Annotated in this window: 397 protein-coding genes, 1 tRNA gene, 10 pseudogenes and 2 riboswitches (2 of these 410 cut by a window edge); of the genes and pseudogenes, 211 read left to right on the top strand and 197 right to left on the bottom strand. The window is 72.6% G+C overall.

Annotation, left to right across the window (positions count from 1 at the left end):
• A protein-coding gene (locus tag MQV74_RS07200) for an ABC transporter permease (protein ID WP_242715196.1) crosses the window boundary here: on the bottom strand, nt 1-1,757 show its 5' portion. 811 nt of this gene lie to the left of the window's left edge; 1,757 of the gene's 2,568 nt are visible here — the first part of the coding sequence; the start codon lies at nt 1,755-1,757; the stop codon falls past the left edge of the window.
• Between the two features lie 11 nt (nt 1,758-1,768).
• A complete protein-coding gene (locus MQV74_RS07195) occupies nt 1,769-2,596 on the bottom strand; it encodes an ABC transporter ATP-binding protein (protein WP_242715195.1) in 828 nt (275 codons plus the stop codon).
• Nucleotides 2,597-2,782: 186 nt separating this feature from the next.
• Here MQV74_RS07195 and MQV74_RS07190 point away from each other — a divergent pair, with 186 nt between their 5' ends.
• The 3 genes from MQV74_RS07190 (at nt 2,783) to MQV74_RS07180 (ending at nt 4,462) form a co-directional block, all read left to right on the top strand.
• Nucleotides 2,783-3,010: an antitoxin gene (locus MQV74_RS07190; protein WP_150509624.1), complete on the top strand. Its 228-nt coding sequence runs from the start codon at nt 2,783-2,785 to the stop codon at nt 3,008-3,010.
• 36 nt (nt 3,011-3,046) lie between these two features.
• Nucleotides 3,047-3,385: a fic family toxin-antitoxin system, toxin component gene (locus MQV74_RS07185; RefSeq protein WP_242728525.1), complete on the top strand. Its 339-nt coding sequence runs from the start codon at nt 3,047-3,049 to the stop codon at nt 3,383-3,385.
• A gap of 714 nt (nt 3,386-4,099) precedes the next feature.
• Nucleotides 4,100-4,462, top strand: coding sequence for a VOC family protein (locus MQV74_RS07180; RefSeq protein ID WP_242715194.1), 363 nt, complete (start codon nt 4,100-4,102; stop codon nt 4,460-4,462).
• 33 nt (nt 4,463-4,495) lie between these two features.
• Here MQV74_RS07180 and MQV74_RS07175 read toward each other — a convergent pair whose 3' ends face one another.
• From MQV74_RS07175 to bioB, 4 genes are all read right to left on the bottom strand, one after another.
• On the bottom strand, nt 4,496-5,167 hold the full coding sequence (locus MQV74_RS07175; protein WP_242715193.1) for a class I SAM-dependent methyltransferase: 672 nt from the start codon (nt 5,165-5,167) through the stop codon (nt 4,496-4,498).
• Between the two features lie 134 nt (nt 5,168-5,301).
• Nucleotides 5,302-6,006 (bottom strand): dethiobiotin synthase, encoded by a 705-nt coding sequence (gene bioD, locus MQV74_RS07170; protein ID WP_242715192.1) that lies wholly within the window; start codon nt 6,004-6,006, stop codon nt 5,302-5,304.
• Entirely contained in the window at nt 6,003-7,298 is a 1,296-nt protein-coding gene (locus MQV74_RS07165; RefSeq protein WP_242715191.1) for an adenosylmethionine--8-amino-7-oxononanoate transaminase, read from the bottom strand. The genes bioD and MQV74_RS07165 overlap by 4 nt, the downstream gene beginning before the upstream one ends.
• On the bottom strand, nt 7,291-8,475 hold the full coding sequence (bioB, locus tag MQV74_RS07160) for a biotin synthase BioB (protein ID WP_242715190.1): 1,185 nt from the start codon (nt 8,473-8,475) through the stop codon (nt 7,291-7,293). The genes MQV74_RS07165 and bioB overlap by 8 nt, the downstream gene beginning before the upstream one ends.
• Nucleotides 8,476-8,651: 176 nt before the next feature.
• Between bioB and MQV74_RS07155 the strand changes: the two genes are divergently transcribed.
• The gene (locus tag MQV74_RS07155) at nt 8,652-9,788 is read left to right on the top strand and encodes an 8-amino-7-oxononanoate synthase (RefSeq protein WP_242715189.1); all 1,137 of its coding nucleotides are present in this window, start codon (nt 8,652-8,654) and stop codon (nt 9,786-9,788) included.
• 78 nt (nt 9,789-9,866) lie between these two features.
• On the opposite strand, the gene MQV74_RS07150 is transcribed toward MQV74_RS07155, so the two are convergent.
• Complete coding sequence (locus MQV74_RS07150; RefSeq protein WP_138958324.1) at nt 9,867-10,091, bottom strand: DUF397 domain-containing protein; 225 nt, start codon at nt 10,089-10,091, stop codon at nt 9,867-9,869.
• A gap of 9 nt (nt 10,092-10,100) precedes the next feature.
• Nucleotides 10,101-10,961: a helix-turn-helix domain-containing protein gene (locus MQV74_RS07145; protein ID WP_242715188.1), complete on the bottom strand. Its 861-nt coding sequence runs from the start codon at nt 10,959-10,961 to the stop codon at nt 10,101-10,103.
• 263 nt (nt 10,962-11,224) lie between these two features.
• Here MQV74_RS07145 and MQV74_RS07140 point away from each other — a divergent pair, with 263 nt between their 5' ends.
• Complete coding sequence (locus MQV74_RS07140; RefSeq protein ID WP_242715187.1) at nt 11,225-11,656, top strand: ATP-binding protein; 432 nt, start codon at nt 11,225-11,227, stop codon at nt 11,654-11,656.
• Nucleotides 11,657-11,671: 15 nt separating this feature from the next.
• Here the strand turns inward: MQV74_RS07140 and MQV74_RS07135 are convergent, their stop codons facing one another.
• From MQV74_RS07135 to MQV74_RS07120, 4 genes are all read right to left on the bottom strand, one after another.
• On the bottom strand, nt 11,672-12,190 hold the full coding sequence (locus tag MQV74_RS07135) for a DUF6328 family protein (protein ID WP_242715186.1): 519 nt from the start codon (nt 12,188-12,190) through the stop codon (nt 11,672-11,674).
• Between the two features lie 214 nt (nt 12,191-12,404).
• Nucleotides 12,405-12,881 (bottom strand): C40 family peptidase, encoded by a 477-nt coding sequence (locus tag MQV74_RS07130; RefSeq protein WP_242715185.1) that lies wholly within the window; start codon nt 12,879-12,881, stop codon nt 12,405-12,407.
• A 3-nt stretch (nt 12,882-12,884) separates the two neighbouring features.
• A riboswitch (cyclic di-AMP (ydaO/yuaA leader) is annotated at nt 12,885-13,038 on the bottom strand.
• Between the two features lie 557 nt (nt 13,039-13,595).
• Complete coding sequence (locus MQV74_RS07125) at nt 13,596-13,901, bottom strand: hypothetical protein (protein WP_242715184.1); 306 nt, start codon at nt 13,899-13,901, stop codon at nt 13,596-13,598.
• A gap of 7 nt (nt 13,902-13,908) precedes the next feature.
• The gene (locus tag MQV74_RS07120) at nt 13,909-14,538 is read right to left on the bottom strand and encodes an ATP-dependent Clp protease proteolytic subunit (protein ID WP_242715183.1); all 630 of its coding nucleotides are present in this window, start codon (nt 14,536-14,538) and stop codon (nt 13,909-13,911) included.
• A 90-nt stretch (nt 14,539-14,628) separates the two neighbouring features.
• On the opposite strand from MQV74_RS07120, the gene MQV74_RS07115 reads away from it, so the two are divergent.
• The 9 genes from MQV74_RS07115 to MQV74_RS07075 all read left to right on the top strand — a co-directional run bounded on the left by MQV74_RS07115 (nt 14,629) and on the right by MQV74_RS07075 (nt 24,350).
• Nucleotides 14,629-14,907: a type II toxin-antitoxin system Phd/YefM family antitoxin gene (locus tag MQV74_RS07115; protein WP_242715182.1), complete on the top strand. Its 279-nt coding sequence runs from the start codon at nt 14,629-14,631 to the stop codon at nt 14,905-14,907.
• A gap of 488 nt (nt 14,908-15,395) precedes the next feature.
• A complete protein-coding gene (locus tag MQV74_RS07110; protein ID WP_242715181.1) occupies nt 15,396-15,698 on the top strand; it encodes an urease subunit gamma in 303 nt (100 codons plus the stop codon).
• Between the two features lie 16 nt (nt 15,699-15,714).
• Entirely contained in the window at nt 15,715-16,104 is a 390-nt protein-coding gene (locus tag MQV74_RS07105) for an urease subunit beta (protein WP_242715180.1), read from the top strand.
• The gene (locus MQV74_RS07100; protein WP_242715179.1) at nt 16,097-17,818 is read left to right on the top strand and encodes an urease subunit alpha; all 1,722 of its coding nucleotides are present in this window, start codon (nt 16,097-16,099) and stop codon (nt 17,816-17,818) included. The genes MQV74_RS07105 and MQV74_RS07100 overlap by 8 nt, the downstream gene beginning before the upstream one ends.
• 50 nt (nt 17,819-17,868) lie before the next feature.
• Complete coding sequence (locus tag MQV74_RS07095) at nt 17,869-18,546, top strand: urease accessory protein UreF (protein ID WP_242715178.1); 678 nt, start codon at nt 17,869-17,871, stop codon at nt 18,544-18,546.
• A 97-nt stretch (nt 18,547-18,643) separates the two neighbouring features.
• Nucleotides 18,644-19,330 carry an urease accessory protein UreG gene (ureG, locus tag MQV74_RS07090; protein WP_242715177.1) on the top strand — a complete coding sequence of 229 codons (687 nt, stop codon included), beginning with the start codon at nt 18,644-18,646 and terminating at the stop codon, nt 19,328-19,330.
• Nucleotides 19,327-20,121, top strand: a complete 795-nt coding sequence (locus MQV74_RS07085) for an urease accessory protein UreD (protein ID WP_242715176.1) — start codon at nt 19,327-19,329, stop codon at nt 20,119-20,121. The genes ureG and MQV74_RS07085 overlap by 4 nt, the downstream gene beginning before the upstream one ends.
• 206 nt (nt 20,122-20,327) lie before the next feature.
• Complete coding sequence (locus tag MQV74_RS07080) at nt 20,328-22,376, top strand: TerD family protein (RefSeq protein ID WP_242715175.1); 2,049 nt, start codon at nt 20,328-20,330, stop codon at nt 22,374-22,376.
• A 369-nt stretch (nt 22,377-22,745) separates the two neighbouring features.
• Nucleotides 22,746-24,350, top strand: coding sequence for an alpha/beta hydrolase (locus tag MQV74_RS07075; protein ID WP_242728524.1), 1,605 nt, complete (start codon nt 22,746-22,748; stop codon nt 24,348-24,350).
• A gap of 102 nt (nt 24,351-24,452) precedes the next feature.
• Here MQV74_RS07075 and MQV74_RS07070 read toward each other — a convergent pair whose 3' ends face one another.
• On the bottom strand, nt 24,453-25,496 hold the full coding sequence (locus tag MQV74_RS07070) for an NAD-dependent epimerase/dehydratase family protein (protein WP_242715174.1): 1,044 nt from the start codon (nt 25,494-25,496) through the stop codon (nt 24,453-24,455).
• A gap of 78 nt (nt 25,497-25,574) precedes the next feature.
• Nucleotides 25,575-26,318: a lysophospholipid acyltransferase family protein gene (locus MQV74_RS07065; protein ID WP_242715173.1), complete on the bottom strand. Its 744-nt coding sequence runs from the start codon at nt 26,316-26,318 to the stop codon at nt 25,575-25,577.
• A 331-nt stretch (nt 26,319-26,649) separates the two neighbouring features.
• Between MQV74_RS07065 and MQV74_RS07060 the strand changes: the two genes are divergently transcribed.
• Complete coding sequence (locus MQV74_RS07060; protein ID WP_242715172.1) at nt 26,650-27,048, top strand: subtilase-type protease inhibitor; 399 nt, start codon at nt 26,650-26,652, stop codon at nt 27,046-27,048.
• A gap of 114 nt (nt 27,049-27,162) precedes the next feature.
• Here MQV74_RS07060 and MQV74_RS07055 read toward each other — a convergent pair whose 3' ends face one another.
• The 5 genes from MQV74_RS07055 to MQV74_RS07035 form a co-directional block, all read right to left on the bottom strand.
• Complete coding sequence (locus tag MQV74_RS07055) at nt 27,163-27,321, bottom strand: hypothetical protein (protein WP_242715171.1); 159 nt, start codon at nt 27,319-27,321, stop codon at nt 27,163-27,165.
• 98 nt (nt 27,322-27,419) lie between these two features.
• The gene (locus tag MQV74_RS07050; protein WP_242715170.1) at nt 27,420-28,391 is read right to left on the bottom strand and encodes a cytochrome c oxidase assembly protein; all 972 of its coding nucleotides are present in this window, start codon (nt 28,389-28,391) and stop codon (nt 27,420-27,422) included.
• 125 nt (nt 28,392-28,516) lie between these two features.
• Nucleotides 28,517-29,542: a 6-phosphofructokinase gene (locus MQV74_RS07045; protein WP_242715169.1), complete on the bottom strand. Its 1,026-nt coding sequence runs from the start codon at nt 29,540-29,542 to the stop codon at nt 28,517-28,519.
• Between the two features lie 207 nt (nt 29,543-29,749).
• Nucleotides 29,750-30,478, bottom strand: a complete 729-nt coding sequence (locus tag MQV74_RS07040) for a type 1 glutamine amidotransferase (RefSeq protein WP_138958284.1) — start codon at nt 30,476-30,478, stop codon at nt 29,750-29,752.
• A 33-nt stretch (nt 30,479-30,511) separates the two neighbouring features.
• Entirely contained in the window at nt 30,512-31,759 is a 1,248-nt protein-coding gene (locus MQV74_RS07035) for a MurT ligase domain-containing protein (RefSeq protein WP_138958283.1), read from the bottom strand.
• Between the two features lie 137 nt (nt 31,760-31,896).
• On the opposite strand from MQV74_RS07035, the gene def reads away from it, so the two are divergent.
• A complete protein-coding gene (def, locus tag MQV74_RS07030; RefSeq protein WP_138958282.1) occupies nt 31,897-32,442 on the top strand; it encodes a peptide deformylase in 546 nt (181 codons plus the stop codon).
• Between the two features lie 60 nt (nt 32,443-32,502).
• Here the strand turns inward: def and MQV74_RS07025 are convergent, their stop codons facing one another.
• Nucleotides 32,503-33,156 (bottom strand): TetR family transcriptional regulator, encoded by a 654-nt coding sequence (locus MQV74_RS07025; protein ID WP_172383564.1) that lies wholly within the window; start codon nt 33,154-33,156, stop codon nt 32,503-32,505.
• Between the two features lie 162 nt (nt 33,157-33,318).
• Here MQV74_RS07025 and MQV74_RS07020 point away from each other — a divergent pair, with 162 nt between their 5' ends.
• From MQV74_RS07020 to MQV74_RS07005, 4 genes are all read left to right on the top strand, one after another.
• A complete protein-coding gene (locus MQV74_RS07020; RefSeq protein WP_138958280.1) occupies nt 33,319-34,545 on the top strand; it encodes an acyl-CoA dehydrogenase family protein in 1,227 nt (408 codons plus the stop codon).
• Nucleotides 34,546-34,673: 128 nt separating this feature from the next.
• Entirely contained in the window at nt 34,674-35,810 is a 1,137-nt protein-coding gene (locus tag MQV74_RS07015) for an isoaspartyl peptidase/L-asparaginase family protein (protein WP_242715168.1), read from the top strand.
• A gap of 108 nt (nt 35,811-35,918) precedes the next feature.
• Nucleotides 35,919-36,368 carry a MarR family winged helix-turn-helix transcriptional regulator gene (locus MQV74_RS07010; protein ID WP_242715167.1) on the top strand — a complete coding sequence of 150 codons (450 nt, stop codon included), beginning with the start codon at nt 35,919-35,921 and terminating at the stop codon, nt 36,366-36,368.
• A gap of 46 nt (nt 36,369-36,414) precedes the next feature.
• Nucleotides 36,415-36,969, top strand: a complete 555-nt coding sequence (locus tag MQV74_RS07005) for an isochorismatase family protein (protein WP_242715166.1) — start codon at nt 36,415-36,417, stop codon at nt 36,967-36,969.
• On the opposite strand, the gene MQV74_RS07000 is transcribed toward MQV74_RS07005, so the two are convergent.
• From MQV74_RS07000 to MQV74_RS06975, 6 genes are all read right to left on the bottom strand, one after another.
• Nucleotides 36,953-37,756 (bottom strand): GNAT family N-acetyltransferase, encoded by an 804-nt coding sequence (locus MQV74_RS07000; protein WP_242715165.1) that lies wholly within the window; start codon nt 37,754-37,756, stop codon nt 36,953-36,955. The two genes, MQV74_RS07005 and MQV74_RS07000, sit on opposite strands and share 17 nt — an antisense overlap.
• A 56-nt stretch (nt 37,757-37,812) precedes the next feature.
• Entirely contained in the window at nt 37,813-38,439 is a 627-nt protein-coding gene (locus tag MQV74_RS06995) for a trimeric intracellular cation channel family protein (RefSeq protein ID WP_242715164.1), read from the bottom strand.
• Entirely contained in the window at nt 38,439-38,777 is a 339-nt protein-coding gene (locus MQV74_RS06990; RefSeq protein WP_242715163.1) for a hypothetical protein, read from the bottom strand. The genes MQV74_RS06995 and MQV74_RS06990 overlap by 1 nt, the downstream gene beginning before the upstream one ends.
• A gap of 142 nt (nt 38,778-38,919) precedes the next feature.
• Nucleotides 38,920-39,960 carry a PhlD gene (locus MQV74_RS06985; protein WP_242715162.1) on the bottom strand — a complete coding sequence of 347 codons (1,041 nt, stop codon included), beginning with the start codon at nt 39,958-39,960 and terminating at the stop codon, nt 38,920-38,922.
• A 239-nt stretch (nt 39,961-40,199) separates the two neighbouring features.
• A complete protein-coding gene (locus MQV74_RS06980) occupies nt 40,200-41,021 on the bottom strand; it encodes an MmyB family transcriptional regulator (RefSeq protein ID WP_242715161.1) in 822 nt (273 codons plus the stop codon).
• 453 nt (nt 41,022-41,474) lie between these two features.
• A complete protein-coding gene (locus tag MQV74_RS06975; protein ID WP_242715160.1) occupies nt 41,475-42,419 on the bottom strand; it encodes a Gfo/Idh/MocA family protein in 945 nt (314 codons plus the stop codon).
• 459 nt (nt 42,420-42,878) lie between these two features.
• Between MQV74_RS06975 and MQV74_RS06970 the strand changes: the two genes are divergently transcribed.
• Together MQV74_RS06970 and asnB are read left to right on the top strand one after the other, a co-directional pair.
• Nucleotides 42,879-43,475, top strand: a complete 597-nt coding sequence (locus MQV74_RS06970) for a TetR/AcrR family transcriptional regulator (protein ID WP_242715159.1) — start codon at nt 42,879-42,881, stop codon at nt 43,473-43,475.
• Between the two features lie 232 nt (nt 43,476-43,707).
• Nucleotides 43,708-45,549: an asparagine synthase (glutamine-hydrolyzing) gene (asnB, locus tag MQV74_RS06965; protein WP_242715158.1), complete on the top strand. Its 1,842-nt coding sequence runs from the start codon at nt 43,708-43,710 to the stop codon at nt 45,547-45,549.
• A 30-nt stretch (nt 45,550-45,579) separates the two neighbouring features.
• Here the strand turns inward: asnB and MQV74_RS06960 are convergent, their stop codons facing one another.
• Nucleotides 45,580-45,837, bottom strand: a complete 258-nt coding sequence (locus tag MQV74_RS06960) for a plasmid mobilization protein (RefSeq protein WP_242715157.1) — start codon at nt 45,835-45,837, stop codon at nt 45,580-45,582.
• Between the two features lie 170 nt (nt 45,838-46,007).
• Nucleotides 46,008-47,186, bottom strand: a complete 1,179-nt coding sequence (locus MQV74_RS41130) for a trypsin-like serine peptidase (RefSeq protein ID WP_242715156.1) — start codon at nt 47,184-47,186, stop codon at nt 46,008-46,010.
• A 315-nt stretch (nt 47,187-47,501) separates the two neighbouring features.
• On the opposite strand from MQV74_RS41130, the gene MQV74_RS06950 reads away from it, so the two are divergent.
• Entirely contained in the window at nt 47,502-48,455 is a 954-nt protein-coding gene (locus MQV74_RS06950; RefSeq protein ID WP_242715155.1) for a LysR family transcriptional regulator, read from the top strand.
• Between the two features lie 152 nt (nt 48,456-48,607).
• Entirely contained in the window at nt 48,608-49,426 is an 819-nt protein-coding gene (locus MQV74_RS06945; protein ID WP_242715154.1) for a peptidoglycan recognition protein family protein, read from the top strand.
• 13 nt (nt 49,427-49,439) lie between these two features.
• Here MQV74_RS06945 and cpt read toward each other — a convergent pair whose 3' ends face one another.
• From cpt to MQV74_RS06925, 4 genes are all read right to left on the bottom strand, one after another.
• Nucleotides 49,440-49,961, bottom strand: a complete 522-nt coding sequence (gene cpt, locus MQV74_RS06940; protein ID WP_242728523.1) for a chloramphenicol phosphotransferase CPT — start codon at nt 49,959-49,961, stop codon at nt 49,440-49,442.
• Nucleotides 49,962-50,037: 76 nt separating this feature from the next.
• A complete protein-coding gene (locus tag MQV74_RS06935; RefSeq protein WP_242715153.1) occupies nt 50,038-51,522 on the bottom strand; it encodes a serine/threonine-protein kinase in 1,485 nt (494 codons plus the stop codon).
• Nucleotides 51,523-51,620: 98 nt separating this feature from the next.
• Nucleotides 51,621-52,250, bottom strand: a complete 630-nt coding sequence (locus tag MQV74_RS06930) for a class F sortase (protein WP_242715152.1) — start codon at nt 52,248-52,250, stop codon at nt 51,621-51,623.
• Nucleotides 52,251-52,368: 118 nt separating this feature from the next.
• Nucleotides 52,369-52,860 carry a hypothetical protein gene (locus MQV74_RS06925; protein ID WP_242715151.1) on the bottom strand — a complete coding sequence of 164 codons (492 nt, stop codon included), beginning with the start codon at nt 52,858-52,860 and terminating at the stop codon, nt 52,369-52,371.
• A 166-nt stretch (nt 52,861-53,026) separates the two neighbouring features.
• Between MQV74_RS06925 and MQV74_RS06920 the strand changes: the two genes are divergently transcribed.
• Genes MQV74_RS06920 through MQV74_RS06910 form a run of 3 tightly spaced genes read left to right on the top strand, consistent with a single transcriptional unit; the run spans nt 53,027 to nt 55,857 of the window.
• On the top strand, nt 53,027-53,677 hold the full coding sequence (locus tag MQV74_RS06920) for a hypothetical protein (RefSeq protein WP_242715150.1): 651 nt from the start codon (nt 53,027-53,029) through the stop codon (nt 53,675-53,677).
• 41 nt (nt 53,678-53,718) lie between these two features.
• Nucleotides 53,719-54,516: an isocitrate lyase/PEP mutase family protein gene (locus MQV74_RS06915; RefSeq protein WP_242715149.1), complete on the top strand. Its 798-nt coding sequence runs from the start codon at nt 53,719-53,721 to the stop codon at nt 54,514-54,516.
• A 42-nt stretch (nt 54,517-54,558) separates the two neighbouring features.
• The gene (locus tag MQV74_RS06910; protein WP_242715148.1) at nt 54,559-55,857 is read left to right on the top strand and encodes an MFS transporter; all 1,299 of its coding nucleotides are present in this window, start codon (nt 54,559-54,561) and stop codon (nt 55,855-55,857) included.
• Nucleotides 55,858-55,868: 11 nt separating this feature from the next.
• On the opposite strand, the gene MQV74_RS06905 is transcribed toward MQV74_RS06910, so the two are convergent.
• The 7 genes from MQV74_RS06905 to MQV74_RS06875 form a co-directional block, all read right to left on the bottom strand.
• Nucleotides 55,869-56,189 (bottom strand): DUF6191 domain-containing protein, encoded by a 321-nt coding sequence (locus tag MQV74_RS06905; RefSeq protein ID WP_242715147.1) that lies wholly within the window; start codon nt 56,187-56,189, stop codon nt 55,869-55,871.
• Between the two features lie 124 nt (nt 56,190-56,313).
• Nucleotides 56,314-58,461: an MMPL family transporter gene (locus tag MQV74_RS06900; protein WP_242715146.1), complete on the bottom strand. Its 2,148-nt coding sequence runs from the start codon at nt 58,459-58,461 to the stop codon at nt 56,314-56,316.
• A 138-nt stretch (nt 58,462-58,599) separates the two neighbouring features.
• Entirely contained in the window at nt 58,600-60,003 is a 1,404-nt protein-coding gene (gene lpdA, locus MQV74_RS06895) for a dihydrolipoyl dehydrogenase (RefSeq protein ID WP_242715145.1), read from the bottom strand.
• Between the two features lie 111 nt (nt 60,004-60,114).
• Nucleotides 60,115-60,654: a GNAT family N-acetyltransferase gene (locus tag MQV74_RS06890; protein WP_242715144.1), complete on the bottom strand. Its 540-nt coding sequence runs from the start codon at nt 60,652-60,654 to the stop codon at nt 60,115-60,117.
• Nucleotides 60,651-61,115 carry a nitroreductase family deazaflavin-dependent oxidoreductase gene (locus tag MQV74_RS06885; RefSeq protein WP_242715143.1) on the bottom strand — a complete coding sequence of 155 codons (465 nt, stop codon included), beginning with the start codon at nt 61,113-61,115 and terminating at the stop codon, nt 60,651-60,653. Before MQV74_RS06885 ends, MQV74_RS06890 begins: the two co-directional genes overlap by 4 nt.
• A gap of 226 nt (nt 61,116-61,341) precedes the next feature.
• Nucleotides 61,342-61,791, bottom strand: coding sequence for an SSI family serine proteinase inhibitor (locus MQV74_RS06880; protein ID WP_242715142.1), 450 nt, complete (start codon nt 61,789-61,791; stop codon nt 61,342-61,344).
• 444 nt (nt 61,792-62,235) lie between these two features.
• Nucleotides 62,236-65,604 carry a BTAD domain-containing putative transcriptional regulator gene (locus tag MQV74_RS06875; RefSeq protein WP_242715141.1) on the bottom strand — a complete coding sequence of 1,123 codons (3,369 nt, stop codon included), beginning with the start codon at nt 65,602-65,604 and terminating at the stop codon, nt 62,236-62,238.
• A gap of 209 nt (nt 65,605-65,813) precedes the next feature.
• Here MQV74_RS06875 and MQV74_RS06870 point away from each other — a divergent pair, with 209 nt between their 5' ends.
• The 4 genes from MQV74_RS06870 (at nt 65,814) to MQV74_RS06855 (ending at nt 72,081) form a co-directional block, all read left to right on the top strand.
• Nucleotides 65,814-66,695 (top strand): NAD(P)-dependent oxidoreductase, encoded by an 882-nt coding sequence (locus MQV74_RS06870; protein WP_242715140.1) that lies wholly within the window; start codon nt 65,814-65,816, stop codon nt 66,693-66,695.
• A 144-nt stretch (nt 66,696-66,839) separates the two neighbouring features.
• The gene (locus tag MQV74_RS06865) at nt 66,840-66,929 is read left to right on the top strand and encodes a K(+)-transporting ATPase subunit F (RefSeq protein ID WP_242715139.1); all 90 of its coding nucleotides are present in this window, start codon (nt 66,840-66,842) and stop codon (nt 66,927-66,929) included.
• Nucleotides 66,930-66,939: 10 nt separating this feature from the next.
• The gene (locus MQV74_RS06860) at nt 66,940-69,483 is read left to right on the top strand and encodes an ATP-binding protein (protein ID WP_242715138.1); all 2,544 of its coding nucleotides are present in this window, start codon (nt 66,940-66,942) and stop codon (nt 69,481-69,483) included.
• Nucleotides 69,484-69,525: 42 nt separating this feature from the next.
• On the top strand, nt 69,526-72,081 hold the full coding sequence (locus MQV74_RS06855) for a sensor histidine kinase (RefSeq protein WP_242715137.1): 2,556 nt from the start codon (nt 69,526-69,528) through the stop codon (nt 72,079-72,081).
• A gap of 17 nt (nt 72,082-72,098) precedes the next feature.
• Here MQV74_RS06855 and MQV74_RS06850 read toward each other — a convergent pair whose 3' ends face one another.
• The 3 genes from MQV74_RS06850 to MQV74_RS06840 all read right to left on the bottom strand — a co-directional run bounded on the left by MQV74_RS06850 (nt 72,099) and on the right by MQV74_RS06840 (nt 76,391).
• Nucleotides 72,099-74,525, bottom strand: a complete 2,427-nt coding sequence (locus tag MQV74_RS06850) for a polysaccharide lyase 8 family protein (RefSeq protein WP_242715136.1) — start codon at nt 74,523-74,525, stop codon at nt 72,099-72,101.
• A 114-nt stretch (nt 74,526-74,639) separates the two neighbouring features.
• On the bottom strand, nt 74,640-75,425 hold the full coding sequence (locus MQV74_RS06845) for a slipin family protein (RefSeq protein ID WP_242715135.1): 786 nt from the start codon (nt 75,423-75,425) through the stop codon (nt 74,640-74,642).
• Nucleotides 75,426-75,530: 105 nt separating this feature from the next.
• Nucleotides 75,531-76,391 carry a hypothetical protein gene (locus tag MQV74_RS06840; RefSeq protein ID WP_242715134.1) on the bottom strand — a complete coding sequence of 287 codons (861 nt, stop codon included), beginning with the start codon at nt 76,389-76,391 and terminating at the stop codon, nt 75,531-75,533.
• 119 nt (nt 76,392-76,510) lie between these two features.
• On the opposite strand from MQV74_RS06840, the gene MQV74_RS06835 reads away from it, so the two are divergent.
• Nucleotides 76,511-77,239: a class I SAM-dependent methyltransferase gene (locus MQV74_RS06835; protein WP_242715133.1), complete on the top strand. Its 729-nt coding sequence runs from the start codon at nt 76,511-76,513 to the stop codon at nt 77,237-77,239.
• A gap of 42 nt (nt 77,240-77,281) precedes the next feature.
• On the opposite strand, the gene MQV74_RS06830 is transcribed toward MQV74_RS06835, so the two are convergent.
• Entirely contained in the window at nt 77,282-77,695 is a 414-nt protein-coding gene (locus tag MQV74_RS06830) for a winged helix-turn-helix transcriptional regulator (RefSeq protein ID WP_242715132.1), read from the bottom strand.
• A 132-nt stretch (nt 77,696-77,827) separates the two neighbouring features.
• Between MQV74_RS06830 and MQV74_RS06825 the strand changes: the two genes are divergently transcribed.
• Nucleotides 77,828-78,781 carry an NADP-dependent oxidoreductase gene (locus tag MQV74_RS06825; RefSeq protein WP_242715131.1) on the top strand — a complete coding sequence of 318 codons (954 nt, stop codon included), beginning with the start codon at nt 77,828-77,830 and terminating at the stop codon, nt 78,779-78,781.
• 18 nt (nt 78,782-78,799) lie between these two features.
• On the opposite strand, the gene MQV74_RS06820 is transcribed toward MQV74_RS06825, so the two are convergent.
• Complete coding sequence (locus tag MQV74_RS06820) at nt 78,800-79,750, bottom strand: GlxA family transcriptional regulator (protein ID WP_242715130.1); 951 nt, start codon at nt 79,748-79,750, stop codon at nt 78,800-78,802.
• Nucleotides 79,751-79,986: 236 nt separating this feature from the next.
• Between MQV74_RS06820 and MQV74_RS06815 the strand changes: the two genes are divergently transcribed.
• Both MQV74_RS06815 and MQV74_RS06810 read left to right on the top strand, forming a co-directional pair.
• Entirely contained in the window at nt 79,987-80,640 is a 654-nt protein-coding gene (locus tag MQV74_RS06815; RefSeq protein ID WP_242715129.1) for a DJ-1/PfpI family protein, read from the top strand.
• A 34-nt stretch (nt 80,641-80,674) separates the two neighbouring features.
• Entirely contained in the window at nt 80,675-81,202 is a 528-nt protein-coding gene (locus MQV74_RS06810) for a hypothetical protein (RefSeq protein WP_242715128.1), read from the top strand.
• 16 nt (nt 81,203-81,218) lie between these two features.
• On the opposite strand, the gene MQV74_RS06805 is transcribed toward MQV74_RS06810, so the two are convergent.
• The 3 genes from MQV74_RS06805 to MQV74_RS06795 all read right to left on the bottom strand — a co-directional run bounded on the left by MQV74_RS06805 (nt 81,219) and on the right by MQV74_RS06795 (nt 84,159).
• Nucleotides 81,219-82,250: a hydroxyacid dehydrogenase gene (locus MQV74_RS06805; RefSeq protein ID WP_242715127.1), complete on the bottom strand. Its 1,032-nt coding sequence runs from the start codon at nt 82,248-82,250 to the stop codon at nt 81,219-81,221.
• 71 nt (nt 82,251-82,321) lie between these two features.
• On the bottom strand, nt 82,322-83,365 hold the full coding sequence (locus tag MQV74_RS06800) for a sensor histidine kinase (protein WP_374120769.1): 1,044 nt from the start codon (nt 83,363-83,365) through the stop codon (nt 82,322-82,324).
• Between the two features lie 128 nt (nt 83,366-83,493).
• Complete coding sequence (locus MQV74_RS06795) at nt 83,494-84,159, bottom strand: response regulator (protein WP_242728521.1); 666 nt, start codon at nt 84,157-84,159, stop codon at nt 83,494-83,496.
• Nucleotides 84,160-84,409: 250 nt separating this feature from the next.
• Between MQV74_RS06795 and MQV74_RS06790 the strand changes: the two genes are divergently transcribed.
• The 3 genes from MQV74_RS06790 to MQV74_RS06780 all read left to right on the top strand — a co-directional run bounded on the left by MQV74_RS06790 (nt 84,410) and on the right by MQV74_RS06780 (nt 88,987).
• Nucleotides 84,410-85,624 (top strand): DUF418 domain-containing protein, encoded by a 1,215-nt coding sequence (locus tag MQV74_RS06790; RefSeq protein WP_242715126.1) that lies wholly within the window; start codon nt 84,410-84,412, stop codon nt 85,622-85,624.
• 233 nt (nt 85,625-85,857) lie between these two features.
• The gene (locus MQV74_RS06785; RefSeq protein ID WP_242715125.1) at nt 85,858-87,996 is read left to right on the top strand and encodes a glycosyltransferase family 4 protein; all 2,139 of its coding nucleotides are present in this window, start codon (nt 85,858-85,860) and stop codon (nt 87,994-87,996) included.
• A 76-nt stretch (nt 87,997-88,072) separates the two neighbouring features.
• Nucleotides 88,073-88,987, top strand: coding sequence for an N-acetyltransferase (locus tag MQV74_RS06780; RefSeq protein ID WP_242715124.1), 915 nt, complete (start codon nt 88,073-88,075; stop codon nt 88,985-88,987).
• On the opposite strand, the gene MQV74_RS06775 is transcribed toward MQV74_RS06780, so the two are convergent.
• Nucleotides 88,984-89,667, bottom strand: coding sequence for a DUF6766 family protein (locus tag MQV74_RS06775; protein WP_242715123.1), 684 nt, complete (start codon nt 89,665-89,667; stop codon nt 88,984-88,986). The two genes, MQV74_RS06780 and MQV74_RS06775, sit on opposite strands and share 4 nt — an antisense overlap.
• An 83-nt stretch (nt 89,668-89,750) precedes the next feature.
• Nucleotides 89,751-90,155, bottom strand: a complete 405-nt coding sequence (locus MQV74_RS06770) for a hypothetical protein (protein ID WP_242715122.1) — start codon at nt 90,153-90,155, stop codon at nt 89,751-89,753.
• Between the two features lie 324 nt (nt 90,156-90,479).
• Here MQV74_RS06770 and MQV74_RS06765 point away from each other — a divergent pair, with 324 nt between their 5' ends.
• Both MQV74_RS06765 and MQV74_RS06760 read left to right on the top strand, forming a co-directional pair.
• The gene (locus MQV74_RS06765; protein ID WP_242715121.1) at nt 90,480-91,730 is read left to right on the top strand and encodes a cytochrome P450; all 1,251 of its coding nucleotides are present in this window, start codon (nt 90,480-90,482) and stop codon (nt 91,728-91,730) included.
• Between the two features lie 63 nt (nt 91,731-91,793).
• Nucleotides 91,794-92,009: a hypothetical protein gene (locus MQV74_RS06760; RefSeq protein WP_242715120.1), complete on the top strand. Its 216-nt coding sequence runs from the start codon at nt 91,794-91,796 to the stop codon at nt 92,007-92,009.
• 85 nt (nt 92,010-92,094) lie between these two features.
• On the opposite strand, the gene MQV74_RS06755 is transcribed toward MQV74_RS06760, so the two are convergent.
• Together MQV74_RS06755 and MQV74_RS06750 are read right to left on the bottom strand one after the other, a co-directional pair.
• Nucleotides 92,095-92,427, bottom strand: coding sequence for a hypothetical protein (locus MQV74_RS06755; protein ID WP_242715119.1), 333 nt, complete (start codon nt 92,425-92,427; stop codon nt 92,095-92,097).
• 532 nt (nt 92,428-92,959) lie between these two features.
• On the bottom strand, nt 92,960-93,742 hold the full coding sequence (locus tag MQV74_RS06750; protein ID WP_242715118.1) for a dioxygenase family protein: 783 nt from the start codon (nt 93,740-93,742) through the stop codon (nt 92,960-92,962).
• 97 nt (nt 93,743-93,839) lie between these two features.
• On the opposite strand from MQV74_RS06750, the gene MQV74_RS06745 reads away from it, so the two are divergent.
• Nucleotides 93,840-94,298, top strand: coding sequence for a MarR family winged helix-turn-helix transcriptional regulator (locus tag MQV74_RS06745; RefSeq protein WP_242715117.1), 459 nt, complete (start codon nt 93,840-93,842; stop codon nt 94,296-94,298).
• 28 nt (nt 94,299-94,326) lie between these two features.
• Here the strand turns inward: MQV74_RS06745 and MQV74_RS06740 are convergent, their stop codons facing one another.
• A complete protein-coding gene (locus tag MQV74_RS06740) occupies nt 94,327-95,058 on the bottom strand; it encodes an MgtC/SapB family protein (protein WP_242715116.1) in 732 nt (243 codons plus the stop codon).
• A 360-nt stretch (nt 95,059-95,418) separates the two neighbouring features.
• Here MQV74_RS06740 and MQV74_RS06735 point away from each other — a divergent pair, with 360 nt between their 5' ends.
• Nucleotides 95,419-97,173: an ABC transporter permease gene (locus tag MQV74_RS06735; RefSeq protein WP_242715115.1), complete on the top strand. Its 1,755-nt coding sequence runs from the start codon at nt 95,419-95,421 to the stop codon at nt 97,171-97,173.
• A 56-nt stretch (nt 97,174-97,229) separates the two neighbouring features.
• The gene (locus MQV74_RS06730) at nt 97,230-98,612 is read left to right on the top strand and encodes an ABC transporter ATP-binding protein (RefSeq protein WP_242715114.1); all 1,383 of its coding nucleotides are present in this window, start codon (nt 97,230-97,232) and stop codon (nt 98,610-98,612) included.
• A 118-nt stretch (nt 98,613-98,730) separates the two neighbouring features.
• Here the strand turns inward: MQV74_RS06730 and MQV74_RS06725 are convergent, their stop codons facing one another.
• Both MQV74_RS06725 and MQV74_RS06720 read right to left on the bottom strand, forming a co-directional pair.
• Nucleotides 98,731-99,366 (bottom strand): NAD(P)-dependent oxidoreductase, encoded by a 636-nt coding sequence (locus tag MQV74_RS06725; protein WP_242715113.1) that lies wholly within the window; start codon nt 99,364-99,366, stop codon nt 98,731-98,733.
• A gap of 53 nt (nt 99,367-99,419) precedes the next feature.
• Nucleotides 99,420-100,388, bottom strand: a complete 969-nt coding sequence (locus MQV74_RS06720) for an EamA family transporter (RefSeq protein WP_242715112.1) — start codon at nt 100,386-100,388, stop codon at nt 99,420-99,422.
• A gap of 87 nt (nt 100,389-100,475) precedes the next feature.
• Here MQV74_RS06720 and MQV74_RS06715 point away from each other — a divergent pair, with 87 nt between their 5' ends.
• Entirely contained in the window at nt 100,476-101,375 is a 900-nt protein-coding gene (locus MQV74_RS06715; RefSeq protein WP_242715111.1) for a LysR family transcriptional regulator, read from the top strand.
• A 7-nt stretch (nt 101,376-101,382) separates the two neighbouring features.
• Here MQV74_RS06715 and MQV74_RS06710 read toward each other — a convergent pair whose 3' ends face one another.
• The gene (locus MQV74_RS06710; protein WP_242715110.1) at nt 101,383-101,808 is read right to left on the bottom strand and encodes an ArsR/SmtB family transcription factor; all 426 of its coding nucleotides are present in this window, start codon (nt 101,806-101,808) and stop codon (nt 101,383-101,385) included.
• A gap of 347 nt (nt 101,809-102,155) precedes the next feature.
• Between MQV74_RS06710 and MQV74_RS06705 the strand changes: the two genes are divergently transcribed.
• Nucleotides 102,156-102,725 (top strand): hypothetical protein, encoded by a 570-nt coding sequence (locus MQV74_RS06705; protein WP_242715109.1) that lies wholly within the window; start codon nt 102,156-102,158, stop codon nt 102,723-102,725.
• Here MQV74_RS06705 and MQV74_RS06700 read toward each other — a convergent pair.
• Nucleotides 102,646-103,695: a LacI family DNA-binding transcriptional regulator gene (locus tag MQV74_RS06700; RefSeq protein ID WP_242715108.1), complete on the bottom strand. Its 1,050-nt coding sequence runs from the start codon at nt 103,693-103,695 to the stop codon at nt 102,646-102,648. The genes MQV74_RS06705 and MQV74_RS06700 overlap by 80 nt on opposite strands.
• 344 nt (nt 103,696-104,039) lie before the next feature.
• On the opposite strand from MQV74_RS06700, the gene MQV74_RS06695 reads away from it, so the two are divergent.
• From MQV74_RS06695 to pulA, 7 genes and pseudogenes are all read left to right on the top strand, one after another.
• Complete coding sequence (locus tag MQV74_RS06695) at nt 104,040-105,317, top strand: extracellular solute-binding protein (protein ID WP_242715107.1); 1,278 nt, start codon at nt 104,040-104,042, stop codon at nt 105,315-105,317.
• A gap of 2 nt (nt 105,318-105,319) precedes the next feature.
• Entirely contained in the window at nt 105,320-106,330 is a 1,011-nt protein-coding gene (locus MQV74_RS06690) for a carbohydrate ABC transporter permease (protein WP_242715106.1), read from the top strand.
• A complete protein-coding gene (locus MQV74_RS06685) occupies nt 106,327-107,184 on the top strand; it encodes a sugar ABC transporter permease (protein ID WP_242715105.1) in 858 nt (285 codons plus the stop codon). Before MQV74_RS06690 ends, MQV74_RS06685 begins: the two co-directional genes overlap by 4 nt.
• A gap of 34 nt (nt 107,185-107,218) precedes the next feature.
• Nucleotides 107,219-108,874, top strand: coding sequence for a glycoside hydrolase family 13 protein (locus MQV74_RS06680; RefSeq protein WP_242715104.1), 1,656 nt, complete (start codon nt 107,219-107,221; stop codon nt 108,872-108,874).
• The gene (locus MQV74_RS06675; RefSeq protein WP_374120590.1) at nt 108,862-109,944 is read left to right on the top strand and encodes a LacI family DNA-binding transcriptional regulator; all 1,083 of its coding nucleotides are present in this window, start codon (nt 108,862-108,864) and stop codon (nt 109,942-109,944) included. Before MQV74_RS06680 ends, MQV74_RS06675 begins: the two co-directional genes overlap by 13 nt.
• A gap of 125 nt (nt 109,945-110,069) precedes the next feature.
• A pseudogene (locus tag MQV74_RS06670) lies at nt 110,070-111,473 on the top strand (alpha-amylase); the annotation flags it as partial.
• Nucleotides 111,470-114,151, top strand: a complete 2,682-nt coding sequence (gene pulA, locus MQV74_RS06665; RefSeq protein WP_308402246.1) for a pullulanase-type alpha-1,6-glucosidase — start codon at nt 111,470-111,472, stop codon at nt 114,149-114,151. The pseudogene MQV74_RS06670 and the gene pulA, both read left to right, overlap by 4 nt.
• On the opposite strand, the gene MQV74_RS06660 is transcribed toward pulA, so the two are convergent.
• The 4 genes from MQV74_RS06660 to MQV74_RS06645 form a co-directional block, all read right to left on the bottom strand.
• Nucleotides 114,095-115,042, bottom strand: a complete 948-nt coding sequence (locus MQV74_RS06660) for a dihydrodipicolinate synthase family protein (RefSeq protein ID WP_242715102.1) — start codon at nt 115,040-115,042, stop codon at nt 114,095-114,097. The genes pulA and MQV74_RS06660 overlap by 57 nt on opposite strands.
• A 59-nt stretch (nt 115,043-115,101) precedes the next feature.
• Entirely contained in the window at nt 115,102-116,421 is a 1,320-nt protein-coding gene (locus MQV74_RS06655; RefSeq protein ID WP_242715101.1) for an aminotransferase class I/II-fold pyridoxal phosphate-dependent enzyme, read from the bottom strand.
• A 99-nt stretch (nt 116,422-116,520) separates the two neighbouring features.
• The gene (locus MQV74_RS06650; RefSeq protein ID WP_242715100.1) at nt 116,521-117,978 is read right to left on the bottom strand and encodes a flavin-containing monooxygenase; all 1,458 of its coding nucleotides are present in this window, start codon (nt 117,976-117,978) and stop codon (nt 116,521-116,523) included.
• A 69-nt stretch (nt 117,979-118,047) separates the two neighbouring features.
• On the bottom strand, nt 118,048-118,644 hold the full coding sequence (locus MQV74_RS06645; protein WP_242715099.1) for a TetR/AcrR family transcriptional regulator: 597 nt from the start codon (nt 118,642-118,644) through the stop codon (nt 118,048-118,050).
• A gap of 108 nt (nt 118,645-118,752) precedes the next feature.
• On the opposite strand from MQV74_RS06645, the gene MQV74_RS06640 reads away from it, so the two are divergent.
• From MQV74_RS06640 to MQV74_RS06630, 3 genes are all read left to right on the top strand, one after another.
• Entirely contained in the window at nt 118,753-119,172 is a 420-nt protein-coding gene (locus MQV74_RS06640) for a nuclear transport factor 2 family protein (protein ID WP_242715098.1), read from the top strand.
• Nucleotides 119,173-119,289: 117 nt separating this feature from the next.
• Nucleotides 119,290-120,663: an MBL fold metallo-hydrolase gene (locus tag MQV74_RS06635; protein WP_242715097.1), complete on the top strand. Its 1,374-nt coding sequence runs from the start codon at nt 119,290-119,292 to the stop codon at nt 120,661-120,663.
• 19 nt (nt 120,664-120,682) lie between these two features.
• On the top strand, nt 120,683-121,438 hold the full coding sequence (locus MQV74_RS06630) for a sulfite exporter TauE/SafE family protein (protein WP_242715096.1): 756 nt from the start codon (nt 120,683-120,685) through the stop codon (nt 121,436-121,438).
• 43 nt (nt 121,439-121,481) lie between these two features.
• Here MQV74_RS06630 and MQV74_RS06625 read toward each other — a convergent pair whose 3' ends face one another.
• From MQV74_RS06625 to MQV74_RS06610, 4 genes are all read right to left on the bottom strand, one after another.
• Entirely contained in the window at nt 121,482-121,763 is a 282-nt protein-coding gene (locus MQV74_RS06625; RefSeq protein WP_242715095.1) for a metal-sensitive transcriptional regulator, read from the bottom strand.
• Nucleotides 121,764-121,851: 88 nt separating this feature from the next.
• A complete protein-coding gene (locus MQV74_RS06620; RefSeq protein ID WP_242715094.1) occupies nt 121,852-122,301 on the bottom strand; it encodes a protein-tyrosine phosphatase family protein in 450 nt (149 codons plus the stop codon).
• A 451-nt stretch (nt 122,302-122,752) separates the two neighbouring features.
• A complete protein-coding gene (locus MQV74_RS06615; protein WP_242715093.1) occupies nt 122,753-127,168 on the bottom strand; it encodes an AAA family ATPase in 4,416 nt (1,471 codons plus the stop codon).
• 34 nt (nt 127,169-127,202) lie between these two features.
• Nucleotides 127,203-127,541: a CU044_2847 family protein gene (locus MQV74_RS06610; RefSeq protein ID WP_242715092.1), complete on the bottom strand. Its 339-nt coding sequence runs from the start codon at nt 127,539-127,541 to the stop codon at nt 127,203-127,205.
• A gap of 143 nt (nt 127,542-127,684) precedes the next feature.
• Here MQV74_RS06610 and MQV74_RS06605 point away from each other — a divergent pair, with 143 nt between their 5' ends.
• A complete protein-coding gene (locus MQV74_RS06605) occupies nt 127,685-128,530 on the top strand; it encodes a serine peptidase (protein ID WP_242715091.1) in 846 nt (281 codons plus the stop codon).
• An 18-nt stretch (nt 128,531-128,548) separates the two neighbouring features.
• On the opposite strand, the gene MQV74_RS06600 is transcribed toward MQV74_RS06605, so the two are convergent.
• On the bottom strand, nt 128,549-128,989 hold the full coding sequence (locus MQV74_RS06600; protein ID WP_242715090.1) for a MarR family winged helix-turn-helix transcriptional regulator: 441 nt from the start codon (nt 128,987-128,989) through the stop codon (nt 128,549-128,551).
• A 112-nt stretch (nt 128,990-129,101) separates the two neighbouring features.
• Between MQV74_RS06600 and MQV74_RS06595 the strand changes: the two genes are divergently transcribed.
• The gene (locus tag MQV74_RS06595; protein ID WP_242715089.1) at nt 129,102-130,586 is read left to right on the top strand and encodes an MFS transporter; all 1,485 of its coding nucleotides are present in this window, start codon (nt 129,102-129,104) and stop codon (nt 130,584-130,586) included.
• A gap of 35 nt (nt 130,587-130,621) precedes the next feature.
• Here MQV74_RS06595 and MQV74_RS06590 read toward each other — a convergent pair whose 3' ends face one another.
• The 9 genes from MQV74_RS06590 to MQV74_RS06550 form a co-directional block, all read right to left on the bottom strand.
• Nucleotides 130,622-131,425, bottom strand: a complete 804-nt coding sequence (locus MQV74_RS06590; protein WP_242715088.1) for a thioesterase II family protein — start codon at nt 131,423-131,425, stop codon at nt 130,622-130,624.
• A 194-nt stretch (nt 131,426-131,619) separates the two neighbouring features.
• Nucleotides 131,620-132,147 (bottom strand): PadR family transcriptional regulator, encoded by a 528-nt coding sequence (locus MQV74_RS06585; protein ID WP_242715087.1) that lies wholly within the window; start codon nt 132,145-132,147, stop codon nt 131,620-131,622.
• Nucleotides 132,148-132,300: 153 nt separating this feature from the next.
• Nucleotides 132,301-133,317 (bottom strand): DUF5954 family protein, encoded by a 1,017-nt coding sequence (locus MQV74_RS06580; RefSeq protein WP_242715086.1) that lies wholly within the window; start codon nt 133,315-133,317, stop codon nt 132,301-132,303.
• Between the two features lie 179 nt (nt 133,318-133,496).
• Complete coding sequence (locus MQV74_RS06575; RefSeq protein ID WP_242715085.1) at nt 133,497-135,365, bottom strand: protein-arginine deiminase domain-containing protein; 1,869 nt, start codon at nt 135,363-135,365, stop codon at nt 133,497-133,499.
• 218 nt (nt 135,366-135,583) lie between these two features.
• Entirely contained in the window at nt 135,584-136,336 is a 753-nt protein-coding gene (locus MQV74_RS06570; protein WP_242715084.1) for a class I SAM-dependent methyltransferase, read from the bottom strand.
• A 170-nt stretch (nt 136,337-136,506) separates the two neighbouring features.
• Nucleotides 136,507-137,802 (bottom strand): cation:proton antiporter, encoded by a 1,296-nt coding sequence (locus MQV74_RS06565; RefSeq protein WP_242715083.1) that lies wholly within the window; start codon nt 137,800-137,802, stop codon nt 136,507-136,509.
• A 42-nt stretch (nt 137,803-137,844) separates the two neighbouring features.
• Entirely contained in the window at nt 137,845-139,263 is a 1,419-nt protein-coding gene (locus tag MQV74_RS06560; protein ID WP_242715082.1) for a cytochrome P450, read from the bottom strand.
• Nucleotides 139,260-140,369: an alpha-hydroxy acid oxidase gene (locus tag MQV74_RS06555; protein WP_242715081.1), complete on the bottom strand. Its 1,110-nt coding sequence runs from the start codon at nt 140,367-140,369 to the stop codon at nt 139,260-139,262. The genes MQV74_RS06560 and MQV74_RS06555 overlap by 4 nt, the downstream gene beginning before the upstream one ends.
• Entirely contained in the window at nt 140,369-141,976 is a 1,608-nt protein-coding gene (locus MQV74_RS06550; RefSeq protein ID WP_242715080.1) for an NAD(P)-binding domain-containing protein, read from the bottom strand. The genes MQV74_RS06555 and MQV74_RS06550 overlap by 1 nt, the downstream gene beginning before the upstream one ends.
• Nucleotides 141,977-142,253: 277 nt before the next feature.
• On the opposite strand from MQV74_RS06550, the gene MQV74_RS06545 reads away from it, so the two are divergent.
• Complete coding sequence (locus MQV74_RS06545) at nt 142,254-143,831, top strand: class I adenylate-forming enzyme family protein (RefSeq protein WP_242715079.1); 1,578 nt, start codon at nt 142,254-142,256, stop codon at nt 143,829-143,831.
• Here MQV74_RS06545 and MQV74_RS06540 read toward each other — a convergent pair.
• Nucleotides 143,824-144,825 carry a helix-turn-helix domain-containing protein gene (locus MQV74_RS06540; RefSeq protein WP_441349352.1) on the bottom strand — a complete coding sequence of 334 codons (1,002 nt, stop codon included), beginning with the start codon at nt 144,823-144,825 and terminating at the stop codon, nt 143,824-143,826. The genes MQV74_RS06545 and MQV74_RS06540 overlap by 8 nt on opposite strands.
• Nucleotides 144,826-145,025: 200 nt before the next feature.
• On the opposite strand from MQV74_RS06540, the gene MQV74_RS06535 reads away from it, so the two are divergent.
• From MQV74_RS06535 to MQV74_RS06525, 3 genes are all read left to right on the top strand, one after another.
• The gene (locus MQV74_RS06535; protein WP_242715077.1) at nt 145,026-145,904 is read left to right on the top strand and encodes an NAD(P)-dependent oxidoreductase; all 879 of its coding nucleotides are present in this window, start codon (nt 145,026-145,028) and stop codon (nt 145,902-145,904) included.
• Between the two features lie 513 nt (nt 145,905-146,417).
• Entirely contained in the window at nt 146,418-148,640 is a 2,223-nt protein-coding gene (locus MQV74_RS06530) for an MMPL family transporter (RefSeq protein WP_242715076.1), read from the top strand.
• A gap of 179 nt (nt 148,641-148,819) precedes the next feature.
• Entirely contained in the window at nt 148,820-149,173 is a 354-nt protein-coding gene (locus MQV74_RS06525; protein WP_242715075.1) for a hypothetical protein, read from the top strand.
• Nucleotides 149,174-149,192: 19 nt separating this feature from the next.
• On the opposite strand, the gene MQV74_RS06520 is transcribed toward MQV74_RS06525, so the two are convergent.
• Nucleotides 149,193-149,927: a class I SAM-dependent methyltransferase gene (locus MQV74_RS06520; protein ID WP_242715074.1), complete on the bottom strand. Its 735-nt coding sequence runs from the start codon at nt 149,925-149,927 to the stop codon at nt 149,193-149,195.
• A gap of 360 nt (nt 149,928-150,287) precedes the next feature.
• Here MQV74_RS06520 and MQV74_RS06515 point away from each other — a divergent pair, with 360 nt between their 5' ends.
• The 3 genes from MQV74_RS06515 to MQV74_RS06505 all read left to right on the top strand — a co-directional run bounded on the left by MQV74_RS06515 (nt 150,288) and on the right by MQV74_RS06505 (nt 154,450).
• Nucleotides 150,288-152,591: a PEP/pyruvate-binding domain-containing protein gene (locus tag MQV74_RS06515; RefSeq protein ID WP_242715073.1), complete on the top strand. Its 2,304-nt coding sequence runs from the start codon at nt 150,288-150,290 to the stop codon at nt 152,589-152,591.
• Entirely contained in the window at nt 152,588-153,496 is a 909-nt protein-coding gene (locus MQV74_RS06510) for a hypothetical protein (protein ID WP_242715072.1), read from the top strand. Before MQV74_RS06515 ends, MQV74_RS06510 begins: the two co-directional genes overlap by 4 nt.
• A 192-nt stretch (nt 153,497-153,688) precedes the next feature.
• Nucleotides 153,689-154,450 (top strand): fused DSP-PTPase phosphatase/NAD kinase-like protein, encoded by a 762-nt coding sequence (locus tag MQV74_RS06505; RefSeq protein ID WP_242715071.1) that lies wholly within the window; start codon nt 153,689-153,691, stop codon nt 154,448-154,450.
• Between the two features lie 10 nt (nt 154,451-154,460).
• Here MQV74_RS06505 and MQV74_RS06500 read toward each other — a convergent pair whose 3' ends face one another.
• Both MQV74_RS06500 and MQV74_RS06495 read right to left on the bottom strand, forming a co-directional pair.
• Complete coding sequence (locus MQV74_RS06500; RefSeq protein ID WP_242715070.1) at nt 154,461-155,699, bottom strand: tyrosine-protein phosphatase; 1,239 nt, start codon at nt 155,697-155,699, stop codon at nt 154,461-154,463.
• 163 nt (nt 155,700-155,862) lie between these two features.
• Nucleotides 155,863-156,660, bottom strand: a complete 798-nt coding sequence (locus tag MQV74_RS06495) for an arylamine N-acetyltransferase family protein (protein WP_242715069.1) — start codon at nt 156,658-156,660, stop codon at nt 155,863-155,865.
• 368 nt (nt 156,661-157,028) lie between these two features.
• Here MQV74_RS06495 and MQV74_RS06490 point away from each other — a divergent pair, with 368 nt between their 5' ends.
• Both MQV74_RS06490 and MQV74_RS06485 read left to right on the top strand, forming a co-directional pair.
• Nucleotides 157,029-158,201 carry an epoxide hydrolase family protein gene (locus tag MQV74_RS06490; RefSeq protein ID WP_242715068.1) on the top strand — a complete coding sequence of 391 codons (1,173 nt, stop codon included), beginning with the start codon at nt 157,029-157,031 and terminating at the stop codon, nt 158,199-158,201.
• Between the two features lie 148 nt (nt 158,202-158,349).
• A complete protein-coding gene (locus MQV74_RS06485) occupies nt 158,350-159,498 on the top strand; it encodes a hypothetical protein (protein WP_242715067.1) in 1,149 nt (382 codons plus the stop codon).
• 40 nt (nt 159,499-159,538) lie between these two features.
• Here MQV74_RS06485 and MQV74_RS06480 read toward each other — a convergent pair whose 3' ends face one another.
• A complete protein-coding gene (locus MQV74_RS06480) occupies nt 159,539-160,093 on the bottom strand; it encodes a TetR/AcrR family transcriptional regulator (protein WP_242715066.1) in 555 nt (184 codons plus the stop codon).
• A 101-nt stretch (nt 160,094-160,194) separates the two neighbouring features.
• Here MQV74_RS06480 and MQV74_RS06475 point away from each other — a divergent pair, with 101 nt between their 5' ends.
• Nucleotides 160,195-160,653 carry a nuclear transport factor 2 family protein gene (locus tag MQV74_RS06475; protein WP_242715065.1) on the top strand — a complete coding sequence of 153 codons (459 nt, stop codon included), beginning with the start codon at nt 160,195-160,197 and terminating at the stop codon, nt 160,651-160,653.
• Between the two features lie 27 nt (nt 160,654-160,680).
• Here the strand turns inward: MQV74_RS06475 and MQV74_RS06470 are convergent, their stop codons facing one another.
• The 4 genes from MQV74_RS06470 to MQV74_RS06455 form a co-directional block, all read right to left on the bottom strand.
• On the bottom strand, nt 160,681-161,670 hold the full coding sequence (locus tag MQV74_RS06470; protein ID WP_242715064.1) for an ABC transporter substrate-binding protein: 990 nt from the start codon (nt 161,668-161,670) through the stop codon (nt 160,681-160,683).
• Between the two features lie 80 nt (nt 161,671-161,750).
• Nucleotides 161,751-162,521, bottom strand: coding sequence for an amino acid ABC transporter ATP-binding protein (locus MQV74_RS06465; RefSeq protein WP_278194095.1), 771 nt, complete (start codon nt 162,519-162,521; stop codon nt 161,751-161,753).
• Nucleotides 162,518-163,507, bottom strand: coding sequence for an amino acid ABC transporter permease (locus tag MQV74_RS06460; RefSeq protein ID WP_242715063.1), 990 nt, complete (start codon nt 163,505-163,507; stop codon nt 162,518-162,520). The genes MQV74_RS06465 and MQV74_RS06460 overlap by 4 nt, the downstream gene beginning before the upstream one ends.
• Nucleotides 163,504-164,655, bottom strand: coding sequence for an LLM class flavin-dependent oxidoreductase (locus MQV74_RS06455; protein WP_242715062.1), 1,152 nt, complete (start codon nt 164,653-164,655; stop codon nt 163,504-163,506). The genes MQV74_RS06460 and MQV74_RS06455 overlap by 4 nt, the downstream gene beginning before the upstream one ends.
• A gap of 447 nt (nt 164,656-165,102) precedes the next feature.
• Between MQV74_RS06455 and MQV74_RS06450 the strand changes: the two genes are divergently transcribed.
• The 3 genes from MQV74_RS06450 (at nt 165,103) to MQV74_RS06440 (ending at nt 167,724) form a co-directional block, all read left to right on the top strand.
• Entirely contained in the window at nt 165,103-166,095 is a 993-nt protein-coding gene (locus tag MQV74_RS06450) for a GlxA family transcriptional regulator (protein WP_242715061.1), read from the top strand.
• A gap of 104 nt (nt 166,096-166,199) precedes the next feature.
• Complete coding sequence (locus MQV74_RS06445; RefSeq protein WP_242715060.1) at nt 166,200-166,823, top strand: cysteine hydrolase family protein; 624 nt, start codon at nt 166,200-166,202, stop codon at nt 166,821-166,823.
• Between the two features lie 88 nt (nt 166,824-166,911).
• Nucleotides 166,912-167,724, top strand: coding sequence for an alpha/beta fold hydrolase (locus MQV74_RS06440; RefSeq protein WP_242715059.1), 813 nt, complete (start codon nt 166,912-166,914; stop codon nt 167,722-167,724).
• Here MQV74_RS06440 and MQV74_RS06435 read toward each other — a convergent pair whose 3' ends face one another.
• On the bottom strand, nt 167,725-168,024 hold the full coding sequence (locus tag MQV74_RS06435; protein ID WP_242715058.1) for a hypothetical protein: 300 nt from the start codon (nt 168,022-168,024) through the stop codon (nt 167,725-167,727).
• 40 nt (nt 168,025-168,064) lie between these two features.
• Here MQV74_RS06435 and MQV74_RS06430 point away from each other — a divergent pair, with 40 nt between their 5' ends.
• On the top strand, nt 168,065-168,457 hold the full coding sequence (locus MQV74_RS06430; RefSeq protein ID WP_278194094.1) for a hypothetical protein: 393 nt from the start codon (nt 168,065-168,067) through the stop codon (nt 168,455-168,457).
• 21 nt (nt 168,458-168,478) lie between these two features.
• On the opposite strand, the gene MQV74_RS06425 is transcribed toward MQV74_RS06430, so the two are convergent.
• Nucleotides 168,479-169,876 carry an SLC13 family permease gene (locus MQV74_RS06425; RefSeq protein WP_242715057.1) on the bottom strand — a complete coding sequence of 466 codons (1,398 nt, stop codon included), beginning with the start codon at nt 169,874-169,876 and terminating at the stop codon, nt 168,479-168,481.
• A 299-nt stretch (nt 169,877-170,175) separates the two neighbouring features.
• Nucleotides 170,176-170,934: an IclR family transcriptional regulator gene (locus tag MQV74_RS06420; protein ID WP_242715056.1), complete on the bottom strand. Its 759-nt coding sequence runs from the start codon at nt 170,932-170,934 to the stop codon at nt 170,176-170,178.
• Between the two features lie 202 nt (nt 170,935-171,136).
• On the opposite strand from MQV74_RS06420, the gene MQV74_RS06415 reads away from it, so the two are divergent.
• Nucleotides 171,137-172,303, top strand: coding sequence for a pyridoxal-phosphate-dependent aminotransferase family protein (locus MQV74_RS06415; RefSeq protein ID WP_242715055.1), 1,167 nt, complete (start codon nt 171,137-171,139; stop codon nt 172,301-172,303).
• A 91-nt stretch (nt 172,304-172,394) separates the two neighbouring features.
• Nucleotides 172,395-175,316, top strand: a complete 2,922-nt coding sequence (locus MQV74_RS06410; protein ID WP_242715054.1) for an FAD-binding and (Fe-S)-binding domain-containing protein — start codon at nt 172,395-172,397, stop codon at nt 175,314-175,316.
• Nucleotides 175,317-175,335: 19 nt separating this feature from the next.
• On the opposite strand, the gene MQV74_RS06405 is transcribed toward MQV74_RS06410, so the two are convergent.
• The 4 genes from MQV74_RS06405 to MQV74_RS06390 form a co-directional block, all read right to left on the bottom strand.
• Complete coding sequence (locus MQV74_RS06405; protein WP_242715053.1) at nt 175,336-176,514, bottom strand: S1 family peptidase; 1,179 nt, start codon at nt 176,512-176,514, stop codon at nt 175,336-175,338.
• 134 nt (nt 176,515-176,648) lie between these two features.
• Nucleotides 176,649-177,527, bottom strand: coding sequence for a bifunctional 5,10-methylenetetrahydrofolate dehydrogenase/5,10-methenyltetrahydrofolate cyclohydrolase (locus tag MQV74_RS06400; protein WP_242715052.1), 879 nt, complete (start codon nt 177,525-177,527; stop codon nt 176,649-176,651).
• Between the two features lie 21 nt (nt 177,528-177,548).
• A riboswitch (ZMP/ZTP riboswitch) is annotated at nt 177,549-177,635 on the bottom strand.
• A 76-nt stretch (nt 177,636-177,711) separates the two neighbouring features.
• A complete protein-coding gene (locus MQV74_RS06395; RefSeq protein WP_308402374.1) occupies nt 177,712-178,224 on the bottom strand; it encodes a TetR/AcrR family transcriptional regulator in 513 nt (170 codons plus the stop codon).
• Nucleotides 178,225-178,426: 202 nt separating this feature from the next.
• Nucleotides 178,427-180,283, bottom strand: a complete 1,857-nt coding sequence (locus MQV74_RS06390) for a trypsin-like serine peptidase (protein ID WP_242715050.1) — start codon at nt 180,281-180,283, stop codon at nt 178,427-178,429.
• A 173-nt stretch (nt 180,284-180,456) separates the two neighbouring features.
• Here MQV74_RS06390 and MQV74_RS06385 point away from each other — a divergent pair, with 173 nt between their 5' ends.
• Nucleotides 180,457-180,963: a hypothetical protein gene (locus MQV74_RS06385; RefSeq protein ID WP_242715049.1), complete on the top strand. Its 507-nt coding sequence runs from the start codon at nt 180,457-180,459 to the stop codon at nt 180,961-180,963.
• Nucleotides 180,964-181,007: 44 nt separating this feature from the next.
• Here the strand turns inward: MQV74_RS06385 and MQV74_RS06380 are convergent, their stop codons facing one another.
• A complete protein-coding gene (locus tag MQV74_RS06380) occupies nt 181,008-181,436 on the bottom strand; it encodes a DUF4440 domain-containing protein (RefSeq protein WP_242715048.1) in 429 nt (142 codons plus the stop codon).
• Nucleotides 181,437-181,717: 281 nt separating this feature from the next.
• On the opposite strand from MQV74_RS06380, the gene MQV74_RS06375 reads away from it, so the two are divergent.
• From MQV74_RS06375 to MQV74_RS06365, 3 genes are all read left to right on the top strand, one after another.
• Entirely contained in the window at nt 181,718-182,614 is an 897-nt protein-coding gene (locus MQV74_RS06375) for an alpha/beta hydrolase (protein WP_242715047.1), read from the top strand.
• Between the two features lie 53 nt (nt 182,615-182,667).
• Nucleotides 182,668-183,057, top strand: a complete 390-nt coding sequence (locus MQV74_RS06370) for a cupin domain-containing protein (protein WP_242715046.1) — start codon at nt 182,668-182,670, stop codon at nt 183,055-183,057.
• A gap of 129 nt (nt 183,058-183,186) precedes the next feature.
• On the top strand, nt 183,187-184,437 hold the full coding sequence (locus MQV74_RS06365; RefSeq protein ID WP_242715045.1) for an MFS transporter: 1,251 nt from the start codon (nt 183,187-183,189) through the stop codon (nt 184,435-184,437).
• A 59-nt stretch (nt 184,438-184,496) separates the two neighbouring features.
• Here the strand turns inward: MQV74_RS06365 and MQV74_RS06360 are convergent.
• A pseudogene (locus MQV74_RS06360) lies at nt 184,497-185,030 on the bottom strand (AIM24 family protein); the annotation flags it as partial.
• A gap of 232 nt (nt 185,031-185,262) precedes the next feature.
• Between MQV74_RS06360 and MQV74_RS06355 the strand changes: the two are divergent.
• Complete coding sequence (locus MQV74_RS06355) at nt 185,263-185,967, top strand: DUF2637 domain-containing protein (protein ID WP_242715044.1); 705 nt, start codon at nt 185,263-185,265, stop codon at nt 185,965-185,967.
• Nucleotides 185,968-186,042: 75 nt separating this feature from the next.
• Nucleotides 186,043-186,201 (top strand): annotated as a pseudogene (locus tag MQV74_RS06350) (pirin family protein); the annotation flags it as partial.
• Nucleotides 186,202-187,038: 837 nt separating this feature from the next.
• Here the strand turns inward: MQV74_RS06350 and MQV74_RS06345 are convergent.
• The 3 genes from MQV74_RS06345 to MQV74_RS06335 form a co-directional block, all read right to left on the bottom strand.
• The gene (locus tag MQV74_RS06345) at nt 187,039-188,517 is read right to left on the bottom strand and encodes a UvrD-helicase domain-containing protein (protein WP_242715043.1); all 1,479 of its coding nucleotides are present in this window, start codon (nt 188,515-188,517) and stop codon (nt 187,039-187,041) included.
• Nucleotides 188,510-190,771: an ATP-dependent nuclease gene (locus MQV74_RS06340; RefSeq protein ID WP_242715042.1), complete on the bottom strand. Its 2,262-nt coding sequence runs from the start codon at nt 190,769-190,771 to the stop codon at nt 188,510-188,512. The genes MQV74_RS06345 and MQV74_RS06340 overlap by 8 nt, the downstream gene beginning before the upstream one ends.
• A 123-nt stretch (nt 190,772-190,894) precedes the next feature.
• Nucleotides 190,895-192,115, bottom strand: a complete 1,221-nt coding sequence (locus tag MQV74_RS06335; RefSeq protein WP_242715041.1) for a hypothetical protein — start codon at nt 192,113-192,115, stop codon at nt 190,895-190,897.
• A 918-nt stretch (nt 192,116-193,033) separates the two neighbouring features.
• Here MQV74_RS06335 and MQV74_RS06330 point away from each other — a divergent pair.
• Together MQV74_RS06330 and MQV74_RS06325 are read left to right on the top strand one after the other, a co-directional pair.
• On the top strand, nt 193,034-193,720 hold the full coding sequence (locus MQV74_RS06330; RefSeq protein WP_242715040.1) for a transposase: 687 nt from the start codon (nt 193,034-193,036) through the stop codon (nt 193,718-193,720).
• Nucleotides 193,721-193,811: 91 nt separating this feature from the next.
• Nucleotides 193,812-196,121 carry a protein kinase domain-containing protein gene (locus MQV74_RS06325; RefSeq protein ID WP_242715039.1) on the top strand — a complete coding sequence of 770 codons (2,310 nt, stop codon included), beginning with the start codon at nt 193,812-193,814 and terminating at the stop codon, nt 196,119-196,121.
• A 367-nt stretch (nt 196,122-196,488) separates the two neighbouring features.
• On the opposite strand, the gene MQV74_RS06320 is transcribed toward MQV74_RS06325, so the two are convergent.
• From MQV74_RS06320 to MQV74_RS06310, 3 genes are all read right to left on the bottom strand, one after another.
• Complete coding sequence (locus MQV74_RS06320; RefSeq protein WP_242715038.1) at nt 196,489-196,905, bottom strand: hypothetical protein; 417 nt, start codon at nt 196,903-196,905, stop codon at nt 196,489-196,491.
• On the bottom strand, nt 196,902-197,732 hold the full coding sequence (locus MQV74_RS06315; RefSeq protein ID WP_242715037.1) for an IS5 family transposase: 831 nt from the start codon (nt 197,730-197,732) through the stop codon (nt 196,902-196,904). The genes MQV74_RS06320 and MQV74_RS06315 overlap by 4 nt, the downstream gene beginning before the upstream one ends.
• 319 nt (nt 197,733-198,051) lie before the next feature.
• A complete protein-coding gene (locus tag MQV74_RS06310) occupies nt 198,052-199,275 on the bottom strand; it encodes a sensor histidine kinase (protein ID WP_242715036.1) in 1,224 nt (407 codons plus the stop codon).
• Between the two features lie 154 nt (nt 199,276-199,429).
• Here MQV74_RS06310 and MQV74_RS06305 point away from each other — a divergent pair, with 154 nt between their 5' ends.
• Nucleotides 199,430-200,908, top strand: coding sequence for an alpha/beta hydrolase (locus tag MQV74_RS06305; protein ID WP_374120589.1), 1,479 nt, complete (start codon nt 199,430-199,432; stop codon nt 200,906-200,908).
• A 7-nt stretch (nt 200,909-200,915) separates the two neighbouring features.
• Here the strand turns inward: MQV74_RS06305 and MQV74_RS06300 are convergent.
• Nucleotides 200,916-201,148, bottom strand: a pseudogene (locus MQV74_RS06300) (IS5/IS1182 family transposase); the annotation flags it as partial.
• A gap of 18 nt (nt 201,149-201,166) precedes the next feature.
• Between MQV74_RS06300 and MQV74_RS06295 the strand changes: the two are divergent.
• From MQV74_RS06295 to MQV74_RS06275, 5 genes and pseudogenes are all read left to right on the top strand, one after another.
• Nucleotides 201,167-202,005: pseudogene (locus MQV74_RS06295) on the top strand (IS6 family transposase).
• 231 nt (nt 202,006-202,236) lie between these two features.
• Nucleotides 202,237-203,478: a serine hydrolase domain-containing protein gene (locus MQV74_RS06290; RefSeq protein WP_242715034.1), complete on the top strand. Its 1,242-nt coding sequence runs from the start codon at nt 202,237-202,239 to the stop codon at nt 203,476-203,478.
• 235 nt (nt 203,479-203,713) lie between these two features.
• Nucleotides 203,714-203,896, top strand: a pseudogene (locus tag MQV74_RS41125) (IS630 family transposase); the annotation flags it as partial.
• A gap of 330 nt (nt 203,897-204,226) precedes the next feature.
• The gene (locus tag MQV74_RS06280; RefSeq protein ID WP_242715032.1) at nt 204,227-205,447 is read left to right on the top strand and encodes a sensor histidine kinase; all 1,221 of its coding nucleotides are present in this window, start codon (nt 204,227-204,229) and stop codon (nt 205,445-205,447) included.
• Complete coding sequence (locus MQV74_RS06275; RefSeq protein WP_242715031.1) at nt 205,444-206,139, top strand: response regulator; 696 nt, start codon at nt 205,444-205,446, stop codon at nt 206,137-206,139. Before MQV74_RS06280 ends, MQV74_RS06275 begins: the two co-directional genes overlap by 4 nt.
• A gap of 137 nt (nt 206,140-206,276) precedes the next feature.
• Here the strand turns inward: MQV74_RS06275 and MQV74_RS06270 are convergent, their stop codons facing one another.
• Nucleotides 206,277-207,371: a serine hydrolase domain-containing protein gene (locus tag MQV74_RS06270; protein WP_242715030.1), complete on the bottom strand. Its 1,095-nt coding sequence runs from the start codon at nt 207,369-207,371 to the stop codon at nt 206,277-206,279.
• A gap of 395 nt (nt 207,372-207,766) precedes the next feature.
• On the opposite strand from MQV74_RS06270, the gene MQV74_RS06265 reads away from it, so the two are divergent.
• Together MQV74_RS06265 and MQV74_RS06260 are read left to right on the top strand one after the other, a co-directional pair.
• Nucleotides 207,767-208,957, top strand: coding sequence for a serine hydrolase domain-containing protein (locus tag MQV74_RS06265; RefSeq protein ID WP_242715029.1), 1,191 nt, complete (start codon nt 207,767-207,769; stop codon nt 208,955-208,957).
• A gap of 181 nt (nt 208,958-209,138) precedes the next feature.
• Entirely contained in the window at nt 209,139-210,263 is a 1,125-nt protein-coding gene (locus MQV74_RS06260; protein WP_242715028.1) for a serine hydrolase domain-containing protein, read from the top strand.
• Between the two features lie 76 nt (nt 210,264-210,339).
• Here the strand turns inward: MQV74_RS06260 and gap are convergent, their stop codons facing one another.
• The gene (gene gap / locus MQV74_RS06255; protein ID WP_242715027.1) at nt 210,340-211,380 is read right to left on the bottom strand and encodes a type I glyceraldehyde-3-phosphate dehydrogenase; all 1,041 of its coding nucleotides are present in this window, start codon (nt 211,378-211,380) and stop codon (nt 210,340-210,342) included.
• Between the two features lie 38 nt (nt 211,381-211,418).
• On the bottom strand, nt 211,419-213,803 hold the full coding sequence (locus MQV74_RS06250; protein WP_242715026.1) for a phosphoketolase family protein: 2,385 nt from the start codon (nt 213,801-213,803) through the stop codon (nt 211,419-211,421).
• A 35-nt stretch (nt 213,804-213,838) separates the two neighbouring features.
• On the opposite strand from MQV74_RS06250, the gene ppk2 reads away from it, so the two are divergent.
• Nucleotides 213,839-214,639: a polyphosphate kinase 2 gene (ppk2, locus tag MQV74_RS06245; RefSeq protein WP_242715025.1), complete on the top strand. Its 801-nt coding sequence runs from the start codon at nt 213,839-213,841 to the stop codon at nt 214,637-214,639.
• 14 nt (nt 214,640-214,653) lie between these two features.
• Here ppk2 and MQV74_RS06240 read toward each other — a convergent pair whose 3' ends face one another.
• The 4 genes from MQV74_RS06240 to MQV74_RS06225 form a co-directional block, all read right to left on the bottom strand.
• A complete protein-coding gene (locus MQV74_RS06240) occupies nt 214,654-215,535 on the bottom strand; it encodes a universal stress protein (protein WP_242715024.1) in 882 nt (293 codons plus the stop codon).
• Nucleotides 215,536-215,560: 25 nt separating this feature from the next.
• Nucleotides 215,561-216,409, bottom strand: a complete 849-nt coding sequence (locus MQV74_RS06235; RefSeq protein ID WP_242715023.1) for a universal stress protein — start codon at nt 216,407-216,409, stop codon at nt 215,561-215,563.
• A gap of 147 nt (nt 216,410-216,556) precedes the next feature.
• Nucleotides 216,557-217,180, bottom strand: coding sequence for a hypothetical protein (locus MQV74_RS06230; protein ID WP_242715022.1), 624 nt, complete (start codon nt 217,178-217,180; stop codon nt 216,557-216,559).
• Nucleotides 217,181-217,736: 556 nt separating this feature from the next.
• The gene (locus tag MQV74_RS06225) at nt 217,737-218,627 is read right to left on the bottom strand and encodes a universal stress protein (RefSeq protein ID WP_242715021.1); all 891 of its coding nucleotides are present in this window, start codon (nt 218,625-218,627) and stop codon (nt 217,737-217,739) included.
• Between the two features lie 280 nt (nt 218,628-218,907).
• On the opposite strand from MQV74_RS06225, the gene MQV74_RS06220 reads away from it, so the two are divergent.
• The 3 genes from MQV74_RS06220 (at nt 218,908) to MQV74_RS06210 (ending at nt 221,383) form a co-directional block, all read left to right on the top strand.
• The gene (locus tag MQV74_RS06220) at nt 218,908-219,372 is read left to right on the top strand and encodes a cyclic nucleotide-binding domain-containing protein (protein WP_242715020.1); all 465 of its coding nucleotides are present in this window, start codon (nt 218,908-218,910) and stop codon (nt 219,370-219,372) included.
• A 164-nt stretch (nt 219,373-219,536) separates the two neighbouring features.
• Nucleotides 219,537-220,238, top strand: a complete 702-nt coding sequence (locus MQV74_RS06215; RefSeq protein ID WP_242715019.1) for a response regulator — start codon at nt 219,537-219,539, stop codon at nt 220,236-220,238.
• 152 nt (nt 220,239-220,390) lie between these two features.
• On the top strand, nt 220,391-221,383 hold the full coding sequence (locus MQV74_RS06210; RefSeq protein ID WP_242715018.1) for an Acg family FMN-binding oxidoreductase: 993 nt from the start codon (nt 220,391-220,393) through the stop codon (nt 221,381-221,383).
• On the opposite strand, the gene MQV74_RS06205 is transcribed toward MQV74_RS06210, so the two are convergent.
• Nucleotides 221,369-223,111 (bottom strand): sensor histidine kinase, encoded by a 1,743-nt coding sequence (locus MQV74_RS06205; protein WP_242728519.1) that lies wholly within the window; start codon nt 223,109-223,111, stop codon nt 221,369-221,371. The genes MQV74_RS06210 and MQV74_RS06205 overlap by 15 nt on opposite strands.
• A 281-nt stretch (nt 223,112-223,392) precedes the next feature.
• Between MQV74_RS06205 and MQV74_RS06200 the strand changes: the two genes are divergently transcribed.
• Complete coding sequence (locus tag MQV74_RS06200) at nt 223,393-224,295, top strand: universal stress protein (protein ID WP_242715017.1); 903 nt, start codon at nt 223,393-223,395, stop codon at nt 224,293-224,295.
• Here MQV74_RS06200 and MQV74_RS41355 read toward each other — a convergent pair.
• Entirely contained in the window at nt 224,249-224,608 is a 360-nt protein-coding gene (locus MQV74_RS41355; RefSeq protein WP_374120588.1) for a Gmad2 immunoglobulin-like domain-containing protein, read from the bottom strand. The genes MQV74_RS06200 and MQV74_RS41355 overlap by 47 nt on opposite strands.
• Before the next feature lie 214 nt (nt 224,609-224,822).
• Between MQV74_RS41355 and MQV74_RS06195 the strand changes: the two genes are divergently transcribed.
• Nucleotides 224,823-225,329 (top strand): hypothetical protein, encoded by a 507-nt coding sequence (locus MQV74_RS06195; RefSeq protein WP_242715016.1) that lies wholly within the window; start codon nt 224,823-224,825, stop codon nt 225,327-225,329.
• Between the two features lie 142 nt (nt 225,330-225,471).
• Here the strand turns inward: MQV74_RS06195 and MQV74_RS06190 are convergent, their stop codons facing one another.
• Nucleotides 225,472-225,918 carry an STAS domain-containing protein gene (locus MQV74_RS06190; RefSeq protein WP_308402245.1) on the bottom strand — a complete coding sequence of 149 codons (447 nt, stop codon included), beginning with the start codon at nt 225,916-225,918 and terminating at the stop codon, nt 225,472-225,474.
• 315 nt (nt 225,919-226,233) lie between these two features.
• The gene (locus MQV74_RS06185) at nt 226,234-226,518 is read right to left on the bottom strand and encodes a hypothetical protein (RefSeq protein WP_242715015.1); all 285 of its coding nucleotides are present in this window, start codon (nt 226,516-226,518) and stop codon (nt 226,234-226,236) included.
• Nucleotides 226,519-226,884: 366 nt separating this feature from the next.
• On the opposite strand from MQV74_RS06185, the gene MQV74_RS06180 reads away from it, so the two are divergent.
• The gene (locus MQV74_RS06180; RefSeq protein WP_242715014.1) at nt 226,885-227,757 is read left to right on the top strand and encodes a universal stress protein; all 873 of its coding nucleotides are present in this window, start codon (nt 226,885-226,887) and stop codon (nt 227,755-227,757) included.
• 35 nt (nt 227,758-227,792) lie between these two features.
• On the opposite strand, the gene MQV74_RS06175 is transcribed toward MQV74_RS06180, so the two are convergent.
• Nucleotides 227,793-228,821 carry an Acg family FMN-binding oxidoreductase gene (locus tag MQV74_RS06175; protein WP_242715013.1) on the bottom strand — a complete coding sequence of 343 codons (1,029 nt, stop codon included), beginning with the start codon at nt 228,819-228,821 and terminating at the stop codon, nt 227,793-227,795.
• Between the two features lie 386 nt (nt 228,822-229,207).
• Between MQV74_RS06175 and MQV74_RS06170 the strand changes: the two genes are divergently transcribed.
• The 4 genes from MQV74_RS06170 (at nt 229,208) to MQV74_RS06155 (ending at nt 231,071) form a co-directional block, all read left to right on the top strand.
• Nucleotides 229,208-229,393 (top strand): hypothetical protein, encoded by a 186-nt coding sequence (locus MQV74_RS06170; RefSeq protein WP_242715012.1) that lies wholly within the window; start codon nt 229,208-229,210, stop codon nt 229,391-229,393.
• A 95-nt stretch (nt 229,394-229,488) separates the two neighbouring features.
• A complete protein-coding gene (locus MQV74_RS06165) occupies nt 229,489-229,953 on the top strand; it encodes an OsmC family protein (RefSeq protein WP_242715011.1) in 465 nt (154 codons plus the stop codon).
• A gap of 131 nt (nt 229,954-230,084) precedes the next feature.
• Nucleotides 230,085-230,420: a hypothetical protein gene (locus MQV74_RS06160; protein WP_242715010.1), complete on the top strand. Its 336-nt coding sequence runs from the start codon at nt 230,085-230,087 to the stop codon at nt 230,418-230,420.
• Nucleotides 230,421-230,552: 132 nt separating this feature from the next.
• On the top strand, nt 230,553-231,071 hold the full coding sequence (locus MQV74_RS06155; RefSeq protein WP_242715009.1) for a universal stress protein: 519 nt from the start codon (nt 230,553-230,555) through the stop codon (nt 231,069-231,071).
• A 99-nt stretch (nt 231,072-231,170) separates the two neighbouring features.
• On the opposite strand, the gene MQV74_RS06150 is transcribed toward MQV74_RS06155, so the two are convergent.
• Complete coding sequence (locus MQV74_RS06150) at nt 231,171-231,368, bottom strand: hypothetical protein (protein ID WP_242715008.1); 198 nt, start codon at nt 231,366-231,368, stop codon at nt 231,171-231,173.
• Between the two features lie 392 nt (nt 231,369-231,760).
• On the opposite strand from MQV74_RS06150, the gene pflB reads away from it, so the two are divergent.
• The gene (gene pflB, locus MQV74_RS06145; protein WP_242715007.1) at nt 231,761-234,022 is read left to right on the top strand and encodes a formate C-acetyltransferase; all 2,262 of its coding nucleotides are present in this window, start codon (nt 231,761-231,763) and stop codon (nt 234,020-234,022) included.
• Complete coding sequence (gene pflA / locus MQV74_RS06140) at nt 234,019-234,765, top strand: pyruvate formate-lyase-activating protein (protein WP_242715006.1); 747 nt, start codon at nt 234,019-234,021, stop codon at nt 234,763-234,765. The genes pflB and pflA overlap by 4 nt, the downstream gene beginning before the upstream one ends.
• A gap of 34 nt (nt 234,766-234,799) precedes the next feature.
• Here pflA and MQV74_RS06135 read toward each other — a convergent pair whose 3' ends face one another.
• The 3 genes from MQV74_RS06135 to adhE form a co-directional block, all read right to left on the bottom strand.
• Nucleotides 234,800-235,351: a 2'-5' RNA ligase family protein gene (locus tag MQV74_RS06135; RefSeq protein ID WP_242715005.1), complete on the bottom strand. Its 552-nt coding sequence runs from the start codon at nt 235,349-235,351 to the stop codon at nt 234,800-234,802.
• A gap of 13 nt (nt 235,352-235,364) precedes the next feature.
• Nucleotides 235,365-236,459 carry a hypothetical protein gene (locus MQV74_RS06130; protein WP_242715004.1) on the bottom strand — a complete coding sequence of 365 codons (1,095 nt, stop codon included), beginning with the start codon at nt 236,457-236,459 and terminating at the stop codon, nt 235,365-235,367.
• Between the two features lie 339 nt (nt 236,460-236,798).
• A complete protein-coding gene (adhE, locus tag MQV74_RS06125) occupies nt 236,799-239,492 on the bottom strand; it encodes a bifunctional acetaldehyde-CoA/alcohol dehydrogenase (RefSeq protein ID WP_242715003.1) in 2,694 nt (897 codons plus the stop codon).
• Between the two features lie 492 nt (nt 239,493-239,984).
• Between adhE and MQV74_RS06120 the strand changes: the two genes are divergently transcribed.
• Nucleotides 239,985-240,188 carry a hypothetical protein gene (locus MQV74_RS06120; RefSeq protein ID WP_242715002.1) on the top strand — a complete coding sequence of 68 codons (204 nt, stop codon included), beginning with the start codon at nt 239,985-239,987 and terminating at the stop codon, nt 240,186-240,188.
• On the top strand, nt 240,181-241,578 hold the full coding sequence (locus tag MQV74_RS06115) for an RNA polymerase sigma factor (protein ID WP_242715001.1): 1,398 nt from the start codon (nt 240,181-240,183) through the stop codon (nt 241,576-241,578). Before MQV74_RS06120 ends, MQV74_RS06115 begins: the two co-directional genes overlap by 8 nt.
• Nucleotides 241,579-241,995: 417 nt before the next feature.
• Here MQV74_RS06115 and ppdK read toward each other — a convergent pair whose 3' ends face one another.
• The 3 genes from ppdK to MQV74_RS06095 all read right to left on the bottom strand — a co-directional run bounded on the left by ppdK (nt 241,996) and on the right by MQV74_RS06095 (nt 246,732).
• Nucleotides 241,996-244,680 (bottom strand): pyruvate, phosphate dikinase, encoded by a 2,685-nt coding sequence (gene ppdK, locus MQV74_RS06105; RefSeq protein ID WP_242715000.1) that lies wholly within the window; start codon nt 244,678-244,680, stop codon nt 241,996-241,998.
• 508 nt (nt 244,681-245,188) lie between these two features.
• A complete protein-coding gene (locus MQV74_RS06100) occupies nt 245,189-245,776 on the bottom strand; it encodes an Rv1733c family protein (RefSeq protein ID WP_242728518.1) in 588 nt (195 codons plus the stop codon).
• Nucleotides 245,777-245,835: 59 nt separating this feature from the next.
• Nucleotides 245,836-246,732, bottom strand: a complete 897-nt coding sequence (locus tag MQV74_RS06095; RefSeq protein WP_242714999.1) for a universal stress protein — start codon at nt 246,730-246,732, stop codon at nt 245,836-245,838.
• 125 nt (nt 246,733-246,857) lie between these two features.
• Between MQV74_RS06095 and MQV74_RS06090 the strand changes: the two genes are divergently transcribed.
• The 19 genes and pseudogenes from MQV74_RS06090 (at nt 246,858) to MQV74_RS06005 (ending at nt 266,200) form a co-directional block, all read left to right on the top strand.
• Nucleotides 246,858-247,364, top strand: coding sequence for a hydrogenase maturation protease (locus tag MQV74_RS06090; protein WP_242714998.1), 507 nt, complete (start codon nt 246,858-246,860; stop codon nt 247,362-247,364).
• Nucleotides 247,361-249,736: a carbamoyltransferase HypF gene (gene hypF, locus MQV74_RS06085; protein ID WP_242714997.1), complete on the top strand. Its 2,376-nt coding sequence runs from the start codon at nt 247,361-247,363 to the stop codon at nt 249,734-249,736. The genes MQV74_RS06090 and hypF overlap by 4 nt, the downstream gene beginning before the upstream one ends.
• A gap of 6 nt (nt 249,737-249,742) precedes the next feature.
• Entirely contained in the window at nt 249,743-250,000 is a 258-nt protein-coding gene (locus MQV74_RS06080; RefSeq protein ID WP_242714996.1) for a HypC/HybG/HupF family hydrogenase formation chaperone, read from the top strand.
• 126 nt (nt 250,001-250,126) lie between these two features.
• Nucleotides 250,127-252,904 (top strand): bifunctional acetate--CoA ligase family protein/GNAT family N-acetyltransferase, encoded by a 2,778-nt coding sequence (locus MQV74_RS06075; protein WP_242714995.1) that lies wholly within the window; start codon nt 250,127-250,129, stop codon nt 252,902-252,904.
• Nucleotides 252,905-252,936: 32 nt separating this feature from the next.
• Nucleotides 252,937-253,668 (top strand): CBS domain-containing protein, encoded by a 732-nt coding sequence (locus tag MQV74_RS06070; protein ID WP_242714994.1) that lies wholly within the window; start codon nt 252,937-252,939, stop codon nt 253,666-253,668.
• Between the two features lie 13 nt (nt 253,669-253,681).
• Nucleotides 253,682-254,194 (top strand): flavodoxin domain-containing protein, encoded by a 513-nt coding sequence (locus MQV74_RS06065; RefSeq protein ID WP_242714993.1) that lies wholly within the window; start codon nt 253,682-253,684, stop codon nt 254,192-254,194.
• 164 nt (nt 254,195-254,358) lie between these two features.
• Nucleotides 254,359-255,537, top strand: a complete 1,179-nt coding sequence (locus tag MQV74_RS06060) for a 4Fe-4S dicluster domain-containing protein (RefSeq protein WP_242714992.1) — start codon at nt 254,359-254,361, stop codon at nt 255,535-255,537.
• Entirely contained in the window at nt 255,534-255,686 is a 153-nt protein-coding gene (locus tag MQV74_RS06055; protein WP_242714991.1) for a hypothetical protein, read from the top strand. The genes MQV74_RS06060 and MQV74_RS06055 overlap by 4 nt, the downstream gene beginning before the upstream one ends.
• Nucleotides 255,683-256,543: an FAD/NAD(P)-binding protein gene (locus tag MQV74_RS06050; RefSeq protein WP_242714990.1), complete on the top strand. Its 861-nt coding sequence runs from the start codon at nt 255,683-255,685 to the stop codon at nt 256,541-256,543. Before MQV74_RS06055 ends, MQV74_RS06050 begins: the two co-directional genes overlap by 4 nt.
• A complete protein-coding gene (locus tag MQV74_RS06045; RefSeq protein ID WP_242714989.1) occupies nt 256,543-257,325 on the top strand; it encodes an oxidoreductase in 783 nt (260 codons plus the stop codon). Before MQV74_RS06050 ends, MQV74_RS06045 begins: the two co-directional genes overlap by 1 nt.
• Nucleotides 257,322-258,758: a Ni/Fe hydrogenase subunit alpha gene (locus MQV74_RS06040; RefSeq protein ID WP_242714988.1), complete on the top strand. Its 1,437-nt coding sequence runs from the start codon at nt 257,322-257,324 to the stop codon at nt 258,756-258,758. The genes MQV74_RS06045 and MQV74_RS06040 overlap by 4 nt, the downstream gene beginning before the upstream one ends.
• On the top strand, nt 258,727-259,344 hold the full coding sequence (locus MQV74_RS06035) for a CBS domain-containing protein (RefSeq protein WP_242714987.1): 618 nt from the start codon (nt 258,727-258,729) through the stop codon (nt 259,342-259,344). The genes MQV74_RS06040 and MQV74_RS06035 overlap by 32 nt, the downstream gene beginning before the upstream one ends.
• Nucleotides 259,341-260,462 (top strand): hydrogenase formation protein HypD, encoded by a 1,122-nt coding sequence (gene hypD, locus MQV74_RS06030; protein WP_242714986.1) that lies wholly within the window; start codon nt 259,341-259,343, stop codon nt 260,460-260,462. Before MQV74_RS06035 ends, hypD begins: the two co-directional genes overlap by 4 nt.
• 11 nt (nt 260,463-260,473) lie before the next feature.
• On the top strand, nt 260,474-261,508 hold the full coding sequence (gene hypE, locus MQV74_RS06025; protein WP_242714985.1) for a hydrogenase expression/formation protein HypE: 1,035 nt from the start codon (nt 260,474-260,476) through the stop codon (nt 261,506-261,508).
• Nucleotides 261,509-262,156: 648 nt separating this feature from the next.
• Entirely contained in the window at nt 262,157-263,377 is a 1,221-nt protein-coding gene (locus MQV74_RS06020; RefSeq protein WP_242714984.1) for a sensor histidine kinase, read from the top strand.
• A pseudogene (locus MQV74_RS06015) lies at nt 263,374-264,070 on the top strand (response regulator). The gene MQV74_RS06020 and the pseudogene MQV74_RS06015 overlap by 4 nt, the downstream one beginning before the upstream one ends.
• A 350-nt stretch (nt 264,071-264,420) precedes the next feature.
• Entirely contained in the window at nt 264,421-265,545 is a 1,125-nt protein-coding gene (locus MQV74_RS06010) for a serine hydrolase domain-containing protein (RefSeq protein ID WP_242714983.1), read from the top strand.
• 350 nt (nt 265,546-265,895) lie between these two features.
• On the top strand, nt 265,896-266,027 hold the full coding sequence (locus MQV74_RS40725) for a hypothetical protein (RefSeq protein ID WP_278194093.1): 132 nt from the start codon (nt 265,896-265,898) through the stop codon (nt 266,025-266,027).
• Entirely contained in the window at nt 266,027-266,200 is a 174-nt protein-coding gene (locus MQV74_RS06005; RefSeq protein ID WP_242714982.1) for a Sec-independent protein translocase TatA, read from the top strand. The genes MQV74_RS40725 and MQV74_RS06005 overlap by 1 nt, the downstream gene beginning before the upstream one ends.
• Before the next feature lie 119 nt (nt 266,201-266,319).
• Here the strand turns inward: MQV74_RS06005 and MQV74_RS06000 are convergent, their stop codons facing one another.
• The 4 genes from MQV74_RS06000 to MQV74_RS05985 all read right to left on the bottom strand — a co-directional run bounded on the left by MQV74_RS06000 (nt 266,320) and on the right by MQV74_RS05985 (nt 270,086).
• A complete protein-coding gene (locus tag MQV74_RS06000; RefSeq protein ID WP_242714981.1) occupies nt 266,320-267,864 on the bottom strand; it encodes an amino acid permease in 1,545 nt (514 codons plus the stop codon).
• Nucleotides 267,865-267,922: 58 nt separating this feature from the next.
• A complete protein-coding gene (locus tag MQV74_RS05995) occupies nt 267,923-268,846 on the bottom strand; it encodes a hypothetical protein (protein WP_242714980.1) in 924 nt (307 codons plus the stop codon).
• A 284-nt stretch (nt 268,847-269,130) separates the two neighbouring features.
• Nucleotides 269,131-269,400: a winged helix-turn-helix transcriptional regulator gene (locus tag MQV74_RS05990; protein ID WP_242714979.1), complete on the bottom strand. Its 270-nt coding sequence runs from the start codon at nt 269,398-269,400 to the stop codon at nt 269,131-269,133.
• 341 nt (nt 269,401-269,741) lie between these two features.
• Complete coding sequence (locus tag MQV74_RS05985) at nt 269,742-270,086, bottom strand: hypothetical protein (RefSeq protein WP_242714978.1); 345 nt, start codon at nt 270,084-270,086, stop codon at nt 269,742-269,744.
• 327 nt (nt 270,087-270,413) lie between these two features.
• On the opposite strand from MQV74_RS05985, the gene MQV74_RS05980 reads away from it, so the two are divergent.
• The 10 genes from MQV74_RS05980 (at nt 270,414) to MQV74_RS05935 (ending at nt 280,902) form a co-directional block, all read left to right on the top strand.
• A complete protein-coding gene (locus tag MQV74_RS05980; RefSeq protein WP_242714977.1) occupies nt 270,414-271,310 on the top strand; it encodes a winged helix-turn-helix transcriptional regulator in 897 nt (298 codons plus the stop codon).
• A 29-nt stretch (nt 271,311-271,339) separates the two neighbouring features.
• The gene (locus tag MQV74_RS05975; protein ID WP_242714976.1) at nt 271,340-272,551 is read left to right on the top strand and encodes a cytochrome P450; all 1,212 of its coding nucleotides are present in this window, start codon (nt 271,340-271,342) and stop codon (nt 272,549-272,551) included.
• A gap of 368 nt (nt 272,552-272,919) precedes the next feature.
• The gene (locus tag MQV74_RS05970; RefSeq protein ID WP_242714975.1) at nt 272,920-273,525 is read left to right on the top strand and encodes a hypothetical protein; all 606 of its coding nucleotides are present in this window, start codon (nt 272,920-272,922) and stop codon (nt 273,523-273,525) included.
• Nucleotides 273,526-274,750: 1,225 nt separating this feature from the next.
• Nucleotides 274,751-275,311 carry an SAF domain-containing protein gene (locus MQV74_RS05965; RefSeq protein WP_242714974.1) on the top strand — a complete coding sequence of 187 codons (561 nt, stop codon included), beginning with the start codon at nt 274,751-274,753 and terminating at the stop codon, nt 275,309-275,311.
• A 934-nt stretch (nt 275,312-276,245) separates the two neighbouring features.
• The gene (locus MQV74_RS05960) at nt 276,246-277,607 is read left to right on the top strand and encodes a CpaF family protein (RefSeq protein ID WP_242714973.1); all 1,362 of its coding nucleotides are present in this window, start codon (nt 276,246-276,248) and stop codon (nt 277,605-277,607) included.
• A 233-nt stretch (nt 277,608-277,840) separates the two neighbouring features.
• On the top strand, nt 277,841-278,506 hold the full coding sequence (locus MQV74_RS05955; protein ID WP_242714972.1) for a type II secretion system F family protein: 666 nt from the start codon (nt 277,841-277,843) through the stop codon (nt 278,504-278,506).
• The gene (locus MQV74_RS05950; protein WP_242714971.1) at nt 278,503-279,399 is read left to right on the top strand and encodes a type II secretion system F family protein; all 897 of its coding nucleotides are present in this window, start codon (nt 278,503-278,505) and stop codon (nt 279,397-279,399) included. Before MQV74_RS05955 ends, MQV74_RS05950 begins: the two co-directional genes overlap by 4 nt.
• Nucleotides 279,400-279,620: 221 nt before the next feature.
• On the top strand, nt 279,621-280,022 hold the full coding sequence (locus tag MQV74_RS05945) for a TadE/TadG family type IV pilus assembly protein (RefSeq protein ID WP_278194092.1): 402 nt from the start codon (nt 279,621-279,623) through the stop codon (nt 280,020-280,022).
• A complete protein-coding gene (locus tag MQV74_RS05940) occupies nt 280,019-280,462 on the top strand; it encodes a TadE/TadG family type IV pilus assembly protein (RefSeq protein WP_242714969.1) in 444 nt (147 codons plus the stop codon). The genes MQV74_RS05945 and MQV74_RS05940 overlap by 4 nt, the downstream gene beginning before the upstream one ends.
• Nucleotides 280,459-280,902, top strand: coding sequence for a Tad domain-containing protein (locus tag MQV74_RS05935; RefSeq protein WP_308402243.1), 444 nt, complete (start codon nt 280,459-280,461; stop codon nt 280,900-280,902). The genes MQV74_RS05940 and MQV74_RS05935 overlap by 4 nt, the downstream gene beginning before the upstream one ends.
• A 1,053-nt stretch (nt 280,903-281,955) precedes the next feature.
• On the opposite strand, the gene MQV74_RS05930 is transcribed toward MQV74_RS05935, so the two are convergent.
• The gene (locus MQV74_RS05930; protein WP_242714967.1) at nt 281,956-282,732 is read right to left on the bottom strand and encodes a hypothetical protein; all 777 of its coding nucleotides are present in this window, start codon (nt 282,730-282,732) and stop codon (nt 281,956-281,958) included.
• 372 nt (nt 282,733-283,104) lie between these two features.
• On the opposite strand from MQV74_RS05930, the gene MQV74_RS05925 reads away from it, so the two are divergent.
• A complete protein-coding gene (locus MQV74_RS05925; RefSeq protein ID WP_242714966.1) occupies nt 283,105-283,614 on the top strand; it encodes an AfsR/SARP family transcriptional regulator in 510 nt (169 codons plus the stop codon).
• Nucleotides 283,615-283,862: 248 nt separating this feature from the next.
• Here MQV74_RS05925 and MQV74_RS05920 read toward each other — a convergent pair whose 3' ends face one another.
• Both MQV74_RS05920 and MQV74_RS05915 read right to left on the bottom strand, forming a co-directional pair.
• Complete coding sequence (locus MQV74_RS05920; RefSeq protein ID WP_242714965.1) at nt 283,863-284,195, bottom strand: ASCH domain-containing protein; 333 nt, start codon at nt 284,193-284,195, stop codon at nt 283,863-283,865.
• Between the two features lie 11 nt (nt 284,196-284,206).
• Entirely contained in the window at nt 284,207-285,661 is a 1,455-nt protein-coding gene (locus MQV74_RS05915; protein ID WP_242714964.1) for a tetratricopeptide repeat protein, read from the bottom strand.
• A gap of 463 nt (nt 285,662-286,124) precedes the next feature.
• On the opposite strand from MQV74_RS05915, the gene MQV74_RS05910 reads away from it, so the two are divergent.
• The 17 genes from MQV74_RS05910 (at nt 286,125) to MQV74_RS05830 (ending at nt 300,697) form a co-directional block, all read left to right on the top strand.
• Nucleotides 286,125-286,973: an aspartyl/asparaginyl beta-hydroxylase domain-containing protein gene (locus tag MQV74_RS05910; protein WP_242714963.1), complete on the top strand. Its 849-nt coding sequence runs from the start codon at nt 286,125-286,127 to the stop codon at nt 286,971-286,973.
• Nucleotides 286,974-287,019: 46 nt separating this feature from the next.
• Complete coding sequence (locus MQV74_RS05905) at nt 287,020-287,922, top strand: nucleotidyltransferase domain-containing protein (protein ID WP_242714962.1); 903 nt, start codon at nt 287,020-287,022, stop codon at nt 287,920-287,922.
• Nucleotides 287,919-288,491, top strand: coding sequence for an LOG family protein (locus tag MQV74_RS05900; protein ID WP_242714961.1), 573 nt, complete (start codon nt 287,919-287,921; stop codon nt 288,489-288,491). Before MQV74_RS05905 ends, MQV74_RS05900 begins: the two co-directional genes overlap by 4 nt.
• Complete coding sequence (locus tag MQV74_RS05895; RefSeq protein WP_242714960.1) at nt 288,488-289,036, top strand: orotate phosphoribosyltransferase; 549 nt, start codon at nt 288,488-288,490, stop codon at nt 289,034-289,036. Before MQV74_RS05900 ends, MQV74_RS05895 begins: the two co-directional genes overlap by 4 nt.
• Nucleotides 289,033-289,710 (top strand): HAD family hydrolase, encoded by a 678-nt coding sequence (locus tag MQV74_RS05890; protein ID WP_242714959.1) that lies wholly within the window; start codon nt 289,033-289,035, stop codon nt 289,708-289,710. The genes MQV74_RS05895 and MQV74_RS05890 overlap by 4 nt, the downstream gene beginning before the upstream one ends.
• Nucleotides 289,711-289,947: 237 nt before the next feature.
• The gene (gene alaS / locus MQV74_RS05885) at nt 289,948-292,605 is read left to right on the top strand and encodes an alanine--tRNA ligase (RefSeq protein WP_242714958.1); all 2,658 of its coding nucleotides are present in this window, start codon (nt 289,948-289,950) and stop codon (nt 292,603-292,605) included.
• Nucleotides 292,606-293,120: 515 nt separating this feature from the next.
• Nucleotides 293,121-293,924, top strand: coding sequence for a hypothetical protein (locus MQV74_RS05880; protein WP_242714957.1), 804 nt, complete (start codon nt 293,121-293,123; stop codon nt 293,922-293,924).
• Between the two features lie 418 nt (nt 293,925-294,342).
• Nucleotides 294,343-294,747, top strand: a complete 405-nt coding sequence (locus MQV74_RS05875) for a hypothetical protein (protein ID WP_242714956.1) — start codon at nt 294,343-294,345, stop codon at nt 294,745-294,747.
• A 175-nt stretch (nt 294,748-294,922) separates the two neighbouring features.
• Entirely contained in the window at nt 294,923-295,273 is a 351-nt protein-coding gene (locus MQV74_RS05870; protein WP_242714955.1) for a hypothetical protein, read from the top strand.
• A gap of 2 nt (nt 295,274-295,275) precedes the next feature.
• Nucleotides 295,276-295,656 carry a hypothetical protein gene (locus MQV74_RS05865; protein WP_242714954.1) on the top strand — a complete coding sequence of 127 codons (381 nt, stop codon included), beginning with the start codon at nt 295,276-295,278 and terminating at the stop codon, nt 295,654-295,656.
• Nucleotides 295,657-295,776: 120 nt separating this feature from the next.
• On the top strand, nt 295,777-296,052 hold the full coding sequence (locus MQV74_RS05860) for a hypothetical protein (protein ID WP_242714953.1): 276 nt from the start codon (nt 295,777-295,779) through the stop codon (nt 296,050-296,052).
• Between the two features lie 164 nt (nt 296,053-296,216).
• Nucleotides 296,217-296,915 (top strand): DUF7178 family protein, encoded by a 699-nt coding sequence (locus MQV74_RS05855; RefSeq protein WP_242714952.1) that lies wholly within the window; start codon nt 296,217-296,219, stop codon nt 296,913-296,915.
• 170 nt (nt 296,916-297,085) lie between these two features.
• A complete protein-coding gene (locus MQV74_RS05850) occupies nt 297,086-297,628 on the top strand; it encodes a hypothetical protein (protein WP_242714951.1) in 543 nt (180 codons plus the stop codon).
• A gap of 177 nt (nt 297,629-297,805) precedes the next feature.
• Nucleotides 297,806-297,880, top strand: a tRNA-Ile gene (locus tag MQV74_RS05845).
• Between the two features lie 353 nt (nt 297,881-298,233).
• Nucleotides 298,234-299,196: a DUF932 domain-containing protein gene (locus MQV74_RS05840; RefSeq protein ID WP_278194495.1), complete on the top strand. Its 963-nt coding sequence runs from the start codon at nt 298,234-298,236 to the stop codon at nt 299,194-299,196.
• Nucleotides 299,197-299,422: 226 nt separating this feature from the next.
• Entirely contained in the window at nt 299,423-300,103 is a 681-nt protein-coding gene (locus MQV74_RS05835) for a hypothetical protein (protein WP_242714950.1), read from the top strand.
• Nucleotides 300,104-300,448: 345 nt separating this feature from the next.
• Nucleotides 300,449-300,697 carry a hypothetical protein gene (locus MQV74_RS05830; RefSeq protein ID WP_242714949.1) on the top strand — a complete coding sequence of 83 codons (249 nt, stop codon included), beginning with the start codon at nt 300,449-300,451 and terminating at the stop codon, nt 300,695-300,697.
• 103 nt (nt 300,698-300,800) lie between these two features.
• On the opposite strand, the gene MQV74_RS05825 is transcribed toward MQV74_RS05830, so the two are convergent.
• The 8 genes from MQV74_RS05825 to MQV74_RS05790 form a co-directional block, all read right to left on the bottom strand.
• Nucleotides 300,801-301,685, bottom strand: a complete 885-nt coding sequence (locus MQV74_RS05825) for a C40 family peptidase (RefSeq protein WP_242714948.1) — start codon at nt 301,683-301,685, stop codon at nt 300,801-300,803.
• 55 nt (nt 301,686-301,740) lie between these two features.
• A complete protein-coding gene (locus MQV74_RS05820) occupies nt 301,741-302,787 on the bottom strand; it encodes a replication-relaxation family protein (protein WP_242714947.1) in 1,047 nt (348 codons plus the stop codon).
• Nucleotides 302,788-302,827: 40 nt separating this feature from the next.
• Nucleotides 302,828-305,146 carry a type IV secretion system DNA-binding domain-containing protein gene (locus tag MQV74_RS05815; RefSeq protein WP_242714946.1) on the bottom strand — a complete coding sequence of 773 codons (2,319 nt, stop codon included), beginning with the start codon at nt 305,144-305,146 and terminating at the stop codon, nt 302,828-302,830.
• Between the two features lie 166 nt (nt 305,147-305,312).
• Complete coding sequence (locus tag MQV74_RS05810) at nt 305,313-307,127, bottom strand: VirB4 family type IV secretion system protein (protein WP_242714945.1); 1,815 nt, start codon at nt 307,125-307,127, stop codon at nt 305,313-305,315.
• 85 nt (nt 307,128-307,212) lie between these two features.
• A complete protein-coding gene (locus tag MQV74_RS05805) occupies nt 307,213-308,343 on the bottom strand; it encodes a PrgI family protein (protein WP_242714944.1) in 1,131 nt (376 codons plus the stop codon).
• Entirely contained in the window at nt 308,340-309,836 is a 1,497-nt protein-coding gene (locus MQV74_RS05800) for a hypothetical protein (protein WP_242714943.1), read from the bottom strand. The genes MQV74_RS05805 and MQV74_RS05800 overlap by 4 nt, the downstream gene beginning before the upstream one ends.
• Nucleotides 309,837-310,099: 263 nt before the next feature.
• Nucleotides 310,100-310,498 carry a pilin gene (locus tag MQV74_RS05795; RefSeq protein WP_278194491.1) on the bottom strand — a complete coding sequence of 133 codons (399 nt, stop codon included), beginning with the start codon at nt 310,496-310,498 and terminating at the stop codon, nt 310,100-310,102.
• 57 nt (nt 310,499-310,555) lie between these two features.
• A complete protein-coding gene (locus MQV74_RS05790; RefSeq protein ID WP_242714941.1) occupies nt 310,556-311,440 on the bottom strand; it encodes a hypothetical protein in 885 nt (294 codons plus the stop codon).
• A gap of 708 nt (nt 311,441-312,148) precedes the next feature.
• Here MQV74_RS05790 and MQV74_RS05785 point away from each other — a divergent pair.
• From MQV74_RS05785 to MQV74_RS41120, 3 genes are all read left to right on the top strand, one after another.
• Nucleotides 312,149-312,469, top strand: a complete 321-nt coding sequence (locus MQV74_RS05785) for a hypothetical protein (RefSeq protein WP_242714940.1) — start codon at nt 312,149-312,151, stop codon at nt 312,467-312,469.
• A complete protein-coding gene (locus MQV74_RS41350; protein ID WP_374120587.1) occupies nt 312,469-312,690 on the top strand; it encodes a helix-turn-helix transcriptional regulator in 222 nt (73 codons plus the stop codon). Before MQV74_RS05785 ends, MQV74_RS41350 begins: the two co-directional genes overlap by 1 nt.
• 102 nt (nt 312,691-312,792) lie before the next feature.
• Nucleotides 312,793-314,004, top strand: a complete 1,212-nt coding sequence (locus MQV74_RS41120) for a site-specific integrase (protein ID WP_242714939.1) — start codon at nt 312,793-312,795, stop codon at nt 314,002-314,004.
• Between the two features lie 199 nt (nt 314,005-314,203).
• On the opposite strand, the pseudogene MQV74_RS05775 reads toward MQV74_RS41120, so the two are convergent.
• The 3 genes and pseudogenes from MQV74_RS05775 to MQV74_RS05765 all read right to left on the bottom strand — a co-directional run.
• Nucleotides 314,204-314,359 (bottom strand): annotated as a pseudogene (locus MQV74_RS05775) (AIM24 family protein); the annotation flags it as partial.
• A 141-nt stretch (nt 314,360-314,500) separates the two neighbouring features.
• Complete coding sequence (locus tag MQV74_RS05770; protein ID WP_242714938.1) at nt 314,501-315,376, bottom strand: glycoside hydrolase family 16 protein; 876 nt, start codon at nt 315,374-315,376, stop codon at nt 314,501-314,503.
• A 255-nt stretch (nt 315,377-315,631) separates the two neighbouring features.
• Nucleotides 315,632-317,137: an esterase gene (locus MQV74_RS05765; RefSeq protein WP_242714937.1), complete on the bottom strand. Its 1,506-nt coding sequence runs from the start codon at nt 317,135-317,137 to the stop codon at nt 315,632-315,634.
• A 267-nt stretch (nt 317,138-317,404) separates the two neighbouring features.
• Between MQV74_RS05765 and prcB the strand changes: the two genes are divergently transcribed.
• Nucleotides 317,405-318,250, top strand: a complete 846-nt coding sequence (prcB, locus tag MQV74_RS05760; protein ID WP_242714936.1) for a proteasome subunit beta — start codon at nt 317,405-317,407, stop codon at nt 318,248-318,250.
• Between the two features lie 22 nt (nt 318,251-318,272).
• Here the strand turns inward: prcB and MQV74_RS05755 are convergent, their stop codons facing one another.
• On the bottom strand, nt 318,273-319,421 hold the full coding sequence (locus MQV74_RS05755) for an FAD-dependent oxidoreductase (RefSeq protein WP_242714935.1): 1,149 nt from the start codon (nt 319,419-319,421) through the stop codon (nt 318,273-318,275).
• Nucleotides 319,422-319,529: 108 nt separating this feature from the next.
• Between MQV74_RS05755 and MQV74_RS05750 the strand changes: the two genes are divergently transcribed.
• Together MQV74_RS05750 and MQV74_RS05745 are read left to right on the top strand one after the other, a co-directional pair.
• Nucleotides 319,530-320,141, top strand: coding sequence for a TetR/AcrR family transcriptional regulator (locus MQV74_RS05750; protein WP_242714934.1), 612 nt, complete (start codon nt 319,530-319,532; stop codon nt 320,139-320,141).
• A 51-nt stretch (nt 320,142-320,192) separates the two neighbouring features.
• Nucleotides 320,193-320,837 (top strand): dihydrofolate reductase family protein, encoded by a 645-nt coding sequence (locus MQV74_RS05745; protein WP_242714933.1) that lies wholly within the window; start codon nt 320,193-320,195, stop codon nt 320,835-320,837.
• A 64-nt stretch (nt 320,838-320,901) separates the two neighbouring features.
• On the opposite strand, the gene MQV74_RS05740 is transcribed toward MQV74_RS05745, so the two are convergent.
• On the bottom strand, nt 320,902-321,258 hold the full coding sequence (locus tag MQV74_RS05740; RefSeq protein ID WP_242714932.1) for a MerR family transcriptional regulator: 357 nt from the start codon (nt 321,256-321,258) through the stop codon (nt 320,902-320,904).
• 93 nt (nt 321,259-321,351) lie between these two features.
• On the opposite strand from MQV74_RS05740, the gene MQV74_RS05735 reads away from it, so the two are divergent.
• Nucleotides 321,352-321,606: a thioesterase domain-containing protein gene (locus MQV74_RS05735; RefSeq protein WP_242714931.1), complete on the top strand. Its 255-nt coding sequence runs from the start codon at nt 321,352-321,354 to the stop codon at nt 321,604-321,606.
• Here the strand turns inward: MQV74_RS05735 and MQV74_RS05730 are convergent.
• Nucleotides 321,596-322,012, bottom strand: coding sequence for a VOC family protein (locus MQV74_RS05730; RefSeq protein WP_242714930.1), 417 nt, complete (start codon nt 322,010-322,012; stop codon nt 321,596-321,598). The two genes, MQV74_RS05735 and MQV74_RS05730, sit on opposite strands and share 11 nt — an antisense overlap.
• A gap of 82 nt (nt 322,013-322,094) precedes the next feature.
• Here MQV74_RS05730 and MQV74_RS05725 point away from each other — a divergent pair, with 82 nt between their 5' ends.
• Nucleotides 322,095-322,703, top strand: coding sequence for a TetR/AcrR family transcriptional regulator (locus tag MQV74_RS05725; RefSeq protein WP_242714929.1), 609 nt, complete (start codon nt 322,095-322,097; stop codon nt 322,701-322,703).
• Here MQV74_RS05725 and MQV74_RS05720 read toward each other — a convergent pair.
• Complete coding sequence (locus MQV74_RS05720; RefSeq protein WP_242714928.1) at nt 322,700-323,722, bottom strand: proline racemase family protein; 1,023 nt, start codon at nt 323,720-323,722, stop codon at nt 322,700-322,702. The genes MQV74_RS05725 and MQV74_RS05720 overlap by 4 nt on opposite strands.
• Nucleotides 323,723-323,940: 218 nt before the next feature.
• Here MQV74_RS05720 and MQV74_RS05715 point away from each other — a divergent pair, with 218 nt between their 5' ends.
• From MQV74_RS05715 to MQV74_RS05700, 4 genes are all read left to right on the top strand, one after another.
• Nucleotides 323,941-326,673, top strand: coding sequence for a discoidin domain-containing protein (locus tag MQV74_RS05715; RefSeq protein ID WP_242714927.1), 2,733 nt, complete (start codon nt 323,941-323,943; stop codon nt 326,671-326,673).
• Between the two features lie 639 nt (nt 326,674-327,312).
• Nucleotides 327,313-328,509: a DUF11 domain-containing protein gene (locus tag MQV74_RS05710; protein WP_242714926.1), complete on the top strand. Its 1,197-nt coding sequence runs from the start codon at nt 327,313-327,315 to the stop codon at nt 328,507-328,509.
• On the top strand, nt 328,506-330,590 hold the full coding sequence (locus MQV74_RS05705; RefSeq protein WP_242714925.1) for a hypothetical protein: 2,085 nt from the start codon (nt 328,506-328,508) through the stop codon (nt 330,588-330,590). The genes MQV74_RS05710 and MQV74_RS05705 overlap by 4 nt, the downstream gene beginning before the upstream one ends.
• A gap of 87 nt (nt 330,591-330,677) precedes the next feature.
• On the top strand, nt 330,678-332,792 hold the full coding sequence (locus tag MQV74_RS05700) for a COG1361 S-layer family protein (RefSeq protein WP_242714924.1): 2,115 nt from the start codon (nt 330,678-330,680) through the stop codon (nt 332,790-332,792).
• A 77-nt stretch (nt 332,793-332,869) separates the two neighbouring features.
• Here MQV74_RS05700 and MQV74_RS05695 read toward each other — a convergent pair whose 3' ends face one another.
• The 3 genes from MQV74_RS05695 to MQV74_RS05685 form a co-directional block, all read right to left on the bottom strand.
• Nucleotides 332,870-334,150: a CynX/NimT family MFS transporter gene (locus tag MQV74_RS05695; protein WP_242714923.1), complete on the bottom strand. Its 1,281-nt coding sequence runs from the start codon at nt 334,148-334,150 to the stop codon at nt 332,870-332,872.
• 24 nt (nt 334,151-334,174) lie between these two features.
• Nucleotides 334,175-334,960 (bottom strand): FadR/GntR family transcriptional regulator, encoded by a 786-nt coding sequence (locus tag MQV74_RS05690; protein ID WP_242714922.1) that lies wholly within the window; start codon nt 334,958-334,960, stop codon nt 334,175-334,177.
• An 83-nt stretch (nt 334,961-335,043) separates the two neighbouring features.
• Nucleotides 335,044-335,265, bottom strand: a complete 222-nt coding sequence (locus MQV74_RS05685; RefSeq protein WP_242714921.1) for a hypothetical protein — start codon at nt 335,263-335,265, stop codon at nt 335,044-335,046.
• Between the two features lie 141 nt (nt 335,266-335,406).
• On the opposite strand from MQV74_RS05685, the gene MQV74_RS05680 reads away from it, so the two are divergent.
• On the top strand, nt 335,407-338,367 hold the full coding sequence (locus MQV74_RS05680) for an NACHT domain-containing protein (RefSeq protein ID WP_242714920.1): 2,961 nt from the start codon (nt 335,407-335,409) through the stop codon (nt 338,365-338,367).
• Here MQV74_RS05680 and MQV74_RS05675 read toward each other — a convergent pair.
• From MQV74_RS05675 to MQV74_RS05660, 4 genes and pseudogenes are all read right to left on the bottom strand, one after another.
• On the bottom strand, nt 338,295-339,200 hold the full coding sequence (locus tag MQV74_RS05675; RefSeq protein ID WP_242714919.1) for an alpha/beta fold hydrolase: 906 nt from the start codon (nt 339,198-339,200) through the stop codon (nt 338,295-338,297). The genes MQV74_RS05680 and MQV74_RS05675 overlap by 73 nt on opposite strands.
• A 1-nt stretch (nt 339,201) precedes the next feature.
• A pseudogene (locus MQV74_RS05670) lies at nt 339,202-340,014 on the bottom strand (FAD-dependent monooxygenase).
• A gap of 32 nt (nt 340,015-340,046) precedes the next feature.
• Nucleotides 340,047-341,441, bottom strand: coding sequence for an amino acid permease (locus MQV74_RS05665; protein ID WP_242714918.1), 1,395 nt, complete (start codon nt 341,439-341,441; stop codon nt 340,047-340,049).
• 111 nt (nt 341,442-341,552) lie between these two features.
• A complete protein-coding gene (locus MQV74_RS05660) occupies nt 341,553-342,230 on the bottom strand; it encodes a cysteine hydrolase family protein (RefSeq protein ID WP_242714917.1) in 678 nt (225 codons plus the stop codon).
• A 94-nt stretch (nt 342,231-342,324) separates the two neighbouring features.
• On the opposite strand from MQV74_RS05660, the gene MQV74_RS05655 reads away from it, so the two are divergent.
• The 5 genes from MQV74_RS05655 (at nt 342,325) to MQV74_RS05635 (ending at nt 346,180) form a co-directional block, all read left to right on the top strand.
• Nucleotides 342,325-342,657, top strand: a complete 333-nt coding sequence (locus MQV74_RS05655; RefSeq protein ID WP_242714916.1) for a hypothetical protein — start codon at nt 342,325-342,327, stop codon at nt 342,655-342,657.
• Nucleotides 342,658-342,902: 245 nt separating this feature from the next.
• Nucleotides 342,903-343,565: a hypothetical protein gene (locus tag MQV74_RS41115; protein WP_308402242.1), complete on the top strand. Its 663-nt coding sequence runs from the start codon at nt 342,903-342,905 to the stop codon at nt 343,563-343,565.
• A gap of 219 nt (nt 343,566-343,784) precedes the next feature.
• The gene (locus tag MQV74_RS05645) at nt 343,785-344,429 is read left to right on the top strand and encodes a CatB-related O-acetyltransferase (protein ID WP_242714915.1); all 645 of its coding nucleotides are present in this window, start codon (nt 343,785-343,787) and stop codon (nt 344,427-344,429) included.
• 78 nt (nt 344,430-344,507) lie between these two features.
• The gene (locus MQV74_RS05640) at nt 344,508-345,218 is read left to right on the top strand and encodes a helix-turn-helix transcriptional regulator (protein WP_242714914.1); all 711 of its coding nucleotides are present in this window, start codon (nt 344,508-344,510) and stop codon (nt 345,216-345,218) included.
• Entirely contained in the window at nt 345,215-346,180 is a 966-nt protein-coding gene (locus MQV74_RS05635; RefSeq protein ID WP_242714913.1) for a threo-3-hydroxy-L-aspartate ammonia-lyase, read from the top strand. Before MQV74_RS05640 ends, MQV74_RS05635 begins: the two co-directional genes overlap by 4 nt.
• Here the strand turns inward: MQV74_RS05635 and MQV74_RS05630 are convergent.
• Nucleotides 346,177-347,208, bottom strand: coding sequence for an ArsR/SmtB family transcription factor (locus MQV74_RS05630; RefSeq protein WP_242714912.1), 1,032 nt, complete (start codon nt 347,206-347,208; stop codon nt 346,177-346,179). The genes MQV74_RS05635 and MQV74_RS05630 overlap by 4 nt on opposite strands.
• A gap of 55 nt (nt 347,209-347,263) precedes the next feature.
• On the opposite strand from MQV74_RS05630, the gene MQV74_RS05625 reads away from it, so the two are divergent.
• Nucleotides 347,264-348,559, top strand: coding sequence for an MFS transporter (locus MQV74_RS05625; protein WP_242714911.1), 1,296 nt, complete (start codon nt 347,264-347,266; stop codon nt 348,557-348,559).
• Here MQV74_RS05625 and MQV74_RS05620 read toward each other — a convergent pair.
• The 4 genes from MQV74_RS05620 to MQV74_RS05605 form a co-directional block, all read right to left on the bottom strand.
• Nucleotides 348,510-348,860 (bottom strand): hypothetical protein, encoded by a 351-nt coding sequence (locus tag MQV74_RS05620; RefSeq protein ID WP_242714910.1) that lies wholly within the window; start codon nt 348,858-348,860, stop codon nt 348,510-348,512. The genes MQV74_RS05625 and MQV74_RS05620 overlap by 50 nt on opposite strands.
• A 96-nt stretch (nt 348,861-348,956) precedes the next feature.
• Entirely contained in the window at nt 348,957-349,619 is a 663-nt protein-coding gene (locus MQV74_RS05615; RefSeq protein WP_242714909.1) for a DsbA family protein, read from the bottom strand.
• A gap of 59 nt (nt 349,620-349,678) precedes the next feature.
• Nucleotides 349,679-350,326 (bottom strand): DUF3105 domain-containing protein, encoded by a 648-nt coding sequence (locus MQV74_RS05610; RefSeq protein ID WP_242714908.1) that lies wholly within the window; start codon nt 350,324-350,326, stop codon nt 349,679-349,681.
• Nucleotides 350,327-350,470: 144 nt separating this feature from the next.
• Nucleotides 350,471-350,638: a hypothetical protein gene (locus tag MQV74_RS05605; RefSeq protein ID WP_242714907.1), complete on the bottom strand. Its 168-nt coding sequence runs from the start codon at nt 350,636-350,638 to the stop codon at nt 350,471-350,473.
• A gap of 453 nt (nt 350,639-351,091) precedes the next feature.
• Here MQV74_RS05605 and MQV74_RS05600 point away from each other — a divergent pair, with 453 nt between their 5' ends.
• From MQV74_RS05600 to MQV74_RS05580, 5 genes are all read left to right on the top strand, one after another.
• Entirely contained in the window at nt 351,092-351,628 is a 537-nt protein-coding gene (locus MQV74_RS05600) for a flavodoxin family protein (RefSeq protein WP_242728516.1), read from the top strand.
• A 113-nt stretch (nt 351,629-351,741) separates the two neighbouring features.
• Nucleotides 351,742-353,070: a hemolysin family protein gene (locus tag MQV74_RS05595; RefSeq protein WP_242714906.1), complete on the top strand. Its 1,329-nt coding sequence runs from the start codon at nt 351,742-351,744 to the stop codon at nt 353,068-353,070.
• On the top strand, nt 353,067-354,098 hold the full coding sequence (locus MQV74_RS05590; RefSeq protein WP_242714905.1) for a hemolysin family protein: 1,032 nt from the start codon (nt 353,067-353,069) through the stop codon (nt 354,096-354,098). The genes MQV74_RS05595 and MQV74_RS05590 overlap by 4 nt, the downstream gene beginning before the upstream one ends.
• Before the next feature lie 136 nt (nt 354,099-354,234).
• Entirely contained in the window at nt 354,235-355,380 is a 1,146-nt protein-coding gene (locus MQV74_RS05585; RefSeq protein ID WP_242714904.1) for an acyltransferase family protein, read from the top strand.
• Between the two features lie 79 nt (nt 355,381-355,459).
• Nucleotides 355,460-356,572, top strand: a complete 1,113-nt coding sequence (locus MQV74_RS05580; RefSeq protein WP_242714903.1) for an ABC transporter substrate-binding protein — start codon at nt 355,460-355,462, stop codon at nt 356,570-356,572.
• Nucleotides 356,573-356,618: 46 nt separating this feature from the next.
• Here the strand turns inward: MQV74_RS05580 and MQV74_RS05575 are convergent, their stop codons facing one another.
• From MQV74_RS05575 to MQV74_RS05560, 4 genes are all read right to left on the bottom strand, one after another.
• Nucleotides 356,619-357,122, bottom strand: coding sequence for a dihydrofolate reductase (locus tag MQV74_RS05575; protein WP_242728515.1), 504 nt, complete (start codon nt 357,120-357,122; stop codon nt 356,619-356,621).
• A gap of 17 nt (nt 357,123-357,139) precedes the next feature.
• Nucleotides 357,140-357,937 carry a thymidylate synthase gene (locus tag MQV74_RS05570; protein WP_242714902.1) on the bottom strand — a complete coding sequence of 266 codons (798 nt, stop codon included), beginning with the start codon at nt 357,935-357,937 and terminating at the stop codon, nt 357,140-357,142.
• Nucleotides 357,938-358,010: 73 nt separating this feature from the next.
• Nucleotides 358,011-358,562: an RICIN domain-containing protein gene (locus MQV74_RS05565; protein WP_242714901.1), complete on the bottom strand. Its 552-nt coding sequence runs from the start codon at nt 358,560-358,562 to the stop codon at nt 358,011-358,013.
• A gap of 200 nt (nt 358,563-358,762) precedes the next feature.
• A complete protein-coding gene (locus MQV74_RS05560; protein WP_242714900.1) occupies nt 358,763-360,214 on the bottom strand; it encodes a glycoside hydrolase family 16 protein in 1,452 nt (483 codons plus the stop codon).
• A gap of 308 nt (nt 360,215-360,522) precedes the next feature.
• On the opposite strand from MQV74_RS05560, the gene MQV74_RS05555 reads away from it, so the two are divergent.
• The gene (locus MQV74_RS05555) at nt 360,523-360,804 is read left to right on the top strand and encodes a peptidylprolyl isomerase (RefSeq protein WP_242714899.1); all 282 of its coding nucleotides are present in this window, start codon (nt 360,523-360,525) and stop codon (nt 360,802-360,804) included.
• 126 nt (nt 360,805-360,930) lie between these two features.
• On the opposite strand, the gene MQV74_RS05550 is transcribed toward MQV74_RS05555, so the two are convergent.
• Nucleotides 360,931-362,043: a sensor histidine kinase gene (locus MQV74_RS05550; RefSeq protein WP_242714898.1), complete on the bottom strand. Its 1,113-nt coding sequence runs from the start codon at nt 362,041-362,043 to the stop codon at nt 360,931-360,933.
• A 34-nt stretch (nt 362,044-362,077) separates the two neighbouring features.
• Nucleotides 362,078-362,275 (bottom strand): annotated as a pseudogene (locus MQV74_RS05545) (response regulator); the annotation flags it as partial.
• An 87-nt stretch (nt 362,276-362,362) separates the two neighbouring features.
• Here MQV74_RS05545 and MQV74_RS05540 point away from each other — a divergent pair.
• Nucleotides 362,363-362,995 (top strand): M15 family metallopeptidase, encoded by a 633-nt coding sequence (locus tag MQV74_RS05540; protein WP_242714897.1) that lies wholly within the window; start codon nt 362,363-362,365, stop codon nt 362,993-362,995.
• Between the two features lie 23 nt (nt 362,996-363,018).
• Nucleotides 363,019-364,167: an endonuclease/exonuclease/phosphatase family protein gene (locus MQV74_RS05535; RefSeq protein WP_242714896.1), complete on the top strand. Its 1,149-nt coding sequence runs from the start codon at nt 363,019-363,021 to the stop codon at nt 364,165-364,167.
• Between the two features lie 129 nt (nt 364,168-364,296).
• Here MQV74_RS05535 and MQV74_RS05530 read toward each other — a convergent pair whose 3' ends face one another.
• Nucleotides 364,297-364,701, bottom strand: coding sequence for an FKBP-type peptidyl-prolyl cis-trans isomerase (locus tag MQV74_RS05530; RefSeq protein WP_242714895.1), 405 nt, complete (start codon nt 364,699-364,701; stop codon nt 364,297-364,299).
• A gap of 247 nt (nt 364,702-364,948) precedes the next feature.
• On the opposite strand from MQV74_RS05530, the gene MQV74_RS05525 reads away from it, so the two are divergent.
• Complete coding sequence (locus MQV74_RS05525) at nt 364,949-366,019, top strand: WD40 repeat domain-containing protein (RefSeq protein ID WP_242714894.1); 1,071 nt, start codon at nt 364,949-364,951, stop codon at nt 366,017-366,019.
• Between the two features lie 97 nt (nt 366,020-366,116).
• Here MQV74_RS05525 and MQV74_RS05520 read toward each other — a convergent pair whose 3' ends face one another.
• Entirely contained in the window at nt 366,117-366,878 is a 762-nt protein-coding gene (locus tag MQV74_RS05520) for a class I SAM-dependent methyltransferase (protein ID WP_242728514.1), read from the bottom strand.
• Nucleotides 366,879-367,057: 179 nt separating this feature from the next.
• Between MQV74_RS05520 and MQV74_RS05515 the strand changes: the two genes are divergently transcribed.
• On the top strand, nt 367,058-368,218 hold the full coding sequence (locus tag MQV74_RS05515) for an FAD-dependent oxidoreductase (protein WP_242714893.1): 1,161 nt from the start codon (nt 367,058-367,060) through the stop codon (nt 368,216-368,218).
• Nucleotides 368,219-368,453: 235 nt separating this feature from the next.
• Here MQV74_RS05515 and MQV74_RS05510 read toward each other — a convergent pair whose 3' ends face one another.
• The 8 genes from MQV74_RS05510 to MQV74_RS05475 all read right to left on the bottom strand — a co-directional run bounded on the left by MQV74_RS05510 (nt 368,454) and on the right by MQV74_RS05475 (nt 376,209).
• Entirely contained in the window at nt 368,454-368,807 is a 354-nt protein-coding gene (locus MQV74_RS05510; protein ID WP_242714892.1) for a VOC family protein, read from the bottom strand.
• Nucleotides 368,808-368,898: 91 nt separating this feature from the next.
• Nucleotides 368,899-369,621 carry a GntR family transcriptional regulator gene (locus MQV74_RS05505; protein WP_242728513.1) on the bottom strand — a complete coding sequence of 241 codons (723 nt, stop codon included), beginning with the start codon at nt 369,619-369,621 and terminating at the stop codon, nt 368,899-368,901.
• Nucleotides 369,622-369,764: 143 nt separating this feature from the next.
• The gene (locus tag MQV74_RS05500) at nt 369,765-371,147 is read right to left on the bottom strand and encodes an aldehyde dehydrogenase family protein (RefSeq protein ID WP_242714891.1); all 1,383 of its coding nucleotides are present in this window, start codon (nt 371,145-371,147) and stop codon (nt 369,765-369,767) included.
• Entirely contained in the window at nt 371,144-372,148 is a 1,005-nt protein-coding gene (locus MQV74_RS05495; RefSeq protein ID WP_242714890.1) for a proline racemase family protein, read from the bottom strand. Before MQV74_RS05495 ends, MQV74_RS05500 begins: the two co-directional genes overlap by 4 nt.
• Before the next feature lie 17 nt (nt 372,149-372,165).
• Nucleotides 372,166-373,089, bottom strand: coding sequence for a dihydrodipicolinate synthase family protein (locus tag MQV74_RS05490; protein WP_242714889.1), 924 nt, complete (start codon nt 373,087-373,089; stop codon nt 372,166-372,168).
• A 106-nt stretch (nt 373,090-373,195) separates the two neighbouring features.
• Nucleotides 373,196-374,734 (bottom strand): FAD-dependent oxidoreductase, encoded by a 1,539-nt coding sequence (locus tag MQV74_RS05485; protein ID WP_242714888.1) that lies wholly within the window; start codon nt 374,732-374,734, stop codon nt 373,196-373,198.
• Entirely contained in the window at nt 374,715-375,035 is a 321-nt protein-coding gene (locus MQV74_RS05480) for a (2Fe-2S)-binding protein (RefSeq protein WP_242714887.1), read from the bottom strand. The genes MQV74_RS05485 and MQV74_RS05480 overlap by 20 nt, the downstream gene beginning before the upstream one ends.
• Nucleotides 375,025-376,209: an NAD(P)/FAD-dependent oxidoreductase gene (locus tag MQV74_RS05475; RefSeq protein ID WP_242714886.1), complete on the bottom strand. Its 1,185-nt coding sequence runs from the start codon at nt 376,207-376,209 to the stop codon at nt 375,025-375,027. Before MQV74_RS05475 ends, MQV74_RS05480 begins: the two co-directional genes overlap by 11 nt.
• 313 nt (nt 376,210-376,522) lie before the next feature.
• Here MQV74_RS05475 and MQV74_RS05470 point away from each other — a divergent pair, with 313 nt between their 5' ends.
• Complete coding sequence (locus tag MQV74_RS05470; protein ID WP_242714885.1) at nt 376,523-377,212, top strand: class I SAM-dependent methyltransferase; 690 nt, start codon at nt 376,523-376,525, stop codon at nt 377,210-377,212.
• Here MQV74_RS05470 and MQV74_RS05465 read toward each other — a convergent pair.
• Nucleotides 377,199-378,602, bottom strand: a complete 1,404-nt coding sequence (locus tag MQV74_RS05465; RefSeq protein WP_242714884.1) for an aminopeptidase P family protein — start codon at nt 378,600-378,602, stop codon at nt 377,199-377,201. The two genes, MQV74_RS05470 and MQV74_RS05465, sit on opposite strands and share 14 nt — an antisense overlap.
• A 290-nt stretch (nt 378,603-378,892) precedes the next feature.
• Here MQV74_RS05465 and MQV74_RS05460 point away from each other — a divergent pair, with 290 nt between their 5' ends.
• A complete protein-coding gene (locus MQV74_RS05460) occupies nt 378,893-381,199 on the top strand; it encodes a collagenase (RefSeq protein WP_242714883.1) in 2,307 nt (768 codons plus the stop codon).
• Between the two features lie 8 nt (nt 381,200-381,207).
• Here the strand turns inward: MQV74_RS05460 and MQV74_RS05455 are convergent, their stop codons facing one another.
• A complete protein-coding gene (locus MQV74_RS05455; RefSeq protein WP_242728512.1) occupies nt 381,208-381,786 on the bottom strand; it encodes a histone deacetylase in 579 nt (192 codons plus the stop codon).
• A 233-nt stretch (nt 381,787-382,019) separates the two neighbouring features.
• Between MQV74_RS05455 and MQV74_RS05450 the strand changes: the two genes are divergently transcribed.
• Nucleotides 382,020-382,568: a hypothetical protein gene (locus tag MQV74_RS05450; RefSeq protein ID WP_242714882.1), complete on the top strand. Its 549-nt coding sequence runs from the start codon at nt 382,020-382,022 to the stop codon at nt 382,566-382,568.
• A 7-nt stretch (nt 382,569-382,575) separates the two neighbouring features.
• Here MQV74_RS05450 and MQV74_RS05445 read toward each other — a convergent pair whose 3' ends face one another.
• Nucleotides 382,576-385,071, bottom strand: coding sequence for a hypothetical protein (locus MQV74_RS05445; RefSeq protein ID WP_242714881.1), 2,496 nt, complete (start codon nt 385,069-385,071; stop codon nt 382,576-382,578).
• 328 nt (nt 385,072-385,399) lie between these two features.
• Between MQV74_RS05445 and MQV74_RS05440 the strand changes: the two genes are divergently transcribed.
• The 3 genes from MQV74_RS05440 (at nt 385,400) to MQV74_RS05430 (ending at nt 388,629) form a co-directional block, all read left to right on the top strand.
• Nucleotides 385,400-387,325, top strand: a complete 1,926-nt coding sequence (locus tag MQV74_RS05440) for a sensor histidine kinase (protein WP_242714880.1) — start codon at nt 385,400-385,402, stop codon at nt 387,323-387,325.
• Between the two features lie 60 nt (nt 387,326-387,385).
• Nucleotides 387,386-387,910 carry a MepB family protein gene (locus MQV74_RS05435; protein WP_242714879.1) on the top strand — a complete coding sequence of 175 codons (525 nt, stop codon included), beginning with the start codon at nt 387,386-387,388 and terminating at the stop codon, nt 387,908-387,910.
• A 194-nt stretch (nt 387,911-388,104) separates the two neighbouring features.
• Complete coding sequence (locus MQV74_RS05430) at nt 388,105-388,629, top strand: VOC family protein (RefSeq protein ID WP_242714878.1); 525 nt, start codon at nt 388,105-388,107, stop codon at nt 388,627-388,629.
• Between the two features lie 38 nt (nt 388,630-388,667).
• Here the strand turns inward: MQV74_RS05430 and MQV74_RS05425 are convergent, their stop codons facing one another.
• Entirely contained in the window at nt 388,668-389,252 is a 585-nt protein-coding gene (locus MQV74_RS05425) for a TetR/AcrR family transcriptional regulator (protein WP_242714877.1), read from the bottom strand.
• 108 nt (nt 389,253-389,360) lie between these two features.
• Here MQV74_RS05425 and MQV74_RS05420 point away from each other — a divergent pair, with 108 nt between their 5' ends.
• Nucleotides 389,361-390,206 (top strand): class I SAM-dependent methyltransferase, encoded by an 846-nt coding sequence (locus MQV74_RS05420; protein ID WP_242714876.1) that lies wholly within the window; start codon nt 389,361-389,363, stop codon nt 390,204-390,206.
• On the opposite strand, the gene MQV74_RS05415 is transcribed toward MQV74_RS05420, so the two are convergent.
• The 5 genes from MQV74_RS05415 to MQV74_RS05395 form a co-directional block, all read right to left on the bottom strand.
• Nucleotides 390,197-391,228, bottom strand: coding sequence for an aldo/keto reductase (locus MQV74_RS05415; protein WP_242714875.1), 1,032 nt, complete (start codon nt 391,226-391,228; stop codon nt 390,197-390,199). The genes MQV74_RS05420 and MQV74_RS05415 overlap by 10 nt on opposite strands.
• Nucleotides 391,225-391,701 (bottom strand): MerR family transcriptional regulator, encoded by a 477-nt coding sequence (locus MQV74_RS05410; RefSeq protein ID WP_242714874.1) that lies wholly within the window; start codon nt 391,699-391,701, stop codon nt 391,225-391,227. The genes MQV74_RS05415 and MQV74_RS05410 overlap by 4 nt, the downstream gene beginning before the upstream one ends.
• A gap of 66 nt (nt 391,702-391,767) precedes the next feature.
• Complete coding sequence (locus MQV74_RS05405) at nt 391,768-392,439, bottom strand: response regulator (RefSeq protein WP_242714873.1); 672 nt, start codon at nt 392,437-392,439, stop codon at nt 391,768-391,770.
• Nucleotides 392,436-393,734: a sensor histidine kinase gene (locus MQV74_RS05400; RefSeq protein WP_242714872.1), complete on the bottom strand. Its 1,299-nt coding sequence runs from the start codon at nt 393,732-393,734 to the stop codon at nt 392,436-392,438. The genes MQV74_RS05405 and MQV74_RS05400 overlap by 4 nt, the downstream gene beginning before the upstream one ends.
• Nucleotides 393,735-393,892: 158 nt before the next feature.
• Entirely contained in the window at nt 393,893-394,483 is a 591-nt protein-coding gene (locus MQV74_RS05395; protein WP_242714871.1) for a TetR/AcrR family transcriptional regulator, read from the bottom strand.
• A 50-nt stretch (nt 394,484-394,533) separates the two neighbouring features.
• On the opposite strand from MQV74_RS05395, the gene MQV74_RS05390 reads away from it, so the two are divergent.
• The 4 genes from MQV74_RS05390 to MQV74_RS05375 all read left to right on the top strand — a co-directional run bounded on the left by MQV74_RS05390 (nt 394,534) and on the right by MQV74_RS05375 (nt 398,104).
• A complete protein-coding gene (locus MQV74_RS05390; protein WP_242714870.1) occupies nt 394,534-395,085 on the top strand; it encodes a GNAT family N-acetyltransferase in 552 nt (183 codons plus the stop codon).
• A gap of 222 nt (nt 395,086-395,307) precedes the next feature.
• The gene (locus MQV74_RS05385; RefSeq protein WP_242714869.1) at nt 395,308-396,102 is read left to right on the top strand and encodes an STAS domain-containing protein; all 795 of its coding nucleotides are present in this window, start codon (nt 395,308-395,310) and stop codon (nt 396,100-396,102) included.
• 163 nt (nt 396,103-396,265) lie between these two features.
• Nucleotides 396,266-397,321 carry an acetylserotonin O-methyltransferase gene (locus MQV74_RS05380; RefSeq protein ID WP_242714868.1) on the top strand — a complete coding sequence of 352 codons (1,056 nt, stop codon included), beginning with the start codon at nt 396,266-396,268 and terminating at the stop codon, nt 397,319-397,321.
• 99 nt (nt 397,322-397,420) lie between these two features.
• Nucleotides 397,421-398,104 carry a response regulator gene (locus tag MQV74_RS05375; protein ID WP_242714867.1) on the top strand — a complete coding sequence of 228 codons (684 nt, stop codon included), beginning with the start codon at nt 397,421-397,423 and terminating at the stop codon, nt 398,102-398,104.
• A 1-nt stretch (nt 398,105) separates the two neighbouring features.
• Here MQV74_RS05375 and MQV74_RS05370 read toward each other — a convergent pair whose 3' ends face one another.
• Nucleotides 398,106-399,254, bottom strand: a complete 1,149-nt coding sequence (locus tag MQV74_RS05370; protein WP_242714866.1) for an alkaline phosphatase PhoX — start codon at nt 399,252-399,254, stop codon at nt 398,106-398,108.
• A gap of 358 nt (nt 399,255-399,612) precedes the next feature.
• On the opposite strand from MQV74_RS05370, the gene MQV74_RS05365 reads away from it, so the two are divergent.
• Together MQV74_RS05365 and MQV74_RS05360 are read left to right on the top strand one after the other, a co-directional pair.
• Nucleotides 399,613-399,963 (top strand): MmcQ/YjbR family DNA-binding protein, encoded by a 351-nt coding sequence (locus tag MQV74_RS05365; RefSeq protein ID WP_242714865.1) that lies wholly within the window; start codon nt 399,613-399,615, stop codon nt 399,961-399,963.
• Between the two features lie 110 nt (nt 399,964-400,073).
• Complete coding sequence (locus MQV74_RS05360) at nt 400,074-400,778, top strand: DUF1326 domain-containing protein (RefSeq protein WP_242714864.1); 705 nt, start codon at nt 400,074-400,076, stop codon at nt 400,776-400,778.
• 11 nt (nt 400,779-400,789) lie between these two features.
• Here the strand turns inward: MQV74_RS05360 and MQV74_RS05355 are convergent, their stop codons facing one another.
• Complete coding sequence (locus MQV74_RS05355) at nt 400,790-401,383, bottom strand: YbhB/YbcL family Raf kinase inhibitor-like protein (RefSeq protein WP_242714863.1); 594 nt, start codon at nt 401,381-401,383, stop codon at nt 400,790-400,792.
• A gap of 271 nt (nt 401,384-401,654) precedes the next feature.
• Between MQV74_RS05355 and MQV74_RS05350 the strand changes: the two genes are divergently transcribed.
• Nucleotides 401,655-403,115 (top strand): FG-GAP repeat protein, encoded by a 1,461-nt coding sequence (locus MQV74_RS05350; protein ID WP_242714862.1) that lies wholly within the window; start codon nt 401,655-401,657, stop codon nt 403,113-403,115.
• 23 nt (nt 403,116-403,138) lie between these two features.
• On the opposite strand, the gene MQV74_RS05345 is transcribed toward MQV74_RS05350, so the two are convergent.
• On the bottom strand, nt 403,139-404,098 hold the full coding sequence (locus MQV74_RS05345) for a hypothetical protein (RefSeq protein ID WP_242714861.1): 960 nt from the start codon (nt 404,096-404,098) through the stop codon (nt 403,139-403,141).
• Nucleotides 404,099-404,436: 338 nt separating this feature from the next.
• Between MQV74_RS05345 and MQV74_RS05340 the strand changes: the two genes are divergently transcribed.
• Nucleotides 404,437-405,162 (top strand): dienelactone hydrolase family protein, encoded by a 726-nt coding sequence (locus tag MQV74_RS05340; RefSeq protein ID WP_242714860.1) that lies wholly within the window; start codon nt 404,437-404,439, stop codon nt 405,160-405,162.
• A gap of 37 nt (nt 405,163-405,199) precedes the next feature.
• Here MQV74_RS05340 and MQV74_RS40715 read toward each other — a convergent pair whose 3' ends face one another.
• Together MQV74_RS40715 and MQV74_RS05330 are read right to left on the bottom strand one after the other, a co-directional pair.
• Nucleotides 405,200-406,384 (bottom strand): hypothetical protein, encoded by a 1,185-nt coding sequence (locus MQV74_RS40715; RefSeq protein WP_278194089.1) that lies wholly within the window; start codon nt 406,382-406,384, stop codon nt 405,200-405,202.
• A 393-nt stretch (nt 406,385-406,777) separates the two neighbouring features.
• Nucleotides 406,778-407,479: an SDR family oxidoreductase gene (locus MQV74_RS05330; RefSeq protein ID WP_242714859.1), complete on the bottom strand. Its 702-nt coding sequence runs from the start codon at nt 407,477-407,479 to the stop codon at nt 406,778-406,780.
• A gap of 434 nt (nt 407,480-407,913) precedes the next feature.
• Here MQV74_RS05330 and MQV74_RS05325 point away from each other — a divergent pair, with 434 nt between their 5' ends.
• The 9 genes from MQV74_RS05325 to MQV74_RS05285 are packed head-to-tail and all read left to right on the top strand — an operon-like array spanning nt 407,914 to nt 422,069.
• Nucleotides 407,914-409,206 carry an MFS transporter gene (locus tag MQV74_RS05325; protein ID WP_242714858.1) on the top strand — a complete coding sequence of 431 codons (1,293 nt, stop codon included), beginning with the start codon at nt 407,914-407,916 and terminating at the stop codon, nt 409,204-409,206.
• 47 nt (nt 409,207-409,253) lie between these two features.
• Nucleotides 409,254-411,077 (top strand): non-ribosomal peptide synthetase, encoded by a 1,824-nt coding sequence (locus MQV74_RS05320; RefSeq protein WP_278194088.1) that lies wholly within the window; start codon nt 409,254-409,256, stop codon nt 411,075-411,077.
• A complete protein-coding gene (locus tag MQV74_RS05315) occupies nt 411,070-411,831 on the top strand; it encodes a hypothetical protein (RefSeq protein ID WP_242714856.1) in 762 nt (253 codons plus the stop codon). Before MQV74_RS05320 ends, MQV74_RS05315 begins: the two co-directional genes overlap by 8 nt.
• The gene (locus MQV74_RS05310) at nt 411,828-413,639 is read left to right on the top strand and encodes a non-ribosomal peptide synthetase (protein WP_242714855.1); all 1,812 of its coding nucleotides are present in this window, start codon (nt 411,828-411,830) and stop codon (nt 413,637-413,639) included. The genes MQV74_RS05315 and MQV74_RS05310 overlap by 4 nt, the downstream gene beginning before the upstream one ends.
• A complete protein-coding gene (locus MQV74_RS05305) occupies nt 413,636-414,928 on the top strand; it encodes a cytochrome P450 (protein ID WP_242714854.1) in 1,293 nt (430 codons plus the stop codon). Before MQV74_RS05310 ends, MQV74_RS05305 begins: the two co-directional genes overlap by 4 nt.
• Nucleotides 414,925-415,752, top strand: a complete 828-nt coding sequence (locus MQV74_RS05300) for a thioesterase II family protein (protein ID WP_242714853.1) — start codon at nt 414,925-414,927, stop codon at nt 415,750-415,752. The genes MQV74_RS05305 and MQV74_RS05300 overlap by 4 nt, the downstream gene beginning before the upstream one ends.
• Nucleotides 415,753-415,781: 29 nt before the next feature.
• Entirely contained in the window at nt 415,782-416,996 is a 1,215-nt protein-coding gene (locus tag MQV74_RS05295) for a cytochrome P450 family protein (RefSeq protein WP_242714852.1), read from the top strand.
• A gap of 46 nt (nt 416,997-417,042) precedes the next feature.
• Entirely contained in the window at nt 417,043-418,851 is a 1,809-nt protein-coding gene (locus tag MQV74_RS05290) for a non-ribosomal peptide synthetase (protein WP_242714851.1), read from the top strand.
• Nucleotides 418,848-422,069 (top strand): non-ribosomal peptide synthetase, encoded by a 3,222-nt coding sequence (locus MQV74_RS05285; RefSeq protein WP_242714850.1) that lies wholly within the window; start codon nt 418,848-418,850, stop codon nt 422,067-422,069. Before MQV74_RS05290 ends, MQV74_RS05285 begins: the two co-directional genes overlap by 4 nt.
• 88 nt (nt 422,070-422,157) lie before the next feature.
• Here the strand turns inward: MQV74_RS05285 and MQV74_RS05280 are convergent, their stop codons facing one another.
• Nucleotides 422,158-422,361, bottom strand: a complete 204-nt coding sequence (locus tag MQV74_RS05280; protein WP_242714849.1) for an MbtH family protein — start codon at nt 422,359-422,361, stop codon at nt 422,158-422,160.
• A 158-nt stretch (nt 422,362-422,519) separates the two neighbouring features.
• Here MQV74_RS05280 and MQV74_RS05275 point away from each other — a divergent pair, with 158 nt between their 5' ends.
• The 4 genes from MQV74_RS05275 (at nt 422,520) to MQV74_RS05260 (ending at nt 427,823) form a co-directional block, all read left to right on the top strand.
• Nucleotides 422,520-424,004 carry a condensation domain-containing protein gene (locus MQV74_RS05275; protein ID WP_242714848.1) on the top strand — a complete coding sequence of 495 codons (1,485 nt, stop codon included), beginning with the start codon at nt 422,520-422,522 and terminating at the stop codon, nt 424,002-424,004.
• A gap of 184 nt (nt 424,005-424,188) precedes the next feature.
• The gene (locus MQV74_RS05270; RefSeq protein WP_242714847.1) at nt 424,189-424,953 is read left to right on the top strand and encodes a thioesterase II family protein; all 765 of its coding nucleotides are present in this window, start codon (nt 424,189-424,191) and stop codon (nt 424,951-424,953) included.
• The gene (locus MQV74_RS05265) at nt 424,943-426,553 is read left to right on the top strand and encodes a condensation domain-containing protein (RefSeq protein WP_242714846.1); all 1,611 of its coding nucleotides are present in this window, start codon (nt 424,943-424,945) and stop codon (nt 426,551-426,553) included. The genes MQV74_RS05270 and MQV74_RS05265 overlap by 11 nt, the downstream gene beginning before the upstream one ends.
• On the top strand, nt 426,546-427,823 hold the full coding sequence (locus MQV74_RS05260; RefSeq protein ID WP_242714845.1) for an ATP-grasp domain-containing protein: 1,278 nt from the start codon (nt 426,546-426,548) through the stop codon (nt 427,821-427,823). The genes MQV74_RS05265 and MQV74_RS05260 overlap by 8 nt, the downstream gene beginning before the upstream one ends.
• On the opposite strand, the gene MQV74_RS05255 is transcribed toward MQV74_RS05260, so the two are convergent.
• The 5 genes from MQV74_RS05255 to MQV74_RS05235 form a co-directional block, all read right to left on the bottom strand.
• On the bottom strand, nt 427,810-429,384 hold the full coding sequence (locus MQV74_RS05255) for an alkaline phosphatase D family protein (protein WP_242714844.1): 1,575 nt from the start codon (nt 429,382-429,384) through the stop codon (nt 427,810-427,812). The two genes, MQV74_RS05260 and MQV74_RS05255, sit on opposite strands and share 14 nt — an antisense overlap.
• Nucleotides 429,384-429,959: a phosphoesterase gene (locus MQV74_RS05250; protein ID WP_242714843.1), complete on the bottom strand. Its 576-nt coding sequence runs from the start codon at nt 429,957-429,959 to the stop codon at nt 429,384-429,386. The genes MQV74_RS05255 and MQV74_RS05250 overlap by 1 nt, the downstream gene beginning before the upstream one ends.
• Nucleotides 429,960-430,082: 123 nt before the next feature.
• Nucleotides 430,083-431,561 carry a helix-turn-helix domain-containing protein gene (locus tag MQV74_RS05245; protein ID WP_242714842.1) on the bottom strand — a complete coding sequence of 493 codons (1,479 nt, stop codon included), beginning with the start codon at nt 431,559-431,561 and terminating at the stop codon, nt 430,083-430,085.
• Nucleotides 431,558-432,364, bottom strand: a complete 807-nt coding sequence (locus tag MQV74_RS05240; protein WP_242714841.1) for an SAM-dependent methyltransferase — start codon at nt 432,362-432,364, stop codon at nt 431,558-431,560. Before MQV74_RS05240 ends, MQV74_RS05245 begins: the two co-directional genes overlap by 4 nt.
• The gene (locus tag MQV74_RS05235; RefSeq protein WP_242714840.1) at nt 432,361-433,212 is read right to left on the bottom strand and encodes a helix-turn-helix domain-containing protein; all 852 of its coding nucleotides are present in this window, start codon (nt 433,210-433,212) and stop codon (nt 432,361-432,363) included. The genes MQV74_RS05240 and MQV74_RS05235 overlap by 4 nt, the downstream gene beginning before the upstream one ends.
• 161 nt (nt 433,213-433,373) lie before the next feature.
• On the opposite strand from MQV74_RS05235, the gene MQV74_RS05230 reads away from it, so the two are divergent.
• Entirely contained in the window at nt 433,374-435,365 is a 1,992-nt protein-coding gene (locus tag MQV74_RS05230) for a helix-turn-helix domain-containing protein (protein WP_242714839.1), read from the top strand.
• Nucleotides 435,366-435,383: 18 nt separating this feature from the next.
• Here the strand turns inward: MQV74_RS05230 and MQV74_RS05225 are convergent, their stop codons facing one another.
• Both MQV74_RS05225 and MQV74_RS05220 read right to left on the bottom strand, forming a co-directional pair.
• A complete protein-coding gene (locus MQV74_RS05225) occupies nt 435,384-435,746 on the bottom strand; it encodes a DoxX family protein (protein WP_242714838.1) in 363 nt (120 codons plus the stop codon).
• Nucleotides 435,743-436,258 carry a cupin domain-containing protein gene (locus tag MQV74_RS05220; protein ID WP_242714837.1) on the bottom strand — a complete coding sequence of 172 codons (516 nt, stop codon included), beginning with the start codon at nt 436,256-436,258 and terminating at the stop codon, nt 435,743-435,745. The genes MQV74_RS05225 and MQV74_RS05220 overlap by 4 nt, the downstream gene beginning before the upstream one ends.
• Before the next feature lie 80 nt (nt 436,259-436,338).
• On the opposite strand from MQV74_RS05220, the gene MQV74_RS05215 reads away from it, so the two are divergent.
• A complete protein-coding gene (locus tag MQV74_RS05215) occupies nt 436,339-437,190 on the top strand; it encodes a LysR family transcriptional regulator (protein ID WP_242714836.1) in 852 nt (283 codons plus the stop codon).
• Between the two features lie 126 nt (nt 437,191-437,316).
• Complete coding sequence (locus tag MQV74_RS05210) at nt 437,317-440,667, top strand: S8 family serine peptidase (protein WP_242714835.1); 3,351 nt, start codon at nt 437,317-437,319, stop codon at nt 440,665-440,667.
• Nucleotides 440,668-440,707: 40 nt separating this feature from the next.
• Here the strand turns inward: MQV74_RS05210 and MQV74_RS05205 are convergent, their stop codons facing one another.
• The 7 genes in view from MQV74_RS05205 to MQV74_RS05175 are tightly spaced (at most 41 nt apart) and all read right to left on the bottom strand, a layout consistent with a single transcriptional unit that may run on beyond the window.
• Nucleotides 440,708-441,592, bottom strand: coding sequence for a 3-hydroxyacyl-CoA dehydrogenase family protein (locus MQV74_RS05205; protein ID WP_242714834.1), 885 nt, complete (start codon nt 441,590-441,592; stop codon nt 440,708-440,710).
• A gap of 41 nt (nt 441,593-441,633) precedes the next feature.
• Nucleotides 441,634-442,716 carry an HAD-IIIC family phosphatase gene (locus tag MQV74_RS05200; protein WP_242714833.1) on the bottom strand — a complete coding sequence of 361 codons (1,083 nt, stop codon included), beginning with the start codon at nt 442,714-442,716 and terminating at the stop codon, nt 441,634-441,636.
• On the bottom strand, nt 442,713-443,882 hold the full coding sequence (locus MQV74_RS41110; RefSeq protein WP_242714832.1) for an acyl-CoA dehydrogenase family protein: 1,170 nt from the start codon (nt 443,880-443,882) through the stop codon (nt 442,713-442,715). The genes MQV74_RS05200 and MQV74_RS41110 overlap by 4 nt, the downstream gene beginning before the upstream one ends.
• Nucleotides 443,879-444,163 carry an acyl carrier protein gene (locus MQV74_RS05190; RefSeq protein WP_138958033.1) on the bottom strand — a complete coding sequence of 95 codons (285 nt, stop codon included), beginning with the start codon at nt 444,161-444,163 and terminating at the stop codon, nt 443,879-443,881. Before MQV74_RS05190 ends, MQV74_RS41110 begins: the two co-directional genes overlap by 4 nt.
• Before the next feature lie 12 nt (nt 444,164-444,175).
• A complete protein-coding gene (locus tag MQV74_RS05185; RefSeq protein ID WP_242714831.1) occupies nt 444,176-445,180 on the bottom strand; it encodes a ketoacyl-ACP synthase III family protein in 1,005 nt (334 codons plus the stop codon).
• On the bottom strand, nt 445,181-452,203 hold the full coding sequence (locus MQV74_RS05180) for a non-ribosomal peptide synthetase (protein ID WP_242714830.1): 7,023 nt from the start codon (nt 452,201-452,203) through the stop codon (nt 445,181-445,183). It lies immediately after the preceding gene.
• Nucleotides 452,200-455,509 carry the end of a non-ribosomal peptide synthetase gene (locus MQV74_RS05175; RefSeq protein ID WP_242728511.1) on the bottom strand. 12,398 nt of this gene lie beyond the right edge of the window, so only the last 3,310 of its 15,708 coding nucleotides appear in the window; its start codon lies beyond the right edge, outside the window; the stop codon is at nt 452,200-452,202. The genes MQV74_RS05180 and MQV74_RS05175 overlap by 4 nt, the downstream gene beginning before the upstream one ends.

Below are 455,509 nucleotides of genomic sequence, written 5' to 3'. Positions count from 1 at the left end.
GCGCCGTAGCCCGCGACGGTGGACTTCACGGTCCTGCCGTCGGGCGTGCGCAGCTTCAGGGTCGCGAAGCGGTTGCGGACGGTGAGCCCCGCGCCCTCCGTCGCCCGCACCTTCTCGGTGACCTCGGCGGGGAACGGGGTGAAGGGGTTGGCGGCGCCGTTGACCACGAAGTCCGCGCCCAGCGTCTTGTCGATCTGTTCGTCGAACGACTTCGTCATCGACGCGCTCGCCACGGACAGGCCGCCCACCAGCGCGAGCCCCACCATCAGGGCGGCGGCCGTCGCACCCGTGCGGCGCGGGTTGCGCAGCGCGTTGCGCTGGCTCATGCGGCCCACGGACCCGAAGACCGCGGGGAAGGCACCGCCGAGCACCCGGATCACCGGGCGGACGAGCAGCGGGCCCGCCACGACCATGGCGACGAGGGTGAGGGCGACGCCGAGCCCGAGCAGCGAGGCCGACGTCGAGGTGTCGCCCGTGGCCGCGCACCCCACGAGCGCCGCCGCCCCGGCCGCCCCGATCACCGTCCCCACGAGCGCCCGCAGCCGCAGCGGCCGCCCCACACCGGCGATCTCGGCGTCCGCGAGCGCGGCCATCGGCGAGACCCCCGCGGCCCGGCGCGCGGGCAGATAGGCGGCGACGAACGTGACCCCCACGCCCACGACGTACGCGGCGACGGGCGTCGGCCAGCCGATCACCATCTCCGTCGACTTCAGGTTCATGCCGAGCAGACCCATCAGTTCGATGAGCCCGGCCGCGAGCCCGATCCCGGCGCCGAGCCCCAGGGTGGAGCCCGCCAGACCGAGCAGCACGGCCTCGATGAGCACCGAGCGGCGCACCTGTCTGCGGTCGGCGCCGAGCGCGCGCAGCAGCCCCAGCTCGCGGGTGCGCTGCGCGATGAGCATGGAGAAGGTGTTGACGATCAGGAACACGCCGACGAGGACGGCGACCCCGGCGAAGCCGAGCATCACGTACTTGATGACGTCCATGAACCCGCCGAGCGCGGCCGCGGCGGACTCGGCCTGCTCGGCCGCGGTCTTCAGCTCGTACGTCGAGCCGAGCCGGGCGGCTACGCGCCGCTTCAGCTCGGCGTCGCTCACGCCGGGCGCCGCGTCCACGGCGACGCTCGTCGCCGCGTCCTTATCGCCGAGCAGCTTGGTCTGCGCGGTCGGGGTGTCCAGGAAGACCAGGGCGGCACCGGGATTGGTGGTGCGGAACGTGACGATGCCGACGACCTCGACCCGGAACGAGCCGGGCGCGGCGATCACCGTCATCGTGTCGCCGATCCCCACGTCCCTCTTGTCGGCCGTGTCCGCGTCGAGCAGGGCCTGATGAGGGCCGCGCGGAACGTGGCCCGAGGTGAGCCGCACCGGGCTGCGCTCGGTCGCGTACCAGTTGAGGGCGATGGTGGGGGCGCCGGTCGTCGGGCCCACCGCGTCGTTGTCGCGGTCGACGACGGTGACGTCCTCCACGGACACGTCGACGTGGGTGGCCGCGACGCCGTCGACCTTCCCGACGTCCTTCGCCACGGCGGCGGGCAGCGTCGGGGTGTGTCCCGTCGACACGCGCCCGTCGTCGTCCTTGGGGGAGACCGCGACGTCGGCCGAGGTGGAGGCGAAGAGCCGGTCGAAGGTGCGGTTGACGGTGTCCGAGAAGATCAGGCTGCCCGCGACGAACGCCACCGAGAGGACCACCGCGAGCGCGGAGAGGAACAGCCTGCCCTTGTGGGCGAGGAAGCTCCGGAGCGTGGACTTGAGCACGACCGTCCGCCTCAGCCTTCGTCGGGGGTGCTCTGCGCCGGGCCTTCGGCGTCGCGCGGCACCGCGTGCAGTACGTCGAACCGCTTCATGCGCTCCAGGACGGCCTCCGCCGTCGGCCGGTCCATCTCGTCCACGATCCGGCCGTCGGCGAGGAAGAGCACCAGGTCGGAGTGGGCGGCCGCGCCCGGGTCGTGCGTGACCATCACCACCGTCTGGCCCAGCGCGTCCACGGCGTCGCGCAGGAAGCCGAGGACTTCGAGCCCGGCCCGCGAGTCGAGGTTGCCGGTCGGCTCGTCGGCGAAGATCAGCTCGGGGCGGGAGGCGAGGGCCCGCGCGCAGGCGACGCGCTGCTGCTGCCCGCCGGACAGCTGCGCGGGCCGGTGCCGGAGCCGGTCGCGCAGGCCGAGCGCGTCGATGACGTGTTCCAGCCACTCGGCGTCGGGGCGCTTGCCCGCGATGTCCATGGGCAGCGTGATGTTCTCGCGGGCGTTGAGCGTCGGGATCAGGTTGAACGACTGGAACATGAAGCCCACCCGGTCCCGCCGGAGCCGCGTCAGCTCGCGCTCCTTGAGCCCGGTGATCTCGGTCTCGCCGAGCCACACCTGGCCCGCCGAGACCGAGTCGAGCCCGGCGAGGGTGTGCATCAGCGTGGACTTGCCGGAGCCGGAGGGGCCCATCACGGCCGTGAACCGGCGTCGCGCGATGTCGACGTCCACCGCGTCCAGGGCGAGCACCGCGGTCTCGCCCGAGCCGTAGGCCTTGGTCAGGCCACGGGCGCGGGCGGCGGAGCCCGGGGGCTCGGCGCGTTCCGCGTGCGGCGTCGTAGCGGGTGTGGACAAGGCCGCCTCCCTCGTTGAGGCCGTCGGCCGGGCCGGGCGGGCGCGGCACAGGAGTGGAGAGGGTTCAGAGGGTAGGCGCGGGGTCAACTGGCCGGTATCCCTCGCAGGTCGGGCACCCGGACGTATGTAAGGGGCACGGTCCTGGCGCCCTTGTCGGTGCTAGCGCGGCGGCGCTAGCTTGAGGGCATGGCGAAGACGCAGCTGAACGTGCGGGTGGACGAGCACACCGCCCGGGCCGCGCGCGAGCGGGCCCTGGCCCGCGGCATGAGCGTGAACCGGTACATCGAAGAGCTGGTCAAACAGGACGTCGGCGAGCTCGGCCATACGTTCGTGGAGGCCGCCGCCGACTTCATGAAGCAGTACGAGGGCGTGTTCGCCGAGGAGTTCGGCGCGGACCGCGAAGGTCGTCGCTGACTCTTGAACCTCCGCATCGACCTCGCCTGGCTCCTGATGATCGCTGAACAGAAGACTCCGGGAGACCCCCAAGTCACCGACTGGGGCGCCTTGATGGCCGCCGTGGCCCGGCACCGGGCCGAGATCTTCGACGTCCCCGTCTACGAGGGACCGCACGACCGCGCCGCCGCCCTGCTCCAAGTACTGCTCCACGTCCCCGCCCTGGAGCGTTCGAACGCGCTCTTCGCGGTGTCCGTCGCGTACGCCTATCTGGTCGCGAGCGGAGTGAAGGTCGTGACCTCGCCCGAGCAGGTGCGCGACCTCGCCCGCCTGGTGAAGGAGGACGCGGCGGGCGTCGGGGAGATAGCGCGGGAACTGCGCCAGTGGAGCCGGTGACGGGCGCGATCACCGGGGCCCCTGCGACCGTGCGCCTCCGCGTCGCGGTGTGCCCCCGCGTGACCGTGGGCGCTCGGCGCCGCCGGGCGGGTGGCCCGCGTTCCTGACCGGGCGAAGCCCGGCGGTAGCCCGCGCCCTTGGCCGGGAAGCCCGAAGAGCGATCCGGTGGTCCGTGCCCGCGCCTGTGACCGGGCGGCCTGTCGGCGGGCCGGTGGCCCGTATCCCGACCGGGCAGCTGCTAGCGGTCCGGTGGTACGTGCCTGTGGCCGGGTGGTCTGTTGCGGTCGGTGGCCCGTGCCCGTGCTCGTGGCCGGGTGGCTTGTCGGCGGGCCGGTGGCCCGCATTCGGACCGGGCAGCCCCGAGCCGGTGGTCCGCACCCACGGCCAGGCGGCCAGCGGTGGCCGGTGGTCCGCAACCCCGGCTGAATGGCCTGTGAGCGGCCCGGTGGCCCGCGCCTGTGGTCGGGAAGCCCGAAAGGCAGGTTCAGTGGTCCGCGCCCGTGGCCGGGCGGTCAGTAGAGAGCCGGTGGCCGCACCCCCGTCAGGGCAGCCCGAAGCGGGCCGTGCCCAGGTCCCCGGCCGGGCGGCAAGGCGAGCGGCGGTGCGGGCGGGGGTGCGGCCACCGGCAGCGATGAGTTTCGCGCCCCGTGCCGGTCACCCCCACAGGCCCGTTTCCCACCCCCGTGCCCGTTCACGACTCCCAGGAGGCCAGGCATGCCTGCCACCATCCAGCCGATGCTCATCACCCCGGACGTGATCCGGCTCCAGTCCTTCTACGCCCAGCTCCTGGGCGCCGAACAGACCACCCGCGTTCCCGAGGAAGGCCCGGTGTTCTTCGTGGGCCTGCGCGTACGGGAGTCCGAACTCGGCATCGTCGCCGACGAGAAGGCCCCGCTGGACGCGCCCCAGCGCTCGCTGCTCAGTGTCACCGTCGACGACGTGGACGCGCTCCTCGGCCCCGTGGAGGACCTCGGCGGCCGGGTTCTCGGGCCGCCGAACGACATGCCGTGGGGTCAGCGGGTCGCCCACATCAAGGACCCGGACGGCAACGCGGTGAATCTCGTCCAGCTCCTCTGATCCAGCCTCTCTGATCCAGCCCCCTGAGACCGCTCAGGCCCCGTCCTCCGACGGCCGCCAGGCGGTGCCGAGGACGCACGGCGACGTGGGCAGGCGCGGGCGCTTCGCGGGCACCAGGATCCGGCGGTAGGGGCCGAGTTCGAACCCGGCCGCGCGCAGCGCGCCCACCGGGTCCCGCGCGGTGTGGCAGCCGCCGAACAGCAGCGGCCACACCGTGCGGTCCAGGGCGCGCTGGGCCGTGGCGAAGGCCACGCCCCGCGCCCGCCCGTGCTCGAAGAACCGCAGCTCGCCGCCCGGCCGAAGCACCCGCCGCAGCTCCGCGAGCGCGCGCGGCACGTCCCGCACGCTGCACAGCACCAGCGAGGCGACGGCCACGTCGAAGGCCTCGCTCTTGACCGGCAGGGCCTCCGCCGCGCCCGGCACCACGTCGACCGGCACGTCCGCGCGCAGCGCCGCCGAGACGGCCAACTGGCGCAGCAGACGCTCCGGTTCGATCGCGACGACCTCGGAGACGGCGGCGGGGTAGTGCGGGAAGTTGAGGCCGTTGCCCGCGCCCACCTCGATGACGCGGCCACAGACCCCGGCGAGCAGCTCCGCGCGGTACGGGGCGATCGCCGGTTCGGCCGCGACGCTGACGCGGGCATAGCAACGGGCGAAGAGCGGGTGGTGGACGGGGGCGCGGCGGGACGGCTTGGCGGTCGGCACGGTGGCCTCCTCACGGAGGGGAGATGGCTGGTTCTTCCCCTCTCAGGACCCGCCGCAACCGGGCCGCGGCCCCGCCCGTGGGCGCCGGACGGGCCCGGCCCGCCCGGCGCCCACGCCCCGTGCGAAGGGGCGGGCTAAGGGAGGGAAATCCCGTCCCACCTGCCCCCCAGCTCCGGCCCCAGCCACCTCGGGGCCGCCTCCTGGAACTCCTGCCCGCTCAGCCTCCCGGCCCCCTCGGGCACCGCCCCGAGCAGCGGCGCACCCGCCACCCGGGCCAGCTCCTCGACGTTGCAGCGCGCCGCGAGGTCGGGCGCGGCGGGCCAGCTGCCGATGACCAGGCCGAGGCTTTCGATGCCGCGCGCCCGCAGGGCCTCGCCCGTCAGCTGGGTCACGTTGAGGGTGCCGAGCCCCGGCGCCGTGACGACGAGCACCGGCGCCGCCAGCTCGCGCGCCGCGTCCGCGAGGGAGGCGCCGCTCCCGTCGAGGTGCACGAGAAGCCCCCCGGCGCCCTCGATGAGCACCAGGTCGTGCGAGGCCGCCAGCTTCCGCGCGGCCTCGACGACGTCGCCGGGCGTGACGGGCGTGAGCCCCGCGCGCCGCGCGGCCGTCGCCGGGGCCAGCGGCTCGGGGAAGCGGGCCAGTTCGGCGCCTGTCACCCGGGCGCCCGCGAGTCGCTGCACCTCGGCGACGTCACCGGGCTCCCCGGGGCCGACGCCGGTCTGCGCGGGCTTGAGGACGGCCACGCTGCGCCCGGCGGCGAGCGCGAGCGCGGCCACGGCCGCCGTCGTCACCGTCTTGCCGATCTCCGTGCCCGTGCCGGACACCACGATCACGCTCACGCCTGCGCCTCCCCGCTCGCGCGCGCCGCCGCGCACACGGCGCGCCCGATGCGCGCCACGTCGTCGTCCCCGGTGATGAAGGGCGGCATCGTGTAGATGAGGTCGCGGAACGGCCGCAGCCACACCCCCGCCGCCACGCTCGCCCGCGTCGCCGCCTCCATGTCGACCTGGTGGTCGAGCTGGACGACGCCGAGCGCGCCGAGGACCCGTACGTCACGGACGTACGGCAGCTCCGCGGCCGGGGCGAGGGCGGCCCGCAGGCCCGTCTCGATCCGCTTGACCTCGGTCTGCCAGTCCTGGCCGAGCAGCAGGTCGATGGAAGCGCCCGCCACCGCGGCGGCCAGGGGGTTGCCCATGAAGGTCGGGCCGTGCGCGAGCACGGGGACCTCGCCGCGGGCGATGCCGTCGGCGACGCGCGGGGTGCACAGCGTCGCCGCCATCGTCAGATAGCCGCCGGTCAGCGACTTGCCCAGGCACATCACGTCCGGGGTGACGGCCGCGTGGTCGGCGGCGAAGAGGGCGCCGGTGCGGCCGAAGCCCGTCGCGATCTCGTCGAACACGAGCAGCACGTCGTGCGCGTCGCAGGCCTCGCGCAGCGCCCGCAGATAGCGCGGGGAGTGGAAGCGCATGCCGCCCGCGCCCTGCACGACCGGCTCGACGATCACGCCGGCCAGTTCGTGGGTGTGCCGCCCGATGATGTCGTGGAGGTGGGCCGCGTACGCGTCGTCGTACGCGTCGAAGCCCGCGGGCGGCTGGTCGGCGAAGACCTGCTGGGGCAGGACGCCCTGCCACAGGGAGTGCATGCCGCCCTGCGGGTCGCACACGGCCATCGGCTGCCAGGTGTCGCCGTGGTAGCCGCCGCGCCAGGTGAGCATCCGCTGCTTCTCGGGCCTGCCGACGGAGCGCCAGTACTGGAGGCACATCTTCACGGCGACCTCGACCGACACCGAGCCGGAGTCGGAGAGGAAGACGTGTTCCAGGCCCTCGGGCGTGAGGTCGACGAGGCGCTTGGCCAGGCGCACGGCGGGCTCGTGGGTGAGGCCGCCGAACATGACGTGGCTCATGCGGCCGAGCTGGTCGCGCGCCGCCTCGTTGAGGACCGGGTGGTTGTAGCCGTGGATCGCCGACCACCACGACGACATCCCGTCGACCACGTCGCCGACGCCCGCGATCCGCAGCCGGACCCCGTCGGCCTCCTCGACGACCAGCGGCTCCTGCCGGCCGGGCATCGGCCCGTAGGGGTGCCAGACGTGGGCGCGGTCGAGGTCCAGGATCTCCTGCAGGTCAGGCATTGGGTGCCACGTCCGTCCCCGCGCCCCGGCGGCGCACCGCCACCAGGTCGGTCCGCGCACCGCCCGGCTCGGCCTGCGCGGCGGCCTCGGGCGCTTCGGCGGGGGTGCGGACGGAGCCGCATCCGGCGCCCTCCCCGGCCCCGGACGCGGTACCGGAACCACAGCCTCCGCCCCGGCGGTGCTCCGGCAGCGTCACCTGGTCCGTGGTCTCCACCTCGAACCCGGCGTCCGCGATCATCTCCAGGTCGGCCTTGCCCGCCTGGCCCTCGCTGGTCAGATAGTCGCCGAGGAAGATCGAGTTGGCGAGGTGCAGGGCCAGCGGCTGGAGCGTGCGCAGATGCAGCTCGCGGCCGCCCGCGATGCGGACCTCGATGTCCGGGCAGACGAACCGCACCATCGCGAGGATGCGCAGGCAGCGCTGCGGCGTGAGGTTCCACTCCTTGGCGAGCGGGGTGCCCTCGAAGGGGATGAGGAAGTTCACCGGCACGGAGTCCGCGTCCAGGTCGCGCAGCGCGAAGACGACGTCGACGAGGTCCTCGTCCGTCTCGCCCATGCCGGAGATCAGCCCCGAGCAGGCCGACAGACCGGCCGCGTGCGCCTTCTGCACGGTGTCGACGCGGTCGGCGTAGGTGTGCGTCTTGGTGATGTCGCCGTATGTCGACTCCGAGGTGTTCAGGTTGTGGTTGTACGCGTCGGCGCCCGCGCCGCGCAGCCGCTCGGCCTGGCCGTCGGAGAGCAGGCCGAGGCAGGCGCACACCTCGACGCCCTCGTTCTTCTCCTTGATCGCCTTGATGGTGTCCGAGACCCGGTCGACGTCCCGGTCCGTCGGCCCCCGGCCGCTCGCCACCAGGCAGACCCGCTTGGCGCCGCCCGCGAGCCCGGCCGCCGCGGCCTGCGACGCCTCGTCCGGCTTCAGCCAGGTGTACTTCAGGATGCCGGTGTCCGCGCCGAGCCGCTGCGAGCAGTACGAGCAGTCCTCGGGGCACAGGCCCGACTTCAGATTGACCAGATAGTTCAGTTTCACCCGCCGACCGAACCAGTGGCGCCGCACCTTTCCGGCCGCCGCCACCACGTCGAGCAGTTCGTCGTCGGAGGTCGCGAGCACGGCAAGCGCCTCGTCACGGGTCGGCAGCTCGCGCCGAAGCCCCTTGTCCACCAGCGTGTTGAGCAGATCCATGGCGCCGATCCTGGCGTACCGGGGTCCGTCTGACCATGGAGAAACCACACAACAGAACCTCTGACAGCTGTGGGTATTGCCACACCATGGCCCGGTGGCGCGACGGCTAGGGTCTGTGCACTGTCTACAAACGCATCGCCCCGCACCGCTCAGGCGGACGACGACCTGGAGGCCTCATGACGAGCGCGCCGTTCGACTGGATCGACGAGCGGGCGCGGGCGCGCGAACGCGCCGGGCTCGTCCGCGGTCTGCGCCCGCGCCCGGCCGAAACCACCCTGCTCGACCTCGCGGGCAACGACTACCTCGGCCTCACCCGCCACCCGGAGGTCACCGCGGGCGCGGCCGCCGCCGCCCACCGCTGGGGCGGCGGCGCCACCGGCTCGCGCCTGGTCACGGGCTCCACCGAACTGCACGCGGACCTCGAGCGGGAACTGGCCGCCTTCTGCGGCTTCGAGGCCGCCCTCGTGCTGTCCTCCGGCTACGCGGCGAACCTCGCGGCCGTCACCGCCCTGGCCCCCTACGGCACGCTGATCGTCTCGGACGCGGGCAACCACGCCTCCCTGATCGACGGCTGCCGCCTCGCGCGCGGCACCACCCAGGTCGTGCCGCACGCGGACCCCGAGGCGGCGCGCAAGGCGCTCGGCGCCCACGAGGGACCCGCGATCGCCGTGACGGACTCGGTGTTCTCGGTGGACGGTGACGCCGCGCCGCTGGCCGAACTGGCCGCCGCCTGCCGCGCGTCCGGCGCGGGCCTCGTGGTCGACGACGCCCACGGGCTCGGCGTCCTGGGCGACGGCGGCCGGGGCGCGCCGCACGCCGCCGGGCTCGCGGGGGCGCCCGACACGGTGGTCACCGTCACGCTCTCGAAGTCCCTGGGCAGCCAGGGCGGCGCCGTGCTCGGCCCGGCGCGGGTCATCGACCACCTGGTCAACACCGCCCGTACGTTCATCTTCGACACGGGCCTCGCGCCCGCCGCCGCCGGGGCGGCGCTCGCCGCGCTGCGGGTGCTCCGCCGCGAGCCCGAGCGCGCCGCACGCGCGCGTGCGGTGGCGCGTCGGCTCCACGGACTGCTGGTGGGGGAGGGGTTCTCGGCGGTCCGCCCGGACGCCGCCGTCGTCTCCGTGCCCGCCCCGTCACCCGAGGCGGCGGTGCGCTGGGCTGCTGACTGCCGTGCCGCCGGTCTCGCCGTGGGGTGCTTCCGTCCGCCGTCGGTCCCCGACGGCGTCTCGCGGTTGCGGCTGACCGCCCGCGCGGACCTGAGCGACGCACAGGTCGCCGAGGTCGTCGGGGTGATCAGCCGCACCGCACCCTGACACCTGAGATCTGGCACCTACGACCTGGGTCCAGGGTCCGGCGCACTCACTCGGGCCTCACCTAAGGGCCGTGAGCCTTCATCGAAGGGCGTCGACGAAGACTTCCCAGGCCGTGGGGGAGAAGAGCACGGCCGGGCCGGCCGTGTCCTTGGAGTCGCGCACGGCGAGCAGACCCGTCAGGGGGCCTGCGCCGAGCGGGGCCGTCTCCACACAGTTGTTCATTCCGTTGCTGCGGCTGCTGCGCCGCCACCGCGCGCCCCTGAGAGACGTGCTGGAGGGAACGTACCGAGGCAGTGCAGTCATGGTGCCTCCTTACGCGCCGTCACCTAACTCGGCGATGAAATCCATTGAATCCTGAACGGAAAGCGCCTGTCCGCGAAGCGAGTTGAAGGCGTCGGTGTACGCCTGAAGGTCTTCTTTCCGTTCGAGGTAGAGGCTACTCGTCAAGTGGTCGAGAACGACCACATCCAGATCAGAAATGTTTGGAAAGGAGAGAATAACGAAAGGGCCGATCAGCCCGATGTGCTCGCCGGAGGCGAACGGGAGTACTTGGAGCCGCACTTGAGGCAGCCGAGCCGCGTCCAGTAACCGGCGCAATTGTCCGGAAAGCACCTCGGGACCGCCCACCTGCCGCCGCAGCACCGCCTCGTCCAGGACCACGCTCAGCCGCAGCGGCGGCTCGCTGCGCAGCACGTCCTGGCGGGCGAGGCGCACCTGCACGAGGGCCTCGACCTGTTCCTCGGGGCGCCCGCCGAGCGCGGCACGTGTCACCGCGCGGGCGTACTCGGGCGTCTGGAGCAGGCCGGGAACCACCGTCGTCTCCAGCGTGCGCACCCGGCAGGCCTGCGACTCCAGGCTGATGAAGTCCCGGTACGCGGGCGGCAGGAGCCCGCGGTAGGCGTGCCACCAGTGGTGGCGCCCGTGCTCGTCACCGCCGCCCGCGAGGGCGACGAGCAGCTCCCGCAGGTGCGGGTCCTGAACGCCGTACGCTTCCAGGAGGAGTCGTACGTCGGCGGCCTTCACGCCGCTGCGGCCCGTCTCGATCCGGCTCACCTTCGACTGGTGCCAGCCGACGAGGGAGGCGGCCTCGCCACTGGTGAGCCCGGCCTCGGCGCGCAACGCCCGCAATTCCGCGCCCAGCTTGCGACGGCGCACCGCGGGACCGTACTGCATGGCTGTCTCCTTCTGGGTCCTTCCGGAGGACCGCGCCAACGGTAGGGGACAGTAGGGGAACTGCCAGTGTTACGCCCAAATACGGTCTGCCGTCGCAGAGTTCACCGCTTCGAGCGACAGATATATGCACATCTCGGTGGATCCGCGGGCGCGGTCCGCCCGAGAGTGGCAATCTGGCGCGAAGCACCAGCTCCGGGACGATCCTCGAGTGCTTCCGCCACGCGTCGGAAGTGCGGTCCCGGTGGGAAAGGGACGGCGCCGTCATGGCAGACCACCAGGAAGCATCAGTCACCCTGCCGAGCGACCCTGTCTCGGTCTCCACCGCCCGCACGTACGTGGCGGACGTCCTCACCGAGTGGGGCCTGCCGTCGGACGCCGACGTGGCCGACACGGTGCGGCTCATCGTCTCCGAGCTCGCCACGAACGCGGTGCAGCACACCCTCGGCCTCTCGCCCACCTTCACCGTGGACGTGCGGCTCGACCGCGACGAGCGGCTGCGCATCGGCGTCACGGACAGCCACCCCCGCTTCCCCCAGCGGCTGCCCGCAGCCGTCCAGCAGGACAACGGCAGGGGCATGGTCATCGTCCGTTGGCTCACCGCCGAGTGCGGCGGCAGACTCACGGTCCGCCCCACGGCGGAGGGCGGCAAGACGGTGTGGATCACACTGCCGTGGTCGGTGCCGGTGCAGAGCTGACCCGGGCGCGCGGGGTCAGCGCCGCCCGCCCGCGCGGCCGACCAGGCGGGGCAGCACGCCCCACAGCCCGCCGCACACCAGGAACGTGCCCGCGGCCGCGAGCACTCCGTCCGTGCGGCCCACGGCCACGTCGACGACGAGCAGGACGGATCCGGTGAGGGCGAGCACGAGCACCGCGAGGCCGACGGCCGCAAGGCGTGAGGACACCCGCACGATCAGCGGTTTGGCACCCCGCGCGAACAGGGTGCGGTGCACCGCGGCGGGCGCCGTGAACAGCGCGGCGGCGAGCACCGCCAGGAGCAGCGTGACGACGTACGTGGCGCGCTGCACGGAGTCGAGCGAGGGGAAGCGCGGGGTGAAGGCGAGGGTGAGCAGGAACGCGAAGAGGATCTGCACACCGGTCTGGGTGACCCGCAGCTCCTGGAGGAGCTCGGAGAAGTTGCGGTCGGCCCGCTCCAGCGGCGTCTCGTTGCGCGTGTGCCGGGCGGCGTCCGGTCTGGAGAGGCCCGCGGCACGGGGGTGATGGTCGGCCATGGTCCACGAGTATCCGCGCGGAGCCGCTCCACTCCCGCCTTGACGGCGGGGCCGTGCGGGTGACGTCGGCGGGGCGCCGCTCCGGACTGCCGTCCGGACCGTCCTCGGGTGTCGCCGCCGCCCGTGCCCCGACCGGACGGCGGCGGAAGGCGCTGGTGGCGCCCACTGCGGGCGACGGCTCGGGCCCCGAGGGAGGCCGCCGCCCGCCGGCGGGTCAGCGGACCCGGCCGTACCAGACCTGGTTGGTCCAGATCTTCTCGAGCCGCACCACGGTGCCCCGCTTCGGGGCGTGCCAGATCTTGCCCTTACCGGCGTATATGCCGACGTGGTACACGTTCCGGCCGGAGTGGAAGAACACCAGGTCCCCGCGGGTGCGGTTGCCGGAGGAGACCTTGCGGGTCTTGTTGTACTGCTGTTGGGCGGTGCGCGGCAGCTTCTTGCCCACGCGCTTGTACGAGTAGAGCGTCAGGCCGGAGCAGTCGAACCGGTTCGGCCCGACCGCGCCGTAGCGGTATGGGGAGCCCTTCTTGGACGCCGCGACCTTGAGCGCCTTCGTCCCGTGCGAGGTGGCCGCTTGTGCTTCTCCGGTGAGCCCGGGGGCCACGATGGTGCCGCCCACGGCGGCGAGTGTGAGAGCCGAAGCCGTACTGGCCCTCGTCAGCAGCGACGGAACACGATGCAGCGCAGTCATGCGCAACCCTTCGTCAGCCGCCTGTGAAGGATGACCTGTCGGGTTCGGGCAGGCGAAGATGCCCGGCCGCGCGATGCGACTTCACCCCAAGGGCCTTCCGGACTAGCCGGACGGCCCGCCTTGCTGGGTCCTCCACTCCTGCCGGTGCACAGATGTCGACCGGGCATCCGGGCGGCGGCAGGACTCGGCGTCCGCCCGGATCGCCCCGCCGCCTGTGGCGGGGGCTTGTCGTCGGAAGGGATCTTCACCCGAGAGGGGCGAAAAAACCGAGCCGGATCGGCGGTATGTGAGGCTCCTCACGCCTGACCCGTTCCGGTGGACAGAGCCCGAATGGGGTCTAGGTCACACTCGGAGATGATTGCCCCATCAGCGCCGGAACGCCCGAATCCGGGTGCGGCGTAAGGGAGTTGCGCATCTTCGGGGGTCCGCCGGGACGATCGCCGATTACGCAGAAGGGGCGATCATCTCTGGTCATCTCCGGGGCAACCCCGGACTCGGCCCGACATCGGCGCACACCGGCAACGGGCGGATGGCGCAGGCGCGCTGGGTCCGGGGCGCGTTCCACGGTGTCAGATGTCACCGGCGCACGGGGCGGCCAGGCCGAAAACGGAATGAGGGCTGGCTGGAAGTGTGGCACGGGACGGCCGGTCGTGGGGGGTGAATCGGACTGAATCATGACGGACCCTCGTGCCGCCGGCGTCGCCTTGACCTCCGTCACGGCCCCGTCGGCGGCGGCACCGTCACGCGCGCGGCGCGCCGCTCGCCGTCCAGGACGCGCAGCGCCCGCGCGAGCGTCGGCGCGTGCACCTCGCTCTCCCCGCGCTGATGCATGAGCGCCAGCGCGTCCCGCAGTTCGGTCGCCCGGGCGACCAGCGCCTGCGCGGCACGCAACCCGCCGTACGTGTGTTCGGCGCGGGCCGGGTTGATCCGGCCGAGGAGGTCGAGGACGGCCAGATAGGCGTCGACCACTTCGCCCTCGGCGCGGGTCAGCGCGGGCAGCGGCGGCAGTTCGGGAAGCACCTGCGCCTCACTCCGCGTCCGGGCGCGCGGCCTTGCGGCTCGGGACGACCCGGTCCACCAGACCGTAGGCGACGGCGGCTTCGGCGTCGAGCACCGTGTCCCGTTCGATGTCCGCCGAGATCTGCTCGGGCGTGCGCCCGGTGTGACGGGCGAGCATCTCCTCCAGGAGTGCGCGGGTGCGCCGCAGCTCCTCCGCGCGGATCCGCAGGTCGGTCGGCTGGCCGCGCACCGGCTCGGGCAGGGCGGGCTGCTGGAGCAGCACCCGGGCGCCGGGCAGGATCGCCCGCTTGCCGGGCGTGCCCGCGGCCAGCAGCACCGCGGCGGCGGACGCGGCCTGCCCGAGGCAGACCGTCTCCACCTCGCAGGAGGCGTACAGCAGCGTGTCGTAGATCGCGGTCGTCGCGCTGAAGTCGCCGCCGGGGGAGTTGACGTACAGCGAGATGTCCCGGTCCGGTGCCGCGTGCTCCAGATAGAGGACCTGCGCCATCACGTCGTTCGCCGAGACGTCGTCGATCGGGGTGCCGAGGAAGACGATCCGCTCGTCCAGGAGCTTGGAGTACGGATCCCAGGTGCGCGCGCCCGAACTGGTGCGCTCGGTGAACTCCGGCAGGACGGAACGGGCGGTCGGTCCGCGCATGGCGCGCCTCCAGGCAGCACGGGGCCGCCGCCCACCGCGGCGGCCTTCTGTAAAAAATGTACAGGACGTACGTGACGTTATGATGGGGACATGGCCTACGAGATTCCGGTGACGCAAGCCCGGGCGGAGCTCGCCGACCTGATCAACCGCGTGGTGTACGGCGGTGAGCGCGTCGTCGTCACGCGGCACGGCAAGCCGCTCGTGGCCCTGGTGTCCGCGGACGACCTGCGACGCCTCGAAGAGGCGGAGGAGCCCGCACAGGAGCCGGTGATCACCTCGGTGTCGTCGATCGGCGGCGCGGCGTCCGCCCCCGGGGAGCGGCAGCGCTTCGGCATCGCCGCCGAGCACCACGGGCCCCGGATGACCTGAGTGGCCCGCCCCGCCGCCCGGCATCGCCTTGCGCGGCGAGGCCTGGCCGCGCCGCGCCCCGAAGGGCATCGAGCGGCGCCGCGCACCCGGCGACCGCCGGGGTGGTGGCGGGCGCGCCCTCGCGCTGCTCCGGCTGCCGCTGTGCGGATCACCGTCGCGCAGGGCTTCTCCGCACGGGTCGCGCTGCTCGACGACGGGCCGGGGGCCCCGCCGGGCGCCCCCCCCGGGGTATGTCGGGAGGCCCTGCGGGGCGGCTTGCGCGGCCTGATGGGTATGGCGGAGCCCCGCTGATGGTCATGGCTCGGTCAAAGGCTGGTTAACCTCGCTGAAACTCCGCCCAACTACCCTGCCCTGCCACGCCACCTGGGGATTCCGTAAGCGAAAGTGGACACCGGCACGTGAGTCGCTGCGTGTTACATCTATGCCCGTCGCGGTGGCCGCGGCAGCCGGACCCCGCACGGTCCGGGGCGAGGACTGTGAGGTGGGACGTGCAACTGACCCCGCACGAGCAGGAGAGACTGCTCATCCATGTGGCGGCCGACGTGGCCGAGAAGCGCAAGGCGCGCGGCCTCAGGCTCAACCACCCCGAGGCGATCGCCCTCATCACGTCGCACGTCCTGGAGGGCGCGAGGGACGGCCGCAGCGTCGCCGATCTGATGGCGTCGGGGCGCAGGGTGCTCACGCGGGACGACGTCATGGAGGGCATCCCCGAGATGATCCACGACGTCCAGGTCGAGGCGACCTTCCCGGACGGCACCAAGCTCGTCACCGTCCATGACCCGATCGTGTGACGGGAGTTCGCGCAGCATGAACGCCGTGACCGGATCGGGCCGTGGGCCGATCCCCGGGGAGGTCCTCTTCGCCGAGGAGCCCGTCCCCTTCAACGAGGGCCGCGAGACGACCCGGCTGACCGTCCTGAACGCCGCCGACCGGCCCGTCCAGGTCGGCTCCCACTACCACTTCGCCGAGGCCAACCCCGGTCTGGACTTCGACCGCGCCGCCGCGCGCGGCAAGCGCCTCAACATCGCCGCGGGCACCGCCGTGCGCTTCGAGCCCGGCATCCCGGTGGACGTGGAGCTCGTGCCCCTCGCCGGGGCCCGCGTCGTCCCCGGGCTGCGAGGGGAGACCCGGGGCGCCCTCGACGTGCCCGACGCCCCCGGCCCGGGCGGCGAAGCGAACGGAGCGACCCGTGCCTGAGCTGTCCCGCGCCGCGTACGCGGACCTGTTCGGCCCCACCACCGGCGACCGCGTCCGGCTCGCCGACACCGACCTGCTCGTGGAGATCGAGGAGGACCGCTCGGGCGGCCCCGGACGCTCCGGCGACGAGGCCGTGTTCGGCGGCGGCAAGGTCATCCGCGAGTCGATGGGCCAGGCCCGCACGACCCGGGCCGAGGGCGCGCCCGACACCGTCATCACCGGCGCGATCGTCATCGACCACTGGGGCGTGGTCAAGGCCGACGTCGGCATCCGCGACGGCCGCATCACGGGCATCGGCAAGGCGGGCAACCCTGACACCATGGACGGGGTGCACCCCGAGCTCGTCATCGGCCCCGAGACCGAGATCCTCGCGGGCAACGGCAAGATCCTCACCGCGGGCGGCATCGACACGCACATCCACTTCATCTCGCCGACCATCGTCGACGAGGCCCTGGCCTCCGGCGTCACCACGCTCATCGGCGGCGGCACGGGCCCCGCCGAGGGCAGCAAGGCCACGACGATCACGCCCGGCGCCTGGCATCTGGCACGGATGTTCGCCGCGATGGAGAACAGCCCCGTCAACATCGGCTTCCTGGGCAAGGGCAACACGACCAACGCCGCCTCGATGCACGCACAGCTGCGCGCGGGCGCCGTCAGCTTCAAGATCCACGAGGACTGGGGCGCCACCCCCGCCGTCATCGACGCCTGTCTGAACGTCTGCGAGGACACGGGCGCGCAGCTCGCCGTCCACACCGACACCCTGAACGAAGCGGGCTTCGTCGACGCCACCTTCGCCGCGGTCGGCGGCCGTACGATGCACGCTTTCCACGTCGAGGGCGCGGGCGGCGGCCACGCCCCCGACATGATCACGGCGGTCTCGCTGCCGAACATGCTGCCCAGCTCGACCAATCCGACCCGTCCGCACACCGTCAACACCGTCGAGGAGCACCTCGACATGCTGATGGTCTGTCACCACCTCAACCCGGCGGTCCCGGAGGACCTGGCCTTCGCCGAGTCCCGCATCCGCCCCACCACCATCGCCGCCGAGGACATCCTCCACGACCTGGGCGCGATCTCGATCATGTCCTCGGACTCCCAGGCGATGGGCCGGATCGGCGAGGTCGTCCTGCGCACCTGGCAGACGGCGCACGTGATGAAGCGCCGCCGGGGCGCCCTGTCCGGCGACACCCGCGCCGACAACCACCGGGCCCGCCGCTACGTCGCCAAGTACACGATCAACGCGGCCATCGCCCAGGGCATCGAGCACGAGGTCGGCTCGGTGGAGAGCGGCAAGCTGGCCGACCTGGTCCTGTGGGAACCGGCCTTCTTCGGCGTCAAGCCGCAGGTGGTCCTCAAGGGCGGGCAGATCGCGTACGCGCAGATGGGCGACGCCAACGCCTCGATCCCCACCCCGCAACCGGTCCTGCCGCGCCCGATGTTCGGCGCCCGCGGCCGGGCACCCGCGCTCAACTCCCTCAACTTCGTGACCCGGTCGGCCCTCGACGACGACCTGCCCGAGCGCCTCGGCCTCGACCGGCGCTTCGTGGCCATCCGCTCGACCCGGGGGCGTACGAAGGCGGACATGCGGGAGAACGACGCCCTGCCCCGGGTGGAGGTGGCGCCCGACAGCTTCGCGGTCACGATCGACGGCGAGCTGGTGGAGCCCTCGCCGGCGGCCGAACTCCCCATGGCCCAGCGCTACTTCCTCTTCTGACCCCGCCTCCCTTCCCGTTCTTCGCCCCTCTGATCCTGGTTGTCGTCAACATGTCACGAGCAGCACTCCTGATCCTGGCCGACGGCCGCTTCCCCGCCGGGGGCCACGCGCACTCCGGCGGCGCCGAGGCGGCCGTCAAGGCCGGGCGGATCACCGGGGCGCCGAGCCTGGAGGCCTTCTGCCGGGGGCGGCTCCACACCACCGGCCTGGTGTCCGCCGCCCTGGCGGCGGCCGCCGCGCTCGGCGTCGCGGAGCTCGCCGCCCTCGACGAGGCCGCCGACGCGCGCACCCCGTCCCTGGCCCTGCGGACGGCCGCGCGCAAGCTGGGCCGCCAGCTGCTGCGGGCGGCCCGGGCCACCTGGCCCGCGCCCGAACTCGACGCGCTGGCCAGGGCCTTCCCCAAGGGCGCCCACCAGCCGGTCGTCCTCGGCGCCGCGGCGCGGGCGGCCGGGCTCGGGCCCGCCGACGCGGCGTACTGCTCCGCCTACGAGTCCATCAGCGGCCCCGCCGCGGCGGTCGTACGCCTGCTGAGCCTCGACCCCTTCGACGCCACGGCCGCGCTGGCACGGCTCGGGGACGACGTGGACCGGGTGGTGGGGGAGGCGGTGGCCGCGGCGGGGCGCGTACCCGACGAGGGCCTGGACGCACTCCCGGCGGCGTCGGCGCCGCTCCTGGAGATCGGGGGCGAGGCGCATGCGGCGTGGCCGGTACGGCTGTTCGCGTCGTAGGGAAGCCCGGGTCCGAACCCGCCCCGGAACACCCGACGCGGCATCTGCCACGAAGTACGTGGTGGAGCACTGAGCACCAAGGAGACCAAGGAGAACCATGCACTTGGACCACACCCACGACGAAGCCCCGGCCGTGAGCGCGGACGCGCACCGCCCCGACGGCCGGCGCCGGGCCCTCCGCATAGGCCTGGGCGGCCCGGTCGGCTCGGGCAAGACGGCCACCGTGGCGGCCCTGTGCCGCACGCTGCGCGAGGAGCTGTCCCTCGCCGTCCTGACGAACGACATCTACACGCGCGAGGACGCCGAGTTCCTGCTCAAGCAAGCGGTGCTGCCGCCGGAGCGGATCACCGCCGTGGAGACGGGCGCCTGCCCGCACACCGCGATCAGGGACGACATCTCCGCGAACCTGGAGGCGGTGGAGGACCTGGAGGACGAGGTGGGCCCGCTGGACCTGATCCTCGTGGAGTCCGGCGGCGACAATCTGACGGCGACCTTCTCGCGCGGCCTCGTGGACGCCCAGATCTTCGTGATCGACGTGGCCGGAGGGGACGACATCCCGCGCAAGGGCGGCCCCGGCGTGACGACGGCCGACCTGCTGGTGGTGAACAAGACCGACCTCGCCCCGTACGTCGGCTCGGACCTGGCCCGGATGGCCGCGGACGCCAAGGCGCAGCGCGCCGAACTGCCGGTGGTCTTCCAGTCGCTGCGCTCGGCCGAGGGCGTCACGGCGGTGGCCGGCTGGGTGCGCGCGCAGTACGCGGCCTGGGTCGCGGCCGACGCGTGACGAGCCCACCGGTGGCGCGGGCCCTGGGTTCCGCGGGAGTCAGGGCCACCGCCCGCGTCACCGCCCGGCCCGACGGCCGCGGCGGCACCGCCCTGCCCGTCCTGGAGGGCGAGGGCCCGCTGGCGCTGCGCCGCGTCCGCGCCGCGGGCCCGGCGGGCGCTGCTGCCCGGGTCCTGCTGGTCGGCGCGATGAGCGGCCCGCTGGGCGGCGACCACCTCACCGTCGAGGCGACGGCCGAGCGGGGCGCGCGCCTGCACATCGGCTCCGCGGCGGCCACGATGGCCCTGCCGGGCCAGGACCGGCACGAGGCCTACTACGACGTGCGCCTCACCGTCGCCGAGGACGCGGAGCTGCGCTGGCTCCCCAAGCAGCTGATCTCCGTACGGGACAGTGACCTGCGGGTCACCACCCGGGTGGACATCGCCGAGGGCGGCCGCCTGGTCCTCCGCGAGGAACAGGCCCTGGGCCGCACCGCGGAACCCCCCGGCCTCCTCCGCACCCGCCTCACCGTCCACCACGCCGGCCGCCCCCTCCTCGACCAGCAACTGACCTGCGGCCCCACCGCCCCACCGGGCTGGAACGGCCCAGCGGTCCTCGGGGGGCACCGGGCTGTGGGGCAACTCCTGCTCGTGCGGCCCGAGTTCCAGGCCGCCCCACCCTCTGCCACCGTCCTCACCGACCATGCGGTCCTCACCCCCCTCCCCGGCCCCGCAGCCCTCGTCACAGCGGTCGCCCCGGACGCGCTGCGCTTGCGCCGGATCCTGGACGGGGCGCTGGAGCGGTGGGGGTAGTCGGACGGGCCGCGAGGCCCCTTCGGAACAGCACATTCACCGCAGTCGCACCCCCTTCCGCTGTTTCCGGCAGACCGCCACGGACCGTGCCTGCCGCGTACTAGAGTCCTGCCGTGCGATGAATGTGTCGCACATCACATCGGGTCGTCCGTCGGGTGACGAGGGCGGGCGATGCGCGTTCGGCGTGGGTAAGAGGGGGCGGGGGCATGCACGAGTTGACCAAGGGCGCCAATGTGGGGCTGGCGGCCCTGAGCGAGAACGTCGGCTCCGTGATGGTGAGTCTGGAATGGACCAGCTCGACGGGCGAGGGCGACGCCGACGTCTCCGTACTGCTCCTTGACGTCAACGGCAAGGTGCGCAGTGACGCGGACTTCTACTTCTACAACAACCCGGTGGCCGCTGACGGCAGCGTTCAGCTCCTGGGCAAGTCCCCCAGCGGGAGCGGCAACAAGGACCGGATCGGCTTCGACCTGACCGCGGTGCCCGACGAGATCGACCGCATCGTGGTGGCGGCGAGCCGGTACGACGGAGCTCGCTTCGGGGAGCTGGGAGATCTCCGACTGACGTTGTCCGATGCCTCCGGCGAGGATCTGGTCCGCTTCGGAATCGACGAGGCGGGAGCGGTGAGCGCGTTCATCTTCGGCGAGCTCTACCGCCGTGGCGGCGCGTGGAAGCTCCGGGCCGTCGGCGACGGGTACGCGGCCGGACTGGCGGGCCTGGCTACGGACTTCGGCGTGGACATCGATGACGACGCGGCTGACGAGACCGACGGAGAGCCGCAGGATGCTGTGCCGTGTGGCATGGAGGCGGCCGTCGCCTCCGTGGCCCCGGCGGCCGTCGGCGCACCACCCCCGGCCCTTGATTCCGTACCGGCTCCCCGGCGGCCCGAGGGCGAGGAGGAGCCGAAGAAGCCCACGCCCCGTCCCCGTACCGCAAAGAAGAAGGTCACTCTGCCGAGGGCGGCCAAGAAGTCCCTGGCGGAGAACGAGTCCTGGAGGTCGGCCAGGCTCTTCCCGGTCTCCTTGCTCAAGAGCGACCGGGACCGGGAAACGCGGGCCACGTCCGTGCTGCTCTCGGTGATGGCGCAGGTCCCGGAGTTCGGCAGGAGGCTCACGGCCGGGTTCGGCGCACCGGCGGGCCGCATGGAGACGTTCGCCGAGGTCTCGCTGCCCCACGGCGACGCTCCGCGGCGCCCGGACGGAGTGATCCGCGTCGAGCGGGCCGGCAAGCTGTGGACCGCGCTGGTGGAGACGAAGACCAACGGGAACGCCCTAAGGGCCGAACAGGTGCAGGCGTACATGGACATCGCCACGCGCCGGGGCTACGAGGCCGTCATCACCTTGTCGAACGACGTCGCGCTGGAGGGCAGCCCCCTCGTCGACGTCAGGATCGACGGGCGGCGCAAACACAAGGTGGCGCTCTGGCACCTGTCCTGGGCCGAAGTGGTCCACCAGGCACAGCTGTTGATCCGGCACGAGGGCGTGGGCAACTTGGCGCACGCCTGGCTGCTCCAGGAACTGCTGCACTACCTCCAGCACGAGAGCTCGGGCTGCCACGGCTTCCAGAACATGGGCTCCGCCTGGGTACCCGTACGCAACGGAATCGACGACGAGACCCTGTGCCACGGAGACGCCCGTGCCCTCGAAGTGGTGGAGAGCTGGGAGCGGCTCATCCGCCAGGTGTGTCTGAGACTCGGCGGCGAGCTCGGCCAGAAGGTGCTGCCCGTCCAGCGGTCGAAGCGCGGCGTCGACCCCGGAACCCGCCGGTCCCGCCTCGCGGACCAGCTGTGCCACGAAGGCAGGCTGCACGCGGAGGTCCGCATCGAGGGGACGCCCGGCCTCCTCACCGTCATCGCTGACCTGCGCACCGGCAGGCTGCGCACCTGCGTCGAGATCCCCGCCCCGGACCAGGGCTACCCCCTGACCTGGGCGAAACGGCTCGTACGGCGCCTCGCCGAGGCTCCCGCCGACCTCCACATCGAGACCCTGGTCGAGGAAGAGGCGGGCGGGCCACGGGGCACACTGGAACGCCTGCGCCCCGAACCGGCCGACCTGCTGCCCAAGGACGGCGCACACATCACCGGCTTCCGCCTCTCCCTCTTCAAGGGCATGGGCAGCAGCCGCGGCAACGCCGAGTCCGGCTTCATCCGCAGCGTCGACGACGCGGTACACCGCTTCTACGCCACCGTGGTGACCCACCTGGAACCCCCGTCCCCACGCCGGACCCCCTCCCCGGAACGGACACCGGCCATCTGATCCCCCTACCTCGGGGCAAAGCTCGCGCATGGGTCGGCCACGCGGGCCACACCACGGCGCGATCGCTCACCGGCAGCCGACCCGCCAGATGATCAGGATTGGCGCAACTGCCATGCACGACATCTTCGGGCTCACGCCCGAGTCGTAGTCACTCACACAGACACACACCGCACGTCAGAGGCCCGCTCCCGCAAGGGGATCGGGCCTCTGACCTGCCCTGGCCGCTGAACGGTACGCTCCGCACCGTTTATCGGATTGGTAAAGAACAACAACCACACCTGTCCTGACCACCCCCGCAGACGGAAGTATCCCCGTACCGAGGGAATGACCGAATCGATGTGCGGGAGGCCCCACTTGACACGTACCCCGATGACCGCGCGGAGCAGACGAGCGATGACGCTCGGGTCCGCGGGTGCTCTTGTTGCGGCGACGCTGATCGCGGGGGCGCTCGGTGCGCCTGCCGCCAGTGCCGATGCCGCCGGCGGCAAGGCCGCTTACGCCAAGGACCGTGAGGCCCGGGGCGCCGCCCTCGCCGCGGCGCGGGCGGCGAAGAAGGGCGTCGCCTGGAAGGACTGTCCGGAGGACTGGGGCTTCCCGAAGCCCGTGCAGTGCGGCTGGGTCAGCGTTCCGCTCGACTACGCCAAGCCCTACGGCAAGCAGATCAAGCTGGCCGTCAACCGCATAGGCAACACGGGGAGCAAGGACGAGCGCCAGGGCGCGCTCGTCTACAACCCCGGTGGCCCCGGCGGCTCCGGCATGCGCTTCCCGCTGCGCGTCGTGAACAAGAGCAAGCTGTGGGAGAAGACCGCGAAGGCCTACGACTTCGTCGGCTTCGACCCGCGCGGTGTCGGCCACTCGACGCCGATCTCGTGCGTCGACCCGCAGGAGTTCGTGAAGGCGCCCAAGCTCGACCCGGTGCCCGACTCCGCGGCCGACAAGCGCGCCCAGCGCAAGCTCGCCGCCGAGTACGCGGACGGCTGCAAGGAGCGCAGCGGCTGGATGCTGCCGCACATGACCACCCCGAACACCGCGCGTGACCTCGACGTCATCCGCGCCGCGCTCGGCGAGAAGAAGCTGAACTTCCTGGGTGTGTCCTACGGGACCTACCTGGGTGCCGTGTACGCGACCCTCTTCCCGTCGCACGTGCGCCGCATGGTCTTCGACTCCGTCGTGAACCCCTCGCGCGAGAAGATCTGGTACCAGGCCAACCTCGACCAGGACGTCGCCTTCGAGACGCGTCTCAAGGACTGGATGACGTGGGTCGCCAAGTACGACTCCGTCTTCCACCTCGGTGACACGCAGAAGAAGGTGGCCGCGCAGTGGACCGACCTGCGCGCCGCCGCGAAGAAGGCGCCGTTCGACGGCGTCGTCGGCCCCGCCGAGCTGACGTCGTACTTCCAGAGCGCGCCGTACTACGACTCCACATGGGTCTCGATCGCCACCAACTGGAGCAAGTTCGTCGCCGGTGACCGGCAGCCGCTCATCAAGGCCGCCAGCCCCGACCTGTCCGACATCGCGGGCAACAAGGCCTCGGAGAACAGCAACGCGGTCTACACCGCCGTCGAGTGCGCCGACGCCAAGTGGCCCACCAGCTGGAAGAAGTGGGACCGGGACAACACCCGCCTGCACAAGGACCACCCGTTCATGACCTGGGCGAACGCCTGGATGAACCTGCCGTGCGCCACCTGGTCCAGCAAGCAGCACCAGCCGATCGAGGTCAAGACCGGCAAGGGCCTGCCCGCCACGCTGATCGCCCAGTCCACGCGTGACGCCGCCACCCCCTACGAGGGCGGTGTGGAGCTGCACAAGCGCCTCAAGGGCTCGCGTCTGATCACCGAGAAGGACGCCGGTTCGCACGGCATCACCAACCTGGAGAACCCGTGCCTGAACGAGCGGGTCGACACCTACCTGCTCACCGGCAAGGTCGACAGCCGCGACGTGACGTGCGCCCCGCACGCCACGCCCAAGCCGTGACACCTGTGCGGTACCTGTACGACCTGTAGTGACGTCTGTTGTCGGGAGATCGTCCTCGGCCTCGGCCGGGCGGTCTCCCGACGGCGTTCCGGAACGCTCGCGTCAGGCCGCCCGCGCCGTCAGCCAGGCGTCCTCCGCCGCGTAGTCGAAGAGGTCGATCACCGGGTCGTAGGCGCGGGCCAGGACCGGGAAGGCTGTGCGCCAGTCCTTCCCCGCCAGCCGGTCCGTCAGCCAGGCGACCGTGTCCGGCAGCGATGCGGCGTACGTCGTCACCGCCGTGTAGCCCAGCTCCCGCTGCGCGGCCGTCATGTCGTACACCACCGGATGCGCCGTGGTCCACGGCGTCAGGCCCACGCCCTTGCCGGGTGGCTCGCCCTCGATGAGCACCGTCTCGCTCTCGAAGCCCATCGCCGCGTCGATCGCCGCGCCGATCTCCGCCACCGTGGGGGCGTCCGGGTCGCCCGCGTTCAGGACGCGCGAGCCGGGCCGCGCGGCCGCGAGGCGCACCAGCTCCGCCAGGTTCAGCACGCTCACCGGGTGGAACAGCCCGGTGCCGCCGTGGCTGAGGACGCGCACGCGCCGCCCGTCCAGGACCCGTTTGACGAAGTACAGCTCGCGCGGCGCCCGGCAGTGCGGGCCGTGGACCGCGCCCGCGCGCAGCAGCGTCGTCGGCAGGGCGTCGCCGAGCGCGAGCAGCTCCCGTTCGAGGCGGATCTTGCGGGTGCCGTACGTCGCCTCGCCCGGCCCGACCGTCCGCTGGGTCTCCGGGATCGGCACCGGGTAGCGGGGGAAGCCGTCCGGCTCGTCCTGCGTGTCGAAGCTGCGGCCCCGCTCGTCCGCGTACACCGCGCCGCTGGAGATCACCACGGCCGAGCCGACGCGGTCCCGGACCGCGGCCAGCTGCCGGGCGTGCTCCGCGCCGTGCGCGACGATGTCGACGAGGACGTCGCAGCCGTCGCCCACGAGGCGCGCGACCGCGGTGTCGTCCGCGCGGTCCAGGCGCGCCACGCGCACCCCGTCCGGCCAGCCGTCGTCGCGCCCGCCGCCGAGTGAGGCCGCCGTCACCGCCCAGCCGTCCGCGGCGAGCGCCCGCACCGCCGCGCGCCCGATCTGCCCTGTCGCTCCCAGTACCACCGCGTGTCCCATGGCGGGACCGTACGGGGCCCGCGAGCGCGGCCCCCAGGCCTTTTCGCGGTCAGCAGACGAGCGCCCCGGCGGCCGCCCTCAGCTCAGCGGCGGCCTCGGGAACCTGCGCCGCGGCGCGGGCCGTCCGCTCTCCTCGGTCTCTCCCGCGGTCTCCTCCGCCTTCACGACGGCCGCGTACTTGTCGACGTACTCCTGGCCCGACAGGCCGAGGATCGCGTACATGATCTCGTCGGTGACCGCGCGCAGGATCGCCTTCTCGCCGTCCATGCCCGCGTACCGCGAGAATTCGAGGGGCTCGCCGAAGCGGATCGTCACGCGCTGGAAGCGCGGCACGACCTGGCCGGGCGGCTGCGCCTCGAAGGTGCCGATCATCGCGCACGGGATCACCGGCACCTGCGCCTTGAGGGCCATCGCGGCCACCCCGACCTTGCCCTTGTACAGGCGCCCGTCGTGCGAGCGGGTGCCCTCGGGGTAGATGCCGAGCAGCTCGCCCTTGCGCAGCACGCCGAGCCCCTCGCGGATGGCGGCCTGCCCGGCCTCCTTGCCGGAGCGGTCCACCGGGATCTGTCCGGCGCTGCGGAAGAACGCGGCGGTGAGGCGGCCCCTCACGCCGGGGCCCGTGAAGTACTCGGCCTTGGCCAGGAACGTGATGCGCCGCTTGAGGATCGCGGGCATCAGGAAGTGGTCGGAGAACGACAGGTGGTTCCCGGCGACGATCGCCGCGCCGGACTCAGGGACGTGTTCGAGCCCTTCGATCCTGGGCCGGAACATCAGCCGCAGCAGAGGCCCGATCAGCGCGTACTTGAGGACCAGGTAGAACATGCGGGCGCCGCCTTCCCCCGGGGGTGGTGCCGACGCACAGTAGTCAATCGGCGGCGCCTAGGCGAGAGCCCGTTCGGGTCGATTCGATCGCGCGGGGGACTGGTCCGTTCGGGTTCCGCCGTGCGGCCGGGCGGGGGAGCGCGGGGCGTGGCCGCTGGCCGGGCGGCGCCCGGCGGAGGTGCTCTGGGCCCGGCCCGCCGTCGTCCGGCGGGTCCGGCCCGGCGCCGTACGGTGCGAGGGGCCGGTGTCGAGGCGTCCCTGACGCCACCGTCCGTGACGCCGGATGTCTCTGCCCGTGACGCGGCGTCCGTCCTCGCCCCTCGGAGGTCCCATGCGCTCGCTCCTCGTCACCTCGGCCGCGCTGCTCGCGCTCGCCGCGTCCGCCGTGCCGTCGGCAGCCGCGTCCGTCCAAGGGCCGCCGCCCGGCGGGCGCGGTCTCTTCCTGACGCTGTCGGGCGATCAGAACACCTGGATCCGCGGGGTGCTGCTGCGCTGTACGCCCGAGCCGTCCGGGCACCACCCGTTCGCCCAGGAGGCCTGTGCGGAGCTGGACCGGGCGGGCGGCGACTTCGGCGAGCTGCCGCGGCAGGACCGGATCTGCACCAAGGAGTACGACCCGGTCACCGTCGGCGCGACCGGCACGTTCCGGGGGCGGCCGGTCGCCTGGCACCAGACGTACGGCAACGCGTGCGAGCTGGCGGCGTCGACGGGCCACGTGTTCCGCTTCTGACCGGAAGGGCCGGGGGCCGGAAGGGTCGGGGGCCGGGGGGCCGGAAGCGCCGGAGGTGTGCCCGAAGGGCTCGGGCCCCGGTGAAGGGCACCCGGCCCCGGCCCCGCCCCCGTCTCACGTGGGCCGGGAGAAGACCATCGCCACCGTGATCAGGCCGAGCACCACCCAGCCGAACCACAGCCAGCCGTTGCTGCCGAGGGCCACCGTGTAGGCGGTCACCATCACCAGACCGCCGATGGTGAACGCGCCCATCGTCTTCGTAGCACCCGGCATCGCCCTGCCTCCTCACGACAGACGGCTCGGGCGTCCGGTATCCGGGGCACCGAGACCGTGGCCTCGATGCCATCCTCACCCGTGAGGAGGCCCGGACGCTAGCGCCCGCGCGACGCCAGTGACGCCAGATAGGCGTTGTACGCCTCCAGCTCCTTGTCTCCGTCGCGGTCGGCAGCGCGGTCCTTGCGCCGGCCTTCGCGCTGGTCGGAGCGGTACCACTGGAAGAGCAGGGCGATGAGGACGAGCACCGACGGGATCTCGCTGAACGCCCAGGCGATGCCGCCCGCCGCGTTCTGATCGGCGAGCGCTTCGACGCCGAGCGAGGCCGGGGGGTTCTTGTACGTCTCGATCATGGGCTCGGACGCCATCATCAAGGCGATGCCGAAGAACGCGTGGAACGGCATGCCCGCGAACAGCTCCAGCATCCGCATCAGATGGCCGGGCCGGTGCGGCCCCGGGTCGATGCCCATGATCGGCCAGAAGAAGATCAGGCCGACGGCGAGGAAGTGCACCATCATCCCGATGTGCCCGGCCTTGGAGCCCATGAGGGTGTCGAACAGGGGCGTGAAGTACAGCGCGTACAGGCTCGCGATGAACATCGGAATGGTGAACGCGGGGTGCGTGACGATCCGTACGTACCGGCTGTGCAGGAGCATGAGCAGCAGCTCGCGCAGCCCCTTGCGGCCCCGGCCCGCGACCGGCAGCGCCCGCAGCGCGAGCGTGATCGGCGCGCCGAGCAGCAGCAGGATCGGCGACAGCATGCTGATGATCATGTGCTGCACCATGTGCACGCTGAACAGGACCATGCCGTAGTCGTTCAGCTTGGTGCACATCACGAGCAGGATCGTGAGGACGCCCACGACGAACGACACCGTGCGCCCGACGGGCCACTTGTCGCCGCGCCGCACGAGGCGGGCGACGCCCCAGCCGTACAGGCCGAGCGCCACCAGGCAGCTGATGAGGAAGAAGGGCTCGACCGAGATCTCCAGGCCGCGCGCCAGCGTGAACGGCGGCAGGTCCATGTTCATCCCATGGTCCATGCCGTGCATGCCGTGCCCGCCGTGATCCATCCGCTGGCTCCTGTTTCGTGCAGATTGTGCGCTGTGTGTCCGCACCAGAGTAGAACCGCCCCCGGGCGCGCTCGCGACCGGGGGCGGATTCGGGACCCCGGCGCTCGCCGGGGCGGGGCGGTGGCTTAGAGCACGCACTCCGCTTCGTCGTACCGCTGCTCGGGCACGGTCTTGAGCGTCTCGACGGCCTCGGCGAGGGACACCGTCACGATGTCGGTGCCCCGCAGTGCGGTCATCCGTCCGAACTCGCCGCGGTGCACGGCCTCCACGGCGTGCCAGCCGAAGCGGGTGGCGAGCACGCGGTCGTACGCCGTGGGCGTGCCGCCGCGCTGGACGTGGCCGAGGATCACCGGGCGGGCCTCCTTGCCGAGGCGCTGCTCCAGTTCGAGGGAGAGCTGCCGGGCGATGCCCGCGAACCGCTCGTGGCCGTAGACGTCCTTGCCGCCCTCGTCGAACTCCATGGTGCCGGGGCGCGGCTTGGCACCCTCGGCGGCCACGACGATGGCGAACTTCTTGCCCGCCTCGAACCGCTCGCCGACCTTCTTCGCCAGCTCCTCGATGTCGAAGGGCCGCTCCGGCACGACGACGGCGTGCGCGCCCGCGGCCATCCCCGAGTGCAGCGCGATCCAGCCGGTGTGACGGCCCATGACCTCGACGATCAGGACGCGCTGGTGCGACTCGGCGGTGGTCTTGAGGCGGTCGAGGGCCTCGGTGGCCACGCCGACGGCGGTGTCGAAGCCGAACGTCACGTCGGTGACCGCGATGTCGTTGTCGATGGTCTTCGGTACGCCGACGATCGGCAGGCCCGCGTCGGACAGGAGCCGGGCGGCTTTCAGCGTGCCCTCGCCGCCGATCGGGATGATCGCGTCGAGGCCGAGCTCGGCGACGTGTCCCTTGGCGCGCGCGACGCCGTCACGCAGATGGGCGGGCTGCACCCGGGAGGAGCCGAGGATCGTGCCGCCGAGCGCCAGGATGCCGCCGACCGCGTCCAGGTCGAGCTTGCGGTAGTCGCATTCCAGGAGGCCCTTCCAGCCGTCGTGGAAGCCGATGACCTCGTCGCCGTGGTCGACGACGGCACGGTGCACGACGGAGCGGATGACGGCATTGAGTCCGGGGCAGTCGCCGCCGGAGGTCAGGACACCGATACGCATGGTGCGAAACCTTTGCAAGGTGGGCGGTGACCGGACCCCGTCGTCCGGCTGAAATCCCGGCCCACCCTACCGGCGCACCGCCCGCCCCCGCAGGCATCGCCCACCCACTGGACACACGAACGCCGGACGGGCTGGAAATATCCAGCCCGTCCGGCGTTTGAGGACGAGCGCGCAGCGCGACCAGAGCTGCCCTTCGCGCCGAAGGCGTTACGCGGGCTGCTGAGCCGCTGCGATCCGCTCAGCGCGCAGCGCCTCGTACCAGCGGTCGTCCGTCGGCGGCAGCGCGTTCACATCGAGTGCCAGCTTCAGGAGCAGGTCGGCCAGCAGCGGGTTGCGGGCCAGGACGGGCCCGTGCATGTACGTCCCGAAGACGGTGCCGTTGTAGGCGCCTTCCGTGCCGTCGCCCGTGCCGTTGCCCTTGCCGAGGCGGACGCGGGCGAGCGGGCGGGCGTTCGGGCCGATGTGCGTGACGCCCTGGTGGTTCTCGAAGCCGGTGAGCTCCGGCAGGCCGAGCTGCGGGTCGATGTCGCCGAGGACGTCACCGACGCAGCGCTCGCCCTCGCCGCGCACGGAGACCACGTCGAGCAGGCCGAGGCCGGGCTCGCGCTGGCCCAGGTCGTTGATGAACTCGTTGCCCAGGATCTGGTAGCCGGCGCAGACCGAGAAGACGATCGCGCCGTTGCCCACGGCCCGCTGGAGGCCGCCGTCGCGGCGCAGGCGCTCGGCCGCGAGCCGCTGCGGCCGGTCCTCACCGCCGCCGATCAGGTAGATGTCGCCGGAGGTGGGCACCGGCTGGTCGCTGCGCACGTCGTAGCGCTCGACCTGGAGGCCGCGCTGGTGGGCGCGGCGCTCCACGACCAGGGCGTTGCCCTGGTCCCCGTACGTGGACAGCAGGTCCGGGTAGACCCAGACCAGCCGGAGGCTGTTGTCGCTCATGCTCATTGGTCCTCAGTGACGGTCGGGGCGCGGTCAGTTGCCCACGCGGCGGCGCAGGTCCTGGAAGGCGGTGTAGTTCGCGATGGTCTCGATGCGGCCGGGCGGGGCCAGCTGCACGGCCTCGTCGAGGCTCTCGCAGACGCGGAAGTCCAGGTTCGCGACCTCCAGGCGGACGGCGAGGTCCAGCTTGCGGTCGCCGAGCACGAAGATCGGGTGACCGGCGAGCCGGGTGTAGTCGACGTCCCACAGCCAGGAGGTGTCGGTGCCGTCGGCCCCGCGCGCGTTCACCGAGAGGATCACCGGGGCCGGGGGTCCGTCGATCAGCGAAAACGTTTCGAGCCAGCCCGCCGGGTTCTTCGCGAGAAGGAGACGCAGGTCACGGCCCTGGAACTGGACCACGTCATAGCGGCCCGCGACGGCCTGGACCTGATACATCCGCTCCAGGGCGACCTGCGGCGGCACGCCGAAGACGGCGGCGACGGCGGCGGACGAGGTGGCGTTCGCCTTGTTCGCCCGGCCCGGGAGCTGGAGGTGGATCGGCCAGGCCGAGCCGTGCGGGTCCAGGACGTGGTCGCCGGACAGGGCCCAGCTGGGCGTGGGGCGGCGGAAGCCGCACTCGCCGCAGTACCAGTCGTCGCCGGGGCGCTGCATGACGCCGCCGCAGGCCGGGCACGACCAGGCGTCGTCCTTCCAGGCCTGGCCCGCCGCCACCCACACCACGTTCGGCGAGGAGGAGGCGGCCCAGACGACCAGCGGGTCGTCGGCGTTGGCGATGACGACGGCCTTGGTGCCCGCCAGGCCCTCGCGCCACTTCTCGGCGAGCATGCGGGTCTCGGCGGCGCGGTCGAGCTGGTCGCGCGAGAGGTTCAGGAGCGCGATCGCCTTGGGGTCGACGTCGCGGGCGACGCCCGCCAGGTACTTCTCGTCGACCTCGATGACGCCGAACTTGGCGTCCGAGCCGCCCGCCAGGGCGGAGGTGATGCCCGCGGGCATGTTCGCGCCGAGGGCGTTGGACACGACCTGGCCGCTGGCGCGCAGGGCCTCGGCGATCAGGCGCGTCGTGGTCGTCTTGCCGTTCGTGGCCGAGACCAGGACCACGTCCAGGTGGGTCGCGAGCCGGCCGAGGAGCTCCGGGTCGAGTCTGAGCGCGACCTTGCCGCCGATCACCGAACCGCTGCCGCGGCCCGCCGCGCGCGACACCGCCGCGGCCGCCTTGCCCGCCGTCACGGCCAGCTTGGCGCGTGCCGACAGCGGCTCTGAGCTGCCAGGGTGTCCTGCCATCGTTCTGGGTCCTCCTTGCGTACGGCGCCGCGCCTGCCCGGCATCGTGTCGGCCCAGCCTATCGAGATCGACTGACAAGCCCGAATCGCACCACCACCCGGCACCACTGCTGTCCCCTGGACCGTACTCTTGCGGCCATGCGACACGGCTCGATCCCGGGCGCCTCAGGGCGCGTACGACCCCTGACCCTGCTCGGTGACCCCGTGCTCCACACCCCCTGCGCGGAGGTGACGGACTTCGGGCCCCAACTGGCGGCGCTCGTCGAGGACATGTTCGCCACGATGTACGCGGCCCGGGGCGTCGGCCTCGCCGCCAACCAGGTCGGCGTGGGCCTCCAGGTGTTCGTGTACGACTGCCCGGACGACGAGGACGTGCGCCACCTCGGCCACGTGGTGAACCCGCGGGTGGTGGAGCTAGACGGCGTGACCGTGCGCGGCCCCGAGGGCTGTCTGTCGCTGCCGGGCCTGGAGGCGGCGACGCCGCGCTTCGACCACGCGGTCGTCGAGGGCGTGAGCGTGACGGGGGAGCCGGTGCGGGTGCACGGCACCGGATTCTTCGCGCGCTGTCTGCAGCACGAGAGCGATCACCTGGCGGGCGGCGTGTACACGGACCACGTCACGGGCTGGCGCAGGCGGCGGGTCCTGCGCAGGGCGGCGCGGGCGCCCTGGGCGACGACGGCCTGAGCGCGTCGGCCGGGCGGAAGTGAGGGCCCGGGGCGCGTCGCGCCCCGGGCCCCGGTGCTCTCAGAAGCCGGGCCCGCCCACGCGGTTGCCCGCGGCGGCCAGGCGGCCCCAGAGCAGGTCCGCGAGGCTGCGCACCAACTGGGCGCGGGGGCAGGGGCGTTCGCCCAGCCACCAGTCGCCCGCGGCGTGCATCATGCCGACGATGCCGTGGCCCCACACGCGCGCGAGCTCCGCGCTCTGCGGGCCGAGGTCGACGCGCTCCTCGATGACCTCGGCGAGCTCCTCGCCGAGGCGCCGCAGCAGGGGAGCGGAGTGCAGGCCCACGTCGAAGCCCTCGCCGCTCACCTCGCCGGACGAGACGGCTTCCGACGGATGCATGAGGAAGCGGTAGACCTGCGGCCTGGCCTCGATCGCCGCGAGGTAGGTGTCGAGCGTGGCCTCGACGCGCTCCCTGCGCTCGGCCGGGGCGTCCAGGGCCGCGCGCAGTGAGGCGAGCAGCGCGTCCGTGTGGCGCTTGGCGAGCGCGGCGTAGAGGCCGCCCTTGTCGCCGAAGTGCCGGTACAGGATGGGCTTGGTGATGCCCGCCTCGGCGGCGATGGCGTTCATCGAGGCCCCGGGTCCTTCGCGGAGCACGACGCGGTCGGCCGCCTCAAGGAGTTCGCGCCGTCGTTGCTCGGCGGACCGCTGTTGATCGGTCCGCTGCGTGGTCTCCATGTGGTGTTCTCCGCCCGTGCGATTCCTGACGCAACGCGCAACGTAACACCCGGAAGCCCTCGCGCATCGAACGGGCTGCCGGGAGTTGACACAGGCTACCGGCCGGTAACAGACTCCAGTTACCGCAAGTAACGTAGCACGGGTTCGCAGCCTGGAGGGGTCATGGCCGAGTTCACCATGGAGCTCAACGACGAACAGAAGGAGGTCAGGGACTGGCTCCACGGGTTCGCCGCGGACGTGATCCGTCCCGCGGCCGCCGAGTGGGACGAGCGCGAGGAGACGCCCTGGCCGGTCATCCAGGAGGCCGCGAAGGTCGGCATCTACTCCCTGGACTTCTACGCGCAGCAGTACTTCGACCCCACCGGGCTCGGCATACCGATGGCCATGGAGGAGCTGTTCTGGGGCGACGCGGGCATCGCCCTGTCCATCGTCGGCACCGGCCTCGCCGCCGTGGGCGTCCTCGCCAACGGCACCGAGGAACAGATCGGCACCTGGATCCCGCAGATGTACGGCGACGCCAGCGACGTGAAGGTCGCCGCCTTCTGCTCGTCCGAGCCGGACGCGGGCTCCGACGTGGCCTCGATGCGCACCCGCGCGGTCTACGACGAGGTCAAGGACGAGTGGGTCCTGAACGGCACCAAGACCTGGGCGACGAACGGCGGCATCGCCAACGTCCACGTCGTCGTCGCCGTGGTCGACCCCGACCTCGGCTCCAAGGGGCACGCCTCCTTCATCGTGCCGCCGGGCACGCCCGGTCTGTCCCAGGGGCAGAAGTTCAAGAAGCACGGCATCCGCGCCTCGCACACCGCCGAGGTCGTCCTGGAGGGCGTGCGCGTCCCCGGTTCCTGTCTGCTCGGCGGCAAGGAGAAGCTGGACGAGCGGCTCGCCCGCGCGCGGGAGCGCGCGAAGAGCGGCGGCGAGCGCGTGAAGAACGCGGCCATGGCCACCTTCGAGGCCTCGCGCCCGGCCGTCGGCGCGATGGCCGTGGGCACCGCACGCGCCGCGTACGAGGAGGCGCTGGAGTACGCGAGGACGCGCGAGCAGTTCGGCCGCCCGATCATCGACAACCAGGGCGTCGCCTTCCAGTTGGCGGACATGCGCACGCAGATCGACGCGGCCCGGCTCCTGGTGTGGCGCGCCTCCTGGATGGCGGTCACGGGCAAGAAGTTCGAGAGCGCCGAGGGCTCCATGTCCAAGCTGTTCGCCAGCGAGACCGCCAAGAAGGTCACCGCGCAGGCGATCCAGATCCTCGGCGGCAACGGCTACACGCGCGAGTACCCGGTGGAGCGCATGCACCGGGACGCCGCGATCTACACGATCTTCGAGGGGACGAGCGAGATCCAGCGCCTGGTGATCGCGCGCACGCTGTCGGGGCTGCCGATCCGCTGAGACGGCCGCGGCGCGGGGCAGGGGCGGGGCGGCCCGCCCCTGCCCCTCCCCCCGGCGGCAGGCCCTCTGGTTGGCGTCATGTGCATGCCCTTACGGTGGCCCCGTCGTCGTCCTGCCGAGGAGTGCCCATGCGCTTACGTCCCCTGGCCTGGCTGGTTCCCGCCCTCGCCACCGCCGCCGCGGTCACCGCCACCGCGCTCGCCCTCCCGCAGGGCGGGGAGCGCGCTCCGGACGGCCGCGCCGCTGCCGCCGCCGATGCCCGGCCGACGGGCAAGGCCAGGCCCGACGCGCGGAACGTGGTGCTCGCCGTGCACGGCGGCGCCGGTACCGCCCTCGACCGGGACAAGACCACGCCGGAGCGCGAGAAGGCGTACCGGGACGGGCTCACCGAGGCCCTCAGAGCCGGGCAGAAGGTGCTCGACAAGGGCGGGCCGAGCGTGGACGCCGTCCAGGCGGCGGTCGCGAAGCTGGAGGACGACCCGCTGTTCAACGCGGGCAAGGGCGCGGTCTTCACCGCCGACGCGGGCCACGAGCTGGACGCGTCCATCATGCGCGGCTCGGACCTGAAGGCCGGTGCCGTGGCGGGGGTGAAGAACCTGCGCAATCCCGTCGAGGGCGCCCGGGCGGTGATGGACAAGTCCCCGCACGTGCTCCTCGCGGGCGAGGGCGCCGACGACTTCGGCGCGCGGCACGGGCTGCGGACCGTCACCCAGGACTACTACTGGACGCAGGCCCGCTGGGACGCCCTGATGGCGGCCAAGGAGGCCGAGAAGGGCGGCAGCGGCGGCAAGAAGGCCGCGCGCACCCCGGCCGCCCTCGCCGACGAGCAGTCCAAGGGCACGGTCGGCGCGGTCGCCGTCGACGAGCGCCGCGACCTGGCGGCGGCGACCTCGACCGGCGGCCTGACCAACAAGCTCCCCGGCCGCGTCGGCGACTCGCCCCTGATCGGCGCGGGCACGTACGCGAAGAACGGCACGGTCGCCGCGAGCGCCACCGGCGCGGGCGAGGTGTTCATCCGGGGCGCGGCCACCTCGACGATCTCGAACCTCATGGAGTTCAAGGGCCTGGGTGTGGCGAGGGCCGCGTACGAGGTGATCGTCAAGCGCCTTCCGGCCCTCGGCGGTGACGGGGGTGTGATCGCCCTCGCGCCCGACGGGCAGTTCGACGCGCCGCACAGCAGCCCCGGCATGCTGCACGGCTATCTGACCGAGGACGGCAAGGTGGTCACGAAGATCTTCCCGGACGAGACGCCGCCGAACAGCTGAGCCGCCCGCCCGGCGTCCGGACCCCGGAGAAGTCGCCCGAGCGGCGCGCACCGCCGAGATGGGCAGGCAAACTTGCAAGGCTGACTGTCTATCTCGTACGGTGCCGTCATGACCGACACGTCAGCAAGCGCGGCCGGAGCCGGTCCCGAGCGGATCGCGGCCGACCTCACCGTCGCCGTCCGGCACGTCGTGCGCAGGCTGCGCACCGAGACGCCCGCGACCGGCCTCACGGCCTCGCAGCGGTCCGCGCTCGCCCTGCTCGCGGAGGCGCCCGCCACCACGGCGGAGCTGGCCCGCGCCGAACACGTGCGGCCCCAGTCCATGCGTCTGACCGTCGGCGCGCTGGAGGCCGAAGGCCTGGTCGAGCGCGCGCCGGACCCGCACGACGGACGCCGGTCCACGGTCTCCGTGACCGAGCGCGGCCGCCGGGTGCTCGCCGAAGCGCGGGACGCCAAGCGGAACTGGCTCGCGGCGGCCGTCGCGGACCGGCTCGACGAGCGCGAGCAACGACAGCTGGCCGACGCCGTCGTGCTCCTGGAGCGCCTGGTCCACCCGTGACCCCGGCGCCGCCGAGTGCGCCCACCCGTACGAGAAAGGCATCGTGATGACCGCCACCACCCTCGACCCGAAGACCGCCCTCGTCCTCGTCGACCTGCAGAAGGGCATCACCGCCCTGCCCACGCTCCATCCGGCCGACCGGATCGTCGAGCGCGGGGCCCGGCTCGCCGCCGCCTTCCGCGCGCACGGGCTGCCCGTCGTCCTGGTCCGCGTGACCGGCCGGGCGCCAGGGCGCACCGAGGTCACGCTCGGCGGCGGTGGCACGCCCCCCGCCGACTGGGCGGAGCTGCGGCCCGAACTGGACCGCCAGGACAGCGACATCGTCGTCACCAAGCACCACTGGGGCGCCTTCCACGGCACCGACCTCGACCTCCAGCTGCGCCGCAGGGGCGTCACCCAGATCGTCGTCGGCGGCATCGCGACGGCGTTCGGCGTGGAGTCGACGGCGCGGGCCGCGCACGAGCACGGCTACCACGTGACGGTGGCCGTGGACGCCGTGACCGACATGGACGAGCAGGCCCACCTGGCCGCCGTCGAGAAGGTCTTCCCGCGGCTCGGCGAGACGGACACCGCCGACGCGATCATCAAGCTCCTGGGCTGAGCCGCTCCCCGGGCCGGTACACGTACGGCGTGGTCGTGGCCAGTTCCGCGAAGCCGAGCCGCCGCAGGATCGGGCGGCTCTCGCTGGACGCGTCGACCTGGAGGTAGCGCACGCCGCGGGCGGCGGCGAGGCGGGCGCGGTGGGCGATCAGCGCGCGGTAGATGCCGCGGCCGCGCCACGCCGTCACCGTGCCGCCGCCCCACAGGCCCGCGAAGTCCGTGCCCGGCCGGAACTCGATGCGCGCCGAGCTCACCGGCTCGTCCCCGGCCAGGGCGACGACCACGGCGAGCGTGTCGGGCGCGGCGGTCAGCTGGTCGAGCACCTGGCGGCCGAGCGCGGCGCCGTCCGAGCCGAAGGCCCGGTCGTGCGCGGCGACCATCAGCCGCACCCCCGCCTCGTCCGTCACCGGGACGAGCTCGATCCCCTCGGGCGCGGCGGTGTCCAGGGGCAGCGCGTCGACCTCCGTGACCATCAGGGTCTCGGCGGGCTCGGGCGCGAACCCGGCCGCGAGGAGCCGCACGGGCAGGTCGGCGGGCAGGTCGTGGGAGTACAGCTTCCACTCGAACTCGCGGCCCAGGCCGGTGAAGAGGCGCACCTGCGCGGCGATCGCGGCGTCGGCCGTGGCCGGGTCGAGGTCCGACCACAGCACGCCGTTCCAGTCGTGGGCGGCGGCGCCCACATGGCGGATGACGCCGTCCGCCCGCTCCACGCGGCCGCCGGGCCCCTCCGGGTCGGGGCTCTGCCGGATCTGCTGGTCGTACGCCGCGAGGGCTGCTGTCGAGTCCATCCGGCCACTTCAGCAGGGGGCCCCGCGCCGGACAACCGGATTTCTCCGGCGGGCGGTCAGCGGTCCGCGCCCGGGGCCCCGGCCCGGGACAGCGGCGGCAGGTGCAGCGACCTGGTGATCGCCGCGAGGCGCAGCGCGAGGACGAGGGCGGCCGACGTCACCGTGATGGTGGTCGGGGACGCGCCCGCGTGGTGCAGCCCGAGGTAGCAGCCGGCGCCCGCGAGCGCGGCGGTCGCGTACACCTCCTCGCGCAGCAGCAGCGGCGGGAACTGCCCGCACAGCACATCGCGCAGGACCTCGCCCGTCACCCCCGTCAGGACGGCCAGGATGATGACAGCGGGCGGGGTGACGCGCGCGTCGATGGCGGCCTGCGCGCCCATGACGGTCACCACGGCGAGGCCCACCGCGTCCACCACCATCAGCGTGCGCTGCGGCAGCTCGCGGTGGCGCAGGTACAGCATCGTGGTGATGCCCGTGACCGCGATCACGGTGAGCAGGACCCAGTCGTGGGTCCAGTACAGCGGGTGGCGGTCCAGGATCAGGTCGCGCAGCGTGCCGCCGGAGATGGAGGCCACGAAGGCGAGGACGAGCCCCCCGAAGGGGTCCATCCGCGCCCGGTGCGCGGCGAGCACGCCGCTCGCGGCGAAGGCGGCGATGCCGACGAGGTACAGCGTGTGCAGCATCAGCGGGCCGCCTCGGGCGGGGCCGGTCGCCGGGGTGCGGGAGAGGCGGCCGCGACGGCGCGCGGGCGCGCGGGTGCCGTGCGCCGGGAGCCGTGACGGCCGCCCCGCCGCAGCACCAGGAGCCCCGCCGTCGACGCGGCGGCCGTCAGGCCCAGGGCGGTCGCGTCCAGGCGCCGGTCCGACGCGGCGGGCCGCTCGCCGCCGTCGGCGACGGCCCATCGTTCCTGCCCCTGCCGGGCGGGCGCCGCCGTGGCGAGGGCGAAGGCCACGGCGGCCGCCACCGCACCGGCGACGGCCACCGCGACGAGCCGCCGCCCGCGATTCCACACCGTGTCCATGCTCCCCACCGTCCCGGACGCCCCGGGGCCCGCGCCATCGGTCAGGTGGCCGGATCAGGATGGCCGAAAGGACGAGAGGCCACAGCGGTGGCAGAGCCGGAGGGACGAGCAGCGGCCCCCGCGCCGCTGCTCCGGGGCGCCCTCACCCGTGCCAGCGGCAGCGCAGCGCGGCGGTGGTGAAGCCGGGGCCGTAGGCGACGGTGTAGCCACGGGCGCCGTCGGCGGGCGGCGCGCTGTGCGTGCGCTCCAGGACGCGCAGCACGCTCACTCCGCCCAGATTGCCCTCCTGGGCGAGCGTGTCCGTGGAGTGACGGGTGTCGACGGCATCGAGTCCGAGGGCGGCCGCGGTGTCGGCGATGATGCGCGGGCTGCCCGGGTGGACGACCGCGAACTCGGCCGTCTGCGGACCGACCCACTCCAGAAGCTGCGGAATGACGTCGTCCGCGGCCGTGAGCGCCTTCCTGGTGGAGTCGAAGTGGAATCCGTCGGCCGTGATCCTGCCGCGCTGGCGGTCGATGCTGCCCGGCAGCACGTACTCGTACGTGTCCTCGATGATCAGGCCCGGGCCGAGGGGCTCGTCCGTCACGACGGTGGCGCCCGCCGAGTCACCGAACAGGGCCTTGTAGATCATGGCCTCGATGCCGGTGTCGTTGTGGTGGTAGACGGACGAGATGACCTCCGCGGCCACCACGAGGACCTTGCTGCCCGGCCGGACGGCGACCAGGTCCGCGGCCCGGATCAGGGACTGGGTGCCGCCGGGGCAGGCGAGCGTGGTCAGGGCGACGCGCCGCACGGTGGGACGCAGGCCGAGCCGTTCGATCAGGTGGATGTCCAGGTTGGGTACGGACCAGCCGGTGGTGTGCGTGGTGACCACGGCATCGATGTCGGTGGCGGCGAGCCCGGCCGACGCGAGCGCGGCCGTGGCCGCGCGCTCGGCCATGGCGAGGGCGTCGCCGAAGGCCGTGGTGGCCCGCTCGTGCACATCGGCCGTGCCGGCGACGGTCGGGGAGTCGAGGGGCCGGGTGAAGTAGCGGGTCTCGACGCCGCAGTTGCCGATGACCCGCAGGAACGCGTTGAGGCGAGGGTGGTCGGGGTGGTGCCTGCGTATGTCGTCGGTGATCTCCGCGGTGGTGACCTTGTGGTCACCGACGACGGTCTGGGGTCTGAGGACATATGCGGACACGAAGGAACTCCCGCCAGGTGCAGGTCGGATGTGGAGGGCATAAGGAAACGTACTGCACCTCGTCGAACGTGCGTCCTGGCGTGGCGGTTCCAGCGCGGGCCCCGGACCTGGGAAGAGCCGTCGTACGGGCCCGCTCGTGGCCGTCGGCCGGAGCGGGCCCGCGTGCGGCGATCAGGTGGCGCCGGGGCGGGGCCCGCCCGCGGTGAGGGGGTCGGGCGGCGGCCGGTCGCGGCGGGCCGTCAGGTGGCCCGCAGCATCGGCGCCCGTGGGTGGACGCGCTCCCGTCCGGGGTGGAACACCAGGATCATCATCCGGGCGCCCGGGGCGGTCAGCGGCTGGGCGGCGCACATCGTGACCCAGCCCGCGCCCTTCTCGGCGTGCAACAGGGGCCGCTCGTCGCCGTCGGGGTGGGGGTAGGGCTTGTCCGCGCCGTACAGCGGGGCGGCCAGGGGGTCGGCGAGGACCTCCTTCTCGATCTGCTGGAGGGTCTCGTCCTCGGGCCGGGTGGCGAGCGCCCCGCGCAGCTGCGGCAGCAGCATGGGGGCCCAGGAGGTGTCCCAGTCGAGGAGGATCTCGCGGGCCACCGGGCTGAGGACCATCCAGCGCATGATGTTCGGCGGGACCTCCCCGCCGGGGAAGACGGCGGCGCAGGCGTCGTTGTACACGAGCATGTCCCAGGACGCGTCCGCGATGTACGCGATGTGCGAGATGCCATTGACGGCCTCGCGCCAGACGCCCGGCACCTCCTTGCCCGACGACAGGTGCAGCGGCCCGGGCGGGTCCTGGAGCAGGGCGTACCGGCACAAAGACACCCATTCCTGTTCGTTCAGCCCGAACAGGCGGGCCACGTCGCGCAGGAGGGCCGTCGGTGGGTTGGGGTAGTTGCCGGACTCGAGGCGGTGGTACGTACCAAGGGTGCGATGCAGGAGTTGGTCCACCTGATGCTGGGAGAGCCCCGGTGCCCGTCTGCCCTGCCCCGTCGAGCGGACGAAGCCGTGCGATTCGGGGGCGATGAGGGCGCGTCGTTCACGGAGCAGAGCGCGCAGCGCCGTCTTGTTCATGGTGGGTAATCCCTCTTCGTACACGCCGAGTTGAGCGTCAGCAGTCTAAATATTCGCATCGTCTTTGGGCATAAACATTGCCTGAAGAAAACGATCAGCTCGTGCGGCATCATGGAGTGGGCGGGGCCACCGACCTGCAGGTTTGATCGTCGGTGGGCTCGCGGGCACAACTCAGGGGCATCTTGTTCGGGGAGCATGAAATTGGCTGAAATTCCTCGGCGTCGGATACCCCCTCCGCCTACGGGGTCGTAGTCGGGTAGCGCGCGGGACCGGTTGTTCGTATTCCGATCTGTGTGGTCGGAAACTGAGCAGTGTGTACCTGCGTGGCAGTTACTACCCGGTTCGGTTCCTGGGTTCACTGGCTGCGGCCGGTGCCGTCACTCGCCATTACGTAGCGGCCACGGTACCGGCCGCCCCGTGTTGTTCCGGGCGGCCCTTGTGGCTGGTATTCGCTCAAGAGACCTGAGTCCGCGTTCGGCCCTGTTGCTCCGCGCCGTCGAGCGCCGTCACCTGCTTTTCCGCCGCTGCCAGGATCTCCGTCACACGGGCGCCGAATCGCACGTCACACGCGTGCGGCCGTCCGGCATGTGCCGCCGTCACGAGCGCGCTCACGGCTGACCGAAACGCGACGCCCGAATCGCCCCACCCTGTCTCTCCGAAGGCCTCCGGCGATGCCGTCCCGCGCTCGCCGCGGAACTCCAGCGTCACGCCGGTCGCCCGCTCCGGGGCGCGCAGCGTCAGGGTCGCCGTACTGGACGCGCCGCCCGCGTGCCGCAGGATCAGATGGACCGTGTCCGCCGGTCCCGGAGCCGCCGTCACCGTCGTGATCTCGCCGAGTACGGCCGTCAGGACGGACAGCGCGTGCGGCCCCACGTCCCACAGGCCGCCCTTGCTCGCCCGCCACGGCGAGTCGAAGTCGCCGCTCCCGTCCGCCGCGTAGAACGCGCTGTACCAGTCGGCGCGCCCGGTGAACCACGGCCCCTCCCCGGCCCGCTCGGCCAGCCAGTCGGCCACGGGCGGGGCGAACCGCAGTGTGAAGAACACCACGGAGGCCACGCCGGCCCGCTCCACCTCCGTGACCAGGGCCCGCGCCGCCGCCGCGGCCGTGGCCACCGGCTTGTCGAGGAGCAGGTGGCAGCCCGCCCGCGCGGCCCGCGCCGCCAGGGGTGCCTGCACGTCCGGCGGCACCGCGAAGGCGACCGCGTCGCTCGCGGCGAAGAGCGCGTCCACGTCCTCGTACGCTGTGGTGGCGTGCGCGGCCGCGAGCTCGGCGGCGGCCTCGGGGCGGCGGCCCCACACACCGGCGAGCTCGGCGTCCGGATGCGCGGCGATCACCGGCGCGTGCGTCGCGGTCGCCCAGGGACCCGTACCGATCAAGCCCACACGAAATCTGGTCATGGCCGCAGTATGGCGGAGCGGTGCGGGGCGCCCCACGGGCCGGGTGGCGGTCGCCGCGGGGCGCGGCGCGCGACGATCTCCGCGCCCGCGCCGGGACGGCCCTCGGTGACTCTCGGCCATAAAGGTACGGACCTTGCGGCGGGACGGTGTCCGGCCGCCGGAGCGTTTCCCGGGGCCGGTGTGCGAAGTCCGGCCCACTAATCGACGTACCGTCAACTCTCGGCGGGTGAATGGCAATTCGCCGGGCCAGGTGAATTGCCATTCACTTCACCTCGGGGAGGATGTCCGAGAATCGCGCGTGAACTGTCCCGACTGTCCTGGAATTCTCCGATATCCGGTGGTGCGGCTGGCGGCGGGGCTGTTGCGCCCTGTGCAACCGTCCGTGGCCCGTGGGGTGCCCGCCGCCTACCCTCGGACGCGGCCGCCGGGACCGGGCGGCCGGTGAGGGAAAGTGACGCCATGACCAGCTCCACCCCGCGGCCGCACCGGCACGTGACGGGGTCCGCGCGCCGTGACGCCGAAGAGACCAAGGCCGCCATCGTGCGGGCGGCCCGGCATCTGCTCGCGCGGCACGCGCACGCCGACATCACCCTGAAGGCGGTGGCCGAGCGGGCCGGGGTGAGCCCGCCGCTCGTCCTGAAGTACTTCGGCAGCAAGGACGCGCTGTTCGCGCAGATCATGTCCTTCGAGGCGGACGCCGCGGCCATCCTCGACGCGCCCCTGGAGGGCCTCGGCCGCCACATGGTCCACCACCTGCTCACCAGTCAGGCCGAGCAGGGCGCCGACCCCATCCTGCGCATCGTCTTCGCCCCGCTGCACCGCGAGCACGGCTATGTGCTGCGCGCCAACTTCCGTACGCAGGTCGTGCGCAGGCTCGGCGAGCGCCTCCCGGGGGCGGACGCGGGGCTCCGTGCGGAGCTGGCCGTGGCGATGCTGCTCGGGCTCGGCGTGATGTACGGCATCGCGCGCGGCCCCCATCTGCGGGCGATGGCGATCGCCGAGATCACCGATCGGTACGCGCCCGCCGTGCAGGCCTGTCTGACGCCCTCGTGTTGAGCAAAGCTTTACGGATGGCCGGAACCTGATGTTCCAGATGCGCCCCCGGCGCGGTCGGGCGCGGTGGGGGCGGTTGTGCGGCCGTGGTGACTTCTTGACCTTCGGTCCGGTGCGGCCGGAATCCACGGGTCGGTTGGGCGCGCGGGGCGACGTGAGCGTTGACCGCGCGGGGTCCGGGGCGGAGCCTGTCGATATAGCTGCTAGATACATCTACTTCGGCGGGAGGAATCGTATGTGCGGCATCACCGGCTGGGTCTCGTTCGACCGCGATCTGCGGACCGAGGGCAGGGTCCTGGACGCGATGACGGAGACGATGGCCTGTCGCGGTCCTGACGACCGCGGCACCTGGGCCGAGGGCCCCGCGGCGCTCGGCCACCGGCGCCTGGCCGTCATCGACCTGCCCGGCGGCCGCCAGCCCATGACCGCGGCCACGCCCGGCGGCACGGTCGCGCTCGTGTACTCCGGCGAGACGTACAACTTCACCGAGCTGCGCGCCGAACTGGCCGGGCTCGGGCACGCCTTCACCACCGACTCCGACACCGAGGTCGTGCTGCGCGGCTACCTCCAGTGGGGCGAGGAGGTCGCCGAGCGGCTCAACGGCATGTACGCCTTCGCCGTGTGGGACGGCCCCCGTCAGCGGCTCGTCATGGTGCGCGACCGCATGGGCATCAAGCCCTTCTACTACCGCCCGACGTCCGACGGCGTCCTCTTCGGCTCCGAGCCCAAGGCGATCCTCGCCCACCCGCTGGCCCGGGCGCGCGTGACCGTCGACGGGCTGCGCGAGGTGTTCGCCTTCGTCAAGACGCCGGGGCACGCGGTGTGGGACGGCATGCGCGAGGTCGAGCCCGGCACCGTCGTCACCGTGGACCGCCGGGGCGTCCGCGCCCGCACCTACTGGCGCCTGGAGACGCGGCCGCACCCGCACGGCCGCGACGAGTCCGTGGCCACTGTCCGCTCCCTGCTCGACGACATCGTCCGCCGCCAGCTCGTGTCCGACGTGCCGCGTTGCGTGCTGCTCTCCGGCGGCCTCGACTCCTCCGCGCTCTCGGCGCTCGCCGCCCACCAGCTCAAGGACGCGGGTGAGACGCTGCGCAGCTTCTCCGTCGACTTCACCGGGCAGAGCGACCACTTCGTGGCGGACGAGCTGCGCGGGACGCCGGATTCCCCCTACGCGCACGACGTGGCGCGGCTCGCGGGCACCGACCACCGCGACATCGTCCTCGACGCGCAGGCGCTCGCCGACCCCCAGGTACGGGCGAAGATGCTCACCGCGCGCGACATGCCCGTCGGCTTCGGCGACATGGACGCCTCGCTGTACCTGCTCTTCCAGGCGATCCGGGAGCACTCCACGGTCGCCCTGTCCGGCGAGTCGGCGGACGAGGTCTTCGGTGGCTACCTGCAGTTCTTCGACGAGGAGGCGCGGCGCGGCACCACCTTCCCCTGGCTGGTGCGACACGCCGAGACCCTCGGCGACGAGGCGGGCCTGCTGCGCCGTGACGTCCTGGACACCCTCGACCTGCGGTCCTACGTCGCCGACAGCTACGCGGGGGCCGTGGCCGAGGTCGAACGCCTCGACGGCGAGAGCGACGTCGAGTACCGCATGCGCACGATCAGCCAGCTGTACCTGACGCGCTTCGTGCGGGTGCTGCTCGACCGCAAGGACCGGGCGAGCATGGCCGTCGGCCTGGAGGTGCGGGTGCCGTTCTGCGACCACCGCCTCGTCGAGTACGTCTACAACGCGCCCTGGGCCCTGAAGACCTTCGACGGCCGGGAGAAGTCGCTGCTGCGGGAGGCCGCGGCGGACCGGCTCCCCAAGTCGGTGTACGACCGGGTGAAGAGCCCCTACCCGTCGACGCAGGACCCGAAGTACGCCTTCGCGCTCCAGGAGCACGCCAAGGACCTGCTCGCGCAGCCCGGTCACCCGGTCTTCGACCTCGTGGACCGCGACGCGCTGCGGCGCCTCGCGCACCGCGAGACGCCGCAGATCAGGCCTGCCTCGCGGCGCGGCATGGAGCGCGCCCTCGACCTGGCCGTTTGGCTCGACCTCTACAAGCCGGAGGTCGCGCTGGGCTGAGCCCCGGCCGGGGCGGGCCGTGCGCCGGGTTCAGGACCCCGTCGCCAGGGTGTCCAGGAACCGCTGGAGCGCGGGCGCCGACGAGGCGTCGAGGCGGCGGCGCACCGGCGGCACGCTCGCGCCCCGCCGGACCGCGCCGGCGCGCGCGTCGCCGCCCCGCCGTACGTGCCCGGTCGCCACCCGCCGTATGAACTCCGCGACGGTGAGGCCGAGCCGGTCCGCGTGCCGCAGTACGGCGTCGTACTCGTCGGGTGGGAACAAGACCTGCACAGGCGTGGCACCGTCCATGGACGCATGATGTCGTCCTGTCCAGCCAGGCGCGGGACAGATGGCCTATTCCGCCCGAAGGGGTGGCGCGGGGGTGCGGGCGCGCGGCGGGGCGCGCGCGTACGGAACGGAGCCCGCACCGGCCGGTGCGGGCTCCGCCAAGGACTGGTCGCGGACTGCCGGACTGCGGACTACGGACGGTTGTCGATCAGGTCCTGGATCTGCGGATAGATCTTCTCCATGCGCGTGCCCACGTTGGTCGGGCAGGAGCCGCCCCAGTGCAGGGCGATCACCTTGTGGGAGGAGCCGGCAAGGACCGGGGAGCCGGAGCTGCCGCCCGAGGTGTCGCAGTTGTAGCCGACGTCCTCGGGGCCGAGCTGCGGGGTCCGCACGCCGCAGTAGGCGCCGCCGTCGCGCTCCTCGTAGATCGAGATGCGCTTGGGCCGGGTGTCGCCGTGCCCGGCGATGTACGCCTGCTCACCCGCGATCGGCGCGCGCGTCTCCAGGAACAGGGTGCCGAACGGGGTGATCCGGTCGAAGTCGTCCACGCTGAAGAGCGTGAAGTCGAGGCTGGACGAGGTGCGGAGCAGGGCGTTCGCGCCGACCTTGGTGCCGGGGCGCGGGTCGTTGCCGCCGCAGGTGGCGCAGTCGTAGTCGAACTGGAGCTCCACCTTGTCGAGTTCGGCCTGTGTCTTGATGCAGTGGTTGTTGGTCATCATGTGGTTGCCGCGGCCCACGCGCCAGGCGGTGCAGTAGCCCCCGCCGTTCAGGAGCATGCGGGCCACGCCGCGCGAGGCGGCGTAGTGCGCGGGGTGGCTGGTCTTGTAACAGACCGCGTCCCGGCGGCCGTCGGCGCCGCACACGCTGCGGGTCGCCGGGTTCTCGGCGGCGAACTCCGCCGGGGTGTAGCCGCGCCAGTACCGGTCGACCGTCGCCCGGGAGTGCCGCTCGCCGCGGGTGTGCAGGGTGATCACCGCGGTGTCCCCGTCGACGGACATCGCGGCGAAGCCGGTGCGCCCGTGGCGGGTGAAGCTCGCGTCGCCCGGTGCGGCCCCGCCGCGGGTGGGGTCGCCGCGGTAGGTGTGCACTTCGCGTCCGGCCGGGTCGGCCACGGTCAGGCGGTCGCCGGGGGCGAGCGCGAGGCGGGCGAAGTGCACCTTGACGTACGCCGCTCCCGGGTGCCGGATCACCTGCCGGGCCGGGGCGCCGGGGGAGCCGAGCCGGAGGTCGACCGGCTGCTCCTCGCCCGCGGCCGGGACCGGAGCGGTGCGGACGGGGGCCGGTGCCGTTTCGCTCGCCGTCGTCGGCGCGGCGGGGACGAGGGCGGCCGTGACCACGAGAGCGGCCGCCGCGATGACGCGTCTTGACACGGTGCCTCCTTGGAGGGCGGTGGGGGAAGGAGCTCTGCCCTCGACGGTAGGTCTGTACATGACAACAAGGGAGGCGTGTGTCGGTCAGAAGTGCCGGGAGGAGGCGCACGCGAGAGGGCCCCGGCCGGACGGGGGAATCGCGGTCGGGACCCTCATCTCGTTCAACGGTGAAATAGGGGGCGGGGTTCCCTCGCGCTCCGCGGCCCCGTGTGATCCGTGCAACATGCAGACGGTGCGGATGCCCCGGCCGGGAGCCGGGCCGGGGCAGGGGGGCAGGATGTGGCACTCGCGCCGGGAACGCCCTAGCTTCGTGCCGTGACGCTCGACGATCTCCGTGTCTTCATCGCCGTCTGCCGCGCGGGCAGCCTCAGTGCCGTGGCGCGCGACCTCTCCTGTACGCAGTCGGCGGTGAGTCAGCACGTCAAACGCCTGGAGAAGGAGCTGGCCGTCAGCCTCCTGGAGCGGCACGCGCGCGGAGTCGTGCCGACGTCGGCGGGCCGCATCCTGCACGCCGCCGCCTCCGACGGCATCGGCGGCATCGACCTCGCCCTGCGCCGCCTGCGCGACCTGGTGCGCGGGGAGAGTGGCGCGGTGCGCATCACCACGGGCGCCACGACGGTGCGGCACTTCATGGCCGACGCGATCGTCGGCTTCCGGCAGCGGTTTCCGCAGGTGGCCCTGGAATTCCAGACGGCGAGTTCGAGCCGGGCCTGCTTCGACGCGCTCGCCGCCGACGACCTGGACCTGGCCTGGGTCACCATTGGCGAACCCGTGCGCGGCATCGAGCAGCGGCCCGTCGCCGAACTGCGCTGGGTGCTCGCCGTCCCCTGCGGCGCCCCTCTGGCCGCCAAGCGGCGCGTCACCCTCGCCGACCTGGCCGCCGTGCAGCTCATCCGGCCTCCCGAGGCGTCCAGTTCGCGCCTGCGCCTCGACGCGGCCCTCGCCGATGCCGGGCTGCGGCCGCAGGGGCACACCAGCGTGGCCGACTGGGACACCGCCCTGCTGCTCACCGAACTCGGCGTCGGCCAGGCCGTCGTGCCGGAGCTGCCCGGCTGGCGCGACGCGGGTCCACCGGGGCTCCGCCTCATTCCGGTGCCGGAGCTGCCCGCGCTGTCCGTGGGCTGGGCGGTACGCCGCTGGGACGCGCTCAGTCCGCTGGCGCGCGCCTTCGCCGACACGGTGGCCACCGACTGCGGCACGGGGCGCGTGGGCGCGGTGCCCGCGCAGTCGGGGCCCGCTCAGGGGGCGAGCCGCGCGGCGCGCGTCTGAAGGGAGCGGACCTCCGGGCGGCTCAGGGTGCGCTGCGCCGCCGCCCGGCGCGGACCGTCTCGCGAGGAATCGCGTACGCCCGCCGGGAGGGCGTCCCCCGACCGGGCGCACCCCGCGCGCGGGCCCGGAGGGCCGCCCGGAGAGTGGGAGGCATGCGTGCCTGGCGGGAGACGGTGGCGGGGCGGCTGCCGCCTGCCGGGCGCGCCGTCCTCGCCGGCGTGCCGGGGCTGTTCGCCGTGGGGGCGCTCGCGCTGTGCACGGTGGGCGTCGAGCACGCGGTCGACGAGGCCGGGCACCGGCCCGCCGCCGTGGCCCCCACGGCTCACCGGGCGGCCCGGCCGCCCATCGTGCCGCGCGCCGAGTGGCTGGGCGACACCGGCGAGACCGGTCCGCCGGTGCGCTACGGCGGCCCCGTCATCGCCGTCTTCGTCCACCACACGGACTCGCCCAACGGCTACGACTGCGCCGACGCGCCGCGCATCATCCGCGCCCTCGCGGCCGGGCAGACCGGGGCCCGGCTCTTCGACGACATCGGCTACAACTTCCTCGTCGACCGCTGCGGCACGATCTACGAGGGCCGCGCGGGCGGCGTCGACCGGCCCGTCGTCGGCGCGCACACCCAGGGGTTCAACCACCGCACGGCCGGGATCGCCGCGCTCGGCACGTTCACCGCGGGCACCCCGGTGCCGCGGCCGATGACGGAGGCCATCGCCGCGCTCACCGCGTGGAAGCTCGGCCTCGCGGACGTCGACCCGCGGCTGCGGGCGCAGCTGGTGTCCAGCAACAGCCTCAGCCGGTTCCCGGTGGGGACGCGCGCCGAGTTCGACGCCGTGGCCGGGCACACCGACGGCTACACCACCAGCTGTCCGGGCGCCGCGCTCCGCGCCGAGCTGCCCGCGATCCGGGAGCGGGCCGCCCGCCTCCAGGGCCGTACGGAGGAGCGGGCGCAGGCGGCCCGTCCGCCGCGCTGACCGGAGGCGCCGGTCAGATCACGTGGGCGGCGATGGCGCGGGCGCACTCCAGGGACTCGGTACGGGTGGTGTCCACCTCCAGGTCGTAGCGCACGCCCTCGTGGACGAGGCGCGCCTGCGCCGCGGCCATGCCAGGGGTCCGGTCCCCGCGCGCGACCTCGCGGCCCGCGGCCACGGCGCTCTCGCACCGGACGCCGACCCACAGCACGTCCAGGTCGCCGAGGGCCTTCTCCCACCGCTGCCGGGACGCCGTGCCGCCGAGGAAGACGTCGTCGACGACGATCCGGGCGCCCGCGCGGGCCATCGCCACGATGCCGTGCGTCCAGGCCGTCTCCAGGGCCCGGAAGTCCGCCCCGACGTCCACGCCGCCGTCGGCGGCGAACACGATCCCGCCGTCCGCCCCCCGCATCCGTGCGGGCAGGGCGTCGACGAACGCGTCGCACCCGAACGCCAGCCACTGGTCGGGCAGGACGGCTTGCAGGCACCGCACGATCCCGGACTTGCCCGAGCTGGAACCGCCGTTGAGGATGATCATCTGCGTGGTCACCGCGCCACCCTAGGACGCCGTGCCCCGCGCCGGCCACCGCGTTTTTCCGGGTGCGGCGACAGGCCTAGCCGTCGAGGCGGATGCCCTTCACGGCCGTGTCGAAGACCGGGCGGTACTGCTTCCACCGCTCGTTGGGCGCGGAGAGGTAGACGACGTACTGGGTGCCGTCGTCGTCGGAGAACGCCATCTCCACGGCCCGGAACGTACGGGCCTTGCCGTCGAAGGTGAACTCCCAGTACCCCGCGGGCGCGCCCCGGAAGCTCGTGGCCGCCATCCGCACCCGCTCGTAGCCCGGATTGTCCCGGCGGGTCTGGCTCTCCTCGGTCCTGCGCCAGTGCTCGACCGGGTCGGACCCCGCGAACTCCGCGACGTTGACCCGCAGGCCCACCAGGCCGGTGGGGTCGATGTACGCGATGTCGCCGCCCGGCAGGTTCTTGGGGGTCCAGCCGTCGCGCACGGGCAGGGACAGGCCGCCCTCCTGCCGCGCCAGGTGGTAGCCGGACGGCACGGGCGGGAGGGCCGGGCGGGAGGCACCGGTCGCGGGCCGGGCCCCGGACGCCTCGTCGCCGTCGCCGGGCCACAGCAGGACGCCGCCCGCCACGCATCCGGCGACCACGGCGGCACCGCCGCACCACAGGGCCGCGCGGCGGCCGGTCCCGCGTCCGCCCCGGCGCGGCGCGGGGGCCGCGGCGCCTCCGGCCGGGTCGAGCACGGCCGTGCCCGTGCCGGTGCCCGGACCCGCCGCCCGGCGCAGCAGCCGCTCCGCCTCGTGCGCCGGGGTGCGGCGTTCGGGGTCCTTCTCGAGCAGGCCCTCGATGAGCCGGGTCAGCTCCCCGGCGGCGCGCGGGGGCGCGTGGGGTTCGGTGGCGATGGCGTACGCCGTCTCCATCGCGGTGCCCCGCTCGAACGGATGGCGCCCCTCCACCGCCTCGTACAGCGTCACGCCCAGGGACCACAGGTCACAGGCGGGGCCGGGCTCGGCGCTGCGCAGCCGCTCCGGTGCCAGATACCGCACGGAGCCGATCAGCTCGCCGGTCCGGGTCAGGGACGGCGTACCGCTCTCGACGGCGATGCCGAAGTCGGTGAGCACGGTCCGGCCGTCGTGCCCGAGCAGGACGTTGGCGGGCTTCACGTCCCGGTGCAGGACGCCCGCGTCGTGCGCGGCGCGCAGCGCGGCCGCCATGGCCAGGCCGTGCCGGGCGGCCTCGGCGGGCGCCAGCGTGCCGCGCTCCGCGAGGACGTCGCCGAGCGTGACGGAGGGGATGTACTCCATGACGATGCACGGCAGGCCCTCGTCGTCCACGACGTCGTGGACGACGACCACGTGGGCGTGGGTGATCCGGGCGGCGCTGCGGGCCTCGCGGCGGGTGCGCTCGTGCAGCGTCTGGATCTCGTCGTCGTTCAGATGCGGGGGCACGTGCAGCTTCTTCACGGCGACGTGACGGCCGAGCAGCTCGTCCTCGGCCCGCCACACGGTGCCCATGCCGCCCCGGCCCACGCGTTCCGCCAGGCGGTACCGGCCGGCCACGAGCCGTCCCAGATCGGACACCGTCGACGTTCCCCCGCTTCGCACACATGAACAGGTTGCGGAAGAAGCCTAACCCGATTGCCTGCCGCTCCCCGGAGTCGGATCCGGGACCGGACCGGCTAGCGATTCGCGGTCGCGTACACGATGAGGTTGTCCACGGGGTGCCCCTGGGCGTCGTACGCGCCGTCGCAGGTGATCAGGCGCAGGGCGCGGGCATCGGTCGTGCCGTAGACCTTGTCGGTCGGGAAGGCCTTCTTGGAGGCCGTCTCGGTGGCGGTGACCCGGAAGTGGACCGTCCTGCCGCGCGCGTCCCGTACGGCGATGTCCGCGCCCACCCGCACCTTCTTCAGGTCGTGGAAGACGGCCCGGCCAAAGCGCGTGTCGTTGTGGCCGATGATCACGGCCGCACCGCGCTGCCCGGGGATCGCGCCGCCGGTGTACCAGCCCGCCGTCATGCCCTTCTCCGCGGGCGGCACCTCGACCGTGCGGTCCGGATTCAGACCGAGCCGCAGCAGCGGGCTGCGCACGCCGATGGACGGGATCGCCACGTGCACGGGAGCGGCGGGGGCGGGCGACGCGGACGCGTCGGGGGTGCCCACGTCGTACGTCTTGGAGGCGGACGGCCTCTCCTTGGTGGCGGCTGCCGTTCCGTCGGCGGCGGAACAGCCGCCCACGGCCGCGCCGACGACGACGGCGAGGACGCAGGCGCCGAGGGCGCGCCGCGGGAGCGGTCGGCTCTTCAGGGGCATGGGTGCTCCGGACGCGGGGGCGCCGCCCGGGCAAGGGGCGGCGCCACCGCGCGTGATCGGGCCGGACGGGCGCGCGCGGCGCGGTGCCCGGCGGGGGAGGTGGCCTTCGGGGCCGGGCTCAGCCCTGGGCGCGACCGGTGGCGCGGCGGCGCAGGACCAGGGTGCTCGCGCCCGCGAGCAGGGCGATGCCCGCCGCCGAGCCGACGAGGGCCGGGGTGGTGTCGCTGCCGCCCGCCGCGGGCCGCTCGCCCGCGGCGACGCCGCCCCTGGGCGTGACGGCGGGCTTCTTCCGCGCGGGCTCGGGCGCGGGCGCGGCGGTCTTCTCCTTGGCGACGGGCTTGTCGCCCGCGGCGACGCCGCCGCGCGGCGCGGACAGGTCGCGCTTGTCCCGCAGGGACTCCTCCGCCGCGGCCCGCTTCTTGGCGACGGACTCCTTGGAGACCTCGGGCGCGGGCGCGCTCTCGTCGGCCGTCGGCTTCGGCTTGGGCGTCGACTCGGAGGCGAAGGCCACGGCGGTCGGGGCGGCGAGCACCCCGACGGTCACGGCGGAGGCGACGACCGCGGCGCGCAGCGGGCGGGCGTGGGGACGGGCGTGGGCGCGGTGGGTCATGGGGTGGGGCTCCGTTCCGGCTCGTACAAGAGGGGACGTGCCCGGCGGGGGCGGCGGACACCGGTGTTCCGCCGGGCACGGTCGCCAGACTGGCGCGAAGTTATGTGGAAGCTGTCAGGTTCCTGTTGGGGTTCGATCAGCCTCTGGGCGGACTTAGGGTGGTGCCATGACGACGCTGCTCATCCACGCAGGTGAGACCGGTGCGCAGGCGCCCGGCCCCCGCACGGGCGGGGTGCCGCTGGTGCCGCCGGGCTTCGTGTGGCCGACCTGCCGTGCCTGCGGCGGCGCACTGCTGTTCCTGCTGCACCTGCCGCTCGGCGAGGGCGGCGGGGACGGCGACCGCGACGAGGGCGGCGCCCGGGGCCGCGGGGACGTCGTGTCCGTGTTCCTGTGCCAGAACGACCCCGGCATGTGCGACGAGTGGGACGCCACGGGCGGCGCCAACCGCGCGTACCTCTTCGCCGCCGAGGGCCTCGCCGCGCCCGCCGTCCCCGCGCACGGGGAGACCCGGCTCGGCGCGGTCAGCGCGCTGCGCACCGAGGAGGTCGACGCGGCGGGCTTCCCCGAGGCGCTCGACGCCTGGGCGGACGACGACGCGGCCTCGCTCCTGGTGCAGGGCCAGCTCGGCGGTGAACCCGCGTGGATCCAGGGCGACGAGACCCCGCACTGCCCCGGCTGCGCCGAGCGCATGGCCTTCACGGCCCAGCTGGAGGAGGGCTACGACTTCTCCACCTCGGCCAACTTCGGCGGCGGCGGCATCGGGTACGTCTTCACCTGCGCCCGCTGCCGCGACGCGGCCTTCCTCTGGCAACGCTGAGCACCGGCCCACTGTCGGACCCCTCTGGCAGAGTGCCCGGCATGAGTGATCGCCACGAAGCCTTCCGTGCCCTGCACCGCGCCGGGGCGCCGCTGTTGCTGCCGAACGCCTGGGACCACGCGTCCGCCGCCGCGCTCGCCCGCGCCGGGTTCCCCGCGATCGGCACGACGAGCCTCGGCGTGGCCGCCGCCGCGGGCAAGGCGGACGCCACCGGGGCCGCGCGCGAGGAGACGCTGCGGCTCGCCCGGGGCATCGCCCGGCTGCCCGCCTTGATCTCCGTCGACATCGAGGGCGGCTTCAGCGACCGGCCCGAGGAGGTCGCGGACCTGGCCCGCGCGTTGGACGGGGCGGGCGTCGTCGGGGTGAATCTGGAGGACGGCCGCCCGGACGGCACACTCACCGCCGTCGACGCGCAGTGCGCGCTGATCCGTGCGGTGAAGGCCGCCGCCCCCGACCTGTTCGTCAACGCGCGCACGGACACGTACTGGCTCGCCGCCGGGGGAGCGCCCGAGACCGAGCGTCGCCTCGCCGCGTACCAAGAGGCGGGCGCGGACGGGGTGTTCGTGCCGGGCGTGCGGGACGAGGCCGTGATCGCCGGGCTCGTCGGCGCCCTCGACGTGCCGCTGAACGTGCTGCACGCGCCGGACGGCCTGTCGCCCGCGCGCCTCGCCGACCTCGGCGTGCGCCGCGTGAGCACGGGCTCGCTGTTGTTCCGCGCGGCCGTGCAGCAGGCGGTGGACGTGGCCCAGGAGTTCCTTCGCGGCGCCGCCCGCCCCAGGGACGTACTCTCGTACGCCGACGCCCAGGACCTCGCGACGGCGTTCGAGCCCGGGGAGTGACCCGGGCCGCCGGTGGGCGGCGGGGCGGGGGAGGGGGAGCGCATGGCGGGGCGGGACACCTCACGGCGCGCGGCGCGGACGTCGAGCCCCGGCTCTTCCTCCCTGTGGGCGGACCCCGACTACCGCCTCTTCCTGGCCCTCCAGGGCCTGTCCGCGCTCGGCGACTCCTTCTCGCACGTGGCGATCCCGCTGCTCGTGCTGCACCAGACCGGCTCGGTGGCGCAGATGGGACTCGTCACCGGGCTCACGGGCCTGGCCTCGCTCGTCACCGGCCTGTTCGCGGGCGTCGTCGCCGACCGGGTGAACCGGCGCCGTCTGCTGGTGCTCACCGATGTCGCCCGCTGCGTGCTCTTCGGCATGGTGCCGCTCGTGTGGCTGTTCGCGACGCCGCTGTGGCTGGTCTACGCGGTCGTGCCGGTCGCCGGGGCCTTCGCGATGCTCTTCCAGGTGACGTACGTGACGGTGGTGCCCGCCATCGTGGGGCCCGGCCGGATCCTCAAGGCCAACAGCCATCTGTTCGGCGCCTATGCCCTCGCGAGCGCGGGCGGGCCCATGCTCGCCGGGCTCGTCGCGGGCGCGTTCGGACCCGCCGCCGCGCTCGGCATCGACGCCGCGACGTTCGCGGTGTCGGCGGTCGGCATCCTCTTCGTCCGCATACGGCCGACGCCGTCGCCCGCTGGGGCGGACGAGCGCGGTGAGGGGGCCGAACGGGGCGGTGTCCGGCGGGAGTTCCTCGCCGGGGCCCGCTTCCTGTGGCAGCACCCGGTGCTGCGGCCGCTGACCGTGCTCCTGGCACTGCTCACGTTCCTCACCTACGGCCTGACCGACGTCATCGTCTACTACGTCAAGCACGGCCTCGGGCACGGCGACAGCACGGTCGGCTCGGTGCTGGCGGCCGGGACGCTCGGCACGCTCGGCGCGTCGTTCGCCGTCGACCGGCTGCGCAGGCGCCTCGGGTTCGGCGCGAGCTGGATCGGCGTCCACCTGCTCGCCGGGGGTGCCGTGGCCTGCCTGGGGCTCACCGGAAGCGTGCCGCTGGTGGCGGTGCTCGCGGCCGTGGTGCTCTTCTGCACCGGCGTCGCGGGCATCAACTCCATGTCACTGCGCCAGGAAGTGACGCCCAGTCATCTCCTGGGCCGGGTCACCTCGTCCTTCTGGACCCTCCACAACGCCCTCGGCCCGACCGGTGCCGCCGCCGTCACCGCGGCGGCCGGGGCGTGGGGCGTCCGGGCCGTGTGCCTGACCGTCGGTACGTGCGTCGTGGCCGTGGCCCTGTCCGCCACGGTGACGGGCATCGGCCGCACCGGCGGGGGCCGTGCCGCCCGGGCCGACGGGACCTGAGGCCGGGTCGGCTACCGGCCGGGGCGCGGCAGCCGGACGGTCGCGATGCCGCCGTCCAGGTCCACCGCGGTGCGGTGCGGCGGGGCCCCGTCCTCCTCGTCGTCGCGCATCACGAGGGAGGACTGGCGCTCCTTGAGCTCGTTCTGCTTGCCCGGCGAGAAGCTGGCGTGCAGCTGCTCGAAGCCGGTTGCCGATATCTGGCCCTGGCGGGCGCTGTTCCGCCAGGGCAGCAGCCCGGCGCGCCCGGCGCGGAGCAGCAGTTGGTCCACGAAGGCCACGACGGTCAGCGCGATGACGAGGCCGGGCAGGGTCATCAAGACGGCGAATCCCATGACTTCAGTATGCGCGTCGCTCCCCACCGCCGGGCGGTGGACGGCGTCGCCCACCGCCGGGCGGTGGCTACCGTCGCCCACCGCCGGGCGGCGGTCACCGTCGCGCTCCCCGCCGAGTGGCGGTTCAGTGCCGCGACTCCTCCCGCGCTCGGCCCCGTTCGTCCGCCCCGGCCCCGGGCGCCCGGTCGCCGTGGCCCGGCCACCACGCCGCGTGCCCGATGAGGGCCGTCAGCGCGGGGGTGAACAGCATCGCCATGACGAACGCGGCGATCGCGATGCCGAAGGACAGGGAGAAACCCATCTGGGAGAGCGTCGAGTTGCCCGCGAGCATCAGCGTGGCGAAGGTCCCCGCGAGGATCACACCGGCGGAGCCGATGGTCGGGCCCGAGTGCCGTACCGCGACGCCCGCCGCCTCGTGGGGGCCGCGGCCCTCGCGGGCCTCCTCGCGCAGCCGCGAGACCATGAGGATGTTGTAGTCGGTGCCGAGCGCGACGACGAACAAGTACATGATCACGGGCAGCATGAACATCAGGCCGGGCTGGCTGCCGATCTGCTGGAAGAGGAGCGAGGTCGCGCCCAGCGTCGCGCCGAACCCGAGCGCGACCGACAGCATCAGGTACCACGGCGCCACCAGGCTGCGCAGGAGCAGTCCGAGGATGACCATGATGGCGATCGCGGCCACCGGGAAGACGACCGAGTAGTCGCGGTCCACGGCCTTGTTGATGTCGACGTACACGGCGGTGATGCCGCCGACGAGGGCCTTGGTGCCGGGCGGCGCGTCGGCGTGGGCGGCGGGCCGCAGCTCGTCCTTGATGGTGCCGAGCGCCTTCTCGGAGGCGGGCGGGTCGGCGAGCACCACCGAGTACGACGCGGTCGTGCCGTCCTTGCTGACCTTCGGCGGGGCCACCGAGCCCACGCCGTCGACGGACTCCAACCGCTGGCGGAACGCGGCCGGTCGGCCCTCGGCCAGCGGCCCGTCACCGGTCGACGTGAGATAAACGAACGTCGGGTCGGTGGTGCCCGCCGGGAAGCCCTTCTCCAGGTTGTCCTGCCAGACGATCGACTCCTTGTCCTTGGGGAGCGAGGACCCGGCGAGGTCGAAGTTGGCCTTGTAGCCGAGCGCGCCGAGCGCGAGCACGCCCATGAAGAGGGCCGAGACGACCGTCCACACGGCGGGTTTGCGCGCGATGGACGTGCCGAGCCGGGCGAAGCCCGTGCCCTGCGGCTCCCGCTGCCAGGACTTCGACGGCCAGAAGACCTTCGTACCGAGCAGCGACACCACGGCAGGGACCAGGGAGAGCCCGGCGAGCAGGGTCAGGAACACGGCGATCGCGAGGGCGGGGCCCATCGAGCGCAGCATGCCGAGGGAGGAGAGCGTGAGCGCGGCGAACGCGACGATGACGGCGCCCGCCGCCGATGTGATGGCCTCGCCGACCCGCTCCACGGCGTGCACCATGGCGCCCTTGGCGTCCTCGCCCGCGCGCAGCGCCTCGCGGTAGCGGAAGAGCAGGAACAGGATGTAGTCCGTGCCGACGCCGAACAGGACGACGGTGAGCAGTTCCTGGACGGACGAGTCGGCCTTCATGTCGAAGGCCTCGTTGGCCCAGGCGATCAGGCCCGTCGCCATCGGCGAGATCAGACCGATCAGGACGACCGGCAGCAGCGCGATGATGGGGCTGCGGAAGATCACGAGCAGCAGCACGATGATGATGACGATCGTGCCGACGCCGACGAGCAGGCCCGCGCGCTCGGACGCGTCGCTCTCGTCGAGGGCCTGGGCCGCAGAGCCGGTGATGCCCGCGTCGAGGCCGGTGCCCTTCAGCTCCCCCTTGAGGTCCTTGCGGAGCTGTTCGACGGCGTCCTGTTGTTGGGTGTCCTCGGGGTTGGTGATCTTCGGCATGGCGACGACGGACGTCTGGACGCGCTTGTTGGGCGACACCTCACCGGGCGCGACGGCCTGGACTTCCTTGATCTTCTTCGCTTCCAGGTCCTTCGAAACGCGGGTGACCACCGCGGAGTCCGCGGGGGTGAGGCGCCCGCCGTCGGAGCGCTGGAAGACGATGATCGCGCCGATGTTCTCCTGTTGCGGGAAGTCCCGTTCCTGCAGGTCGGAGGCGCGGATGGATTCGTAGTGATCCGGCAGGAAGCTGGCCTCGTCGGTGCTGGAGGTGAGCTTCGGTGCCAGCGAGATCACGGCGGCGGCCGCGACGACCCAGGCGAGGATCACCCACCAGGGGCGGCGCACCACGAAACGACCCAGTGCAGAGAACATGGATCACTGCCTCTCCTCGCCCCCGAGGCACATCACATCCTGCCCAGCATCGGCCGGACCATGCGGACCCGCCACTCGGGACGGCCTTCCCGGGACCGCGGCGGCGGCCCCGGGAGGCGCGGGGAGGACAGCCGGGACTCAGAAGTTGATCATGTGCCCGGCGAGGCCGTGCACGGCCTCCTTGACGGCTTCGCCCAGGGTCGGGTGGGCGTGCACGTTGCGGGCGACCTCGTGCACCGTGAGGTCCCACTGCTGGGCCAGGGTCAGCTCGGGAAGCAGCTCCGTCACGTCCGGACCGATGAGGTGGGCGCCGATGATCTCGCCGTACGTGGCATCGCTGATGATCTTCACGAAGCCGACGGTGTCGCCGAGGCCGTGCGCCTTGCCGTTCGCCTGGAAGGGGAACTTGGCGACCTTGACGTCGAAGCCCTTCTCCTTGGCCTGCGCCTCCGTCCAGCCGAAGCTCGCGATCTGCGGCTGCGAGTAGGTGGCGCGCGGGATCATCGGGTAGTCGAGCTCCATCGTCTCGGCGTCCCCGATGGTCTCGGCCGCCACGACGCCCATGGACTCGGCGGTGTGGGCGAGCATCAGCTTGGCGGTCACGTCGCCGATGGCGTAGATGTGCGGCACGTTCGTACGGCAGCGGCCGTCGATGTCGATGGCGCCGCGCTCGGTGAGCGCCACGCCGGTCGCCTCCAGGCCGTAGCCCGTGACGTTCGGCGCGAAACCGATGGCCTGGAGCACCTTGTCGGCCTCCAGGACCTGCTGCTTGCCGTCCTTGGCGGTGACGGTCACGCGGACCTGCGGGCCCGACTCGTCGATCGACTCCACGCGGGTGGAGGTCAGCACGTCGATGCCGAGCTTGCGGTACTGCTTGGCCAGCTCCTTGGAGACGTCCGCGTCCTCCAGCGGGGCGACGCGGTCCAGGAACTCGACGATCGTGACCTTCACGCCGTAGTTGTGCAGGACGTACGCGAACTCGATGCCGATCGCGCCCGCGCCCGCGATCACCACGGAGCCCGGCAGCTCGTCGGCGAGGATCTGCTCCTCGTACGTCACCACGCGCTCGCTGCGGCGGGTGCCGGGCAGCAGCTTCGGGGTGGCGCCGGTCGCGATGACGCAGTTGTCGAAGCCGATCGTGGTGGTCGTGCCGTCGGACTTCGCGACCTGGAGGGTGTTCGCGTCGAGGAAGGTGCCCCGGCCGTCGAACTCCGTGATCTTGTTCTTCTTCATCAGGAAGTGGACGCCCTTGACGCGGCCGTCCGCGACCGTGCGGCTGCGCCGGAACGCCTCGCCGTAGTCGAAGGACACCTCACCGTCGACCTTGATGCCGTACGTCTTGGCCTCGTGCGTGAACAGATGGGCGAGCTCGGCGTTGCGCAGGAGGGCCTTCGTCGGGATGCAGCCGACGTTGAGGCACACGCCGCCCCAGTACTTCTCCTCCACGACCGCTACCCGCTTGCCCAGCTGGGCGGCGCGGATGGCGGCCACGTAACCGCCGGGTCCTGCTCCGAGCACGACGACGTCGAAGCGGTCATCCATGGGGTGGTTCCTCTCTGCGTTTGCGGTGCTGTGTGCAGCTCTGTGGTGTGGCTGACACGATCATCCGTCATACCCGCCCCGGGGTGGGGGGCGGGTCGGTGTCCTTACCCCTCAAGGCTCTCGTACGAGCCGCCACTTGACCTCGCCGGCCTGGCGTTCGGCGGTGGGGGCGAGCCCGGCGGCGCGGGCGACGGCGGCGGAGGCGAGGTGATCGGGGTGGACGTGCGCGCTCACCGACGTCACCCGGGAGTGCCCGAACAGCCACGCGACGAGGGCCCGCGCCGCCTCCGTGGCGATGCCGCGCCCCTGCCACGGAGTGCCCACCACCCACGCGACCTCGGCGGTCAGCTCACCGGCGTCGCCGGGTGTGACGGTGGCCTGCACGGTGCCCGCGAGGCGCCCGTCGGCCCGGACGCGGACGACCCAGTTGCACCAGGAGACCCCGGGCTCGGGCGATCCGGCGAGCATGCGCGCGTACCGGGCGCGCAGGGCGGGAAGGTCGTCCGGGGCGCCGCCGGTGAACGCGTGCAGCGCCGGGTCGGCGAGGACGAGGGCCATCTCCTCGGCGTGCGCGGGGCGGAGGGGTTCCAGGGCGAGCCGGTCGGTGTCGAGCGGCTCGGGGGCGACCGGGCCGGTGCCGGAACGGTTCACGCGTCCTCCGCCACCGGCTCCAGGACCACCACGGGCAGCACCCGCTCGGTCTGCCGCTGGTACTCGGCGTACCGGGGGAAGGTCTCCACGGCCCGCGCCCACCAGGCGGCGCGCTCCTCGCCCTCGGTGACGCGCGCCTCGTAGTCGCGGACCACGGGGCCGTCCTGGAGCCGTACGCGGGGGTGGGCGAGCACGTTGTGGTACCAGGCGGGGTGCCGGGGCGCGCCGCCGACGGAGCCGACGGCGACGTAGCGCTCGCCGTCCCGGACGCGGATCACCGGCGTCTTGCGGATCTTCCCGGACCGGGCGCCCCTCGTGGTGAGGACGACGGTGGGGAAGCCGTTCATGAGGGTGCCGTCCAGGCCGCCGCTGGACTCGTAGCGGGCGACGTGCTCCGCCACCCAGTCCCAGGTGTTGGGGGCGTACTCGCCGTCGAGGGCGTGGTCGTCCGCGGGGCTCATGGGGGCTCCTTCGGCAAGGGCGTACGGGCCGGCCGGATGCCGGTCCGGTCGGTACCAACCGGCCGGACCCGCGAACTCTTCCCGCGCGCCCGCCATCTTCCCGCGCGCCCGCGCGCCGGGCGCGCGAGGGCATGGTGCGGCCCCCGATGCTCGGGACATCGGGGGCCGCGTGCCTCGGCTGCCTCCCCCCACGAAAGGTGGCCGAGGGGTCTTGGGGGACGGTCCGTCAGAAGTTCAGGAGCGCCCCCTCGGCGAGCGCCGCGTCCTTCGTGCAGGGGTTGCCGAACGTGGTCGTCCAGGCGACGTGCTTGCCCTGCCAGACACCGCTCACGGAGATGATGACCGGGTTCCACTCCTTGGTACACAAGGCCTTGGGCTCCTGGTTCACGAGCGCGTCGAACCGCGCGCCCACGGCGCCGGCCTCCGCGCAGGCGGCACGCGGTGCCGGGTGGGTGCCCGAGGCCTTCGGCGCACACGTCAGGGTGACCGCGCGCTGCACCGTGGCCGTGGCGGCGTCTTCGCCCTGGCCGACGGTGAGCACCAGGTCCGAGGGCGCGTACAGGCCCATCGGCTTCGGCGTGGCGGCCTGGGCCGCGCCCGTCGTGACCGCCGAAACGGTCAGGACGCCGGCGGCCACGGCCGCGGCCGCGCTCACGGTCTTGAGGAGGTGACGCACTGGATGCTCCTTCAACTGCGGGTGAGTGGTACGAGAATGGGTGTTGCGTACCGATACTGCTGCGCGTTACGGACGGGTTGCGTGCCGTAGCGGCGATTGCGTTGGGGAGTCTGGCAAGTGCGCTGAGTGAGCAGCAAACTGATGGTCGATTTCCGGATGCGGGCGTCCGCTGAGCGAGGCGCCCTTGGTCATTCGGGCAGCTCAACGTATGCGGGAGCGCGCCCACTGGCCATGCGGCGCGCCGTTTTGACACTGGTGGTATAACCCAAAACAACCCTCTGACCTGCGAAAATGAGCGGTCGGTCGTTTTTCGCTGCGTGGGCTTCGACCGGAAACCGGTGCTTGACCGGCCGGGTCCCGCCCGGTAACCAGCGGGGCGAACGGAGCGTGCGGGAGGCCTGCGGTGGACGCTCAAGCAGGGGCGATACCAGGTATCGCCCCAGGTCACACGGGTGCGGAGGAGGTCATGACGGCGCGTGCCGCCACGGGGCTCAGCTGCTGCCCTTGCTTGAAAGCGGTTGTGTACGACTCCGCGCCGAGGCGGGCGCGGGCCGCCGCCACCACGCGGTCCACGTCCCCGCGCTCGGCATCGGGCAGCGGCGCGCCCACCGAAGCGCGGGCCGCCGACGCCGCGCCGAGCAGCGTCGCCGCCGTGCCGTGCGCGCCCGCGGCCGCCTCGGCCCCCGCGAGGCCCTCCAGGGCGAGGGCCAGCGCCCTCGGGTCGCCGAGGGGCAGCGCCGCCGCGAACCCGTCCGCGTGCAGCGCCCGCGCCGCCGCCGCGTCGCCGCGCAGCTCCGCCGCGAAGCCGAGCTCGGCGAGGGCGAGCGTCACACCGGGTCCGTAGTCGGCCTTGCGGAACCACGCGAGGAGCGCGCGCATGTGCCGCTCGGCGCCGTCCAGGTCGCCCTCCCTGCGCGCGCCGAGCCCGAGGCCGATCAGGGCGTCGATCTCGCCGGAGCGGAAGCTGTGGTCGCGCGCCAGCTCCAGGGCCCGCTCGTGATCGGCGCGCGCCCGGGCCAGGTCGCCGGTGAGCAGCGCGATCCGGCCACGCCCGGACAGCCGCTTGGAGGCCTCCGCCCACAGCCCGAGCCGCTCCGCGACGAGCAGCCCCTCGTGGTGCAGCCGGGCGGCCTCGGCGTGGTCTCCCGCGATCTCGCTGAGCGTGGCCAGCGGAAACACGGTCTGCAACTGCCCCAGGGCATCGCCGAGTTCATGGAACAGGCGCGCGCTGCGCTCGCTGTCGCGCCGCACCGCCGCCAGGTCGCCGTGCGCCATCGCGTGCCGGGCCCGCACGCTGAGCGCGGCGGCGGTGCCCCAGCGGTCGCCGAGTGCCTCGAAGGCGTCGAGCGCCTCGTTCACCAGGCGCTCCCCGGTGCGCACGGCACCCGCGCCGAGCTGCGCGGAGCCGAGGATCCACAGCGCGGTGGCCCGCCCCGACGGATCGTCGACGTGCCGGTACGCCTCCAGGACGGCGGCGAGGGGCGGCTCGATGTCCTCCGGGTGCGCGGCCGCCGACGCATCGGCCACGGACGTCGGGCCGTTGGCGGCGGCCGGGCCCTCCGCGGTGGGGGCGGGTTCGTCCGTGTCGGCCCCGGTCCCGGTGCACGCGTCGGTGAACCCCTCGTCGCTCTCCCGCAGGGCGATGCCGGTGCGCCAGGCGAGGGCGAGCGCCCGAGCGGCCGCCGCCCCCGGCGGGAGCCCGGTGCCGGTGGGCGCGAGCGCCAGGGCCGCGTCCAGCGAGCGGCGCGCCTCGGCGACCCTGCCCCGCAGCACCCAGTACCAGGCGAGGGCGTTGACCATCCGCAGCGCCCGCTCCACGGCCCCGCGCCCGACCGCCGCGTCCAGGGCGCGGCGCAGGTTGCCGCTCTCCTCGTCGAGCCGTTCCAGCCACCGCCGCTGCTCCGGGCCGCGCAGCGCCGCGCCGCCGCGCTCGGCGAGCGCGGCGTAGTGGGCGCTGTGCCGCTCGCGCACGTCCTCGGCCTCGCCCGCCTCCCGCAACTGCTCGGCCCCGTACTCCCGTACGGACTCCAGGAGGCAGTAGCGCGGCCCGTCCGGGCGGTCGGACGTGACCACGAGCGAGCGGTCCACGAGCCGCGCGAGCAGGTCGAGGACGTCCGCGGCGCGCACCGCGCCGCCCGCGCCGACGGCCTGGGCCGCGGCCGGGCCGCAGCCGTCGTGCACGGCGAGCCTGCGAAGGACCGTGCGCTCGGGCCCGCTCAGGAGCGACCAGCTCCAGTCGATCACCGCGCGGAGCGTGCGCTGCCGGGCCGGGGCGCCACGGAGGCCCCGGCCGAGCAGCGCGAACCGGTCGTCGATCCGGGCGAGCAGACCGTGCACCCCCATCGTGCGGACCCGGGCCGCCGCGAGTTCGAGGGCCAGGGGCAGCCCGTCGAGCCGTACGCACAGCTCGGCGACGGCCTCCGTGTCGTCCGCGCCGAGGGCCGCGGCGCCGGACCCGAGCCCGGCCCGCTGGACGAACAGCTCCATGGCGCCGTCGAGTTCCAGCGGCGGCACCGGCCACACCCGCTCGCCGCTCACGTCGAGCGGCTCCTGGCTGGTCGCGAGGACGGCGAGGTCCGGTGCCTCGCGCAGCAGCCCGGCGGCGACCGCGGCCACGGCGTCCACCACGTGCTCGCAGTTGTCGAGCACGAGGAGCAGCCGCCGGGCGCGCAGCGCGTCCGTCAGGCGGGCCACTGCGTCCCGGGGCGGGCCCGCCTCCGGCTCCTCGTGCAGGCCGAGGACCCGCGTCACGGCCTCCGCGACGGCGGCCTCCGCGCGGCCCCGGTCCGCGTCGACGCCCGCGAGCTCCACGAGCCACACCCCGTCGGGGAACGCGGGCACGAGCCCGTGCGCCGCGGCCACCGCGAGCCGCGTCTTGCCCACGCCGCCGGGTCCGGTGAGCGTCACAAGGCGGGTGGCGCCGAGCAGTCGGCGTACTCCCGGCACGGCGTCGTCCCGGCCGACGAGGCCGGACACCGGGGCGGGGAGGTTGGAGCGCACGCCCGGGGCCGCGGTAGGCGGACGGCCGCGGCGCAGGGGCCCGCCGGGTGCGGGGGACGGCCCGTCGAGCGACGGGTCCTGGCGCAGGATCGCCCCGTGCAGCGCGGCCAGTTCCGGGCCCGGCGCGAGCCCCAGGTCCTCGGCGAGGCGGCGCCGCAGGTCCTCGTACGCGGCGAGCGCCTCCGTCTGGCGGCCCGAGCGGTACAGCGCCCGCAGCTGCGCCGCCCGCAGCCGCTCCCGCGAGGGATGGCGTACGACCAGGTCGGCGAGGTCCGCGGCCAGCGGCCCGTGCTCGCCGCTGTCGAGGCGCGCCTCGGCGTGCTCCTCCCGCGCGGTGAGCCGGGCCTCGTCGAGCCGCTCCGCCGCGCCCCGCGCGAACGCCTCACCGGCGAAGTCGGCGAACGCCTCGCCGCGCCAGAGGCCGAGCGCGTCCGCGAGCAGCCGCACCCGCTCGCGCGGCTCCCCGGCGGCGCGGGCCCGCTCCACCAGGGCCGTGAACCGGGTCGCGTCCACGTCGTCGGGCGCGGCCCGCAGCGCGTACCCGGCGGGCCCCGACGCGAGCAGGTCGCGGCCGCCGGGGCCGGCCTTGTCCAGCGCCCGGCGCAGCTGGGACACCTTCCCCTGGAGGGCGTTGGCCGGGTGGTCCGGCAGCGCCCCGCCCCACAGCCCGTCGATGAGCCGCTCGGCGGAGACCGGCCGCCCGGGGTGCACGAGCAACTGGGCGAGCAGCGCACGGACCTTGGCGCCCGGCACGGTGACGGCGGCGCCGTCCGTCGTCCACACGGCCAGCGGACCGAGCACCCCGAATCGCATACGGACGACGATAACGCGCCAGGTGAGCGGCCCCTCGGCCCCTAGGCCCCTCGACCTCTCGGCCCCTGGCCCCCGGTTCCCGGCCCCTCGCACGCCGGTGGCGGCCGGACCGGCAGTGAACCGACAGCCGACCGACAGCGCCCGCCCGCAGGGTGATGACCACAGGCCGCGGCGCCCAGCAGCCCGGCCCCTCACCACGGAGCGACCCCATGAGCGACACCGCCACTCCCGCGGCCCCCACCACGGTCACCGTCATCGGCCTCGGCAACCTCGGCCAGGTCCTCGCCCGCGTCTTCCTCGACCGGGGCCACCGGGTCACCGTCTGGAACCGCTCGCGCGGCAAGGCGGACGAACTCGTCGCGCTGGGCGCCGCCCTGGCGCCCACGCCGAAGGCCGCCGTCGAGGCCAGTGAGCTGGTCGTCGTCTGCGTCCTCGACTACACGACGGTCCGCGACCTGCTCACCCCTGTCGGCGACGCCTTCGCGGGCCGCGCCGTCGTCAACCTGACGTCGGGCACCCCCGGCCCCGCCCGCGACCTCGGCGCCTGGGTCACCGAGCGGGGCGCGGCCTACGTCGACGGCGCGGTGTACGCGATCCCGCAGACCATCGGCACGCCGGAGGCCTTCGTCCTGTACAGCGGCGACGCCGACGCCTTCGCCGCGTACCGGCCGCTCCTGGAGCCGCTCGGCTCGCCGGTGTTCGTCGGTGCCGACGCCGGACTCGCGCCGGTGCACGACGTGGCCCTGCTCAGCGGCATGTACGGGATGTTCGCGGGCTTCTTCCAGACCGTCGCCGTCGGCCGTTCCGCCGGGATCGAGGCGGCGGAGGTCACCGCACTCCTCGTGCGCTGGCTGAAGGAGGCGCTCGGCGCGCTGCCGGGCTTCGCCGCCGAGATCGACGCGGGCGACTACCGCACGGACACGTCGAACATCGACATCAACGCCGTCGGGCTCGCCAACATCCTCACCGCGACCCGGGCCCAGGGCGTCGGCGTCGACCTGCTCCAGCCGCTGCACGAGGTCTTCCAGCGGCAGCTGGCCGAGGGCCGCGGCAGCGAGAGCATGGCGCGCGCCATCGAGTCCCTGCGCTAGGCGTTCCCCCCTGGTGGGCCCTTCGTCAAGGCCGCGTCAACGTCCCGGCGGCGGCTGCCAAGGATGCGTCAAGGGCCGTGTCCGAAGTCCCCGGCGTCCGCTTCGGTGGGAGAAGTCACCCAGGACGCCAGGGAGTTGAGGCACATGAGCGCCGAGAACGTGGTGGGACTTCTGATCGCCGCCGCCCTCGTCGGGTACCTCGTCCTCGCGCGGCACTACCCCGAGAGGTTCTGACACCGGCGCGATGACGGACGGACGACCCGGACAGCTGAAGATCTACCTCGGAGCGGCACCGGGGGTCGGCAAGACCTGCCGCATGCTCGACGAAGGGCGCCGCAGGGCCGCCCGCGGCGCGGACGTCGTCATCGGCTACGTGGAGTGCCACGGGCGGCCGCACACCGAGGCCGCCCTGGCGCAGGCGCGGGCCGGCGGCGTGACGGCCGTCGACCGCGCCCACTGCTCCTGCCGGGGCGGCGAGTTCACCGAGCTCGACCTGGACGCGCTGCTCGCCCGCCGCCCCCAGGTCGCGCTCGTCGACGACCTGGCCCACGCCAACGTGCCGGGCGCGGGCCGCAACCCCCGGCGCTGGCAGGACGTCGACCGGCTGCTCACCGCCGGGATCGACGTCGTCACCACCGTCAACATCCAGCACATGGAGTCCCTCAACGACGTCGTCGAGAAGATCACCGAGGTGCCGCAGGCCGCGACCGTCCCCGACGAGGTGGTGCGCCGCGCCCACCAGATCGAACTCGTCGACATCGCCCCCGAGGCGCTGCGCCGCCGGATGGCGCACGGCAACATCCACGCCCCCGAGGACGTCGACGCGGCCCTCGCCCACGCCTTCCGCCCCGGCAACCTCACGGCCCTGCGCCAGCTCGCCCTGCTCTGGCTGGCCGACCGCGTCGACGAGGCCCTCCAGGCCTACCGCTCCGAGCACGGCATCCGCGGCGTGTGGGAGACCCGCGAGCGCGTCGTCGTCGGCCTCACCGGCGGGCCCGAGGGCGACACCCTGGTCCGCAGGGCCGCCCGCATCGCCGACCGCTCGGCGGGCGGCGAACTGCTCGCCGTGCACATCACGCGCAGCGACGGCCTCGCCGCCGGGACCTCGCACGCGTCCCTGACCCGGCAGCGGCGCCTGGTGGAGGACCTCGGCGGCAGCTACCACTCGGTGGTCGGCGACGACGTGGCCGGTGCCCTCGTGGAGTTCGCGCGCGCCGAGAACGCCACCCAGCTCGTCCTCGGCTCCAGCCGCCGCGGCCGCTTCGAGCGGTTCCTCACCGGGCGCGGCACCGGCGAGACCGTGGTGGCCCGCTCCGGCGCCATCGACGTCCACACCGTCACGCACGAACGCGCCGGGCACGGCACCCTCCTGCCCTCCCGCCGACGCACCCTGTCGGGCCCGCGCCGCGTCGCGGGCCCGGTGGCGGGGCTGCTCCTGCCCCTCGCCCTGACCTTCCTGCTCGACCTGGACGCCGCCCGCGGCCACCTCAACCTCACCAGCGAGGCGCTGCTGTTCCTGCTCGCCGTGGTGGGCGTGGCCTGCATCGGCGGCGTGGCCTCGGCGGTGGTCGCGTCCGTGACCGCGTCGCTGCTGCTCAACTACTGGTTCATGCCGCCCGTCGGGCACTTCGCGCTCGGCGACCCCAACAGCGTCCTCGCGCTCGTGGCCTTCGCGATCGTCGCGGCCACCGTCGCGGCCGTCGTCGACCGCTCGCTGCGCCTGTCCCGGCGCTCGGCGCGCGCCACCGCGGAGGCCGAGACGATGTCGGCGCTCGCGGGCACCATCGTGCGCGGCGGCCGGCCCGTCCCCGCCCTCCTCGAACGGGCCCGGGAGGCCTTCGGCGTGGCCGCCGCCGAGCTCGTCGACCGGCCGCCCGACACCACCGACGCCCGGGTGACCGCCGTGCCCGCGGGCACCGACGCCTACCTGGTGCTGCGCGGCCGCACCCTGTCCGCCGCCGACCGGCGCGTGCTCACCGCGTTCGCCGCGCACGTCGGCGCCGCCGTGGAGCGGGCCCGGCTCGCCGAGGCCGCCGCCGAGGTGGAGCCGGTCAAGGCCGCCGACCGGATGCGCACGGCCCTGCTGCGGGCCGTCGGCCACGACCTGCGCACCCCGCTGGCCGCCGCCCTCGCCGCGATCGGCTCGCTGCGCAGCCCCGACCTGGACTTCTGCGAGCAGGACCGGCAGGAGCTCCTCGCCACCGCCGAGGAGTCCCTGACCCGCCTCAACCGGCTCGTCGACAACCTGCTCGACATGAGCCGCCTCCAAGCGGGCGCGCTCCAGCTGGAGCTGCGCGCCACCGCCCTCGAAGAGGTCCTCGGGCCCGCCCTCGACTCGCTGCCGGTGGCCTGCCCCGTGGACACCGGCGGCCTGGAGGAGATCCCCGCCGTCCTCGCCGACCCGCCGCTCCTGGAGCGCGTCCTCGCCAACCTCGTCAACAACGCCGCCCGGCACACCCCGCCCGGTGGCCGGGTCCTGGTCACGGCGAGCGCCCTGGCGGGCCGCGTCGAGGTGCGCGTCGTCGACCGGGGCCCCGGCCTCCCGGCCGCCGACCGCCACCGCGTCTTCGAGCCCTTCCAGCGGCTCGGCGACACCGACAACACCACGGGGCTCGGCCTCGGCCTCGCCCTGTCCCGGGGCCTCGCCGAGGCGATGGACGGCACCCTCACGCCGGAGGACACCCCCGGCGGCGGGCTCACCATGGTCCTCTCGCTGCCCTTCGCCGGGCACTTCGCCGAGGTCAACGGTGCGCACCGGGGAAGCGTCTGGCATTCTGAGCGCCTTTGAGTGATGGGCGCATCCATCGCACCCGAGCGCAGAGACGAGAACATGGCACGCGGCAAGCTGCGGATCTATCTGGGGGCGGCACCGGGCGTCGGCAAGACGTACGCGATGCTGTCCGAGGCCCACCGTCGCATCGAGCGCGGCACGGACTGCGTGGTGGCGTTCGTCGAGCACCACGGGCGGCCGCGCACGGAAGTGATGCTGCACGGCCTGGAGGTCGTACGGCGCAAGGAGCTGGAGTACCGGGGCGCGGCCTTCACCGAGATGGACGTGGACGCCGTCCTGGAGCGGGCCCCGGCCGTCGCGCTCGTCGACGAACTCCCGCACACCAACGTGCCGGGCTCGCGCAACGCCAAGCGCTGGCAGGACGTCCAAGAGCTCCTCGCGGCGGGCATCGACGTCATATCCACGGTGAACATCCAGCACCTGGAGTCGCTGGGTGACGTGGTGGAGTCGATCACGGGGGTGCGGCAGCGCGAGACGGTGCCGGACGAGGTGGTGCGCCGGGCGGACCAGATCGAGCTGGTCGACATGTCGCCGCAGGCGCTGCGGCGCCGGATGGCGCACGGCAACATCTACAAGGCGGACAAGGTCGACGCGGCGCTGTCGAACTACTTCCGGCCGGGCAATCTGACGGCGCTGCGGGAGCTGGCGCTGTTGTGGGTGGCCGACCGGGTCGACGAGTACCTCCAGCAGTACCGGGGCGAGCACAACATCCGCTCGACCTGGCAGGCCCGCGAGCGCATCGTCGTCGGCCTCACCGGAGGCCCCGAGGGCCGCACCCTGCTGCGGCGCGCCGCCCGGCTCGCCGAGAAGGGCGCGGGCGGCGAGGTCCTCGCGGTCTACATCGCCCGCAGCGACGGCCTGACCGCGGCCTCGCCCAAGGAGCTCGCCGTCCAGCGCACCCTGGTCGAAGACCTCGGCGGCTCCTTCCACCAGGTGATAGGGGAGGACATCGCCGCGGGCATCCTGGAGTTCGCCCGGGGCGTCAACGCCACCCAGATCGTCCTCGGCGTCTCGCGCCGCAAGGCCTGGCAGTACGTGTTCGGGCCCGGCGTCAGCGCGAACGTGGCCCGTGAGTCCGGGCCCGACCTGGACGTCCACCTGGTCACCCACGACGAGGTCGGCACCGGCACGGGCCTGTCCAGGACCCCGCCCACCGCCCGGCTCGGCCGCTCCCGCCTCATCTGGGGCTGGCTCATCGGCATGGTCGGCCCGGTGCTGCTCGCCCTGCTGCTGCGCGGCGTCGCGCCGGGCCTCGGCCTCGCCAACGACATGCTGCTGTTCCTGACCCTCACGGTCGCGGCGGCCCTGCTCGGCGGCATGCTCCCGGCCCTCGCCTCGGCGGCCTTCGGGTCCCTGCTGCTCAACTACTACTTCACGCCCCCCGTCCACCACGTACTGATCTCCAATCCCAGGAACATCGTCGCCCTGGTGATCTTCATCGGGGTCGCGGTGTCCGTGGCGTCGGTGGTGGACCTGGCGGCCCGGCGCACCCACCAGGCCGCCCGCCTGCGGGCCGAGTCGGAGATCCTCTCCCACCTCGCGGGCAGCGTGCTGCGCGGCGAGAACGGTCTCGCCTCGCTCCTGGAGACCGTCCGGGAGACCTTCGCGATGGAGGCCGTGGCCCTGCTGGAGCGCGAGAGCGACACGGCGCCCTGGACCTGCGCGGGCAGCGTCGGCACCCGGCAGCCCGCGAGCCGCCCGGAGTACGCCGATGTGGACATGCCGGTGGGCGACCACATGTCGCTCGCGCTCACCGGGCGCGTGCTGCCCGCCGAGGACCGCCGCGTGCTCGGCGCGTTCGCCGCGCAGGCCGCCGTGGTCCTGGACCGGCAGCGCCTGCAGTCCGAGGCCGACCAGGCCCGCGCCCTCGCCGAGGGCAACCGCATCCGCACCGCCCTGCTCGCCGCCGTCAGCCACGACCTGCGCACCCCCCTCGCCGGGATCAAGGCGTCCGTGTCCAGCCTGCGCTCCGACGACATCGAGTGGTCCGAGGAGGACCGGGCCGAACTCCTGGAGGCGATCGAGGCGGGCGCCGACCGGCTCGACCACCTCGTCGGCAACCTCCTGGACATGTCCCGCCTCCAGACCGACACCGTCCAGCCGATCGTGCGCGAGGTCGACCTCGACGAGGTGGTGCCGCTCGCCCTGGAGGGCATGGCCGCGCCCGCCGAGCACGTCGTCCTCGACATCCCCGAGGACCTGCCGATGGTGGCCGCGGACAAGGGCCTCCTTGAGCGCGCCGTCGCCAACGTCATAGAGAACGCCCTGAAGTACAGCCCCGAGGGCGAGTCCGTCCTCGTCGCCGCCAGCACCATGGCCGACCAGGTGCAGCTGCGCGTGGTGGACCGCGGCCCCGGCGTCCCCGACGACGCCAAGGAGCGCATCTTCGAGCCGTTCCAGCGCTACGGTGACGCCCCGCGCGGCGCCGGAGTGGGCCTCGGCCTCGCCGTCGCCCGCGGCTTCACCGAGGCCCTCGGCGGCACCCTGACCGCCGAGGACACCCCCGGCGGCGGGCTCACCATGGTCCTGGTCCTGCGGACGGCCCCCGGGCGCCCGCGGCCCCGGACGGACCTCCCGGCGGCGGCCACGTCGTAGCGGGCGCGCCCGGCGGGTCAGCCGAGCCGCACCGTGATCTTCTGGGTGGCGCCCCGGGCGCCCGAGAGGTCGCCGAAGACGAGCGTCAGCGAGCCGCCCGTCGCGGCCGAGGCCACGGTGGCGGGCCTGCCCGTGACCTCGGCGACCGGCCGCTGCCAGGTCACGCTCAGGCCGCCGCCCGTGGCCCGGGTCGGGTCGCTGACGCACACGGTCGCCGTACCGTCGGGCCGCTCGGTGACGAGGACGGAGCAGGCGGCGCTCGCGGCGAGCGGCCCGGCCGCGCCGCCCGCCCAGAAGTTCGCGGCCGTGCAGCCGAGCGAGGGCACGCCGACGCCCTGCACCGCGTCCGTGTTGGCGAGGATCCGCAGCCAGCCGACGGCCGCCGCCCGCTCGGCCGTGCGCTCCGCGCTCGCGCCGGGCAGCAGCAGATACGCGTACGACCCGTCCGTGGGGTCGATGCCGTGGTCCACGTACAGCGTGAGGAAGGTGCGGGTGAGGGGTGTCGCGGAGCCGCCCCGGTTGATGTCGCTCCACCTCCCGGTGCGCTGTTCCCGCAGGGCCTTCACGGTGGCGCCGCCGGGGAAGACGTAGCCGCCGTGCCCGCCGATGTGCGCCCACCGGGCGCCGGTCAGGGTCTGGGCCCAGGGCGTGGCGACGGCCTTGGGAACGCCGTCGGCCTGGAAGGGGGCGCGGCCCGCGGTCCCCAGGTTGCGGTTCTCGACCGTCGACTCCACCGCCGTGCCGTCCGTGCAGCCGATGCCCGCGCCCAGGCACACGATCGCGTCGTCCAGGAAGAACCACGACTTCCGCGCCGACAGGGTGCTCCGCAGCCCCTTCAGGTGCTGCCCGAGCGCGGCCCGCTGTCCGTCCGTGGCGCCGCCCACCCAGCGCACGGCGGGGCGTGCGGCGCCCCAGTCCCCGCCCGCCCCGTCCGCGAGGACCGTGCGCGAGACGGTGGTGCCGGGCAGCCGGTAGGGGTCGACGGTGGGCCAGTAGGCGTCGCTGTACTGGCCGTTGGCGAAGCTGTCGCCCCACCAGGCGAGCAGGCCCGAGCCGGTGTGCCAGCCGCGCAGGTTCTCGCCGTTGCCGGTCTCGTAGTACGTGATGCGCGCGTCGGCCATGCTGAGCGACGCGGCCCAGCCGGGGCGCCGGTGCGTGGCCCGCGCCATCTCGGGGAAGAGCCGGTGGCCGGTGGGCTCGGGCACCGGGGCGGTCCCCGCGTCGTCCTCGACGTCCTTGAGACGGGCCAGGGCGGCGAGGCCGAGGTGCGGGTCGGCGAGCGGCGGGCTGTAGTAGTCGCGGCGCGTCCAGCCCTTCACCAGGCCACGCCAGCGGGCCCGTTCGGCGGCGGACGCGCCCTGGCCGAGCAGCAGCACCGACGCCAGGACGGGATGGCCGCGCAGATGGTCGTCGGCCTGGATCCGCCGGTCGTCGGACGCGGCGACGCCCCGGCTGAGTGCGCGGCCCGCGACGCAGTCCATCACCAGGCCGTTGTAGAGGAACGGCGCCCACGCGTGTTCCACGGCGTCGAACACGATCTGCCGGCCGGGGTCCGTCACCACCCAGGGCGAGTCGGCGAGCAGCGCGAACAGCAGGCCGAGCCCGCCGAGCAGCACCGCGCCGTAGGAGCCCGTGTAGGGCACGGTGGTGTGCTGGATGAACGAGCCGTCGCGGTACAGGCCGTCGCCGCTCGTCACGTACGGGAAGACCGGCGACAGGGCGTCCCGGGCCAGGGCGAGCTTCGCCGGGGCCGCGCCCACGACCCCGCGCAGCGCGAGCACCCGGCACAGGTCCACGCGGTTGGCGCCCGTGCTGGTGCCGGTGTAGTGCGCGACCGCCGCGTCGGGCACGAAGTGGTCGACGGCCGCGCAGAACCGGGCCACCTGCTCCGCCGACAGCGCGTCGTACAGCAGCACGCAGGTGTCGAGCAGCGCCTGCGGGGCGCCGATCTGCCAGCTCCACCAGTTGCCGAAGCGCGTCGTGCGCTCGTTGTAGACCTGTGCGTAGAGGTGGTCGAGCCCGGTGAGGACGTCGGCCCGCAGCCCGGCGTCGCCGGTCAGTCCGGTGCCCGGCTGGCAGGAGGCCTGCGCCATCGTGGCGAGCCGGGCATAGCCGGCCACGACGTTCGCGGAGTACGTGAACGAGTCCTGGTCGGTGTCCGGTTCGGGATCGGCGTACGGCAGGTCGGGCCAGAGGGAGCCGCTCGCGGGGGCCATCGTCGAACGCCACCGCCGGGCCGCTTCGCCGAGCCCGGCGAGGCGGCCCTTGAAGGGCTCGGCGGTCGGGCTGAACCCCTCGCCGAGGACGAGGGTCCGCCAGGTGGCGCGCAGTTGGGCGTACGCGTCCTCGGCCGCGGCGCGGGCGGTGGGCCCGCCGGGGGCGCCGAGCGCGAGGGCGGTGGTGCCGGTGGTCAGCAGGAAGGCGCGGCGGGGCCATGAGGGCATGCGGGACTCCCGGGAGACGGAGGGGGAGCAGGGGGTGCAGAGGCGTGCCGCGCGACCTGGCAAGCGCTTTCTAGCATGCGGCGGCAGGCCCCTCAAGACCCCGCGGCCCGCTTCTCAGGTCCCGCCCTGCGGGGGCTGCTGCTGTGCGGCCCGTTCCAGGAAGCGCAGGAGTTCGACGGGGAAGGGCAGGACGAGGGTGGAGTTCTTCTCGGCGGCGACGGCGACGACGGTCTGGAGCAGGCGCAGTTGGAGGGCGGCGGGCTGCTCGGACATCTCCTTGGCGGCTTCGGCGAGCTTCTTGGAGGCCTGGAGTTCGGCGTCGGCGTTGATGACGCGGGCGCGGCGTTCGCGGTCGGCCTCGGCCTGGCGGGCCATGGAGCGTTTCATGGTCTCGGGCAGGGAGACGTCCTTGATCTCGACGCGGTCGATCTGCACGCCCCAGCCGATGGCGGGGCTGTCGATCATCAGCTCCAGGCCCTGGTTGAGCTTCTCGCGGTTGGAGAGCAGATCGTCCAGGTCGCTCTTGCCGATGATGGACCGCAGCGACGTCTGGGCCATCTGGGAGACGGCGAAGCGGTAGTCCTCGACCTGGACGATGGCGTTGGCGGCGTCGACGACCTTGAAGTAGACGACCGCGTCGACGCGCACGGTGACGTTGTCCCGCGTGATGCCCTCCTGCGCGGGCACCGGCATCGTCACGATCTGGAGGTTGACCTTGCGCATCCGGTCCACGCCCGGCACGACCATCGTGAACCCGGGCGGCCGCGGCGTACCGTGCAGCCGCCCGAGCCGGAACACGACACCGCGCTCGTACTGCTTGACGACACGCGCCGCCGACGCCGCGTACACCAGGCAGGCGCCCGCCGTGGCCGCGCCCGCCGCGATCAGTTCCTCCAGCATGACGACCCCCTGTCGGTCGAGCCGTCCGGGATCACTGAATTGTCCCGTGTTTAACGATACGCCCGGGACTGGGGGAGGGGCGAGGACCTGTGCCCGGCGTGATCCTCAGACGGCCTCGGGCCGTGAGGCGTACAGGCGGGTGAAGTAGCGGCCCGTCGTCTCGAAGCCCGTGGGGTCGGCGCCCGTGGCCGCGACCCGGGTGACGGCGTCGCGCTGCTCGGCGGGGCCGGTGAACAGGCGCTGCGGGTAGAGGTGGTGCGGGTCCGTCGTGGTGGTGAGGCCGTGCGCGGCGAGGCTCTCGGCGATGCGGTCGTAGGGCACCGTGCGCAGCACGAACGCGCTGACCCACAGGGGGAGCCGGATGTGGGCGAGGAGGGCGTCGAAGGTGCGGTACGAGACGTAGCCGATGCCTCCGGTGACGGTGATCAGGCCGACGCGGCCAAGGGCGCGGGCCAGTCCGGGGCTGGGCGGGACGCGCTCCAGGTTCTCCGCATAGGCCTCGTCGAGCAGGCCGACGGCCAGGGCGTAGGCCGTGGCCTGCGCCGCCGTGTCGACGCCGATGATCCGCACCGCGTCCGGGCGGCGCCGCTCGGCGTAGAACTCCTTGTCGCGGTCCAGGAGTTCACCCGGCGTGAGCCGGTCCGCCGCCTCGTCGGTGTAGTGCGCGTACAGGTCGTCGAGCGTCAGGTCGTGGTTCAGGAGCGCCGCGTTGATGCCGTACGAGCAGCACAGGTCGAGGACCGTGATGCGCCCGCCGTCCGCGCCGGGCGGGCCCTTGTGCTCCCGCTCGGCGAGCGTGCGGCGGAAGACGCCCTGGGCGTGCTGCGGGATCTCGTAGGCGAAGGGCGCGAGGCGGCGGAAATACGCCCTCGGGTCGGGGCGGTCGTAGATGTCGTCGAAACGGGTCTTGCCGGCCATTTCCGCCATCGCCGGGCCGGTGCCGTCGGGCGTCCTGCGTGCGCACATGGGGATACCTCCGGGGTGTGAGTTCGGGTGTGCGGCAGCTGAAGCTCTACCCGACGCGTTTCCCGGCCCGGTAGACCGCGCGGCGGTTCCCGGCCAGGCCGACTCATTAGGCTGTGCCGGTGTTCACCTCCCAGGGCCCCTCGCTCCGCGAACTGGCCGTGCAGGCGCTGTCCTCCACCGAGCACGGCTACGACCTGCTGGCTCCCAAGTTCGACCGCACGCCGTTCCGCACGCCCGACCGCATCCTGGAGGCGACCGCCGCCGCCCTGCGTCCACTTGGCCCGTTCCCGGCGGGTCTCGACGTGTGCTGCGGCACCGGGGCGGGTGTGCGGACGCTGCTGCCGCTGTGCCGGGAGCGGGTCACCGGCGTCGACTTCAGCGCCGGGATGCTGGCCGAGGCGCGGGCGGCGGTCGCCGCGCCGGATCCAGGACCGGCGGTGGACTGGGTGCGGGCCGACGCCCGCGCGCTGCCGTTCGCCGCAGCCTTCGACGTGGCCGTCAGTTTCGGGGCGTTCGGCCACTTCCTGCCGTCCGAGCGGCCCGGGCTCTTCGCCCAGGTGCACCGGGCGCTGCGCCCCGGCGGCCTGTTCGCCTTTCCCCTCGGCGCACCCCAGCCACTCACGTCACCATGGTACTGGGCCATGCTCGGCTTCGACTCGGCGATGCGGGTGCGCAACGCGCTGTGGCGGCCGCCCTTCGTCATGTACTACCGCACGTTTCCGCCGGCCGGGGTGCAGGCCGATCTGGAGCGCGCCGGGTTCACGGTACGGCTGCTTCCGCTGGCGGAGTTCGGGCGCAGGGACGACGGCAGCCCGCGCTGGCGCCTGGTGGTGGCCCGCAAGGGGTGAGCCGCCCGCCCGGTGCGCGCGGTCCCGTGCGGGCCTGGCGGGTCAGTCGGCGGCGGCCGTCGCCCCGTCGTCGTACGCGGTCCGCGCGGCGAGCACCTCGTCCATGTGCTCCTCGGCCCAGCCCTTGATCGCCCCCATCAGACCGGCCAGGCTCTCGCCGACCGGCGTGAGCGCGTAGCTGACGCGGACCGGCACGGCCGGGGTGACGGTGCGGCTCACCAGGCCGTCGCGCTCCAGGTTGCGGAGGGTCTGGGTGAGCATCTTCTGGCTGACGCCCGCGAGGCGGCGGGCCAGCTCGCTGTAGCGGTGCGGCCCGTCGGCCAGCGCCGTCAGGGCGAGCGAGACCCACTTGTCGGCGATGCGGTCGAGGAGCTGGCGGGTGGGGCACTGCGCGACGAAGGCGTCGTACGCGGCCCGCGCCTCGGCGCGGCGCTGTGCGGCGGTCCGGGTGGTCACGGGGTCTCCTCCGGGTGGCCTGGGCACTCTGAAGTGCGTACTTCCCTGTGGAGAGCAACTCTCCCTACGTTGGGCGGCGAGGTCAACCGGCCGCCGAAGGGGCGGCGGGGCCGACGGCGGAGGGGCGGGGCGATGAGCGCGACGACGGTGATGCGGGCAGCGGTGGTGCGGGTGCCGGGCGGGCCGGAGGCCGTGGAGCTCGCACGGGTGCCGGTGCCCGCACCGGGCCCCGGCCAGGTGCGGATCCGCGTGGCGGCGGCGGCCGTCAACCCCGTGGACCTGCTGACCCGCTCCGGCGCGCTCGTGGCGGCGGGGCGGATGGCGCCGCGCGCGACGACCGGCCTCGGCTGGGACGTGGCCGGGACGGTGGACGCGACGGGCCCGTCCGTGACCGCGCTCGCCGTGGGCGACGAGGTCATCGGCCTGCGCGATCTGCTGGACGCCACCCTCGGGACGTACGCCGAGTACGTGGTCCTGGACGCGACGGCGGTGGCACCGGCGCCGGAGGGACGGCCGTCGGCGGCGGCCGCGACCCTGCCGCTGAACGGGCTCACGGCCTGGCAGTCGCTTGCCGCCCTCGACCTGCCGCCCGGGGCGGCGCTGGTGGTGACGGGCGCGGCGGGGGCCGTCGGCGGATACGCCGTGGAGCTTGCGGCGCTGCGCGGCCTGCGGGTGGTCGCGGTCGCGGGCGCGGCGGACGAGGGCCTGGTGCGGGGCTTCGGCGCCGAGTGGTTCGTGCCCAGGGACGTCCCGGACCTGGCGGCGGCGGTGCGGTCGGCCGTCCCGGGCGGCGTGGCCGGGGCCCTGGACGCGGCGGGTGTCGGGCTGCCCGCGCTCGCGGCCGTGCGGGGCGGCGGGGCGTTCGTGGCGGTGGCGGCGGACGCCCCGCCCGGCCTGCGGGGCATCCGCTCCCGAAACCACTGGATCGCGGCGGACGGCGCGGCCCTGGGACAGCTGTCCGCCCTGGCGGCGGCGGGCCGCCTCACGCTGCGCGTGGCCGGCACGCTGCCCCTGGCCCGCGCGGCCGAGGCCCACAGCCGCCTCGCCGCGGGCGGCCTGCGCGGCCGTCTCGTCCTGGTCCCCTGAGAGCTCGGCCCCCGAGGGCTAGGCCCGCGTCCCGAAGGCCCGCCGGTACGCCTGCGGGCTGACCCCCGCGACCCGCTTGAAGCGGTCGCGGAACGCCGTCGGCGAGCCGAAGCCGACCTGCGCGGCGATCCGCTCCACCGGGTGGGCGGTGGTCTCCAGGAGGTGCTGGGCCCGGCGCACCCGCGCCCGGTGCAGCCACTGCAGCGGCGTCGTGCCGGTCTGCTCGCGGAAGCGGCGCAGCAGGGTGCGGCTGCTCAGGCCCGCGTGCGCGGCGATGTCGTCGAGGGTCAGCTCGCGGGCCGCGTTCTCGTCGAGCCAGGCGAGCAGCGGTTCCAGGGCCTGGCCGCAGGGGTGCGCGGGGGCCTGGTTGACGATGAACTGGGCCTGGCCGCCCTCGCGTTCCAGCGGCATCACGGACGCCCGCGCGGCGTCGGCGGCGACCGCCGAGCCGTAGTCGCGGCGGATCATGTGCAGACACAGGTCCATCCCGGCGGCCGCGCCCGCGGAGGTGAGGATCTGGCCGTTGTCCACGTACAGGACGTCCGGGTCGACGTCGATGTCCGGGTAGGCCGCGGCGAGCCGGTCCGCCGCGTACCAGTGCGTGGTGGCCCGCAGCCCCTTGAGCAGCCCGGCCTGTGCGAGCACGAACGTGCCGACGCAGACCGAGGCGATCCGGGTGCCCGCGCGGGCCGCCTCGCGGAGCGCGTCCAGGACGTCCTCGCGCACCGGCACCGAGGGGTCGTGCACGCCCGGCACGATCACCGTGTCGGCGTCGGCGAGCGCGCTCAGGTCGTAGGGCGCCCGCAGCGCGAACGCGCCGCCCGCGTCGACCTCCTCCTCGGCCGCGCACACCCGCACCCGGTAGCCGGGGCGCTCGCCGGGCAGCCGGGTGCGGGCGAAGGCGTCGATGGGCATCGCCAGGTCGGAGGGGATGACGTCGTCCAGGGCGAGGACCGCGACCGTGTGCATGGCGGCAACGTACGGCACCACCGGCATCCCGCCAAGCCCGGACACCGTCCGCGGACAGCGCCCGACCAGGCCTTCCCCGACCCGCGCACGCCCTCGGGCCACCCTGATGCCGTGCTGGCGATATCCCGTTGAAAGCTGTCATTCCAGCCACTGTCGAGGCGCGGGACGCCCTGGCTAGCCTCGGCGGAGCCCGAGCTCCTCGGCACGGATCCCTCACCACGGAACGGAACCCCGGCATGCGCGTGCAGGCAGTACTCTTCGACGGCTTCGACCCGCTGGACGTCCTCGGCCCGCTGGAGGTCCTGTACGCGGGCGGGCACGCCACCGACGGCGCGCTCACCGTGGAACTGGTCTCGGCGGAGGGGCCCCGCTCCGTCCCCAGCGGCCTGGCGGCGATCGACCTCAGGGCCACGGCGAAGCTCGATCCCTCCCGTGCCGACCTGGTGCTCCTGCCGGGCGCCGCCGGGGCGACCGAGCAGCGCGACCCCGACGACGACAGCATCCCCGCCCGGCTCGGGCGCACGCTCCGCACCGATCTGCCCGGGCTCCTCGGCGACGCCCTGGCCCGGCCCGGCGTGACCGTGGCCAGCGTCTGCGGCGGCTCGCTGCTGCTGGCCCTGGCCGGGCTCGTCGAGGGCCGCCCCGTCACCGGGCACCACGCCGCCCTTGACGGCATGGCCGGGCTCGGCGTGCGCACCGTCCGGGCCCGCGTCGTCGACGACGGAGACCTGGTCACGGGCGGCGGCGTCACCTCGGGCCTCGACCTCGGCCTGTACCTGCTTGAGCGGGAGTTCGGGCCGCGCGTCGCCCACGCCGTCGAGGAGCTCTTCGCGTACGAGCGCCGCGGCGTGGTGTGGAGCGACACCGGCACCGCGCCCGTCGCGATCTGAAGCCCCCGCCCCGCCGCCCACACGAGAGACCCTGATGTCGAAACTCTTCCTCACCCTGCACGTGCTCGCGGCCATCGTCGCCGTGGGGCCCGTCACCGTCGCCGCCAGCATGTTCCCCAAGGTCCTGCGCGAGGCCCTGGCCGCCCCCGACGACCCGCGGCCCGTCACCACGCTGCGCACCCTGCACCGCATCAGCCGCGTCTACGGAGGCCTCGGCATCGCCGTGGTGGCCTTCGGCTTCGCCACCGCGAGCAGCATGGACGTCCTGGGCAGCGCGTGGCTGATCACGTCGATCGGGCTGACCTTCCTGGCGGCCCTGATCCTGATGCTGCTGGTCCTGCCCCGGCAGGAGGCGGCCCTGGCGGCGGTGACCGGGCCGGGGCCCGATGCCGCATCGCGGGCCGAGGACGGCACGGCCCACGCGCCGGAGGGCGCGGTCGCGGTGCGGCCCCACGCGCGGGCCAGTGCCCAACTCGCCATGTTCACGGGGATCTTCAACGTCCTGTGGGCGACCGTCACCATCCTGATGATCGTCCGGCCGGGCTCCACGACGGGAGCCTGACACCCCCCCCCGCCCCTCAGGCCAGCAGCCGGGCCTGCCGGGCGGACACGGCGTGGGCGAAGCCGTCCCCCGCCGCCCAGCGGGCCACCTCGCTCACGGCGAGGTCGGTCAGGCGCCGCCACTCGTTGCCCTGCGACCCGGCGAGGTGCGGAGTCAGCAGCACGTTCTCGCAGTCCCACAGCGGATGTCCGGGAGGCAGCACGTCGGGGTCCGTGACGTCGAGCACGGCCCGGATCCGCCCCGCCGTCACGGCCTCGGTGAGCGCGTCCTGGTCGACGACGGCTCCGCGCGCGGTGTTGATCAGCACCGCGTCCCCGCGCAGGGCGGCGATGAGGTCCCGGCCGACGAGCCCGCGCGTCTCGGGCAGCAGCGGCGTGTGCACGCTCACGACGTCGCTCTGCGCGAAGAGCTCCCGCAGGCCCACGCCGCGCACGCCGAGAGCGGCCGCCTCCGCGGCGTCGACGTACGGGTCGTGCAGCAGGATCCGCAGGTCGTACGGGTGCAGCAGCTCGATGACGCGTCTGCCGACGTGCGAGGCGGACAGGATCCCCACGGTGCGGCCGTGGTTGCCGAGCGTGCGGGGCGTGCGCATCGGGTCGTCGGGGCGGCGCGCGGCGGTGTAGGCGCGGGCGCGCTCCAGGACCCGCTTGCCCGCGAGCAGGACCATCGCGACCGTGTACTCGGCCACCGGCAGGGCGTTGGCGGCGGCCGCCGACGACACCTGCACGCCGCGCTCCCAGCAGGCGTCCGTGACGTGCCCCCGCACGGAGCCCGCCGTGTGCACGACGGCCCGCAGGCCGGGCGCGCCGGCGAGCGCGGCCGCGTCGAGCGGCGGGCAGCCCCACCCGGTGACGAGCACCTCGACCCGGCCGAGGACGGCCCGGGCCGCCGCCGTGCCGAAGTCGTCGAGCAGCGGTGGATACGTCAGGTCGCAGACGGCGTCGAGCGCGGCGAGCGCCTGGTCGTCGAGGACGGCAGCGGCGGCGTCGCGCGCCATGGCGAGCGCGGCACGCGGCCGGGATGCGGGGCGGGACTGCGGCGTGGTCATGGGCCCCAGGTATACGGGGCGCGGCCCGCGCGGCACAGGAGGAGGCCGGACAGCCCGGGGGCGTGCCGGGCTCAGTCGTCGGCGCTCGGGACGCCGAGCCTGACGCGGTAGCCGCCCTCCGGGGTGGGGCCCGCGTGGAAGGTGCCGTGCAGCAGGTCCGCGCGCTCGCGCAGACCGATGAGGCCCTGCTGGGAGCCGGGCAGGGGCAGCGACGGACGGGTGGGCGGGGTGTTGGTGACCGTGACGCCGAACTCCTCGCCGTCGTCCCACAGGTGGACGCGGGCGCGGGCGCCGGGCGCGTGCTTGCGCACGTTGGTGAGCGCCTCCTGCACGGTGCGGTACAGGGCGCGCTGCGCGGGCGTCGCGATGTCCGGCGGCAGCGCGCCGGTCAGCTCCGCCTCGATGCCGCTGGAGCCCACCAGGGTCCGCAGGTCGGCCAGGGTGGGCTGGGGCGTGAGCTCGGTGGCCCGGCCGCCGGAGGCGCGCAGCAGCGTGACCATGTGCCGCAGCTCGTCGAGGGTGTTGACGCTCAGGGAGCGGATCGTGCGGGCCGCCTCCCGCGAGTCGGCGTCCTTGGCGGCGACCTGCCAGGCGCCCGCCCGCACCGCGATCAGCGACACCTGGTGCGAGACGACGTCGTGCATCTCGCGGGCCAGCTGCGCGCGCTCCTGGGCGAGCACGGCCTGCGCGTGCAGCGCCCGCTCGTGCTCGCGCGCCTGCTCGATCTCGGCCAGGCGGCGCGACAGGTCCCGGCGCGCCTGGGTGAGCTGGCCGAGCAGCACCGGGGCGGCCGCGGTCGTCAGCGTGTAGACGAAGTAGATCAGGGTCCAGGTCTGGTCGCCGGAGGCGAGCGCGCTCGGCGGCCACGGGAAGGCGGACGCGGCGGCCGACAGGATCGCGCACATCGCGAGGAGCCTGCGGTCCCGCGTCCGGTCGGCCAGCGTGAACAGGGCGGCGAACGGCGGCACCGTGAGCTCCACCATCACACTGGCGGGCAGCGTGAGCAGCACGACGGCGAGCGGGAACCGCCGCCGGAGAAGCAGCGCGAGACAGGCGACCGTCGCCGCGGTCAGCGCCCCCGGGGTCTCGTCGTAGCCGTCGGTGGTGAAGCCCAGGTCGATCACCGCGCAGAGGAAGACGACCAGGTCGACGAGGTACGGCGGCACCCGCCGTGGCCGCTTGGCGCGCAGCGCCGCGAGGGTTTCCCGACGGCGCGCCGGGGGCCGCGGTGCCTGGCGGTCGCTCACCGGGGCTCCTCCGCGCGGCCCCCCGCGTCCAGGAGCCCGGCGCGCTCGGCGAGCAGGGCCGCCTGGACGCGGCTGGTGACGCGGAGCTTGGTCAGGATGGCGCTCACGTGGTCCTTGACGGTGCCCGCGCTGAGGTGCAGGCGGATCCCGATGTCGGCGTTGGTCAGGCCCTCGGCGATGAGGACGAGGACGTCGCGCTCACGGCCGGTGAGGCGCTCCACGCGGGCCCGGTCCGCACCGGAGGCGCCGGAGCCGCCGGGCCCGGGGTGGGCGCGCAGCATGGACCGCGACGCCTTGGGCGACATCACCACACCACCCGCCGCGAGGGTGCGCACCAGCTGGGCGAGCTGGTCGGGCTCGGTGTCCTTGAGCAGGAAGCCGGCCGCCCCGGAGCGCAGCGCCGTCACGATGTACTCGTCGGTGTCGAAGGTCGTCAGCATTGCCACGGCCGGGGCCTCGGGCAGCGACCGCAGCTCCCTGAGGACGGTGAGGCCGTCGACGTCCGGCATGCGGATGTCGAGCAGGACGACGTCGGGGCGCTCGCGCCGCACGGTGTCCACGGCGTCGCCCCCGGCGGCGGTCGCGACGACGCGCAGGTCGTCGGCCGCGTTGAGGATGAGCTCGAACCCGGACCGCACCAGGGCCTCGTCGTCGACCACCACTACCCGGATCACGCCTGCCGCCTCGCCGTCGTCGTCCCGCGGACCGCCCGCCCGCGAGGGGGACCGCCCTCGTGATCGTCCCCGTACGACTCTAGGCGGCGGCGGGGGTGGCGCGCGGGGGCGGTCCCGTACGGCAGCCACCCGGCGTGGGGGTTCCAGCCGTTCGGGGGGAGGGGCGGGCCGGGCGGCGGAGCGGCGTCGGACGACTGCCGGATACTGCGCGCGCGGCCCGCCGCCGAGGCTGAGCGGCATGACACAGAACGCAGTGGCCACGGCCCCGGCACCGGCCGCGCCGCCGGTGGCCGAGGCGCGGTCGACCGGCCGTCTCATAGGCGTCGACCTCGCCCGTGGCCTCGCCGTCTTCGGCATGTACGCGGCCCATGTGGGGCCCGACCCCGCGACGGCGGGCGGGGTGCGGGGGTTCCTCATGGAGCTGGCGCACGGCCGGTCGTCCGCGCTCTTCGCGTTCCTCGCGGGCTTCTCCGTCGTCCTGATGACCGGGCGCCGGGCGCCCAGGACCGGCCGCGCGGGCCGCCAGGCCGTGGCCAAGGTCGCCTTGCGTGCCGTCGTCCTCCTCGCGCTCGGCACCGCACTCACCATGAGCGGCACCCCGGTCGAGGTGATCCTCGCCTTCTACGGCCTGTACTTCCTGCTCGTCCTGCCGCTGTACCGCCTCTCGGCGCGCACGCTCGCCGAGATCGCCGTGGTGGCGGCGCTCGTGCTGCCCCAGCTCCTGTTCCTGATCGTGCGAGCGGTGTACTACGACGGTGCCCTCGGCGGCGGCTCCACGGGCCCCCTGGCCTGGCCCCGCACCGGCGACGGCCTGGTCTCGCTGCTGTTCACCGGCTCCTACCCGGCCCTGTCCTGGCTGCCGTTCGTCATCGCGGGCATGGCCGTGGCGCGGCTCGACCTGGCGGACACGGCCGTCCGGATCCGCCTGGCCGTCACCGGCGCGGGCCTGGCCGTGCTCGGCTACGGCGGGTCCTGGTTCGCCCTGCACCACCTGCCCGGCGTGGCCCAGGCCCTGAGCCGGGCGGGCTTCCCGGCCGGCGGGACGGGCACGGCCTGGTGGTCCGACGTCGCGGGCTGGCCCGAGGAGGACACCTGGGGCTGGCTGTTCGTCGCCGCACCGCACAGCGAGACGACCCTGTCGATCGTGGCGAACACCGGGGTGGCCGTCGCCGTGCTCGCCCTCTGCCTGCTCGCCGTCGACGCGCTGCCGCGCTTCAAGCGTCTGGCGGGGCCGGTCATCGCGGTCGGCAGCATGTCGCTGACCGCGTACGTCCTGCACATCGTCGCCATCCGCTTCCTCGGCGGCGACGAACTGCCGCAGTCGACGCTCGTGCTGCTCGGATTCGTCGCGGGCATCTGCGCGTTCGCGGCGCTGTGGACGCGGTTCTTCCGGCGCGGTCCGCTGGAGGCGCTGCTCCAGCGTGCGACCAAGGTCGCGGACCGCGTCCCGTGACCGGTCCTCGCGACCCCCGCCGAACGGCGGGGGTCGCTCCCGCCGTTCGGCGCCCCGGGTTCAGCCCCCGGCGGGACGCCTCGGCACCCGCACGGGCGGGAGGGTGTATGAACCACGGACATCTCGGACGACACCTCACCCAAGGCCCATACGTGATCTAGCCACCGGAGCGCACCCCAGCGCCCGCCCCCTACGCCACCCCCCTCGAAACGAAGCCCACGGGACACCCCCTCATGAAGATCACCTTCCTGCTCTACAACGCGTACGGCATCGGCGGCACCATCCGCGCGACGGCGAACCTCGCCACCGCGCTCGCCGAGCGCCACGAGGTCGAGGTCGTCTCGTACTACCGCACCGCCGACACCCCGAGCCTGCCCTTCGGGCCCGGCGTCGCCCTGCGCCCCCTGGTCGACCTGCGCCCGGGCTCCCGGCACTACGACGGCCGCGACCCGGCCCAGCGCGCGTCCGGCACCGCGTGCCCGCACGACCTGATGTACAAGGGCAAGACGCCGCCCAGCAGGCTCGGCGAGACGCGGCTCGCCGAGCACCTGCGCCGCTCCGACGCGGACGTCGTCATCGCGACCCGCCCCTACCTGGTGTGCCTCCTCGCCGAGCACGGCCGCGCGGACCAGCTGCGCATCGGCCAGGAGCACGTCACCCACGACTTCCACCGCGCGGGCCTGCGCCGTGACCAGGACGCCGCGATCGCGCGCCTCGACGCGTTCGTGACCGTCTCGCACGGCGACGAGCGCGCCTACCGCGCGGCCCTGCCCGACGTCCCCACGCGGCTCACCCACATCCCGAACTGCATCCCCGCCCCCGAGGCCGAGGCCTCCTCCGGCGACACCAGGACGGTCGTCGCGGCGGGCCGCCTGGTGCCCGTCAAGCGCTACGACCGCCTGATCGGCGCGTTCGCCAAGGTCGCGGCCCAGCACCCGGACTGGACCCTGCGGATCTACGGACAGGGCCGCGAGAAGGAGAAGCTGCGCCACCGCATCCACGAACTCGGCCTGCACGACCACGTGTTCCTGATGGACGCGCGCACGTCCATCGACACCGAGTGGGCCAAGGGCGCCGTCGCGGCCGTCTCCAGCTCCACCGAGTCGTTCGGCATGACGATCGTGGAGGCCATGCGCCTGGGCGTGCCGGTGGTCAGCACGGACTGCGACTTCGGGCCGCGCGAGATCATCACGCACGGCGAGGACGGACTGCTGGTCCCGGCGGACGGCCCGGACGCCGCCGTCGAGGAGGGCATCGCCGACGCGCTGTGCCGCCTCATCGAGAACGACGCCGAGCGCTTCCGCATGGCCCAGGCCGCGATCCGCTCGGCCCGCCGCTTCCTGCCGGACCACACGGCCGCCCAGTACGAGGCGCTGATCGACGAGCTGCGGCCCGGCGTGGCGGCCTCCCGCCGCTCCCGGATCCGCGCCGCGCGCACGGCCGTGTCCCGCACGCCCCGCCAGCGCGTGGGCGCGCTCGCCGAGCGCCTCGGCGTGGCCGCCTGGCTCGGCAAGGCGCTGCCGCCCGTCGCCGTCGGCTGCCGCGTGGCCCCCGACGGCTCCCTCTACTTCCGCGTGCCCGTGGCGGAACTCACCCACGGGGAATGGCAGTTGGTGCTCAGGCCGCGCGCGGGCACCGAGGACGACACGGTACGCCTGCCGTTCCGGGTCACCGCCGACGAGACCGAGCCGTACGTCAAGCTCCTGCTCCACCGCAGCGGCCGCCCCATGGCCGAGGGCTACTGGAACGTCCACCTCCAGCAGGGGCGCAAGGGCCGCGTCCGGCGGGCGCGGGCGGGGCTCGTGGAGACCGCCAGGCTGCTCGCGCCCACCGTGCCCCCGCACCCCTCCGGCGCGGGCTTCGCCACCGCCGTGCCGTACCGCACCCAGGACGGCAACCTCTCCCTGCGCACCTGGAGCAGGGCGGCCCACGCCGAACTGGAGTCGCTCGCCGTGGACCCGGACGCGATCACCCTCACCGGCACGGTGCACGGCGCGGCGGCACGCGGCCACCACTACCGCCTCAGGGCCCGGCTGCGCGGCGGCGACGCCTCGTTCGAGACCCGCTGCACGGTCGACGAGGCGGGCTGCTTCACCGCCCGGGTCCCGCTGACGGACCCGGCCGGGCAGCACCCCGGCGGCGAGGCGATCTGGGACCTGGGCCTCGAACCGTACGACGAGCAGGGCGACGTCATCCGGCTCGCGCGGCTGCGCGGCGACGTCATCGAGCGGCGCCGCACCGACGTCTTCCCGAGCGCGCGGCCCGCCGCCGACGGCGCCCTGGAGCTGCGCCCGTATCTGACGTCCCACAACGACCTGGCCCTGAAGGCGGTGCCGGATCCCGTGGCATCCGCGCGGGAGTCCGTCGTATGATCGGGGGCGTACCGCATCGCATGGCGGCCTCCTCGACCACCACGGCCCCGACCGGCCCGCACAGTGAGGTCCGCGCATGCCCGCGCTTCAGGTACGCCCCTTCCACCGCGACGACCGCGACCAGCTCACGGAGCTGGTGAACGCCCATGTCGCCGCCGTCGTCCCCGGCGTCTCCGTCTCCGTGAACACCGTCCTCGGCCAGTTGGCGCGCAGGCCCGACGAGTTCATCGTCGACCCCTGGGTCGCCGAGCGCGTGACGCTCGTCGCCGAACAGCGCTCGTACGTCGTGGCCGCCGCGCACCTGCTGCGCTACCGCGCCGACGCCGAGGTCGGCCCGGACTACCGGGACTCGGGTGTCGTCGACTGGTTCGTGGCGCGCCCGGCCGCGTCGTTCTGGCCCGACGCGGACACGGCCGCCGATCTGCTGATGAGCGCCTGCCTGGCCCAACTGGCCCGCTGGGGCGTGCGCGTGCGGGAGGCCGACGGCGCCCTGCCCGCGCCCGCCGTGTACGGCCTGCCCCGGACCTGGCCGCACGTCCGCGCCGTCTACGAGCGCGCCGGGTTCCGGCACACCGGGCACACGGAGGTCGTCCTCATCGCCGCGGTGCCCGACCTGCCGACGCCCCCGGCCCCGGTGGACGGCCTGACCGTCCGCCGCACCCTCGGCGAGTGCGGCACCCGCCTCACCGCGCACCTGGACGGCCGCGACCTCGGCTTCATCGAGGTCGACACCGCCCTCGGCCGCCCCGAGCGCCAGGCCCGCAACGGCTCCCTCGCCGACATCGGCAACTTCCACACCGAGCCCGGCCACGGCGTCGAGGCCCTGCCCGCCCGGCTCCTCGGGGAGGCCGCCCGGTGGCTGCGCCTGGCCGGAGCCGACCGTCTCCTGGCCTACGAGTCCGCCGACGACGCCGAGGCCCTCGCCCTCATGAAGGACCTGGGCTTCACGGAACTGGTCCGCACGGACCGGGGCTGGCGGCACCAGGGCTAGCCCTCGACACCGGTCGAGGTGTGGGCCGAACCCACCGGCTTGGACTCTGGTGAGCCGCGCTGGCGCAGATAGACGGAGAAGATCGCCATCGATCCCACGGCGAGCAGCTCCGACTGCCAGTTCTGCAGGGTGCGGTCCCAGAAGTCGGCGGCCGTCAGATACGCGGACCAGCTGATCGGGGCCTGGAGCTCCCGCAGGTGCTCCTCGTTGTACGCGGCCACCCCCGTGACGGACTGCGCCAGCCAGGAGAGCAGGAACAGCGAGCACATCACGATGCCCAGGGACCGGGAGTACCAGGCCTGGCGGATGCCGCCGACGGACGCCAGGCGCGGCGAGTCGGCCTTCGCGTACCGGCCGACCTTCTGCTCCCGGTCCGTCTCCGGGCCCGCCTTGTCCAGTTCCTTGGACTCGGGCGAGCCGCGCTGGAGCAGCCACACCGTGCCGAAGATGTAGAGGAAGAACTGGAGGTATTCGGACTGCCAGTTCTCCGTCACGTCCACCGCGAAGTCGGAGGTGAGCAGATAGCCGCCGAGGCCCACCGGGTGCAGTTCCTCGGCGACGAGACGGTTGTTGAACTCGGCGTGCCCGGCGACCGCCTGCCCCCCGAGGGCGAGGAGGAACCCGGCCCCGAACGCCAGGGTCAGGCCGTTGTGACGCAGAAACCGCAGCACTCGCTTCACCGTTGCGTCAACCCCAGCACCGTGCAGTAGGCGAGCCCGCCGAGCACCACCACCAGATACAGCGTGAACAACGTCCGCACGCGTCAACCGCCCTTGACCAGACACCGATACGGCTTCCCGGACCGGGGCACGCAGCCCGCGGCCGTGACCTTCCAGCCGCCCGGGAACGAGGAGAGGAAGAGCGTGTCGCGCCGGGTCACGACCCGCGCCTGACCGCCGTACACCTCGACGGAGCGCACCGGGCCCGGCGGCGGAAGTCCCGCCTGTGGCAGCGCCCGCACGCACGGCTGTTCCGCGGACCGCTCCAGTTCGTCGCGGGTCCCGGGCGCGAGGGCCGCGCAGCCGCGCACCGCGTCCGAGGTCCGCAGGCTCGTCCCGAACCGGGCCGCGGCGGCGCCCGCCGCGGCCTCGCGCTCGGTCAGCGAGCCACAGGCCGTCAGCGTGCAGAGCAGCACCCCCGCCAGGACCCTCGCACCGCCGCCACGCACCAGACTCGCTCCCTCTCTCGGCCCACCGGCCCCGGCGCCGCCTCCCGGCCGGGGGCTCACGGGCGCGAGCACTCCGACGATGCCGTGCCCGGTCGCGACGAGCGGACGCCGGACGTCCGACACGCGCGGGTGCGCCCGATCGGGCCGCGGCCGATCGGCCGTCCCTGATTCACCGTGACCGTGCCGGGCACCCGTGCACTCCGATCGCGCAGCCGGACCGGGTGGCGTACGCCCGCTCCGGTGGTGGCGGTGTCCCGTCCGGCGGAGGGTGGAGCGGGACGGGCCGCGCCCCCTTCGCCGGACACGAACTGCCAGGAGGTTCCGTTGTTCGACCACACTCTGCCGCTGCTCGTCCAGGGCTACGCGTGGCTGCCCGACCTGAGCCGCCGCCGGGGCCCGGGCCCGGTGCGCACACGGCTGCTCGGCAAGCCGGCCGTCGCGCTGCGGGGACCGGCCGCCGTCGGATTCTTCTACGACGAGGACCATGTGCGGCGGCGCTCCGCCCTGCCCGAACCGGTGCTCAGCACGCTCTTCGGGGAGGGCGCCGTGCACACCCTCGACGGGGCGGACCACCGGGCGCGCAAGGCCCTGTTCGTGTCGCTCCTGAAGGACGCGCCGGGCGTGACCGCCCTCGCGGGCCAGGTGGCCGAGGAGTGGGAGCGTGCGCGCGAGGAGTGGGCACGCGGCTCCGAGGTCACGCTGTTCGACGAGGTCAGCGTGCTCATCACCCGGGCCGTGTGCGCCTGGGCGGGCATCCCCCTGGGGGCGCCGTGGGACGACGAGCCCCGGCGGACCGCGGCGGACCTGGTGGCGATGGTCGACGGATTCGCCACCGCGGGGCCGCGCCACCTGCGGGCCCGGCGCGCCCGGCGGCGCCAGGAGGCGCGCCTCGCCCGGCTGGTCGAGGCCACCCGGGCGGCGACCTCCGGAGGGCTCTGTGCCGGGGAGGACCCCGGGCGGCGGCCGTCCGCGCTGCACGCCGTCGCGACGCACCGCGACGCCGACGGCGAGCTGCTCGACCCGCGCACGGCCGCGGTGGAACTCCTCAACGTCATCCGCCCCACCGTCGCCGTCACCTGGTACACCGTGTTCGGCGCCCACGCCCTGCACCGGAATCCGGAGCTGCGCGTGCCGCTCGCCAAGGGAGGCGACGAGTACGCCCGGGCCTTCGCCCACGAAGTGCGGCGCTTCTACCCGTTCGCGCCCTTCGTCGCCGGGCTCGCCCCGCGGGACGTTCAGTGGCACGGCGAGCCGATCGCCGAGGGCACCCTGGTCCTGCTCGACCTCTACGGGCAGAACCACGATCCGGACCTGTGGCAGGCGCCGTACACCTTCGACCCCGAGCGGTTCACGGGCCGCGAGCCCGGCCGCGACGAACTCGTCCCGCAGGGCGGCGGGGAGGCCGCCACCGGCCACCGCTGCCCGGGGGAGGACGTGACCCTCGCGGTGCTCGGCACCCTGCTGCCCCGGCTCGCCCGGCTCGACCACCGCGTCCCCGACCAGGACCTGCGGATCCCGCTGCGCCGGGTGCCGACCCGGCCCCGCAGCGGCTTCGTCATCACGGACGTGCGCTGACACAGGAGACGTACGCCGCCGAAGGGGCGACCGGCCCCTCGCGCCACCTCAGGGAGGACCGCCATGACGCACCACCACCACGACCACCGGCACCCGTCCGGGCAGCCCGCGGAGACGGCCGCCGAAGAGGTCTTCGAGGAGGCCGAGGAAGCGGCCACGCGTGACCCCGGGGAGGAACGGGACCGCGCCAAGGACGGCGAGGCCGGTGACGCGCTCACCCCGAACCCCGAGGCCCAGGACGACGCCCACCGCGACGACGACCGCGGCGGCGGGGCGTAGCACCACCGTCCGCGGGCCGCGGCGCGGGCGCCGACCGGGCGGACCTCACCGCCTCCCGCGGCGGTGAGGGCCTCCGGCCGTGCGGTCAGGCGTCGACGAGCCGCAGTGTCTCGATCCCGTCCCAGCCGCGTGCGGCGAGCCGGTCCCGCAGGCCCAGTTCGGGGGCGGCGCGGATGACCAGGCACTGGGGCGGGCGGAGATGGCGGCCGAGGGCCACGAGGATCTCCAGGGCGCTGTTGGCGAAGTAGCGGACGCCGGTGAGGTCGAGGGTGATCTCCTGCGAGTCCTTGCTCTGTTCGGTGAGGGCGACGGCCAGCGGCCCTCGGTGGGCGCTGACGACCTCGCCGAACAGGCGGACGCCCGCGAAGCCGCCCGCGGGCATCATGACGAGGAGGTCGTCGGCGAAGTAGCCGCGCATGAGGAGTCCTGGATGCCGAGCACCTCGAGGGGGAGGCGGCGATGGGGGGAGGGCCTTCGCGTGCGACCCCTCGCGCGGTGCCGAAGAAGCGGGTGCAGAGTCCCGCTGGACACAGCCGCTGGCGTGGGGGCCTCGCTCCAGGCCCGAGAGGTCGCCGGAGAGCCGTCGCCGCGCTGACGGTGACGGACGCTCCACGGACTGGCGCCAGCGTACTCCCGCGCGTCACCCTGCGGGAGGGCAGGAGCACACGGAGTGGCCGCACGCCCCTGCCTCGCGCGTGCGGCCCGTCCGCCTCGACCGTCGCCCCGCGTGCGGGAGGGAGCGGGGGGACGGGAGCGGTCCACCGGCTGACCTGGGCTCCGCGCCCCGGCGGTGCCGGTGTCGGGGGACGGGTGTCCCCCGCGGCGATCGTTACACCCCGGTATGCGTACGCCGTCTGACGCAGTCACCCGTACGTGCGGGACGAGCCCGCGCACGGCGGACGTCGAGACCCGCCGGTCGCTCGGCACACGCGGTCCGGTGCCCTGGGTGCTCAGTCGAACTGGACCGAGCGCTTGGAGAGGCCGAGCCAGGTGCCCTCGATGACGCTGCGCTGCGTGCGCAGGTCGTCCACGGCGGTGCCGAGCGTGACCGCGAGCGGGACGAAGTGCTCCTCGCGGGGGTGGGCGTAACGGGCACCCGGGGCCTTGTGCGCGAAGTCCAGGAGCGCGTCCACGTCCCCGGCCGCCAGGGTGCGCCGGCCCCAGTCGTCGAACTCGGCCAGGACGGCGGGCACGTCGTTGCCGGGGTTGATGGCCCGGAGGTTGTGCGTGAAGTGCCCGCTGCCGACGATCAGGACGCCCTCGTCGCGCAGCGGCGCGAGCTTGCGCCCGATCTCCATCAGCTGCCGCGGGTCCAGGGTCGGCAGGCTCACCTGGAGCACGGGCACGTCGGCGTCGGGGTACATCTCCCGCAGCGGTACGTACGCGCCGTGGTCGAGGCCGCGGTCCGGCAGGTCCTGCACCGGTGTGCCCGGGCCGCGCAGCAGCTTGCGGACCTGCTCGGCGAGCTCGGGGGCCCCGGGGGCGGCGTACTGGACGCCGTAGTAGTGCTCGGGGAAGCCCCAGAAGTCGTAGACGAGCGGCACGGCGGTGGTGGCGCCGAGGGCGAGCGGGGCCTCCTCCCAGTGCGCGGAGACCATCAGGATCGCCGTCGGGCGCGGCAGCTCGGCGCCCCAGCGGGCCAGCTCGCCCGGCCAGACGGGGTCCTCGGCGAGGGTGGGGGCGCCGTGGCTCAGGAAGAGGGACGGCATGCGCTCCGGGGCTGCGGTGGTCATGGTCGGCTCCTTGCGATGCGGCAGTGGGTTCAAATTTGAACCACCTCTCGACCGTAGTCGATGGTTCGAATTTGAACAACAGGCGTACGCTGGGGCCATGCCCAAGACCCACTGGCTCGACGACGACGAAATGGCCGCCTGGCAGGCCTTCCTGACCGCGGGAGCGCTGCTCAACCGGCGCATCGAGGAGCAGCTCAAGGACGAGTCCGGGCTGTCCCACCTCCAGTACGAGGTGCTCGTGCGGCTCTCCGCCGCCGAGGGCGGCGCGCTGCGCATGACCGAACTCGCCGCGGTGGTCGTCACGAGCAAGAGCGGGCTGACCTATCAGGTCACCCAGCTGGAGAAGGCGGGTCTGGTGCGCCGCCGCTCCTGCGCCGACGACGTGCGCGGCGTGTACGCGGTCCTCACCGACGAGGGCCGCCGCCGGCTTGAGGCCGCGGCGCCGGGCCATGTCGACGTGGTCCGGGGGCACCTCATCGACGTGCTCACCCCTGGCCAGCTCGCCGCCCTGAAGGAAGGGCTCGGCGAAGTCGCGCGGCGCCTCGGCGCGGCGTGAGGGGCTGAGGGCCTTGGGGTGCTGAGGCTCAGGCCGCCGACCGCTCGGTGTGTGCCGCGTCGTCCTGGTCGGCCAGGTGCCAGTGCAGATCGCGGACGCCGGGCTCCAGGGAGAGCCGGGTCACGAGCAGCTCCATGTCCGCGCCGGGGGCGCCGTCGAGGGTGACGGCGGCTTCGAGCGCGGTGGTCCCGCCGCCCTCGCCGCGCCGGATGCGCAGCCCGGCCAGGCGCGGATCCGCGCTGCTCAGGAGCTGGATGAGCAGGGCCCGGACGTGTGCCTCGGCGCGGCGCTCGCAGGTGACGTGGAAGGTGACCCGCGTGGTGGTGTCGGCGCTCGCCCGCGGGGCCCGGTCGATGAGGCGGCTGGTGGGCCGCAGGGCCAGGTGGACGCCGATCACCGCGAACGCGCCGAGCAGCGCGAGCGCGAGCCGCCCGGAGGCGGCGAGGACGCCCACCGCCGCCGAACACCACAGCGTGGCCGCCGTGTTGAGGCCGCTGATGGAGGCGCCCTCGCGCATGATGACGCCGCCGCCGAGGAAGCCGACGCCGGAAACGACGTACGACGCGACCCGGGTGGGGCTCGTGGGGTCGGCCATCGCCTCGCTGTAGAGCACGAAGAGGGTGGCTCCCGCGGCGACGAGCGCGTTGGTGCGCAGGCCCGCCATGCGGGCGCGCCATTGGCGCTCCACCCCGATGAGGGCGCCGCAGCCGACGCCGGTGGTCAGGCGGAGAGCGAAGTCGAACGTGGTCAGGGCCTGCATGGCGGCACCTCCCGGTGGCGCGGTCGTACGGGACACCCCATAGTTGCATGGTTGCGCAACTATGCACAGAAGGTTTCCAGCGGCACGTCTGGCCCTCCACCTGCTTATTTGCGTATCGACGCAAAGAAGCGCACACTTCCCCTGGCCCCCCACGGCCCCTGCCCGGCACATCACCGAAGGAGGCAGCCATGGGCGCAGACCCTCCCAGTAGCGGCCGCTGCCTCGACGGCGGCTTCTGATCCCGCTAGTCAATTCACTTACGCACACCGGGCATCGCCCTGTGACCCCGCACGGCCCGCCGCGTTCCGCGGTCGCGGCCCGGGGTCCGCTGTGCCCACAGTGTGGTCGGAGGTTCTTGTGATGTCGTTCCGGACCAGCGACGGCGCTCCCCGCGCCCCGCTCGCCAGCCGGTTCGCGGGGCGCGTGTCCCGCATGACGTGGGTGGACGTGGTGGTCGCCGCGGCCGTCCTGGTGCTCATCTCCCTCGTGCTCCAGGTCGGGCACGGCACCACCGTCCGCTTCTCGACCGAGCAGTCGGTGAAGGTGGACACCGATCCCGCGCGGCTGCCGTACGACGCGGCGCGCTCGCTCCTGCGCATGTTCGCCGCGCTCGCGGCCTCGATCGTCTTCACCTTCGCGTACGCCTACGCGGCGGCCAAGAGCCGCCGCCTCGAACGGATCCTGATCCCGGCCCTCGACATCCTCCAGTCCGTGCCCGTGCTCGGCTTCCTGACGGTCGCGGTGACCGGGTTCCTCGCGCTGTTCCCGGGCTCGATGCTCGGCCTGGAGTGCGCGTCGATCTTCGCGATCTTCACCTCGCAGGCCTGGAACATGACGTTCGGCTTCTACCAGTCCCTCACCTCGCTGCCCCGGGAACTCGACGAGCTGTCCCGGTCGTTCCGCTTCACCCGGTGGATGCGGTTCTGGAAGGTCGAGGTCCCGGCCGGGATGATCGGCCTGGTCTGGAACGGCATGATGAGCTTCGGCGGCGGCTGGTTCTTCCTCGTCGCGTCGGAGGCCATCAGCGTCAACTCCAAGGAGTACGCGCTGCCGGGTGTCGGCTCCTACGCCGGGGCGGCCGTCGCCGACGGCGACCTCGGCAAGGTCGGCTGGGCCGTCCTCACCATGGCGGTCATGGTCATCGGTGTGAACTTCCTGTTCTGGCGGCCCCTGACCGCCTGGGCGGAGAGGTTCAGGAACGAGCAGTCCGAGGCGAGCGAGGTGCAGCGCTCGGCCGTGCTCGACTTCCTGCGCCGCTCCCACTGGCCGCGGCTGCTCGGCTCCCTGCTGCGCCCGGTGGGCCGCGCCCTGGGCCGGGCCGCGCGCGTCCTCGGCACCGACGACCGGCCGCTGTCCTTCGACCCGGCGCGGCGGCGCACCGGCGACATCGCCTTCGCGCTCGTCGCGGGCGGCCTCGTCGCCTGGGGCCTGGCCGACCTCGGCGGCTATCTGCACGACCGCACCGGACTCGGCGTGTTCGGCGAGCCGCTCCTGCTCGGCCTCGTCACGTTCGCCCGTGTCGTCGTGCTGGTCGCCGTCGCCACCGTCGTCTGGGTGCCCGTCGGCGTGTGGATCGGCTTCTCGCCGCGCCTGACCCGGATCGCCCAGCCCGTCGTCCAGGTCCTGGCGTCCTTCCCCGCCAACTTCCTGTTCCCGCTCGCCGTCTGGTTCTTCCTGCGGACGGGCCTGTCCCTCGACGTCGGAGGCATCCTCCTGATGGCGCTCGGCGCCCAGTGGTACATCCTCTTCAACACCATCGCCGGTACCATGTCGATCCCGAGCGACCTGCGCGAGGCCATGGACGACCTCGGCGTACGAGGGCGGCAGCGCTGGCGGCGGCTGATCCTCCCCGGTGTCTTCCCGGCGTACGTCACCGGCGGCATCACCGCGTCCGGCGGCGCCTGGAACGCCTCGATCGTCTCCGAGGTCGTCACCTTCGGCACCACCACCCTGACCGCCACCGGCCTCGGCGCGTACATCGCCCGGGCCACCGCCGACGGCGACTTCCCCCGGCTGATCGCGGGCGTCGCCGTGATGAGCCTGTACGTGGTGGGGCTCAACCGGCTGCTGTGGCGCCGCCTCTACCGCATCGCCGAGAGGCGCTACTCCCTCTGACCGCCGACCGGCCCCCCCGAACTTCCCCGCCCGCCTGGAGAACTGGAGCCTCCCTCATGGCACTCAAGGCCCTCCGCGCCCTGCGCACCCCGACCGCCCGCCCCGCCGCCCGGCCCCCGCGCGCCGCCGACGGCGACGTCCTGCTCGAAGCCGCCGGGCTCACCAAGTCCTACGCGGGCGCCGACGGCGAACTGCCCGTGCTCGCGGGCGTCGACCTGACGGTCCGCGCGGGCGAGATCGTCGCCCTGCTCGGCAAGTCCGGCTCCGGCAAGTCCACGCTGCTGCGCTGTCTCGCCGGGCTCATCCCGGCGAGCTCCGGCTCCGTCGCCTACCGCGGCGAGCCGCTGACCGGCGCCAACCCGGGCACGGCCATGGTCTTCCAGACCTTCGCGCTGCTCCCGTGGCTGACGGTGCAGCAGAACGTGGAACTCGGCCTGGAGGCGCGCGGCGTGCCCGCCGCCGAGCGGGCCCGCGCCGCCGTGCAGGCCATCGACCTGATCGGCCTGGACGGCTTCGAGTCGGCGTACCCCAAGGAGCTGTCCGGCGGCATGCGCCAGCGCGTCGGCTTCGCCCGCGCCCTCGTCGTCGAGCCGGACGTCCTGATGATGGACGAGCCGTTCTCCGCGCTGGACGTGCTCACCGCCGAGAACCTGCGCGGCGAGCTGATGGAGCTGTGGGAGTCCGGCCAGTTCCCGACCCGGGCCGTGGTCCTGGTGACCCACAACATCGAGGAGGCCGTCCTCATGGCCGACCGCGTGGTCGTCCTGGGCTCGCGCCCCTACGGCACCGTACGCGAGACCATCGAGGTCGGCCTGGAGCGTCCGCGCGACCGCACCGCGCCCGCCTTCGAGGAGCTGATCGACCGCGTCTACCGGGTCATGACCGGCCGCCCCCGCGAATCCCGCCTCCCGGGCCGCACGGAGGCGGCGGAGCCGGAGCGGCGCACCGTCGCCACCACCCCGCTGCCCCCGGCCACCGTCGACGGCCTGTCCGGCCTCGCCGAGACGGTCGCCCACCGGGGCGGGAGCTGCGACCTCGCCGACCTCGCCGACGACCTCGGCCTGGACGTCGACGACCTGCTGCCGCAGGTCGACGCGCTCGACCTGCTCGGCTTCGCCCACGTGAGCGGCGACGACCTCGTCCTGACCGAGGAGGGCGCCGCGTTCGCCGGGGCCGACGTGCGGACGTCCAAGCCGCTGTTCGCCCGCGCCGCCCTGGAGGTCCCGCTGGTGAAGCTGATCACCAACAGCCTGTCCGGGAACCCGGAGGGCACCGCTCGCGCCGGGTACTTCCGCGACCTGCTCGCCCACCACTTCACGAGCGAGCAGGTCGAGCGGCAGCTGGAGACGGCCACCGACTGGGGCCGGTACGCGGAGCTGTACGCCTATGCCGCGGGCAGCGAGGAGTACCGGCTCGACGACGCGGCGCGGGGCCGGTGAGCGCGGGGCCGGGGTGTGCCGGGACCTGCCGCCGGTGGCCCGCGGGCCGCGTCGTGGCCGGTCGCGCCCGCGCGGCGGAGCCGCTGATCGACAGGCCCCGCGCCCCTTTGGGGCGTTGCTACGCCGCGACCGTGATGTGGCGCTCCGGGCCGGGTGACTCCAGCTCGTCGACCACGGCGACCGCCAGGTCCTCCGCGCTGATCCACGAGCGGCCGTCGGCGCCGGTGAGCAGGGTGTCGGTGCCGCGCCGGTAGCGGCCCGTGCGGTCCCCGGGTTCGAGCAGCGCCGGCGGGCTCAGATAGACCCAGTCGCCCCCGGCGTGGTCCTGGCAGGTCCGCAGCTGGGCCACCCCGGCGGCGGCGACGGCCGTCACCGCCGCGGGCACGTACGCCGGATCGTCGGCGACCAGCAGATCCGCCGAGCCCGGGCTGCGCAGCGCCCCCGCGCCCCCGACCACGAGGACGCGCACGCCGAGCCGCGCGGCGCTGTCGAGGACCGTCCGGGTGGCCCCGACCAGGAACTCCTGGTCGACCGGCAGGGTCCGCAGGCTCACCACGACCACGTCCGCGCCGGAGCCCGCGAGGGCCGCGTGCAGGGCCTCGGGGTCGCGGGCGTCGACTCCGACCGGCGTCACGTGCGGTGCGTCGCCCGCGGGCCGCCGGGACAGGGCGAGCACGCGGTGCCCGCGGGCTCCGGCCTCGGCGATCACCCGGCTGCCCACCATCCCGGTGGCGCCCAGCACGGCGATCGTCATGCCCGCTCTTCCTTCCTCCGGCGTCTCCGCCGTGGCCGTCCTCACCGAGGTGTTCATCGCGTCCGCTCTCCTTGCGTCAGGTCTTCTCGTACGTGGATGCCGGGTGGGCCGCTGTGGTGCCGCAGCCGTGGGGGCGTGAGCTGGGTGGCCAGCAGGGCCGCGAGGGCGAGGACGAAGCCGAGGCCCTGCGGCAGGTTCAGGGACTCGCCGAGCGCGAGGCCGACGACGGTGGCGACCAGCGGCGAAAGCAGCACCAGTGGCGCCGACGCGCCGACCGGCAGCTTGCCGATGCCCCGGAACCACAGCGTGAACGAGACGATCCCGCCCATGCCGCCGAGCCACAGATAGCCGCTCACGGCGGCGCCGTCGATCCCGTGCGGCACCCCCTCCACCAGGAGCGTGAGCGGGAGCAACAGCAGCCCGCCCGCGCTCAGTTGCCAGCCCGCGAGGGCCAGTGGGCCGACCCCCGCGGGGCGGCCCCAGCGCTTGGTGAGGACGATCCCGCCCGCCATGCCCGCCGTACCGCCGAGGGCGGCCAGGACGCCGACGGCGTCCAGGCGGGCCTGCGGGCCGAGCACGACGAGCCCGACACCGAGCACACCGAGCCCGCCCCAGGCCCACTGCCAGGCCGTCGGCCGGTCGCGGAGCACCACGATGGAAAGACCGGCGACCAGCAGCGGCTGGGTGGCGCCGAGGGTGGCCGCCACCCCGCCGGGGAGCCGCTCGGCCGCCAGGAACAACAGGGGGAACAGCGCGCCGATGTTGAGCGCACCCACGACGGCCGCCTTCCACCACCAGTCCCCGCGCGGCAGGACCCGGGTGAGCGCGAGGGCGAGCAGCCCCGCGGGCAGGGCGCGCACGAGCCCGGCGAACAGCGGCTGCCCGGACGGCAGCAGCTCCGTGGTCACCGCGTACGTGGTGCCCCAGGAGGCGGGAGCGAGTGCGGTCAGCGCGACGGTCGCCACTCGTGGCGCCGAAGGGGCCCGCGAAGGGGCCGGTGACCGCTCGGTCGGTGTCGGCATGCTCGGCATACGAGGAGTCTCGGCCGCACCCCGTCATGGTTCCAAAGCATGGTTGTCATCGCAGCTATGAACAAGGACCATGATCGCGTGGATCTCCAGCAGATGCGGTACGTCGTCGCCGTCGCCGAAACCCGTAACTTCACGCGCGCCGCGGAGCGTTGCTCCGTGGTGCAGTCTTCCCTCAGCCACCGGATCGCGAGCCTGGAACGGGAGCTGGGGGTGAGGCTGTTCGCCCGGTCCAGCCGCCGCACCGAACTGACCGGCGCCGGGGAGGCGTTCCTCGTCGGCGCGCGCGAGGCCCTGGCCGCCGCCGAGCGCGCGGCCGCCGACGCCGCGGCCGCCTCAGGCGTGGTGCGCGGGCGGCTCGCCGTCGGCGTGATCGTGACCACGGCGGCCGTCGACGTGGCCGAACTGCTCCAGCGCTACCGCGCCCGGCACCCGGACGTCCGGGTCTTCCTGCGGGGCGGCCGCAGCGACGCGCTGACGGCCGCGGTCCGCGACGGCGACCTGGACATCGCCTTCCTCGGCCTGCCGGAGGGCGATCTGCCCTCCGGCGTGGAGTCCCTCGTCCTCGACCACGACGAGCACGTGCTCGTCGTGCCCGCCGGGCACCGCCTCGCGGGCGCCGACCGGGTCACGCTGCGGGAGATCGCGGGGGAGACGTTCGTGGACTTCGCGGCCGGGTCGCCCGCCCGGGCCCAGTCCGATCAGGCGTTCGCGGCGGCGGGCCTGGTCCGTGACGTGGCGTACGAGGCCCAGGTCGCCCTGATGACCGGCCTCATCGCGCGCGGGCTCGGGGTCGCGCTGCTGCCGTCGGCGTTCATCCGGACGCCGGTCGCCGCGGACCCCGGGCTCGCCCTCGTCCCGGTGGTCGACGGGCCGCGGCGCGTGGAGTACCTGGTGTGGAGCCGGTTCAACCCCAGCCCCGCCACCCGGGCCCTGCTCGCCGTCCTCGGCGTCGAGGGGCAGCGGGCGGCGGCGTCCTGACGGGAGGTCAGTGCCCGGTCGCCGGGCGGCGGCGCGCGGCCCGGCCCACCCGGGCCCGCGGCGCCTCGGCGGGCGCGTGCGCGACGGCCCGCTCGGCAGGGGCGCCCTCCGGGGTGCCCGGCTCGGCCCGCGCGGTGGCGGGCCGAGCCACCAGGGCCGCCTCTTCGAGGAGGCCGCGCACGTCCGCGGCCCGGTAGTAGATCCGGGTGCCCTCGCGGCGCGGCACCACGAGCCCGGCCGCCCGCAGCTTCGCCAGGTGCTGGGAGGTCGCGGCCACGTGCGCGCCGATCAGCTCCGCGAGCGCGCTGACCGGCAGCTCCTGCTGGCTGAGCGCCCACAGCAGGCGGTAACGGGAGGGGTCGGCCACGGCCTTGAGCACGGCCACGGCCCGGTCCGCGGCCGCCGCGTCCCACGACTGTCCTTGCGCGTCCATGCAAGTAGGGTACGTCGGCTCCCGGAGTGGCGAGCGCCCACGGGCGACGGCCATCGGTCACCGCCGGGGCGTCGGCGGCGCCCGCCGGAAGTCCGCCGCAATCCCTTTCATGGCAAAGGTCCGGGCCGAAGGCGGCGAGCGCGGGGCCGCAGGACCGGGTGTGTTCAGCTGCAAGTCCCGCCGCGGGAGCGTCGCGCCAGGTATGCGAGTCGCATTCTGATGCTGCCGGAGAAAGTGGAAGTGGCCTTTCCGGCCATACGGGATCCGGGGCGGCGCGCTGCCAGGTGGATCTGCTGCGCGTCGCGGGATGCCGCCAAATCAGGCTCGGCCCGCTGACCCGGCGGGGAGTGGCCGAGCTGGCCGCCGCGTGCGGCGGTCACGGGCAGCGGTGGTGGGGGACGCGCCCGCTGCTCGCGGAGCTGCACCGCATCGGCGGTGGAAACCCCTTGCTCACCCGGGCGCTGATCGAGGACGGCCGCGGTCCTGTCACCGGGAGCGGCGCGGGCGGACCCGTGGACCTGGTGCCCGGCGAGGCCTTCGAGCAAGCCGTGACGATGTGCCTGTACCGCAGCGATACCGGGACGCGGAACGCCGCCTGGGCGCTCGCGGTCCTCGGCCCGCACGCCGCCCACGCCGAGCTGGCCGAAGTCCTCGGCGTCAGCCCGCGCTCACCGCCGGGGCGCTCGCGGGCCGCGTCAGCACCCGGCACGCGGCCGAACTCGTCGGCCACCTGCTGTGGTTCGGGCAGGTCGACCGAGCCACCGCAGTGCTCCGCGCCGCCGAGAAGTGCCGCGCGGCACCCCGCACCGGCTCGACGACGTGCGGCTCTGCCCCCGGTCACGAAGGTGTACGGGGCGGTGGGCCGCCGTCTGGCCGGCCCGACGCCGTGGAGCCGCGCACCACGAGCTCCGGCATGAAGACGAACTCGCTGTGCGGCGCGGGCGTGCCGCCGACCTCCTCCAGGAGGGTGCGCACCGCCGCCTGGCCCATGGCCTGCACGGGCTGGCGGACCGTGGTCAGCGGCGGGTCGGTGAACGCGATGAGCGGGGAGTCGTCGAAGCCGACCACCGAGATGTCGCGGGGCACCTCCAGGCCCTGCTGCCGGGCGGCGCGGACCGCGCCGAGCGCCATCATGTCGCTGGCGCAGACGATGCCCGTGCAGCCGCGCGCGATCAGCGCGGTCGCCGCGGCCTGACCGCCCTCCAGGGTGTAGAGGGAGTGCTCGACGAGGGCGTCGGACTGCTCGGCGGTGAGGCCGAAGCGCTCGCGCATGCCGAGGCGGAAGCCCTCGATCTTGCGGACGACGGGCACGAACCGCCGGGGGCCGACCGCGAGGCCGACGCGGGTGTGGCCGAGCGAGGCCAGGTGCCGCACGGCGAGCCGCGCCGCCGCCCGGTCGTCCGTCGACACGAAGGGCGCGTCGACCTCGGGGGAGAAGCCGTTGACCAGGACGTGCGGGATGCCCTTGGCGGCCAGCGCCGCGTACCGCCGGGTGTCCGCGGTGGTGTCGGCGTGCAGCCCGGAGACGAAGATGATCCCGGCGACGCCGCGGTCCACCAGCATCTCGGTGAGCTCGTCCTCCGTGGAGCCGCCCGGGGTCTGGGTGGCGAGCACCGGCGTGTAGCCCTGGCGGGTCAGGGCCTGCCCGATGACCTGGGCGAGCGCGGGGAAGATCGGGTTGTCGAGCTCGGGCGTGATCAGACCGACCAGGCCCGCGCTGCCGCGGCGGCGCAGCCGTACGGGCCGTTCGTAGCCGAGCACGTCGAGCGCGGCGAGGACGGCTTCGCGGGTGGCCGTGGCGACGCCGGGCTTGCCGTTGAGCACACGGCTGACGGTGGCTTCGCTGACCCCCGCCTGAGCTGCGATGTCGACGAGCCGCGCGGTCATGCACGGGACTGTACCCAAAGGGGCGCTCCTTGCCCACTGCTTGCGCAAGCTTGCGAAACCCGCAGGAGGCACAGTCGGCACAGCAAGCACCGAAGGCGCCGCAAGCGCCGAGGTGCCGGCCGTGTCCGGACCGCAACCGGCAGGACACGCGGCGGTAACGATCGTCATCTCTTGCAGAAAATCCCCGCAAGGTCTTTCGGGACGTTTTCAAGCCTGTTACGTTCCTGCCAACCCGGCGCCGCGTCGAGTGCGGCCAGCAGGAGGCGCCCCCTTTCGCCTCCCCTCGTTCCGGGTCACCCCCGGGATCACCCCGGGTCATTCCGGGTCCAGTTGAAGGAGTTCACATGCGGCGTGGCATAGCGGCCACCGCGGTGGTCGCCGCCCTGACGATGACAGCGGCGGCGTGCGGCGGCGACGACGGCGACAGCGGGAAGAAGAGCGGCGGCAAGCTGTCCGGCACCGTCACGTTCTGGGACACCTCGAACGACGCCGAGAAGGCGACGTACGAGAAGCTCGCCAAGGGCTTCGAGGACCTGCACCCGGGCGTCGAGGTCAACTACGTCAACGTCCCGTTCGGCGAGGCCAACGCCAAGTTCAAGAACGCCGCGGGCGGCAACTCCGGCGCTCCCGACGTGATGCGCACCGAGGTCGCCTGGGTCGCCGACTTCGCCAACCTCGGCTACCTGGCCCCGCTGGAGGGCACCGCCGCGCTCGACAAGCCCGACGACTACCTGCCGCAGGCCGCCGCGAGCACCAAGTTCAAGGGCAAGACGTACGCGGCCCCGCAGACCATCGACACCCTCGCGCTCTTCTACAACAAGAAGATGCTCAAGGCCGCGGGCGTCGAGGTCCCCAAGACGTTCGACGACGTGAAGTCCGCCGCCAAGAAGATCAAGTCGAAGTCCGGCAAGACCGGGCTCTACCTGCGCGGCGACGACCCGTACTTCTATCTGCCCTACCTCTACGGCGAGGGCGGTGACCTCCTGGACACCAAGAAGAAGGAGATCACCGTCGACGACGCCGAGGGCGCCAAGGCCTTCGAGGTCATGAAGGACCTGGTCGACTCCAAGGCCGCCGTGACCGACGCGAGCGACGGCTACAACAACCAGCTCAACGCCTTCAAGGACGGCGACGTCGCCATGGCCCTCGACGGCCCCTGGTCCCTCGAGGGCGCCCTCCAGGGCAAGCAGTTCAAGGGCTCCGCCGGCGCGGCCAATCTCGGCGTCGCCCCGGTGCCCGGCGGCAGCGCGCGCCAGGCCTCGCCGCAGGGCGGCTGGAACCTCGCCGCCTACGCGGGCTCCAAGAACCTGGACGCCTCCTACGAGTTCATCAAGTACATGAGCTCCGCGAAGGTTCAGCAGCAGACCACCGAGAAGCTCAGCCTGCTGCCGACGCGCACCTCCGTGTACGACGTCAAGTCCGTCAAGGACAACCGGATGGTGCAGTTCTTCAAGCCCGCCGTCGACAAGTCCGTCCAGCGCCCCTGGATCCCCGAGGCCAACTCGCTGTTCGAGCCGATCCGCCTGGAGATGCAGAAGGTGCTCAGCGGCAAGACCTCGCCCGAGGACGGCGCCAAGGGCATCGGCGACGCCTACCGCAAGCTCCTCAAGGACTACAAGTAGCGATGGCTGTTGAGAGCGGCCCCCGGGTCGCCCCGGCCGCGGACGCCCGGCGCGTCCGCGGCCGGGGCCCCCGCGCGGGAAAGAGCCCCGGACGCCTGCGCAGGGCGCTGAGCACGTACTGGTACGCCTGGGCCATGGTCGCCCCCGTGGTGATCGTCATCGGCGTCATCGTCGGCTACCCCCTGGTGCGCGGCATCTACCTGTCGACGACGAACGCCAACGAGGCGAACGTCGAGCGCACCATCGGCGTCAACCACATCCCGGCGACCTACGAGTCCGTCGGCCTGGACAACTACAAGGCGATCCTCGACGACGGCGTCTTCTGGGACCGGCTGACCTGGACCGTGGTGTGGACGGTGTCCTGCGTCGCCCTGTCGTTCGCGATCGGCCTGGTCCTCGCGAACATGCTCAACCGCAAGCTCAAGGGCCGCTCCTTCTACCGGATGGCGCTGATCCTGCCCTGGGCGGTGCCGGCCTTCGTCTCCGTCTTCACCTGGCGGCTGCTCTTCAACGAGAAGAAGGGCCTGCTCAACGCGATCCTCGAAGGCGGCGGCCTCGACGCGATCCCCTGGCTGAACGACCCCACCTGGGCGAAGCTCTCGGTGATCGCCGTGAACGTCTGGCTCGGCGTGCCGTTCATGCTCGTCGCCATGCTCGGCGGCCTCCAGTCCATCCCCGGCGAGCTGTACGAGGCCGCCGAGATGGACGGCGCGAGCGCCTGGCAGCGCTTCCGCTACGTCACCCTGCCGGGGCTGCGGTCCGTCGCCACCACCGTGGTCCTCATCAGCGCCATCTGGACCTTCAACATGTTCCCGGTGATCTTCCTGCTCACCCGGGGCGGACCGGGGGACGCCACCGAGATCCTGGTGACGTACGCCTACCGCCTGTCGTTCGTCGTCAGCCCGCGCGACTTCGCCGGGTCCGCGGCCTGGGGCGTGCTCATCCTGCTGCTCCTTTCGCTCTTCGCGGTGGTCTACCGCCGCGCGCTCCGCAAGCAAGGAGAGGTGTGGTGACGTCAGAGACCCCGAAGAAGGTCAGGGCGCGCGGCGAGCGGGGCCCGCTCGCCTCCGTCGCGCTGCACGCCACCCTGCTGGTCGCCGGCCTCATCGCGGTGCTCCCGCCGCTGTGGCTGCTCGTCACCTCGTTCAAACCGGAGAGCGAGGCCTTCTCGACCGCCCTGGTCAAGGACTTCACCTTCGGCAACTACGACCACGTCCTGAACGAGACCAAGTTCCTCGACTGGGTCGGCAACTCGCTGTTCGTCGTCGGCCTGACCACGGTCATCGGCGTGTTCATCGCCGCGACCACCGGGTACGCGGTCAGCCGGTTCAAGTTCCCCGGCATGCGGCCCCTGATGTGGCTGCTGCTCATCACCCAGATGTTCCCGGTCGCGGTGCTCATCGTGCCCCTGTACAACCTGCTCGCGCGCCTTGAGCTGCTGAACCAGCCCATGGGCCTGGTCCTCACGTACCTGACCATCGCGGTGCCGTTCAGCGCCTGGATGATGAAGGGGTACTTCGACACCATCCCGGTGGAGATCGACGAGGCGGGACGCGTCGACGGGCTCAACCCGTTCGGCACCTTCTGGCGGCTCATCCTGCCGCTCGCCAAGCCCGGCCTGGCCGTCACCGGCTTCTACAGCTTCATCACGGGGTGGGCCGAGGTCGCCTACGCCTCCGCGTTCATGACCGGCGAGGAGAACCTCACCCTCGCGGGCGGCCTCCAGACCTTCGTCAACCAGTACACCAGCGACTGGGGTTCGCTGACGGCCGCCGCCGTGATCGTGGCCGTGCCCGCCGCCGTGATCTTCGGCCTCGTCCAGCGGCACCTCGTCTCCGGGCTCACGGCCGGCGCGACGAAGTCCTGACACCCAGCACCCGCCACCACTCCTCAGGGAAGACATGACCCAGCATCTCGCTGCCCCCGCCGCCGACCACACCTCCGGTACGCGTACGGACTGGTGGCGCGAAGCGGTGATCTACCAGGTCTATCCGCGCAGCTTCGCCGACGGCGACGGCGACGGCATGGGCGACCTCACGGGCGTCCGCGCCCGCCTGCCCTATCTGAAGGACCTCGGTGTCGATGCCGTCTGGCTCAGCCCGTTCTACGCGTCGCCGCAGGCCGACGCGGGCTACGACGTCGCCGACTACCGGGCCGTCGACCCCATGTTCGGCACCCTGGACGACGCCGACGCCCTGATCCGCGAGGCGCACGACCTGGACCTGCGCGTCATCGTCGACCTGGTGCCGAACCACTCCTCGGACCGGCACGACTGGTTCCGGCGCGCCCTCGCGGAGGGCCCCGGCTCCCCGCTCAGGGAGCGCTACCACTTCCGGCAGGGCAAGGGCGCCGACCGCGAACTGCCGCCCAACGACTGGGAGTCCGTCTTCGGCGGGCCCGCCTGGACCCGCACCGAGGACGGCGCCTGGTACCTCCACCTGTTCGCCCCCGAGCAGCCCGACTTCAACTGGGACCACCCGGCCGTCCGCGACGAGTTCCGCTCCATCCTGCGCTTCTGGCTCGACAAGGGCGTCGACGGCTTCCGCGTCGACGTCGCCCACGGCCTGGTCAAGGCCGCGGGGCTGCCCGACATCGGCCACCACGACCAGCTCAAGCTCCTCGGCAACGACAGCATGCCGTTCTTCGACCAGGACGGCGTCCACGCGATCTACCGCAGCTGGCGCCAGGTCCTCGCCGAGTACGCGGGCGACAAGGTCATGGTCGCCGAGGCCTGGACCCCCACCGTCGAGCGCACCGCCCTGTACGTGCGCCCCGACGAAATGCACCAGGCCTTCAACTTCCAGTACCTGGGCACCCACTGGGACGCCGCCGAGCTGCGGGCGGTCATCGACTCCTCGCTCGCCGCGATGCGGCCCGTCGGCGCCCCGGCCACCTGGGTGCTGTCCAACCACGACGTCACCCGGCACGCCACCCGGTTCGCCAACCCGCCGGGCCTCGGCACCCAGCTGCGCACCCCCGGCGACCGCGCGCTCGGCCTGCGCCGGGCCCGCGCCGCCACCCTCCTGATGCTGGCCCTGCCCGGCTCCGCCTACCTCTACCAGGGCGAGGAGCTCGGCCTGCCCGACGTCACCGACCTGCCCGACGCGGCGCGCCAGGACCCGTCGTTCCACCGCGCCCAGGGCCAGGACGGCTTCCGCGACGGCTGCCGGGTGCCCCTGCCGTGGACCAAGGACGGCTCGTCGTACGGCTTCGGCGCGGGCGGCAGCTGGCTGCCGCAGCCCGAGGGCTGGGGCGAGCTGAGCGTCCAGGCGCAGACCGGCGACCCGGCGTCGACCCTGGAGCTGTACCGCGAGGCCCTGCGGGTGCGCCGCGCCCGTCCCGAACTCGGCGCGGGCGACGCCCTCCACTGGCTGGACGCGCCCGAGGGCGTGCTCGCCTTCCGCCGCGCGGGGTTCGTGTGCACCGCCAACACCACGGGCGCCTCCGTACGGCTGCCCGCGCCCGGCCGGGTGCTCCTCGCCAGCGCGGACGTGGAGGCGGCGGACGGCGGCGTGGTCGAACTGCCCGCCGACACCACCGTCTGGTGGGAGGTGTGACGACCTCCGCGCCGCGGGGCGCCGACCGGGGTCCACGGGACGTGGACCGCGGCGCCCCGCGGCTCGCGGACATCGCCGCGCAGGCCGAGGTCAGCGAGGCCACCGCGAGCCGCGTCCTCAACGGCAAGGCGGGCGTCGCCGCGGCCACCCGGCGGCGGGTGCTGGCCGCCCTCGACGTGCTCGGCTACGAGCGCCCGGTGCGCCTGAGGCGCCGCAGCGCGGGCCTGGTGGGCCTGGTCATCCCCGAGCTGACCAACCCGATCTTCCCGGCGTTCGCGCAGGTCGTCGAGCAGGTGCTCGCCGGGCACGGCTACACGCCCATGCTCTGCACCCAGCTGCCGGGCGGCGCCACCGAGGACGAACTGGTCGAGCAGCTGGAGGCGCGCGGCGTCAGCGGCATCGTCTTCCTGTCCGGGCTGCACGCCGACACCACGGCCGACCCCGGGCGCTACCTCGAACTGGCGGGCCGGGGCGTGCCGTTCGTGCTCATCAACGGCTACAACCCGCACGTGCCCGTCTCCTTCGTGTCGCCCGACGACCGGGCCGCCGTACGGATGGCCGTGCGCCATCTGGCGGAGCTGGGCCACGAGCGCGTCGGCCTCGCCATCGGCCCGAGCCGCTACGTGCCCTCGCGCCGCAAGGTGGAGGGCTTCACCGCGGCCCTGCACGAGCACTTCGGCCTCGCCCAGGGAGAGGCCGAACTGCTCGTGCGGAACACGCTGTTCACTGTCGAGGGCGGCCACGCGGCGGCCAGCGCGCTCCTGGACGCGGGCTGCACGGCGGTGGTGTGCGGCAGCGACATGATGGCGCTCGGTGCGGTGCGGGCCGCCCGTCAGCGGGGGCTCGCGGTGCCCGGTGACGTGTCGGTGGTCGGCTTCGACGACTCGCCGCTCATCGCCTTCACGGACCCGCCGCTGACCACGGTGCGCCAGCCCGTGCAGGCGATGGCGTCGGCGGCCGTCGGCGCCCTCCTGGAGGAGATCGACGGAAACCCCGTGCAGCGTACGGAGTTCGTCTTTCAGCCGGAGCTGGTCGTGCGCGGCTCCACGGCGGCCGCGCCCCGCGCCTGAGCGGTTTCCGCCCGGTGACGGGAGTGTGTCCGAAGGGTTGACCGGTGTTGTTGAGCGCCGTACGGTCACGGCGCAAACGGTGTTGCAAGTTTTCTGCAACAACCTTCAACCCCCCAGGAGGACCCGTGACATCCCCGAGCAGCGGCGCGCGCCGCGGACGGCCACGCACCGCGACCCTGGCGCTCCTCGCGGCCGTCGGCGGCGGCGTCGTGGGCGCCGCCCCGCAGGCCCAGGCGGCCCCGCCCGGCGGCAAGGACGTCACCGCGGTGCTCTTCGAGTGGAAGTTTGACGCGGTCGCCAAGGAGTGCACCGGCCGACTGGGCCCCGACGGCTACGGCTTCGTCCAGGTCTCGCCGCCGCAGGAGCACATCCAGGGCCCGCAGTGGTGGACCTCCTACCAGCCCGTCAGCTACCGGATCGCCGGGCGCCTCGGGGACCGCGCCGCCTTCAAGAAGATGGTCGACACCTGCCACGGCGCGGGCGTCAAGGTCGTCGTGGACACCGTCATCAACCACATGGCGGCCGGGAACGGCACCGGCACCGGCGGCTCGTCGTACACGAAGTACGACTACCCGGGCGTCTACGCACGCCCCGACTTCGACAACTGCACCGCGCAGATCACCAACTACCAGGACCGCTTCAACGTCCAGGAATGCGAGCTCGTCGGCCTCGCCGACCTGGACACCGGCGAGAACCACGTGCGCGGCCGCATCGCCGCGTACCTGAACGACCTGCTCTCCCTGGGCGTCGACGGCTTCCGTGTGGACGCGGCCAAGCACATGGCCGCCGCCGACCTGAAGGACATCAAGTCGCGCCTCAGCGACCCGAACGCGTACTGGAAGCAGGAGGCCATCCACGGCGCGGGCGAGGCCGTCTCGCCGGACGAGTACCTGGGCAACGGCGACGTGCAGGAGTTCCGCTACGCCCGTGACCTCAAGCGCGTGTTCCAGAGCGAGAAGCTCGCCTACCTGAAGAACTACGGCGAGGGCTGGGCCTACCTGCCCTCCGGCAAGGCGGCCGTGTTCGTCGCCAACCACGACACCGAGCGCGGCGGCGACACGCTCACCTACAAGGACGGCGCCGACCACACCCTGGCGCACGTGTTCATGCTGGCCTGGCCCTACGGATCGCCGGACGTGCACTCCGGCTACGAGTTCACCGACCGCGACGCGGGCCCGCCCAACGGCGGCCAGGTGGCCGCCTGTTACCGCGACGGCTGGAAGTGCCAGCACGCCTGGCCCGAGGTCCGCGGCATGGTCAAGCTGCGCAACACCGCGCGGGGCACGGGGGTGACCGACTGGTGGGACAACGGCAACGACGCCATCGCCTTCGGCCGGGGCGACAAGGCGTACGTCGTCGTCAACCACGAGGGGGCGGAGCTGAACCGCACCTTCCAGACCTCGCTGCCCGCGGGCGGCTACTGCGACGTGCAGAGCGGCCGGTCCGTCACGGTCGACGGCTCGGGCCGGTTCACGGCCGCCGTCGCGCCGAACACCGCTCTCGCCCTGCACACGGGGGCGAGGAAGTGCTGACCTCCCGCTCCTCGCTGACGGCGGCCGTGGCCCTCGCCCTGCTCGCCGCCGCCGTGCCCCTGTCCTCCGGCGCGACCGCGGCGCCCGGCGGGACGGACCTCGACCTCACGACGTCCAAGGCGCAGTGGATAGACCGTTCTACCGTCGCGTGGGACACACCGGGCCGGGACGCCGAGGTCCGGTACGCGCGCGACGGCGGCCTCATCACGGACGGCGGCGACCTGCGCGGCGAGGCCCGCCGGATCCGCCTCGCCCGCGTCCCCGGCGGCCTCACCGCCGCCCAGCGGGCCGCGTACCCGCACCTGAAGGACTACGCCGCCTTCCGCGTCGACCCGCGCGACCGGGGCCGCGTGCGTACGGCCCTCACCGGGCAGCTCGCCGCCGTCACGCGCGACGCCGACGGCACCGCGCGCGCCGCGACGGGCGTCCAGATCCAGGGCGTCCTCGACGACCTCTACAGCCGCGCGGCCACCAGGGCCGACCTCGGCCCGGTCTTCACCGGCGGCCGCCCCCGGCTCGCCGTGTGGGCGCCCACCGCCCAGGACGTCCGCCTCGACATCGGCGGCCGCAGCATCCCGATGCGCCGCGACGCGGCCTCCGGCGTGTGGTCGGCCGCGGGCCCGAAGAGCTGGACGGGCAAGCCGTACCGGTACGCCGTGAAGGTCTGGGCGCCCAGCGTCCGCGAGGTGGTCACGAACAAGGTCACCGACCCGTACGCGACCGCCCTCACCGCCGACTCCCGGCAGGCCCTGGCCGTCGACCTGGACGACCCGAAGCTCGCGCCCGAGGGCTGGAAGGACCTGCGCAAACCGGCCCCCGTCCCGCTGCGCTCAGCGCGCATCCAGGAGCTGCACGTGCGGGACTTCTCCGTCGCCGACCGCACGGCCAAGCACCCCGGCAAGTACCGGGCGTTCACCGACTCCCGCTCCGCCGGGATGCGGCACCTGCGCGCGCTGGCCCGCGCCGGGACGTCGTACGTCCATCTGCTGCCCGTCTTCGACTTCGGCACGGTCCCCGAGCGCCGCGGTGACCAGGCGGCCCCCGGCTGCGACCTGCCCGCCGCCGCGCCCGACTCCGAGACCCAGCAGGCCTGTGTGGCGCGGACCGCCGCGAAGGACGCCTACAACTGGGGCTACGACCCGCTGCACTACACGGTGCCCGAGGGGAGCTACGCCGAGGACCCCGAAGGACCCGGGCGCACGGTCGAGTTCCGCGAGATGGTCCAGGGGCTCAACCACGCCGGGCTGCGCACCGTGATGGACGTGGTCTACAACCACACCGTGGCCGGCGGGCAGGCCCCCACGTCCGTGCTCGACAGGATCGTGCCCGGCTACTACCAGCGGCTGCTGGCCGACGGCTCCGTCGCCACGTCCACGTGCTGCGCCAACACCGCGCCCGAGAACGCCATGATGGGCAAGCTCGTCGTCGACTCCGTCGTCACCTGGGCCCGCGCGTACAAGGTCGACGGCTTCCGCTTCGACCTCATGGGCCACCACCCGAAGGCCAACGTCCTCGCCGTCCGCAAGGCCCTGGACGCCCTGACGGTCGCGAAGGACGGCGTCGACGGCAAGAAGATCGTCCTGTACGGGGAGGGCTGGAACTTCGGCGAGGTCGCCGACGACGCCCGCTTCGTGCAGGCCACGCAGAAGAACATGGCGGGCACGGGCATCGCGACGTTCTCCGACCGGGCCCGTGACGCCGTGCGCGGCGGCGGCCCCTTCGACGCGGACCCGCGCGTGCAGGGCTTCGCGAGCGGCCTGTACACCGACCCGAACTCCTCGCCGGCCAACGGCGACCGGGCCGCGCAGAAGGCCCGCCTCCTGCACTACCAGGACCTCATCAAGGTCGGCCTCACCGGCAATCTGGCGGCGTACTCCTTCACCGACTCCGCGGGCCGCGCGGTCAAGGGCGCGGACGTCGACTACAACGGGGCTCCCGCGGGCTACGCGGCCGCCCCCGGCGACGCCCTCGCCTACGCCGACGCCCACGACAACGAGACGCTGTACGACGCCCTCGCCTTCAAGCTCCCGCCGTCCACGTCCGCCGCGGACCGGGCCCGCGCCCAGGTCCTCGCGATGGCCACGGCCACCCTGGCGCAGGGCCCCGAGCTCTCCCAGGCGGGCAGCGACCTGCTGCGGTCCAAGTCCCTGGACCGCAACTCCTACGACAGCGGCGACTGGTTCAACGCCGTCCACTGGGACTGCCGCGACGGCAACGGCTTCGGCCGCGGCCTGCCTCCGGCCGCCGACAACAAGGACAAGTGGCCCTACGCGAAGCCGCTGCTCGCCGACCGGGCCCTGGCACCCGGCTGCGCGGAGATCAGCGGCGCCTCGGCCGCGTACCGCGACCTGCTGCGGCTGCGCACCACGGAGCCCGTGTTCTCCCTCGCGACGAGCGAGCAGGTCCAGGCGCGGCTGGCCTTCCCGCTGTCCGGCACGGCGGAGGAGACACCCGGGGTGATCACCATGCGCCTCGGCGACCTGGTGGTGGTCTTCAACGCGACACCGCAGGAGCAGACGCAGCGGGTCACCGGACTCAAGGGCACCGCGTACGCCCTGCATCCCGTGCAGGCACGCGGGGCGGACGCGGTGGTCAAGTCGGCCGCGTACGCGCGGAGTTCAGGCACCTTCCGGGTTCCGGCCCGCACGGTCGCGGTCTTCCGGCGCGGTGTCTGACGACAGCAGGCCCAGGCCGTCGAGGACGGCGACCAGCCGGTCGCGGTCCTCGGCGGCGAGACCGCGCAGCGGCCTCGGCAGGTTCGGCTCGGACACCAGGCCCAGGTGGGCGGCCGCTGCCGACATGACGCGCAGGCCGCCGTGGCGCCGGAACAGCTCCCACAGCGGTGCGAGGTGCTCGGAGCGGGCCGTGGCTCCGGCCACGTCCCCCTGCCGGGCAGCCCGGGTGAGGGCGAGGGCGGTTTCGGGGAACAGGCCGCCGAGGACCGAGTACCACACGTCGCAGCCCGCGGTCAGGCCGGTGGCCGCCGACCAGTCGCCGCTGACGCCGAGCGAGACCGTGTCCGGGACGAGCGCCCGCAGCGCGGCGACGCGCTCCCGGGCCGCGGCCGGATCGCCGGGCACCGGCGGGATCTTGACGGCGGCGACGTTCGGCAGCCGCGCGATGCGGCCGTGGAGTTCGTCGCTGAAGTCCACGTGCGTGGTGCGCGGGTTGTCGTACACGCACAGCGGCACGGACAGCTCGCGCGTCACGTCCTCGTAGAGCCCGAACACCTCGTCGTCGCCGAGCGGCTGATACGTCATCGGGGCGAGCAGGACCGCCGCCGCGCCCGCCTTCTGCGCGTCCTCGGCGAGCGCCAGGACCTGCGCGGTGCGCAGGGCGCCGATCCCGACGAGGACCGGGGTGTCCCCGGCCGCCTCGACGGCGACGCGCGTGGCGCGGGCGCGCTCCTCGCGGGACAGATAGGCGTAGCCGCCGGTGGAGCCGAGCGCGCCGATCGAGTCCACGCCCGCGGCGGCGAGGCGTCCGACGAGCCGGGCGTAGGCCCGCTCGTCGATGCCCGACTCGTCGGTGGGGGTCAGGGGGAAGGCGCTGAGGCCGGTGAACATGACGGGATGTCCCTTCTGCGGAGAGTGTGCGGGAGCGGAGGATGCGGGCCCGGGGCGGGTCACGCGGCGTGCGGGCGGTCGAGGACGGCGGCCAGGTCGGCGGCGAACCGCCGGGCGAGCGGCTCGGTGAGCGTGGCGGTCGTGATCCGCAGCGCCTGCCGGTCGGCGGGACCGGCGGCGAAGAGGTCGCCGGGGCGCACCGCCCAGCCGCGGCGGGCGAGGGCCTCGACGACGGGCCGGGCCCGCTGGTCCAGGTCCACCCAGACGTTCAGGCCGTCGGGCCGGTGGGCGGCGGGGGCGCCGATGCCGTGCGCGGCCAGCTCCCCGGTCAGGAGCGCCGAGCGCGCGGCGTAGGCGCGGCGCGCCCGGTCGTGCAGGGCCCGCACGTCCGGGTCGCGCAGGAGCTCGCGGGCGGTGTGCTGGAGCAGCAGGCTCACCCACATCGTGCCCGCGCTCAGCCGGGTCTCCAGACGCCGGGCGGTCTCCCGGTCGGCGGCGACGAGGGCCAGGCGCAGGTCCGGGCCGAGGAACTTCGACACCGAGCGCACCAGCGCCCAGGTGGCGGTCCCCGTCGGTGTGACGCGGTGGTACGGCACGGCGGAGACGGCCGAGAAGTGGTCGTCCTCGACGACCAGGACCCCGGGGTGCGCGGCCAGGACGGCGCGCAGCTCGGCGGCCCGCCCCGCGGTCAGGCTCGCTCCGGTCGGATTGTGGGCGCGAGGGGTGCACACCACCGCGCGCGCCCCCGACTCCAGGGCGGCGCGCAGGGCCTGCGGGCGCATTCCGGCGTGGTCGACGGCGACCGGGGCGGTGCGGTAGCCGTTGAGGCGCAGCGTGCCGATGCTTGCGAGGAAGCACGGGTCCTCGACGGCCACGGCGTCGCCGCGCGTGAGGTGGGCGTTGAGGAGGCGCTCCGTGGCGTCCGCCGCGCCGTTCGTCACCAGGACCCGGAACGGCCGGTCCGGCAGGTCCTCGGCGAACCGCGCGGTCGCCCACTCCAGGAGGCCGGGGTCGACGGCCGGTGCGCCGTACAGCTGCGGCCGGTAGCCGCCGCGCCCGGCCGCCGCGAGGACGTCGGGCAGCAGCAGGGGATCGGGGTTGCCGCTGGCCAGGTCGGTGAGGCCGCCGCCGAACCCGGCGCCCTCGCGGGCCAGTTGGGGCGTCCCCGCGACCACGGTCCCGCCGCGCCCGTGGGTCTCGGCCACCCCGGCGACCACCAGCTGGCGGTACGCCGCCGCCACCGTGTTCCGGTTCACGCCGAGGTCGGCCGCGAGGGCCCGTACCGGCGGCAGCGGATCCGCGGGCGCCAGCTCTCCGGCCGTGATCAGGTCCCGCACGCTGTCCGCGATCTCCACGGCCGTCGCCCCGCGGATGCCCACGCCCACCACCTCCACCGCCCGTCCGTGCTTTGTCCTGTGCCAAACATAGGATTGTCCTATGCCAAAAGCAATGGGTGGGTGAGGGAGAGCGGTTCCCCGTCACTCCTCTGTCGCCGGGCGTGCGGCCGCCCGTCCGGAGCGGCGGGTGAGGGTGCGGTAACGGGCGGCGCGGTAGGGCCAGTTGTTGGTGATCCTCCCGGTCGAGGTCTTGTACCAGCTGTCGCAGCCCGCCTGCCACACGGTCTTGCCCAGGGCCTCCTGGACGTGGTCCTGGAAGGCGGCGAAGGCCCCCGGGGACACCTCCCACGCGTCCCGGCCGTCGCGGTCGAGCGCGGCCAGGCAGTCGAGGACGTAGCGGACCTGGGCCTCGATCATGAGGACCACGGAGTTGTTGCCGAGGTTGGTGTTCGGGCCGTAGAGGAGGAAGAGGTTGGGAAAGCCCGGCACGGTCATGCCGAGGAAGGCGGCCGCCCCGTCCGCCCAGGCCTCCTCGCGAAGGAGCCGCCCGCCCCGCCCGGTGACGGTCACGGGCGCGAGGAACTCGGTGGCGGTGAACCCCGTGCCGTAGATGAGGGTGTCGAGGGCGTGCTCGGTGCCGTCGGCGGTCACGACGCCGCGCGGGGTGATCCGGGTGACCCGCTCGGTGACCAGCTCGACGTTGTCCCGCCCGAGCGCCGGAAGGTAGTCGTCCGAGATGAGGACGCGCTTGCAGCCGAGGGGGAAGTCCGGGGTGAGCTTGGCCCGCAGCGCCGGATCCGGCACCTGCGTGCGCAGCTGGCGGCGGCAGAGGTACGCGACGGCCTCGCCGAGCCGCCCGCCCCGCACGGCCGAGTACAGCACGGTGTCGCAGAAGGCGAACCAGCCGCCGCGGAAGGCGAGACGGCCCGGCGCCGTGCGGAACAGGGCCTGGTGGAGGGGACCGTAGCGGTAGTCCCACTTGGGCATGACCCAGTTCGCCGAGCGCTGGAACACCCGCAGGGTGCGCGCCTGTCGCGCGACGTGCGGCACGAACTGGACCGCGCTCGGTCCGGTCCCGATCACCCCGACGGCCCTTCCGGCCAGGTCGTGCCGGTGGTTCCAGCGGGCGGAGTGGAACGCGGTGCCCGCGAAGTCCTCGCGGCCGGGAACGTCGGGGAACCGGGGCCTGTTCAGCTGGCCGACGGCCGTCACCAGGACCCGGGCGCGGTGGACGCGGCCTGCGGCGGTGCGCAGTTCCCAGTGCCGGTGCGTCTCGTCGTACGTGGCCGCGACGATCTCCGTGCCGCAGCGGATCCGCGGGCGCAGGCCGTGGGCGTCGGCGCAGTCGTGCAGATAGCGCAGCAGCTCCGGCTGCCCGGGGTAGGCGCGGGTCCAGTCCTCGCGCGGCGCGAAGGAGTACGAGTACAGCTGCGAGGGGATGTCGCAGCCCGCGCCCGGATAGGTGTTGTCCCGCCACACCCCGCCGAGGTCGTCGGCCTTCTCGTACACGGTGAACGAGGTGACACCGGCCCGGGTCAGACGCATGGCCATGCACAGCCCGGCGAACCCGGCGCCGATGACGGCGACGTGATCTGTCATGCCCCCTTCTCTAGCAGCCGAAGGCCCGTCACGGCAGGGAGAGGTGACGTCCGTCGGCTCGGACAGGCCCTAGCCGGGCTCCGTGGCGCCGAGGACCCGCAGGACCGTCGTGCGCAGCGCGGCCCCGGCGGCGGCGCTCGGCACGCGCCCCGCGGCGACCTCGTCACCGGCGGCGTGCCCGAGGGCGACCGTCATGGCCACCAGCCAGCGCGGCGCGAGGCCAGGGGTGAACTCGCCCGCCTCCTGGCCCCGTTCGACCAGCCGGACGAGCCGCTCGGTGACGGGCTCGTGGCGGGCGTCGTCGCGCTCCGCCGAACCGGCGGCCGACGGCGCCTGAAGCAGCCACGCGTTGTTCTCGAACGACGCCCAGGAGGCGTCGAGGAACCTCAACAGCGCCTGGACGGCGGGCCCTTCGCCGAGCGCGGCGGCGTCCATGGCGGCGACCGCGTCCTCGGTGATCCGGTCGACGGCGGCCGCGAGGAGGTCGTCGCGCGAGGAGAAGTGGGCGTAGACGGTCTGCCGGCTCACGCCCGCCGCCTCGGCGACGGCCGCCATGCCCGCGTCAGGCCGCCGGCGCAGCAGGCGCACCGCCGCGTCCAGGACGGCGGTCCTGCTGCGCTCGGCGTCGGCGCGACGGCGCCGGGGCGGTTCCGTGGAAGGCGTCATCTCTTACAGCCTTGTCTGAGTTGTCGAACGCTCATATCTTACAGAGGTGTCAGAGATCGTAGCTCGGCGGCGCGGCCGCCCGGCATCCGTCCAGCGGACAGGAGCGTCATGAAGCCACTCGCCGACACCACCCCCGAAGGGTTCATCGCGGACTTCTTCACCTCCCTCACCGAGTCCACGGTCCGGGGCGACGCGCCGGAGTCCGTCATGGACCGCCACTACACGCCGGACGTCGTGCAGATCAGCGACGGGGTGGCGATCGACCACGACCGCCTCCTGGCCCATCTGCGCCCCGTGCGCAAGAACCTGGTCGGCTGGCGGTTCGACGTGCACGAGGCCGTCGCCGACGGCGGCCGGATCGCCGCCCGCCTCACGATCCACGCCCGGACCCGCAAGGGCGGCCCCACCGCCACCGAGGTGCACCTCTTCGGCGAGTTCACCGAGGACGGCCGCCTGCGCAGATCGCACCAGCTCACCCGGTCCCTGCCCGCGCACGGGCCCGACGGGGCCCCGGCCGCGGGCGCGTGAGCGCGGGGCGGGCGTCCGCGCGGGGGTAAGAACCGCGCCAACCTGTGCGGCGGCCGGAATCGAAAATACCCCCCTGGGTACTCGCCTCGTACCGCCGCCGCATGGGGAGGAGCCGCCGTGTTCGCCGTCGACACCCTGGAGTTCCCGGGCCTGGGCAACCACAGCTATCTGGCGGCGGGCCCCCGCACGGCCGTCGCGATCGACCCGCCGCGCGACGTCGACCAGGTCGTCGCGGCGGCCGCCCGCCGGGGCGTGCGGATCGCGTACGTCGCGGAGACCCACGTCCACAACGACTATCTCAGCGGCGGCCTGGAGCTCGCCCGCCTCACCGGTGCCCGCTATCTGGTCCCGGCCGGGGCCGGCGTGTCCTTCCCGCACACCCCCGTCGCGGACGGCGACGCGGTCACCGTCGACGAGGACCTGGCGCTACGGGCCCTCGCCACCCCCGGCCACACCCCGCACCACACGGCCTACGTCCTGACCGAGGGCGGCAGCGCGGTCGCGGCGTTCACCGGCGGCTCGCTCCTGATCGGCGCGGTGGGGCGGCCCGACCTGGTCGAGCCACGGCTCACCGAGCGCCTGGCCCGCGCCCAGCACGCGTCCGCGCACCGGCTCGCGGACGCGCTCGACGACGCGGTGCGGCTCCTGCCCACCCACGGCTTCGGCAGCTTCTGCGCGTCCGGCCGCGCGCCGGGCGAGGAGACCACCGTCGGCGCCGAACGGGCGGGCAACGCCGCCCTGACCAAGGACGTGGACGCGTTCGTCACCGAACTGCTCGCCGGGCTCGACGACGTGCCCGCGTACTACGCGCACATGGGCCCGGCCAACGCCGCGGGGCCCGCCCCCGTCGACCTCACCCCGCCGGAGCCCGCGACCGCCGCGAGCATCGCCGCGCGCCTCGCCGCGGGCGAGTGGGTGGTGGACCTGCGCCACCGCGTGGCCTTCGCCGCCGGGCACGTGCCGGGGTCCGTCAACTTCGAGGCCGACGGCAAGCTCGCCACCTATCTGGCCTGGCTGCTGCCCTGGCACAGACCCGTCACGCTGCTCGCCGCCTCGGCCGGTCAACTCGCCCGCGCCCAGCGGGAACTGGTGCGCGTCGGCATCGACCGCCCGGCCTCCGCCGCCACCGGAGACCCGCGCTCCTGGGTGGGTCCCGGCGGGCGCCTCGCGGCCGGCGGGTGCGCCACCTTCGCCGACCTCGCCAGGGCCCGCGCCGGGCGCGGCGACGTGGTGGTGCTCGACGTGCGCCGCGCCGCCGAGCGCCGCGCCGGCCGGATCGAGGCCTCCGTGCACATCCCCGTCCACGAACTGCGCGACCGCGTCCACGAGGTGCCGGACGGCGTGGTGTGGGTGCACTGCGCCAGCGGTACGCGCGCGACGATCGGGGCCTCGCTGCTCGACGCGGCCGGGCGGGACGTGGTCGTCGTCGACGACAGCTTCGCCGCCGCCGAGCAGGCGGGCCTCGTCCCTCTCCGGCCGGCCTCCTCCTGACGCGGGCCCGGAACCGTCGATGAGCGCGCTCGTGCTCGCCCTGACCGCCGGAGCCGTGGTCGGCCTCGCCCTCGGCGCGCTGGGCGGCGGGGGCAGCGTCCTCGCGGTCCCCGCGCTGATCTATCTGCTCGGCTTCACCCCGGCCGCCGCGACGACCGCGAGCCTGCTGATCGTCGCCGTCACCTCGGTGAGCGCCCTGTACGCCCACGCCCGCGCTGGCCATGTCCGCTGGCGCGCGGGGGGCCTGTTCGCCGGAGCGGGCATCCCGCCCGCCGCCGCGGCGGGTGCGGCGGCGGGACGGCTGCCGCAGCCGGTGCTGACCGGCGCGTTCGCCGCCGTGGCGGGTCTCGCCGCGCTGCGGATGCTCAGGCCGGGGTCGGCGGGGTCGCGCGGGACGGGTGCGGTGCGGCCCGCCCGGGCGGTGGGCACCGGGGCCGCGCTCGGCGCGCTGACGGGGCTCCTGGGCGTGGGCGGCGGCTTCCTCGTCGTGCCCGCCCTGGTCACCGTCCTAGCCTTCGAGATGCGGGCCGCGACCGGAACCAGCCTGCTCGTCATCGCGGCCAACTCCCTGGCCTCGCTGGCCACGCGGGGCAGCACCACGGCGGGCCTCGACTGGTCGGTGATCGCGCCGTTCACCGGCGCCGCGGTCCTCGGCGCCTGGGACGGCAAGCGCCTCGCGGCCCGGCTCTCCGGGCCCCGGCTGCGGCAGGCCTTCGCCTGCGTGCTGCTCGCGGTGGCGGCCGGAATGCTCGTCGACGTCGGCGTACGACGGTGAGCGCCGCACGGAGCGCCCGGTGGCGCCGGGAGGGCGCGCGCCCTCAGGCCAGGGACAGGAACAGCTTCTCCAGGCGGGCCCGCATCCGGTCCCTGTCCCCGCCCTCGGCGAGGTCCTCGTCCGCGAGGCAGTGCTGGAGCCCCGTCGCGATGATGGCGAACCCGGCCTTGTCCAGCGCCCGCGAGGCGGCGGCGAGTTGGGTGACCACCTCCTCGCAGTCCCGCCCCTCCTCGATCATTCTGATCACTCCGGCGATCTGCCCCTGCGCCCGGCGCAGCCGGTTGACCACGTTCTTCAGCTCTCCGGCCGCCAGCTCCAGATCCATGGGTCGCTCCTTCGGGATACCCCTGCGGGAATCCTACGGAAGTGCCGTACGGGGGCGGCGAGTTCACGAGGGACCGGCCGCCGCGCTCCTAGGAGGCGGTACCGGATCCGGCACCGAAGGCGCGGACGAAGCGGCGCTGCCAGGGGGTCTCCACCGCGCGGCGGTGATAGCCCGCGCGGACGTAGCCGACGGCCTCGTCCGCGGGGACGCCGTCGAGCACGGCCAGGCACGCGAGCGCCGTGCCGGTCCGGCCGAGACCGCCGCCGCACGCGACCTCGACGCGCTCCGTCGCCGCCCGCGCCCAGGCCTCGCCGAGCAGCCGCCGCGCCTCCTCGCGATCCGACGGCAGCCGGAAGTCAGGCCAGCGCAGCCAGCGTGCGTCCCACTGCACAGGGGGTGCGGGCCTGCCGAGGAGGTACAGGGCGAACATCGGCTCGGGCCCCTCGGGCAGCGGCTTTCGCAGAGCTCGCCCGCGCACCAGACGCCCCGAGGGCAGCTTCAGTACCCCCGGGTCCGTGTCGCTCCATCTCTCGGTCACACGGTCACCGTATCCGCCCCGCGCGGAGCAGGTGTCCACGGTGAGCTAGCCGATAATCATCAGGTTCTAACGGAATCTTGACTTCAGGAGGGCATAGTGCAAGGCATGACATCCATGGTTCCAGTCTGTCCGTACTGCGGGCGGGTCGAGTGCATATGCCCGGCGGTGGGCGCGAGCCCCGCCTCGGCGCCCGCGGTGAGCGTGACCGCGTATCTCCCGGCGGCCGAGACGCCCGGCAGTGTGCGCGGGGGGAGGGCGACGGCCGCGCCGTCCTCATAGCGGGAGTCCCGAGGCGAGCCGGATGCCGTCGGCGCGCTCGCCCCGGTCCGGGAAAAGCGGTGCTCGGGCACCGAGTTGAACACCTCTCCGGTCTGCGGGAGCCCGGAGAGGACGACGGCCGGCACGGAGCGCGGGCAAGGTTGTGCGCTCGCCGCGGGCGCGCCCCGGGGGCTCAGCGAGGCGTTTCGCGGAGCAGCAGGACGTCCCGGCCCATGCCGATCAACAGTCCCCGGCCCGGCGCCCAGGTCAACGCCGTGCCGGGCTCGGGCAGTTCGAGCAGGGCCAGGGGGCGGCGGCCGTGCAGGTCCCAGGCGCGCACGGTGGCGTCGGCCCCCAGGGTGAACGCGGCCGGGACCCCCTGGCAGCGCCCCACCGCGACGCCGGTCACGGCGGCGGTGTGCCCCGCGAGGGGCGGGCCGAGCGGGCTCCCGTCGGCGGTGTCCCAGAGGCGGATCGCGTGGTCGCTGCCGACGGTGACGGCGACCGGCCCGGCCACGGAGGGGCGCAGGGCCACGGAGTTGACCGGGCCCTCCTGGCGGATGACGCGCCGGGGGAAGAGCCCTTCGGAGGTCAGGCGCCAGAGCCTGACGGTCCGGTCGTCGCCGCAGGAGACCACGGTCGCGGAGCCGTCCGCCGCCGGGGCGACGGCGACGCCGGTGACCGGCGCGTCGTGCGCGGACACGTGTCGCCCGAGCAGGCTCCGGCCCCGCACGTCCCAGACGGCGATGCTGTGGTCGACCCCGCCGGTGACGACGACGGGCCCGCCGTCGACGCGGCCGACGGCCAGCGCGTCGACGCGGCCGGTGTGCCCGGTCAGCGGCGGCACGACCTGCTCCCCGCCCGGGTCCGTGACCCGCACGGCCCGGTCCGTGCCCACGCTGACGAGGACCGTACGCCGGGACGTGCGGGCGAACGCCACACCGGTGACGATGCCGTGGCCGGTGTCGAGGCGGCGCAGGACGCGGCCGCCCGCGAGCTCGCGCAGACAGATCTCGCTGTCGGCCGCGACGGCGGTCACGCGCACACCGCCGACGGTGCCGCAGGCCAGGGCGGTGACCAGACCGGGATGGCCGTGTTCGGGCGGTGCCGTCGGGGAGTCCGGGTGCCAGCGCCGGATGGTGGTGTCCTGACTGCCGGTCAGTACGACGCGCCGACCGTCCAGCACGCTCGTCGCCAGGGCCGTGACCGCCCGCGCATGACCGCCGACGACCCGCTCCGCGCCGTCGGGCAGCGTCCGCAGGGCGAGGCTCTCGGCCCGGGGAGTGACGGCGACGGCCGGGCCACGGTGGGCGGCGGCCAGCAGACCCACCGGCCCCGTGGCGGCGGGGAGCACGGACGGCGGGCCCACGACGAGGACCGGGTCGTCTCCGGGAGCGTCCCCCGCGCTGTCGAGGCCGACGTTCCAGAGGCAGGCGCGGTCGGGGCCCGCCGCGAGCACCAGCGCACGGCCCCGGCCGCACGGCGCGGCGGCCAGGGACGTGATCCGCGCGGGGGCGTCCGGGAGCGGGGCGCCCAGCGCGGCGCGCCGCCGCAGGTTCCACAGCCGTACCGCCCCGTCGTCGTCCGCGGTGACGGCGACCGGCGCGCCGGGATCGTCGAGCACCGCGAGGGCACGCACCGGCGCCGTGCCGGTGGTGACGACCGGGCCGACGGGCCGACCCTGGTGGGGATCCCACAGCCGCAGCGTGCCGTCGGTCGCGGCGGACAGGACGAGTGCGGCCCCGTCGACCGCGACGAAGGCCACGCCGGTCACCGACCCCCGGTGCCCCCGCAGCGCGGGGCCGTGGGGGCGCTGCTCCTCCAGGTCCCACAGGCGGACGGTGGCGTCGCCCGCTCCGGTCAGGCCGTACGCCCGGGTGCCGAGCCGCCCCAAGGCGACCGCGCGCACCGGACGGGTGTGGCCCGTCAGCGGCAGGCCGAGGGACTGCCCCGTCCACAGGTCCCACAGACGCAGTGCGGCGCCGTCCGTGCTGAGCGCCACCGGGCGACCGGCGGACTCGCCGACGGCCAGCGCGGTGACGGTCCGCTGGGTGGTCACGACCGTGCCGGACACCGGACGGCCCAGCCGTCCGGAGAACCAGGAGGGCGTCCACGCGGCGGGCGCGGCCCCGGGGGAGCGCGTGAGGCGCCGCACGAGCCCGGCGTTCCGCGACCGGGCCGCGTCGACGGCCAGGACGGAGCGCCGCGCCGCGGGGTCCGCGTGGCGGTGCCGGTCGGCGGACATGCCGTACACGCCCGCCAGTTCGCGCGCCTCCGCGCTCTCGGCGGCGTCGAGGTGCCGGATCAGCCCGGCCGGGTCGGCGTGCGCCAGGAACCCGGGGTCCGCGAGGAGCGTGTCGCGCAGCCCCGCGGCGGCGGCGTGCTCGATCAGGTGACGCAGGTGGTAGGGCAGCGCGAGGGCCCAGTCCACGGCGTCGGACCCGGCGGGCCGCAGCGGTGCGAGCAGGGCCAGGTGCACGGAGTGCGCCGACACCGGCGCCGCCTTGAGGTGGTCGACCAGCTCCTGGTGGAAGAGGCGGTACAGGGTCGTGCCGTCGGTGTCCACCGAACGCCGCAGGTAGAACGCGAGGTCGGCGAGGACCTGCGCGACGGTCGCCCGGTCCGTCCCCGTGGCGGGCGCGCCGTCCATCAGCGGCGCCAGGGCGAGGACCAGTTCGGCGGGCAGGCCCGGATGCCCGGCGTGGGAGAGGGCCGTGAGCACGGGCCGGGCCCAGGCGTCCCCCAACTGCCGTAAGTGCAGGGCGAGTACGTCGGGCACGTCGCGCGGCACCTCCGCCACCACCCGGTCGACCGCGCCGGGGCCCACGGGCTCGCGGGCGGTGAGCAGATGCTGGAGGTACAGACTCGCCAGGAGGTACGCCCCCGGCGCGCCGCCCCGCGCCGGGCCTGCGGCGCGGGCGTCGGGCACCAGGGCCCCGGCGATCCGCAGGCTGAGCTCGCCCCGAAGGCCCGCCTGGGCGGCGGTGTCGTACGCGGGATCCCGTTCCAGGTGGCGCAGGAGGTAGCGGGCCACGTCGGTGCGCAGCGCGGTGGCGGACCCGGCGTCGAGGTCAAGGACTCCGCCGTGCCGCTGGGCCTCGGTGAGCAGCGGGGCCGCGTCGGGCACGTCCCGGGTGCCCACCAGGAGGCGGCACACCGGCTGCCCGCCGCGCCGCCGGCCCCGGTCGACGCTGCGGGCCCGGGCGAGCGGGAGGAGCAACAAGGCCACGGTGTCCGGCACATGGGCCGCCTCGTCGAGGGCGTCGACCACGATCACGGCGGGCGCCCCGCCCTGTGAAACCCGCTGCCGCAGCGCGCCCACGACGTCGGCCGCGGTCCACGCCCCGCCCCCGGCGCCGAGCCCCAACTGCCCGGCCAGGGAGGCGGCGAGCTCGGCGGGGCCCCGGCCGCGCGCGTGCACGGCGGCGAACGAGGTCCCGCGTCCGGGCAGCCGCAGGTCCGGCGGCAGCCGGTCGACGAGCAGCGGGCGCAGGTCCGGATGGGCGGCGCACACCAGCATGCCGAGGAGGGCCGACTTCCCCGATCCGGGGCTGCCGGTGACCACGCGCAGGAAGACGTCGTCGATGCTGCCGTCCACCCACGGCGTGAGCAGCGTCAACTCCTCCTGGCGGCCCGTGAACAGACACACCGACCGCTCGGCCACCCGGTGCGCGCCGAAGGCGCGCCCCAGGTAGTGCTGGGCGTCGAGCACGGGGTCGAGCTCGGCGAGGAAGCCGCGCAGGGAGTCCTCGGTGTGCAGGCGGAGGCGGGCCAGCGGCGTCGAGCGGTAGCGGGGGTTGCGGAAGAGCCGCAGGGCGGGCTCCTCGCCCAGGGCGAGCGGCGTGGAGTCCAGGTGCTGCGGCCTGCCGTCCTCCGCGCGCCACAGGGCGTCGAGGGTCCTGCGTATCTCCCGCGCGATCAGCGGGACGGGGACGAACTCGACCCCGGGGTCGGCCCCCAGGCCGTCGGCGTGGATGCGCCGCAGGACCTCGGCGACGGCCTGGCTGAACCGGCCCTGGTAGGCCTTCTCGTCCGCCGCCGACGCGGCGAGCACCCAGGTCTTGCGGCGCTCGGCGCGCAGCCGCGTCCGCCACGCGACCCACTGCCAGTCGACGGCCGAACCGGCGTGGCAGACGTCGAGGAGCAGCAGTACGGAGGGGTGGTCGGGGCGGCGCTCGACCGCGCGCAGCCAGGCCTCGACGTCGAGTCCGTCGTACGGGCCGCTGTCGGTCATGGCGAGGTAGAGGCCGCCCTGGTCGTCGGTGTGGCCGTGGGTGAGCACGTGGACGACCAGGCCGCCCGCGACGGGCGTGGCGCGCAGGGCCTCGTCGAGGGCGCCGTGGGTCTCGGCGAGCGCCGGGTCGGTGAGGACGCCGTCGCCGTGCAGGCGGTGTCCGAGCGCGGACAGCGCGGCGGCGACGGCACCGCTGCGGCGGTGGGCGAAGCGCAGCGGGCGGAAGCCGGGCGGGGCCTCCTCGTCGGCGGGGGCGGCCGCCGGGGGCCGGAAGGCGCCCACGGAGATGACGAGGGAGCGCTCGGCGGGGCTCCCGTCGGCAGGGCCCGCGTCCGGTCCGTGCGGCGCTGGGGGAGGCTCGGTCGGGTCGGTCATGTCTCGCTCGGGTCGGCTGCCGGGCGGCCCGCGGTCAGACGACGGTCTCGCCGGGTGGCGCGGCCCGCCAGGTGAGGGTGACCTGGAAGTGGCTCTCGCCCACGTTGCTGGAGATCAGGGCCCCCGCTTCCGCGTTGAGGCGTACACCGAAGGCCACTTCGACGCCGTCGGGCCGGGGCTGGATGTCCCGCAGGGGGCGCACCATGGCGTTTGCGACCTCGCGGATCTGGTCCATGGCCTGGTCCAGACTGCTCGCGGCCTCGATGTAGCCGTGGTGGGAGCGGGACACCGGGCGCGCGCCGTACTCCTGGTCCTCGACCTCCACGCTCGCGATCCCGCCGCTGGCCAGAGGGAACCGGGCCACCTCGCGCATCGTTCTCCTTCTGACCCAAGAGTCGGCTTCGGCCCCGGCGAATCGGGTCCGGACACTATTGTGCAGGAAGCTCAACGGACCGGTGGGCAAAGGAGATCGCCCGTCCACGGCGCGCCAAGGGCGGGGGCGACCATGGGGGTGCCGTGCGGATCGTCGGCGTACACGGTGTGGGGAACTACCAGCCGGGACAGTCCGCGAAGGACGCGTCGGCGCGGCTGACCGGGATCTGGCGGCGCCATCTGGCCCGGGGCCCGGGCGGCGCCCTCATGACGGCGGCGGAGCTGACCGTCGCCTACTACGCGGACCACGTCCAGGACGAGGACGCCCAGGGCGAGGACGTGGACCTGGACGACCTGCCGGACGACGCCGAGCACCTGGTCCGGCTCTGGCTGGAGGAGCTGGGCCTCCCGGACGAGGAGGACCAGGGCCCGGGCACCTGGCCCGTGCGGCAGGCGCTCGGCTGGCTGGCCGCGCGGCGGCGGCTGTCCCCACAGCTCGTCGAGCGGTTCGTGGCGCGCTTCTTCGGCGAGGTGGCCACGTATCTGCGCAGCGGCTCCCCGGCCAGGGACGACGCGCGGAACGCGGTGGCGGAGGTGATCGCCCGCGAGCGGCCCCACGTGGTCATCGCGCATTCGCTCGGCTCCGTCGTCGCCTACGAAGCGCTGTGGGCGCGGCGCGAGCACGAGGTGGACCTCTTCCTCACGCTCGGCTCGCCCCTCGCCCTGCCGCACGCCGTCTTCCCCCGCCTCGCCCCCGCACCGGCCGACGACGCCGGCGAGCGCCCGCCGTCGGTGCGCCGCTGGGTCAACATCGCCGACCTCGGCGACCTGGTCGCCCTGCCGGTACGGGGCGTCTCCCGGTACTTCCACGGGGTGGAGACCGACACCCACGAGACCATCCACGCCTTCGACTTCCACCTGGCGGCGAACTACCTGGCCAGTGCGGCGGTGGGGGAGACACTGACCCGGTGGGCACGGGGAACGGCCTGACCGCGGCCGCCCGCAGCCCTAGGACGCCTCGCCCGGCCCGGCGGTGAAGACGCGGCTCAGCAGGTCGTGCAGGGCGGTGCGCTCCGCGTCGTCGAGGGCGTCCAGGCCCGCGAGCGTGGTGCGCATGTTCGCGCGGATGGCGTCGATGACGCGCTCGCCCTCGGCGGTGAGGACGACGTTCTTGACGCGCCGGTCTCCGGGGCTGGGCTCGCGGCGCACCAGGTCGCGCTTCTCCAGGCGGTCGACGATCCCCGTCATGTTCGAGGCGTCGCAGGCCAGGATCCCGGCGAGGACGCGCATCGCGGCCGGGCCGCGGCGCAGCACGCTCAGGGTCTTGCCCTGGCTTGCCGTGAGGTTCTCGCGGGCGGCCGCGGCCGTGAAGTCGCCGTAGTAGGCGCCGAGCGACACCGAGAGCAGCTCCATCAGCTGGCCGGTGCCGACGCGTGGAGTTTCTGGCATGGGCCCATCTTACGCCCTAAAACTTGACCATCTCAAACAATGGCCCCTACAGTGATGCGGTTGCTTGAGGTTCTCAAGTTTCTAGGTTCTTAAGCAGTTGGGAAGAGATTCCGTGTCTCACGCACACCGCACGGGGACGTCACGCCCCTCGGGGCAGACCTCGATCGTCCTGGTCCTGGGGCTCGCCGCCATGGTCGTATCGATGATGCAGACCCTGGTCGTCCCGATCCTGTCGATCATCCAGAACGACCTCGGCGCCACCACGGCCAACGTCAGCTGGGTGACCACGGCCACGCTCCTGTCCGCCGCCGTCTTCACTCCGCTCCTCGGCCGCTTCGGCGACCAGCACGGCAAGAAGCCCACGCTCGTCGGCGTGCTCCTCGTGATGATCGCGGGCTCGGTGCTCGCCGCCACCACGACCTCGCTGACCTGGCTCATCGTCGGCCGCGTCCTCCAGGGAGCGGCCACGGCGATCTTCCCGCTGGCCCTGTCCGTGCTGCGTGAGGAGATCCGGCCGGAGAAGCTGCACGGGGCGATGGCCCTGGTCAGCGGCACCCTCGCGTTCGGCAGCGGTCTCGCCCTCGTCGGCGCGGGGCTCCTCACCCAGGGGGACGACCCGGACTACCACCGGGTCTTCTGGCTCGCGGTCGTCCTCGCCGTGGTCGCCCTCGTCGGCGTGATCTTCGTCGTGCCCGCCTCCCGCGCCACGACGGGCGGCAGGACCGACTGGCTGGGCGCGCTCACCCTGGCGCTGCTCCTCGTCCTGCTGCTCCTGCCGATCTCGCAGGGCCACGAGTGGGGCTGGACGTCGGGCCGTACGCTCGGCTCCTTCGCCGGGGCGGTCGTGATGGCGGGCGTGTGGGTCCTCACCGAGAACCGGGTCAAGGAGCCGATGGTGGACATGAAGATGTTCACGCACCGCCCGGTGCTCTTCACCAACCTGGCGGGCCTGCTGCTCGGCTTCGCGATGTTCGCCCAGTTCATCGGCGTCTCGTACCTCGTGCAGATGCCCGAGGACGTGGCCGGCTACGGCTTCGGCGCCTCCGTGCTCGGCGCCTCCGTCGTCTATCTGCTGCCGACCACGCTCGTCTCCCTGGTCGGCGCCCAGTTCGGCGGCGTCCTGGTGCGCCGGATCGGGGCGCGCGTCACGCTCGCCGTCGGCGCGGCCTTCGGCGTGCTCGGCTTCGCCTGGCTGACCCTGGCCCACGACACCAGCGCCTCCGTGATCGGCGCGGGCATGGTCGTCGGCCTGGCGATCAGCTTCGGCTACGCCTCCATGCCCGCGCTCATCGTCGCCAGCGTCCCGGCCCACCAGACCGGCATCGCCAACGGCATCAACTCGATCTCCCGCTCGGTGGGCAGCGCCATCGCGAGCGCGATGATCACCACCCTCCTCGCGTCGAAGACCATCGAGCTGCCCGCCGGGATGCCCGCGCTGCCCGAGGAGAGCCAGTTCACCCTGAGCTTCGCCATCGCGGGCGGGGCGTTCCTCCTGGTGGTGGCGGTCGCCCTGGTCGGCCTGCGGGCGGCGCACGCGCCGCGTGCGCAGGTGCTCACGAAGGTGGCGGAGTCGGAGCCGGAGCGCGCCGCGGTCTGAACCGTCTCCCGCCGCTCGCCGTGTCCGGCGCCCGCTCAGCCCTGGCCGTGTCCGGCGTTCGAGCGGGCGCCGAACATCTCGGCGACGATGCGGGCGGCGTGGTCCGCGAGGTAGAAGTGGTCACCGGGGAACACCTGGGTGAAGAAGTCGCCGCCGAGGCTCGCCTCGCGCCACGCCTGCGCGTCCTGCGTGGTCACCTCGGAGTCCTGGTCGCCGGTGAACACGCCGATCGGGCAGCGGAGCCGGGCGTCGAGGTCCGGGCGGTAGGTCTCGATGAGGCGGTAGTCGGCGCGGACCGCGGGCAGCACCATCTCGCGCAGCTCCGGCTCGTCCAGGAGGCGGGGGTCGGTGCCGCCCAGCTCCTTCATCTTCCCGACGAACTGCTCCTCGGGCAGCAGGTGCACCGTGCCGCGGCGCTTGCGGCTCGGGCCCTCGTGCCCGGAGACGAAGAGCCGCCGCGGCGCGGGCCCCGTCCCGGCCTCCAGGCGCAGCGCGGTCTCCCAGGCGAGCGCGGCACCCATGCTGTGCCCGAAGAGGATCAGTTCGCGGTCGGGGCGTATGCCGGTGCGCAGCACCTCCGCGACGGCGTTGGCCAGGTCGGACATCGTGGCGATCGGCCGCTCCCCGAGCCGGTCCTGACGGCCCGGGTACTGCAGCGCCACCAGCTCCACGTGCTGCGGCATCAGCTGGGCCCAGGGGGTGAAGAAGGACGCGGTCCCGCCCGCGTGCGGAAAGCACACCAGGGTGGTCCGCGCGGCGGGGCGCGGCTGCGGGCGCCGCAGCCAGCGGGCCGCGGTGTCCTCGGCGCGGGGGGTCGTCGTCCTCGGTTCGATGGTCATCAGCACTCCGTCAGGGCGGGAAGTCGGTCGGGCCGCGGTTCTCGTGGCCGCCCGCGTGACGCAACCAGAACCGGGGCGGACGCCGCAACCTCGATGTGCGCCGCACGTCGGACCGGGTTCCCTACCCGGCTCGGCCGCCGGATATCCGCGGCGGTTCGTCCGGTTGCCCGGACGGTCCGCGGGCGCGTGCCCGCTCAGGCGTCGGGGGCGCCGTCCAGGACCTCCCGCAGCCAGGCGACCTCCGCGCGGTTGACGGCCCGCGCGGTGAGGAGCATGCCGCGGCGGTAGGGGTCCTCGACCTCCTCGGCGCTGAGCGGGCGGTCGCCGTCGTAGAAGAAGCTGGCGGGGGTCTCCAGGAACTCCAGGCGCCGCCGCAGGACCGCGTGCTGCTGCGCGGTGTCGGGCAGCAGCGAGAGGAACGCCAGGACGGTGAAGAACCGCGTGGAGTCGGTGATCTCGTGCGGCGCGGGGTCGCGCAGCCACGCGAGGAGCCGCTCGCGCCCGGCGTCGTTGAGCGTCAGCACCTGCCGCCTGGTGGCCGCCGCACCCGGCTCGCTGTGCCGCCCCAGCAGCCCGCGCCCGACGAGCCGGTTGATCGCCGGATACAGACTCCCGTCACTCACCGGCCGCGTGTGCCCGGAGAGCCGCTCGACCCGACGCCGCAGCTCATAACCGTGCAACGGCCCTTCGGCGAGGCTTCCCAGGATGGCTAGCTCCAACACGGAGTCATGGTCGCACAGGGCCGGGGTGTGCCTCGAATCGAGGGAGTGCGCCGTGGTGCAGGGGGATGCGCAAAGGAGTCCCCCCGCCCGTCGGTCCGGCGGGGAGCCGGACGCCGCGGACGGCCCGGCGGTCGGCGTGGGTGCGGTGGTGTGTCAGTCGTCGTAGTGGATGGCCCCGTCCTCGTCCATCGTCGGGTGCAGCTTCATCGGGTCGGTCGTCTCCACGTCCGAGGGGCGGGCGGGCTCGGGGCCGTCGGGACCGACGCGGACCATGCGTTCCACGCGGCAGATGCGGAAGCACTGGTCGCGGACGACGACCTCGTTGGCGCGGCCCGCCGACTTGAACCGGTCGGCGGCGTGGGCGAACGCGGCGCGGTCGGCGTCGTCGAGGTCGTACAGGAGCGGCCAGAACTCGGTCAGGCCGTGGACGAGCAGGCGGCGGGCGTCGTGCGGGGTCGGCATGAGGGCGCCGCGCGGCCGCCAGCGTTCGCCGCGGCGCTCCGCGACCCCGAAGCTGACGGGCAGGAGCACCACCTCCGGATAGTCCCGTACGGCCCGGCGCGCCTCCTCGCGGACCGCCGGGGGACAGTCGTCGCCCGCGTACGTGAAGCCGCGCAGCGCGAGCCGCAGCGCGCCCGCCATGACGCCGCTGTCGCGGCCGGGGGCGAGGGCGAAGCCCGCGTCGTGGGAGGGCGGCGAGGGCCGCTGGTCCCACGAGGGGACGGTGGGTTCCGGGTCGGTGGGGCGCGGGGGTTCGAGGCCGTCGTCACCGGCGCGCGCGAACTCCTCGCCGCGCACGACGCGGTAGCGGGTGCCGAGGACGGTGACCTCGTTCACCCGCTCCTGCTCCAGGCGGGCCACGGCGGCGAGCAGGGCCCGGCGCTCGGCGCGGCCGTCCGCGTCGTCCTTCGCCCTGAACCACAGCAGGGAGTTGAGGCCGTCCCGGGCCTGCTGGGGCGTGCCGTCCATCACGTCGTTGAGGAGCCGCCAGTCCGTCTCGTCGCCCGGCTCGCGCGCGGCGAGCCCGAACACCGGGCCGCGCACCGCGAGATGGGGATAGAGGTAGGAGGCGTCCAGGGCGTCGGCCTCGCTGACCCACGCGGCCGGGTCGTCGCGGCGTACCAACTCGGAGTGGAGCGCGTCGATCTGCCGCTTCCAGTCGTCAGACATGGGCGCCATTGTTCCGGGACACGGCCCGTCGGGTCGGCGGTGTCACGCGAGAGCATGATGAATCCGTCGATCGCTTGGCAGCGGGGCGGCTGTGCCCTATAGGGGCCCGTCCTGCCGGAGGCCCGTAAGAGACCCGTGGGAGGCCTGGAGGAGCCACGCGGGGGCCGGTGCGTGTCGCGTCAGGGCGTGATCTCGCGCAGCGCGTTGGTCGCGCAGTGCACCTCGCCCAGGCTCAGATGCGCCCAGGAGAAGTTCTCCACCCAGCGCACCCGCACGCCGCCGGCCGTCAGGGCGCGTTCGGCCGTGTCCCGGAACAGGTCGCGCCCGCGCACCCGCGGTCCGTGCGGGGCCGGAGCCGCGTAGTCGCGGGCGGTCAGGGACAGGCCGTTGGCGAGCGCGGGGGAGAAGGCGATGTGGCGGCGCGGTCCGCCGGGCCCGGCGTCGATGCGGGCGTACAGCACGGGGAGGCGGACGAGCTCGTCCGCGCGCAGGCCGGTCTCGCGCAGGAGCACCTTCAGCTGCCCGTCGATGTGCCGGGCCGCGTCCGCGTTGTCGCCCTCGGCGGCCTCGTGTCGCAGGTACGCGTCGACGGTCGGTTTGTCCGGCGCGACCGTGTCCGCGAACAGGCGCTGTTCGCCCGCACCGGCGCGCCGCGCCTCGCGCAGCAGGTCGAGCGCGAGGCGCGGGTCGGACACCGCGAGCGTCCAGCCGCGCGCGTTGTCGGCCCGGACGACGTGCACGGTCTCGTCGGCGTGCCCGGCGAACAGCCAGGACGTGTCGAGGACGACGGGTTCCTGCTGCCGCTGGGCGCGGAGCATGCGCGTGAACGACGGGTCGGGGTGGCGCCCCGCGGTCGCGCCGTACACGATCCGGCCCCGCGGGTGTCCCGGGTACGGGGGCAGGGACTCGAAGTTGCCGGTGAAGTTGAGGAGTTCGTCGACGCCGGGGCCGCGGCGGGTCGTGTACTGCTGGACGACGCCGACGCCCGGCCCGCGCAGATCGCGGAAGAGCAGCCGCCCCGCCCGGCGCAGGCTCTCCCGGCGGCCGTCGGCGGACTTCCAGTGGTTGGGGGAGCGCAGCAGGACGCGCATCGTGTGCGGGGTGCCGCCGGGCGTCGGCTTGCTGACGTAGCCGGGTTCGGCGACGTCCTGGCGCCAGATGTCCCGCCACCACCGCGACGAGCCCGCCTGGAAGCGCAGTTCGCGGTCGGGCAGGCCCGCGGCGCGGGTCGCTGCGCGCAGCGAGTCGGCGAACTCCCGCCACTGCCCCGGCGGTCGCGTGCTGACCGGCACCTCGGCGGGATGCCCGCTGTCCGGGGCGCCGGGGCCGGGCGCGGCGGCGAAGACGTGCCGGGCGCGCTGGAGGTCGTGCTGGAGGAGGACCGGCGTCATGCGCAGGGTCAGCGTGGCGCGCCGGGGCTCCGCGCCCGCCGTGGTGAGGGTGAGGGCGACGTCGCCGTCCCACCGGCGGGTGTCGCGCACGATGTCGCGCCCCTCCACGGCGAGCTGTACCCCGTGGCGCAACTCCCTTGCCGTGAGGCGCCCTTCGCCACCGAGCGGGACGTACCGGCCGCCCCGCTCCACGAAGATCCGTACGTACGGGCGCTGCGCCGCGGGCACGGTGACGCGGCCGCCCGCGTCCGCCCCGGCCCGGGTCGGCCGCACCCGTACGGGTGTCAAGTCCTTGAGGTCCTCGGGGCCGTTGACGACGTCGTCGGCCGCGTCGTGGCACGCGGCGAGCCGCCGGTCCACGGCCACGTCGAGGCGGTCGAGGTCGCCGGGGCGCAGTCGGCAGCGGCGCGTGTCGTCGTCGAGGTTGGGCAGCAGGGCCGTGCCCTCGGGCGCGTCGAGAACCGGGCCGTGAGGCGTCGTGGCCTCTGCGGCTCCCGCGGACCCCGGGCTGAGCAGCGCCGCCACGAGCACCGCACACCCCGCCGCGCCGGGCGCCGCGCCGAACCCCGCCCGGCGGCGCGGGCCGTGCCGGTCGCCCCCCGCCCCGGACGGCCGCGTACCGCCGCCCCGGGCATCCCCTGTCGCGCAGACGTCCATCGCGGGCCCCTTCCGTCGCCCGCCGCCGAGCGGAGGCGGGATCGCGTCTCTGGTCGCCCTTCACTCTTCCGGCGCGGCCGGCCCGGTGCGTCGTGCGCCCGGGTGACGCGGGCGTGCATCCTTCGGCGCAGCTCTGGGTTGAGCTTCTCCACCTACGGAAGCGGGGCCCCGCACCGAAGGGTGCAGGGCCCCGCGCGGCCGGGCCGTGAGGCGATCCGCTAGGCGTCCCTGCGGAACAGGCCCGCCCACAGGAAGGGCTCGCCGAAGTGCGGTGACCCGGGCGGCTCGTCGCGCATCCGGCGCAGCTCGACCTCCGTGAGGTCGGCGAAGATCCAGCGCAGCGACTCGGCGGAGTACGCGAGGCCGCCGTGCAGCCGCGCCTGCCGGTAGAAGTCGGTGTCGGACAGCTCCGAGCCCATGCCGCCCGCCGCGAAGCAGGTCAGCGCCAGATGGCCGCCGGGCGCGAGCACCCGGTCGAGCAGCGCGAGATAGCTGACGCGCCGGTGCGGCGGCAGATGGTGGAAGCAGCCCGAGTCGACGACCAGGTCGTACGGTCCGCGCAGGACGTCCGGGCCGAGCGCGAAGGCGTCGCCGTGGTGGAAGCGCACGTCGGCCCCGGCCTCGCGGGCCCGCTCCCCGGCCCAGGCGAGCGCCGCCGGTGACAGGTCGACGGCGTCCACCGTGAAGCCGCGCGCGGCCAGGTGGAGCGCGTTGCGCCCCGGGCCGCAGCCGAGGTCGAGGGCGCGGCCGGGCTGGACGAGCCCGGAGTCCAGGTGCGCGGCCAGGTGTGCGTCGGGCTTGTCCACGAAGAACGGCACCGGCTTGGACCGGTCGGTGTAGAACCCGTCCCACCAGTCGGCCGCGTCCGCCGTCCAGCGGTCGGCCTCCGGTGCGAACAGGCCGTCCATGAGCTCCAGTACGTCCTCGACACTGCGTATGTTCCGCTCGGCTGCGCGTGCGTCCCGGTGCATCCGATCCCCTTTCGCGATGTCCCTGGACAGTACCGTCGGACGCTACGAAGTCCCAGCTCAGGAGGCATATGGTGAACGTGCGTACAGGCGTGTGCGGGGCGTGGGCGGACCGGGTGACCGGGGCTGCGCGGTCCGCCCCGTACGCCCGGTGACGGCCCCGCGCAGGGCCGTCACGGGCCTGTTTCGGCCGCCTTCGGAGCCAGTTCCTGAACAGGTTCGCGGGAGTCGGCCGCGGGGGGCCGTGCCGTGCGGTCGCGGCGGTCCCAGAGGCTCAGGATGGGGGTGGCCATCAGCGTCGTGACGAGCGCGACGACCACGAGCATCGAGAACATCCGCTGCGTCACGATGCCCGCGGAGAGCCCGACGTTGATGGCGATGAGCTGCATCAGGCCGCGCGCGTTCATCAGGGTGCCCACGCGCAGCGCGACCCCCCGCTCCTCACCGACGGCCCGCGCGGCCAGCCAGCACGCGCCGAACTTGCCCAGGACGGCGGCGGCCACGCACGCGGCCGTGACCAGGAGCAGCGTCGGCCCGGTGAGCAGGCCGAAGTCGGTGTTGAGGCCCGAGTACGTGAAGAACAGCGGCAGGAAGACGATCTGGCCCGCGGGCGCGAGGGCGCCGACCGCACGGTCCACCGCGGCACAGCGCGGGAAGACCACGCCGAGGCTGAACGCCCCGAAGACGGCGTACAGGCCGATCGTGTCCGTGTACCAGGCGGCGAGGAACAGCGTGAGGACGACGAGCAGCAGCGTCCGCTCGGGGGCGAGCCGCTCCAGGCGGCGCGCGACCGGCTCCCGGGCGCGCAACAGCAGCGCGAGCATCAGGAACAGGCCGAGCGTCCCGGCCACCGCCTTGGCGAACGGCCCCGCGCTGTCCTGCGACAGACTCAGGACGCCGGCGAGCAGCACCCACGCGACGGCGTCGTCGACGGCGCCCGCGGCCAGCGAGATGGAGCCGAACCTGGTACCCGTCAGACCGCGTTCGGTGATGATCCGGGCCAGCATCGGGAACGCCGTGATGGCCAGGGCGACACCCACGAACAGACAGGAGACCGGCACCGGGGCGTCGCCGGGCAGGATGTCGACAATAGGGTGCACGGCCCACGCCAGACCGGTGCCGAGCGCGAGCGGTACGACCATGCCCGCGGCCGAGATCACCCCGGCCGCCCGGGCCACCGGCCGCAGCCGGTCGGCGCGCAGCTCGTACCCGGCCTGGAACATGAAGACGACCAGGCCGATCTGCCCGGCCACGAAGAGCACCGGGCGCAGCGCTTCGGGGAACAGCTCCTCCTCGACGCCGGGCGCGAGAAGGCCGAGCAGGGACGGCCCGAGCAGCACCCCGGCGACCATTTCGCCGACGACGGGCGGCTGCCCCAGGCCGCGCAGCGCCAGCGCGGTGATCCGGCAGGTCACGAGGATCACCACGACGGCGAGGAAGAAGGCGGGGCCGAGTTCGGTGGTGGACATGGTCCGCGCCCTTCGACTCGGGACGGCTGGGGACGGTGGGCCTCAGTCGGACAGGTGGGGACACCCGGGAGAGCCCGGGCCGGGGTGCGCGGCGAGCGGCCGCCCCTCGGTGTCGTGGGTCGCGAAGTACGTCGTGGCGAGCCGGTGGCGGCGGGCGTCGAGCACCATCCAGGTGCCGAGCACGAGCTGTGCCGGTGCCCGCCCGACGTCCTCGAAGCGGTCCCTGACCCGCAGGAACGCGCGGGCGCCGCGTGCCCACGGCTGGGTCAGTGGCCGCCCGCGCGGCACCAGGAGGCAGGGCGCGCGGTGCGGGATGGACCGGGTGTGGGAGACCGCCGAGTCGAGCGCGTAGCGGCGCAGCACCTCGCGCGCGGCCGCGCGCATCACGACGGGGGCGAGCCGCCAGGCCGGGCACGGCCGGTTGGCGGCGACGCCGAAGGGGATGTGGTGGGCGCCCCTGGCCGTGCGCGTCTCCCAGCGGTGCGGCGCGAAGACCTCCGGGTCCGCGTACCCGGTGGCGTGGTAGGCGGGATAGCTGAAGCAGAGCACCGAACCGGCGGGCAGCGTGGGGCCGTTGCCGAGGGTGATGTCGGCCGTGGTGATGCGGTGGGCGACGCCGAAGAGGGGATAGAGCCGGAACGTCTCGTCGATGACGTGGTCCAGATAGCGGTCGTCGTCCGGCGCGCGCGCCACGCGGTCCTGTACGTCGTGGTGTTCGGCGAGGGCGAGCAGCAGATGGGCCATCGCCTCGGAGAGCTGCACCACGGCCGTGTTGAAGAACGTGCCCTGGAGGTAGTACGCCCGCTCGTGCGCGGTCAGGGAGCGCGGCAGCGCGTGCGGCACGGCTCCGGCGGCGACGCGGCGCGCCAGGTACCGGGTGAGGCGGTGCCTGCGCCGCAGGTGGCGCGGGCGGGTGCACTTGAGCGCGCTCACCACGTCGTCGGCGTGGTCGGTGATCAGGCGGCGCACCCCGGGCGGGCACGGCTCGTGGAAGACGCGCTCGTGGAAGAACTCCGCCCACACGGGCATCATCAGGTCGCGCAGCCGCACGAGGGTGGCCCGGCCCGTCCCCAGTTCGTCGAGGACGGCGGCGGTGCAGCGGGCCGCGGCGCGCGAGAGGTCCGCGGCGGGCCCGGCGAGGATCGCCAGGGTGGTGCGGGCCACCTCGTCGTAGCGCGGACCGGCCTCCAGGTGTTCCTGGTGGACGTCGGCGCCGGGCGCGAGCCAGTACCAGAACAGGTCGGACAGCGCGGCTCCCCGGCTGCGGCCGCCCGCCGCCGGATGCCCGTACAGCTCCTCGAACCGGTCGGGCCCCACCTGCTCACCCGGGACCGGGACCCCCTCGCCGCCCCCGAGCCGCGCGAAGATCCGCATCCGCAGCGCGACGACCGCGGACGGCAGCCAGTACGGCGACGACAGCGCGGCGAGCCCGGCGGCGGCCGCCCCGGTGCGGAACCTCATCGCGCCTGCCCCGCCCGCTCGTCGGGCCCCGTCGGCGGCGGCCACGCCCTGGTGACGACCATGTCGGCGGTCAGGTCGCCCGGCCCGCGCCCGCCGCACAGGGTGAGGACGTGGTCGAAGTCGGCGCGCAGCAGCTCGATGACCTCCCGCACGCCCGCCTCGCCGTCCGCCGCGAGGCCCCACAGCACGGGCCTGCCCACCCCGACCGCCGTGGCGCCGAGCGCGAGCGCGGCCGCGACGTCGGCTCCGGAGCGGACCCCGCCGTCGAGCAGCACGGGCACGCGCCCCGCGACCGCCGCGGCGACGCGCGGCAGCGCGCGGACGGCCCCCGGCGCCGCGTCGAGCTGGCGGCCGCCGTGGTTGGACACCCAGACCGCGTCCATCCCTTCGTCCACGGCGGTACGCGCGTCCAGCGGGTGCAGCACTCCCTTGAGTACCACGGGCAGGTCGGTGAGGTCGCGCAGCCGGCGCAGGTGCCGCCAGGTGAACTCCGGTGACATGGCGATGGGCAGGGTGCCGCCCGGCGGGGTGCCGGGCAGGTCGCGCAGGTTCTCGGGCGCGAGGCCCGGCGGCAGGTCGTGGAAACCGTTGCGCTCGTCGCGGGCGCGGCGGCCGAAGACCGGGGTGTCCACGGTGACCACCAGGGCCGTGCAGCCCGCCTTCTCGGCGCGGCGCACGAGGGCGGTCGTGACGTCGTCGTCCGGGTGGAAGGAGACCTGGAACCACACGGCGGCGTCCGCGCGCACGGCCCGCGCCGCGGCCACCACGTCGGCGACGGCCACCGTGGCCGCCATGCTGGTCACCAGGACGGTCCCGGCCCGCGCGGCGGCGCGGGCGGTGGCGTGCTCGCCGTCGGGGTGGGCCAGGCGGTGGAAGGCGGTGGGGGAGACGACGACCGGCAGCGAGGCCCGGTCGCCGAGCAGCGCGACCCCGGTGTCCCGCCGGTCGTTGCCGCGCAGGACCCGGGGCAGCAGGGCCAGTTCGGCGAAGGCGCGTTCGTTGTCGGCGAGGGCGGTCTCGGCTCCGCTGCCCCCGGCGTAGTAGTCGTAGTGGACGGGGTCGAGCGCGGCGCGGGCGCGGTCGTGGAGCTCGTCGATGCGGGACATCAGGCGCGGCCCGCGCTCTCCCGCGCCAGGTGCTCGCGCAGGAAGGCAAGGAGCGGGGCGCGGTGGACCTCCTCGCTGTCCCACTCGTTCTCCAGGTTCTCGGTGACGTGGTGCTCGGCCCGGAGCTCACCGGCCCGGAAGGCGCGGACGACGGGGTGCAGATAGCGGCCATCGAGTCCGGTGGTGTCGCGCTGCCCGACCCGGCCCGCCCCGATGTCGAACGGGTCGACGCGGTCGTGGTCGGCGCCGTACTCGAGGGTGACGGCGCCGTACTCCGCCACCTCGCCGAAGTGCCCCTGCGCGACCGCGCGGTGGAGGTGGTCGACCGGTACTTCCTCGCAGTAGCGCAGGCCGCCGTCGGTGCCGACGAGCAGGGCGTCGGCCAGGAAGCCGAACTGCTGCCACAGCGCGGAGCTGCGGTTGACGCGCGCGAGCACGGCGTCCGCGGCCGCCGCCGCGGTGGCCGGAAGCTCCCTGCCCGGCCAGGGGACGCCGTGGTAGCGGCGTTCCAGGATGCGGTGCAACGCCCGGACGCCGTAACGGAATCCGTGGATGAATCCGCTGGTCGATTTCTTGAAGTCCCGCACCTGGGTGAGCGTGCCCGCGAAGAACAGGTCCGGCACGTCGACGGATTCCCATGCGTCGGTCTGCGCCGGAAACCGGTCGTTGACGGTGAGGCGTGGACGGCATTCCGGGGCGAAGAGGGATGCGTCGAAGCGGAATCCGGTGGCGAGAATGACGCGGTCGTACGGTATCTCCTTGACCACTTCGTCGACCCGGGCGAAGCTCACCGCGGCCACGTACGTGCCGTCGGGCTGCTTGCGCAGGGACAGGACCCGGCCGTCGAGGAGCGCGTTCTGCGATTTGAGCTGGTAGGTGTCCAGGAAATTGTTGTTCACCGCCCGCAGATGTCCCACGAAGTGCGTCTGCCACGCCATGCGCAGCGAACCCGGCCCGGCGAGATGGATGACCGCGGCCGTCTCGATCAGGTTGTCCGCCGTCTCGAAGCCGGAATTGCCGCGCCCGATGATCAGCACCCGCCGGCCCGTGAAGTCGTCCGGGTCGACCGACACCTCGTCGTACCGCTCGGCGGTCTCGACGCCCTCGATGTCCCGGGGGACGTAGGGCCGGCTCACGCCGGTGGCCACGATCAGGCGCCGGGCGCGCAGGACGCCGCCGTCGGCGGTGCGGACAATGAAGTCGCCCGTCCCCGCGGGCGGCCCTGGCCTGCTGATCTCGCTGACCCGGGTGGCGTACCTGACGTTGAGGCGGTGCGTCGCGGCGAAGTCCGCCAGGTAGCGGACCATGTCGTCGGCGGCCGGGAAGTAGCGCGGGGTGCGCTCGGTGAACAGCGGGGCGCCCTCGTGCGAGAGGAGCGAGTTCCAGTCGGTGCGCAGCCGCAGCTCGGGGTCGTCCCAGCCGGTGTGCACCTTGTTGATCGAAATGAGTTTCCGGTGGCGCGGGAAACGCGTGAAGAACGTTCCCGGAGCCGTTCCGGACTCGACGATGAGATAGCTGTGGCCGGAGCGGTCAAGGAAATATCCGGCCTGGAGTCCCGCGGGTCCCGCGCCGACTATCAAGTAGTCAATCAAGCCACCGTCAGACACGCCTTGCTCCCGTCTCCGGTGAGCGTCGCCGACGTCCCCGGTGAGAGGCTTCAACGAGCGGATACATCACGGTAGTTGATACTTCAAGTGGGCCGCCAGATCGCCTCGGTGTGGCGTGCGTCACAGGGAATGGGGGCTTGTGGGAAGAGGGTCGAGCGATACCGTGACCCTGGCCGGTCGGCCCCCGGGCGAAAATCGGCCAGAGATCGTACGCCGCTTTCCTGTTCTGTACCCTCATTCCCGCTGCCGCTGTTTCATCCTCCGAAACGGATGCCCCGTGGAAAACGGACGCAAAGCGAGCAATTCGACGGAACTGCCCTTCCCGCAGGCCCTGATCGACGCGTTCCGCCGCCATCCCGCCTCCGTGGCCTTCGAGCACCGCTCCCGCGCCGTCACGCGCGGCGAGGTGCTCGCGCTCATCACCCGGTGCGCGGCCGGGCTGCGCGCGGCGGGACTCGGCCCGGGGCGCGCCGTCGCCCTCGCCACGGACGTCACCCCCGAGGGCTTCGCCGTGCAGATCGCGGCCCATCTGCTGGGCTGCCGGGTGACCGGCCTGCGACCGGGCCTGACGCCGTCCCAGCTCGCGCACGTCCTCGCCGCCGACGTCGACGTGGTCGTCACCGACGCCGCCCCGCCGCCGCCCGAGCTGCTCCGCGCCGCCGGTGACCTCCCCGTCCTGCGGCTCGACAGCGACCTGCTCGCGGCGCATCCGCACGCCGGCCCGCTGCCCGGCGACGGCCTCGTCGCGCGCGGCCGCCCGCACGACGCCGCCCTGGTGCACCTCACCAGCGGCAGCACGGGCCGGCCCAAGGGCTGTGTCCTCGACTACCGTGCGCTCACCGCGTACTGGTCCTGGCAGCCCGCCCACGGGGACGAGCGGATCGCGCGCCTCGCGGCCGGATACCGGCGCTTCCTGCTGTTCGGCACCCTCACCAGCGCCGTCATGTTCGAGCACCTGGGCCTGTGTCTCCTCGGCGGCGGCACCGCCGTGATCCCCGCGCCCCCGCTGGAGTTCCCCCGGCTCGTCGAGCGCCTGCGGATCACCGCCCTGCTGATGACCGTGCCCCGGCTGCACCACGTGCTCGACGCGCTGCGCACCGGGCCCGGCCGCGCCACCGACCTCAGCGGCCTGCGGGTCCTGATCGTGGCCGGATCCCCGCTCGCCCCGCACACGCTCGCCGAGGCCGTGCGGCGCATCGGCCCCGCCGTGCACCAGGCGTACGGCCAGACCGAGACGGGCATGCTCACGCTCCTGACGCCCGACGACCTCGCGCACGGGCCCGAGGGGGCCGCCACCTCCGTCGGCCGCCCCTGGGCACGCACCGAACTGAGCGTGCGCGACGCCGAGGGCCTTCCGGTCCCGACCGGCACCACCGGCGAGATCTGGGCACGCACGCCCTGCGCCATGACCGACTACTGGCGCGACGAGGCGGAGACCGCCCAGGTGCTCCGCGACGGCTGGGTGCGCACCCGCGACGTGGGGCACCTGGACGCGCGGGGCTTTCTGCATCTGACGGGCCGCAGCCGCGACATCGCCATCGTCAACGCGGTCGTGCACTACTGCGGCGCCCTGGAACGGGCCGTCGCCGCCCACCCCGACGTCGACCGGGCCTACGTCGTGGCCGCTCCGGACCGGCGCACGGGCGAGGCCGCCCACGCCTTCGTCGTCGCGGCGCCGGGCCGCACGCCCGCCCTCGACGCCGTACGGGAGCACGTCGAGGCGGAACTGGGCGTCGCGGGGCTGCCGTCCACGCTGACCGTCCTCACCGACGTGCCCGTGGCGCCGAGCGGCAAGCCGGACAAGGAGGCGCTGCTCGCCCGGGTCCGCGCGCGGGCTCCGGGAGCGGTCACCTAGCCAGCGGCTCCGGCGCCCGGCCCGTCTGCGAGAACGCCCTGCGGTAGTCGCCGGGCGGCACCCCCACGTGCTTGAGGAAGTGGTGGCGCAGGTTGTTCGCCGTGCCGAGGCCGCTGAGTTCGCCGACCTTCTCGACCGGCAGGTCCGTCGCCTCCAGGAGGCTCTGCGCCCGCGCCAGGCGCTGGTTCAGGAGCCACTGCAGGGGCGTGGTGCCGGTGGCCGCCTGGAGCCGCCGGTAGAACGTGCGCGGGCTCATCGCCGCGCGGCGCGCCAAGTCGTCGACGGTCAGCGGCTCGTCGAGGCGCCCGCGCGCCCACTCCAGGACGGGGCTCAGGCTCGCGTCGTCGGCCGCGGGCACCGACAGGTCGATGAACTGCGCCTGCCCGCCCGGCCGGTGCGCGGGCACCACCATGCGCCGCGCGAGCTGGTTGGCGACGTGCGCGCCCAGGTCGCGGCGGACGAGGTGCAGGCACAGGTCGAGCCCCGCCGTCAGGCCCGCGCTGGTGAGCACGTCCCCCTCGTCGACGTACAGGACCGAGTCGTCGACCTCGACCTTCGGGTAGCGCGCCGCCAGCTGGGCGGTGTGCTGCCAATGCGCCGTGGCGCGGCGGCCGTCGAGCAGCCCCGCCTCGGCGAGCGCGAAGGCGCCGTTGCACAGCGACACCATCCGGGCGCCCGCCGCGTGGGCGCGGCGCAGCGCGTCGACGAGCCCGTCCGGCAGGGGCGCGCCCTCCTCGACGCAGGCGTCCGGCACCGAAGGGACGATCACGGTCTCCGCGTCGACCAGGTCGTCGAGGCCGTACGGCGTGCGCACCGAGACGCCGAAGGGCTGCGCGGCGGCGTCCCGCGCGCCGGAGCCGGTGTCCGTGCCGCACAGCATCAGGTCGTACCAGTGCTCGGAGAGGTCCGGCTGGGGCTTGCCGAACACCGTGCACGGGATGCTCAGTTCGTACAGGTCCCAGGAGGGGACCCCGATCTCCTCGGTCACGACCACCGCGACGGAACCAGCGCTCATGCGGCGAGCGTACGGCCGCTCCGAGGGGTGGCAGGAATTTGGTGACCGACGTCACCGCTGTCACTGTCCCGCTCCCCGGCCCGCTGCGAGGGTTCTCGTACCGGATCACCACGGACGCCGCCGCGGGCGGTCGTCCGGACACGACCGCGTCCGGTGGACGCGCAAGGAGCAAGCACGCAATGAACGCCGAACACCGCACCCCCGTCACCGTCATCGGCCTGGGCAACATGGGCGCCGCCCTCGCCGCCGCCCTGCTGGAGCGCGGCCACGAGACCACGGTGTGGAACCGCACGCCGGCGAAGGCGGAGGCGCTCGCCGCGCGCGGCGCCCGGGTCGCGGCGACCCCCACGGAGGCCGTGGCGGCCAGCGGCCTGGTGATCGCCTGCGTCCTCGACTACGACGCGCTGCACGCGGTCGTCGACCCGGCCGCGGCCACGCTCGCGGGCCGCACGCTCGTCAACCTCACCACCGGCTCGCCCGAGCAGGCCCGGGAGTTCGCCGCCTGGGCCGCCGAGCGCGGCGTCGACTACCTGGACGGCGCGGTCATGACCACCCCGCCCGGCGTCGGCAGCCCCGAGATGATGTTCCTCTACAGCGGCCCGCGGACCGCCTTCGACGCCCACAGGCCCGCCCTCGAAGCGCTCGGCGACCCGCTGTTCCTCGGCGAGGACGCGGGCTTCGCCCCGCTGTACGACGTGGCGCTGCTCGGCCTGATGTGGGCGGCCTTCGGCGGCTGGCTGCACGGGACCGCGGTCGTGGGCGCCGACGGGGCGAAGGCGACGGAGTTCGCGCCGCTCGCGCTGCGCTGGCTCGGCGGCGCCGTGGGCGGCTTCATCACCCGGTACGCGGCCCAGGTGGAGGAGGGCAGCTACCCGGGTGACGACGCCACCGTCGACGTGCAGATCGCGGCGATCGACCACCTCGTCCACGCGGCGGCCGACCGCGGCGTCGACACCGCCCTGCCCGAGCTCCTGAAGGCCTTCATGGAGCGGACGCGCGCCGCGGGGCACGGCGGGGACAGCTTCGCCAGCGTCATCGAGGTCCTGCGCACGGCCTGACGGCCCCCCGAGGCCGACCCTTAGGGGGCCCGAGGGGGGCGGGCGGTCCGCCGCGGGCCGCCCGCCACCCCCTTGGAACACGCCAGCGCGCCGCGTCGTTGGAGGAGGGGAGCGTGCCGCTGCGACGCACGTCATGCGGCGGTGACCGGGCGCCCCCGGCGCCTCGGCGCAGGTGTCTGCTGATGCCTCAGGTGTCCGAAACGGCACCTGTCCAAAAGGTCTGTGATTCGACCTAAATGCCCGATGCTGAGGGCGGGTTGTTGACCAAGAGACGCAGGTCACACCCCTGGTACATGAGATCTACATGTAGTCGGCGCATCTCCTACCCGAGGATGAGTCGGCCGACTTCCGACTACGACGGACGTGGGCGCGGACTCCGGCCCGCAGTCTGACTTCCGCGCGCTCCGGTGCCGTCACGATGGAGTGGATCCTGCCGACCCAACCCTGCCGCGCGGCGCCCGCCGCCAAACGGGTCGGTCCTGCCTGCCAATCCCGACGGGAGTCTCGTTCGCCGTGGCTACGTTCCTCTACAAACTGGGCCGTCTCGCCTTCAGACGGCGCTGGTGGATGGCGCTCATATGGGTGCTGCTCTTCATCGGCGCGGGCGTCGCAGCGTCCTCGGCTCCCAAGGCTCCGGCCGACGTCTTCTCCATGCCCGGCACGGAGTCGCAGAAGGCCTTCGACCTGCTCGAGGAGAAGTTCCCCGAGACGAGCGCCGACGGCGCCACGGCCCGTGTGGTGCTCCGCGCCCCCCAGGGCGAGAAGATCACCGACGCCGAGAACAAGGCGAAGGTCAACAAAGCCGTCGACCGGCTGAGCAAGGGCGCGCAGGTCTCGAAGGTCGACGACCCGTTCAAGACGGGCGCGGTCAGCAAGGACTCGACCACCGTCTACGCGACCGTGTCGTACAAGGTCCCCGGACCCGAGCTGACCGACAAGGTCAAGGACAAGCTCACCGACACGCTCAAGGACACCCGCAAGGACGGCCTGACCGTCGAGGCGGGCGGTGACGCGGTCCCGACCGAGCAGGAGCTGGGCGGCAGCGCCGAGCTGATCGGCATCGGCATCTCCGCCGTGGTGCTGCTCATCACCTTCGGCTCGCTGATCGCCGCGGGCATGCCCATCCTGACCGCGCTCATCGGCGTCGGCATCGGCATCTCCGGCATCACCGCGCTCGCCAGCACCCTGGAGCTGTCCAGCACCACCTCGACGCTCGCCACGATGATCGGTCTCGCGGTCGGCATCGACTACGCCCTGTTCATCGTCTCGCGCTACCGCGCCGAGCGGGAGGACGGCCGCACCCCCGAGGACGCCGCAGGACGCGCCGTCGGCACCGCGGGCTCCGCGGTGGTGTTCGCGGGCCTCACCGTCATCGTGGCCCTCTCCGGCCTCGCCGTCGTGAACATCCCGCTGCTCACCAAGATGGGCCTCGCCGCGGCCGGCACGGTCGTGGTCGCCGTCCTGATCGCGCTGACCCTCATCCCGGCGCTGCTCGGCATCGCGCCCCGCAGGACGCTGCGCCGCAAGGACCGCAAGAAGCCCGTCGGCGTTCCGTTCACCGACCCCAACGCCAAGCCGAAGCTCGGCACCCGCTGGGCCCGGTTCGTGCTGCGCCGCCCGCTGGTCGTGCTGCTCGTCGCCATCGCCGGTCTCGGCGTCGTGGCCGCCCCGGCCGCCAACCTGCAGCTCGGCCTGCCGGACGAGGGCACCTTCGCGCCGGACACCACGCAGCGCAAGGCGTACGACATGCTGTCGGACTCCTTCGGCAAGGGCTTCAACGGCCCGCTGACGATCGTCGTCGACAAGGACAAGGGTGCCGGCGCCGCAGCGAAGGACGTCGGCAAGGAGCTCAAGAAGGTCGACGGCATCGTGTCCGTCAGCCCGGCGTCGCCGAACAAGGCCGACGACCTGGCGATCCTGTCCGCGACGCCGAAGACGGGACCGAGTGACCACGACACCGAGACGCTGGTCAAGAAGATCCGCTCCGACATCGGCACCATCGAGTCCAAGACCGGCGCCGAGGTCCTGATCACCGGCCAGACGGCCTCGATCATCGACTTCTCGCAGACCCTCGACGACGCGCTGATCCCGTACCTGGCCCTGGTCGTCGGCCTCGCCTTCCTGCTCCTGATGCTGGTGTTCCGCTCGCTCCTGGTCCCGCTGAAGGCGGCGCTCGGCTTCCTGCTCTCGGTGCTCGCGGCGCTCGGCGCGGTCGTGGCGGTCTTCCAGGAGGGCCACCTCGCGAACGTGTTCGGCGTCGACCAGCCCGGCCCGATCATGAGCATGATGCCGATCTTCATGATCGGTGTGGTGTTCGGTCTGGCGATGGACTACGAGGTGTTCCTCGTGACGCGCATGCGTGAGGCGTACGTCCACGGGGCGCGTCCGGGCGAGGCCGTCGTGACCGGCTTCACCCACGGCGGGCGCGTCGTCGCCGCGGCCGCGGTCATCATGATCAGTGTCTTCTCCGGCTTCATCCTGGAGGACGACGACATCATCAAGACCATGGGCTTCGGCCTCGCCGCCGCCGTCCTGTTCGACGCCTTCGTCGTCCGCATGGCGATCGTCCCGGCCGTCCTCGCGCTGCTCGGCAAGTCCGCCTGGTACCTGCCGGGCTGGCTGAACAAGATCCTGCCGAACGTCGACGTGGAGGGCGAGAAGCTCTACAAGCAGCTCGGCGACAACGGCGGCGCCCCCTACTCCGACCCGGAGCGGGAACTGCAGCCGACGCGCTGACGACACGCGATACACCTGTAGTACCAACGCAGTGCACGGCCGGTGGCCCGGTGACCTCGACGGTCACCGGGCCACCGGCCGTTTCACCGGCCGCGCCGCCCGACCGGCGCGTCCGGGTTGCCGGGCGGCGCGGGGCGTTGTCCGCTGGGATGCCGGGGGAGCGACGACGAGGAGTGCCCATGCCGCCCGAGCCCGACCCGGTCACCGAGACCTTCGCCTTCACCTGCGGAGACTGCGGGGAGACCTGGGAGTCCACCTTCCGGGTCATGTTCTTCCCCGACCCCGCCGCCTCCGCCGACCCCGCGGGGTCGGCCGTCCAGGAGTACGTCGACGAGGACGGCAACGCCCTGCGCTCGCCCCTGGCGGCGGCGGTGTGCCCCAGGTGCGGCGGGCGGACCGTGCACGTGATGGCGCCCGGGTTCGCCGACCGGGCCCACGCGGCCGAGCACCCGCCGCGCCCGCACCACGAGCACTCCCTGCACCTGCCGCACCGGCACCGCGCGCCCGGGCCGCCGCCCGGCGGCGGGGACTGAGCCGCCCCCGGGCCGGGCCTCAGGCCTTGCGCGCGTCCAGGACCGCCGCGTGCGGGGTCGTGAGGTAGCGGGCCCAGAAGTCGTCCGCGGGGCCGGGCTCGGCGGTCTCGGACACCCGGTGCGCGCGCCACCGGGGCGCGCCGAAGCCCGCGTCGCGCAGCGCGCCCTCCAGGGACGCGGCGGTCCAGTAGCGGGCGGTGAACCGCGCGCTGTGCTCGCCCACGGTGAACCCGAAGTCCACCGGGGCGCCGTCCTCGCGGGCGCTGACGTCCAGGCGGAAGCCGTAGCGGGCGTAGTGGTCCGGGTCCGGGTGCACGTCCGGGTGGATGGGCAGGGTCAGGAAGCGCCCGCCGGGCCGCAGCGCGGCCGCCACCGCCCGGCACATCGCGACGAGCCCGTCGTACGTCTCGGCGTGCGGCAGCACGTACACGCCGAGCACGGTGTCGAAGGCGCCGCGCAGCCGCTCCGGGAGCTCCCCGGCGACGTACTCGACACCGAGGGGCTCGTCCTCCTCCCGGCGGCGGCAGTGGTCGACCATGCCCTCGGACGCGTCGAGGCCCACCGTCCGCCGGGCGCCGCGGCGCGCGAGCAGCCGGGTGTAGACCCCGCTGCCGCAGCCGAAGTCGAGTATGTCCTGGCTCCGGATGTCACCGAGGTGCCCGAGCACGGTGGGGAACTCCAGGCCCTGCCTGAAGGCCATGCCCGAGGACTCCTCGTAGACCTGCCCGAGCTCGTCGAACTGACTGCCTGTCACGTCTTCGCCTCTCTGCGTCTGCTGACAGCGTGCGGCGGACGCGGGGCCAAGGGCCGTGCCCCCGCCGCACATCCCCCGCGAAGAAGCCTTAGCACACGCCGTGCGGCCGCCGGACCGCCGCCTCCCGTGCCGTCGCCGCCCTCGACGGGCTCGGCCGAATTCGAGTGGGCTTGTGCTCAACTTCATGGCGCGGCCACGCGTCCGTGCTAAGGGCTGGATGATTTTTCGGTCCGGCTTCGTGGCCTGGCGTTTCGCCCCAGCGGCGCGGCGGGCGCGCAGGGCCTCACCTCGGAGGGAACGGCGCCGGGAACGGGATGCGCGGGCGGGACGGAGCGCGCGGTCGGGCGAAGGAGGCAGGCCATGATCGGGGTGGAGACGGACCGGCTGGTTGTGGTGGGGCTGGAGGCGCGGCACGCCCGCGACCCGCGCCTCACGGGCGCGAAGGCGGCCCACCTGGCACGGGCGGCGGCCGTGGGCCTTCCCGTGCTGCCGGGGTTCGTGCTGGTACCCGCGGACGCCGCGGACGCCGCGAGTGCGGCGCATGCCGTGACGGCCGCCGTGGACGCCGCGAGTGCCGCGGGCATCGCGTCCCGAGAGGGGCCTGCCCATGGTGAGCAGGAACTGCGGCGTGCCTGGCGGGAGTTGAGCGGTGACGGGGCGCGGCCCCTCGTCGTGCGCTCCTCGTCCGCGTGGGAGGACTCCGCCGACTCGTCGCTCGCGGGGCTCTTCGAGACCGTGCTCGACGTGCGCGGCTGGAGCGACTTCACCGACGCCGTGCGACGGGTGCTGCGCTCGGCGGGACGCACGTCCGCGGGTGCCGCGCACGGTGGTTCGGCGGGACGCACGTCCGCGGGTGCCGGGCACGGTGGTTCGGCGGGACGCGCGCCCGCGGGTGCCGCGCACGGAGGTTCGGCAGGGCGCACGCCCACGGGTGCCGCGCACGGCGCCGTCGACCCGCACGCGGGCATGGCGGTGCTCGTGCAGCCGATGGTGCGCGCGACCGTGGGCGGCGTGATGTTCGGGGCCGACCCGATGGCGGGCCGCCGCGACCGGGTCGTCATCAGCGCCGTCGACGGCGGCCCCGACCGCCTGGTGAACGGCAGCGTCCAGGGCGTGCGCTACCACCTGACCCGGCACGGCCGCCAGGTCCACACCGAGCCCGGCGAACCCCGCGACGCGCGCCTCCTCGCGCGCGCCCGGCAGCTGCGCCTGCTGCGCCTGGCCCGGGACGCGCAGCGGGAGTTCGGCGGCCCGCAGGACATCGAGTTCGCCTTCGACGCCGACGACCGGCTGTGGCTGTTCCAGACCCGCCCCATCACGGCGATGCCCCCGCGCCCCGCCCGCCGCGCCCGGCTGCTCGGACCGGGCCCCGTCGCCGAGACCTTCCCCGGGGTCCTGCAACCCTTGGAGGAGGACCTGTGGCTGGCCCCCATGGCGCACGGGCTCTCGGTCGCCCTGGACATCGCGGGCGCCGCGCCCCGCCGCAGGCTGCGCAGACTGCCGCCCGTGACCACCGTCGACGGCCGCGCGGCGGCCGACCTCCGGCTGCTCGGCGCCGCCCCGCCCACCCACCGCCTGCTCGGCTTCCTCAACCCGGCGCCCGCCGCCCGCCGGGCCACCGCCGCCTGGCGGATGGGCCGGGTGCGCACGACGCTCCCGGCGCTCGCCCTCGACCTCACGGCCGACGTCGACCGGTACTTGAGCGAACTGCCCGCCCCCGCCGAGATGTTGAGCGGCCGGCTGCTCGCCGCCGTCTCCTGGGGGCGTACGGTCCTCTCCGCGCTGCACGCCCAGGAGTCCCTGGCCGGGGCGGTGCTCGGACAGGGTTCGGGTGCCACGGCCGTGGGCGAGGCGCTCGCCGTCCTCGCCGAGGCGCGCGCGGACGAACCCGACGACGCCCGGCTCATCGCCCGCCACCCGGTGCTCCTCTCGCTCCTGCCGCCCGCGCTCGGCCCGCGCCCGCCGCTGCCCGGGCGCCCCGCCCTGACCGGCGTGCCGCGCGGCACGGCCGTGCTGCCCGCCCGCGAGGGGCTGCGCCTGCGCGTGCGCTGGGTGCAGGAGATGCAGACCAGCATGGTGCGCGAGCTGGCCCGCAGGCTGACCGCCGTGGAACTCCTCGGCGACCCGGACCGCATCGCCCTGCTGCGCTGGGCCGAGCTGACCGCCGCGGGCGACGGCAAGGGCCTGCCCGCCGATCTGCGCGAGCGCCTGCCGAGGCCGCAGCGCTCGGAGCTGCCCGCCGCGTTCCGGCTCGCGGACGGCCTGCCGGTGGCCGAGCCGGGCAGGCGCCGCGCGGCCGCCGACGGGCAGGGCGCGGGCGGCGGCTTCGGCTCCGGCACGGCCTGGCACGGCGGCGGCGAACGCCCCCGCTTCGCGGTCCTCGTCGTCCGCGCCCTCGACCCGGCGCTCGCCCCCCTCCTGCCCGGCCTCACCGGGCTCGTCGCGGAGACCGGCAGCGTGCTCTCCCACCTCGCCGTGCTCGCCCGCGAGTACCAGGTGCCGACGGCCGTGGGCGTCCCCGACGCCCTGGAGCGGTTCCCCGACGGGACCCGGCTCACCGTGGACGGCGGCACGGGCGCCGTGGAAGGGGTGCGCATGTCCGCCGTCGCACCCCCGGCCGCGCCCCCGGGCGGCGCCGGCCACACGGAGGGCATGGCGTCATGAAGTACGTGAGCTATCTCCTCGGCGGCCTGAGCGCCGCAGCGGCCGCCACCTACAGCGTCGTCTACCTCACCCGCTGGGAGTGGCAGCGCGCCCTCATCTGCGGGGTGCTCCTGCTGGTCATCGAGGGCCTCCTGGTGGGCACGGCGCTCCTGAGCCGGCTGGGCCGCCTGGAGCGGCAGCTGGCCGACTCCGGGCGGCGCACCGAGGAGGTGTGGCGGCGCCTCCAGGAGTCACGGGCCGAGGACGGCGCCCGGTTCCGCTGGCTGGAGCAGGACACCGCGGACGGCACCCACCGCACGTACGTCTTCGTGCCGGTCCTGATGGCGGCCGGGGCGCTGCTCTCGGGCGTCGCCTGGGTCGTGCAGCGGATCTCGGCGGCCACCGTCCGGCCCGGCACCGAGCGCAGGCTCGCCGGACGCCTCGCGCGCCTCGCCGCCCCCGGTGACGAACGGCACGGCCGTGTCCCGGAGTTGGAGGACCGCGAGGCCGTGCCCCGGCCGCGCGTCCTGCGCACCGCCGTGGTGAGCGGCACCGCCGTGGCCGCCGCCCTGCTGCTCGCGCTGCTCGTGGACACCCTCTCCGACGCCACCCAGACCCGCCCCGCCAAGACCACGGGCGCGGCCGCGACCACCGTGGTGTACGAGGTGCGGGTGCGCGGCAGCGACGGCGCGTCGGCCCGCGCGCTGGCCGCCCGGGAGCTGTGGGAGAGCTGCCGCAGGTCCACCGCCGCCCTGAACGTGCACGCGGCGCTGACCCGCCTGGACGGCGACGTGTGGGCCGGAGTGATCCGCCCCGCCCTCTCCGCGCACGACGTGATGCGGCTGCGCGGCTGCCTCGCCGACGCCACGGCCCACCGCACGAGCGCGAAGGTCCTGGGCGAGAGCCAGGTGCGGGAGGTCCACTGAGTCCGGTCCTGTCGATCCGCAAGGAGCAACGGGGTTGATGCATAAGGGAGTTGGCGTGCCGGGAGAGGTGTGCGGGGTGGGGGGACCAGGTCGCCGGGGCCCTCGGGCGCCGGTAGCCTGGACGAGGCTTGTGCCGTCCTCCCGTGCAGTCCGGTGTGCGCGACGCGTACGCCCTCTGGTGGTGACCACTTGGTGTCCCGTACCTCCTCCGTCCGTGCCGCGTCCGCCCGTGCCGTCGCCCGTGTCGCCGCGGCCACCGCCACCGCGGGCGCCGCGTGCGCGCACGCGGGCCGCAGGCTCGGAGCGAGACGGCCGACACCCCGGCGGGCGCTGAAGCTGATCGGCCTGTGCGCGCTCGGCTACACGGTCTTCTGGGGTGCCACGTCGCTCGGCGTGCTCGCCGTATCGGCCTGGGCGGGCGAACACGTCCGCGCCGAGCGGGAGATGACCGGCGTCCGCCACTTCCAGCGCGTCGACGACCGGCTGTGGCGCGGCTCCGCGCCCACCGAGGCCGGGTACCGCGCGCTCGCGGCCCACGGCATCCGCACCGTGGTGGACCTGCGGGCCGAGGACCTGAGCGCGGCGGAGCTCGCGCGCCCCGGGCGCGCGGGACTGGCCGTCGTACGGCTGCCCGTGCGGGACGGGCAGACGCCCGACGGCGGGCAGGTCGACCGGTTCCTGCGCGTCGTCGCCGAGGCGAAGGGCCCGGTCTTCGTGCACTGCGGCGCGGGCGTCGGCCGCACCGGCTCCATGGCGGCCGCCTATCTGGTCCGCACGGGCCAGGCCACGCCCGGCCAGGCGGCCCTGCGCACGGTCGCGGTCGGCCCGCCGTCCCTGGAGCAGATCTACTACGTGCTCAGCGCCGACCGGGACGTCAGCCGCCAGCCCCCGGAAGTGGTCTCCCTGATCAGCCGCCTGGCCGACGCGCCGCGCCGCATCAAGGCCTCGCTGTAGGGCCGCGGCCTCACAGCCGCCTCTCCATGAGCGTGACGGCGTACCGGCCCGCGACCCCGCCGTCCTTCGACGCCAGCTCGCCGACCTCCCGGTAGCCCGCCGCCGCGTAGTACTCCCGCAGCCGCGGGTTGTTGGAGCGGCAGTCGAGGCGGCTCAGACCGCGCCCGGCGGCGCGGATGCGCTGCTCGGCGTGCGCGAGCAGGAGGAGCCCGGTGCCCGGGGGCGCGGTGCGCCGGTCGGTCATCAGGCGGTGCACATAGCCCGCGGTCGGCGGCTGCGGGCCCCACGGGACGGGGTCGTCCCACCACAGCTCGTACGCCCCGGCGACGGGCCCCTCGGGCCCCAGCGCCGCGAGCCACACCTCGCTGTCCGCGAGGCGGGCGCGGAAGTGGTCCTCGCCCAGCTCTCCCGGTTTCCACTGGGCGATGCCCCGGCCGATCTGCCAGCGCGCGGCCTGGTCGCGCAGCCGCACGAGCTCGGCGAGGTCGGCCGGTCCGGCCCGCCGGAAGGTGAGCTCGGGCCCCTCCAGGAGGGCGGCGCGCAACGCGGCCACCAACTCCTCGTCGACGTCCAGGAGCCGCTCGGCGTAGCCGCGCAGGGAGCCGTACCGCTCGGCGATCCCGGCGAGGAAGAGGCGCATCACCTCCGCGGGTGCCCGGCCGTAGTCGGGCCAGGTCAGCTCGCGGTCCGGGTTCGCCGCGCGCCAGTCGGCGACGAGCCGGTCGGTGGCGAGCCCGGTGAGGGTGAAGTCCTCGACCACGTCGGCCTCGGGCACGCCGATGAGGGTCAGGACGAGCGCGGCGAGCAGCCCCGTGCGGTCCTTGCCGGACGCGCAGTGGAACACCAGGGGCTCCGAACCGCCCTCGGCGATCAGCTCCAGGGCCCGGCGCAGCTCCTTGACGCCGTCCTCGGCGACCTCCGCGTAACGGTCGGCGAGATAGCGTCCGGTGTCCACGTCGGGCCCCAACGCGGCCTGGTCGTAGGGGCGGTGCTCGACGCTCAGGTTGTGGTAGGCGAAGGACGCGTGGTCCGGCACCCGGCCCTTCGCCTCGATCTCCCAGGGATAGCGCAGATCGATGACCGTGCGGACACCCAGGCCGAGGAAGCGTTCCCAGTCGGCGTCCCGCAGCTTGCTCAGCGAGTCCGACCGGTACACCGTCCCCCACCGCACCGTACGGCCGTCCTCAGTGACGTAGCCCCCCAGGTCACGGAAGTTGTGCAGCCGGTCGAAAGGTATGTGTCTCTTCACAGTGCGGCAGCCTACGTCCGGGTGCGCCGCGCACGCCGCGACGAACGTCACCGCGCCCGGCGGGGGCCGCGCGGGGTGGGGAAGCCTGGACAAAGGGGCGGGCGTGCTGCAAGGTGTCCGCCCCCTGTGTCATGTCGCAAGGACATCCCCGCCCGCCGTTCGGCTACCGGCCCCCGACCTGGACCGGCTCGGCGAGCCGGGGCACCTCGTCGAGCGCGATGCCGAAGTGGGTGGCGTACGCCTCCAGGACCTCGGCCTCCGTGCCGAGTTCGGTGACCTGCGGCTCGCCGTCGAGCGGGGTGACGGTGAGCTTGCTGCCGCTGAGCGTGGTCCGGCCGGTGTCGGTGAGGATCGAGCACACCAGGGACCGGGTGAAGTGGGACTTCGGCGAGGTGCGGTGGTACCAGGCGCCGCCGCTGAAGTCGGCGAGGGCACGCGGCCGCGGGTCGAGCAGGTACTGCGGCTCGCCGCCCATCAGGACGCGCAGATCGCCCGCGGGCGTCTCGGCGACGCGGAAGGTGCCCGCGGGGTCGCTCTGGTCGCCGCGCTCGGCGGCGGCGAGCGGGTGGTGGCTGTGCCTGCCGAAGCCCACGTCGGCCAGCCAGTCGCCGCCGTCGACGGTGCGCACGCGCAACGCCATGTGGTCGTACGGGATCCCGAGGCGGTCCCCTTGGTAGACGCTGGCCTGGAGCAGGTCGACCTCGAAGCCGAGAGCGGTGAGCAGGGCGGCGAAGGCCCCGTTGAGTTCGTAGCAGAACCCGCCGCGGCGGCCGTCGACGACCTTCGCGACGAGGTCCTCCTCGACGAGGTCGACCTCGACGCCCGCGTGGACGGCGAGGTTCTCGAAGGGGACGGTGTGCAGGTGTGCCAGGTGCAGGTCGCGCAGGGCCGCCGAGGTGGGGGCGGCGGGGCGCTCCGCGCCGATGCGGAGCAGATAGGCGTCGGTCCGTGAGGTGTCCATGGGGCCAGTCTCACGGGACGTGACCGCCCGGGCCACCGGCCGCAGACAGACCCCGGCCGTTCCTTTCGCCCTAGGCCTCCGGCGCCGCGGGTCCTAGGCCCACTCCTAGGTCCGCGGACCCTGTGGCGTTGATCAATCCGTGTGTATAGTCGGCCCGGTCACGCGGTCCTCGGCACCGCGTGCGGACCGACGAAGGAGGTGAGCCCGTTGCGCGACCTGAGCACTGACCGCACCGTCCGGGCCCTCCCGACCGCCGTCCGCGCCTGACCGTCAGACCGTCCCTTCCCGTCTGACCGGTTCCCCGCACGGCCGCCGCGCAGGAGCGCCCGCTCGCCCGAGCAACCGCAGCACTCCTCAGCGAAGGAACCATGACCTCCACCGCACGCACCACCCCCACGCCCTTCCGCGTCGCCGTGCCCGACGACGTCCTCGCCGACCTGCGCGCCCGCCTGGCCCGCACCCGCTTCACCACCGCGTCCGACACGACGCCCTGGGCGGCCGGAACCGACCCGGCGTATCTGCGTGACCTCGTCGCGTACTGGGCCGACGGCTTCGACTGGCGCGCCGCCGAGGCCGCGCTCAACGACTTCCCGCACTACACCGCCGAGGTCGCGGGCGCCCGCCTGCACTTCCTCCAGCTGCGCGGGCGGCGCCCCGAAGGCGCGCCCGCGCCGCTGCCGCTGGTGCTGAGCCACGGCTGGCCGAGCAGTTTCGTGGAGATGCTCCGCGTCGCCCGGCGCCTCGCCGACCCGGCCGCGTACGGCGGCGACCCCGCCGACGCCTTCGACGTCGTCGTCCCCTCGCTGCCCGGCTTCCTGTACTCGGAGCCGCCCCGCGGACCGTTCACGCGCCGGGGCGTCGCCGAGGCGTGGCACTCCCTGATGACCGAGACGCTGGGCTACGAGCGGTACGGGGCCTTCGGCGGCGACATCGGCGGCGGTGTGACCCAGTGGCTCGGCGCGCTGTACCCGGAGCACGTCGCCGGGGTGCACGTCACCTCCGCCCTGGTGAGCGCCGACTTCGAGCAGCACCCGCCGACCCCCGAGGAGCAGACGTACCTCGACGCGCTCGCCGCGTACGACCGCACCGACGGCGGCTACAGCGAGATCATGTGCACCCGGCCGGACACGGTCGCCGCCGCCCTGATCGACTCGCCCTCCGGGCTGCTCGCCTGGATCGTCGACAAGTACCGCGACTGGAGCGACTGCGACGGCGACGTCGAGAGGCGCTGGGACCGGGACACGCTCCTGACGGTGGCCACCCTGTACTGGGCCACGGCCAGCATCGGCACCTCGTTCCGGCAGTACTACGACTACCACCTGAACAAGCTCCTGCCGCCCGTCACCGTGCCCGCTGCCGTCACGCTCAGCCACGAGCCGGGGTACGCGAACTATCCGCGGAGCCTCGCCGAGCGCGTCTTCGCCGACCTGCGGCACTGGCGCGAGCCGCGGCGGGGCGGCCACTTCATGTCCCATGAGGAGCCGGACCAGGTCGCCGCCGAACTGCGCGCGTTCTTCGGCCCGCTGAGGCCGGGGGCCTGACGCGGCAGGCGCGGCCCGCCGCACCCCGGCGGGCCGTGCCGACGCGCCGGAGGGGTGTCACGGGCGGATACGGAAAGCCGGAGCAACGGGGCGATATAGGCTGTACGTTCTGTTTCTTATCGCTCACGACGTACTCGGAGAGTTATCTGTGACCGCAGTGATCGCCCCGTCCGCCCCGGCTGACCCGTCGGCCGGGCCCGCCCCGGCCACCGACGCGCCCCTGGACGTACGCGATGACGTGCAGGAGACCGCGCAGACCGCACCGGAGGCCGGACAGGACGGCGCGTACGAGGCCGGCGCGTACGAGGCCGCGCGCGAGCTCGTCGCGCGCGACGCCCGCGAGTTCGGGGTGTACGCGCGCACCGGCGGCTGGACGTTCGGCCTGAAGGTGGCGCGCAGCGTGCGGCCCGGCGGGCAGTCGGCGGCGGAGACGCCGAAGGCGTCCGCGAAGGAGTTCGGCGAGCTCGCCGGGTGCTCCGCCGAGCGCGTCATGCGCTTCTACAAGGCCTGGGACCGGGCCGCCGACGACGGGCTCGTGCCGCACTTCGAGGAGCTGGCGCCGGGCCAGGAGGTCGAGCTGCCGGACGCCGACGTCTGGCTCACCTACTACGTGCCGCGCTCCAGCGCGTCCTCCGAGCGTGGCACCGCGATCATGGCGGCCGCCGAGGCCGAGGGCATCCGCCCGACCAAGGCCCTGGAGGTCGCCGAGAACCCCACGGCGCTGCGCGCCGCGATCCTCGCCGACCCGTCCACGGCGCAGGCCGCCCGGCACGCGCTGCTCGACCGGATCAAGGAGGACCCGGTCCTCCAGGTCGACCTGGCCCGTGACATCGCCCGCACCGACGACCTGAAGAAGGCCGTCGCGGGCGAGGCCAGGGCCGCCGACCGCATCGAGTACGTCCGCAAGATCGCCGAGGAGGGCCAGGTCAGGACCCCCGCCGGGCAGACCATCGACGCACCGGCCGAGCTGCGCGAGGAAGCCGAGCGGCATCTGTCCCTGATCGACGAGCTGGAGCCCGAGGAGGCCGGGGAGTGGGCCTCGGAGGCCTACGACACGGTGAAGACGCTCGTCGCCGAGACCGTCGAGGCGGACCCCGAGCTGCGCGTCCAGGAGCGGCGGACGAAGTTCTACAGCAGCCTCCAGAAGGCGACGAAGGTCTTCGAGGAGCTGACCCTCGACGACGCCGCCGACTTCGGCGACATCTACGAGGACGACATGGTCCAGCGCCTCGAAGAGCTCCAGGAAGCCATCGGCACTTGTCTGACGGCGCTGCGCAAGGCCTCGCAGACGGGCTGACGCGCCACCTCACGGGGCCCGGCAGGACCGGGCCCCGTGCTCACCGCGCGGCGGTGACCAGTGCCTTCGCCGCGCGGGCCGCGTGCGCGGCGGGGCCGGGGGCGCGGTCGATCCCCGCGCTCACCATCGCGCCCTCAGCCAGCAGGAACAGCTGCTCGGCCAGGTCGCCGGGCAGCCCCGCGCCCGCCACGAGCGCGGCCAGATACTCCTTGAACGCCCCCTTGTGCAGGCGCACTTGGCGGGCCACCGGCTCGGACGTCGCGCCGAGCTCCCCGTACGAGTTGATCCAGGCGCAGCCGCGGAAGCCGGGCTCGGCGAACCACTCGCCCAGCCAGTCGAACACCGCGAGCAGCCGCCGCTCGGGATCCTCGTGCCGCTCCACGTGCGCGGCGAGCTGTCGGCGCCAGCGCACGTCCCGTCGCTCCAGATAGGCCTCGACGAGCCGCTCCTTCGAGGGGAAGAGCTGGTAGAGGCGCTTCAGCGAGACGCCCGAAGCGGAGCGGATGTCGTCCATGCCCACGGTCTGGACGCCGCGCTGATAGAAGAGCTCCTCGGCCGCGTCCAGCGCCTTTTCCCTGGCGACGGTGGTTTCCATTGGCCAAAGACTACCGCTGAGAACCATCGTTCTCTATGCTGGCACACATCGCCGGAGAACGAGCGTTCTCCAGGGGGTGGCGACGACGAGAGGAGCCCGCCATGACGGCACGTCCGCCGTTCCCGCCGTTCGACGAGGAGACGGCCCGGCAGAAGGTCCAGGCCGCCGAGGACGCGTGGAACACCCGCGACCCCGAGCGCGTCGCGCTCGCCTACACCGAGGACTCGGTCTGGCGCAACCGCGACCGGTTCGTCACCGGCCGCGCCGAGATCGTGGAGTTCCTCCGCGACAAGTGGGCCGGGGAGCGGGAGTACGCGCTGCGCAAGGAGCTGTGGGACTTCCACGGCAACCGCATCGCGGTCCGCTTCCAGTACGAGTCCCAGGACGCGAGCGGCCAGTGGTGGCGCGCCTACGGCAACGAGCTGTGGGAGTTCACCGAGGAGGGCCTGATGGCCCGCCGCGAGGCCAGCATCAACGACGTGCCGATCACCGCGGCGGAGCGCCGCATCTTCGGCCCCCGGGCAGAGGCGGAGCGCGGCGCCCCGCTCCCCGTCCGGTAGCGCGGGGGACCGGCGCGGGCCGCGTCCTCACGCGCCCTTGGGCAGCCCCTTCGGATTGAGCTCCGAGGTGCGCACGGCCTCGTCGGCGAGCCCCCAGTGGGCGAGCGCCTTGCCGTAGGAGCCCTCCTCGATGAGGTGCTGGAGCGCCTTGTGGAGGGCCCCGACGAGGCCGTTGTCCTTCTTCGTGGTGGCGGCGATCTTGCCCTGGAGGCGGTCGCCCGCGCCCGAGAAGGTGCCGATGACCTCGGACCTGCCGGTGCTCGCCGCGTGGTATGCGGCGACCGGATTGGGGCCGAGGTAGGCGTCGATGCGGCCGGAGCCGAGCGCCAGGTAGTAGTCGCTGGTGTTCTGGAAGTACTTGATCTCGGTGACCTTCCGGCCCGCCTTCACGTTCTGCCCGCTCCAGTCGACGAGCAGCTTCTCCTGGTTGGTGCCGGAGGAGACCCCGATGACGCGGCCCGCCACGTCCTTCGGCCCCGTGACCTTCCAGCCGCGGCCCTTCCTGGCCTCGAAGGCGATGGTGTCCAGGCGGTAGGTGGCGAAGTCGTACTTCTCCTTGCGCTCCTCGGTGACGGTGATGTTGCTGAAGCCGACGTCGTACTTGCCGCTGTCCAGGCCGACGAAGATGTTCGCCCAGTCGACCGCGTGCGAGCGCACCTTCAGGCCGAGCACGTCGGCGACCAGGTGGGCGATGTCGGTCTCCACGCCGATGACGGTCTTGTCGTCGGTGGCGTAGAACGTCAGCGGCGGTACGGAGCCCGCGGACGCCACCACTTCCAGCGTGCCGCGGGAGCGGACGCGGTCGGGCACGAGGCGGGCGATCGCGTCGACCTTCTCGGCTCTGACGCGCTTCTGATCGGGACTCAGATCGATCTTCGCGCCCTTGGCGCCGGGCCGGGCGCGGGCGGCCGGGCCCGTCTCCTCGTCGGCGGAGGCGCCGCAGGCGGCGGTGGTCAGGGCGAGGGCGGAGGCGAGCGCGAAGGTGAGCGTGGCGCGGCGGGTGACGGGCGCGGGCATGGTGGTGCTCCTCGGGGCGATGCGGGGGCGTCAGGGCGACAAAGGGCCGGGGGCCGGGGCGGGAACGGGGAGCGCGGAGGTCACAGGACCTTGGAGAGGAACGCCTTGGTGCGCTCGTGCCGCGGATGGTCGAGGACGTCCTGGGGCGGGCCCTGCTCGACGACCACGCCGTCGTCCATGAAGACCACGGTGTCGGCGACCTCGCGGGCGAAGCCGATCTCGTGCGTGACGACGATCATGGTCGTACCGGCCCGGGCCACGTCCTTGATGACGTCGAGGACCTCCCCGACGAGCTCCGGGTCGAGCGCGGACGTCGGCTCGTCGAAGAGCAGCACCTGCGGGTCGAGGGCGAGTGCGCGGGCGATCGCCACGCGCTGCTGCTGGCCGCCCGACAGCTGCCGGGGGTAGGCGTCGGCCCGGTCGCCGAGCCCCACCCGGTCGAGCAGCGCCCGCGCCCGGTCCTTCGCCTCCGCACTCGGGCGGCGCAGCGCCGAGACGGGCGCCTCGGTGATGTTCTCCAGGACGGTCAGGTGCGGGAAGAGGTTGAAGTTCTGGAAGACGAAGCCGATCCGGGTGCGCTGGCGCAGGATCTCCCGCTCCTTGAGCTCGTACAGCTTGTCGCCGCGCCGCCGGTAGCCGATCAGCTCGCCGTCGATGCTGACCGAGCCCCGGCTGAGCTTCTCCAGGTGGTTGATGGCGCGCAGCAGCGTGGACTTGCCGGAGCCGGACGGGCCGATGACCACGGTGACCTCACCGGCGCGCACTTGGAGGTCGATGCCGCGCAGCACCTCGTGCGCGCCGAAGCTCTTGTGGACGCCGCGGACGTCGACCATCACGGGGGCGGTGCTCATCGCTTCTCCCGAAGGGGGGTGAGGGGGTGAGAGGAGGAGGTGAGGGTGCGGGCGAAGGCGCGGGCGCGCTGGAGCGGCGTCGGCGGGGGAGTGCGGTCGGCACCGCGCGCGAAGCGCCGCTCCACGTAGTACTGGACGATCGACAGGAGCGTGGTCAGGACGATGTACCAGACCGTGGCGACCATCAGGAGCGGCACCACCCGGCCGTTGCGGCCGTAGATCACTTGCACCTGGTAGAAGAGCTCGCCGATCGCCATCACCGAGACGATGGAGGTGCCCTTGAACAGGGAGACGATCTCGTTGGCGGCGTTCGGCAGGACCGAGCGCATCGCCTGCGGCAGCACGATCCGGCGCAGCTGCCGCGGCCGGGGGATGCCGAGCGCGGCGGCGGCCTCCAACTGGCCCGGCTCGACGGCAAGGAAGCCGCCGCGCAGGATCTCGGCGGCGTACGCGGCCTGGTGCAGCGCGAGCCCGATGACGGCGGCGGACATCGCCCCGACCAGATGCATCGTGCCGAAGCTCCACACGACGGGCCCGAAGGGGATGCCGATCCCCAACTCCTCGTACAGGTACGCCAGGTTGAACCAGAACAGCAGCTGCACGATCAGCGGGATGGAGCGGAACGCCCAGACGTACAGCCAGGCCACGCCGGAGAGCAGCGGGCTGCGCGAGAGGCGCATCAGGGCGACGACCAGACCGAGCGCGAAGCCGAGGGCCGTGCCGTACACGGTCAGTTGGAGGGTCACCCAGACCGCGCGGAGCACGCTGTCGGCGGTCAGATAGCGGAAGAAGACCTCCCACTCCCAGGCGGGGTTGGTGAGCAGCCCGTGGGCGAACTGGGCGGCCACGACCAGGACGGCGGCCCCGGCGGCCCAGCGCCAGTAGTGCCGGGCCGGGACGACCGTCGGCTCGGCGGGGAGCCGGGGCCCGGCGTCGTCGGCCGGGAGCGCGGGGGCCGCGGCTGAGGGCGGCGCGGCGGACGTCATCCCGCCACCGCCGGCTCGCTCAGGGTGCGCTCCAGCGTCTGCGGCCCGCGCGCGGCGCCCTCGCGGTCGCGCTTGGCGACCTCCTCGCGGACGATCGGGATGACGTACCGGCCGAAGTCGACGGCGTCGTCGAGCAGGTCGTAGCCGCGCGCGGACAGGATGTCCACGCCGAGGTCGTAGTAGTCGAGCAGCGCCTGGGCGACGGTCTCCGGGGTGCCGACCAGGGCGTTGGAGTTGCCCGCGCCCCCGGTGGCGGCCGCGGTCGGCGTCCACAGCGCCCGGTCGAAGCGCTCGCCCTGCTCGGCGATGGCGACGAGCCGCTGCGAGCCGGTGTTCTCCGGCGCGTCGGGGGAGCGGCGCCGCGTCAGGGTCTGCCCGCCCGTGCGGCGCTCCCGGATCGCGCCCACCGTGCGGTGCGCCTTCTCCCAGGCCAGATCCTCGGTCGGCGCGATGATGGGCCGGAACGCCACCTGGACGCGCGGCACGTCGGCGCGCCCCGCGGCGCGCGCCGCCCGGGTGACCTCCTCGATCTGCTGGGCGGTCTCGGCCAGCGGCTCGCCCCAGAGGCAGTAGACGTCGGCCTCGGCCCCGCCCGCGGCGTACGCGGCGGGCGACGAGCCGCCGAACGAGACGCCCGGGTGCGGCTGTTGCACCGGAAAGACGTCGCTGACGAAGTCCTGGAAGCGGTAGTGCGCCCCCTCGTGGTCGAAGGCCTCGTGCCGCGTCCACACCTTCTTGACGATCTCGATGTACTCGCGGGTGCGGGCGTAGCGCTCGTCCTTGCTCAGCGTGTCGCCCTCGCGGCGCTGCTCGTGGTCATTGCCCCCGGTGATGAAGTGGACGGTCAGCCGACCGTCGCTGACCTGGTCGAGCGTCGCGAACGTCCGCGCCGCGTACGTCGGGTACGACACGTTCGGCCGGTGCGCGAGCAGGATCTGCAGCGACTCGACCTTCGCCGCGAGGTACCCGGCGGCGGCCGCGGGGATCGGCGATCCGGAGCCGTAGGCGAAGAGCACCCGGTCCCAGCCGTGGTCCTCGTGGGCCCGGGCGAGCCGCAGCGTGTACTGCTTGTCGAAGGCGGCACCGGAGCGGGGCCGGGTCTCCGACCCGTCGTTGGTCGCGGCGATACCGAGGAACTCCACGGGCATGGCAGGCCTTTCGTACGTGGATGAGAGCAAGCCGGAGTGGGCTGGATGAAGCCCGTGCGGCGATTGAGGAAACGGCCCGAAGGGCCGGTCAACACCCGACGAGGGGCAGGGGGGATCGCGCGTCAGGCGACCGATGGAGCCCGTCCGGCGAAGGAGGACGAGGCCCGAAGGGCCGATTACCCGCGCAGGGCGCCCGCGCCAGGACACGCGGTGGAACACACCCGACAGAGGTCGATGTGCTCGCGTGAGACCAGCGGCTGCGAGGACGGCATGCGAACAGTTGAGCACCGGACTTTCGGCGTCGTCAACGGGGACCGGGACGCTGTCGGAGCCCTGCCACACGCTGTTCACACGGGTGTAGCGCCGGTACCGCCCCCTGGGCCGGGTGTCCGGATGTGACAGGGAATCGTCATTGCGGTCATCGGTGGCGCGGGTGAGCATGGGGACATGCCCCTTCCCCACCGGGTCGTCATCGCGGTCTTCCCCGATGTCGACCTCCTCGACGTCACCGGCCCGGCCGAGGTGTTCGCCCTTGCCAACCGGGAGACGGCGGGCCGCGCCGGATACGAGGTCCGCCTCGCGGGACCGACCGCCGGAGCGGTCCGGACGTCGGCCGGGGTGCGGCTGCTCACCGACGTGGCCTTCGACGACGTCGGGGACCAGGTGGACACCCTGCTGGTGCCGGGCGCGGTCGACATGACCGACGACGGCCCGGTGGCCCGCATCGACACCACCGTCGTGGAGTGGGTGAGGGCCACCGCTCCGCACGCCCGGCGGGTGGCGTCCGTGTGCGTGGGCGCCCATCTGCTGGCCGCGGCGGGGCTCCTGGACGGACTGACGGCGACCACCCACTGGTCGACCGCCGCCCAGCTCGCCGCCGACCACCCGGACGTCACGGTCGACCCGGACCCCATCTTCGTCCGGGCCGACCGCGGCCGGCTGTGGACGGGGGCGGGCATCAGCGCCTGCCTGGACCTGGCGCTCGCCCTGGTCGCGGAGGACCAGGGCGAGCAGGCCGCCCTCGCGGTGGCCCGCCAGCTCGTGGTCTACCTCAAACGGCAGGGCGGCCAGAGCCAGTTCTCGGTGCCGCTGCGCCGCTCGGGCAGCAGCCGCAGGGACATCGACGAGCTGCGCCTGTGGATCGCCGACCACCTCGACGAGGACCTGTCGGCGGGGGCCCTGGCCGCTCGCATGTGCCTGAGCGAGCGGCACTTCGCCCGCGTCTTCGCCCAGGAGACGGGCACCAGCCCCGCCGCCTACGTCGAGGGCGTCCGCATCGAGGTCGCCCGGCGGCTCCTCGAAACCACGGACTGCCCCCTCGACCAGGTCGCGGCCGCCGCGGGGCTGGGTTCGGTGGAGACCCTGCACCGGGCCTTCCGGCGGCAGCTGGCCACCACCCCGGCGGCCTACCGCCGCCGCTTCCGGACCAGGACCGCCTGACCGCTTCCTTCCCTTTCCCCTCCCACCCATCGGCACGGCCGCCGGGCCGCGGCTTCGACCTGCGCTGCCCCGCCCTGCCCGAAAACCCTGAGAGAGGCTCCCTGATGAGCACCAGTCACCCCGCCACGACCCTGCGCGACGTGATCGGCCTGGACAACCAGCCGCCCCGCCTCGGCGAGTCCGCCCTGATAATGATCGACTTCCAGAACACCTACCGCACCGGCGTCATGACCCTGGACGGCGTGGAGAAGGCCCTCGCGGCGGGTGCCCGGCTCCTGGAGCGCGCCCGTGCCGCGGGCATCCCGGTCGTCCACATCGTCAACGACGGCGGCGACGGCACTCCGTACGACATCCGCGCCCACATCGGGTCGATCAGCGACGAGGTCGCCCCCGTGGCCGGGGAGCCGGTCGTGGTCAAGCAGGTCCCCAACGCCTTCCACGCCACCGACCTGGAGCAGGTCCTGCGCGACGCGGGCGTCGAGCCGGGCGAGGGGCGCGACCTCGTGCTGGCCGGGTTCATGACCCACATGTGCGTCACGTTCACCGCCCAGGGCGCCTTCAACCTCGGTTACCGGCCCACCGTCGTCGCCGAGGCGGCCGCCACCCGGGCGCTCGCCGCCCCGGACGGCACGGTCCTGCCCGCCGCCGCGCTGCACGCGGCCGCCCTGACCACCGTCACCGATCTGTTCGGCGTCGTCGTGCCCACCGTGGAGGACCTGCGCGACTGAGCCCGCCGCCCTGCACCGGGCGGCGTCCCGGCCCCGGACCGCCGGATGTTCCTCCGGCGGTCCGGGGCCGCTCTGCGAGGATGCGGACATGATCGTTTCTCATGACGTCGACGGCCCGGCCGACGCCCCCGCGGTGGTCCTCCTGCACTCCTCGGTCGGCGACCGCAGGATGTGGGAGCCGCAGTGGCGTCCGCTGGCCCAGGCCGGGTTCCTCGTCGTCCGCGCCGACTTCCGCGGCTGTGGCCGGACACCCGTCGCGACCGCGCCGTACTCCGACGAGGCCGACGTCGTGGGGCTGCTCGACGCCCTGGGCCTCGCCGACGCCGCCTTCGTCGGTTCCTCGTACGGCGGCCGGGTCGCGCTGCGCGTCGCCGCCCTGCACCCCCAGCGGGTCACCGCCCTCGCCCTGCTCTGCGCGGGCCGCCCCGGACACGCGCCGGGCCCGGCGCTCCGGGCCTTCGGCGAGGCCGAGGACGCCCTCCTGGACGCGGGCGACCTGGATGCCGCGGCCGCCCTGAACGCCCGTACGTGGCTGGGCCCGGAAGCCGACGAGGAGACCCGGGGCCGGGTGACCCGGATGCAGCGGGAGAACTTCGCCCACTGGTTCGCCGCGCACCCGGCGGGGGAGGAGGCCGACCACGAACTCCCCGAGCCCGCGCTCGACCTCCGGGCCGTCACCGCCCCCACGCTCGCCGTCGGCGGCGCCCACGACCTCCCCGACTTCCGCCGCATCGCGGCCGAACTCCCCGGCCTCCTGCCCCGAGCCCGTCACCGGGAGCTGCCCTGGGCGGGGCACCTGCCCTCGCTGGAGCGCCCCGCGGAGATCACGGCGCTGCTCCTGGACTTCCTGGGCGAGGAGCGCGACCGGGGCGCTTCGACGGACCGTACGACCGGCCCCTGATCACGGGCCGATCAGCAGCGGCTCGTCCGGAACCCCACCCGCGAGCAGAGCAGACAACAACGCGGCCGTGTCGCTGGGGCCGAACGGGTCCGGGCCGCGCTGGTCCTCGATCTCGCCCTGCCGCCACCAGCGGAACCCCGCGAGGTGCTCGGCGGCCAACTCCCTGTCCGACAGCGTGCCGTTGGGCCGGAAGGCACGGGTGCGGACGAGGTCCCCTCCCCGGTGCCCGAGGTCAGGGCGGTCGCGTGCTGTGCGGTGTGGGGGAATCTGTCCGGGGGGGAGCGCGCTGAAGCGGCGCACCAGTTCCTCCTGTTCGGCGCCGTGATGATCCCCCCGGGGCATGGCCCTGGTGAAGGTCGTCTTCTCGCGGGAGCACCTGCGCAAGGCGCTGATGCCCTTCGGGCCGGTCATGGGCGCGGGCCTGACCCTGACCCCGTCCCTGTTCCTGACGGGCTTCGGCTCCGGCCCGGTGTTCGTGCCGGTCTTCGACTTCGTCCTCGGCGAGGCCACTGCCGAGGAGGCCGGGGCCGGCGCCGGGATGCTCAACGCGGTCCAGCAGTTCGCCGGTGCCGTCGGCGTCGCCGCACTGGGCACCGTGTTCTTCGCCCGCGCGGCGCGGGGCTCCCTCTTCGGTGCCGCGGAGCTGGTGTTCGCCGTCTGCGCGGGACTGTTCGTCCTGACGTTCGCCAGCGTCGGCCTGCTGCCCAAGAACGCGCGGCAGGCGCACGGTTGACCACGAGGGGGCGTGCTTCATTCAGGCCTGCCCGGGGATCACGAACAGCGCCCACGTCGCGAGCGGGGCGACGAGCGTCATCGACATACCCCAGCGCATCAGGGCGCTGAAGATCTGGGGGCGCTGCTCCTCGGGGGCGTTGGCGGTGACCAGCGCCCCGCTGGTGGAGAGCGGGGAGGAGTCGACCACCGAGGACGAGATGGCCAGGGCGATGATCAGGCCGATGGCGCTGACCTGACCGTCCATCAGGAACGGGACGGCGAGGGGGATGAGGGCGCCGAGGATGCCGGTGGTCGAGGCGAAGGCGGAGACCACGGCGCCGACGACGCAGATCAACAGGGCGCCCAGGAGCGGGGAGTCGATCTTGGCGACGCTGTCGCCGAGCCACTCGATGGTGCCCATGCGCTCCATGACGCCGACGAAGGTGACGACGCCGCAGACGAGCAGCACGGTGGACCAGGCGCAGCGGTCGACGGCCCCCTTGGCGGCGTCGGGGTCGGCCAGCGTGAGGACGACCACGACGGTCAGGGCCATGAGCCCGACGTTCCACTCCAGGAAGAGCGCGCCCGCGACCATGCCGAGCAGCCCGAGCAGGGTCAGGGAGCGGGAGACGTCGAGGCCGGGCGCCACGACCGGCTTCGCGAGTGCGACGGTCGCGGTGGCGGTGCCTCCCGCGGGTGCCGTGCCCGGGGGCGCGGCACCGACGGGGTCCGGCGAGGTGCCGCCGGGTCCGGCGGGTCCGGCGGCGCTGTCGGGTCCGGCGGATCCGGCCGCCGCGCCGCCGTCCGCCGTCCCGGTGTCCTGCGCGCGCCGCCCGAGCAGCTGCCGCCCGCCGAACATGAAGTACGCGACGACGCTGAGGGCCACGCTGAACAGGAACGTCATGGCGAACAGGAGCGCCGGACTGCTCGGCAGGTCGTTGCGTTCGACCACGCCGTTGGTGATGGAGCCGTAGACGCTGGCGGGCGAGAAGCCGCCCGCGCAGCCCCCGTTGGCCACGAGCAGGCCCATGAGCAGCGGGCGGATGTTGTAGCGGGCGCACAGGCTCATGCCGATGGGGGCGATGACGCCGACCGCCGCGGGCACCACGGCGCCGACCGCGGTGAGCGCGGCGGTGATGAGGAACATGACCCAGGGGATGAGGGCGATGCGGCCGCCCACGGCCTTGGTCGCGGCGTGCACGAGCCATTCGATGGTGCCGTTGTTCTTGGCGACGGCGAACAGGAAAGTGACGCCCACGAGGACGACGAAGAGGTCCCCGGGGAAGCCCCCGAAGACGTCGTCGGCGTTCTCACTGGCGACGGTGGAGCCGACGGCGAACGCCGCGACGAGCGCGAGCGCTCCCATGTGGACGGAGGTGAATGTGGCGACGGCGAAGACAAGCACCAATGCGCCGATCGCGATGAGATGGTCTGTCATGACACGTCCTCGCCTTCGGACTGCGGCCGAGTAGCGGATGGAGGGTCACGTGCGTGGACGTGCGGATACGACTCCGGGGCGTCATGGAGCTGAGCAGGGTGGTCCTGAGCGTCGTAGGGCGTGGGAGATGACGGGCACACCGGGCCTGAATATCCGCAGCACGGACTCTGAGTTCCGCTATGCGGAACTCGCAGGGCGACGTTGGCGAGTATGTGACGGGCGTCACGGCCCGTCAAGGGGGTGCGCGGACATCGCTTGCGAGGTGCTCGGGCGGTGCGGGTGCGCCGTGTTCGCGGCGCTCAGGCGGTGCGCGGCTCCTCGTATCCGAGTGCCGCGCTGATCTCACGGGCCGCGGCCCGCACGTGAACGCCCAGGTCGTCGAGGCGGCTCCGGTCGCAGCGGCTGGCGGGCAGGTTGATGCTCATGCTGGCCACGGGTGTGCCGTCCGGGCCGAGGATCGCCGCGGCCACCGCCGCGACGTCGGTGCGCCACTCGCCCTCGTTGAGCGCGTAGCCGCGGGCGTGGATCGCGGCCAGTTCGGCGCGCAGCGCGTCCGGGTCGCCGATCGTGGCCTCGGTGAAGCGGGTCAGGCCGTCCGCGACGTACCGGTCGACGGCCTCGGGGGAGCGGGCCGCGAGGATGGCCTTGCCGTTGGCGGACGCGTGGCCCGACAGGTGCTGGCCGAGCGGGAGCACGATCCGTACCGGCTGGGCCGTCTCCAGGCGCTCGACCAGGACGACCCGGTCGCCCTCCGGCACCGCCAGGTGTACGGTCTCGTCGACGGTGCGGCGCAGCTCCTCCATCACCGGCACCGCCACGTCCCGCAGCCCCAGCTCGCCCGTGGCCTGCCGCCCGACGAGCAGCGCCTTCGTGGTGAGGGTCCAGCGGGTGGGCGGGGTGCCCGTCTGTCTGATCCAGCCCGCGGTGCGCAGCGTGCCGAGGGCGCGCTGCACGGTGCTCTTCGGCAGCTCCATGGCCCGCGCGAGCTCGGCGACCCCGACGGGCTGGCGCGACGCCAACTCCTCCAGGACGCGCAGGGTGTTGAGGACGTTCTGCATGGGTTCCCCCCGAAGGTCTGGTGTCGGTGCGCCCGGTGGGCTCCGCGTCGGCCCGCCCCCAGGGTGGCGCATGGGTCGGCCTCGACGGCGGCGTGCGGCCGCACCGTTGACCGTCGTCAGCCGTCGCCCCTATGCTCCACCGTGCCGCATCACGATACGCTGTGCCGCCTTACGGCACAAGCGTGGAGGGGAGATTCGCGCGATGACCGTCAGGACCGGCCGTCACTTTCTGCAGATTCCCGGACCCACCAACGTTCCCGACCGCGTTCTGCGCGCCATGGCCGCACCCACCCTCGACCACCGGGGGCCCGAGTTCGCCGAGCTCACCCGCCGGGTGCTCGACGGCCTCAAGCCTGTGTTCGACACGACGTCCCCGGTGGTCGTCTATCCGTCGTCGGGCACCGGCGCCTGGGAGGCGGCCCTGGTCAACACGCTCAGCCCGGGCGACCGCGTGCTGTGCTTCGAGACCGGCCACTTCGCCACCCTGTGGCGGGACATGGCCGAATCCCTCGGCCTGGAGGTGGAGTTCGTGCCCGGCGACTGGCGGCACGGCGCCTCGCCCGAGGCCGCCGCCGACCTCCTCTCCGCCGACATGGCCCACCGGTTCAAGGCCGTCTGCGTGGTGCACAACGAGACCTCGACCGGTGTCACGAGCCGGGTGCCGGACCTCCGTGCCGCCCTGGACGCCGCCGGGCACCCCGCCCTGCTCCTGGTCGACACCGTCTCCTCGCTCGCCTCGATCGAGTACCACCACGAGGCGTGGGGCGTCGACGTGACCGTGACCGGCTCGCAGAAGGGCCTCATGCTGCCGCCGGGCCTCGGCTTCAACGCGGTCAGCCCCAAGGCGATCGAGGCGGCCCGCACCGCCCGGCTGCCCAAGGCGTACTGGGACTGGGCGCCGATCCTCGACGCCAACGCCGCCGGGTTCTTCCCGTACACGCCCGCCACCAACCTCCTCTACGGCCTGGAGGAAGCCCTGCGCATGCTCGCGGAGGAGGGCATCGAACAGGTCTGGGCCCGCCACGCCCGGCACGCCGCCGCCACCCGGGCGGCCGTGCGGGGCTGGGGACTCGACGTGCTGTGCGCCGACGACCGGGAGCACTCAGGGTCGCTGACCGCCGTGCTCCTGCCGGACGGCCAGGACGCCGACGCCGTACGGAAGATCGTCCTGGAGCGGTTCGACATGTCGCTCGGCACGGGCCTCGGGCGGCTCGCGGGCAAGGTCTTCCGCATCGGCCACCTCGGCCACTTCAACGACCTCACCCTCGCCGGGACCCTCGCCGGGGTGCAGATGGGCCTGGAGCTCGCCGGGATCGCGGTCGGTTCCGAGGGGCTCGCCGCGGGGCTCGACCACCTCCGCACGGCCTGAGCCACCCCCGGGCGCGGGTCCGCCGCACCGGCGGACCCGCGCCGCCCCCCCCGCAAGTCCCCGTACTCCCTTCGCCCCCGGAGCGTGTCGTATGACATCCAGCATCGAGAGCACGGAGGCCGAGCGTGATGAGCTCGGCGGCGAACTCGCCCGGCGGTTGCGCGCCGACCTCGACGGCGAGGTCCGCTTCGACTCCGTGAGCCGCCATCTGTTCGCCCGTGACGCCAGCATGTACGCCATCACCCCGCTCGGCGTCGTCTTCCCCCGGCACGCCGACGACGTGCGGGCGGCCGTCGCCGCGGCCGTCGAGCACGGCGTGTCCGTGGTGCCGCGCGGGGCCGGGACGAGCCTCGCCGGGCAGACCACGGGCCCCGGCATCATCCTCGACCTCTCCCGCCACATGCGCCGCATCGTCGCGCTCGAACCGGAGGGCCGTACCGCCCTCGTCGAACCGGGCGTCGTCCAGGACCAGTTGAACCGCGCCGCCGCCCCGCACGGCCTGATGTTCGGCCCCGACACCTCCACCAGCAACCGCGCCACCGTCGGCGGCATGATCGGCAACAACTCGGCGGGCAGCGGCTCCCTGCGCTACGGCATGACCATCGACCACGTGCGCGCCCTGGACGTGGTGCTCTCCGACGCGACGAGCACGCACCTGGCGCCGCTCACCGCCGCGGAGCACGCGAGCCGTGCCGGGTTCGACACCCTGGACGGCCGCATCCACCGCGAACTGCCCCGGCTCGTCGCCGCCCACGCCGACGCCATAGCCGACGGCTTCCCGCAGCACTGGCGGCGCGCGGGCGGCTACCGCCTTGACCGGCTCGCCCGCGAGGACACCCCCTTCGACCTGGCGAAGTTCGTCGTCGGCTCCGAAGGCACCCTGGCCGTCACCACCCGGGCGCTCGTGGACCTCGTACCGAAACCGGCGCACACGGTCTTCGCCGTCGGCCACTTCACCTCGGTCGCCGGGGCCATCGAGGCCACCCAGGACGCGCTCGCCTGCGACCCGGCGGCCGTCGAGCTGATGGACCGCACGATCCTCGACCTGTCCCGGCAGAAGATCGAGTACGCGTCCCTGTCCGCGGTCCTCGAAGGCGACCCTGACGCGCTGCTCTTCGTGTCGTTCACCGGTGACGACGAGCGCGAACTCCTCGGCAGCCTGGACCGGTTGACCACCCTGTGGAAGCGGCACGGCCACGGCTACCACACCCTCAGGGCCGTCACCTCCGCCGACCGGACGGCCCTGATGAAGGTCCGCAAGTCGAGCCTCGGACTGCTCATGGCCGCGAGCGAGGGCACCAAGCGGCCCCTGGCGTTCATCGAGGACACCGCCGTCGACCCCGTCCACCTGCCCGCGTACACGGCCCGGCTGAAGAAGGTCCTCGACCGGCACGGCCTCACCGCGGGCTTCTACGGGCACTGCTCGGTGGGCTGTCTGCACATCCGCCCGTTCCTCGACGTCACCGACCCCGAGCAGCGCAGGACGATGCGCGAGGTCGCCGAGGAGGTCAAGGACCTCGTCACCGAGTACGGCGGCGTCAACTCCAGCGAGCACGGCGACGGCCTGGCCCGCAGCGAGTTCAACCGCGAGTTGTTCGGCGACGCGCTGTACGAGGCCATGCGCCAGGTCAAGGGCCTCTTCGACCCGGACGACCGGCTCAACCCCGGCAAGATCGTCGACGCCCCCGCCATGACCGAGCACCTGCGCGACGCGGCGCTGCCGCCCGCGCCCGGCCTGCGCACCCGGCTCGACTTCGAGGTGGCCGGGGGGATGCGCGCGGCCGCCGACCGCTGCATGAACATCGGCCTGTGCCGCAAGTCCGGCACCGGCGCCATGTGCCCCTCCTACATGGCCACGCGCAACGAGGAGGACTCCACGCGCGGCCGCGCCGGCGCCCTCGTCCAGGCCCTCTCGGCGCCCGACCCGCACGCCGCGCTCGGCGACGAGCGGCTGCACGAGGTCCTCGACCTGTGCCTGATGTGCAAGGCGTGCAAGAGCGAGTGCCCTCTCGGCGTGGACATGGCCTCACTGAAGGCGGAGGCCCTCGCCCACCACCACGACGAGCACGGCGTTCCGCTGCGCTCCCGGATCTTCGGGGCGATCCGCACCCTCAACCGCCTCGGCTCGGCCACCGCCCCGCTCTCCAACCTGCCCGGCCGCTTCCCGCTGCTGCGCCGCCTGCTCGACCGCACCCTCGGCATCACCCGCCACCGTCCGCTGCCGCGCTACGCCCGCCGCAACCTGGTGCGCTGGTTCGGCCGCCGCACGCCCGCCGCGACGACCACTCAGGGCACCGTCGTGCTGCTCGCCGACTCCTTCACCACGTACACCGAGCCGGAGATCGGGCAGGCGGCCGTGGAGCTGCTCGAACACGCCGGGTGGAACGTGCACCTGGAGAGCGGCGGCTGCTGCGGCCGGGCCAGCCTGTCCAAGGGCCTCCTGGACGACGCGGGCGACAAGGCCTTCCAGCTGGTCCACCGCCTCACCGAGACCACCCCGGCCGACGCCCCCATCACCGGCTGTGAGCCGTCCTGCCTGATGACCCTGCGCGACGAGCACAAGGCGCTGCTGCCCCGCGACTCGGCCCGCGAGGCGGTCACGGCCCGGGTGAAGCAGATCGAAGAGCTGCTCGGCGACGCCATCGACGACGGCCGCCTCACCCTGCGCCCCGACTCCTGGCTGAACGGGCGCACCCTCCTCTACCACGGCCACTGCCACCAGAAGGCGGAGGTCGGCACGGCAGCCACCATGGCGCTGCTGCGCCGCATCCCCGGAGTGGAGGTCACCGAACTGGACGCGGGCTGCTGCGGCATGGCCGGCTCCTTCGGCTTCGAGTCCGAGCACTACGACCTCTCGATGACCGTGGGAGCCGACCGTCTCTTCCCCGCCGTGCGGGCCGCGTCCGCCGACACCGTCGTGGTCGCCACGGGTGCCTCGTGCCGCCAGCAGATCTTCCACGGCACGGAGCGCACCGCGTGGCACCCGGTGCAGCTGCTGCGCGAGGCGCTGTGAACGCCCCGGGCGGCCGGGCCTACTTGTCGATCCACACCCCGAAGTCGCGCCAGGCAGTGCCGAAGTCCTGGAAGCCCATCTTCGACCCCAGCGAGCGGGTCGACGTGCCCTTGGCGATCGCGCCCCCGTTGGCGGCCCCCGAGTAGACCGGACCGCCGCTGTCACCGCCGCGCAGGGGCGTCCGGCCGTCCATCTGCTCGGCCTCCACCAGGTCCTCGGAGTCGTTGTAGAAGTACAGCACCTTCAGGTTGCAGACCGGGCCGCCGGTCTCCGCGGCGCTGGTGACACCGGACTGGCACAGGTACTCGCCGGTGTACACCCAGTCCCAGCCCTCGACCCGGACGCCGCGCTCGTCGCCCCGGCCGCCCGTGTACATGAAGTTGTCCACGTCGGACGTCGGGACCAGCATGACGTCGTGGGGCTGGTGGCGCGGTCCGACCGTACCGATGTACTGGTCGGCCCCGTTCGTGGTCCGGGCGCCCTGCTGGCCGCAGTGCGCGGCGGTGAGGAGGTACTGTGCGCCCGACCCGTCGCGCACGCCGAACCCGGACGAGCAGGGCACGCCGTTGATCTTGATGAGCGCGCCGCCCGACCAGGGGTGGGAGTCGTTGTCACGGCTGCGCTCCTTCATCTTCCCCTCGCGGACGGTGCGCACCGGCACGCCCAGGTCCCTCTTGAGGGCGGCGGCCCTGCGCGGTGCGGCGGCCGCCGCCCTGCGGCCCGGGTCGGCGGCGATGACGAGTCCGCTGCCGTCCGTCGGGATCTTCACGGTGTGGCCGAGCGACGGCTCGGCCCGCAGCCGCTCCTGGAGCCGGGCCGAAGCGGACTTGAGCTCCTTGAGCGAGTACGGGGCCGCCACGATCCGCACCCGTGCCTTGCCGCGCGCCGTGGCGACGGCCTTGCGCATCCGCGCGGGCAGCTCGCCCTTCCAGTACAGGGCGACGCGGCCGCGTTCGAGGGCGATGCCGGTGAAGCCCTCGTACCGGCCGCGTTCCTGCGCCCATTTGATGACGTCGGCCGCCGCGACGAGGGGCCGCTGCTCGGCCATCTTGCGCGCGGCGTCCTTGCCCACGACCTCCGGGACGGCCACCGTCCTGCGGCCGTCCTCGTCGGCGCTCGCGCCCGGCCCGGCCGTACCGAGCAGCGCCATGCTGAACACTGCCGCGCCCGTGGCGAGGAGAGCCTTCTTGCGACGCATCGAACCCCCTGGTGACCGTGCGGCGACGGAGTGTCGCCGCAACTGGTGGAAACGTAGGGGGAGTTGGTCAACGGCGGGTCAACACCCGTTGAAAGCAGCAGTTGGTGGTACGGGCCGGAGCGGGATGCGGCTCGTCACCGTGCGGCGCGCGCCCCCAGCTGCCGCTCCGCGGCGGTCACCGTCTGCTCCAGCAGCACCGCGATCGTCATGGGCCCCACGCCGCCCGGGACCGGCGTGATGAGGCGGGCCCGGCTCAGGGCGCCGTCGAAGTCGACGTCGCCGACGTTGCCCGCGTTGTACCCGGCGTCGATGACGACGGCGCCCGGCTTGATGTCCTCGCCGCGGATCAGCTCGGGCCTGCCGACGGCCGCCACGACGACGTCCGCCTCGCGCAGGTGCGCGGACAGCTCGGCGGTGCGCGAGTGGCAGTAGGTGACGGTCGCGTCCCGGGCGAGGAGCAGCATGCCCACGGGCTTGCCGAGGATCGCGCTGCGGCCCACGACGACGGCCCGCTTCCCGGCGAGGTCGACGTCGTACGCGTCGAGGAGGCGCATGATCCCGCCCGGGGTGCAGGACACGAAGCCGGGCCGCCCGAAGCTCATCGCGGCGAACGAGCTCAGCGTGACGCCGTCGACGTCCTTGTGCGGCGCGATCGCCTCGAAGGCGGCGCGCTCGTCGATGTGGTCCCCGACGGGGTGCTGGAGCAGGATGCCGTGCACGGTCGGGTCCTCGGAGAGGGCGCCGAGGGTGGCGACGAGCTCCTCGGTCGTGGTCGCGGCGGGCAGCGCCACGTGCCGCGAGACGATGCCCGCCTTCGCGCAGCGGTTCCGCTTCATCCGTACGTACGTGACCGACGCGGGATCCTCGCCCACGAGCACGGTCGCGAGACAGGGCGCCGCGCCCGTGCGCCGGGTCAGCTCGGCGGCGCGGGCCGCGGTCTCCTCGCCCACGCGGCGGGCGAGGGCGGTGCCGTCCATGAGCTGGGCAGGGACCGTCGAAGTGGTCGGGGACATGGCCGCCTCCAGGCGTGGTTGACCAGTCGCCCAGGCGCACGGCATCGACATCTGCGTCAGGCCGCTCCCCGGTGGTGCTCCACCTCAGCGCCAGTCACGGCCCGCCCCCACTGTAGTCGAGGGCGTGTCGGACCTTGACGGCGCGGTCACCGGCAGGAGCCGACGTGCGGCCCGGCCCCGTCGGCTACGGCGCGTCCGGGCCGGGCTCCGGCAGGAGCTCCCGCAGCAGTTCCTCGAACTCGTCGGCCGTCGGTGGCTTGTCCGCGAGCAGGCCCTGGAGCAGCAGCCCGTCGTAGGCGTGGGTGAAGAGCTTCACGCGCAGCGGCTCGTGCGTGAAACGGCGGGCGAACGCGGCGAGCGCCTCGTGCCAGCGCCGGGTCGCCGCCCGCTGCTCCGGGCGGCGCGCCGCGAGCAGGCACAGCTCGAACTCCGCGAGCAGGTGCCCGGGCGGGCTGAGGAGCCGCGCCATGAGCTCCGCGAGCGCCCGGAGCGTGGCGCCGCCGGGCGCCTCCACGAGGGCCTCGATGCGCGCGGAGTCCTCCTCCATGCACTGGGTGAGCGCCGCGGTGAGGAGGGCGTCGATGCTGCTGAAGTAGTACGTCGTGGCGGTCGTGGGCAGCTCCGCCTCGCGGGCCACCGTGCGGTGGGTGACGCCCGCGGCGCCGTCGCGCGCGATGACCCGCACGGTGGCCTCGATGAGGGCCCGGCGCCGCCGCTCGCCCTTGGCGCGGCGGCCGTCGGTGACGGGCGGCGTGGTCGGCCCGGTGGTCGGCTCGTTCAGGGTGGCTCTCCCGCGTTCGTGCGCGCGGACCTGTGCTGCCGCGTACGTGCGCCGTTCCCGCCGACGTTACCCGGTCCGCGCACGGGGGCGCCGCCGGTCGCGGTCGGCGGCGCGGATGTCAGGCCGTTTTCGGCGGTACGAGGTTCCGCTCGGTGCCCAGCCTGGTCGTGGTGTCGGCGTAGAGGCTGACCTCGCCGTCGCTCCAGCGGACGACGAGGTCGTCGGGGCGGCCGTCCGCGGTGTAGCCGCCGGCGGTCGCCACCGTGGCGTGCTTCCACAGCGCGCCGGCCCCGCCGAGCTGCGTCTTCCTGCCCAGGCCGCCCGCGCCCACGTCCTGGTGCAGGGTGAGCTTGCCGTCGGACCAGCGCACGACGACGTCCCAGCGGTCGCCGCCGGTGAAGTCGCCGCCGACGAGGAGGGCGGCGCGCTTCCAGGTGGCGTTGGGCTTCTGGAGCCTGGTCTCCTTCGTGAAGCCGTCGCCCGCCTCGCGGTAGAGGGTGAGTTCGCCGTCGCTCCAGCGGACGACCAGGTCGTCGGCGCGGTCGTTGCCGCTGAAGCGGCCCGCGGTGATCCGGGTGGCGTGCTTCCACGTGGACCCGGCCTTGGCGAGCCGGACCTCCCGGCCGAAGCCCGCGGTGGACACGTCGGGGTACAGCGTGACCTCGCCGTCGGACCAGCGCACGACCAGGTCGGAGCGGCGGCCGCCGGCGAAGTCGCCGCCGGTGATCGTGGCGGCGTGCTTCCAGGTGCCGTTGGGCGCCTTGAGGCGCCGCTGGGCACTGAAGCCGCCCTTGCCGTCGCCGGTGTGCAGGGTGACCTCTCCGCTGGCCCACACGGCGAGCAGATCGGCCTTGCCGTCACCGGTGTAGTCGCCCGCGGCGAGCTGCTTGGCGTGCTGCCAGGTCTCGCCGATGCCGAGCGCGTAGGGCAGGGGCGGGCGCCGGACGGTGGCGACGTCCGCGACGGCGTCGTCGTAGAGCTTGAACACCTCGTCGTCGTAGAACGGCGCGTACGAGACGGCGCTGCTCGACCCGCCGCCGCCCGCGCCGCCGAGGTTCCCGACGACCTGGCCGCGCTGGGTCCGTTCGTCGAAGTTCATCAGCCAGGGGCTGCCGGAGGTGCCGCCGTGGAAACCGGCGCATTTCATCCGCAGCTGCTTGTAGCCGGGCAGCCGGTCCGTCGTCGTGCGGCACTTGATCGCCCGGTCCTTGGGGGCGTACTTCGCCTTCGGGTAGCCGATGACGGTGACCGGCACGCGGTAACCGGGGGTGCGCGTCAGGGTGTTGGCGCCGGTGCGCTGTTCGATGTGGCGGCCGTTCCTGTCGGGCTTGAGCGTGGCGAAGCCGAAGTCGAGGTTGGAGCCGGGCCCTGTGTCGGTGTGCCGGGGGTCCTTGAAGAACCGGTCGACGGCCCAGATGCCGTAGGGCTGTTGGGCCGCGGGCTTGCCCGTGCGGTACTGGGGCACGAAGGCGTGCTTCTTGCCGGGGCCGCAGTGCCCGGCGGTGAGGATCAGATTGCCCTTGGGGCTGTGCACGACGCTGGCCGTGCAGCTGTGTGCCTTCATGCCGCTGTCGACGTAGTACAGCACGCCGATGGTCTTGGCGCCCTTGTAGGCGGTGGCGGCGGGGGCGGCGGCCGCCGCGCGCACACGGGGGGCGGCCGCGGCGCTCGCGGTGGCCTTCGTGGCGCTGTCCGGGCGCGCGTCCCGCGGCGCGCGGCCCTTGGCGGGGGGTGGCGGGACCGCCGCCGCCATGCGTCCCGAGGTCCAGAAGTCCTCGGCGTCCTCGACCGTCCAGCCGGCGCCGCTCTTCGGCGGGGCGGACGCGCTGACGCCGCCGGGCGCTCCGTCCGATCCGGGCCGGGGCGTGCCCGGCCCGGCTATGGATTCCTGCGCCGACGCGGTGGTCGCCAGGGCGGCGAGGACGACGCCGCCCGTCCCCACGGCGACGGACCGGGACCAACGGGAAATGCGCACGGCTCCCCTTCAGTTGCGTGCTGGTGGAAGAACTCGGTGTTCGCCCGTGATGGCATGCCGAAGGGCGGGCGACGGTAGTCCGTGCACTGCTCGCAAATCCCCCGGTAAGATCGCTGAAAACGGACCCGTCACCAGAGTCGACCCTGGTTATCCGAACCCGAGGACTGCATCTTATGTCACGTGTACGCGCCGCTTTTGTGGGGGCTTTGCTGCTCGGGGCCGCTTCGGTGGCCGTGCCGAGCGCCTTCGCGGACGCGAGTGGCAGCGGTGAGTTGACGGTCACGCCGGGTGCCGCGCGTCCCGGTGAGCGCGTCACGTTGTCCTTGGTGAATCCGGAACTCGACGAGGGTGCGACCTTGCGTTCCGAAGTGTTCCAAAAGCCGGTGGAGTTGAAGTCCACGGGCAAGGTGTCGTTTGCGGCGCGTGCTCAGGTTCGCTGTGACGCCGAGCCCGGTACGTTTGCCGTGCATTTCGCCGAGCCGGTGCATCCGGGGGAGAGTACGCGAGCGGGCGAAGTAACCGTGGAAAAGGGCGGGCCAATTGACGGCCCGCAGTGTGCCGCTCAAGCCGAAGGCGACGACGGAGACAAGGGCGTGCCGATCCTCCCCGTCGCCGGGGGAGCGGCCGCCGTGGTGGCGGTCGGCGCTGCCTTCGTCGTGCTGCGCAGGCGCCGCTCCTAGGCGCCCGCGCGGCACGACAGGGACGGTCCCGGCCGTCGCCCGCCTTACAGGTTGTCTCCCCAGCCGCCCTGGATCATGGTCTGGAACGCCCAGGTCCCGTCCCGCTTGAGCAGGATGTCGGCGTACCGGAGCTGCTGGGTGTGGCCGTCCGCCGTCATCGTCGAGTCGGTGAAGACCACAGCCATCGACGCGGAGAGGAACACCGGGGTCCGGGTGGACTCGAAGGTGATGTCCTGGCTGCCGTCGCCCATCACCTGCGTCATGGTGGCGACGAACTGCTGCCGGTCCCACTGCGCCGACCGGCCGTCCCCCTGGGAGTCGTCGCTCACCAGGTTGAGCGGGAACACCGCCATGTCGGCCATGCGCTCCACGTCACGCTTGCCGCTCGCCGCGTCGTACGCGGCGAACCAGGCGTCCAGGCTCGCGCGGTCCTCGGCGGTCGGGGCGTATCCGGTGTCGGGCAGATGAGTCATACGGGCTCCCTTGCTGATGAGGCTCTGGTGCATCTGCGTAGTCAAACTTGACCACGCGGAGAAAGGTATACCGTGATGGCGCACTAGTCAAACTTGAATAATGAAATCCGTGGGTGTCACGTCCGGGCGACCGTACGCCGGGCCGCGTGCCGGGCCCGCCACGGCGGTCCGGGAGGCGCGACCCCGAGCCGGAGGTGGGCGCCGATCGGTGCGTGGAACGGGCGAGTTGCCCGACGGTTGGCGGCTGCTTCCCGGTGGTCGCGGCCGTGAGGATGACCGCCATGGACTCCGAACTCGAAGCATTCGTCCCACTGATCCCCCGGGCCGACCTGTCCGACCCCGTCACCGCCCGCAAGAACCTCGCCGAGCTGGCCGCCTCCGTGCCGGCGCCGGACACCTCGGGCATGGAGATCGAGGACCGCACGGTGCCCGGCGATCCGGCGGTGCCCGTACGCGTCTACCGCCCGCGGGGCGCGCGGGGCGCCGTCGTCTGGATGCACGGCGGCGGCTGGGTCATGGGCGACGTGGACACCGAGCACCCCTGGGCCTCCCGCATCGCGGAGAGCTCCGGCGAGGTGGTGATCTCGGTGGGCTACCGCCTGGCCCCCGAGCACCCGTACCCCGCCGCCCTCGACGACACGTACGCGGTGCTGGCCTGGGCGGTCGAGCACGCGGCCGAGTGGGGCGTCGACCCGGAGCGGATCGCGGTCGGCGGCCACAGCGCCGGGGCCGGGCTCGCCGCGGCCGTGGCGCTGCGGGCGCGCGACCGGCAGGGCCCGCCCGTCCGCTTCCAGCTGCTGAACCAGCCGGGGCTCGACGACCGCCAGGACACCTGGTCGGCGCGGCAGTTCACGGACACGCCCTGGATGACCCGCGACAAGATCACCGCGGCCTGGGGGCACTACTTGGGCGGCGCGCCGGCCACGCCGTACGCCGCGCCCTCGCGCGCCGACGACCTTTCCGGGCTGCCGCCCGCCTACATCGCCACCGCCGAGCTGTGCCCGAACCGCGACGAGGGCATCGCGTACGCGCTGCGCCTGCTCCGGGCGGGCGTGCCGGTCGAACTGCACCAGTGGGCCGGTACGTTCCACGGCTCGCAGGCGCTCCTGAGCGCCGACGTGTCCCGGCGGCAGAACGCCGAACTCGGCGCGGCCCTGCGCCGCGGCCTGGCCGCTTGACCCGCTCCGTCCGCCGCATCCGAGCAGCCGAACCCCAGGAAAGGTACTCCGGCATGACTGTTGCCCCGATCGACCTCTTCGCTTCCTTCATCCACCTCGACCAGGGCGGGGAAGTGCGGGCCGAGCGTCCGGTGTTCGACGCCGCCCGGGACGGCTGGCAGGTGATGACCTTCCATGTGGAGACCGACGCCGACGTGCACGGCGACCACTGGGAGGTGCACCCCGACGCCGAAGAGGTCGTGGCCTGTCTGGCGGGCGGGATACGCCTCTGCTTCCGCCCGGAGGAGCCCGGAGAGGAGGAGGCGGAGGTGCGGGTGGCGGCCGGATCCGCCGTCATCGTGCCGCGCGGCCGCTGGCACCGCATCGCCCTGGACGGCCCCAGCGACCTCATGTCCGTCACCATGCCGCGCGGCAGCCGCCTGGAGCCGCGTGCCACGGCATAGCCACCGCGCCCGGGGCCGGGCGTGATAGAAAGTGGAACGATAGTCCCGATTGTTTTTCGTGGGGGTGCGCGCGCCGGGTGCCGCGCGCGCCCCCACGGGCCGAGGGCTGATTCCACGACAGGACACGCAATGCCCCACGCATACCGCGAGATCTTCACCGCCCCGGGCGCGAAGGCGTTCAGCTCCGCCGGGCTCGTCGCCCGTCTCCCGCTGCCCCTGACCCATATGGGCATCCTCACGATGCTGTCCGGAACGACCGGCGAGTACGCCCTGTCCGGCCTGGTCGCGGGCGCCTTCACGCTCTCCATGGCCGTCCTCGGGCCGCAGGTGTCCAGGGCGGTGGACCGGCGCGGCCAGAGCCGGGTGCTGCCCGTCGCCACCGGTGTCAGCGTGCTCGGGCTCGCGGGCCTGCTGCTGTGCGCCACCTCCGGCGCGCCCAGCTGGACGCTGTTCCTCTGCGCGCTGCTCTCCGGCCTGATGCCGAGCATGAGCGCGATGGTCAGGGCCCGCTGGACCGAGATCTACCGGGGCACGCCCCAGCTGACCACCGCGTACTCCATGGAGTCCGTCGTCGACGAGCTGACGTACGTCATCAGCCCGGCGCTCGCCGTGGTGCTCTCCACGGCGCTGTTCCCGCAGGCCGCACCCCTGGCGGCGGGGCTGCTCCTGATCGTCGGGGTCGCGCTGTTCGTCCCGCAGAAGGGCACCGAGCCGCCGGTCAGGCCGCGCACCGCCGACGGTGGCGGCGCCCCGGCGGTCTCCTCGCCGCCCGTGCTCGTCCTCGCCCTCGTCCTGCTGTGCGGGGGCGCGATCCCCGGCATGGTCGACACGATGGGCCTCGCGTTCGCCGAGGACGCGGGCGACAAGTCGCTCGCCGGCCTGGTCTTCGCCGTGTACGCGATCGGCTCCGGCGTCTCCGGGCTGCTCTTCGGGGCCCGCCGCGTCGGCGTGCCGCTGCCGCGCCTGCTCCTGATCGGCGTGACCGGGACGGCCCTGACGACCCTGCCGTTCCTCGTCGTCGACGGCGTCGGCGGGATGGTCGTGGTGGTGTTCCTCGCCGGGGTCTTCTTCGCGCCCACCATGGTCGTGGTGATGGGGATCGTGGAGCGCACGACCCCGGAGCACGCGCTCACGGAGGCCATGACCTGGATGATCGCGGGCCTTCAGAGCGGCGTCGCGATCGGCGCGGCCGTCACCGGCGTCATATACGACCATTTCGGCGCCACGGCGGGCGTCTCGGTGGCGGTCGTCGCGGGCGCCCTCGCGCTGCTCCTCACCCTGTGCGGCCTGCCGATGCTGCGCGCGCGGCTCGCCCACGCGGAGCGCGGGAGCGCGCCGACGAACGCCCCCGACCAGGGCGAGGCCGCGTTCCGCGGCTGACCGGGCGGAGGGCGGCCGGTCGTTCCCCGGCGGCGACCGGCGGCGACCGGCCGCCCGGCTCAGTGCTGTTGCGGCTTGGCCGGGGTGGCTTCGCTGGGGCGGACAATGACGTAGCCGTCGCCCTGGAGCTTCAGCTGTACGGATTCGCCGGAGCCGCCGCGCAGCATCGAGCCGATGGACTGCGAACGGTGCAGCGACGTCTCCAGGTGGGCGGTCCAGCCGACCACGGCGTCGGTGTCCACGTACACCGGGTCCTTCGGCGAGACCGGGATGACCAGCGGCTCGCCGTCACACATGAGGCCGAGCCTGCCGTGGCCGGAGAACACGGTGTTGAACAGGCCGCCGCCGGAGATGCCCGAGCCCTTCACGGTCTTGATCTCGTACGACAGGCTCGCGTCGAAGCACAGGACGTTGCGGCCGTTGATGGTGAGCAGGTCGCCCGGTTCGAGGTCGACGAGGAAGCAGGTGTGCGCCTCGTGCGCGAACCACGCCTCGCCCTGGCCGCGCACCGTCATCAGCGGCAGCCCCTCCCCGGTGACGGCGCGCTTGAGCATGCCGCCCACGCCCTGGCCCTTGCGCTCGAACTGGAGGTTCAGGCTGAGTTGACCCTTTGCGGGGCTCTGACCTGCGCCTTCGGTAGCTCTGGAGCGCCCTCCGGTGAAGGAGGACTTCCCGCCTCTACCTGGCGCTTCCTGGGAGTTCCTGTGGGGGTGTGCACGCGATGTGCACGCGTTCTGCTCTCGATCCTGCGGCGAGGGTGCACACGAGGTGGCTGTTCGGCCGTCGAGCGGTACAGCCGGTGGCTCAAGGCGAGTGATGGTTGCGATGAATGAGATTCCTGAGGCTGGTGAGGAGGCCGCCTACAAGCAGAGCTCGTCCATCGATACCTGGATCCGGCCGACGTGTGCTCTTGTCGTGGCGGGGGTCGCCGCATATGCCTCGTACGTGCATCAGCGCGCCTTCGCTCTGCAGGGCGGAGCGGACGCGGTGAGTGCCTCGTTGTGGCCTCTGTCGGTTGACGGCCTGCTGCTTCTGGCCACGATAGGCCTGTTGAGGTCCTCTACGACCGTCACACGTAGAGCGCGCAGCGCGGTATGGGCGGCCTTCATGCTGGGGATCGCGGTCTCGCTGGCTGCGAACATCGCGGCTGCACCGGCCCTGGAGTGGCAGCCAGTACTGGTCGCTGGATGGCCTCCGGTCGCGCTGCTGCTGGCGGTGGAACTCCTGATCCACCGTCCCAGCGTCCCGATAGACGGCAAGGCTGGGCGCATGAAGGGGAAGAGCGCCTCCACAGACAGCGAGCGGACGGACGAGGATCCGCTGCTGGTGCAGGCGCAGGTACTGGATGCCCGACACCGGGAGGCGCATCAGCGCCCTGTGTCCGCCGAGACCCTGCGCAAGGAACTACGCGTCGGCGCGGCCCGTTCCAGGCGCTTGGCCGCTCTGGTGCGGTGGCGTCAGAGCGGTGGCGTGCACCGCCATGGGGGAGAAAGGGAAGGCAGTCCGCGGAGTGGGAAGCGGTTTCGGTAGTGCCGCTGTCCCAGCGTGGTGAGGGCTCGCCCTCGAGTCCAGACGTGGGGCCGTTGGCCAGCTATGTGCTTGTGGTGGAACTGCATCGGCCGCACTCAGTCCGACATCGAACAGGCTCGCACCGACTGGATGACCGGCACCCGCTTCGGCGAGGTGAAGGGCTACGACGGCGCACCGCTCCCGGCCCCGGAGCTGCCGCCGGTGGCGCTGAAGCCGCGAGGACGCGTGCGCTGACCTGGCGAGACGAGGTGATCGGGCCCCTCGGGGGCGGCGCGCGAGGTCGTTCGTTGAGGCCGATGCCGAGCCCCGCAGGGGCCGCCCCCTGTGGCCGCTGGCGGCCGTTGCGGCGTTGACTGCGGTTCCAGTCTGTGGATGGGTGCAGGCGGCTTTAGTAGGGCTCATGCTGACCCAATGCTGACTTTCCTGACGGTTCGTCAGGCACGGCCACGGGGCTGTCCCGGCTGGTCACGGGTGGGCGGAGACGGCGACGGGCGGGTGGGGACGCGACTCATGCTGACTTGAGGGCGTGAAGGGTGGGCGCTTCCGTGGCGGGTAACCCGCGAGTTGTAACAAGCCCACAAGTTTCGGTCTGTGTGTGGGGCAACCGGCACCCTGTGGGCTGCGGTGCCCACCAGTAGATTCTTGGTCTGCTGGTGGTACACGGCCTCCCTCGCCTCTGACCTGTGAAAAGGGGTGGGATGGCCCGATGCGTGGCCGAGTTGGTCCGCACCTGGTCCGGATCTTGATGTGTGGTGCCTGCGAGCGGCGGAGCTCCTGGCGATACCACATGGCACAGGTTGGCGAAGTCGTCTTGTGGCGTCCATGTGGTCCAGCTCGGGGGCGTTTGACCGAGTTGGGATCTTGCCGTCCAGGTGCGTCAACGGTGTTGGTGACACGGGCGTGACAGATCTTGACCCCCGTCTGTGCGTTTCAGCACGGGTGCAGCTCCACGCAGGGTTGCCGGGGGAGCGTCGGCGGAACTCGTGGGCGTCCGGTTGCCGAGGAGCCACTCCGTCGTCTCTCTGGGGGACGTCCGCGGCGTTCGACCTTGGGGTCCACGTCGGGGGACGTTCAGGCGAGCGCGAGGGCGTCGAGGCGGGCGCGTGTGAGTCCCACGTACAGCCCACGATGGTTCTCATCGTCAGATTTGAGGCCGTTAGCCAGGGCTGAAGCCTCCGCAGGGCTCAATTTGATGCCTACCGTGTTCCACTCTCGTCCCTTGGCCTGATGGTAGGTGAGACCAGGTATCAGCGCGTCTTCTGTCAGCCGGCGTTGTAGGAGATTCAGCGCGCTCACCGGTTTGCGGGTGAGCTCTGCGGCAGCAACCGCCGGAATTCGGTCTGCCAGGCTGGCTGTGAGTTCTTGCCACACGGGGGCCGGTTGTAGGCCGGCCTTGAGTTCGGTGAGGGCGGTCTGTAGGGAGGGGCGGGCGACTGTGAGCGTCTCCTTGTCCAGGCCGAGCGTGACTAGTGCGTCGTGCAGAAATGTTGCCTGCGTGCCCAGGGCGTTCTGTGTGATTTCGTTGAGGAGCAGGGTGCAGATCGCGTCTTGAATCTGGCCGATGCCGGGCTTGATGGCGAGGGGCAAGATGAGGGGATCGCACTCCCAGAGCAGCTTCCATTTGTAGGCGAGGGCCACGTCGGCTTCACGGGCAGTTCCCTGCTGCAGTGTGATCGGCATGTGTTGGCGCAGCTGTCGTGTAATCCATGCTTGTCTGTCAGTTTTCCAGCGGAAGGAAACGTCCAGGTGATGCGTGGTGAAGGCGTTTTCGCTGATGTACTTTTCCATTGCGGCGGGGCGAGCGCCCCGGAACTGATAGAGGGCCTGCCATGGATCGCCGACCAGTGTGAGTGAGATCGACGCTGATGCTGCGAGTGAAAAGATTTCCCGGTCGAGGTCGTTGGCGTCGAACACTTCATCAACTGTCAACGAACGCACTGAGGTCGCGAAGTACGAGACCAGCGCCTGTCGTGCCGCAGTAGTGGCGAGGGCGCCTTGAAGAACCTCGCGCACGTTGTCGTGCGTACACGTGCCGGATGAGACGGTTCCCCTGAAGCGCAAGGCTGACGGATGGCTCGCGGGCCTGGGCTCGCGAAGTGTTCTTATGACAACGCAGCCGTTATCGACCTGGAGAACGGGTTTTATGTGGGTGCGTTGGGTGGGGAGGGTAGTCCGCCAAGAGTCAATCACCTCAAGTTCCGTGTGCCCTCCTGGCCAGTGCAGAACGCCTTCTTTGAGCAGATGGGAGAGGAGGTCGCACAAAAGGGTGTCCAGGGTCACGATGCGGTGCGGCCAGCGCAGCGATGCCGAACCCCATTGCCGGGAGACCCGAGTGCGCAACTCCTCCGTGGCCGATCTGGTAAAGCTGACCGCTACGACCGCGCGCGGGTCGGAGAGGGCGGCAAAGCGGTGTAGACCGAACCGCAGAGCCGACACGGTGGTCTTGCCTGATCCCGGTGCAGCCTGGACGTAGACGCGGCTGTCTGGGCACCCACTGGCGATGAGCTGTTGGGTTGTCAGCGCATCGAGCCCGTTGTTGGATCTAGGCATTGTCCTGACCCTGCGGCCAGGCTCCGGGTGCCGCCTGCGTGGGCCAGCCTCCAGGCTGACGCCCTGCAGTGTGGGTCTGCCAGATCTGATGTGGGTCCGGAAGAGAGCCCCAGTCGTGGGCTTCGTCCCCTTCGGTCGCAGACTCAAGCTCCTGTTCCTCTGCACCAACAGGCTCGTCGTCGGGCCAGTACCCCGGGTCATTGAGTTCGTCGTCCCAGTCGACGTCGTCTGGCAGTTTGTCCCAAATGCTGTCGGGAGCAAGCCACTCGGGTGGCTCCGCGGCGGCTTCGTCGGACGCCAGATCGCTGGAGGGAGTCGGCGCGGCCGGGCAGAGGAACTCGAAGAGATCCGCGAGGTGCTCGGGGACCGTCACGAGATGGGATCCGTTGGTCGCCTCGTGGTCGGCGTCGTTGGCTTCCCGGAGCGCCGCGGCGAGTTCGAGGGCGAATTCGGCCTTACGGCGTGCACCCCGGCCTTCTTTGGTTGCTTCCTTGCCGTCCTTTGCCGAGGTTCGGCTGGCGAAGTAGAAGCGCACAGTGTCGACGGTGATGTTCTCCAACGGATGGGTTGGGTCTACCGCTTGTTGGGCCTGTGCGATGAGGGCTTCATTGCCGGTGGTGATCGCCGGCTCGAGGGTGGGATGACTGATGAACACTCGGGCTACGTTCGGATCATGCTCTGCGGCCCACTTGGGCACGTCGCGTGCGCTGTCGAAGGGAAGGTCGCTGTCGCTGTCGCGGAGGATGGCGAGCTTCGTGCACAGTTCCTTGCCCGGTGTCGCCAGGAGATGGGCGGCCCACTGGCCGACTTTGGTGCCCATCGGGATGATGCTGAGGGCATCAATGAAGGCTTGCTTGGCTTCGTCGTCACCTGCCCAGGCCCGACCGAACTCCCTTACCACCGCACCCTCAGTGACTCCTTCCACCAGGAGCAGGCGGTCGGCGAAGAGAGCTGATGAGCGACTCGCGTCGAGGTGCAGTCTGGCCTTGCGAAGCGTGGCATCGCGATGCCGGTCCGGGACCACGTCCTTGACGCAGTGGCTCACACTGCCCTGGTCGGTGCGACGTACGACGACGAGCTCCGTGGGGTCGCACGCCGTGATGATGTCCGTGGCGTGACTGGTGAGGATCACCTGAAGTTCGGGGCGCGCCTTGACCGTTCTGCGCAAGTACCGGACCAACGAGTGCTGCAGCTGAGGGTGGAGATGGGCTTCTGGCTCCTCGATGATGACCGTCGCATGAAACGGGGTCGTGGAGAAGAAGGAATCCTCCTCGGAGGCAGCCTCAGCATGCGCTTGAGCCAAGTTGTCGAACGCTTGCCGCGCCTGCTCCTCCTCGGAGGGAAACTCATCCTCGCTGCTCTCCCGTGGGTTCGTCGGGGAGCGAGGGATCTCTGATGAGTCGGGTATCGCAGCCAGCGTCACGGCAATATGGAGCAGGTTGACGTACCCGAGACCAGAGACTTCCAGAGGCCGGGCTGCGGAACGGCCTTCGATGACGGCGAGCATGATTTCCAGAACGCGGGCGAGGTAGGTGTCGTCAATGACCTGGCCGCGCACGTAAGGCCAGTGAGTGCTCACGCCGGCCGACAGCCTGCCCAGCTGTTCGCTGATGCGGGCCTCGACGGCGTCGATCAGGCTGTCCTTGGCCAGATCCTCCAATAGCCGGGAGGCGCGGGCACGTAGCGCTGCCAGGTTGCGGCTGCCGTAGAGCTCCTGCTGTCGTGCGCGCAGCAGCTCCACCAAGATACGAACCTCACGACGTGCCAGTTCGTCCAGTGGATGACGCCAAGCGGGCAGGTAGATCAGCTTGAACTGATCGATGCTCCGACCAAGGCCGTGGCTGCTTGTCAGGCGCGAGGTGACTGTCCCCAATTGCTGGTGCAGGGAGACGCTCCAGGATTCAGCTTCGCCACCGAGACGGCGGTGCCCGGTCGTGTGCATCTGGCGCCCCAAGCGCCCCTCGGCCTGGATGTCGTCGGCCAAGGTGTACGTGATGTCTATGCTGCGAGCGATGCCGGTGTCAGGAGGTGCCAGCACAGCTGAAGTCGGTCTTGGGAGTACGGGAAACCGGCTTCCTGGATGCGCGAGGTAGAGGGCGTCAGTGAGTGTGGTCTTCCCGGCACCGTTCGGCCCGATCAGCACACTGAATCTGCCAGGAAGGTCGCAGCTCACTGGTGTCTCTGCGCTGGCGCGCAGACCGCTCACTTTGACGCGACTCAGATACATGGCAGGCCCCCCGATCGACTCCGTCACTCTGTCAACATCATCGCTCAGCAGTAGTGCATGCCCACATCGGGTTGCCTCGCTGGGGGCATGCGTTGTGCGGCCGAGATCGACGCCAACGGTCGACGGGTGCGGACTGCAACGGTCGAGCGCTTACGGATCGTGCCTTCTGCGGCAGGAGAAGTGCTCGGGCAGCCCTTCTGGACCGGGAAGGCTTGCGGGTTGGCCGCAGAAGCGGCACGGCGGGATCACTTGCCCCAGTGCGTCGACCGGAACGTTGCCGGGTTCGGTTTCTAGAGGGCGGGTCTCAAGGACGATCGAGCGGCTGCCACGTTGCTGCCTTGGTTCAGTGCGCACTTCCGAAGCCGGCCGGTCCTCGGTGCATCTGTCGCGTCGGTCTCCCTGTCGGATGGATGGCTGCCGCGCTTTGTCGTCCAGGGCGGGCCCGTTCGCCTCGAGGTACTGCTGCCACTGCTGTGCCGGGAGCCAGCCATGGTGCCCGCTTCGCTGGAATGGGATCCGCTCGCCGGCAGCTGCCTCCACGATGAACCGGGTGAGTGTGAGGCCGCCTTCCCCGGTGAAGGTGCTCGATTGGTGGGCTGGCACCAGGACGCGGTGCCAGCCCCCGCAGTACCCGGTGTCGGTCGGGTTCTCGGGGTCGTAGGGCTTCTCGGGGCACCGGGTGAGGGTGCCGCTTTGGCTGCACTGGCCCTCCTCCAAGACGAAGTTGCCGTCCTGGACCGCTATGGGGTTCTTCTGCACGCGGATGACGGAGGCCGGCAAGTTGGGTGTGCGGACGTACGGGACGGTGCCGATGCCTGCGTGGTCGGGATCAGCGAAATCCCAGACGGATTGGATCCCAGCGCGGCGCCGGAATCCCTCCCGCGCGCGCATTCCGCGGGCGGTCTGGGCGCTCAGCTGAGGTTCGTAGCCCAAGACGATGCCGTTGGCGCCATCGATGCGTACGTCGAGCCGTGCGTGTCCGTCGGGGGTCTGCGACTCGATGTCAGCATGGAATCCGTGATCTTCGGAGTCCTTCGCGACGCGTTCTTTGCGCGCGAGGTGTTCGTCGGACTCGTGGCTGATCGGCTTGTCTCCGGGCTTTCGGTAATGGGAGGCAAGCCAAATGCCATCACGCTGGACGAGATACATGGGGACGCGCCGACCGCGAATCTTCAGACAGTCAGGGCAGATCAGCCCCCGCTTGTCGACGGGGACACGCCCTCGCATGCGCAGGAGCACATTGAGGAGGTCTTCGCCGTTGGGTACACCGAGATCGGCGCGGTCCAAGTCGAGGTTGCAGCCGGCTGGTTCGTAGTAGACGGGGTTACGGAAGAGGTCCTCGTCGCTATCGACCTGAAGATCGTCGTCCATGGGTTCTCCCCGTAGCCGCCGCGAGTAGGACTCACAAAGCTACGGGCAGGTTCTGACAGTCAGGGCTGAGCTGAGAGGAATGGGGCGCTGAGTGACGCACGGGGTGTGGGTCTGCAGCGTCCGACTGTCTCGCGTATGGAGTGTCCGCCGGGTAACAGGTAGGGCAAGCAAGTCAGTTCAGGCGGGCGCGTTGAAGCGCGCTGGTGTGCCCTCTGCGGCGCGTGGTGGCGTAACGAGATACACCTTGTGGGCAGTCGGGAAGTATTCGTCCAGTACTGCTTCTGTGCTGTGGGCTGGCTCCTGACATTTCTGACCGCTGTGTCCTAACCATCCTGTGTCGACGCGGGGCGGGGCAGTGAGCTCAAAGACGAGGCCGGGCGAGCATGTCTAGAGCACTGCAATGCGTTCGTGTAGCTGCACCGTGGCACTGATGACTGCTCCCCGGACCCGGTGCCCGGCAACACGGTGAATGCCGACGGGGGTGAGTGGATGATCGAGTCATCAAGCGCTCGCCCCGACGCTGATTCTCCTGCGCAGGCAGGTGACGTGGTCCTCGGAGTCGACTCGCATCGTGACGTCCATGTGGCGGCGGTGATGTCGATGCTGGGACAGATTCTGGCTGTTGCGCGGTTCCCGACTACAGCGAATGGCTATCGAGATGTTGTCGCGTGGGCTCGCACTTGAGGTGTGGTGCAACGGGCAGGAGTGGAGAGTGCCGGCAACTACGGGGCGGCACTGTCTCGGCACCTAATCTCTGTGGGCATTGCGGTGGTGGAGGCCCCTGGCCCTGGACGCGTCGCTCGGCGCCGACGGAGCAAGTCGGACGAGGGTGACGCCGTCGCTGCTGCCCGCTCGGTGCTCAGTGGCCGCGCACAGTTCCCGGTGAATACAGGGTGTGGCCCGGTCGAGATCCTGCGCATGTACGTGATGGCCAAGGACTCTGCGGTCTGTGCCAAACGGCAGGCGGTGAACCAGCTCAAGGCCATCTTGGTTACCGCCGGGCCGGAGCTCCGTGATGAGTTGCGGAGCTTGTCGCGCCGAAGGCTCGAGCTGGCTTGTCTGCAGTTGGCCGAGGGTGACGACGCGGTCGACCCCGTGGCGCGGGCAACGAGGTTCACCGTGCGCGTACTCGCCGAGCGCGTCGAACACCTGGGTGCGCAGGCCCGCGTGCTGGAGCAACGCATGGCGGAGGTGATCGCGACGCACTTTCCGCGCCTGCTCGAGGCGATCGGAGTGGGGCCACACAGCGCGGCAGTTCTGTTGACCGTCTTGGGGGACAACCGTGAGCGCATGCGTGGCGAGGCGTCCTTCGCGGCGTTGTGCGGGGTGAGCCCGGTCGAATACTCATCGGGCAGTCGGCAGCATCGCCGGCTCAACCGCGGTGGACACCGACAAGCGAATGCCGCACTGCACCGCATCGTGCTCGCCCGATTGCGCTGGGACCCGCGGACGCAGGCGTACTACGAGCGACGTGTCGCCGAGGGGAAAACCCGGAGGGAGATCATTCGGAGCTTGAAGCGGTATGTGGCCCGTGAGATCTATCGGTTGATCGACGCCAGTCGTTCGACACCAGGCGACCTCCGTGCCGTGCGCCGTATGTCATAGAGCCAGTGCTCGAGTGGGATCGCCGTTCGGCCCGGGCCCGCGGCGGAAGGTGCGCTCCAGAGCCTGCGGTCGCGGTCATATCCTCTTGTCTATGCCCCCGCGTTCTACAGACCTGGTCAGCCGCGCCACTCGGGTGAGGTTTCGTTCGCTGGCGACGAACCTGACCCTTCGCACGATCGGAGAGGCGTGGCAGAGCAGCAACTTCGCCCCCGTACCCGACGACGAACTTCGATACACGGACTCCAGCGTCCGCCGCATCGCCTTCGAGTCCTACGCTGCCGCCGTTGACTGGACCGACCGCGGCCACGTGACCAGGGCGCTGCGCGTGTTCGAGGACATCATTCGCACGGGGCAGCGAGAGGCATGGAGCGGGTCCTGGCAGGACGAGCTGGCCGACGCACTACAACGAGACGGCCTGCAGTTCGACGAACGCGGCCGCATCACCGAGATACCAGGCGCGTGGCAACCAGCAGTCCGCACCCAAAGCTCGCCTCGCACGGACAGCAGCAGGGCGTCGCTCACCGAGGTGACCCGGCGTCGCATCGTCGAGAAGCTCAGCGCGACGGATTGGACGGGAGGTCTGGGCGACCTCTCGTTCCTGGAACGTCTGTATGACCTCGACGCCTTGCCGAGCCATGACTCGAGGTTCGCAACGGCACGCGAGGACATCGCGAAGCACCGGTACGACAACGACGACTGGGACAACGACTGGATCTTCAGCGACGACCGGTTCGGCCTGCGAAGCGGACCGGACGAGACGCTGCTCCGCTTCCTCAGTGAGACCCTTCACCCCGCGGTGCGCACCGACGAGCAAGAGGTAGCGCGGCTCCTGACCGCACTCAACCGGGTCCTGGCTCCCGACGGTTACCAGCTGGAAGCCTCAGCCGTAATCAGCGGATCCCCGGTCTACACGGCACGCCGCCTCGTAGGCACAGAGCAACCTCACCAGGCGGCCGGCAGCCCTGTTGAACTTGCGGACCCAGACCCAGACCCAGTGCCCGGTACCCGACACCCTTCTGCGCGAGTGCCCCAGCCCACCTCTACGGCGACTAAGGATGAAGCGAGGGTGAGACGCCTGGCCCGAGGGGAACGGAAGGACTACCAATGCGAACGTCTGCCGTTCGCCGACGGAGGTCAAGCAGACGTCTTTCGCGCGATACACAAACGGACAGGCGTGAAGGTCGTGCTGAAGAAGCTCCACGACCGAAACCCGCCCGAACGAAAGCGCGCCCGCATGCGGCGCGAGATCACCCTGGGCCGTTGGCTCGACGGGCACCCGCACGCCATGCCGATCTTGGACGCGGACGACGACCACTGCTGGTTCGTCATGCCGTACGCCCCCTTCACCGCCGAACAGGTGCGAGACCGGCTCGTGGAAACGTCCGAACTGAGCAAGCTTGTCGAAGCCCTGTGCTCGGCCTTGTCCGCTGCTCATCCGGAAGGGTGGATCCACCGCGACATCAAGCCGGCCAACGTTCTGCTGTATGAGGGGCGTTGGGTGCTGGCGGACTGGGGTATCGCCCGCCGCCCGCGCGGACAGACAACCGACCCGCAACGCACCCGTGTCGGCGTTCGCTTCGGCTCGGACGGCTTCGCCGCACCGGAACTCTCTATCGACGCACACAGCGCCACGGGTGCCGCCGATGTGTACAGCATCGGTCAGCTGATCGGCTGGGCCGTGACCGGGGACATGCCCGCGATCAATGTGCCGCTGCTGCCCAAGGCTGGGCCTTGGAGGAGCATCGTGCGTCACGCCACCCAGACCGATCCCAGCCGGCGGCCACACACCGTTCAGGCACTGCGCCAGCTGGTTCGCCAGGAAACGCGGCCCTCAGCGCAGTCCCCTTTGGCGAGGGCATCGATCCTGCAGCGTTCCCTGCACGCAGGTTCTGATACTGCTGCGCACGAACTGGTCGCGCTGGCCGCGAGGCATACCGATGACGCGGCACTGTACTGCGACCTGCTGGTCAAACTGCCGCTGCAGTCCCTCCTGCCAGCCCTGGAATCCAACCTTCAGCACACCCTCGACATTGTCCGGGCCATGGCCACGCTCCTGGGCACGCACCGATCTCCCGAACGGGGAGAAGTCGACGCCACCATCATGTGGCTCATCGGCATCGCGCAGCGAGCGGCAGCAATCGGTGCACTCGACCTACTCGAAGAGTGCTGCAACGGGGCCTTCGAGTGGGACGCGAGCTGGGACCAGTGGGGCCCGCAGAGGGACATCGCGGCGTGGCTGCGTACCTTGAGCGGTGACAATGCTAGTTCGGTAGCTTCGATGCTTCGCCAACACCCCGACTGCGCACGACATTTCAGTCACCTCATCGACGATGCACATCTCGACCACAGAATCCGGGCCGCGCTGACCGCGCCGGGTAGCGCAGGTCGAGCGCAGGCATAGAGCCACGCGGCCTACGCCTCCTTGCCCGAACTGACGTGTCCTCGCGCGGAGAGTATTCCGGGATCACTTTGCGCTTCACACAGACGTTGCCGGCAGTGCCTCTGTGAAGCCCTCCCCCGGTGGATCGCCTGCTGGCAGCGCGGCGTCCCTATCACTGACCTGCTTGGGGCACGGCCGTGTCAGTGGGGGTGGCTACTGTCCTGTGCATGCCGAAGAAGAGGAAGAAGAAGCCGCCGTTACGGGCCCAAAGCGCCGCCCAGGTTGCCCCGCGTGACGAACTGCCCTCTGAGAGTGCGGAACGTGAGTAGTTGTCCGTTTCGTGGTTGGGCTTGAGTGAGGACGGCTGGTCATCGGGCCGCGATGTGCGTTAGGTGCCGGGCTGGGCGAACAGGCCGGGTTCGGGTTCGCCGAGGATGCCCCTGGCGACCAGGCGTTTCAGCTTGGACCGGATGCCCTCAGTGTTCTTCGGGACGACCGGCAGGTCGAGTGCCTGGCACAGGTCGCGGGCCCGCATCGGATGCCCGGTGTCTGCGAAAGCAGCGAGGATCTGCTGGTAAGCGGGGTGATCGGGGACCTCGGGGCGGTCGGACTCGCTGGTGGGTGCGGGCAGCGCCAGGAGAGTCTTGCGGGTGACGCGGAGGTTCTCGCTCTCTGCGTCGAACTCGGCCAACTGCGCGGTGAGTTCTTCGATGCGGCCGCGGAGAAGCCCGGCCTGTTCCATCAGTTCGCGCTCACGTGCCTCGACGTATTCCAGAACTGCTGTGATCTGCGGGTTTTCGGTCATGCCGTCCTCCAGGAGGCGATGGTGGCGCCGGTGAGGCGACGGGCCATGACCGACGTCATCGCCCAGAACACCCGAGAGCGGGAGGTGGCGAGCCGGTGTTCGTAGTCACGCACGAGACGGCGGTAGAACATCAAGATCCCGTTCGTCTGCTCCACGATCCACCGCTTGGCCTGCGGGACGAAGCCCTTCTCGGCCGGGTTGCGCCCGACGATCTCGACGTCGATCCCGTACTTCTTGCCGTGGTCGACGACGCTCTTCTTGAACCCCTGGTCGACCAGGGCCTTCTTGACGGTGTCCATCTGAGCGGCCACGCCGTCCAGCAGCGCGACGCCGGCGGCGTTGTCGTGCGCGGAAGCGGGCAGGACGACGGCCTCGACGACCAGGCCCGACACGTCTACCGCCAAGCATCTCTTCCTGCCAGGCACTCTTTTCGAAGCGTCCTTGCCGGTCGTGCCGGCCGGGACGCCGACGGCGGCGTGGAGACTCTGGGCGTCCATCACGATGAGGCTCGGGTCGGCTAATCGCCGGTTCTTCTCCCGCAGTTGCCACCGCAGCAGGTCGTGGACGGTCTGGTCGGTGCCGTCGTCGCGCCACGTGTAGAAGTAGTACTTCACCGCCCCGGCGGGCGGCAGATCGTGGGGCAGCAAGTCCCACTGGCAGCCGCTGCGGTTCTGGTAAAGGATCGCGTTCACGATCTCCCGCATCGCGTATCGGCCCTGGTGGCCGCTGACCGACGGATGCGCGGCCTTCCACGCGGTGATCACGGGCTCGACCAGGACCCATCGCTCGTCGGAGACATCAGTCGAGTACGACATGCGCATGCTCATGCCAGAACCCAAGCGAACCGCGAACGCCTGACCGGCGACGATGCCCCAACATCACACCATCGAGCGACGACAAGCCGGACGGAAGATCACGTACCGCACTCTGATGTGAACGGCGGCGACGGTGCGGCTGATTCGGCTGGGGCTGCAGCGCGCCTTGCGGAAGATCCTCCATTGCTTGAGGCGCGCGAAGGCGCGCTCGCCGGGAGCTCGTAGACGGGCGTGATCGCGGGCCGCGCCGCGAGCAGCGTACGCAGACCGCTGCGGGTCACCTCGTCGTCCGCGATCAGGAGGCTGACGGGCACGCTCGCGTCAGGGCCGGTCACACCGACGCCCGCACCGGCAGCCGCACCGCGAGACGCCACCGCTGCGGCCCGTCCGGACCGGAGGCGAACTCGCCGTGCAGCAGCCGCACCCGCTCGGCCAGGCCGGGCAGACCGTGCCCGGACGTCGGGAAGCCACCCGTGCTCGTCGCCGCACCGGTCCGGTTGACCACACTCAGCTCCAGCGCGTCCGGCCTGACCGCCACCCGGACCTGGACCGGCCCGCCTGCCCCGTGCCGCAACGCGTTCGTCAGCCCCTCCTGCACGATCCGGTACGCCGCCCGGGACAGCGTCCCCTGCACCTGCGCCAACTCGCCCGACAGCTCCGGCTCCACCACGGCCCCCGTATGCCGCAACCGGTCGAGCAGCTCGGGCAGGTCGGCCAGCGTGCGGGTCGGCGCGGTCTCCGCCTTCTCCTCGCGCAGGACGCCGAGGACGTAGTCCAGGTCCTCCAGCGCGGCCCGGGCCGACTCCTCGATGCTGCGCAGCGCGGCCCGCGCCGCCACCGGGTCGGCGGACAGGACCTCGCCCGCGACCGCCGCCTGGATCGTGGTCGCCGTCAGCGTGTGCCCGATGGAGTCGTGCAACTCGTGGGCCAGCCGGTTGCGTTCGCCAAGCTGCTGCTCCCGCTCGGCGGCCAGCGCGAGCCGCTCGGCCGCCGAGGGCCCCAACAGCCCGGGCGCCAGCCACCGCAGAGCGCTCGACACCGCAACGCACACAAGCGCCGCCAGAAGCACGCAGCCAAGCGCAAGGGCCCAGCCCCACCAGCCGCCGCCCTCCGCCCGCACCGACCAGCCGAACAGGCTCACTCCCACCGGGGCGCCGAGCGGAAGGGCAAGGCCCGCGCCGAGCAGCACGCCGCCGACCAGCGCCCCCGTCCACCCCACCGCCACATGCAGCAGCAGCCACAGCGGAGTACGCCAGCGGTCCGCGCCGGACGGCACGGCAGCGGGAGCGGGATCCGGCAACGGCACCCCCAGCAGACGCCGGGCGCCCATGATCAACACCCGCCGCACGGGCCGGACAAGCCCCATCCCACCGACCAGCGCTGCCCAGAACAACAGCGCCAGAACGGGCTGCACCGCATAGGGCGCAGACGGCCACACCAGCTTCGGCAGCACGGCGAACGGCATCAGCGGAAGGCTCGCCAACGCGCCGAAGAGGGCGAACAGCATGCCCGCATACGTAGAGCCGCGCAGCAGCGGCCGGATTCCCGTCACCATGATTCGGCCAGTATGACCGGGCAGCTCAGAGGGGGCCTCCCCCGATCGAGGGAGGCCCTTTTCCCGCCTTTCAGCGATGCGCCTCCGCTACCCCGGAAACCATGATCGTGCCCTCTCCTCTCCTTTCCTCTCCTCGACAAGGACGAGTATCACTGTGCGAAAAACACGAATAACGTCTCTCGCGGCCGTAGGCATAGCGGGAGCTTTCCTTTCGGCACTGAGCCCTACGACGACCTTCGCCGCCCCCGATGTCTCCGCGGCCAAGGACCCCCTGCGGCCGTACACGCACCAGCAGCTCCACTGGAAGCGCTGCGACCCGGCGACCCCCGCCACGTACCAGTGCACGACCCTCAAGGTGCCGCTGGACTACGGCGATCCCGCTGGCCAGAAGCTCGACATCGCGGTGTCCCGGGTGAAGGCGAGCAGCCCGCAGGACCGTCATGGCGTACTGCTTCTCAACCCCGGCGGTCCCGGCGGGGAGGGCCTGAAGCTGCCCGTGGACGTGGGGGCGGAGCTGCCCGGGAAGGTGAAGAGGCAGTACGACTTGATCGGGTTCGACCCGAGGGGCGTCGGGCGGAGCTCCCCCGTCAGCTGCGGCCTGACGGCCGACGAAAAGAGCATGGACCGCCCGTACAAGCCCGAGACCTTCGCGAAGGACGTGCAGTGGGCCCGCACGGTGGCCGACAAGTGCCGGGCCAAGAATGGTGACAAGCTGCGGCACCTCACCACCCGCAACACTGTCCGCGACATGGACGTCCTCCGCGCCGCGCTGGGCGAGCGGAAGATCTCCTACCTGGGGTACTCGTACGGCACTTACCTCGGCGCGGTCTACATGCAGATGTTCCCCCGACGAACGGACCGGTTCGTCCTGGACAGCGCGGTCGACCCCGCGCGGTTCGGGCGGGGCATCTTGCAGGACATGGCGGAGGGAACCGAGCCCGCCTTCACGCGCTGGACCCGCTGGACCGCTCAGCGACACACCACGTACCACCTGGGCAACACCCCGGACAAGGTCCGCAAGACCTTCTGGGACCTGGTCGCCCGGGCTGACCGCAAGCCGGTCGACTCCACCGAGGGCCCCCTCACCGGTGACGGCATCCGCGCCCAGCGCCACAAGTTCTTCAACGCCCGGGACGCCGCCGACTGGGTCGCCGAGCTGAAGCAGGCCGCCGGGGGCACGAAGCCGACCCCGTCTTTTGAGGAGGACACCAGCGACGGGAGTATCTGGGCGGTCATCTGCGCCGACACCGCGAGGGCGTGGCCGGGCGACCCCGAGCAGTACCGCCGCGACGCGATCCGCGACAAGGCCCGCTACCCGCTGTACGGCGACTTCGCGTCCACGATCAAGCCCTGCGCCTTCTGGAAGCCGGGCACCGAGCCTGCGACGAAGGTGAACAACAAGGTCAAGGCGCTGATCGTGCAGAACGAGTGGGACTCCCAGACACCCCTGCCCGCCGCCCAGGCCATGCACCGCTCCCTGCACGGCTCCCGGATGATCACGGTCGTCGGAGGAGAGGGACACGGCGTCTACCCCTTCAACTCCTGCGCGGACAAGACCGCCACAGCGTACCTGGCCACGGGCAGACTCCCGTCCGCCGACCTGACCTGCCGAGCCCAGCAAATGGCCCAGTGAACGCTTCTCAACCTGTGCGCCAGGCGATCTCTATGGTGTGAACGGCGGCGACGGTGCGGCTGATTCGGCTGGGGCTGCAGCGCGCCTTGCGGAAGATCCTCCCTTGCTTGAGGCGCGCTCGCCGGGAGCTCGTAGACGGGCGTGATCGCGGTTGAACTGCGCGTACTTCTCAGGCAGCTCACGACCGTAGTACGGGGTGCGGACGGTGGCGCCTGCCCCGCGGTAGGTGCTGTCAGGTAGTGGATCGCGGTCCGTGGGATGATCTCTGTGGTTGATCGTCTCGGGGAGGGCCTGCTCGTGGAGACCGCCGCCGACACTGCGCCGTCGTACCGGGGTTTCCGGTTCCCGCCCGAGGTGATCTCGCACGCGGTCTGGCTGTACCACCGTTTCCCCCTGTCCCTGCGGGACGTGGAGGAGCTGCTGTTCGAGCGCGGTATCCAGGTGACCTACGAGTCGGTGCGGGCGTGGGGTGAGCGGTTCGGCCCCGCCTACGCGGCCCGGCTGCGCCGCCGGCAGCCCAAGCCGGGCGACAAATGGCTCTCGACGAGGTGTTCATCAAAGTGAACGGGCGTCAGCGGTACCTGTGGCGTGCCGTGGACCAGGACGGCCAGGTCCTCGACATTCTCGTCACCGACCGCCGCGACACCAAGGCGGCGGTGCGGTTCTTCCGCAAGCTCCTCAAGCAGCTCCAGTACGTGCCCAGAGTGATCGTTACCGACAAACTCCGCTCCTACGGGGCCGCGCACCGCACCGTGATGCCCTCGGTCGAGCACCGCTCCTCGAAGTATCTGAACAACCGGTGCGAGAACAGCCATCTCCCGACACGACAGCGGGAGTACGCGATGAAGGGCTTCCGCAGCGTCCGCACCGCCCAGCGCTTCCTGTCCAGCTTCTCCCGGATCTCACCCCACTTCCGGCCCCACCGGCACTTGTTGTCCGTCTCCGATTACCGCACCGAGATGACCGCACGCCACACCGCCTGGAGGACGATCACCGGCGCCCCCGCTATAGCATCGGACACTGTGAGACCGGCACCACGACACCTTCAGCATGCCCAACTCACCTGCCCCAGCCGCAACTTGACAGCACCCGGTTGATCCATGCGCGAGCGTGCGTGATCCCGATCCCGGCAGGGCGCGGAATGAGCGGGGTGGGGTTTTCCATACCCCGGCCAGGGGGGCTCCGTCATGGCCACCCATCGCTTCCCCATGGGTGAATGATCTTGGGCCGGACACACCGTCCGGTCGGCCGATCTGCATCACAACACGACTATTTTGCAAAGGCGTTGCGTGGGTCGGACGGCCTTCAAGACATGCGAGGTGACCATCATGACGCAGCCACGAAACTCCGTCCGCGACGTCCATAGCAACCGTGACGCCAGCCCCAACTCCGTCTCCACGCGCCGCCGTCTCGCCCTTGGCTCCGTGGCGGTGGTCGCCGCTACGGCAGCGCTGGTGATGCCGTTGTCCACGGCGTGGGCGGCCCAGACGGAAGTCCGTCCGGCAGTAACCGGCCGGACGGACCTCCAGCGGGGCCTGGACGACATCGTCCGCAACGACGGAGTGGTGGGCGCCCAGGCCACCTTGGTGAACGGTCACGGGCGCAGCTCCGTGTACAGCGGCACCGCCGAACTCGGCACCGACCGGCAGATGCCGCGCCAGGGCTACTTCCGGATGGGCAGCAATACCAAGACCTTCGTATCGACCGTCGTGCTGCAACTGGTCGGCGAAGGCCGCATGCGGCTCGACGACACCGTTGACCGCTGGCTGCCCGGAGTGGTCAAGGGCAACGGCAACGACGGCAGGCGGATCACCGTGCGCCAGCTGCTTCAGCACACCAGCGGCCTGCCCGACTACGCCCCTCACCTGCCCATTCTCGACTCCGGCCAGTTCCTGAAGCACCGCTTCGACCGCTACCAGCCGCGCGAACTGGTCGACATGGCCCTGCGGGACCGGCCCAGCTTCGAGCCCGGCAAGGGATGGAGCTACTCCAACACCGGCTACATACTCGTCGGAATGATCATCGAAAAGGTGACGGGCCGTCACTGGAGCGACGAGGTGCGTTCCCGGATCATCGAACCCCTCGGCCTCAAGCACACGTTCTCCGCAGGCACCCGGACGGACCTTCCCCAGCCGCATGCCAAGGGATATCACCAGTTCAAGCCCGGGGGGCAACTGATCGAGAGCACCGAGATGAGCATGACCTCGGCCAGCTCGTCGGGCGATCTCGTCACCACCTCGAACGACCTCGCGAGCTTCTGGCAGGGTTTGCTCGGCGGCAAGTTGCTGGGCCCCAAGCAGTTGGCGCAGATGCAGAAGACGGTGCCGACCCCTCAGGAGGGCGACACGGCGGTCAAGAGAGCGGGGCTGGGCATCTTCTGGACGCAGCTCAGCTGCGGCGGCGGCTCCTGGAGCCACAGCGGGGGCACCATCGGCCATCTCAACGCCAACGGCTTCATCGGCAAGGGCAAGAAGGGCGTCATCGTGATGCGCTCCACCAACCTGAACAAGGGTGACCGCAACAAGCGCACCGACCAGCTCGTCGACGCCACCTTGTGCAAGATGAAGTGACCCTGTGGGCACCCCACTTGTACCTGGCCCCGCTTCCGCTGCGCGTCGCGAGCGGGCACACGTACACCAGCGGTGCGGTAGACCGGACGGGACAGGGCATGGGGGACGGGTGCTGCGGACACGGATTCGGCGACTGCGGTGCGGTCGCGCTCCGCTGTGCGGTGCATATTCCACCGCACAGCGGACAGGTGATCGCACGGGGGGGGGTGTGACGTGCGGCAGTCACCGTGTGCGGGTGGCGGAACGAGTTCGCGTACGCGAGATCGATGATGACGAGGGCCGGCGGCTGCTGCGGATCATCCGCAGGGGCACCGGGTCGGTGGTGACCTGGCGGCGGGCCCAGATGGTCTTGCTGTCCACACAAGGGATGCCGGTGGTGAAGCTCGCCGAGGTGTCGTTCACCAGCGCGGACCGGGTCCCGGGGGCCATGACCGGCCATCTGCGCCGAAACTACAGCAACACCACCGTTGCCGCACGGATGACTCTGGCCCGAGGCAGGTGCGAGACTCCGAGGTATGGAGAACGCCTTCAGGACCTGGGGCCGGCACACAGCCCTGACCAGGATCAGGGTCCTGGTCAGGGATCGGTCCCGGGTACCTGTCCGGGGCCGGGCGCCACTGCGAGAATGGTCCACGGACGCTGGCTTCCCCCCGGGACTGTGAGCCGCTGCGGGGGACGGCTCCCGGACGGCGGTCACGAGTAGACCGGCGAAAGCCGGGATCGACCGACCGTGGAAGGGACCACCAGCATGTCGACGCACCACCGGCCGCTGCCGCCGTCACCGAGACCTAGCGGCCGGCCCTGGACCGTCAGCGACTGGCTGGTGGCTGTCGGGGCGGCCGTCGTCGATCTCCTCGGCTACACGGTCGGCGGGCCGGGCGGCGGCCAGCCGGTCTCCCTGACCGCGCTGGTCCTGCTCGTACTGGCGGCCGTACCGCTGCTCACCAGGCGCCGCCACCCGCTGGCGTCGCTGACGGGTGTGCTGGTCCTGGGCCTGGCGCTGAACCTGAGCGGGCCGATGCCGCACCACTTCAACGGCACGCTCACCGTGGCGCTGTTCGCCGTGGCCCGGTCCTGCCGTCTCGCGGTGGTGGCGCCGGCCGCCCTCGTGGCGGCCGCCGTGACGCTGCTGGGCCGGGGGCATCCACTGCCCCCGCCGGTCGCGGACGCGGCGAGCAACGTGCTCTCCGCAGCGCTGGTCATCGCTGCGGCCGAGGCACTGAAGCGCTGGCAGCACGCGGTGGAGGTCCGGCGCAGGCTGCTGGCCGACCGTGCGGTGGCCCAGGAACGGCGCCGCATCGCACGGGAGTTGCACGACATCGTCGCCCACCACATCACCACCATGCAGCTGATGGCCGGTGGTGCAAGGGCCAACCTCGGAGGCGATACCGAGGTGGTGCGCGATGCTCTGGTCACCCTGGAGGGCTCCGGGCAGATAGCGCTGCGGGAGATGCGCCAACTGCTCGACGTGCTCCGGGCCGGTGACGAGCCGGACGAGGTGCCGTCCGCGCCGCAGCCCGGTGTCGGGAGCCTCGGACAGCTCGTCGAGGAGGCCCAAAGGGATGGCCTGCCCGTCGACTTCGCCGTCCTCGGGGCGGAACGCCCGCTGCCACCGAGCACCGGCCTTGCGGTGTTCCGGATCGTCCAGGAGTCCCTCACCAACACCCGCAAGCACGCCGGCCGGGCCCAGGCGCGGGTGCGGCTGACGTACCATCCGGACCGGATCACCGTCGAGGTGTCCGACAACGGTACGGCCGCACCGGCGGACACCCTGGTGGGTGCCCTGGCGGGAGCGGGCGGTGTGGGTGGACCGAGGTCGCGCCGCACCGGGTACGGACTGATCGGCATGCGCGAGCGGGTCGCGCTGCAGGGCGGCAGCATGGTGGCCGGCGGCCTCGACGGCGGTGGCTTCCGGGTGGCGGCCACCCTGCCGGTGGCGTCGGTCGGCGGAGAGGAACAGCTCGGATGACGGGACCCTCGGAACGGATCAGGGTACTGATCGCGGACGACCAGCCGCTCGTGCGGCGGGGTGTGGCCCTGATCCTGGCCCCTGACCCGGCGTTCGACGTGGTGGCCGAGGCGGACGACGGGCAGCGGGCGGTCGAGCTCGCGCACCAGCACCAACCCCACGTCGTGGTGATGGACATCCGGATGCCGGTGCTCGACGGCGTCCAGGCAACCGAGCGGCTCAGGCGGGAGCTGCCCGCATGCCGGGTCCTGGCGCTGAGCACCTTCGACATGGACGAGTACGTGGTCGCCGCCCTGCGCGCCGGCGCCTGCGGATTCCTGCCCAAGGACGCCTCCCCGGAGGAGCTTGTGGCGGCCGTGAGCACCGTGCACACCGGGGAGGCGGCCGTGGCGCCCCGCCTACTCACCCGTCTGATCTCGGCTTACGTCACCGCGCCCCGCCGTCCGCAGCCGCCGTCGCAGGTGCCCAGCGCGGGCGAGCTGACGCCCCGCGAGGTCGAGGTGTGGCACCTGCTGGCCACCGGTCTCGACAACACCGAGATCGCGTCGGCGATGGACATCAGCGCCTCCACGGTCAAGAACCACATCACCAGCGTCTTCGCCAAGCTGGGTGTCCGCGACCGTGCCCAGGCGGTGATCGCGGCCTACGAGTCGGGCCTGGTCCAGGCCGGGTCGGTGAACTCGGCGGGCTGAACCCGACCGTCCTGGGCCGGGAGAGGGCAGCCGCGCAGGAACCCGGAAGAGAGTGATCGCGGCCCCCGTCCACGAGAGCCGCGATCACTCTGCTCGGTGTCGGGCTCCGCGCGGGCAGGGGGCCGGACCGAGAGGAGTCAGCGGCAGAGGGCCGCATCCACCGTGGCCTCCACACGCTGCCCGGACGCGTCACTTGGGATCATGGTCACCGCGATGTTGGCGGAGCGGCCGTCATCGGTGGCTCCCCCGGCGGTGTAGTAGCCCGGAATGGTCCCGCCGTGGCCCCAGTACAGGCCGCCGCACGACAGGGGTCTGCTCACCAGGCCCAGCCCGTAACGGACGCCGGGGCCTATCTCGTCGGCGCGGACGGTGGTGCGCATCTGCTTGCGCTGGGCGCTCTTGAGGAGAGGGTTGCCCTTGTCCTTGAGCAGCGCGGAGAAGAAGCGGTTGAGGTCGGAGTTGGTGGACACCACGGCGCCCGCCGCCCAGCCCCAGGAGGGGTCCAGTTCGGTGTAGTCGCGGAGCGACCCGTCGGAGTCCCGGTGGTAGCCCTTGGGGTGGGCCTTGCGGATGGTCATGTCCCCAGGGGTGGGGAAGTAGGTGTGGCGCAGGCCGATGCGGTCGATGACGCGTTTGGTGATCTCCTCGCCGAGGGGTCGCCCGGTGACCTTCTGGATGATCAAGCCGGCCAGCAGGTAGTTGGTGTTGTTGTACTCCCATTTCGTGCCCGGGGCGAAGTGGGCCTTCTGGGCCAGGGCCGCGTCGAGGAGTTCGCGCGGTTCGTAGTACCGCGTCGGATCGGTGAGGACGGAGTCCTTGTCCAGGTATTCGGGCAGGCCGCTGGTGTGCTGGAGGAGTTGGCGGACGGTGATGCGGTGTCCGTCGATGCCGTCGCCGCGCAGCAGGCCCGGCAGGTAGGTCTCAACGGGCTCGTCCAGGCGGACCTTCCCTTCGGCGACGAGTTGCAGGACGACGACGGCGGTGAAGGTCTTGGTGTTGCTGCCGGCGCGTATCTGGCCGTCGAGGGGAACCTTGGCCCCGGTGGCGAGGTCACCGACGCCGGCGGTGTACGTGCGGGTGCGGCCGTCGCGGCCCTTGACGGTGGCCAGTGCGGCGGGCAGGCCGTCGTCCTTCACCAGCGTGTTCAGGCTCGACTGGACACCGTCCGGCCTGCCGCCCGCGAACGCCGCGGTCGGTGCCAGCACCCCGGCCGCCACGATGCCGGCGGCCACGACCGCCACCGCCCGGCGTCGACCGTCCCGGCGGGAGCGCGGGAAGCGACTGCGCGATACATGCTCGTACACGGAGGAACCCCTCTGATGGATGGCGCCGGTGATTCCCGGCCTTCGCCAAGAGGAGCATTCAGGGGCGGGGAAGTTCATCCGCTCCCAGGACGAGCCCGGCCCTGGGAGCGGACTCCCCGCGACAACCCCAGGCAGGACCGTACTCCTGACCGCCGTCGACCTTCCGGACGAAGTTCGCCAGGAGCCTCAACTGCCCTGCATCCAGGCGCAGTCCATCCCTGCGACCACGGTTCACCGCGTCACCGCGAGCTGCGCGAGGGGCGCACGGGCCGGGTGAGTGCCGCGACCGCGGCACGGCACGCTCAACCACGAAGGAGCACGTCATGGCAGTACGTCGACGAGTGCACGCCGGGATAGTGGGGCTCGCCGCGACGGCGGTGGCCGCTAGCGCGTTCACGTTCCCCGCACACGCCGAGCCCGGGAAGGGGCACGCGGCGACCCAGCGCGCGATGGACGCCATGGTCGCCGACGAAGTCCCCGGGATCACGGCCACTGCAGTCGACAAGGGCGGTGCCTGGCGCGGGACTTCGGGCGTCGGCAACCTGAAGACGGGCACGCCGCGTGGCGCCGACGACCGGTTCCGGATCGGCAGCATCACCAAGACGTTCGTGGCGACCGTGCTGCTGCAGCTGGAGGCCGAGGGCAGGCTCGACCTCGACGACACCGTGGAGCGCTGGCTCCCCGGCCTCGTACGAGGCAACGGCAACGACGGCAGCCGGATCACCGTGCGCCAACTCCTCAACCACACCAGCGGGCTCTTCAACTACACCAGCGACCCGAAGTTCGCGCACGACGTTCTGCTGGAGGGCTTCCCCGCACACCGCTACGACACCCACACGCCGCGGGAACTGGTACGGGTGGCGCTGTCGCACAAGCCGGACTTCGCGCCCGGCACCAGGCACGCGTACTCCAACACCGGTTACATCCTGGCCGGGTTGATCATCGAGAAGGTCAGCGGCAACAGCTACCGGCATGAGATCCGTGAGCGCGTCATCAACCCGCTCGGCCTGCGGGCCACCCGCATCCCGGGCGCCGATCCCTTCCTGCCGAAGCCGAGCAGCCGGGCGTACTCGAAGCTGAGCAAGGACCCCGCCGCGACGAGGATCCACGACGTCACCGAGAACAACATGTCCTGGGCCTGGGCGGCAGGCGAGGGCATCTCCACGACCGGCGACCTCAACCGGTTCTTCAGCGCTCTGATGCGCGGCAAGCTGCTGCCCAAGAAGCAACTCGCCGACATGCAGACGACGGTGCCCACGCCCGACGACCCCTACTACTCCGGCTACGGCCTCGGGCTGTACAGCGTCAGGACGAGCTGCCACGCGAAGCTGTGGAGCCACAGCGGCGGCACCCCCGGCTCCATCACGGAGACCGTGACCACCGCGGACGGCCGTCACACGCTCACGTACAACGCCAACGGCGACTGGAGCGCGCGGGGCGGCGTGGCCGACGCGGAGTTCTGCGGAGCGGTCGGCAAGGGGAAGCGGGGTGAGCGTCCGGCGCCGCGGCTGTGACGTACCGCCGGAGCCGATGAGGTGAGGCGGACCGGGAGTCCGCTCCCAGGGAGGTGATGGGAGCGGACTCCCGGGAAGGCCGAGGGTCTGGTCAGGGTCATCCCTGATGGGTGACGGTGGGCACCTCCAGCAGAGTTGATCTCGCCGCTCAGGCCCGACACCCCACTCTGGAGGAACCCCGATGCGTCAACGTCTCGCCCTGAGCACCCTTGCTCTGGCCACCGCTGTCACCGCTGGTGTGGCGGCACCCGCGAGCGCCGCCCGGCCGGACCCCGTGCGACAGGGTCTTGAGACGCTGGTGGACTCGGATCACGCACCCGGCGCGCTGGCGAGCGTGCTGGACGGCAAGGGGAAGTTCCGCACCTACACCGCGGGGGTGGGGAACCGGGACACGCACGCGAAGATGCCCCGCGACGCCCAGGTGCGGATCGGCAGCGTCACCAAGTCGTTCACCGCGGCGGTCGTGCTGCAACTGGTCGGCGAGGGCGAGATCAGCCTCAACAAGCCGGTCGACAAGTACCTGCCGGGACTCGTCCGGGGCGAGGGGGTCGACGGGAAGCGCATCACGGTGCGCCAGCTCCTGCAGCACACCAGTGGACTGCCCGACTTCGAGGACGACGTCACCAGCGACATCCTGGAGCGCCGCTACGTTTCGCCCCGCGACGCCCTCGACATCGCCCTCAAGCACAAGGCCCTCTTCAAGCCCGGCAAGAAGTGGTCGTACAGCAACACCAACTACCTGGTGGCCGGCCTGATCGTGGAGAGGGTCACCGGCAGGCCCCTCGCTCAGCAGATCGACCAGCGCGTCATCCAGAAGCTGGGGCTGCGCCACACCTACTTCCCCGCCCCCGGCGAGACGACCATCCGGGAACGCCACCCCCAGGGCTACCGCCCGGAGCCCACGGGCGCACCCGCGCGCAACGTCACCGCGATCGACCCCTCCGCGGCCTGGGCGGCGGGCGCGATGGTCTCCACCAACTCCGACCTCAACCGCTTCTTCTCCGCACTGCTCAAGGACGACGGCAACCCTCTCCTCAAGAAGGCCCAGCGCAAGCAGATGCGCACCACCGTCGCCATGAAGGAGGGGGACTCCCGCTACGCCATGGGACTGGGGATCATGCGGGTCAAGCAGTCGGACACGTGCGTCTTCTGGGGCCACAGCGGCGGCATCCCCGGCTTCGGGACCTGGTCCGGGGCCACCGACGACGGCCGCGCCGCCAGCGTCACGATGACCCTGGAACCGAAGACCGGCGAAGCCGTGCAGCACCTTGAGGAGACCGTGGCGGCGGGTCTGTGCCGCCGCTGAACCACGCCGCTTGGCAGAGCTGCCCGCACCGTGTCGCACACTTTCAGCCGGTGGTGGACCTAGCCGTGATAGACCGTCAGCCACTGGCCGGAGAACCGTGAGGCCGGGCGCAGGCCGCCCGCGCTGTGAGGTCCAGGAGCCGGTGGGTGTAGCCCCACTCGTTGTCGTACCAGCCGAAGACCTTGGCCAGAGTGCCGTTGACCTGGGTCAGGGCGGGGTCGAAGACGCAGGAGGAGGGGTCTCCGATGACGTCGCGGGAGACGATGGGGGCCTGCGACACGCGCAGGATGCCGTGCAGCGGGCCGTCGGCGGCTTCGGCGAAGGCCGTGTTGATCTCCTCGGCTGTCGTCTCGCGGGCCAGGACCACGGCGAGGTCTGTGAGGGAGCCGTCCTCGACCGGCACGCGGACCGCGATGCCGTCCAGGGCGCCCGCGAGTTCGGGGACCACGAGGCCCACGGCGCGGGCCGCGCCGGTGCTGGTGGGGATGATGCTCAGGGCCGCCGAGCGGGCCCGGCGCAGGTCCTTGTGCGGGCCGTCGAGCAGGGCCTGGTCGTTGGTGTAGCCGTGGATGGTGGTCATCACCCCGCGCTCGACGCCGAAGCGCTCGTGCAGCACCTTGACCATCGGCGCGACACAGTTGGTGGTGCAGGACGCCGCCGAGACGATGCGGTCCCGTTGCCGGTCGTAGGCGTCGTCGTTGACGCCGAGCACGATGGTGGCGTCCACGTCCTTGCCGGGCGCGGACAGCAGCACCGTGTGGGCGCCCGCCTTCAGGTGCAGCTCGGCGGAGGCACGGTCCCGGAAGCGGCCGGTGGACTCGATGACGATGTCGACGTCGTGCTCGGCCCAGCGCAGGGCGGCCGGATCGCGTTCGGCGGTCACGGACACGCGGTGGCCGTCCACGGTGATCGAGGTGTCGTCGTACGAGACCGAGCGGCCGATGTGACCGAACGTCGAGTCGTACTCAAGGAGGTGCGCGAGGGTGGCGGGCGGGGCGACGTCGTTGATCGCGACGACCTCGATGCCCTGCGTGCCCGCTGCGGCGCGGTCGAGGGCCGCGCGCAGGTAGGTGCGGCCGATGCGGCCGAAGCCGTTGATGCCGACGCGTACGGTCATGGTGGTGTGCTCCTTCGCGGCTCGGGCGGATGGGGGCTTCAGCCGGTCCACGTCCACTCCGCGACCTCCGGCAGGTCGGTGCCGTGCTCGCGGATCCAGGCGTGGTGGCGGGTGCGGGCGTCCGCCATCTTCTGGCGCAGCTCGGCGGCGCGGACGCCGCAGCCGGGGGCGCGGTCGATGACGTCCATGACGAGCCGGTAGCGGTCCATGTCGTTGCGGACGACCATGTCGAAGGGCGTGGTCGTGGTGCCCATCTCCTTGTAGCCGCGTACGTGGAGGTGGAGGTGGCCGGTACGGCGGTAGGCGAGGCGGTGGATGAGCCACGGGTAGCCGTGGTAAGCGAAGATCACCGGCTTGTCGGTGGTGAAGAGGCCGTCGTACTCGAAGTCGCTCATGCCGTGCGGGTGTTCCTCGCGGGGCAGCAGGCGGGCGATGTCGACGACGTTCACCACCCGGACGGCAAGCTCGGGCAGATGGCGGCGCAGCAGCGCGGAGGCGGCCAGGATCTCCTGGGTGGGTATGTCCCCGGCGCAGGCCAGGACAACGTCGGGTTCGCGGCCGTCCCCGGCCGAGCCCGCCCACTCCCAGATTCCCGCTCCGCGGGCGCAGTGCGCGCGGGCCTGGTCCATGGACAGCCAGTCGAAGCAGGGCTGCTTGCCCGCGACGATGACGTTGACGTAGTCGCGGCTGCGCAGCGCGTGGTCCGCCACCGAGAGCAGCGTGTTGGCGTCCGGCGGCAGGTAGACGCGTACGACCTCGGGGCTCTTGTTGAGGACGTGGTCGACGAAGCCGGGGTCCTGGTGCGAGAAGCCGTTGTGGTCCTGGCGCCAGACGTGCGAGGTGAGCAGGTAGTTCAAGGAGGGGATGGGAGCGCGCCACGTCAGCTTGCGGGACGTCTTGAGCCACTTGATGTGCTGGTTGACCATGGAGTCGACGATGTGCACGAACGCCTCGTAGCAGGAGAACAGGCCATGGCGGCCGGTGAGGAGGTAGCCCTCCAGCCAGCCCTGGCAGAGGTGTTCGGAGAGGATCTCCATGACCCGGCCGTGGCGGTCCAGGTGCTCGTCCACCGCGAGGGTGGTGGCCTGCCACGCCTTGCCGCTGGCGTTGAACACGGCTCCTAGCCGGTTGGAGGCGGTCTCGTCGGGGCCGACGAGACGGAAGTCCCGGCGCCCCGAGGTGTCCTGCATGACCTGTTCCAGCAGGTCGCCGAGGATCCGGGTGGGCTCGTGCAGGCTGGATCCCGGTTTGTCGACGGGTACGGCGAAGCGATCGAGGTCCGGTATCGGCAGCTCGCGCACGAGCAGGCCGCCGTTGGCGTGCGGGGTGGAGCCGAGGCGGCGGGCGCCTTCGGGGACGCAGGCGAGCACCTCGGGAACGGGCCTGCCCTCGGCGTCGAAGAGCTCCTCGGGGCGGTAGGAGCGCAGCCAGGCTTCCAGTTGTCGCAGATGGTCCGGGTTGTCGCGGACGCCCGCCAGCGGCACCTGGTGGGAGCGCCAGGTGCCCTCGACCGGCTCGCCGTCGACCTCGGCCGGACCGGTCCAGCCCTTGGGAGTGCGCAGCACGATCATGGGCCAGGGCGCCCGCTCGGCCTCGCCTTCCTCGCGCGCCGCGCGCTGGATGCCCGCGATGCGCTCCACGGCCTGGTCCATGGAGGCGGCCATGGCGCGGTGCACGGTGTGCGGGTCGTCGCCGGTCACATGGATCGGCTCATGACCGTATCCGCGCAGCAGCGCGTCGAGCTCGGCCTCGGGGAGGCGGGACAGGACGGTCGGGTTGGCGATCTTGTAGCCGTTGAGGTGGAGGACGGGCAGGACCGCGCCGTCGTGCACCGGGTCGAGGAACTTGTTCGAGTGCCAGGAAGCAGCCAGGGGCCCGGTCTCGGCCTCGCCGTCGCCGATGACACAGGCCACAAGGAGGTCCGGGTTGTCGAAGGCGGCGCCGTAGGCGTGGGCGAGGGAGTAGCCGAGTTCGCCGCCCTCGTGGATGGAGCCCGGGGTCTCGGGGGCGACGTGGCTGGGCACGCCGCCGGGGAAGGAGAACTGCCTAAAGAGCCGCGCCATGCCGGTGGCGTCGCGCGTGACGTCCGGGTACGTCTCGCTGTAGCTGCCCTCCAGCCAGGAGTTGGCGAGCACGGCGGGGCCGCCGTGGCCGGGGCCCCAGACGCAGAGCGCGTCCAGGCCGCGTTCGCGCACGATCCGGTTGAGGTGGGTGTGCACGAGGTTGAGCCCGGGTGAGGTGCCCCAGTGGCCCAGGAGGCGAGGTTTGACCTGTTCGGCCGTCAGCGGCTCGGTCAGGAGCGGGTTGGCCAGGAGATAGATCTGACCTGCGGCGAGGTAGTTGGCGGCCCGCCAGTGGGCGTCCAGGGTGCGCAGTTCGTCGTCGGTCAGTACGGTGCTGTTCTGGTGTTCGGCCGAAGGCATGAGGACTCCGTAAGTCGTCGGACGGAGGGAACGGCATGACGGGCAAGGCGTCGTCGCTGCCGCGTGGGGTGTACGAGCGGGAGTTGCTGCGCCTGCAGACGGAACTGGTGAAGGTCCAGGAGTGGGTGCGCGCCGAGCGTGCCCGGCTGGTCGTGGTGTTCGAGGGACGGGACGCCGCGGGCAAGGGCGGCACCATCAAGCGGATCGCCGAGCACCTCAACCCGCGGGTCGCGCGCATCGTCGCCCTGCCCAAGCCCACCGAGCGCGAGCGCACCCAGTGGTACTTCCAGCGCTACGTCGAGCACTTGCCGGCGGCCGGGGAGATCGTGCTGTTCGACCGCAGCTGGTACAACCGCGCTGGGGTGGAGCACGTCATGGGCTTCTGCACCAAGGAGGAGCACCAGCTGTTCCTGCGCCAGTGCCCGATCTTCGAGCGCATGCTGGTGGAGGACGGCATCCTGCTGCGCAAGTACTGGTTCTCGGTGAGCGACGCGGTGCAGCAGGAGCGCTTTCAGCGGCGCCTGAACGACCCGACGCGGCGCTGGAAGCTGTCGCCGATGGACCTGGAGTCCATCACGCGCTGGGAGGCGTACTCCCGGGCGAAGGACGAGATGATGGTGCACACGGACATCGCGGAAGCACCGTGGTTCGTCGTCGAGAGCGACGACAAGCGCCGGGCCCGGCTGAACACGATCGCCCATCTGCTGGGCTCCGTGCCCTACCACGAAGTGGCACCACCGGTGCTCGAACTGCCGCCGCGACCTGCGCCGACCGGATACCAGCGCCCGCCGCGTGACCTGCAGACCTACGTTCCGGACCACGCGGCGACGCTCTGAACCGCGCACTCCGATCACGCTGCTTGCGGCACGACGGCGATCGGACAGGCCGAGTGGTGCAGGAGCATGTGCGCGACGCGGCCGAGCTGGAGCCCGTACGGTCCGTGCCGCCGCTGGGCGCCGACGAGGAGCAGGTCGGCACGGGACGAGGCGTCCAGGAGCACCAGATGCGCGGCGCCCTCGACGACGTGCTCCAGCACGGCGACGGAGGGGTACGCCGCCACCGGGTCCCGTAAGGCCATGGCGAGCGCGTCCGCCGCACGCTGCTCGTGGGAGGTGGCCGGCTCCCCGGGTTGGTGGGCAGGGACAGGTGTTTCGTACAGAGGACGGCGCCAGACATGCACGGCCTCCAGGACGGCCCTCCGTCGCTCGGCCTCATCGAAAGCGAACCGGACGGCTGCCGCGGAGTGCGGCTTGTCTCCGACGCCGACCACGACGCGCTGTTGCTTCCCCGGCATGGCCTGGTTGTCGTGGCTGCCGCGCAGCACGATCACCGGGCAGTCGGCACGCGCGGCGACGCCGAGGCTGACCGAGCCGAGCAGCAACTCGGCCAGGCGGCTGCGCCCGCGCGAGGCCACCACCAGTGCGACGGCGTCGCGCCCCTCACTCAGCAGCGCCGGGACCGGATCCTCGCCCCTGACCTGCAAGGAGATCGTGAGTTTCTCGTCGCGCCGGTGCGCGCGACGGGCGGCGGTGTCGACGACGAAGTCGGCCAGTTCCTTGACCGACGGCCTGCCCGGCGCGCCCGCGAGCGGGGTGTCCGTGTCGCCCTCCCGGGACGCGGCGTACACCAGGCGCAGCGGCACCCCGCGCAGGGCGGCCTCGTCGGCGGCCCAGTCCACGGCCCGCAGGCTGTGCTCGGAGCCGTCGACGCCCACGACTATGGGGAGTTCCATTCACCTCACCTTTCCTGAAGGACACTCAGTGGTGCGGGACGACCGCGACGGGGGACGCCGCGAGGCGAAGCACGCTGTGGGCCACGGGGCCGAGGCGGCCGATCGGTGTGCGGCGGATCCGGCGGCCGACCACCAGGAGGGAGGCGTCCTGGGAGGCGGCGGCCAGATGCTCGGCCGCACCGCCGGAACGGGCCTCGTCGACGATAGCCACTTGGGGGAACGCGCGGGCCCACGGGCGCAGCATCCCGGCCAGATCGGCCGGTGGCCGCCGGTCCGGATGCGCCTGCACGACGCGCAGGGAGGCGGAGCGGCAGGCAGCCGACTCGAAGGCGTACGCGATGACCGCGTCGTGCTGCTTCGCGGTGTTCAGACCGAGGACGACGGGCCGGTACGGGGTGGCCGCGGACGGGATGCCCGCGGGGTCCATCAGATGCTCGTCCACGGCCTGCTCGCTCGCGCGCACCAGCACCACAGGCTGTCCGGCGTGGGCGACGGACGCCAGCGCGACGGACCCCAACAGGAACCCGGTGATCCCGCTCAGGCCGCGTGAGCCGAGGACGAGCAGCGCCTCGTCGTCCCGTGCCCGCCGCGGCAGCAGGTCGCCGGGCCTGCCGGAGAGCCGTCGCACGCCGACCTTGACGCCGGGGTGGCGCAGGCGCAGCCCCTCGGCGTACTCGCGAGGGATGCGGTCGATCCAGTGGTGGCTCGTCTCCGGCCCCATGAGCGGCGCCTGCGCGATGGGCTCCGGCACGGGTTCCAGGACGCTGACGAGGGTGAGCGGCAGGTCCCGCAGCTTCGCTTCCCTGGCGGCCCACTCCGCGGCAGCCTGGCTCTCGGGTGAGCCGTCGAGGCCCACGATGACGGCTCGGGGCATGTCGTCCACCTCCTGGTCCGGCTCCTGGTGCGGTGTTCTCCTGTCAGCGTCGCGCGCGCCGCGCCCGTGGGGCAGGGGCCGCAGGTCCCCGCCCGGGACCGACAGACCCTGCCGCGCACCGGCCGCCCGCCCCGGTGCTCGACGGGCTCACCGCAGCCAGCTGCGGTCCCGTACGAACGGCAGCTTCGCCCAGCGGCCACCGGCGCCGAGCGCGTCACCGGCGGAGGCGAGGGCGAGTGCGATCAGGGCGACGGCGTAGACGACGTGGTAGTCCACGACGGGGTTGGTGGACATGCTCAGCGAGCCGTCGGCGAGGTGCTTGGCGGGCGGCCACTCGGCCATCCACATCAGGATCATCATCGCCGTCCCGGCGGCGGCCGCGAGACGCAGCGCGACACCGGAGACGAGGGCGAGGCCGATGCCGAGCAGCCCGGCCATGAACAGCCAGTCCGCCCAGGCGTCACCGGCCCAGGAGTGGAAGGTGGACTCCATCGGACCGGCCGCCACACCGCTGAGGAACCCCTTGGTGGGCGACCCGCCGTCGATCCAGCCCTTCCCGGAGACGGTGGCGTAGCCGAACCCGAAGGTCTTGTCGAGGAAGGCCCACAGGAAGACCGCCCCCATGAACAGACGCAGGGAGGCGAAGGCGTAGGCCCGCGTGGTGTGCGTGTGCGTGTGCGCGGCCGGGGACGCCGCGTGGGCCGCGGCGCGGCGCTTGAACGAGGGCAGCGGGAGCCCCGTGCTCCGGTGCGGGTGGTCGTGGGTGCTCATGGCTGTTCTCCTTACGTCGGTGTCTTCGCCGGGCACCCTCCACTCTGGTCACGCGGACTCGGCCGCGCCGTGTGCCGAACGTCCGGGACACCGGGGCCGGTAGGTCCTTCTGAGAGGTCCGGCCGGTCCCGGTGCGGCCGCGTCCGTACGGCACTGCGAGTGCCGTCGGCGAACGGGGGGACCACCGTGCACCGCCGCTCCAGGGTGGAACCGTGGACTGCGGACACTCATGGGAACGGGACCCGGCGCGACCATCGGTGTCGGCTCGACACTGATCGCGGACCGGATCCATTGGAAACGTGACCAGGACGCACGGCGGGAGGACGCGCGGCGTCAGCTCTACGGCGGGTAATGGCAGGGCGGCTGCGCTACCAGATGGCCATCACGGCCTCGGCCGCCGCCGTGGAGCCTTCCGACCGGTCATGGCACTGCGGGACGCCATACGAACGGATCTCGGGCCGGACGGGTGAGGCCGTGACGCGGCGGCAGGGCGCGGCAGCCGTGGCCGCTGGTCACCCGGTACGCGAACCGCGTCCGAAGGCTGGGCCAGCCGGGGTCACTGGTGCGGTACCACGGCCACCGGGCAGACGGCGTGGTGCAGCAGAGCATGGGTGACCGCGCCGAGGTGACTGCTGGACGCCTTGCGCCCCACGACGACGAGGGAGGCTGCCCGCGCCGCGTGGACCAGCGCACCGGTGGCCCGCTCCTCCGAGACGGACTCGACCACGGGCACCTCGGGGAACTTCGCGCACCACGGCCGCAGCGCGGCGACCACAGCGCGCTCCCGGTCCGCGAGCAACTCCGGCCCCGGGAACGGGGTTCCGTCGGAGGCACGCGGTGGCGCGGGTCGGAAGGCATGGAGGACGTGAAGGGGCGCGCCGTACCCCCGAGCGGTGCCGAAGGCGAACTCGATGAGCTCGTCACAGGGGTGCTCGGTGTCGAGACCGAGCACGACGTCGCGGTAGGGAGTTTCGGACACCTCGTCAGGGGAGATGCCGTGCAGGGCGGGCAGATGCTCATCGGCGGAGGTCTCGCCCGCGCGGACGAGCACCACCGGGCACGGGGAGTGGGCGACGACCCGCTGCGACACGTCACCGACGACGAATCCGGCGAGACGGCCGAGTCCTCGCGATCCGAGAACCAGCAGCTGCGACGTCTCGGCGGCCGAGACCAGAGCGGTGACCGGGGCGCCGGGCACCAGCCGCTCATCGATCCGCAGCCCTGAATGCGCGGCGCGGACGCTGCCCACGGCTTCGCTGAGGACCTGTTCGGCGGCCGCGCGCTCGGTGCTGCCGGCCGGGACGGAGGAGGCCGGATGCGGATGCCACCTCCAGGCGTGCACGAGGCGCAGCGGGACACCCCGGCGCAAGGCCTCCCGCGCCGCCCACTGAGCTGCCGCGAGACTCTCCGCGGAACCGTCGACACCCGCAGTGACGAACCGACCCATACCGCGCACCTCCCGCATCCGTGGCCGCGTCCGCTGACGACACGGCCCTCAGGATCGACCGTCGCGCCGGTACGCCGAGGAGGGAAGGGCCCGCACGGCCCTGGCAGAGGTCGTCCGGCCCGTTGGCGGCCGCCCTGTACCGCCCCACCGCAAGCCCGGGAGTGCCCGATGTCCTTCGTGGGAGCCGGGTGGCTGGTGTGAGGGCCGAGTGGCCCATGGCCGCGTACGGAGTCCCGGATCATGCTGGAAGGAGGTCCACCTGCCCGCCTTGGAGGACGCCATGAACGCTTCGTCCGCATCCAGTGCTCTGCGGTCGCTGCCCCACGAACATCGGGAGCGGCTGATGGGTGTCGCCCGCGAGGTCTCGTTCCCGCAAGGGACGCGGCTCTTCTCGGAGGGCGGGCGCGCCGATCACTTCTGGGTCGTGCGCACCGGTTCGATCGACCTCGACATGAAGGTGCCCGGACGCAGGGCGGCCGTCATCGAAACCCTCGGCCACGACGAACTGGTGGGCTGGTCCTGGCTGTTCGGGCCGTCCGTGTGGCACCTCGGCGCGGAGACGGCGTCGCCGGTGCGCGCCTACGAGTTCGACGCCGTGGCCGTGCGGGTCATGTGCCAGGACGATCCCGCGTTCGGCCTGGCGATCGCCCACTGGGTGGGCGGCACCCTCGCCCACCGACTGCGCTCGGCGCGCACCCGACTCCTCGACCTGTACGCACCGTACGGCAGTGGCAGCACATTGTGACCGATGCTGTGGCCGGACCTAGGTGGCTTCCGCCAACCTGAAGCCGGTCGGCACTGGTGCGCTTGATGCCGGCGAGTGATGATCTGCGTACCAGAGCGTGGTCATCGCGCGCGAGCAGCCCGCAGTCTGTCCTAGCCGCCGGCGAACAGGGGAACAGGGTCGTCATGACCGACACACGCACCTTCACGGAGCAGCACCCGATCCGCGTCTTCCTGCTGGACGACCACGAAGTCGTACGACGCGGCCTGGCCGACCTGCTGAACGCCGAACCGGACATCGAGGTGATCGGCGACGCCGACAGCGCCGAACACGCGCTGACGCGTGGGCCCGCACTGCGCCCGGACGTCGCGGTGCTCGATGTACGCCTGGCCGACGGGGACGGCATCACGGTCTGCCGCGAGCTGCGCAGTCAGATGCCGGACCTGGCCGTGCTGATGCTGACCTCGTTCGACGACGAGGAGGCCCTGCTCGACGCGATCATGGCCGGAGCGGCAGGATACGTACTCAAACAGATCAAGGGGTCCGACCTGGTGTCGGCGGTGCGCACCGTCGCCTCCGGCCAGTCCCTGCTCGACCCGATGACGACCGCGCGGCTGATGCGCTCCCTGCGTGCGGGACCCGCCGAGGCCCCTGCCGTCCCGTCCGAGCTGGCAGGTCTTTCGGAGCGGGAGCGGGACATCCTGGCCCTCATCGGCGACGGCCTCACCAACCGTGAGATCGGCAAGAGGCTCTACCTCTCGGAGAAGACCGTCAAGAACCACATCTCCCGGCTGCTGTCGAAGCTCGGGGTGCAGCGCCGCGTGCAGGCGGCGGTCATCGCCACGCAGTCGCAGTCTCCCGAGCGGGGTGATGACGCCGCTCGGTGACAGTGCGAGGGCCGCCCGGCCGCGGCGGGAGACCGCATGGCCCCTCCCGAGCGGCGCACGGACACCTCAGGCTGGGCGGCAGGAACACTCCGCAGACCAACGGTCGCGGAACGGCCCTGGTCGCCACGGCGCCGGGCGGGGAGGAGATCGCCATGAGTCCCACGACGCTCGACGCGTCCATCCTGGAGAAGCTGGTGTCCGCGGCCGTCGCCGCCCCGTCGCTCCACAACACGCAGCCGTGGCGCTTCCGGCTCGACCCGGACACCGTCACGCTGGAGATCCACGCCGCCGCGGAACGCGGCCTGCGCCACACCGACCCGACCGGGCGGGCCCTGCACGTCTCGGTCGGGTGCGCGATCCTCAACCTGCGTGTCGCGGTGGCCCACGTCGGCTGGGAACCGGTGACTCGGTTACTGCCTCGCCCGGACACGCCGGGGCTGCTGGCCGCGGTCCGGCTCGGCGGCAGCGCGCGGCCGCACCCCACGCGTCTGTACGACGCCCTGTGGCGCCGGCACAGCAGTCGGTTCCCCTTCTCCGAGACGCCGGTGCCCGCCGGTGTCCTCGCCGAACTCTCGGAAGCGGCCCGGTCCGAGGGCGCGTGGCTGACGCTGCCCTCCGCCGTCGAGACGCGGCGACTGCTGCGCCTGACGAGGGAGGGCGAACGACGCAACAACGCCTGCGCGGACAGGGCCACGGAGAGCCGCCATTGGGTGCGCGAGCCGGACCGGTCGGGCCTCGGCATGCCCGCACGGACACTGGGGCCGCAGGACTTCCAGGAGCAGATGCCGATGCGGGACTTCGGCGCCCATCTGCACCCCGGCGGGCTGCCCGCCCAGGCCTTCGAGCGGCACCCGGCGATCGCCCTGCTGTCCACGGCGCACGACCGGCGGGCCGACTGGCTGCGTGCGGGCCAGGCCCTGGAGCGGGTGCTCCTGGTGGCGACCACGCATGGTGTGCGCGCGTCGCTGCTGCACCAGGCGCTGGAATGGCCGGACCTGCGCGAGCGGCTCGCACCACCACCCAGCCACGGGAGTGGCCACGCGCAGATGGTGATCCGTCTGGGCTACGGCCCGACGGGGCCGTCCACGCCGCGCCGAAGCGTCCCGCAGGTGCTGTCCAGGAGCGGTGGTTCAGCTCGCCCGTGAACCGGTCGGCACCCGCCACACCAGCCGCGTACCGCTTCCGTCCAATCCCTCGCCGATCGCGAGTGCCCCGCCGAGCGCACGGGCGCGCTCCGCCAGGTTCCGCAGACCGCTGTGCTCGACCTCCTGGGGGATGCCACAGCCGTCGTCGGTCACTGTGAGCGTCAACTCTCGGTCGGCGCAGTGCAGGTGCACGTCCACAGAGCGTGCCCGCGCGTGCCGGGCCGCGTTGCTCAACGCCTCGCCGAGGACGGCGAGTACGTGGTCGGCGACGTCAGCCGGGACGTCGGTGTCGACGAGTCCTTCGATCCGCAGGGCGGGGGTGAAGCCGAACGAGGCGGCCGAGTCACCCACTACCTGCGACACCCGGCCCCGCAGGCCCTCGCGCTCCGCCCCACCGCCGTGCGTGCGCAGGCCGAAGATGGTCGATCGGATGATCTTGATCGTGTCGTCGAGATCGTCGACCGCTCGGGACAACCGCTCGACGGCCTCGGAGTGCTCCACGAAGCGCTGCGTGCTCTGCAGCGTCATGCCGACCGCGAAGAGCCGCTGAATGGCCAGGTCGTGCAGGTCGCGCGCGATCCGGTCACGGTCCTGGAGCAGGGCGATCTGCTCCGCGTCGCGACGCCGGTCGGCCAGCTCCAGGGCCAGCGCCGCCTGCCCCGCGAACCCCAGCAGTGGCCCGGCGTCGGCGTCGGAGAACGGCGTACGACCGCCCAGACGCCCCAGCACCAGCACGCCCCGGGCCTTGCCGCTCACACCGAGCGGCACCGCGACCACCGGACCCAGCCCGGCCCACGGTGAGCCGTCGCCGCCCCCGAGAGGGTCACGGGCGATGTCGGCGCTGACCACGGGTTCCGCCGTGTCGAGCGCGGCCCCGATGAGCCCCTCGCGCGCCGAGAGCACGAGACCCGCGCGATGCTCCGCGTCCGCCCCGACCGCGAGCACCGGCCGCATCTCCTCAGACTTGGCGACGTACTCCGCGATCATCCCGACGTCGGCCGACACGATCTCCCGAGCCTGCTCGACGATCAGTTCGAGGACCTCGGTGCTGGGCGCCCCCGACAGCAGGGTGCTCGTGACCTGGGCGCTGGCTCGCATCCAGCGTTCGCGCAGCCGCGTCTCCTCGTACAGGCGCGCGTTCTCGATGGCCACCCCGGCCGCCACGGCGAGGGTGGACAGCACGGACTCGTCCTCGGCGTCGAACTCCTCGGCGCCGCGCTTCTCGGTCAGATACAGATTGCCGAACACCTTGTCGCGCACCCGGATGGGCACCCCGAGGAACGAGTGCATCGGCGGATGCCCTACGGGAAAGCCGTACGACGACGGATGCTCCGAGAGTTCCGGCATCCGCAGCGGCACCGGGTGCCGGATCAGCTCACCGAGAATGCCGTGGCCGCTGGGCAGGTCACCGATCCGGGCCCGCTCCTCCTCGTCGATGCCCACGGTCAGGAACTGGGACAGCGTGCGATCGTCGCTGATCACTCCGAGGGCGCCGTACTCAGCGTCCACGAGGACCACGGCGGCCTCCACGATGCGCCGCAGCACCTGCGGCAGGTCCAGCTCCCGGCCCACGGACAGCACCGCTTCCAGCAGGCTGTGCACGCGGTCGCGGGTTCCCCGGGCGGCGTCGATGCGGGTCTGGAGTTCGTCGAGCAGCTCGTCGAGGCGCAGCTTGGGCAGATGCCGCTCGGCGTCACCGGCCCGGTCGCCGATCGCGTCCCCGGTCATCGCTTCCTCCACCCGCTTCACGTGGACATGGTGTGGTCAACCGATGGCGCCGGGTCTCACCGTACCGTCAGCGGAGCGGTGCCGGGCGTCGTCGGGGCGAGGTGGGCAGGGACGTACGGACCTGAGGAACGGCCCCCTCGGCCGCTGTCCGTCACCGTGCGGGGGCACGACGATGGCGGAACAGGAGCGTACGGAGCCGGCAGGAGCGTACGGAGCCGAGCGGAACACGTCGCCCGGTGGGGCGGACGCGTCGGGACAGACACATGTGGGGGTGCCGTGCCATGCCGCGTCAGGTGATCGTCGGAGTCGACGAATCCCACGAGAGCCGCGCCGCTGCCGCGTGGGCGGCCCGCGAGGCCTCGCGCCGCGGGGTCCCACTGCGCGTGCTGCACGTGCGTGCCTGGGGCCCGCCCGTGTCGTCCGGGGCGTCACAGAGCGCTGCGCGGCGTCTGGCACGGCGTGTCCTGCGCGGGGCGGAGGAGCACGCGCGGGCCGCGTGCCCCGGTGTGGACGTCGTGGCCGAGCAGACCGGAGGGCCCGCGTCCAGGGCGCTGCTGTGCGCCGCTGAGGAGGCGGACGCGCTGGTGCTGGGATCCCGTGGTCTGAGCGCCCTCACCGGCTTCGTCCTGGGGTCGGTCGGCCAGTCCGTGGTGGCCAGGGCTCCGCGCCCCGTCGTGCTCGTCCGTGTCGGGTGCGGCTCCGACGATCGGTGGCCGTACGACACCCGCGACGCGGGCCCGTCCCGTGCCGTCGGCCGCGACGTCGTGTTGGGGCTCGATCTGTATGACCCCTGCGACGAGGTGATCGACTTCGCCTTCGACGCGGCGCGGCTGCGGAACACCGGGCTTCGGGTGGTGTCCGCCTGGAGCGGGCCGTCAGCGTTCACGCTCGGCCCGGGGGAGGTGGGCCTGATCGACGGGCCACGGCGGGCGGAGGAGTGGCGCGGCTTCCAGAGCGCCGTGCTGCGGACGTGGCGGGACAAGTACCCCGCAGTCGCCGTGACGGGGGACGTCGTCGAGGGCAGGGCCTCGCCGTCGCTGGTGCGGTCCGCCGCCGGAGCCAGCCTGCTCGTGGTGGGACGGCGCACGCGCCAGGAGCCGTGCGTGGGCACGCGCACCGGTCCCGTCACCCATGCGGTCAGCCGTCACGCCCGCTGCCCGGTGGCCGTGGTTCCTCATTCCTGAGTCCCTTGGCGCCCCGAGAGGGCGGGGCGCGCACTGCATCCGCGCGCGTTCGGCCGCCGTCACAGCGGCGGCCGAAGGGCAGCTCAGGCGCCCATCGGGACGCGGAGCACCTGCTCCGGCATGATCTTGTCGGCGTCTGGAACTGCCCGTGCTCGCCCGTCCCGCCGCCGACCGTGAAGTGGCCGGCCACCTCGTCGTGCCCGTCACTGATGCGGTACTGGAGTGTGGCTTCGTGGCCCGTGCCGATGCCGCCCACGTGGACGGTGCTGGCCACCAGGTCGAGCCTGCGCGGCTGGTCGATCCGGTTGGTCATGGATCCTCCCGTGAGAAGAAGAGGGGATGCTCCTTCCCGACCACTCAACTCCCTTCCCAGAGCACGGCAAGAGCCGCTTTCGGGCACGCTGGCCGCGCACGTCGAACGACCCTCAGGACGGGCCGATCGGTCCGCACCGCGAGTGGCTCCGGCGCGCTGTAGTAGGAGGTGAGGAACGCATCTGTTCCTCCTCGGAAGGGAGGGGGAGAACGCCATGGCCAAGTCCCGCACTCGCCGTCGCGTCATGCTCAGGGAGGCGCTGCTGGCCACCGGAGTCCTCGTGGCCGTGACCGCGACGAGCGGCGCGGCGCACACGGAGTCCCCCGGCCGCACCGGCGCCGGGCCGGTCGTTCCCAGTCGGAGCGGCACACCGGCGTCCACCGTCGACCGGGTCGCCGATTTCTACGGTTCGTACATCGACGTGCTGTACGACACCGGCAAGGGACGGCTGGCCCATGCCTTGCGCGGCCACTACCTGACCACCGGGCTGCGGCACGGCCTGGCCCGCTGGGAGTCCGCACACCACGAGGACGGTGTGCTGCGCGCCAAGAGCGTCCCGACCGCCTGGAGGGTCGACTACAACGACAGCGGCATGGGGCACTGCTGGAGCCGGGTGACCCTCACCTGGAAGGACTCCAAAAACCACGTCCACCACACCCGCCTGATGGTCCAGTCCGACCTGGACACCAGGCTGATCTCCAGCATCAAGGCTGACGCGTGACTGCCGAGCTGTGAGTCCGAGATGGCGTCCGGGGCTGCGCCGGGCCTCCCGGCGCGGCCCCGGACCGGGCCTTGCGCCGGAGCTGACCGAACTGCCTGGCGCGGCGGACGACCAAGTGTGCCGCGCGGCCCCACCGTTTTCGTCATGACGGTACGTGTGCCCCACTCCGCGTGCGGTCCAGTCGGCCGTCCGCCCAGGTGAACCCCTTCTTCGTGCGCCGCTGAGCAGGGAGGGCAGCGGCGAGGGCGGCTCCCACCGTGGGGTAGGGGTTGAAGACGTCGCAGATCTGGACGAGGCGCAGGAGAGCCAGTGTGCGCGGATGCGGGCAGACCAGCAGGAGCTGCCCGCGCTTCCCCACGACACGCGCCCTGGCGCGGCAGAGCAGGCGCAGACCGGAGCAGTCGATGAAGGTGGTCGGGGTCAGGTCGATGACGACCAGGCTCGCGCGGGGGCCGGTGGCGCGGTCCAGACGGGGAGCGATTTCCAGGGCGGCGGCGATGTCGATCTCGCCGTGGAACTCCAGGACCGTGCTTTCTTGGGTGCGGTACGTGCGCAGGTGGGGGATGGGAGGCGGGATTCGGGGCGTCACGATGCTTCACCTCGGTACGTGTCGGCCTGTCCCTGAGTGGTGCAGGCGAAGCAGCTGCTGAGGGGAGTCGCCGGGGGCTTGGGCGACAGGGGCTCGCGGTGTGCGCTGGGCCTGGTGGCAGCGTCATGTACGCGGCGCACCAGGCAACAAGAGGAGGGCCCCGAGGGCCTCTCAGGGGCCCGCCACTCTCCCAAGGGTGGTTCCCATGATGTGCCCTTTTCAGCCACAGGGGCGCGCATCCGAGCCCGTCTCCAGCAGGCCACGTGGCTGGCGCGTCCGGAGTGCCGGGCCGGTGTGAGGCCGGTACACGCTCGATCACCGGCCGCTCGACGTCGACGACGGGTGCCTGCGGCGGTACCGCCGGTCCCAACGCTCCTTGCGCTTCCGGCGGTTGCTGTACTCGCGGTACGTCTGAGGGCCGACGCCCTTACCGCCTTCGTCGCTGCCGGTACCCCGGCTGTCCGGATCGGTTTTGATGGGTCCGCGGTCGCGTCCCCGGACCAGCAGGTAGACGAGCGCTGCGGCAAGCAGCCACAGGACGGGTGCCTTGAAGCCGAGGACGAGCAGGAACAGGAGCAGGACGATGATCAAGGTGGGCATGACTCTCCCTCCGCGCACGGGACGCGACGGCCGGGCGTACGACGTCGGACGGTGAGCGTTCCGTTCGGGCCAGGGCGTGTGGCGCCGGAGCGCCGGCCTCGGCCTGCGGTGTCGTACGGGGGCTCGCGCGGTCTCTGGTAGCAAGTCAACGCCCGCGTGAAGGGGCTGCCACAGGAGCTGAACGGCCCTGGGGAGGGACTTGTGGGGCACTCCTCAGGTGTCGGCCGGTGTCTGCGGCAACGAGGGGCCTGTCGGCCTCTTCCCAGGGCCGGTGCGGCTCTGTCTCGCTGGATTGTGGCGCCCCGCCCGTGCCGGGGGGCGTGCGGTGTGAGTCCGAACCACCGGATGACGAAGGGGCTGAGGGCTGTGGAGCGAGAACTGATCGTCGGCGCGGACGGCTCGGAGGAGAGCCTGTCGGCCGTCGACTGGGCGGTGGACGAGGCCGTACGGCGCGGGGCGCCGCTGCGGATCGTGTACGCCTCGGCCTGGGAGCGGTACGAAGGGCACAAGCCGTCCTTCGGCACCCACCGCGGCGCGGCGCGCACGTACACCGAGCACATCCCCGCTCAGGCGGTTACGCGGGCGCACACCCGCGCGCCTGCCCTGAAGGTCACGAGCGACGTGCGCGTCGAGGATCCGGTGACCGCGCTCGTCCAGGAGGCCGCGGGGGCGGCGGCCGTGGTCGTCGGCTGCCGTGGCAGGGGTGAACTGGCCGGGCTCCTGCTGGGGTCCGTGAGCCTTTCGACGGCCGCGCACGCCGCGGCGCCCGTGATCGTGGTCCGAGGAGGCCGGCAGAACCGTGCGGGCGGATTCCAGCGGGTTGTCGTCGGGATCGACGAGGGGGACAAGGCCGAGGCTGCCGTCGCCTTCGCCCTGCGGGCCGCCGAACTGCGGGGTGGCGAACTGCGCGCGGTGCACGCCTGGCGGTGCCCCGCCCATGAAGCCCCGGAGCCGCCGCGCGCGGCGGAGCCGACGGACTTCCACCAGGTGCGTGCCGAGACGCGGCTGGAAGAGGTGCTGCGGGCCGTCGTCGCACTGGGGCACACCGCCGTGCGGGTGCGGCGGGACGCCGTGGAAGGCCTGGCGCGAGCGGCGTTGCTCGACGCGTCCACGACCGCTGATCTGCTCGTGGTCGGTGCTCGCCGCCGGAAAGGGCATGTCGGCATGCAACTGGGTCCGGTCAATCACGCGGTGCTGCACCACTCCGCGTGCCCGGTCGCGGTGGTACCGCACGACTGACTCCGACGGCGGAACCGGCGCCTGTGCCGATGGCCTCAGGCGGCGTGGCCGGTTCCGGCGGGGGCCAGGTCGTTGCGGGGCAGCACCTCGGAGAGGGCACGCCGGGGCGCCCGCACCTGCCAGTTGATCCGGCCGAGCCGCAGGACCAGCTGGGGGTGCTGCCCCGTGGGGGCCAGGGTGCGCACCAGGGCCCGGAGATCCGCGAACTCCAGGGGCTGGGTGTGGAATCCGGCGGCGAACCCGTGGCCCGCGGTGTACAGCAGCACGCGCTGCAGTGCCTGGCCCGCGCGCAGCCAGTCCTGACGGGTGTCGTGCGGCGTGCTGAGCACGATCACGAGCCCGGTGCGCGCGGGCCATGTCTCGCGCGGCCGGGCCGTGTCCCGTTGCCGGGTGAGGCCGGTGAAGTCGCGTCCGGCCAGGGCGACGCAGTCCGGGTGGAACGCGCGGGCCGCGGCGGGCACCCCGTCGCCACGGGCGTCTCCGTACGGACGAGCCCAGTCCAGCAACTCCGCGCGAAAGCCGGGGTTATGGCGCTCGCGCGCCTCGGCTTCGTGGACCAGCCGACTGAGACGCCTGCGCGTGGCCGTGTCCTCCAGAGCGTACAACTGGACGCCCTCGACCTGTGTGTGGCGCGTCAGGGCCTCGATCAACGACGGCGGCACGTCGGCTGAGGCAAAGGGTCCGCGGTGCGTGTGCCGATGTCGCAGCGCCTGGTGCATCGCTTCGACATCGTGTGTCACCCGGGCGAACGCTCCCCACTCCACGCGCGCCAGCAGCCCGGGCGTTGCCGGGTCGGGGAAGGGCCGGACCACCGGCCTGAAGCCCAGGTGCCGCATGGCGAGCCGAAGGTTGAACAGAGCCGCGCCACCACTGATCACCAACTGCCGTCCGTAGGGGTCGCAGAACGGCAGGCGCCGCCGGTGGTCGGCGTAGAGCAGCAACGCGTTGTCGGAGCACGCGAACAGCCAGGGCTGGGAGTTGTGCAGTGAGGGCGCCAGTATGGCAGCGCGCACCAGGTGGTGGGCCGCACGGACGTGCGGCGAAGGATTCCGCTCTGCGGTCATGACTGCCCCCAAACAGCCCACACCATCGAGGTCGGTGGCTTCAGCGTGGCGGGGGCACCAGGGATGGATGAGGGGCCGAATGTCCCCGGACGTGGCCCGGGCGGCCCGTCCGGTGGTGGAGGGCGGAGCGGGACGATGAACGGGGAAGCGGGGACGACTTGGGCACCGTTCCCCGGGACGGCTGGGGCGGTGGGCCTCGACGAGGCCCACTGCGGGGTTTCCCACGAAGGCTTGGCCAAGGCCCGTACCACACCCGGCTCGCGATGTTCCACACGCTGCCCGGGCGCCCCTGGACGGCGGACGGATGCCGCGGCATGGCTGTGGCGTCAGTGCGGCGGAGCCGCCGTCGCCACCGCGGAGGGCCGAGAGACAAGGGCGCGTGGGGGATGAGCGTCGTGACGGTGTGCCAGGTGATGACGCCGGACCCGGCCGCGGTGGTGGAGACGGCCACTGTCACGCTCCAGGGCTCGAGCAGCGAGCGCACGGCCTTGAGGGGGCCCATCGGCCACGGTGCGGCCCGCCCGGCCCATGGCGGTCTGGAACTCCCGCGCGCTGAACTGGAAGCAGGGTAGGGCCGAACGCGTTCGGCGCGCCCGGAAGGACCCCGGACACCGACCGGCCGACTGATCGGACGTCGCGGGGCGACGCGCGTGAAGGAGGCGCAGAGATGAACAGCCAGACCACCGCACCCGCAGTGGAGGAGTCGCACCCCACGCCACTGCTCCCGGCCCCGACACCACAGCACGTCGACGTCACCCACATCTCCGGACAGGCGTACGCGGTGTTCATCCGCGACCACGAGCTGACCGTCGATCAGCCCTTCACCGCGGGCGGGGACGACGACGGGCCCACCCCGGTCGAACTGTTCGTCTCCTCGCTCGCCACGTGCGTCGCCTACTACGCGGGTCAGTTCCTGCGGCGCCATCACCTGCCGCATGAGAACCTGCGCGTGCGGTGCGAGTTCGACATGGCCGACGACCGGCCCGCCCGCGTGGCAGCCGTCCGTCTGCGGCTCCTGCTGCCCGTACGTCTCACAGCGACCGAGCGCAGGGCACTGCGCGCTGTGGTCGACCACTGCACGGTCCACAACACCCTGCGTCAGCCACCCGACATCAGCGTCGCCGTGGACTGACCCGTCGCGGCCGAGCGACGCTGGAAACGGAGCGTCAGGTTGCCGCCAGCCGGGTTCCCCCCCGGGCCGGGCGCCTGATACCGCACCTACGAGAAACGCCGGATACCAGACAAGGAAAGGCGGAAGACCTCATGTACGAGTTCGGGATGCTGGCCCTTCTGGGGCTTGCTGTACTGGTCGTGGGGAACGTGGTGTACCGCTATCTGTCCGCGGCTCAGGAGTTCTGGGCCCTCGCGCTGACGGCCCTGGGGATCGGCGCCGCCTGGCTCGCCGACTTCAGCCTCTTCGCGGCCTGGGGGCTCGACGTACGCACCGAGGCGATCGGTACCACGCTCACCGGATTCCTCATCGCAGGAGCGGGCTACTTCTGGCACGAGGTACTCCGCTTCTTCGGCGGTCTCGCACGGAAGTTCACCGACGAGGCGAAGACCATCGAGAAGACCGAACAGCTGCGGCGCGTCGCCTGAGCCGTGGCGGTGGAACGGTCCGGGCGGGGGACCGGGGTGGAGTACCCCGGCCCCTCGCCGCAGTGTTCGGACGCAGGGTGGGTTCGTATACAGCCAGTTCGTACGCGGCATCAGGAGGGAGTGAGGGTGGCCATGGTGGAGGACGTGGCGAACAGGGGACTGGTCGTGGGCGTGGACGGCTCGGCCGCCGCGCTCGCCGCGCTGCGCTGGTCGGCGGCGAAGGCCCGCCTGCTGCATACGCGGGTGCTCGTCATTCACGCCTGGCTGCCCTCCAGCTCCCTGCGAGCACCCTACGCGCCGGCACGCGAGCGGCTCACACCCGAGCAGGAACGGGCACGGGCGGAGGCCACGCTGGAGGGCAACGTCGCCGAGCTGCTCCGTGCGGACCCTGATGTCGACGTGACGATGCTCCTGCACGAAGGTCCGGCCGCCCCGGTTCTGTTGAACCACGCCCGGGAGGCGCTGCTCCTCGCCCTCGGGCGCAAGCCCCGGACGGACGTCACCCAGCCCGCCCTCGGCGCGGTCGCCCGTGCCTGCATGCGGCTCGCGGCATGCCCCGTGGTGACCGTGCCGGAGCCGCCGCCGGACGCCGCGGAAGCGGAACTTCCGTGGGTGCGAGACGGCGTGGCTGCCGGCTTGGAACGGGCCTGACCGGCGGTGCGTCTCGTCGGGGCCCGGCGCCGCCGAACCTCTCGGCTCGCGCGCCCGCCCGAGGGCGGGGGAGGGACACGCTGAGCGCTCCGAAGATGTTCACGGACGAGCCGAGGTCTGGCCCGGCCTGCGCGGTCGCCGCACCCGCTGGGGCGACGGCACCTCATGCGAACGGCGCTGACGCTGACGCACCACCAGAGCGTCGAGGGCGGCACCCACGATCACCGTGACCACCGCCGATGTGACCACCAGTACGACGAAGAGCCTCCAGAAGTCCGGAGTCAAGGACGTACCCATGACGTGCCCCTCCGTTCGTCGCGAGCCCATGCTGCTGTCCGCTTCTATCGCACCCCTTGAGGGCTGACGGCACAGCGTGCCGGAAGGCTCCGGCACGGTACCGAACGGGCAGACCCGCCCGAGGCCGTCAGATCCTCGACGCCGTAGAGATCTCATGGCTCGACGAGGACGACGGGGGCGTGCCGCGGGGCGTCGCGGGCCGCTCGACCACGAGGGCACAGGCCGAGGACCGAGGAGCACCGGCCCATGCGGCTCAGCGGAATCAGGGCCGGTCGGCCCGCGAAGCGCGTCCCCACGGCCCTGTCGACGGCTTCCCCTGAAGACGAGCATCGACAACGGAGGCGTCCGCTGAGTCCTGCGGGCGGCCATGCGAGCTGACGCGGAGGCAAACGATGACGACAACGGCTCCGACGAGCGTGACGGCACCGGGCACCGCCTGGCGCGGCTTCACGGGCCTGCGGTGGCGCGAGCGCGTCGACGTGCGCGACTTCGTCCAGGCCAACTACACCCCGTACGAGGGCGACGCGGCCTTCCTGGCCGGCCCCACCGACCGCACCCGCGCGGTGTGGGAGAAGGTCAGCGCGCTGTTCCCCGAGGAGCGGCGCAAGGGAATCCTGGACGTTGACACCGCCACGCCCTCGACGATCACCTCGCACGCCCCCGGCTACATCGACCGCGACCGGGAGCTCGTCGTCGGTCTGCAGACGGACGCCCCGCTGAAGCGCGCGATCATGCCGAACGGCGGGCTGCGGATGGTCGAGAACGGCCTGCGGGCCTACGGCCGCGCACCCGACCCGTTCGTGACCAAGGTGTTCGGCACCTACCGCAAGACCCACAACGACGGCGTCTTCGACGCCTACACGCCCGCCATGCGAGCCGCCCGCAAGGCCGGAATCATCACCGGCCTGCCGGACGCCTACGGCCGTGGCCGGATCATCGGCGACTACCGGCGCGTGGCGCTGTACGGCACCGACCGGCTGATCGCCGCGAAGCACGCCGAGCGCGCCCTTCTGGACGCCCGTCCCTCCACGGAGCACGTCATCCGTGACCGCGAGGAACTAGCCGAACAAATCAGGGCGTTGGGAGAGCTGGCCCGCATGGCGGCGACCTACGGCTGCGACGTCACCCGCCCCGCCGCCACCGCGCACGAGGCGGTGCAATGGCTCTACCTCGGCTACCTCGCCGCCGTGAAGGAGCAGAACGGCGCCGCCATGTCCCTCGGCCGCACCTCGACATTCCTGGACGTCTTTCTCCAGCGGGACCTGGACGAGGGCGCCATCGACGAGCGCAGGGCACAGGAGCTCATCGACGACTTCGTGGTCAAGCTGCGGATCGTACGGTTCCTGCGCACGCCCGAGTACGACGCCCTGTTCTCCGGCGACCCGACCTGGGTGACGGAGTCCATCGGCGGCATCGGCGCGGACGGCCGGGCCCTGGTCACCCGCACCTCCTTCCGCTTCCTGCAGACCCTGTACAACCTGGGACCCGCGCCCGAGCCGAACCTCACCGTGCTGTGGTCACCCCGACTGCCCAGTGACTTCAAGGAGTTCTGCGCCCGCGTGTCCATCGACACCAGCGCCGTCCAGTACGAGTCCGACGAGCTGACGCGGCCGCGCACCGGGGACGACACCGCGATCGCCTGCTGCGTCTCGGCGATGACGGTGGGCCGGCAGATGCAGTTCTTCGGAGCGCGCGTCAACCTGGCCAAGGCCCTGCTGTACGCCATCAACGGCGGCCGCGACGAACTGACCGGCGAGCAGATCGCCCCCGAGGCGCCCGCGCTGCGCAGTGAATACCTGGAGTACGACAAACTGCGCGCGGCGTACGACCGCATGCTCGACTGGCTGGCGCAGACCTACGTCGACGCGCTCAACGTCATCCACTACATGCACGACAAGTACGCCTACGAGCGCATCGAGATGGCGCTCCACGACCACCCCGTGCACCGCTTCATGGCCTGTGGGATCGCCGGGCTCTCGGTGGCCGTCGACAGCCTCTCGGCCGTCAAGTACGCCCGGGTGAAGGTCATCCGGGACGCGACCGGACTCGCCGTCGACTACGCGACCGAGGGTGAGTACCCCGCCTACGGCAACAACGACGACCGCGCCGACGCGATCGCCATCGACCTCGTGGAGTCCTTCATGACGAAGGTGCGCAAGCACCCCACCTACCGCGGAGCCGAGCACACCCAGTCCGTCCTGACCATCACCTCCAACGTCGTCTACGGCAAGCACACCGGCAACACCCCCGACGGGCGCCGCGCCGGACAGCCCTTCGCGCCCGGCGCCAACCCGATGAACGGACGGGACCGGCACGGGGTGGTCGCATCGGCGCTGTCCGTGGCCAAACTCCCGTACGAGCAGGCGCGCGACGGCGTCTCCCTGACCACCACGATCACACCCGAGGGCCTGGGCCACCACCCGGACGACCGACCCGCCAACCTGGTCGGCATCCTCGACGCCTACATGCTCTCCGGCGGGTTCCACATGAACGTCAACGTCCTGAACCGGGCCGTGCTCGAGGACGCCATGGACCACCCCGAGAAGTACCCGGAGCTGACCATCCGCGTCTCCGGGTACGCCGTCAACTTCGTCCGCCTGACGCGCGAGCAGCAGCTCGACGTGATCAGCCGCACCTTCCACGGCGCGCTGTGAGCATCGCGACCACTCCGGTGACGGGGCGCGTCCACTCCTGGGACCTGTCGACGGGGGTGGACGGCCCCGGCACGCGGTTCGTGCTGTTCGTCAGCGGTTGCCCGCTGCGTTGCCTGTACTGCGCCAACCCCGACACGTGGCACATGCGCGACGGCCGACCGGTCACCGTCGACGAGACGATGGCGGAGATCGACAGATACCGGTCCGTCCTCACCACCGCGGGCGGAGGGGTCACCCTCACCGGCGGCGAGCCCCTGCTCCAGCCCGCCTTCACCGCCTCCGTCCTGCGCCGCTGCAAGGAGGCGGGGCTGCACACCGCCCTGGACACCTCAGGCTTCCTCGGCGCCCGCGCCGACGACTCCCTGCTCGCCGACACCGACCTCGTCCTCCTGGACATCAAGTCCTTCGACGCGGCGGTGTACCGCAAGCTGACCGGCGGCGAACTCGCCCCCACCCTCACCTTCGCCACCCGCCTGAACCGGCTCGGCGTCCCGATGTGGATCCGCTACGTCCTGGTCCCCGGCTGGACCGACGACACGGCCTGCGTCGACGGCCTGGGTGCCTTCCTGGCCGGTCTGGACAACGTGGACCGGGTGGACGTCCTGCCGTTCCACAAGCTGGGCGCTCACAAGTACGAGGCGCTGGGCATCCCCTTCCCGCTGCGCGACACGGCGGGGCCGGCCCCCGCAGTGGTCGAGCGGGTCCGCGCCCAGTTCCGGGCACACGGGCAGCGGGCCTACTGAGTGCGCGGTTCCCAACGGTGGGTCCGCTGGAGGGCTACACCGGTGGGTTTCCGCCGAGGAGCTGGGGAAAGGTGCCGTACGGGCCGAGAACCCCCAGGGCCGGGCGGGCGGAGAAGCCGTCGAGGAACAGCTGCGGCGGCAGCCGGACCGTCAGTGGCGAGGCAGTCCGCAGTACGGCGAGGGTGAGGTGGGGGTTGTAGTCGGCCCCGGACGGGGAGATCACCGTGCCGCCGAGGTCCGTGACCAGAGTGAGCATCCGGTGGTGCAGCGCCCTGAGGGGTTCGGTGGCCGCGACTTGGAGCCCTGCGTGAATACCGCCTTCGGGAACGTAGTAGTCCCCAACCGGTACAGGGCGGAACAGCAAGCCGGTGGGGATGACGCGAGCATCCGCGCCGAGCGTCGCGACGGCCTCCACCAAGCGGGCGTGTATCGGGCCGTGGGCGGTGAAGTGAAGCAGCGTGACATGGGGTGGCGCATGGCTGCCCAATCGCATCAAGGGGTCAGCCGCTGCGGTGAGGATGCCCGAGTACTCCTCGAGCTCGGCGGCGGTCTGCGCTGTCGGCAGCAGGATCAGTCCGTATCGCATGCGGCTCCCGGAGTCATGGCGTCGCGTCGGGCGGGCCGACCTCGACGACGTCGTAGCGGACGCGGTGGCGACGCATCAGGTCGTCGGTCCTTCGACCGAGGTGTTCGTTGACGATCCACGTGGCCAGGCTCACACCGGCCCCCACACTCATACCGGCGAGAGAGGTGCTGGCCAGGGTGCCGGCCGCGCCGCTCGCCGTGGTCACGAACGCTGTGACCGACAGTCCGGAACGTGAGGAGCGTGCCTGCGCCGTTTCCGCGGCGAGACGGTCGCCGATCGCTTGCAGGCCGTCGGATTCCCAGCCGTACCACCATGCGTCCAGTTCGTCTCCGACGGATTCGAGGAACGACATCCACCGCCGGGTGTCCATCGCGCCGAGGGACGCCTTGAAGCCGTGCGGGAACACGACTGTTCGGTCTTCCCTCGCGTGGCGCAGCGCGGCCCTGCGGCGGATTCCGCGCAGCCGGTCGGAACCTTCGGCGGAGAGCATGGCGCCTTCGACCGTGGCGATCTGGCGGTAGTAGCAGCGGTCGAAGGCGCGCGACAGGGTTCTCGCGTCCGCCGCGCAGTCCGGGTCGCCGAGCTCCGTCAAGGACGACAGTTCGTGGTTGACCAGGCTCCGGCGACGAACCCCGGTGCGCGTGTCCAGAGTCACGGACGAGTCGACTCGGTCCCGCGCCCGTCGGCCGGCCTCCGTGCGCAGCGGAATGCTGGCGAAGTCCTCCAGCTCGAAGCTCCCGCTGTCGTCGCCGTAGAAGGCCTCCGGGCGGGTCGCGAGGCGTCCCGACTGTTCCGCCGCCAGCCAGAAGCTCCACACCCGGCGCAGCCGTTCGCACTCGGACGGCGGAAGAACCCCGGTGTCACGGATGACTCCGACGACGCCGTCGACCGTGCCGTCGCGCGAGCAACGCCGAGTGATCTCGTCCGGATCCGCCTGAGCGAGCCTGGCCTGGAGCGCGAACCGCTGCACGTCGGTCGCGGCGACGGAAGAGAAGTGGAACCCCCTGCTCACCATGGCTTTGAGGCAGTCGGCGAGCCCGCTGCCGACCACGGTCACTTCGAAGGGAAGCCTGCTGCTCGTCCCGGTGAAGACACCGAACCTCTCCAACGCGGTGTCACTGGCGAGCCGGTGGAAGAGTGCGCCGTCCAGGAGCTGTGCGTGAGTCTGCAGACGGAACGGACTGCGGATCGCGTCCCATCTGAGCTACCCCAAGACGCTGGCTGGTACGTGTGACGACTGCCCGAGGACCACCGGATCGCGGCGGCCCACCAGCAGCTCCCGCTGACGCATCGAGTCGTACCAGTAGGCCAACAAAGGAGGTATCTGTGCCATGGGGTCCCCCTGGGCGTGCACGTGCTCTCTTACATGTTCTGTTTCACCCGCCGTGCAGCCTGGGCACCAGAAAACTGCTGCGCCGTGCCAGCCGCAACCCTGTGGCCGGGTCCTTCATCGGCAGCGGGCCTCTCGCTGCGAGGTCGCAGGGGCGTACGCTCTGTCGGCCGTCCCGTAGTACGCCGCCCGCATGAGCCCCTGCATGTCGTCGAGCATCGGCATCCGCGGGTTCGCCGGCGCGCACTGGTCCTCGTAGGCGTTGAGGGCCTGTTGGGGCAGGGCGTCGAGGAAGGTGGTCTCGTCGACGCCGAGGGACTGGAAGGACGGCTCGATGCCGATGGCGTCGCGCAGTTGTTCCACGGCGTGGGCGAGGGACTCCACGCCCTTGTGCGGGGTGGTGGCGGGCAGGCCGAGGGTGCGGGCGATGTCCTGGAAGCGTTCGGGGGCGCGGTAGTGCTCGTACTTGGGCCAGCCGGTGAGCTTCGCGGGGACGGTGCCGTTGTAGCGGATGACGTGCGGCAGCAGCACAGCGTTGGTGCGGCCGTGCGCGATGTGGAAGGTGGCGCCCAGGGTGTGCGACATGGCGTGGACGATGCCGAGGAAGGCGTTGCCGAAGGCCATGCCCGCGATGGTGCCCGCGTTGTGCATCTTCTCCCGGGCCTCCGGCTGCCGGGCGCGGTCGTTCACCGCGGCCTCGATGTGGTCGAAGACCATCCGGATCGCGTGCAGGGCCAGGCCGTCGGTGAAGTCGTTGGCGTACACGGACACGTACGCCTCGATGGCGTGGGTGAGCGCGTCGAAGCCGCTGTCGGCGGCCAGGGCCGGTGGCAGGTCTGTGGTGAGCTGCGGGTCGACGATGGCCACGCTGGGGGTGAGCGCGTAGTCGGCCAGCGGGTACTTCTTGCCGGTGGCCGGGTCGGAGATGACCGCGAAGGGGGTGACTTCGGCGCCGGTACCGGACGTCGTGGGCACGCACACCAGCCGGGCCCGGGAACCGAGGACCGGGAAGCGGAAGGCGCGCTTGCGGATGTCGAAGAACTTGTGCCGCATGTCGGCGAAGTCGACGTCCGGTTGCTCGTAGAGCAGCCACATCACCTTGGCGGCGTCCATCGGGGAGCCGCCGCCGAGCGCGATGATGGTGTCTGGGCGGAAGTCCCGCATCAAGCGGGCGCCGCGCTGGACGGAGTCGATGCTCGGCTCGGGTTCGACGTTGTCGATGACCTGGACGGTGACGGTCTGCTGACGGCCGCGCAGGACGTGCCGGATCCGGTCGACGAACCCGAGCCGGGTCATGGTCGCGTCGGTGACGACGGTGACGCGGTGCACGTCCGGCATGTCGGCGAGGTAGCGGATGGCCTGCGGCTCGAAGTAGATCTTGGGCGGGACCTTGAACCACTGGAGGTTGTTGCGGCGCGTGGTCAGGCGCTTGACGTTCAGGAGCTGGGCGGCGGAGACGTTGTCGGACACCGACGTGCTTCCCCACGAGCCGCAGCCGAGGGTGAGAGAGGGCAGCAGGCTGTTGTAGACGCCGCCGATGGCGCCTTGCGAGGACGGGGCGTTGACGATGATCCGTACGGCCCGCAGGCGCCTGCCGTACGCCTCCGCGAGGTCCGGGTCCTCGGCGTGGATGACGGCGCTGTGGCCCTGGCCGTGGAAGGCGACCATGGCGGCGGCCAGGTCGAACCCTTGCTGCTCGGATCCGGCGCGCAGGACGGTGAGCACCGGGCAGAGCTTCTCGCGGGTCAGCGGTTCCGCCGGGCCGACCTGGTCGGCTTCCACCAGGAGCAGCGAGGTGCCGGCGGGCACGCTGAAGCCCGCCTGCTCGGCGATCCACACCGGGCTCTGGCCGACCACGGCGGGGTTGACCTTGGGCTCACACCCCGAGCCCGAGGCGCCCTCGGGGAACAGGAAGGCTTCGAGCTGCGTCTTCTCCTCGGCGGTGGCCAGATGGGCGTGCAGCGTGCGGAACTCGGCAAGGGCCGCGTCATAGATCGCGTCGTCCAGGATGACGGCCTGCTCGGAGGCGCAGATCATGCCGTTGTCGAACGTCTTGGACAGCACCAGGTCGTTGACGGCCCGGCGCAGTTTCGCGCTCTTGTGGACGTACGCGGGTACGTTGCCCGCTCCCACACCCAGGGCCGGCTTGCCCGCCGAGTAGGCGGCCTTGACCATGCCGTTGCCGCCGGTGGCCAGGATGAGCGCGACACCGGGGTGGCGCATCAGCGCGCCGGTCGTCTCGATGGAAGGGGACTCGATCCACTGGACGCAGTGCTCCGGCGCCCCCGCCGCGACGGCCGCGTCGCGGACGACCCGCGCGGCCTGTGCGCTGCACCGCTGGGCGGCGGGGTGGAAGGCGAAGACGATGGGATTGCGGGTCTTCAGGGCGAGGAGCGCCTTGAAGATCGTGGTGGAGGTGGGGTTGGTGACGGGGGTGATCGCACACACCACACCGACCGGTTCCGCGATCTCGACCATGCCTTCGGTGTCGTCACGGGCGATGACACCGACCGTCTTCATCGGGCCCATGCTGTGCGTGACATGTTCGCAGGCGAACATGTTCTTGACGGCCTTGTCCTCGAAAACCCCCCGCCCGGTCTCGTCGACCGCGAGGCGCGCCAGCGCGGTGTGCTGGTCCAGGGCGGCGACGGAGGCCTTGTTCACGATGTGGTCGACCTGCTCCTGGGTGAGGTCCTCGTACGCGGCGAGGGCGGTGAGCCCGGCCGATACCAGCCGGTCGACGGCGACGCCGATGTCCGACGGCGCGTCCACAGTGGAAGTGGTCCGGGGAGGGGCGTCGTGGTGGGCCATGAGGGTGTGCCTCCATCGTCGGGAGCCGGGGGCGGGCGGCCAGGAAGGGGACCCGGCCGGATCCCAGGTCTCCTTACACCAGCAGCTTCGCGCGGAACGGACAGGCAGCCGAGGCCCCCTCGGGCTACTCGTGTGGGACTGACGGTCCCAGATCGACGGGGCCGGTCGGCCCCTGTGCCGTGACCAGGACCAATGGCGTGCTTGTGACTCGCGGGACGGGAGGGAACGGCGTGCTCGGTGGTCGTGAAACTCGTGCAGGCAATCGGGTAGCACCACCGGCTCCGAAGTCCTGGTACAGGTACGACACATACCGCAGACCCTGGAGGCGCTATTCGGGTTTAGGGGGCGCCGTATCGGTCTGTGGCTCGGTGGGCGGAAAGAGCCTTGGGTGGAGTGTCATCAAAACGGGAGGCTCGCGGCCCATCAGTAAGAACGGCCGCCGCCCGGGCACCGGAGCGCTCAACGGCCGCACACTGAAGAGGAGGACAGGCCGTGGAGGTCTTTGGCATCGTGGCGCTGGTGTTCCTGCTGGTGGTCCCAAGCCTGAAGAAACTGCTGAACAGCGTGGCGTACCGGATTCGGGCACAGGGTAAGGCCGAGATCATCCGTGCTGAGCACAGCGGCCTGAGCCCGAGGCCGGTGCCATCGGGCGGGCGGGAGCAGGCGAAGCGAGTGAAGGGACAGGCCCGTGGCTGAGCCGGAGGCGGTGACCGCCGAGACGCTGGGCCGGGTCTTTGCCCAGTACCAGGGTGAGATGACGAGCAAGGCTCGCCGACTGCTTGCCGATGCCGGAGTGCCGGAGTCGGCGGCGGATGCCGACGACATCGTCAGCAGCGCACTCGTCACGGCGCTGAAGGACCCAGGGGCCGTGCGACGGCCACGCGCGTACCTGTACAAGCTGATCCGTACCGAAGTCGTACACATCGCGGCTCGGCTGGGGGAGCACCGCCGTCTTGACGAGCGGCGGGCCGCCGACCCGCTGTGCTGCCCGGCCCCAGCTGTCGCCGACTTCAGTGCGCTGGTGGACAACCGGGACGCGGTGCACCGGGCGATGCAGGCGCTGACCACGCCGCAACGCACCGCCGTGTGGGCAACCCACGCGCTGGACTACACCCGGGACGAGACAGCCGTTCTGATCGGCAAGCATCCCGGCACCGTGGCCCGGCACTGCTCCCGCGCCATACTCCTGCTGCGCACCGCGCTTGTCGCCGCGGTCGCGGGGGTCTCATTCCTTTGGCTCGCGGTCGGCGGCGGGCTGCGGCTCGCGATGCCCGCCGACAGTTGGAACCGTGATCCGATCCTGTCACCGGAAGGCTGGCGGACCGTAGCGTGGCTGATCCCCGCGAGCACTACTGCCCTCGTGTGCTGCTCAGTCTGGGTCCTGTGGCGGCTCGAGCCGCAGCTTGTCGAAGCCGCCCGTGCTTGGTTGACGCTCAGTAGGCGGGGCCGGGTGCTGCGGCGGTTCCTGCCGGATCCTGCTGCGCGCGAAGCAGCCTCCCCGATGAGGGCCATGCTGTGCTCCAGTTGCCACCGGCGAATGGGTGAGGATGGACTGACCAAGGCCGAGTGGAACAGCCTGATGCACCGGGTGGTGGACTTCGCGCCCCGGGGCAGGGGCAGGCTGATGTCGTGTCAGCTGTGCGGCCGCCTGGACTCCATGGACGGACCGGTCGCAACCGTCAGCCTGCCCAGGATGAAGCTGCTCAACGTGTACAAGATGCGGTGTGACACCTGCCAGAGCATGTCCTCCCATCGCGAGCTGGCAATCGGAGAGTACGACGCGTTGCGTGATCCGCCGAAGGGGCCATGGTTCGCGTGTATGACGGTGGGCTGCGATACGGTCCGCCCACGGCGCCGTCGCCGCTTGGGCCGCCACTGGAGAACCACGCTCGTCACCTCCGGCGCACAGAAGACAGCTGAGCCCACGTCCGCCACGAGCGAAGGTGCGCAGCCATTAGGCACACGCAAGAGCAGGAACCTGGCACCAGCCATAGAGGTGACGAGTGCTCTCCCCCTTCATCGGCAGATCGATGCGACCCCAGCGGCGCTGGAGTCGAGGGCGGCCCGTGCCGACAGCCCCAGCTAGCAGCAGGTCGGCGACGGCTTCGGGGAGACGGGCGAGGCCGTGCTCACCGGGCCGGACGGCCCGCTGTAGGAGACGACAGTGGCAGCGGAATGGCGGGGTAGAGGGACGCGTTGAGGAGGCGGAGCGGAGGTCGCCAAGGGTCTGCCAGTCCCAGTAGCGAGCAATTGCATGGGGTTATCCGCTATCAGCACGAGCGCATTGGCGACCCTACCCATGGCGACGTCAAGAAGCCCGGGCGAATCCCGACTGGCGGTGGCCGTCGCATACACGGCGTCGGCACCGATGCCGTCCGCGTCTCAAAACGCACCAGCCCGGGTACCGGCAAGGTCGGATACACGTACCTGCCCCTCGGCGCTCGACGACCACTTTCGCCTGGCATACATCGCGCCAGCTCCCTTCCTGCCCTCACAATCTCCGTCACCTGGTGTCACTCGTGTCCGTACCGGCGAGAGCCGCCCGGCCCGCCTCGAGGCGGGCCACCGGCACGCGGAACGGGGAGCAGGAGACGTAGTCGAGGCCCGCCGCGTGGAAGAAGCCGATCGACGCCGGGTCGCCGCCGTGCTCGCCGCAGACCCCGATCTTCAGCCCGGCCCTGGCGGCCCGGCCCTCGGCGACGGCGATCTCGACCAGCCGGCCGACGCCCTCCCGGTCGATCGTCTCGAACGGGGACACCTTGAAGATGCCCTTGTCGAGGTAGGCGGAGAAGAAGGCCGCCTCGACGTCATCGCGAGAGAAGCCCCAGGTGGTCTGGGTGAGGTCGTTCGTGCCGAAGGAGAAGAACTCCGCCTCGCGCGCGATGTGCCTCGCGGTGAGCGCGGCCCTCGGCAGCTCGATCATCGTGCCGACCGGGCACGTGACCGGGACGCCCGCGGCCGCCGAGACCTCGGCGAGCACCTGCTCCACCTCCTCGCGCACGAGACGCAGCTCCTCGACCGTGTCGATGAGCGGGACCATGATCTCGGCGCGCGGGTCCCCGCCCGCCCGCTTGCGCTCCACCACGGCTTCGGCGATGGCCCGCACCTGCATGGCGACGAGGCCCGGCGCCACCAGGCCCAGGCGTACGCCGCGCAGGCCGAGCATGGGGTTCTCCTCGTGCATGCGGTTCACGGCGTCGAGCAGCTCGGCGTCGTGCTCGCTCGTCCCGTCGCCGTGTGCCTCGGCGGCGGCGATGCGGACGGCGAGTTCGGTGCGGTCGGGCAGGAACTCGTGCAGCGGCGGGTCGAGGAGACGGATGGTGACGGGCAGGCCGTCCATGGCCTCCAGAATCCCGACGAAGTCCTGCCGCTGGAGGGGCAGCAGGGCCTCCAGCGCCCGCTCGCGGTCCTCGTCGGTGCGGGCCAGAATCATGGCCTCGACCAGTTGCCGCCGGTCGCCGAGGAACATGTGCTCGGTGCGGCACAGGCCGATGCCCTGCGCGCCGAAGCGGCGGGCCCGCGCGGCGTCCTCCGGTGTGTCGGCGTTCGCCCGTACCTCCATGCGCCGGACGGTGTCGGCCCGGCCCATGGCGCGGGCCACCGCGTCGACCAGCCCGGCGGAGCTCTCGCCCGTCTCGAAGTACCGCATGACCACGGAGTCGACCAGCGGGACCGCCCCGGCGTGGACGGCCCCGGTGGAGCCGTCGACGGAGATGACGGTGCCCTCCTCGACGGTGACGCCGCGCGCGGTGAAGCGGCGCTTGCTCAGGTCCACGTCGAGCTGCTCGGCGCCGCACACGCAGACCTTGCCCATGCCGCGGGCGACGACGGCCGCGTGGCTGGTCTTGCCGCCGCGGCTGGTGACGACGGCCTGGGCCGCGACCATGCCCGGCAGGTCGTCCGGGGTGGTCTCCTGCCGCACCAGGACGACGGCCTCTCCGGTGGCGGCGCGGCGCACCGCCTCGGCGCAGTCGAAGACCGCTGTGCCCACGGCGGCGCCGGGCGACGCCGGAAGGCCGTGCGCGAGCGCCTCACCGACGGCCGTGGCGTCGAACCGCGGGAACATCAGCCGGGCCAGGCCCTCGCCGCCGACGCGGGCCAGTGCCTCGTCGGGGGTGATCAGGCCCTCGTCGGCCAGTTCGGCGGCAATGGCGAAAGCGGCCTCGGCGGTGCGTTTGCCGACCCGCGTCTGCAGCATCCACAGCGTGCCGCGTTCGATGGTGAACTCGATGTCGCACAGGTCCCGGTAGTGGGTTTCGAGGGTCTCCAAGTGCTCGCGCAGCCGCGCGTACGACGACGGGGCCAGTCGCTGGAGCTCGGTCAGGGGCACGGTGTTGCGGATGCCCGCGACGACGTCCTCACCCTGGGCGTTGGACAGATAGTCCCCGTACGGGCCGGGGCGGCCGGTCGCCGGGTCGCGGGTGAAGGCGACGCCGCTGCCGGAGTCGGGGCCGAGGTTGCCGAAGACCATGCGCTGGACGTTGATCGCGGTGCCCAGGTCGTCGGCGATGTGTTCGCGGCGGCGGTAGAGGCGGGCCCGCTCGCTGTTCCAGGACGCGAAGACGGCGCGGATCGACCGGCGCAGCTGCTCGGCGGGGTCCTGCGGGAAGGGTTCGCCGACGCCCTCACGGATCAGGACCTTGTAGGTCTCGACGAGCCGGGCGAGGTCGGCGGCGTCCAGGTGCAGGTCGTCGGGGACGCCCCGCGACTCCTTCAGGCGGGAGAGGGCGCCTTCGAACAGGGCCGGGTCGACGCCCATCACCGTGCTGCCGAACATCTGGATGAGGCGGCGGTAGGAGTCGTAGGCGAAGCGGTCGCTCCCCGACACCTTGGCCAGGCCCCGCACGGAGTCGTCGGTGAGCCCGATGTCGAGGACGGTCTCCATCATGCCGGGCATGGAGAACCGTGCCCCGGAGCGCACGGAGAGCAGCAGCGGGTCGTCCGCCTGCCCGAGCCGCCGCCCGGCCGCCCGCTCCAGGCCGGCCAGGTGCGCGGCGATCTCTGCGGCCAGGCCGTCGGGCTCGGCTCCGGTGGTGAGGTAGGCCCGGCAGGCCTCGGTGGTGAGGGTGAAGCCGGGCGGTACGGGAAGGCCGAGCCGGGTCATCTCGGCCAGGTTGGCGCCCTTGCCGCCGAGCAGGTCGGCCATGTCGCGGCGGCCCTCGGTGAACGCGTACACGTACTGGACCATGGCGGTGTGCTTCCTTCCTCCGGGGGCGGGGGAGTGGCGCTGACGGGCGGTCGGCCCTCGCGCGGCCGATCGGTCGTACCAGCGTTGAGCACGCGGTCGGCGCCGGGACAGGTGCTGGAAGTCCTTGACGCCGGTCCACCAGGCCCACCGGGAGGGGACGACAGGCCGTGACACGAACGGCCTCCTTCGCGCGGATCCCCCGTGTCGCGATCCGGCGCGGAACCCTGGACGGCGCGTGGAGTGCCTCTCTGCCGGTCGTCGTGGCCGCCTGGCCGCCGCGGTACGCCGACGCTGACCGGGGCGTCATCGAGACCACGGAGGCAGAGTGGCGAAGGTGGCCGTCGGGCCGCACAGAACCTCGAAGCGGCAGTGAGAGGCGTATGAGAAGTAGCTGGGGCCCGCAGGCGGCCGCGGGCCCCAGCTCATGTGTGGGGGTTCGGGAGGGGCAGGGGCGAGGTGGAAGCCACTCTGCCAAGAGGCCGGATGCTCCGTGGCGCCGAGCCTGCCGTCAACCGGCGGTACGACCCCACTGAGGGCCGAGCTGATCCCACTCCTGGCCCCACCGTTCGGTGGCCCGCCGCTCGACGCGCAGCCGCACCGCGCGCCCGCCCGCGAGGAACACCAGGCAGGTGACCGAAGAGGCTCCGGCGCCAGTCATCACCGCACGCGTGGCGCCCTCGGCGCGGCTCATGGGGGAGGACACCAGGCGGTCGTGCCGGTCGGCCCACAGGGTCAGCGCGGTGCCCTTCTCGGTGCCGGGCCGCACGGACGTCCTGCCCCGGTGGAGGGCGCCGTCGCCGTCGGCCCAGCGCACCGCGGCCCGCACGCGGTCGAACTCTGCGCCGGTGTCCCCGTCACGCGCACCGGACGGCGCGGTCTCCGACAGGACGGCCTGAACCGGGTGCCGTTCCGCCCGCTGGCGCTCGACGGCGCCCTCCATGGCGTGCGCGCCGACGACGCCCGCCGCGGTGCCCCCGACCAGCCCGGCCACCCAGGCGAGCAGGAAGATCCAAGCCTCCACCACGTCACTGCGGCGGCGCAGCGGGTTGCTCTGCCACCGCCAGCCCGGGCTCCTCGCCCGCCGGAACTTCCGCATCGTCACACCACCCCACGGTGACGTCTTCAGCGGGCACCGTCAAAGAGGTGCCACACCCCTCATTCGTGCGCGACGACGGTGACGGGGCAGCGCGCCTGATGGATGGCCATGTGCGTGACATGGCCCGTACGGCTTCCCAGCCCACCGTGCCGCACCTCGCGGCCCAGGACGAGCAGGCCCGCGTACCGCGCGGCACGTGACACCGCGGGAACCGGGCGGCCGTGCTCAGCCGTCGCGTGGACAGCGACCTGGGGGTACTTGTCCTTCCACGGTTCGAGCACGGACTCCAGCACCCACTCGGCATCCCGCTGCGTCGGCACGTGCCCCTGTGCGTCCGTGTCGGCGCGCGTGTTCGGCAGCCGCCAGGCGTGCACGACGTGCAGCGGCGCGGCACGGTGGCGGGCCGCCTCGAAGGCGAAGGCGAGCAGGGAGTCGCAGGCGTGGCGCAGGTCGAGAGCGACCACCACCGGACGGTACGGGGTCCTGGCCGAGGCCTCGTGGTCGCCGTTGGGCACGTGCTCGTCCACGGCGTCGAACCCGGCGCGTACGAGCACGACGGGAGTGCGCGCGTGAGCCACCACCGCCATGGCCACGGATCCGGCGAGGAGCCCGCCGAGGCCCCCGAAGCCCTGGTTGCCGAGCACCAGCAGCTCCGCGCCCTCGGCCTCGGCGAGCAGCGCCGGGACGGGCGGCCTGCCGATCTGCTCGGCGGTCACAGGGACCTGCGGGTAGTTCTCGTCGAGGCGGTCGACGGTGTAGCGCAGGATCCGCCGCGCCCAGTACCGAGGGGCCGCCAACTCGGGCAGGCTCACCGGTTCCTCGTTCCCCGGCAGCCCCTCCCAGGCGTGCACCACGCGCAGCGGAAGTCCGCGGCGCAACGCTTCCCTGGCCGCCCAGTCCGCGGCGGCGACACTCTCACGTGAGCCGTCCAGGCCCACCACGATCGGCCGGAGCATCGACCTCACCTCCCTGTGCCGCCAGCGTCGCGCGGCGCGGACAGTGGGAACACGGGCGCACCGGCCTCCGGAAGGGACCGTTCGGCCCCTGCTTGCCACCAGGCGCGGACGCCGACCGTGGAGTCATGAAGGAACGGACACGCATCGCCGTGGTGGGCGTCGGCAACGAGTACCGGCACGACGACGGGCTGGGCCCGGCGGTCGTCGCACGGATCAGGAAACGGACCACGGTCCGGCCGCTGCCGCCCGGGACGACGCTCGACACCAGTGACGGTGAACCCGGTCGGCTCATCACGCTGTGGGAGGGCGCCGACCTCGCGGTGATCCTCGACGCCGCGCACGCGCACCCTGGCACCCCCGGCCGCGTCCACCGCATCGAACTGGACGCCGGACGACTCGCACGGCCCGCGGCGGGCAGCTCCCACGGGCTCGGGCTCGGCGAGGCCGTCGAACTCGCCCGCGTGCTCGGCCGGTTGCCTGGCCGCCTCGTCGTGTTCGCGGTCGAGGGCACCGACCACTCGCTGGGCCCCGGCCTGTCGCCCGCGGTCGCGGCCGCCGTGGGGCCGCTCGCCGAGTCCGTCGAGCGAGAGATCGTACGACACCGGGACGCGGCCGCACGGGGCGAGCCGTGACACATGTGACGCGCGGCTTCGTGGTCCACGGCACCGTACAGGGCGTGGGCTTCAGGCCGTTCGCGCACCGGCTCGCCGGTGAGCTCCGGCTGACCGGCTGGGTCGCGAACGTGGACGGCCACGTCGAGGGCGCCGTGGCGGGACCGGCGGATGCCGTTGTGGAGTTCGGGCGCAGGCTGCGCGCGGACGCGCCCGTGCTCGCGCGCGTACGCGAGGTCATCTGGACGCCGTTGGACGCGCTGCGTACCCCGGGATCCGGAGGGAGCGGCGACGCGACGGCGTCCCAGGCCTTCGCGGTACGCCGCAGCAGCCCCGCCTCGCGCACGCCACCCGCGCCGCGCGAAGTCCCGCCGGACGCGGCGATCTGCGCCGCCTGTCTGCGCGAGCTGTTCGCCCCTGAGGACCGCCGCTACCGGTACCCGTTCGTCAACTGCACCGACTGCGGGCCTCGGGCGACCATCATCGAGGACCTGCCGTACGACAGGATCCGCACCACCATGCGCCGGTTCCCGATGTGCGCCGACTGCGCCGCGGAGTACGCCGATCCCCGTGACCGGCGCTTCCATGCCGAGCCCGTGGCCTGCCCCGCGTGTGGGCCGACGCTCGCCTGGGACGACCTGCGTGGCGAGCGGGCGCTGAAGGCGGCCGTGGGCGTCGTCGCCGGGGGCGGGATCGTCGCCGTGAAGGGGCTGGGCGGCTATCAGCTGGTGTGCGACGCGACGGACCCGGCCGCGGTGGCCGAGCTGCGGCGGCGCAAGCGCAGACCAGTAAAGCCGTTCGCCGTGATGGTGCGCGACCTGTGCACGGCCGGTCGGCTGGCCCGTGTGAACAGCACGGAGCTGGCGCTGCTGACCTCGCCCGCGCGCCCCGTGGTCCTGCTGAGCCCTCGCCGCGTTCGTCGTGGGGGAGCACTGGCTGCCGTGACCTGCGCCTCCGGTCGGGACACGTCGGGACCGGGCCCTTCGTTCGGCACCAGCTGTCTGGGCCTGTTCCTGCCCACCACGGGACTGCACCACCTCCTGGCCCGAGAACTGGACCGGCCGCTCGTCGTCACCAGCGGCAACCTCTCCGACGAACCCATCGCCATCGACGACACCGCCGCCCGGAACGCCCTCGCCGGCGTGGCCGACGGCTTCCTCACCCACGACCGGCCGATCCGCGCCCGCTACGACGACTCGGTCCTCCTCGCCGCCGGACGGCTTCAGCTCACCGTGCGCCGCGCCCGCGGCCTGGCTCCCGTGCCGCTTCCCCTCGCCCCCGAAGCACCCGTGCCCCTGGTGGGTGCCGGTGCCCAGCTCAAGCACACCCTGACGCTCGCCGAGGCGAGCCGCGCCCATCTCGGCCCGCACCACGGTGACTTGGCGGACGCGGCCACGTACGAGGCCTTCGAGGGCGGGTATGTCGACCTGTGCCGTCTCACCGGCATCACCCCGCGTGCCGTGGCGCACGACCCGCACCCGGGCTACCTCTCCACCCAGTGGGCGCTGGCCCAGCCCCTGCGACCCGTGCCCGTGCAGCACCATCACGCGCACGTCGCCGCGTGCGCCGCCGAGCACGGGCTGCGCGGACCGTTCCTCGGCGTCGCCTACGACGGGCTCGGCCTGGGCGACGACGGGACGCTGTGGGGCGGGGAGGTGCTGGTCGCGGACCTGCGGAGCTACCGGCGCGTGGCACGGTTCGCCACGGCGCCGCTGCCCGGCGGCGACGCGGCCGTGCGCCACCCCTGCCGCATGGCCCTCGGCCACCTCTTCGGCGCCGAACCGCTCGGCACGCCTTCCCGCCCGGAAGCCGCGCGCGCGTTCCTGGGCCGGATCGACCCCCGTCAGACCGAGGTGGTGCGCGCCATGGTCGAGCGCGGTGTCAACTGCCCCCGTGCCTCCAGCGCCGGACGGCTCTTCGACACCGCGGCCGCCCTCCTCGGGCTCGTCGACACCAACAGCTACGAAGGCGAGGCGGCCGCCGCCCTGGAAGCGGCGGCCGGGCGGACGCGCGCGGCACCGCTGCGCCACCACGTCGTACGCGTCGGGGACTTGTGGGTGTACGACAGCGCGGCGACGCTCGCGGACCTCCTGGAGCGGCAGGCGAGCGGCGAACCCGTCCCCCGTCTCGCCGCGGCCTTCCACCACGCCCTCGCGGCCGCCACCGCCGAACTGGTGGCCCGTGCCGTCGAAGAGGGGGCACCGCGCAGGGTGTGCCTGAGTGGCGGTTGCTTCGTCAACGTACTGCTGCTCACGCAGGTGCGCAGACACCTGCGTGCCCTGGGGCTGCGGGTGCTGGTGGGCCGTGAGGTACCCGTGGGGGACGGCGGCATCAGCTACGGCCAGGCGGCCGTCGCCGCGGCCCGCCTCGCCGACGAACACAAGAAGGGGTGAGCGGCGGTGTGCCTGGGGATTCCCGGTCGCGTGCTCGACGTGTACGACGGAGCAGGGCTGCGCATGGCGACCGTCGACTTCGGCGGCGTACGGCGTGAGGCGTGCCTGAGCTACACGCCGGACGCCGCCGTCGGCACCTACGTGATCGTGCACGTCGGCTTCGCGATCGCCGAAGTGGACGAGGCGGAGGCCCACCGCACGCTGGCGGTGCTGCGATCCATGGCCGAAGCGGTCGAGGGCGAGCTCGGCGAGCCACTGCCCTGAGGGCCGTTCGGCCCGCCCGCGGGCGACGCCCGGCCCCGCCTCCTGCCCGCCCGGCCACTGCGCCGCACGCCCGCGGGGCCGGACGCTGAAGACGTCAACCGACCGAACAGAAGCGCGAGGTAGGTCATGACCGGCACCGCTCCCAGCTCTCCCGCTCCGCGCGCCACGGCCGGCGAATCCACGCACGCCCTGCTGGCCGACGGCACCACCATCCGCCTCCGGTGCGCGACGCCGGACGACCACGACGCGGTGCTGCGCCTGTACGAGGCGATGTCACCGGAGTACCTGCGGTTCAGGTTCTTCGTGGCCAGCCGGCGCTCGGCCGCGCAGGCCGCGGCCCGCGTGCGCAGGAGTAGCGCGCCCCGCGACTCGACGCCCGCGGGAGCCGAACGCAGCTGCTACCGCGCGCTCCTCGCCGAGCACGAGGACCGCCTGATCGGGATCACCGAGTACGAGGTCGCCGGGGCGGACCTCTCGATTCCGGGGCAGGTCACCGCCGAGATCGCGCTGGCCGTCGCGGACGACTGGCACCACCGGGGCGTGGGCACCCTCCTGCTGGAACACCTGGTGTCCGCGGCCCGTGCCGACGGCGTCACCGCGTTCACCGCGGACGCGCTCGCCGACAACCACGAAGTGCTGAAGGTGTTCGCCGACCTCGGCCTGAGCACCGCGCGCCACTTCGCGGGCAACGAGGTGCGGTGCGTCGTCCAACTCGAGCAGACCGACGCCTATCTGACCTCCGTGGAGGCCCGTGGCCGCACCGCCGACGTGGCGAGCCTGCGGTCCCTGCTGCGCCCGGAGTCGGTCGTGATCGTCGGCGCGGGCAGCAAGCCGGGTTCGGTGGGCCGGGCCGTGCTGCGCAATCTGCGCACCGGCGGCTTCCAGGGTCGTGTGTACGCCGTGAACCCACGCGCGGTCATGGTTCTGGGCGTCCACGCCTACCCCAGTGTGGGCTCCCTGCCCCAGGTGCCGGACCTCGCCGTGCTCGCCGTGCCCGCGGAACGCGTCCCGGACGTCGCCGAGGAGTGCGGCAAGTTCGGCGTACGCGCCCTGCTCACCGTCTCCTCCGGCCTGGACGCCGCCCAGGCGAGGGCCCTGCTGGACGCCTGCCGCACCCACGGCATGCGCCTGGTCGGCCCCAACTGCCTCGGCCTGGCCAACACCGAGGCGGACATCAGCATGGACGCCACCTTCGCCGCCGCCCACCCCGCCCCCGGCACCGCGGGCGTGGCCGTGCAGTCCGGCGGCGTGGGCATCGCACTGCTCGGCGGCCTGGCCCGGCTCGGCGTCGGCGTGTCCAGCTTCGTCTCGCTCGGCGACAAGTACGACGTGAGCGGCAATGACCTGTTGCAGTGGTGGGAGTGCGACGGAACCACCGACCTGGCGCTGCTGCACCTGGAGTCCTTCGGCAATCCGCGGGCCTTCTCCCGCACGGCCCGTCGCGTGACCCGGCAGATGCCCATCCTGACGGTCGACGCCGGGCGGACCGAGGCGGGCCGCGCCGCCGCCGCGTCCCACACCGCGGCGGCCGCCACCGGGACCATGACCCGCCGGGCGCTGTTCGCCCAGGCGGGGGTCACGGCGACGGACTCGGTTTCCGAACTGCTGGAAGCAGCGGCCCTGCTGCACTCCCAGCCGCTGCCGTCGGGGCCTCGTGTAGCGGTGGTCACGAACGCGGGCGGTGCCGGAGTGCTGGCCGCCGACGCGTGTGCCGAGGCCGGTCTCAGTCTGCCGCCGCTCGACCCGTGTCTCATTGACGACGTGCTCGGTGTGCTTCCCGCCGGGGCCGCCGCCACCAACCCCGTCGACGTCACCGCCGCCGTCAGTGAAGAGCAACTGCGTGCCTGCGTCGACCGCGTCGCGGCGAGCGGGTGCGTCGACGCGGTCCTGGTGGCGCTCGTGCCCACCGCGGTCGCCGCGGCGACCGGCGACGTTCTGGTCCGGTCCCTCACCCACGCCCCGGACCGGTGTCGTGACAAGACGGTCGCCGCGGTGCTCATCGACCAGGAGCAGCCGGTACGGCTGCTGCCCGACGCCACCGGCACCGTGCCCGCGTACGCCGAGCCGCAGGCGGCCGCCCGCGCCCTGGCCCACGCGGTCGAACGCGGCCGGTGGCTCGCCCGGCCGCCCGGCACCACCCCCGCGCTCGCCGGCGTGGACGCGCCCCGCGCCCGCGCGGCGGTCGACGCCTACCTCGACCGGCATCCCGAGGGCGGCTGGCTCGGCCCGGACGAATGCGCCGAACTCCTGGACTGCTACGGCATCCCCCAACTGCCCTGGGCCTGGGCCGAGACCGAGGACGACGCGGTACTCGCCGCCGAACGCCTCAAGGGCCCGGACGGACTCGTCGTCCTCAAGGCCCACTGGCCGGGCCTGCTGCACAAGGCGGAGCAGCGCGCCCTCCATCTCGACCTGCGTGGCGACTCCCAGGTCCGCGCCGCCTTCCGGGACCTGGAGACCCGCTTCGGGCACCTGATGACCGGCGTCGTCGTCCAGCCGCTCGCCGCACGCGGCACCGAACTGTTCGCGGGCGTCGTCCAGGACGAGATCTTCGGCCCCCTGGTCCTCTTCGGCCTGGGCGGCACCGCCACCGAGGTACTCGCCGACCACGCGGCCCGACTCGCGCCCCTCACCGACCACGACGCGCACGACCTGATCACCGCGCCGCGCTGCGCGCCGCTGCTCTTCGGCCGCGGCGGTGGCGGGCCGGTCGACCTCGAAGGCCTGGAGCAACTGCTGCTGCGGCTCTCACGGCTCGCCGAGGACCTGCCGCAGCTCGCCGAGGCCGACCTCAACCCGGTCCTGGCCCGGCCCGAACGGATCACCCCACTGGACGTACGGATCCGGCTCCTGCCGCGCTACTCCCACGACCCCTACCTGCGACAACTGCGACAACTCCGCTGAGTCCGAGCGGGACGCCAAGGAGGCGAACGTACATGAAGCACAGCAAAGTCGGCTCGGTCATGACGAGCGACGTCGTCACCGCGACGTACGACACACCGTTCAAGGAGGTGGCCCGGCTCCTGGACGACCACCGCATCAGCGGCCTGCCGGTGGTCGACGCGGACGAATACGTCGTCGGAGTGCTCTCCGAGACCGACCTCATGATGCGGCAGGCGGAGGCCGAGGACCCGTACGAGCCCGCCCGTACGATCCACTGGCGCAAGCTGCTGCCGGGCGCGCGCGGGCGCGAGGCCAAGGCCCGCGCCCGCACCGCGGGAGAGCTGATGTCGCAGCCGGCCCTGACGGTGTACGCGGACGACACCATCGCCGAGGCCGCCCGCACCATGGCCAGGCACCGCGTCGAACGACTCCCGGTCGTCGACGACGAGGACCGGCTCGTCGGCATCGTCACCCGCCGCGACCTGCTCCAGGTCTTCCTGCGGCCCGACGACGAGATCCGCCGCGAGGTCGTTGAGCAGGTCATGGTGGACACGCTGTGGCTGGCTCCGCAGACCGTAGAGGTGGAAGTCCTCGACGGCGTGGTGACCCTGCGCGGACAGCTGGAGCGGCGCAGCGAGGTACCCGTGGCCGTGCGCATGACCCAGCAGATCGACGGCGTCGTGGTAGTCGTCCACAAGCTCACCTACCGCTTCGACGACTCCCATCTGCGGCCCAGCGACGAGGCGCTCAAGGGCGTGGCCGACGACTGGCTGCGCAAACTGTGAGGGAGGTACGGCAATGGCACCCGTGGTCCTCGTCGCGTACGGATCGACGTACGGTTCGACCGCCGAACTGGCCCGGACGGTCGGCGACACCCTCCGCAAGGCCGGCCTGCTCGTCGAGGTGCGGTCGGCAGGTCTCGTACGGGACCTGACGCCGTACGCGGCGGTGGTCCTCGGCGGCGCGCTGTACGCCGGGCGGTGGCAGCGCGACGCCCGCCGCTTCGCGCGCCGCCACCGCGCGGCTCTGGCCCGGCTCCCGCTGTGGCTGTTCAGCAGCGGACCGCTGGACTCCTCGGCCGCGCAGCGGACCCTTCCGCCCCCGCCCTCGGTGCGACGCCAGGCCCACCGCCTCGGCGCCCGTGGACACATCACGTTCGGCGGACGGCTCGATGAGCGGGCCGACGGCTGGCTCGCGCACAGGATCGTCGCATCAGGGAAGGGCGGAGACTTCCGGGACTTCGTGGCGGTCTCGGCCTGGGCGGAGGGCGTCGCGCGGGAGCTCCGGACACTGACGGCTCCGCAGGCGTGAGCGGCATCCGGGCCGGGCCCACCCGGGCCCGGGGCCGAAGCCCACCGGCCACCGCCCGGGCCCGCACAGCCCCTGTCCTACTCCGACCCCGGCCACGACGCTGGTCGTCGAAGGGATGCCTGACGGACGTCCGCACCACAGCGCACACGGCGTAGGAGGACACCATGGCCGCCACCGGAACCACGGCAGTGATCGACCGGAACGGCCTCGCCGCCCTGGTCGCCACGCTGGTGGCGGAGGGCCGCACCGTCGTGGGCCCGACGGTCCGCGACGGCGCGATCGGCCTCGACGTTCTGGAGTCCGCCGACGAACTCCCCTTCGGCTGGGGCGTCGAACTCGACGCGGGACGCTACCGGTTGACACCACGTGAGGACGGCGCGGCGTTCGCGCACTGCGCCGGACCGCAGTCGTGGAAGGCCTACCTGCACCCACAGCGGGAGCAGTTGTGGAGCGCACGGCGCGGACAGGACGGCGTGCCGGTGTTCACCGAGCACCGTCCCGAGGCGCCTTCCTACGCCTTCGTCGGTGTCCGGCCCTGCGACCTGCGCGCCCTCGCGATCCAGGACCGCGTCCTCGCCGGCGGTCGCCACCCGGACCGCGGCTATCAGCAGCGCCGGAGGGGGGCGCTGCTGATAGCCGCAGAGTGCACCGAGCCCGGCGCGACCTGCTTCTGCGTCTCCACCGGCGGGGGCCCCGCGGCCGACACGGGCTTCGACCTCGCGCTCACCGAGGTCGTCGACGAGGACGGCCACCGCTTCTTCGTCCGCGTGGGCAGCGAGCACGGCGCCCGGCTGCTCGCCGCGATTCCGCACCGGGAAGCGGACCTGACGACCGAGTCCATGGCCCGGGGAGCCGTCGACGCCGCCCGTGACCGGATGGGTCGAACTTTGCCACCGGTCGACCTGAAGGCCCTGATCGGGGCCAGCACGGACGCCGACCACTGGGACGACGTCGCCTCCCGCTGCCTGACCTGTGCCAACTGCACCATGGTGTGCCCCACGTGCTTCTGCACGACCACCGAGGAAGTCACCGACCTCACCGGGGACCACACCGAGCGGTGGCAGCGCTGGGACTCCTGCTTCGACCTGGACTTCTCCCGCCTCCACAGCGGCCCCGTGCGGGCCTCGGCGCGCAGCCGCTACCGCCAATGGCTCACCCACAAGCTCTCCACCTGGCACGACCAGTTCGACACCGGCGGCTGTGTGGGCTGCGGACGCTGCGTCGCCTGGTGCCCGGTCGGCATCGACATCACCGAAGAGGTTGCCGCGCTCGCCGCCGAACGCGACGCGAAGGCCACGGCGGACGCGCGGACGGCCCAGGGGGTCGGGGAGGAAGCCCCATGAACGACACCACCACGGCCGCGGACCGCTGGACGCGGGCACTGAGCGCCGAACACCGCGCCCGCCTCCTGAGCATCGAGACGACCGGCCCCGACGAACTGGTCAGCTGGTCGTGGCTGTTCCCTCCCTACGGCAGCGGCGGTGCACGATGACCACGTCCACCGCCGCCCCCACCCGCCGCCGCGCACCGACGGCGGACCCCGAGCCCCGCCTGCCCGTACCCCACCGCGTCACCGCCCGTTGGCGCGAGACGCCGGACACGGTCACCCTCCGCCTCGACCCCGTCGGCGTGGCGCTCGCGGACTTCGTGCCCGGCCAGTTCGCCATGGTGCACTGCTTCGGCCGGGGTGAGATCCCGCTCTCGGTGAGCTCCATTCCCACCACCGGGGGCCTCGCCCACACCGTACGGGCCGTCGGAGCCGTCTCCACAGGACTGTGCGCCGCCGGACCCGGCGACGTCCTGGGGCTGCGCGGCCCCTACGGCACCGGCTGGGAACTGGAGCGGGCGCGGGACCAGGACGTGATCGTGGTGGCGGGCGGCATCGGGCTCGCCCCGCTGCGCCCCCTGATCCGCGACGCGGTCGCCGCCCCGCACCGCTACGGCCGTGTCAACGTCCTCATCGGCGCCCGTACCCCGGCCGACCTGCTGTCCAAGCACGAGACGCGCCGGTGGACGACCGCGTACACCGGTGTCACGGTCGACCGCGCGGACCCCGCGTGGGCCGGTGAAGTCGGCCTGGTCACCCGCCTCCTGGACCGCGCGCAGTACGCCCCCGCGCGGTCCTGGGCCTTCGTCTGCGGTCCCGAACCCATGATCCGCGCGACCGCACGCGACCTGGTCCACCGCGGCGTCGCCGCCGACCATATCCGCGTGTCCCTGGAACGGAACATGCGCTGCGCCACCGGGACCTGCGGCCACTGCCAACTCGGCCCGCTGCTGCTGTGCCGCGACGGCCCGGTCGTCGACTGGACCCTGGCCGAACAACTGCTGTCCGTGAGGGAGTTGTGATGTCCACCCCCGCCGCGCAGACCACGCCCACACTCGCCGTGTTCAAACTGGCCTCCTGCGACGGCTGCCAGCTCACCTTGCTGGACTGCGAGGACGAACTCCTCGGCCTCGCGGGGCAGGTGGAGATCGCCCACTTCCTGGAGGCGTCCAGCGCGGTACGCCCGGGACCCTACGACGTGGCGCTCGTCGAAGGCTCCGTGACCACCGCCGAGGACGCCGCCCGCGTCCGGCGCATCAGGGCCGAGTCCCGGCACCTGATCACCATCGGTGCCTGCGCGACGGCGGGTGGTATCCAGGCGCTGCGGAACCTCGCCGACGTCGCGGAGTTCGCCCGCACCGTGTACGCCCGGCCCGACTACCTCGACACCCTGGCCACCTCCACGCCGGTGTCCGCGCACGTGGACGTCGACTTCGAGCTGCGCGGCTGCCCCATCGACCGCGGCCAGCTCCTGGAGGTCCTCACCGCCCACCTCGCCGGACGCAAACCCGATATACCTGACCACAGCGTGTGCTTCGCCTGCAAGCGGCGCGGCACCGTCTGCGTCACCGTCGCCCACGGCACCCCCTGTCTGGGCCCGGTCACCCACGCAGGCTGCGGCGCGCTCTGCCCCGCCTACGGACGCGGCTGCTTCGGCTGCTTCGGCCCCTCAGGCTCGGCGAACCTGCCCGCCCTGCTGCCCCTGCTGCGCCGCGACGGCCTCGACGAGCGGGCCGTCGAACGCCTTCTGCACACCTTCAACGCCCCCGCTTTCGACGCCCTCGCAGAGGAGGAACGGCCGTGACTCACCGCGGTTCCCGTGTGCTGCACGTCGGCTCGCTCTCCCGCGTGGAGGGCGAGGGCGCCCTCCGGCTGCGCGTCCACGACGGCGAAGTGACCGAGGCCCACCTCAACATCTACGAACCGCCCCGCTTCTTCGAGGCGCTGCTGCGCGGCCGTGCCCACACCGAACCGCCGGACATCACCGCGCGCGTTTGCGGGATCTGCCCGGTCGCCTACCAGTTGAGCGCCTGTGCGGCCATCGAGGACGCCTGCGGCGTCGACATCCCGCCCCCGATCCGCGCGCTGCGCCGCCTGCTGTACTGCGCGGAGTGGATCGAGAGCCAGACCCTGCACATCTACCTGCTGCACGCCCCCGACTTCCTCGGCTGCGACGGCGCGATCGACCTCGCCCGCACCCACCGCCGGGACGTCGAGCGGGGCCTGCGCCTGAAGCAGACGGGCAACGCCCTGCTCGAACTGCTCGGCGGTCGCGCCATCCACCCCGTCAACGTCCGCCTCGGCGGCTTCCACCGCGCCCCCACGCCCGGTGAACTACGACCACTGGCCGAGCGGCTGCGGCGCGCCCTGGACGACGCCTTGGAGACCGTGCGCTGGGCGGCGGGCTTCGACTTCCCCGACGCCGAGGTCGACGCCGACCTCCTGGCCCTCGCCACCCCCGGAACGTACGCCATCGAATCGGGGACGCCGACCGTCCTGCGCGGCGACGACACCCTCACCGCCTTCCCCGTGTACGCATTCCCGCTGCACGTACGCGAGGAGCAAGTGTCGCACTCCACCGCCCTGCACTCCCGGCTCGACGGCCGCCGCCACCTCACCGGCTCCCTGGCCCGGTTCGCGATCAGCGGCCGATGGCTGTCCCGCACGGCGGTGGAGGCGGCCCGCGAGGCCGGGCTCGGCGACCCCTACGACGGGAGCGTCTGCCGCAACCCCTACCGCTCGATCCTGATCAGAGCCGTCGAGGTCGTGTACGCCGTCGACGAGGCCCTACGGATCATCGAGACGTACGAACCCCCGTCACACCCGCACGTCGAGGTCCCACCCGCCGAAGGCACCGGACACGGCGCGACCGAGGCCCCGCGCGGACTGCTCTACCACCGCTACGCCCTCGACGCCGACGGCACCGTCACCGACGCCCTGCTCGTACCCCCGACCGCGCAGAACCAGGGCGCGATCGAGGCCGACCTGCGCCGCGCCGCGTCCCGGGCGCTCGCCGCGCGGGACGTGACCGACGCCGAACTGACGGACCTGTGCGAACGGGCGATCCGCAACCACGACCCGTGCATCTCCTGCTCCACCCACTTCCTCGACCTGACCGTCGACCGCACCACCGGAGGCTCCCGTGCCCGAAACACCGCGTACCGACCCGCCGCCCGCGAACTCCCCGCACCACGTGAGCGACGTGATGACCCACACCACGATCGCCATCGGCCGTGACGCCCCGTTCAAGGAGGTCGTCGAGCTCATCGAGCAGTGGCACGTCAGCGCCCTGCCGGTCCTGGAGGGCGAAGGCCGCGTCATCGGCGTCGTGTCCGAGGCGGACCTGCTGCCCAAGGAGGAGCTGCGCGACGCCGACCCCACCCGCTACGACGTCCTGCGCCGCCTGTCCGACATGGCCAAGGCCGGCGCGGTCACCGCGGGCGAGCTGATGTCGAGCCCCGCTGTCACCGTCCACGCCGACGCCACCCTCGCGGAAGCTGCCCGGATCATGGCGCGGCGCCGCGTCAAGAGGCTGCCCGTCGTCGACGCATCCGGACTGCTGCAAGGCGTCGTGAGCCGCAGCGACCTGCTCAAGGTCTTTCTGCGTGAGGACGAGGACATCGCCGAGGAGATCCGCGGCAGTGTCCTCGCCTCCCTGCCGTCCTCGGAGGGGATCGAGGTCCGCGTGCAGCAGGGCGTCGTCACGCTCGTCGGCACCCTGCGCGACAAAGCCCTCGTGCCCGTGCTCGCCCGGGCGGCCCGCGCGGTCGAGGGAGTCGTCGACATCCGCCTCGACCTGTCCCACGCCGTGAGCGAGCCGTGAAGTACCTCGACGAATACCGCGACCCGGCGCTGGCCCGCCGCCTCCTGGACGAGCTGCGCCGCGTCGCCACCCGCCCCTGGCAGATCATGGAGGTGTGCGGCGGCCAGACCCACACCCTGGTCCGCCAGGGCATCGACGAACTGCTGCCCGCGGGCATCCGCATGATCCACGGCCCCGGCTGCCCCGTCTGCGTCACCCCGCTGGAGACCCTCGACCGGGCCATGGCCCTCGCCGCACGCCCCGAAGTGATCCTCACCAGCTTCGGAGACATGCTGCGCGTGCCGGGCACGGCGACGGACCTGCTGTCGCTGAGGGCCCGCGGTGCGGACGTACGTGTGGTCTACACCCCCACGGACGCGGTCCGCACCGCTGCCGCCCGCCCAGAACGCCACGTCGTCTTCCTGGCCGTCGGATTCGAGACCACCGCCCCCGCCAACGCCATGGCCGTCCTGCACGCCGAACGGCTCGGCCTGGACAACTTCTCGATGCTGGTCAGCCACGTCCTCGTCCCACCCGCCATGACCACCCTCCTGGCCTCCGACGACTGCGAGGTCCAGGCTTTCTTGGCGGCCGGGCACGTGTGCGCGGTCATGGGCTGGCAAGCCTACGAGCCGATCGCCGCCGCCCACCGCGTCCCGATCGTGGTCACCGGCTTCGAACCCCTCGACCTCATCGAAGGCATCCTCATGGCGGTGCGCCAACTGGAGTCCGGACGCCACGAAGTGCAGAACCAGTACGCGCGCGCCGTACGCCGCGTCGGCAACACCGAAGCCCAGGACGTGCTGCGCCGCGTCTTCCGCGTCACCGACCGCGCCTGGCGCGGCCTCGGCACGCTGCCCGCCAGCGGCCTCGACCTCGCCCCGCGCTACGCGCGCTTCGACGCCACCCGCCGCTTCGACCTCACCGGCCTGCGCTCCACGGAGGACTCCGAGTGCGTCGCGGGCGCCGTTCTGACCGGCTCCTTGCTGCCCACCCAGTGCCCGGCGTACGGAACGCGGTGCACGCCGCGCACCCCGCTGGGGGCGCCGATGGTGTCGGCGGAGGGAACGTGCGCGGCGTTCCACGCGGCAGGCCGCACCCGCCCGCCTGCCTCCGGCCGGGCCGCCTCACATTCTTAGGGAGCCCCCGCATGACCCTCGACTGCCCCGTCCCGCACCAGGAGTCCGACCGCTTGCTGCTCGGCCACGGCGCGGGTGGAAGACTCACCGCCGAACTCCTCGACACCTTGGTGCTTCCCGCGGTGGCGGAACACACCGGCAGGCCCTTGGAAGACGCGGCCGCCATCCCCACCCAGCCCCTCCTGATGATGTCCACCGACGCGTTCGTGGTCAGCCCCCTCACCTTCCCCGGCGGTGACATCGGCAGCCTCGCGGTGCATGGCACCGTCAACGACCTCGCGATGCGCGGAGCGCTGCCGCTCGCCCTGAGCTGTGCGGTGATCGCGGAGGAAGGACTGCCTCTCCACGAGCTGCGGGCCGCGCTGGCCGCCGTCGGCAAGGCGGCCCGCGCCGTTCCCGTTCCCGTCATCACGGGCGACACCAAGGTCGTGGGCCGGGGTGCCGCCGACAAACTGTTCCTCACCACCACAGGCGTCGGCCGCCGCGTCCCGGGCCTCACTCCGTCCGCGGCCCGTGCCCGCCCAGGCGACGCGGTCCTGCTGTCCGGCCCCATCGGCCTGCACGGCACCGCCGTCCTCTCCACTCGCGAAGGCCTCGGCTTCGAGTCCGACATCGCCTCCGACACCCGTCCCCTGCACCGTCTCGTGGCTGCCTTGGGCACCTACGGCCCGGCCGTACACACCCTGCGGGACCCGACCCGAGGCGGCCTCGCCGCCGCCCTGAACGAGATCGCCCGCGACTCGGCGGTGTCGATCGAGATCGAGGAGAGCGCCCTCCCGATCCCCGAACCGGTCGCCGCAGCCTGCGACATGCTCGGCCTCGACCCGCTGACGGTCGCCAACGAGGGCTGCCTGGTGGCCTTCGTCGTCCCCGGGGTCGCGGACGGCTCCTTGGACGCTCTCCGAGCCTCCCCGGAGGGTGCTTCCGCGACACTGATAGGCCGCGTGACGGACGGGCCTCCTGGCCGCGTCACCCTGCGCACGCTAGTCGGCGCCCGGCGCGTGGTGGACATGCCACTGGGTGAGCTGCTGCCACGCATTTGCTGAGGAAAGCGGAAGGGGACGCGACGGGTCTGCCACAGGAAGGCAGTAGGGCCCGGAGGATGGGGATCTCGGCACGCGGTCCAGGGAGCGGCTGTACGCATCGAACGGTGCCCCGCAGCCGACTCGCGACCGCAGGCGCTCGCGGCCCTTGTCGACGACCACGCAACGTGCGGTTCGATCGCGCGTCAGGAGGCGCAAGAACGACCGTGGGCCGTGTCACGGACGTGAAATTCCAGGAACGGAACATGGCGGACACGCAGGCATCGCGCTCCCGCGCCAACGTGGCGTCCTGATCGCACGGATGAGACGACGGCGCACCAATCAAATCGCGTCCCTGAGGGGCTCCCCGGCTACGGAGTTCTGCCGGGGCCGCGTCGGTTGTATGCCGACGCGCCGGGCGACGTCGTCCGAGCGGGGGATGAGAACGCCTTCAGGGCCTGGGTCCGGCATACGGCCCTGACTAGGAGCAGGGTCCTGGTCGGAGATCGATCCGGGGTGCCTGCCCGGGTCCGGGAGCCACTGTGAGAATGGTCCGCGGACGCTGGTTCCGCGCTGGGACCGCAGGCCGCCGTGGGAGCGGCTCACGAACGACGGTCGCGGTAGACCGGCGAAGGCCGGACCGACCGGTCAGGGAAAGGGATCACCACCAGCATGTCGACGCACCACCGCCCGCTGCCGTCGTCCCCGAGAGCCGATGGCTTGCCCTGGACCGCCAGTGACGTACTGGTGGCCGCCGGGGCGGCCGTCGTCGACATCCTCGGGTACACGACCGGCGGCCGGGGCGACGGTCGGCCGGTCTCCCTGACCGCGCTGGTTCTGCTCGTACTGGCGGCCGTGCCGCTGCTCACCAGGCGCCGCTACCCGCTGGCGTCATTGGCGGGTGTGCTGGCCCTGGGCGTGGCACTGAACATGAGCGGGCCGATGCCGCACCACTTCAACGGCACGCTCACCGTGGCGCTGTTCGCGGTGGCCCGGTCCTGCGGCCCCGTGGTGGCGGCGCCGGCCGCCCTCGTGGCGGCCGCGGTGACGCTGCTGGGCCGCGGGTATCCGCTGCCCCCGCCGGTCGCGGACCTGGCGAGCAGCGTGGTCGCTGCGGCGCTGGTCATCGCTGCGGCCGAGGCGCTGAAGCGCTGGCAGCACGTGGTGGAGATCCGGCGCAAGCGGCTGGCCGACCGCGCGGTGGCCCAGGAGCGGCGCCGCATCGCGCGGGAGTTGCACGACATCGTCGCCCACCACATCACCACCATGCAGCTGATGGCCGGGGGAGCCAAGGCCAACCTCGGGGGTGATACCGAGGTGGTGCGTGACGCGCTGGTCACCCTGGAGGGCTCCGGGCGCATCGCGCTGCGGGAGATGCGGCAACTGCTCGACGTGCTCCGGGCCGACGACGAGCGGGAGGAGGTGCCGTCCGTGCCGCAACCCGGTGTGGAGAGCCTCGGACGGCTCGTCGACGAATCCCGGAGGGCCGGCCTGCCCGTCGACTTCGCCGTGCTCGGAAAGGAACGTCCGCTGCCGCCGAGCACGGGCCTCGCGGTGTTCCGGATCGTCCAGGAAGCCCTCACCAACACCCGCAAGCACGCCGGCCGGGCCCAGGCACAGGTGCGGCTGGCCTACCACCCGGGCCGGATCACCGTGGAGGTGTCCGACAACGGCACCGCCGCGTCGGCCGATACCCTGGTGGGCGCCCTGGCGGGGGCGGCCGGTGCCGTCGGACCGAGGGCGGGCCGCAGTGGGTACGGTCTGATCGGCATGCGCGAGCGCGTCGCGCTGCAGGGCGGCAGCCTGGTGGCCGGCAGTCTCGACGGCGGCGGCTTCCGGGTGGCGGCCACCCTGCCGACAGCGCCGGTCGACGAAGAGGAGCGGCTCGGATGACGGGACCCTCGGAGCGGATCAGCGTACTGATCGCGGACGACCAGCCGCTCGTGCGGCGGGGGTTGGCCCTGATCCTGGCCCCCGACCCGGCCGTCGACGTGGTTGCCGAGGCGGACGACGGGCAGCGGGCGGTCGAGCTCGCGCACCAGCACCGGCCCGACGTCGTGGTGATGGACATCCGGATGCCGGTTCTCGACGGGGTCCAGGCGACGGAGCGGCTCGCGCGGGAGCTGCCCGCCTGCCGGGTCCTGGCGCTGAGCACCTTCGACATGGACGAGTACGTGGTCGCCGCTCTGCGCGCCGGTGCCTGCGGATTCCTGCCTAAGGACGTCTCTCCAGGGGAGCTTGTGGCGGCCGTGCACACTGTGCACACCGGGGATGCGGTCCGTGGCGCCCCGCCTGCTCACCCGGTTGATCTCCACCTACGTCACGGCGTCTCGCCGTCCGCAGCCGCCGTCACCGGTGCCCGGCGGGGGTGGCCTGACGCCCCGCGAGGTCGAGGTGTGGCACCTGCTGGCCACCGGCCTCGACAACGCCGAGATCGTGTCGGCGATGGGTGTCAGGGCCTCCACGGTCAAGAACCACATCACCAGCGTCTTCGCCAAGCCGCACGTTCGCGACCGCGCCCAGGCGGTGATCGCGGCCTACGAGTCGGGCCTGGTCGAGGCCGGGTCGCCGAACTCGGCGTGCTGAACTCGGTCGGGCCCGGCTGGCGGGAGGCGGCCGGGCGGGGGCCAGAGAGATGGCCGGGGGTGTGACGCCGCGTGCTCGGTGTGCCTCTGCGGCCGTCCAGAAAGCCCACCGGGCGGCAGCCACAACGTCAAGACGCACGTTCCCGATACGGAGGCGGGTGGGCTCATCAGTAGACCGGGTGAGCGGTGCTCAGGGCGAACCGGGAGCCCGCTCCCAGGACAGGCCACGGGAGTCCGCTCCCAGGCAGGCCGGGGTTTGGTCAGGGTGATCCCTGATGGGCAACAGCTGCTGCATCCAGCAGAGTTGATCTCGTCACTCAGGCCCGTCACCACCACTCTGGAGGAACCCCGATGCGTCAACGTCTCGCCCTGAGCACCCTTGCTCTGGCCACCGCTGTCACCGCTGGTGTGGCGGCACCCGCGAGCGCCGCCCGGCCGGACCCCGTGCGACAGGGTCTTGAGACGCTGGTGGACTCGGATCACGCACCCGGCGCGCTGGCGAGCGTGCTGGATGGCAAGGGGAAGTTCCGCACCTACACCGCGGGGGTGGGGAACCGGGACACGCACGCGAAGATGCCCCGCGACGCCCAGGTGCGGATCGGCAGCGTCACCAAGTCGTTCACCGCGGCGGTCGTGCTGCAACTGGTCGGCGAGGGCGAGATCAGCCTCAACAAGCCGGTCCACAAGTATCTGCCGGGACTCGTCCGGGGCGAGGGGGTCGACGGGAAGCGCATCACGGTGCGCCAGCTCCTGCAGCACACCAGTGGACTGCCCGACTTCGAGGACGACGTCACCAGTGACATCCTGGAGCGCCGCTACGTTTCGCCCCGCGACGCCCTCGACATCGCCCTCAAGCACAAGGCCCTCTTCAAGCCCGGCAAGAAGTGGTCGTACAGCAACACCAACTACCTGGTGGCCGGCCTGATCGTGGAGAGGGTCACCGGCAGGCCCCTCGCCGAGCAGATCGACCAGCGCGTCATCCAGAAGCTGGGGCTGCGCCACACCTACTTCCCCGCCCCCGGCGAGACGACCATCCGGGAACGCCACCCCCAGGGCTACCGCCCGGAGCCCGGGGGCGCACCCGCGCGCAACGTCACCGCGATCGACCCCTCCGCGGCCTGGGCGGCGGGCGCGATGGTCTCTACCAGCTCCGACCTCAACCGCTTCTTCTCCGCACTGCTCAAGGACGACGGCAACCGTCTCCTCCAGAAGGCCCAGCGCAAGCAGATGCGCACCACCGTCGCCATGAAGGAGGGGGACTCCCGCTACGCCATGGGACTGGGGATCATGCGGGTCAAGCAGTCGGACACGTGCGTCTTCTGGGGCCACAGCGGAGGCATCCCCGGCTTCGGGACCTGGTCCGGGGCCACCGACGACGGCCGCGCCGCCAGCGTCACGATGACCCTGGAACCGAAGACCGGCGAAGCCGTGCAGCACCTTCAGGAGACCGTGGCGGCGGGTCTGTGCCGTCGCTGAACCACGGCGCCCGGCCGACAGGGACATTCACTCACGCATGGCCTGTCCCTTCGAACGCGGCACCACGACCGGCCCCGCTGACGACCGTCTTCTCCTCGACGGCTGAAGGCGGTGCCCGGTGTCCGCCCCAGTGGGACGGACACTCTGTTGCCGGCCCTCCGTGCTACGCGAGCTGTCTCACGTCGACAGTTTCGACGTGCGTTCGTGGTGTGCGGTGCCTGTGTAGTGCATGGCAGCTTTCTCGGTGATGCTGGTGCATCTTGGTCGAAGAGGCGTACGAAGGTCGGTGGCGGGGGTCACGATGGATATCGAGACCGAACCACTGGCCGGGCCAACGAAGGTGGGGCGTGGTGACCAAGGTGATGTGGGAGTCGCAGTTCGGGGCGTCGCACGAGGGCAGGGCGGCGGTCCTGGTCGACGGCAGCGAACCGAGGCCCGCGCTATTCGACGCGGGCAGTTCCGCCGAGATTTGCCAGACCTGATGTTCGGATTGAGCGAGCTGGCCCTGATCCTCCTTGTCTTCACGGCGTTCCTCGCTGTGAAGAAGCTGCCTGGGCTGACGCGGTCGGCCGGTAAGGTGGCTCGCATCCTCAAGAGCGAGAGGCGCACGCCGAGGAACGACCCAGAAAGCCCGGGCCCCGCTCGGCGTTCTTGAACAGGCCAGGTAGCGAGCGGGTATTGGCAGACGGCCGAGCCGTTACGACAGGGAGCGCGACCCGGCTGCAAGGCAATCCTGGACGGGCCATTTTAGTGGCCGCTGCCACGCGCTCTCGCTCAGCGTTGGTGTTTTGACGTAGCCGGGTTTGTGGCGTGTGACTCCTTTAGTGCCCTTGGGGTGGTAGTGCGAGCATGGGCATGGTTGAGGAACCACTTCCGGGCCGAGATAAGCCACCAGGTGCCGCAGAACGCTGTGACGGTTCCGACGGCGATGGGGGCGTAGTTGAAAGTGTTGGCCGTGACCGGTGATCTCTGAGGGAGCATGAAAACCACGGTGATCACGAGAACCCAGGCGACGGCGATGGTGCCGACGATGGTGGACCAGGAGCCGAGGTGCCAGGGGCCGCGCTCGAAGCGGTCTCCTTGCCGCAGCCGCAGGAACGTGGGGATGACGTAGGCGATGTACAGGCCGATGGTGGCGATGGAGGTGACGGCGGCGTACGCGGTGCTGTTCCACAGGTAGGGCAGGCCCAGGCAGAAGGCGCCGCCGGTGGCGAGCCAGACGGCGTTGGTGGGGGTGCGGGTGCCTGGATGGAGCTTGTGCCACACCCGGGAGAAGGGCAGGGCGCCGTCGCGGGAGAACGCGTAGATCATGCGGGAGTTGGCGGTCACCGAGGCCATGCCGCAGAACAGCTGCGCGACGATGATCACGACGAGGAGCCACTTGCCGGTCGCCGCGCCGAGGGCGTCCATGAGGATCTGTGCCGGGGGCACGCCCGTGTCCGAGTCGAGGGCGCCGGAGTAGGACTGGATGGCGTAGGTGAAGCCGAAGAGCAGAGCGAATCCAGCGACCAGAGAGACAATGATCGAGCGGACGATGCCCTTCGGCCCGGCGACGGCCGCGTCGATGGTCTCCTCGGTCATATGGGCGGAGGCGTCGTAGCCGGTAAACGTGTACTGCGCCATCAGCAGCCCGAGCAGTACCACGTAGGCACTGGAGGCAAAGCCGGTGTGGTTGGTGAACTCACCGAAGACGAAGTGGGTGGACTGGTGATGGTCGGGGACGACGGCCAAGGTGCCGCTGATGACGAGCACGCCCAAAATGTGCCACCAGATGGAGACCTCGTTGAGGAAGGCGACGATGCGCACGCCGAAGGTGTTCAGGACCCCGTGCAGGACCAGGATGGCGCCGAACAGGGCGATGATGTGCCCAGGGGTGGCGGCGTAGCCGAATTGCAGATCCAGCAGGGCGTTGAGGAAGGTGGCGGCGCCGAAGTCGATGCCCGCGGTGACCGCGATCTGCCCGAGGGTGTTGAACCAGCCGGTGAACCACGCCCATGCTGCTGCCGACCGCCGGGGAGCCATGCGATGAGCCCAGAAGTACAGGCCTGCGCTCGTCGGGTACGAGGAGCAGACCTCGGCCATGGACAGGCCGACGAACAGCGTCATCAGGCCGACGAACAGCCAGCCCCACATCATGACGGCGGGGCCGCCGGTGTTCATGCCGTAGCCGTACAGCGTCATACAGCCGGACAGGATCGAGATGATGGTGAAGCTGACGCCGAAGTTGGCGCGGCCGGACATGGAGCGCGACAGCGTCTGCCGGTAGCCGAGCTGCTTGAGGCGCTCCTCGTCGGAGACACGGGAGACATCGAGAGGCACTGGCTTTCCGTCCTTCCTTCGTAAGACGGTTGCGGTGCTTGAAGGCGGTGTTCGGCTCTCAACGACGCCGTCGCCGGGGCGGGCTATAGGCCCAGGCGCGGTGACGCAGGAACAGCTCGCGGGCACGGCCGCAGTACGCCCACGGGACACGCGTGGCGTAGGGACCGATCGCGTCGAAGACCTCTGAGGCCTCGTGATGGCGATTGGCGAACGACAACGCGTGCGCAAGGTAGTTGGCGTCGTCGGCGAAGCAGGCGTGTGGGCGCGGTGCCCGGTAGCGCCACCAGCGCTCCAGAGCGAGGTTGATCTGCGGACAGTCCACCCACGGGTGGATCATCAGCCCGTACGAGTCCTGATTCTGCTCCTGTCGGCAGCGGTGGACCTCGGCGAGTACGACCAAAGGCAGAATCGCGATGGGCAGGCCTTTGGGGGCTATGGAGGCTTGCTCCTCGGCCCACCACATCGCCTCGCCCGGCGTGCCGTGATGACGGACGAAGAGATATGTGACGAACTCGTGATGGGCCTCGCGATTCCAGGGGTCACGTTGCTTGATCTCTGTCCACACGTGGTTCAGCGTCCGGCGATCAGGAGCATGGGTGCGCAGCAGCGCGAGCATCACGACCAAGGGCGCTACGTCCTGGGGCCACACATCCAGTGCGGTGCAGCACGTTGCCCACGCCTCTTCCATCAGACTTTCACCGCCGACGCGGCCGGCGATCATCGCGCGCAGGGCCTGCACGTTCCCCAGGAGAGCAAGGGCGTGCGGGGAGTGCGGCTCGGCCTCTGCCCAGGTATCGGCGAACCTGAGGCGGGCTCCGGCCTCGGCCAGGACCTGGAGACGAAAGATCCGCCGGTCCCAGTCCGGCCCGGTGGCGACGAGCATGTCCCGCGGCCCTTCCCAGCGGCCCATCGAGGCATCCTCGAGCACATGCCGTAGCGCTTCGTCGTCTCTGGCTGGGTGGGTGTCAAGTGTGATCAGCATGGGTTGCCTCTTGGGTGGCAAGAGGGCCCCTGCTCCGGGGCACTCAGCGTCGGCGCGGGGGGAGTCGGACGCGACGTCAGCTGGTCCCCGGAGCAGGGAGCTCGGAGGTGCGGGGAAAGTCAGTACTCCTGCTGGGCCCCCCGACCGCAAGATGGGCGCGCGAACCAACTTCAAAGTGAGTACGGGTGTACCGCTGGGTCGTCGAGGCTCACCTGGGCGGATGCCCCACCAGGCAGATGGGAGCGGAGAAGCGGTGTATCACCGCGAGGTCCGAGCCGCGGCTGCTACTCGCCGGATGTTCTGTGCCCGCGCTGGGCGCGAACCAGGAGTTCGGCATGCGATTCCGCCCATGTCGCAGCAGGCGCCATCGCGGTGAGGATTTCTCTTGATGGGGGTGTCAGCCGGTATGTGGTGGAGAATGGGAAACGCACTTCTCTTTCGCGGGCGATCAGTTCGGTTTGTGTCAGGCGTTGCAGCGTTCGGCACAGCGTGCCTTCCTGAAGGTGGCGGTGGGTTCGCCCCGGCCAGTTGTTGATGGGAAGCTGTGCGCGCATCGTGGCTAGGAGGTCCGTGTACTGCAGTGGCCCGCTATTGAGGGCGACGAAGACATCCCAGCACCATTCGCCGTTCAGTAGGCGAAGGAAGTCGTGGACTCTCCGCAGGTACCGCTCATCATGTGGTGAAATCGTGGCAGTGGTGGGGCGTCGGATGAGTGGTAGGCGGGAGATGAGACGGAGATGCCACCTCCCGGTATCGAGGGTTCTTCCTGAGTCGTCAGAGATTTCAGTCATTTCTCTTCCTAACCAGCTTCATCCGCGCGGCTCGTCAAGCCGGTGAGTGCAGTAGACCGATCTGGGCGTGATGGGGGCGGACGGATCGGCTGAACAGGTGGGTTCTACTGGGCCTCCCTCTGGCTCAGTTCCTCGGCGACCATCAGCCACTGGTGAGCACACGCTTCGGCAGCCTTTGCCATCGTCGGCGCACGGTGTGCGGGAACGCAGTCGATGATCCTGCGCCAGCGCCTTTCGGTGAGCGACGAGTGGCTGATCAAAAGTTGCAGAAGTTCCCGCCCGGCCTCGGTGCGCATCGACGGATCGCGGGCCATGCTGAGTAGCGCGCGCTTGAAACGGGAGGGTGGCGTCGGCGCGCTGTAACCGGCCCTCCTCTTCCGGCGCTTGGCCTTCTTCGGGGAGCCATCCTGAGCTGCTTGCTCTTTCGACTCGCTTGCGCTTGAAGGCAATGGATCTTTCCTTCTCTTGATCCGTCCTGACTGCCCTTCGGTATGGAGGCGGTGATGCCCCCCATCCGCTGTCTTGCATGGCGCTGCTTTCTTTGGATCTTTCGGTGATGCCGAGGTGGGCCTCGTCATCTCGGCTCCGTTCAAAGTGCTACACCGCCCGTGCACTCTAACTTCAAAGCCAGTCCCGGCGGTTCGACGACTTCAAGCCAGGAGCTTTGGCGCAACTCATGGGTGTGGGTGGCGTTGGGATTCCTCTCCGGGCTCCTATGATTTCCCTCGCTGTCGTAGCAGGATGCGCGGGCAGAGCCCGCTCAAGGGGGTAGGTCATTGCTGAACGACGAGCTCCGCCACCTGCGCGGAATCAATATGGCTATCGAGCTCATACGCAACAAGTGGACGTACGCCGTGCTCGTTGCCCTGCTGGATGGGCCGATGAGCCCGACCGAGCTTCTGGTGCACATAAACAGGGGGAATGTGCGCAATGCGGACTTGTTGAATGAGTGGGTCCTCCATGAGAAGACCCTGCTCGAAACGCTGCGACGGCTGGAGGCCGAAGGGCTGATCGTGCGGCAGCAGATGGCCGGTTCGCAGGCGAGGAGTGCAGCTCGGACGCTGGTGTCCATGTCGGAGGAGCTGCTGGAGGCTCTTCGTGAGCCGGCGGCATGGGCAACGAGGCATGCCGACCTTCTGCTGGCGAATCTGCGAGTCCGCCGAGGTGTGATCGCCCCAGGTCCGGCGCCTGCGCGTCGACTGAAGTTCGATGGCGGCAAGCGCACGCCAAGTCAGGAGCGTTGGCGCAATCTTGGCGTTGCCCTCACGATGCTCCGCCTGCGATGGAGCTTCTCGGTCATCGCAGCACTGCGCAACGGTCCCTTGCGCCCAACGGAGCTGGCCCTAGTGATCAACGATGACGTCGATGGCAGTCGCCACATCACCGGCCGCCGCCATCTGTCGGACAAGGTGCTGTGGGGCACCCTGCGTCGACTGTCTACCGACGGAGTGGTCGACCATGAGGGGAGGGGGCCAGGTTTCGCTTCCGCTGCCCGCTGTTCCCTGTCCGAGTCGGGTCACGACCTGTTGGTGGCTCTGGCTCCTCTGGGTCGCTGGGCAGTGCGCCATGAGTGCCAGCTCGTCGACATCTTGCGCGGCCGTCATCGTGCCCCGGGGCATCCTTCGTCCTGTGTGGACTGTCCTGACGATCCATCAGATAATGTGGCTAGGTGAACTCGTCTGCTGAATTGGAGAGTTGATTCGTGAGTAAGGGAATCGAGCCTGACGCAGAGTTTCCGTTCACGCCCCGCGCGTACGGCGGCCCACCTGAGGCGTATGCCCTAAGGCGCAGCGGCTGTCCGCTTGCGCCGGTCGTGTTGCCGAGCGGCGACGAGGTTCTCCTGGCTACGACGTACGAGGACGTCCGGGACGTTCATGCCGACACCCGCTTCTCGCGTAACCTGCGCTACCCGGGTGCTCCCCGTATGTTTGCGGGCCGCGACATCCCGGACGACCCACATGCCCTGGTCAACATGGACCCCCCGGAACACACCCGCCTCCGGCGCATAGTGCAGTCGGCGTTCACTCCGCGGCGAGCCGAGGAGTGGCGACCTCGTATCCATGAGCAGGCCGACCGTCTGCTCGACGCCATCGCTGCAGGCTCCCCCCCGATCGACCTGCTCGACTCCTACGCTCTTCCTCTTCCGATCCACATCATCTGCAGACTGCTGGGCGTGCCTGATGAGGACAGTCCGCGGTTCCGGACGTGGTCGGACGTGTTCTTGTCCACCAGTACCGCTACTGCTGATGAGCGCTCGCGGGCCGGTGCGGAGTTCGCCTCCTACACGGACGGGCTCATAGCTGACCGCCGCAGGAAACCCCGCGCTGATCTCCTCGACGAGCTCATCAACGCCCATGACGCCGAAGACCGACTGAGTAAAGGCGAGTTGGCCCGGATGGTGCGCGGGCTGATCATCGCAGGCCACGAAACCACAGGGCATGTCATCGGGCGGGGCGTTCTCGCGCTGCTGCGGCATCCTGATCAGCTGGCTCAACTTCGCCAGGAGCCGGAGCTGCTTCGTGGCGCCGTCGAGGAGATCCTCCGTACGGAAGTTCCCGGGCACGGCGGCCTGCTGCGCGTGGCTACTGAGGATCTGTCGCTGCCGTCCGGCGGCATAGTGCCCAAGGGGCGTGCCGTCCTGGCCCCGGTGGTAGCTGCAAACTATGACCCGCGGCAGTTCGCCGACCCGGACGAGTTCGACATCCGCCGGAGTACTGAGAGCCGACACCTCGCCTTCGGGCACGGCCCGCACTTCTGCTTGGGCGCCAACCTCGCGCGCGTGGAACTGGAGGTGGCGATCGGCTCGCTCGTCGAGCGGCTGCCGGACCTCGCTTTGGCGGTGCCGCCGCAGGGGCTGGAGTGGACGACTGGCAGTCGTATCTGCAGCCTCGTTGAACTTCCTGTCGCCTGGTAGGAGGGCGGCACCGTGGCTGGCGGTGTGAGGCTCCCCGGCGAGGTGCTGGTGCCGGCGGGGGTTACGGCTTTCCCTGCTCCTCTGAGGTGAGATCGCCGAGGCGACGCCTGCGGCCAAACCACCTCAGACTCGTGAAGCACGCGGATCCGTCGTGTCTTGCTGTCGCTCGATTGAGACTCAACTGCCCATATGTGTGGTGTTGTCATGGTTCTCATTGCGACTCCCCGGTCAAGCAACCCGTACTCACTCTGAAGTCGGTCCGCAGGCACCCCTTGCGCTGAGGGGGCGTAGCCGGAGTAAGGGTGGAGGTGTCGGCGTACGCATGTGCGTCCGGCATCAGCCTGCGTCGTTCATGGGGTGATGTGGCCATGGTGACCGGAGAGAGTAGCCGCCGAGGCAAGTGGCGCGTCGTATGTGCTGGGTTGGGCGCTGCGGCTCTGCTTGTGGTCGGGGGGTGCGGCGGTCCGCCCGCCACGAAGCCGTCCGAGGATGTCGACGCAGATGGCGATGAGACCACAAGCACACAGAAGGCGGCAGCCTCACCGTCGACGTCGACTGCCGGCACGGCGCGGGAACGCGCGACCGCGGCCTACGTGGGCATGTGGCGCGACATGGCCGAAGCGGCGAGGACCTCGGACTGGAAGTCTCCGCGCCTCGCCCGTTACGCGACGGGCGACGCGCTCGAGACGATCACACGGGGCATGTACACCGACCATAGGAACGGTCTGATCACGAAGGGAATGCCGGAGAACGCACCGAGGGTCACGAAACTTGCCCCGGCCTCCGCTCCCACCACAGCGGTGATCTCGGACTGCGGCGATTCCACCCACTGGCTGAAGTACCGCAAGCGCACAGGCGGGTTGGTGGACGACGAGCCCGGGGGCCGTCAGTCCATCTCCGCCGAGGTGAAGAAGCAAAAGAGTGGCGGGTGGAAAGTCACGCGGTTCGCGGTCTGGGAGGTCGGATCGTGTTGAGGCGGACCGGGGCCCTGGTCGTCATGACTGCCACCGCGGCACTGGTGAGTGCCGTCCCCGTGCTGGCCGATCCAGGGTGGGGAAACGTCGACTGCTCGCAGAATCCTCACCCAGGGTGTGATCTGGATGCTGGCAGCAGGGGACGGAGCGGTCGGGAAGCTCCTGACACGGAGGGGCAAGGCATCGGGCCACGCTCCCGTGGCGGTGAAAGCGGCGGTCGCGAGGGTGTCGACGAGCGTGATCCGAATCTGGCCAGGTGCGCCTATGAGCGCAGTGATTACAAAGCACCCGGGGCGGTGGCCAACGCATCGTTCGAGGAGCCTCCTGGCCGAGCCGGACCGGGAGTCGCACCCGCCGCGTGGTCCTGGAGGCCTCGGCCCAGTAGCGCAAGGCCAGTAGCCGACCCCAGTCCGGGGCGGAAAGGCGCTTGGTACGTCTACAAATGCTCGTCGAACGGCTTCCGGGACGCCTTCTACCGGCCGCCGGTGTGGATTCCCGACGCGGCACAGGGGGACGGCGGTGGGCCTCCCGCGCCGTCGCCCGCACAGGTAGCGCAGCGCGCTCGCAGCCAGCTCCGGCTTCCCGAGGTGAGGATCCACACCAATCCGTCTGGTGAGCAACTGGTCAATCTGCCGACTTGGCTGTGGGTTTCCCGTAGGGCGTGGCAGCGGGTCTCGGCGACGGCCGTGGTGCCGGGGGTCTCGGTGACGGCGGAGGCACGGCCGAGCAAGGCCGTCTGGAAGCTGGGCGACGGCCGTTCGGTGACGTGCCGAGGGCCGGGCACTCCGTACGCCACCGACACGAACGGGAAGAGGCGCCTCTTGGGGCCCCGCAGGGCGTCACCGGACTGTGGGCACACCTATCGCTCGTCATCGGCCGGGCAGCCGCGGAATGCGTACGCGGTGTCGGTGACGGTCCACTGGACGGTCAGCTGGTCCGGTGGAGGGGGACAGGGGGTGTTTCCCGGCATGACCACGATGGCGAACGCGCGATTCCGTGTGGCGGAGAGCCAAGCGCTGAATATCCGAGGACTGACGGCATCGCGCGTGTTCGGACAGGCGACGTACGGAAGGGAGGGCGGTCGATGAGCACCCGGCTGCGTGCGCCGGGGATTTCGGGCTCCTTGAGTCAGAAATCCCTGAGGAGGGGAGGGCCTGAGGCCGAGCGGGCTCCATCGCGGGTAGCCGGGCTCTCCCGACGCCACGTTCCGCATCTCATGGTCGGAGTGCTGCTGGTCCTCGGCTGCGCGACCGGGGGAGTACTCCTCACGTTGCACTTGGACGACAGCGAGCCCGTGCTGGTGCTCGGGAAGCCGGTGGCCGCCGGTCAGGAGCTAACTGCCGCGGACCTGAGGGAAGCGGGCATCCCCCGGGGAAGCGGGCTCGACGCGGTGGCAGCCGACGAGAGTGGCGCTGTCGTGGGCCGACAGGTGGCCTACAGCCTGCCCGCCGGGACCCTGCTGACCAAGAACGCGCTCGGCAGCTCCAAGGTGCCGCCCGCCGGGCGGGCGGTCGCGGCGGTGGGACTGAAGCCAGGGCAGTTCCCTACTGGTCTGCAGGCCGGTCACCATGCCGTGGTTGTGGCCGCGGCCGATGAGCATGCGACCGGCAGTCCGGCCTCCTTCACCAAGTCCTGGACGGCAGTCGTCACCGAGGTCCGGGCCGACAACGACGATCAGGTGACCGTGGTGACGTTCGAGCTGGCCGAGGGCCAGGCTCGCGAACTGGCCGCCGCGCAGGAGGGGACGCTCCGCGTGGTCATAGTACGGGGAGGTGGAGAGCGGTGACCTTAGTGGCGCTGTGCAGCTTGAAGGGCTCACCTGGGGCGACGACCGCCGCCCTCGGGCTCGCAAGTCACTGGCCGGCGGGGAGAACTCCGGTCGTCGTCGAGTGCGATCCAGCGGGCGGCGATCTGTTGGCCCGCTTCCGGCTTACCCCTTCTCCCGGGCTCGTCAGCCTCGCCGCCGCCGCACGACGGGCAGCCGAGCCCGGGCTGCTGTGGCAGCACACGCAACGGCTCCGGGGCGGTCTGAGAGTGGTCGCGGGACCGCCGGGAGCGGGGCAGGCCCGGGCGGCTCTGGAACAGCTCACTCGTGACGGAGAAGCCTTGCTGCAAGGCGCCGCGGAGCGTGTGGGAACAGTTGTCATCGCGGATTGCGGTCGGGTCGAGGCGAACTCCCCGGCGATGCCGATCCTGCGCCGGGCCGACGTGTTGCTCGTGCTCTCGCGAGCTCACGACGACGCCTTGGCGCACGTGGCGATGAAGATGGATGCGCTTCGGAGCTCGTCGAGCGGGCCCGCCTTGGTGTTGGTCGGAGACGGCTATGGAGCGGATGAAGTGAACCGTGAACTGGGCATCGCGGTGCTGGCCAGACTCCCGGAAGATCCCCGCGGCGCGTCACTCCTGCGAGGTGCAGCGGGACGACGGGCAGCCCCCACTCGCACGGCACTCGGAAAGGCACTGGCGTCCGTGGCCCGGAAGTTGGAGGAGGAGAGGGGGAAGGCTGCCGGGCGCGAAGACGTACACATCACATCGACGGAACTCGCCGCTCCCTCCGTCCGCTTCACCCTGCCTGCCCGCGGGTGGCCCGCACACCCCGCACCCTCCGCCGACGGAGCGGCGCCATGAACGGTTTCGAGCGGGGAACGCCGCCGCGCGGGGGAGGCGCAGCAGAACCGACTTCCGTGTCCAGCGGGTCCCAGCTCCCCCAAGGCGGAGGCGTGACCGACCCCGCGGGGCTACCCGGGGTGAACATGTACGAGGACACGGCGACTGAGCAGCTGCGACGAACGCTCCGCCATCAGGTTTCCGCGCAGCTCGCCGAGCGCGTCCAGGCCCGTGAGGCATCCGGGCAGTCGGAGTGGCCGGAAGCCGAGCGGCGAGCCGCGGCCGAAGCGATCCTCGCCGACGCGGGGGAGAAGTACGCCCAGAAACAGTTGACCATGGGCCGCCAGGCCGTGCCGCGCGAAGTCGAGCAGCAGGTGATCCAGGCGGTGCTGAACGAAGTCTTCGGCCTGGCCGGCCTCGAGCCGCTCCTCCGCAACCAGGACATCGAGAACATCAACATCAACGGCGACCGGGTCTTCGTACGCTACGCGGACGGCCGCCGCGAGCAGCTGCCGCTGGTGGTGGGCTCGGACGCGGAACTGGTCCAGCTCATCCGGGATCTCGCGGCCCGCTCCGGAGTGGAGGAGCGTCGCTTCGACCGCGGGAGCCCAGGCGTGAACTTCCAGCTTCCCGGTGGAGACCGGGTCTTCGCCGTCATGGCGGTGACCGCCCGACCGTCTGTGTCCATCCGCCGCCACCGCTACAAGACCGTGTCGCTCGGCAAGCTGCGTCGCCTCGGCACCATCGACCGGCACCTGGAGGCCTTCCTCGGCGCCTTGGTCAGAGCTCGGAAGAACCTCCTGGTCACCGGCGGCACCACGATCGGCAAGACCACGCTCCTCCGTGCCCTGGCCGCGGAGATCCCGCCGTGGGAGCGGCTGGTCACCGTCGAGGACGTCTTCGAGCTCGGCCTGGACACAGACGCTGTGGCGCACCCCGATGTGGTCGCGATGCAGGCCCGGGAAGCGAACATTGAGGGCCAGGGAGCGATCAGCCAAAGCGAGTTGGTTCGTTGGGCTCTGCGCATGTCGCCGGACCGCGTCCTCGTCGGCGAGGTCCGCGGCCCCGAGGTCATCCCGATGTGCAACGCCATGAGCCAGGGGAACGACGGCTCCATGGCCACGTTGCACGCATCCACCAGCCAAGGTGCGTTCATCCGGCTTGCCGCGTACGCCGTTCAAGGCCCCGAACGGCTGCCCCTGGAGGCCACCAACCTCCTTGTCGCCTCCGCCCTGGACTTCGTCATCCACCTGGAGCGGCCGCGCGGTGAGCCCGGCAAACGCGTGGTCTCCTCCGTCCGCGAGGTGATCGACGCCGATGGCCAGCAGATCGTCTCCAACGAGGTCTTCCGGCCCGGGCCCGACCTGCGCGCCGAGCCGGGAGTGCCCCTGCGTGCCGAGACGCTGGACGAGTTGATGGCCGCGGGCCTGGACCTCGACGAGTCACAGCCCATGGGCCAGTGGTGGTCGCCATGAGTACGTATGTTCCCTTGACGACGCTGCTTGGGCTGGGCATCGGCGTCGGAGTGCTTCTCGTCGTCCGCGGATGGCGACCGTACCCGAGACCCGCTTCTGCCGCCGCCCCTCGAGCAGCACGACCCCCGCATGGTCCGTGGGGCCGCGCCGAGCGCAGGCTCGCCGCGTCCCTGGCGATGGGGCTCCTTGCCGGAGCATTCACCGGCTGGATGGCAGGCGGACTCCTCGCCGCCATGGCCACCTGGAGCGTGCCGCGGCTACTGGCCGTGGGCGCGGTGGACAGGGAGCGCCTCGCCCGGGTCGAGGGGGTCGCCGGCTGGAGCGAGATGCTCCGCGACACCTTGGCCGCGGCCGCCGGTCTGGAGCAGGCCATCATGTCCACCGCGCGTGCGGCGCCGAAGGCCGTACGCCCGCAGATTCAGGAGCTGTCCGCCCGCTTGGAGCGGGGCGAGCGTCTCGCCCCGGCGCTACGTCGGCTCGCCGATGACCTGGACGACCCGACCGCCGATCTCGTACTCGCGGCCTTGGTGCTCGCCTCACAGCACCAGGCACGCCAGCTCACCTCCTTGCTGGGTGAACTCGCGGCCACCGCCCGGGCCCAGGTTGCCATGCGTCAGCGTGTGGACGCCGCTCGTGCACGGACACGCACGACCTTGCGCGTCGTCGTCACGACCACCCTGGCCTTCGCCGGAGGCCTTATCGTCCTCAACCCCGCTTTCCTCAGCCCGTACGACTCGATCACTGGGCAGGCGGTACTGCTGCTGATCGGCGCGCTGTTCACCGCCGCCTTCTGCTGGCTGCTTCGGTTGGCCCGGATCGAGGGGCCCGAGCGTTTCCTGGTCGCTGGTCTCGCGACTACTGAACACGGCCAGAGCACTCGGCTGGGGGTGTCGCCTTGAAGGTCACGCTCGCTGCACTGGGCACCGGCACGGGCCTGGGCCTGTGGTCGCTGGTGGTTTGGCTGTTCCCGCCTCGGCCTGCCCTGTCCGACCTCATCGCCCGGCTGCGCCCCGAGCCGCAGGGGAACCCCTTCTGCTTCCCGCAGGACGGAGGGTGGGCGGCACGAGTCGGTGCTCCGTTCACGGCCCTCCTCCGCTCGCTCGGTCTGCCGCACCGGCAGACCGCGAAAGACCTGGCCATCGCTGAGCGCTCGGCGGACACCCACCTCGCGGAGAAGGCCGCGCTCGGCCTGACAGGCCTTGTGCTACCCGGCGCTGTCGATCTCCTGCTGGTCGCCGGAGGCAGGACGCTGCCATGGCCCGTGCCGGCGTCTGTGGCTCTCACCCTCGCGGTGAGCGGCTTCCTGCTCCCCGACGTGAGCGTACGAACGGAGGCTCGGCGCCGCAGAGAAGCTCTCCGCCACGCGCTGAGCTCCTACTTGAACCTCATCCACATCCTGCTCGCCGGGGGCGCGGGTGTTGACGCCGCCCTGCACGACGCCGCCCGGACGGGACAGGGGTGGGCGTTCCAGCAGCTGCGCCGCGCGTTGAACACGGCCCGCTTCACCCGCGGCTCACCCTGGTCCGCCCTGGGGCAGCTCGGCGAGGAGCTGGAGGTCCCAGAGCTGACGGAACTCGCCGCGGCACTTTCCCTCGCGGGCACCGAGGGGGCCAAGATGCGCGCGTCGTTGTCGGCGAGGGCCGCCGCCATGCGCGGCCAGGACGGCGCCGCCGCCGAAGGACGGGCCAACGCGGCCACCGAGCGGATGGCCCTGCCCGGGATGCTCATGGCCTTCGGCTTCGTCCTCTTCATCTTCTATCCAGCCCTCACTCAGATCACCGCCTCGCTATGACACCGCGACGACAGAGAAAGGAGACAGGCCGTGTTCCCACAACCTCCGCGCTTGACCTGGCGGAACCGACTCAGCAGGGCTCTGCGGGCTCTGACCGAGGACGACCGGGGCATGACGACCGAACACGTCATCTGGATCGCCTTCGCCGCCGCGCTCGCCCTTGCGGTGACGGGCCTGTTCGGCCCCGACATCATGGCCGCGGCGCGCAACGTCCGATTCCGTTGAGACGGTGGGCCCGACGACTCGGGGAGGGCGGCGCGGTCACCACGGAGATGGTGATCGTCATGCCGCTGGTGCTCACCTTCGTACTCCTGCTTGCTCAGGCCGCCCTGTACATTCACGCGGCCCACATCGCCCAGGCCGCCGCCTCCCACGCCTTGGCAGCCGCCCGCGCCCAGGGCGGCAGTGCCGCTGCCGGGCAGGACGAAGCCAACCGCGTTCTGGACCTGTTGGGGCGCGGGCCGCTCCGCAGCGCCCGGATCGCGGTGGTCCGTGACTCCGAGCGCGCGGAGATACGAGTCCGTGGGACGGCCAGCAGCGTCCTGCCTTTCCTGCACCTGTCTGTCCGGGCCCGTGCGGTCGGCCCAACCGAGGACTTCGCACCCGGAGCGGGGCCGCCATGAAGAGCAGACGTGCCGATGTCGGCTCCGCAACCGTTGAACTCGTCCTAGTGATCCCCATGTTGGTGCTGCTGCTGTGGTTCCTCGTCTTCTGCGGACGCATGACCGACTCCCGGTTGCGCATCGAGGATGTCGCCCACCAGGCTGCCCGCGCCGCGAGCCTGCAGAGGACGGCTTCGGCCGCGGCCTCGCACGCCCGTACTACCGCCGCCGCCGGGCTGAGCCAGGCGGGCGTCACCTGCCAGGCCTTAACGGTCGAGACGAGCGGCAGCGTGCAGCCCGGCGACACCATCACCACGACGGTCGCCTGCCGGGTCGAGCTGCACGACCTGGCGCTCCTGCAGGTGCCGGGCACACAGATGCTCAGGGCGTCCTTCGCCGTGCCGGTTGACACATACCGCAGCGTGGGAGCCGCTGTCGCAAGAGGAGGTGCGACTCAGTGACGTCGTCTGGCTCAGTGCGGTGCTGCGCGCACCGTGACGATGGGCAAGTCACCGTCTTCGTCATCCTGATCATCGTGTCCGTGGTGATGTTCGCCGGCCTCGTGGTCGACGGCGGTCTCGCCCTGGCCGCGAAACTACGTGCCATCGGAGAAGCGCAGGAGGCGGCTCGCGCGGGCGCGCAGTCCATCGACCTCGCCGCCTACCGCAACGACGGCTCCATTCGCCTGCTCCCGGTCGAAGCGCAGCGCCAGGCCCATGCATACCTGGCCTCCATCGGTGCCACCGGGACGGTGAAGATCAGCTCGACCACGGTCACGGTCACGGTCACCGTTCACCAGCGCCCGCAGTTCCTCGGCATCCTCGGCGTGGGCACCCTCACCGTCACCGCGACGGGAACCGCTCGCCCAGTTCGAGGTGTTGAAGCCCCTTCGGACCGGTGAGCAGGCGCAGCCATGACAGCTCGCCACGTCGCCGAGGCCGGACACCAGCAGCACAGGCGCCCCACGGTGGTGCTGATACGCGGTGCTTTGGCGGGAGCTCTCCTAGTGGTGCTGATCGGAGGTATCCCCTGGGGCCTGGTTCAGTACGTGGGCTGGCCTCTGCCGACTCACGTACCCACCGGCGAGGAGATCGCGGCCGTACTCACCGCCCCTATGAGCGCGCCACTTCTGCTGAAGACGCTGGCGAGCCTCCTCTGGGCGACGTGGGCCCGCTTCGTCGCAGACGCCCTGCGTACGGGGGGCGAAGCCGCCTGGACAATCACCTGGTCCCCCCGTCGACCGGTTAGGGGGCCCCTGCACGGGATGACGGCGGCGTTGGTCGGAGCCGTCGTCCTGGCACTCCTGCCCTACAGGGGCCCGCAGCTCGCGGCCGCGTCACCGCAGCGCCTGGCGACCATCAGCATGTCCATCGACGACGTGCGCACGGAGGCCCTGACGGCCGACTCCCGTGAAGGCCAGGGCCCGTACGAGGGTGGGAGGAAGGCCGTAGTCCGCCCACCACTCGATGGCGTGCACGACAGCCTCTGGCGCATCGCTGAACGCCACCTGGGAGACGGCAACCGATGGCCGGAGATATACGCCCTGAATCGGGGCCACCGTCAGCCGGACGGACGCTCACTCACCCACCCCGGCCTCGTTCAGCCCGGGTGGGTCCTTCGCCTCCCTCACGCTCCGGCCGACCCGGACGAGGGCCGTCATCCGCCTGCGGAGCGTCCGAAGTCCTCGCCCCCGCCGAATCCGGACGACGAGTCGTCGGCACCCCCGCCGCACGAAAGCCCCGCGCCCCCTCCGCACCGCCCGCCCGCCCATGAGAATGACGGTGAAGAAGCCCCTCCCAGCTCCTTCAACCTGCCCGGTGGCGCGTTCGTCGGAGCCGGACTGGCGGTGGCAGTAGCCGCCGCTGCGGTCGTCGTCCGTCGGCGCCGGAGGATCCGCTACCGTCCAGGCAGCGGCGAGCGGCGCGACGTGCACCTCGCACCGGTCGTACGCGCCCTACGGGCGGCAAGCACACAGGTGCCGGACCAGGATGAAGCGGATGACATCTACCGCGCCACCGTGCCGTCTGCCGACGATGGCGAGAACGACGGCCACGCGACGGACCCTTGGCAGCACCTCACCGAGGAACGAGATCTCCGCATCATCGCCGTGAAGGAAGGCCAGGCCCTCGCCTGGGACCTGGCCCGCAGCCGTGGCCTGGGGCTTATCGGTCCAGGTGCTCCCGACGCCGCCCGCGCGCTGCTGATCGGTCTTCTGTCCGCGCAGCACACGGCAGATCAGCGCGGAGCGGAACTCGTCATCCCGATGCGAGACGCCCAGTGGCTCCTCCAGGCAGGGGGCGCGGGTCGGTTCCCACAGTTGCACATCGCGGCGGACATGGACGAAGCGCTTCAGATGATCGAGGCTGAACTCGTCGCACGCACGCGCCTGGACGACCATGCCGGTCCCGGCGCTGAGTGCCCGAGCGAGCTGGTGCTCCTCGCGACACCCGCGTCCGCGGAGCAGCGCCGCCTGCAAGCGGCCCTGGACAATGGGTCGGCGGTCGGGGTGTGCGGAATCCTCCTCGGCCAGTGGCCGGCTGGAGCGACGCTTGGTGTCGGAGCCGATGGAGGAGTCGCATCTGCCAGTCCGCCCTACGAGGACACCTTCACCGGCGCACGGCTCTTCACACTGCCCGCCGCCGACGCGCGTGCCCTCTTTGGTCTTCTCGCCGAAGCAGCGCCAACTCATCCTGCGGTCGCGAACCATGGGTCGGCAGAGGTCGCCGAACACCCCTTCTCGCCTGAGTCAGCGAGTGCGGAAGCACAGCTCAAGCGGTTCCCAGGACCACCTGAACCAGCGTCCTCGGCTCCAGCTCAGCCCCGTGAGCTGCGGCCTCTGCGACTCGTCGTACTCGGACACGTACGCATCACCTACCAGCCACCAGGGCCTCCGTGCAGCGTGGAGGTCACCCATGCGTTGGCACCAAAACAGAGAGAAGTGCTCGCCTACCTCGCCCTGCACCAAGACGGGGCACGGCGCGAGTCGCTGACAGCGACTATCTGGCCTGACGCACCTCCTGAGCGTCCGTACAACAGCCTTCACGCGACCTTGAGCCAGCTGCGTCGAGCAATTCGCCTGGCCACGCACGACGAGGTCGCTGACATGACGGAGTACACCGGCACGCACTATGCGCTCGCCTGCGATGAAGTCGCGGTAGACCTCTGGGAGTTCGAGCGTGCGCTGCGGACGGCGCGTGAGGCCGGCTCGAGTGAAGGCGCACGAGAGGAGAACCTGCGCCGGGCGACGGGCCTCTACGTTGGAGAATTCGCGGCGGAGCTCGCGGCGGAGTGGCTGGAGGCGCCACGGGAGGCCTTGCGGCGGGACTACTTGGACGCTGTGAGTGCGCTGGTGCAGCTGAGGAGCGGCGTCGACCCCCGCGAGGCGCTCGACCTCCTTGAACAGGCCCGTGAACTGGACCCGTACAACGAGGCCATCTATCGAGACATTGCGCGGATGCAAGCGCGGCTCGGATTCACCGACGCCGTCTCGCGCACCTTCGACCTTCTCCGGCGAGCGTTGGCAGAGCTGGGCGAGTCGCCGAGCCGAAGCACGACCGACTGGTATGAAACGCTCAAGTCCGGGCGGTTCGAGGAACGCAGGCATGAGGAGTGAGAGGACACGCTCCAGTCGTCCTTTGCGAAGGAAATTGCGGCCTGTGCGTCTGCTTCGGTGTTTTGGGCGCTCACGAAGGCACCGAGTTCGGCTGTCGCGCTGTTCACCGCGTTGAGCATTTCGTCCTGCTCGTCGTGTGCCTCGAACATACAACCCACGATGAATCGGACGGGACGGCTCCGTCACAGCCGCCGCCGCACGTACCAGCCGTGCTACGCACGGGAACTGCACGACCCGCCAAACACGCCTCAGACAGGGGTCAGGTGGAAGGCGAAGACCCCGAGGGCTTCCTTCTCAGGTGGGTAGATGCCGCGGATCGCGGTGACGAGCTGGTCGTGCGTCATGTCCGGACCGCCGATCGCGGTTGCCTCCTCCGTCTCCAGCAGCGCCTGAAAGGACTCGTACTCCTTCACCTCGGCGACGCGGGTAGTCAGCGTGTCGTCGCCACTGCTGACCCGCAGGATGTCCCCGGCATTGATCTTGCGGATCTTGGGGTAGCCGACGCGGACCTCGATGGTCTTGGCGCCACTTGCGATGAGGTTGAAGTAGGGCTTGCGGATGTTGAGCGTGTGCTCGGCCAACGGGGTCTCCTTCACGCTCCAGTTGTTGCTGTGGGTAGGGCGGGGCGGGCAGCCGCGTCCAGGGCTGTCAGCCGTTCGCGCAGGCCCTGGACCGCGGCCTGGCGGGGATAGCGGCGAGCCAGAAGAGCGGTGAGGTCTCCGGCTCGGCTGCGGACGGAGTCGACGACCCGGGCCGAGTCCATGGCCTGGTGCCCGAGGGCGACGGCGTCGTCGGGGGCGCCGAGCTGGGCATGTGCAAGGGCCAGGTCGATGCGGGCGATCGCTTCGCGGCTGGGAGACCGGGAGGCTTCGGGCGCCGACTCGTAGGCCCGCAGGGCGCGTTCGGCGTGGGTGCGGGCTTGTTCGGCCTGGCCCAGCCAGATGAACGAGGTCGCCGGGTAGGAGGTGAGGGCGTAGTCGGCGAGTGGGGCGGTGTTCAATCCGAAGCGGCGGGACGGGCGGGGCGGCAAGGTCCGATATGCCTCCTCGGCGGCGTGGAAGGCTGCGGTGAAGCCTTCGGCGTCGCCGTCGGCTGCGGCAGCGCGGGCAGCCTGGGCGTGGAGGCGCACGGTCAGCGGATGCCGGGCGGGCGCTTCACTGAGGCCTTGGAGGGCCGCTTCGCGGGCTTTGACGGGACGTTGTTCATAGAGATTGATCGACGCGGCGGCGTCCATCGCCCACGCGCACAGCTGACCATGTCCGGCCTGCTGGCCCTGGACGAACGCGTCGGTGGCGAACGCGAGGCCGGTGCCTGCGTTTCCGAGGTCGTGGGCGAGCCACGCCAGGAGTTCGGAGAGCCACCCGGCGAACGCCCGCAGATCGCGTTCCTGGCGGTGGGTGTGGTCGTCCTTGAGGAACCGGTCGACCTTGCGCCGGTAGTCCAGCACGGCCTTGAATACCTTATCCGGGGGCTTGAGGGAGTACGCGCGGTTGAACTCGGTGACCGCGAGGTCGAGGTGGTCCAGGGTGCCGGAGCCGAGCGAAGTCGCCTCGGCCTGCCGGGTGAACTCCATGGCCTCGGCCGCTGCAGTCTCCAGGATCTGAGCTGCGGTGGCCGGGGCCGTGAGGGCCAGCCCGGTGAGCTTGACCGCGTCGCGACGCTTCGTTGCCGTCACCTCCACCCCGACGTTCGGGCCGACTCCGCCAGCACCTGCCTGCCCTGCCGGGAGTGTCGCACCCGCGCTGCTTTCGCTCCAAAGTGGATCAGAACCCGGCGGCGAGTAGTCGCGCGCGAAGCCCAGTGAGACAGGGTGAGTGCTGAACAGACGGCACAGCAGGTCCTGATAGTCAGGGCTGGGCGGGCGGTCGGCTTCCCAGTCCTTCCACGAGCGGTCGGAAAGACCTACCTCCGGCAGGCCTGCGTCGCGGACGAGCTGATGGGCGGCGGCCACAGCCTGGGCGACGGTCCAGCCCGCGGCCAGGCGGTGGCACTTGAGCGGGTGGTGACCGCAGTGGGCGCGGATCTCAGCTGCGATCTGAGTGACCAAGAGGGGCGGGACGGGACCGTGAGCTCCGGCTCCGCCCAGCGCGCGTTCACGCAGGGCCCGTCCGCAGGAGACATCGTGGACCGGCTCTGGACGCCGGGCTGTCGCCACTCTCATGGGATGCCTCCCAACGGCGTGCGGACGGCGCCGAGGCGCACCGCCGACGCTGACTGAAGATTGTTTGCCTATACCGCCAGAACGTCAAACCCTGCGATAGGGAGGCCTGCCCGCCCTCTATGGGCGGCGCGACCGCCCATAGAGGGCGGGGACCTCTCACTACCAGCGAGAACGGCGTCGGCCCACTCTGGTGACGGCGACACGTCCGGCCGACGAACCCTCGTCGACATCGGTTGGCTCCTCCGACGGCGAACCCGGGCATCCGGCCGGACGCGTCGCGCCTCTGCCCCGTCCACTACCGCCCCAGCCCGTCCTGGCTGCTCTGGGGCGTGAGTCCGAGAGGGACGTCATGGATGACGACGAAGTCCGGCCTCTGCACTCCTTGTCCGGGCAGGTCGCCCAACTGCACCGGCTCGACGCCTCGTTGGTCGAGCGGCTGCGACACGAGGCCCTGACCGCACCTGCTCCCTGGAAGAGCGCCTACGGTGAGTACCAGTCCGGCGGCTGGTGGACCACGTCGCTGATGAACGCCACGGGCGACGCCGCTGATGTGACGATCGGCGACTGCACCGCCCGCCCCACCGACCTGCTGGCCCAGATGCCCACCGCAGCCGCTTTGCTGGCCGACCTCGGCCTCTCGTACATGTGGGTGCGGCTCGCGCGCCTTGAGGCGAACGCGTTCCTCTGGGAACACCGCGACTACGACGAGCTCGACCAAGTCGAACGGCACCGCCTGCACATCCCGCTGCACACCAATTCCTCCGCGTTCCTGGTCACCGGTGGCACCAAGATCCACATGGCCGGAGGACGGATCTGGCGGCTCACCCCGACGTTCCCGCACGGGGTCTGCAACCTGCTCGGCCCGGACCGCATCCACCTGATCGCAGACGTCTACGCCGACGACGCCTATCAGCATCTGGCGCATCGCTCACAGACGCATCCAGCCTCGGTTGAGCCGCTGCCACCGGCCTCCCGGGCCGAGCTGGCGGAGAGGCTCGCCGCAGCCCGCTGTCTCGCGGACCTCGGCTACGTGGACGCGGCCGAACAACTGCTGCTGCGGCTGTTCTACGCCGTGGCCATGCCGGAGGGCACCGGCTACGACCTGATTGCCGACCTGCACACCGCGCTCGGCGACGCCGAGGCCGCCACCCGGTGGAAGGCCGCGAAAGACAAACTCCTGGCTCGCACTGCGCGCTGAACCCGTTCCCTCTGTCCTGCGCCCCCCAGCCTGGAAGGGACTGCTCATGCCCACCGCTCTGCCCATGCCGCCGGCGCCCGCTGAACTGCAACTGGCGGCCCTCGCCGCGGTGAACCGGCCCCGGCAGCTGCCGCTGCTGACCCGTATCGCCGAACTCCTCGCCACCTCCCCGAAAGTGCAGCACCTGATCGTCCGCGGGTCGCTCGCCTCAGGCACCGCCGACCGGCTCTCGGACGTGGACTTCCTCGTGGGCGTCCACGACGGCGCGCTGCCCGCGTTCGCCGCATCCCTGGACGACCTCATGGCGGTCGCGGCTGGCGCTTTGTTGCCCGGCTGGCGCGACAGCATCGTCGCGGACCTGGGCGGCATCGGGTTCGTCTACCTCGTCCAGCACGAGGGCAAGATGCAGCAGGTCGATCTCTACCTGGCTCCCGCGTCCCAGATCCCTCAGATTCGCCGAAAGGTCGCCGGGAAGGTGCTGCTGGAGAGGCCGTTGGGTACCCTCACCGCCTCTCAGGCAGATGCGGCACGGGCCTGTATCGCCGAGCACATCCGGCGCCCTCGGACGTGCAGCGAACTGCTGATCGAACACCTGGTGCTGGCGGTGCTCCTGCACAAGCGGATCCAGCGTGGACAGCGTTTCATCGCCTACGCCGAGTGGCACCTGCTGCACACTGCCACGAAGGACCTGATCAAGACCGCCCTCGTCCCCAGCTCGGGGTTCTGGGGCTGGTATCAGCTACGCGAGGAGCTCGCTCTCACCCCGATCGGCCGCGCCTGCCTGGCCGACCTGGACGCGGCGATCACCTCCACGGCTGTCCCCACGACGGCTGACGTCGAAGCGGCCCTGGACCGGGTGCTGGCGCTGACCGAACGGGCCTGCCCAAACGCGCTGGACGGTCTCGCGGACGCCGTCACCGCTTACCGCACCTACCTGGAGCTGCCATGACCACGAGAGGCAAGAACGGGATCGCGGTGTTCCTCGGCGGCGTCGTCCCTCCGTCCGAGGCGGAAGAGCGTATGGCTGAGCAGGTCGGTGGACTGCTGGCGGCGGCCGGGCTCTCTCTCCTGCACGGGGGCTACAACGGCCTGATGGAGGACGTGGCGCGCGGCGCCGCCGCCAAGGGCGGTATCATCGCCGCCCTGACACTGGCGGGCAAACGAGCGGAGTGGGGCGAGTTCAACAAGCACGTGACCGAGGCGACCTACCTCAAGACGCTCGGCGCCCGGCTCGATCACTACTTCGAGCACGCGGACGTAGTTGTCGCGATGGGCGGTGGAGTCGGCACCCTGCACGAGTTGGCCGCCGCCCTCTACTACGGAGGCAACATCCGGCCGATCCCCGTATGGATCACCGGACCGACCGCGCTGAACCTGCTGTCGTTCCTGCGGCAGGAGATGTGGCTGTTCGAGTCGCCCACCAGGCCGCTGGACTTCATCAGCGAGATCCCGACCGCGACGGACTTCGCCAGCGTCCTGTCCAGGTTCCTGACCGGCACGGACGGAGGTGAGGCATGACCGGCACAGCGACCGGACACCTTGCGGTCCGGCTTGCCGAGACCGCCTGCGTCAATGGACCGTTCGAGCTGCCGGACGGGAGAGTGCTGGACTCGTACTTCGACGAGTACCAGATGGCCGCCGACCCGCATCTTCTGCACGACATCGCCGCCACCATGGCCACCCTCATTCCGAGCGACGTCGAGGTACTTGCCGGTATCGAGCTCGGTGGGGTTCCCCTCGTCGTCACCCTGTCCGCGGTGACCGGGCTTCCGGCCGCGTTCCTGCGGCGGCTGCCCAAGCGATACGGCTCCAAGAGGCAAGTCGAAGGACCGGCGGTTGAGGGACAGCGGGTCGCCCTGGTCGATGACGTGGTCCGCTCCGGCGAGCAGATGCTGGCCATGGCCCGGATGCTGAGGGTCGCCGGTGCCCCGGTCAGCGACGCGCTCTGCGTCCTTGAGCGGCCACTGGGCGGCAGGCTGTTGCTGGACGAGCACGGCATCACCCTGCGCCCGCTGCTGACCGAGGCCGACTTGCTCGCCGGAACATCGAGGGCCGCCTCGTGACGGGGGCGGTGTTGTTCGACCTGGACGGGGTGTTGCTGGACAGCAAGCCTGCGATGCTCGCCACCCTCGCTGGTGTCGCCACCGCCGCCCTCGGGCGCAGGATCACGGTCGCGGACCTGCCGCCCGATGCGGTGACGACGCCGAGAGTCGAGGTGCTGTCCGCGCTCGGCGTCACCGAGCCGGACGAACTCTGTGAGATCTGGTGGGACGTCGCGCTGGCCACCGCCGCCGGCACCCGGCTCTGTCCGGGTGTCCTGGAAGGGCTGGCAGGCCTGAAGGCCGTGGGGGCGGCCACCGGTCTCGTCACGCTGCAGACGCGCAGTCGGCTGCCCTGGCTGCTCCCCCCAGCGGCCCTGCAGCTGCTGGACACGACGGTCTGCCGGGAGGACGCGGAGCCCAAGCCTGCCCCGGATGGGATCTTCCTGGCCCTGGACCGGCTCGCCGCCGCCCCGCACGATGCCCTGTTCGTCGGCGACACCCTCACTGACCGCACGGCCGCGATCAGGGCCGGAGTCGCCTTCGCCGGGGCTGGATGGGGGTACGCCGGAGGGGACGCACTCGCGGCGACCGGCTGTCCGGTGATCTTGTCCAGGCCGTCCGAGATCGGCCCCGGCCTGCTCGGCCTGGTCGCGGCATCACAGGGACGCCACCAGGTGTCGACCCCCGCACGCTAAGCGATCTTGGCAGTGGATTCGCTACAGTCGGTGCTGCGACGGACTGCCCTGAAGAGGGGTACGGACCGTCGCAGCACTGATGTGATCAACGGATCTGGAGTCAAGGTGCGGCCCATGGGGGCGCGAGCTATCTGCGTCGAGCTGGAGAACTGAGAACCCTTCTCAGTCCTAGTTCTCGGCCCGGCTCGGCGTGTTCATCCCCCATCTCCCACGACTCCTCCGTGAGGCCATGCCGTCATGCGCTCGACGCAGATCCGCTCTCTGTTCACTGACTTCTTCACCTCCCGCGGCCACCACCGGGTACCATCCAGCCCACTGATCCCGGACGACCCCACTCTGCTGCTGGCCAACGCCGGGATGAACCAGTTCAAGCCCTACTTCCTTGGCGAGACCGAGCCCGTCTTCCCCCGCGCGACCAGCATCCAGAAGTGCGCGCGGACCTCCGACATCGACAACGTCGGCCGGACCAACCGGCATGCGACGTTCTTCGAGATGATGGGCAACTTCTCCTTCGGCGACTACTTCAAGGAAGACGCCATCGCCTTCGCCTGGGAGCTCCTCACCGAGGTCTACCAGCTGGAGAAGGACAAGCTCTGGATCACCGTCTTCGAGGACGACGACGAGGCCGAGCACATCTGGCGCCGCATCGGCGTCCCCGCGAGCCGCATCCAGCGGCTCGGCATGGAGGACAACTACTGGTCCATGGGCGTGCCCGGCCCCTGCGGACCCTGCTCGGAAGTCAACTACGACCGCGGTCCCGCCTTCGGCAAGGAAGGCGGCCCCGCCATCGACGGCGAACGCTACGTCGAGATCTGGAACCTGGTCTTCATGCAGTCCCTGCGCGGCGAGAGCGACAAGAGGGGCAATTTCCCGGTCCTCGGCGAGCTCGGCCGTAAGGGAGTCGACACCGGACTGGGCCTGGACCGGCTCGCCGCGATCCTCCAGGGTGCCCAGAACGTCTGCACCACGGACCTTCTGCTGCCTACGTTCCACACCGTCCAGGACCTCGCCGGACGGGCCTGCCCCGCGGAGGGCGAGGAAAAGGTGTCCTTCCAGGTCGTCACCGAGCACGCCCGATCGATCGCTTTCCTCATCGCCGACGGTGTACTGCCCGCGAAGGACGGCCGGGGCTATGTCCTGCGGCGGCTGATGCGCCGCGCGGTCCGTCACGCCCGCCTCCTCGGGATCGACGGGCAGGTTCTCCCGGCCACTTCTGCCTCCGTGATCAGTAACCTCGGGGCGGTCTGGCCGGAGCTGTCCGCGCAGGCCAGCCTGATCGAGCAGGTCGTCGCCGCCGAGGAGGAGTCCTTCACTCGCACTCTCACCCAGGGCACCCGGCTGTTGGACGCTGCGACCATCCGCACTCGCGAGGCCCGGTCGGCCGCGTTGTCCGGGGAGACTGCGTTCGAGCTCGCCGACACTTATGGCTTTCCCCTTGAGCTGACGGTCGAGGCGGCTCGCGAGGCCGGGCTGACAGTCGATGAGGACCGGTTCGCAACGCTGCTGGAGGAGCAGAAGAAGCGGGCGAAGAGCGGCGGCAAGGCCAAAACCACCGAGGCCCTGCGCAAGATGGACACCTACCGCGAGCTGGCCGCCAGGCTGCACAGGACCGAGTTCCTCGGCTACGAGCGCTTGACCGCCGAGGCCACCGTCACGGGACTCATCAGCAACGGCACGGTCGTCCCGTTCGCTGCCGCGGGCGCCGACGTTGAGCTTGTGCTGGACCGGTCACCGTTCTATGCCGAGGCCGGCGGACAGATCGGTGACACAGGCGCCCTCCGCTTCCCCGACGGGACTCTGCTGGAGATCACCGACACTCGCTACGGCCTGGAAGGTTTCCGGGTCCACTCCGCTCGCGTCGTCAAAGGGGAGCTGACCACCGGCGCTGTGGGGGAGGCTGTTGTAGATGCCGTGCGGCGGGCCGGGCTGATGCGGTCGCACTCGGCCACCCACATCCTGCATGCTGTCGTCATGGCCACCCTCGGCGGCCACGCCCGACAGCAGGGCTCCCTCGTCGAACCCGACCGACTCCGCTTCGACTTCGCCCACTTCACCGCCCTCTCTCCCGACCAGCTCACTGAGATTGAAAACGCCGTCAACAGCCACGTCCTCGACGACCCGGAAGTGCGGGCCTGGCACGCCGACCGTGCTGAGGCTGAGGCCGCAGGCGCCATCGCGCTGTTCGGAGAGAAGTATGCCGAGAGGGTTCGGATCGTCGACATCGGCGACTTTTCCCGCGAGCTCTGCGGCGGCACCCACGTATCTCACGGCTCCCAGGTCGGCATGTTCCGTCTGCTGACGGAGTCGTCCATCGGCTCGAACCTCCGCCGTGTCGAAGCCTTCACTGGCCAAGGCACCCTCACTCACCTGGACATCGAGCGGCGGCTGTTGGACGAACTCGCTCATCTCCTCGGCGTCCGCCCTGCCGACGCGCCAGGCGCCCTGCGCAGGCGCTTGGATGCCCTCGCCGCCGCCCAGCAGCAACTGACCCGGGTGCGGGCCGTCGAACTGGGACAGCAGGCAGGGCAGCTTGCTGCCCAGGTCCAGCCGACCGGTCGCGGGCAACTGGTCGTCCAGCGCGTCCCCGGCGTCACCCCGGCTGAACTCCGCAGTCTCGCTGCCGGCACCCTCGCGAGTCTTGGGCACGGCCCGGCGGTCGTGGTTCTCGGCAGCGAGCACGGCGGCAAGGCTCTTCTCGCTGCTGCGCTTTCGGACGAGCTTCACGAGGCCGGGATCCAGGCGAGCCAGGTCCTCACCGCAGCGGCCCGTATGGTCGGCGGTGGCTCCGGAGGCCGTGGCCCCCTTGCCAGCGCTGGTGGACGCCGCCCCCAGGTCCTCGATGAGGCCTTGAATCTCGCTGGCCGCGAAGGCGCTCGCTTGCTCGGTATGCACTGACCGGTGTTTCGCGTGGGCCCGCCCGACCGGCGGGTCCACGCGCCGAGCGGCTCGTGGGTGCGATCAGGGGTTCCTCTCCCTTCACCGATCCATCTGCCTATGTGGCTTCCCATTAGAGAGGAAACCTCACTTAAGCTCTGAGTCGCTGGCCACCGACCACTGGAACTCTTCCAGCGCAGCCTGCAACTGAGCCCCCGTTGGGGGTTGTTGCAGTCGGGGGTGCAGAACCTTTTTGGGAATTTCACTGGTTGAGCGATGGAATGACGGAAGCACTCCTGCTCTCTTTTCCGTCTCGCCTTTCATGCCCTTTACTGGATCTGGCAATTCCAATCTCTGCTTCTTTGGCAATCGTGGCAAGGTGGCGGCCCATATCGCCGTTTATGTATTACTGAATGGGTGCCCTGAGTCAATTCGAAAAATCCCTCAAGGCCTCTTGCTTTAATGGGGTTTTGCGGGAGAATTGAATTGCGAGGCGTAGCGCATAAGGCGCGCGTCACGGACGATCGGAGACGATCGTGCTCAATTCAATCGGCCGCCAGGCGGGAGGCGCCACGGCGGAAGACATGAAGCGCGTGACATCGGAGGATTTCGCTGACCTTCAGAGGATTGCGCGCGGGTACTGTCGCACTGTCGACTCCACGCGTTCGCGCAAGCGCATGGACGGGAGTGCGAGTGTCCTTCGGAACGGCATCGCGCTGTATGGTACGGATGACGTGAGTGACGACGTCACGCAGGACGCGGTGCTGATGTTTGCGAAGCGCCTGGCGAAAATCATTGCCACATGCGATGTCTCGGCCCTCTGGGTAGAAAGCCGCGAGCCCTCCGCGTGGCAGTACGTTCGAAGGGATGGCGAAACCATCGTCGTCACGCGCTCAACGCTCCACTATTGGGCGGTAAGGGACGCTGCCGCGCGTAATGGATACCGGCTCGACGTCAAGCCCGGAGACGCCGAGGTCACACCGGGTAAACAGGTTACGCGTGGGATACCTCACGCGGACAAGCTGTCCACGCTCGCGGTGGCGCCCTACCTGGCGGGCGCCAGTGAAGCGATATTCCGCTCCGCATGGGGCGACGGCGGGGAGTATCCCGTGCTGGGTCAGGTGCTCCGGCACGCGAGTGCCGCCGACGATCTGGGGCGGGCCGGTGTGATGGGCAAGACGGCGCAAGGGCTGTATGGGGGGCCGCTCAACTCGTCGTCCAAAGTGCAACGCGCGCGGGACGCGGCCGCCAGGGAATGGCGTGCGTTATCCGCTGCGCTTGATGCTGCGCGAAATGAGCTGATCTACCGCAGTGCTCAGCCTCAAAGGCGGGATCAGTAGCAAGGGGTGTAGGAGGGGCATGGTCCACATGGTCCATGCCCCTCATGGTTTTTCAATGAGGGTGCTCGGCTCAATTCGAGAGATCTGTTCAGAATATCCTTCAAGGTCGGTAAACGGGCTCCTCTGGGATCCGTATCTTGATGAGAGTGTAAAAGTGGGCACCGTGCAGAAGTGATTGACCTGCTTCCCACTCTTTTAGTGCCCTCAAAGGTTCCTCGGATAAAAATCCCACTGATCGGTAACCGGTCGGCTTTGGGCGACGTATATAAGTGAGAGGGGGTCGTGGCGCATGGAGGTGAAATTTTCCGTGCGGCCGCAGAGTGAACTCTGGGTGAGCCCCACTTCAGTGCGCGTCGAGCACCTGTGCTGACTGGGGGTGCTTATGCCGAGGCACCCATGACCCCTTGGAGGGGGATTCATGGAAATTGCAAGCGCGATCAAGCTAGTTGACGATGTGATCTACAAGCCTGGCTGGGAGTTCGTCGCTCGTGATCACTCGCATCGGTACGAGGGAACCATTGTCGTCCGGGTTTACTATCCAGCTCGCAACAGCAATCGGGAGCAAGCGGGCGCGGGTTACCCGCACAAGATCACGGCGCATCCAGAATTCCCGCTGGTGATCAGGGACTGCACCGACGAGGACCTGTACGCCGCTCTGCTACAGGTGATCATGCAGATCGAAGAGCACGAGGCGAGGGAGTTCCTCCGCGTCCGGCCGACCGGATGGGCTCCGTTCCATCCGCACCGAGTGACTGGCATGGAGCGCTGGGCCGCTCGCACGGGAAAGGGGCCGCTGGTCGACCTTCAGTTCGGCGTCGTGTGACCAGTAAGTCGCGTGACCAGTAATCGGACATGGTGCCCTCCCAGCTTGGTGAGGGCGACCGCTGTATGAGGGCCGCAAGTGTCACCAAAGGGACGCCGTCCGTAGCTGTCGCGTTCTGAACGACGACTGACGCCAGGCGGCCCTCACAGTCACCGTCGTGGAGAGGAATGGACCCATGAGGAAGCTTGCCACGCGCTCATGGGCAGTGCGAGAGGCGCTGGCCCGGCACGAACCGTTTGACACCTACGGTGCGTTCCGCGCAGTTGGAGGGTACTGCCTCCCATTCGGCACCCGGCTTCCGCCGGAGTGGCGTGAGCGTTACCGCGCCGACGGAGAAGAGATCACGTACACCGTCCTGAGCTACCGCACCCCGATCGCGTGGGTGCTGCGTTCCGGCGAGACCGTGATCCCGGACGTCAAGTACTCACTGACCACTACGGGGCATCAAGGGCTGCTGTGCGCCCTCACCTCGCCCGTCCGTGTGCTGTTCTGGGGTGACCATCCCAGCTGGGTGGAGGCCGCGTGATCATGAGTTACGCAATCGAGGTCTCCCGGGTTGTCGTGAGCTACCGGACGGATATAGGGGCCGATGGCGGGGCGTGGATGGACGGAGAGTGCCGCATCATCGAGCGGCCGCTCACCACCCACGAGACGTTCGACGAGGGCGACGCCGAACTGTGGGCGAACGACTTGATCGCCTGGGCCGTCGACAAAGTCGACGAAACCGGGGTGATCGAACCGTCGACGTACCCCCTCGGAGACGCCGTGCCCGAGCACGGCTGGCTCAGCGGCCGGTACGAGGACCCGTACGAAGGCGACAGCAAGGTCACCGAGACGTCTGTCCGGCTCGTCGGTGACTGGTCACCGCGGCAGCGGGCGGAGGTGTTCCGCACGGTGAGCCGTCTGTGACGGCTGAGTACTCCCGCACTCCCTCACTTCCCCCCCCCGGAGGGAGTGCGGGGCCATGCCGGAGGCGTCAGGTCGGAGCGCTCCGCAGATTCGCATCATCCGAGAGAAACGGACGAGACCATGAGTACCCAGGACACAGACACCACTGAGGAAATGATCAAGGCGGTCATCGTGCTGTCGGTCGCCGAAGTGGTGACATCCCGCTTTCCCGTGACAGTCGAGGCGCCTGCCGCTGTCGCGGCGCGCGGTCCGGAAGCGCTGGCGGAGTACATCGCCACGAACAAGGGTGTACAGCTTGGCGAGATGCCCGTCGAGGAGGAGAGGCGTGTCTTCGTGAGCTTGAGCGGGCGCGACGTCAGCGGTGTGACGTCTCCGGCGCAGGGCGAGAAAGCCTGATTCGGCGATTCATCGTCCGCCTTGCCGCGGGTTATCGCGGTCACAACCGCACGTCGAGCCGATTTGCGGTCGGTGTCGGGAAATCGATATCGGCCGCATCGCCATTTCCTGCGCCTGCACTCCAAGTCCCGTCTGCAACCAGCCAGTCTGGAGGGAGGCACGTCATGATTGCTGTCAACGCGTCAACGGAGGGGCACGAGAGGTACATCGGCAACATCATCACCGTATGGCGGTCTGCCACGGAAGAGCAGCTGCTGCGGGGGCGTAGCTGGTATCGCACTGCCCACGAGATGGCTTCGCTGATCGCCGGCGGAGACGTGCGCGCCGGCGCCGGGGTGGTCGCCGCACTGTCCGCGAACACGTCCTGGCCGGAGACCCTCCGACTGGCCCGCCGCGCGTTCGAGACCGGTGTGCCGTCCGGACACCTTCCGGACGCCCTGGCGAAGGCCACAAGCATCATGTCCGGGAGGGACCCGAGACACGTACTGCCGCTGGAGCGGAAGACAGGTCAGTTCTTCCGTTGCATCTTCGATCCGGACGATCCCGACGCGGTAGTGATCGACCGCCACGCCCACGACGTCGCGGTGGGCGAGACTTACGGCAAGCGCGACCGGGGCTTGGGGAGCGCCCGCCGCTATGCGTTGCTGGCGCGCTGCTATCGGGAGGCCGCGGTGAGGCTTGGTGAGCTTCCCAGCACGGTGCAGGCTGTCACGTGGGTCGTTCACACCGACCGAGCCAGAAGCGCAGAGGTGCTTGGCCACCGAGGGCAGTCCTCTCGACCCCAGCGAACCGTGCCTGAGGTAGTGACGGGCGACGCATCGGTTCTGCACTGCGCCGCTCACCGGGTTCTGGTCACCCGGTGACGCGCGCGGGTTCGAGGAGATCGGTAATCGAGACCTTTTCCGTCCCGTATATCTATGTCCCATGCTCGAGGTGTGCGCTTGACGTGCGCTGAATATCTCAATCTCCCGGGCCCTTCGGGTCTCTCACCGTCTCTTCCCCGAGGGGCCCGGGGCTCAACGTGGAGGGATTCATGAGTACCCGTGGGTTCCTAGGGTTCGTGGTTGACGGGAAGGAAAAGATTTCGTACAACCAACACGACAGCCAGCCTCACGGCCTCGGAACCGTCGTTATGGAATGGGCCTACCGCGCCAACAAGAAGTCAGCGAAGGAGGCGGCACGGTCCTTGCGGGTCGTGACTGATGACGACGTGCCGACCGCCAAGGAGATCGAGCATCTGAAACCGTACACGGATGATGTTCCGCATGACGGTGAAGGCGGGCCGATGTGGGACGAGTTGTTGTGGAAGATACAGGGAGATCCGTCGGCCATTCTGGACTCTGGGTACCTTGCGGATGCCTCAGGGTTCGCCGGGCACTTCGCTGAGTGGGGCTATCTGGTGAATTTTGATACGCGTGAGCTGGAGGTCTATCGGGGGCATCAACTTGTGCCCCACCGCGATGGTCGGTTCTCTCGACGCACATCGGCTCACGAGGGTCACTTTCCTGTGAGGCTGGTCGGGACGTTCCCACTCGACGAGCCGGATTACGAAGCGCTCCGAGCGCTGGAGTCCTGAGCCGCGCGCCTGCGAGCCGGTTCTCGGTCAGGCCTCAAAGGGGGCTCGGTGAGAACGAGTATCAGCTCTCGGGACCTTCACTTCGATTCCCAGGCCAGCAGCCGGGTCCTTGTCCCCACCGTCCGGCTGCTCAGGGCCGTGCCCCGCTCGTCGAGCGGGGCACGGCCCGCCCCTTTCGGCTGCGTAGCTCAGCTGGCAGAGCGCCGGTCTTATAAACCGTTGAGGTCGCGGGTTCGAATCCCGCCGCAGTCACCCGCCGGTTAGGGAGTCTTGTTCGGGCACAGTTCGCTGCTGTGTCTCCCCGAGGCTTTGACGACCGCGTACCCACAGTTGACCTAGGTACGGGTGAACGAGAACGACCCGCATCGACCTTTCGACCCCAAGGGGAGGAATCCGCATGTCCATTGATATCAATGAAGCATTCGCTGTGGAACGCGCGCACCAGTTGGAAGCCGCGCGAGATTGGGAGAAGGAGCTTCAGGATCGGCTCGTGGCCGGATCGGTGCGGCGGCTACCGGACGGCCGTTACCGCGTCCTGAAGGGCTGGGACGCCGGAGAGACGCGTTCCCCAACACGGTCTCGACCTTTCCCGTGGGCAGGCTGCTCTGTACACCTCTGTCCCGGCCTGGCACCAGGTCGGGAACGTCATCCCTGGCGGTACCAGCGACATCGACGTGGTCCTGGAGCTCGGAGGTCTCGACTACCGTGTCGAGACCGTCCCGGCGATGTACAACTGGAACGGTGAAATGCGCGTGGATGAGGGGCAGTTCCACACCGTCCGCTCCGACACGGGTGCCGCCCTGGGCGTGGTTGGCAAAGCGTATGAAGTCGTTCAGAATCGCCACGCTTTCGAGTTCCTTCAGGAATTGGTCAACGACTCGAACGCGATGTGGGAATCGGCCGGAGCCTTGCGTGGCGGGAAGAGGGTCTTCGTCGCCATGCGCCTGCCTCGCCACGTGACCGTCGACGTCGAAGGCATCGGTGACAAGATCGTTCCTTTCATCGTGGTGATCAACAGCCATGATGGCCGCTGGCCCTACGAGGTCGTCGCTACCCCTTGGCGCCCTGTCTGCGGGAACACGGAGCGCCTAGCCGTACGGGACGCCTACACCCGCTGGACCGTGCGCCACACCCGCGGTGCGACCAGCCGGATCCAGGAGGCCCGCCGCACCCTCCAGCTCTCGATTCGGTACTACGACCAGTGGGCTGACGAAGAGACCGCGCTGGCTCGCACCGACCTCGCGATCAACGAGTTCAACGAGCTGGTCGACGCCCTGTGGCCGCTCGAGGAGACTGCCACCGCCAAGACCCGACGGGCCTTCAACTCCCGCCGGGACCGGCTCCACGGCCTGTTCGAGGACGAAGCCGGGCGGACAGGGCGGACCGCCTACGCGGCAGAGCGCGCCGTCACTGAGTATGTGGACCACTTCGCGCCGATCCGTCCCAGCGCCGCCTCAGGCCTGAAGGGCAACAAGCCGGCCGCCCGGGGGCTGCGCCTACTGGAAGGCGTAGACGACGAACTGAAGTCTCGGGCGCACCGGAGGCTGATGTTGCTGCGCCAGCCGTAGCGCCCCCGGCTCATGGCGTTGTGGCGGACAGCGGTTCGCTTTAGTACAAAGGGTTGCACCCCCCTGGGGAACGTGTCGTGGCGTTGCGCGCTCCTCCATGTGCCTTCGCTGCAACCGGTGTATCGCGTCTGGTCGTGCAGGCACCCGTAGATTCCCCGTCGACTGGGCGAGATGAGTACTCTGGGGTTGCCCAGCCTTTTCGGTATGGCGAGGAGGGACTTGAGCCATGAGCGAACTCCTGGCTGGCATCGGCGGGCTGGTCGCGGGGGTGGTTGCTGCTGGAGCTCTGGTGCAAACGTGGAGCTCCAGCCCGCGTTTCCGGAAGCCTGAGCTGCATACGGTAGAAGTCACCCACTCGAACTGGGCGGTCCCGTCCTTGCCGGTCGACTTCTCAGGTGCGCCATCGATCGATGCCGGTATTGATGCTGTGGATGAGTGGTTGTTTGCTCAAGGTGGAGCACCTGTCAGTTGGTACATCCGGACAGTGCTGTTCGTTGGAAACGCCCACTCTCTCATCATCACTGGGGTACGTCCCGAAGCGCGCTGTAATGAGGGTTTGTTGATGCGGTCCAGTGTGATCACCCAGCTCGGAGGTAACGGATACCTGCGGCGCCGGGCGTACATCACGACCACGGCCGGAGGCCCAACGGTCAAACTCTTCGACGACGAGAATCATGAGCTCGCGAGCCTCGGACTGAATCTCAACAAGGGTGACGCGCTGGAGTTCACCTTCTGTATCGAAGGCGCGGCTCCGGGCGCAATGCACCAGGTTTCGCTCACGCTGAACCTGCTCGTCAACGGCAGAGCGAAATCGCTGCCAGTGGCCGACGGACGGACATTCAAGATTGCTACGGCGCTGCCGGGTGGTGAGCCCAGCACCTACCCCGGAGCCAATTTGATGTACTGACGCCCCCTCGCCGCACCGGTATCACCATGATGTGTCTGTGATCTGAGCCGCGTTGCTGAACGGACCGCCCGTGACGCGGACAGGGTCGGCCGCCACCGCGTTTGTGGGGAGGCAACACCATCGGCGTGGAGCAGCCTGAGCACGGCCCCTCGGGGGAGTCCACCACCTCCGGTGGGAAGTGGCCGTGACGACCCTGCGCGGGGCGGTCGGTGCGGCTAGCCTCGTCTGTGAGTACCTGCCGGACCAGGCCGCGGTACGGGCGACGGCGGCCTAGGCAGCTGACCCTGCTAATGGCGGTCCCGTGCTTCTTGGTTCGGGAGGCAGCCCAGCCTGGAGGCGCGAGCTGTGGACATCGATCTGAGCAAGGCGCGGGAGACCGTGCGAGAGCTCCTGGAGCGTCTGGAGGCGCTCGACGGAGCGGAGCCGGATGCCGCGCCCACGCGCTTCGGCCAGCGCGAGCGCAGTGAGATGAGCCGCAGCCTGCAGTACATGGCGCATCTCGGGAACCGGGCCGCCGTGGAGATCATGGACGTCTTCTGTGCCTACAGAGAGTGGGACCAACCGGGCAGACGGGACGACTCGGCAGGGACATGATCTGTCCGGTGCGCCCCGGCACGGGCTCGCCATCCGTGATTGGGATAGTCCGGCGATCATCGCGCTGCGGGGCGCCCGAGTTTTGGTGATCTCCCGACTGTAATCATTCGGCGGGTCTCGTCGCTCCGACGTAGCGGTCACCCCCGTAGCGGTACGGCGAGATCTGGATTGGTGCGCCCCTCCGGGGGGCGTGGATCATCTGGCCGCCGCCGATGTACAGGCCGACGTGCCCGATGCGGCCGATGGAGCCGTAGAACACCAGGTCTCCGGGTTCGAGCCGCCGTCCCTTGATTACGTGAGGCCCCCTCGCGAACTGCTGCTCGGCGGTGCGGGGCAGGGTGAGGCCCGCTGCCGCGTACGCGGCCTTCGTGAGGCCTGAACAGTCGAAACCGGGGTCACCGGCGGTCGGGCCGTCACCGCCCCAGATGTAGGGGAGGCCTAGCTGGCCCCGGGCGTAGTCGATCGCCTGCGCAGCTGCCGTGCCGGGGGCAGGGCCGGACGGTCTGTTGCTCCGGTAGGTGTGTGCCTGCTGCAGGACTTGCGCCACGTACCAACTTGCGCGGTTGTACGTGAACACCGCTCGGTGGAGGTGCCGCCCGCCCCGGGCTCCGGAGTCGCAGAGGTAGGCCGCGGCCGAGTGGATCGCGTCGTGCGGGTTGTACGGAGAGGGCGGCCTCGCACCGCCCGGCGGTGGTGGGTGCCGTGCCACGACCTGGCGGAACGTGGGCGTGAGGAACTGCATGGGCCCGCGGGCGCCCGCGGGGTTGGCGCCGCTGTGGACGCCGGGCAGCGAACTGCGGCCGTGGTCGGTTTCGATCTTGCCGATGGCGGCGAGCACGGACCAGTCCAGGCCGGGACATGTTGTCGCGGCTTGGCGGTAGAGGCCGAGGTAGCCAGCCGGTATGTCGGAGAGCGCGGTGGCACTGAGCCGGCTTGCGTCCCCGGTGAATGAGGAGAGCAGGCTGGTGGCTCCCGCGGCGGCGGCCACGAGCAGCAGGAGCAGAGCCGTGGCGGCCGCGTAGGCGGCCCTCAGTACGGCCGAGTCACCCGCCCCTCGAGGCGCCGCGGGGCTGGGGAGCTCGCGGTGGCGGAGCGGTCGACAGCAGACCCGTGGCCTCGCCGGTGGAGGTGGTGTTCGCGGGGACCTCCGTGAGTGCTGGAAGGTGCGGCCACGCGGTAGCCAACTCGACAAGGCGGAGCCGCTGTTGGCCAGGGCGAGGCCCCGCATCCATGGGCAGCCAACGTGCCTGTGAGGGGTCCTGTCGTTCCGTATCACTCACGAAGGTCGCGGTGGTCGTGGCGACCGGGACGCGCAGCGGATCGTCGAGTGTGGCGCCTGCTTCGGCGAGGGCTCGGCGTACTCGGGCCTCCCGTTGGGTGGTCGGGGCCCACACGAGGATGGGCGTCGTGATGCCTGTGGTGGACGCGAGCTTGGCGTAGTCGGCCAGCTTGCGGGCGACGCGGTCCGGCGGGCGCTCTGTGCCGCAGTCGTACTCAAGGAACCATTCGAACTCGCCGCTGGGCTCGCGCCAGCGGCCGTACGCGTCGGGACGCACGAGGTCGCCGAAGTGCCGCTGGCAGCGCCCTTCGGACCACCAGGTCGTGAGCCGGCCTCGGGCGTCGGCCTGGCGTGAGCGCGCGACGAGCGCGGTGAAGAAGCCGTTGGCGCCGACGGTGTGGACCAGTTGCAGGGAGTAGGCGATGCCCATCGCCCGCTCGTGCCGGTAGCTCAGATCGCGTGTCTCCAGCCCGTCTTCACGCGCGACGACGAGAGCGCCGGCGACGTCGAGTACGTAGTGCATGGGGGCGGAGCCGTAGGTGATGAAGGGCTGGAAGCGGTCCAGCACGCGCCACTTGTAGAGCTGGAGCAGACGCAGGTTCGCGGCGCGCGTCGACGGCCAGGCGAGGTCCGCGATCTGGCCGGTGGTCAGGACCCGGTGCTCGTACAGCATGCGGGCCAGCCAGCGGTCGCGTGGGGTGAGGCGGTGCGCGAGTCGGGCGAGGTAGTCACCGGTGGTGGCGGTACGGCTGCTCAGGCGCTTGGGGCGGTGGCCGCGCAAGGCGCGTTGCGGCATGGGGTTGGTGGTCACGAGGTTTGCCTCCGTTGCGGTCGAGTACGTGGGCATGAGGTCATGAGTTTCGGCGTGGGTCTGTGCCGGAAGGGTGTTGCTTGCGGAGGGTTGGCCTCGCGGACGTGGGCCGCGCGTTGCGCTGTGCCGCAGCGCGGATCCGGCGAGCACGGCCAGGGACGGCGGGCGGGAGCTTCGCGGTGACCACGGTGAAGGCCGGGGCCTCGGCGCCATGAACGACGGGGCGGACGGCGGCGTGGAACGCACCCAGGTTGGACAGGTCGTGCTCGGTCAGCCGGGGCTCGGTATGGCGCGCGAGGTGGCGGGCGTCTTCGGGGGAAGCATTGAAGAAGATCTTGGTGCGGGCGTTGGTACTGATGCCCTCCTCGAGTTCCTTGGGGAGCTGACGCAGATACTGGTGCGCCAGTGTCATCGACAGCCGATAACCACGGGCTTCCGAAAGCATGTCTTCCAGGGCGTACGGGAGATTGAGGAAGTGGTGGGCCTCGTCCACGTAGAGCGAGGCGTCGGGCCGACGGCCCTGGGGAACGCGCGCCCGGCGCGTGGTGGCCTGCCAGGTGCGGGCGACGACGACCGAGCCGACCAGGCGGGCGGTCTCGGCGCCCAGGTGGTCCCGGGCGATGCGCACCAGGCAAATCCCGCCTGTGTCGAGGACTTGGTCCATCTCGACACTCGATGTCCCGCCGGCCAGGGCCTCACGGACGAAGGGGCGCAGCAGGAGGCCACGGAGCTTGTTCATCAGCGGGGCCGTGACCTGGGCGCGGGCAGCCGCGGACAGGTCGTCGTACCAGGACCAGAAGCCGCGTAGGACGGGATCATGGATCTGACGCACGGCGCGCTGCCGGAAGGCTGGGGCCGCCAGCAGTGTGGGGAGATCGGTGAGGGCGGGGGCGTCGGACAGAGTGCGAAGGGTGAGTAGCCCGGCACGGAGGATGTCGTCGGTACGAGGGCCCCAGGACGAGGCGTAGACGCGGGAGAAGAGCGAGACCAGGTTGTCCACGGTGCGTACGGCGTCCTCGCCCTCCAGCGGGTTGATGACCGGTGGGCGGTGCCTGCTGTTGGCGTCGAAGAGCACGACCCGCTCTCCCAGCCGTTCCGGCAGCCGCATCAGGACGTCCGTGACCAGGTCGCCCTTCGGGTCGATCACCACCTGCCCGCGGCCCGCCTCGGCATCGGCGAGCACCATGTGGGCCATCAGCTCGGACTTGCCCGAGCCGGTGGCCCCGAGGATGTGGAGGTGCTGACGGGCGTCGGCGATCCACAGGCCGACAGGTCGTATGCCTCCGGCCGTGGTCCGTCCGATGGGCTTGGCCGACGGTCCGGGCGCGGCGACTCCGGGCGGCGGGGGAACCGCGCGGGCACCGGCACGCTGGAGTCCCGGGACGGTGGCGTCCCAAGGGAGATGGGCGAGAGCGGCCAGTTCCGGCACGCAAAGAAGATCGCCCTTGTCCAGGCGGCGTTCGGAGAGATGGGCCAGGGCGCGGTGGGGCCGGGTCCGGCGGAAGAAATTGTGCTCGGTGTACGAGGCGTACGTGCTCGCGACCGCATGGGCGTGCCCGCGCAGCCGGTCGCGGACGCGGTGGCGGACCTCGGTGTGGCCCGAGTCGGCCACGGGGGCGACGACGGCGTAGCGCAGGCGGCTCTCGTACAGGGCGCCTCGTTGCTTGGCCACGATGGCTCGGCTCGCAGCTGACATTTCGAGTGCCGTCTGCCGGTCCACCGAGGACGTTGAGCTGCGAGGGAGGAGACGAGGCGTCACCGCGTCCAGCAAGCGGCTGACCGGCCGGGCCGGTCCACCCGTCCCTAGGCGTCGGGCCGCCCGGCGGGCCTTCTGCACTCGGCTTCCGGTGACCGGGCGCGCCAGGACCTGGACCACGGCGTTCTCGTCCTGGCCCAGGCCGATCGGGGTACCGAGCAAGGCACGCAGGGGGTCGGACGGGAGGTCGGTGCGCAAGGGCAGAGCCTCGTGGCGGGCGAGCCGTAGCTCGCCCCAAGCCGCCTCGCCGCTCGGGGTGAGACGGACCGGGGCGTTGGCCGGACGGGTACGGGTAAGAGCCCCGGGCCACGCGGCCTCGATCGCGCGCTCCACCATCCCGGGCGGTATCACTCCCGGGACCCAGAGCTGGATGCGGACTTCCTGCCGGTGCAGCACGTACTCCCAGCTCAGGTGTGGCTGTCCGGCGAGCAGCCTGCGCCAGGCCGGCCGGAGCAGTCCGACGAGGTGCGACCACAAGGCGGTCGCTCCGGCCGGGTCGGCTGAGGGCGGCGGCAGCAGTTCGATGACGCGTGCCCCGTCAGCCAGCCTTCGTCGATACCAGCGGCGCCACCACCAGCGGGCCGCGATGAGTGTGCCCAGCACAGCGAAGGCTGACGGGGCAGCGACCGGGCCTGACGCGATGAGCCTCTCAGAGAAGTACGCGAGAACGGCTCGCAAGCTTCCGCCAGGGTCGCGCAGGTACTCCTGCAGCGGAGAGCCGTCCGTGACCGAAACCGCCACGCCAATGACTGGGTTCATGGCTTCCGCCTCAGAGGGAGTCGAGGACGATCTGGTCGCTGGCAGTCACCTCAAGCCCGGGCGCCGCCGCTGTCCCGGTCGCCGGGGTGAAGTCGGGGTAGGGGGAGCCCGCCGCCTCGGTCTCGGAGTACGCGGCGAGCTCAGCGGGATCCGAGGTCACCAGGTAGTGCTCCGTGGGCGAGGCCACGCTCTGGAACGCCACGCGCTGCGGGCCCGCGCAGAGCAGCCCCTGACCCTGGTCGGCCGTCAGGAGGAACTGCCGTTCCCCGTCGGAGAGATCAAAGGCCTGGGTGATCTCGTCGATGGCTTGGGGCGCTTGGCGCAGCAGGACCTGTGTCGCGGCGTTGGCCACCACGGCCTTGCCCAGGTCCGTGGCGAGAACGTCGGCGGTGTCCTGGGTGGCCACGGTCAGCCCGGCCCAGTGCTTGCGGCTGGCCTTGGCCATCCGGAACAGAAAGTCGGCGCCGGCCCGTTCCCGCATCAGCAGCCACGCCTCGTCCACGGCCACCAGGCGCGGTCGGCGCAGCTCGGGGTCGGACACCCGCCGCCACACCGCGTCCAGCGTGAGCAGGGTGCCGATGGGCTTGAGTTCTTCGGCCAGGTCCCGGAGCGAGAAGACCACGAGATGGCCTTCAGGACGGCTGGTCGTCGGCCCGGCGAACAGCCCGGAGAAGGTGCCGTGGACGAAGGGATGTAGCCGCACGGCCAGTTGAGCCGCGGCAGCGTCCGCGGAGTGTTCGAGCACGTTGGCCAAGTCGGGCAGCAGCGGAGCTGGGCGCATCCAGGTCCGCGGGTCTCCCGTGATCCCGGCCTGCTGGTACGTGGCCACGATCGCGCGGTCCAGGGTCGCCCGCTCCGTGGGTTCGAGCTGTCCGCTGAGCAGGACGCCGATGGCCGTGTGCAGGAACAGCGAGCGCCTGACGAGTGCGTCCTTGGGCGCGGTGCGGCGGCCGTCGGGGCGGGTGTGGACGGGCAGGTCGAAGGGGTTGAGGCGTTCGTTCTCGGCGCCGAGGTGGACGTAGGTGCCGCCGACGGCACCGGCGAGGCGGGCGTACTCGTCCTCGGGGTCGATCACGTGAACCTCGATGCCTCGGTACAGCGAGCGCAGCAGTTCCAGCTTGACCAGGTAGGACTTGCCCGCGCCTGAGCGGCCGAGGACGACCGAGTTGTGGTTGTCCAAGGCGAAGCGGTCCCAGTGCACCAGGCCTTGGCTGCCGACGTTGTACCCGTAGAGCACCCCGTTCGGCGCGGCGACCGACGTGGGGTCGGCCGGTGGAAGATCCGGGCTGGTGAAGGGGAAAGCCGCGGCGAGGGCACTCGTGTCGAACGTGCGGCGAAGCCGCAGCAGGTCCAGTCCCATGGGTAGGCAGGTGAGCCAGCCCTGGAGGCTGCGGTAGCTCGCGGGCTTGGCGTCCAGCAGAAGACTGGCGGCCAGGGAGCGGACAGCAGCCACTTCGTCCACCAACTCGTCCTGACCGCTGGCATGGACGGTGAGGTAGAGGCCGAGGCGGTATAGCTGGCCTTCGCCGCGGGCCACGCGGGCGGAGAGGTCGTACGCGTCTTCCGTAGCTGCCTCGACGTAGGGGTCGAGCAGCCGTCCTCTGTCCTGGGTGTAGCGGCGGCCGGACTCCAGACGCGCAAGCTGTCGCTTCAGCCGGTTGGCGGCGGTCGCCGGGTCGATCGGCTCGATGTGCAAAGAGACATCCAGCCGCCCTGGGTACGTCAGCAGGGGCTGGAGCCAGCCGGGGTGGACCTCGCGGGGGTAGCCGGCCACGGCGAAGGAGGCGACCCATTCGGTGCCGACCTCGAGGTGTCGAGGCGCCACTACCAGGGTGTCGGGAGCGACGTTTCCGTGCGTGCCCGCTACGTCGAGGTGGCCCTCGGACGCAGCGGATGCGGAAGGACGGCGGTCACGGTGCTTCATGCTGCTCGATTCCCTGCATGGGGGAGAGCGGGACGGCGGTGTCGCCTTCAGCCCCCGAGTTCTCCGCGCCGTTGGCGCCGGTGATGACCTCGTTGGCCCCGGCCAGGGAGGACGATGGTGGGACGAGGCAATCCGGGTTGCAGGCCGCGGCGAGTACGGCAGTGGACTGCCCGGCGTCCAGCGAGGTCACGGTGATTCCGATGAGGCCGAGTAGTTCGGCCGCCTCGCTCAGACGACGGAGCAGACGGGCCTCGGCGGCACGACGGGCGCCAGTCTCCACCGCCGAGGCGCCGCGGCGCGCCCTCCGCAGGAAGATCGCGCCGAGCGGTGACGATCCGCCCAGCCTTTCGGAACCGGATGCGGAGCGGACCGGTTCTCTCAGGATCAGCAGCACCTGGCGGCGAAGGAGATCAGCGTCCCGCCCCAACTGCTCCACATAGTGGGCGTGTTCGCGGGCGGACCTCTCCAGGGCGGGGTGTGGGAGGGCGGTGGCGTGCTTGCGCAACTCGTGGATCTGCGTGGACAGATCGAGGCGTTCGGCTCTGACGAGAATCTGCACGGGCGCGATGAGCGAGTGCAAGTAGCGGCCGAAGGCCCCGACGAGGGATTCCTGCTCGGTAGGGGTACGCAGCGCGAAGTTGATTGTGCCGCACACCGCCACCGCCGCGACACCGTCCGAGCCGAGATCGACCACACCCGTCTCGGACACTGCCTGGGCTGGGAGGCGAAGCGGCGTAGCGGAAGGGCCCGCGCCGAGTCGTGCCGGCCTGCCGGCCTCGTCGGTGGCACGATCGAGGAGCCAGCGCGGCGGCAGGGGAGCGCCTTCCGGCGTGGAGATCAGGCGGTGGGGTGCCAGGCGCTGGCGGAGTGCGGCCAGCGCGAATCGATCCAGGGACATGCCGTCGCGGCTGCCGAGAGCGAGCAGCAGCGCCGTGCCGCTGACAGGCAGGGTCAGCAGGAGGAAGGCCGACAGCGGCAGCAGGTTCCGGGTGAGCGACCAGAAGCCGTACAGCAAGGCACCGGTGGTCGTGAGGACGAGCAGCTGGTGGGCGGTCAGGTTTGCAAGGACGGTGTCCTCACGTTCGACATCCGCAGGGATGCGCACCGTCTGGGTCATCGGCGATCACCTCGTGGACGGGTTGGGCCGCTGGGCGGCGGCGTGCCACCGACGGGCGGGGGCGGGCGGAAGGTGGCGGGTGCGGGCGGGCGAGTGGCCCGGACAGGCCGGCTGAGCGAGGGCTGTGAGCGCGGCTCCTGGAACACCGGCGCAGCCGGGGCCCGTGCCGGTCGGGGCAGTGGCCGCGTCGTTGACGGTGGAACCGGAGGCCGGAAGGCCGGAACGGTGGGTGCGGGAGCTGTCGGCGGTCGTCTGGGGCCGGACGTCGCCATGCCCGACTGTCCGCTCGCCGCCAGGAAAGCAGGCATGGGCGGAGGTCCGGGGGCGTGCCCGACGGCTGGTGGCGGCATGGCCTGACCGGGAGCCTGGGCAGGCTGGTGGGGCGATAGGAACAATGGTGGTCCTGGAGGACGCAGCGGACGCGCGCCCCCTCGCCCACCGAGCCCTGGTGTCCCCGCTGCGCCCCGCCGCTGGCGTGCCACCGGCACGGGTGCTGCCGGTGCGGCTGCCTGCCGGTTCGGAGCCGCCGCGCCGGGCCCTCCCCGACCGCCCCAGCCGCCATGGCCGGCGGCCGCCCGTGCGGGCCTGCGGCGCAGTAGCCCGAACGTCTTGTAGGCCACCGCGGCGCGGACGATCCGGCCGGTGAACGACCTGCCGTGCCCTACCCGTGCCGAACTCAGGATCCAGAAGGGGATCTTGAACAGGATGTACATCAGCGCCAGTGAGACGAGCACACTGACCAGGTCGTGCTGCTCACTACCGAACGGGCTGAAGTTCCCCGGCGTCAGGAATACGCGTATCCCCACCACCAGCGCCATCGACTGGGCGACCTGGATCGCGAGCAGCCCGGCGAAGACGCGCCACCACCAGCGGGCGATGCCGTCCGTCTGCGGCAACGCGTGACACATCAACGCCAGCGGCGCACCCGCGATGAGCAAGATCGTCAGCGCGACCCGCACGATGTACGTCACCAGCAACGCCACCAGGAGGACGGCGACCACGCCCAGCATCAGGATGATGAAGATGCTGCTGTCGGACGTGAAGCTGCTGAGGACGAAGTCCCGCAGCGCCGTGCCTGCGGCATCCTCGTCGAGACCGGGACCCAGCACGGCCATGGACAAGGCGTTGGCCAACTCCACGGCTTTGTCGGCCAGGAGGAGAGACAGCCCGGCGGCGAGGAACCCCAGCGGGATCCTAGGAGCCAACTCACGTAGCGAATAGCGGTTCTGCACGGTCTGGTGCCCCATCAGCAGAACTCCGGCCACCATGACCAGCAGCCCGTACGAGGCGAGCGTGATCTTCCAGGAGTCCGCCCACAGCTCCCCGACCCGGGGTATTGAGCCCGGCTCGGGGGTGGTCAGCAGGGTGTCGCCGAGGAGCTTCAGCAGAGGGTTCAGGGCAGCGCTCACGATGCCCTTGAAGAAGGCGTTGATCGCCGCGGTGACGCCCTTCGCGACCCAGTCGACGATGCCCGTGGGCGCTTGATCCGCCACTGCCGTCGTGACTTCGTCCGGAGCGGAAGCAGGGAAGAGGGGAGCGGTGCGAAACTGCGGAGCGCAGCCGTCGGGCTCGCATGGCGGTGGCTCACCGACCGGGGCCCCAAACGCTGTGGAGGCGCCGGCACCGGGGCGCGCCGCAGAGGTATCGCCCCCACCCACGAGCAGAGGCAGTAGCGCGACTATCAAGACGCAGCCGACCGCAGCCTTCCTTCGCCAACGGCGCGGATGCCGAGCTGTGACACAGGAGAGCATTGGCCTCACGCCTCGACAATCCCTTTGAGGATCTCCACGACGAGAGGCGCGAGCGCGGCGATCCCGTAGCCCCACCCCGCGCTTTTGAACGCGGTCTTCGCCCTCTGCACTTCGCCCGGATCACCCCCGGCCATCAGATAGAGGACTCCGCCGATGGTCAGGAAGACGGTGGCCAGTCCGGCGAGGACTCCCATAATCCAGTTACGGATGTTGTCGAGCACGTCGTTCACGGACTTGGCCAGCGCAAGGACGTCCCCGCCGTCCGCTGCGAACGCCGAGGAGGCGGCGAGCACGGTCACCGCGGTGGACAGCGTGAGGAGCAGCGGCCACCGGAGTACGTGGTGCCGAGGGCTCAAAGGGGGCCCGGCAAGGCGAGGCCACGCGCGGTAGCGCCGCTTCCGCATCGTGCTGGGAGGCTTCTCGTGCATCGCAAGCATCTCCAAGGGCCGGGGAGCGGAGGGCTATGAGGGAGCCCCTGCACCCGAAGAGACCGGCTCGGGCGACGCGTTTGGACAACCAGCCGAGCCGCGCCGACGCGGGGCGGCCAGTCCACGAGGGAGATCCACCGTTGCCATACGTGCTACGGGATCTTCCGCATCGGCGGTCCGGATCCGATCTCGCAGGAACGCGACCAGTCGCTGTTCCGCCCGGCGCCGGGTCTTGTAGACGGAGGAAAGGGTCCGGCCGTGCCCCAGGGCCCAGTCGCCGACGGACTGGCCATCCAGTCGGGTACCGCCGATCAGGTCTGCCTCGGTCCGGTTCAGGACCCCCATGCGGACCGCGCGCGCCAGGACGAGATCTGGGTGGCCCCAGGGCGCCTGCGGTGGAGCGGACTCGAACCCTCCGGGCCCCACCGGCGTGGGCGCGTCCACCGCCTCGGCGAGCGCGGCGAATCCTCGCCGGTATGCGGCCCACTTGAGCCGGACGACGACGCGCGGCCGGTCCAGATCGACCGTACTCAGAGCGCTCAGGAATCCGGAGAGCACCTCGGCGTGCACGTCGTGCGGATCCCCTGCGTACCGCGCTGTGAGCCGCCTGGCGACGCTGGCAAGGGCGGGCAGGGCCATCCCGGCACAGGCCAGCGTCCACGTGGCGCCGATGGTGCGAGAGCGTTCCACCAGCATGATCCAGACGGCGTCTTTCGCGCGCTGTGGGCAGTGGCCGTGAAGCAGGCGGTCGAGCAGTTCGTCCAGGGGCACACAGCGGTTGGGCAGGCCGTTGAGCCCGCGGCAGTCGAGAGACAGCGGATGAACCCCGGTTACCAGCAGCTCAAAACTGCTCCGGGCGATGTCCAGTGGAAGCGGCGCCCCATCGGTACAGCGGTCGCGGCGCCTGACACAAGGCATGGTGGCGCCTCCTTCGGGAGCTAGTGACTCGTCATGACGCCCTCAGGAGGCATGCTCACTGCCAAGTGGCGAGCAGCTGACGCCTACAGATCTACGTCGGCGGACTGCTGTTCCACGTATCGGCATAGGCACCCCACCCAGCTGTGAGTGCCTGGCGCACGTACCGCCGGGCCATAAGCCGGATTTAGTAACGCCGCAGTAGCCCCTGAGCTGCGCTTTAGTAGCGGCCCAAGGGCTGGCGGACTCATTCTCAAACGTGATGAAGCGGCAGAGCTGCGGGGAGCGGTCTCACCGTTCCTTGTCGAAAATTCGGACGATTCCCGGCCTCTTGAAGCGACAGCACCTCACACCAGAGGACAAGAGGAAATGGAAATACCACGTCCCCGCCACGACAGAGACGACCAGGACGATGCCAACTGGCTGACTCGGGCCGTCCTCAACGTCATTGCGTACTACTGCCAGCCGCACGAACGGGTGCTCGTCCTCGCCTCCGACGGCGGCGAGTCCTGCCCTGCTGCACACAGGGTCTCGGCCGTGGCCGAGTCCTCCTCAGGACTGGTCCGGACGATAGCCGTGCGTGTGCTTGGCCCTGCTGGCCAACTCGACCTGCCTGGTGCGGATGCAGGCCCGCCCGCAGAGTCCGGGGCCGGACCGAAGCCTCCACAGCGTGACTCGTCTGCAGTCCTTCGCCGGACTCCGCAGGAAGGGGTGGAGCTCGGCGATGCCTCCCAGCCCTTCGACACAGTGATCGCTTGCGTGGACGCCCGCTCGGCCGACTGGGTCGGCGATATCCCCTGGGCCGCGCTTCTCGGGCCTGCCGGGGCGGTTGCCTTCATCACGCATGCCCGCACTGCGAACACCTGTGACTCGGTGATCCGTGACTGCTTAGCCCCTGTTGCTCAGAGTGCGCATCTGATCCGACTCGACCAAATCACCCTGCACGCCGTACCGGCGCAGCCACACGCGACCGTGTCGTTCTTCATCCGCCCGCTTCCTGCTGTGGGTTCGCCGAACCGGGAGTGGCCCTGATGCCGAAGTCCTTGCGGCCCGAGCGCTGGTTGACGTCCCAGGAGACAGCCGATCGCCTCCGCGTCGCACGCAAGACGCTCTACAACTGGGCGAGCACCTGGGAGGTGGAGCACCGCGGCCCGAAGCCCTTCCGCATGGGCGGTCGCGCTCTCCGCTATCGGGAGTCGGACGTCGACCGCTGCGTCGTGGAAGGGGGGACGAGCACTGATCACTCCAAATGATCACCAGGAGGTGGCAACGTGACGAGGGAGGAACCCTACGACCGCTGGCACAAGTCTCACCCTCGGCAAGGAGACCCAGAGTGCCCGGACCACCCGGGCTTGGTGCCAAGTGCTCTGCACGGCTGCGCGAAGCGATGGCAGGCGCGCTGGCGGGAGGCATCCGGACGTCAGCGGGCCAAGAATTTTCCTGCAAACAGGAAGCAGGCGGCCGCTGCGTTCCAGCGCAGCCAGCGCGCTGCCGTGGAGGAAGGACGACTTCCCTTCCCGCACAGAGGTCGGCGCGACAAGAAGAACGGAGCTCCGACGATCAGCGAGTACGTGGAGACGTTCCTGGCCCGGCACGAACGCCGCCCGGGAACCATCCATGCGTACGGACATCGACTGCGACGCCACGTGGTCCCGGTGCTGGGATCGCATCTCCTGTCAGAGGTCAAGCGGGGGGAGTACCGGGACTTCCTGGTCGCCTTGAAGAACGGTGGCATGTCTGATACCAGCCGGTCCAACGTCAAGAAAGCCTTGTCCGTGATGCTGTCGATGGCCGTCGAGGACGGCCACCTGGACGGCAACCCGGTCGTGGGGATCCGTGTGCCGAGGGGACCTGGACGCGAGGTGCGGTTGACGTGGGCCCACGTAGTCGCTCTTGCGGAGGAGATCGATCCTCGCTACGAGCTGACGATCTGGTACGGGGCCCTCCAAGCGCTGCGTTCGATGGAGGCCGCCGGGGTGCGCCGTCCGGACATGGAAAGTGTTCCGGGCATGCAGTTGGTGGAGGAGCAGAGGCAAAAGGGTCAGGCAGTTCCCTTGAAAACGAAGGCCAGTAGAGCCTCGCTCGCCGTCGGCTCATTCCTGAGGGATAAGTACTGGACGCACGTGGCACGCTGGCGAGCACCGATGACTGCCGCCGCGTTGCGTCGGCGCGAAAGCCGAGGTCTGCCGGCTATTCCACGTGAGTACGCAGACCTGGTGACGGTCAGCCGGCGCTGGACGCCACTCAACAAGGACACCCTGAGTCACGCCTTTGAGGTGGCGAAGAAGCGAGCTCGGGGCCGGGGTGTGGACGTTCCGGAGGATGCGAGTTTTCGCGACCTGAGGCACTTCGCGGACGCGGTGCTCATCGCCTCGGGCCTCGAACCGCGCAAGGTCCAGGCGCGTATGAGACACGGCCGCATCGCCGAGACATTGGACACCTACGGCTACCTGATGTGGGAAGTGGACTGGGAGAACGCTCCGGCGTCCTTTGAAGAGCTGTATGGAATCCCGGCGCCTCCGGGCCTGCCGGAGGCCGCCCTGGTGCCACGCAGTGAACGACGGTGAAGGAGCGGCAGACGTGATCGGTGAGGGCTCCTCTGCGCAAGGGGGGAGGACGACCGGTGAGCACCGAGGCAGGCCGGTCGTACGTTATTGCACCGCTTGTCGCGGGCAAACAGCGAGCGCCGTGCACTGGATGTGCACGGCGCTGGCAGCCCCTATTCGTTTGTCCTGCTCAGGTGATATTTCACCGCTCGGTCGGCATGAACTGGAGGTTCCCGCGGTAGGCGATCATCGCTCCCTGCCGGGCCAGCATCTCGCCGCTCACCGCGTACTTGAGGGACTTGGAGTTCTGCACGCTCATGCCGGGGGCCGTCGCGGGCCGCGCCAGGTGCCGCTCGGAGAAAAGGTCGCTCTTCATGCGGGCATCCTGCCCGGGTGCGGGTGTTTCGCCAAGTCACTGGGGGTTTGGGCCCTTGTGGACGAAGGTCGCGTGCCGCGGGCCCGGTGCGCGACCTTCGTCTCGTACGGGAGCGACTTCGGTCGGCCCCGGTCGCGGGGGTCAGCCGCCGGTGACGCGTACGTAGTCGACGGTCAGCTGCTGCGGGAAGACGGTGCTGCCGTTCGGGTCGCCCGGCCAGTAGCCGCCGACGGCGAGGTTGAGGATGAGGAAGAACGGCTTGTTGAACGCCCACTGCTTGCCGCCGAGGTCGGCCGGGGTGCGGGTCTGGTAGACGCGGCCGTCGACGGACCAGGTGACCTTGTTCGGCGACCAGTCCACGGCGAAGGTGTGGAACCTGTCCGCGAACGCCTCGCCGCCGGGCAGGGTGTACGCCGCCCCGATGCCGCCGGAGCCGGAGTAGCCGGGGCCGTGCAGCGTGCCGTGCACCGTGCCGGGCTCGAAGCCGACGTTCTCCATGACGTCGATCTCACCGCAGTTCGGCCAGCCCACGCTGCCGATGTCGGTGCCGAGCATCCAGAAAGCCGGCCACATCCCCTGGCCCCGGGGCACCTTCATCCGGGCCTCGACGTGGCCGTAGGCCTGGGTGAACCTCCCCGCCGTGTTCAGGCGCGCGGAGGTGTACTCGCACCGGCCGTACCAGCACGAGTAGTCGGCCGGGTTCTCCTTGCGCGCGGTGATGACCAGGTTGCCCCGGCCGTCCAGGGCCGCGTTCTTGGTGCCCGAGGTGTAGTACTGCCGCTCGTGGTTGTTGACGTTGTCGCCGGTCTCGAGCTGCCACTTGCCGCCGTCGACCGCCGCGCCCGCGGGCCCGTTGAAGTCGTCGGTGAACGCGAGGGCCGCGGCGGGGCGCGGCGCGGGCGGGGCCGACGCGGCGGCGGGGCTCACGGCGAGGGCGCAGCAGGCCGTGGCGAGCGCGCCGAGAGCGGCGCGGCGGCGGCGACGAGGGCGGGGGCGAGGGCGGGGGACCACTGTCATCACATCGCTTCGCGTGGGGGTGTGTGCATGACAATCAAGCGTCGGGAAGTGAACGCTGAGAGCGCTCACAGCCCTGCGGTGCCTCTACTTGGTTTAAGGCAAGCGGAATGGGGCCGTCAAGCAGTCGGTACGGACCAACTGCCCGACGGCCCCCATCTCCTGACGGCGGGTCGATCCCCTGGTCCCCTGACGGCAGGTAGATCCTCCCGTCCCCTGACGGCAGGTCGATCCCGCCGCCCGTCGCCGGAGGGCGCGCTACTCGTCGATCGCCGTGCCGAACGCGGATCCGTCGACAGGCACGCCGAGCGACTTCACGCCGAACGTCCAGGACCCGGAGGCGGTGACGCCGCCCCGCGCGGCCGGGAGGAACCACGCGACACCGTCACCGGCGTTCTCGCCCGGCGCCGAGGCGATCAGATCGAAGCGGCGGTCGCGGTTCGGGTCCGCGAGCCGCACCTGCGCGCCCCACTTGTCGCCCTTCTCGGCCACGCCGGGAACGCCCTCGCTGTTCTGCGTCCAGGAGGCGACGCCGCGTGTGGTCAGGCCGCCGCGCGCGCCGCGGAGCACCCACACCGCGCCCGCGTCCGCGACCCGCCCGACGTCCTCGCCGGGCGCGCCGATCGCGACGTCCGCGTAGCCGTCGTGGTTCGTGTCGTCCACGGACAGGTCGGCGCCCCAGCGGTCGCCCTTCTCCACGACGCCGGGTACGCCCGCGGTGCCCTGGCTCCACCACCTGACCGCCGCCGAGGGGCCGTTCGGGCTGCCGTAGCGGACGCCGACCAGACCGCCGGTCAGCGTCTCGCCGCCGTCGTCGGGAGAGTCGGGCTCGCCGGTCACCAGGTCGTCGAAGCCGTCGCCGTCGATGTCCCCGGTCGCGGCGACGGGCCCGCCGCGCAGCTCGCGCTCCTTGGTGAGGCCCTCGGCGCGGCCGGAGTAGTACGTCGACCAGCCGTGCCCGGGTTCGTCGCCCGTCGTCACGCCGGAGACCACGAGGTCGGCGAAGCCGTTGTCGTCGTAGTCCCCGGTGGTGAGCGACGTGGGCAGCACGACGCGGCGCGCGGCGGCCCGGTCCCCGTCGGCCCCCGCGACCGGCCCGGCGAGGCGCTGGGAGGACTGCCGCTGGAACGCCCGGCCCGGGGGTATGTGCGGCTGGTCGCCGTAGGTGTAGGTGTCCAGTTCGTCGCGGTCGGTCACGGCGAGGACGTCGCCCTCGGTCGCGCCGCTGAAGCGGGCCGCGGCGACCCCGGTGCCGAACCGCTCGCCCGCGCGCGGCTCCTCGGCCTCGATCCAGTCGCTGAGGCCGGGCTTGAGGCCCTGCTTGGTGCCCCAGAAGATCGTCACGCGGCCCGCGTCGCGCCGTCCGTCGACGTCCTCGCCCGGCGCGGCGATCACGGCGTCGTCGTAGCCGTCGGAGTTCAGATCGCCGCTCGCGACGGTGGTGCCGAAGCCGTCGCCCGCCTCGGGGGTGCCGTCGCCGCCGGTGGAGGCCTCGCTGAGCCGGGCCACGCGCGCGGTGCCGATGCCCCGCGGCGAGCCGTACTGCACGGTGACGAGCCCGGCGCCCTTGTGGCCGTCCACGGTCGCGCCGGGCGCGCCGACCAGCAGGTCCTCGTAGCCGTCGCCGTTGTAGTCGCTGTTGCGGTCGTTGGCGTGCGTGCTCCCCGGCGTGCCCGCGAGCGCGGCGGGGGCGGCGGCCACACCCGCCCCGGTGAGCAGCAGGAAGGAGGCCGCGGTGAGCGCGGCCGAACGGTTCTTGCGCAAGAAAGGCTCCCGTTGAGGAAAGGTGGGGAAGGCTGTCCGGGCGGCACGGGGGTGGTCCGGACAAGCCCGCTCCGTTCCTCCGGCGCCCTCTTCGACCAAGGATGGGGTCCGAGGGTTGTACGGGGCACGTGTTTCGCCCGCGCGTCGTGGGCCGGGAGGGAGCGGACCAACTCGCCGCCTGGGTTACCCGATTGGGGGCGCGGGTAGGGTGCGCCAGACGATCCGTCAGCGAGCACGGATCGGCCGGCGAGCCTGGGAGGGACGCGCATGAACACCGGTCCGCACGGCACGGGTGGTCTGCCGCCCGCCTTCCTGGCCCCCGAGACGTCGTCCTTCGTGGACTTCCTCGCGGCGCACGCCCCCGACCTGCTGCCCGCCCGCCGCGCCCTGCCCGCCCCGCACGACGGCTTCGAGGCACCGCACGGCACCACCATCGTCGCGGCCGCGTACGCGGACGGCGTCCTGGTCGCGGGCGACCGCCGGGTCACGCAGGGCAACGTCATCGCGCACCGCGAGTACGACAAGGTCTTCCCCGCCGACGGGCACTCGGCGATCGCCATCGCGGGCACCGCGGGCCTCGCCGTCGAACTGGTCAAGCTCTTCCAGCTCGAACTGGAGCACCACGAGAAGATCGAGGGCACCGCCCTGTCCCTGCTAGGCAAGGCGAACCGCCTCACCACCCTGGTCCGCGGCAATCTCGCCCTGGCGATGCGGGGCCTCGCCGTCGTCCCGCTGTTCGCCGGGTACGACCTGGACAGGGGCGTGGGCCGCGTCTTCTCGTACGACGTCACGGGCGGGCGCAGCGAGGAGCGGCACATCGCCGCCACCGGCTCGGGCTCGGTCTACGCCCGCGGCGCGCTGAAGAAGCTCTACCGCCCCGGGATGTCCGAGTCCGACATCGTCCTGGCCGCCGTGCAGGCGCTGTACGACGCGGCGGACGACGACTCGGCCACGGGCGGGCCCGACCTCACCCGCCGGCTCTTCCCGCGCGTGTGCCTGGTCACCGAGGACGGCTACCGGCAGGTGGCGCAGGACGACGTCGCCGAGGTGGCCGGGGCCGTGGTGGACCGGCGCCTGGAGGAGCCGGACGGGCCGCGCGCGCCCGTGCTCTGAGCCGGGCCGCCCCTGAGGTCGGTCACCGGGGTCCGGCCAGGTGGGCGAGGACCCGGTCGGCGCCGTCGGGGCCGAAGGCGTCGGCGATGGCCCCGGCCGCGCCTGCGGCGGCTTCGGCCGAGCGCGGCAGCAGCACCTTCTCGTAGGCGGCGACGGCCTCGTCGACGGTGGCGTGGTCGACGAGCGCCCGGGCGAGGTCGGCGCCGTCGAGCAGGGCGAGGTTGGCGCCCGTCCCGGAGAACGGTGACATCAGGTGGGCGGCGTCTCCCAGGAGGGTGAGGCCGGGCGTCGGTGCCCAGGTGTGCGGGACGGGCAGCGCGTACAGGGGCCGGTGGACGTAGCCCCTGTCGGTGTCGGTGATGAAGGCGAGCAACGGCTCGCTCCAGCCGGTGAAACGGTCCAGGAGAGCGGCCCGTACGGCGGCGGTGTCGGCGAGGTCGAGCCCGGCCCGCCGGTGCCAGTCCTCGTCGGCGCTGAGGGCCACGTAGGCGCGGATGTGTCCGCCGCCGGTGCGCTGGGCGACGAGGCCGCGGCGGTCGTGGAGGGCCATCATGGTGCCCGCGGCGGTGAGGGCCGCGAGGCGCGGGTGGCGGGTGTCGACGTCGTCGAAGCCGGTCTCGACGAAGGTGACGCCGGTGTACTGCGGCGTGGCGTCCGTCAGCAGGCGGCGGACCCTGGACCAGGCGCCGTCGGCGCCGATGACGAGGTCGGCGTCGGCGCTCGTGCCGTCGGCGAAGCGCAGGCGGTGCACGCCGCCGCCGACGGGCTCGACGTGGGTGAGCCGGTGGCCCCAGTGCACGGTGCCGGGTGCGAGTGAGTCCAGGAGCAGGCCGCGCAGCTGGTCACGGTCTATTTCGGGGTTGCCCTCGCGGGTGTCGGCCTCGGGCGGGATGCCGTCGAACACGATCCGGCCGTCCGCCCCGACCAGGCGCATCTGTTGGCCTTCGGGCCGGGCCAGGGCGAGGAACGCGTCGAGCAGACCGGCCGCGCGCAGGGCCGCCCGGCCGGTGTCGGGGTGCATGTCCAGGGTGCCGCCCTGGCCCCGGGCGGTGGGCGAGGCGTCCAGGTCGTGGACCGTGACGCGGATGCCGTGCCGTTGCAGGACACGGGCGCAGACCAGGCCGCCGGGTCCGGCTCCGACGATCGCGATGCGCGGGGTGGTGGTGTTCATCGAGGTGCCTTTCTCGAAGGGGCGACTGCGCGGCCACAAAAGCACACTCGTACAATAAGTGCAACGACACAACTTTTAGGATCGGTGGTTTTTCTCTACGATGTCGACATGACTGCAACCGTGGGGCGCCGCGAGCGCAAGAAGGCCGCCACCCGCCGGGCACTCGCCGACACCGCCCTGACCCTGTTCCTCGACCGTGGCTACGACCACGTCACCATCCGCGACATCGCGGACGCCGTGGACGTGTCGACCACCACGCTGCTCAAGTACTTCCCCGTCAAGGAGGCGCTGGTCTTCGACGAGGACGCCGAGCAGGAGGCCGGGCTCGTCGCCGCCGTCCGCGACCGGGTGGAGGGCCAGGACATCCCCGCGGCGCTGTGTGCGTACGTCAAGCGGGTGCGCACGGACGCGGGCGGCCGGGGCGAGCGGTTCGCCGCCTTCCTGCGCCTGGTCAACGACACGCCGGCCCTGAGTGAGTACGGGCACCGCATGTGGATGCGCCACCAGGACGCCCTCGCCCGGGCCGTCGCCGAGGCCACCGGCGCTCGGCCCGACGACTACCGCTGCGCCGCCTTCGCCCACTTCGCCCTGGAGGCATCGGCCTTCGCCCTGCGCGCCGACGACCCCGGGCGCGCCCTGGACGCCGCCTTCGCGCTCCTGAGGGACGGCTGGGGGCCGAGCCGGTGCACCGGGGCCGATCCGTCCGGCCGCGGCCGATGAGTTCTGCCGGGCCGGGGAGTCTCCCTTGTGTCGACAACACTGGAGGGACCCATGGGTCAGCTGTTGAGAGTGCAGAACTTCAACGTCTCGCGGGACGGATTCGGCGCCGGGGAGAACCAGAGCCTGGAGCGGCCGTTCGGTGACGCCGACCCCGGGGAGATGTTCGCCTGGGCCGGAGCCACGGCGAGCTGGCCGATGCGCACGGCCCCCGGCGGGAGCCGCGGCCTGGACGACTACTTGACGCGGGACTACGCGCGCAACATCGGCGCCGAGATCATGGGCCGCAACAAGTTCGGGCCCCAGCGCGGGCCCTGGGAGAACCTCGACTGGCGCGGCTGGTGGGGCGACGAACCCCCCTTCCGCACGCCGGTGTTCGTCATGACGCACCACCCGCGCCCTTCGTTCACGCTCTCCGACACCACGTTCCACTTCGTCGACGACGACCCGGCCACCGTCCTGGAGCGGGCGAAGGAGGCGGCGGGCGGCAAGGACGTGCGGCTCGGCGGCGGGGCCACCACCATCAGGGAGTTCCTCGACGCGGGCCTCGTCGACACCCTGCACGTGGCGGTCTCGCAGCGGGACCTCGGGTCCGGCACGCGGCTCTGGAAGTCACCCGACGAACTCCTCGACCGGTACCACCTCGACGTCGTGCCCAGCCCGAGCGGCGTGACGCACCACCTGTTCTGGCGCAGGTGACGCGCGGTTCCTCGGGGCGGCGGCGCGGCGCCGACCGGGGGCGCCCGGGACGCCGGGCGGCGGCTCAGCCGGACGCCGCCTCGATCACCTCGTCCAGGACGTCGCGGGACCGCACCAGGTCGCCGATCATGCGGTTGATGCGGTCCCGCTCCGCGCTGAGCTGGCTCACCAGGAACGGCGTGGCCGTCTCGGAGGGCCCGCCGTCCTTGTCCCGGATGCACGGCAGCAGGTGCACGATCTTCGAGCTGCACAGGCCCGCGGCGAACAGCTCCTGGATGCGGATGACCCGGTCGACCGCGCTGTCCGCGTACGCGCGGTGGCCGCCGGGCGTGCGCTCGGCTGCGAGCAGCCCCTGGTTCTCGTAGTAGCGCAGGGAGCGTTCGCTCACTCCGGTGCGCCGGGACAGTTCGCCGATCCGCATCGTCCACCTCGCTCGCCGTCACCGGTTCGCGCGGCCGCGCGAACCTGACATGGATGACAACTTCCATCCTACGGGGGCGCGGTCACCGCCGGCGTGGGCGGCGACTGCGCCGCGACGCCGTCGGACGTCGCGGCCGGGGCCTTCTCGGTGTGGCGCCCGCACCTGCCCGCGGGCCTGGAACCGGCACCGGAGCCGTATGCGCTCTTCGGGCACAGCTTCGGCGGCCTCGTCGCCCATGAACTCGCCCTGCGGATCGGCGACCACTTCTACCTGTACGCGGAGCCCGCCAGGCTCCTCGCCGACATCGCCGCGGTGGCCGGGGCCGGGCGGGCCGGGTTCAGTCGCTGACGTACTGCGCGGCGAACTCGCCCGCCGGGGCGATGGGGGTGATGACGTCGATCAGGACGCCGTTCGGGTCGGCCACGATGAAGTGGCGCTGCCCGAAGTCCTCGCTGCGCAGGGCGAGTTCGGGGTGCAGGCCGCCGCGGACGACGAGCCGCTCCCACTCCGCGTCCACGTCCTCCACCTCGAAGTTGAGGAGCAGGCCGCGCGCGGGGGTGCGGTAGCCCTCCGGGATCGTCGGGTGGGCGTGGTCGAGCAGGGCCAGTTCGTAGGGCGATTCACCCGGCCGCCTCAGGCTGACGTACCAGTCGGCCTCGAAGGTCGTCTCGAATCCGAGGAGCCGGGTGTAGAAGGCGTGGGACTCCCGCAGCCGGTCGGTGGCGATCACGGGATAGAAGCCGGTCAGTTTCATTGGGACCCCCTGGTTCACATACCATCGGTATGCGAACGAACTTATTCGCATACCATCGGTATGTCAATGTGGTGGAGGGCTGATGGCGGAGCAGGGCATCCGCGCCCGGCAGCGGGAGCACACGCGCGGGCGGCTCGTGGCGGAAGGGCGGCGCCTCTTCGCCGCCCACGGGTACGCGGAGGTGGGCCTCGCGGAGATCGTCCGTTCCGCGGAGGTCACCAAGGGCGCGCTGTACCACCACTTCACGGACAAGGCCGACCTCTTCCGCGCGGTCCTGGAGGAGGTGCAGCGGGAAGTGGGCCGCCGCGTCGCCGAAGCCGCCGACGCGCACGACGCCCCCTGGGCCCGGCTCACGGCCGGCTGCCGGGCGTTCCTCGCCGCGACCGCCGACCCCGACGTCCAGCGCGTCATGCTCGTCGACGGGCCCGCGGTGCTCGGCTGGAGCGCGTGGCGGGCCACGGACGAAGCCGCTTCCGGCCGCCACCTCGACGACGTCCTCGCCGAGCTCGTCGACGGCGGAGTGCTGAGCCCCCAGCCCGTCGCCCCGCTGTCCCACCTGCTGTCGGGCGCGATGAACGAGGCGGCCCTGTGGCTGGCGTCGTCGCGGGACCCGGAGGACCTGACCCGCACCCAGGCCGCGCTGGAGCGCCTGCTCGACGGACTGCGCGCCGAACCGCGGGAAGGGCCCTAGGGCAGGAACCCCTCCGGCAGCTCGTCGTGCGGGTCGAGGAAGAAGCGGTGCTCGCCCGTGCGGAAGGCCCGCCCTGTGGTCTCGGTGACCGTGCCCCGGTCCGTACGGGAGACCGCGCGGCCGGTGAAGACGGTGCCCGCGATCGACTCGTGGCGCAGCACCTCGTCCGGGGCGAGCAGGCCGTCCTCGGCGAGCAGGGCGAGCCGGGCCGAGGTGCCCGAGCCGCACGGGGAGCGGTCGAACTGTCCGTCGGCGAAGACCGTGACGTTGCGCTGGGCGGGCCCCTCGGGGCGGCGGGGCAGCTCTTCGTGGAGGATGACGCCGTACACGCCGGACAGGTCGGGGCGTACGGGGTCGAGGCTGCCGGGGTGCCCGGCGAGGGCGGACCGGATCTCCTGCCCCGCCGCGACGAGACGGGGCAGCGCCGCGCGGTCCACGGTGAGCCCGAGCGCGGCGGCGGGCACGGAGGCGTAACAGGCCCCGGCGTGCGCGAGATCGACGTCGACGGGGCCCGCGCCGGTGGCGACGCGCACGCCGCGCGCGGTGACCCGGGCGGGCACGTTGCGGAAGGTGACCCCCGTCGTGCGGCCGCCCTCCCGGTGCACGGTGGCGGTGACGCGCCCGGACGGCACGTCGACGCGGACCTGCACGGAGCCGTCGGCGGGCGCGGCCACGATCCCCTCGTCGACGGCCCAGGCGCCGAGCGCCATCGTGCCGTGCCCGCAGGCCGTGGAGTACCCGTCCTTGTGCCAGAACAGGACGCCGAAGTGGGCGCCCTCGTCGTCGGCGGGGACCACGAAGCAGCCGTACATGCCGCAGTGGCCGCGCGGCTCGCGGACCAGCAGCCTGCGGACGTCGTCGAGCGGGCCGCGCCGCGGCGCGGTGGGGGCGCCGCCCGCGCCGACGGCGGTGGCGAAGCGTTCGGCGACGGTGTCGCCGGGGATCGGGGGAAGCCCCTCGCGCACGATGCGGAAGGGCTCGCCGGCGGCGTGGTAGTCGATGGTGCGCACGTCGGTCACAGGTGAACTCCGGGCGTCGGCAGGGGCGTCGGGGGATCCGGGCCCGGGGCAGGCTACCCGCCGCGGGCCCGGAGCTGAACGGGTGCGGCAGGCGGGCCGGATGGCTCAATCTCCGCCTCTTGTCTTAAGGACTTGATTGATGATGCGCGGATATTGACGTGCCTCGTTCACAAAATTTATGGTCCGTGGACCCTCACAGATCACCAAGACGGAGAACAATGACGTACTCCCTGGTCAAGCGGCCCCGCGCCGCCCGTCTGTCCGCGGCGGCACTCGCCGGAGTGCTCCTCGCCGCCGTCCCGCCCACCGCAGGCGCCCAGCAGGAGCGGCGGGACGCCTCCGCCGCCACGCCCGCCGACTGCCGTACGGGCGGGGGCTGGTCCCTCGACAGCACCCGCATCGACCCCAAGGACTCCCACCACGCCTTCGTCGGCAACGGCTACCTGGGACAGCGCGTCGCGCCCAACGGCTCCGGGTACACCGCGTCCGAGGCCAAGACCGGCTGGCCGCTGTACACCCCGCGCTACGACGGCTCCTTCGTGTCCGGCCTGTACGCGCACAACCCGCGCACCGCCGCCGACCGGCAGGCCGTCGCCGCCCTGCCCACCTGGACCCCGCTGACCGTCACCACCGGCGGGGAGCGCGGCGAGACCTTCAACTCTTCGACGCCGCCCGGCCGCGTCTCCGCCTACCGCCAGCGCCTCCTGATGCACTGTGGCCTCGTGCGGACCACCCTCACCTGGACCGCCGCCGACGGCCGCAGGACCGACCTCGTCTACGAGGTCGTCGCCGACCGCGCCGACCCGCACGTCGGCGCCGTACGCCTGCGGATGCGGCCGCACTGGAGCGGCGAGGCGACCGTCACCGACCTGGTCGACGGCCGGGGCGCGCGCCGGGTGCGGCAGACCGGCGGCGGCGACCGGACCGGCGGCGCCCGGCACGGCCGCCCCGGACCGGCCATGGACGTCACCTTCCGCACGGACGGCACCGGGGTCGACGGCGCCGTCGCCTCCACCCTGCGCGCCGGGCACGGCGTGCGGGGCGCCCGGGAGCACAGGGCGTCCCGCGCCCGCGGACTGACCGCGCGGCAGGGCCTCACCCTGCCGGTGCGCGACGGCCGGACCTACGAACTCACCAAGTACGTGGGCGTCGACACCGCCCTGACCTCGCGCGCCCCGCGCGAGGCCGCCACCGCCGCGGCCCGCCGCGCCGCCGACCGGGGCTGGGACGCCCTGCTGCGCGCCCACACCGCCGCCTGGGCCCGTCTGTGGCGCAGCGACATCGAGGTGCCGGGCCGCCGCGACTGGCAGACGTGGGTGCGCTCCGCCCAGTACGGGCTGCTCTCCAGCACCCGCGAAGGCGCCGCGAACAGCATCGCCCCGGCGGGCCTGACCAGCGACAACTACGCGGGCCTCATCTTCTGGGACGCCGAGACCTGGATGTATCCGGGGCTGCTCGCCACCCGGCCCGAGCTCGCGAGGTCCGTGGTCGACTACCGCTACCGCACCCGCGCGGCCGCCCGCGACAACGCCCGCGCCTTCGGCTACAAGGGGCTCTTCTACCCCTGGAACAGCGGCAGTTCGGGCGACCTGGCCAAGGAGTGCCACAGCGTCGACCCGCCGCACTGCCGCACGCAGATCCACCTCCAGTCCGACGTCTCCCTGGCGACCTGGCAGTACTACCTGGCCACCAAGGACACCACCTGGCTGCGCGAGCGCGGCTGGCCGGTCCTGAAGGGCATCGCCGAGTTCTGGGCGGGCCGCGTCAGCCGCAACGCCGACGGCAGCTACTCGGTCAAGGACACCGCGGGCCCCGACGAGTACAGCAACGGCGTCGACGACGCGGTGTTCACCAACGCGGGCGCCGTCACCGCCCTGCGCCACGCCACGCGCGCGGCCGCGCTCCTCGGCGAGCGGGCCCCCGCCGCCTGGACGCGGATCGCCGACAGGATCCGCATCCCCTACGACGCCCGGCGCAAGGTCTTCGAGCAGTACGACGGCTACCGGGGCAGCAAGATCAAGCAGGCCGACACGGTGCTCCTGATGTATCCGCTGGAGTGGCGGATGCCCGAGGGCGCGGCGGCCGCCACGCTCGACTACTACGCGCGGCGCACCGACCCCGACGGCCCCGCCATGACGGACTCGGTGCACGCCGTCGACGCCGCCGGGATCGGCGGGCCGGGCTGCGCCACGTACACGTACATGGAGCGCTCCATCAAGCCCTTCGTGCGCGGCCCGTTCGCGCAGTTCTCCGAGGCGCGCGGGGACAAGGCCGGTGCCGAGGACCCGCTGTCGGGCTCGCCCGCCCATGACTTCCTCACCGGCAAGGGCGGCTTCCTGCAGACCTTCACCCAGGGCCTGACCGGCATGCGGATGCGCGAGGACCGGCTCCGCCTCGACCCGACGCTGCCCCCGCAGTTCGGCGAGGGGGTCACGCTGCGCGGTCTGACCTGGCAGGGCCGTACGTTCGACATCGAGCTCGGCGCCCACCGCACGACGGTGCGGCTCACCGGAGGGAAGGCGATGACGCTCGACACGCCGCAGGGGGAGCAGGTCCTCAGCGCGGGCGCCCCGGCCGTCCTCAAGACGCGCCGCCCCGACCTCGTGCCGACCGACAACGCGGCCCTGTGCGCCGCCGCGAAGGCGTCGTCCGAGGAGCCCGGCATGTACGCGGGGGCCGCGGTGGACGGCGACACGGCCACGGCCTGGGTCCCGGACGGGACGACCGGCGCCCTCACGGCGGACCTCGGCGAGCCCGTCCGGGTCGGCGGCGCCACCCCGACGTGGACCGGCGTGACGCCGGTGTCGTACGACGTGGAGGTCTCCCTCGACGGGCGGCACTGGTACCGGACGGACGACTCCCCGCGGCTGGCCCGCTACGTCCGGGTGACAGTGCACGGCGAGCCCGGGGCCAAGGAGCGCCCGGGCATCGCGGAGCTGACTGTGCGTTAGCCGCTGCCGCCTCCCGTCACGATGCGACCCCGGGCCCACGGCCCGGGGTCGCGTCGCGTCACGGGCCACCCCGCTGGGCTGTTCGGTGTCGCCTTCTCACTCGTTCGCATCCCTTGATCATCTCAAAGCGCGAAAAGTCGGATAAACAGATCTTGCGTTTCGGCCGGACCGGAACAGTGCCGCCATTCCGTGCCCGATGTGAAGGGGTCTCCGATGCGACACAACCTCAGACGGCGTGCGGCAGCACGCCGTTGGCCGCGCGGCGCGGTGGCGCTCGCGGCCGGTGCGGCGGCCCTCGTCGCGCCGCCCGCGGCGGCGGTCACGGCGGCCGCCCTCGCCGCGGCACCGGCGCCGTCGGCTGCGGAGTCGGCGGCACCTGGCTCGGCGTCAGGTCCACAGGCGGCTCCGCAGACAGGCCCGGCCTCAGGTCCGCAGACAGGCCCGGGGGCGGGCCCGGCCTCAGCTCCCCGGACCGGCCGGGGCGCAGGCCCGGATGCCGCTGAGGTGCCGCCTTCCGAAGCCGCGCCCCCGCCCTCCGGTGACGCGGCGTCACCGTCGCCGTCGGGGTCCGTGCCCGCGTCCGCCCCGCCGTCACCGGCGGCATCGGCTTCCCCCTCGGGCACGCCCTCCGGTACGCCGGTGCCCTCGGCCTCCGCGCCCGGCAGGGACACGCCGCCGCGGAGCCCGCAGGCCGCGCGCCGCGAGGGTCCGTCGGCACGGCCGTCCGCCGCCGCGCCGCAGGCCGCCTCGCCCGGCGCCCCCGCACGGAAGGGCCCGCCCGCGCACGCCCCGCGCGAGGAGGCCGGGGCGGAGACCACGCCTGCCGCTCCCCGCGCCTCCGCCCCGCCGCCGTCCCCCGGGGCCCGGGAGCGCCGGGGCCGCCCGGCCGCCGCCGCCCGGGCCGACCTGGAGGTCCGGTCGCACCCCGGAGGGCCCGGCCGGCGCGCCGCGGCCCCGGGGCCCGACGGGGTGTACGACTACCGCATCACCGCCGTCAACCACGGCCCGTCGCAGGCCGTCGGCGTCACGGTCCAGGACCGGCTTCCGGCCTCCCTCGTCTTCGTGTCGTCGGCGGACGGCTGCACCGCGAGCGGGCGGACCGTCACCTGCGGCCCGCTGCCGCAGCTCGCCGTCGGCGCGTCCCACACCTGGATCGTGACCGTACGCCTCGCCGACGACTACGAGGGCGACGGCCGCGACATCGTGAACCTGGCCTCGGTGTCCTCGCAGACCCGCGACCCCGACACGAGCAACAACACGACGTCCGTGACCGGCCTGCCGGTCCCGCCGGACTGGGGCCGCGCCGACCTCTCGCTGACCAAGACGGCCGTGCTGCCCGGCGGCCGGGACTGGGTCCGGCCCGGCGAGACCTTCACGTACCGGATCACCGTGCACAACAACGGCCCCGGCACCGCGCGCGGACTGCGGGTGACCGACCCGCTGCCCAAGGGCCTGCACTTCGTCGGCTCCCCGGACGGCTGCGCGCCGGACGACGGCGGGCGCCTGATCGTCTGCCCGGGCCCCGACCGCCTCGCGTCGGGCACCTCCGTCTCGTACGCGCTCACCGTTCGCGTGGCGGCGGCGCAGACCCGCCACTTCGGCAGGATCGAGAACGTCGCCACGGTCACCTCCACGACGAAGGACCCGGACCCGAGCGACAACAAGAACCCGCCGTACACGGTGTACGTCAGGACCGGCGACCACGGCGAACTGCCGGACACCGGCGGTGACGTGCCCGCCTGGCTCGGCTGGGTCGCGGGCGCGGCCGTGACCTGCGGCGGCCTCCTGGTGGCGGCCGTGCGACGCCGTGAGGCGGGGCAGGGGCCGCGGCGATGACGACCTCCCGGCACCCCGCGGGCCCCCGACGGCTCGCCGCCCTGCTGCTCGCGCTCGGCGCCCTGGTAGGTGGGCTGCTCACCTCCACGGCGGCCTCGCACGCGCGGGCGGAGCTGGCCTTCCCGGTCCACGAGAGCTTCGACAACGGCAACGACCTGGGCACCGCCACGGGCAGTGCCTCCTACTCGGGCGGCTGGCTGCGGCTGACCCCGGCCCAGACGACCAGGGCCGGGTCGTGGCAGATGAAGGACTCCTTCCCCACGAGCCTCGGCATCGTCGCGGAGTTCACGTACGCCACCTACGGCGGCAGCACCTTCGACGGCAAGCGGGGCGACGGGCTGGCGTTCTTCCTCGCCGACGGCTCCGCGGCGACCGGGACCGGCGCCACCGGCGGCGCCCTCGGCTACGCCTGCGCCGGCCTCGCGACGCGCTGCACGAGCAGCGGCGTGCCCGGCGCGTTCCTGGGCGTCGGCATCGACGAGTTCGGCAACTTCTCCGCCAGCTCGACCGGGGCGAGCGGCCCCGGCACCCAGGCCAACAAGATCGTGCTGCGCGGCGGCGGCAACGGCACGTCCGGCTACCGCTACGGCACCTCCGCCAGCGGCCCCGGCGGCACCGTCGAGACGGGCAGCCGCAGCAACTTCCGCACCGTGCGCATCACGGTGCAGCCGACGAACGGCAAGCCGCTGGTGTCGGTCTGGTCCGACTCCGGTCCGGGGACCGCGTTCACCAAGCTCATCAGCGACTACGACGTGTCGACCATCACGGGGCAGCCGTCACTGCCGTCCACCCTGCGCGTCGGCTTCTCGGCGGGCACCGGCGGTGCCACGAACAACCACGAGATCGGCGACCTCAAGATCAACGTCCCGACGGACCTCAGCGTCACCAAGACCGGCAAACCCGCCACCGTCGCGGCCGGGAGCAGACCGGTCACGTACACGGTGAAGGTCAGCAACAGCGACGGCAACGCGGTCACCGGCGCGGCCGTCAAGGACGCGGCTCCCGGCCTCACGGACGTGACCTGGGCGTGCACCGCGAGTTCCGGCAGCGCGTGCGGCGCGGCGTCGGGCAGCGGCCCCCTCGACACCACCGCCGACCTGGCCCGCGGCGGCACCGTGACGTACACCGTCACCGGCACCGCCCCCGCGCAGGCGACCATCCTGACCAACACGGCGACGGTCATCGCCCCGGGCAACCGGACCGACACCAACTCCGACGACAACTCCGCCACCGCCTCCACCACCGTGACCGCGCGCGCCGACGCGGCCATCAGCAAGGCGGGGGTGGGGCAGGGCCCGGTGCGCCCCGGCGAGGAGTTCGAGTACCGGATCACGGTCCGGGACAACGGCCCGTCCGACACCACCAATGTGAAGGTCACCGACACCCTCCCGACCGGCCTGACCTTCGTGTCCTCCGGCGACGGCTGTACGGCGTCGGGGCAGGCCGTCACCTGCCCCACCACGGCCAGGCTGGCCACGAGCGCGTCGGTGTCCTGGACGTTCCGCGTCAAGCTCGACGCCGCGTACCAGGGCGACGGCTCCGACCTCGGCAACACCGCGAAGGTCACGCACGACGTCACCGACCCCGACCTCACCAACAACACCAGCGGTGCCGCCCTGCCCCCGGGCGGGGTGCGGGCGCCCGCGGCCGACCTCGCGACCGTCAAGCGCACGACGACCAGCGCGAGCGTGGCGCCCGGCGAGGAGTACGCGTACACGGTGACGGTCACCAACAAGGGCCCGTCCGTCGCGCGCGCCGTGCGGGTCACCGACCCCCTGCCGACCTCGCTCACCTTCGTGTCGTCCGCCGACGCCTGCACGCTCGCGGGCCGCACGGTCACCTGCGGACCGGTCGCGACCCTCGCGCCGGGATCCTCCACGTCGTGGACGTTCCGGGTGCGGCTCAACGCGGACTACAGCGGCGACGGCACGGACGTCCTCAACGTCGCGACGGCGGACGCCGACACCGCCGACCCCGACACCGGCAACAACAGCGGCAGCGCCACCGTGCCCGGCGGCCGGGTCAAGCCGCCGACCGCCGACCTCGAGTTCGGCAAGAAGGCCGAGAACACCCCCGCTTGACGGGTCCCGCCGCGGTGGCGGGACCCCTCCCCTCGCACGTCCGTACAGCGGTGTACGTGACCGGAGCACGAACGGAACCGATGTGAGATGAGTAGGACACGACATCGCCGGCGCGCCCTCGTGGGCGCCGCGGTCGCCGCGCTGATCTGCGTGCTGCCGCAGTGGTCCGGCCAGGACCCGGCCCGGGCGGCCGCGCCGTCCGGACCGGGGGCGAGGGTGACCACACACCTGGGCCGCGCCGTGCCCGCGGTGGGCCGGGACACCCCGCCCGGCGGACTGATCACGTACACGCTGACGGCGAAGAACAACGGGCCGTCCGTGGCCCGCAACGTGACGGCCTCCGACACGCTGCCCGAGGGCATGTCGTTCGTGTCGTCCGCCGACGGCTGCTCGGCCAGCGGCCGCACGGTGACCTGCGGCCCCGAGCCGCAGCTCGGCGTGGGCCAGACCAAGAAGTGGACGTTCCTGGCCCGGCTGAGCTCCTCCTACCAGGGCGACGGCTCGGACCTCGGCAACAGCGCGTCGGGCACGTCGGACTCCACCGACCCGGACCCGGACAACAACAAGCCGGACCCCGTCACCCCGCCGGGCCCGTTCACGCCCGAGTCGGACGTGTCGACGGTGAAGACGGCCCTCGGCACCGGGCCGATCGTGCCCGGCCAGGAGTACGAGTACGAGATCGAGGCCTTCAACGCGGGCCTCTCGGACGCCCGCAACGTGCGCGCCACCGACACGCTGCCCGACGGCGTCTCGTTCGTGTCGTCGGCCGACCCCTGCACGGCGTCCGGACAGACCGTGACGTGCGGGCCGCACGCCAAGCTCACCCCCGGCGCCTCCGTGAAGTGGACGTTCAAGGTCAAGCTGAGCGCCGCCTACCAGGGTGACGGCTCCGACCTGCGCAACACCGCCACGTCGACGTCCGACTCCAAGGACCCCGACCTCACCAACAACACCAGCACGGCGGTCCTCCCGCCCGGCGGTGTCACCGAGCCGCAGGCCGACCTCTGGGCGGGCAAGGAGCCCACGACCTCCACGCCCATCGCACCGGGCGAGACCTTCGAGTACGCCGTGACCGTCACCAACGACGGGCCCTCCCGGGCCCTGAACGCGAAGGCGACGGACACCCTGCCCGCGCGCCTCGCCTTCGTGGGTTCGGCGGACGGCTGCACCGCCTCCGGCCAGACCGTCACCTGCGGTCCGCAGGCCGTCCTCGAACCGGGCGCGTCGAAGACGTGGAAGTTCACCGTCCGGCTCGACACCGAGTACACCGGCGACGGCAGCGACATCAAGAACACCGCGACCGTCTCCTCCGACACGACGGATCCCGTCCCGGGCAACAACAGCGCGGAGGCCGGGGTGCCGGGCAGCAAGGTCAACAAGCCCACGGCCGACCTGGCCGTGACCAAGACCGCCGTCGGCGACACCGCGCCGCGTCCCGGCGAGACCTTCGACTACAAGATCACCGTCACCAACAAGGGCCCGTCGGCCGACGCGTACAACGTCAAGCTCACCGACGCCCTGCCCACGGGCCTGTCGTACGTCTCCTCCTCGCCCGCGGGCTGCACGGTCTCCGGGCAGGTCGTGAACTGCCGGCGGACGACCCCGCTCAAGGTCGGCGAGACCGTGGAGTACACGCTGACGGTGAAGGTGGACCCCGCCTATCACGGAGACGGCAGCGACATCAAGAACACCGCCCACGTCACCGCCGACAACATCGACCCGAGCAGCGACAACGACACCGACACCGCGGGTCCGCCGGACGGCGGGATCGCGGCGCCCGCCGCCGACCTGGCGATCGTGAAGAAGCCCGCCACGGACAAGCCGGTCGCCCCCGGCGAGACCTTCGACTACACGCTGACGGTCACCAACAAGGGCCCGTCCCAGGCCGAACAGGTCCAGGTGTCCGACGTCCTGCCCACGGCGCTGAGCTTCGTCTCCTCGGACGACCCGTGCACCGCGGGCCGCACGGTCACCTGCGGCCCCCTTGCGACCCTGGCCCCCGGGGCCTCGGTCAGCTGGGTGTTCAAGGTGAAGCTCGCCGCCACCTACACCGGTGACGGCGACGACCTCGCCAACACGGCCACCGTGTCGTCGGCGACCAAGGACCCGGTCAGCGACAACAACTCCAGCACCACGGGCCCGCCCGGAGGTAAGGTCACCAAGCCGACGGCCGACCTGGAGGTGACCAAGCAGATTCCCTGACGCTCAGGGAGGTTGAGGTGAAGCCCTGTGGGGCGGGCCGACCGGCCCGCCCCACAGGGCTGTTCTCCGCGAGGCGGCTACGCCGTCCCGCGCACGTGCCGGTCGCGGGCCGCGCCGACGCCCACCACGACCTGGGGGACCAGCAGCACCAGGAGCACCACCACCGGGATCGTCCAGTCGTGGGACGCGTCGTGGACGGCGCCCAGGATGGCGGGGCCGGTGGCGGCGAGGACGTAGCCGAAGCACTGCGCCATGCTGGACAGCTGCGCGACGTGCCGGGCGTCCGGCGCCCGCTGCACGATGAAAAGGAGCGCGAGGCTGATCGCCGCGCCCTGGCCGAGCCCGAGCAGGCTCATCCACACATAGGCGCCGCCGACCGGGGCGGCGAGCACCCCGGCGTACCCGGCCGCGCACAGGAGCGCGCCGAGCGTCGAGAGCAGCGCGGAGCTCAGCCGCCTGCCGACGATCACCGGGGTCACGAACGAGCCCGTGATGCCGAGCAGCGCCGAGAACGACAGCATCCACCCGGCGTCGCCCGCGCTCATCCCGGAGTCCTGGAGCAGCGTCGGCAGCCAGGCCGCGGCGGCGTAGTAGTTCAGCGACTGCAGCCCCATGTACGCGGTGACCTGCCAGGCCAGGGGCGAGCGCCACAGGCCGCGCACCGGGTGCGCCGCCTGCCGGGCCGCCGCCGCGGCGACGCGGGTGCGCGAGCGCACCTGCGGCAGCCACACCACGAGGGCGAGCAGCGCGAGCGCGCCCCAGCACGCCAGCGTGGTCCGCCAGTCCATGCCCGAGGCGTCCCGCACCGGCAGGGTGACCCCGGCCGCGAGCGCGGCGCCGCCGAACAGCGACATCGAGTACAGGCCCGTCATCAGGCCCGCCCGCCCCGGGAAGTCCCGCTTGATCAGGCCGGGCAGGAGCACGTTGGCGACGGCGATGCCCGCGCCGATGACGACCGTGCCGGCGAACAGGGCGAGCACCGAGTCCACCATGCGCAGCGCGGTGCCCGCGCAGATCAGCGCCATGGTGCCGAGCAGGGAGCGCTCCATGCCGAAGCGGCGGCCGAGGCCGGGCGCGACCGGCGCGAGCAGCCCGAAGCACAGCAGGGGCAGCGCCGTGAGCAGGCTGGTGGCCGTGGCCGACATGCCGCTGTCGTCGCGGATGACGTCCGCGAGGGGGGAGACGGCGACGAGCGCGGGGCGCAGGTTCAGGGCGAGCAGGACGACGCCGAGACCGAGGTACAGCGCGCGGCGCCCGGTGACGCCGGGCGGGCCCGGCGGGGCCTGGCCGGGGGCCGTGTCGGTGGTGTCGTCGTCCCGCGCCACGGTGGCCGTGGCGGCGGGCGCTTCCCTGCGCATGCCGTGTCTCCTGGGGGTGGGGTGTCAGTGGGTGGGTGCGGTGGCGGTGGCGTTCGCGCCGCCGGTGCCGTTCGTGCCGTGGCCGTCGCCGCTGTGCTCGTCGCCGCCGTGGTCGTCCAGCGGCTGCTCGCGCAGCGCGGCCATGCCCTCGGCGAGATGGGCGAGCACGGCGGACTCGGCCGCGGCGGGGTCCCGCGCCTCGATCGCGTCGAGGATCGCCTGGTGGGCGCCGATCTGGTGGCGTACGGAGTCGGGGACCGGGGCGCCGACCACCGACTGGAGGGTGGAGCGCATCCCGTCGCTGAGGTGCCCGTACAGATCGGCGAGGACGCTGTTGTGGGCGGCGGCAGCCACCGCGCGGTGGAAGGTCATGTCCGCGTCGATGAACGCCTCGATGTCCCCGGCCTCCCAGGCCCGGCCGCGCTCGGCGAGCGCCGTCCGCAGCGCGTCGAGGTCCTCCGGGGTGCGGCGCTCGGCCGCGTACCGGGCGGCGTCCCGCTCCAGGGAGGCCCGCACCTCGTACGCCTCCAGGACGCCCGCCCTGCGCAGCCGCCGCTGCACGGCCGCGCCGAGGTCGCTGCTCGCGCGCACATAGGTGCCGTCGCCCTGGCGGGGTTCGAGCATCCCGGTGTGCACCAGGGCGCGGACGGCCTCCCGCACGGTGTTGCGGCCGACGGAGAGCTGCTCCACGAGCTGCGGCTCGGCCGGGATTTTCGCCCCGACCGGCCACTCGCCGTCGGCGATGAGGCTCTCCATCTGGGCGATGACGAGATCGACGAGGTTGGTCCGTGCGGTGGTGCGCAGCGGCATCGGTCGGGGCCTCTCTGCCGAACGGTTTCGTGGACGTACGTCTCTCTGGATGCCAAACATGGGAACATCCCATGTTTGGGGTGTCAAGCGACCGGGCCCACCCACGGCAGGCACAGCGCGAGCAGCGCGGTGGCCAGGGTGAGGGTCGTGCCGAAGGCGGCACCCGCGCGCAGCAGGGCCGCGGGCAGGGAGGCGCCGTCCCAGCGGGCGAGCAGCGCGGTGGCGACGGCGGCGAGGACCGCGACGAGCACCGCCGCGACCACCGAGAGGGCGAGCAGGGCCCAGGGAGCCGGGGTGGAGGTCATGGGGGAGGTTCCTTCCGGAGGAGGCGGATGTCCGCGATGTTCGACGGAAAGGAAGATGCCCGAAGTCCCGTACGACAACGTTCGGTTGGACCAAGATGAACGGGTCCGAACGACGAGGGGGCGCTGTCCGTGGAGGGGCCGGTGGGGGCGAGCGAGGACGGTACGGAACCGCTGGCGGATCTGAAGGGGAGGCTGCGGAACCTGCGCGCGCGGCGGCGCCTCTCCATGATCACGCTGTCCCGCCGGGCCGGGCTCGGGCGCACGACCGTGAGCCAGGCCCTGAACGGGACGGGGGTGCCGAGCGACGCGACGGTGGCAGCCCTCGCCGCCGCGCTCGGCGCCGACCCGGAGGAACTGCTACGGCTCCGGGACCGGGCGGTGCCGCCTCCCGCGCCGGTGGAGGCCCCCGCCGCGGACGGCTCTCGCGGTGCTGAGGAGCGGTTCGAGGCCTGGTACCGGAGCTACGTCGCCCACCGGTACGGGAAGCTCTCGGTGATCGGCCTCGACCTGTCACGGCCGGAGCGCAACTGCTGGCCGTTGGACGCCGCTTACCTCAGCCTGGAGTTCGCCACGCTCACCCACGGTCTGCCCCCGGGCGCCCTGGCCGGTGGCCGCGTCGACGGGGCCGCGGTGAGCGTCGAGCGGGCCGAGCAGGCCCTCGCGGGACGCCCGCGGACCCTCGTGCGCGGCCTCGCGGGCAGCGGCAAGACCACCCTGGTGCAGTGGCTCGCGGTCGCCACGGCCCGCCGCGAACTGCCCGTCGAACTCGCCCACTTGACGGACCGCCTGCCCTTCGTGCTGCCCCTGCGGACCCTGGTCCGGCGTGGTCGACTGCCCGCCCCGCACGAGTATCTGGCCGCCACGGGCTGCCCCCGCGAGGGCGCCCAGCCGCCCGGCTGGGCCGACCGGGTCCTCCTGGACGGGCGGGGGCTGCTGCTCGTCGACGGCCTCGACGAGGTGCCCCAGGCCCAGCGCGCCCGGACCCGGCAGTGGCTGCACGAACTGCTCGCGGCCTACCCGCGCGCGGCGTACGTGGTGACGACCCGGCCCTCCGCCGTGCCCGAGGGCTGGCTCGCCGACGGCGGCTTCGCCGAGCTGACCGTGCGGCCGATGGGCGGCCGGGACGTGGCGGTGTTCGTGACCCGCTGGCACGACGCGGCCGCCGCCGATCTCGCGAGCCCGCAGGAGCGCGCCCACCTGGCCGCGCTCGGGGAGTCCCTCAAGGACACCGTGCGCTCCCAGCGCGAGCTGTCCCGGCTGACCGCCACGCCGCTGCTGTGCGCCCTGGTCTGCGCGCTCCACCGCGACCGGCGCGGCCATCTGCCGCACGGCCGCATGGAGTTGTACGACGCCGCCCTGTCCATGCTGCTGCACCGGCGCGACCGCGAACGCGACATCGACGCCCCCGAGGGCCTCTGCCTCACCGAGCACCAGAGCGTCCAGATCCTGCAGCGCCTCGCCTACTGGCTCATCCGCAACGGCCAGGACGAACTCGACCAGGACACCGCCGTCGACCTCATCGGCGACGCGCTGCCCGCGATGCCGCACGTCGGTCGGCAGGCGGACGCGCGAGGTGTCCTCACCCACCTCCTCGCCCGCTCCGGCCTGCTCCGCCGGCCCAGCGCGGACACGGTCGACTTCATCCACCGCACCTTCCAGGACTACCTCGGCGCCAAGGCCGCCGTCGAGGCGCGCGACCTTCCGCTCCTCGTCCGCAACGCCCACGACGACCGCTGGGAGGACGTCCTCCGCATGGCCGTCGCCCACGCCCGCCCCGCCGAACGCGCCACCCTCCTCCGCCGCCTGATCGCCCGCGGCGACCGCGTGGCGAAGCACCGGGTGCGGCTGCACTTGTTGGCTACGGCTTGCCTGGAGTACGCGACAGAGCTGGATCCGGCGGTGCGGGAGGACGTGCGTCGGCGAACGGAGGGCTTGCTGCCGCCGCGCAGCAGGGCCGAAGCGGCGGTGCTGGCCGAGGCCGGTCCTGTCATCCTGGACCTGCTTCCCGGGCCGGAGGGTCTGGAGGACGACGAGGCGAAGGCGGTCGTCCTCACCGCTGGGAGAATCGGGGGCGACGCGGCTCTCACGGTGATGAAGCGGTTTCGTGCCAGTGCCGTTGACGGCGTGCGAACTGCGTTGGAGGCAAGTTGGCACAGCTTTGACGCCAGCGACTACGCCCAGGAAGTCCTGAGCCACCTGCCCGGCTTCGACCTCCTGCCCATCCGCTCGGTTGAGCAGCTCGCTGTGCTGCGCACGCTGGCAGCGCCCCGGAGTATCTCCATTCAGGGTGACTTCCCGGGGCGTGACATTGCCGAGGCGGTCACACCGGAAAAGCTCCGTTGGCTGAACATCGCGCGCAACTCCGAACTGCGAGATGTGGAGTTCCTCCGTGCTCTCCCTTGCCTGAACCATGTGGGCCTGATCAATTGCAGCAACCTTGCGAACTTTTCCGCGCTGGCTCATACGGACATCACCGGCTTCTACCTTGGCGGAGAACGTACACAGTTGCTGGAGGTGCTCCGCCATCTGCCGAAGGTGGGGTACCTGGGGCTCAACGTGGACCTGAAGCCCGGAGACCTTCGGACGCTACCGATCCATGCCGGTCTCACAGACCTCATGCTGGGGAGGAGGGCCCGTACGGGCCTCGATACCCTGGACGGGATCGATCGTTGGGCGAACCTGTCCACCTTGAACCTGTGCGACGCTTTCGAAGGAATACATCTGGTGGCGTCACTCGGCCACCTGAATCGCCTCATGCTGCAAACCGAATCCGGACTGGCCATGCTCGCGCAGCTTCCGCCGTCGCCGCAGATCCGGAGCCTGATGCTGAACGGCGCTGAGGGCGTCGACGACCTCGCGTGCGTACGAACGGCTCTGCCCAACCTGACAACGTTGGAAATCCACTGCTGGAACAGGCACTGCAACGTCGACCTCACCGCCCTGCGCGGCATGCCGGACCTGACCGTCACCATCGACGACGCGGACGAAGTGATCGGCACCGAACACTTCCCACCCGGCGCCGTCACCCGCTACCCCCGCCCCCGTACGAACCCCCGAAGCACCCCCCGTACCACTTCCGGTTGCTCCAGCCAAGGCTCATGACCCGCACCAGCGACCCGAGTCAGCGGTACGTCGAGCCGGAGGGCCAGGGACTCCAGGGCCGACAGGGGGCGGGGGTCGAGGGCGCCGCCGAGGAGCTCGGCCCGGGTGGGGAGGCAACCGCGCAGGGCGTCGACGTGGAGGTCGAGCGGATCCGCGCGCCCCGCCTCGCCGAGTTCGCGGTTCATGGCCCAGTTGACGGGGCGGCGCAGCCGGGCACCGTGCGCGGCCCAGGGCCAACCGCGGTCGGGGTCGGCGTGGTCGGTGAACCAGGAGAGCGTGAGCAGCTCGACTTCCTGGGCCTCCGTGCGGTGGGGCTCCTGCTGGAGTACGGACAGCCGTTCCCGCTGGGCCGGGGTCATGCGGTGGGCGCGCGCCGCGCGGTAGTCCGTACGCCAGTCGCCGACGAACGGTCCGCACATCAGCAGCATCGCGGCCACCCGCCCCGGGTGGGCCAGACAGAACCGGCTGGCGAGGTCGGTGCCGTAGGAGTGCCCGATGAGCACGGCTGACGGCGCGGACCAGGCGTCGAGCAGTTCGGCGAGGTCGGCGACGTGCCGGGCGAGCGTGTGGCGGCCCTGCCACGGGGAGCGGCCCGTGCCGCGCTGGTCGTAGCGGTAGACGGGGGCGAGGTCCGCGATCGACGTGGCGACGGGGCCCAGGTAGTCGGGCAGGCCGGGGCCGCCGTGCAGCAGGACGACGGGGGGCTGCGGGGCCCGGTCGCCCTGCGCCTGCGGGGCCTGGTCGCCCTGCGCCTGCCCGGCCCGGTCGCCCTGCACCCGCCAGTGGATGTGCGCCGCGTCGCTCATCCGCGCGAGGCCCTGTCGCTCCGTCAACTCAGCTCCCTAGTGCGGTGATCAGCTCCAACACGGCCTGGCCCGCTCCGTTCTCGAAGTCGATCCCGTGGTCGTCCTCGCCGTCAACAGGGGTGGGCTCGGCGCTTCGGGTGAACATGGCCGGTTTGTACGCGCTGCGCACGGCCTCGATGTCGTCGGGGTGCGCGGCGATGGCCCGGCCGAGGTCGGCGCCGTCGAGCAGGGTCACCCCGGGCACCCGGTCCCAGCGGTGCGCGTGCGGCAGGGCGTGGAGGGGGGCGCAGGACCGGCGCGACGTCGCCGGCGGTGATGAGCGCCGTGAGTTCAGGAGCCCAGCCGTCGAACTTCCGCGCGATCCGTGCGGCGGCCCCGGCGGCGTCGGTGAAGTCGATGGCGGCGAACCACTCCTGCGGCTCGGTGAGGCCCGCGCAGGCGTGGAGCGTGCCGCCCCTCGCCGAGGGCGCGGGCGCCGCTCACCTTGTCCCCCCCACCGGACGGTGCCCGCCGGGAGTGAGTCGAGCAGGACCTGCCGCAGCTCGCCGCGCTGCACCTCGGGGCGGCCGCCCGTGCCGTCGTCGCCGGCCTCGCCCTGGACGGTCCCGTCGGGGCCGAGGATCCGCATGGCCTGGCGGCCCTTGAGGACGATGCCCTGGAGGGCGGCGGTGAGGGCGATCTGGCCGTTGTAGTCGTGGATGTCGAGCAGTCCGCCCTGCGCGCGGGCGGCGGGGGAGGGCTCCGCCTCGTGGACGGTGGCCGGGATGCCGTGCAGGTGCAGGACGCGGGCCAGGGTGAGCCGCCGACGGGCCGCCGACAGTGCGCCTACAGACCCCGACAGCGGACCTGTGGCCGGGTGGTGCCGCGGTGGGCCTACGGCTGTCCGCGTCGCCGCCTCACCTCGTACGCACCGAGCACGATCGCCACCGTCAGCAGGCTCAGCCAGAACTGCGTCCGGCTGTCGGGCAGGAAGGCCATCGCGAGGATGACCGCGCCCATGGCGGCGATCGTGAGGCGGCTCAGCCAGGGGAAGCCCCACATGCGCAGGGTGAGCCGGTCGGGGGACTCGCGTTCCAGGGTGCGCCGCATGCGCAGCTGGGCGACGGCGATCGCCAGGTAGACGAAGAGCGCGATGGCCCCGTACGAGTCGATGAGGAACTGGAAGACGACGTCGGGGGAGATCCACGCCGCGATGACCGAGGCGTAGCCGACGGACGTGCCCGCGAGGATCGCGCGGCGGGGCACGCCACCCCGGCTGAGCTTGGTGAAGCCCCGCGGCGCGTCACCGCCGCGAGTGAGGGCGAAGAGCATCCGGGACGAGGTGTAGAGCGCGGAGTTGAGGCAGGACAGGACCGCCACGAGGACGACCGCGTTCATGACGGTCGCCGCCGCGGGCACGTCCAGGCGCTCCAGGACCGCCGCGTACGGGCTGACTTCGACGGCGTCGTCGGTCCAGGGGACCACCGCGACGACCACGAGGATGGACAGGACGTAGAACGCGACGACCCGCAGCACGATCGACCGGATCGCCGCGGCGACGGCGCGCTCGGGCTCGGTGGACTCCGCCGCCGCGATGGTCACGATCTCCGCGCCGGTGAAGAAGCCGACGCACGGCACGACGGCGGCGAGCACCGCCCCCACGCCCTCGGGTGCGAAGCCGCCGTGCGCGGTGAGGTGCCCGAGGCCGCCGGACGCCTCGGGCCAGAGCCCGAGGACGTACAGCGCGCCCAGGAACAGGAACACGACGATGGCGAGCACCTTCACGGACGAGAACCAGTACTCGAACTCGCCGAAGGAGCGCGCGGAGACCATGTTGGTCGCCGTGAGCAGGGCCATCAGGACGAGGCTCACGGCCCACAGCGGCGCGTCGGGCAGCCACAGCCGGACGATCCGCCCACCGGCCACCGCCTCCACGGCGACCACGATCACGAAGAAGTACCAGTAGAGCCAGCCGACGGCGAACCCGGCCCGGGCGCCGAGCGTCTCGCGCACATGGGCGTAGAAGGAGCCGAGCGCGGGCCGCGCCACCGTCATCTCCGCGAGCATCCGCATGATGAGCACGGTCAGGACCCCGGCGGCCAGGAAGGAGACGACGGCCGCGGGCCCGGTCTGCCGCACGACCACGCCGCTGCCCACGAAGAGCCCGGCGCCGATCACCCCGCCCAGCGCGATCAGGTTCATGTGCCGCCGCTGGAGCCCCTTCCCCAGGCCGCCCTCGCCGGGCGTGGGGGCGGGCGGGGCCGGGGTGTTCCGCGTGTCCGTACTCACGTCAGGCGAGGCTAGGCGGCCAACTCTGCGGGGGTGTTGCCGCGGTGTTGCGGGTGCGTGGACGGGCGACACGGTGGACCGCGGGGTGGTGGGCCGCGGGGCGGTGGGCCGTCACGCGGCGGTGCCGGTCAGCCGCGCGCCGATCTCCGCCGCGTCGAGGACCCGCGCGAACCCCTTGCGCAGCACGGCGAGTTCCGGCTCCTGGCGGCTCTCGTCGTCGGTCGCGGTGACGTCCGCGCCGAACACCACGCGGTAGCCGCGCTCGTACGCCTGCCGGGCCGTGGTGCCGCAGCAGTAGTTGGTGAGCGTCCCGGTCACGACGACCGTGTCCCGGCCGAGGTTGCGCAGGATCGTGTCCAGCGGGGTGTCGTAGAACGCGCCGTACGACGGCTTGCGGATGACGACCTCGTCCTCGCGCGCGCCCATCTCGTGCCACACCCGCGCGGGCCCCGGCCTGGTCCACCCGGTGTCGCCGTGCGGCAGGTACCGCAGCGCGTGCGGGCGGTCCAGGCCCAGGTGCGTGTCGTCGAAGACGGTCCAGACGACGGGCACGTCCGCCGCGCGGCAGCGCTCCACCAGGCCGCGCAGCCGGGGCGCCATCCGCGTGGCGGCGGGCACCCAGTACGGGCTGAAGCCGGGGCGCACGAACTCGTCCTGCATGTCGATGACAAGGAGCGCCGCACGCTCGGGGCGGATCGCAAAGGACGCCCGCCCGCGCTCGTAGCCGTCCTTGGCCCGCGCCGTCACCCACTCCTCGGTGAACACCATCGCACCTCCATAGCTCGGCATGACTCAATGGCTCGAATCGAGGTACCTCGATTCGAGGTTGACGATAGCAGCATCCCGGGGTTCGCGGTCAGCGGCGGTGCGGGACCCTGGAGGGATGCTGACTCCGGAGGAAGTGCGGGACCTGCTGGTCCCGCTGGTCGTGGGCAAGTGGGACGAGGGCGGACGCGTCGTCCTGGAGGTCACGGACCTCGAAGTCGTCGTGAGCGGGCGGAAGTTGGACGTGTACCTGGACGTCGTCGCCCCCGACGGCCGCTGGTCGGTCCGCTCCGAGCGCGACAACAGCGACATCAACGTCTTCAACGGCAGCCCGCCCGAGGGCTTGGTGGCGTGGATGGCGCAGTCGCTGCGGATCGAACTCTTCGAGTGGTGGCACACCAAGGCGAAGGAGGCGTACGCGAGGAAGCAGGGGGTGCGGCTCGACGGCTGAGAGCGGCCCCGGTGGTGCGGGGACCGGGCCGATGCCATGCCGTGAAGTGATCTATGGGGCACCGTTACGTGATCTTCGGATAGCCGTAATGGCGGGTGAACTAGGTTGATTCCGTACTCGCCGGACAGCACGGACAGCACGGACGGCGGGGACGAAACGGGACCGCACCGCGCGGCGCCGCCCGAGGGCGCAGCCGTGCCGTGCACGCGAACAGATCCATGACCGTGAAGGGGAACACCGTCGTTATGCGCACCACCACTCACCGCCGCAGCGCCCTCCGCACCGCCACCGTCTCGGTTCTCGCCGGTACGGCCCTCCTGGCCCCGGCCGCGGCCGCGCTGGCGAGCACCCCCGCCCCCGAGCGGCCCGCCGCGGTGCGGACCGCCGCCGCCAAGCCCGTGAAGATCGACATCGGCGCCGGTGTCACCCTCACCGTCAAGGGCGGCAAGCCGTACTACAACGGCAAGGCCCTCAAGCCGGGCCAGACCGTCGATGACGGCATCTACCTGCACCTGAGCGCCGACGGCAAGCGCCTCTACAGCAAGACGCAGGGCGGCGGCACCCCGTACGCCATCTGGGACGTCAAGACCGGCAAGAGCCTCGGCACCCAGAAGACCAGCCCCACCGCCAAGGTGAAGGCCGCGCTGACCGCCAAGCCGTCCACGACCTCCGTGAAGGCCTGGCAGGAGCTGCGCGTCAACGGCAAGGCCACCGGCATCAAGGCGGGCGCCAAGGTCGACCTCCAGCAGAAGCAGCGCGGCACCTGGAAGACGCTGCCCGCGTCCACCACCGTCAACAAGTCCGGCGCGTACTCCCTGCGCGTCAAGCTCGGCCTCAAGGGCAAGAACGAGCTGCGCACCAAGAGCGGCGCCACCCTGTCGCCCGTCTTCACCGTGACGGTGCGATAACCCCGTTCGGCGCCCCTTCGCGCACCTGGCCCGGGCCCCCGGCGCGTCCCGCAGCGGACGCGCCGGGGGCCCGGGCGCGTTCACGAGCTTCTCGCGCGCGTCCTCGGCGGATGCTTCCCCCGGCGCGTAAACCGCGTGCCGCGGAACGGTCGGTCCAGGGATCATGAGGCGGGCGCAGCCCGCGCCCGAGGCTCTGCCGCACACCGGAAAGGCGCCGCCATGCCACTCGTTCCCGCCGACCCCACCGTCCTGCACCCGGTGCCGGGGCAGCCCCGCGTGGTGCTCCTCAAGCCACTGGTCACCTCGCCCCTGATCGAGGTGGGCGAGTTCTCCTACTACGACGACCCCGACGACGCGACCGCCTTCGAGACCCGCAACGTGCTCTACCACTACGGGCCCGAGAAGCTCGTCATCGGGAAGTTCTGCGCCCTCGGCGAAGGCGTGCGGTTCATCATGAACGGCGCCAACCACCGCATGGACGGCCCGTCCACGTTCCCCTTCCCGATCATGGGCGGCTCCTGGGCCGACCACGTCGGCCTCATCGCGGGGCTGCCCGGCCGCGGGGACACCGTCGTCGGCCACGACGTGTGGCTCGGCTACCGGTCCCTGGTGATGCCGGGCGTCCGCATCGGCCACGGCGCGGTCGTCGCCTCCGGCTCCGTCGTCGTGGACGACGTCCCCGACTACGGCATCGTGGGCGGCAACCCGGCCCGGTTGCTGCGCCGCCGCTTCGGCGACGAGGACATCGCCCGGCTGCTCGAACTGGCTTGGTGGGACTGGCCGTTGGAGCACCTGACGCGCCACATCCCCGCGGTGATGTCGGGCAGCGTGGCCGACCTGGAGGCGGCGGCGCCCACGGCGTAGTCCACCGACGCCTCTGGACTTTTTGTCCAAGGGGTGTACGTTGAGTCCAGAGCTGTTGCGGCAGGGGAGGGCCACCACATGAGCGCCGAGAGCGCCGACGACGTACGGAACGCCGAGCGCGACGCGATCATCGCCGCCCTCGCACCGGTGGTCGAGGGGCTCGTCGCCACCTTCGGCTCCCTGTGCGAAGCGGTCGTCCACGACTACCGTCGGCCGGAGAGGTCCGTCGTGGCGATCGCCGGAGCCGTCACGGGCCGCAGCGTCGGCGGCTCGATGAGCGAGATCGGCATGGGCATGCTGGCCCGCGGCGACGACGCGGCCGACGAGCTGAACTACCTGACCCGCACCCGGGACGGCAAGCTGGTCAAGTCGTCCACGATGCTGCTGCGCGACAGCGGCGGCGCGGTGTTCGGCGCGCTGTGCGTCAACCTCGACATCACCGCGGTCCAGCAGGCGAGCGCCCTCATCAGCGAACTCGCGGGCGTGGCCCCCCGGTCGGAGGTGCCGACCACGACGTTCGGCGACGACGTCGGCTCCGTCGTCAGCTCCCTCGTCGACAGCCACCAGCTCCAGCTGAACCGTCCGTGGAGCGAACTCGGCCGCGACGCGCGCGTGGAGCTCTTCCGCGGCCTCGACGAGCACGGCGTCTTCGCCGTGCGGGGCGCGGTCCCGCAGGTCGCCGCCCGCCTCGGCATCTCCCGCGCCTCCGCCTACAGCTATCTCGCCAAGTCCCGCGCCCGGGGCGCCTCGTCGCCCGGGCCCGACACCTCACCAGGAGCACCCGCATGACGAGCACCCCCCTGGTCACCCTCGACGACGTGCGCGACGCCGCCGCCCGCCTCAAGGGCGTCGCCCACCGCACACCCGTCCTCCGCTCCCGCACCCTGGACGCCCGCGTGGGCGCCGAGGTCTTCCTCAAGTGCGAGAACTTCCAGCGGATCGGCGCCTTCAAGTTCCGCGGCGCCTACAACGCGGTGGCCCGGCTCACGCCCGAGCAACTGGCCAAGGGCATCGCCTCGTTCTCCTCCGGAAACCACGCCCAGGCCATCGCCCTCGCGGCCCGCGAGCGGGGCAGCACCGCGGTGATCCTCATGCCGGAGGACACCCCGCTCTCCAAGCGCCGGGCCGCCGAGGGGTACGGCGCCGAGATCGTCACGTACGACCGCTACTCCGGCGACCGCACCGCCATCGGCAGGCAGCTGGCCGAGGAGCGCGACCTCACCCTTGTCCCGCCCTACGACCACCCGGACGTCATCGCGGGCCAGGGCACCGCCGCCCTCGAACTCGTCGAGGAGGTAGGCACGTTGGACGCCCTGGTCAGCCCGGTGGGCGGCGGCGGTCTGATCGCGGGCAGCGCCACGGCCGCGAAGGGCCTGAACGAGCGGATCCGTGTGATCGGAGTGGAGCCGGAGGCGGGCGACGACACCAAGCGGTCCCTGGAGGTCGGCCACCGCGTCTCCGTCCCGGTCCCGCGCACCATCGCCGACGGCCAGGCCATCGAGACCCCCGGCGAGCTGACCTTCCCCATCAACCAGCGCCTGGTGGACGAGGTCGTGCTCGTCTCCGACGACGAGATCCGCGACGCGATGCGGTTCGCCTTCGAGCGCCTCAAGATCGTCATCGAGCCCAGCGGGGCGACCGGCATCGCGGCCCTCCTGGCGGGCCGCCTCCCCCAGGTCCCGCCGCGCGTCGGCGTCCTCGTCTCCGGCGGCAACATCAGCACCGAGCGCTTCGCGGAACTCTGCGGCTAGACGGCGGACCCACCGAGGAGCCGGCCCCCACGACCGCCGCCCCGGTCCGCCCCTGCCGCCGCCACCAGCGTCTCGCCCGCCCGGGTCCGTGCGTACAGGACCTGACGGCCCGCCCGGTGGGCGCTCACCAGGCCCGCCGTGCGCAGGAGCGTGAGGTGCTGGGAGACGCCGCCGGGAGTGAGGCCGGTGCGGCGGGCGAGGGCGGTGGTCGACGCCGGGGCCGTCAGCTCGGCCAGGAGGGTCGCGCGGGAGCGGCCAAGGACGCCCGCGAGGGCCTCGGACACCGGTACCGGGCGGGACTCCCAGAGCGTGCCGACGCCCCTGGGCGGATAGCGCAGCGAGGGCTGCCACGGCTCGTTGAGGATCGAGAAGACGCGCGGCCACACGAAGGCCGAGGGCACGAGCAGCAGGCCCCGGCCGTCCAGCGGGCGCGTGCCGCGGGCGGTCCTGTGCTCCAGCTGGAGCGTGCCGCCCGCCCAGGTGACCTGCGGATCGAGGTCGGCGAACAGGTGCTGCGCGCCGCCCTCCACCAACCGGCCCGCCCGATAGCGGATGTCGCCCTCCAGGAAGGTGAGGATCCGCGACCAGTACGGGGCCAGGGCCAGCTCCCAGTACGCCTCGATCACGTCCGCGAGGCGGCCGAGCGCGGCGGCCGGGTCCGCGCGCAGCGCCGCCATCCGCGCGGGCGGCACATCGGCCTTCGTCCACAGCAGCGCCGGGGGAGTGGCCCGTACCGTCGCCAGCTCCACCGCGAGGGACGGCAGCGGCGTCGTGGGCGGCGGGCAGAGGAAACCGGGGACGTGGCCCGCCCACGGCGAGCGCGTCGGCACGGGCACGAGGTCGAAGAGCGGCGACAGGTCGACGTCCGCGGCGGCGAGGCGCGGCCGCACCTGCTCCGCCCACGCGCGGTGCAGGCCCTGCTCGTCCGCGCCCTTCAGCACCCGCACGCTCGCCACCACCTCCCACAGCGGGGACAGCGCGAAACGCGTACGGGCCACGTCCTCCGTGCCGAACTCGATCTCGAACATTCAGCCCAGACTAAATCAATGGGCGGGGCCTCGAAGATCGCGCACCGTGTCGCGCATGAACCCAGCCTCCGGCTCCCCTTGGGGCGTACGGGACTTCCGTACGCTCTTCGCGGCGAGCGCCCTCAGCCACCTCGGCACCAACGTCGGCTACGTGGCGATCCCCCTGCTCGCCGTCACCGTCCTCGGTGCGGGGCCCGGCCAGGCGGGCGCTCTCGCCGCCCTGTCGACCGCCGCGTTCCTGCTGATCGGGCTGCCCGCCGGGGCGTGGGTGGACCGACTCCCGCCGCGCCGCGTCCTGGTGGCCGCCGACGCCGCCCGCGCCGTGCTGCTCGCCTCCGTCCCCGTCGCCTGGTGGCTCGACGCGCTGTCCCTGCCGCAGCTGTACGCCGTCGTGCTCCTCAACGGCTGCGCCACCGTGTTCTTCGACGTGGGCTCGCAGACCGTGCTGCCCGAACTGGTCGGCCGCGACCGCCTCGTCCCGGCGAACACCGCCGTGGTGAGCCTCATGGCGGGCGCGCACATCGCGGGTCGGGGCGCGGGCGGCTTCCTGGTGCAGCTCGCCACCGCCCCGCTGGCGGTCGCGGGCGGCGCAGTCGCCTACCTCGCCTCCGCCGCGGGCCTCACCGGCATCGGCCGACGGCGGCGGCCCCCGGAGCCCACGCTCGCCCCACGGCGCCTGCGGGCCGAGATCGGGGAAGGCCTGCGCCACGTCCTCGGCAGCCGTGAGCTGCGCGCCCTCGCCCTCACCGGCGCGCTCGGCAACCTCGGCGCACACATGGTCAACGTCATGCTGCCCGTCCTCTTCACCCGCGAACTGGGCCTGCCCGCCGGGGCGCTCGGCCTCTACTGGGCGGTCGGCGGCCTGGGCCTGCTGGTCGGCGCCGCCGGTGCCCGCCGCCTCGCGGCCCGGCTCGGACACGGGCGGGCCCTGGCGCGCGTCGGGCCGTGGTGCGCGCCCGCCACGCTCGCCGTGGGCCTGGTGGGCGACGGGCCCTGGTTCTGGGTGGCGTGCGCCGGCTGGCTGACGGCCACCGCGAAGACGGGCGTCGACAACGTCCTGGGCGTCACGCTCCGCCAGCACCTCACCCCCGACCTGCTCCTCGGCCGCATGAACGCCACCTTCCGCTTCCTGCTCACCGGGGCGCTCGCCGTCGGCGCGGTCCTCGCCGGGGCCATCGGCGAACTCGCGGGCGTCCGGGCGGCGGTGTGGACGGGCGCGGTGTGCATGGCGTGCGCGTTCCTGCCGGTCTTCCGCTCGCCCCTGCGCACGCTGCGACAGCTCCCGGACAGTGCGGGCGCGCTCACAGCCAGCGCCGCGCCGCCTCGACCGTGTCGCCGCCGTTGCTGTTGAACGCGATGGCGGCCTGCGGCGCGTGACGCCGGGTCAGGTTCACGATCTGCTCGAAGAGCGGAAGCAGCTGCTCGGTCTTGCGGATCCCGCCGCCGACGACCACGACGTCCCACGGACGCTCGGTCAACGACTCCACCAGGGTGGGCTCGGCCGACTCGTCGTGCACGACCACCGTCATGGCCGCCTCGACGTCCAGCTCGGCGAACCGGTCCAGCTGCGCGTCGAGCACCGCGTACACGGCTTCTGCGTCGACGCCGGGAATCGCCTGGGGGTCGTAGCCGACCACGAGTACGGAAGACATGTGATCAATCTACCGAGCCGGTCAGAACCCCAGCCGCCGGGTGCCCTGCCGGTACGCGAGGCGGGCACCCGGCGCGGGTCGCTCCTGACGGGCCGCTCAGTCGGTGAGCCGCTCCTCGACGAGGGCCTTGAAGTCCGCGTAGGAGGCGGGCGTCGGGATCACCGCGCCGTCCACGACGAACGTCGGGGTGCCGCGCGCGCCGAGCCCGAGCCCGTCGCGCTGGTCGGCCCGGACCCGCCCCGCCGTGGCCGGGTCGGCGAGCGCCGCGTCGAACTTGTTCAGGTCGAGGCCGAGTTGCTCGGCGTAGCCGCGGAAGACGTCCTCCTTCCAGTCCTGCGACTCGCCCCACTCCTTCTGGGTGGTGAAGAGCTTGGTGTACATCTCCTCGAACTTGCCCTGCCGTGCGGCGGCCTCGGCGGTGCGGGCGGCGAGCTCGCCGTTGCGGTGACCGGGCATGGGGAAGTAACGGGCGACGAAGGTGACCCGGTCGCCGTACTCCTCGCGGAGCTTCTCCACGACCGGGTACATCGCGCCGCACCCCTCGCACTCGAAGTCGAGGAACTCGACGACGGTCAGCTCGCTCTTCTTCGGGTCGGTCAGACGGTGGCTGTCCGCGCGCACGGGCTGCGCCTCGGCGGCGGGTTGCACGTCCATGCCGCCGTCGTCGTCGGGGGAGACGAGCAGGGCGGTGCCGAGGACCGCGGCGAGGACGGCCGCGATCACGGCGGTGACGATCAGGTTGCGCTTGAGCTTGTTCATGGTTCCTTGGTGCGGGGTGCGGGGAGTGCGTCGGATGGTCACGCGGGCGAGGGGTGTCCTCACGCCGCCTTGCCGCCGGTACAGGCGGCACCCGGCTCCGGGGTCTGCGCGCCCTGCACGTACTTGTCGAAGAACTGACTCACCCGCGGATCGGAGGCGGACGTCACGTTCAGCTGCTTGCCCCAGGCGGACAGGGTCAGGGGCGCGGACTGGTCGGCGTACGGACTCATCAGCGAGTACGGGGTCTTCTCCACCCGCGCCTTGAGGGCGCGCACGTCGGAGGCGGCGGCCTTGTCGCTGTAGGTGACCCAGACCGCGCCGTGCTCCAGGGAGTGCACCGCGTTGGTCTCGTCGATCTCCTTGTCGTACAGGTCGCCGTCGCAGTTCATCCAGACGGGGTTGTGGTCGCCGCCCGCCGCCGGGGACGACTTGTAGGCGACGGGCGTGGTGACGTGGTTGCGGCCCAGGTCCGTGAAGGACCTCTCGCCCTTGACCGGGGCGGCCGCCGCGCTTTCCCGCTGCTCGTCCCGCGTCGCGGAGCGGTCCACGAGGTACCAGCTGCCCGCTGTCACACCGATGATGACGACGCCGCTGCACACCCAGGTGGCGATGCGGTTGCGGCGCTGACGCGCCTCCTCGGCGCGGCGCAGTTCCTCGATCTTCGCGCGGCGGTCGGCGCGCTTCTGCTTGGCTCCCGCGGAACCCATGGCATGTCCTTGTCCCCACCGCACGAAGGCGTGCGGCAGTGCGTTGCGACTGGTCGGCGGCCTGCGCGCCGACGGCAGCGGCGGCAGGGGAAACGGCGGGCACGGCCGTACGGCGAGGGGCGCCGGGCCGTGCGGGGACCGCTCCTAGGTCCGCTGGACCTGCAACTGATGGATACCGGGGGCGGGGGCGGGATCGGCCGGTGCCCCGCGCGCGGCCAGGGACTCCGCCGCCCAGGGAGCGGCGGTCACGTCCGCCGACAGCGGGAGCGGCACCGGCGCGGGGGAGCTGGTGGCGACGGCGGCCCCGGTCACCGGGCGGCAGTGCGCGTCGCCAGGCCCGTGCTCCCCGTCCCGGCAATCATGTCCGCGTCCGGATAGAACGTTCGTATTAGTCGCGAGAGAGGTCGTCCCGCTCGCCAAGGACGCGGCAGAGGTAACCGGCCCGGGTGCCGCCGCGTTCGAGGCGTGGCCGCACACCGGGAGCATCCACACCAGGACGGCGAACAGGGCCGCACAGCGCAGCACGAGCAACGGCGCGACGCGCCCCGCCGTGCTCCCGGTGCCCTGCTGCCGATTGCTCATCGCGGAGATCGTAGCCAAGGCGCCCCCGGGCCGGGGAGAGGGGCGGCGGCTCCACCGTCCCGACCGACGCCGTGACACGCGTGCGCCACCGGTGACGCGGGTCACAGCGGGAGAGTGTCACGGTCGCGGCCCGGGCCGTGTCCTATGGGCGCCCGCAACGAAAGGAGCATCGCCTTGAAGGCCATGATCGTGTGTGTTTCCGTCTCGCACGGCAACACCAAGAAGGTCGCCGACGTCATGGGCCGGGCCCTGGAGGCCCCCGTCGTCGCCCCCGAAGAGGTCGATGTCGCGGAGCTGTCCACGTACGACCTCGTGGGGTTCGGCTCGGGGGTCTACACGACGGCCCTCCACCCGCGGCTGCGCGAGCTGGTCCAGTCGCTCCCGAAGGGGGAGCGGCGCGCGGCGTTCGTGTACGCCACCAGCGGTTTCCGTGAGACGCCGCTCCAGCCCTTCACCCGACCCCTGGTGCGGCTCCTCGCGCAGCGGAACTTCGACGTGGTCGGCACCTTCTCCTGCCGCGCCTGGGACACCTGGGGTCCCTTCCGGTCCGTCGGCGGCATCCGGAAGGGGCGGCCCGACGCCGCCGATCTGGAGGCGGCACGCGCGTTCGCCGCGGGGCTCCCGGCCCGCATCGACGCGAGGCCGCCCCTGTCGGACGGTTTGCCATTCCTTTACAGTGGCTGTAGAAGTGAGCGCCGCGCCGGCGCTCGCCGACGCTGATCCAGCGCGCAAGCCACGAGAAGGAGCCACGGACCCCCGATGGGTGAGCCTCCCAGTACCAACCGTGCCATTCCCTGCCCGCAGCCGGAGGTTGAGGGAACGGGGGTGGCACGGTGACCGAGGTCCTGCTGCTGCTCCTGGCCCTGCTCCTCACGCTCGCCTGTGCCGTGTTCGTGGCCGCCGAGTTCTCACTGACCACCGTCGAGCGCGGTGACCTGGAACAGGCCGCCGCGGCCGGGGAGCGGGGCGCGCACGGCGCCCTGAAGGCGGCACGGAGCCTGACCTTCCAGCTCTCCGGCGCCCAGCTCGGCATCACCGTCACCTCCCTGGTGATCGGCATGCTCGCCGAGCCGTCCCTCGCGGCGCTGCTGCGCGGACCGCTCCAGGGCGCGGGCCTCGGCGGTGCGGCCCCGTCCGTGGCCACCGTCCTCGGCGTCGTGCTGTCCACCGTGGTCCTGATGGTCATCGGCGAACTCGTGCCGAAGAACTGGGCGATCTCGCGCCCGCTGGCCGTCGCCAAGGTGGTGGCCGATCCGCAGCGCGGCTTCACCGCGGCGTTCGGGCCCTTCATCCGGCATCTGAACGACACCGCGAACCGGTTCGTGCGCCGCGTCGGCCTGGAGCCCGCCGAGGAGCTGGCCTCCGCCCGCACCCCGGACGAACTCGTCGCCCTGGCCCGGCACTCGGCCGCCGAGGGCGCCATCGAGCCCGACTCCGCCGAACTGTTCGTGCGCACCCTGCACCTGAGCGAGCTGACCGCCGAGAACGTGATGACCCCGCGCGTGGACGTCCGCGCCCTGGAGGTCCACGCCACCGCGCAGGACGCGGCGAACCTCACCCACGCCACCGGCCTGTCCCGCTTCCCCGTCTACCGCGACAGCCTCGACGAGGTCGTCGGCAGCGTCCACATCCGCGACGTCCTCGCCCTCGAACCGGACGAGCGGCGGCGCACCCCGGTCACCGATCTCGCGACCGAGCCGCTCCTGGTGCCCGACAGCCTGCCCGCCGACCGGCTCCTGGAGCGCCTGCGGGCGACCCGGACCATGGCCGTCGTCATCGACGAGTACGGCGGCACCGCCGGGGTCGCCACCGTCGAGGACATCGTCGAGGAGGTGGTGGGCGAGGTCCGCGACGAGCACGACCCCGTGGAAGTCCCCGACCTGGTGCCCGCGGCGCCCGACCCGGACGGCAGGGCCGTGTGGGAGGCCGACGGCGGCGTCCGCATCGACCAGCTCGACGCCATCGGCCTGCCCGCGCCCGACGGCCCGTACGAGACCCTGGCGGGGCTGATCGCGACCCGCCTCGCCCGCATCCCCGCCCAGGACGACGGCGTCGACGTCGACGGGTGGCGGCTCACCGTCCTCGCGGTCGACCACCACCGCGCCGACCGCGTCCGCATCCTCGCGCCCGCCGCGCACAAGGTCATGGAGAGCGCCCGATGACCACCGTGCAGCTCCTCGTCGGCGCCCTGACCCTGCTGACCAACGCCTTCTTCGTCGGCGCCGAGTTCGCCCTGATCTCCGTGCGCCGCAGCCAGATCGAGCCCCGGGCCCAGGAGGGCAACCGCCGGGCCCGCGTCACGCTGTGGGGCATCGAGCACATCTCCGCGATGATGGCCACCGCCCAGCTCGGCATCACCGTCTCCTCGCTGGTGCTCGGCGCCGTCGCCGAACCCGCCATCGCCCATCTGCTGGAGCCCGCCTTCGAGGCGGCCCGGATCCCCGGCGCGCTCGTCCACCCCATCGCCTTCGTCATCGCCCTGACCGTGGCGACGTATCTGCACATGCTGATCGGCGAGATGGTCCCCAAGAACATCGCGCTCGCCGCGCCCGTCCCGACCGCGCTGTTCCTCGGCCCGCCTCTGGTCGCGCTCACCCGCGCCCTGCGGCCCCTGGTCTTCGGCATCAACGCGTTCGCCAACGGCCTCCTGAAGCTGCTGCGGGTGGAGCCGAAGGACGAGGTCGAGGCCGTCTTCACCGACGACCAACTCGCCCGCATGGTCCTGGACTCGAGCCAGGCGGGCCTCCTCTCGGCCGCTGACGGCGAACGGCTGCGGGACGCCCTGGAGCTGGGCACGCGCCCGGTCGGCGAGATCCTCGTCCCGGTCGCGCGCATGCGCACCGTCGACGACACCGTCACCCCGGCCCGCCTCCAGCGGGTGGCCGCGCAGGTCGGCTTCTCCCGCTTCCCGGTCACCGGCGCGGGCGGCGCCCTGCTCGGCTATCTGCACATCAAGGACACCCTCGGCACGGCCGACCGCGACCGGCCCTTCGCCCGGGGCGTGCTGCACCCGCTGACCCGGGTCAGCATCGACACCCCGCTCGACGACACCCTCACCGCGCTGCGCGCCATGGACAGCCATCTGGCCGCCGTCACCGGCGACAAGGGCACCGTCATCGGTTTCGTCACGATGGAGGACGTCCTGTCCGAACTCGTCGGCCCGGACCCCGCCGTCCCTGCCGACGTGTGAGCGGTGGGTCACACGTGCGAGGGTTGAACGGGCCACAAGGAGAGTGGGAAGGTGCTGGGGATGTCCAGCGCCTCCCCCACCCCCACAGTTGACGTAAGACGCGCGTGCGGCCTCCCGGGTTCCCTCGGGAGGGCCCGTGACTGACACACTGCGTCTGCCCCGCGTCCCGGAACGCACGCGTACGCCGGACCGCCACACGCCTCCGCAGCCGCCGGTCAGACCGGCGGCCACCCCCAAGCGGGACTCCTTCTTCGACAACGCCAAGTACCTGGCGATCGTCCTGGTGGCGATGGGCCACGCCTGGGAGCCGCTGCGCGACGACAGCCGCGCCGCGGCGGCGCTCTACATCACCGTCTACGCCTTCCACATGCCCGCGTTCATCGTCATCTCCGGCTACTTCTCCCGGAGCTTCGACGCGAGCCCGGGACGCCTGCGCCGCCTGGTGACGGGCATCGCCGTCCCGTACGTCCTCTTCGAGGCGGCGTACACGCTGTTCAAGCGCTGGGCGGACGACGACCCGACGTACCCCGTCAGCCTGCTCGACCCCTGGTACCTGACGTGGTTCCTGGCCGCCCTGTTCATCTGGCGCCTGACCACCCCGGTGTGGAAGATCGTGCGCTGGCCCGTCCCGCTCGCGCTCGCCATCGCGGTGCTCGCCTCCGCATCCCCCGAGATCGGCGACGACCTGGACCTCCAACGGGTCCTGCAGTTCCTGCCGTTCTTCGTCCTCGGCCTGTGCCTGAAGCCGGAGCACTTCCGCATCGTGCGCCGCCGCGAGGCCCGCGTCCTGGCCGTCCCCGTCTTCGCCGCGGCCCTGCTGTTCGCCTACTGGGCGGCGCCGCGGATGAACGCGGCCTGGTTCTACCGCCGCGACAGCGCCCAGGAACTGGCCGCCCCCGCCTGGGCCGGTGCCGTCATGACCCTGGCGATGTTCGGCTGCTCCCTGCTCCTGGTCGCCTGCTTCTTCGCCTGGGTGCCGGGCCGCAGGCTGTGGTTCACCGCGCTCGGCGCGGGCACCCTGTACGGCTACCTCCTGCACGGCTTCCTCGCCAAGGGCTCCCGGTTCTGGGACTGGTACGACCACGACTGGATCCACCGGCCGCTCGGCGCGATCGCCGTGACCCTGATCGCCGCCACCGTCGTCACCCTGCTGTGCACCCCGCCCGTGCAGCGCCTGTTCCGCTTCGCGATGGAACCGAAGATGACGTGGGCCTTCAAGGAGACCCGGCGCGGCAAGGGCCGCCACGCGGGCCCCGCCCGAAGAGCCCGGCAGCCCGGCTGACGGAAAATCGGTTGCCCCCGGGCGACGGCGGTGGATCAATGTCCGGCAGCCGCACCGTCACACGGGGAGACACCGACGCATGAGTACGCCACCACCAGCCCCTGGAGCGGGGCGCGCTGACGGCCCGTCCGTCAGGATCGGCGCCCTCGCTCCGCTCACCCGGCCCGGCTGGGCCGAGGCGGGCCGACACCTGCTCGCCGGACTGGAACTGGCCGTCCGCGATGTCAACGAAGCCGACGGGATCGGCGGAAGGCCACTGGAGCTGCTGGTCAGGGACACCGCGGCCGATCCCCACCGGGCCGCGGCGGCCGTGGACGAGCTGGCCGGTCTGGGCGTGGCCGCCGTGGCGGGGGAGTACCACAGCGTCGTCGCCCGCTCCGCCGCCGCCCGAGCCGATGCCATCGGCCTGCCGTTCCTCTGCTCGTCGGCGGTGCTCGACGCGCTCACCGACCAGCCGACCGACTGGGTCGCGCGCATCGCCCCCGCGCAGTCCCACGGCTGGCGGGCCTACGCGGACTTCCTCCTCGCCGCGGGCCACCGCCGCGTCGCCGTGGCGGCGCAGACGAGCGTCTACTGGGCCTCCGGGACCCGCGTCCTGCGGGACCACCTCGCGCCGCGCGGCGGCACCGTCATCGAGCTCGACATGAGCGCGCTCACCCCCGAAGCGGTGTGCGACGCGCTCGTCGACCGGCGCGCGACGGCCCTGCTGCTCCTCGTCGGCCACCCGGAGCCCGCGGTGCCCCTCGTGCGGTCCGTACGCCGTGACCGGCGCCTCGCCGAGGTCCTGATCGGCGCCCCGGCCGGGCAGCCCGAGCTCCCCGAGTGGGCGTCCCTGCTGGGTGCCGACGGCGCCGGGATCCCGTTCCTGCGCTATCTGCCCGACAGTCTCGGCCCCCTCGGCGCCCGGGTCGGGAAGACCCTGCGCGAGCAGCTCGCCGCGACACCTTCCTTCGTCGCCTTCGAGGGCTACGACACGATCGCCGTCCTCGCCGACGTGCTGCGCTCGCACGGCACGGGCCGCGCGGACATCGCCGCGTCCTGGCCGCACGTCGACGTCGAGGGCACGCGCGGGCGGATCCGCTTCTCCCGCACGCCCGGCATCGACGTCTGGCAGTGGACCTGGCCACCGGTCCGCGTCGTCGACCGTGATCCGGGGGCCGTGGACCGCTTCCGGATCCGCCACGTCGGGTGAGCGCGCGGGGCGCCCTGGGGCCCTGCTCGACGTAGTGAGCGGGCCGTCACCGAGAGTAGGTGCGGATGCGGTAGCGCAGCCCCGTCGTGGAGGACTGCCAGCCCTTGTCCTCGGTGACGCTCCAGGTCGGACCCGGGGTCGGGGCGTAGGTGTCGCCGTCCACCGTGGTGTCGATCTCCGTCACCGAGAGCGTCGTGGCGAATTCCAGGGCCGCCCGGTAGATCTCGCCGCCGCCGATGACCCAGGCCGCGGCGGGGGCCACCGAGTCCAGCGGCTCGGCCGCGCGTTCCAGGGCCTCGGCGACGGACCCGGCGCGGTCCGCGCCGTCGGCCGCCCAGTGCGGATCGCGCGTGACCACGACGTTGCGCCTGCCGGGCAGTGGACGGAAGCGCGGCGGCAGCGAATCCCATGTCTTCCGGCCCATCACCACGGGATGACCGAGCGTGGTGGCCTTGAAGTGCGCCATGTCCTCGGGCAGGCGCCACGGAATGGCGTTGCCCGCGCCGATCACGCCCTCGCGGGCCTGCGCCCAGATCAGCCCCACGGCCATGCCGCCCACCCCGGCGCTCATACCGCGACCGGAGCCTTGATGGCCGGGTGGTGCTGGTAGTCGAGCACCTCCACGTCGGCGTAGGCGTAGTCGAAGAGCGAATCGGCCTGCCGCAGCCGCAGCCGGGGGAACGCGAACGGGGTGCGCGAGAGCTGCTCGCTCACCTGCTCCACGTGGTTGTCGTAGATGTGGCAGTCGCCGCCGGTCCAGATGAAGTCACCCGGTTCGAGGCCGACCTGCTGCGCCACCATGTGCGTGAGCAGGGCGTAGCTGGCGATGTTGAACGGGACGCCGAGGAACAGGTCCGCGCTGCGCTGGTACAGCTGGCAGGAGAGCTTGCCGTCGGCGACGTAGAACTGGAAGAAGGCGTGGCACGGGGCGAGGGCCATCTTGTCGAGCTCGGCGACGTTCCACGCGGAGACGATCATCCGGCGGGAGTCCGGGTCCCGGCGCAGCGTGTCGAGGACCTCGCTGATCTGGTCGATGTGCCTGCCGTCCGGCGTGGGCCAGGATCGCCACTGGACGCCGTACACCGGGCCGAGCTCGCCGTTCGGACCGGCCCACTCGTCCCAGATCGTGACCTTGTTCTCCTGCAGCCAGCCGACGTTCGAGTCGCCGCGCAGGAACCACAGCAGCTCGTACACGATGGAGCGCAGGTGCACCTTCTTGGTGGTGACCAGCGGGAACCCCTGCGAGAGGTCGTAGCGCAGTTGGTGCCCGAAGACACTTCGGGTGCCCGTGCCCGTCCGGTCGGCCTTCGCCGTCCCGGAGGTGAGCACTAGCCGCAACAGGTCTTCGTACTGGGTGTCCGCCACAGCCCAGAAGTCTACTGGCCTGCGGGGCGAGCTCGACGACCATGCCCCGGGGGCGCTGTCCGCGCCCCTCGGGTCAGGGGCCGTAGATCAGCTTCCACTGCTGGTTCGGCTGCCCGTTCGGGGAGTGGATCACGACCGGCGTCTCGTTGGCGCCGCCCCAGGCCCGGTCGGGCTCCAGGACGCGGCCGAAGAGGTTCGCGATGGTCGCGGGGTCGGCGCTGTGCGCGGGGTTGACGTACCAGAGCTGGTCCACGTTGGTGAAGCTGCGGTCGCAGTCCGACAGCCAGGTCGCCCAGCGCTCCGGGCCCTGGGCCCAGCCCGCGAGACAGCGGCCGTCGCTGCGGGTCGCCACGTGGTAGGCGCCCCGGCCGTCCGCGATCAGATCCCAGAGCTGGTACGGCTCCGAGGTGCAGTTCCACACCCGCATGCGGTCGTCACCCGCGGGGAAGCCCATGCAGCGGCCCACCCCGTGGTTCTTGATCTGGAACGGGCCCACGCGCGGGGCCCGGTCTTCGGAGCCGGAGGGGCCGGAGGGCCCGGCGGCCCCCGCACCCGGTGCGGCGGCCAACGCGAAGAGCGCGGCCAGGGCGGCGGCGAACACGGACAGGCGGTTGCGCGGTCCCATGTGATTCCCCTGTTCGACGGTCCCCCCGAGGCCGTGAGTGCTCGCCATGGTCCCGCGCGGTGGGCCGCCCGGCCGGAGCCGCGGCCGTCAAACTCCCCGAAGGGATGAAGCGGGAGGCGCCGTCCGGCAACGGAGGCGCCGTCCGGCGAGAGGGAGCGCTCCGGCGTGCGGGACCATGGCGAGCGCGGGCCGTCCCGGCCTCATCCGAAGGGGATCCGTACGACGGACTGGTTGCCGATGCCCAGGGTGCTCGGGCCGTTGCCGATCGCGTTCCACACCTCGACCCGCACGGTGCCGCCGCGCATCGGGCCGTGCTCGCCCGTGGCGGACTTCAGGCCCTGGCCCTGGGTGTAGTGCTCGTAGCCCGGCACCGGGTCCGTGGCGAAGTACCGGTAGGTCTCCGTGCGGTCCCAGGAGCCGTCGCCGGTGCGGTCGTAGCTCACGCGCACCTGTTGGCCGTTGGCCACCGTGGTGCCCGCGTCGACGAGCAGGTCGAACTGGGTCGAGCCGCCGTCGTGGGTGCCGTTCACGCCGGTCGCCGTGAAGGTCTGCGGGGCGTGCGGGGTGCCGTCGTGGTGCGGGCCGCCCGCCGACGCGAGGGTCGCGGCGGAGGCGGTGCCCGTGGCCTCGCCGAGCGTGCCGCCGGGGCGCAGGTGCAGCGTGGACGGCGTGCCGGGGTCGCCGCCTCCGCCGCCCCGCGTCCACACCGCCACGTAGTCCACGAGCATGGACCGGCCCGGCACCGTCGCCGCGACCGGTGTGGCGCGGCCCGCGACGCCGTCGGGGAAGCCGCCGCCCATCGCGACGTTGAGCAGGATGAAGTACCCGGCGTGGCCGGTCATGTCGTTCCACGCCTGGGCGCCCACGCGGTTCTGGTCGACGCTGTGGAACAGCTGTCCGTCGACGAACCAGCGCAGCACGTTCGGGCTCGCCGAGCGGTCCCACTCGAAGCGGTACGTGTGGAACGCGGACTGGCAGGGGGCGCCCGGGCAGGCGCGGCTCGCACCGATGCCGTTGGTCTCGTCGCACGGGCCGCCCGGGTTCACGCCGCAGTGCAGGACGCCCCACACGGAGTCGATCCCGTTCACGTTCTCCATCACGTCGAACTCGCCGATGGACGGCCAGTTCCAGTAGTTGCCCCGGTAGGGCGCGCCGAGGGCCCAGAAGGCGGGCCAGTAGCCGAGGGCCTGCTCACCGGTGACGTTCGGCATCCGGATGCGGCTCTCGATGGCGAGGGTGCCGTCCGCCGGGGCCTTGAAGTCGGCGCGCCGCGTCTCGACGCGGCCGGACGTCCAGGCGCCCGCGGCGTCCCGCAGCGGGGTGATGCGGAGGTTGCCGCCGCCGTCGAGGGCCACGTTGTCGGCGGAGGAGGTGTAGTTCTGGACTTCGCCGGTGCCCCAGTCGGCCGGGCCTCCCGGGTAGTTGTGGCCGGTGTCGATCTGCCAGTGCGCGGCGGAGGGCAGCGACCGCGCGGGCCCGTCGAAGTCGTCGCTCCACTGGAGGGTCCAGGCCGGGGCCGGGGGCATGTCGGCGTTCGCCGGGCCGGGGGCGAGCAGCGGGGCGGTCAGCGCGAGGGTGGCGAGGCCGGTGAGCAGGGCGGTGTGCAGCGGGGTGCGGGGGAGGAGGCGGAAGGGGGCGCGTCTTGCTCGCATGGGGCACCTCGGAGGGTGGGAGGGCGACCGGTTCTGAGAGCGCTCTCAGGGTTGTTTAGTTGTGGGCATGCCTTGCGTCAATGGGGTGCGTGCGTCAACTTCCCGAAGGCGTGGGGGAGTCGGAGTGCGGGTTGCTGTGCGCGGACATGGAGAAGGGGGTGTTCTCCTGCCCTCGAACGCAAAGGTGTCACTGTTCAGTAATCGTATTCGTTAGTGTTTTGCTGCGGGGGGATTCCCTGCGAAGTGCCGCTGGGGTGCCGGACACGTACTCTGGGCGGCGTTGACGTGTACTGGAGAGGATGAAACACATGGCTAGGGCTACCGCGCGGCACATCTTGGTCAAGACCGAGGCCGAGGCCTTGCAGCTGAAGGAGCAGATCGCGGGCGGTGCGGACTTCGCCGAGCTGGCGAAGAAGCACTCCTCGTGCCCCTCGTCGCGCGACGGCGGGAACCTCGGCTCGTTCGGCCCGGGCCAGATGGTGCCCGAGTTCGACCAGGTCGTCTTCTCGGCCCCGGTCGGCGAGGTCCAGGGTCCGGTGAAGACCCAGTTCGGCATGCACCTCGTCGAGGTCACGAGCCGCCAGGACTGAAGCGGTGGACGGGGCCGCGCCGTCGCGGCGCGGCCCTGTCGGCAGGCCCCCTCGACGAGGGGGCCTGCGTCGTCTCCGGGAGCGGCGCGGGTGACGCATGGTCCGTACGGCAGAGCCGGTGGTGCCTCACCCTCCGGTCCGTGCCGTCGCCGCGGGCAGTTCCACGGTGACGCGGAGGCCACCGGCGGGGCGCGGGGTGAGGGTGAGCGCGCCGTCGTGTGCGTGGGCGATGGTCTTGACGATCGCCAGGCCGAGGCCGATGCCCGCGTGGTCGGTGTGGATGCGCTCGGTGCCGCGCTGGAACGGTTCGGTGAGGGTCGAGGCCAGCTCAGGGGCGACGGGGTCGCCGGTGTTCTCGACGGTGAGGGTGACCGTCCCGGGGTGGACGGCGGTGCGGACCCGGACCGTGCCCCGCGCGGGCAGGTTGTGGACGATCGCGTTGTGCACCAGGTTCGTGGCCAACTGCAGCAGGAGCACGGGTGAGCCGACGGCGGGGGTGATGTCTCCCTCGGCTTCGAGGGTGACTCCGTGCTTCTCCGCGAGGGGGAGCAGCGTTTCGGTGGCTTCCTCCGCCACGAGGGACAGGTCGACGCGTTCCTGGGTGAAGGACCGCTGTTCGACCTGGCTGATCATGAGCAGCGCTTCGGTGAGGTCGATCGCCCGGGTGTTCACGGCGTGGAGGCGGTCGATGAGTTCGCCGGTGTCGTGGTCCGGGTCGGTGCGGGCCACTTCGAGGAGCGCCTTCGAGATCGCCAGCGGGGTGCGCAACTCGTGCGAGGCGTTGGCCGCGAACCTCCGCTGCTCGTCGACGTGCGCTTCGAGTCGTACGAGCATCGCGTCGAAGGCGTCGGCGAGCTCGCGGAACTCGTCGTTGCGGCCCGGTAGCCGGATGCGGTGCGCGAGCGATCCGCTCGTGGCCATGCGGGTGGCGTCCGTGACGCGGGTCAGCGGCGCGAGCATGCGGCCGGCGAGGAACCACCCGCCGACGAGACCGAACAGCAACAGGAACGCCAGTACGGCGGCCGCCCTCGGAGCGAAGACCTCCAGCAGGGCGGACCGGACGGGGAAAACACCGCCCTCGGGCCGGTCGTCGGGGTCGTAGAGTTTCGCGCGGTCGGGGACGTACCGCAGGAGGAACACCCACACCGCCGCCATCAGCAGCGCACCGGCCAGCATGAGGAACCCGGCGTAGCTGAGGGTGAGCTTGACGCGAACGCTCACACCGGGCCGCCTATCCACGGTCCCGCTCCTACCGGGCGCCGGGCGGGGTGTCGATGCGCTCGGCGACCTCGTCACTGGAAGGCCCGGGGATGTCGCGGTCGAGGACGGCGATGTCGTAGGCGTTGACGCTCAGCAGTTCCAGGGCGGTGCCGCCGTCCCCCGCGATGTCGGCCGTGATCGCCTCCAGGCGCAGGCCGTCACGGATGGCTTCCGCCGGATAGGGCTCGTCTTCGACGACCAGCACACGCATGCCGTCCACGCTACGAGTCGGCGCATGTCGTCGGCGTATCGAAATCCGCATACGGGCCCACAACACCGCACTGCCTTGACTGACGGAATGCATCGGACAACGCCCACAGCACGGACACCGGGCCGCCGCACGTACCTCCTCGCCGTCGCGGGCCTGGCGGTCGTCATCGCGGCGATCACCTGGGTCGTCTGCTCCTGGTCACCCGAGTCCTCGACGGCCTCGACCGCGTCCGCGCACATGTCCCGCCAGGGGCACCACGGTCCGCCCGGCGCGGCCGACGGTGTCGTCCCCGACGGCGTGACGGTCTTCGACGACACGACTCCGGCCGTGACCCGCCTTGATCCGGATCTGCTCAAGGCGCTGCGCCGGGCCGCGACGGCCGCCGCTGACGACGGGCTCGCGTTCCACGTCAACAGCGGCTGGCGGTCCCCGTCGTACCAGAACCGGCTCCTCCGCGAGGCGGTCGCCAAGTACGGGTCCGAGGACGAGGCCGCCCGCTGGGTGGCTACGGCGGAGACGTCCCCTCACGTGTCGGGCGACGCGGTCGACCTCGGCCGCTCCGCCGCGACGGCGTGGCTGTCCGAGCACGGCGCCGAACACGGGCTGTGCCAGATCTACGAGAACGAACCCTGGCACTACGAGCTGCGCCCCGAAGCCACCGATCACGGCTGCCCGCGCAGGTACGCCGACCCCACCCAGGACCCGAGGACACGGCAGTGACCGGTACGGAACGAGGACGAGCGATGGCACAGGCGGGCGGGGTGGACGCGGTGGATGTGACGGAGGCGAGGGACACGGAGGCCGTGGCGGACGCGGTGGACGCGGCGGATGTGGTGGAGGCCGGTCGGGGAGGCGGCGGCCGTCGCCGTGCCCCCGGCCCGGGCGCCCGGCACGCGCGCGTCCGCCGGACGCTCCGCGCCGCCCTGCGGCCGGGGCCCTGGAAGCGCGGCCTCGTGCTCGCGGCGGCGGCCCTGCTGCTCGGCCTGCTCATGCTGCTGCACGCGCGGATCACGGACCGGGGCGGGATCGGCAGCCTGGTGGAGACCTTCCTGCCGTGGTTCGGCCTGTTCGTCCCGGTGCTCCTCGCCGGGGCGCTGTGGCGACGCTCCGCCTCGGCGGTGGTCGCGCTGGTGCTGCCGGTCGCGGTGTGGCTGAGCCTCTTCGGCGGGCTGCTCGTCGACAAGTCCCGCACCGGCGGCGACCTCACCCTGGCCACCCACAACGTGGGCGCCGACAACCCCGACCCGGCCGGCACCGCCCGCGACCTGGCCGCCTCCGGCGCGGACGTGCTGGCCCTGGAGGAGATCACCCCGCAGGCGAAGCCGGTGTACGAGAGGGAACTGGCGAAGGCGTACCCGCACCACACGGTGCGGGGCACGGTCGGCCTGTGGAGCAGGCTGCCGCTGTCGGACACCCGGCCGGTCGACATCGAGCAGGACGTCGGGCCCCTGGCGGACACCAAGCCGGTCGCTGAGGTGGCGCCCGACGGCCGGGCGCTGCGCGCCACGGTGGCCACGGACCAGGGGCCTCTCGCCGTGTACGTGGCCCACCTGGGGTCCGTACGCGTGCACCCGAGCGGCTTCACGACGGGCAGCCGGGACAGGAACGCGCGGGCGCTCGGTGCGGCCGTCGCCGCCGAGCCGAACCAGCGGGTGGTGCTGCTCGGCGATCTGAACGGCACCGTGGGCGACCGCGCGCTCGACGGCGTCACCTCGCGGCTGCGCTCGGCCCAGGAGGCGGCCGGGGACGGCTTCGGCTTCACCTGGCCGACGGAGTTCCCGCTGGCGCGCATCGACCACGTCCTGGTCCGCGGCGTCACGCCGGTCAGCGCGTGGGTGCTGCCCGCCACCAGCAGCGACCACCGGCCGGTGGCGGCGGGAATCAGCTGGTGAGCACGGCGGGAGCGACGGCGAAGTCCTCGGGGGATACGGGCGCTCGGCGCCGTGACCGGGCGCGGACCTGAGGTGTCCGGTCCGCCCGACTGAGGCATCCGGCCCGCCCGATGAGCCGGACGAAACCGCCTAGGTGTTCCTCCACCCGGCGGTGCTGGAATACACGTCCAGCAGGTCCACCACGAAGACCAGGGTCGAGCCTGCCGGGATCAACGACGAGGGCGACTGATGGCCGTAGCCGAGACGCGGGGGAACGATGATCTCGCGCCGACCGCCGACCTTCATCCCCCTCACCCCCCGGTCCCAGCCCTTGATGACCCTGCCACCGCCCAGGGCGAACTTGAACGGCCGGCCCCGGTCCCAGGAGGCGTCGAACTCCTTCCCGGACTCGAAGGTCACCCCGACGTAGTGGACCCTGACCACCATGCCCGGCTTCACCTCGGGCCCCTCCCCGACGACCAGGTCGCGGACGGTCAGCTCGGTGGGAGCGTCACCCTCCGGAACGTGGACCTCGGGTTTCGTCCGTTGACTCATGGCAGCCTCGACACTCTCTGTAGACAACTCCGCGCAGATGACTCCGCACGGGCCGGCCGGGCACATGGACACCCCATGCCGCAGATGGTCACGCTACCGAGCATGCCGATTCCCCCATGACCGAAACGACGCCTCTCACATGTCATGTGACGCAGGGAACGCATTGACCCCTCGGCGCTGTCGCGGTTGCATGCTGGGGGCCCTCCGGTGGGGAGCCGGGGGCGACACCTTCCTGAGTGGGGGAAAAATGAGGGGAAACACAGACCGGAGCACCACCAGACGCCTGCGGGGCGCGTTAGGCGCGGCCCTCGTGGCGTGTGCGCTCACCACGGCGCTGCCCGGAGCCGCCTCGGCCGAGCCCGCCGACGTCGCGCGGGAGAGCGGAGCCGGCGTCGAGAGGATCAGTGTCGCGGCCGACGGCACGCAGTTCAGCGGCGATTCCACCGGGGGCGCGATCACGACCGACGGGCGCCGCATCGTCTTCTCGTCGGCTGAAAGGGTGTACCTGCGCGACGAGCCGTCGGGGCAGCTCAAACAGGTGGGCAGCTACCCGATCGCCTCTCCGGTGATCAGCGGCGACGGGGAGTACGCCGCCTATTGGGTGCTGTTGTTCAGGGACACCAAGGTCAAGCTGGCCCAGTGGACCGCGGGCAGTTCGATCGGCCTCAACTGCGATGCCCTCAACTGCAGTCAGCCGTCGCTGAGCGGGGACGGCCGCTACGTCGCCAACGTCGCCACCATCGGCCGACCGTCGTCCAGCCAGCGCATCGACGTATGGGACTGGCACGCCAACACCAAACAGGAACTCGCCTGGTTCGACCACACCGCGCCCTCCCGGCCGTCCATCAGTGGGGACGGCCGCTTCGTCGCGTACCAGGACGGCAAGGCCAAGAACGTCTTCCTGTGGGACCGGGACCACGGCTCCACCTCCGACCCGATCGAGGGCCCGGCCGAGGAGGCGACGCTCGTCCAGCTCAGCGAGGACGGCAGCAAGGTCGTCTACCTTTCGGGCTCCGACACCTACGTGTACGACGTGAACTCGGGCACCGCCCAGCGAGTGCCCGACGTCAAGGGCCTGGCCATCGACCCCACCGGCAGCCACCTGCTGTACGCCCCGAACGACACGACCGGACCGTCGCTCGTGCTGCGCGACCTGCGCGCGGGCACCGACGAGGTCGTCTCGCAGCAGCCTGCCTCGGCCGGGGTCGACGCGGTCAGCGCCGGCGGGCGCGAGGTGGTCTTCCAGTCCACGGCCGCCGACATCGTGCCCGGTGACACCAACGGCACGTCGGACGTGTTCGTCCGCCGCTTCTCCTGATCGCCCCCGCTGCCGCGCGCTGCGGATGCCGCACCTCTCTCACAGGGATGTGAGGGAGGTGCGGCAGTCGCGTGCGCGAGCGGGCGCCGGGCCGCGGTCAGGCCGCGGCGCGGAAGACGTACGCCGTCATCGGGGCGGTGACCGGCCCCGGGCCCAGCCGGGCCGTCATCTCCTCGACGACGGTGGCCCGGGCAGCCGGCCCGCCGCCGCGTTCTTCGACGGCCGCGCGCACCGGTGTCCCGGTGAGGTATCCGGTGGCAAGGTCGGCGGTCGACGCGGCCCTGCCCTGCAGCGTCAGCTCCTGCTCCTCCTCGACCGTGAACCCGGCGGCCACCAGATCAGCGGCCACGACGGCGGGGTCGGCGTAGCCGTGCGGCACCGTCGGGAAGAACCGGGGCGGGTCGGACGGAAAGGCCCGCTCCAGCCCGGCCTGCAGCGCGACTTCGAAGGCGTGCGTCGCGAGCGGGCCCCAGGTGTTGAACAGGAACCGTCCGCCCGGGGCAAGCACCCGCCGGACCTCGGTGAAGGCGGCGACGCGGTCGGGAAAGAACATCACGCCGAACTGGCAGACCACCTGGTCGAAGCCCCCGTCCGGGAACGGCAGCCGCTGCGCGTCGGCTTGCCGCCACACCGCGCCCGGGACCCGGGCCGACCCGAAGGCGACCATGGCTTCGTTGAGGTCGGTGGCCGTCACCGCGGCCGACGGGGCCGCCACGAGCAGGCGCGACGTCAGCACGCCCGTCCCCGCCGCCAGTTCGAGAACGCGCCGAGGACGAAGAGCCGCCGCCTTCGCGGACAGGTCCTCGGCGAAGGGCCGGAAGACCACCGGCACGAGGTACTGCTCATAGGCCGCGGACATGGACTCGGACCACCGTCGGCCCGCATGGATTCCCGTCACCCTCCTGACGGTAGCGCCGAGCCAGGGGCCCGCCGCCCCGCCGCGCCGCCACTCACCCCTGACGCCGACCCCGCCTGACTTTCCGCGCCGCCCACCACCCCCTCGTGGTCCAACTCCGCGACACCGTACGGTGGATCGCCATGAGACCCCGTATCGCCGTGATCGGCAGTGGCCCCGCCGGGCTGTGCTTCGCCCGTGTCCTGCACCGTCATGGTCATCCCGTCACCGTCCTCGAACGCGACGCCGCCCGTGACGCCCGTCCCCCGGGCGGCACGCTGGACCTGCACGAGGGGCTCGGTCAGGTGGCGCTGGAGAAGGCGGGGGTGCTGGCGGAGTTCCGGGCGCTGTCCCGTCCCGAGGGGCAGGCCATGCGCATTCTGGGCGTGGACGGGACCGTCCTGCGCGACTGGCGGCCTCGCCCGGACGACCGGGCCAACCCCGAGATCGACCGCGGGCAACTCCGCGATCTGCTGCTCGGGCCGGTGGACGTTCAGTGGGGGCGGGCCGTGACGGAGGTGGTGCCGCGGGGCCCGGACGGCGTGCGGGTCCACTGCGCGGACGGGCGGCAGGAGACGTACGACCTCGTGATCGGCGCGGACGGCGCCTGGTCCCGGGTCCGGCCCGCGGTCTCCTCCGTGACGCCGGAGTACACCGGCGTCACCCTGGTCGAGACCTCTCTGGACGACGTCGACGCCTGCCACCCCGATCTCGCCCGGCTGGTCGGCGACGGTTCCGTGGCCGTGTACGGCGTGAACCGCGCGATCGTCGCCCAGCGCAACAGCGGCGGCCACGTCAAGGTGTACGCCCAGTTCCGCGTGGAGGAGGAGTGGCACGCGGGCCCGGGCCGACCCGCGGGCCCGGACCGGGGGGCGAGCCTGGACGGGGCCGCCGCCGAGGCCGTGCGGGCGAGCCTGCTGGCCCAGTTCGACGGCTGGGCCGCTCCCGTCCTCGACCTCCTCCGCCGCGGCGAGGCCTTCGTCCACCGCCCCCTCCACGCCCTGCCCGTGTCCCACACCTGGCCCCACGTCCGTGGGGTGACGCTCCTGGGCGACGCCGCCCACCTGATGCCCCCGCTGGGAGTGGGCGCGAACCTCGCGATGCTGGAAGGCGCCGAGCTCGCCGAAGCCGTCGCCGCCGTTACCGGCCCCGAAGCCCTGGACGAGGCCGTCCGCGCCTTCGAGGAGCGGATGTGGGAACGGGGCGGCAGGTGGGCGAGCATGACGAGGGCCGGTCTGGAGCGCCTCGTGGGCCCGGACCCCTCCGAAGCCATCGCCCTCTTCGACGAGGTCCAGCCCTCCTGACCGCCTGAAGGCCGTACGGCGGAACGCCGTCCACCCCTCGGGCGACTTCGGGATCTCGACCCTCGGGGTGAGCCCGCCGGTGCTCACGACCGCGTGACCGGGGCAGCGCGAGGAAGGGCTACCGCGGTGCGTCGGCCGGGCGCAGACGGCGGGACACGTCGCCGACGAGGTTGATGCGGACCCGCCGCTCGGTGAAGCGCCACCGATGACAAGAGGGCTGCGCATGGGGCTGCCGCTACCGCGGCTCGGCGCTGACGAAGCAGAACTCGTTGCCCTCCGGGTCGAGCATGACCTGGAAGGAGCCCTGGTCGTCGGTGACCGTGTCACCGATCCGGGTCGCGCCGAGACTCACCGCTTTGGTGCCGGCGGCCCCGATGTCGTCGACCGCGATGTCGAGGTGGAGCCGGTTTTTCACGGTCTTGCCCTCGGGCACCGGCTGGAAGGCGAGCCGGGGGAGTCCGGGCAGCTCGACGTGGGACCAGCCGCGGGCGCGATCGACCGGATCACCGCCGAGCATCCGGGCCCAGAACCGGGCCAGGGACTTCGGCTCATGGCAGTCCACGACGATCTGTTGCAGGTGCGCTCGCATGGCCGTGAGCCTATGACGGCCCCGGTGCCGTCGGCTTCGGGAGGGGGCGTTCCGGCGGCCGAGGCCAGGGGCCCCCGCCCGGGGCCACGGCTCAGCCGGAGCCCAGGCGGACGCCGAGGCGGGTGCGGGTGGCCTTGCGCTCCTGGTCAGGGGCGCCTTCGGCCCACAGGGAGCGGACGTGGCCGAGATGGCGGGTCATGCACTTCTCGGCGGCCTTGGCGTCACCGGCCACCATCAGGTCGAGGAGTTCGATGTGCTCCTGGGCGGAGGGGAGGAGCTGGTCGTTCGCGTCCAGGGCGGTGAGGCCGTAGAGGCGGGAGCGCTTGCGGAGGTCGCCGACGGTCTCGACGAGGCGGTCGTTGCCGCCGAGGGCGAGCAGCGAGAGGTGGAACTGCCGGTCGGCCTCCAGATAGCCGATGAGGTCGTGCTCGCGGGCGGCGCGGACGATCTCCTGCGCGACCGGGCGCAGCGCCTCCAGGTCCTCGCGGGCGGCGGAGCGGGTGATCCGGCCGACCATGGGGACCTCGATGAGGGCGCGGATCTCCGAGTACTGGTCCAGGTCGCGTTCGTTGACCTCGGTGATCCGGAAGCCTTTGTTGCGGACCGGCTCGACCAGGCCCTCGCGGGCGAGGTCGAGCATCGCCTCGCGCACGGGCGTCGCGGAGATGCCGAAGTCCTCCGCGAGGCCCGGCGCCGAGTACACCTCGCCGGGGCGCAGTTCACCGGAGATCAGTGCCGCGCGCAGGGCGTGGGCCACCTGGTCGCGCAGGCGCTCCCTGGTGGTGATGAGGTTGCGCTGCTTGAGGTGGCCCATGGTCGTGGTGTCCCTTCGTGACCGTCGCTCGCACCGTGCCCGCGCGCTGTCGTCGCCCGCGCGGTGCCCGCGCGCCTTCGCGCCCGCACCGCGCCACGCGCCTTCGGCCGAGTGGATCACCAGCGTACAATGTCACGTTGTTTTCATGGGGACAGCGCGGGAGCCAAGGTGTAGGTGCGGCTGGACGTGTAGAACTCAAGCGCCGCGCGCCCCTGTTCGCGTGGGCCGTGGCTGGAGGCCTTGGTGCCGCCGAACGGCAGGTGGAAGTCGACGCCGGTGGACGGGGCGTTGACGCGGATCATGCCGGTGTCGAGGTGGTCGAGGCCGTGCAGGGCGGTGTCGAGCGACGCGGTGTGCACGGACGTGACCAGGCCGTAGGGGGTGGCGTTGGCGATGCGGACCGCGTGGTCCAGGTCGTCGGCGGCGAGCAGCACGGCCAGCGGCCCGAACACCTCCTCGCGCAGCAGCCGGTGGCCCGGCGGCACGTCCGTGACGAGCGCGGGGGCCGCGTACCAGCCGTCGCCGCGCGGGGCGCGGGCCCCGGTGAGTTCGGGCAGCCCCCGCCTGCTCTCGGCCACCTCGTCGCGGGCCCCCTCGGAGATGAGCGGGCCGCAGGCGGTGGCCGCGTGGGCGGGGTCGCCCACGGCCAGGGACCGCAGCCGCTCGGCCAGGGCCTCGCGCAGCGGGGCGAGGGCGGCGCCCACCGCGATGACGCGGCTGGTCGCGGTGCACTTCTGGCCCGCGTACCCGGCGATCGCGGCGGCGAGGTGGGCGGCGGCGGTGGCGATGTCCGCGTCCGGCAGGACGATCGCCGCGTTCAGGCCGCCCATCTCCGCCTGGACGGGGACGCCGCGCGCGGCGGCGCGGGCCACGACGGCCTGACCGACGACGGTGGAGCCCGTGAAGGAGATGACGTCGGCGGCCGACACGACCGCGTTGCCCTCACTGGCGCCGCCGGGGAGGACGGTGAACACGCCGTCGGGCACGGCCCGTTGGACGATCTCGGCGAGGCGGAGGGCGCACGCGGTGGCTTCCGGCGCGGGCTTGAGGACGACGGCGTTGCCGGTCGCGAGGGCCGGGGCGGCCTTCCAGCTGGGGATGGCGAAGGGGAAGTTCCAGGGCGTGACGAGCCCGGCGACGCCGTGCGGGCGGCGGCGCGTGAGCAGCAGCCCGGCGCCGCTGCCCGGTTCGTGCACGGAACCCTCGGCCGCGTACGGGGCCTCGGCGTAGTAGCGCCAGATCGCGGCGGTGCGCGCCACCTCCGCGCGCGCCTCCGTCAGGGGCTTGCCCACTTCGCGGACCGCGAGCGCGGCCAGCTCGTCCGCGGCCGCCTCGACGGCCGAGGCGATGGCGCCGAGCGCGCCCGCGCGGGCCGCCGCACCGCCCAGGCGCCAGCCGGGCTGTGCGACGCGGGCCCGCTCGACGGTGTCGACGGCGGCGAACGCGCCGGGTGCGGCGGTGCGCACCACCACGTCGGAGGGGTCGGCCGGGTTGCGCGAGACAACCGGGGCCAGGGCGGTGATCACAGGAGGAACCCTCCGGGGAACGGGTCGTCGGGGTCGAGGAAGTACTGGGCGGTGCCGGTGATCCAGGCGCGCCCGGTGATGCGCGGCACGACGGCGGGCACCCCGCCGACCTCCGTCTCGGCGACGAGCCTGCCGGTGAACTCCGTACCGATGAAGGACTCGTTGACGAAGTCGCGCTCCAGCGGCAGGGCGCCGCGGGCGTGCAGTTGTGCCATCCGCGCGGAGGTCCCCGTGCCGCACGGGGAGCGGTCGAACCAGCCCGGATGGATGGCCATGGCGTGCCGCGAGCGGCGCGCGTCGGAGCCGGGAGCGGCCAGGTAGACGTGCTTCACGCCCGCGATCTCCGGCTGGACCGGATGGACGGGCCGCTCGTCGGAGGCGTTGATCGCGGCCATGACCGCCGTGCCCGCGGCGAGCAGGTCGTCCTTGCGGGCCCGGTCGAACGGCAGGCCGAGGGCGTCGAGTTCGACGAACGCGTAGAAGTTCCCGCCGAACGCGAGGTCGTACGTCACCGTGCCGTACCCCTCCACCTCCACCTTGCGGTCGAGGCCGACGCAGAACGCGGGCACGTTGGTGAGCGTGACCGACCTCGCCGCTCCGTCCTCGACCTGTACGTCGACACTGACCAGGCCCGCGGGGGTGTCGAGCCGCACCGTGGTGACGGGCTCGGTGACCGGGACCATGCCGGTCTCGACGAGGACGGTGGCCACACCGATGGTGCCGTGGCCGCACATGGGGAGCAGGCCGGACACCTCGATGTAGAGCACGCCGTAGTCGGCGTCGGGCCGGGTGGGCGGCTGGAGGATCGCGCCGCTCATCGCGGCGTGCCCGCGCGGCTCGTACATCAGGAGCGTGCGCAGGTGGTCCAGGTGCTCGATGAAGTGGAGCCGGCGCTCCGCCATGGTGGCGCCGGGGATCACCCCGACGCCGCCGGTGATCACGCGCGTGGGCATGCCCTCGGTGTGCGAGTCCACGGCGTGGAAGACGTGACGCGTACGCATGGAAGTCCCCTTCCGGGTCAGTGGTGGCCGTCGGCGACGGCCTTCTCCGTGGCGGCGCGCACCTGGGCCCCGGCCGCCGGGGCCAGCGGGGTGCGCGGCGGCCGGGTGGGGCCGCCGCGCCGCCCGACGATGTCCATGGACGCCTTGATGGCCTGTACGAACTCGGTCTTGGAGTCCCAGCGCAGCAGCGGGTGCAGGGACCGGTAGAGCGGCAGCGCGGCCTGAAGGTCACCGGCGGTCGCGGCGCGGTACAGCGCGGCGCAGGAGGCGGGGAAGGCGTTGGGGTAGCCCGCGACCCAGCCGACGGCACCGGCGACGGCGAGTTCGAGCAGGACGTCGTCGGCGCCGATCAACAGATCGAGGTCCGGGGCCAGTTCGGCGATCGCGTACGCCCTGCGCACATCGCCGCTGAACTCCTTGACGGCCACGACGTGCCCCGCGCCGTGCAGCTGCGCGAGCAGGGCCGGGGTCAGGTCGACCTTGGTGTCGAGGGGGTTGTTGTAGGCCACGACGGGCAGCTGTGCCCGGGCCACCTCGGCGTAGTGGTCGAGCACCGCGCGCTCGTCGGCGCGGTAGGCGTTGGGGGGCAGCAACAGCACGCTGCCGCAGCCCTGTTCGCCCGCCTGCTCGGCCCAGCGGCGCGCCTCGGCGCTGCCGTACGCGGCGACGCCAGGCATCACCCGGGCCCCGTCGCCCGCGGCCTCCACGGCCGTGCGCACGACGCGGGCGCGCTCGTCGGCGGTGAGGGTCTGGTACTCGCCGAGCGAGCCGTTCGGCACGACTCCGTCGCAGCCGTTGTCCAGGAGCCACCGGACGTGTTCGGCGTAGGCGTCGTGGTCGACGGAGAGGTCGTCGCGCAGCGGCAGCGCGGTGGCGACCATGATGCCGCGCCACGGCCGCTCCGGGGTCCAGGAGGCGGCGGGGGAGGGGGAGGTGGTCATGAAGGGAGCCCTTCTGTGATGTGTGACATTTTATTGAGCGGGGAGTGGAGCCTGCGAGGTCGACGAGTGTCCGGTGCGGGGCGGTCCGGCGGAAGACGGGGCGGTGCTATCCGTCGGCCGTCGGGGTCTCCTCGTCCCCGTCCACCGCGGCGAGCACTCCCAACGGCACCGGCACCGACAGCGGTCTGCGCTCCGGTGGCGGTGACTGCGGCGCGCCGGGCGCGCCCGCGGCGAGGCAGGCCACGGCCGTGCCGCACATGCGGCCCTGGCACCAGCCCATGCCGGCGCGGGTGAGGAGCTTGACGGTGCGGGCGTCCCGGGCGCCGTAGACGTCGATCGCCTCGCGCACGCTGCCCGCGGTGACCTCCTCGCAGCGGCAGATGTCCGTGGCGTCGTCGAGCCACCGCGTCCAGCCCTCGCCCGGGGCGTGGGCGCGCGCCATCACCTCGGCGAAGGCGCGCATCCGGTGCCGACGCCGCCGCAGCTCGCGCACGCGCGGGCCGTCGAGCAGCGCGGGCCGCCCCAAGGTGCGCGCGGCGATGGCGATGCCCGCCAACTCGCCCTCGGCCAAGGCGAGGCGGGCGCCGCCGACGCCGCCCGCCTCGCCCGCCGCGTAGACGCCGGGCACCGAGGTGCTCTGGAGGGAAGTGAGGGCGAGCGCGTGGGTCCCGTCCGGTGCGCGCCGCGTCGCGCAGCCGAGCCCGGTGGCCAGTTCGAGCTGGGGGACCAGGCCGTGGCCGATCGCGAGCGCGTCGCAGGCGATGCGGCGGCCGGTCCCCGGCACGGGCCGCCAGTCCCGGTCGAGCCGCGAGATCGTGACGGCCTCCACGCGGTCGGTGCCGTGCGCGCGGGTCACCGCGCTGCGGACCAGGGGCCGCACCCGGTGCCGCAGCAGCGCCGCGCCGTGGGTCGCGCCTTCCAGGAGCTTGTGCGGATCGGCCAGCAAGGTGCGCGGCTCACGGGCGTACGCGAGGTAGCCCGACGCCTCCACCACGGCGGGCACCCGGGCCCCCGCCGAGGCGAGCGACGCGGCCACGGCGAGCAGCAGCGGCCCGCTGCCCGCCACCACGACCCGGCTGCCCGGAAGGACGAGCCCGGACTTCAGCATCGCCTGGGCCCCTCCGGCGGCCACGACACCCGGCAGGGTCCAGCCGGGGAAGGGGAGGTGGCGCTCGTACGTACCGGTCGCGAGCAGCACCGCACGGGCCCGTACGCGCACGGGGCGCTCCCCCGCCCCCGCCCCGTCCCCGGCGCCGTCCGAGCCGGTGACGGCGTGCACGGCCCACAGGTCCTCACCGCCCTCGGCATCCCCGCCGTCCTCGCGTACGACGGTCCACACGTGATGGCGCGCCAGCCGGGTGACCGTGCCGGAGTGCAAGCGGTGGCGCAGGTCCGCGAAGGCCGGCCAGTCGTGGTGCAGGGCCTCGGGGCGGGTGGCGCCCAGGGCCGGGTCGGGGTGGCGGTAGTACTGGCCGCCGGGCTGTGCCGATGAGTCCAGCAGGGCCACGGACAGGCCGAGTTCGGCGGCGGTCACCGCACCCGCGAGGCCCGCGGGGCCGGCGCCGATCACGGCCAGGTCGTGCGGCCCCTCGTGCGCTCGGTGAGCCCGGTGCTCCGGAGCCGTCTCAGACGCCGAGTCCCGCATGCCCGTGTCCCTCCTGCGTGGTGACCGCGTCGCCGGGCCGCGCCGGGACCAGACAAGCCCGCCGGTTCGGGCGGGAGTTGATGGTGGCCAGGCAGTCGTGGCACTGGCCGATGCCGCAGAACGCGCCGCGCGGCCGCCCGCCGACCCGGGTCGTGCGCCAGGCGAGGACGCCCGCGGCCCAGAGCGCGGCGGCCACGGACTGGCCGGGCAGCGCGGGGACGGGGCGCCCGTCGAAGCTGATCTCGAACGCGGTGTCGGGGGCGGCCCCGACGAGGTCGGCGGGGGTGCGGTCACGCGCCATGCCCCGGCTCCTTTCTGGGGTCGGTGCCTTCGTCGAACCGCTCGGGTCTGAACGGCTTGAGGTCGAGGGGGAGTTCGCCGCCGCCGAGCAGCGCGGCGACGAGGTGCCCCGTCGCCGGGGCGAGACCGATCCCGGCCCCTTCGTGCCCGCAGGCGTGCAGCAGGCCGGGGGCGCGCGGGTCGGGGCCGATGGCGGGCAGGTGGTCGGGGAGGTAGGGCCGGAACCCGGCGTACGTCCGCACGGCCCGCACCGTGGCGAGCGCCGGGAAGAGCCGGACGGCCTGCGCGGCGAGGCGCCGCAGCGCCGCCACCGACAGGGAGCGGTCGAAGCCGACCCGCTCCCGGCTCGCGCCGATCAGAACGGGTCCGGCCGGGGTGCCTTCGACGACGGCGGAGGTCTGGAGCGCCGCCGAGTCGCTGGCGACGTCGGCGACGTAGTCCGCCGCGTACACCTTGCGCCGGACCACGCGGGGCAGTGGCTCGGTGACCAGTACGAAGCCGCGCCGGGGCAGCACGGGCAGGAACGCTCCCGCGAGCCGGGCGACCTCGCCGCCCCAGGTTCCTGCCGCGTTGACGACGTGCGGCGCGTGGAGGTCGCCCGAGGGGGTCCGCACCCCGCGCACCCGCCCGCCGGAGCCGGTGAGGACGCCGGTGACCTCCTCGCCGAGCCGCAGCCGCACCCGCTCGCTGCCCGCGCGCAGCAGCTGGGCGGCGGCGAGGGCGGGCTGCACCTGCGCGTCCTGCGGATAGTGGAAGCCGCCCGCGAGGCCGGGCGCGAGATGCGGCTCCAGGTCGCGGAGCCGGTCGGCGGGCACCTCGTCGGCGGCGACGCCGGACCGGGCCTGCCGCGCGGCGAACTCGCGCAGGGAGACCAGGCCGTGGGTGTCGGAGGCGACGACGAGGCCGCCCTTCGTCTCGTACTCGATGCGCGGCGGCAGGGCGTCGGCCAGTTCGCGCCACAGCCGCGTGGAGAGCAGGGCCAGATCGAGTTCCGGGCCGGGCTCCTTGTCCGAGACCAGGAGGTTTCCCTCGCCCGCACCCGTCGTCCCGCCCGCGACGGGGCCGCGGTCGATCACGGTGACGTGGAGTCCGGAGCGGGCCGCGTAGTAGGCGCAGGCGGCGCCGACCACGCCCGCCCCGATGACGATGACGTCCGTGGAGTTCCTCGTGGGCACGTCAGTAATATTTCACATTGCACCGGCGTTGCCAAGGGATCCCGCGCGCGGCGCCAACTCTCCCCGGCCCGGGCGCTGTTCGGTGGCTCGTGCGGCCTCGGGGCGCGGGCGATCTCGGCCCTGCCGGGCGGGCGGCATCGGCCCGGTCGACCGCGGCACGGAGGGTGAGGTGACCAGGCTGTTCGGCCTCGGCGCCACCAGGGCGGACGCGGGCCAGGGCCGGACCGGAACTGGGTGGTCATGGCCGGTTCCAGACGTGCTCCGCACCCTGGCAGCGCGGGGGTGAGCGGTCGTCCCTGACTACCGTGGCCCCATGGCGCTCCTTGCTCACCTCCACCGCTTCAACCAGCGGCACCCCTGGAGCCACAACGACCACTACGGCCGCTGGATCGCGGACCGGGTGGCCGCGTCAGGGGCCCGCCACGTCCTCGACGTCGGGTGCGGAACGGGGAACCTCGCCGCGCGGCTGCGCCGTCGAGCCGTGACCGTCACCGGGCTCGAACCCGATCCCGGGACGGCCCGCGCCGCGGCGGAGCGCTTCACCGGCGATCCCGCGGTCACCATCGTCGAGGCCGCTTTCGACGGGCGCGACCCGGGGCGGCGCTACGACGCCGTCACTCTGGTCGCCGTCCTGCACCACCTGCCGTTGACGCCCACCCTGCGGGAGCTCCGCCGGTGTCTCGCGCCGGGCGGGCGCCTGGTGATCCTCGGCTGCTACCGGGAGTCGGGGCCCGTCGACCTGCTCGCCACCCTGCCCGCCGCGCTCCTGAATCCGGTCCTGGGGCTGATCAGGCATCCGGCCCGCGCCGACGCGCCGCCCCCGCACATGACGGCGCCGACCGCGGACCCGCGCGAAACCCTCGGGGACATCCGGGCCGCGGCCGCGCGGGAGCTGCCCGGTGCCCGGATCCGGCGCCGCCTGTTCTGGCGCTACAGCCTGGTCTACGACGCCCCGCCGGAAGTTCCGGCCGGCGGGCCGGGCGGCCCGCTCAGCCCTCCATGAGGTTCCCCATCCACTCCTCCACCCCGTCCGGCGTGCGCGGCAGGCTCCCGGACATGAGGCGGGCCCCCTCGGCCGTGACGACCAGGTCGTCCTCGATGCGGACGCCGATGCCGCGCAGTTCGGGCGGCAGCGTCTCGTCGTCCGGCTGGAGGTAGAGGCCGGGCTCGACGGTCAGCACCTGGCCTTCCTCCAGGACCCCGTCCAGATAGACCTCGGTCCGCGCCTGCGCGCAGTCGTGCAGGTCGATCCCGAGCATGTGGCCGCTGCTGCACAGGGTGTAGCGGCGGTGGAAGTCGCCCTCGGGGCTCTTGAGGACGCCCCACTCCGCGAGGCCCTCCGCGATCACCCGCATCGCGGCCCGGTGGAAGTCGCGGAAGCGCGCGCCCGGCCGCAGCGCGGCGATGCCCGCGTCCTGCGCGGCGAGCACCAGCTCGTACACCTGCCGCTGGACGGGGGAGAAGCGCCCGGAGAGCGGCAGGGTGCGGGTGATGTCGGCGGTGTAGAGGGTGTCGGTCTCCACGCCCGCGTCCAGGAGGAGCAAGTCCCGCGCGTCCAGGGGGCCGTCGTTGCGGATCCAGTGCAGGACGCAGGCGTGGGCGCCGGAGGCGGCGATGGTCTCGTAGCCGGTGCCGTTGCCCTCCGCGCGGGCGCGCAGGCCGAAGACGCCCTCGATCCAGCGCTCGCCGCGCGGATGGGTGAGGGCGCGCGGCAGGGCGCGCACCACGTCCTCGAACCCCGCCGCCGTGTGGTCCACGGCCTGCTGGAGCTGGGCCACCTCCCAGACGTCCTTGACGAGCCTCAGCTCGCTCAGGGCGGCGGCGAGTTCGCCGTCCGTCGACGCGTGGCGCCCCGGCGGGAGCGCGCCGAGACGGTCCAGGTGGGCGCAGCGGATGCCGGTCATGCGCTCGGCCTCCTCCAGGTCGGGGCGGCGGCCGACCCAGAACTCGCCGTAGCGCCGGTCCCGGTAGAAGCCGCCGTCGGCCCGCGGCGAGCGGGGCCGCACATACAGGACCGCCTCGTGCCGGTGCGGCCCGTCGGGCTCCAGGACCAGGACGTGCCCGGCCTGTTCCTCGCCGGTGAGGCCGGTGAGCCACGCGTACGCGCTGTGCGGCCGGAAGCGGTGGTCGCAGTCGTTGGAGCGCACCCGCAACTCCCCGGCGGGGATGACGAGTCGCTCCCCGGGGAAGCGGGCGGAGAGGCGCGCCCGACGGCCCGGGGTGACGTCGGCGGCCGTCAGGCGGAGGTCACCGGGGAGCGGGCTCGGCGCCCAGCCACCCGCCATGAACCGCTCGAACTCCGGGGAGACGGGCAGGTCGTGGCTGACCGTGCCCGGGGCCCGGGGGGTGTCGGCCGCGGGCGGGCCGGGGGTGTCGGTCGTGGTCTCGGGCATGGTTGGTCCTCCTCGGTAGCGGGGTGACCCGGCCGCCCCTCCGGGGCCTTCGGCCGGGGCGCGGCGGGCGGCCCGGTCCGGGCGCGGTGGGTGGTCCGGCCGGGACACAGCTGGATAACGGAGCGCCTGACCCCTTGTCAGTGCAATTTCACATTACTACGTTACGCGTCACATGGCGTTGGGTTCCCCGATGGGTCCCGGTCGCCAAGTGCCGTTACAAGGCGGGCAGTTGGGCGCCCATCGCCCCTGCACCGCGTGCTTTCCCATGACCCCCACCCTGGGAGCCCTCCGTGTTTCCTTCGAGAACCCTGCGCAGATCCCTGCTCACCGCCGCGACGGCGGTGAGCCTCTGTGTGACCGCGGCCCCGCTCGTCCAGGCGGACACCCCGTCCGCGTCGGGCGACGCGATACGCCAGGCCGCCGCGCCCGACCCGCACGACCGGGCCGACCGTCTGGCCAAGGCGCCCAAGCCCGGGGCCCGGCGGCTCCCGGCGCCCGGCGGCCTCACCGACGGCCGCGTCCCCGGCCCCCGTACGCCCAAGGCCAAGCAGCGGTCCGCCGCGGCCGGGTGCACGCTCGACGACCTGACCCGGCTTTCCCCGGAGGGTCTTGCCGACTTCCTCGCCGACCGGGCCGTCACCGCCGACGGCTGTCTGCGCTCGCTGATCTGGACCTGGGACCGGCGCCTCGCCCCGGTGATGTCCGACGCGCACGTGCAGGCCGTGTCGCGGCGCATCAGCGCGCTCGCCGCGAGCCACGACGGCAAGAACACCAGCCACCTCCTTGAGATGTTCACCTATCTGCATGCCGTCGCGTACCACGACTTCTCCCGCGACGAGATCGACGTCACCGACCCGCCGACGGTCGCGGCCATGCGGGCGGCCGTCGACGCCTTCGGCTCGTCCGCCCGCACCTTCGACGCGACCGCCACGAACGCCGAGACGCTCCGCGAGGCCCTGTACGCGGCGAGCGCGCCGGGTCTGCGCCAGCACCAACTGCCCCTGGTCAAGCGGGTCCTGAAGACCCTGGACGCCGACCGCCCCGACACCTACAAGAACCGCTCCTGGGGCGGGTCGGCGCTCGCCGCCCTGTCCCTGAACTACCTGGGCGTCTACCCCGGCAACAGGGACACCGCCTTCCACGCGGCCGTCGCCGCCGACCCCTCCTACCGCGCCGCGTTCAAGGCGTTCGCGGGCTACGGGCACCTGAAGGGCACGGACAACGCCTGGGCGGCGCGCGACGCCCTCCTGGAGTACGGGCGCATGGGCCAGGTCGAGGCGCTGCGCACCGAGATCGTCTCGGGGCTCGGCGGGCTCCTGGACGTCACCGCCCGCACCTTCGGCAACCTCAGCGCGCCGTGGGCGAAGGTCGCCACCTGGCTGGTGGAGTTCGAGGCCTGCGCCCCGTACAAGGTGTGCCGCGAGGACATCGAGAAGAAGCTCTTCCCGCAGACGTACAACTACGGCAAGCAGGGCACCGACGGGATCGTGGTGCGCCACGCCCTCGACCGCGCCACCGTCGACCAGCTGTACTACGCGAGCCAGCAGGTCAAGGCGCAGTTCCACCGCGTGGTCGGGACCCAGGAGCCGCTCAAGGGCGACACCAACACCAGCCTGCGCGTGGTCCTGTACTCCTCGCGCGCCGAGTACGAGAACTTCCAGCCGCTCCTGACCGGCCTGAGCACCGACAACGGCGGCATGTACATCGAGAAGGGCGCCACCTTCTACACCTACCAGCGCCGCGTCCCGCAGGACTCCTCGCTCACCCTCGAAGAGCTGTTCCGGCACGAGTACACGCACTACCTCAACGGCCGCTGGGCGGTGCCCGGTTCCTTCGGCGAGGGCCCGTGGTACCAGGGCGACCGGACCACGGCGATGGACGAGGGCACCGCCGAGTTCTTCGACGGCGCCACCCGCGACGACGGCATCAAGGTCCGCAAGTCCCTGGTCAAGGGCATCATCGCGGACACCGCGGGCGGCGGCCCGCGGATGACCGTCAACCAGCTCCTGCACGCCACCTACGACGGCGACGGCTTCCGGTTCTACAACTACGCGGGCACGTTCTTCGAGTACCTGTGGGCCGAGCACCCCGCCGAGCTCCAGGAGATGTACCGCCTGCTGCGCAAGGACGACCCGGCGGCCTTCGACGCCTGGCGCGACCGGATGGGCAGGGACACGCACATCCAGTCCGAGTACGACGGCTTTCTCGACGAGCAGATCGCCCAGGTCGACGACCTGTTCGTGCCCGCCACCACGTACGTGCCGGTGGGCGAGTTGCGCGCCACCACGGCGGCGCAGGTCCGCGACTCCATCAAGGCGACGACCGGGAACACCCCGGAGTGCGCGTCCGGCGGCTCGCAGGACCGCCCGCGCTTCGCCTGCACGGGACGGATCACGGCCCGCCTCACCGACTCCCAGGACGAGGACCTGGTCTACAAGGACATGTCCGAGACGGTCGACTACTTCATCCTCGACCGGGCCAAGGGCGGTGAGAACAACCTCACCGACATGAACTGCTCGTTCGGTGCCGTGGACGTCTGGACCGACGGGCGGGCCGGCACCTCGGACTTCCGCTGCGAGGGCCCGCTGCGCGGCTGACCCACCGGTCAGCGCGCGAGCAGCCGCGCGACCCGCTCGGCCGTCCAGTGACCCAGGGCGCCCGGGCGGGCCGCGAGATAGGCGGAGACGGCGGCCTCACCCCAGGCCGCCGTCTCCATCAGGCCCGCGCCCAGATGGCGCAGATAGGCGCCCGCGGGCGGGTTGAGGGCCACGTCCGCGAGGTGCCAGGGCGCCGTGAAGGTGAGCAGCGGCAGGCCGTCGAGCAGCCCCGGGCACACCAGCGTCTCGTAGCGCCCGGCACCGAGGCGGGCGCGGCCGTCCCGGACCACCGCCGTCAGATCGAGGTCGGTGCCCGGGGCGCGGTACATCTCCTGCGCGGCGATGTCGGAGAACTGCCCCCGGGTCACCAGGTGCGCCCGCGCGTACAGCAAGCCGTCGGCGGCCGGGTCGTAGAAGGCCCGCCCGCCCGTCCACAGCACCGACTCCGTGGCGAAGTACAGGGCGCCCGGCAGCTCCACGGCGCGCGAGACCTCGGGCGGCCGCCGGTCGCGGCAGCCGGGGTGGTCCCGGGACGAGCCGGGGGGCCTGCCGCCCGCGATGTACGCCATGAGGCGGTCGAGGTGCATGTTCGAGCCGTAGGAGACGTACCAGACGCGCTCCCGGCCCGGGTCGGGGCTCGGCACATGAGGCTCCGTGTGCGGTGTGGTGCTTGTCACCCAGTATGAGGCGTCATCCCGCGAAAGTGTTCGAAAAGAAGATCGACGTCTCCCTATACTTCGCTTTGTTCGAAGGGTGGGGGGCTGCGCCTTCGTGACGGTCCCTCAGCCCTGCCCTTTTCGCGCAAGAATGAGGATCCCGAATGTCGCGCAAGAGCCTGGTCACCGCCGGTCTGCTCGCCACCGCTCTCACCGCCGCCCTGGCGCCCACCGCGCAGGCCGCGGGTACGGGCACCATCACGCGCGCCGAGTACGACAAGGTGAAGCTGGGCGCGTCCGTCGCCAAGCTGACCTCGGTCGCGGGCAGCGGCGCCTGCAAGAAGACCGCGAGCAGCAGCTACCCGGGCTACTCCAGCAAGACCTACACGTGCAAGGGCAACAAGCGCTTCAGCACGGCGGAGTTCCTCTTCGGCAACGGCAAGCTGGAGATCAAGTCGCAGGCCGGACTGGACGGCAAGGAGTCCAACGGCAAGATGACGAAGGCCAAGTACAAGAAGATCACCAAGGGCAAGACCGTCGCCCAGATGCACACCATCGCGGGCAAGGGCGTGTGCGTGCGCTCCGCCGACTCCGAGGCCAAGGGCATCAAGTCCGCGATCTACGTGTGTGAGCAGAAGTCGACGTACGGCGTGGCGTCGTTCTCCTTCGGCAACGGCAAGCTGGACGGCCGCAGCCAGGTCGGCCTGCGCTAGTCACGCCTCAGGGCCGCCGTTGGACGAGTGACACCGACGGCGGCACCGGCTCGTCGCCGAGCCGGGCCTCGAAGGTCAGCGGGTGGTCCGCTCCGGTGGTCACCCGCTCGCCCGCCGTCACGGTGAAGGGCACCCGTACGCGCCCGTGCGCGGGCACCCGGACCTCCGTCGCGCGGCCGGGCGTGACCGACCAGCCGGTGGGCGCTCGCGCGGTGAGCGTGACGGTCCGCGCGGTGGGGTTGAAGTTGTAGACGGCGAGGCGCATCCGGGTCGTCGTGCCCAGGCGGTAGCCCAGCGGCGGTTCGGCGTCGCCGTCGGCCTTGCCCGGCGCCGCGTCGGCCGCCGCGAAGCGCTGGTCGAGGACGATGTGTTCGGCCGGGGACAGCGGACGCGTCCGGGTGCGGCCGTCACTCGCGGGCGGCCTGGGCCGCCGGTTCGGCGGAGCGTCGGTCACCAGGTAGAGCGGGTCGCGGGACGCTCTCACCCGGACCGTTCCCCGGCGTGACCGGGGCGGTGTGCCCCGGGCCGCGCCCATGATGTCGTACACGCGCGTCGGCCCGTCCGGCACCGGCACGTCCACGGACCTCGGCCGGGGCGCGCACACCACCGTCACGGTGCGGCCCGTGCCGTCCGCGAAGACGAAACCGGCCGCGCGCGGCAGCAACTCCTCGATCAGCCCCGCGTAGTTGGCCTCCCCGAGGAGCGCGGTGAGCGCGGCGTAGGCGCTGAACGCGGGCAGCGGCTGGAAGTCCCGGCTGAACAGCGCGAACGAGACGCCGTCGTCCGTGCACGGCGGCCCGCAGAACCAGAACTGCCGGTCCGTGCCCGCGGCCAGGCTCTCCACCGTCGAAAGCACGAGGTAGCGGGCCTGCGTGCGCTGTGTGGCGTAGGCGGGGTCCCCGCCCGGTACGGCGGGCAGGAAGGCGCCGCACTCCGTCATCCACATCGCCGCCTCGCGGCCCGGCACCCCGAACCGTTCCCGCAGCTCCTGCTGCTCCTCCGGCGCCGACGAAGGATCGGGGTCGGTGTCGTCGAGCGGCGGATAGCCGTGGAAGCTCCACACGTCGGCGTACCGCACCACGTCGTTGCGCAGCATCAGCTCCTGGAAGAGGCCCTCCTGCGCGATGCCGGGAAGCACCACCGGGGGTGCGTCCGGCTGGTCCGCGATGCCGAGCGCCGCCGCCTTGACGTACGCGGCGTGCTGGTCGCCGGTGCTCGCGGTGGCGTCCACGTCGGGCTCGTTCGACAGCTGGAGCGCGTGGGCCGGTACGGGCCTGCCCCGCCCCGCGAGGTGAGCGGTGTAGCGGTAGGCGTCGCGCAGGTCGGCGGGGAGCGGCACGGAGGTCCTGGTCAACGCCCAGTCGGGGGGCGGCGAGACGACCTCGACGACCTTCAGGCCGTGGTCGTGGAACGCCGCGCGGGCGGCGTCGAAGGGCTCTGGGGCGAACGGGCCGCGCCCGGTGCGCTGCGCCGCGGGCCAGGAGCCGCCGTCGCGGACGTGCCCGACGCCCATGGCCGCGAGGGCCGACGCGAGCGCGGGCAGCCGTGCGGGCGGCACCAGGGCGTAGGTGGCGACGTTGACGCCGAAGCGGTTCGCCGGGCCCCGCACCGCACGCCGCTCCGGCAAGCGTGCGAAGCGCCCGGTGACCTCGGCCTTCGGGGTCGAGCCGAGCGCCGCCACGGCACGGTAGGCACCGGGCGGCAGCGCGGGCAGGCGGACCACGGCCCCGGTGGCGCCCGCCGGGACCCGCACGGAGCCGGAGGCCACCTTCGTGGAGGCGTGGTCGAGCAGGCGGTACGTGACGCGCAGCGCCTCCGGCGCCGCCGCGTTCAGCTCGAAGGCCAGGGCCGCGTGCCGCTCGTCGCGGTAGTGGCCGAGGTTGTCCGCCGGATCCCCCGCGCGGTCCCGCACGCCCACGGCGCGCAGCGCGAGCGGGACCGGGGTGAGGGTGAACTCGTCCAGGAGGAAGCGGTATCCGGTGTACGCGTCCAGGACGGTCGGCCCCTCGACGGTGAAGGTGAGGGTGTTGGCGCCCCGGCGCAGCTCGACGTCGCCCAGCGTGACCCGGGACAGTTCGCCCCAGGCCTTCGGGGACTCGTACCAGTGGGGCTGGGAGTGGGCGAGCGGCAGCGGCGCGGCGCCGTTGACCGCGAGGCGGAGGTACGAGCCCGGCTGCTCGGCGTGCGGCTGCTCCACGGGCACGGAGGCCACCGCCGTCAGGCGGTACGGCCCGGCGGCCGGGACGTCCACGGTGTACGTGGCGTACCAACCGCCGCGCGCGGGCGGCGCGTCGGCCGTGTCCAGGGCCAGGTAGGCGCCGCCCGACGCCCTCGGGTCGCGGGCGACGGGCAGGGTGGTGCGGGTGGCGGACTCGCCCCGGACGGTGATCGCCCCGGGCCCGGCCTTCGGCGAGGTGGTCGCGCGGCCCACGGCGGCAGCGCCCGCCAGGCCGAGCCCGGCGGCGATCCCTCCCGCGACGGCGGTACGTCGGTCGATGCTCATGCCCCCAGCACATCGCGCCCCGCGCGGGGCCGCGTCCTGCCCGAGCAGGGGCTGGGCCCCGACCTGTTGGCCGGTGCCTCCTCCACCCGTGGGTGGAGAAGCGCGCCGGTAGGGTCACGGTGCGGGCCGGGGCCGCGGGCTGGGGGAGGACTGGATGAGGGCACGGCTGCGCCCCTTCTTCACGGCACGGCAGGGGCACACGCCCCGAAGCCACAGCGCCCTGAGGAGACAGCGCCCCGAGGGGACAGGGCCCCAAAGGGGCGCGGGGAACCGCGCGACCAGCCACGACGAGGCCCGCAGACGCCGGACGGGGCACACACGGCACGGCGTGGCATCGGATGGCTTCGGGGCGGTGGCGCGCAGGCGGGCGGAGGGCGTCGGCGCAGCGGTGCCCGCGCTGCTCCTCGCCGGACACGTGACCGTGGTCGTCTTCGGCCCGGGCCGTGCCGAGCCCTGGCAGACGGCCCTGGGGCTCCTTGCGGGGCTCGCGTCGGCGGCGGCCCTGGTGTGGCGGGCGATGGCGCCGGTGCCGGTGTTCTGCGCGGTGCTCACGGCCGACGCGGTGCCCCGGGCGCTGCTGCCGGAGGCCGCGCTGACGCCCGCGCTGCCCGTCGCCGTCTGGGTCGCGCTGTTCTCCCTGTCCGTGCGCCGCCCTGCGCGGCTCGCGCTGCCCGGGGCGGCGCTCGCCACCGCCTCGACTCCCCTGCCCGGGGCGGGCGGTGACATGACGGGCCCGCTCCTGGACGACCTGCTCGCGGGCGCCCTGCTGCACCTGGTGATTGTGCTGTGCGGACGTCTGCGCGCCCACCGCGAGGACCGCAGGGCCCGCCTTCTCGCCCGCCTCGCCGACGTGGACGGCGAACGCCGGGCCGCCGCCGACGCCGAGCGCGAACGGCTCGCCCGCGACCTGCACGACACCGCCGGACACCACCTCACCGCCATCGCCGTCCAGGGAGCGGCCGCGCTGCGGCTCGCGGACAGCCGCCCCGAACTGGCCGACGAGGCCCTCGCCCACGGCGCCGCGGTGGGCCGTGACGTCCTGGCCGCCCTCGCCGGACTCGTCGCGGTGGTCGCCGACGAGCCGGGCGACGGGCCCCTGCGCGACGTCCTGCCGCCCTTGTGCGCGGGCCTGGAGCGCCATGGTGTCCCGGTCGCCCTGGACGTCCGCGGTCGCCCCCGGCCCCTGCCGTCCGCCGTGCGCGTGACCGCGTACCGCGTCGTCCAGGAGTCCCTGACCAACGCGATGCGGTACGCCGCCGGAGCACCGGTCGCCGTCCGCGTCGGGTACGCCCTCGGCGAGGTGACGGTCACCGTGACGAACGAACCCGCCCGGCAGAGCGAGCCGTTGGGCGGAGATCTCGGCACCGGCCGGGGACTCGCCCACCTGAAGGAGCGGGCCGCGTCCGTCGGCGGGCGGATCGCGGCGGGCCCGTCGCAGCGCGGCGGCTGGACCGTCGCCGCGACCCTGCCGACACGGACGGCCCGCCCGTGGTGGCCGCGAGCGGTGGATGCGGCGCTCTTCACCGCCTGCGCGGGGGCGCCGCTGCTCGCCGCCGTACCGTTGAGCGGCGGTGAACTGTACGGCCTCGCCGCTCTGTCGACCGCCCACGCGGCCCCCTTGCTGCTGCGCCGCCGGACCCCCGCGACCGCCCTCGCGATGACGCTCGGCGTGTCCCTGGCCTGGGCGGCGGCCACGGTCGCGGGCGCGCTGCCGTTCGCCTGGCTCGCGGCCCTCGGCTGCGCCTGGACGGCCGAACTGGCCGCGCTGCACGCGGTGGGCGCCTACGGCCCCGCCCGCGCGACCTGGCCCGCGCCGGTCGCGGTCGGCGCCGTCGGCGGGGCGGTGCTCGGGCTCGCGGTGCTGAGCGACCCGGCCGAGTCGGCGGGCCCCGGCACCGCGGCGCTGCTCGCGGGCCTCGGCCTGGTGACCGTGCCGTGGCTGCTGCCCGTCTGGGCGCTCGGCCTGCTGACGCGCGCCCGCCGGGGCGACGGCGGACGCTGGGAGCGACGGGTGCTGGCCGCGGTGGCCGCGCGCGTCGGCGACGCGGTGACCGGCGAGCGCCGCCGCGTCGCGACGGGCCTGCACGGCACGGTCGTCGAATACACGGCAGGCCTCGTCCGCCGTGCCGAGGAGGGCCTGACCGCGACCGGCGACCGCCGCGCGGCACTGGCGGGGATGACGGAGGCGGCCCGCGGGGCGCTCGCCGGACTCCGGGACCTGCTGGACGCGATGGACACCGCCCGCCTCCCCTGAGCACACCGGCCTCGGACACGGCGCCACGGCACCGAACGATCACCATGACAGGATGACCGCATGGCGACGCATCAGCCGTGGACGGGGCTTCACGGGGACCTCATCGCGGCGAAGGCCTCGGTGTACGACCGCGGCGGTTTCGCCTGCTCACCGCCCGTGCCCGAACCGGAGAGCGCCGAGTACGCGGCCTGCGCGTTCACGCTCGACGGCCGCTCGGTGCGCTTCCGCGCGGCCAGGACCACCCCGACGAAGGCGGGCCAGTTCGTCACCGTGTGGCAGCGGTCCGAGGAGGGCCCGATCCGGCCCTTCGACGCCGACGACGGGGTGGACCTCTTCGTCATCAGCAGCCATGACGACGACGGCTTCGGCCAGTTCGTGTTCCCGCGCGAGGTGTTGTGCGAGCGCGGCGTTGTTTCCCGCGGCGGCTCCGGCGGGAAGCGCGGCTTCCGCGTCTATCCGCCCTGGGTGACCACGACCGGCCGCCAGGCCCGCGGCACCCAGGCGTGGCAGGTGCGCTACTTCCTCGACATCGGCAGGGACGGCCCCGCCGACCTGACGCGCGCCCGCACGCTCTACCACCCGTAGCCACCCGCGCGCACAGGCACCGACGGCGGGCGACCCGGTGCGCCACAGCGCGATGGGCCCGAGCGGACGTACGGCCTGACGGCGCGTGCACTAGGCCATGAACTGACCTATACCCGTTCTACCGTCGGTTCCGACGCAAGCGGGCCGCGGCCGAACGCCGTGGCCCGGCAGGCCGCTACGGGAGGACCGGACCGATGAACCGCACCGCGCCCGAGGGATACACCAGCGTCGCGCCCTGGGTGGTCACCGACGACACCGGAGCGCTCCTCGACTTCGTCGCCGCCGCGTTCGGCGGGGAGGAGCTCGCCCGGGTGCCGGTCGAGGACGGCACCATCGGGCACGGCGAGATCCGCGTCGGGGACACGGTCGTGCTGGCCTTCGACCGGCGGCCCGACTGGCCGGTGATGCCCTCGCTCCTGCGGGTCCACGTCCCCGACGCGGACGCCGCCGTGGCCGCCGCCGTCGCCCACGGCGCGCGGGTGGTCACCGAGATCTGTGACAGCGCCTGGGGCGACCGGGGCGGCCGGGTGCGCGACCCGTTCGGCAACATCTGGTGGGTGGTCAGCCGCCAGGAGGAGGTCGCACCGGACGAGGCCTGGCAGCGCATGTCCGAACCGAGGTACGCGGAGGCGATGCGGGTCGCGCAGCAGACCCTGGACGCCGAACTCAGCGGCCGTGAGACGGGGGTGGCGAGCCCGCCGCGACGTCCGAACGACTGACCCCGGCCCGCCGCCGGGCCCCCGCCCCGGGCCCGGCCTCAGGCCCCGCCGACCAGCGCGCGGACGAGCCGCTCCACCGCGCCCCGCGGATCCGCCGTGCCCATCCACCCCGTCATCAGCAGATGGTGCAGCGTCCCGACCAGGGCGAGGGCGACGGACGCCGTGTCCAGTTCCCGTGGCACGCGCTCCAGGCGCTGTTCCTCGCGCAGATAGGCGCCGATCGACTCCTGCACCGCGCCGAAGCCGGGTGCGCCCGCGCGCCAGGCCTCGCGGATCCGCAGGGTGGCGGCCGGGCGGGTCACGGCCAGCTCCACGACGCCGGGGTCCAGGGAGAGGACCGCCGCGGCCACGGTGGTGAGGTGCTCGGCCACGGTGGCCGAGCCCGCCCGCTCCGGCAGGTCCTTCGCCCGCGCCGCGGCGCGGGCGAAGCGGTCCAGACAGAGTTCGGCGACGAACTGGTCGAGGCCCGCGAAGTGCGTGTGCAGCACCCCCTTGGCGCAGCCCGCCTCCTCCGTGACGGCCCGGCCGGTCAGGGCGGCGGCGCCGTCCCGCGCGAGCACGCGCTCCGCGGCGTCGAACAGCCGCTCTCGCAGATCGGGGATCGCAACTCCGCGCGGTGACATCAAGTCCCTCCCAGGACACGGCGATTGCCAGTATGGGCACGCGTCCATACTATTTGGGCGTGCGCCCATACTAGGGTGCCCGACTCCCACCGCTGGAGGTCATCCCGTATGCACGGCATCGCCAACACCGCCCAGGCACAGGCATGGAACGGCTACGAGGGCGCCCACTGGGCCGCCCACCAGGACCGCTGGAACGCCGTCAACGGCGGGTTCGACCAGCCGCTGCTCGACATCGCCGCCCTCCGCGCCGGCGACGAGGTCCTGGACGTCGGCTGCGGGGCCGGAGCCACCACCCGCCTCGCCGCCCGGGCCGTCGGCCCCGGCCGCGCGCTCGGCCTCGACCTCTCCGCGCCGATGCTGGAGCGCGCCCGGGAGTGGGCGGCGGCGGAGGGCATCGCCAACGTCTCCTTCGCGCACGGCGACGCCCAGGTGCACCCCCTCGCGCCCGCCGCCTTCGACGTGGCGATCAGCCGCTTCGGCGTCATGTTCTTCACCGACCCCGTCGCCGCGTTCGCCAACGTCGCCCGCGCGCTGCGGCCCGGCGGCCGGATCGTCTTCCTCACCGCCGCCGAGCCGGAAGCCACCGAGTGGCTGCGGGCCTTCGACGCGCTCGACGACGTCCTGCCGCTGCGGGGGTTCGGGGCACCCGGAGGGCCCGGCATGTTCTCCCTGGCCGACGCCGACACCGCCACGGGGCTGCTCACGGCGGCCGGGTTCCACGACGTACGGGCCGCACGTGTCCAGGCGTACGGGACCTGGGGCCGCGACGCCGAGGACGCGGCCCGCTTCATGCTGGACTCCGGCCCCGGCCGCCACCTCCTGGAGCAGGTCGACGCCGACGCGCGGGCGCTCGCCCGCACCCGCCTCACCGAGCGGCTGAGGCGGCACGAGACCGAGGACGGCCTGCGGCTGCTCGGCACCGGCCGGCTCCTGACGGCCCGTCGTCAGGCCTGAGCCTCCCGCGCGGCGGAGGTGAGGGACATGTCCGGGTAGCGGTCGCCCGCGACCTGGCCCGCGATCGGCTCCAGGACGGCGAGCTCGTCCGCGGTCAGCGTGATCCTGGTGGCCGCGGCGTTCTCCAGGAGGCGCCCGCGCTTGCGGGTGCCGGGGATCGGCACCACCGCGAGGCCGTGCGCCCGGGCCCGCTGCTGCACCCAGGCCAGGGCGATCTGCGCCGGGGTGGCGCCGCGGTCGGCCGCGAGGGCGCGCAGGGGCGTCAGGAGGGCGGCGTTCGCCACGGCGTTGTCGCCGCTCAGACGCGGCATCGACTGGCGGAAGTCGTCCCTGGAGAGCTCGGCGCTCGCGTCGGTGAAGGCGCCGGTGAGGAAGCCGCGCCCGAGCGGCGAGTACGGCACGAAGGCGACCCCGAGGCCGGCGGCCGCGCCCACCACGCTGTACTCGACGTCCCGGCTGAAGAGCGACCACTCCGACTGCACGGCGGCGATGGGGTGCACCGCGTACGCCTCGCGCAGCTCGGCCCCGGTGACCTCGCTCAGGCCGAGGTGCTTGACCTTGCCCTCCCGCACCAGTTCGGCCATCGCGCCGACGGACTCGGCGAGCGGGACCCCGGGGTCCCTGCGGTGCATGTAGTACAGGTCGATGACCTCGACGCCCAGGCGGCGCAGGCTTCCCTCGACGGCCCGGCGTACGTACGCGGGGTCGTTGCGGATCACCCGGTGGCCGGGGTCGTCGGCGCGGGTCTCGATGCCGAACTTGGTGGCCAGGGTGATGTCGTCGCGGTGCGCGGCGACGAACGGCGCGAGGAACTCCTCGTTGGCGCCGCTGCCGTACATGTCGGCGGTGTCGATGAGGGTGACGCCCGCCTCGACGGTCGCCTCCAGGGTGTCGCGGGCCGCCGCGTCGTCGGTCTGTCCGTAGGCGGCGCTGATGCCCATGGCGCCGAAGCCCTGGACGCCGACGAGGGGGCCGTCGGTGCCGAGGCGGACCGTGGGGACCGGTTCGATGGAGGTGTTCATGAGGGCGTTTCGGCCCCTTCCGGCGCACGGTGGGCGCCCGCGTAGAAGGTGATCTTGGCGTCGAGGACGGTGAGGGCTTCCCGCAGCTCCGCGAGGCGCGCGACGACGTCGTGCCGGGTCCGCTCCAGGACCTCCCGCCGCTCCGCGTGGGTGACCTCGCCCCTGCGGACCAGGTCCGCGAAGCGGACCATGGCCGCGACCGGCATCCCGGTCAGCCGCAGCTTGCCCACGAAGTCGAGCCACTCCAGGTCCCTGTTGCTGAAGCGGCGCTGCCCGGTGTGCGACCGCTCCACGTGCGGCATCAGGCCGATCTGCTCGTACCAGCGCAGGGTGTGGGCCCGGAGCCCGGTGAACTGCGCGACCTCGCTGATCGTGTAGCGGTCCTGGCCGTCGGGGCGCGGGTGCCGCAGCGTCGGGGACACGCAGATGTCCGGACGCGGCGCTGCCAAGGGGGCGTTGTCGGTCACCGTCATGCCGATCACGCTAAAGCGTTCGAGTGCACTTGAAGCAAGTGCTTTGTGCGGGCGGGCGGTCCGGCGTCAGGCCGTGGCGCCCGGTGTGACGAGGCCCGACTCGTAGGCGAAGACGGCGGCCTGGGTGCGGTCGCGCAGGGCCAGCTTGTGCAGGATCCGGCCGACGTGCGTCTTGACGGTCTCCTCGGCGACGGTGAGGGCCGTGGCGATCTCCGCGTTGGACAGGCCCTGGGCGACCTGGACGAGGACCTCGGTCTCGCGTGCGGTGAGCCGGTCGACGACCACCCCGGTGGGCCGCTTCGCCGCCGGGCCGGTACGGGCGAACTCGGTGATGAGCCGCTTGGTGAGCTCCGGCGAGAGCAGCGCCTCGCCCCGGGCCACCACCCTGATCCCCTCGGCGAGCCGACTGCCGGAGGCCTCCTTGAGCAGGAAGCCGCTCGCTCCGGCGCGCAGCGCCTCGTACACGTACTCGTCGAGGTTGAAGGTGGTCAGGGCCAGGACCTTCGTCGGTGACGCGGGGTCGGCGGTGATCCGGCGGGTCGCCTCGATGCCGTCGAGGCCGGGCATGCGGATGTCCATGACGACGACGTCGGGCCGCAGCTCGGCGGCGCGGGCCACGGCCGCGGCGCCGTCCTCGGCCGTGGCGACGACGTCGAGGTCGGGCTGGGCGCCGAGCAGGACGGAGAGGGCCTCGCGCACCATGGCCTGGTCGTCGGCGATCAGTACGCGGATCGTCATGCGGGGGAGTCCTTGTCCATGGTGGGGGCCGGGCCGGGGAGGTCGCGGGGGGTGCGGCGCGCCGGCAGGACGGCGGTGACCTCCCAGCCCCCGTCCGGCAGCGGGCCCGCGGCGAGGTCGCCCTCCAGCATGGCAGCACGCTCGCGCATCCCGGTGAGGCCGTGGCCGCCGCCCGGCGCGGGCGCGGCGGCCACGGCGGCGGGCCCGTTGGTGACGCACAGCCGCAACGCGGTGGACGCGTAGGCGAGTTCGACGACCGCGTCGGCGCCGGGGGCGTGGCGCAGGGTGTTGCTGAGCGCCTCCTGAACGATGCGGTACGCCGACAGCTCCACCCCCGGCGGCAGCGGCCTGGGCTCGCCGTCGACGCGTACGGCGACGGGGAGCCCCGCGGCGCGCACGTGCGCCAGCAGGGTGTCGAGCGCGGCGAGCGAGGGCTGCGGGGCGGTGGCGGCCGTGCTCGCGCCGGGGGCGTCGGCGCGCAGCAGGTCCAGCAGGTGCCGCAGTTCGGCGAGGCCCTCCAGGGCGTTGGCACGGATCGAGGCGAACTCGGCGGCGAGCTCCGGCGGCGGGTCGGCGACGCGGTAGGGCGCCGCGTCCGCCTGGAGGGAGATGAGCGACATGTGATGGGCGACGACGTCGTGCAGCTCGCGGGCGATCCGGGTGCGCTCCTCCAGGACGGTGCGCACGGCACGCTCCTGCGCGGTGGCGGCGATCTGCGCGGTGAGCCGGGCGCGGTCCTCCCTGCGCCCCCGGACCACCCCGCCGACCAGCACCCCGAGGGCGAACAGGACGAGTCCGAAGAGCACGAGGTCCCAGGAGCCGACGGCGCCCCCGGCCGCTTTGAGCACCACCCCGGCCGCGGCGCTCAGACCCGCCGCCACGGCCGCCGGCACGGGTGGCACGCGCAGCGCGAGCAGGAAGAGCGCGCCCGCCTGCACGGTCCAGGTCCACAGCTCGTTGGCGGGCGTGGGCGGATGCGAGAGGGGGATGCCGACGAAGAACGCCGTCGACAGCCACCAGGCGGGCACGGGGCGGCGCAGCGCCACCGGCCAGCAGGCCGCGTGCCCGACGGCCAGGAGCCGGGCGGGCAGGTCCGCGCCGGTCGCCGCCACCGCCGCGGCCGCGAGGACGACCAGGACGTGCGGGAGCCGGCGCAGCCACCGCAGGCCGCGCGGCCAGGACCAGGGCGGCAGCGGCATGGCCCGCGTGGTCGCCAGGTCGGCGCGCAGGCGGCCGAGCGCGGTCCTGACCCGTGCCGGGGCGGGGCTCGTGGGCGGGGGGTGGTGGCTGGTCATGCCGGACGTCCTCGGTGGTCACCGTGCGAGAGGGAGGGGGGTGAGCACGGCTGTCGGCGTACCCGGAAGTGAGGCTAGGGGGCCGGAGCCCGCCCGGCGTCCCGCCCTGGGGCGAGATCGTCCGTAGCTCTCCGGAGGGAGGGCGCCCCCGGGTGACGTCAGGATGTCGCCGCGAGCCCGGCGAGGTAGTCGTCCAGGAGCTCGACCTGGTGCTGCGGCGAGAACGCCGCCGGGGCGAACAGGGCCTGCACCACCAGGCCGAGCACGAAGGACTGCGCGGCGGCGGCGATGCGCGCGGGGTCTCCGGCGGGCAGCTCGCCCAGCTCCTGCGCCGCGGCGACGAGGTCGCGCAGCTTGTCGCGGCTGCGCGCGTACTTGCGGGCGTACTCGTCGCTCAGGCCGGGGTCGGCGAGCGCGGTGTCCCAGGAGGAGACCCAGATGCGGTTGCTGTCGGTGGCCTCGGCGGTCAGCGGCAGCACGTCGAGCAGTGCGGCACGCACGGCCGGGAGCCCGGTCCCCCCGGCGCGCCGGGGGCGTGTCGCGGTGCGCCGGTCGAGCAGGTCGAGGGCGTGCGCGACCAGGTCGCGCTTGGCCGGGAAGTAGTGGGTGAGCAGGCCGGTGGTCGCGCCGAGCTCGGCGGCGACGGCGCGCAGGGTCAGGCCGCCGAAGCCGCGCGCGGCGAGGACCCGCCAGACGGCCTCGGACACGTCGCGGCGGCGGGCTTCGTGATCTCCCTTGGTGCGTGGCATGCTGCTACCGTACATAGTCATAACGTTTGTTGTGTGAATGTGAGGTCTCCATGTTCGCCCTCCCGCTGTCAGGCGACGCCCGTCTGAGCCCGCTCGAGCCGTGGCACGCCGAGGAGTTCGCCGCCCATCTGGACCGGGCCCGCGAGCACATCCGGCCGTGGGTCGGGGCGGCCTTCGTCGCCGAGGGCCTCGACGGCGCCCGGGCCACGCTCGGCCGGTACGCCGAGCGGCAGGCCGCGGACGGGGCCCGCCTCTACGGCATCCGGCGCGACGGCACGCTGGTGGGCGGCGTGATGTTCGTGAGCTTCGACGCCGCGTCGGGCGCGTGCGAGGTCGGCTGCTGGCTGGAGCCCGCGGCCGAGGGGCACGGCCTGATCACCCAGGCCTGCGAGACGCTGCTCGACTGGGCGTTCACCGTCCGGGGCATGCACCGCGCGGAGTGGGTCTGCCGCGCGGACAACGAACGCAGCGCCGCCGTGGCCAAGCGGCTCGGCATGACGCTGGAGGGCGTGCGCCGCGAGTCGTGGCCGTACGAAGGCGTGCGGTACGACGCGCAGCAGTGGTCCGTCCTCGCCCCGGAGTGGCGCACCCGCAGCGTGTAGACCGGTCTCGCCCCCGGGCTGTCAGGAACGGTCCGCTCTGACCGTGGAAGCATGTCTGGTCGACCGGACTTGTCCGTATCGATGACGGTTCGGGCAAGGGTCGGTGGAGAGCAGGAGACGCGCGGGTTCCCGGTTCTAGCGTGGACGGCTCATAAGGGCCGGTGACCGGGCGCGCTCGTCAGGGGCGGCGGCCGGGCGTCGGCAGGGGAGTGGGGTGACGCCGTGGAGTGGTCCCGGCCCTCGGAGAGCCTGCGGCTCGCGATCGCCCGCGCCGACGGCCGCGTCGTCATCCGCGTGGCCGGGGAGCTGGACGTCTCCTCGGCCTCGGTGCTCGCCCGCACCCTCGACCGTGCGCGCGAGGAGCGCGACCTGGTCGCGCTCGACCTGAGCCGGGTCACGTTCTGCGGCGCCGCCGGCGTCGACCTCCTCCTGGACGCCCACCACCAGGCCGCCGCCGAGGGCGGGGGCCTGACCGTCACGCGGGCCCACAGCGCGGTGCTGCGCCCGCTGGAGATGTGCGGGGGCGCGGACGGGGTGCGGCTCGTGCGCGACGCGCGCACGGCGCCGCTCGCGCCCCACGAGTACCGGCGGCGCTGCTCCCTCCTCTCGGAAGCGCTCTCGGTGGCCCTGCGGGTCACCGGCGCGCCGATGGGCAACGCGCAGCTCCTCGACCCCGCGGTCGGAGCGCTGCGCATCGTCGCGCAGCACGGGTTCCACCAGCCGTTCCTGAGCTTCTTCGAGACGGTCGACGACCGCGAGACCGCGTGCGGCGTGGCCGCCGAGGACCACGAGCCGGTCTTCGTCGCGGACGTGGTGAACTCCCCGGTCTTCCTCGGCACTCCGGCCCTCGACGTGCTGCGGGACGCCGACGTCGGCGCGGTCGCGTCGGTGCCGGTCCTGTCCCGCGCCGGTGCGCTGATCGGTGTCGTGTCCGTCCACTATCCGGGGCCCCTGGTGTGGCGGGAAGACCGGCGCCGGGCCCTGGAAGGGCTGGCCCGCGCCTCCTGTCTGATCTGACGGAACGCCGGCCCCGGCGGTCGAGGAGCGCGGCAACGGCCGGGCGGCGGCGCCCGGTTGGCCGGATCGCGACGCCCACCCCCGTCCTGCAAGTTAGGGTTACCTAAGTTGCTTGGTCGTCCGTGCGGCGAGCACGCGCGACCCGACCGGAAGGGGAGTGGCAGTGGCGGACACGAACGACGAGAACCCGGTGGCGAGTGCCGAGGACCGCGGGCGCGTGGTCGAACTCATCCTGGGGAGCCTGGCGGCCCAGACCCTGCGTGCGGCCGTCCGGCTGCGCGTGGTCGAGATCATCGGCGCCAAGGAGCGGCACGCCGCCGACGTGGCCGCGGAGGCCGGAACGCAGCCGCAGGCCACCGCCCGGCTGCTGCGCGCCCTCGCGGGCCTCGGCATCCTCCAGGAGCGCGCACCCGACTCCTACGCGGTGACCTCCGCGGGAGCCCTCCTCGACCCGACGCGCCCCGACTCGCTCGCGGCGCTCGTCGGCATGTTCGCCGAGCCGGCGATGCTGCGCGCCTGGGAGCACCTGGACGAGGGCGTACGGACCGGCGAGACCACCTTCGCCTCGGTCTTCGGCACGGACTTCTTCCCCTACCTCAAGGAGCACCCGGAGCTGTCCGCGCTGTTCAACACGGCGATGAGCCAAGGCACCTCGCTCACCGCGGCGCAGCTCCCGCATGCCTACGACTTCGGCCGCTTCACCACGGTCGCCGACATCGGCGGCGGCGACGGCACCCTGCTGTCCCCGGTGCTGCGCGAGCACCCGGCGCTCTCCGGCATCCTCTGCGACACCGAGGAGGGCCTGGCGCAGGCGCCCCCGACACTGCGGCGGCACGGCGTCGAGGACCGCTGCTCCCTGGTGGTCGGGGACTTCTTCCGCTCGGTCCCCGAGGGCGCCGACCTCTATCTGCTCAAAAGCATCCTGCACGACTGGAACGACGACCAGGTCGTCACCATCCTCGGCCACTGCCGCGCGGTGCTTCCGCCCGGCGGGCGCGTGCTGATCGTCGAGCACCTGCTGCCCACCGCGGTCGCCCCCGAGAGCACCGCCCTCTACCTGGCCGACCTCAACATGCTCCTGAACGTGGGCGGAAGGGAACGCACCCGCGAGGAGTTCGCGGAGCTCTGCGACCGGGCAGGGCTCGCCCTGACCTCGGTGACCGGGCTCGGCGAGGGGAACGCGTTCTGCCTCATCGAGGCGGCGGCGGCCGAGGGCTGACCGGACGCGGGGCCCCGCGCGAGCGGCGGCGGGGCAGCCGCCCGCGGCCCGGCGCACGTACGCTTCCCGGCATACGGACGCGAGCGGGGAGGGCGGGCCATGGCGGTGCGGGTGGTCGTCGTGGACGACCAGGCGGTGGTGCGCGCGGGCTTCGCCGCCGTCATCGACGCCGAGCCGGATCTGACGGTGACCGGCCAGGCCGCCGACGGCGCGGAGGCCGTCGAACTGGCCCGCGCCCACCGCCCCGACGTGGTCCTGATGGACATCAGGATGCCGGGCACGGACGGCCTCACGGCCACGCGCCTGCTGACCGCTCTCGACCCGCCGGTACGGGTGCTCGTCCTCACCACGTTCCGCCGCGACGAGTACGTGTTCGCGGCCCTGCGCGGCGGCGCCTCCGGCTTCCTCCTCAAGGACTGCGAACCGCAGGACCTGGTCGACGCCATCCGTACCGTCGCCTCCGGTGAGGCGCTGCTCGCCCCGGCCGTCACCCGTCGGCTCATCGACGCCTTCGCGGGCGGCGCGGTCCTCGCGCGCCCGCGCCCCGACGGCCGTCTCGACGCCCTCACCGCGCGCGAGACGGACGTCCTGCGCGCGGTGGCCGAGGGCCTGAGCAACCCGGAGATCGCCCAGGCCCTCGGCATCGGCAGGTCCACGGTGAAGACCCACGTCAACGCGATCCTGGCCAAGCTGTCGCTGCGCGACCGGGCGCAGGCCATCGTCCTCGCGTACGAGGTCGGCCTGGTGAGCCCGGGCGCGGACGGCGCGGCGAACGGGGCCTAGGTCACAGGCTGTTGCGGAACGGCCCTGTCACCTCGTAGGTGATGCCGCCGCTGCTGGAGCCGGACGTGCCCCGCTGCGAGGAGAAGTACAGGCGGTTGCCCGCGGGGTTGAACGCGGGCCCGGTGATCTCGGACGAGGACTGGCCGGTCACCCGCAGGAACGGGGCCACGACGTCGGAGGGCGTGATGACGCAGATCTCCATGTTGCCGCCGTCCTCGGCCACGTAGAGGTCGCCGACCGCGGCGGCGGTGACGTTGTCCACGCCGGTCAGCGGGGCGCCGCCGACGTTGTCGTCGTACACGACGGCCAGGGTGTTGTTCGCCGCGTGGTAGGCCCAGACGCGGTTGTCCCCCTTGGTGGTGAAGTAGCAGATGTCGGCGCGGTAGTGGCAGCCCTCGCCGCCGTTGAAGACCTTGGCGCCGGACACCTGGTAGCGCGTCGCGGTGGGGCTGCCGTCCGGGTCGGGCACGGTGGCCCAGGACAGCGCCCCGCCGGTCTCCTTGAGCACCTGGAGGGAGCCGGACGACAGATTGCCCCAGGTGGTGGGCACGAACCGGTAGAAGCGGCCGTCGGTCTTGTCCTCGGTCAGGTAGATCACCTTGCGGACCGGGTCGGCGGCCGCCGCCTCGTGGTTGAAGCGGCCCATCGCTGCCCGCTGCACCGCCGGGTTCACGCCCCACGGGTCGGTCTCGTGGACGTGGCCGGTGTCGGTCTCCTCGCACGACAGCCAGGTGTTCCACGGGGTGGCGCCGCCCGCGCAGTTGCGCTGCGTGCCGGACAGGACGGAGTAGGCGCCGGTGATCCGGGCGGCGCTGTCGAACTTCACCGCGCTCGCGCCGCCCTGGCCACTGCCGAGCTCGGCGTTGGACACATAGATCCAGCCGGAGCCGTCGGCGAAGCAGGCGCCGCCGTCGGGCGCTCCGTGCCAGGTGTAGCCGGTGCCGGACACCTGCTGGGAGGAGCGGGCGATGACCCGGCTGGTGAAGCCCGAGGGGAGCCTGATGCCGTTGGCGTCGGCGGCCTGGAGCGCCCCGTAGGGGCTGGGTCCCGGCAGGGCGGGGTACGCGGCGGCCTGCCGCCACAGCGATCCGGAGAACGCGGCGGCTCCTGCGCTGAGAACGGCAGCGCGCAGCACGGTACGGCGTTCCATGTCGACTCCTTCGTCGCACGGGGGACGGGAACGCCGTGGACAGTAGGGCCGCCGCGCCGGGGCGGTAAGTCACCGGAGGATGAACTGTTTTCAGCCACTGGGCGAATGCCGATCACGCCGTGCGGAAGCACCGCGCCCGCCCTAGGGCCTGTCCGATGGGTCGGCGCGGCGTCGCGACGCCTGGCACGCACGCTCGCCGCGTTGCCGGGATGCCCTAGTAGCTCCTTCCCCAAGCTCTCAGCTGCGTTCGAGCAGGGGAGACCCCACCCGAGGACATCCCGGCGCCTTGCGATCGCACGCACCAGACGCCGCTCCTTGCTCCACGCCGACCCATCGGACAGGCCCTAGGGTCGGCCTCATGGTGACTGCCGATGACGTACGCGCCCTCGCCCTCGCCCTGCCCGGTACGGAGGAGAAGGCGGCCTGGGGGCAGCCGACCTTCCGGGTGGGCGGCAGGATCTTCGCCGCGCTCGCGGACGACGACGCGTCGATGGGCGTCAGGTGCCCGCGCGAGGAGCGGGACGAGCTGATCGCGGCCGAGCCGGAGAAGTTCTTCCTCAGGCCCGGCCACGACGACCGTTACGACTGGCTGCGGGTGCGCCTGAGCGCTCTGGCGGACGAGGCGGAGCTGCGGGACGTCCTCGCGGACGCCTGGCGGCAGCGCGCGCCGCGGCGGCTCGTCGAGGCGCATCCGGACCCTTGGAGATAAGTACCCCCAGGGGGTACTTGACGAGCGCGGACGCCGCCCCGTAGCGTCCTCCTCGTCGACGCCGGATACCCCCACCGGGTATCTGCTCACGTCCCTTCAGGAGGCCCACCATGTGCACCACGTCCACGACTTCGCCGAGCGCGTCCGCCACGCCCACCGTCGTCCGCGCCGGTGGCGACGGTTCGCTGCCCGACTGGCACCTGCGGGGCGAGTGGTTCGACGTCTGCAGCTGCTCCCTGCCCTGTCCCTGCACCTTCGCGCAGGCGCCGACCCACGGGGACTGCCTGTTCACGCTCGTCTGGCAGATCCACGAAGGGCACTTCGGGGACGTGCGCCTGGACGGCCTCGGCGTCGTCGCGCTCGGCGAGTTCACCGGCAACATGTGGGTCGGCGACCCGAACGCCACGATGAAGGTGATGCTCTACATAGACGCCAAGGGCGACCAGGCCCAGCGGGACGCGCTCCAGCAGATCTTCGCCGGGCACGTCGGGGGCTGGCCGGGCGAGTTCGGCTCCCTCATCAGTGAACTGCGCGACGTCCAGTACGCCCCCGTCCGCTTCGACGCGGCCGAGGACCTCTCGTACTGGCGGGCCGACGTCGGGGACAAGGTCGCCGTCGGGGCCGTCGCCCTGACCGGCCCGACCGCCGACCCGAACCGCCGCGTCCAGCTCGTCAACGCACCGGGCGCCGAGGTCGGACCCGGCCAGATCGCCACCTGGGGCGTGGTCGAGAGCGACCACGCGGAAGGCTTCGACTTCTCCCACGCGTACCGGGGCGGTTCGAGCAAGCACTTCCCCTTCGACTGGCGCCCCTGACCGGACAACCGCTACGACTCGCCGGTGATCCTGGCCGAGCCGATGGTCGCCGCGGCGATTTCCCTGGCGGCGGTCCGGGTCGAGGAGTTGGAGTTGAGGTTGGTCAGCGATGCCTTGTTGAGGGCGTGGACGACGAACTCGTAGGTGTTCACCGTGGAGGGCGAGCAGGGGCCCTGGTAGCCGTAGAGGCTCGCGCTGCCGCGGTAGTAGACCTGCCTGGCTCCCGCCGGGACCGAGGGCTGGTAGGTGTGGTCGACGTTCTGGGGGAGCGAGGCCGTGTTCGCCGGGATGTCGTAGATGACCCAGTGGATGAGGTTGGAGTTGTCGAGGTCGCGCATGACGATCGCGTAGCTCTTGGCGGCGGCCGGAGCGCCCGCCCAGGTCAGGGGAGGGGATTCGTTTCTCTTGGCGGGGTCGCTTCCGCCGCCGCTGGTGCACTCGTGGACCTTGGGGATGACACCGCCGTCGGCGAACGCGGAGCTGGAGAGGGCGAACGCGCTCCGGCTCGCCGACGGCGCCGAGGGCGCCGACGAAGCGGTGGCGGGCGAGAGGCCGACGGCTCCGGTGACGAGCAGGGCGAAGAGCGCGATGCGTGCACTTCTCACTGGAGGCTCCCGAGGATGCTTGTGGTCGCTTGGGTTCCGTGGCGCGAGAGGGGTGTTCGTGCGGTGGGGCCAGCGTAGGCAGCGTGGTTTCTGATGTCATGTCACTTATCGACGTGATCGTTGCACTTTTCTCGCCTCCGGCGGGTGCGCGGTCAGCACCACCGGGCCGCACTGCGGGGAGACTCTCGCCTGCTCGTCCCCACACATCACACAACTATTCGTCCACCACAGGTGTCTCCCCAGCGGATCCCCTCATCATGGAGGCACACCCGTGCGTGTACGAATCGTCGCCCTCGCCGCGACCCTGGTAGCAGCCGCCGCCACCGGCACCGCCCACGCCGCCACGGCGTCCGGGCAGACCACCGCGACCGGCAAGGCCACCGCGTACGACTTCAACGGCGACGGCTACGCCGACGTCGTCACCGCCACCCCGAAGGCCGTCGTCGGCGGGCACAAGAGCGCGGGCAGCCTCGTGGTCAGCTACGGCTCCGCCACCGGCACCTCGACCGCGCGTGCCGACGTCCTCAGCCAGAGCTCCGCCAGCGTGCCCGGGGTGTCCGAGGCGGGCGACCGGTTCGGCGCGCAGACGGCGAGCGGCGACGTGGACGGCGACGGTTACGACGACCTCGTCGTCACCGCCCCCGGCGAGGCGGTCACCGGCCACGCCAACGCCGGTGCCGTCACCATTCTGTGGGGCGGCTCGCGCGGCCTGGGGAAGACCGCCACGGCGCTCACCAACACCGCCGACGACCCCGGCTTCGGCCGCGACGCGGCCATCGGCGACCTCGACGGCGACGGCGGCGCCAACCTCGCCGTCCTGGCGGACCACAAGATCCTCACCTACGCCGACGGCATCTCGCGGACCGCGCCCGCCGCGCCCACGGCGGTCACCGGCGGTCTCGCCGACGTGTCCGCGAAGTCCCTCGTCACCGGCGGCTTCACCAGGTCCGGCAGTGACGGCCTCGCCGTCGTCGGCTCGGCGGACGAGTGCGACGCGAGCGCCTGCCCCTGGCTCGGGTACTACACCGGCGGTCCCGGCGGCATCACGTACCGGTCGAACCTGTCGACAGGCGCGTACGTCGCCTCGGTGGCCGCGGGTGACATCAACGCCGACGGTTTCGACGACCTGATCACCGGGCAGGCGGGGCTGTTCCCGGACGGGGTCGACGACCCGTCGGGCGGCGCCGGTTACGTCACCATCCGCTACGGCCACCCGGACGGCCCCGGAAAGATCGACACCGCCGACTACAGCCAGAACACCTACGGCGTCCCCGGCACCGACGAGGCAGGCGACGGCTTCGGCTCGGCCCTCGCCGTCGGTGACATGACCGGCGACGGCATCGACGACATCGCGGTCGGCACGCCGTACGAGACCGTCGAGGGGGTGAAGAAGACGGGCTCCGCCTACGTCATGAAGGGCAGCGACTACGGAGTCGACCTCGGCACCAACGTCCGCTACCAGTCGTACGCCGGTGTCCCCGGCGCCGACGAGGCGGACGACTACTTCGGTTCCGACGTCTCCCTCGTCGACGCCAACGGCGACGGCCACGCCGAACTCGTCGTCGCGGCCCGCGGCGAGGACGTGCGCGCGGGCTCCACCTCCGACGGCGCGAACTGGGTGATTCCCGCCTCGGGCGGAAGCCTGTCGCGGACCGGCAACAAGTCCTTCAGCGCCGACGACTTCGGGCTCGCCTTCACCAACCGGCAGTTCGGCTCCGTCCTCAGCGACTGACGGCGAGCCCGGCCTCCCCGCGCTCAGGTGGTGCAGTGCTTCTGCGCGTCGACGCGCACCTTGCGGCCGGTGAACTCCTCCAGGACGGCGATGTTCTCCGGCGCGTAGTTCGCCGCCGTGATCTTGTCGGCGTCGCGGCTGCCGAGCTTGCCGGTGTAGGGCGCGGACTTCTCCAGCCAGTACGCGGTACGCAGGAACTGGGTCAGGACCAGGTCGCGCAGTTTGGGCTCGGCCTTGATCCTTACCCAGTAGTCGGGGTGTTTGTCCTTGGCGACGCGCAAGTAGAGAAGCAGGTACCGCAGGTTGGTGGCGGCGATGTCCCGGGCGTTGCTGGCGCCGACGCCCTTGATGTACTCCTGGACCACCGTCACCGCGGGCAGTCCGGTCAGCCCGGCGTTCTGCTCCGCCAGCACCCCTTGGAGGCGGTACTCGCCCTGCGTCCTGTCCCGCAGGTAGATGTCGTCCATGGAGGAGCTGAGGCTGTCCTTGATCAGGGGCAGGATCTCCTTGCGGGGGAAGCCGCCGTGCACGGGGACCGTCAGCGCCTGCTGACCCGCGTTGACCCAGGCCGCGATGTGGACGTCCCACCTGGTCCGGGACGGGTCGAGGTCCCACATGTGGGTCTCCTCGTGGATCGCCACCATCATCGACTCGGTGAACCCCTCGAAGCTCTGCTTGTTCACGAACTGGTCCCAGTACTTGTCCTTGGCCTGGGCGATCGCCAGCGCCTCACCGCTGGGCCAGCGCCGCTTGTACATGGCCTGGAGGGTGCGCATCCAGTTCGAGGAGTTGAAGGACGCCTTGAGGTCGCTCACGTCGGCGTTCGGCTGCGACGGTTCGTCGTAGCAGTAGGGGGCGGCGGCGCGGCTCTGTGGGGTGCCGGGGGCGGCGGCCGCGGTGGGACCGGAGGTGACCAGGGTCCCGGCGCCGAGGGCCAGGACGACGGATGCGGTCAGCAGACGGGGGAGTTGTCGACGGCTCACGAGGGCCTCATCTCGAAGCGGTTGTGGGGGGATCGCGCGAACGGGCGCCCGCACCGCCCGTCACTCATCGAAGCTACTGACCCGAGCACCCCGTGCCTACTAACACGTCGTCATAACATCCGGGTGATGGCTCCCCGGCTCCCGGCTCGCGAAGGGCCTCAGAACGTCCACGTGGTCCCACGGCGATCGGTGCGCCCGCACCTCCGGTGGACGACGGCGGTCTGCTCACAGGCTCCGGCTGAACCGCTGACGCGGGGCCGGAACAGGCCGGGGCCCGCCTTCTGCCAGCGGCAGAACCCCGGCGCGACCGGGCTCGACGATCACTACAGTCCAGGCTCATGACGACGGTTACCACGCGCACGATCGCCTACGAGGCCGACGGTCTGACGATGATCGGGCACCTGGCGCTCCCGGCCGGTGCCGACCGCCGGCCCGCGGTCCTGGTCGGGCCCGAGGGAGTGGGGCTCAGCGACGTCGAGCGCCGCCGGGCCGATGCGCTCGCCGAGCTGGGATACGTGGCGCTGGCCTTCGACCTCCACGGCGGGCGCTACCTGAGCGACCCCGAGGAGATGCTGGCCCGCTGTCTGCCGCTGCTCGACGACCCCGACCGGATGCGAGGCATCGGCCACGCGGCGCTCGACGTGCTCCACGCCGAGCCGCGGACCGACCCGGGCCGGGTCGCCGCCGTCGGCTACGGCACCGGGGGCGCCATCGCGCTGGAACTCGGGCGCGACGGCGTCGACCTGCGCGCGATCGCGACCGTCAACGCGCTGACCACGGGCCGACCGGGCGAGGCGGCGCGCATCCACTGCCCGGTGTGGGCCGGGGTCGGGTCACAAGACCCGATCATGCCGCCCGCGCAACGGGACGCGTTCGCCGCCGAGATGCAGGCCGCGGGCGTCGACTGGCGCCTCGTGGTCTACGGCGGCGCCCTGCACGCCTTCCACCACCCACCCGTCGACCACACCACGCGCCCTGGGGTCGGCCACCACCCGCAGCACGCGCAGCGAGCCTGGCGGGACGTCGTCGCCCTGCTCGCCGAGTGCCTGCCCGTCACGCGGTGATCCGGCCGGGGCGGGCGGGTGGTGCGACCGCGACGGGTCAGCGCCAGACCACGGGAACCCTTGAGGCGGTCCACGTGTCGATGGTTCCGAGGACGTGGCCCGGACGGTTGATGGCGGTGCCGCGGGCGGACTGCACGTCCGGGGTGACCGGCAGCTTCGTGGGCCGCCCGCTGGCGTCCCAGGTCACGGCGTTGACGCTGGAGGAACCGACGACCGTGCCGGCGTCGTTGAGGGCGTATGCCTGGACGTCCACGGTGCCGGGCACGGGCTGAAGGCGCACCATCTCGCCGCCCTCCCAGCGGGTGGGGCCGCCGTTGGCGTAGCCGAGGACCACGTCGGTGGCGTTGACGTCCGACACCGTGCTCTTGTGCCGCGCGCCGGGCAGGGCCGAGAAGGTGCCGCCGGGCAGGGCCAGGGAGGCCACCCAGTCCTCGCTGGTGCCGTTCGAGCCGACGGCGGTGCCGCGGTCGTTGACGTCGCGGAGCTCGGCGCGGGTGTAGTAGGGGTCGTCGGGGGACTTGAGCCTGGTGATGTTCCCGGACCGGTCCCAGCGCACGACGTCCCCCGGGGTCGCCGTGGAGCTCATCCAGCCGTACGCGTTGCCCTGCTTGTCGACGAACAGCGCCTTGCTGTACCGCATGCCCGGTTCCACCGGGAGCAGTTCGGGCTGCCCCTGGCGGTTCCAGCGGACGGCTCGGGTCACCCAGTTGTCGCTGGCCGTGCCGACCGCGACGCCGTCGTCGTTGAGGTCCTCCGCGGCGCTCGTGAGGTATCCGGTGGGCTCCGGCAACCGGCGCACCGCGCCCGACGTCCCCCAGACGACCGCGTGCCACTGCTTGTCGGCGCCCTCGGCCTGGCCCGCGATGGAGCCGTCCGCGACGATCGCCTTGGGGTCGGCGTTCGTCCCGCCCTCCAGCAGGCCGAGCCGCGTCGGCGTGAGGTCGGGCTCCCACCGCACCGGACGGTAGCGGTCCGCGTTGCGGCTGGAGCCGACGACCTGACCCGCGTCGTTGATGAGGCTGGCGCCGGCCCCCGTGTCGCCCGGCAGCGGCGGCAGCACCTGCGCCACCGGCCCCGCCGCCCGGGGCTTCGCGGCCTGAGGCTTCGCGGCCTGAGGCTTCGCGGCCTGAGGCTTCGCGGCCGCTGGACCGGCCGTCGTGACCGACGGCACCACGGCGACGGCCATCGCCCCTGCCACCACCCACGCCTTACGTACCTTCATGAAAATCCCCCCGCCCCTCCGCACTTTCTCCACTTGCGTTGATCGTGGCACCAACGCCCGCTCCAGAAACAGGCGTTGTACGGCCAACGGCGTGATCATGGCGTGTTCCGGACCGCGCGGGGACGATGCGGATCCTGGCACCCCTGGTCCGGGGTGCCGACATCCGCGAACGCGCACAGGGACAGCGAGGGCGCGACGCACTGCCTGCGAGTCACCCCACCGGGCACACCTCAACGGTGATCGCCGCAACGCGGGCGCACCACCGGTGTCACGTCAGGTATCGCCGACAACCCGCCTGCCCGTGAGCCTGACCTCGGCCGGGCGCGGTGTCATTCCACAGTGGTGCCCCTAGCAGACGGCCGCGTCCGCATGCGTGGAACACGACCCGTGCGCTCAGAAGTTGGGCAGCACCTTGATCAACTCTACGTTGACGCCCGCCGGTTTGGCCACAGCCCAGCTCACACAGTCGGCGACGTCATCGGCGCTCAGCGGTTGGATCTCCCCGTACGCCGCTTCGGCCTTCTTCTCGTCGCCGCCGAACCGCACGAGGTTGAACTCGGTGCGCACCAGGCCGGGGGCGATCTCGATCACCTGCACGGGCGTTCCCTGCATCTCCTTGCGCAGGGTGTCGGCGACCGCCACCTGACCGTACTTCGCCGACGCGTAGCCCGCGGCACCGGGATAGGTCTGGTAGCCGGTCAGCGAGGTGATCACCACGATCCTCGCGTCACCGCTCGCCCGCAGCGCGGGCAGCAGCTTCTGCGTCACGCGGATCGTGCCCAGGACATTGATCTCGTACATGCGCAGACAGGCCTCCGGGTCGAGGTCCGCGATCCGGTCCACTCCCAGGGAGCAGCCCGCGTTGTTCACGAGGACCTTGCACCCGGACACCGACTCGGCCAGCTCCGCGACCGACTGGGCGTCGGTGACGTCCAGCCGGATCGCTCGCCCTCCGATCTCCTTCGCCAGGGTTTCGAGCCTGTCGAAGCGACGCGCCGCGACGACGACGTCGAATCCATCGGAGGCCAGACGGCGGGCGGAAGCAAGCCCGATCCCGCTACTGGCACCGGTCACCACAGCTATGGGTTTCGCCATGCCCGCAGATCTTGCCTCACGCATCCGGTGGTGACCACCCTCCAGATCACCGGTTCGGTCGTCGGTGAAGGGTGAGTTGGCGCAGGACGGGCCGGACGGCTGCCGACTCGGCCCCCCATCCGCGCCCGTGCTGTGGGGGCGGACGCCAGGTGTGTGCGGTCCGCGTGCCCCGTGGTGTGCTCTTCGGCCATCGCTATCGCCATGTAGTGCAGCTCACACGGCGGCAACCCTGTGTCCCACTGCTGCTACGAACAGGGATGTTTTTGGTTGACGTCCGTCGTCGACGATACGTAGGCTCCGGTCGTTCAAGCCAAAAGTTGTCCGCCACACGGCCGTTCGGGCCACAAGTTGTCCGCCACACGAAAGGATTTCGTGTCAGTGCGAGCAGTCACCCCACAGGAATCCTTTCCCATATCGGCCAGGACCGGCCATTGATGGGGTCTCGGGAGCGGTTCGCGGTATTTCGGGACCGTGATTTCTCCGTCTTCTTCGTCGGCTACGTCACGTCCAACCTCGGTACGTCGATGGCGTCCGTGGCGCTGGCGTTCGCGGTCCTGCACAACGACGGATCACCCACCGACCTGAGTCTGGTCCTCGCCGCGCGCATCGTGCCGATGGTGCTGTTGCTCCTCGGCGGCGGGGTGCTCGGCGACCGGCTGCCGCGGCGCCTGGTGATGCTGGTGGCCGACTCCGTGCGCGCCCTCAGCCAGGGTGCCCTGGCCGTGCTGTTGCTGATCGGGCCCGTTCCCCTGTGGGTGGTACTCACCCTCGCCGCCTGCGGTGGGGTCGGCGAGGCCCTGTTCCGTCCCTCGTTCGACGGTCTGGTGCCGCAACTCGCCCCGAAGGACCGGCTGCCGGAGGCCAACTCCCTGCTCGGGATGGCCCAGTCGGCCGCGAGCGTGGGCGGTCCGGCGCTCGCGGGCGTCCTGGTCGCGGTCACCTCGGCGGCCACGGTCCTGCTGGTGGACGCGCTGAGCTATGTGGTGAGCGTCGGCGCCCTGCTCATGCTGCGGGCCGGCAACCGGGCGCCCGACTCCGGCGGCAGCTCCATGGTGGCCGAACTGCGGGCCGGATGGCGGGCCTTCTCGGCCCACACGTGGTTGTGGACCGTCACCCTCCAGTTCACTCTGTTCAACCTGCTGGTGTGGGCGCCCTACTTGGTCCTCGGCCCCGTCTCGGCGGGCCGCAGCTACGGCGGGTCCGAGGCCTGGGGGCTGATCGTCGGCACCTTCGGCGGCGGCTCGCTGCTCGGCGGACTGCTGCTGCTCGGCCGACGGCCCTCGCGCCCGCTGGTCGTGACCACATTGATCACGTTCCTGTGGGCGGCTCCCTCAGCGGCCCTCGCCGTCCGCGCCCCGCTGTGGACGGTGTGCGCCGCGGCCCTCGTGGCCGGCGTGTCGAGCGCGGTGTTCAACAGCCTCTGGATGACGACGATCCAGCAGCACGTGCCCGCGGACAGCCTGTCCCGGGTGATGTCGTACGTGACCTTCGGAGCCTATTCGGTCGGTCCTGTCGGGCTCGCCCTCGCCGGTCCGCTGGCGGAACAGACCAGCATCGGCCTGGTCCTGGCCATCGGCGTCGGCTGGCAGCTCCTTGCTAATTCTGTGGTGCTCATGCTCCCGGCCGTACGCAATCTGCACGCGCCGAATGCGGATCAGAACGAGAGTGCCGCGGAGAACTCCGCGGAATCCGCCGAGTCCAGTACATCCGACGTACCGGCGACCTGACCCACCCCTTCTTCTCCTTTCCGCCACAGTTCCCGAAACGGGGGTTCATGGTGACTGTGCAGCGTTCGCTTGGCCATGCCCAAAAAGAGACGACAGTATGGGACCTGATATCTGAGACACGGGTGCGCTGTCCCGACGCGGTGGCACTCACCGACGGAATGCGCCATTTCACTTATGCGGAATTGGTGGCGATCGCTGCCCGGGTCGCGCACGTCCTGCGCGGCAAGGGGATCGGGCCGGGAGACACCGTGGCCCTGTGCTCCGCGCGGTCCACGGAGCAGGTCCTCGCTCTGGTCGGCACCCTCGCCTCCGGAGCCGCCGTGGCGCCCTTCGACGTGCGCCAGGCCGCCACGGCCGTACGCGAGAACGTGACGCGGCTCGCGCCCGCCGTCGTCCTCGCCGACGCCGACGGGGCGGAGCTCTTCCCCGACGCGCTGCGCCTGGACGCCCTGCTGGCCGTGGACGGGGCCCCGGACGTGGCGCTGCCGCCCGGTCCGGATCTGACGGACCTCGCGTACGTCCTGCACACCTCCGGCTCCTCGGGGCGGCCCAAGCCGGTGCAGGTGCCGCACAGCGCCGTGCAGAACCGCTTCCTGTGGGGGCAGACCCGTTACCCCATCGGCCCTGACGACACCGTCGTCCACTGGGGATCCCTGGTCTTCGACTGCTCGTTCTGGGTGGTGCTCGCGCCCCTGTGCTTCGGTGCCACCCTGCTCGTGGCCCCCGACGGCCTTGAGGCCGAACCCGAAGAACTCGCGGCGCTGTTCGACCGCCACCGGGTCACCGTGATGCACTCCGTGCCCTCCCTGCTGCGCGAGTTCATCTCCGAGGGCGGAGCCGCGGCCCTGGCCTCGCTGCGCCATCTGCTGATCGCGGGCGAGCGGCTGCCCGGCGATCTGATCCGGCAGGTCCTGGACCTGACGGGTGCCCGGATCTTCAACCAGTACGGCCCCACCGAGACGTGCATCGACGTCCTCACCCACGAGATCGCCCCCGGGGACGAGGCACTGGACGCCATGCCCATCGGCCGCCCCCTCGACGGGGTGCACGCGGTGGTCGCCGACGAGGCCGGTGCCCCGGTCCCGGCCGGTACCGCCGGTGAGCTGCTGATCGGCGGTACCAGCGTGGCCTGGGGGTATGCGGGGGCCGCCGCCGCGACCGCCGAGCGCTTCGTGCCCGACCCGTACGGCGCCCCCGGCGGCCGGCTCTACCGGACCGGCGACCTCGTGCGCGAACGGCCCGACGGAGCACTGGAGTTCCTCGGCCGCGTGGATCACCAGGTCAAGATCCGCGGGGTCCGCGTGGAGCCCTCCGACGTCGAACACGCCCTGCTGCTGCACCCCGACGTCAGCCAGGCGGCCGTGGTCGTGGTGGAGGACCCCGAACACGAGGGCATCCGCCTCGCTGCGCACCTGGTGCCGGGCGAGAAGACGCCCGACGACGCCGGTCTGCGCGACTTCCTCGCCCAGCGCCTGGTCTCCGCCGCCCTCCCCGAAAGCTACTGGCGGCACCCGACCCTGCCCCGGCTGACCAGCGGAAAGATCGACCGCCTCGCACTGGCCCGGCAGGCCGCGCACCACCCGCGAGGCGCATCCGACGAGCCGCCGTACGAGGCCCCGCGCACCGAGACCGAGCAGACCATCGCCCAGATGTGGCAGGACCTGCTCCGGGTCGAACGCGTGGGTCGCGACTCCGACTTCCTCACCCTCGGCGGACAGTCGCTCCTGGCCATGCGGCTGATCGCCCGCGTCCGGGCCGGGTTCCGCGTGCGGCTGCCCGCCCGCGCGGTCTTCCGCGCCTCGACCCTGGCGCGCTTCGCCGCCGTCGTGGACGAGGCCGTCGCCCAGCGGGACGGCGCCGGTGTTGGCTGAGCGACACGAACTCCGGATCCCGGCCCGCTACAACGGACCGCCCGACTCCGGACACGGCGGATACGTCTCCGGCCGGTTCGCCGCCCTCGCGGCCCCCCACCAGGGCGCCACCGCCACCGTGACCCTGACCGAGCCCACCCCGCTGGACGAGCTGCTGACCTTCACCCCCGGCCCGCGACGGTCCACGGTCACCCACGGCACCCGGCTGATCGCCACGGTGGCGCCCGGCCGCGCCCCCGTCGAGCCACCGCCCTCCGTGGACCCGGTCACCGCGCGAGCTGCCGCGGCCCGCTTCGCGGGGCACGCGGGTCACCCGTTCCCCACCTGCTTCGCGTGCGGGCACAGCCGCCCCGCCCGGGACGGCCTCGCTCTGGCCCCGGGGCCGGTGGACGGCGTACCGGGCACCGTGGCCACCCCCTGGACTCCCGCCGCCGAGGGGATCGCCGACGGCTCCCCCGTCCCGGACGAGCTCGTGTGGAGCGCGCTCGACTGCCCCGGCGGCTGGGCCGACGACCCGCTGGCCCGCCCCCGTCTTCTGAGCCGGATGACCGCCGTCGTGCGGCGCGCGCCGCGAGCCGGTGAGCCGTGCGTGGTGGTGGCCAGGCGCGGCGCCGTCAGCGGGCGGCTGCTGCGGGTCGACAGCGCCCTGTACGACGCCACGGAGCAGCTCCTGGCGACCGCGACCGCCACCTGGACCGCGCTCGTCGACTCCGGCACCCACGTCTCGAACTCGCCAGGAAAGGACACGGCATGAACCAGCACCAGAGCTCCGTGATCCGCGACGACAGCCGGGCCACCGTGCACGGCCAGTTCACGGCTCAGGCCCGTGCGACCCCACAGGCCCCGGCCCTCAGTTGCGACGGCACCGTCCTGACGTACGCGCAGGTGGACGCCGCGGCCGACGCGGTGGCCGCCCAGCTGCGCGATCTCGGCGCCGGGCCGGGCCGTCCGGTGGGCGTCCGCATCGAACGCTCACCACACCTGGTCATCGCCCTGCTCGCGGTGCTGAAGACCGGCGGCTTCTACGTGGCGCTGAACCCGGGCGAACCCGCCGTACGGTCGGCGTCCCTGCTGCGCGACTGCGGCGCCGGACTCCTGGTCACCCATCCAGAAGTGCCCGCCGAACTGCTCGCCGAGGCCAAGCCGGTGTACCTGGACTCCCTCGACCCCGCAGCCGCGCCGGCCGGCACCGCCCCCGCGGCCGTCCCGCCGGGCGGCGGCCAGGACGCGGCCTACCTCGCCTACACCTCCGGCACCACCGGCGAGCCCAAGGGCGTGCTGGTGCCGCACGGTGCGGTACTGCGCCTGGTCCAGGACAGCGACGTGCTGCCGGTCGGGCCCGGGGACGTGGTGCTCCACCTGGCACCGGCCGCGTTCGACGCCTCGACGCTGGAGCTGTGGGCGCCCCTGCTGAACGGTGCGCGCCTCGCGGTGTTCCCGGCCGGTGAGGTGACCCCGGAACGGCTCGCCGAGGTCGTCGAGGCGGAAGGGGTCACCGCGATGTGGCTCACCGCCGGCCTGTTCCACCTGGTCGCGGAGCGGCCCGACCCGCGCCTCGCGGGAGTGCGCAGGCTGCTCGCGGGCGGCGACGTCCTCTCACCCCGGCACGTCGACGCGATGCTCGCGGCCCTCCCCGGACTGACGCTGGTGAACGGCTACGGCCCGACGGAGAACACCACGTTCACGTGCTGCCACGCCATGGCGGAACCGGTCTCCGCCCCGCAGGTGCCCATCGGGCGCCCGATCCCCGGCACCCAGGCACATCTGCTCGACGAGCGGCTGCGCCCCGTGGCCGACGGAACCGTGGGGGAGCTGTACGCGGGCGGCAGAGGTGTCGCCCACGGCTACTGGGGCCTTCCGGCGGCCACCGCCGAGCGGTTCGTCCCCGACCCGTTCTCGGGTACGCCGGGCGCCCGCCTGTACCGCACCGGCGACCTGGCCCTGCGGCGGCCGGACGGGGTCCTGGAGTTCCACGGGCGCGTGGACGACCAGGTGAAGATCCGCGGATTCAGAGTGGAACCCGGCGAGGTGGAGGCGGCGCTGCGCGAGCTGCCCGGCGTCGGGGACAGCGCGGTCGTCGCCCGTACCGGGCCCACCGGAGCGCGCGCTCTGGTCGCGTATGTGACGGGCCAGCAGGAGCAGCCGGTGCACCTTCCCGGCCTGCGGCGCGCCCTGGCCGAGAAGCTGCCCGCCCATCTGGTGCCCGGCTCCTTCGTCCAGTTGGACAGCCTGCCGCTGGGCAGCACCGGCAAGGTCGACCGGCGCGCCCTTGCGGCACGCGGGGAACGCGCCCGGCCCGAGACCGACGTGCCGCTGCGCCTGCCCGGACACGAACTGGAGCGGTGGCTCGCGCAGCTCTGGTGCGACCTCCTTGGGATCGACGAGGTCGGTGTCGACGACGACTTCTTCGAAGTGGGCGGACACTCGCTCGTCGCCGCCGCGATCACCGGGGAGATCGGCCAGGTCCAGGGGGTGTTCGTCACCGCCCGGTCCTTCTACGAGAACCCCACGGTCGCCGAACTCGCCGAGCTGATCGCCGAGTTGAGGGAGAGCGTCCGATGAGGATCGGCAGCCCCGCGGCGACGGTGGACATCGCGCTCGACACCATCGACCTCGCGGACCCCGAGCTGTACGCCTCGGGCGACCCGCACACCCTGTGGCACGCGCTGCGCGAGCGGGAACCGGTCCACCGCCGGACCCTGCCCGACGGCCGCTCCTTCTGGTCGGTGACCTCCTATCGCGACGTCAACGACGTGCTGCGCGACCACACCCGGTACACCTCGCAGCGCGGCACGCTGCTGTCCATCCTGGGCTCCTTCGACCCGGCCGGCGGCCTGATGATGGCGGCCAGCGACCCGCCCGTGCACACCGCGCTGCGCGAGCCGATGGGCAAGGCGCTGTCGGCCCGCGCCCTCGCGCACTGGGAGCCACGCATCCGCGAGGTGGTGCTGCGGCTGCTCGCGCCGCTCGCCGAAGGACCGCTGGACCTGGCGCGGGCCGCCACGGCCTTCCCGATGGCCTTCACCGGGGCGCTGATGGGCCTGCCCGAGGAGGACTGGGCCCGGCTCGCCCACCTGACCACGATGGCGGTCGCCCCCGAGGACCCGGCGTTCGAGGCGGGCGGGGGGCACACGACGCTGCTCTCCGCCCACCACGAGCTGTTCGAGTACTTCGCCCAGCGGGTGCGCACGGTCTCCGCCGCGCCCGGCGACGACCTCACCGGATTCCTGCTCCGGATGAAGCCCGACGGTCGCCCGCTGCGCCAGGACGAGCTGGTGTACAACTGCTACAGCCTGCTCCTGGGCGCGAACGTCACCACCCCGCACGCCCTGGCGGCGACCGTGCTCGCCCTCATGGAGCACCCTGATCAGTACCGTCGGCTCCTGACCGAACCGGCCCTGGTGACCAGCGCCGTGGAGGAGGGCCTGCGCTGGTCCTCGCCGGCCAACCACTTCATGCGGTACGCCGTCAAGGACACCGAGCAGAACGGTGTGCGGATCGCTCGCGGCGACGCCGTGGTCGCCTGGCTGGGCTCGGCGAACCGGGACGCCTCCGTCTTCCCCGACCCGTACCGCTTCGCCGTCGACCGCAGTCCGAACCGGCACGTGGCCTTCGGCTTCGGACCGCACTACTGCATCGGCGCGCCGCTGGCCCGCATCGCGCTGCGCGTGATGTTCCAGGAGATCGTCCGGCTCGTGGCCGAGTTCCGGCCCGCGGGGCCGGTCCGCCATCTGAAGTCCAACTTCGTGGCGGGCATCAGCTCCCTTCCCGTGACCGCCGTCCTGCGCGACGGCGCGGCCGAAGCCCTGGCCGCCCACGCGCCCCTGCCGCGCCCGGAGACCGTCGCATGACCGCGCAGACACCACAGACACCACAGACACCCCGGACACCACAGAAGCCGCAGGCGTCGCAGAGGCCGCCGAAGAAGAAGCGATGGCTGCTGCGCACCCCGGCGGCGGACGCCCCCGCCCGGCTGTTCTGCTTTCCGTACTCGGGGACCGGCGCGTCGATGTACAACAAGTGGCCGGACCGGGTAGGACCGGCCGAGGTGTGCCGCATCCAGTTGCCGGGTCGCGAGAACCGGGTGCGGGAGGAGCACTTCGGCACCTATGAGGCGCTCGCCGCCGACCTGGCGCCGGCCCTGCTGCCCCACCTCGACCGGCCGTTCGGCTTCTTCGGCCACTGCGGCGGCGCCCTCGCGGCCTTCGCGACGGCGCACCGCCTTGCCGAGCTCGGCATGCCCGTCCCCGACGTGCTCTTCATGTCCTCCCAGGTGGCCCCGCACCAGGGCCCCTACGGCCGCTACCTCACGATGGACGAGACGGGGCTGCGCGGCGAACTGGAGCGCCTCACCCGGGTCATGGGCGCGGAGCCGGTGCCGGACCTGATCGACCTGGGCCTGGGCGTCATGAACGCGGACCTCGCGGCGAACCGCGCCTACCGCACCCCCGAGCCGGTCGTGCTGCCCACGCGCGTCCGCCCCCTCGGCTGGCACGACGACCAGGAGGTCGCACCGGAGCGCATGACCGGCTGGGAGGAGTGCGCCCCCGCGGGGTGGTGCGCGCGCACGGTGCTGCCGGGAGACCACCACGCCTTCCTGCGCGCCCCCGAACCGCTGGTCGACGTGCTCGCCGCGGACCTGGCCGACGCGGTCGCCGCGAGGGCGGCCCAGTGAACACCGAGCCGACCGGAAGAGAGGAACCCGTGGCATCCGACCCCTATGTGTCCGGCTCGCTCAAGGAGACCGGCGACCCCGACCCTTACGCCAACTACGCCTGGCTGCGTGAGCACGCGCCGGTCAGCGAGGTCTACACCCCCCACCGCGAGGGCACCACCTGGCTGGTCACCACCTACGACCTCGCCCGCGCCTGCCTGACCGACCCGCGCCTGAGCAACGACGACCGCAACTCGGCGGGAGCGCAGGGTGCCTTCGGCAGCGGTGAGTGGGATCCCGCACGCGGACTGCTCGACCTGGACCGGCCCGAACACGCCCGGCTGCGTCGCCTGGTGGCGGGTGCCTTCAGCGCGGGCGCCGTCGAGCGGATGCGGGACATGATGGTCCGCATCACCGATGAGGCCCTCGACACCATGGCGGGCCTGGAGAGCTGCGACCTCGTCGAGCACTTCTCGCTGCCGGTGCCGGTGGCGATCATCCACGAGGTGCTCGGGATCCCGCCGGAGCAGCGCGAGTCCCCGGCGCACTGCCTCGACCTCTTCTACCACACGGGCCTGACCGACCCGCTGGACGTGGACAAGCTGGGCGAACTCCTTGAGTACACGGCCAAACTGGCCGCGTACAAGCGCACCCATCCCGGGCCCGATGTCGGCACCCACCTGGTCCGGGGCCTGGAGACGGGCGAGCTGCGCGACGACAACGAACTGGCGGCGATGATCCTGTCGGTGCTCGGCGCCGGTCACGTGACGACCGTTCAGTTCCTGGGCACGGCGGTCTACCGGCTGCTGCAGCACCCGGACCAGCTGGCGGCGATCCGCGAGGGACGCATCACCTGGCAGTCGGCCGTGAACGAACTGCTGCGCTACGACGCCGCGGTCCAGTCCACGGTGTACCGCTACGCCAAGGAGGACCTGGACCTCGGCGGGGTGCGCATCGGCAAGGGGGACGCGCTCCTTGTGTCGCTCGCCGCGGCCAACCGTGATCCGGCCCGGTTCCCCGACCCGGACACCTTCCGTGCCGACCGCGGCGGCTCGGGCCACCTCGGCTTCGGCCACGGCGCCCACCTGTGCCTGGGCGCCCATCTCGCCCGCCTGGAGGGCGAGATCGCCCTCGACATCCTCTTCCGCCGCCTGGACGGGATCCAACTGGCTGTGCCCTTCGACGAGGTGGTGTGGACGTACGGGCCCATGCTCCGTGGACCGCGTGCGCTACCGGTGCTGCTGCCCACCCCCGCGGCTCGCTGAGCCCGCGACGCCCCGACAACAACGACACGAAGATCTGGAGTGCGCCATGGCACAAGAGCAGCAGGCGGCCCCGAGCCGGTCGGCCCGCACGGTCCTTGAGGGCTTCGACGTCTGGGCCGCCAAGGCCCCCGACGAGCCCGCCGTGATCTCGGACGGCACCGCGCTGAGCTACCGGCAACTGAACGAGGAGGCCGAGGCCCTCGCCCGTGACCTGCGGGCGCTGGGGTGCGGGCCAGAGACCGTGGTCGGGCTGTGCGTCACGCGCGGCACCGGCCTGGCCGTCGCGGTCCTGGGCGTGGTCAAGGCGGGCGCGGCGTACCTGCCGCTGGACCCCGCCCACCCCGCGGCGAGGTCCCGGACGGTGCTTGCCGACGCCGGGGCGCGCCTCGTGGTGACGGACCGGTCGGTGTCGGCCGGTCTGGATGCCGAAGGCTGGGGCGGGACGCCGGTGTACGAGCTGGACGGTGAGCGCCCGGCGCCGACCGCCACGGACCCGGGCGCAGGACCCGCGGGCGAGGCCGACCAGTTGCTGTACGTCATCTACACCTCGGGCTCCACCGGGCGGCCCAAGGGCATCGCCATGCAGAGCGGGCCGCAGATCACGCTGCTCGACTGGTGCCGGGAGCACTACGCCGAGCGCCCGGTCGCCCTGCAGTACTTCCCCGTGACCGCCGACGTGGCCTTCCTCGAGCTCATGTCCACGTGGTGGCTCGGCGGTTGTGCGGTGGTCGCCACCGAGCCGGAGCGCTACGACATCGAGGCCCTGGCCGGGCTGATCGCCCGGCACGCCGTGAGCAAGGTCCTGCTGCCGGTGGTCGCGCTCGACGAGCTCGCCCGGCACAGCAGGAGCGCACCCGACCAGGTGGCCACCCTCCGTGAACTGATCACCACCGGTGACCGGCAGGCGATCACTCCGGCCATCCGTGACCTGTGCGACCAGCACCCCGAGATGTTCCTGGACAACCACTACGGTTCCACCGAGGTGAACGTGGTCACCGCGCCGCGCCTGACGGCACCGGCCGCCGAGTGGCCCGACCACCCGCTGACGGGACGGCCCATGTCCGGCGCGCGGATCTACGTGCTCGACGCGAACCTCTCGCCCGTACCGCCGAACGTCCAGGGCGAGATCTACGTGGGCGGCGGGCCGCCCGCCCGTGGCTACGCGGGGCGCCCGGGCCTGACAGCCGCCGCGTTCCTGCCCGACCCCTACGCGGCGGAGCCCGGCGCGCGCATGTACCGCACCGGTGACCTGGGACGGTGGCGGCCCGGGGGAGTCCTGGAGTACCTGGGCCGGGTCGACTTCCAGCTCAAGCTGCACGGCTACCGCATCGAGCCGGGTGAGATCGAGTCGTTGCTGCGCGAGCGCGCGGACGTGGAGCGGGCCGCCGTGCTGCGGATCGGCGAGGGCCAGGACGCCTACCTGGCGGCGTATCTGATCGCCGACGGCGAACCGCCGGTCCCGAGCGAGCTGCGCGAGTACCTCGGCCTTCGGCTGCCCGCGCCCATGGTGCCCAGCACCTACGTCTTCCTGCCGGAGTTCCCGCTCACCGACACCGGAAAGGTGGACCGCAAGGCGCTGCCGCTGCCGGACGGCGGCGGGGCGCAGTGGGTCGCACCGCGTGACGAGACCGAGCGGGCGGCCGCGGAGGTGCTGGCCCAGGTCCTCGGCCGGGACCGGATCGGCGTCACCGACGACTTCTTCCGCCTGGGCGGGCACTCGCTGCTGGTCACCCAGGTGGTGCACCGGCTGCGCGCCGCGCTCGGAGTGCAGCTCCCGATGCGGGCGGTCTTCGAAGGGCCGACCGCTGCGGCACTGGCCAAGGAAGCGCGCCGGCTGCGCGAGGAGCGCGGATGACCGAGGGGACGGCGGCGGGGGAGCCGACCAGTCGGCCCGGGCTGTCCTTCGCTCAGGAGCGGCTGTGGTTCCTCGACCAGCTCTCGCCGGGGGAGTCCGGCTATCTCACGCCGTTCAGCCGCCGCCTTGACGGCCCGGTGGACGCGGACCTGTTGGAGCGCGCGCTGCGGGCGGTCGCGGAGCGCCACCCGGTGCTGCGGTCACGGATCGACGCCGGTTCGGGGACACCGGTTCCCGTGGTCGAGGCGGCCACGTCGGTCCGCCTGGAGCGCGTCGACCTGAGCGGTGCGCCGGACGCGGAGCGCGCCGCCGAGGCCGCCGTGGCGACGATGCTGAACACGCCCATGGACCTGACGGCGGCGCCGTGGCTGCGGGCCGCGCTGTTCGCGCTGGGCGAGGGCAGCGCCCTCTTCCACGTCCAGGTGCACCACATCGCCTTCGACGGGATCTCCCGGGGCCTGTTCGAGCGGGAGCTGTCGGCGCAGTACCGGGCCCTGGCGGGGGGCCGCCCGGCACTGGAGCTCCCGCCCGGGCAGGACTACGCCGCCCACGCGGCCCGGCAGCGGGCGGCGCTCGGACCCGCCGAGCGCGAGGAGTTCCTGGCCGGGTGGCGCACCGCCCTGGACGGCGCGCCGCACGTGCTCGAACTGCCCTCGGACCGCCCGCGCCCGGCCAGGCCGGGCCCGCGGGCGGGGCGGGTCGACTTCGTGATCCCCGAAGAGGTCACCGCCGCCCTGTACCGCGTCGCGCAAGCGCACCGGACCACCCTGTTCTGTGTCGGCCTGGCCGCCTACCAGCACCTCCTCGGCCGGTACGCAGATGCCCGGGACGTGCTGGTGGGGGTGCCGTTCGCGGGCCGTGAGGACCCGGAGGCGGAGCAGGCCATCGGGTTCTTCACGCACTCCGTGCCGCTGCGTGGGGAGTTGGCCGGGTCACCGTCGCTCGACGCACTGACCCGGCAGGCGCGGGACCGGGTGCTTGAGGCGATGGACCTCCAGGAACTGCCGCTGGAGCAGCTCGTGGACGGGCTCGGCGTGACCCGCGAGGCCAACCGCAATCCGCTGTTCCAGCACTGGTTCGACCTGGCGGACCCGCAGTGGGACCGGCCCGCGCTGATCCTGCCCGGCGTTCGGGTCCGGCCGGTCCCGGTCACCGAGACCACCACCCGCTTCGACACCGAACTGCATCTGCGTCCCGCGGGGGCGGGTCTGGCGGGACGGCTCCTGTACGCGGCGGAGCTGTTCGACGAGGAGACGGCCGCGGGGCTTGCCGGACACTATGCCGCGCTGCTCGCCGCGGCGGCCGCGGAGCCGGGGCGGCCCCTCGACTCGATCCCGCTCACCGGGGCCAACGAGCGCGCGCGACTGCTCGACCTGGGCACCGGGCCTGCCGTGCGGCGCGGCCCGGCGACGGTGGACGCGTACGTGGAGCGCACGGTGGCCCGCGTTCCGGACGAGGTGGCCGTCCGCTCCGGCGAACGGCGGCTGACCTACCGTCAGCTCGACGAGCGGTCCCGGCGGATCGCCCGGGCGCTGCGGGAGCACGGGGCCGGGCCCGAGCGGGTGGTCGCGGTCTGCCTGCCGCGCGGGCCCGAGCTGGTCTGCGCCCTGCTGGGCGTCGTGCGGTCGGGGGCGGCGTACGTGCCGGTGGAGCCGGAGCTTCCGGCCGAGCGGATCGCGTACCTGCTGCGCGATTCCGGCGCGATGGCGGTGCTCGGGGACGCCGGGGCCGAGAGCCTCACCGAGGTGACCGGGCACCCCCTGGTGCGCGTCGACCACTTCGTGGACGGCGACGGCCCGCACGGCGGGGCGGCGCCGTCGGCGACCGGGCACGGGGCACACGACCTGCCGGCGGCGCTGGATCCCGACCGCCTGCTGTACGTCGTCTACACCTCCGGCTCGACCGGGCTGCCCAAGGGTGTCGGTGTCACCCACCGCTCCTTCACCCGCCTCCTCGACTGGCACCTCGACCGCTACCCCGTGGCGTCGGGAGCGGCCACGGCGCAGACGGCCGGAGTCTCCTTCGACGCCGCGGCCTGGGAGATCTGGCCGGCCCTGGCGGGCGGTTCGCGCCTCGAGGTGTGCTCGGCGGACGAGGTGCGCACCCCGTCGCGCCTGCTCGCGCGCCTGGAGGAGGCGGGCGTGGGGTCGGCGTTCGTGCCCACCGCGTTGGCGGAACTGCTGATCCGCGAGCCGCTCGGGCAGCGGACCGCGCTGCGGCGGCTGCTGACCGGTGGGGATGTGTTCCGGCCGCGTGCCGAGGACGCGCCGGGGGTCGATGTGGTCAACCACTACGGCCCGACGGAGAACACCGTCGTCGCCACCGCCACCGACGCGCTCACCCGTCCCTGGCCGGGCCGCTCCATCGGTCGGCCGATCGCCGGGGTGCGGGCCTATGTGCTCGATGACCGGCTGCACCTGGTGCCCCGCGGAGTGCGCGGCGAGCTGTGGCTCGGCGGCGCCCTGGTGTCGCGCGGCTACCGGGGGCGGCCCGGCCTCACCGCCGAGCGGTTCGTCCCGGATCCGTTCGCCGCGGAGCCTGGGGCGCGGATGTACCGCACCGGGGACCTGGTGCGGTGGTCGGCCGACGGCTCCCTGGAGTTCCGGGGCCGGGCGGACGGGCAGTTGAAGATCAGCGGATACCGGGTGGAACCGGCCGAGGTCGAGGTGGTGCTGCTGCGCTGCCCTGGGGTGCGGGAGGCGGTCGTGACCGCGGCCACGGGCCCCGACGGAGCCCCGGTGCTCGCGGCCCACCTGGTGTGCGACGCCCCCGGCCCGAGCGACGCGCAGCTGCGCTCCCAGCTGCGCCGCCAGGTGCCCTCCTACCTGGTGCCGTCGGTCTTCGTCCGGCTCGACGCGCTGCCGCTGACCGTCACGGGCAAGATCGACCGCCGTGCGCTGCCCGCGCCCTCGGAGGGGGACCGCGCGGCGGTGGCCCCGCGGACCCCGGCCGAGTCGGCGGTGCACGCCCTGTGGCTGGAGGTGCTGCCCGGGCGCGCGCCCGGGGTCGAGGACGACTTCTTCGCCGCAGGCGGCACCTCGCTGTCGGCGGCCCGGCTTTCGGTACGAGTCCGGGAGGTCTTCGCGATCGACTTCCCGGTACGTGCGGTATTCGATTTCCGGACCGTCACCGAGCAGTGCGTCGCCATCGAAGAACTCGTACTCGAATCGATTTCCATCATGTCCGAGAGTGAAATAGCCGAAGCGCTGAATCACTGACGCGCCCATCGAAAGATACCGCCGCGACCTGATGGTCGCGGCGGTATCGAGAATGCCCGGGAAATCGTCTCAGGAATTCTGTACGCCCTCAGGCCGATTCCTTGGCGTACTTCTTCCGCACGCTCAGCGGGGTGATGTCGGCCCAGGTCCGCTCGATGTGAGTCAGGCATTCCGCCCTGCTGCCGGAGACTCCAACAGGGCTCCAGCCTGCGGGAATGTCCATCTTGGAGTCCCAGATCGAGTACTGTTCCTCGTGATTGACAACAATCTGATAGACGCGGTCGTCGGTCATTCAGGAGCCTCCAGGACGAGTTGTGCAGAGCTCTTACCGGCGGTGCAGTCTACTGATCGCGGAGATCAATTGTCGAGGGTTTTAAAATCCCTTGTGCTCTGTGTTCAGGCCGAGTACCGTCCCGTTTGCCGGACCATCGATCAAGACTGGAGTCGAATGTGACGGGCAACCTTTCGGACGCCGCCCGCAGGCTTATGGAGAGGCGGCTCGCAGGCCTTTCGGCGCCGGTGAGCAAGGAGCGGGACCCGCGCCCCGAGCGTCCGCCGCTCGCACCGGCCCAGCGCCGACTGTGGTTCATCCACCAGCTCACCCAGGGCAGCCTGGCCTACAACGTGCCGACCGCCTACCGGCTGCGCGGCCCGCTGGACACCGAGGCGCTGGAGCGCGCCGTCCACCTGGTGGTGCGGCGGCACGAGGTGCTGCGCACCTGCTATCCGGCCGATGAGCAGGGCGAGCCGTTCCAGCGCGTCCTGGACGCCGACGCCGGCCCGCGGACGCCGGTGGCACGGCACGACCTCACCTCGGCCGCCGACCCGGTCGCCGAGGCCCTGCGGATCGCCGGCGGCGAAGCCGACCACCGGTTCCGCCTCGACGCGGAAGGTCCGCTGCGGCTGTGGCTGGCCACGCTGGGGCCGGACGACCACGTGCTGGGCATCGTGGTGCACCACATCGCCTTCGACCGGGAGTCCTTGGCCGTCCTGGCGGGTGAGCTCTCCGCCGCCTACCGGGCCGAGGCCGCCGCCGGCACCCCCGAACTGCCCCCGCTCGACGCCCAGTACGCCGACTTCGCCCTGTGGCAGAGCGGCCTGACCGGCACGCAGGAGTACGAGAAGGAACTCGGCTACTGGCGCGAGACCCTGGGCCGCCTGGCGCCCGTACTGGAGCTGCCCGCCGATCACCAGCGGCCGAAGGAACCGACCTACCGGGCCGGCGAGGCGGCGGTCCACATCGACGCCGAGACCGCCGACCGGCTGCGGGCCCTGTCCACCGAGCGCGGGGCCTCCCTGTTCATGACGTGCCTCGCCGCCTTCCAGGGCCTGCTGTCGCGCTACACCGCGGAGACCGCCCTCGCGGTCGGCTGCCCGGTCAACGGCCGGGCGAAGGTGGCGTACGAGGGACTCATCGGGTTCTTCGCCAACTCCCTGCCGATCGGCGTCCACCTCGACGACGACCCGGCGTTCGCCGCCATGGTGGACCGGGCGCGCGAGTCGCTGCTTTCGGCGCACGCGCACCAGAACGTGCCGTTCGACCGGATCGTGCGGGAGCTGTCGCCCGTGCGCGACCTCAGCCGCAACCCGCTGGTCCAGGTCTGGTTCGACCTGGACGCGGGCGACACCGGCACGGCGGCCGACCTCCTGGCCCTGCCCGGGGTGCGGAGCGAGTACTTCACCGAGGGCCGGGTGCGGACCCGGTTCGACGCCGAAATGCACCTGGGCGAGCGCGCCGACGGGACGATCACCGGCCGACTGCTGTACGCCCAGGACCTGTTCGCGGCCGAGACGGCGGACGGGCTCTGCGAGCACTACGCGAACTTCCTGGCGGCGGTGGCCGCCGACCCGAGGCTGCGGCTTTCGCGCGTGCCGCTCTTCTCCGCGCGCCAGCGGTCCACCCTGCTGGACGACTGGAGCGTGGGCAGCGGTTGACGGGCTGCCGGGCGGCACGGGCGGCGAGCGGGGCCGCTCGGCCAAGAGCGGGCCGTACGGCCCGCGCGGACCGTGCCGCCGCGGCCTGCCCGCCCGACCAGCACGCCCCAGACGCCACCTCGCCGCCGCGCTCGCGCACCACGGACGACCGGGCCAAGACCATCCGCCGAGAGGGAAACCGCCGATGACGACCGCCGACGCTCTGCTGCCCTTCTGGGACGACCGACTGCCAGGCGCCCGAGCCACCATGTTCTGCCTGCCGCACTCGGGCGGGGGCGCCTCGGCCTACCGGGAGTGGGTCAGGGCCTCCTCCACCCTCGACGTCCAGCCCGTCCAACTGCCGGGGCGCGAGCACCTGATCGGCACGCCCGGCATCGAGCACATGCCCGAGCTCGCCTCCCTGATCGGCGAGCTGATGATCGAGAGGGCCCCGCAGCCCTTCGTGCTCTTCGGACACAGCATGGGCGGCGCGATCGCGGCCGAGGCGGCGGCCTGGCTGGAGCGCGGCGGGCATCGGGCGCCCGCACTCCTGGTCGTCTCGGCCCGCCCGCCGGTGAACCAGGCCCGGCCCGGGCCCGGCGAGAGCGAGGACGAGTGGCTCCTGCGGCGCGTCCTCGCCATGGGCGGAACCCCGGCCGAAGTCCTTGAGGAGCCCGAACTGCGCGAGCTGATCCTCGGGACGTTCCGCGCCGACACGCGCCTGCTGCAGGACTACGTGCCGCGGTTCGGCCGCCTGTCCCTGCCGCTGCTCGCCCTGGGCGGCACCGAGGACGACGTGACCGAGTCCCGCCTCGCCGCCTGGCAGGACCACTTCACCGCGCCGATCCGCATCCGCATGTACCCGGGCGGCCACTTCTATCTGCGCCGGCACCGCGACGCCGTCCTGGCCGCCGTGGAAGAGGCCCTCACCGACACCCCGGCAGGAAAGGAGACGGTCCATGACGTCTGAGCCGACGGCCCACGCGCTCCTCACGATCTTTCAGGAGGAGATCGGGTCCGACCAGATCGGGCCGGACGACGACTTCTACGCGGTCGGCGGGGACTCCCTCATCGCCGTGCGGGTGGTCACGCGCGCGACCGAGCAGGGCATGCCGCTGCGCCTGATCGACCTGCTGATGAACCCGACGGTGGACGAACTCGTGGACCACCTGCGCGCCGCGGCCACCGACGGCGCGCACCCGCGGGAGGCGGCGGCCGCCCCGGTGTACCCGGGCGACTCCCTGGTGGCACCCGAGGACCGGGCGGCCCTGCCCGCGGGCGCGCTGGACGCGCTGCCCGCCTCGGCGCTCCAGACCGGTCTGATCTTCCAGTGCGAGATGGCCGAGGACCCGAGCCTCTACCACGACCTGATCGGGCTGCGCGTGACGGCGCCCTACGACGAGGACCTCTTCCGGTCGGCCCTGCGCGAGCTGATGGACCGGCACCCCGCGCTGCGCAGCTCCTTCGATCTGGGCAGCTACTCGGAGTCCCTGCAGGTGTTCTGGGGCGACGTGGCCGAGCCACTGGAGAGCGAGCGCGTGGGCACGGCCGACGCGGCCGACGCGGCCGTGTCCGCCTGGCGCGACAAACAGCTCTCCACCACCCTGGACTGGGAGCAGGCACCCCTGTTCCGCTGCCATGTGGCCGCCGGTCCCGGCGACACCTTCCGGGTGACCGTGGCCATGCACCACGCGATCATGGACGGCTGGAGCTTCGCCACCGTCGTCGTCGACCTGCTCACCCTCTACGACGCCCGCCTGTCCGGCACCGACCACGGACTGCCGGAGCCGCCCGCGACCGCGGCCGCCGAGTTCGTCCGCCTGGAGCGGGCCGCCGTGGACTCCCCGGAAGCCGCCGCGTTCTGGCGCGCCCAGTGCGATGCGCCGCCGCTGGTGGACCGGGAGCGGTACGGCCGTTCGGCCGACGCCTCCGAGCGGCGGGCCACGGCACTGCCCGCCGGCCTCTTCGCCGACCTGCGCGCACAGGCCGCGGAGGCACGGGTCCCGCTGAAGAGCCTGCTCCTCGCGGTGCACTGCTGGGCCCTCGGCCGGATGGCGGGCCGCACCACCGACGTGGTCACCGGCGTGGTGGTCAACGGGCGCCCCGAGCTGCCGGACGCCGACCGGGTCGTCGGACTCTTCCTCAACACCGTTCCGCTGCGCCTGCCGTCCCTGTCCGGCACCTGGGCCGAACTGGCCCGGACGCTGCGGGAGACGGAGACCGCCGCCGCGCCCCACCAGCGCCATCCCCTCGCGCTGATCGAGGAGAGCGCCGGGCGGCGGTCCTTCGACGTGGCCTTCAACTTCACCGACTTCCACGTCTACCGCCGCGTGTCCGGACTCAGGGCCCTCTCCGCCGACGGATGGTGGGACCGGGACAAGGCCAGCCACCCGATGTCCTGCGACTTCACCCTCGACTACCCCGGTTTCGGCAGCGGCCTCCTCCTCTCCTTCGACCCGCACCTGGTGACCGAGGAACAGGTGGAGACGTACGAGGCACTGACCATCGAGGGCCTGCGCGCCGCGGCCCGGGACGTGCACGCGGCCGGGACGGAGCCTCGCGATGGGTGAACCGGCACCGCTCGCGGTGGCGTACGACGTGGGCTCCGTCTCCCCGGCTGAGATCGCGGTGGGCGTGGCGGGCCTGGCCCCGGTGGTCTTCCTGCTGCCCCGCTCCCCGCACGTACGCACGCTGCGCCCGGTCCTGGCCCAGCTGGGCCGGGTGGTCCAGTTGACCGGCAGCGCCCAACGGGACGCCGTCCTCGTACGACGGCTCGCCCCGGCGGGGGTGCTCACCTTCTCCGAGAACCTGCTGCGCGTCACGGCCGGTCTCGCCCAGGCCCTGGGCCTGCCCCACCACACGCCGGAGGTCGCCGAGGTCCTCACCGACAAGTACCGGCAGCGGCAGCGGTTGCGCGCCGCCGGAGTCGACGCGGTGGCCTGCCACCTGGTGCCGGACGCCGCCGCCTGGGAGGAGGCGCTGGCGGCCGTCGGACTGCCCGCGGTGGTCAAACCGGTACGGGGGCAGGGCAGCCGGGGCACCTTCGCCGTCCACGACCGGGTGGAGGCGGACGGCCTGCGGGCACGGCTCTTCACCGACCCCGGCGAGTCCTGGGTGGTCGAGCAGTTCCTGAGCGGACAGCCGGGCGGGCCCTTCGGCGACTACGTGTCGGTCGAGACCGCGACGGACCCGCACGGCACGCGGGTGCTCGCGGTGACCGGCAAGCACCCGCTGACCCCGCCCTTCCGCGAGACCGGCCAGTTCTGGCCCGCCGCGCTGACCCCCGACCGGACCGCGGCCGTGTCGGACCTGGCGGTACGGGCGGTCACCGCGCTCGGCGTCACCACCGGCATCTGTCACACGGAGATCAAACTCACCCCCCACGGCCCCCGCATCATCGAGGTCAACGGTCGTCTCGGCGGCCACCTCAACGAACTGTCGCGCCGCGCCTGCGGAGTGGACCTCGTCCGGACGGCGGCGCTCCTCGCCCTCGGCGCCGCCCCGCCGCCCGCTCCGGCACCGCCCGACCGGGTCTTCTTCCAGTTCAACGGCCTGGCCCCGGACAGCCCCTGCCACGTGCGTACCCTCACCGGCGCCGACGAGATCCGCTCTCTCGAGGGCATCACCGGCTACCGGCCCTACGTCCGACCCGGCGACCACCTCTCCGGCGGTGTGGGCAGCACCTTCATGGACCTCCTCACCGGCGACGCGCCCGACCACTCCGCGATGGTGGATCTCCTGGACCGGGCCCTGCCCCTTCTCCGCTACGAGTTCACCGACGGCGCCACCAACTGGACCGTGTCCCCACAGCGGGCACGGGCCGACGCTATCCCGCCGTGACCCTGCGGTACTGCGCGGGCGACGTCTTCGTGGCGGCGTCCTCGTACGAGCCCGCCTTGCCCCGGTCCACGTGGAAGGTGGTCAGCGTGGTGACGGGGGAGTGCGGGTCGCGGCGGTCGCCGATCACCCGCATGTGCGTGCTGAAGCGCTCCGGGGTCACCTCGTAGACGTCGTAGCCGTACCGGTTGCCCTCGAAGTACTTCAGGTGTGGGTTGGCCTTGCCCATCACGGGGCCGTTGGCGGCGTTCCACTCCGGGGAGTACGCGCCCGACGTCACCGAGTGCGCGGTGAACTCCGTGCCGACCAAGGGGGATTCGGGCGCGTCGAAGTCGGTGCGGATGTCGTCGACGAACGCCGAGTGCCAGTCGCCGGTGATGACCACCAGGTCCTCAAGGCCGCTGCCGTGCACGTGCTGGAGGACCTCCTTGCGCTCGGTGAGGAAGCCGTCCCACTGGTCGGTGAACATGTACGAGCCGCCGGGCCTGCCGCGCAGCTGGCTCAGCATGATCGAGTTGGCCCACACGTGCCAGGAGTCCGGCGCCCTGTCGACGGTCTTCTTCAGCCACGCCTTCTGCTCGGCGCCGAGGATCGTGCCGTCCGGCAGGTTCTGCGCCGAACGGTACGACCGCAGGTCCAGGACGGTGAGTTCGAGCAGGTCGCCCCAGCGGCGCACCCGGTGGATCTCCGGGTCCGGCAGGGCGGACCCGCCGAAGGAGTCGCGGTGCGGCATGTGCTCGAACCACGCCTGGTACGCGGCCGCGCGGCGCCGCATGAACGGCGCGCCGCCGCCGGTGCCGCTGTAGTCGTTGACGACCTCGTGGTCGTCCCACGTCAGGAACCACGGGTGCGCGGCGTGCGCCTCCCGCAGCGACTTGTCGCCCTTGTACAGGGCGTGCCGCTTGCGGTAGTCGGCGAGCGTGAGGATCTCCGGGCCGTCGTGGTCGCGCACGTGCTTCTCCGGTATGCCGCCGACCTGCCCGTGCTCGTAGATGTAGTCGCCGAGGTGGATCACGAAGTCCACGTTCTCGCGGGCCATGCCCCGGTGCGCGGCGTAGAAGCCGTCGTGGAACGCCTGGCAGTTGGCGGCGGCGAAGGTCACCTTCCGCACCCGGCCGCGCGGCGCGGTCCGCGTCCGGCCGACCCGGCTGGTCCTGCCGAGCGCCTTGAACGCGTACCAGTAGTGGCGGCCCGGGGCGAGCCCGCTCACCGGCACGTGCACGCTGTGCCCGAGCGTGGCCGACGCCGGAGCCGTCCCGCGCGCGACGACGTGGCGCAGGCGGGCGTCCTTGGCGACGACCCACTCGACCTCGACGACCTCGGGGAGCTTCTGCTCGGCGGCCAGCGGCTCGGGCGCGAGTCTGGTCCACAGGAGCACCGAGTGCGGCTGCGGATCACCGGAGGCGACGCCGAGGGTGAACGGCGCGCGGTCGTACTCCGCGCCGAGCCGCTCGGCGGCCTCGCGGGCCTGCGCGGGGGTCAGGCCGGGGGCGAGCGGCCAGGCGAGGTTCAGCGCGCCGGCGGCCGCGGCGGCCTTGAGGAGGTCACGGCGGTTCACGGTCATCAGCGGCCTCCGGTGGGCTCGAGGGTGAGGGAGACGGCGTCGGCGTAGCCGTCGTTGGAGGTGCCGCCGCCACTGCGCGTGAACACCAGCAGGACCCGCGCCGTCCGCGCGCCGGGCGGCACCTGGGCCGCCGCCGAGCGTTCGAGCAGCGCCGTGCGGCCCTCGCGTTCGGCGGAGCTCACCGGACCGAGCACGCTGAGGGCCACCGGGGTGCCCTTGGCGTCGCGGAACTCCACGGAGAGGCGGGCGCCGTCCTCCTGGCCCGCGTAGCCGCCGAGCCAGGCGGTCACGGCGTAGCGCACCTTCCCGGCGTCGACGGCCCTGCGCCCGGTCGGCCCGCTCCTGGGCAGGGTGACGTCCTGCACCAGGGCGGTACGCGGGCTGTTGCCGCCCGAGAAGAAGCGGCTGCCGCGCCGCGCGGGGCCGGGGTCCGACGGGGTCGGATAGCCGCCGCCCAGGCTGTACGGCACGAGCGCCGGGGCTCCTTGGACGACCTTCCAGCCGCGGACGGTGGTGACGGGATCGGCACTGCCGCCCGCCCCGTTCTCCGCGTCGCCGTTGACGACGAGATTCACGCGCGCCTCCTGTGATGGGTGATGTGGGCGCGGTCAGCCCACCAGCCCCGTGTGAACCAGGAGAAGCGTCGTGGCGAATTCTGTTACCGCCAGGGGGCGCCGGTACGGCGTGTGTGCGGGCGGCTACTGCCCCGGCTCGCGGTACGTCCGGCCGCCCCGGCGCGGCAGCGCCGCCGGTACGTCGTCGGCGGTCGCGGCCGTCTCCACGGCCAGGCGCAGCTCCGCCCGGACGGTCGCGGACGACAGGTCCAGGTCCAGGAGGCGGCCGCACTCGCTCAGCCAGGTGCTGAGGGTGGTCCGGTGCAGGGCCAGCTCCGTGGCGGCGGGCGCGGTGCGGCCGCGGTGCGCGAGCCAGCAGCGGAGCGCGATGCGCAGCCGTGGGTCGAGCGGCTGGAGCAGCCCGGACGCCCACCGCCCCGCCCGCTCGGCGCTGAGCAGGGCGGCGGGCAACGGCGGGCTCGGCAGCAGGGGTTGCGCCACCGCGGCCGGGACGGGCGAGGCCGGGGCGCGCAGCGCGAGCAGTGACTGCGCCTGCACGGTGGGGTGGTCGAGGTCGACCGCGAGCAGCACGCCGATGCCGCGGAGCCGCGAGCGGACCGTGCCCTCGGACACGTCGAGCGCGGGGGCGGCGGCCTGCGCGGAGCCCGAGCGCAGCCAGGCCTCCAGGGTGCGCCGCTCCCTGCCGTCGAGCGGCTGGAGCACGGCCGCGGACCAGGTGACGAGGCGGTCCGTCGGTATCACGCGGAGCAGCCCGTGCGCCCCCAGTCCGGTTACCGAGGTGAGGCGGCCGATGGAGGTGCTGTTGCGGGTGCTCCCCGCCTCGGCCCACGCGGTGACGAACATGTCCAGGGGCGCGGGGGCCGCCGCGCCCCCGGTCAGCTGGTGCCGGTCGGCGACGCGCGCGACGAGGGAGAGCGTCGGATGGCCGCCGTCGGCCCGGGGCAGGTCGCGGACGCCGTGCAGGGCGACCACGGTCAGCTCCGCCCCGTCCAGGCTGACCAGTGTGCGGGTGCCGTTCGACAGGTCGGGCTGCGTCGCCCGCCACAGCGCGTGGTGGGCGGTGTGCAGGGCCCGCCCGGTGAGGCGGTACACGGTGGCGTGCGTGGCGGTCTCGCCGCCGAGGACCTCGGCGGCGAGTCGGTGCTGGCCGCGCAGCAGCAGCCGCAGCACGGCGGTGTGCACGCGCTGCTCGGTGCCGCGCGTCTCCTCCGCGTGCCGGGCCCGCAGCCGCAGCAGGTCGACGGCGCACTGCGTGACGAGCGCCGTCAGGGGCGGGGACGCCGCCACGCCGGGGCAGACCACGAGGACGGTGCCCTGCGCCCCCGGCACCTGATGGACGGTCACGTGCGGGTGCGCCTGCGGGTGCGCGGCGGCCCGCAGCGCCGTGGGCCCCGCGGAGTCCGGCGTGGCGTGCACGAGTCCGGCCGCCGGGTCCACGAGCGCCGCCCAGCCCTCGGCCAGCGCGGCGACCTCGGCGACGAGGAGCGCGCCGGAGCGGGCCGCCGCACGCGTCAGCCGCCGCACCACCTGCGCGTGCTCCACGGCGGACGGGGCCGGGGGCCGTGCGGGGTGCGGCTCACGGCCCGCGCCGCGCGTCGTCACGGTATCCGCGCGACGCCACCCCACCCCGCGCGCGCGGTGAGGGTGCCGGTGGTCGCTTCGGGCCGCCAGTGGGGCCAGGACACATAGCCGGGCTCGACCATCTCCAGGCCCTCGAAGAACGCGACGGTCACCTCCGGCTCACGGAAGATGTACGGAATCGCGCCCGAGGTGTTGTACTCCTCCTGCACCTCGCGGTGCCTGTCGTCCGACGCCGTGGAGTGGCTCAGGGACAGATAACTCCCCGAGGGCAGCCGGGCCACCAGGCGCCGCACCAGACCCAGGGCCTCCTCCCAGTCCACGATGTGCCCGAGGACGTCGTTGATCACCAGGGCGACGGGCCGGGTCATGTCCAGCGTCTTGGCCGCGCCCGTGAGGATCGCCTCCGTGTCGCGCATGTCCGCGAGCACGTAGTCCATGGCCCCCTCGGGGGTGCTCTTGCCCATCGCCTGGACGTGCAGCAGCACGAGCGGGTCGTGGTCGACGTACACCACCCGGCTCTCCGGGGCGATGCGCTGGGCCACCTCGTGGGTGTTGTTGGCCGTGGGAAGGCCCGCGCCCACGTCCAGGAACTGCCGGATCCCGGCCTCCTTGGCCAGCCAGGTGACGGTGCGCACCAAAAAGCCCCGTGACTCCTGGGCGAACGGCTCGATCAGGGGGTACTTGTCGCGGTAGGCGTCACCGGCGGCCCGGTCGGCCTCGTACCAGTCCTTGCCGCCCAGCCAGTAGTTCCACACGCGCGCGCTGTGGGCGACGGACTTGTCGATCTCGTCCAACCGCGGGGGGAGCCTCATCGGTTCGGTCATGACAGGTCCAGTACCTCTTTCGACTTGTCGGGGTGGAGTGCGGTGGCGCAGGAGTAGTCGAGGAGCAGACGGTAGGCGGTCACCGTGTCGGGTGCGTCCCAGACGTCGGCGGTGCCGGCCAGGCCGCCTTCCCTGACCACGTGGTCGGAGATCTCCGGCACCTCGACGCGGAACAGGGTCAGCGGCGGCTTGCCGGTCAGCGCGTGCGGGGGCCCGTCCAGCGGGTGGATCTGCAGCGTGACGTCGGAGCGCTCGGCCGTGGCCCGCAACACCTCAAGCTGTTCGGCCATCACCCCCGGCACCCCGACTCGGGTGTGCAGGGCCGCGGCCGACATCACGGCCCAGATGCGGGTCTGCTGGGTGCGCAGCCGCTCCTGGCGCTGGACCAGCAGATCGGTTCTGCGGTCCTTGGCCGCGGGGGACAGGTCCGGGCGCAGCACGTCGTCGACGGCGCGCGCGTAGGACGGTGTGCGCAGCAGAGCAGGAACGAGTGCGGGCTCCCAGGTGCGCACGATTCCGGCCGCGGACTCCACGCTCATCAGGTCGAGCTGCCACGGGTCCATCACCGCGCGCCAGGGGTGCCACCACCCCGGGGCGTTGGCACTCGCCAACTTGCCGAGGAACTCCTCGGTCTCCGCCCGCGCCGCTCCGTACGCCGCGAGGAGCACGGACACCTGACCCACGTCCAGGGACGTCTGGGCCTGCTCGATCCGGCGGACCGTGGCGGGGTGCGCGCCGAGGGCCGACGCGGCTTGCTTGAGCGAAAGCCCGGCGGCCTCGCGGAGGACCTTCAGCCGGGTGGCGAGCACGAGGTGCGCGACGGTCCGGCCGGATCGTTCGCGAGCCACGCACCCCTCCTTCCGACAGTCCCCGCAACTTGCGGATAGTGCACACCTTGTCGCTTGCAATCCCTGGACGCAACCCGTTGAGTAGGCGCAGTGGTGAAGCGGCCGGGACAACCGGGGCGGACAACACGTCGTACGCACGGGGGAATTACGGGGGAGATGACGTGCTGACGCTGGGCGCACTGGTCGGCAGGATCGAACTCGAACTTGCCTTCGCCGGAGGCGTCTCCGCCACACCGCACGAGGCGGTCAGGGTCGCCGGACTGGCGACCCTGACCCTGCCCCAGCTCCTGGAGGGCGAGCCGCAGCGCCGCCTCGAACCCGGCTCCCTCGTCCTGCTCACCGAGATGCCGTTCCGGCTCCGGGGGCGCGCGGAAGTCGCCCTGGAGACGCTCTTGGAACAGCTGGCCCTCGACGGGTGCGCGGGCCTCGCGGTGAGCGTCCTGTCCGGCGCCCACCAGCCGTTCTCCCTGGCGGTGCGGGAGGTGTCCGCCGCGCTCGGCGTCCCCCTGCTCATCACCACCGCGCCGCTGCGCCAGTGGGTCAGGGCGGGCCGCGACCTCGCGGAGCGACGGCTCGCCGAAGCCGAGGCCCGCGCCGGTCAGCTCACCACCCTCGTCCAGCAGCTGCCCACCCGGGCCGCCGACCCCGAGGCCATGCAGCCCATCGCGGACTGGCTGGCGCGCGCCCTGCGGGCACAGGTCCTCGTCAGCGAGCCGGGCAGCGTCCTCGCCGCGTCGCCCGAGACCGCGGCCGAGGCCCTGGCGGAGGCGTTCCTGCGCGGCCACCGCGAAGGCCTCGCGCGCGACCGGTCCCAGGGTCCGCACACGCGGCTCGTCCCCCTCTCGTCGGCGGGCGACGCACCGCCCCCAGCCCCCGCCGACGACGCCTCGTGGGGCGGCCGTGGCGCCGCGGTCGGCGCCGTCTCCGCCGCGGACGCCGGGAACGCGGTGCTGGCCGTCGCCCGCCGCTCGCCCCCCTTCGACGACGCCGACCTCCGGCTCATGCGGCACGCCGCGCGCCTGCTCGGCCTGCTCGACCAGGCGCGCCGCGAGCACCGCGCCGCCGCCGACGCCGCGCACGCGACCCGTACGGCGGCCGTGGAACTGCTCCTGGACGCCGAGGTCGACAAGGCGCGCCGGGTCATGGCCACCCAGGCTCCGGGCCTGCTCACCCCGGACGCCGTCCGCGTCTTCGTCGTCGAGACCCCCCAGGACCGGCGCGACGCCGTCCTGCTCGGCTGCGAAGCGGGGACGGCGGGCCGGGCCCTGGTCGTCGCCGATCCGCGCGAGGACCGCCGGATCCTGGTCGTCGAGCCGATCCGGCCGCGCCGCACCGGCGACGCGGTGGCCACCGCGCTCACCCGGCTCGTCGCCGAGCTGGGCGCCGACGCCTCGCTGGGCGGCAGCGGCACGTACCCGATGGTGATGCTCGCCGACGCCCTCCAGGAGGCCATCACCGCCCAGCGGTTCGCGCTGCGCCGCCCCGACGCGGTGGCGCTGTCCGCGCAGAGCACCGACCTGGTCAGCGTGCTGCCGCGGGACGCGGCACGGCGCTGGGCCCGCGGGCTCCTCGACCCGCTCCTCCGGCCGGACGCGCAGGGGGAGCAGATGCGGGACACCCTGCCCACCGCCCTCGCCTACCCCTACGCGGTGGCCGCCCGCCGGCTGCACGTGCACCGCAACACCGTCAGGCGCCGCGTGGCCAAGGCGGCCGAACTCCTGGACATGGACTTCGCGACCGTGCGGGACCGGGCCACCGTCGGGCTCGCCCTGGACCTGCTCGCCGACCGGCACCGGCCCGAGCGCTCCCTCACCCTGGTCGGCGGCGCCACGCCCACCCTGGAGTCGCTGCTCGCCTCGCCCGAGGCCAGGGCCTGGGCGGACAACCTGCTGTGCGGAGCGCGCGGCGACCGCAGGAACCTGCTCACCACCGCGGCGGTCTGGCTCGCGCACGACGCCCACGTCGAGCCGACCGCCCGCGCCCTCGGCCTCTCCGAGTTCACCGTCCGTTCCCACCTGCGCGCCCTCGAAGGCCATATGGCCCGGGACCTCGGCTCCCTGGGCGGCCTGCGCGACCTCCAGTTCTCCCTGCACATCCTGACCGGCGAGGTCGGCGTCACGGACCTGCGCGGCGACCTGTGCTCGACGCCGTGACCCGGGGGCGCCCCGGCGTCACCACCACACCGCGGAGAGCCCGGCGGTCGCGGCCGCGGCCAGCAGCAGCGTGACGTTGAGGGCGACTTCCCGGTCGTCGCGGCGCAGATGCACCCTGATCGCGCCGATCTGCAGGACCACGAACCCGACGGCCGCGGCCGCGCCGAGCCCGGGCGCGACCCCGGTCAGCGGCGGGAGGACGAGCCCCAGCGCGCCCAGCACCTCGACGGCCCCGACGCTCCTGACCACCGGCATCGGGACGTCGTCCACCCAGGCCATCATCGGCAGGAGTCGCTCACGGCTGCGGAACACCTTCAACCCGCCCCCGTAGAGGTAGAAGAGGGCGAGCAGACCGGCGACGACTCCATGGGCGACGTTCACGAGACCACGTCGGCGGCCGGTTCGGTGCCGTAGCGGCTCATCGTCCGCAGGTGCTCCAGCGGAGTCGGGCCCCGGCCCTCGGCGGCCGCCTCCTGGAGGTCCCGGAAGTACTGCACGTACAGGGACGGCGTGAACGTACTGAGCATGACGGCCGGTTCGTCGGTCACGTTGGCGAAGGTGTGCGGGGCTCCGGGCGGGACCGTCACGAACGCGCCCGCGGGCACGTCGTGGTCCTGTTCGCCGACCGTGAAGCGCACCGTCCCGGAGACGACGTAGAAGCCCTCGTCGTGCAGGGCGTGGCGGTGCTGCGGCGGTCCGGGCGTGTGCGGTGCGAGGACGGACTCGGTGCAGCCGAGGCGGTTCCCGGTGGCGGTGCCGTCCTCCAGGACGCGCATGCGCGTGGTGCCCAGGACGATGACCTCGCCCTCGCCCGGACCGACCACGGTCACGGCGGGGGCGGCGTCCGGCGCGCCGGTGTCGGGTGTGTCAGCGGTCTTCGGTGTGTCTGTCATGCGCCGATTCCACCGCCGGTGCGCCCGGGGTGTCCAAGACCCTTTCCGCCCCCTCCATACCCCACGGGTATCGTGCTGCCATGGAGCTGCGCACGCTGCGTTATTTCGTGGCGGTCGCCGAGGAGTTGCACTTCGGCCGGGCCGCCGCCCGGCTGCACATGAGCCAGCCGCCGCTGAGCCGGGCGATCAAGCAGCTGGAGGCCGTCTTCGGCGCCGCCCTGTTCGACCGGTCGTCCGCCGGCGTCCGGCTCACCGGCGCGGGCTCGGTGCTCCTCGACGAGGCGCGCGCCCTGCTGGAGCAGGCCGAGCAGGTGCACGCCCGGGTGGCCGCGGCGGCCGGTGCCGCGACCCTCACCGTCGGCATCCTGGGCGACGGCGCCGACCCGGACGCGGCCCGCCTGGCCGAGGCCTTCCGCGCACGGCACCCGCACGTCGAGGTCCGCGTCCGCGAGACCGACCTGACCGATCCCACCTGCGGGCTGCACGCCGGGCTCGTCGACGTCGCCCTGACCCGCGGGCCGTTCGACGCCACCGGCCTCGCCGCCCGGGAGCTGCGGGCCGACCCGGTGGGCGCGCTGCTGCGCGCCGACGACCCGCTGGCCCGAGGCGACCGCCTGCGCCTCGCCGACCTGGCCGACCGCCGCTGGTTCCTCTTCCCGCAGGGCACCGACGGCGTCTGGCAGACGTACTGGAGCGGCGGCGCGGCGCGCGAGGGCCCGGTGGTGCGCGCCGTCCAGGAATGCCGGCAGGCCGTCCTGTGGAACGGCACGGTCGGCATGACGCCCCTGGGCCACGAGCCGGGCCGGGGCCTCACCGTGGTGCCGCTGGCCGACATGGAGCCCAGCCGCGTCCTGGTGGCCTGGCGCGCGGGCGACGCGAACCCGCTGATCCGCTCCTTCGTCCGGATCGCGACGGACACGTACCGCCGCTGAGTCCGCTCGTCGACGCCCGGTGTTCCGGTGTTCCCCGACATCTCTTCCGTTTCCCGAGAACCACCCGTGTCATGATCGCGTCTCACGGGGGGTCGCATCAACACGCTCAAAGGACAGGCAATTCGGGTGACAGGCATATCGAGGGTGGGGGCGGCGGCGATGGCCGCCGTGGTGTCCGGCGCACTGCTCACGGGGGCGGCGGCAGCCGACACCGGGACGCGGTCGGACCGCACCGCGGGCACGGGTGGGGCCGCGCTCGCCAAGGGCGAACGCGGGACCGGGGCGGGGAAGACCGCGACGGTCACGTTGATCACCGGGGACCGGGTGGTCGTCGCGGCGAAGGGCGGCCGGGTCGTCAAGCTGATCCGCGGCGAGGGCCGCGAGCAGATGGCGATCTCGGTGCGGCGCGAGGCCGGGCACGTGTACGTCGTGCCGCGGGACGCCGAGTCGCTGATCGCCGCGGGCAGGCTCGACCGGCGGCTGTTCGACGTCACGCGCCTGGTCGCCGACAAGTACGACGACGCGCACACCACGTCGCTCCCGCTGATCGTCGGCTACCGGCCGGGCCGGGTCAACAGCCTCAAGGCGGCCGACACGTTCAAGGGCCACGCCCGGGACCGCCGCGCCCTGCCCGCCGTCGGCGGCGAGGCGTTCTCCACGCCCAAGTCGGGTACGACGGAGCTGTGGTCGGCGCTCACCCGCGGCACGGGCGGGCGGACGAACGTCCGCGCCACCGTCGTCCCGGCCGTCGCGCACGTCTGGCTGGACGCCAAGGTGCGCCCCGCGCTCGACAAGAGCGTGCCGCAGATCGGCGCCCCCACCATGTGGAACGCCGGATACACCGGCAAGGGCGTCAAGGTCGCCGTCCTGGACACCGGGGTCGACCAGAAGCACCCGGACCTCAAGGGCGTCGAGGTCGTCGAGAAGAACTTCACCGCGTCGCCCGACGCCAAGGACCGCATGGGCCACGGCACGCACGTCGCCTCCATCCTCGCGGGCTCCGGCGCCAAGTCGGCGGGCAAGCGCAAGGGCGTGGCGCCCGGCGCCAAGCTCCTCGACGGCAAGGTCATCTCCGAGGAGGTGGGCGCGGGCTACGACTCCGACATCGCCGCGGGCATGCAGTGGGCCGTCGACAGCGGCGCGAAGATCGTCAACATGAGCCTCGGCAGCCTGGACACCCCGGGCACGGAGCCGCTGGAGGCGGCCGTCGCGCGGCTCTCCGGCAAGGCCCTGTTCGTCATCGCGGCGGGCAACGACGGCCCCGGCCCGCACACCCTGAACGCGCCCGGCAGCGCCCCCGATGCCCTCACCGTCGGCTCGGTCGACAAGCGGGACAAGATCGCGGAGACCTCCAGCCGGGGCCCGACGGCCGACGGGGCCGCCAAGCCCGACCTCACCGCGCCCGGCGAGGACATCACCGCCGCGCGCTCCACCGAGCTGTCCGACGACGAGGGTGACGGTTACACCTCCCTGTCGGGCACCTCGATGGCGACCCCGCACGTGGCCGGGGCGGCCGCCCTGCTCCTGCAGCAGCACCCCACCTGGTCCGGTCCGCAGCTCAAGGCCGTCCTGACCGGCTCCGCCAAGGCCAACCCCAAGCTCAACGCCTATGAGCAGGGGGCGGGCCGCGTGGACCTGACGCGCGCGGTGTCCGCGTCCGTCTCCTCCGAGCCCGGCACGCTCACGTTCGGCACGCAGGCATGGCCGCACACCGACGACAAGCCGGTCAAGAAGACACTCACCTACCGCAACCACGGCACCGAGCCGGTCACCCTCACGCTGTCCACCACGGCCGTGGACCCGTCAGGGCGCCCGGCCCCGGCGGGCATGTTCACCCTCAAGGACACCAAGCTCACCGTCCCGGCCAAGGGCACCGCGAAGACCACCGTCACCGCCGACACCAAGCCCGGCTCCGCCGACGGCATCTACGGCGGCACCGTCCTGGCCACCGGTGACGGGCAGTCGGTCCGCACCGGCCTCGTCGTCGACCGCGAGGTCGAGTCCTACGACGTCAAGCTGACGCACCTGGACGTCAACGGCGAGCACGCGTCGAGCTACACCACCACGCTCACCGAGCGCGCCACCCAGACGAAGATCACGGTCCCCTACGACAGCGGCGGCACGGCCACGGTGCGGCTGCCCAAGGGCACCTACGGCCTGGAGAGTTCCGTCTACGGACAGACCCCGGAGTTCGCTGTCTTCGTGCAGCCGAAGCTGAAGGTCGGCGCGGACACGACTCTCACGCTGGACTCCCGCAAGGCCAAGCCGGTCGCCGTCACCGCCCCGGACCGGGCCGCGCGCCTCACGGAGTCGGACATCAGCTACGACGACCCGGCGGCCGGGATCGCGGGCAGCTTCAGCCTGGGCGGTGCGGGCACCCTCCGCACGGCCGGGCTCGGTGCCTCGTCCACCACGCTGAACGCCCAGTACAACGGGGTGTGGAAGGTGCCGGGCAGCTCCGCCAAGAAGGTCGACTACCGCCTCGCCTTCAGCCGCACCGGCAGCTGGTTCACCGGTCTGAAGCACGCCACCACCAAGGCCGAGGTCGCCGAGGTGAAGTACGGCGTCGGCTCCTCCGCGGCCCGGCGCAAGGGCACGCTCTCCGTCACGCCGATCGGCGCCAACGACTACGGCTCGCCGCTCCAGTCGCAGACCACCCTGAACCTCCCGGCCTCCGGCACGACCTACGTCAACACCAAGGGCCTGCACTGGATGTGGTCCGTGGCGCAGCTCGACGACGCGGGGGTGCCGATCATCAACTACGGCACGGACCCGGTCGCGTACAAGGCGGGCAAGCGCTACACGCTGAACTTCAACACCGGCGTGGTCGGCCCCGACCTCAAGGCCGAGGCGGGTCAGGGCGCGCGCCGCGCGGGCAACTCCATGGACGCCTACGTCCGGCTGTTCAACGACGGCGCGGGACACGCGGGCGACTCGCTCACCACCGGCGGCTTCACCCGCCTGGAGTCCGGCGGCCGGACCGTCGCCGAGGGCGAGCCGGGCGCGGTCAACGCCGACCTCCCCGCCGCCTCCGCGCCCTACAAGCTGACCATGGAGGCGAGCCGCCCGGCGAAGGCCACCACGACCAGCACGAAGGTGTCCGTGGCCTGGACCTTCACCTCGGCCAAGACCCCCGACGAGCAGCCCACCGACCTGCCGCTCTCCACCGTCCGCCTGGCGCCGAAGCTGGCGCTGAACGGCACGGCCCCCGCGGGCGGCACGCTGACCGTGCCGCTGAAGGTGGCCGGGGCCGCCGCGGGCCGGGACAAGGTCGCCGAGCTGACCGTCAAGGTCTCCTACGACGGCGGCAGGACCTGGAAGTCCGCCCCCGTCACGACCGACGCCGCGGGCGCGCGCACGGCGAGCGTGCGGCACCCGGCGACGGCCAAGGCCGTGTCGTTCCGGGTGTACCTCAAGGACACCTCGGGCAACACCATGACTGAGACGATCAGCAACGCCTACCGGCTCGCCCCGTAGGGCGAGCCCGCACCCGCACGAAGGCGCCGCGCGCCGGGGGTCACCTCGGCGCGCGGGCCGGATAGCGGTGGAAACCCCGGCCGCTCTTGCGGCCCAGATGACCGTCGGCGACCAGCGCACGCAGCCCCTCGCAGGGCTGGAAGCGCTGGTCGCCGGTGCATTCGAGCAGGACGTACAGCGTGTCCACGACGGTGTCGAGGCCGATCAGGTCGCCGGTGGCCAGCGGGCCCATGGTGTGCCCGAAGCACTCCTCGAAGATCCGGTCGACGGTCGCCGCGTCCGCGGTGCCCTGCCGCACCACGGTGGCGGCCTCGTTGATCGTGAGCATGAGGACCCGGTTGGAGACGAACCCGGGGCCGTCGGCGACCACGATGCCCTTCTTGCCGATCCCCGCGAGCAGGGCGAGGGCCGTGTCCAGGGTCGCGTCGGACGTCCGTGGGCCACGCACGACCTCCACGGCCTCCTTCATCGGCGCGGGGTTCATGAAGTGCATGCCGAGCACCTGCTCCGGCCGCCCCGTTCGCGCGGCGAGCCGCTCGACCGGGATGGCCGAGGTCCCCGTCGCGAGGACCGCCCCGGGCGGGCACACCCCGTCGAGGTCGCGGAACAGCTTCTCCTTCAGCGGTATGCGCTCCGGCGCGCAGTCGAGCACGAACCACGCCTCGGCCAGGTCCTCCAGGCGCGCGGTCCAGGTGACCGCCGCGAGGGCCCGGTCCGGCGGGACGGCCGCGGGCGCCGTGCGGACCATCCTCGCCAGCCGGACGCCGTCGCGGAGCCGGGCCGGGGCGGCGGCGAGGGCGGCCTCCTCGGGGTCGACGGCCACCACGCGGTGCCCGGCCTCGGCGAGGCACTGCGCGATGCCGACGCCCATCGTCCCGGCGCCGACCACGCCGATGACACCGCTGGCGAGGCTGTCCTGAAGCATGGGGTCCTCCTCGTTCCGGCCGGTGCCGTGGCGGGCGCCGCTCATGCGGTGACCACCCGTACCGGGTGCGTGCGGGCGGGCGGCGGGCTGTCCGGGTCGATGGCCAGGGTGAGGCGGTCACCGGCGTCCTCCACCACCGCGAAGCCGCTGAAGCGGAGCGTGACCAGCATCTGCCGGTTGACGCCGGTGGGCACGAACTCCGCGACCGGGCGGCGCCCCGCGGCCAGGGACGTCGCGACGATGTGGTCGATGAGCACCGCGCCGACGCCCCGGGACATCACCCGGCAGGACATCAGGAGCAGTTCGAGCACGGTCGCGCCGTCCCGGAGCGCGGTGACCGCGAGCCCGATGGTGCCGTAGGAGCCGAACCGGTCGGTGAGCCCGGCCACCAGCACCTCGTGCCCGGGGTCCGCGCACAGCCCGCGCAGCTCGTCCAGGCCGAAGGTGCGCCCGGTGGTGTTGAGCTGGTGCGTGCGCACGGTCAGCTCGTGCGCGCGGGCGAGGTCGGCCCCGGTGGCCCGCCGGACCGTCAGGACCAGGTCGAGCGAGGCCAGGAACCGCGCGGGCGGCCCGGTGTGCTCGGCCTCGGCGGCCTTGCGCCGCCGCTCCGTGCGGTAGAGGTCGCGCCGCAGCGCCGACTCGTCCGTCATGAACCGCGGGGTGAACTCCGGGTAGGAGGTGAGGAGTTCCGCCTCGTGTGCGGGGTAGCAGCGCACGTCCGGCAGTGCGGCGGCCACCTCGGCCCGCTCCACCGCGTCGTTGTCGATGAACGCGACCGCGTCCAGGCCGATGTTCAGCTCGGCCGCGATCCGCTCGACCGACCGGGACTTGGCGCCCCAGCCCACTTCCAGGACGGTGAACAGGGTGTCGAGCCCGTGCGCGGCCAGATGCGCCGCGGCCACGTCGTACGCGCCGCGGCTCGCCACCGCGTGCAGGATGCCCCGCTGGTCCAGGGCGCGTACGGTCCGTACGGCGGCCGCGAAGGGCACGGGCGCGTCGCCTTCAAGGACGACGCCGTCCCACAGGGTGTCGTCGAGGTCCCACACCAGGCACTTCACGGTGGTGGGTTCCGGGGGCCGCGCGGGGGCCGTCGTGTCGTGCGGTCCGCGGGGCTGTGTGCTCATCGGCCCGCTCCCTCGTCCTCGGGCCGCCGCCGGGCCCGCCCGTGTCCGTGGGCGCGCAGCAGGTGGTCGGCGATGTGCAGCTCGGACACCTGCGCCGAACCCTCGATGATCTCCATGACCTTGGCGTCCCGGTAGCAGCGGCCCACCAGGCTGTCGGGGGCGCAGCCGGACGCGCCCATGACCTGCACCGCGCTCCCGGCCACCGAGGTGGCTGCGCGTGCCGCCGCGTACTTGGCGGCGACGGTCTCCGCGACGGCGTCCGGGGCGCGGGCCGCGCGCAGCCGGGCGGCCCGCAGGCACAGCTCCCGGGCGGCGCGGCCGTCCACCACCGCGCGTCCCAGGAGCGCGCGCACCTGCTGGTGCTCCGCCAGGACCACCCCGCCCTGCGCGCGCCGCACCGCGTGCTCGGCGGCCGCACCAAGACACGCCTCGGCCATCCCGACGCAGCCCCAGGCCACTGTGAACCGCCCGTGGTCGAGGGCGGTGCCCGCCACGTGCGACAGGCCGAACCCGGGCGGGGCGACCACGTTCCCGGGCGGCACGCGCACGTCGTCGAACCGTACGTGGGCGAGCTGGGCGGCGCGCAGACCGAGCTGGCCGCGCACCGGCTCCCTCCGCACGCCGCGCCGGTCGGCCTCGACGAGGACCGCGGCGGGGCGGCCGCCGGTGCGGCCCAGGACCAGATACACGTCCGCGATCTCGCCGAAGGTGATCCAGCGCTTCTCGCCGGTCACCGCGTACGCGTCGCCGTGCGGCTCGACCTCGGTGGCGACGGCGGTCAGGTCACTGCCCGCCGCCGCCTCCGTCGCGGCGAAGGCCGCGATCAGCTCGCCCCGGGCGAGCGCGGGCAGCCACCGCTCGCGCTGCCCGGCGGTGCCCCAGCGCAGCAGGGCCGCGCCCACCATGCCCTGCACGGTGACCAGGCCGCGCAGCGAGCCGCACACCCCGCCGAGCCGGGCGCACACCTCGCCGAGCTCGGCGGGCGCGGCGCCGAGCCCGCCGTAGCGTGCCGGCAGATCGGCGCCGAGCAGGCCGTCCCGCGCGAGGGCGTGGCGCACCTCGGCGGGCAGCTCGCCGCGCGCGTCCCAGGCGGCGGCGTCCTGGCGTACCGCGTCGGCGAACCGCGCCCCCACGGCCGCGGGGTCGGCCGCGGCGGTGCCGCTCACGCCGCCGCGCCCCGGCCCGCGGCCTTCGCGAGGACGAACTCCCGCAGCCGGCCGAGGGTGCGGAAGTGGTCCAGGTCGAGGTCGTCGACGGTCACCTCGATGCCGTACCGCTGCTCGACGAAGTTCACCAGCTCGATCGCGAACAGGGAGGTCACCAGGCCGAGGGCGAAGTAGTCCTCGTCCGGGCCCGGTTCCCGCCCCAGGGCGCCGGACAGATACGCGCGCAGCTCCTCGGTCACGGACGCCGCGTCGGCGGCGTCCGTCCCGTTCGGTGTGTCCATGGGTGGGCCCTCTCACAGGTAGTGGGTCGTTGCGCCGTCGCCGATCTCCACGAGCAGCAGGCTCCACGCGGCGACCGGGCTCGCGCTGAGCAGCACCGCGCGCTGTCCCTCCGCCAGGCCGCCCCGGTCGAGCTCGGTGCGCAGGTTCAGCAGGACGTCGTTCGGGCCGAGGTGCCCGTACTGGCGGAGGTTGTCGAAGCACGTCGTACTGATCTTGATGCCGAGGGCCTCCTCGGTGAACCGGAAGGTGCCTTCGGAGAGGTTGTGGCTGAGGTAGCGGGAGATGTCCCCGGGCACCAGGTTGTTGCGGTCGAGGAGGCGCTGGTGCAGCGCGCGCAGCCGGATGCGGGACTCCACGGCGAGCCGGAAGGAGTACTGCGGGATGTCACGGCACTCCTCGCGCCACCGCGCGGCGGGCCGGTCCCGGTAGTCGACGCGGAACAGGTCCCAGTGGGCGCCGTTGGTCTCCTGGACGACGTCGAGGACGCGGACCGGGCCGCGGCGCGAGATCACCGCGGCGGCCCCGCCGTCGCCGCTCACCGTCACGGGGTGGCGGTAGCGCAGGGGCGTGGGCGGCTTGCTGCCGTGCACGACCAGGACGTGGTCCAGGTCCCCGTCGGCGGCGAGCAGGCCCCGGGCCGTGAGCAGCGCCGGGGTGAGGGAGACGCAGCCGAGGCCGCCCACCGAGAAGGTCAGGGCGCGCTCCGCCCCGAGCAGCGCCTGGAGCCGGGTGGCCGCCGAACTCATCAGCGTGTCCGGGACACGGGCGTCGATGAGGACGATCGCGCCCAGTTCCGTCGCGTCGAGCCGCGCCTCGGACAGGGTCTGCCGGGCCGCGCGCACGGCCAGGTCGAACGCGCTCAGCGTGTCGTCCGCGCGGACCTCGTCGATGCCGAGGCGCGCACAGGTCTCGCGCTCGCCCTCGCCGAGCTCCGTGAGCCCCGGCAGCTCCGCGACCGCGAGGACCCGGTCCGGGTGGTAGCAGGCGGCCGCCCTGACGGCCGTCACCGGGGGCACTCAGCGGCCCTCGTCGGCGGCGAGTTCGGCGAACGCCTCGACCAGGTGGTCGGCGAAGTCCTCCATGTCGGCGGCGGCGACGGACCCCCGGTGGATCACACCGAGTTCGAGCGCCCCCGCCAGGACGTGGGTCTCCACGACGATCGGCACCTGGGTGAGCAGCGCGTGGGGCACGGTGACCAGGGTCATCGGCCGGGGCCGCACATGGGGCCCGCCCAGCTTGGTCAGGCCGTCGTTGGCGTTGGCCACGTGCTCGACCAGGACCGGCGGCTCGGACAGCGCGCGCACGCCCGCCACCGCCGGGGTCGCCGGGCTGAGGTGGCGCAGGACGCCGTAGCCGATGCCGTCGTTGGGCACGGAACGCAGGACCGTGGCCACGCCCGGCAGGGCATCGGCGACCCGGGCGCCGTCCGCGACGCGCAGATGGGCCGGGAACAGATGCGTGAACCAGCCGACCGCGTCGCTCCGGTCGCCGTTCCACAGCGCGTTCGGCGAGCTGCCCATGCCGACGGTGCTCAGGAACGCGTCGGGCTCCCCGCGCCACCGGGACCAGGCCACGGCGACCGCCGCGAGCGCGGCGCTCTGGCCGGTGGGCCCGCTCTCGGTGAGCCGCGCCGCGACCCGGTCCGGCGCGATCCGGCGGCGCACCAGGCCGGAGGGCGCGCCGTCGGCGCCCTTCTCGGGCACGGGCCGCGCCGCGGCGCCCGCGCTCAGAACGCCCTTCCAGTACGGGAGTTCACCGGCGACCTCGTCGGAGGCGGCCATGGCGCGCAGCAGCTGCGTCCACGCGCGCCAGGCCGCCCGGCGCGGCGCCGCCGGGGCGTCGTCCGCGAAGGCGGCGTTGAGGTCCTCGATGAGCGGCACGAACGACGTGGAGTCGAAGACGAAGTGGTGGACCGCGAGGACGATCACGCCGGGCCGGTCGGCGCCCCGGTCGTAGAACCTGGCCCGCAGGACCGGGCCGCGCCCCGGGTCGACGTCCGCGAGCAGCTCGTCCAGGTCGGCCTCCAGATACGCCTGGAGCTGCTCCTCGTCCAGCGGCGGCAGCACCCGGTGGTCGACGACCCGGGCGCCCTCGTGCTCGGCGCACTCGATGCGCCAGCCCAGGCTGTTGTGCAGGAACCGGTAGCGCAGCGGCTCCTGGACCTCGACGAGGCGGTCGAAGGCCGCGCGCACCGCGTCCGCGCCGATGCCCGCGGCCGTCTCCAGGAGGACGGGCGTGACGAAGTCCCTGGCCCCGTCGGGCGCGGCGGTGAGCAGGGCCTGCACCAGGGGCGCGAGCGGGACCGGCTCGTGCGGCGCGGGCACGGCGGCGGCCGTTCGGGGCGCGGCGCCGGGCACCGCGCCCTTCGCGGCGACCGCGGCGAGGCCGCGCAGCGTCGGATGGCTCAGCACGTCGTGCGGGGTCAGGGGGAGCCCGGCCCGGGTGGCCCGCGCGGCGATGCCCACGCTCAGCAGGGAGTCACCGCCGATGCGGAAGAAGTTGTCGTCCGGCGCCACCCGCGCCACGCCGAGCAGCTCGGTCCAGATCGTGGCGAGGACCCGCTCGGCCGCGTGTCCGGCGTCGTCGAGGACCGCCCCCGGGGTCACCGCCGTGACCACCGCCGTCAGTTCGTTCGTCGTGTCGCGGTCGGACATGTCCCTCTTCCTCATCGTCTGGCGGTCGAGTTTCCCGTTGCTCGTCCTGGGCAGCGCGGCATGGCGCAGGACCCGGCCGGGGACCATGTACTCCGGCAGCGCGCGGGCCGCCCACCGCGTCAGCTCGGCCTCGTCCGGTACGTCGTCGCCCGCGACGTGCGCCACCAGGAGCGGGGCGCCGGAGGGCTGCTCGGCGGCGTGGACGAGCGCTTCGCGCACCCGCGGATGGGCGAGCAGCGTGCGCTCGACCTCGGCCGGTTCCACGCGGTGGCCGCGCAGTTCGAGCTGGTCGTCGGCGCGGCCGTGGAACTCCAGGGTGCCGTCGGCGCGGACCCGGGCCAGGTCGCCGGTGCGGTACATCCGGGCGCCGGGCTCGCCCGCGTAGGGGTCGGCGACGAACCGGGCCGCGGTCGGGCCCGGCCTGCCGTGGTAGCCGCGGCCGACGTGCGCGCCCCCGGCGTAGACCTCGCCGAGCCCGCCGCGCGGCACGGCCCTGAGCCGGGAGTCCAGGACGTGGACGCGGACGTTGGGCAGGGGCCGGCCGATGTCCGGGACGAGGCCTGGGGCGGCCTCGGCGTCGGCCACCCGGCTCGCGGTCACGCAGAAGGTGCACTCGGTCGGGCCGTAGACGTTGACCAGGTCGAACGGCGCCCGCCGTGGCGGGCGCACCCGCAGCCGGTCGCCGCCCGCGAGCACCAGGCGCAGCGCGGGGTCCGGCACGTCGGGCAGTTCGGCGAGGACCGTCTCGGCGAGCGGGGTGGGCATGCAGGCCACCGTGACGCCGTGCTCGGCCAGTTCGCCGAGGAGCTTGTCCGGGGTCTGGAGCGGGTCCGTCACGAAGTACAGGGACGCGCCGTGGTAGAGGGCCGCCATGACCTCGAACATCGCCAGGTCGAAGCCGGTGGCCGCCAGTTGCGCGAGCCGGTCGCCGGGCTCGGGCCGGGCCTCGTCGGCGTACCACGCCAGGGCGTTGAGCAGTCCGCCGTGCTCGACCTCGCAGCCCTGCGGGAGCCCGGTGGAGCCCGAGGTGTGCATGACGTAGGCCAGATTGCGGACGCCCGCTCGCCGCGGTGGCGCGACGTCCTCGTCCGGGCCCCCGGCGCAGTCGGTGATCCTGACGAGCGGGACGCCGTCGGTGGCCGGGACGGTCATGCCCTCGCCCAGGACCACGGCGGCGGCGTCCACCCCGGCGAGGACGGACCGCACGCGCTGCTCGGGGACGGCCGGGTCGAGGGAGGCGAAGGCCGCCCCCGCCTTGTGGACGCCGAGCCAGCCGACGACCAGGCCCGCCCCGCGCGCGGCGAGCACCGGAACGGTGCTGTCGGGGCCGACGCCGTGGGCGATGAGCTGCCGGGCCAGGCGGTTCGCGCGCCGGTCGATCTCCTGGAAGGTGTGCTCCCCGGCGGCGTCGATCACCGCGACCTCGTCCGGGCGCCGCGCGGCGTGCTCCTGGAAGACCTCGCTGACCAGGCGCGTGTCCGGGAGCGGGCGGGCCTCGCCGACGAGCAGCGAGGGCTCGGCGCCGTCGGGTCCGCCCGTGGCGTCGAGGAGCCGGGAGAGGTCCGCGAGCGGCCGGTCGGGGTCGCTCACCACGGCCTCGGCGATGCCCTGGAAGAGGCCGACCAGACGGTGTGCGGTGGCCGCGTCGAACAGGTCGACCGCGTACTCCAGGTACCCGTCCATGGGGCTGTCGTCCTGGTCGTACAGGCCGAAGGTGAGGTCGAACTTCGAGGTGCCAGGGGCGACTCCGGAGACCCCGGCGAGGTCGCCCCGCAGGGCCACGGGGCGCAGGCCCTCCAGGCCGAGGGAGGCGGCGGCGGTGTTCTGGTGGGTGTAGCAGACCGTGAACACCGGGTGGCGTGACGGGTCGCGGTGCTCGGCGTCGGCGACGATCTTCGCGAACGGGATCTCCTCGTGGTCGAGGACCCCGGTGGCGGTGGCCGCGCACCGGCCGATCAGCTCGCGGAAGCTGATCCCCGGGTCGACCTTCGTACGGAACGGCAGCAGGTTGTTGAAGTAGCCGATCAGGTCGTGCGTCAGGGGGTTGAAACGGCCGGTCGTCGCGGCGCCCACGACCACGTCCCGGCGGCCCGCCCACACGTGCAGGAGGGTGTCGACCACGGCGAGCATGGTGACGAAGCTCGTCGTGCTCTCGGCGACGCTGAACGCCCGCAGCCGCCGGGCGAGTTCCTCGTCGAGCGTGAACTTCACGTAGCCGCCGCGGTACGACTGCGCGGGCGGGCGCGGGCGGTCGAGCGGCAGCTCGGGGGAGTCCAGGTCGCGCAACTGCCTGCGCCAGTACGTCAGGCCGCGCTCCACGCGCGCCGCGTCGAGCCACTGCCGCTGCCACGCCGCGAAGTCCGCGTACTGGACGGGCAGGTCGGGCAGGTCGGCCCGGCGCCCGGCGAGCCGGGCGGTGTAACAGGCGGACAGCTCGCGGAAGAACACCGCGGGGGCCCAGCCGTCGAAGGCGATGTGGTGCACGGTGTGCAGGACCACGTGGTCGCGCTCGGCGGCCTTGACCACCACGGTCCGCAGGAGCGGGCCCCGCCCCAGGTCGAAGGGCGCCGTCGCCTCCGCCGTGATCGCGCGGGACAGCTCCTCGGTCCGCTCGTCCTCCGGCAGCGCGGTGAGGTCGACGAACTCCACCTGCGGCTCGGGCAGATCGGCCACGGCATACGGCCTGCCGTCCTCGTCGGGGAGGCGGGTGCGCAGCACCTCGTGCCGGTCCACGACGTCGCGCAGGGCGCCGCGGAACGCGCCGAGGTCGAAGTCGCCGACGTAGCGCGTGTTGGCGGGGATGTTGTACAGCGGGCTGCCCGGGTTGAGCCGGTCCAGGTACCAGAGCTGTTCCTGGTTGAAGGAGAGCGGCAGGCGGCCGGGGCGCGGCAACGGGGTGATCGTCCAGTCGTCCTTCCCGGGGCCCGCCGCGCGCACGGCGTCGATGCGTGCGGCGAGGGCGCGCAGGGTGGGGTTGCGGTGCAGGTCGGCGAAGGTCAGCCGGGCGCCGAAGTGCTCCTCGGCGGCCCGCAGCACGGTGATGCCCGCGATGGACGTGCCGCCCAGCTCGAAGTAGTTGGAGTCGGGCCCGACCCCGTCGGCCTTGAGGACGCGCGTCCACAGCGCCGCCAACGCGGATTCGGTGCCGCCCGGTTCGTCCTGCCGTGCCGGGGCCGGTGCCGGGACGTGGGCGGGCGCCGGTGCGCGGTCCAGCCGCGGACCCCCCGGCGGCAGGCACCAGCAGGACACCTCGTCGGCGTCGAACGGGTAGGTCGGCGCCTCGATGCGGCGGGTCCGGGCGTCGGCGTAGTACGCGTTCCAGTCGATGTCCGCGCCGAGTGCGTAGAGCCTGCCGAGCGCGGAAAGCACGCCGTCCCGCGTGGGGTCGGCGTAGAGGCGGACGACGGGCAGCTCCGGGGCGACCCGGGCGAGTTCCCGCGCCAGGGTGCCGTCCGCGGCCAGCTCGACCACCACGGCTCCCTCGTCGACGAGGCCGCGGGCCGCGCGCCGCAGCCCGGACTCGTCGACCTGGCTCGTGATCGGGGTGTCCCGCGCCTTGCGCCGGGCCCCGTCCGCCGTCGCCGGGCTCTGCACGGACCGTACGGCGAGGTTGCCGACGCCGGAGCCGACCAGGCGCGCCCCGGCCAGGCCGAGGGTGCGCGCGAGGCGGTGGGCCGCGAGCTGCCGGGCGAACAGCCGGGCGCCGGGCGAGCCGTCGTCCGTGCCGGTGTCGGTGCCGGCGAGCCGGGGGAAGGCCGCGCCCAGGGCCGCCCAGGTGGCGTCGCCGAGTTCCGCGTCGCCGGAGAAGAGCAGGACCAAGGGCGCCGCCGGGGACGGCTCCCGCTCGGCGGGGCGGGCCGAGCGCAGCGCGGCGGCCAGTGCGCGGCGGTCGCGTACGGTGCCCGCCCAGCGGTACGGGTGGTCGTCGCGGCCCCGGTTCAGGGCGTGCGCGATGTCGGGCAGCCCGTGCCCGGTGCCGTCGAGGAAGTCGGCGACGCGCCGCGCGTAGGCGGCCAGCGCCCGGGGGGACTTCGCGGAGAGGGTGACCAGCTCGGTGCCCGGCTCCGGCGCGGCGGGCGCCTCGGGCACGGGCGGCGGCTCCTCCACGACGGCGTGCACGTTGGTGCCCGTCAGGCCGAAGGAACTGACGCCCGCCCGGCGGGGCGCGCCCGGCGCGGGCTGCCAGGCCTTCGCCCCGGCGTCGACGCGGACCGGGCCGCTGAAGTCGATCAGCGGGTTGGGCGTGCTGAAGTTCGGGTTCGGGTACCGCGTGCCGTGCCGGAGCCCGGCGAGGACCTTGAGGAGCCCGGCGACTCCCGCGGCGTGGTTGATGTGGCCGATGTTGCCCTTGATGCTGCCGATCCCACAGGGCTCGCCGCTCGTGAGCCCGCCCCCGCCCTCACATCCGGCTTCGGCGAAGGCCTGCCGCAGCCCCTCTGCCTCGATGACGTCGCCGAGCCGGGTGCCCGAGCCGTGGCACTCCACGTAGTCGGGCGGCGCCCCGCCCGCCTGCCGCCAGGCCTCGACGATCGCGTCGGACTGGCCGCGGGCGCTGGGCGCGCTCATGCTCGTGGCGCGGAAGCCGTTCTGGTTGACGGCGACGCCCCGCACCACGGCGTGGATGTGGTCGCCGTCGGCGAGCGCGTCGGCGAGGCGCTTGAGCACGACGAGCCCGCCGCCCTCGCCCGCGGTGGAGCCGTCCGCGGCGGCGTCGAAGGGGCGGCACACCCCGTCGGCGGACATGATGCCGAGCATCGGCACGTGGTCGCGCTCGCGGATCAGCACCGGGTAGAGGCTGACCCCGCCCGCGAGGGCCAGGTCCGCCCGCCCCTCGCGCAGCTGGTCCACGGCGAGGGCGAGCGCGGTCAGGCTGCTGCTGCACGCGGTGTCCACGACGAGCGCGGGCCCGGCGAAGTCGAAGAGGTAGGAAATCCGCGCGGCCGTGGCCGACGGGTGCGAGCCGAGGAGCTGCTGCGGGTCGTCGTCCGGGTACAGGCCCGCGTAGTGCGGCTCGGGCGCGCTGAGGACGACGGCGGTCCGCGAGCCCTTCAGGTCACCGGGCGCGTAGCAGGCGTTCTCGATGGCCTGGTGGGCGAGCTGGGCGGTCACGCGCTGGTGCGGGTCCATCAACTCGGCCTCGCGCAGCGACAGGTCGAAGAACCGGTGGTCGAAGAGGTCGATGCGGTCCAGATAGGCCAGCGGCAGGTAGGCGTCGTCCGCGGACGCACCCGCGTAGTGGACCCGGTCCCGGCCCGGCGCCCGGACGCTGACCCGGCCGTCGACGAGGTTGTGGTGCAGGGCGTCCAGGCCGTCGGCGTCGGGCAGGGCGAGGGCCACGCCGATGACCGCCACGGCCTCCGGGCCGGGTGGGCTCGGGTGCGTCATAGCTCGTACCTCGTTTCGTCGGAGGGTGCGCCGAGGGGGCGGCCGTCGACCAGGCGGGCCATCGCCTCGACCGTGGTGTGCTCGAACAGCGCGCTCAACGGCACCGCGCGCGGGCCGAGTCCGGCCAGGCGGCGGCTCAGCGCGAGGAGGGAGAGGGAGGTCCCGCCGGCCTCGAAGAACTTCTCGTGCACGCCGACCTCGTCCCGGTCGAGCAGCTGCGCCCAGATCGCGGCGACCGCCCGCTCGGTGGCCGTACGCGGCCGCACTGGGGCGGTTCCGGGATCCGGCGGTTCGGGCAGGGCGCGGCGGTCCACCTTGCCGTGCGGGGTGAGCGGGAGGGCGTCGAGCGTGACGAACACGGCAGGCACCATGTACGGCGGCAGCCGCCGGGCCAGATGGTCCCGCAGCCCCTCGACACCGAGCGCCACGCGCCCCGAGCCAGGCGCGCGCCCCGTGCCGGGGGTGCTGCCCGCACCAGGGGTGCCGCCCGTGCCGGCGGTGCCGCCCGCGTCAGCCATACCGCCCGTGCCTGGGGTGCCGCCCCTGCCTGGGGTGCTGCCTGCGTCAGCCATGCCGCCCGTGCCAGCGGTGTCGTCCTCTGCGGCCGTGCCGCCCTCGTAGGCCTCGCCCACCCTGGCAGCCAGACCGCGCGCGCCGGCGGTGCCGTCCGTGTCAGCCGTGGCGCCCTCCGCGGCCGTGCCGCCCCCGCGGGCCTCGCCGACCCCGTCGGCCCCCCTGTCCCGGTCGGCCACGGCCCCGGCGGCCGCCCCCGGCGTCGCCGGAACCACGTGGGCCACCAGCCGCTTCCCGCCGCCCCCAGGGCTCTCCCGGGCGGCCACGACGGCCGCGCCCACCCCCGGATGCGTCATGAGGGCCGCCTCCACCTCGGCGGGTTCGACGCGGTAGCCGCGGATCTGGACCTGGTCGTCGGCGCGGCCGCGGAAGAGCAGCTCGCCGTCCCGCGTGTACACCACCACGTCACCGGTCCGGTACATGCGCTCGCCGGGCTCGCCGAACGGGCAGGCCACGAACCGCTCCGCGGTGAGCGCGGGCCGGTGCGCGTAGCCGCGCGCCAGGCCGGAGCCCGCGAGGTACAGCTCGCCCTCGACGCCCCTCGGGACGGGGCGCAGCAGCTCGTCGAGGACGTACACGCGCGTGTGGTCCATGGGCCGTCCGATGGGGACCGTGTGGCCGAGCCGGTCGGCGGCGGTGACGCGGCGGCGGGTGGCGAACACCGTGGCCTCCGTCGGCCCGTACGCGTTGACGACGACGGCCTCCGGGCACGCGCGCAGCAGCCGTGCCACCGTCTCCGGGGGCACCGCCTCGCCGCCGGTCCACACCTCGCGCAGCCCGGCGAGGGCGTCCGGGCGGGCGTCGGTGAGCAGGGGCAGGAGCCCCGGCGTGATGAGGAGCGCGGTCACCCGCCGCGCGGTGAGCAGCGTCGCGTACGCGTCGACGTCCAGCCTGCCGGGCGGGGCGAGGACGACGGCGGTGCCGCCCAGGAGCGGCACCCACAGTTCGTAGACGGACATGTCGAACGTCGGCGTGTTGTGCAGCAGCACCCGCTCGTGGGCGCCGCCCGGCCAGATCCGGTCCGCCGCCATGTCCACCACGCCGCGGTGGCTGACCCCGGAGCCCTTGGGCGCGCCCGTGGACCCGGAGGTGTAGATGACGTAGGCGAGCCGGTCCGGCAGCCCGCGGTCCGGCAGGTCGTCGTCCCGTTCGTCCGCCAGGGCCGTGAGCGTGTCGGGAGCGTCGACGACCAGGCGCGGCCACGGCCCGTCGGGCAGGTCGGCCGTCACGCCGGACGTGGTCACGAGGAGCGCCGGGCGGGCGTCCCGCAGCAGCCACTCCAGGCGCTCCGGCGGATGGTCGTGCGCGAGCGGCACGTACGCGCCCCCGGCCTTGAGGACGGCCAATACCGTCACCACGTACTCCGGCGACCTCGGCACGGCGACGGCCACGGGCGCGTCCGGGCGCACGCCGCGCCGCACCAGGAGGCGGGCGAGGCGGTTGGCCCGCGCGTTCAGCTCCCGGTAGGTCAGGGAGTCGTCGTCGCAGACCACCGCGACGGCGTCCGGCGCGGCGACGACCCGCTGCTCGAAGAGCGCGGGCACCGTCACCGGCGAGGTGGGCGCGGCGGTGTCGTTCAGGTCGCGCAGCAACTCCCGCTCGGCGGACGTCAGCGCGTCCAGGGCGCCCAGGCGGACCCCGGGGTCCGCCGCCAACCGGCCCATGAGGCGCGTGAACCGGTCGGCCAGCTCCTCGGCGGTGCTCCGGTCGAACAGATCGGTGGCGTACTCGACGAGCCCGGAGAGGCCCTGCCCGGCCTGCCGGTCGGCCCCTGACGGCTCGTCGACCTGGAAGAGCAGGTCGAACTTGGAGGTCCCCGTCACGACGGGCTCCGGGGTGGTCTTCAGCTCGGCGAGTTCGAGGTCGCCCATGCCCCGCTGCCAGGAGAACATCACCTGGAACAGCGGGTGGTGGGCGGCGGAGCGCTCCGGGTTGAGGGCCTCGACGAGCCGCTCGAAGGGCACGTCCTGGTGGTCGTACGCGGACACGGCCTTGTCCCGGACCTGCCGCACCACGTCGGCGAACGTCGGGGCGCCGGACAGATCGGCCCGCAGCACCCAGGTGTTGACGAAGAAGCCCACCAGTTCCGCCAGGCCTTCGTCCGTGCGCCCGGCGATGGAGGAGCCCACGGTCAGATCGTCGCCGCCGCCCATCAGGTGCAGCAGCACGACGAGGCCGGACTGGAGCACCATCGGCACGGTCGCCCCGTGCGCCCGGGCCACGTCCTCCAGCGCCGACCGCACCTCGGGCGCGAGCCGGAAAGCGACGGTGTCACCCCGGTGACCGGCCACCGGCGGCCGCGGCCGGTCCACGGGAAGACGGAGCGGCTGCCTGACCCCGTCCAACGCATGGCGCCAGTAGGCGAGTTGCGTCGACAGGAGGCTGTCGGGGTCGTCCTCGTCGCCGAGGAGGCGGCGCTGCCACAAGGCGTAGTCGGCGTACTGCACGGGGAGTTCGGCCCACCTGGGCGCGTCGCCTCGTCGGCGGGCGGCGTAGGCGGTGGCCAGGTCGCGGGCGAGGGGGCGCATGGACTCGCCGTCGGCGGCGATGTGGTGCAGGAGCAGGACCAGCACGTGCTCGTCCGGTGCGCAGCGCAGCAGGCCCGCTCGCACCGGAAGCTCCGCCGACAGATCGAAGGTGCGGCCCACTTCCTCGGACACCGCAGCGGTCACGGCCTCCGGTGCGATGTCCCGTACGGGTACGCCGAGTTCGATGTCCGCGCCGGGCACGACG

This window comes from Streptomyces sp. AN091965 (genome assembly GCF_022698285.1).
GTDB lineage: Bacteria > Actinomycetota > Actinomycetes > Streptomycetales > Streptomycetaceae > Streptomyces.
The sequence above is the reverse complement of the archived record's forward strand: the minus strand, read 5'-3'. Positions and strand labels throughout refer to the sequence as shown.

What these genes read in the sequence shown, in the direction of transcription:
- MQV74_RS07130 (WP_242715185.1), bottom strand. Translation starts at nt 12,881, where the DNA reads ATGACTGCGCTGCATCGTGTTCCGTCGCTGCTGACGAGGGCCAGTACG.
- MQV74_RS07165 (WP_242715191.1), bottom strand. Translation starts at nt 7,298, where the DNA reads ATGCCTGACCTGCAGGAGATCCTGGACCTCGACCGCGCCCACGTCTGG.
- MQV74_RS05325 (WP_242714858.1), top strand. Translation starts at nt 407,914, where the DNA reads ATGGGGTCTCGGGAGCGGTTCGCGGTATTTCGGGACCGTGATTTCTCC.
- MQV74_RS06415 (WP_242715055.1), top strand. Translation starts at nt 171,137, where the DNA reads ATGACCGTCAGGACCGGCCGTCACTTTCTGCAGATTCCCGGACCCACC.
- MQV74_RS06260 (WP_242715028.1), top strand. Translation starts at nt 209,139, where the DNA reads ATGCGTCAACGTCTCGCCCTGAGCACCCTTGCTCTGGCCACCGCTGTC.
- MQV74_RS06760 (WP_242715120.1), top strand. Translation starts at nt 91,794, where the DNA reads ATGACGCACCACCACCACGACCACCGGCACCCGTCCGGGCAGCCCGCG.
- MQV74_RS06740 (WP_242715116.1), bottom strand. Translation starts at nt 95,058, where the DNA reads ATGCAGGCCCTGACCACGTTCGACTTCGCTCTCCGCCTGACCACCGGC.
- MQV74_RS06815 (WP_242715129.1), top strand. Translation starts at nt 79,987, where the DNA reads ATGCGCGTGCAGGCAGTACTCTTCGACGGCTTCGACCCGCTGGACGTC.
- MQV74_RS06555 (WP_242715081.1), bottom strand. Translation starts at nt 140,369, where the DNA reads ATGTCCCGCATCGACGAGCTCCACGACCGCGCCCGCGCCGCGCTCGAC.
- MQV74_RS05690 (WP_242714922.1), bottom strand. Translation starts at nt 334,960, where the DNA reads ATGCCGCTGCGCACCACCGCACGGACCAACCTCGTCGATCTCGTCATC.
- MQV74_RS05770 (WP_242714938.1), bottom strand. Translation starts at nt 315,376, where the DNA reads ATGACAGTGGTCCCCCGCCCTCGCCCCCGCCCTCGTCGCCGCCGCCGC.
- MQV74_RS06070 (WP_242714994.1), top strand. Translation starts at nt 252,937, where the DNA reads ATGAAGCACAGCAAAGTCGGCTCGGTCATGACGAGCGACGTCGTCACC.
- MQV74_RS06170 (WP_242715012.1), top strand. Translation starts at nt 229,208, where the DNA reads ATGAGCGTCGTGACGGTGTGCCAGGTGATGACGCCGGACCCGGCCGCG.
- MQV74_RS06870 (WP_242715140.1), top strand. Translation starts at nt 65,814, where the DNA reads ATGAGCGACACCGCCACTCCCGCGGCCCCCACCACGGTCACCGTCATC.
- MQV74_RS06405 (WP_242715053.1), bottom strand. Translation starts at nt 176,514, where the DNA reads ATGCGTCGCAAGAAGGCTCTCCTCGCCACGGGCGCGGCAGTGTTCAGC.
- MQV74_RS07190 (WP_150509624.1), top strand. Translation starts at nt 2,783, where the DNA reads ATGGCGAAGACGCAGCTGAACGTGCGGGTGGACGAGCACACCGCCCGG.
- MQV74_RS06005 (WP_242714982.1), top strand. Translation starts at nt 266,027, where the DNA reads ATGTTCGGATTGAGCGAGCTGGCCCTGATCCTCCTTGTCTTCACGGCG.
- MQV74_RS05515 (WP_242714893.1), top strand. Translation starts at nt 367,058, where the DNA reads ATGAGACCCCGTATCGCCGTGATCGGCAGTGGCCCCGCCGGGCTGTGC.
- MQV74_RS06315 (WP_242715037.1), bottom strand. Translation starts at nt 197,732, where the DNA reads ATGAGCATGCGCATGTCGTACTCGACTGATGTCTCCGACGAGCGATGG.
- MQV74_RS05505 (WP_242728513.1), bottom strand. Translation starts at nt 369,621, where the DNA reads ATGGGCCACCTCAAGCAGCGCAACCTCATCACCACCAGGGAGCGCCTG.
- MQV74_RS05455 (WP_242728512.1), bottom strand. Translation starts at nt 381,786, where the DNA reads ATGCACCTCGACCGCCTCATGGCGTACATCGCGGGCGGCAGGCCCCCC.
- MQV74_RS05955 (WP_242714972.1), top strand. Translation starts at nt 277,841, where the DNA reads ATGGCCACCTGGAGCGTGCCGCGGCTACTGGCCGTGGGCGCGGTGGAC.
- MQV74_RS06630 (WP_242715096.1), top strand. Translation starts at nt 120,683, where the DNA reads ATGAGCGCGCTCGTGCTCGCCCTGACCGCCGGAGCCGTGGTCGGCCTC.
- MQV74_RS06345 (WP_242715043.1), bottom strand. Translation starts at nt 188,517, where the DNA reads ATGCCTAGATCCAACAACGGGCTCGATGCGCTGACAACCCAACAGCTC.
- hypE (WP_242714985.1), top strand. Translation starts at nt 260,474, where the DNA reads ATGACCCTCGACTGCCCCGTCCCGCACCAGGAGTCCGACCGCTTGCTG.
- MQV74_RS06980 (WP_242715161.1), bottom strand. Translation starts at nt 41,021, where the DNA reads ATGAACAAGACGGCGCTGCGCGCTCTGCTCCGTGAACGACGCGCCCTC.
- MQV74_RS07015 (WP_242715168.1), top strand. Translation starts at nt 34,674, where the DNA reads ATGCGCTTACGTCCCCTGGCCTGGCTGGTTCCCGCCCTCGCCACCGCC.
- MQV74_RS06355 (WP_242715044.1), top strand. Translation starts at nt 185,263, where the DNA reads ATGAATGAGATTCCTGAGGCTGGTGAGGAGGCCGCCTACAAGCAGAGC.
- MQV74_RS06925 (WP_242715151.1), bottom strand. Translation starts at nt 52,860, where the DNA reads ATGACCCACCGCGCCCACGCCCGTCCCCACGCCCGCCCGCTGCGCGCC.
- MQV74_RS06475 (WP_242715065.1), top strand. Translation starts at nt 160,195, where the DNA reads ATGACGGCACGTCCGCCGTTCCCGCCGTTCGACGAGGAGACGGCCCGG.
- MQV74_RS05990 (WP_242714979.1), bottom strand. Translation starts at nt 269,400, where the DNA reads ATGCGCGCACAGCTTCCCATCAACAACTGGCCGGGGCGAACCCACCGC.
- MQV74_RS05310 (WP_242714855.1), top strand. Translation starts at nt 411,828, where the DNA reads ATGAACCAGCACCAGAGCTCCGTGATCCGCGACGACAGCCGGGCCACC.
- MQV74_RS05485 (WP_242714888.1), bottom strand. Translation starts at nt 374,734, where the DNA reads ATGCGGGACTCGGCGTCTGAGACGGCTCCGGAGCACCGGGCTCACCGA.
- MQV74_RS06960 (WP_242715157.1), bottom strand. Translation starts at nt 45,837, where the DNA reads ATGGACGGTGCCACGCCTGTGCAGGTCTTGTTCCCACCCGACGAGTAC.
- MQV74_RS06045 (WP_242714989.1), top strand. Translation starts at nt 256,543, where the DNA reads ATGTCCACCCCCGCCGCGCAGACCACGCCCACACTCGCCGTGTTCAAA.
- MQV74_RS06175 (WP_242715013.1), bottom strand. Translation starts at nt 228,821, where the DNA reads ATGACCGCAGAGCGGAATCCTTCGCCGCACGTCCGTGCGGCCCACCAC.
- MQV74_RS06495 (WP_242715069.1), bottom strand. Translation starts at nt 156,660, where the DNA reads ATGGACACCTCACGGACCGACGCCTATCTGCTCCGCATCGGCGCGGAG.
- MQV74_RS06020 (WP_242714984.1), top strand. Translation starts at nt 262,157, where the DNA reads ATGTCGACGCACCACCGCCCGCTGCCGTCGTCCCCGAGAGCCGATGGC.
- MQV74_RS05285 (WP_242714850.1), top strand. Translation starts at nt 418,848, where the DNA reads ATGACCGAGGGGACGGCGGCGGGGGAGCCGACCAGTCGGCCCGGGCTG.
- MQV74_RS06400 (WP_242715052.1), bottom strand. Translation starts at nt 177,527, where the DNA reads ATGTCCCCGACCACTTCGACGGTCCCTGCCCAGCTCATGGACGGCACC.
- MQV74_RS05555 (WP_242714899.1), top strand. Translation starts at nt 360,523, where the DNA reads ATGGCTAGGGCTACCGCGCGGCACATCTTGGTCAAGACCGAGGCCGAG.
- MQV74_RS06425 (WP_242715057.1), bottom strand. Translation starts at nt 169,876, where the DNA reads ATGACAGACCATCTCATCGCGATCGGCGCATTGGTGCTTGTCTTCGCC.
- MQV74_RS06535 (WP_242715077.1), top strand. Translation starts at nt 145,026, where the DNA reads ATGAACGCCGAACACCGCACCCCCGTCACCGTCATCGGCCTGGGCAAC.
- MQV74_RS05580 (WP_242714903.1), top strand. Translation starts at nt 355,460, where the DNA reads ATGAGTACGCCACCACCAGCCCCTGGAGCGGGGCGCGCTGACGGCCCG.
- MQV74_RS06200 (WP_242715017.1), top strand. Translation starts at nt 223,393, where the DNA reads ATGCCGCGTCAGGTGATCGTCGGAGTCGACGAATCCCACGAGAGCCGC.
- MQV74_RS06970 (WP_242715159.1), top strand. Translation starts at nt 42,879, where the DNA reads ATGACCAGCTCCACCCCGCGGCCGCACCGGCACGTGACGGGGTCCGCG.
- MQV74_RS06825 (WP_242715131.1), top strand. Translation starts at nt 77,828, where the DNA reads ATGAGCGCGACGACGGTGATGCGGGCAGCGGTGGTGCGGGTGCCGGGC.
- MQV74_RS05240 (WP_242714841.1), bottom strand. Translation starts at nt 432,364, where the DNA reads ATGACCGAACCGATGAGGCTCCCCCCGCGGTTGGACGAGATCGACAAG.
- MQV74_RS06640 (WP_242715098.1), top strand. Translation starts at nt 118,753, where the DNA reads ATGAAGCCACTCGCCGACACCACCCCCGAAGGGTTCATCGCGGACTTC.
- MQV74_RS05575 (WP_242728515.1), bottom strand. Translation starts at nt 357,122, where the DNA reads ATGGCCGTGGGGCTGATCTGGGCGCAGGCCCGCGAGGGCGTGATCGGC.
- MQV74_RS06785 (WP_242715125.1), top strand. Translation starts at nt 85,858, where the DNA reads ATGAAGATCACCTTCCTGCTCTACAACGCGTACGGCATCGGCGGCACC.
- MQV74_RS06320 (WP_242715038.1), bottom strand. Translation starts at nt 196,905, where the DNA reads ATGACCGAAAACCCGCAGATCACAGCAGTTCTGGAATACGTCGAGGCA.
- MQV74_RS06065 (WP_242714993.1), top strand. Translation starts at nt 253,682, where the DNA reads ATGGCACCCGTGGTCCTCGTCGCGTACGGATCGACGTACGGTTCGACC.
- MQV74_RS06710 (WP_242715110.1), bottom strand. Translation starts at nt 101,808, where the DNA reads ATGGACGCGCAAGGACAGTCGTGGGACGCGGCGGCCGCGGACCGGGCC.
- lpdA (WP_242715145.1), bottom strand. Translation starts at nt 60,003, where the DNA reads ATGGATGACCGCTTCGACGTCGTCGTGCTCGGAGCAGGACCCGGCGGT.
- MQV74_RS05290 (WP_242714851.1), top strand. Translation starts at nt 417,043, where the DNA reads ATGGCACAAGAGCAGCAGGCGGCCCCGAGCCGGTCGGCCCGCACGGTC.
- MQV74_RS05740 (WP_242714932.1), bottom strand. Translation starts at nt 321,258, where the DNA reads ATGCGGATCGGCGAACTGTCCCGGCGCACCGGAGTGAGCGAACGCTCC.
- MQV74_RS05430 (WP_242714878.1), top strand. Translation starts at nt 388,105, where the DNA reads ATGAACCGCACCGCGCCCGAGGGATACACCAGCGTCGCGCCCTGGGTG.
- MQV74_RS05970 (WP_242714975.1), top strand. Translation starts at nt 272,920, where the DNA reads ATGGTGACCGGAGAGAGTAGCCGCCGAGGCAAGTGGCGCGTCGTATGT.
- MQV74_RS06060 (WP_242714992.1), top strand. Translation starts at nt 254,359, where the DNA reads ATGGCCGCCACCGGAACCACGGCAGTGATCGACCGGAACGGCCTCGCC.
- MQV74_RS05895 (WP_242714960.1), top strand. Translation starts at nt 288,488, where the DNA reads ATGACCGGCACAGCGACCGGACACCTTGCGGTCCGGCTTGCCGAGACC.
- MQV74_RS06510 (WP_242715072.1), top strand. Translation starts at nt 152,588, where the DNA reads ATGAAGTACGTGAGCTATCTCCTCGGCGGCCTGAGCGCCGCAGCGGCC.
- MQV74_RS06185 (WP_242715015.1), bottom strand. Translation starts at nt 226,518, where the DNA reads ATGCCCACCTTGATCATCGTCCTGCTCCTGTTCCTGCTCGTCCTCGGC.
- MQV74_RS05415 (WP_242714875.1), bottom strand. Translation starts at nt 391,228, where the DNA reads ATGAACACCTCCATCGAACCGGTCCCCACGGTCCGCCTCGGCACCGAC.
- MQV74_RS07080 (WP_242715175.1), top strand. Translation starts at nt 20,328, where the DNA reads ATGCACGAGTTGACCAAGGGCGCCAATGTGGGGCTGGCGGCCCTGAGC.
- MQV74_RS06410 (WP_242715054.1), top strand. Translation starts at nt 172,395, where the DNA reads ATGACATCCAGCATCGAGAGCACGGAGGCCGAGCGTGATGAGCTCGGC.
- MQV74_RS05405 (WP_242714873.1), bottom strand. Translation starts at nt 392,439, where the DNA reads ATGACGATCCGCGTACTGATCGCCGACGACCAGGCCATGGTGCGCGAG.
- MQV74_RS07105 (WP_242715180.1), top strand. Translation starts at nt 15,715, where the DNA reads ATGAACGCCGTGACCGGATCGGGCCGTGGGCCGATCCCCGGGGAGGTC.
- MQV74_RS07055 (WP_242715171.1), bottom strand. Translation starts at nt 27,321, where the DNA reads ATGCCGGGTGCTACGAAGACGATGGGCGCGTTCACCATCGGCGGTCTG.
- MQV74_RS05390 (WP_242714870.1), top strand. Translation starts at nt 394,534, where the DNA reads ATGTTCGCCCTCCCGCTGTCAGGCGACGCCCGTCTGAGCCCGCTCGAG.
- MQV74_RS05260 (WP_242714845.1), top strand. Translation starts at nt 426,546, where the DNA reads ATGGGTGAACCGGCACCGCTCGCGGTGGCGTACGACGTGGGCTCCGTC.
- MQV74_RS05640 (WP_242714914.1), top strand. Translation starts at nt 344,508, where the DNA reads ATGAGCGCCGAGAGCGCCGACGACGTACGGAACGCCGAGCGCGACGCG.
- MQV74_RS05835 (WP_242714950.1), top strand. Translation starts at nt 299,423, where the DNA reads ATGAGCGAACTCCTGGCTGGCATCGGCGGGCTGGTCGCGGGGGTGGTT.
- MQV74_RS05795 (WP_278194491.1), bottom strand. Translation starts at nt 310,498, where the DNA reads ATGCGGAAGCGGCGCTACCGCGCGTGGCCTCGCCTTGCCGGGCCCCCT.
- MQV74_RS07120 (WP_242715183.1), bottom strand. Translation starts at nt 14,538, where the DNA reads ATGCGCGGACCGACCGCCCGTTCCGTCCTGCCGGAGTTCACCGAGCGC.
- MQV74_RS06625 (WP_242715095.1), bottom strand. Translation starts at nt 121,763, where the DNA reads ATGGATCTGGAGCTGGCGGCCGGAGAGCTGAAGAACGTGGTCAACCGG.
- asnB (WP_242715158.1), top strand. Translation starts at nt 43,708, where the DNA reads ATGTGCGGCATCACCGGCTGGGTCTCGTTCGACCGCGATCTGCGGACC.
- MQV74_RS05265 (WP_242714846.1), top strand. Translation starts at nt 424,943, where the DNA reads ATGACGTCTGAGCCGACGGCCCACGCGCTCCTCACGATCTTTCAGGAG.
- MQV74_RS06860 (WP_242715138.1), top strand. Translation starts at nt 66,940, where the DNA reads ATGACGGACGGACGACCCGGACAGCTGAAGATCTACCTCGGAGCGGCA.
- MQV74_RS41350 (WP_374120587.1), top strand. Translation starts at nt 312,469, where the DNA reads ATGCCGAAGTCCTTGCGGCCCGAGCGCTGGTTGACGTCCCAGGAGACA.
- MQV74_RS07150 (WP_138958324.1), bottom strand. Translation starts at nt 10,091, where the DNA reads ATGACTGCACTGCCTCGGTACGTTCCCTCCAGCACGTCTCTCAGGGGC.
- pflB (WP_242715007.1), top strand. Translation starts at nt 231,761, where the DNA reads ATGACGACAACGGCTCCGACGAGCGTGACGGCACCGGGCACCGCCTGG.
- MQV74_RS06865 (WP_242715139.1), top strand. Translation starts at nt 66,840, where the DNA reads ATGAGCGCCGAGAACGTGGTGGGACTTCTGATCGCCGCCGCCCTCGTC.
- MQV74_RS05625 (WP_242714911.1), top strand. Translation starts at nt 347,264, where the DNA reads ATGAACCCAGCCTCCGGCTCCCCTTGGGGCGTACGGGACTTCCGTACG.
- MQV74_RS06455 (WP_242715062.1), bottom strand. Translation starts at nt 164,655, where the DNA reads ATGCCCGTGGAGTTCCTCGGTATCGCCGCGACCAACGACGGGTCGGAG.
- ppdK (WP_242715000.1), bottom strand. Translation starts at nt 244,680, where the DNA reads ATGGTCCAGTACGTGTACGCGTTCACCGAGGGCCGCCGCGACATGGCC.
- MQV74_RS05695 (WP_242714923.1), bottom strand. Translation starts at nt 334,150, where the DNA reads ATGCGCAGGGAAGCGCCCGCCGCCACGGCCACCGTGGCGCGGGACGAC.
- MQV74_RS05420 (WP_242714876.1), top strand. Translation starts at nt 389,361, where the DNA reads ATGCACGGCATCGCCAACACCGCCCAGGCACAGGCATGGAACGGCTAC.
- MQV74_RS41355 (WP_374120588.1), bottom strand. Translation starts at nt 224,608, where the DNA reads ATGACCAACCGGATCGACCAGCCGCGCAGGCTCGACCTGGTGGCCAGC.
- MQV74_RS05450 (WP_242714882.1), top strand. Translation starts at nt 382,020, where the DNA reads ATGTCGCGCAAGAGCCTGGTCACCGCCGGTCTGCTCGCCACCGCTCTC.
- MQV74_RS06735 (WP_242715115.1), top strand. Translation starts at nt 95,419, where the DNA reads ATGTCGTTCCGGACCAGCGACGGCGCTCCCCGCGCCCCGCTCGCCAGC.
- MQV74_RS05855 (WP_242714952.1), top strand. Translation starts at nt 296,217, where the DNA reads ATGATTGCTGTCAACGCGTCAACGGAGGGGCACGAGAGGTACATCGGC.
- MQV74_RS07035 (WP_138958283.1), bottom strand. Translation starts at nt 31,759, where the DNA reads ATGGCAGGACACCCTGGCAGCTCAGAGCCGCTGTCGGCACGCGCCAAG.
- MQV74_RS06330 (WP_242715040.1), top strand. Translation starts at nt 193,034, where the DNA reads ATGTACGTGATGGCCAAGGACTCTGCGGTCTGTGCCAAACGGCAGGCG.
- MQV74_RS06095 (WP_242714999.1), bottom strand. Translation starts at nt 246,732, where the DNA reads ATGCTCCGGCCGATCGTGGTGGGCCTGGACGGCTCACGTGAGAGTGTC.
- MQV74_RS06150 (WP_242715008.1), bottom strand. Translation starts at nt 231,368, where the DNA reads ATGGGTACGTCCTTGACTCCGGACTTCTGGAGGCTCTTCGTCGTACTG.
- MQV74_RS05615 (WP_242714909.1), bottom strand. Translation starts at nt 349,619, where the DNA reads ATGAACAAGCTCAAGCGCAACCTGATCGTCACCGCCGTGATCGCGGCC.
- MQV74_RS05905 (WP_242714962.1), top strand. Translation starts at nt 287,020, where the DNA reads ATGCCCACCGCTCTGCCCATGCCGCCGGCGCCCGCTGAACTGCAACTG.
- MQV74_RS06525 (WP_242715075.1), top strand. Translation starts at nt 148,820, where the DNA reads ATGCCGCCCGAGCCCGACCCGGTCACCGAGACCTTCGCCTTCACCTGC.
- MQV74_RS06730 (WP_242715114.1), top strand. Translation starts at nt 97,230, where the DNA reads ATGGCACTCAAGGCCCTCCGCGCCCTGCGCACCCCGACCGCCCGCCCC.
- MQV74_RS06610 (WP_242715092.1), bottom strand. Translation starts at nt 127,541, where the DNA reads ATGCGCGAGGTGGCCCGGTTCCCTCTGGCCAGCGGCGGGATCGCGAGC.
- MQV74_RS05465 (WP_242714884.1), bottom strand. Translation starts at nt 378,602, where the DNA reads ATGCCCGAGACCACGACCGACACCCCCGGCCCGCCCGCGGCCGACACC.
- MQV74_RS06920 (WP_242715150.1), top strand. Translation starts at nt 53,027, where the DNA reads ATGACGACGCTGCTCATCCACGCAGGTGAGACCGGTGCGCAGGCGCCC.
- MQV74_RS06370 (WP_242715046.1), top strand. Translation starts at nt 182,668, where the DNA reads ATGACTGTTGCCCCGATCGACCTCTTCGCTTCCTTCATCCACCTCGAC.
- MQV74_RS06160 (WP_242715010.1), top strand. Translation starts at nt 230,085, where the DNA reads ATGTACGAGTTCGGGATGCTGGCCCTTCTGGGGCTTGCTGTACTGGTC.
- MQV74_RS05200 (WP_242714833.1), bottom strand. Translation starts at nt 442,716, where the DNA reads ATGAGCACACAGCCCCGCGGACCGCACGACACGACGGCCCCCGCGCGG.
- MQV74_RS05535 (WP_242714896.1), top strand. Translation starts at nt 363,019, where the DNA reads ATGGCACAGGCGGGCGGGGTGGACGCGGTGGATGTGACGGAGGCGAGG.
- MQV74_RS06580 (WP_242715086.1), bottom strand. Translation starts at nt 133,317, where the DNA reads ATGTCTGACGACTGGAAGCGGCAGATCGACGCGCTCCACTCCGAGTTG.
- MQV74_RS06600 (WP_242715090.1), bottom strand. Translation starts at nt 128,989, where the DNA reads ATGCCAGAAACTCCACGCGTCGGCACCGGCCAGCTGATGGAGCTGCTC.
- MQV74_RS06575 (WP_242715085.1), bottom strand. Translation starts at nt 135,365, where the DNA reads ATGGACGTCTGCGCGACAGGGGATGCCCGGGGCGGCGGTACGCGGCCG.
- MQV74_RS05470 (WP_242714885.1), top strand. Translation starts at nt 376,523, where the DNA reads ATGGCGCTCCTTGCTCACCTCCACCGCTTCAACCAGCGGCACCCCTGG.
- MQV74_RS06700 (WP_242715108.1), bottom strand. Translation starts at nt 103,695, where the DNA reads ATGACCGCGCGGCTCGTCGACATCGCAGCTCAGGCGGGGGTCAGCGAA.
- MQV74_RS06430 (WP_278194094.1), top strand. Translation starts at nt 168,065, where the DNA reads ATGGCCCTGGTGAAGGTCGTCTTCTCGCGGGAGCACCTGCGCAAGGCG.
- MQV74_RS06215 (WP_242715019.1), top strand. Translation starts at nt 219,537, where the DNA reads ATGACCGACACACGCACCTTCACGGAGCAGCACCCGATCCGCGTCTTC.
- MQV74_RS07020 (WP_138958280.1), top strand. Translation starts at nt 33,319, where the DNA reads ATGGCCGAGTTCACCATGGAGCTCAACGACGAACAGAAGGAGGTCAGG.
- MQV74_RS05375 (WP_242714867.1), top strand. Translation starts at nt 397,421, where the DNA reads ATGGCGGTGCGGGTGGTCGTCGTGGACGACCAGGCGGTGGTGCGCGCG.
- MQV74_RS06915 (WP_242715149.1), top strand. Translation starts at nt 53,719, where the DNA reads ATGAGTGATCGCCACGAAGCCTTCCGTGCCCTGCACCGCGCCGGGGCG.
- MQV74_RS05495 (WP_242714890.1), bottom strand. Translation starts at nt 372,148, where the DNA reads ATGCGTACGCGTCACGTCTTCCACGCCGTGGACTCGCACACCGAGGGC.
- MQV74_RS06250 (WP_242715026.1), bottom strand. Translation starts at nt 213,803, where the DNA reads ATGCCTTCGGCCGAACACCAGAACAGCACCGTACTGACCGACGACGAA.
- MQV74_RS06875 (WP_242715141.1), bottom strand. Translation starts at nt 65,604, where the DNA reads ATGCGATTCGGGGTGCTCGGTCCGCTGGCCGTGTGGACGACGGACGGC.
- MQV74_RS07000 (WP_242715165.1), bottom strand. Translation starts at nt 37,756, where the DNA reads ATGGACTCGACAGCAGCCCTCGCGGCGTACGACCAGCAGATCCGGCAG.
- MQV74_RS06885 (WP_242715143.1), bottom strand. Translation starts at nt 61,115, where the DNA reads ATGAGCCCCGCGGACGACCACGCCCTCGACGGCGAGTACGCCCCCAAC.
- MQV74_RS06375 (WP_242715047.1), top strand. Translation starts at nt 181,718, where the DNA reads ATGGACTCCGAACTCGAAGCATTCGTCCCACTGATCCCCCGGGCCGAC.
- MQV74_RS05205 (WP_242714834.1), bottom strand. Translation starts at nt 441,592, where the DNA reads ATGCTTCAGGACAGCCTCGCCAGCGGTGTCATCGGCGTGGTCGGCGCC.
- MQV74_RS05745 (WP_242714933.1), top strand. Translation starts at nt 320,193, where the DNA reads ATGGGTCAGCTGTTGAGAGTGCAGAACTTCAACGTCTCGCGGGACGGA.
- MQV74_RS06205 (WP_242728519.1), bottom strand. Translation starts at nt 223,111, where the DNA reads ATGACCGGGGACGCGATCGGCGACCGGGCCGGTGACGCCGAGCGGCAT.
- MQV74_RS05530 (WP_242714895.1), bottom strand. Translation starts at nt 364,701, where the DNA reads ATGAGTCAACGGACGAAACCCGAGGTCCACGTTCCGGAGGGTGACGCT.
- MQV74_RS06470 (WP_242715064.1), bottom strand. Translation starts at nt 161,670, where the DNA reads ATGCCCGCGCCCGTCACCCGCCGCGCCACGCTCACCTTCGCGCTCGCC.
- MQV74_RS06050 (WP_242714990.1), top strand. Translation starts at nt 255,683, where the DNA reads ATGACCACGTCCACCGCCGCCCCCACCCGCCGCCGCGCACCGACGGCG.
- MQV74_RS06845 (WP_242715135.1), bottom strand. Translation starts at nt 75,425, where the DNA reads ATGCTGGAGGAACTGATCGCGGCGGGCGCGGCCACGGCGGGCGCCTGC.
- MQV74_RS06325 (WP_242715039.1), top strand. Translation starts at nt 193,812, where the DNA reads ATGCCCCCGCGTTCTACAGACCTGGTCAGCCGCGCCACTCGGGTGAGG.
- MQV74_RS06440 (WP_242715059.1), top strand. Translation starts at nt 166,912, where the DNA reads ATGATCGTTTCTCATGACGTCGACGGCCCGGCCGACGCCCCCGCGGTG.
- MQV74_RS07065 (WP_242715173.1), bottom strand. Translation starts at nt 26,318, where the DNA reads ATGTTCTACCTGGTCCTCAAGTACGCGCTGATCGGGCCTCTGCTGCGG.
- MQV74_RS07060 (WP_242715172.1), top strand. Translation starts at nt 26,650, where the DNA reads ATGCGCTCGCTCCTCGTCACCTCGGCCGCGCTGCTCGCGCTCGCCGCG.
- MQV74_RS05875 (WP_242714956.1), top strand. Translation starts at nt 294,343, where the DNA reads ATGGAAATTGCAAGCGCGATCAAGCTAGTTGACGATGTGATCTACAAG.
- MQV74_RS06695 (WP_242715107.1), top strand. Translation starts at nt 104,040, where the DNA reads ATGCGGCGTGGCATAGCGGCCACCGCGGTGGTCGCCGCCCTGACGATG.
- MQV74_RS05610 (WP_242714908.1), bottom strand. Translation starts at nt 350,326, where the DNA reads ATGGGTTCCGCGGGAGCCAAGCAGAAGCGCGCCGACCGCCGCGCGAAG.
- MQV74_RS06450 (WP_242715061.1), top strand. Translation starts at nt 165,103, where the DNA reads ATGCCCCTTCCCCACCGGGTCGTCATCGCGGTCTTCCCCGATGTCGAC.
- MQV74_RS06645 (WP_242715099.1), bottom strand. Translation starts at nt 118,644, where the DNA reads ATGACGCCTTCCACGGAACCGCCCCGGCGCCGTCGCGCCGACGCCGAG.
- MQV74_RS05560 (WP_242714900.1), bottom strand. Translation starts at nt 360,214, where the DNA reads ATGCGAGCAAGACGCGCCCCCTTCCGCCTCCTCCCCCGCACCCCGCTG.
- MQV74_RS05700 (WP_242714924.1), top strand. Translation starts at nt 330,678, where the DNA reads ATGAGTAGGACACGACATCGCCGGCGCGCCCTCGTGGGCGCCGCGGTC.
- ureG (WP_242715177.1), top strand. Translation starts at nt 18,644, where the DNA reads ATGCACTTGGACCACACCCACGACGAAGCCCCGGCCGTGAGCGCGGAC.
- MQV74_RS05410 (WP_242714874.1), bottom strand. Translation starts at nt 391,701, where the DNA reads ATGACGGTGACCGACAACGCCCCCTTGGCAGCGCCGCGTCCGGACATC.
- MQV74_RS07075 (WP_242728524.1), top strand. Translation starts at nt 22,746, where the DNA reads ATGACCGCGCGGAGCAGACGAGCGATGACGCTCGGGTCCGCGGGTGCT.
- MQV74_RS06035 (WP_242714987.1), top strand. Translation starts at nt 258,727, where the DNA reads ATGACCCACACCACGATCGCCATCGGCCGTGACGCCCCGTTCAAGGAG.
- MQV74_RS06235 (WP_242715023.1), bottom strand. Translation starts at nt 216,409, where the DNA reads ATGCCCCGAGCCGTCATCGTGGGCCTCGACGGCTCACCCGAGAGCCAG.
- MQV74_RS05525 (WP_242714894.1), top strand. Translation starts at nt 364,949, where the DNA reads ATGAGGGGAAACACAGACCGGAGCACCACCAGACGCCTGCGGGGCGCG.
- MQV74_RS05995 (WP_242714980.1), bottom strand. Translation starts at nt 268,846, where the DNA reads ATGCTGATCACACTTGACACCCACCCAGCCAGAGACGACGAAGCGCTA.
- MQV74_RS06490 (WP_242715068.1), top strand. Translation starts at nt 157,029, where the DNA reads ATGACCTCCACCGCACGCACCACCCCCACGCCCTTCCGCGTCGCCGTG.
- MQV74_RS06195 (WP_242715016.1), top strand. Translation starts at nt 224,823, where the DNA reads ATGGCCAAGTCCCGCACTCGCCGTCGCGTCATGCTCAGGGAGGCGCTG.
- bioB (WP_242715190.1), bottom strand. Translation starts at nt 8,475, where the DNA reads ATGGATCTGCTCAACACGCTGGTGGACAAGGGGCTTCGGCGCGAGCTG.
- MQV74_RS07155 (WP_242715189.1), top strand. Translation starts at nt 8,652, where the DNA reads ATGACGAGCGCGCCGTTCGACTGGATCGACGAGCGGGCGCGGGCGCGC.
- MQV74_RS06590 (WP_242715088.1), bottom strand. Translation starts at nt 131,425, where the DNA reads ATGACCATCGAACCGAGGACGACGACCCCCCGCGCCGAGGACACCGCG.
- MQV74_RS06465 (WP_278194095.1), bottom strand. Translation starts at nt 162,521, where the DNA reads ATGAGCACCGCCCCCGTGATGGTCGACGTCCGCGGCGTCCACAAGAGC.
- MQV74_RS06910 (WP_242715148.1), top strand. Translation starts at nt 54,559, where the DNA reads ATGGCGGGGCGGGACACCTCACGGCGCGCGGCGCGGACGTCGAGCCCC.
- MQV74_RS06755 (WP_242715119.1), bottom strand. Translation starts at nt 92,427, where the DNA reads ATGCGCGGCTACTTCGCCGACGACCTCCTCGTCATGATGCCCGCGGGC.
- MQV74_RS05620 (WP_242714910.1), bottom strand. Translation starts at nt 348,860, where the DNA reads ATGTCTTCCGTACTCGTGGTCGGCTACGACCCCCAGGCGATTCCCGGC.
- MQV74_RS41115 (WP_308402242.1), top strand. Translation starts at nt 342,903, where the DNA reads ATGCGCACCACCACTCACCGCCGCAGCGCCCTCCGCACCGCCACCGTC.
- MQV74_RS06210 (WP_242715018.1), top strand. Translation starts at nt 220,391, where the DNA reads ATGAGTCCCACGACGCTCGACGCGTCCATCCTGGAGAAGCTGGTGTCC.
- MQV74_RS05425 (WP_242714877.1), bottom strand. Translation starts at nt 389,252, where the DNA reads ATGTCACCGCGCGGAGTTGCGATCCCCGATCTGCGAGAGCGGCTGTTC.
- MQV74_RS05490 (WP_242714889.1), bottom strand. Translation starts at nt 373,089, where the DNA reads ATGACCACCTCCCCCTCCCCCGCCGCCTCCTGGACCCCGGAGCGGCCG.
- MQV74_RS06900 (WP_242715146.1), bottom strand. Translation starts at nt 58,461, where the DNA reads ATGTTCTCTGCACTGGGTCGTTTCGTGGTGCGCCGCCCCTGGTGGGTG.
- MQV74_RS06850 (WP_242715136.1), bottom strand. Translation starts at nt 74,525, where the DNA reads ATGCCCTCATGGCCCCGCCGCGCCTTCCTGCTGACCACCGGCACCACC.
- MQV74_RS06855 (WP_242715137.1), top strand. Translation starts at nt 69,526, where the DNA reads ATGGCACGCGGCAAGCTGCGGATCTATCTGGGGGCGGCACCGGGCGTC.
- MQV74_RS07180 (WP_242715194.1), top strand. Translation starts at nt 4,100, where the DNA reads ATGCCTGCCACCATCCAGCCGATGCTCATCACCCCGGACGTGATCCGG.
- MQV74_RS05305 (WP_242714854.1), top strand. Translation starts at nt 413,636, where the DNA reads ATGAGGATCGGCAGCCCCGCGGCGACGGTGGACATCGCGCTCGACACC.
- MQV74_RS05600 (WP_242728516.1), top strand. Translation starts at nt 351,092, where the DNA reads ATGATCGTGTGTGTTTCCGTCTCGCACGGCAACACCAAGAAGGTCGCC.
- MQV74_RS06310 (WP_242715036.1), bottom strand. Translation starts at nt 199,275, where the DNA reads ATGGTGACGGGAATCCGGCCGCTGCTGCGCGGCTCTACGTATGCGGGC.
- MQV74_RS05635 (WP_242714913.1), top strand. Translation starts at nt 345,215, where the DNA reads ATGACGAGCACCCCCCTGGTCACCCTCGACGACGTGCGCGACGCCGCC.
- MQV74_RS06790 (WP_242715126.1), top strand. Translation starts at nt 84,410, where the DNA reads ATGACACAGAACGCAGTGGCCACGGCCCCGGCACCGGCCGCGCCGCCG.
- MQV74_RS07070 (WP_242715174.1), bottom strand. Translation starts at nt 25,496, where the DNA reads ATGGGACACGCGGTGGTACTGGGAGCGACAGGGCAGATCGGGCGCGCG.
- MQV74_RS06090 (WP_242714998.1), top strand. Translation starts at nt 246,858, where the DNA reads ATGAAGGAACGGACACGCATCGCCGTGGTGGGCGTCGGCAACGAGTAC.
- MQV74_RS07050 (WP_242715170.1), bottom strand. Translation starts at nt 28,391, where the DNA reads ATGGATCACGGCGGGCACGGCATGCACGGCATGGACCATGGGATGAAC.
- MQV74_RS06155 (WP_242715009.1), top strand. Translation starts at nt 230,553, where the DNA reads ATGGTGGAGGACGTGGCGAACAGGGGACTGGTCGTGGGCGTGGACGGC.
- MQV74_RS06055 (WP_242714991.1), top strand. Translation starts at nt 255,534, where the DNA reads ATGAACGACACCACCACGGCCGCGGACCGCTGGACGCGGGCACTGAGC.
- MQV74_RS05900 (WP_242714961.1), top strand. Translation starts at nt 287,919, where the DNA reads ATGACCACGAGAGGCAAGAACGGGATCGCGGTGTTCCTCGGCGGCGTC.
- MQV74_RS06100 (WP_242728518.1), bottom strand. Translation starts at nt 245,776, where the DNA reads ATGCGGAAGTTCCGGCGGGCGAGGAGCCCGGGCTGGCGGTGGCAGAGC.
- MQV74_RS05750 (WP_242714934.1), top strand. Translation starts at nt 319,530, where the DNA reads ATGACTGCAACCGTGGGGCGCCGCGAGCGCAAGAAGGCCGCCACCCGC.
- prcB (WP_242714936.1), top strand. Translation starts at nt 317,405, where the DNA reads ATGAACACCGGTCCGCACGGCACGGGTGGTCTGCCGCCCGCCTTCCTG.
- MQV74_RS05480 (WP_242714887.1), bottom strand. Translation starts at nt 375,035, where the DNA reads ATGGCGCGTGACCGCACCCCCGCCGACCTCGTCGGGGCCGCCCCCGAC.
- MQV74_RS07140 (WP_242715187.1), top strand. Translation starts at nt 11,225, where the DNA reads ATGGCAGACCACCAGGAAGCATCAGTCACCCTGCCGAGCGACCCTGTC.
- MQV74_RS06945 (WP_242715154.1), top strand. Translation starts at nt 48,608, where the DNA reads ATGCGTGCCTGGCGGGAGACGGTGGCGGGGCGGCTGCCGCCTGCCGGG.
- MQV74_RS06075 (WP_242714995.1), top strand. Translation starts at nt 250,127, where the DNA reads ATGACCGGCACCGCTCCCAGCTCTCCCGCTCCGCGCGCCACGGCCGGC.
- MQV74_RS05365 (WP_242714865.1), top strand. Translation starts at nt 399,613, where the DNA reads ATGGTGACTGCCGATGACGTACGCGCCCTCGCCCTCGCCCTGCCCGGT.
- MQV74_RS06690 (WP_242715106.1), top strand. Translation starts at nt 105,320, where the DNA reads ATGGCTGTTGAGAGCGGCCCCCGGGTCGCCCCGGCCGCGGACGCCCGG.
- MQV74_RS05870 (WP_242714955.1), top strand. Translation starts at nt 294,923, where the DNA reads ATGAGGAAGCTTGCCACGCGCTCATGGGCAGTGCGAGAGGCGCTGGCC.
- MQV74_RS06265 (WP_242715029.1), top strand. Translation starts at nt 207,767, where the DNA reads ATGGCAGTACGTCGACGAGTGCACGCCGGGATAGTGGGGCTCGCCGCG.
- MQV74_RS05645 (WP_242714915.1), top strand. Translation starts at nt 343,785, where the DNA reads ATGCCACTCGTTCCCGCCGACCCCACCGTCCTGCACCCGGTGCCGGGG.
- MQV74_RS07145 (WP_242715188.1), bottom strand. Translation starts at nt 10,961, where the DNA reads ATGCAGTACGGTCCCGCGGTGCGCCGTCGCAAGCTGGGCGCGGAATTG.
- MQV74_RS06275 (WP_242715031.1), top strand. Translation starts at nt 205,444, where the DNA reads ATGACGGGACCCTCGGAACGGATCAGGGTACTGATCGCGGACGACCAG.
- MQV74_RS06840 (WP_242715134.1), bottom strand. Translation starts at nt 76,391, where the DNA reads ATGTGCGCACGCAGGACGCCCGACGGCACCGGCCCGGCGATGGCGGAA.
- MQV74_RS06565 (WP_242715083.1), bottom strand. Translation starts at nt 137,802, where the DNA reads ATGTCCACCACCGAACTCGGCCCCGCCTTCTTCCTCGCCGTCGTGGTG.
- MQV74_RS05270 (WP_242714847.1), top strand. Translation starts at nt 424,189, where the DNA reads ATGACGACCGCCGACGCTCTGCTGCCCTTCTGGGACGACCGACTGCCA.
- MQV74_RS05860 (WP_242714953.1), top strand. Translation starts at nt 295,777, where the DNA reads ATGAGTACCCAGGACACAGACACCACTGAGGAAATGATCAAGGCGGTC.
- MQV74_RS05220 (WP_242714837.1), bottom strand. Translation starts at nt 436,258, where the DNA reads ATGACAGACACACCGAAGACCGCTGACACACCCGACACCGGCGCGCCG.
- def (WP_138958282.1), top strand. Translation starts at nt 31,897, where the DNA reads ATGCGACACGGCTCGATCCCGGGCGCCTCAGGGCGCGTACGACCCCTG.
- MQV74_RS06515 (WP_242715073.1), top strand. Translation starts at nt 150,288, where the DNA reads ATGATCGGGGTGGAGACGGACCGGCTGGTTGTGGTGGGGCTGGAGGCG.
- MQV74_RS06990 (WP_242715163.1), bottom strand. Translation starts at nt 38,777, where the DNA reads ATGGACACGGTGTGGAATCGCGGGCGGCGGCTCGTCGCGGTGGCCGTC.
- MQV74_RS06810 (WP_242715128.1), top strand. Translation starts at nt 80,675, where the DNA reads ATGTCGAAACTCTTCCTCACCCTGCACGTGCTCGCGGCCATCGTCGCC.
- MQV74_RS06615 (WP_242715093.1), bottom strand. Translation starts at nt 127,168, where the DNA reads ATGACCGACCCGACCGAGCCTCCCCCAGCGCCGCACGGACCGGACGCG.
- MQV74_RS07095 (WP_242715178.1), top strand. Translation starts at nt 17,869, where the DNA reads ATGTCACGAGCAGCACTCCTGATCCTGGCCGACGGCCGCTTCCCCGCC.
- MQV74_RS06380 (WP_242715048.1), bottom strand. Translation starts at nt 181,436, where the DNA reads ATGACTCATCTGCCCGACACCGGATACGCCCCGACCGCCGAGGACCGC.
- MQV74_RS05865 (WP_242714954.1), top strand. Translation starts at nt 295,276, where the DNA reads ATGAGTTACGCAATCGAGGTCTCCCGGGTTGTCGTGAGCTACCGGACG.
- MQV74_RS06680 (WP_242715104.1), top strand. Translation starts at nt 107,219, where the DNA reads ATGACCCAGCATCTCGCTGCCCCCGCCGCCGACCACACCTCCGGTACG.
- MQV74_RS06650 (WP_242715100.1), bottom strand. Translation starts at nt 117,978, where the DNA reads ATGACAGATCACGTCGCCGTCATCGGCGCCGGGTTCGCCGGGCTGTGC.
- MQV74_RS07135 (WP_242715186.1), bottom strand. Translation starts at nt 12,190, where the DNA reads ATGGCCGACCATCACCCCCGTGCCGCGGGCCTCTCCAGACCGGACGCC.
- MQV74_RS07115 (WP_242715182.1), top strand. Translation starts at nt 14,629, where the DNA reads ATGGCCTACGAGATTCCGGTGACGCAAGCCCGGGCGGAGCTCGCCGAC.
- MQV74_RS05510 (WP_242714892.1), bottom strand. Translation starts at nt 368,807, where the DNA reads ATGCGAGCGCACCTGCAACAGATCGTCGTGGACTGCCATGAGCCGAAG.
- MQV74_RS06725 (WP_242715113.1), bottom strand. Translation starts at nt 99,366, where the DNA reads ATGACGATCGCCGTGCTGGGCGCCACCGGGATGGTGGGCAGCCGGGTG.
- MQV74_RS06745 (WP_242715117.1), top strand. Translation starts at nt 93,840, where the DNA reads ATGCCCAAGACCCACTGGCTCGACGACGACGAAATGGCCGCCTGGCAG.
- MQV74_RS05280 (WP_242714849.1), bottom strand. Translation starts at nt 422,361, where the DNA reads ATGACCGACGACCGCGTCTATCAGATTGTTGTCAATCACGAGGAACAG.
- MQV74_RS07010 (WP_242715167.1), top strand. Translation starts at nt 35,919, where the DNA reads ATGACCGACACGTCAGCAAGCGCGGCCGGAGCCGGTCCCGAGCGGATC.
- MQV74_RS06780 (WP_242715124.1), top strand. Translation starts at nt 88,073, where the DNA reads ATGCCCGCGCTTCAGGTACGCCCCTTCCACCGCGACGACCGCGACCAG.
- MQV74_RS05435 (WP_242714879.1), top strand. Translation starts at nt 387,386, where the DNA reads ATGGCGACGCATCAGCCGTGGACGGGGCTTCACGGGGACCTCATCGCG.
- MQV74_RS07005 (WP_242715166.1), top strand. Translation starts at nt 36,415, where the DNA reads ATGACCGCCACCACCCTCGACCCGAAGACCGCCCTCGTCCTCGTCGAC.
- MQV74_RS06240 (WP_242715024.1), bottom strand. Translation starts at nt 215,535, where the DNA reads ATGGAACTCCCCATAGTCGTGGGCGTCGACGGCTCCGAGCACAGCCTG.
- MQV74_RS07040 (WP_138958284.1), bottom strand. Translation starts at nt 30,478, where the DNA reads ATGAGCGACAACAGCCTCCGGCTGGTCTGGGTCTACCCGGACCTGCTG.
- MQV74_RS06660 (WP_242715102.1), bottom strand. Translation starts at nt 115,042, where the DNA reads ATGTTCACCGGCCTCAGCGCCTTCCCCCTGACCCCCACCGACGAGTCG.
- MQV74_RS06975 (WP_242715160.1), bottom strand. Translation starts at nt 42,419, where the DNA reads ATGACCAGATTTCGTGTGGGCTTGATCGGTACGGGTCCCTGGGCGACC.
- MQV74_RS05300 (WP_242714853.1), top strand. Translation starts at nt 414,925, where the DNA reads ATGACCGCGCAGACACCACAGACACCACAGACACCCCGGACACCACAG.
- MQV74_RS06750 (WP_242715118.1), bottom strand. Translation starts at nt 93,742, where the DNA reads ATGACCACCGCAGCCCCGGAGCGCATGCCGTCCCTCTTCCTGAGCCAC.
- MQV74_RS05630 (WP_242714912.1), bottom strand. Translation starts at nt 347,208, where the DNA reads ATGTTCGAGATCGAGTTCGGCACGGAGGACGTGGCCCGTACGCGTTTC.
- MQV74_RS05705 (WP_242714925.1), top strand. Translation starts at nt 328,506, where the DNA reads ATGACGACCTCCCGGCACCCCGCGGGCCCCCGACGGCTCGCCGCCCTG.
- MQV74_RS06720 (WP_242715112.1), bottom strand. Translation starts at nt 100,388, where the DNA reads ATGCCGACACCGACCGAGCGGTCACCGGCCCCTTCGCGGGCCCCTTCG.
- MQV74_RS05590 (WP_242714905.1), top strand. Translation starts at nt 353,067, where the DNA reads ATGACCACCGTGCAGCTCCTCGTCGGCGCCCTGACCCTGCTGACCAAC.
- MQV74_RS05180 (WP_242714830.1), bottom strand. Translation starts at nt 452,203, where the DNA reads ATGACGCACCCGAGCCCACCCGGCCCGGAGGCCGTGGCGGTCATCGGC.
- MQV74_RS05520 (WP_242728514.1), bottom strand. Translation starts at nt 366,878, where the DNA reads ATGTCCGCGGCCTATGAGCAGTACCTCGTGCCGGTGGTCTTCCGGCCC.
- MQV74_RS05395 (WP_242714871.1), bottom strand. Translation starts at nt 394,483, where the DNA reads ATGCCACGCACCAAGGGAGATCACGAAGCCCGCCGCCGCGACGTGTCC.
- MQV74_RS05940 (WP_242714969.1), top strand. Translation starts at nt 280,019, where the DNA reads ATGAAGAGCAGACGTGCCGATGTCGGCTCCGCAACCGTTGAACTCGTC.
- MQV74_RS06805 (WP_242715127.1), bottom strand. Translation starts at nt 82,250, where the DNA reads ATGACCACGCCGCAGTCCCGCCCCGCATCCCGGCCGCGTGCCGCGCTC.
- MQV74_RS05850 (WP_242714951.1), top strand. Translation starts at nt 297,086, where the DNA reads ATGAGTACCCGTGGGTTCCTAGGGTTCGTGGTTGACGGGAAGGAAAAG.
- MQV74_RS05725 (WP_242714929.1), top strand. Translation starts at nt 322,095, where the DNA reads ATGGCGGAGCAGGGCATCCGCGCCCGGCAGCGGGAGCACACGCGCGGG.
- MQV74_RS06460 (WP_242715063.1), bottom strand. Translation starts at nt 163,507, where the DNA reads ATGACGTCCGCCGCGCCGCCCTCAGCCGCGGCCCCCGCGCTCCCGGCC.
- MQV74_RS06220 (WP_242715020.1), top strand. Translation starts at nt 218,908, where the DNA reads ATGAACGCTTCGTCCGCATCCAGTGCTCTGCGGTCGCTGCCCCACGAA.
- MQV74_RS05215 (WP_242714836.1), top strand. Translation starts at nt 436,339, where the DNA reads ATGGAGCTGCGCACGCTGCGTTATTTCGTGGCGGTCGCCGAGGAGTTG.
- MQV74_RS05400 (WP_242714872.1), bottom strand. Translation starts at nt 393,734, where the DNA reads ATGACCAGCCACCACCCCCCGCCCACGAGCCCCGCCCCGGCACGGGTC.
- MQV74_RS05445 (WP_242714881.1), bottom strand. Translation starts at nt 385,071, where the DNA reads ATGAGCATCGACCGACGTACCGCCGTCGCGGGAGGGATCGCCGCCGGG.
- MQV74_RS05320 (WP_278194088.1), top strand. Translation starts at nt 409,254, where the DNA reads ATGGTGACTGTGCAGCGTTCGCTTGGCCATGCCCAAAAAGAGACGACA.
- MQV74_RS05685 (WP_242714921.1), bottom strand. Translation starts at nt 335,265, where the DNA reads ATGACCTCCACCCCGGCTCCCTGGGCCCTGCTCGCCCTCTCGGTGGTC.
- MQV74_RS40715 (WP_278194089.1), bottom strand. Translation starts at nt 406,384, where the DNA reads ATGAAGGTACGTAAGGCGTGGGTGGTGGCAGGGGCGATGGCCGTCGCC.
- MQV74_RS06445 (WP_242715060.1), top strand. Translation starts at nt 166,200, where the DNA reads ATGAGCACCAGTCACCCCGCCACGACCCTGCGCGACGTGATCGGCCTG.
- MQV74_RS06010 (WP_242714983.1), top strand. Translation starts at nt 264,421, where the DNA reads ATGCGTCAACGTCTCGCCCTGAGCACCCTTGCTCTGGCCACCGCTGTC.
- MQV74_RS05730 (WP_242714930.1), bottom strand. Translation starts at nt 322,012, where the DNA reads ATGAAACTGACCGGCTTCTATCCCGTGATCGCCACCGACCGGCTGCGG.
- MQV74_RS05255 (WP_242714844.1), bottom strand. Translation starts at nt 429,384, where the DNA reads ATGACCGTGAACCGCCGTGACCTCCTCAAGGCCGCCGCGGCCGCCGGC.
- MQV74_RS05360 (WP_242714864.1), top strand. Translation starts at nt 400,074, where the DNA reads ATGTGCACCACGTCCACGACTTCGCCGAGCGCGTCCGCCACGCCCACC.
- MQV74_RS05715 (WP_242714927.1), top strand. Translation starts at nt 323,941, where the DNA reads ATGACGTACTCCCTGGTCAAGCGGCCCCGCGCCGCCCGTCTGTCCGCG.
- MQV74_RS06820 (WP_242715130.1), bottom strand. Translation starts at nt 79,750, where the DNA reads ATGCACACGGTCGCGGTCCTCGCCCTGGACGACGTCATCCCCTCCGAC.
- MQV74_RS05910 (WP_242714963.1), top strand. Translation starts at nt 286,125, where the DNA reads ATGGATGACGACGAAGTCCGGCCTCTGCACTCCTTGTCCGGGCAGGTC.
- MQV74_RS05370 (WP_242714866.1), bottom strand. Translation starts at nt 399,254, where the DNA reads ATGGAACGCCGTACCGTGCTGCGCGCTGCCGTTCTCAGCGCAGGAGCC.
- MQV74_RS06480 (WP_242715066.1), bottom strand. Translation starts at nt 160,093, where the DNA reads ATGGAAACCACCGTCGCCAGGGAAAAGGCGCTGGACGCGGCCGAGGAG.
- MQV74_RS06905 (WP_242715147.1), bottom strand. Translation starts at nt 56,189, where the DNA reads ATGGGATTCGCCGTCTTGATGACCCTGCCCGGCCTCGTCATCGCGCTG.
- MQV74_RS06165 (WP_242715011.1), top strand. Translation starts at nt 229,489, where the DNA reads ATGAACAGCCAGACCACCGCACCCGCAGTGGAGGAGTCGCACCCCACG.
- MQV74_RS05340 (WP_242714860.1), top strand. Translation starts at nt 404,437, where the DNA reads ATGACGACGGTTACCACGCGCACGATCGCCTACGAGGCCGACGGTCTG.
- MQV74_RS06365 (WP_242715045.1), top strand. Translation starts at nt 183,187, where the DNA reads ATGCCCCACGCATACCGCGAGATCTTCACCGCCCCGGGCGCGAAGGCG.
- ppk2 (WP_242715025.1), top strand. Translation starts at nt 213,839, where the DNA reads ATGACGGGCAAGGCGTCGTCGCTGCCGCGTGGGGTGTACGAGCGGGAG.
- MQV74_RS05655 (WP_242714916.1), top strand. Translation starts at nt 342,325, where the DNA reads ATGCTGACTCCGGAGGAAGTGCGGGACCTGCTGGTCCCGCTGGTCGTG.
- MQV74_RS06420 (WP_242715056.1), bottom strand. Translation starts at nt 170,934, where the DNA reads ATGCAGAACGTCCTCAACACCCTGCGCGTCCTGGAGGAGTTGGCGTCG.
- MQV74_RS06225 (WP_242715021.1), bottom strand. Translation starts at nt 218,627, where the DNA reads ATGGGTCGGTTCGTCACTGCGGGTGTCGACGGTTCCGCGGAGAGTCTC.
- MQV74_RS05540 (WP_242714897.1), top strand. Translation starts at nt 362,363, where the DNA reads ATGCATCGGACAACGCCCACAGCACGGACACCGGGCCGCCGCACGTAC.
- MQV74_RS06995 (WP_242715164.1), bottom strand. Translation starts at nt 38,439, where the DNA reads ATGCTGCACACGCTGTACCTCGTCGGCATCGCCGCCTTCGCCGCGAGC.
- MQV74_RS07025 (WP_172383564.1), bottom strand. Translation starts at nt 33,156, where the DNA reads ATGGAGACCACGCAGCGGACCGATCAACAGCGGTCCGCCGAGCAACGA.
- MQV74_RS05925 (WP_242714966.1), top strand. Translation starts at nt 283,105, where the DNA reads ATGACGGAGTACACCGGCACGCACTATGCGCTCGCCTGCGATGAAGTC.
- MQV74_RS05190 (WP_138958033.1), bottom strand. Translation starts at nt 444,163, where the DNA reads ATGGACACACCGAACGGGACGGACGCCGCCGACGCGGCGTCCGTGACC.
- MQV74_RS07045 (WP_242715169.1), bottom strand. Translation starts at nt 29,542, where the DNA reads ATGCGTATCGGTGTCCTGACCTCCGGCGGCGACTGCCCCGGACTCAAT.
- adhE (WP_242715003.1), bottom strand. Translation starts at nt 239,492, where the DNA reads ATGGCCCACCACGACGCCCCTCCCCGGACCACTTCCACTGTGGACGCG.
- MQV74_RS05660 (WP_242714917.1), bottom strand. Translation starts at nt 342,230, where the DNA reads ATGCCGAGCTATGGAGGTGCGATGGTGTTCACCGAGGAGTGGGTGACG.
- MQV74_RS06335 (WP_242715041.1), bottom strand. Translation starts at nt 192,115, where the DNA reads ATGGACGACGATCTTCAGGTCGATAGCGACGAGGACCTCTTCCGTAAC.
- MQV74_RS07185 (WP_242728525.1), top strand. Translation starts at nt 3,047, where the DNA reads ATGATCGCTGAACAGAAGACTCCGGGAGACCCCCAAGTCACCGACTGG.
- MQV74_RS06930 (WP_242715152.1), bottom strand. Translation starts at nt 52,250, where the DNA reads ATGCCCCTGAAGAGCCGACCGCTCCCGCGGCGCGCCCTCGGCGCCTGC.
- cpt (WP_242728523.1), bottom strand. Translation starts at nt 49,961, where the DNA reads ATGATCATCCTCAACGGCGGTTCCAGCTCGGGCAAGTCCGGGATCGTG.
- MQV74_RS05330 (WP_242714859.1), bottom strand. Translation starts at nt 407,479, where the DNA reads ATGGCGAAACCCATAGCTGTGGTGACCGGTGCCAGTAGCGGGATCGGG.
- MQV74_RS06280 (WP_242715032.1), top strand. Translation starts at nt 204,227, where the DNA reads ATGTCGACGCACCACCGGCCGCTGCCGCCGTCACCGAGACCTAGCGGC.
- MQV74_RS06570 (WP_242715084.1), bottom strand. Translation starts at nt 136,336, where the DNA reads ATGCACCGGGACGCACGCGCAGCCGAGCGGAACATACGCAGTGTCGAG.
- MQV74_RS05790 (WP_242714941.1), bottom strand. Translation starts at nt 311,440, where the DNA reads ATGCCTTGTGTCAGGCGCCGCGACCGCTGTACCGATGGGGCGCCGCTT.
- MQV74_RS06135 (WP_242715005.1), bottom strand. Translation starts at nt 235,351, where the DNA reads ATGCGATACGGACTGATCCTGCTGCCGACAGCGCAGACCGCCGCCGAG.
- alaS (WP_242714958.1), top strand. Translation starts at nt 289,948, where the DNA reads ATGCGCTCGACGCAGATCCGCTCTCTGTTCACTGACTTCTTCACCTCC.
- gap (WP_242715027.1), bottom strand. Translation starts at nt 211,380, where the DNA reads ATGACCGTACGCGTCGGCATCAACGGCTTCGGCCGCATCGGCCGCACC.
- MQV74_RS05805 (WP_242714944.1), bottom strand. Translation starts at nt 308,343, where the DNA reads ATGACCCAGACGGTGCGCATCCCTGCGGATGTCGAACGTGAGGACACC.
- MQV74_RS06230 (WP_242715022.1), bottom strand. Translation starts at nt 217,180, where the DNA reads ATGAGCACCCACGACCACCCGCACCGGAGCACGGGGCTCCCGCTGCCC.
- MQV74_RS06290 (WP_242715034.1), top strand. Translation starts at nt 202,237, where the DNA reads ATGACGCAGCCACGAAACTCCGTCCGCGACGTCCATAGCAACCGTGAC.
- MQV74_RS05565 (WP_242714901.1), bottom strand. Translation starts at nt 358,562, where the DNA reads ATGGGACCGCGCAACCGCCTGTCCGTGTTCGCCGCCGCCCTGGCCGCG.
- MQV74_RS05755 (WP_242714935.1), bottom strand. Translation starts at nt 319,421, where the DNA reads ATGAACACCACCACCCCGCGCATCGCGATCGTCGGAGCCGGACCCGGC.
- MQV74_RS06385 (WP_242715049.1), top strand. Translation starts at nt 180,457, where the DNA reads ATGTCACGTGTACGCGCCGCTTTTGTGGGGGCTTTGCTGCTCGGGGCC.
- MQV74_RS06560 (WP_242715082.1), bottom strand. Translation starts at nt 139,263, where the DNA reads ATGAGGTTCCGCACCGGGGCGGCCGCCGCCGGGCTCGCCGCGCTGTCG.